418 protein-coding genes, 3 tRNA genes, 1 other RNA gene, 30 pseudogenes and 1 riboswitch (2 of these 453 only partly in view) are annotated in these 453,679 nt (G+C 64.2%); of the genes and pseudogenes, 220 read left to right on the top strand and 232 right to left on the bottom strand.

Features of this window, described 5'->3' with window-relative positions; translation table 11 throughout:
• Window positions 1-22, bottom strand: partial view of a DUF6446 family protein gene (locus KDD17_RS03910; RefSeq protein WP_212705373.1) — the 5' portion only. The gene continues 503 nt to the left of window position 1, outside the view; 22 of the gene's 525 nt are visible here — the first part of the coding sequence; its start codon is at window positions 20-22; the stop codon falls past the left edge of the window.
• Window positions 19-951, bottom strand: coding sequence for a glycine--tRNA ligase subunit alpha (locus KDD17_RS03905; protein WP_212705372.1), 933 nt, complete (start codon window positions 949-951; stop codon window positions 19-21). Before KDD17_RS03905 ends, KDD17_RS03910 begins: the two co-directional genes overlap by 4 nt.
• Window positions 952-1,149: 198 nt before the next feature.
• Between KDD17_RS03905 and KDD17_RS03900 the strand changes: the two genes are divergently transcribed.
• Window positions 1,150-2,949: a trypsin-like peptidase domain-containing protein gene (locus tag KDD17_RS03900; protein ID WP_212705371.1), complete on the top strand. Its 1,800-nt coding sequence runs from the start codon at window positions 1,150-1,152 to the stop codon at window positions 2,947-2,949.
• Between the two features lie 84 nt (window positions 2,950-3,033).
• On the opposite strand, the gene KDD17_RS03895 is transcribed toward KDD17_RS03900, so the two are convergent.
• The 5 genes from KDD17_RS03895 to metZ form a co-directional block, all read right to left on the bottom strand.
• Window positions 3,034-4,638 carry a 5-guanidino-2-oxopentanoate decarboxylase gene (locus tag KDD17_RS03895; RefSeq protein ID WP_212705370.1) on the bottom strand — a complete coding sequence of 535 codons (1,605 nt, stop codon included), beginning with the start codon at window positions 4,636-4,638 and terminating at the stop codon, window positions 3,034-3,036.
• The gene (locus tag KDD17_RS03890; protein WP_254796883.1) at window positions 4,638-6,122 is read right to left on the bottom strand and encodes a TrkH family potassium uptake protein; all 1,485 of its coding nucleotides are present in this window, start codon (window positions 6,120-6,122) and stop codon (window positions 4,638-4,640) included. Before KDD17_RS03890 ends, KDD17_RS03895 begins: the two co-directional genes overlap by 1 nt.
• A gap of 90 nt (window positions 6,123-6,212) precedes the next feature.
• Window positions 6,213-6,494 (bottom strand): hypothetical protein, encoded by a 282-nt coding sequence (locus KDD17_RS03885; RefSeq protein ID WP_212706292.1) that lies wholly within the window; start codon window positions 6,492-6,494, stop codon window positions 6,213-6,215.
• 158 nt (window positions 6,495-6,652) lie between these two features.
• Window positions 6,653-7,747, bottom strand: coding sequence for a GTP cyclohydrolase FolE2 (gene folE2 / locus KDD17_RS03880; RefSeq protein WP_212705369.1), 1,095 nt, complete (start codon window positions 7,745-7,747; stop codon window positions 6,653-6,655).
• A gap of 101 nt (window positions 7,748-7,848) precedes the next feature.
• Window positions 7,849-9,027: an O-succinylhomoserine sulfhydrylase gene (metZ, locus tag KDD17_RS03875; protein WP_212705368.1), complete on the bottom strand. Its 1,179-nt coding sequence runs from the start codon at window positions 9,025-9,027 to the stop codon at window positions 7,849-7,851.
• A gap of 69 nt (window positions 9,028-9,096) precedes the next feature.
• Window positions 9,097-9,173, bottom strand: a riboswitch (SAM riboswitch).
• Between the two features lie 118 nt (window positions 9,174-9,291).
• On the opposite strand from metZ, the gene KDD17_RS03870 reads away from it, so the two are divergent.
• Both KDD17_RS03870 and KDD17_RS03865 read left to right on the top strand, forming a co-directional pair.
• Complete coding sequence (locus KDD17_RS03870) at window positions 9,292-10,137, top strand: alpha/beta hydrolase (protein ID WP_212705367.1); 846 nt, start codon at window positions 9,292-9,294, stop codon at window positions 10,135-10,137.
• Window positions 10,121-10,816: a glutathione S-transferase N-terminal domain-containing protein gene (locus KDD17_RS03865; RefSeq protein ID WP_212705366.1), complete on the top strand. Its 696-nt coding sequence runs from the start codon at window positions 10,121-10,123 to the stop codon at window positions 10,814-10,816. The genes KDD17_RS03870 and KDD17_RS03865 overlap by 17 nt, the downstream gene beginning before the upstream one ends.
• A 44-nt stretch (window positions 10,817-10,860) precedes the next feature.
• Here KDD17_RS03865 and KDD17_RS03860 read toward each other — a convergent pair whose 3' ends face one another.
• From KDD17_RS03860 to ftsY, 3 genes are read right to left on the bottom strand one after another with little or no spacing between them, the layout of a single operon-like run.
• Window positions 10,861-11,475, bottom strand: a complete 615-nt coding sequence (locus KDD17_RS03860) for an inner membrane-spanning protein YciB (RefSeq protein ID WP_212705365.1) — start codon at window positions 11,473-11,475, stop codon at window positions 10,861-10,863.
• A gap of 2 nt (window positions 11,476-11,477) precedes the next feature.
• Entirely contained in the window at window positions 11,478-12,380 is a 903-nt protein-coding gene (locus KDD17_RS03855) for a DMT family transporter (RefSeq protein WP_212705364.1), read from the bottom strand.
• 13 nt (window positions 12,381-12,393) lie between these two features.
• Window positions 12,394-13,836: a signal recognition particle-docking protein FtsY gene (gene ftsY / locus KDD17_RS03850; protein WP_212705363.1), complete on the bottom strand. Its 1,443-nt coding sequence runs from the start codon at window positions 13,834-13,836 to the stop codon at window positions 12,394-12,396.
• Between the two features lie 105 nt (window positions 13,837-13,941).
• On the opposite strand from ftsY, the gene KDD17_RS03845 reads away from it, so the two are divergent.
• Complete coding sequence (locus KDD17_RS03845) at window positions 13,942-14,832, top strand: lytic transglycosylase domain-containing protein (RefSeq protein ID WP_212705362.1); 891 nt, start codon at window positions 13,942-13,944, stop codon at window positions 14,830-14,832.
• Window positions 14,833-14,834: 2 nt separating this feature from the next.
• Here KDD17_RS03845 and KDD17_RS03840 read toward each other — a convergent pair whose 3' ends face one another.
• Window positions 14,835-16,535, bottom strand: coding sequence for an NAD(P)H-dependent oxidoreductase subunit E (locus tag KDD17_RS03840; RefSeq protein ID WP_212705361.1), 1,701 nt, complete (start codon window positions 16,533-16,535; stop codon window positions 14,835-14,837).
• A 160-nt stretch (window positions 16,536-16,695) separates the two neighbouring features.
• Here KDD17_RS03840 and KDD17_RS03835 point away from each other — a divergent pair, with 160 nt between their 5' ends.
• Window positions 16,696-17,088, top strand: a complete 393-nt coding sequence (locus KDD17_RS03835) for a hypothetical protein (RefSeq protein ID WP_212705360.1) — start codon at window positions 16,696-16,698, stop codon at window positions 17,086-17,088.
• Between the two features lie 4 nt (window positions 17,089-17,092).
• On the opposite strand, the pseudogene xseA reads toward KDD17_RS03835, so the two are convergent.
• A pseudogene (xseA, locus tag KDD17_RS03830) lies at window positions 17,093-18,639 on the bottom strand (exodeoxyribonuclease VII large subunit).
• Window positions 18,640-18,709: 70 nt separating this feature from the next.
• Between xseA and purD the strand changes: the two are divergent.
• A complete protein-coding gene (purD, locus tag KDD17_RS03825; protein WP_212705359.1) occupies window positions 18,710-19,975 on the top strand; it encodes a phosphoribosylamine--glycine ligase in 1,266 nt (421 codons plus the stop codon).
• Here the strand turns inward: purD and KDD17_RS03820 are convergent.
• The 3 genes from KDD17_RS03820 to KDD17_RS03810 are packed head-to-tail and all read right to left on the bottom strand — an operon-like array spanning window position 19,972 to window position 21,460.
• A complete protein-coding gene (locus KDD17_RS03820) occupies window positions 19,972-20,364 on the bottom strand; it encodes a hypothetical protein (protein ID WP_212705358.1) in 393 nt (130 codons plus the stop codon). The genes purD and KDD17_RS03820 overlap by 4 nt on opposite strands.
• The gene (locus tag KDD17_RS03815) at window positions 20,361-21,137 is read right to left on the bottom strand and encodes an FG-GAP repeat domain-containing protein (protein ID WP_212705357.1); all 777 of its coding nucleotides are present in this window, start codon (window positions 21,135-21,137) and stop codon (window positions 20,361-20,363) included. Before KDD17_RS03815 ends, KDD17_RS03820 begins: the two co-directional genes overlap by 4 nt.
• Entirely contained in the window at window positions 21,137-21,460 is a 324-nt protein-coding gene (locus KDD17_RS03810) for a 2Fe-2S iron-sulfur cluster-binding protein (protein ID WP_212705356.1), read from the bottom strand. The genes KDD17_RS03815 and KDD17_RS03810 overlap by 1 nt, the downstream gene beginning before the upstream one ends.
• Before the next feature lie 167 nt (window positions 21,461-21,627).
• Here KDD17_RS03810 and KDD17_RS03805 point away from each other — a divergent pair, with 167 nt between their 5' ends.
• The gene (locus KDD17_RS03805) at window positions 21,628-22,161 is read left to right on the top strand and encodes a peptidoglycan-binding domain-containing protein (RefSeq protein WP_212705355.1); all 534 of its coding nucleotides are present in this window, start codon (window positions 21,628-21,630) and stop codon (window positions 22,159-22,161) included.
• A gap of 59 nt (window positions 22,162-22,220) precedes the next feature.
• Here the strand turns inward: KDD17_RS03805 and KDD17_RS03800 are convergent, their stop codons facing one another.
• Window positions 22,221-23,720 (bottom strand): DegQ family serine endoprotease, encoded by a 1,500-nt coding sequence (locus KDD17_RS03800; RefSeq protein ID WP_212705354.1) that lies wholly within the window; start codon window positions 23,718-23,720, stop codon window positions 22,221-22,223.
• 180 nt (window positions 23,721-23,900) lie between these two features.
• Here KDD17_RS03800 and KDD17_RS03795 point away from each other — a divergent pair.
• Window positions 23,901-25,258: pseudogene (locus KDD17_RS03795) on the top strand (aspartate aminotransferase family protein).
• A gap of 9 nt (window positions 25,259-25,267) precedes the next feature.
• Here the strand turns inward: KDD17_RS03795 and KDD17_RS03790 are convergent.
• Complete coding sequence (locus KDD17_RS03790) at window positions 25,268-25,663, bottom strand: RidA family protein (RefSeq protein ID WP_212705353.1); 396 nt, start codon at window positions 25,661-25,663, stop codon at window positions 25,268-25,270.
• A gap of 106 nt (window positions 25,664-25,769) precedes the next feature.
• Between KDD17_RS03790 and KDD17_RS03785 the strand changes: the two genes are divergently transcribed.
• On the top strand, window positions 25,770-26,456 hold the full coding sequence (locus KDD17_RS03785; protein ID WP_212705352.1) for a helix-turn-helix transcriptional regulator: 687 nt from the start codon (window positions 25,770-25,772) through the stop codon (window positions 26,454-26,456).
• Window positions 26,457-26,505: 49 nt separating this feature from the next.
• Here KDD17_RS03785 and hflC read toward each other — a convergent pair whose 3' ends face one another.
• The 5 genes from hflC to KDD17_RS03760 all read right to left on the bottom strand — a co-directional run bounded on the left by hflC (window position 26,506) and on the right by KDD17_RS03760 (window position 31,527).
• A complete protein-coding gene (gene hflC / locus KDD17_RS03780; protein WP_212705351.1) occupies window positions 26,506-27,402 on the bottom strand; it encodes a protease modulator HflC in 897 nt (298 codons plus the stop codon).
• Complete coding sequence (hflK, locus tag KDD17_RS03775; RefSeq protein WP_212705350.1) at window positions 27,402-28,607, bottom strand: FtsH protease activity modulator HflK; 1,206 nt, start codon at window positions 28,605-28,607, stop codon at window positions 27,402-27,404. Before hflK ends, hflC begins: the two co-directional genes overlap by 1 nt.
• 83 nt (window positions 28,608-28,690) lie before the next feature.
• Window positions 28,691-30,055 (bottom strand): glutathione-disulfide reductase, encoded by a 1,365-nt coding sequence (gene gorA, locus KDD17_RS03770; RefSeq protein ID WP_212705349.1) that lies wholly within the window; start codon window positions 30,053-30,055, stop codon window positions 28,691-28,693.
• A gap of 25 nt (window positions 30,056-30,080) precedes the next feature.
• A complete protein-coding gene (gene rpiA / locus KDD17_RS03765; RefSeq protein WP_212705348.1) occupies window positions 30,081-30,863 on the bottom strand; it encodes a ribose-5-phosphate isomerase RpiA in 783 nt (260 codons plus the stop codon).
• Between the two features lie 91 nt (window positions 30,864-30,954).
• The gene (locus KDD17_RS03760; RefSeq protein ID WP_212705347.1) at window positions 30,955-31,527 is read right to left on the bottom strand and encodes an EF-hand domain-containing protein; all 573 of its coding nucleotides are present in this window, start codon (window positions 31,525-31,527) and stop codon (window positions 30,955-30,957) included.
• Between the two features lie 105 nt (window positions 31,528-31,632).
• Here KDD17_RS03760 and KDD17_RS03755 point away from each other — a divergent pair, with 105 nt between their 5' ends.
• The 4 genes and pseudogenes from KDD17_RS03755 to KDD17_RS03740 all read left to right on the top strand — a co-directional run bounded on the left by KDD17_RS03755 (window position 31,633) and on the right by KDD17_RS03740 (window position 35,410).
• Window positions 31,633-32,328, top strand: a complete 696-nt coding sequence (locus KDD17_RS03755) for a glutathione S-transferase family protein (protein WP_212705346.1) — start codon at window positions 31,633-31,635, stop codon at window positions 32,326-32,328.
• Window positions 32,328-33,697 (top strand): annotated as a pseudogene (locus KDD17_RS03750) (L-serine ammonia-lyase). Before KDD17_RS03755 ends, KDD17_RS03750 begins: the two are co-directional and overlap by 1 nt.
• Before the next feature lie 74 nt (window positions 33,698-33,771).
• The gene (locus tag KDD17_RS03745; protein ID WP_212705345.1) at window positions 33,772-34,446 is read left to right on the top strand and encodes a type 1 glutamine amidotransferase domain-containing protein; all 675 of its coding nucleotides are present in this window, start codon (window positions 33,772-33,774) and stop codon (window positions 34,444-34,446) included.
• 41 nt (window positions 34,447-34,487) lie between these two features.
• Window positions 34,488-35,410, top strand: a pseudogene (locus tag KDD17_RS03740) (DMT family transporter).
• On the opposite strand, the gene KDD17_RS03735 reads toward KDD17_RS03740, so the two are convergent.
• Window positions 35,349-36,038, bottom strand: a complete 690-nt coding sequence (locus tag KDD17_RS03735; RefSeq protein ID WP_212705343.1) for a thiamine diphosphokinase — start codon at window positions 36,036-36,038, stop codon at window positions 35,349-35,351. The pseudogene KDD17_RS03740 and the gene KDD17_RS03735 sit on opposite strands and share 62 nt — an antisense overlap.
• A gap of 943 nt (window positions 36,039-36,981) precedes the next feature.
• On the opposite strand from KDD17_RS03735, the gene KDD17_RS03725 reads away from it, so the two are divergent.
• A complete protein-coding gene (locus tag KDD17_RS03725) occupies window positions 36,982-38,490 on the top strand; it encodes a hypothetical protein (RefSeq protein WP_212705342.1) in 1,509 nt (502 codons plus the stop codon).
• Window positions 38,491-38,564: 74 nt separating this feature from the next.
• On the opposite strand, the gene KDD17_RS03720 is transcribed toward KDD17_RS03725, so the two are convergent.
• From KDD17_RS03720 to KDD17_RS03710, 3 genes are all read right to left on the bottom strand, one after another.
• Window positions 38,565-38,930 (bottom strand): glyoxalase superfamily protein, encoded by a 366-nt coding sequence (locus KDD17_RS03720; protein ID WP_212705341.1) that lies wholly within the window; start codon window positions 38,928-38,930, stop codon window positions 38,565-38,567.
• Window positions 38,927-39,160 (bottom strand): DUF2842 domain-containing protein, encoded by a 234-nt coding sequence (locus KDD17_RS03715; protein WP_212705340.1) that lies wholly within the window; start codon window positions 39,158-39,160, stop codon window positions 38,927-38,929. Before KDD17_RS03715 ends, KDD17_RS03720 begins: the two co-directional genes overlap by 4 nt.
• 70 nt (window positions 39,161-39,230) lie before the next feature.
• Complete coding sequence (locus KDD17_RS03710) at window positions 39,231-40,523, bottom strand: adenylosuccinate synthase (RefSeq protein WP_212705339.1); 1,293 nt, start codon at window positions 40,521-40,523, stop codon at window positions 39,231-39,233.
• 164 nt (window positions 40,524-40,687) lie between these two features.
• On the opposite strand from KDD17_RS03710, the gene KDD17_RS03705 reads away from it, so the two are divergent.
• Window positions 40,688-41,083 (top strand): DUF6524 family protein, encoded by a 396-nt coding sequence (locus KDD17_RS03705; RefSeq protein ID WP_212705338.1) that lies wholly within the window; start codon window positions 40,688-40,690, stop codon window positions 41,081-41,083.
• Window positions 41,084-41,128: 45 nt separating this feature from the next.
• Here the strand turns inward: KDD17_RS03705 and KDD17_RS03700 are convergent, their stop codons facing one another.
• The 3 genes from KDD17_RS03700 to nthA all read right to left on the bottom strand — a co-directional run bounded on the left by KDD17_RS03700 (window position 41,129) and on the right by nthA (window position 42,817).
• A complete protein-coding gene (locus KDD17_RS03700) occupies window positions 41,129-41,446 on the bottom strand; it encodes a nitrile hydratase accessory protein (RefSeq protein WP_212705337.1) in 318 nt (105 codons plus the stop codon).
• Window positions 41,443-42,117: a nitrile hydratase subunit beta gene (gene nthB, locus KDD17_RS03695; protein ID WP_212705336.1), complete on the bottom strand. Its 675-nt coding sequence runs from the start codon at window positions 42,115-42,117 to the stop codon at window positions 41,443-41,445. The genes KDD17_RS03700 and nthB overlap by 4 nt, the downstream gene beginning before the upstream one ends.
• 85 nt (window positions 42,118-42,202) lie before the next feature.
• Window positions 42,203-42,817 carry a nitrile hydratase subunit alpha gene (gene nthA / locus KDD17_RS03690; RefSeq protein ID WP_212705335.1) on the bottom strand — a complete coding sequence of 205 codons (615 nt, stop codon included), beginning with the start codon at window positions 42,815-42,817 and terminating at the stop codon, window positions 42,203-42,205.
• Window positions 42,818-42,942: 125 nt separating this feature from the next.
• On the opposite strand from nthA, the gene secG reads away from it, so the two are divergent.
• The 16 genes and pseudogenes from secG (at window position 42,943) to KDD17_RS03610 (ending at window position 57,647) form a co-directional block, all read left to right on the top strand.
• Window positions 42,943-43,314, top strand: coding sequence for a preprotein translocase subunit SecG (secG, locus tag KDD17_RS03685; RefSeq protein WP_212705334.1), 372 nt, complete (start codon window positions 42,943-42,945; stop codon window positions 43,312-43,314).
• A 190-nt stretch (window positions 43,315-43,504) separates the two neighbouring features.
• Complete coding sequence (gene pyrG / locus KDD17_RS03680; protein ID WP_212705333.1) at window positions 43,505-45,151, top strand: CTP synthase; 1,647 nt, start codon at window positions 43,505-43,507, stop codon at window positions 45,149-45,151.
• Window positions 45,152-45,502: 351 nt separating this feature from the next.
• Window positions 45,503-46,282, top strand: coding sequence for a 23S rRNA (adenine(2030)-N(6))-methyltransferase RlmJ (gene rlmJ / locus KDD17_RS03675; RefSeq protein ID WP_212705332.1), 780 nt, complete (start codon window positions 45,503-45,505; stop codon window positions 46,280-46,282).
• Between the two features lie 28 nt (window positions 46,283-46,310).
• The gene (locus KDD17_RS03670) at window positions 46,311-46,607 is read left to right on the top strand and encodes a DUF1330 domain-containing protein (protein ID WP_212705331.1); all 297 of its coding nucleotides are present in this window, start codon (window positions 46,311-46,313) and stop codon (window positions 46,605-46,607) included.
• A gap of 21 nt (window positions 46,608-46,628) precedes the next feature.
• Window positions 46,629-47,276 carry a hypothetical protein gene (locus tag KDD17_RS03665; RefSeq protein WP_212705330.1) on the top strand — a complete coding sequence of 216 codons (648 nt, stop codon included), beginning with the start codon at window positions 46,629-46,631 and terminating at the stop codon, window positions 47,274-47,276.
• Between the two features lie 9 nt (window positions 47,277-47,285).
• Window positions 47,286-47,723 carry a tellurite resistance TerB family protein gene (locus KDD17_RS03660; RefSeq protein ID WP_212705329.1) on the top strand — a complete coding sequence of 146 codons (438 nt, stop codon included), beginning with the start codon at window positions 47,286-47,288 and terminating at the stop codon, window positions 47,721-47,723.
• Between the two features lie 29 nt (window positions 47,724-47,752).
• Window positions 47,753-48,190: a tellurite resistance TerB family protein gene (locus KDD17_RS03655; RefSeq protein ID WP_212705328.1), complete on the top strand. Its 438-nt coding sequence runs from the start codon at window positions 47,753-47,755 to the stop codon at window positions 48,188-48,190.
• Between the two features lie 95 nt (window positions 48,191-48,285).
• Window positions 48,286-49,062: an ABC transporter ATP-binding protein gene (locus tag KDD17_RS03650; RefSeq protein WP_254796882.1), complete on the top strand. Its 777-nt coding sequence runs from the start codon at window positions 48,286-48,288 to the stop codon at window positions 49,060-49,062.
• Between the two features lie 26 nt (window positions 49,063-49,088).
• Window positions 49,089-49,826, top strand: a complete 738-nt coding sequence (locus tag KDD17_RS03645) for a transporter substrate-binding domain-containing protein (RefSeq protein ID WP_212705326.1) — start codon at window positions 49,089-49,091, stop codon at window positions 49,824-49,826.
• A gap of 87 nt (window positions 49,827-49,913) precedes the next feature.
• The gene (locus KDD17_RS03640; RefSeq protein WP_212706140.1) at window positions 49,914-50,795 is read left to right on the top strand and encodes an ABC transporter permease; all 882 of its coding nucleotides are present in this window, start codon (window positions 49,914-49,916) and stop codon (window positions 50,793-50,795) included.
• Window positions 50,792-51,598 carry an ABC transporter permease gene (locus tag KDD17_RS03635; RefSeq protein ID WP_212705325.1) on the top strand — a complete coding sequence of 269 codons (807 nt, stop codon included), beginning with the start codon at window positions 50,792-50,794 and terminating at the stop codon, window positions 51,596-51,598. The genes KDD17_RS03640 and KDD17_RS03635 overlap by 4 nt, the downstream gene beginning before the upstream one ends.
• A 51-nt stretch (window positions 51,599-51,649) precedes the next feature.
• A complete protein-coding gene (locus KDD17_RS03630; protein ID WP_212705324.1) occupies window positions 51,650-52,984 on the top strand; it encodes a glutamine synthetase family protein in 1,335 nt (444 codons plus the stop codon).
• A 3-nt stretch (window positions 52,985-52,987) separates the two neighbouring features.
• Entirely contained in the window at window positions 52,988-53,671 is a 684-nt protein-coding gene (locus tag KDD17_RS03625; protein ID WP_212705323.1) for a type 1 glutamine amidotransferase, read from the top strand.
• Window positions 53,671-55,029 carry a glutamine synthetase family protein gene (locus KDD17_RS03620; protein ID WP_212705322.1) on the top strand — a complete coding sequence of 453 codons (1,359 nt, stop codon included), beginning with the start codon at window positions 53,671-53,673 and terminating at the stop codon, window positions 55,027-55,029. Before KDD17_RS03625 ends, KDD17_RS03620 begins: the two co-directional genes overlap by 1 nt.
• 46 nt (window positions 55,030-55,075) lie before the next feature.
• Window positions 55,076-56,379, top strand: a pseudogene (locus KDD17_RS03615) (NAD(P)/FAD-dependent oxidoreductase).
• A 92-nt stretch (window positions 56,380-56,471) separates the two neighbouring features.
• The gene (locus tag KDD17_RS03610; protein WP_212705321.1) at window positions 56,472-57,647 is read left to right on the top strand and encodes a DegT/DnrJ/EryC1/StrS family aminotransferase; all 1,176 of its coding nucleotides are present in this window, start codon (window positions 56,472-56,474) and stop codon (window positions 57,645-57,647) included.
• A gap of 66 nt (window positions 57,648-57,713) precedes the next feature.
• On the opposite strand, the gene phaR is transcribed toward KDD17_RS03610, so the two are convergent.
• From phaR to KDD17_RS03595, 3 genes are all read right to left on the bottom strand, one after another.
• Window positions 57,714-58,262, bottom strand: coding sequence for a polyhydroxyalkanoate synthesis repressor PhaR (gene phaR / locus KDD17_RS03605; RefSeq protein ID WP_212705320.1), 549 nt, complete (start codon window positions 58,260-58,262; stop codon window positions 57,714-57,716).
• Window positions 58,263-58,401: 139 nt separating this feature from the next.
• Window positions 58,402-58,848 carry a phasin family protein gene (locus KDD17_RS03600; RefSeq protein ID WP_212705319.1) on the bottom strand — a complete coding sequence of 149 codons (447 nt, stop codon included), beginning with the start codon at window positions 58,846-58,848 and terminating at the stop codon, window positions 58,402-58,404.
• Window positions 58,849-59,021: 173 nt separating this feature from the next.
• Window positions 59,022-60,827 carry a PHA/PHB synthase family protein gene (locus KDD17_RS03595; RefSeq protein ID WP_212705318.1) on the bottom strand — a complete coding sequence of 602 codons (1,806 nt, stop codon included), beginning with the start codon at window positions 60,825-60,827 and terminating at the stop codon, window positions 59,022-59,024.
• Between the two features lie 137 nt (window positions 60,828-60,964).
• Here KDD17_RS03595 and phaZ point away from each other — a divergent pair, with 137 nt between their 5' ends.
• Window positions 60,965-62,272, top strand: a complete 1,308-nt coding sequence (gene phaZ / locus KDD17_RS03590; RefSeq protein WP_212705317.1) for a polyhydroxyalkanoate depolymerase — start codon at window positions 60,965-60,967, stop codon at window positions 62,270-62,272.
• 3 nt (window positions 62,273-62,275) lie between these two features.
• On the top strand, window positions 62,276-62,845 hold the full coding sequence (locus KDD17_RS03585) for a DUF6151 family protein (protein ID WP_212705316.1): 570 nt from the start codon (window positions 62,276-62,278) through the stop codon (window positions 62,843-62,845).
• A 3-nt stretch (window positions 62,846-62,848) separates the two neighbouring features.
• Here KDD17_RS03585 and KDD17_RS03580 read toward each other — a convergent pair whose 3' ends face one another.
• The 5 genes from KDD17_RS03580 to KDD17_RS03565 form a co-directional block, all read right to left on the bottom strand.
• Window positions 62,849-63,559, bottom strand: coding sequence for an alpha/beta fold hydrolase (locus KDD17_RS03580; protein WP_212705315.1), 711 nt, complete (start codon window positions 63,557-63,559; stop codon window positions 62,849-62,851).
• A gap of 71 nt (window positions 63,560-63,630) precedes the next feature.
• Window positions 63,631-64,242, bottom strand: a complete 612-nt coding sequence (locus tag KDD17_RS03575; protein ID WP_212706139.1) for a hypothetical protein — start codon at window positions 64,240-64,242, stop codon at window positions 63,631-63,633.
• A 21-nt stretch (window positions 64,243-64,263) separates the two neighbouring features.
• Entirely contained in the window at window positions 64,264-64,407 is a 144-nt protein-coding gene (locus KDD17_RS18705; RefSeq protein ID WP_254796881.1) for a hypothetical protein, read from the bottom strand.
• Window positions 64,371-65,231, bottom strand: a complete 861-nt coding sequence (locus tag KDD17_RS03570) for an alpha/beta hydrolase (protein ID WP_254796880.1) — start codon at window positions 65,229-65,231, stop codon at window positions 64,371-64,373. The genes KDD17_RS18705 and KDD17_RS03570 overlap by 37 nt, the downstream gene beginning before the upstream one ends.
• Window positions 65,228-65,965, bottom strand: a complete 738-nt coding sequence (locus KDD17_RS03565; protein WP_212705314.1) for an alpha/beta hydrolase — start codon at window positions 65,963-65,965, stop codon at window positions 65,228-65,230. Before KDD17_RS03565 ends, KDD17_RS03570 begins: the two co-directional genes overlap by 4 nt.
• A gap of 118 nt (window positions 65,966-66,083) precedes the next feature.
• Between KDD17_RS03565 and KDD17_RS03560 the strand changes: the two genes are divergently transcribed.
• Together KDD17_RS03560 and KDD17_RS03555 are read left to right on the top strand one after the other, a co-directional pair.
• Window positions 66,084-66,854 carry an ArsR/SmtB family transcription factor gene (locus tag KDD17_RS03560; protein ID WP_212705313.1) on the top strand — a complete coding sequence of 257 codons (771 nt, stop codon included), beginning with the start codon at window positions 66,084-66,086 and terminating at the stop codon, window positions 66,852-66,854.
• 4 nt (window positions 66,855-66,858) lie between these two features.
• Window positions 66,859-67,281, top strand: coding sequence for an MAPEG family protein (locus KDD17_RS03555; RefSeq protein WP_212705312.1), 423 nt, complete (start codon window positions 66,859-66,861; stop codon window positions 67,279-67,281).
• 4 nt (window positions 67,282-67,285) lie between these two features.
• Here the strand turns inward: KDD17_RS03555 and KDD17_RS03550 are convergent, their stop codons facing one another.
• Both KDD17_RS03550 and KDD17_RS03545 read right to left on the bottom strand, forming a co-directional pair.
• Entirely contained in the window at window positions 67,286-67,507 is a 222-nt protein-coding gene (locus tag KDD17_RS03550) for a hypothetical protein (RefSeq protein ID WP_212705311.1), read from the bottom strand.
• 48 nt (window positions 67,508-67,555) lie between these two features.
• Window positions 67,556-68,839: an MFS transporter gene (locus KDD17_RS03545; protein WP_212705310.1), complete on the bottom strand. Its 1,284-nt coding sequence runs from the start codon at window positions 68,837-68,839 to the stop codon at window positions 67,556-67,558.
• Window positions 68,840-68,918: 79 nt separating this feature from the next.
• Here KDD17_RS03545 and KDD17_RS03540 point away from each other — a divergent pair, with 79 nt between their 5' ends.
• From KDD17_RS03540 to KDD17_RS03515, 6 genes are all read left to right on the top strand, one after another.
• A complete protein-coding gene (locus KDD17_RS03540; RefSeq protein ID WP_212705309.1) occupies window positions 68,919-70,085 on the top strand; it encodes an MFS transporter in 1,167 nt (388 codons plus the stop codon).
• An 84-nt stretch (window positions 70,086-70,169) separates the two neighbouring features.
• Window positions 70,170-72,116, top strand: coding sequence for a threonine--tRNA ligase (gene thrS / locus KDD17_RS03535; protein WP_212705308.1), 1,947 nt, complete (start codon window positions 70,170-70,172; stop codon window positions 72,114-72,116).
• 188 nt (window positions 72,117-72,304) lie between these two features.
• Window positions 72,305-72,607, top strand: a complete 303-nt coding sequence (locus KDD17_RS03530) for a BufA1 family periplasmic bufferin-type metallophore (protein WP_212705307.1) — start codon at window positions 72,305-72,307, stop codon at window positions 72,605-72,607.
• Window positions 72,608-72,689: 82 nt separating this feature from the next.
• Window positions 72,690-73,550, top strand: coding sequence for an MNIO family bufferin maturase (gene bufB / locus KDD17_RS03525; RefSeq protein WP_212705306.1), 861 nt, complete (start codon window positions 72,690-72,692; stop codon window positions 73,548-73,550).
• Window positions 73,550-74,299, top strand: coding sequence for an HvfC/BufC family peptide modification chaperone (locus KDD17_RS03520; protein ID WP_212705305.1), 750 nt, complete (start codon window positions 73,550-73,552; stop codon window positions 74,297-74,299). The genes bufB and KDD17_RS03520 overlap by 1 nt, the downstream gene beginning before the upstream one ends.
• Entirely contained in the window at window positions 74,296-74,850 is a 555-nt protein-coding gene (locus tag KDD17_RS03515) for a DoxX family protein (protein ID WP_212705304.1), read from the top strand. The genes KDD17_RS03520 and KDD17_RS03515 overlap by 4 nt, the downstream gene beginning before the upstream one ends.
• On the opposite strand, the gene KDD17_RS03510 is transcribed toward KDD17_RS03515, so the two are convergent.
• On the bottom strand, window positions 74,847-75,170 hold the full coding sequence (locus tag KDD17_RS03510) for an arsenate reductase family protein (protein WP_212705303.1): 324 nt from the start codon (window positions 75,168-75,170) through the stop codon (window positions 74,847-74,849). The two genes, KDD17_RS03515 and KDD17_RS03510, sit on opposite strands and share 4 nt — an antisense overlap.
• Window positions 75,171-75,346: 176 nt before the next feature.
• Here KDD17_RS03510 and KDD17_RS03505 point away from each other — a divergent pair, with 176 nt between their 5' ends.
• Window positions 75,347-75,553, top strand: coding sequence for a cold-shock protein (locus KDD17_RS03505; protein WP_212705302.1), 207 nt, complete (start codon window positions 75,347-75,349; stop codon window positions 75,551-75,553).
• Window positions 75,554-75,589: 36 nt separating this feature from the next.
• Here the strand turns inward: KDD17_RS03505 and KDD17_RS03500 are convergent, their stop codons facing one another.
• The 3 genes and pseudogenes from KDD17_RS03500 to thyX form a co-directional block, all read right to left on the bottom strand.
• Window positions 75,590-75,889 carry a hypothetical protein gene (locus tag KDD17_RS03500; protein WP_212705301.1) on the bottom strand — a complete coding sequence of 100 codons (300 nt, stop codon included), beginning with the start codon at window positions 75,887-75,889 and terminating at the stop codon, window positions 75,590-75,592.
• 65 nt (window positions 75,890-75,954) lie between these two features.
• Window positions 75,955-77,139 (bottom strand): cytochrome P450, encoded by a 1,185-nt coding sequence (locus KDD17_RS03495; RefSeq protein ID WP_212705300.1) that lies wholly within the window; start codon window positions 77,137-77,139, stop codon window positions 75,955-75,957.
• 493 nt (window positions 77,140-77,632) lie between these two features.
• Window positions 77,633-78,535: pseudogene (gene thyX, locus KDD17_RS03490) on the bottom strand (FAD-dependent thymidylate synthase); the annotation flags it as partial.
• A gap of 189 nt (window positions 78,536-78,724) precedes the next feature.
• On the opposite strand from thyX, the gene KDD17_RS03485 reads away from it, so the two are divergent.
• From KDD17_RS03485 to KDD17_RS03460, 6 genes are all read left to right on the top strand, one after another.
• Window positions 78,725-79,834, top strand: a complete 1,110-nt coding sequence (locus KDD17_RS03485) for a hypothetical protein (RefSeq protein WP_212705298.1) — start codon at window positions 78,725-78,727, stop codon at window positions 79,832-79,834.
• A complete protein-coding gene (locus tag KDD17_RS03480) occupies window positions 79,831-81,234 on the top strand; it encodes a surface lipoprotein assembly modifier (RefSeq protein ID WP_212705297.1) in 1,404 nt (467 codons plus the stop codon). The genes KDD17_RS03485 and KDD17_RS03480 overlap by 4 nt, the downstream gene beginning before the upstream one ends.
• A 77-nt stretch (window positions 81,235-81,311) precedes the next feature.
• Window positions 81,312-81,746: a VOC family protein gene (locus KDD17_RS03475; RefSeq protein ID WP_212705296.1), complete on the top strand. Its 435-nt coding sequence runs from the start codon at window positions 81,312-81,314 to the stop codon at window positions 81,744-81,746.
• Complete coding sequence (locus tag KDD17_RS03470) at window positions 81,743-82,453, top strand: DUF1194 domain-containing protein (RefSeq protein ID WP_431358137.1); 711 nt, start codon at window positions 81,743-81,745, stop codon at window positions 82,451-82,453. Before KDD17_RS03475 ends, KDD17_RS03470 begins: the two co-directional genes overlap by 4 nt.
• Window positions 82,450-83,157, top strand: coding sequence for a DUF1194 domain-containing protein (locus tag KDD17_RS03465; RefSeq protein ID WP_212705295.1), 708 nt, complete (start codon window positions 82,450-82,452; stop codon window positions 83,155-83,157). Before KDD17_RS03470 ends, KDD17_RS03465 begins: the two co-directional genes overlap by 4 nt.
• Window positions 83,158-83,229: 72 nt before the next feature.
• Window positions 83,230-83,673 (top strand): YHS domain-containing (seleno)protein, encoded by a 444-nt coding sequence (locus KDD17_RS03460; RefSeq protein ID WP_212705294.1) that lies wholly within the window; start codon window positions 83,230-83,232, stop codon window positions 83,671-83,673.
• 19 nt (window positions 83,674-83,692) lie between these two features.
• On the opposite strand, the gene KDD17_RS03455 is transcribed toward KDD17_RS03460, so the two are convergent.
• The 3 genes from KDD17_RS03455 to KDD17_RS03445 all read right to left on the bottom strand — a co-directional run bounded on the left by KDD17_RS03455 (window position 83,693) and on the right by KDD17_RS03445 (window position 85,042).
• Window positions 83,693-84,211, bottom strand: a complete 519-nt coding sequence (locus KDD17_RS03455) for a MarR family winged helix-turn-helix transcriptional regulator (RefSeq protein WP_212705293.1) — start codon at window positions 84,209-84,211, stop codon at window positions 83,693-83,695.
• A gap of 140 nt (window positions 84,212-84,351) precedes the next feature.
• On the bottom strand, window positions 84,352-84,642 hold the full coding sequence (locus KDD17_RS03450) for a succinate dehydrogenase assembly factor 2 (RefSeq protein ID WP_212705292.1): 291 nt from the start codon (window positions 84,640-84,642) through the stop codon (window positions 84,352-84,354).
• On the bottom strand, window positions 84,635-85,042 hold the full coding sequence (locus KDD17_RS03445) for a helix-turn-helix domain-containing protein (protein ID WP_212705291.1): 408 nt from the start codon (window positions 85,040-85,042) through the stop codon (window positions 84,635-84,637). The genes KDD17_RS03450 and KDD17_RS03445 overlap by 8 nt, the downstream gene beginning before the upstream one ends.
• A gap of 94 nt (window positions 85,043-85,136) precedes the next feature.
• Between KDD17_RS03445 and KDD17_RS03440 the strand changes: the two genes are divergently transcribed.
• Together KDD17_RS03440 and KDD17_RS03435 are read left to right on the top strand one after the other, a co-directional pair.
• Entirely contained in the window at window positions 85,137-86,339 is a 1,203-nt protein-coding gene (locus KDD17_RS03440; RefSeq protein WP_212705290.1) for a pyridoxal phosphate-dependent aminotransferase, read from the top strand.
• Window positions 86,339-86,740 (top strand): hypothetical protein, encoded by a 402-nt coding sequence (locus KDD17_RS03435; protein WP_212705289.1) that lies wholly within the window; start codon window positions 86,339-86,341, stop codon window positions 86,738-86,740. Before KDD17_RS03440 ends, KDD17_RS03435 begins: the two co-directional genes overlap by 1 nt.
• Window positions 86,741-87,415: 675 nt before the next feature.
• On the opposite strand, the pseudogene KDD17_RS03430 reads toward KDD17_RS03435, so the two are convergent.
• Both KDD17_RS03430 and KDD17_RS03425 read right to left on the bottom strand, forming a co-directional pair.
• A pseudogene (locus KDD17_RS03430) lies at window positions 87,416-87,610 on the bottom strand (hypothetical protein); the annotation flags it as partial.
• 544 nt (window positions 87,611-88,154) lie between these two features.
• Complete coding sequence (locus tag KDD17_RS03425; RefSeq protein WP_212705287.1) at window positions 88,155-89,540, bottom strand: MATE family efflux transporter; 1,386 nt, start codon at window positions 89,538-89,540, stop codon at window positions 88,155-88,157.
• A 117-nt stretch (window positions 89,541-89,657) separates the two neighbouring features.
• Between KDD17_RS03425 and KDD17_RS03420 the strand changes: the two genes are divergently transcribed.
• The gene (locus tag KDD17_RS03420) at window positions 89,658-90,767 is read left to right on the top strand and encodes an alpha/beta hydrolase family protein (RefSeq protein WP_212705286.1); all 1,110 of its coding nucleotides are present in this window, start codon (window positions 89,658-89,660) and stop codon (window positions 90,765-90,767) included.
• 75 nt (window positions 90,768-90,842) lie between these two features.
• Window positions 90,843-91,703 carry an alpha/beta fold hydrolase gene (locus tag KDD17_RS03415; protein ID WP_212705285.1) on the top strand — a complete coding sequence of 287 codons (861 nt, stop codon included), beginning with the start codon at window positions 90,843-90,845 and terminating at the stop codon, window positions 91,701-91,703.
• Between the two features lie 7 nt (window positions 91,704-91,710).
• Here KDD17_RS03415 and KDD17_RS03410 read toward each other — a convergent pair whose 3' ends face one another.
• Window positions 91,711-92,319, bottom strand: a complete 609-nt coding sequence (locus tag KDD17_RS03410; protein WP_212705284.1) for a carboxymuconolactone decarboxylase family protein — start codon at window positions 92,317-92,319, stop codon at window positions 91,711-91,713.
• Window positions 92,320-92,437: 118 nt separating this feature from the next.
• On the opposite strand from KDD17_RS03410, the gene KDD17_RS03405 reads away from it, so the two are divergent.
• Complete coding sequence (locus KDD17_RS03405) at window positions 92,438-93,325, top strand: DMT family transporter (RefSeq protein WP_212705283.1); 888 nt, start codon at window positions 92,438-92,440, stop codon at window positions 93,323-93,325.
• Window positions 93,326-93,390: 65 nt separating this feature from the next.
• Window positions 93,391-94,809 (top strand): glycosyltransferase, encoded by a 1,419-nt coding sequence (locus tag KDD17_RS03400; protein ID WP_212705282.1) that lies wholly within the window; start codon window positions 93,391-93,393, stop codon window positions 94,807-94,809.
• 3 nt (window positions 94,810-94,812) lie between these two features.
• Here KDD17_RS03400 and KDD17_RS03395 read toward each other — a convergent pair whose 3' ends face one another.
• On the bottom strand, window positions 94,813-95,493 hold the full coding sequence (locus KDD17_RS03395) for a dimethylsulfonioproprionate lyase family protein (protein WP_431358136.1): 681 nt from the start codon (window positions 95,491-95,493) through the stop codon (window positions 94,813-94,815).
• A 198-nt stretch (window positions 95,494-95,691) separates the two neighbouring features.
• On the opposite strand from KDD17_RS03395, the gene parE reads away from it, so the two are divergent.
• The 5 genes and pseudogenes from parE (at window position 95,692) to KDD17_RS03370 (ending at window position 100,141) form a co-directional block, all read left to right on the top strand.
• A complete protein-coding gene (gene parE / locus KDD17_RS03390) occupies window positions 95,692-97,656 on the top strand; it encodes a DNA topoisomerase IV subunit B (RefSeq protein ID WP_212705280.1) in 1,965 nt (654 codons plus the stop codon).
• Window positions 97,649-98,119, top strand: a complete 471-nt coding sequence (locus KDD17_RS03385) for a GIY-YIG nuclease family protein (protein WP_212705279.1) — start codon at window positions 97,649-97,651, stop codon at window positions 98,117-98,119. The genes parE and KDD17_RS03385 overlap by 8 nt, the downstream gene beginning before the upstream one ends.
• Before the next feature lie 456 nt (window positions 98,120-98,575).
• Window positions 98,576-98,977 (top strand): PaaI family thioesterase, encoded by a 402-nt coding sequence (locus KDD17_RS03380; protein ID WP_212705278.1) that lies wholly within the window; start codon window positions 98,576-98,578, stop codon window positions 98,975-98,977.
• Window positions 98,978-99,018: 41 nt separating this feature from the next.
• Window positions 99,019-99,698, top strand: a pseudogene (locus KDD17_RS03375) (hypothetical protein).
• Between the two features lie 29 nt (window positions 99,699-99,727).
• Entirely contained in the window at window positions 99,728-100,141 is a 414-nt protein-coding gene (locus KDD17_RS03370) for a DMT family transporter (protein WP_212706137.1), read from the top strand.
• Window positions 100,142-100,197: 56 nt separating this feature from the next.
• Here the strand turns inward: KDD17_RS03370 and KDD17_RS03365 are convergent, their stop codons facing one another.
• From KDD17_RS03365 to KDD17_RS03320, 10 genes and pseudogenes are all read right to left on the bottom strand, one after another.
• Window positions 100,198-101,178, bottom strand: coding sequence for an Ldh family oxidoreductase (locus tag KDD17_RS03365; RefSeq protein ID WP_212705277.1), 981 nt, complete (start codon window positions 101,176-101,178; stop codon window positions 100,198-100,200).
• A 26-nt stretch (window positions 101,179-101,204) separates the two neighbouring features.
• On the bottom strand, window positions 101,205-101,888 hold the full coding sequence (locus KDD17_RS03360) for an ABC transporter ATP-binding protein (RefSeq protein WP_212705276.1): 684 nt from the start codon (window positions 101,886-101,888) through the stop codon (window positions 101,205-101,207).
• A pseudogene (locus tag KDD17_RS03355) lies at window positions 101,881-103,166 on the bottom strand (lipoprotein-releasing ABC transporter permease subunit). Before KDD17_RS03355 ends, KDD17_RS03360 begins: the two are co-directional and overlap by 8 nt.
• A gap of 62 nt (window positions 103,167-103,228) precedes the next feature.
• Window positions 103,229-103,720, bottom strand: coding sequence for an NUDIX domain-containing protein (locus KDD17_RS03350; RefSeq protein WP_254796879.1), 492 nt, complete (start codon window positions 103,718-103,720; stop codon window positions 103,229-103,231).
• On the bottom strand, window positions 103,717-104,211 hold the full coding sequence (locus tag KDD17_RS03345) for a DUF2937 family protein (RefSeq protein WP_212705275.1): 495 nt from the start codon (window positions 104,209-104,211) through the stop codon (window positions 103,717-103,719). Before KDD17_RS03345 ends, KDD17_RS03350 begins: the two co-directional genes overlap by 4 nt.
• Window positions 104,208-105,146, bottom strand: a complete 939-nt coding sequence (locus KDD17_RS03340; protein ID WP_212705274.1) for a serine hydrolase domain-containing protein — start codon at window positions 105,144-105,146, stop codon at window positions 104,208-104,210. Before KDD17_RS03340 ends, KDD17_RS03345 begins: the two co-directional genes overlap by 4 nt.
• A gap of 32 nt (window positions 105,147-105,178) precedes the next feature.
• Window positions 105,179-106,345: a PQQ-dependent sugar dehydrogenase gene (locus KDD17_RS03335; protein ID WP_212705273.1), complete on the bottom strand. Its 1,167-nt coding sequence runs from the start codon at window positions 106,343-106,345 to the stop codon at window positions 105,179-105,181.
• A gap of 91 nt (window positions 106,346-106,436) precedes the next feature.
• Complete coding sequence (proS, locus tag KDD17_RS03330; RefSeq protein WP_212705272.1) at window positions 106,437-107,789, bottom strand: proline--tRNA ligase; 1,353 nt, start codon at window positions 107,787-107,789, stop codon at window positions 106,437-106,439.
• A gap of 72 nt (window positions 107,790-107,861) precedes the next feature.
• On the bottom strand, window positions 107,862-109,100 hold the full coding sequence (gene pepT, locus KDD17_RS03325) for a peptidase T (protein ID WP_212705271.1): 1,239 nt from the start codon (window positions 109,098-109,100) through the stop codon (window positions 107,862-107,864).
• 51 nt (window positions 109,101-109,151) lie between these two features.
• Window positions 109,152-109,943, bottom strand: coding sequence for a helix-turn-helix transcriptional regulator (locus tag KDD17_RS03320; RefSeq protein WP_212705270.1), 792 nt, complete (start codon window positions 109,941-109,943; stop codon window positions 109,152-109,154).
• A gap of 209 nt (window positions 109,944-110,152) precedes the next feature.
• Here KDD17_RS03320 and KDD17_RS03315 point away from each other — a divergent pair, with 209 nt between their 5' ends.
• The 5 genes from KDD17_RS03315 (at window position 110,153) to KDD17_RS03295 (ending at window position 116,466) form a co-directional block, all read left to right on the top strand.
• Window positions 110,153-110,665, top strand: a complete 513-nt coding sequence (locus tag KDD17_RS03315) for a fasciclin domain-containing protein (protein ID WP_212705269.1) — start codon at window positions 110,153-110,155, stop codon at window positions 110,663-110,665.
• 93 nt (window positions 110,666-110,758) lie between these two features.
• Complete coding sequence (locus KDD17_RS03310) at window positions 110,759-111,835, top strand: AI-2E family transporter (protein WP_212705268.1); 1,077 nt, start codon at window positions 110,759-110,761, stop codon at window positions 111,833-111,835.
• Between the two features lies 1 nt (window position 111,836).
• Window positions 111,837-112,520 carry a P-loop NTPase family protein gene (locus KDD17_RS03305; protein WP_212705267.1) on the top strand — a complete coding sequence of 228 codons (684 nt, stop codon included), beginning with the start codon at window positions 111,837-111,839 and terminating at the stop codon, window positions 112,518-112,520.
• Between the two features lie 48 nt (window positions 112,521-112,568).
• Window positions 112,569-114,743, top strand: coding sequence for an RNA degradosome polyphosphate kinase (locus tag KDD17_RS03300; protein ID WP_212705266.1), 2,175 nt, complete (start codon window positions 112,569-112,571; stop codon window positions 114,741-114,743).
• Window positions 114,744-114,903: 160 nt separating this feature from the next.
• Window positions 114,904-116,466, top strand: coding sequence for a Ppx/GppA family phosphatase (locus KDD17_RS03295; RefSeq protein WP_212705265.1), 1,563 nt, complete (start codon window positions 114,904-114,906; stop codon window positions 116,464-116,466).
• Here KDD17_RS03295 and KDD17_RS03290 read toward each other — a convergent pair whose 3' ends face one another.
• The 7 genes from KDD17_RS03290 to KDD17_RS03260 are packed head-to-tail and all read right to left on the bottom strand — an operon-like array spanning window position 116,467 to window position 122,706.
• A complete protein-coding gene (locus tag KDD17_RS03290; protein ID WP_212705264.1) occupies window positions 116,467-116,838 on the bottom strand; it encodes a hypothetical protein in 372 nt (123 codons plus the stop codon).
• 39 nt (window positions 116,839-116,877) lie between these two features.
• Window positions 116,878-117,882, bottom strand: coding sequence for an endonuclease/exonuclease/phosphatase family protein (locus KDD17_RS03285; protein WP_212706135.1), 1,005 nt, complete (start codon window positions 117,880-117,882; stop codon window positions 116,878-116,880).
• A 5-nt stretch (window positions 117,883-117,887) separates the two neighbouring features.
• Window positions 117,888-118,568: a molecular chaperone DjiA gene (locus KDD17_RS03280; RefSeq protein WP_212705263.1), complete on the bottom strand. Its 681-nt coding sequence runs from the start codon at window positions 118,566-118,568 to the stop codon at window positions 117,888-117,890.
• Window positions 118,569-118,599: 31 nt separating this feature from the next.
• Window positions 118,600-119,070 (bottom strand): GNAT family N-acetyltransferase, encoded by a 471-nt coding sequence (locus tag KDD17_RS03275; protein WP_212705262.1) that lies wholly within the window; start codon window positions 119,068-119,070, stop codon window positions 118,600-118,602.
• The gene (locus KDD17_RS03270) at window positions 119,070-119,666 is read right to left on the bottom strand and encodes a VOC family protein (protein ID WP_348541478.1); all 597 of its coding nucleotides are present in this window, start codon (window positions 119,664-119,666) and stop codon (window positions 119,070-119,072) included. Before KDD17_RS03270 ends, KDD17_RS03275 begins: the two co-directional genes overlap by 1 nt.
• Window positions 119,667-121,799: a methylmalonyl-CoA mutase gene (scpA, locus tag KDD17_RS03265; RefSeq protein WP_212705261.1), complete on the bottom strand. Its 2,133-nt coding sequence runs from the start codon at window positions 121,797-121,799 to the stop codon at window positions 119,667-119,669.
• Window positions 121,759-122,706, bottom strand: coding sequence for a hypothetical protein (locus tag KDD17_RS03260; RefSeq protein ID WP_212705260.1), 948 nt, complete (start codon window positions 122,704-122,706; stop codon window positions 121,759-121,761). Before KDD17_RS03260 ends, scpA begins: the two co-directional genes overlap by 41 nt.
• 168 nt (window positions 122,707-122,874) lie before the next feature.
• Between KDD17_RS03260 and KDD17_RS03255 the strand changes: the two genes are divergently transcribed.
• Entirely contained in the window at window positions 122,875-123,330 is a 456-nt protein-coding gene (locus KDD17_RS03255) for a DUF4174 domain-containing protein (protein WP_212705259.1), read from the top strand.
• Between the two features lie 42 nt (window positions 123,331-123,372).
• On the opposite strand, the gene KDD17_RS03250 is transcribed toward KDD17_RS03255, so the two are convergent.
• Entirely contained in the window at window positions 123,373-125,418 is a 2,046-nt protein-coding gene (locus KDD17_RS03250) for an acetyl-CoA carboxylase biotin carboxylase subunit (protein WP_212705258.1), read from the bottom strand.
• A 338-nt stretch (window positions 125,419-125,756) separates the two neighbouring features.
• On the opposite strand from KDD17_RS03250, the gene KDD17_RS03245 reads away from it, so the two are divergent.
• The gene (locus KDD17_RS03245; protein WP_212705257.1) at window positions 125,757-126,926 is read left to right on the top strand and encodes a DcaP family trimeric outer membrane transporter; all 1,170 of its coding nucleotides are present in this window, start codon (window positions 125,757-125,759) and stop codon (window positions 126,924-126,926) included.
• A 91-nt stretch (window positions 126,927-127,017) separates the two neighbouring features.
• Here KDD17_RS03245 and KDD17_RS03240 read toward each other — a convergent pair whose 3' ends face one another.
• The 6 genes from KDD17_RS03240 to KDD17_RS03215 all read right to left on the bottom strand — a co-directional run bounded on the left by KDD17_RS03240 (window position 127,018) and on the right by KDD17_RS03215 (window position 130,422).
• Window positions 127,018-127,224 (bottom strand): hypothetical protein, encoded by a 207-nt coding sequence (locus KDD17_RS03240; RefSeq protein ID WP_212705256.1) that lies wholly within the window; start codon window positions 127,222-127,224, stop codon window positions 127,018-127,020.
• A gap of 135 nt (window positions 127,225-127,359) precedes the next feature.
• Window positions 127,360-127,707, bottom strand: a complete 348-nt coding sequence (locus KDD17_RS03235; RefSeq protein ID WP_212706133.1) for a hypothetical protein — start codon at window positions 127,705-127,707, stop codon at window positions 127,360-127,362.
• Window positions 127,708-127,782: 75 nt separating this feature from the next.
• Window positions 127,783-127,929, bottom strand: coding sequence for a hypothetical protein (locus KDD17_RS03230; RefSeq protein WP_212705255.1), 147 nt, complete (start codon window positions 127,927-127,929; stop codon window positions 127,783-127,785).
• Window positions 127,930-128,143: 214 nt separating this feature from the next.
• A complete protein-coding gene (locus tag KDD17_RS03225) occupies window positions 128,144-128,497 on the bottom strand; it encodes a DUF6497 family protein (RefSeq protein ID WP_212705254.1) in 354 nt (117 codons plus the stop codon).
• 20 nt (window positions 128,498-128,517) lie between these two features.
• Complete coding sequence (locus KDD17_RS03220; RefSeq protein WP_212705253.1) at window positions 128,518-128,778, bottom strand: DUF7218 family protein; 261 nt, start codon at window positions 128,776-128,778, stop codon at window positions 128,518-128,520.
• Window positions 128,779-128,889: 111 nt separating this feature from the next.
• Window positions 128,890-130,422, bottom strand: coding sequence for an acyl-CoA carboxylase subunit beta (locus tag KDD17_RS03215; RefSeq protein ID WP_212705252.1), 1,533 nt, complete (start codon window positions 130,420-130,422; stop codon window positions 128,890-128,892).
• 198 nt (window positions 130,423-130,620) lie between these two features.
• Here KDD17_RS03215 and KDD17_RS03210 point away from each other — a divergent pair, with 198 nt between their 5' ends.
• Together KDD17_RS03210 and KDD17_RS03205 are read left to right on the top strand one after the other, a co-directional pair.
• Entirely contained in the window at window positions 130,621-131,865 is a 1,245-nt protein-coding gene (locus tag KDD17_RS03210; protein ID WP_212705251.1) for a multidrug effflux MFS transporter, read from the top strand.
• A gap of 64 nt (window positions 131,866-131,929) precedes the next feature.
• On the top strand, window positions 131,930-133,327 hold the full coding sequence (locus KDD17_RS03205; RefSeq protein WP_212705250.1) for a helix-turn-helix domain-containing protein: 1,398 nt from the start codon (window positions 131,930-131,932) through the stop codon (window positions 133,325-133,327).
• Here the strand turns inward: KDD17_RS03205 and KDD17_RS03200 are convergent.
• The 8 genes and pseudogenes from KDD17_RS03200 to KDD17_RS03165 form a co-directional block, all read right to left on the bottom strand.
• On the bottom strand, window positions 133,324-134,013 hold the full coding sequence (locus KDD17_RS03200) for a thermonuclease family protein (protein ID WP_254796878.1): 690 nt from the start codon (window positions 134,011-134,013) through the stop codon (window positions 133,324-133,326). The two genes, KDD17_RS03205 and KDD17_RS03200, sit on opposite strands and share 4 nt — an antisense overlap.
• Before the next feature lie 74 nt (window positions 134,014-134,087).
• Entirely contained in the window at window positions 134,088-135,746 is a 1,659-nt protein-coding gene (gene betA / locus KDD17_RS03195) for a choline dehydrogenase (RefSeq protein WP_212705248.1), read from the bottom strand.
• Between the two features lie 258 nt (window positions 135,747-136,004).
• Entirely contained in the window at window positions 136,005-137,459 is a 1,455-nt protein-coding gene (betB, locus tag KDD17_RS03190) for a betaine-aldehyde dehydrogenase (RefSeq protein ID WP_212705247.1), read from the bottom strand.
• A 70-nt stretch (window positions 137,460-137,529) separates the two neighbouring features.
• A complete protein-coding gene (locus KDD17_RS03185) occupies window positions 137,530-138,714 on the bottom strand; it encodes a BCCT family transporter (RefSeq protein ID WP_212705246.1) in 1,185 nt (394 codons plus the stop codon).
• A gap of 76 nt (window positions 138,715-138,790) precedes the next feature.
• Window positions 138,791-140,298 (bottom strand): annotated as a pseudogene (betC, locus tag KDD17_RS03180) (choline-sulfatase).
• A complete protein-coding gene (gene betI / locus KDD17_RS03175) occupies window positions 140,295-140,870 on the bottom strand; it encodes a choline-binding transcriptional repressor BetI (RefSeq protein WP_212705245.1) in 576 nt (191 codons plus the stop codon). Before betI ends, betC begins: the two are co-directional and overlap by 4 nt.
• 69 nt (window positions 140,871-140,939) lie before the next feature.
• The gene (locus tag KDD17_RS03170; RefSeq protein WP_254796877.1) at window positions 140,940-141,842 is read right to left on the bottom strand and encodes a DMT family transporter; all 903 of its coding nucleotides are present in this window, start codon (window positions 141,840-141,842) and stop codon (window positions 140,940-140,942) included.
• Window positions 141,843-141,881: 39 nt separating this feature from the next.
• The gene (locus KDD17_RS03165) at window positions 141,882-142,484 is read right to left on the bottom strand and encodes a LysE/ArgO family amino acid transporter (protein ID WP_212705244.1); all 603 of its coding nucleotides are present in this window, start codon (window positions 142,482-142,484) and stop codon (window positions 141,882-141,884) included.
• A gap of 316 nt (window positions 142,485-142,800) precedes the next feature.
• Between KDD17_RS03165 and KDD17_RS03160 the strand changes: the two genes are divergently transcribed.
• The gene (locus KDD17_RS03160) at window positions 142,801-143,043 is read left to right on the top strand and encodes a hypothetical protein (RefSeq protein ID WP_212706291.1); all 243 of its coding nucleotides are present in this window, start codon (window positions 142,801-142,803) and stop codon (window positions 143,041-143,043) included.
• A 104-nt stretch (window positions 143,044-143,147) separates the two neighbouring features.
• On the top strand, window positions 143,148-144,494 hold the full coding sequence (locus KDD17_RS03155; RefSeq protein ID WP_212705243.1) for a M20 family metallopeptidase: 1,347 nt from the start codon (window positions 143,148-143,150) through the stop codon (window positions 144,492-144,494).
• Here KDD17_RS03155 and KDD17_RS03150 read toward each other — a convergent pair.
• A complete protein-coding gene (locus tag KDD17_RS03150) occupies window positions 144,491-145,234 on the bottom strand; it encodes a YebC/PmpR family DNA-binding transcriptional regulator (protein WP_212705242.1) in 744 nt (247 codons plus the stop codon). The genes KDD17_RS03155 and KDD17_RS03150 overlap by 4 nt on opposite strands.
• Window positions 145,235-145,310: 76 nt before the next feature.
• On the bottom strand, window positions 145,311-145,688 hold the full coding sequence (locus KDD17_RS03145) for a hypothetical protein (RefSeq protein ID WP_212705241.1): 378 nt from the start codon (window positions 145,686-145,688) through the stop codon (window positions 145,311-145,313).
• A gap of 112 nt (window positions 145,689-145,800) precedes the next feature.
• Here KDD17_RS03145 and KDD17_RS03140 point away from each other — a divergent pair, with 112 nt between their 5' ends.
• The 3 genes from KDD17_RS03140 (at window position 145,801) to KDD17_RS03130 (ending at window position 149,739) form a co-directional block, all read left to right on the top strand.
• Window positions 145,801-147,573 carry an SLC13 family permease gene (locus KDD17_RS03140; RefSeq protein WP_212706131.1) on the top strand — a complete coding sequence of 591 codons (1,773 nt, stop codon included), beginning with the start codon at window positions 145,801-145,803 and terminating at the stop codon, window positions 147,571-147,573.
• 287 nt (window positions 147,574-147,860) lie between these two features.
• Window positions 147,861-148,715 carry a DUF481 domain-containing protein gene (locus KDD17_RS03135; RefSeq protein ID WP_212705240.1) on the top strand — a complete coding sequence of 285 codons (855 nt, stop codon included), beginning with the start codon at window positions 147,861-147,863 and terminating at the stop codon, window positions 148,713-148,715.
• A 166-nt stretch (window positions 148,716-148,881) separates the two neighbouring features.
• On the top strand, window positions 148,882-149,739 hold the full coding sequence (locus KDD17_RS03130) for a bile acid:sodium symporter family protein (RefSeq protein ID WP_254796876.1): 858 nt from the start codon (window positions 148,882-148,884) through the stop codon (window positions 149,737-149,739).
• A 2-nt stretch (window positions 149,740-149,741) separates the two neighbouring features.
• Here the strand turns inward: KDD17_RS03130 and KDD17_RS03125 are convergent.
• The 5 genes and pseudogenes from KDD17_RS03125 to mgtE all read right to left on the bottom strand — a co-directional run bounded on the left by KDD17_RS03125 (window position 149,742) and on the right by mgtE (window position 155,322).
• A pseudogene (locus KDD17_RS03125) lies at window positions 149,742-151,513 on the bottom strand (SLC13 family permease).
• Between the two features lie 25 nt (window positions 151,514-151,538).
• Entirely contained in the window at window positions 151,539-152,468 is a 930-nt protein-coding gene (locus KDD17_RS03120) for a DMT family transporter (protein WP_212705238.1), read from the bottom strand.
• A complete protein-coding gene (locus KDD17_RS03115; protein ID WP_212705237.1) occupies window positions 152,465-153,277 on the bottom strand; it encodes a TIGR00282 family metallophosphoesterase in 813 nt (270 codons plus the stop codon). The genes KDD17_RS03120 and KDD17_RS03115 overlap by 4 nt, the downstream gene beginning before the upstream one ends.
• Window positions 153,278-153,352: 75 nt before the next feature.
• The gene (locus tag KDD17_RS03110; RefSeq protein WP_212705236.1) at window positions 153,353-153,928 is read right to left on the bottom strand and encodes a 5-formyltetrahydrofolate cyclo-ligase; all 576 of its coding nucleotides are present in this window, start codon (window positions 153,926-153,928) and stop codon (window positions 153,353-153,355) included.
• The gene (mgtE, locus tag KDD17_RS03105; protein ID WP_212705235.1) at window positions 153,925-155,322 is read right to left on the bottom strand and encodes a magnesium transporter; all 1,398 of its coding nucleotides are present in this window, start codon (window positions 155,320-155,322) and stop codon (window positions 153,925-153,927) included. Before mgtE ends, KDD17_RS03110 begins: the two co-directional genes overlap by 4 nt.
• A gap of 120 nt (window positions 155,323-155,442) precedes the next feature.
• Between mgtE and guaD the strand changes: the two genes are divergently transcribed.
• Window positions 155,443-156,729, top strand: coding sequence for a guanine deaminase (gene guaD / locus KDD17_RS03100; protein WP_212705234.1), 1,287 nt, complete (start codon window positions 155,443-155,445; stop codon window positions 156,727-156,729).
• Between the two features lie 57 nt (window positions 156,730-156,786).
• Here guaD and KDD17_RS03095 read toward each other — a convergent pair whose 3' ends face one another.
• The 5 genes from KDD17_RS03095 to KDD17_RS03075 form a co-directional block, all read right to left on the bottom strand.
• Window positions 156,787-157,269, bottom strand: a complete 483-nt coding sequence (locus tag KDD17_RS03095) for a CAP domain-containing protein (RefSeq protein ID WP_212705233.1) — start codon at window positions 157,267-157,269, stop codon at window positions 156,787-156,789.
• Entirely contained in the window at window positions 157,266-158,615 is a 1,350-nt protein-coding gene (locus KDD17_RS03090; protein WP_212705232.1) for an 8-oxoguanine deaminase, read from the bottom strand. The genes KDD17_RS03095 and KDD17_RS03090 overlap by 4 nt, the downstream gene beginning before the upstream one ends.
• The gene (gene hisN, locus KDD17_RS03085; RefSeq protein ID WP_212705231.1) at window positions 158,612-159,433 is read right to left on the bottom strand and encodes a histidinol-phosphatase; all 822 of its coding nucleotides are present in this window, start codon (window positions 159,431-159,433) and stop codon (window positions 158,612-158,614) included. Before hisN ends, KDD17_RS03090 begins: the two co-directional genes overlap by 4 nt.
• A gap of 96 nt (window positions 159,434-159,529) precedes the next feature.
• Window positions 159,530-159,901 (bottom strand): helix-turn-helix domain-containing protein, encoded by a 372-nt coding sequence (locus tag KDD17_RS03080; RefSeq protein WP_212705230.1) that lies wholly within the window; start codon window positions 159,899-159,901, stop codon window positions 159,530-159,532.
• Window positions 159,902-160,297: 396 nt separating this feature from the next.
• Window positions 160,298-161,179 carry a LysR family transcriptional regulator gene (locus KDD17_RS03075; protein ID WP_212705229.1) on the bottom strand — a complete coding sequence of 294 codons (882 nt, stop codon included), beginning with the start codon at window positions 161,177-161,179 and terminating at the stop codon, window positions 160,298-160,300.
• Between the two features lie 122 nt (window positions 161,180-161,301).
• On the opposite strand from KDD17_RS03075, the gene KDD17_RS03070 reads away from it, so the two are divergent.
• The 3 genes from KDD17_RS03070 (at window position 161,302) to KDD17_RS03060 (ending at window position 162,777) form a co-directional block, all read left to right on the top strand.
• Entirely contained in the window at window positions 161,302-161,505 is a 204-nt protein-coding gene (locus KDD17_RS03070; RefSeq protein ID WP_254796875.1) for a YjiS-like domain-containing protein, read from the top strand.
• 96 nt (window positions 161,506-161,601) lie between these two features.
• Window positions 161,602-162,378: a Bax inhibitor-1/YccA family protein gene (locus KDD17_RS03065; protein WP_212705227.1), complete on the top strand. Its 777-nt coding sequence runs from the start codon at window positions 161,602-161,604 to the stop codon at window positions 162,376-162,378.
• Between the two features lie 72 nt (window positions 162,379-162,450).
• Window positions 162,451-162,777, top strand: coding sequence for a DUF1272 domain-containing protein (locus tag KDD17_RS03060; RefSeq protein ID WP_254796874.1), 327 nt, complete (start codon window positions 162,451-162,453; stop codon window positions 162,775-162,777).
• Here the strand turns inward: KDD17_RS03060 and KDD17_RS03055 are convergent.
• The 7 genes from KDD17_RS03055 to gatC all read right to left on the bottom strand — a co-directional run bounded on the left by KDD17_RS03055 (window position 162,774) and on the right by gatC (window position 167,331).
• Window positions 162,774-163,286 (bottom strand): P-loop NTPase family protein, encoded by a 513-nt coding sequence (locus tag KDD17_RS03055; protein ID WP_212705226.1) that lies wholly within the window; start codon window positions 163,284-163,286, stop codon window positions 162,774-162,776. The two genes, KDD17_RS03060 and KDD17_RS03055, sit on opposite strands and share 4 nt — an antisense overlap.
• Before the next feature lie 68 nt (window positions 163,287-163,354).
• Window positions 163,355-163,522 carry a 50S ribosomal protein L33 gene (gene rpmG / locus KDD17_RS03050; RefSeq protein ID WP_007119221.1) on the bottom strand — a complete coding sequence of 56 codons (168 nt, stop codon included), beginning with the start codon at window positions 163,520-163,522 and terminating at the stop codon, window positions 163,355-163,357.
• Between the two features lie 183 nt (window positions 163,523-163,705).
• An RNA gene (gene rnpB / locus KDD17_RS03045) (RNase P RNA component class A) lies at window positions 163,706-164,088 on the bottom strand.
• A gap of 28 nt (window positions 164,089-164,116) precedes the next feature.
• Window positions 164,117-164,785 carry an N-acetylmuramoyl-L-alanine amidase gene (locus KDD17_RS03040; protein WP_254796873.1) on the bottom strand — a complete coding sequence of 223 codons (669 nt, stop codon included), beginning with the start codon at window positions 164,783-164,785 and terminating at the stop codon, window positions 164,117-164,119.
• A complete protein-coding gene (locus KDD17_RS03035; protein ID WP_212705225.1) occupies window positions 164,782-165,513 on the bottom strand; it encodes an excalibur calcium-binding domain-containing protein in 732 nt (243 codons plus the stop codon). Before KDD17_RS03035 ends, KDD17_RS03040 begins: the two co-directional genes overlap by 4 nt.
• A 40-nt stretch (window positions 165,514-165,553) precedes the next feature.
• Window positions 165,554-167,044 carry an Asp-tRNA(Asn)/Glu-tRNA(Gln) amidotransferase subunit GatA gene (gatA, locus tag KDD17_RS03030; RefSeq protein WP_212705224.1) on the bottom strand — a complete coding sequence of 497 codons (1,491 nt, stop codon included), beginning with the start codon at window positions 167,042-167,044 and terminating at the stop codon, window positions 165,554-165,556.
• Entirely contained in the window at window positions 167,044-167,331 is a 288-nt protein-coding gene (gene gatC, locus KDD17_RS03025) for an Asp-tRNA(Asn)/Glu-tRNA(Gln) amidotransferase subunit GatC (RefSeq protein WP_212705223.1), read from the bottom strand. The genes gatA and gatC overlap by 1 nt, the downstream gene beginning before the upstream one ends.
• Before the next feature lie 219 nt (window positions 167,332-167,550).
• On the opposite strand from gatC, the gene KDD17_RS03020 reads away from it, so the two are divergent.
• Window positions 167,551-168,249 (top strand): metal-dependent hydrolase, encoded by a 699-nt coding sequence (locus tag KDD17_RS03020; protein ID WP_212705222.1) that lies wholly within the window; start codon window positions 167,551-167,553, stop codon window positions 168,247-168,249.
• 39 nt (window positions 168,250-168,288) lie between these two features.
• Complete coding sequence (locus KDD17_RS03015; RefSeq protein ID WP_212705221.1) at window positions 168,289-169,005, top strand: NAD(P)-dependent oxidoreductase; 717 nt, start codon at window positions 168,289-168,291, stop codon at window positions 169,003-169,005.
• On the opposite strand, the gene tadA is transcribed toward KDD17_RS03015, so the two are convergent.
• Window positions 169,002-169,460 (bottom strand): tRNA adenosine(34) deaminase TadA, encoded by a 459-nt coding sequence (tadA, locus tag KDD17_RS03010; RefSeq protein WP_212705220.1) that lies wholly within the window; start codon window positions 169,458-169,460, stop codon window positions 169,002-169,004. The genes KDD17_RS03015 and tadA overlap by 4 nt on opposite strands.
• A gap of 63 nt (window positions 169,461-169,523) precedes the next feature.
• On the opposite strand from tadA, the gene KDD17_RS03005 reads away from it, so the two are divergent.
• The 16 genes and pseudogenes from KDD17_RS03005 (at window position 169,524) to dtd (ending at window position 182,828) form a co-directional block, all read left to right on the top strand.
• The gene (locus KDD17_RS03005) at window positions 169,524-170,495 is read left to right on the top strand and encodes a pseudouridine synthase (RefSeq protein WP_212705219.1); all 972 of its coding nucleotides are present in this window, start codon (window positions 169,524-169,526) and stop codon (window positions 170,493-170,495) included.
• Between the two features lie 359 nt (window positions 170,496-170,854).
• Window positions 170,855-171,673 carry a TerC family protein gene (locus KDD17_RS03000; RefSeq protein ID WP_212705218.1) on the top strand — a complete coding sequence of 273 codons (819 nt, stop codon included), beginning with the start codon at window positions 170,855-170,857 and terminating at the stop codon, window positions 171,671-171,673.
• 153 nt (window positions 171,674-171,826) lie between these two features.
• Window positions 171,827-172,723, top strand: a complete 897-nt coding sequence (locus tag KDD17_RS02995) for a 5-bromo-4-chloroindolyl phosphate hydrolysis family protein (protein ID WP_212705217.1) — start codon at window positions 171,827-171,829, stop codon at window positions 172,721-172,723.
• A 15-nt stretch (window positions 172,724-172,738) separates the two neighbouring features.
• Entirely contained in the window at window positions 172,739-173,935 is a 1,197-nt protein-coding gene (locus tag KDD17_RS02990; protein WP_212705216.1) for a toxic anion resistance protein, read from the top strand.
• A 5-nt stretch (window positions 173,936-173,940) separates the two neighbouring features.
• Window positions 173,941-174,897, top strand: coding sequence for a DUF2927 domain-containing protein (locus KDD17_RS02985; protein WP_212705215.1), 957 nt, complete (start codon window positions 173,941-173,943; stop codon window positions 174,895-174,897).
• A 222-nt stretch (window positions 174,898-175,119) separates the two neighbouring features.
• Window positions 175,120-175,740: a glutathione S-transferase family protein gene (locus KDD17_RS02980; RefSeq protein WP_212705214.1), complete on the top strand. Its 621-nt coding sequence runs from the start codon at window positions 175,120-175,122 to the stop codon at window positions 175,738-175,740.
• 33 nt (window positions 175,741-175,773) lie between these two features.
• Window positions 175,774-176,442 carry a cupin domain-containing protein gene (locus tag KDD17_RS02975; RefSeq protein WP_212705213.1) on the top strand — a complete coding sequence of 223 codons (669 nt, stop codon included), beginning with the start codon at window positions 175,774-175,776 and terminating at the stop codon, window positions 176,440-176,442.
• 166 nt (window positions 176,443-176,608) lie between these two features.
• Window positions 176,609-176,947: an NAD(P)-binding protein gene (locus KDD17_RS19075; protein WP_348541477.1), complete on the top strand. Its 339-nt coding sequence runs from the start codon at window positions 176,609-176,611 to the stop codon at window positions 176,945-176,947.
• A gap of 44 nt (window positions 176,948-176,991) precedes the next feature.
• On the top strand, window positions 176,992-177,684 hold the full coding sequence (locus KDD17_RS19070) for a flavin monoamine oxidase family protein (protein WP_348541476.1): 693 nt from the start codon (window positions 176,992-176,994) through the stop codon (window positions 177,682-177,684).
• Window positions 177,677-178,240, top strand: coding sequence for a TetR/AcrR family transcriptional regulator (locus KDD17_RS02965; RefSeq protein WP_212705212.1), 564 nt, complete (start codon window positions 177,677-177,679; stop codon window positions 178,238-178,240). Before KDD17_RS19070 ends, KDD17_RS02965 begins: the two co-directional genes overlap by 8 nt.
• Before the next feature lie 89 nt (window positions 178,241-178,329).
• Window positions 178,330-179,421, top strand: a pseudogene (locus KDD17_RS02960) (SPFH domain-containing protein); the annotation flags it as partial.
• Window positions 179,422-179,988: 567 nt separating this feature from the next.
• Window positions 179,989-180,396: a hypothetical protein gene (locus KDD17_RS02955; protein ID WP_254796872.1), complete on the top strand. Its 408-nt coding sequence runs from the start codon at window positions 179,989-179,991 to the stop codon at window positions 180,394-180,396.
• The gene (locus KDD17_RS18700; protein WP_254796871.1) at window positions 180,369-180,539 is read left to right on the top strand and encodes a hypothetical protein; all 171 of its coding nucleotides are present in this window, start codon (window positions 180,369-180,371) and stop codon (window positions 180,537-180,539) included. The genes KDD17_RS02955 and KDD17_RS18700 overlap by 28 nt, the downstream gene beginning before the upstream one ends.
• Before the next feature lie 88 nt (window positions 180,540-180,627).
• Window positions 180,628-181,709: pseudogene (locus KDD17_RS02950) on the top strand (TFIIB-type zinc ribbon-containing protein).
• Window positions 181,710-181,713: 4 nt separating this feature from the next.
• Window positions 181,714-182,388: a nitroreductase gene (locus KDD17_RS02945; RefSeq protein WP_212705211.1), complete on the top strand. Its 675-nt coding sequence runs from the start codon at window positions 181,714-181,716 to the stop codon at window positions 182,386-182,388.
• Window positions 182,385-182,828: a D-aminoacyl-tRNA deacylase gene (gene dtd / locus KDD17_RS02940; protein WP_212705210.1), complete on the top strand. Its 444-nt coding sequence runs from the start codon at window positions 182,385-182,387 to the stop codon at window positions 182,826-182,828. Before KDD17_RS02945 ends, dtd begins: the two co-directional genes overlap by 4 nt.
• Window positions 182,829-183,078: 250 nt before the next feature.
• Here the strand turns inward: dtd and KDD17_RS02935 are convergent, their stop codons facing one another.
• From KDD17_RS02935 to KDD17_RS02920, 4 genes are all read right to left on the bottom strand, one after another.
• Window positions 183,079-184,257: an HlyD family type I secretion periplasmic adaptor subunit gene (locus tag KDD17_RS02935; protein ID WP_212705209.1), complete on the bottom strand. Its 1,179-nt coding sequence runs from the start codon at window positions 184,255-184,257 to the stop codon at window positions 183,079-183,081.
• Window positions 184,254-186,467: an ATP-binding cassette domain-containing protein gene (locus tag KDD17_RS02930; protein ID WP_212705208.1), complete on the bottom strand. Its 2,214-nt coding sequence runs from the start codon at window positions 186,465-186,467 to the stop codon at window positions 184,254-184,256. The genes KDD17_RS02935 and KDD17_RS02930 overlap by 4 nt, the downstream gene beginning before the upstream one ends.
• Entirely contained in the window at window positions 186,464-187,747 is a 1,284-nt protein-coding gene (locus KDD17_RS02925; protein ID WP_254796870.1) for a TolC family protein, read from the bottom strand. The genes KDD17_RS02930 and KDD17_RS02925 overlap by 4 nt, the downstream gene beginning before the upstream one ends.
• A 171-nt stretch (window positions 187,748-187,918) precedes the next feature.
• Window positions 187,919-191,110 (bottom strand): Ig-like domain-containing protein, encoded by a 3,192-nt coding sequence (locus KDD17_RS02920; RefSeq protein ID WP_212705206.1) that lies wholly within the window; start codon window positions 191,108-191,110, stop codon window positions 187,919-187,921.
• Window positions 191,111-191,441: 331 nt separating this feature from the next.
• Between KDD17_RS02920 and KDD17_RS02915 the strand changes: the two are divergent.
• From KDD17_RS02915 to KDD17_RS02885, 7 genes and pseudogenes are all read left to right on the top strand, one after another.
• Window positions 191,442-193,437: pseudogene (locus KDD17_RS02915) on the top strand (CocE/NonD family hydrolase).
• 123 nt (window positions 193,438-193,560) lie between these two features.
• The gene (locus KDD17_RS02910; RefSeq protein ID WP_212706128.1) at window positions 193,561-195,165 is read left to right on the top strand and encodes an ABC transporter substrate-binding protein; all 1,605 of its coding nucleotides are present in this window, start codon (window positions 193,561-193,563) and stop codon (window positions 195,163-195,165) included.
• 9 nt (window positions 195,166-195,174) lie between these two features.
• Window positions 195,175-196,131 carry an ABC transporter permease gene (locus KDD17_RS02905; protein ID WP_212705205.1) on the top strand — a complete coding sequence of 319 codons (957 nt, stop codon included), beginning with the start codon at window positions 195,175-195,177 and terminating at the stop codon, window positions 196,129-196,131.
• Window positions 196,132-196,243: 112 nt separating this feature from the next.
• A pseudogene (locus KDD17_RS02900) lies at window positions 196,244-197,058 on the top strand (ABC transporter permease).
• 151 nt (window positions 197,059-197,209) lie between these two features.
• Window positions 197,210-198,847, top strand: a pseudogene (locus KDD17_RS02895) (ABC transporter ATP-binding protein).
• Window positions 198,848-199,045: 198 nt separating this feature from the next.
• Window positions 199,046-199,726: a hypothetical protein gene (locus KDD17_RS02890; RefSeq protein ID WP_212705204.1), complete on the top strand. Its 681-nt coding sequence runs from the start codon at window positions 199,046-199,048 to the stop codon at window positions 199,724-199,726.
• A 43-nt stretch (window positions 199,727-199,769) separates the two neighbouring features.
• A complete protein-coding gene (locus KDD17_RS02885; protein WP_212706290.1) occupies window positions 199,770-200,156 on the top strand; it encodes a hypothetical protein in 387 nt (128 codons plus the stop codon).
• Window positions 200,157-200,367: 211 nt separating this feature from the next.
• Here the strand turns inward: KDD17_RS02885 and KDD17_RS02880 are convergent, their stop codons facing one another.
• A complete protein-coding gene (locus tag KDD17_RS02880) occupies window positions 200,368-200,847 on the bottom strand; it encodes a hypothetical protein (RefSeq protein WP_212705203.1) in 480 nt (159 codons plus the stop codon).
• Window positions 200,848-200,982: 135 nt separating this feature from the next.
• Between KDD17_RS02880 and KDD17_RS02875 the strand changes: the two genes are divergently transcribed.
• On the top strand, window positions 200,983-201,819 hold the full coding sequence (locus KDD17_RS02875; RefSeq protein ID WP_212705202.1) for an alkaline phosphatase family protein: 837 nt from the start codon (window positions 200,983-200,985) through the stop codon (window positions 201,817-201,819).
• On the opposite strand, the gene KDD17_RS02870 is transcribed toward KDD17_RS02875, so the two are convergent.
• From KDD17_RS02870 to KDD17_RS02840, 7 genes are all read right to left on the bottom strand, one after another.
• Window positions 201,816-202,751, bottom strand: coding sequence for an alpha/beta hydrolase (locus KDD17_RS02870; protein ID WP_254796869.1), 936 nt, complete (start codon window positions 202,749-202,751; stop codon window positions 201,816-201,818). The genes KDD17_RS02875 and KDD17_RS02870 overlap by 4 nt on opposite strands.
• Complete coding sequence (locus KDD17_RS02865) at window positions 202,736-204,613, bottom strand: acyl-CoA synthetase (protein ID WP_212705201.1); 1,878 nt, start codon at window positions 204,611-204,613, stop codon at window positions 202,736-202,738. The genes KDD17_RS02870 and KDD17_RS02865 overlap by 16 nt, the downstream gene beginning before the upstream one ends.
• 160 nt (window positions 204,614-204,773) lie before the next feature.
• Window positions 204,774-205,205, bottom strand: a complete 432-nt coding sequence (gene lysM / locus KDD17_RS02860) for a peptidoglycan-binding protein LysM (protein ID WP_212705200.1) — start codon at window positions 205,203-205,205, stop codon at window positions 204,774-204,776.
• Window positions 205,206-205,270: 65 nt separating this feature from the next.
• Window positions 205,271-207,079, bottom strand: coding sequence for an ABC transporter transmembrane domain-containing protein (locus KDD17_RS02855; protein ID WP_212705199.1), 1,809 nt, complete (start codon window positions 207,077-207,079; stop codon window positions 205,271-205,273).
• Between the two features lie 98 nt (window positions 207,080-207,177).
• Window positions 207,178-207,251 (bottom strand) — tRNA-Gly (locus KDD17_RS02850).
• A gap of 34 nt (window positions 207,252-207,285) precedes the next feature.
• Window positions 207,286-208,017, bottom strand: a complete 732-nt coding sequence (locus KDD17_RS02845) for a maleate cis-trans isomerase family protein (protein WP_254796868.1) — start codon at window positions 208,015-208,017, stop codon at window positions 207,286-207,288.
• Window positions 208,014-209,051 carry a pyridoxal-phosphate dependent enzyme gene (locus KDD17_RS02840; RefSeq protein WP_212705198.1) on the bottom strand — a complete coding sequence of 346 codons (1,038 nt, stop codon included), beginning with the start codon at window positions 209,049-209,051 and terminating at the stop codon, window positions 208,014-208,016. Before KDD17_RS02840 ends, KDD17_RS02845 begins: the two co-directional genes overlap by 4 nt.
• Between KDD17_RS02840 and KDD17_RS02835 the strand changes: the two are divergent.
• Window positions 208,999-210,636, top strand: a pseudogene (locus KDD17_RS02835) (trimethylamine methyltransferase family protein); the annotation flags it as partial. The gene KDD17_RS02840 and the pseudogene KDD17_RS02835 overlap by 53 nt on opposite strands.
• A gap of 85 nt (window positions 210,637-210,721) precedes the next feature.
• Here the strand turns inward: KDD17_RS02835 and KDD17_RS02830 are convergent.
• The 6 genes and pseudogenes from KDD17_RS02830 to KDD17_RS02805 all read right to left on the bottom strand — a co-directional run bounded on the left by KDD17_RS02830 (window position 210,722) and on the right by KDD17_RS02805 (window position 216,989).
• Window positions 210,722-211,291, bottom strand: a complete 570-nt coding sequence (locus tag KDD17_RS02830) for a hypothetical protein (protein ID WP_212705197.1) — start codon at window positions 211,289-211,291, stop codon at window positions 210,722-210,724.
• A complete protein-coding gene (locus KDD17_RS02825; RefSeq protein WP_212705196.1) occupies window positions 211,288-213,528 on the bottom strand; it encodes a xanthine dehydrogenase family protein molybdopterin-binding subunit in 2,241 nt (746 codons plus the stop codon). Before KDD17_RS02825 ends, KDD17_RS02830 begins: the two co-directional genes overlap by 4 nt.
• Before the next feature lie 3 nt (window positions 213,529-213,531).
• Window positions 213,532-213,990 (bottom strand): (2Fe-2S)-binding protein, encoded by a 459-nt coding sequence (locus KDD17_RS02820; RefSeq protein WP_212705195.1) that lies wholly within the window; start codon window positions 213,988-213,990, stop codon window positions 213,532-213,534.
• A 9-nt stretch (window positions 213,991-213,999) separates the two neighbouring features.
• A complete protein-coding gene (locus tag KDD17_RS02815) occupies window positions 214,000-214,776 on the bottom strand; it encodes an SDR family NAD(P)-dependent oxidoreductase (protein WP_212705194.1) in 777 nt (258 codons plus the stop codon).
• Window positions 214,777-214,900: 124 nt separating this feature from the next.
• A pseudogene (locus KDD17_RS02810) lies at window positions 214,901-216,009 on the bottom strand (S-(hydroxymethyl)glutathione dehydrogenase/class III alcohol dehydrogenase).
• 56 nt (window positions 216,010-216,065) lie between these two features.
• A complete protein-coding gene (locus tag KDD17_RS02805; protein WP_212705193.1) occupies window positions 216,066-216,989 on the bottom strand; it encodes an NAD-dependent epimerase/dehydratase family protein in 924 nt (307 codons plus the stop codon).
• 90 nt (window positions 216,990-217,079) lie between these two features.
• On the opposite strand from KDD17_RS02805, the gene KDD17_RS02800 reads away from it, so the two are divergent.
• Window positions 217,080-217,961 carry a LysR family transcriptional regulator gene (locus KDD17_RS02800; protein WP_212705192.1) on the top strand — a complete coding sequence of 294 codons (882 nt, stop codon included), beginning with the start codon at window positions 217,080-217,082 and terminating at the stop codon, window positions 217,959-217,961.
• Here KDD17_RS02800 and mnhG read toward each other — a convergent pair.
• The 28 genes and pseudogenes from mnhG to KDD17_RS02660 all read right to left on the bottom strand — a co-directional run bounded on the left by mnhG (window position 217,958) and on the right by KDD17_RS02660 (window position 244,688).
• Window positions 217,958-218,350 carry a monovalent cation/H(+) antiporter subunit G gene (gene mnhG, locus KDD17_RS02795; protein WP_212705191.1) on the bottom strand — a complete coding sequence of 131 codons (393 nt, stop codon included), beginning with the start codon at window positions 218,348-218,350 and terminating at the stop codon, window positions 217,958-217,960. The two genes, KDD17_RS02800 and mnhG, sit on opposite strands and share 4 nt — an antisense overlap.
• Window positions 218,347-218,613, bottom strand: coding sequence for a K+/H+ antiporter subunit F (locus tag KDD17_RS02790; RefSeq protein WP_254796936.1), 267 nt, complete (start codon window positions 218,611-218,613; stop codon window positions 218,347-218,349). Before KDD17_RS02790 ends, mnhG begins: the two co-directional genes overlap by 4 nt.
• 17 nt (window positions 218,614-218,630) lie before the next feature.
• On the bottom strand, window positions 218,631-219,131 hold the full coding sequence (locus tag KDD17_RS02785; RefSeq protein ID WP_212705189.1) for a Na+/H+ antiporter subunit E: 501 nt from the start codon (window positions 219,129-219,131) through the stop codon (window positions 218,631-218,633).
• Between the two features lies 1 nt (window position 219,132).
• A complete protein-coding gene (locus tag KDD17_RS02780) occupies window positions 219,133-220,707 on the bottom strand; it encodes a monovalent cation/H+ antiporter subunit D (protein ID WP_212705188.1) in 1,575 nt (524 codons plus the stop codon).
• On the bottom strand, window positions 220,704-221,057 hold the full coding sequence (locus KDD17_RS02775; RefSeq protein WP_212705187.1) for a Na+/H+ antiporter subunit C: 354 nt from the start codon (window positions 221,055-221,057) through the stop codon (window positions 220,704-220,706). The genes KDD17_RS02780 and KDD17_RS02775 overlap by 4 nt, the downstream gene beginning before the upstream one ends.
• 2 nt (window positions 221,058-221,059) lie before the next feature.
• Window positions 221,060-223,927 carry a monovalent cation/H+ antiporter subunit A gene (locus tag KDD17_RS02770; protein WP_212705186.1) on the bottom strand — a complete coding sequence of 956 codons (2,868 nt, stop codon included), beginning with the start codon at window positions 223,925-223,927 and terminating at the stop codon, window positions 221,060-221,062.
• A 198-nt stretch (window positions 223,928-224,125) separates the two neighbouring features.
• Window positions 224,126-224,863, bottom strand: coding sequence for an SDR family oxidoreductase (locus tag KDD17_RS02765; RefSeq protein ID WP_212705185.1), 738 nt, complete (start codon window positions 224,861-224,863; stop codon window positions 224,126-224,128).
• An 80-nt stretch (window positions 224,864-224,943) separates the two neighbouring features.
• Window positions 224,944-226,398, bottom strand: coding sequence for an aldehyde dehydrogenase family protein (locus KDD17_RS02760; protein WP_212705184.1), 1,455 nt, complete (start codon window positions 226,396-226,398; stop codon window positions 224,944-224,946).
• Between the two features lie 54 nt (window positions 226,399-226,452).
• Window positions 226,453-226,851, bottom strand: coding sequence for a RidA family protein (locus KDD17_RS02755; RefSeq protein WP_212705183.1), 399 nt, complete (start codon window positions 226,849-226,851; stop codon window positions 226,453-226,455).
• On the bottom strand, window positions 226,848-227,255 hold the full coding sequence (locus KDD17_RS02750) for an acyl-CoA thioesterase (protein ID WP_212705182.1): 408 nt from the start codon (window positions 227,253-227,255) through the stop codon (window positions 226,848-226,850). Before KDD17_RS02750 ends, KDD17_RS02755 begins: the two co-directional genes overlap by 4 nt.
• A 1-nt stretch (window position 227,256) precedes the next feature.
• Window positions 227,257-227,943 (bottom strand): ABC transporter ATP-binding protein, encoded by a 687-nt coding sequence (locus KDD17_RS02745; protein ID WP_212705181.1) that lies wholly within the window; start codon window positions 227,941-227,943, stop codon window positions 227,257-227,259.
• Window positions 227,940-228,689, bottom strand: coding sequence for an ABC transporter ATP-binding protein (locus KDD17_RS02740; protein WP_212705180.1), 750 nt, complete (start codon window positions 228,687-228,689; stop codon window positions 227,940-227,942). Before KDD17_RS02740 ends, KDD17_RS02745 begins: the two co-directional genes overlap by 4 nt.
• On the bottom strand, window positions 228,682-229,665 hold the full coding sequence (locus tag KDD17_RS02735) for a branched-chain amino acid ABC transporter permease (protein WP_212705179.1): 984 nt from the start codon (window positions 229,663-229,665) through the stop codon (window positions 228,682-228,684). Before KDD17_RS02735 ends, KDD17_RS02740 begins: the two co-directional genes overlap by 8 nt.
• Window positions 229,662-230,582: a branched-chain amino acid ABC transporter permease gene (locus KDD17_RS02730; RefSeq protein ID WP_212705178.1), complete on the bottom strand. Its 921-nt coding sequence runs from the start codon at window positions 230,580-230,582 to the stop codon at window positions 229,662-229,664. Before KDD17_RS02730 ends, KDD17_RS02735 begins: the two co-directional genes overlap by 4 nt.
• Window positions 230,583-230,668: 86 nt before the next feature.
• Complete coding sequence (locus KDD17_RS02725) at window positions 230,669-231,817, bottom strand: ABC transporter substrate-binding protein (protein ID WP_212705177.1); 1,149 nt, start codon at window positions 231,815-231,817, stop codon at window positions 230,669-230,671.
• Window positions 231,818-231,856: 39 nt separating this feature from the next.
• Entirely contained in the window at window positions 231,857-233,467 is a 1,611-nt protein-coding gene (locus KDD17_RS02720) for an AMP-binding protein (protein WP_212705176.1), read from the bottom strand.
• 3 nt (window positions 233,468-233,470) lie between these two features.
• A pseudogene (locus KDD17_RS02715) lies at window positions 233,471-234,618 on the bottom strand (acyl-CoA dehydrogenase family protein).
• A complete protein-coding gene (locus KDD17_RS02710) occupies window positions 234,618-235,418 on the bottom strand; it encodes an enoyl-CoA hydratase family protein (protein ID WP_212705175.1) in 801 nt (266 codons plus the stop codon). The pseudogene KDD17_RS02715 and the gene KDD17_RS02710 overlap by 1 nt, the downstream one beginning before the upstream one ends.
• Window positions 235,418-235,888 (bottom strand): MarR family winged helix-turn-helix transcriptional regulator, encoded by a 471-nt coding sequence (locus KDD17_RS02705; protein WP_212705174.1) that lies wholly within the window; start codon window positions 235,886-235,888, stop codon window positions 235,418-235,420. Before KDD17_RS02705 ends, KDD17_RS02710 begins: the two co-directional genes overlap by 1 nt.
• Window positions 235,885-236,613, bottom strand: coding sequence for an SDR family NAD(P)-dependent oxidoreductase (locus tag KDD17_RS02700; protein WP_212705173.1), 729 nt, complete (start codon window positions 236,611-236,613; stop codon window positions 235,885-235,887). Before KDD17_RS02700 ends, KDD17_RS02705 begins: the two co-directional genes overlap by 4 nt.
• A complete protein-coding gene (locus tag KDD17_RS02695) occupies window positions 236,610-238,904 on the bottom strand; it encodes a bifunctional salicylyl-CoA 5-hydroxylase/oxidoreductase (protein WP_212705172.1) in 2,295 nt (764 codons plus the stop codon). The genes KDD17_RS02700 and KDD17_RS02695 overlap by 4 nt, the downstream gene beginning before the upstream one ends.
• Window positions 238,905-239,110: 206 nt before the next feature.
• Window positions 239,111-240,208, bottom strand: coding sequence for an alpha-hydroxy acid oxidase (locus KDD17_RS02690; RefSeq protein ID WP_212705171.1), 1,098 nt, complete (start codon window positions 240,206-240,208; stop codon window positions 239,111-239,113).
• 1 nt (window position 240,209) lies between these two features.
• Window positions 240,210-240,764, bottom strand: a complete 555-nt coding sequence (gene comE, locus KDD17_RS02685; RefSeq protein WP_212705170.1) for a sulfopyruvate decarboxylase subunit beta — start codon at window positions 240,762-240,764, stop codon at window positions 240,210-240,212.
• Window positions 240,761-241,267: a sulfopyruvate decarboxylase subunit alpha gene (locus tag KDD17_RS02680; protein ID WP_212705169.1), complete on the bottom strand. Its 507-nt coding sequence runs from the start codon at window positions 241,265-241,267 to the stop codon at window positions 240,761-240,763. Before KDD17_RS02680 ends, comE begins: the two co-directional genes overlap by 4 nt.
• A gap of 178 nt (window positions 241,268-241,445) precedes the next feature.
• Window positions 241,446-242,424 (bottom strand): annotated as a pseudogene (locus KDD17_RS02675) (alcohol dehydrogenase catalytic domain-containing protein).
• Complete coding sequence (locus KDD17_RS02670) at window positions 242,421-243,182, bottom strand: SDR family NAD(P)-dependent oxidoreductase (RefSeq protein WP_212705168.1); 762 nt, start codon at window positions 243,180-243,182, stop codon at window positions 242,421-242,423. Before KDD17_RS02670 ends, KDD17_RS02675 begins: the two are co-directional and overlap by 4 nt.
• A pseudogene (gene hisD / locus KDD17_RS02665) lies at window positions 243,175-244,481 on the bottom strand (histidinol dehydrogenase). Before hisD ends, KDD17_RS02670 begins: the two are co-directional and overlap by 8 nt.
• Before the next feature lie 21 nt (window positions 244,482-244,502).
• On the bottom strand, window positions 244,503-244,688 hold the full coding sequence (locus KDD17_RS02660; protein ID WP_212705167.1) for a hypothetical protein: 186 nt from the start codon (window positions 244,686-244,688) through the stop codon (window positions 244,503-244,505).
• A gap of 136 nt (window positions 244,689-244,824) precedes the next feature.
• Between KDD17_RS02660 and KDD17_RS02655 the strand changes: the two genes are divergently transcribed.
• From KDD17_RS02655 to KDD17_RS02645, 3 genes are all read left to right on the top strand, one after another.
• A complete protein-coding gene (locus KDD17_RS02655) occupies window positions 244,825-245,844 on the top strand; it encodes a LacI family DNA-binding transcriptional regulator (protein ID WP_212705166.1) in 1,020 nt (339 codons plus the stop codon).
• Between the two features lie 418 nt (window positions 245,845-246,262).
• The gene (locus KDD17_RS02650) at window positions 246,263-247,627 is read left to right on the top strand and encodes a tyrosine-type recombinase/integrase (protein WP_212705165.1); all 1,365 of its coding nucleotides are present in this window, start codon (window positions 246,263-246,265) and stop codon (window positions 247,625-247,627) included.
• A gap of 112 nt (window positions 247,628-247,739) precedes the next feature.
• Window positions 247,740-248,375: a hypothetical protein gene (locus tag KDD17_RS02645; protein ID WP_212705164.1), complete on the top strand. Its 636-nt coding sequence runs from the start codon at window positions 247,740-247,742 to the stop codon at window positions 248,373-248,375.
• A 5-nt stretch (window positions 248,376-248,380) separates the two neighbouring features.
• Here KDD17_RS02645 and KDD17_RS02640 read toward each other — a convergent pair whose 3' ends face one another.
• On the bottom strand, window positions 248,381-249,508 hold the full coding sequence (locus tag KDD17_RS02640) for a hypothetical protein (RefSeq protein WP_212705163.1): 1,128 nt from the start codon (window positions 249,506-249,508) through the stop codon (window positions 248,381-248,383).
• On the opposite strand from KDD17_RS02640, the gene KDD17_RS02635 reads away from it, so the two are divergent.
• A complete protein-coding gene (locus KDD17_RS02635) occupies window positions 249,495-250,136 on the top strand; it encodes a hypothetical protein (RefSeq protein WP_212705162.1) in 642 nt (213 codons plus the stop codon). The two genes, KDD17_RS02640 and KDD17_RS02635, sit on opposite strands and share 14 nt — an antisense overlap.
• A gap of 8 nt (window positions 250,137-250,144) precedes the next feature.
• Window positions 250,145-251,062, top strand: coding sequence for a hypothetical protein (locus KDD17_RS02630; protein ID WP_212705161.1), 918 nt, complete (start codon window positions 250,145-250,147; stop codon window positions 251,060-251,062).
• Window positions 251,063-251,097: 35 nt separating this feature from the next.
• Here KDD17_RS02630 and KDD17_RS02625 read toward each other — a convergent pair whose 3' ends face one another.
• From KDD17_RS02625 to KDD17_RS02605, 5 genes are all read right to left on the bottom strand, one after another.
• The gene (locus tag KDD17_RS02625) at window positions 251,098-254,178 is read right to left on the bottom strand and encodes a type III restriction-modification system endonuclease (protein WP_212705160.1); all 3,081 of its coding nucleotides are present in this window, start codon (window positions 254,176-254,178) and stop codon (window positions 251,098-251,100) included.
• 61 nt (window positions 254,179-254,239) lie between these two features.
• A complete protein-coding gene (locus tag KDD17_RS02620; protein WP_212705159.1) occupies window positions 254,240-255,895 on the bottom strand; it encodes an RNA-binding domain-containing protein in 1,656 nt (551 codons plus the stop codon).
• Window positions 255,895-258,018 (bottom strand): site-specific DNA-methyltransferase, encoded by a 2,124-nt coding sequence (locus KDD17_RS02615; RefSeq protein ID WP_212705158.1) that lies wholly within the window; start codon window positions 258,016-258,018, stop codon window positions 255,895-255,897. The genes KDD17_RS02620 and KDD17_RS02615 overlap by 1 nt, the downstream gene beginning before the upstream one ends.
• The gene (locus KDD17_RS02610) at window positions 258,015-258,704 is read right to left on the bottom strand and encodes a DUF4391 domain-containing protein (RefSeq protein ID WP_212705157.1); all 690 of its coding nucleotides are present in this window, start codon (window positions 258,702-258,704) and stop codon (window positions 258,015-258,017) included. The genes KDD17_RS02615 and KDD17_RS02610 overlap by 4 nt, the downstream gene beginning before the upstream one ends.
• Complete coding sequence (locus KDD17_RS02605) at window positions 258,701-261,955, bottom strand: helicase-related protein (protein ID WP_212705156.1); 3,255 nt, start codon at window positions 261,953-261,955, stop codon at window positions 258,701-258,703. The genes KDD17_RS02610 and KDD17_RS02605 overlap by 4 nt, the downstream gene beginning before the upstream one ends.
• A gap of 712 nt (window positions 261,956-262,667) precedes the next feature.
• On the opposite strand from KDD17_RS02605, the gene KDD17_RS02600 reads away from it, so the two are divergent.
• A complete protein-coding gene (locus tag KDD17_RS02600) occupies window positions 262,668-263,003 on the top strand; it encodes a plasmid mobilization protein (protein ID WP_212705155.1) in 336 nt (111 codons plus the stop codon).
• On the top strand, window positions 262,988-264,427 hold the full coding sequence (locus KDD17_RS02595; RefSeq protein WP_212705154.1) for a relaxase/mobilization nuclease domain-containing protein: 1,440 nt from the start codon (window positions 262,988-262,990) through the stop codon (window positions 264,425-264,427). The genes KDD17_RS02600 and KDD17_RS02595 overlap by 16 nt, the downstream gene beginning before the upstream one ends.
• Window positions 264,428-264,433: 6 nt before the next feature.
• On the opposite strand, the gene KDD17_RS02590 is transcribed toward KDD17_RS02595, so the two are convergent.
• The gene (locus KDD17_RS02590; RefSeq protein ID WP_212705153.1) at window positions 264,434-265,012 is read right to left on the bottom strand and encodes a hypothetical protein; all 579 of its coding nucleotides are present in this window, start codon (window positions 265,010-265,012) and stop codon (window positions 264,434-264,436) included.
• A gap of 119 nt (window positions 265,013-265,131) precedes the next feature.
• Complete coding sequence (locus KDD17_RS02585) at window positions 265,132-265,725, bottom strand: hypothetical protein (protein ID WP_212705152.1); 594 nt, start codon at window positions 265,723-265,725, stop codon at window positions 265,132-265,134.
• Window positions 265,726-266,045: 320 nt separating this feature from the next.
• Between KDD17_RS02585 and KDD17_RS02580 the strand changes: the two genes are divergently transcribed.
• Entirely contained in the window at window positions 266,046-266,456 is a 411-nt protein-coding gene (locus tag KDD17_RS02580) for a response regulator transcription factor (protein ID WP_212705151.1), read from the top strand.
• A gap of 21 nt (window positions 266,457-266,477) precedes the next feature.
• On the opposite strand, the gene KDD17_RS02575 is transcribed toward KDD17_RS02580, so the two are convergent.
• Complete coding sequence (locus tag KDD17_RS02575) at window positions 266,478-266,669, bottom strand: hypothetical protein (RefSeq protein ID WP_212705150.1); 192 nt, start codon at window positions 266,667-266,669, stop codon at window positions 266,478-266,480.
• A 121-nt stretch (window positions 266,670-266,790) separates the two neighbouring features.
• Here KDD17_RS02575 and KDD17_RS02570 point away from each other — a divergent pair, with 121 nt between their 5' ends.
• From KDD17_RS02570 to KDD17_RS02555, 4 genes are all read left to right on the top strand, one after another.
• Window positions 266,791-267,318 carry a hypothetical protein gene (locus tag KDD17_RS02570; RefSeq protein WP_212705149.1) on the top strand — a complete coding sequence of 176 codons (528 nt, stop codon included), beginning with the start codon at window positions 266,791-266,793 and terminating at the stop codon, window positions 267,316-267,318.
• 142 nt (window positions 267,319-267,460) lie between these two features.
• Entirely contained in the window at window positions 267,461-268,393 is a 933-nt protein-coding gene (locus tag KDD17_RS02565; protein ID WP_254796867.1) for a GIY-YIG nuclease family protein, read from the top strand.
• 132 nt (window positions 268,394-268,525) lie between these two features.
• Window positions 268,526-270,538, top strand: coding sequence for an AAA family ATPase (locus KDD17_RS02560; RefSeq protein WP_212705148.1), 2,013 nt, complete (start codon window positions 268,526-268,528; stop codon window positions 270,536-270,538).
• A gap of 508 nt (window positions 270,539-271,046) precedes the next feature.
• The gene (locus KDD17_RS02555; protein WP_212705147.1) at window positions 271,047-271,373 is read left to right on the top strand and encodes a helix-turn-helix transcriptional regulator; all 327 of its coding nucleotides are present in this window, start codon (window positions 271,047-271,049) and stop codon (window positions 271,371-271,373) included.
• 108 nt (window positions 271,374-271,481) lie between these two features.
• Here the strand turns inward: KDD17_RS02555 and KDD17_RS02550 are convergent.
• The 6 genes from KDD17_RS02550 to KDD17_RS02525 all read right to left on the bottom strand — a co-directional run bounded on the left by KDD17_RS02550 (window position 271,482) and on the right by KDD17_RS02525 (window position 274,637).
• Window positions 271,482-271,556: transfer RNA gene (locus tag KDD17_RS02550), tRNA-Phe, on the bottom strand.
• A gap of 101 nt (window positions 271,557-271,657) precedes the next feature.
• Window positions 271,658-271,843, bottom strand: a complete 186-nt coding sequence (locus KDD17_RS02545; protein ID WP_212705146.1) for a DNA gyrase inhibitor YacG — start codon at window positions 271,841-271,843, stop codon at window positions 271,658-271,660.
• Complete coding sequence (locus tag KDD17_RS02540) at window positions 271,843-272,865, bottom strand: ribonuclease E/G (RefSeq protein ID WP_212705145.1); 1,023 nt, start codon at window positions 272,863-272,865, stop codon at window positions 271,843-271,845. The genes KDD17_RS02545 and KDD17_RS02540 overlap by 1 nt, the downstream gene beginning before the upstream one ends.
• A complete protein-coding gene (locus KDD17_RS02535) occupies window positions 272,862-273,440 on the bottom strand; it encodes a Maf family protein (protein WP_212705144.1) in 579 nt (192 codons plus the stop codon). Before KDD17_RS02535 ends, KDD17_RS02540 begins: the two co-directional genes overlap by 4 nt.
• 24 nt (window positions 273,441-273,464) lie before the next feature.
• The gene (gene infA, locus KDD17_RS02530) at window positions 273,465-273,683 is read right to left on the bottom strand and encodes a translation initiation factor IF-1 (RefSeq protein WP_005978431.1); all 219 of its coding nucleotides are present in this window, start codon (window positions 273,681-273,683) and stop codon (window positions 273,465-273,467) included.
• A gap of 78 nt (window positions 273,684-273,761) precedes the next feature.
• Window positions 273,762-274,637 carry a carbon-nitrogen hydrolase family protein gene (locus KDD17_RS02525; protein WP_212705143.1) on the bottom strand — a complete coding sequence of 292 codons (876 nt, stop codon included), beginning with the start codon at window positions 274,635-274,637 and terminating at the stop codon, window positions 273,762-273,764.
• Window positions 274,638-274,761: 124 nt separating this feature from the next.
• Between KDD17_RS02525 and KDD17_RS02520 the strand changes: the two genes are divergently transcribed.
• Together KDD17_RS02520 and KDD17_RS02515 are read left to right on the top strand one after the other, a co-directional pair.
• Entirely contained in the window at window positions 274,762-275,721 is a 960-nt protein-coding gene (locus tag KDD17_RS02520) for a LysR family transcriptional regulator (RefSeq protein WP_212705142.1), read from the top strand.
• Window positions 275,722-275,738: 17 nt separating this feature from the next.
• The gene (locus tag KDD17_RS02515) at window positions 275,739-276,428 is read left to right on the top strand and encodes an NAD-dependent deacylase (protein ID WP_212705141.1); all 690 of its coding nucleotides are present in this window, start codon (window positions 275,739-275,741) and stop codon (window positions 276,426-276,428) included.
• Here the strand turns inward: KDD17_RS02515 and KDD17_RS18695 are convergent.
• From KDD17_RS18695 to meaB, 3 genes and pseudogenes are all read right to left on the bottom strand, one after another.
• A pseudogene (locus tag KDD17_RS18695) lies at window positions 276,425-276,756 on the bottom strand (copper chaperone PCu(A)C). The gene KDD17_RS02515 and the pseudogene KDD17_RS18695 sit on opposite strands and share 4 nt — an antisense overlap.
• A gap of 216 nt (window positions 276,757-276,972) precedes the next feature.
• Window positions 276,973-277,272 (bottom strand): 50S ribosomal protein L28, encoded by a 300-nt coding sequence (rpmB, locus tag KDD17_RS02500; RefSeq protein WP_212706123.1) that lies wholly within the window; start codon window positions 277,270-277,272, stop codon window positions 276,973-276,975.
• A 116-nt stretch (window positions 277,273-277,388) separates the two neighbouring features.
• The gene (gene meaB, locus KDD17_RS02495) at window positions 277,389-278,378 is read right to left on the bottom strand and encodes a methylmalonyl Co-A mutase-associated GTPase MeaB (RefSeq protein WP_212705139.1); all 990 of its coding nucleotides are present in this window, start codon (window positions 278,376-278,378) and stop codon (window positions 277,389-277,391) included.
• 91 nt (window positions 278,379-278,469) lie between these two features.
• On the opposite strand from meaB, the gene hrpB reads away from it, so the two are divergent.
• From hrpB to KDD17_RS02470, 5 genes are all read left to right on the top strand, one after another.
• On the top strand, window positions 278,470-280,884 hold the full coding sequence (gene hrpB, locus KDD17_RS02490) for an ATP-dependent helicase HrpB (protein WP_212706122.1): 2,415 nt from the start codon (window positions 278,470-278,472) through the stop codon (window positions 280,882-280,884).
• 160 nt (window positions 280,885-281,044) lie between these two features.
• On the top strand, window positions 281,045-283,129 hold the full coding sequence (locus KDD17_RS02485; protein ID WP_212705138.1) for a sensor histidine kinase: 2,085 nt from the start codon (window positions 281,045-281,047) through the stop codon (window positions 283,127-283,129).
• A complete protein-coding gene (locus KDD17_RS02480) occupies window positions 283,126-283,770 on the top strand; it encodes a response regulator transcription factor (protein ID WP_254796866.1) in 645 nt (214 codons plus the stop codon). The genes KDD17_RS02485 and KDD17_RS02480 overlap by 4 nt, the downstream gene beginning before the upstream one ends.
• A 134-nt stretch (window positions 283,771-283,904) precedes the next feature.
• Window positions 283,905-284,588, top strand: a complete 684-nt coding sequence (locus KDD17_RS02475; protein ID WP_212705137.1) for a hypothetical protein — start codon at window positions 283,905-283,907, stop codon at window positions 284,586-284,588.
• Window positions 284,589-284,642: 54 nt separating this feature from the next.
• Entirely contained in the window at window positions 284,643-285,797 is a 1,155-nt protein-coding gene (locus KDD17_RS02470; RefSeq protein ID WP_212705136.1) for a surface lipoprotein assembly modifier, read from the top strand.
• Here KDD17_RS02470 and gndA read toward each other — a convergent pair.
• A pseudogene (gene gndA / locus KDD17_RS02465) lies at window positions 285,794-287,208 on the bottom strand (NADP-dependent phosphogluconate dehydrogenase). The gene KDD17_RS02470 and the pseudogene gndA sit on opposite strands and share 4 nt — an antisense overlap.
• Before the next feature lie 187 nt (window positions 287,209-287,395).
• On the opposite strand from gndA, the gene KDD17_RS02460 reads away from it, so the two are divergent.
• The gene (locus tag KDD17_RS02460) at window positions 287,396-287,842 is read left to right on the top strand and encodes an NUDIX hydrolase (RefSeq protein WP_254796865.1); all 447 of its coding nucleotides are present in this window, start codon (window positions 287,396-287,398) and stop codon (window positions 287,840-287,842) included.
• Here the strand turns inward: KDD17_RS02460 and KDD17_RS02455 are convergent.
• From KDD17_RS02455 to KDD17_RS02445, 3 genes are all read right to left on the bottom strand, one after another.
• Window positions 287,832-288,824 (bottom strand): 2-dehydropantoate 2-reductase, encoded by a 993-nt coding sequence (locus tag KDD17_RS02455; RefSeq protein WP_212705134.1) that lies wholly within the window; start codon window positions 288,822-288,824, stop codon window positions 287,832-287,834. The two genes, KDD17_RS02460 and KDD17_RS02455, sit on opposite strands and share 11 nt — an antisense overlap.
• Window positions 288,814-289,719: an ornithine carbamoyltransferase gene (argF, locus tag KDD17_RS02450; RefSeq protein WP_212705133.1), complete on the bottom strand. Its 906-nt coding sequence runs from the start codon at window positions 289,717-289,719 to the stop codon at window positions 288,814-288,816. Before argF ends, KDD17_RS02455 begins: the two co-directional genes overlap by 11 nt.
• An 82-nt stretch (window positions 289,720-289,801) precedes the next feature.
• Window positions 289,802-290,971, bottom strand: coding sequence for an aspartate aminotransferase family protein (locus KDD17_RS02445; protein ID WP_212706120.1), 1,170 nt, complete (start codon window positions 290,969-290,971; stop codon window positions 289,802-289,804).
• Between the two features lie 260 nt (window positions 290,972-291,231).
• Between KDD17_RS02445 and KDD17_RS02440 the strand changes: the two genes are divergently transcribed.
• From KDD17_RS02440 to mdoH, 8 genes and pseudogenes are all read left to right on the top strand, one after another.
• Entirely contained in the window at window positions 291,232-292,140 is a 909-nt protein-coding gene (locus tag KDD17_RS02440) for a DMT family transporter (RefSeq protein WP_212705132.1), read from the top strand.
• 94 nt (window positions 292,141-292,234) lie between these two features.
• Complete coding sequence (locus tag KDD17_RS02435; RefSeq protein ID WP_212705131.1) at window positions 292,235-292,828, top strand: GcrA family cell cycle regulator; 594 nt, start codon at window positions 292,235-292,237, stop codon at window positions 292,826-292,828.
• 174 nt (window positions 292,829-293,002) lie between these two features.
• A pseudogene (locus tag KDD17_RS02430) lies at window positions 293,003-294,624 on the top strand (thiamine pyrophosphate-binding protein).
• A complete protein-coding gene (locus tag KDD17_RS02425; RefSeq protein ID WP_254796864.1) occupies window positions 294,611-295,813 on the top strand; it encodes a CaiB/BaiF CoA transferase family protein in 1,203 nt (400 codons plus the stop codon). The pseudogene KDD17_RS02430 and the gene KDD17_RS02425 overlap by 14 nt, the downstream one beginning before the upstream one ends.
• A gap of 223 nt (window positions 295,814-296,036) precedes the next feature.
• Window positions 296,037-297,389: a tetratricopeptide repeat protein gene (locus tag KDD17_RS02420; RefSeq protein ID WP_254796863.1), complete on the top strand. Its 1,353-nt coding sequence runs from the start codon at window positions 296,037-296,039 to the stop codon at window positions 297,387-297,389.
• Between the two features lie 19 nt (window positions 297,390-297,408).
• Window positions 297,409-298,692 carry an OpgC family protein gene (locus KDD17_RS02415; protein ID WP_212705130.1) on the top strand — a complete coding sequence of 428 codons (1,284 nt, stop codon included), beginning with the start codon at window positions 297,409-297,411 and terminating at the stop codon, window positions 298,690-298,692.
• A complete protein-coding gene (locus KDD17_RS02410) occupies window positions 298,692-300,215 on the top strand; it encodes an OpgD/OpgG family glucan biosynthesis protein (protein ID WP_212705129.1) in 1,524 nt (507 codons plus the stop codon). The genes KDD17_RS02415 and KDD17_RS02410 overlap by 1 nt, the downstream gene beginning before the upstream one ends.
• Window positions 300,200-302,104, top strand: a complete 1,905-nt coding sequence (mdoH, locus tag KDD17_RS02405; RefSeq protein ID WP_254796862.1) for a glucans biosynthesis glucosyltransferase MdoH — start codon at window positions 300,200-300,202, stop codon at window positions 302,102-302,104. Before KDD17_RS02410 ends, mdoH begins: the two co-directional genes overlap by 16 nt.
• Before the next feature lie 73 nt (window positions 302,105-302,177).
• Here the strand turns inward: mdoH and KDD17_RS02400 are convergent, their stop codons facing one another.
• Window positions 302,178-303,881, bottom strand: a complete 1,704-nt coding sequence (locus KDD17_RS02400) for a capsule biosynthesis protein (RefSeq protein WP_212705128.1) — start codon at window positions 303,879-303,881, stop codon at window positions 302,178-302,180.
• Window positions 303,859-304,518, bottom strand: a complete 660-nt coding sequence (locus KDD17_RS02395) for an ABC transporter ATP-binding protein (RefSeq protein WP_212705127.1) — start codon at window positions 304,516-304,518, stop codon at window positions 303,859-303,861. The genes KDD17_RS02400 and KDD17_RS02395 overlap by 23 nt, the downstream gene beginning before the upstream one ends.
• A 196-nt stretch (window positions 304,519-304,714) precedes the next feature.
• On the opposite strand from KDD17_RS02395, the gene KDD17_RS02390 reads away from it, so the two are divergent.
• Together KDD17_RS02390 and KDD17_RS02385 are read left to right on the top strand one after the other, a co-directional pair.
• The gene (locus KDD17_RS02390; RefSeq protein ID WP_212706116.1) at window positions 304,715-305,296 is read left to right on the top strand and encodes a uracil-DNA glycosylase family protein; all 582 of its coding nucleotides are present in this window, start codon (window positions 304,715-304,717) and stop codon (window positions 305,294-305,296) included.
• Window positions 305,297-306,082 (top strand): SseB family protein, encoded by a 786-nt coding sequence (locus KDD17_RS02385; RefSeq protein WP_212705126.1) that lies wholly within the window; start codon window positions 305,297-305,299, stop codon window positions 306,080-306,082.
• Here KDD17_RS02385 and KDD17_RS02380 read toward each other — a convergent pair.
• Complete coding sequence (locus KDD17_RS02380; RefSeq protein ID WP_212705125.1) at window positions 306,079-306,825, bottom strand: hypothetical protein; 747 nt, start codon at window positions 306,823-306,825, stop codon at window positions 306,079-306,081. The two genes, KDD17_RS02385 and KDD17_RS02380, sit on opposite strands and share 4 nt — an antisense overlap.
• 236 nt (window positions 306,826-307,061) lie before the next feature.
• Here KDD17_RS02380 and KDD17_RS02375 point away from each other — a divergent pair, with 236 nt between their 5' ends.
• From KDD17_RS02375 to KDD17_RS02335, 9 genes are all read left to right on the top strand, one after another.
• Window positions 307,062-307,442 (top strand): hypothetical protein, encoded by a 381-nt coding sequence (locus KDD17_RS02375; RefSeq protein WP_212705124.1) that lies wholly within the window; start codon window positions 307,062-307,064, stop codon window positions 307,440-307,442.
• A gap of 147 nt (window positions 307,443-307,589) precedes the next feature.
• The gene (locus tag KDD17_RS02370; protein ID WP_212705123.1) at window positions 307,590-308,114 is read left to right on the top strand and encodes a YHS domain-containing (seleno)protein; all 525 of its coding nucleotides are present in this window, start codon (window positions 307,590-307,592) and stop codon (window positions 308,112-308,114) included.
• A gap of 3 nt (window positions 308,115-308,117) precedes the next feature.
• The gene (locus KDD17_RS02365) at window positions 308,118-308,591 is read left to right on the top strand and encodes a rhodanese-like domain-containing protein (protein WP_212705122.1); all 474 of its coding nucleotides are present in this window, start codon (window positions 308,118-308,120) and stop codon (window positions 308,589-308,591) included.
• A gap of 36 nt (window positions 308,592-308,627) precedes the next feature.
• Window positions 308,628-309,998: a 30S ribosomal protein S12 methylthiotransferase RimO gene (gene rimO, locus KDD17_RS02360; RefSeq protein WP_212705121.1), complete on the top strand. Its 1,371-nt coding sequence runs from the start codon at window positions 308,628-308,630 to the stop codon at window positions 309,996-309,998.
• Between the two features lie 102 nt (window positions 309,999-310,100).
• A complete protein-coding gene (locus KDD17_RS02355) occupies window positions 310,101-310,262 on the top strand; it encodes a hypothetical protein (RefSeq protein ID WP_212705120.1) in 162 nt (53 codons plus the stop codon).
• A gap of 93 nt (window positions 310,263-310,355) precedes the next feature.
• On the top strand, window positions 310,356-310,700 hold the full coding sequence (locus KDD17_RS02350; RefSeq protein WP_212705119.1) for a hypothetical protein: 345 nt from the start codon (window positions 310,356-310,358) through the stop codon (window positions 310,698-310,700).
• A gap of 38 nt (window positions 310,701-310,738) precedes the next feature.
• A complete protein-coding gene (locus KDD17_RS02345; protein WP_212705118.1) occupies window positions 310,739-311,113 on the top strand; it encodes a thiol-disulfide oxidoreductase DCC family protein in 375 nt (124 codons plus the stop codon).
• Between the two features lie 48 nt (window positions 311,114-311,161).
• Window positions 311,162-311,782 carry a PAQR family membrane homeostasis protein TrhA gene (gene trhA, locus KDD17_RS02340; RefSeq protein WP_212705117.1) on the top strand — a complete coding sequence of 207 codons (621 nt, stop codon included), beginning with the start codon at window positions 311,162-311,164 and terminating at the stop codon, window positions 311,780-311,782.
• A 150-nt stretch (window positions 311,783-311,932) separates the two neighbouring features.
• Window positions 311,933-312,214 (top strand): CBU_0592 family membrane protein, encoded by a 282-nt coding sequence (locus KDD17_RS02335; RefSeq protein WP_212705116.1) that lies wholly within the window; start codon window positions 311,933-311,935, stop codon window positions 312,212-312,214.
• On the opposite strand, the gene KDD17_RS02330 is transcribed toward KDD17_RS02335, so the two are convergent.
• Complete coding sequence (locus tag KDD17_RS02330; protein WP_212705115.1) at window positions 312,211-312,921, bottom strand: M48 family metallopeptidase; 711 nt, start codon at window positions 312,919-312,921, stop codon at window positions 312,211-312,213. The two genes, KDD17_RS02335 and KDD17_RS02330, sit on opposite strands and share 4 nt — an antisense overlap.
• A gap of 131 nt (window positions 312,922-313,052) precedes the next feature.
• On the opposite strand from KDD17_RS02330, the gene KDD17_RS02325 reads away from it, so the two are divergent.
• The 12 genes from KDD17_RS02325 (at window position 313,053) to KDD17_RS02270 (ending at window position 323,162) form a co-directional block, all read left to right on the top strand.
• Window positions 313,053-313,283, top strand: a complete 231-nt coding sequence (locus KDD17_RS02325) for a DUF8831 family protein (RefSeq protein WP_212705114.1) — start codon at window positions 313,053-313,055, stop codon at window positions 313,281-313,283.
• Between the two features lie 12 nt (window positions 313,284-313,295).
• Window positions 313,296-314,174: a branched-chain amino acid aminotransferase gene (locus KDD17_RS02320; protein ID WP_212705113.1), complete on the top strand. Its 879-nt coding sequence runs from the start codon at window positions 313,296-313,298 to the stop codon at window positions 314,172-314,174.
• 151 nt (window positions 314,175-314,325) lie between these two features.
• Window positions 314,326-314,781 carry a universal stress protein gene (locus KDD17_RS02315; RefSeq protein ID WP_212705112.1) on the top strand — a complete coding sequence of 152 codons (456 nt, stop codon included), beginning with the start codon at window positions 314,326-314,328 and terminating at the stop codon, window positions 314,779-314,781.
• A gap of 96 nt (window positions 314,782-314,877) precedes the next feature.
• Window positions 314,878-315,441: a NifU family protein gene (locus tag KDD17_RS02310; RefSeq protein ID WP_212705111.1), complete on the top strand. Its 564-nt coding sequence runs from the start codon at window positions 314,878-314,880 to the stop codon at window positions 315,439-315,441.
• Between the two features lie 15 nt (window positions 315,442-315,456).
• Window positions 315,457-316,095 (top strand): tRNA (adenosine(37)-N6)-threonylcarbamoyltransferase complex dimerization subunit type 1 TsaB, encoded by a 639-nt coding sequence (gene tsaB / locus KDD17_RS02305; RefSeq protein ID WP_212705110.1) that lies wholly within the window; start codon window positions 315,457-315,459, stop codon window positions 316,093-316,095.
• Window positions 316,092-316,505 carry a GNAT family N-acetyltransferase gene (locus tag KDD17_RS02300; protein ID WP_212705109.1) on the top strand — a complete coding sequence of 138 codons (414 nt, stop codon included), beginning with the start codon at window positions 316,092-316,094 and terminating at the stop codon, window positions 316,503-316,505. The genes tsaB and KDD17_RS02300 overlap by 4 nt, the downstream gene beginning before the upstream one ends.
• Window positions 316,506-316,656: 151 nt before the next feature.
• Window positions 316,657-317,655, top strand: coding sequence for a BMP family lipoprotein (locus KDD17_RS02295; protein WP_212705108.1), 999 nt, complete (start codon window positions 316,657-316,659; stop codon window positions 317,653-317,655).
• Between the two features lie 79 nt (window positions 317,656-317,734).
• Entirely contained in the window at window positions 317,735-319,330 is a 1,596-nt protein-coding gene (locus tag KDD17_RS02290; RefSeq protein ID WP_212705107.1) for an ABC transporter ATP-binding protein, read from the top strand.
• A gap of 4 nt (window positions 319,331-319,334) precedes the next feature.
• A complete protein-coding gene (locus KDD17_RS02285) occupies window positions 319,335-320,426 on the top strand; it encodes an ABC transporter permease (protein WP_212705106.1) in 1,092 nt (363 codons plus the stop codon).
• A 4-nt stretch (window positions 320,427-320,430) separates the two neighbouring features.
• Window positions 320,431-321,402, top strand: a complete 972-nt coding sequence (locus KDD17_RS02280; protein WP_212705105.1) for an ABC transporter permease — start codon at window positions 320,431-320,433, stop codon at window positions 321,400-321,402.
• An 87-nt stretch (window positions 321,403-321,489) separates the two neighbouring features.
• On the top strand, window positions 321,490-322,401 hold the full coding sequence (locus KDD17_RS02275; protein ID WP_212705104.1) for a sulfite exporter TauE/SafE family protein: 912 nt from the start codon (window positions 321,490-321,492) through the stop codon (window positions 322,399-322,401).
• Window positions 322,401-323,162: a TIGR02186 family protein gene (locus KDD17_RS02270; protein ID WP_212705103.1), complete on the top strand. Its 762-nt coding sequence runs from the start codon at window positions 322,401-322,403 to the stop codon at window positions 323,160-323,162. Before KDD17_RS02275 ends, KDD17_RS02270 begins: the two co-directional genes overlap by 1 nt.
• Here the strand turns inward: KDD17_RS02270 and KDD17_RS02265 are convergent.
• The 6 genes and pseudogenes from KDD17_RS02265 to KDD17_RS02240 form a co-directional block, all read right to left on the bottom strand.
• The gene (locus tag KDD17_RS02265; protein WP_212705102.1) at window positions 323,159-324,685 is read right to left on the bottom strand and encodes an ATP-dependent DNA helicase; all 1,527 of its coding nucleotides are present in this window, start codon (window positions 324,683-324,685) and stop codon (window positions 323,159-323,161) included. The two genes, KDD17_RS02270 and KDD17_RS02265, sit on opposite strands and share 4 nt — an antisense overlap.
• A 41-nt stretch (window positions 324,686-324,726) precedes the next feature.
• A complete protein-coding gene (locus tag KDD17_RS02260; protein ID WP_212705101.1) occupies window positions 324,727-325,362 on the bottom strand; it encodes an acyl-homoserine-lactone synthase in 636 nt (211 codons plus the stop codon).
• 114 nt (window positions 325,363-325,476) lie between these two features.
• On the bottom strand, window positions 325,477-326,196 hold the full coding sequence (locus tag KDD17_RS02255; protein ID WP_212705100.1) for a helix-turn-helix transcriptional regulator: 720 nt from the start codon (window positions 326,194-326,196) through the stop codon (window positions 325,477-325,479).
• A complete protein-coding gene (locus KDD17_RS02250) occupies window positions 326,144-326,347 on the bottom strand; it encodes a hypothetical protein (protein ID WP_212705099.1) in 204 nt (67 codons plus the stop codon). Before KDD17_RS02250 ends, KDD17_RS02255 begins: the two co-directional genes overlap by 53 nt.
• A gap of 210 nt (window positions 326,348-326,557) precedes the next feature.
• Window positions 326,558-327,839 (bottom strand): annotated as a pseudogene (gene ccrA / locus KDD17_RS02245) (crotonyl-CoA carboxylase/reductase).
• A 109-nt stretch (window positions 327,840-327,948) separates the two neighbouring features.
• On the bottom strand, window positions 327,949-329,355 hold the full coding sequence (locus KDD17_RS02240) for a 1-acyl-sn-glycerol-3-phosphate acyltransferase (RefSeq protein ID WP_212705098.1): 1,407 nt from the start codon (window positions 329,353-329,355) through the stop codon (window positions 327,949-327,951).
• A gap of 157 nt (window positions 329,356-329,512) precedes the next feature.
• On the opposite strand from KDD17_RS02240, the gene KDD17_RS02235 reads away from it, so the two are divergent.
• Entirely contained in the window at window positions 329,513-331,480 is a 1,968-nt protein-coding gene (locus KDD17_RS02235; RefSeq protein WP_212705097.1) for a protein meaA, read from the top strand.
• Between the two features lie 67 nt (window positions 331,481-331,547).
• The gene (locus KDD17_RS02230) at window positions 331,548-331,889 is read left to right on the top strand and encodes an H-NS histone family protein (protein ID WP_212705096.1); all 342 of its coding nucleotides are present in this window, start codon (window positions 331,548-331,550) and stop codon (window positions 331,887-331,889) included.
• Window positions 331,890-331,956: 67 nt separating this feature from the next.
• On the opposite strand, the gene KDD17_RS02225 is transcribed toward KDD17_RS02230, so the two are convergent.
• Window positions 331,957-332,310: a hypothetical protein gene (locus KDD17_RS02225; RefSeq protein WP_212705095.1), complete on the bottom strand. Its 354-nt coding sequence runs from the start codon at window positions 332,308-332,310 to the stop codon at window positions 331,957-331,959.
• A gap of 139 nt (window positions 332,311-332,449) precedes the next feature.
• Between KDD17_RS02225 and deoD the strand changes: the two genes are divergently transcribed.
• A complete protein-coding gene (gene deoD, locus KDD17_RS02220) occupies window positions 332,450-333,154 on the top strand; it encodes a purine-nucleoside phosphorylase (protein WP_212705094.1) in 705 nt (234 codons plus the stop codon).
• A 66-nt stretch (window positions 333,155-333,220) separates the two neighbouring features.
• Here the strand turns inward: deoD and KDD17_RS02215 are convergent, their stop codons facing one another.
• The 13 genes and pseudogenes from KDD17_RS02215 to KDD17_RS02155 all read right to left on the bottom strand — a co-directional run bounded on the left by KDD17_RS02215 (window position 333,221) and on the right by KDD17_RS02155 (window position 344,559).
• Window positions 333,221-334,066, bottom strand: coding sequence for an urea carboxylase-associated family protein (locus KDD17_RS02215; RefSeq protein ID WP_212705093.1), 846 nt, complete (start codon window positions 334,064-334,066; stop codon window positions 333,221-333,223).
• Window positions 334,063-335,709, bottom strand: a complete 1,647-nt coding sequence (locus KDD17_RS02210; RefSeq protein WP_212705092.1) for an FAD-binding dehydrogenase — start codon at window positions 335,707-335,709, stop codon at window positions 334,063-334,065. Before KDD17_RS02210 ends, KDD17_RS02215 begins: the two co-directional genes overlap by 4 nt.
• Before the next feature lie 69 nt (window positions 335,710-335,778).
• On the bottom strand, window positions 335,779-335,991 hold the full coding sequence (locus KDD17_RS02205; RefSeq protein WP_212705091.1) for a hypothetical protein: 213 nt from the start codon (window positions 335,989-335,991) through the stop codon (window positions 335,779-335,781).
• A gap of 58 nt (window positions 335,992-336,049) precedes the next feature.
• The gene (locus tag KDD17_RS02200; RefSeq protein WP_212705090.1) at window positions 336,050-336,829 is read right to left on the bottom strand and encodes a succinate dehydrogenase iron-sulfur subunit; all 780 of its coding nucleotides are present in this window, start codon (window positions 336,827-336,829) and stop codon (window positions 336,050-336,052) included.
• A gap of 33 nt (window positions 336,830-336,862) precedes the next feature.
• Window positions 336,863-337,186 (bottom strand): hypothetical protein, encoded by a 324-nt coding sequence (locus tag KDD17_RS02195; protein WP_212705089.1) that lies wholly within the window; start codon window positions 337,184-337,186, stop codon window positions 336,863-336,865.
• A complete protein-coding gene (locus KDD17_RS02190; RefSeq protein WP_212705088.1) occupies window positions 337,183-338,082 on the bottom strand; it encodes a hypothetical protein in 900 nt (299 codons plus the stop codon). The genes KDD17_RS02195 and KDD17_RS02190 overlap by 4 nt, the downstream gene beginning before the upstream one ends.
• A gap of 4 nt (window positions 338,083-338,086) precedes the next feature.
• Window positions 338,087-339,807 (bottom strand): annotated as a pseudogene (sdhA, locus tag KDD17_RS02185) (succinate dehydrogenase flavoprotein subunit).
• A gap of 238 nt (window positions 339,808-340,045) precedes the next feature.
• Entirely contained in the window at window positions 340,046-340,417 is a 372-nt protein-coding gene (gene sdhD / locus KDD17_RS02180; RefSeq protein WP_212705087.1) for a succinate dehydrogenase, hydrophobic membrane anchor protein, read from the bottom strand.
• Between the two features lie 10 nt (window positions 340,418-340,427).
• Window positions 340,428-340,811, bottom strand: a complete 384-nt coding sequence (sdhC, locus tag KDD17_RS02175; protein WP_212705086.1) for a succinate dehydrogenase, cytochrome b556 subunit — start codon at window positions 340,809-340,811, stop codon at window positions 340,428-340,430.
• A gap of 177 nt (window positions 340,812-340,988) precedes the next feature.
• Window positions 340,989-341,648 carry a DUF1194 domain-containing protein gene (locus KDD17_RS02170; protein ID WP_212705085.1) on the bottom strand — a complete coding sequence of 220 codons (660 nt, stop codon included), beginning with the start codon at window positions 341,646-341,648 and terminating at the stop codon, window positions 340,989-340,991.
• Between the two features lie 36 nt (window positions 341,649-341,684).
• Window positions 341,685-342,269, bottom strand: a complete 585-nt coding sequence (locus KDD17_RS02165) for an NAD(P)H-dependent oxidoreductase (protein ID WP_212705084.1) — start codon at window positions 342,267-342,269, stop codon at window positions 341,685-341,687.
• 64 nt (window positions 342,270-342,333) lie between these two features.
• Window positions 342,334-343,296 (bottom strand): malate dehydrogenase, encoded by a 963-nt coding sequence (gene mdh, locus KDD17_RS02160; protein WP_212705083.1) that lies wholly within the window; start codon window positions 343,294-343,296, stop codon window positions 342,334-342,336.
• Between the two features lie 108 nt (window positions 343,297-343,404).
• Complete coding sequence (locus tag KDD17_RS02155; protein ID WP_212705082.1) at window positions 343,405-344,559, bottom strand: PRC-barrel domain-containing protein; 1,155 nt, start codon at window positions 344,557-344,559, stop codon at window positions 343,405-343,407.
• A 127-nt stretch (window positions 344,560-344,686) separates the two neighbouring features.
• On the opposite strand from KDD17_RS02155, the gene KDD17_RS02150 reads away from it, so the two are divergent.
• Entirely contained in the window at window positions 344,687-345,442 is a 756-nt protein-coding gene (locus tag KDD17_RS02150) for a sulfite exporter TauE/SafE family protein (protein WP_212705081.1), read from the top strand.
• On the opposite strand, the gene KDD17_RS02145 is transcribed toward KDD17_RS02150, so the two are convergent.
• The gene (locus KDD17_RS02145; protein ID WP_212705080.1) at window positions 345,439-345,771 is read right to left on the bottom strand and encodes a hypothetical protein; all 333 of its coding nucleotides are present in this window, start codon (window positions 345,769-345,771) and stop codon (window positions 345,439-345,441) included. The two genes, KDD17_RS02150 and KDD17_RS02145, sit on opposite strands and share 4 nt — an antisense overlap.
• A 327-nt stretch (window positions 345,772-346,098) precedes the next feature.
• Here KDD17_RS02145 and KDD17_RS02140 point away from each other — a divergent pair, with 327 nt between their 5' ends.
• The 18 genes and pseudogenes from KDD17_RS02140 to lpdA all read left to right on the top strand — a co-directional run bounded on the left by KDD17_RS02140 (window position 346,099) and on the right by lpdA (window position 361,121).
• Window positions 346,099-346,953: an HpcH/HpaI aldolase/citrate lyase family protein gene (locus tag KDD17_RS02140; protein ID WP_212705079.1), complete on the top strand. Its 855-nt coding sequence runs from the start codon at window positions 346,099-346,101 to the stop codon at window positions 346,951-346,953.
• Window positions 346,950-347,447 carry an NnrU family protein gene (locus KDD17_RS02135; RefSeq protein ID WP_348541475.1) on the top strand — a complete coding sequence of 166 codons (498 nt, stop codon included), beginning with the start codon at window positions 346,950-346,952 and terminating at the stop codon, window positions 347,445-347,447. Before KDD17_RS02140 ends, KDD17_RS02135 begins: the two co-directional genes overlap by 4 nt.
• 59 nt (window positions 347,448-347,506) lie before the next feature.
• Complete coding sequence (locus KDD17_RS02130; protein ID WP_212705078.1) at window positions 347,507-347,710, top strand: DUF1737 domain-containing protein; 204 nt, start codon at window positions 347,507-347,509, stop codon at window positions 347,708-347,710.
• A gap of 3 nt (window positions 347,711-347,713) precedes the next feature.
• A complete protein-coding gene (locus KDD17_RS02125; RefSeq protein WP_212705077.1) occupies window positions 347,714-348,748 on the top strand; it encodes a MaoC family dehydratase in 1,035 nt (344 codons plus the stop codon).
• 303 nt (window positions 348,749-349,051) lie between these two features.
• Window positions 349,052-350,245 (top strand): ADP-forming succinate--CoA ligase subunit beta, encoded by a 1,194-nt coding sequence (gene sucC, locus KDD17_RS02120; RefSeq protein WP_212705076.1) that lies wholly within the window; start codon window positions 349,052-349,054, stop codon window positions 350,243-350,245.
• Between the two features lie 455 nt (window positions 350,246-350,700).
• Window positions 350,701-350,856, top strand: a complete 156-nt coding sequence (locus KDD17_RS18690; protein ID WP_254796861.1) for a hypothetical protein — start codon at window positions 350,701-350,703, stop codon at window positions 350,854-350,856.
• On the top strand, window positions 350,853-351,146 hold the full coding sequence (locus KDD17_RS02110) for a hypothetical protein (RefSeq protein ID WP_212705075.1): 294 nt from the start codon (window positions 350,853-350,855) through the stop codon (window positions 351,144-351,146). Before KDD17_RS18690 ends, KDD17_RS02110 begins: the two co-directional genes overlap by 4 nt.
• A gap of 26 nt (window positions 351,147-351,172) precedes the next feature.
• Window positions 351,173-351,514: a hypothetical protein gene (locus tag KDD17_RS02105; protein ID WP_212705074.1), complete on the top strand. Its 342-nt coding sequence runs from the start codon at window positions 351,173-351,175 to the stop codon at window positions 351,512-351,514.
• Window positions 351,511-351,672, top strand: coding sequence for a hypothetical protein (locus KDD17_RS02100; protein WP_212705073.1), 162 nt, complete (start codon window positions 351,511-351,513; stop codon window positions 351,670-351,672). Before KDD17_RS02105 ends, KDD17_RS02100 begins: the two co-directional genes overlap by 4 nt.
• Before the next feature lie 32 nt (window positions 351,673-351,704).
• Window positions 351,705-352,214, top strand: coding sequence for a hypothetical protein (locus KDD17_RS02095; protein ID WP_212705072.1), 510 nt, complete (start codon window positions 351,705-351,707; stop codon window positions 352,212-352,214).
• A 71-nt stretch (window positions 352,215-352,285) separates the two neighbouring features.
• Window positions 352,286-353,172, top strand: a pseudogene (gene sucD, locus KDD17_RS02090) (succinate--CoA ligase subunit alpha).
• A gap of 211 nt (window positions 353,173-353,383) precedes the next feature.
• Window positions 353,384-356,338 carry a 2-oxoglutarate dehydrogenase E1 component gene (locus tag KDD17_RS02085; RefSeq protein WP_212705071.1) on the top strand — a complete coding sequence of 985 codons (2,955 nt, stop codon included), beginning with the start codon at window positions 353,384-353,386 and terminating at the stop codon, window positions 356,336-356,338.
• A gap of 4 nt (window positions 356,339-356,342) precedes the next feature.
• The gene (odhB, locus tag KDD17_RS02080) at window positions 356,343-357,902 is read left to right on the top strand and encodes a 2-oxoglutarate dehydrogenase complex dihydrolipoyllysine-residue succinyltransferase (RefSeq protein ID WP_212705070.1); all 1,560 of its coding nucleotides are present in this window, start codon (window positions 356,343-356,345) and stop codon (window positions 357,900-357,902) included.
• Window positions 357,902-358,585, top strand: a complete 684-nt coding sequence (locus KDD17_RS02075) for a hypothetical protein (protein WP_212705069.1) — start codon at window positions 357,902-357,904, stop codon at window positions 358,583-358,585. Before odhB ends, KDD17_RS02075 begins: the two co-directional genes overlap by 1 nt.
• A gap of 18 nt (window positions 358,586-358,603) precedes the next feature.
• The gene (locus KDD17_RS02070; RefSeq protein ID WP_212705068.1) at window positions 358,604-358,987 is read left to right on the top strand and encodes an MAPEG family protein; all 384 of its coding nucleotides are present in this window, start codon (window positions 358,604-358,606) and stop codon (window positions 358,985-358,987) included.
• Between the two features lie 15 nt (window positions 358,988-359,002).
• A complete protein-coding gene (locus tag KDD17_RS02065; protein ID WP_212705067.1) occupies window positions 359,003-359,266 on the top strand; it encodes a hypothetical protein in 264 nt (87 codons plus the stop codon).
• Complete coding sequence (locus KDD17_RS02060; RefSeq protein ID WP_212705066.1) at window positions 359,266-359,661, top strand: MAPEG family protein; 396 nt, start codon at window positions 359,266-359,268, stop codon at window positions 359,659-359,661. The genes KDD17_RS02065 and KDD17_RS02060 overlap by 1 nt, the downstream gene beginning before the upstream one ends.
• 72 nt (window positions 359,662-359,733) lie before the next feature.
• Window positions 359,734-361,121, top strand: a pseudogene (gene lpdA, locus KDD17_RS02055) (dihydrolipoyl dehydrogenase).
• A gap of 83 nt (window positions 361,122-361,204) precedes the next feature.
• On the opposite strand, the gene KDD17_RS02050 reads toward lpdA, so the two are convergent.
• The 4 genes from KDD17_RS02050 to KDD17_RS02035 are packed head-to-tail and all read right to left on the bottom strand — an operon-like array spanning window position 361,205 to window position 364,116.
• On the bottom strand, window positions 361,205-361,810 hold the full coding sequence (locus tag KDD17_RS02050; RefSeq protein ID WP_212705065.1) for a pyridoxamine 5'-phosphate oxidase family protein: 606 nt from the start codon (window positions 361,808-361,810) through the stop codon (window positions 361,205-361,207).
• A complete protein-coding gene (locus KDD17_RS02045) occupies window positions 361,797-362,537 on the bottom strand; it encodes a lysophospholipid acyltransferase family protein (protein ID WP_212705064.1) in 741 nt (246 codons plus the stop codon). Before KDD17_RS02045 ends, KDD17_RS02050 begins: the two co-directional genes overlap by 14 nt.
• The gene (locus KDD17_RS02040) at window positions 362,534-363,442 is read right to left on the bottom strand and encodes a cell division protein FtsX (RefSeq protein WP_254796860.1); all 909 of its coding nucleotides are present in this window, start codon (window positions 363,440-363,442) and stop codon (window positions 362,534-362,536) included. The genes KDD17_RS02045 and KDD17_RS02040 overlap by 4 nt, the downstream gene beginning before the upstream one ends.
• Entirely contained in the window at window positions 363,439-364,116 is a 678-nt protein-coding gene (locus KDD17_RS02035; RefSeq protein WP_212705063.1) for a cell division ATP-binding protein FtsE, read from the bottom strand. Before KDD17_RS02035 ends, KDD17_RS02040 begins: the two co-directional genes overlap by 4 nt.
• A 174-nt stretch (window positions 364,117-364,290) precedes the next feature.
• Here KDD17_RS02035 and KDD17_RS02030 point away from each other — a divergent pair, with 174 nt between their 5' ends.
• Window positions 364,291-365,133, top strand: a complete 843-nt coding sequence (locus tag KDD17_RS02030) for a zinc-ribbon domain-containing protein (RefSeq protein ID WP_212705062.1) — start codon at window positions 364,291-364,293, stop codon at window positions 365,131-365,133.
• A gap of 31 nt (window positions 365,134-365,164) precedes the next feature.
• Here KDD17_RS02030 and KDD17_RS02025 read toward each other — a convergent pair whose 3' ends face one another.
• From KDD17_RS02025 to argH, 6 genes are read right to left on the bottom strand one after another with little or no spacing between them, the layout of a single operon-like run.
• A complete protein-coding gene (locus KDD17_RS02025; RefSeq protein WP_212705061.1) occupies window positions 365,165-367,789 on the bottom strand; it encodes a TIGR02302 family protein in 2,625 nt (874 codons plus the stop codon).
• Between the two features lie 39 nt (window positions 367,790-367,828).
• The gene (gene lysA / locus KDD17_RS02020) at window positions 367,829-369,094 is read right to left on the bottom strand and encodes a diaminopimelate decarboxylase (RefSeq protein ID WP_212705060.1); all 1,266 of its coding nucleotides are present in this window, start codon (window positions 369,092-369,094) and stop codon (window positions 367,829-367,831) included.
• A gap of 33 nt (window positions 369,095-369,127) precedes the next feature.
• Entirely contained in the window at window positions 369,128-369,445 is a 318-nt protein-coding gene (locus KDD17_RS02015; RefSeq protein ID WP_212705059.1) for a DUF2834 domain-containing protein, read from the bottom strand.
• The gene (locus KDD17_RS02010) at window positions 369,445-369,597 is read right to left on the bottom strand and encodes a hypothetical protein (RefSeq protein ID WP_212705058.1); all 153 of its coding nucleotides are present in this window, start codon (window positions 369,595-369,597) and stop codon (window positions 369,445-369,447) included. The genes KDD17_RS02015 and KDD17_RS02010 overlap by 1 nt, the downstream gene beginning before the upstream one ends.
• Window positions 369,594-369,767: a hypothetical protein gene (locus KDD17_RS02005; protein WP_212705057.1), complete on the bottom strand. Its 174-nt coding sequence runs from the start codon at window positions 369,765-369,767 to the stop codon at window positions 369,594-369,596. The genes KDD17_RS02010 and KDD17_RS02005 overlap by 4 nt, the downstream gene beginning before the upstream one ends.
• Window positions 369,764-371,155 carry an argininosuccinate lyase gene (argH, locus tag KDD17_RS02000; protein ID WP_212705056.1) on the bottom strand — a complete coding sequence of 464 codons (1,392 nt, stop codon included), beginning with the start codon at window positions 371,153-371,155 and terminating at the stop codon, window positions 369,764-369,766. Before argH ends, KDD17_RS02005 begins: the two co-directional genes overlap by 4 nt.
• A 23-nt stretch (window positions 371,156-371,178) precedes the next feature.
• On the opposite strand from argH, the gene KDD17_RS01995 reads away from it, so the two are divergent.
• On the top strand, window positions 371,179-371,751 hold the full coding sequence (locus tag KDD17_RS01995; RefSeq protein WP_212705055.1) for a TlpA disulfide reductase family protein: 573 nt from the start codon (window positions 371,179-371,181) through the stop codon (window positions 371,749-371,751).
• A gap of 71 nt (window positions 371,752-371,822) precedes the next feature.
• On the opposite strand, the gene KDD17_RS01990 is transcribed toward KDD17_RS01995, so the two are convergent.
• Window positions 371,823-372,890, bottom strand: coding sequence for a Hint domain-containing protein (locus KDD17_RS01990; RefSeq protein ID WP_212705054.1), 1,068 nt, complete (start codon window positions 372,888-372,890; stop codon window positions 371,823-371,825).
• 127 nt (window positions 372,891-373,017) lie between these two features.
• The gene (locus tag KDD17_RS01985) at window positions 373,018-373,941 is read right to left on the bottom strand and encodes a lipid A-modifier LpxR family protein (protein WP_212705053.1); all 924 of its coding nucleotides are present in this window, start codon (window positions 373,939-373,941) and stop codon (window positions 373,018-373,020) included.
• A 197-nt stretch (window positions 373,942-374,138) separates the two neighbouring features.
• Between KDD17_RS01985 and KDD17_RS01980 the strand changes: the two are divergent.
• A pseudogene (locus KDD17_RS01980) lies at window positions 374,139-375,781 on the top strand (sulfatase-like hydrolase/transferase).
• A 13-nt stretch (window positions 375,782-375,794) separates the two neighbouring features.
• On the opposite strand, the gene hpaR reads toward KDD17_RS01980, so the two are convergent.
• From hpaR to KDD17_RS01955, 5 genes are all read right to left on the bottom strand, one after another.
• Window positions 375,795-376,244: a homoprotocatechuate degradation operon regulator HpaR gene (gene hpaR, locus KDD17_RS01975; RefSeq protein ID WP_212705052.1), complete on the bottom strand. Its 450-nt coding sequence runs from the start codon at window positions 376,242-376,244 to the stop codon at window positions 375,795-375,797.
• A 38-nt stretch (window positions 376,245-376,282) separates the two neighbouring features.
• Window positions 376,283-376,921: a bifunctional 4-hydroxy-2-oxoglutarate aldolase/2-dehydro-3-deoxy-phosphogluconate aldolase gene (locus tag KDD17_RS01970; RefSeq protein ID WP_212705051.1), complete on the bottom strand. Its 639-nt coding sequence runs from the start codon at window positions 376,919-376,921 to the stop codon at window positions 376,283-376,285.
• Between the two features lie 5 nt (window positions 376,922-376,926).
• Window positions 376,927-378,735, bottom strand: coding sequence for a phosphogluconate dehydratase (gene edd, locus KDD17_RS01965; protein WP_212705050.1), 1,809 nt, complete (start codon window positions 378,733-378,735; stop codon window positions 376,927-376,929).
• 119 nt (window positions 378,736-378,854) lie between these two features.
• Window positions 378,855-380,291 (bottom strand): xylulokinase, encoded by a 1,437-nt coding sequence (gene xylB, locus KDD17_RS01960; protein ID WP_212705049.1) that lies wholly within the window; start codon window positions 380,289-380,291, stop codon window positions 378,855-378,857.
• 386 nt (window positions 380,292-380,677) lie between these two features.
• Window positions 380,678-382,966, bottom strand: a complete 2,289-nt coding sequence (locus tag KDD17_RS01955; RefSeq protein WP_212705048.1) for an adenosylcobalamin-dependent ribonucleoside-diphosphate reductase — start codon at window positions 382,964-382,966, stop codon at window positions 380,678-380,680.
• 179 nt (window positions 382,967-383,145) lie between these two features.
• Here KDD17_RS01955 and KDD17_RS01950 point away from each other — a divergent pair, with 179 nt between their 5' ends.
• The gene (locus KDD17_RS01950) at window positions 383,146-383,577 is read left to right on the top strand and encodes a DUF1489 family protein (RefSeq protein ID WP_212705047.1); all 432 of its coding nucleotides are present in this window, start codon (window positions 383,146-383,148) and stop codon (window positions 383,575-383,577) included.
• 62 nt (window positions 383,578-383,639) lie between these two features.
• Here the strand turns inward: KDD17_RS01950 and hisG are convergent, their stop codons facing one another.
• The 3 genes from hisG to hisS are packed head-to-tail and all read right to left on the bottom strand — an operon-like array spanning window position 383,640 to window position 386,901.
• Window positions 383,640-384,326: an ATP phosphoribosyltransferase gene (gene hisG, locus KDD17_RS01945; RefSeq protein ID WP_212705046.1), complete on the bottom strand. Its 687-nt coding sequence runs from the start codon at window positions 384,324-384,326 to the stop codon at window positions 383,640-383,642.
• Entirely contained in the window at window positions 384,320-385,405 is a 1,086-nt protein-coding gene (locus KDD17_RS01940) for an ATP phosphoribosyltransferase regulatory subunit (RefSeq protein WP_212705045.1), read from the bottom strand. The genes hisG and KDD17_RS01940 overlap by 7 nt, the downstream gene beginning before the upstream one ends.
• Window positions 385,405-386,901 (bottom strand): histidine--tRNA ligase, encoded by a 1,497-nt coding sequence (hisS, locus tag KDD17_RS01935; RefSeq protein WP_212705044.1) that lies wholly within the window; start codon window positions 386,899-386,901, stop codon window positions 385,405-385,407. Before hisS ends, KDD17_RS01940 begins: the two co-directional genes overlap by 1 nt.
• A 104-nt stretch (window positions 386,902-387,005) precedes the next feature.
• On the opposite strand from hisS, the gene KDD17_RS01930 reads away from it, so the two are divergent.
• Window positions 387,006-387,200, top strand: coding sequence for a SlyX family protein (locus tag KDD17_RS01930; protein WP_212705043.1), 195 nt, complete (start codon window positions 387,006-387,008; stop codon window positions 387,198-387,200).
• A 76-nt stretch (window positions 387,201-387,276) separates the two neighbouring features.
• Here KDD17_RS01930 and KDD17_RS01925 read toward each other — a convergent pair whose 3' ends face one another.
• Both KDD17_RS01925 and dnaE read right to left on the bottom strand, forming a co-directional pair.
• Complete coding sequence (locus KDD17_RS01925; RefSeq protein WP_212705042.1) at window positions 387,277-388,191, bottom strand: hypothetical protein; 915 nt, start codon at window positions 388,189-388,191, stop codon at window positions 387,277-387,279.
• A gap of 98 nt (window positions 388,192-388,289) precedes the next feature.
• On the bottom strand, window positions 388,290-391,814 hold the full coding sequence (gene dnaE / locus KDD17_RS01920) for a DNA polymerase III subunit alpha (protein ID WP_212705041.1): 3,525 nt from the start codon (window positions 391,812-391,814) through the stop codon (window positions 388,290-388,292).
• 135 nt (window positions 391,815-391,949) lie between these two features.
• Here dnaE and KDD17_RS01915 point away from each other — a divergent pair, with 135 nt between their 5' ends.
• A complete protein-coding gene (locus KDD17_RS01915; protein WP_212705040.1) occupies window positions 391,950-393,308 on the top strand; it encodes a DUF3179 domain-containing (seleno)protein in 1,359 nt (452 codons plus the stop codon).
• Here the strand turns inward: KDD17_RS01915 and KDD17_RS01910 are convergent.
• Window positions 393,305-393,958 carry an inner membrane-spanning protein YciB gene (locus KDD17_RS01910; RefSeq protein ID WP_212705039.1) on the bottom strand — a complete coding sequence of 218 codons (654 nt, stop codon included), beginning with the start codon at window positions 393,956-393,958 and terminating at the stop codon, window positions 393,305-393,307. The genes KDD17_RS01915 and KDD17_RS01910 overlap by 4 nt on opposite strands.
• Window positions 393,959-394,227: 269 nt before the next feature.
• Here KDD17_RS01910 and xdhA point away from each other — a divergent pair, with 269 nt between their 5' ends.
• The 9 genes from xdhA (at window position 394,228) to KDD17_RS01865 (ending at window position 405,461) form a co-directional block, all read left to right on the top strand.
• Window positions 394,228-395,604 (top strand): xanthine dehydrogenase small subunit, encoded by a 1,377-nt coding sequence (xdhA, locus tag KDD17_RS01905; protein WP_212705038.1) that lies wholly within the window; start codon window positions 394,228-394,230, stop codon window positions 395,602-395,604.
• The gene (xdhB, locus tag KDD17_RS01900; RefSeq protein ID WP_212705037.1) at window positions 395,601-397,982 is read left to right on the top strand and encodes a xanthine dehydrogenase molybdopterin binding subunit; all 2,382 of its coding nucleotides are present in this window, start codon (window positions 395,601-395,603) and stop codon (window positions 397,980-397,982) included. The genes xdhA and xdhB overlap by 4 nt, the downstream gene beginning before the upstream one ends.
• The gene (xdhC, locus tag KDD17_RS01895) at window positions 397,979-398,776 is read left to right on the top strand and encodes a xanthine dehydrogenase accessory protein XdhC (RefSeq protein WP_212705036.1); all 798 of its coding nucleotides are present in this window, start codon (window positions 397,979-397,981) and stop codon (window positions 398,774-398,776) included. Before xdhB ends, xdhC begins: the two co-directional genes overlap by 4 nt.
• Window positions 398,773-400,287, top strand: a complete 1,515-nt coding sequence (locus KDD17_RS01890; RefSeq protein ID WP_212705035.1) for an ABC transporter ATP-binding protein — start codon at window positions 398,773-398,775, stop codon at window positions 400,285-400,287. Before xdhC ends, KDD17_RS01890 begins: the two co-directional genes overlap by 4 nt.
• 9 nt (window positions 400,288-400,296) lie before the next feature.
• Window positions 400,297-401,379, top strand: coding sequence for an ABC transporter permease (locus tag KDD17_RS01885; protein WP_212705034.1), 1,083 nt, complete (start codon window positions 400,297-400,299; stop codon window positions 401,377-401,379).
• Complete coding sequence (locus tag KDD17_RS01880) at window positions 401,376-401,684, top strand: hypothetical protein (protein ID WP_212705033.1); 309 nt, start codon at window positions 401,376-401,378, stop codon at window positions 401,682-401,684. Before KDD17_RS01885 ends, KDD17_RS01880 begins: the two co-directional genes overlap by 4 nt.
• Entirely contained in the window at window positions 401,684-402,604 is a 921-nt protein-coding gene (locus KDD17_RS01875; protein WP_212705032.1) for an ABC transporter permease, read from the top strand. Before KDD17_RS01880 ends, KDD17_RS01875 begins: the two co-directional genes overlap by 1 nt.
• A gap of 48 nt (window positions 402,605-402,652) precedes the next feature.
• Entirely contained in the window at window positions 402,653-403,732 is a 1,080-nt protein-coding gene (locus KDD17_RS01870; RefSeq protein ID WP_212705031.1) for a BMP family ABC transporter substrate-binding protein, read from the top strand.
• 118 nt (window positions 403,733-403,850) lie between these two features.
• Window positions 403,851-405,461 carry an FAD-dependent oxidoreductase gene (locus KDD17_RS01865; protein ID WP_212705030.1) on the top strand — a complete coding sequence of 537 codons (1,611 nt, stop codon included), beginning with the start codon at window positions 403,851-403,853 and terminating at the stop codon, window positions 405,459-405,461.
• On the opposite strand, the gene KDD17_RS01860 is transcribed toward KDD17_RS01865, so the two are convergent.
• Window positions 405,458-406,237, bottom strand: coding sequence for a HalD/BesD family halogenase (locus tag KDD17_RS01860; RefSeq protein WP_212705029.1), 780 nt, complete (start codon window positions 406,235-406,237; stop codon window positions 405,458-405,460). The two genes, KDD17_RS01865 and KDD17_RS01860, sit on opposite strands and share 4 nt — an antisense overlap.
• Window positions 406,238-406,290: 53 nt before the next feature.
• A complete protein-coding gene (locus KDD17_RS01855) occupies window positions 406,291-406,686 on the bottom strand; it encodes an ectoine synthase (RefSeq protein WP_212705028.1) in 396 nt (131 codons plus the stop codon).
• 72 nt (window positions 406,687-406,758) lie between these two features.
• Between KDD17_RS01855 and KDD17_RS01850 the strand changes: the two genes are divergently transcribed.
• The 5 genes and pseudogenes from KDD17_RS01850 (at window position 406,759) to KDD17_RS19205 (ending at window position 410,876) form a co-directional block, all read left to right on the top strand.
• A complete protein-coding gene (locus KDD17_RS01850) occupies window positions 406,759-407,367 on the top strand; it encodes a glutathione S-transferase family protein (RefSeq protein WP_212705027.1) in 609 nt (202 codons plus the stop codon).
• A gap of 69 nt (window positions 407,368-407,436) precedes the next feature.
• Window positions 407,437-408,369, top strand: a complete 933-nt coding sequence (locus KDD17_RS01845; RefSeq protein ID WP_212705026.1) for an aldo/keto reductase — start codon at window positions 407,437-407,439, stop codon at window positions 408,367-408,369.
• The gene (locus tag KDD17_RS01840) at window positions 408,366-409,442 is read left to right on the top strand and encodes an NAD(P)/FAD-dependent oxidoreductase (RefSeq protein WP_212705025.1); all 1,077 of its coding nucleotides are present in this window, start codon (window positions 408,366-408,368) and stop codon (window positions 409,440-409,442) included. The genes KDD17_RS01845 and KDD17_RS01840 overlap by 4 nt, the downstream gene beginning before the upstream one ends.
• Window positions 409,439-410,089, top strand: a complete 651-nt coding sequence (locus KDD17_RS01835; protein WP_212705024.1) for a DUF938 domain-containing protein — start codon at window positions 409,439-409,441, stop codon at window positions 410,087-410,089. Before KDD17_RS01840 ends, KDD17_RS01835 begins: the two co-directional genes overlap by 4 nt.
• Window positions 410,086-410,876 (top strand): annotated as a pseudogene (locus KDD17_RS19205) (glycoside hydrolase family 25 protein). The gene KDD17_RS01835 and the pseudogene KDD17_RS19205 overlap by 4 nt, the downstream one beginning before the upstream one ends.
• On the opposite strand, the gene KDD17_RS01825 reads toward KDD17_RS19205, so the two are convergent.
• Together KDD17_RS01825 and KDD17_RS01820 are read right to left on the bottom strand one after the other, a co-directional pair.
• On the bottom strand, window positions 410,873-411,361 hold the full coding sequence (locus KDD17_RS01825) for a hypothetical protein (protein ID WP_212705023.1): 489 nt from the start codon (window positions 411,359-411,361) through the stop codon (window positions 410,873-410,875). The pseudogene KDD17_RS19205 and the gene KDD17_RS01825 sit on opposite strands and share 4 nt — an antisense overlap.
• Window positions 411,324-413,819: a GcvT family protein gene (locus KDD17_RS01820; RefSeq protein ID WP_212705022.1), complete on the bottom strand. Its 2,496-nt coding sequence runs from the start codon at window positions 413,817-413,819 to the stop codon at window positions 411,324-411,326. Before KDD17_RS01820 ends, KDD17_RS01825 begins: the two co-directional genes overlap by 38 nt.
• Window positions 413,820-414,027: 208 nt before the next feature.
• Between KDD17_RS01820 and KDD17_RS01815 the strand changes: the two genes are divergently transcribed.
• From KDD17_RS01815 to KDD17_RS01805, 3 genes are all read left to right on the top strand, one after another.
• Window positions 414,028-414,876, top strand: coding sequence for an STING domain-containing protein (locus KDD17_RS01815; RefSeq protein ID WP_212705021.1), 849 nt, complete (start codon window positions 414,028-414,030; stop codon window positions 414,874-414,876).
• Complete coding sequence (locus tag KDD17_RS01810) at window positions 414,857-415,216, top strand: hypothetical protein (RefSeq protein ID WP_212705020.1); 360 nt, start codon at window positions 414,857-414,859, stop codon at window positions 415,214-415,216. The genes KDD17_RS01815 and KDD17_RS01810 overlap by 20 nt, the downstream gene beginning before the upstream one ends.
• An 83-nt stretch (window positions 415,217-415,299) precedes the next feature.
• A complete protein-coding gene (locus KDD17_RS01805) occupies window positions 415,300-415,455 on the top strand; it encodes a hypothetical protein (protein WP_212705019.1) in 156 nt (51 codons plus the stop codon).
• A gap of 4 nt (window positions 415,456-415,459) precedes the next feature.
• Here the strand turns inward: KDD17_RS01805 and KDD17_RS01800 are convergent, their stop codons facing one another.
• The 3 genes from KDD17_RS01800 to KDD17_RS01790 all read right to left on the bottom strand — a co-directional run bounded on the left by KDD17_RS01800 (window position 415,460) and on the right by KDD17_RS01790 (window position 419,725).
• The gene (locus KDD17_RS01800) at window positions 415,460-416,863 is read right to left on the bottom strand and encodes an FAD-binding oxidoreductase (RefSeq protein ID WP_212705018.1); all 1,404 of its coding nucleotides are present in this window, start codon (window positions 416,861-416,863) and stop codon (window positions 415,460-415,462) included.
• Between the two features lie 2 nt (window positions 416,864-416,865).
• Window positions 416,866-418,647: a gamma-glutamyltransferase gene (gene ggt / locus KDD17_RS01795; RefSeq protein WP_212705017.1), complete on the bottom strand. Its 1,782-nt coding sequence runs from the start codon at window positions 418,645-418,647 to the stop codon at window positions 416,866-416,868.
• 91 nt (window positions 418,648-418,738) lie between these two features.
• Window positions 418,739-419,725 carry a 2-hydroxyacid dehydrogenase gene (locus tag KDD17_RS01790; RefSeq protein ID WP_212705016.1) on the bottom strand — a complete coding sequence of 329 codons (987 nt, stop codon included), beginning with the start codon at window positions 419,723-419,725 and terminating at the stop codon, window positions 418,739-418,741.
• A 180-nt stretch (window positions 419,726-419,905) separates the two neighbouring features.
• Here KDD17_RS01790 and KDD17_RS01785 point away from each other — a divergent pair, with 180 nt between their 5' ends.
• The 5 genes from KDD17_RS01785 (at window position 419,906) to KDD17_RS01765 (ending at window position 424,403) form a co-directional block, all read left to right on the top strand.
• Window positions 419,906-420,376 carry an SH3 domain-containing protein gene (locus KDD17_RS01785; protein ID WP_254796935.1) on the top strand — a complete coding sequence of 157 codons (471 nt, stop codon included), beginning with the start codon at window positions 419,906-419,908 and terminating at the stop codon, window positions 420,374-420,376.
• A gap of 59 nt (window positions 420,377-420,435) precedes the next feature.
• Complete coding sequence (locus KDD17_RS01780; RefSeq protein WP_212705014.1) at window positions 420,436-421,425, top strand: NADPH:quinone reductase; 990 nt, start codon at window positions 420,436-420,438, stop codon at window positions 421,423-421,425.
• Window positions 421,426-421,516: 91 nt separating this feature from the next.
• On the top strand, window positions 421,517-422,863 hold the full coding sequence (locus KDD17_RS01775) for a mechanosensitive ion channel family protein (RefSeq protein ID WP_212705013.1): 1,347 nt from the start codon (window positions 421,517-421,519) through the stop codon (window positions 422,861-422,863).
• A 72-nt stretch (window positions 422,864-422,935) separates the two neighbouring features.
• Window positions 422,936-423,010 (top strand) — tRNA-Gln (locus KDD17_RS01770).
• Window positions 423,011-423,305: 295 nt separating this feature from the next.
• The gene (locus tag KDD17_RS01765; RefSeq protein ID WP_212705012.1) at window positions 423,306-424,403 is read left to right on the top strand and encodes a hypothetical protein; all 1,098 of its coding nucleotides are present in this window, start codon (window positions 423,306-423,308) and stop codon (window positions 424,401-424,403) included.
• Between the two features lie 889 nt (window positions 424,404-425,292).
• Here the strand turns inward: KDD17_RS01765 and KDD17_RS01760 are convergent.
• The 4 genes from KDD17_RS01760 to KDD17_RS01745 are packed head-to-tail and all read right to left on the bottom strand — an operon-like array spanning window position 425,293 to window position 430,079.
• Window positions 425,293-425,961 (bottom strand): response regulator transcription factor, encoded by a 669-nt coding sequence (locus tag KDD17_RS01760; RefSeq protein WP_212705011.1) that lies wholly within the window; start codon window positions 425,959-425,961, stop codon window positions 425,293-425,295.
• Window positions 425,958-427,508, bottom strand: a complete 1,551-nt coding sequence (locus KDD17_RS01755) for a sensor histidine kinase (RefSeq protein ID WP_212705010.1) — start codon at window positions 427,506-427,508, stop codon at window positions 425,958-425,960. The genes KDD17_RS01760 and KDD17_RS01755 overlap by 4 nt, the downstream gene beginning before the upstream one ends.
• 10 nt (window positions 427,509-427,518) lie before the next feature.
• Window positions 427,519-429,015, bottom strand: coding sequence for an ABC transporter transmembrane domain-containing protein (locus tag KDD17_RS01750; protein ID WP_212705009.1), 1,497 nt, complete (start codon window positions 429,013-429,015; stop codon window positions 427,519-427,521).
• Complete coding sequence (locus tag KDD17_RS01745; RefSeq protein WP_212705008.1) at window positions 429,015-430,079, bottom strand: P-loop NTPase family protein; 1,065 nt, start codon at window positions 430,077-430,079, stop codon at window positions 429,015-429,017. Before KDD17_RS01745 ends, KDD17_RS01750 begins: the two co-directional genes overlap by 1 nt.
• 512 nt (window positions 430,080-430,591) lie before the next feature.
• Here KDD17_RS01745 and KDD17_RS01740 point away from each other — a divergent pair.
• From KDD17_RS01740 to KDD17_RS01695, 10 genes are all read left to right on the top strand, one after another.
• Window positions 430,592-432,172 (top strand): ABC transporter substrate-binding protein, encoded by a 1,581-nt coding sequence (locus KDD17_RS01740; RefSeq protein ID WP_212705007.1) that lies wholly within the window; start codon window positions 430,592-430,594, stop codon window positions 432,170-432,172.
• Window positions 432,173-432,313: 141 nt separating this feature from the next.
• Window positions 432,314-433,285: an ABC transporter permease gene (locus KDD17_RS01735; RefSeq protein ID WP_212705006.1), complete on the top strand. Its 972-nt coding sequence runs from the start codon at window positions 432,314-432,316 to the stop codon at window positions 433,283-433,285.
• 38 nt (window positions 433,286-433,323) lie between these two features.
• Window positions 433,324-434,244 (top strand): ABC transporter permease, encoded by a 921-nt coding sequence (locus KDD17_RS01730; protein ID WP_212705005.1) that lies wholly within the window; start codon window positions 433,324-433,326, stop codon window positions 434,242-434,244.
• Window positions 434,241-435,932 carry a dipeptide ABC transporter ATP-binding protein gene (locus KDD17_RS01725; RefSeq protein ID WP_212705004.1) on the top strand — a complete coding sequence of 564 codons (1,692 nt, stop codon included), beginning with the start codon at window positions 434,241-434,243 and terminating at the stop codon, window positions 435,930-435,932. Before KDD17_RS01730 ends, KDD17_RS01725 begins: the two co-directional genes overlap by 4 nt.
• Before the next feature lie 4 nt (window positions 435,933-435,936).
• Entirely contained in the window at window positions 435,937-436,539 is a 603-nt protein-coding gene (locus KDD17_RS01720; RefSeq protein ID WP_212705003.1) for a helix-turn-helix domain-containing protein, read from the top strand.
• A 33-nt stretch (window positions 436,540-436,572) separates the two neighbouring features.
• Window positions 436,573-437,691, top strand: coding sequence for a M24 family metallopeptidase (locus tag KDD17_RS01715; protein ID WP_212705002.1), 1,119 nt, complete (start codon window positions 436,573-436,575; stop codon window positions 437,689-437,691).
• Between the two features lie 11 nt (window positions 437,692-437,702).
• The gene (locus KDD17_RS01710) at window positions 437,703-438,422 is read left to right on the top strand and encodes a thioesterase II family protein (RefSeq protein ID WP_212705001.1); all 720 of its coding nucleotides are present in this window, start codon (window positions 437,703-437,705) and stop codon (window positions 438,420-438,422) included.
• Complete coding sequence (locus tag KDD17_RS01705) at window positions 438,415-439,158, top strand: 4'-phosphopantetheinyl transferase family protein (RefSeq protein ID WP_212705000.1); 744 nt, start codon at window positions 438,415-438,417, stop codon at window positions 439,156-439,158. The genes KDD17_RS01710 and KDD17_RS01705 overlap by 8 nt, the downstream gene beginning before the upstream one ends.
• Complete coding sequence (locus tag KDD17_RS01700) at window positions 439,142-439,834, top strand: hypothetical protein (protein ID WP_212704999.1); 693 nt, start codon at window positions 439,142-439,144, stop codon at window positions 439,832-439,834. The genes KDD17_RS01705 and KDD17_RS01700 overlap by 17 nt, the downstream gene beginning before the upstream one ends.
• The gene (locus KDD17_RS01695) at window positions 439,815-440,684 is read left to right on the top strand and encodes a TauD/TfdA dioxygenase family protein (protein WP_212704998.1); all 870 of its coding nucleotides are present in this window, start codon (window positions 439,815-439,817) and stop codon (window positions 440,682-440,684) included. The genes KDD17_RS01700 and KDD17_RS01695 overlap by 20 nt, the downstream gene beginning before the upstream one ends.
• On the opposite strand, the gene KDD17_RS01690 is transcribed toward KDD17_RS01695, so the two are convergent.
• From KDD17_RS01690 to KDD17_RS01680, 3 genes are read right to left on the bottom strand one after another with little or no spacing between them, the layout of a single operon-like run.
• Complete coding sequence (locus KDD17_RS01690; protein WP_212704997.1) at window positions 440,681-441,346, bottom strand: hypothetical protein; 666 nt, start codon at window positions 441,344-441,346, stop codon at window positions 440,681-440,683. The genes KDD17_RS01695 and KDD17_RS01690 overlap by 4 nt on opposite strands.
• Window positions 441,333-442,355, bottom strand: a complete 1,023-nt coding sequence (locus KDD17_RS01685; protein ID WP_212704996.1) for a GSCFA domain-containing protein — start codon at window positions 442,353-442,355, stop codon at window positions 441,333-441,335. The genes KDD17_RS01690 and KDD17_RS01685 overlap by 14 nt, the downstream gene beginning before the upstream one ends.
• Complete coding sequence (locus KDD17_RS01680; protein ID WP_212704995.1) at window positions 442,342-443,592, bottom strand: MFS transporter; 1,251 nt, start codon at window positions 443,590-443,592, stop codon at window positions 442,342-442,344. Before KDD17_RS01680 ends, KDD17_RS01685 begins: the two co-directional genes overlap by 14 nt.
• Window positions 443,593-443,818: 226 nt before the next feature.
• On the opposite strand from KDD17_RS01680, the gene KDD17_RS01675 reads away from it, so the two are divergent.
• The 4 genes in view from KDD17_RS01675 to KDD17_RS01655 are tightly spaced (at most 24 nt apart) and all read left to right on the top strand, a layout consistent with a single transcriptional unit that may run on beyond the window.
• The gene (locus KDD17_RS01675; protein ID WP_212704994.1) at window positions 443,819-445,117 is read left to right on the top strand and encodes a hypothetical protein; all 1,299 of its coding nucleotides are present in this window, start codon (window positions 443,819-443,821) and stop codon (window positions 445,115-445,117) included.
• A gap of 24 nt (window positions 445,118-445,141) precedes the next feature.
• Window positions 445,142-447,619 carry an AMP-binding protein gene (locus tag KDD17_RS18685; protein WP_254796859.1) on the top strand — a complete coding sequence of 826 codons (2,478 nt, stop codon included), beginning with the start codon at window positions 445,142-445,144 and terminating at the stop codon, window positions 447,617-447,619.
• Window positions 447,508-450,009 carry a non-ribosomal peptide synthetase gene (locus KDD17_RS01660; RefSeq protein ID WP_254796934.1) on the top strand — a complete coding sequence of 834 codons (2,502 nt, stop codon included), beginning with the start codon at window positions 447,508-447,510 and terminating at the stop codon, window positions 450,007-450,009. Before KDD17_RS18685 ends, KDD17_RS01660 begins: the two co-directional genes overlap by 112 nt.
• Window positions 450,009-453,679: the 5' portion of a non-ribosomal peptide synthetase gene (locus KDD17_RS01655; RefSeq protein ID WP_212704992.1), read on the top strand. 2,515 nt of this gene lie beyond the right edge of the window; the window shows 3,671 of its 6,186 coding nt (coding positions 1-3,671); the start codon lies at window positions 450,009-450,011; its stop codon lies off the right edge, out of view. Before KDD17_RS01660 ends, KDD17_RS01655 begins: the two co-directional genes overlap by 1 nt.

Here is a 453,679-nt window from a genome sequence, read left to right as displayed (position 1 = left end):
TTCCTATGATTTTACCGCTCATGCTGCGTCTTCGGCCTGCCAGCCGCCCGCGCGGGTCTGCACGAAGGCATCCGCGCAGCCCTTGGTCAGCGCGCGCACACGCCCGATATAGGCCTGGCGTTCGGTGACGGAGATCACGCCGCGCGCATCGAGCAGGTTGAAGATATGGCTCGCCTTGATCGCCTGATCGTAGGCGGGATGCGCCATCACGATGCGCTTGCCGGTCTTGGGGTCGTCATGTGCTTGATCGAGGATCGCGCGGCATTCTGCCTCCGCCTCCTCGAAATGGCGCAGCAGCACGTCCGTGTCGGCCACATCGAAATTCCAGCGCGCGTATTCTTCCTCGGTCTGTTTGAACACATCGCCGTAGCTCAGCGGGATCGGTGCGTCGGGATCGTTGAACGGCATCTCCATCACGTGATCCACGCCCAGCACATACATCGCAAGACGCTCCAGCCCGTAGGTCAGCTCACCGGAGACCGGGTGGCAGTCGTGCCCGCCGACCTGCTGGAAATAGGTGAACTGGCTGACTTCCATGCCGTCGCACCAGACCTCCCAGCCCAGCCCCCAGGCGCCCAGCGTCGGGCTTTCCCAATCGTCCTCGACAAAGCGGATATCGTGCAGATCCATGTCGATGCCAATGGCCTCAAGGCTGCCGAGGTAGAGATCCTGCAGGTTGGGCGGGCTGGGTTTGATGAGCACTTGATACTGGTAATAGTGTTGCAAGCGGTTGGGGTTCTCACCGTAGCGGCCATCGGTGGGGCGGCGCGAGGGCTGCACGTAGGCCGCGGCCCAGGGCTGCGTGCCGAGGCTGCGCAGGGTTGTGGCCGGATGGAAGGTGCCCGCGCCGACCTCCATATCGTAGGGTTGCAATATCGCGCAGCCGTGGCGCGCCCAGTAGCTCTGCAGGCGCAGAATGATCTCCTGAAAGGAGCGGGGCGTGTCGGCCATGGCGGTGTCCTCGGGGCATGTTGGGGCGTGCGGGTGTCCGCGCTCTACCTAGTCGGCGCATGGGGCGGGGTCAACGGGGCCGCGCGGCGGCGCGGACACGCATCCGAAATTGATTGTTTCGCGGGGTTTAGCGTATGGGAATCGGGGCAAAATCCTGCTTATGTACGCCAAATTTGCTTTTTCAGAGTTTCCTGACCCATGATCCGTATCCTTTTGTGCACCTGCCTTGCCCTGATTGTGGGCCTGATGTCCTCCGCCTCGCCCACGCGCGCGCAGTCGGGCAACCCGGATGATGTCGTCTGGGTGCAGGTCGAGGCGCAGCCATCGCTGAACCGCGCCACGGGACGCGCGCAGGATTTCGCGCGCACGATCGAAGATGTGAACGGGTTTGCCGTGGGCGGCGGCTGGTACGCGATCGTCGTCGGCCCCTACCGCCGCGCCGATGCCGAACTGGTCCTGCGCCAGTACCGCCGCGACGGGCTGATCCCGCGCGACAGCTTTATCCAGACGTCCAACCGCCTGCGCAGCCAATTCTGGCCCGTGGGGGCAAATGTTCTGGGCACCGGCGCCATCACGGCGCCCGGCGTGCCCGCCGCCCCTACCGAGACGACGCAGGCAGAGCCTGAAACCCCTCCGCAGGCCTCTACCCCGCAGCCCGATCCCGAACCCGCCGTGGTCGACGAAACCCCGGCAGAGGCGCGCCGCTCCGAACGTGCCCTCAGCGCCGCCGAACGGCGCGAGTTGCAGGTGATGCTGCAGTGGGCGGGCTATTACAATGCCGCCATCGATGGCGCCTTTGGACGCGGCACGCGCGGCTCGATGGCGCAGTGGCAGGCGGCGAACGGGTTCGAGACGACAGGCGTGCTGACCACACTGCAGCGCGCCACCCTCAAAGAACAATACAACGCCGTCCTGCGCGGCATGGATTTGCGCCGGGTGCGGGATGCGCAGGCAGGGATCGAAGTGCTGGTGCCCACGGGCGCCGTGGCCTTTGACCGCTACGAGCCGCCGTTCGCCCATTACGAGGCGACGGGCGATTTGGCCGCGCGCGTGCTGCTGATCAGCCAACCGGGCGATCAGAACACACTCTTTGGTCTTTACGAAATCATGCAGACTCTTGAGATCGTACCATTGCAGGGCGCGCGTGAACGGCGCGACCGTTCGTTCACCCTTGTGGGCGAGAACGCGCGCTTTATCAGCTATACCGAGGCCGCATTGCAGGACGGGGAGATCAAGGGCTTTACGCTGATCTGGCCCGCGGGCGACGAGGAAAGACGCCGCCGGATCCTGGGTGAGATGCGCCGCTCCTTCGCGCGGCTTCCGGGCGTTCTGTCGCCGGGCGCGGGCACGGCGGCCGAGCAATCCATCGACCTTGTTTCGGGTCTGCAGATCCGCAAGCCGATCCGCGCCCGCTCGGGCTTTTTCGTGACGGCGGATGGCGCGGTGGCGACCGTTTCCGAGGCAGTACAAAACTGTAGCCGCATCACCATCGACGGCGATACCGACGCTGCGCTGATCGCGGACGATCGCGCGCGCGGCGTGGCCTTGCTGCGCCCCGACGCAGCACTTGCCCCGCTTGCGGTGGCGGCCCTGTCGCCGCGTGAACCGCGCCTCAAGAGCGAGGTTGCCGTTGCGGGCTATTCCTTTGGTGGCGTGCTGAGCGCCCCGTCGAGCACCTTTGGCACGCTTGCCGACGTGCGTGGGCTGAATGGCGAGGACAGCGTCAACCGCCTTGCCCTCAAGACCCGCGCCGGCGACGCGGGCGGTCCTGTTCTGGGCGAGGACGGTGAGGTCATCGGTATGGTGGCGCCACGGATGCAGGACGGCACGCAACTGCCCGATGACGTGAGCTTTGCCCTTGATGCCGCGACTGTGGCGGCGGCGGGGGCCGAGGCCGGGCTGACGCTGGCGCCAAGTACCGGAAGCCGCGCACTGACCCCGTTTCAGATCACGGAGCGGGCCAGCGGGATGACCGTGCTGGTCAGCTGCTGGGAATGATCCACCGCTGATCTGAGCACTGACAGAATTTCTCACGAAATTCTGGACCCAAATTTTCCCCGAAAATTTGCGCGCGCGGCGGGCTCAGCGCAGGATCGCGGGCGTCAGATAGATCAGCGTCGGCCCCTGCGCCGCGAATGCCGCGCGCACCGCGTCACGCATCTCGTTTAGGCTCCCGGGCGCAACCGCGCGCGCACCAAACGCCCGCGCCAAAGCGCAGAAATCGGGGTTGCGGGCGACGACCGCATTGGGCGCGATCTGGGCGCGCACCATGCTGTCCTCGATCTCGCCCAGCTTGGCGTTGTCCCACACAACGATGGGCAGCGGCAGGCCGAGCTCAACCGCCACGCCGAGCTCTTGCAATGTGTAGTGGAACCCGTAATCGCCGATCAATGCCATCGTCGGCAGCCCCGGCCGCGCGATCGCCCCGCCAATGGCGGCCGGGGTGGCATAGCCGAGCGTACCAAAGCCGTAGGGGTGGTGCCAATGGCCAGGGCGCGCCATGTCCCAGACCTCCTTTGCGGCATAAGCGATCTGGGTCATGTCGGAATAGATCATCGCCTCCTCCGGCACAGCGGACTGCAATGCATCGATCACCGGCAGAAGGCCCGGCCGCTCCGCATCCAGCTCCGCCCGCCAGCCCGCGCGGATTTTTGCGATTTCCTCCTGCGTCCAGTCGCTCGTCGGCATATGCCCGTCAAGTGCGGCAGTGACCGCCTCGAACGTTGCCACCGCATCGCCGCGATGCTGATGGCTGTCGGGGTGCCCGTCCCCGCCCAGCTGCGCGGGATCAATGTCGACGCGGATCATCGCGCAGTCATGGCCCAGATGCGGCTTCCACAGATCGACCTCGGCCAATTCACTGCCGACCACCACCACCAGATCGGCAGCGGCAAAGACGCGTGTGCAATCGGGCCGCGCGAGCCATGAGCCAAAGTGAAGCGGTGTTCCCGGCGGCACGCACCCCCGCCCTGCGTAGGTGGTGAATGACGCAGCCCCCGTCGCCACCATCAATCGCGGCCACAGGCTGCCGCCCTCGACGGCCCCGCCCCCCAGAACGAACACGGGCCGCCGCGCGCGAGAGAGGGCTTCGGCAATCCGGCGCACCGCGGCCGGATCAGCCTCAGGCGGCCCCAACATATCGGTCTGGCTTGCCGTAGGCGGTGGGGGCGCCTGCGCCTCAAGCGCGGCGATGGGCACCTGGATATGCTTGGGGCGCGCGCGGGCGGTTTTGAACTCCGCAAAGGCGCGGTCGACCAGCGTATAGGCGGCCTCGGCCGTGCGGGCCTCTTCGGACCAGTCGCAGACCGTTTCGGCGGCGGCGCGCTGGTCTTTCATCTGGTGCAATTGCCCGCGCCGTGCCGCCGTCTCGTCAAGACAGCTTGAGATCACCAGCATCGGCACCGAATCCGAATAGGCCTGCCCCATCGGCGTCATGATGTTGCACAGCCCCGGGCCGGTAATCACATACGCCACGCCCGGCTTGCCGCTCGCCCGCGCGTAGCCGTCGGCCATGAAACCGGCCCCCTGCTCATGACGCGCCAGCACATGGGTGATCCCGGCCTCTTCGATGCCGCGGTACATCTCCTGATTATGCACACCGGGGATGCCAAAGATGGTATCGACGCCGCGGGCGCGGAGCATGTGGGAAATCTGTGCACCCAAGGGGCGTTCAGTCGGATCAGCCATCAGGCCCTCCAGAAATTCACTGTAAAGATGACGTAGACCACCATCAGCTCTAGCCGACCCAGCAGCATCGCCAGCGTCAGGATCCATTTGGCGGGGTCGTTGAGCGTGGCGAAGTTGCCCGCAGGCCCGATGATGTCGCCAAGCCCGGGCCCGATATTGGCCAGCGCCGCCGACGCCCCCGAGACCGAAGTCACAAAATCCAGACCCGTCATCGACAGCGCCACGGCGACCAGCCCCAGCGTCACCACGAAGAACATGAAGAACGACATGACCGACGCCAGCACATCCTCGCCCACGGGTCGCCCGTCGTAGCGCGGCGTAAAAATACCGCTTGGCGAGCGAATGCGCCGCAGCTGCGCGCGCACCGATGCGAACAGCAGCTGATAGCGGAAAACCTTGATCGAACAGGCCGTTGACCCGGCACAGCCCCCAATCAGTCCGATGAAAAAGAACAGCGCCACCGCAAAGCTGCCCCATTGCATGTAATCGACCGAGGCATAGCCGGTGCCGGAAATGATCGAGGTCACGTTGAACACCGCCTCGCGCAGCGATTCCTCGACGCCCAGATGCACGCCTTCTTCAAGCACGACGATCAGCACCAGCGTCAGCACCGCGATCACCGCCACGAAGGCGCGCACCTGCGGGTCACGGTGCAGCGCGGTCGGGTTGCCATTAATCAACTGCACATAGCGCACGAACGGCAGCGCCGCGAGCATCATGAAAAGCGCCGCGGCATATTCCAACGGTCCCTTGAACGCCCCGAAAGACGCGTCGTAATTGGCAAAGCCGCCCGTCGCGATGGTCGTCATCGCGTGGGATGTCGCGTCAAACAGGCTCATCCCGAAATACAGGTAGACCAGCGCGCAGATCAGCGTGAACGCCACGTAGAGCCCCGAGATCTGCGTTGCGATCTGCCCCGCCCGGGGCAGGATCTTTCCCAGCGTGTCGAAAGCTTCGGATTTGAAGATCTGCATGCCGCCGACGCGCAACTCGGGCAGGAACACCATCGCCACAACGATGATGCCGATGCCCCCCAGCCATTGCAGGATTGCGCGCCAGATCAACAATCCCTTGGGCAGCGTATCGAGACCGGTGAAAACGGTGGATCCGGTGGTGGTGAGCCCTGACATCGCTTCGAAAATCGCGTCGACCGTGCGCGCCTCGGTCGCGCCCAGTACGAAGGGGATCGCCCCAAAAAGGGGAAGCGCGAGCCAGACCGAAGACGTGAGCAGAAAGGTCTGCTGGATCGTCAGCCCCTCGCGGACGCCACTGGCACAGGCCAGCGCCATGGCCATGCCGCCGACCACCGTAATCACCATGGATTGAAAAAAAACTGGCCAATGGCCGCGCCCCTCGGCCAGATCGACCAGCAAAGGCACAATCATCGCCGCCCCCAGAAAGGCGACCAGCAGGCCGATCACATATCCAACGGGGCGCAGATCCATGGTGCAGCGTTGGCGCGCGACCGGCGCGGTGTCAAGCATCACACCCGATCCCGTCAAACGAAAAACCCGCCCGGGCCTGAATGGCCACGGGCGGGTTAACGTCGGTGGATCGGCGATAGCCGGAAAGCGTCAGAGGTACATCAGATCCTTGAAGACATAGTGCGCGATTTCATCGCGTTTGATGCCCATTTTCGCAAGCTCGGCGTCGGATTTCGCGCGCAGCGCTTCGCACTGATCGACGCGCGCGGCGGAGGTCGAGGCCCGCATAAGCGCGCCCATCAGGCTGGAAAAGAACGCGCCCGTGACACGCAATGCGCGGCCCGCGCTGAGGAAGGGCGCCGGTGCCGTCGACAGGCCCGCGCCGGGCATCTTGGCTGAGAAGTGATCGGTTGCGGTGTGTTGGTAGGTCATATCGGATGCCTTGGATTTATTGCGGGGATCAACTTTCCCCGTGACCAAGAGATAGGGCTTGCTGCACCGCAGCAGTACCGCCATTTGTGCATACCCGGTCTTCGGGCCTTGCAACCGATGGGCGATCGGGCCGCGCGACGCGCACGCGGCCCGATGCATCAACCGACGTGGAACAACGTGCTGAAGGTCCGCGGATCAAGGCTCGCTTGCGCGAATGTCGGCCCCTCGGTCAGGACGCTGACGGCATCGTGGCTGTGCAGGCTTTCCTGATGGCTGGCCATCACGCGGAAATCGCTGATCCGCGCATCGGCCAGCAATTGCTGACAGAACAGGCGCGCGGCATCCTCGACAAAGATCGGGTTGGCGGCGTTCAGCTCGGCGAAGGCCTGTTCGTCCTCGCGTTTGACCATCACCTGCGTCTCTGTCGGCACCGCGCGGCGGCAGGCGTCGATGAGATCCTCGAACCACAGGCAATCTGCCCCCTGCTCGATCAGCACCGAAATCCGCGCGACCGAGCGTTGCGAATGAGGTGTGGCCAGCTGGCCGCGCGCGGCACGGGCGTGCTCGCTGAGCTCCAGCGAACAGGGGCAGGTGCTGGAATAGACGTAATCAAGGTGAATGATGCGCTGGCGCACGCCCGCCGTTTCGACGACTTCAAGCGCGACATCATAATACTGGTATCCCTCAAGGCCAGAGCGCAGGCTGGGCACCTTCACCGGGAAGGAAAAGCGCATCTGCAACCTCGCATCAAAGCTTTCCAGATCGGTGATGTAGTCGTCCAGCGCCGCCTCGATCACCTCAAAGCTGAACCGCCGCTCCGCGTGCTTGTAAAAGCTGCGCATGATGCGGGACATGTTGATGCCCTTCTTGTCCGCCTCAAGGCTGACGGTGCCGGTCACGGACGTCTCAAGCGTCAGCGTCCCGTTGTCGCGGGTGGCAAATTGCACCGGCAGGCGGAAGTTCGAGATGCCGACGTGCTGGATTTGCTGGCGCGCGCCGCGGATCAGGCTCGACGGGCCGTTCTGCAGATCGGGCAGGCTTGCCTTGTATTCGGGGGTGACGGTGAAATCGGCGTCAAACTCACGCTCCATCAACGGATAGGCTTCGGCCCCTTCGAGTAGTTGCGCAAGCGCCGGCTCCAGGGTCGCCACGTCCTGCGCGCTGGCGTTCGCCGCCCAGGCGCGCAGCGTTTCAAGCGCGGCCTCGGCCGCCGGGCGATCCGGCGTTTCCTTGATCGGTGTTGCGATATTCATGGGTGAGCCCCCCTGTTTCCGTCACCGACCAGATGTAGGCGCGCGCCGCGATATTGCCAAAAATAATTCACCCAATGCGCGCCGTTAGCGCCACGCAGGGCCTAGTTTACGGCATCGAGCGCTGCGCGGAAATCCGCGATCAGATCGTCGGCATCCTCAAGCCCGACGCTCACACGCACCCATCCTGCCGAGATCCCCAGCGTCGCGCGCATCTCTTCGCTCAGCCGTTGGTGGGTTGTGGTCGCGGGATGCGTCACGATGGTCTTGGCATCGCCCAGATTGTTCGAAATCAGCGCGATTTCCAGCGCATTGAGGAAGGTGAACGCCTCCGCCTTGTCGCGCAGCTCAAGCGCCAGCATCGTGCCGCCCGCGCCCATCTGTCGCTGGCACAGCGCGTGCTGCGGGTGATCGGTTGCGCCGGGATACACCACCTCTTTCAACGCCGGGTGCCCGGCAAGCGCCGCCGCGATCTTGCCCGCGCTTTCGGTCTGGGCCGCGACCCGCAGGCGCATCGTCTCAAGCCCCTTGAGCATGATCCACGCGGTAAAAGGCGACATCGAGCCGCCGGTATGCTTCATGTAGGGCTCGACCGTGCCGCGAATGAACTCCCGGCTGCCCAGGATCACACCGCCCAGCGCCCGGCCCTGTCCGTCGATGTGCTTGGTCGCGGAATAGATAACAACATCAGCGCCTTGTGCGATGGCCTTAGAGTAAACCGGGGTGGAGAACACGTTATCCACAACAACGGTCGCGCCATGCCTGTGGGCAAGTGTACAAACCGCTTCGATATCAACGAGTTGCAGCGTGGGGTTCGACATCGACTCAAAGAAGACGGCGGTCGTGTCGGGGCGGATCGCGTCCTCCCATTCCGCAAGGTTCGCGCCGTCGACAAAGGTCACCTCGACCCCGAACCGCGTCAGGATCTCTTCGAGCACGTAGAGGCACGAGCCAAAGAGCGCGCGGGCGGAGACCACGTGATCGCCCGCCTTCAGCATCGAGGTCAGCGCACCCGACACGGCGGCCATGCCCGACGCGGTGGCAAAGGCATCCTCGGCCCCTTCGAGCGCGGCAATCCGATCCTCGAACATCGCCACGGTGGGGTTGCCATAGCGCGCATAGATGAATTCATCGTCGCCTGACGAAATGAACCGCGCCTCGGCGTGCTCGGCGCTTTCGTACACGAATCCCTGGGTGAGAAAAATCGCTTCGCTCACCTCGCCGTACTGGCTGCGGCGGGTGCCTGCATGCACGGCCTGCGTGCCCGGTTTCCATTTGGTCATGGTTGTCGTCCTCTCGCTGTGCCGGGGGCCGGTCGGCACAAAAAAACCCCACACGCGGTCAAGCGAAAGGGGCCTTTCATCCTGACCTTTTAGCAGCTTGTTTTACGTGGCCTGCAATCCGGTAACAAATCACCACGGCGCGAGGGTTACGTGAGCAAAAGCACCGCGTCAAGATCATCGAACGGGGGCGTAACGGGATTTTCACATCCCTGAAACATGCTTGTGCAACTCCAGCTTCAGCATCAGATGAGGAAGGGACCGGCCATGCCGCTCCTGCCGATCACCGCGCCGCGTGCGCCGCAGGCACCGCTGTGCCTGCCGACGGATCTGCCGCGCGGCACGCGACGGGTCGTGGTCATGGTGCACGGGTACAAATACACGCCACTGATGCCCGCCCACTGCCCCCACGCCAAGATTTTTGCGCCCGCCGCCTGGCCCGAAGGGCTGGGGCTTGGGGGGCCGGATGTGCTGGCCCTGGGCTTTGGCTGGCACGCAAGGGGGCGGTTGCGCGATGTGCATGGTCATGCGCTGGCGCGCGGGGGGCAGTTGGCCACCCTGATCGCCGGTCTGCGGCAGGCGGGGCGACCGGTGCAGCTGGTGGCCCATTCGCTGGGGGCGACGCTGGCGCTGGCGGCCCTGCCATATCTGCAAGCAGGCGATGTGGATCGGATATTGCTGTTGAGCGGTGCCGCGCACCGTGACATGGCGCAGCATGCCCTGCGCAGCCCGGCGGGATTGGCGGCACACTGCATCCAGATCACCAGCGCGCAGAACGCTATTTTTGAGCGGTTGTTTACGCTTGCCGTTCCCGGCGCGGGCGGGATCGGGGGCGGCATCGGCTGTGCCAATAGCACCCGCGTGATGATCGATTGCGCGCGTAGCCGCGCGCGGCTTGCGGCTCTTGGCTACCCCATCGCGGCGCCCGCGCGCACGGTCTGCCACTGGTCGAGCTACACGCGCGAGGGGGTGATGGCGCTGAACCGCGCGCTGTTGTCCGGCGCGCTCGATCCCGACAGCCTGCCGCGGGCGGCCCTTGCACCCCCGCGCCAAACCCGCAAGAGTTGGCCGAGCACTCTGCGAAAGGCCGCCTCTCATGAACCAGCCCATTGATCTCTATTACTGGCCCACGCCGAACGGCTGGAAGATCTCGATCTGCCTGGAGGAGATGGGGCTCCCCTACACCACCCATCTGATCAACATCGGGGCGGGCGATCAGTTTGATCCCGCCTTCCTTGCGATCTCACCCAACAACCGGATGCCCGCGATCACCGACCCCGACGGCCCCGATGGCGCGCCCGTGTCGATCTTTGAAAGCGGCGCGATCCTGCAATATCTCGCGCGCAAGACCGGAAAGTTCTGCGGCGCGACCGAACGAGAGCGGATAGCGGTCGATCAATGGCTGATGTGGCAGATGGGCGGGCTGGGGCCGATGGCGGGGCAAGCCCATCACTTCCTGAAATATGCGCCCGCGATGGATCCGCCCAACGATCTGCCCTACGCAAAGGACCGCTACCGCACGGAGACGGCGCGGCTCTACGGTGTGCTCGACCGGCAATTGGCGCAACATGAGTTTGTTGCGGGCGATACCGTCACGATTGCCGATTTTGCGATCTGGGGCTGGGCGTCGCTGTGGGAAGGTCAGCAGCAGACACTGGACGACAAACCACATATGGCCCGCTGGCTCGACACGATGGGCGCGCGCCCGGGCGTTCAGGCAGGCCGCGCGCTGCACGCGGACAAACGCGCCGGGTTCAAGAAAGACGCACAGGACAGGCTCTTCAAACGCTAGCCGCGCGGGGCAAAGTTTCATCCGAAACTTTGGGCCCAAATCTTCTACGAAGATTTGTCGCCGTCCTCCTCGATGAGGTGGCTTTGCAATTGCGAGAACTGCCAGAACAGGAAAACCATCATCGCGATGGGAAATCCGAATGTCTCGATCTTGACCCAGGTTTCCGTCGACATGGTGCGCCAGATGATCTCATTCGCCACGGCCAGCACCACGAACAGCGCCGTGAGCCTGCGCGTCAGGATCATCCAGCCCGCATGATCCATCGGCATCACCTCGGCCATGACGTATTCCAGCCAGGACCGCCCGCGCAAAAGCCCGACCCCGAGGATCGCGGCCAAGAGCCCGTAGACAATCGTCGTCTTCATCTTGAAGAACCGCTCATCGTTGAACCACGCCGTCAGCCCGCCGAAAAAGATCACCATGAAGGCGGTGAACACCTGCATCCGGCTCAGCTTTCCGGTCAGCGCCCAGAGGATCCCCATCGCCACCAGCAGGATCGGCACGAACACGACGGCGGCTACGATAAAGCCGGTGTAGTCGGTGCCGCCGATGGTGAACGTGTCATCCTTGATCCGCAGGTAGAGCACGAAAAAGGCGATCGTCGGCCCCAGCTCCAGCACCTGTTTGAGAACTCCGTTGATCTCGCGCGCTTGCGCCATGCTCAGCCTCCCATCTCGACGATAACGGCGCCAGCCGCGATCAGCGCCATCAGCGCGATGCGGCGGGGGCCGACGGTTTCCTTCAGCACCAGCCAGCCGATCAGCGCGGCAAACACGGTCGAAGTCTCCCTCAGTACCGCCGCTTCGCCCACCTTATCAAGCCGTGTCGCCAGCATGATCGCCCCAAAGCTGAAGAGTGCGACGATACCGCCCACCAGACCGCGCGCCATCAACGGCCCCACGGCGGGTGGATCGGCCATCGCGCGCCAGCGGTGCAGCGCCACAAACGGGAACACCAGCCCGTCGATCATGAAAAACCACGCCAGAAAGGTGAACGGATCGGGCGTGGCGCGGATGCCGTAGGCGTCGTAGGTGGTGTAGAGCGCGACAAACAGCCCGGTCAGCACCGCAAGGCCAAGTGCGGCGCGCAGGGTGTCGCGCTCCGTCTCCAGATAGGCGAGATTATAGAGCGCCAGACCAAAGATCCCGGCCATCAGGGTCGCCACGCCAAGCCACTGCACGGCGTTGAAGCTTTCGTTGAAGATCAAATAGGCACCGATCACGGTAAACAGCGGCCCCGTCCCGCGCACCACCGGGTAGACGACCGTATAGGCGCCACGGGTATAGGCCATGGCCTGCAACGTCTTGTAGGCCAGATGGATCACGAAAGCGCCGAAAAAGATGATCCACATGCCGTCCTCGGGCCAGGGTACGACAAACAGCGCAAAGGGTGCTGCGATCAGGCAATAGCAGGCATCAATCGCCCCGCGCGTGAGCCACGGATCGTGCCGCCCCTTTTGCAGCGCGCCAAAGACCGCGTGCAGAAACGCCGCCATCAACGCAAGGGCGAGCGCCGCGCGGTGGCCAGCCTCTGTCCCCTCGATACTGGTGATCCAGTCGGTCACCCGGCGCGCCGCATCACCGCGCAACCCCGGTCAGCGCGTCGGCGAACTCCTGCGGATCAAAGGGCTGCAGATCGTCGATCTGCTCTCCCACACCGATGGCGTGGATGGGCAGGCCGAACTGATCGGCGAGTGCGACCAGCACGCCGCCCTTGGCGGTGCCGTCAAGCTTGGTCATCACGAGGCCCGATACGTCCGAGATTTCCTGAAATACCTTCACCTGCGTGACCGCGTTTTGACCCGTCGTCGCATCCAGCACCAGCAACGTGTTGTGCGGCGCGTCGGGGTCTTTCTTGCGGATGACGCGCACGATCTTGGCCAGCTCTTCCATCAGATCCGCGCGGTTTTGCAGCCGTCCGGCCGTGTCGATCATCAAAAGGTCCGCGCCGTCCGCTTCGGCCTTGGTCATGGCGTCAAAGGCAAGGCTGGCGGGGTCGGATCCTTCGGGCGCGGTCAGCACCGGCACGCCCGCGCGCTCCCCCCAGACCTGCAATTGCTCGACCGCCGCCGCGCGAAAGGTGTCGCCGGCAGCGATCACCACATGCTTGCCCGCCGCGCGGAACTGGCTGGCAAGCTTGCCGATCGTCGTCGTCTTGCCCGAGCCGTTCACCCCCACGACCAACACCACCTGCGGCGTCTTTTTGTAAAGCGGCAGCGGCTTGGCCACCGGCTCCATGATCCGCGCGATTTCAGCGCTCATAAGCTCTTTGATCTCGGCCACGGACATTTTGCGGCCCATGCGGCCTTCGGCCATGTTGGCGGTGACGCGCAGGGCCGTGTCCACCCCCATATCAGCGGTGATCAGCAGCTCTTCGAGCTGCTCAAGCATCTCGTCGTCGAGGGTGCGGCGTACCACCGGCGCACCGCCACGCCCCATCAGACGGCCAAGGATGCCACGTTTGGGCGCGGGATCGTCGGACGGGACGTCAGCGAGATCAGGCGCCACAGGGGTCAGCGGGATCGGAGCGGGTTCGGGGGCGGCCTGGTCTGCCTCGCGTCTGGCTTCGGCGTCGCGTCGGGCTTGCGCTTCGGCCTCGCGGTGTCGTTGCGCTTCGGCCTCGCGTTGAGCCTGTGCCTCTGCATCGCGTCGCGTCTGTGCTTTCGCTTCGGCGTCCTGCTTTGCCTGTTCCTCTGCCTTGCGCTGCGCCTGTGCCTCCTCAGAAGCGCGCATTTCGGCGTCTCGCGCCCGCTGCGCCTGTGCCGCGCGCTCGGCCTGCGCGCGGGCCTCCGCCGCGATCTGCGCCGCATCCTCTGGCGCCTCCACCGGCGCGGGAGCCGAAGACACATCCGCAGGCGCGTCCTGAACCGGACCGTCGTCAAACGCCTCTGCAGGCGTTTCCATCACCTCATCAACGCGTTCTTCGGCCTCGCCGCCGTCGCTGACGATCGCCTCCAGCCCCTCGTCGATCTTGGACGAGGATTTGAACAACCGATCCTTGAGCTTTTTGAAGAATGCCACCGTGAAACGCCTTTGATCTGGAACTTCCCACCGATCTAACCCTTTGGCAGGGCGGAGGGAAGGGTGTGCGATTGACACGCGCAGGTGCGCAGGCCACCAAAGGCCATGCGCCTGATCCTTGCTCTTACCGCTGCCCTATGGGCCACGACCGCCGCCGCCGAGCCGCCGCAGCGCGCGTGCAGCACCGGCAAATGGGGGCACGCGCATTGCATCCGGCCCGCGCATTTTGTCTACGACACCTGCAACGCGATCAAGGTGTTCAGCGACCGCCACGGTCTGAACACCGATTTCTTCGCCCGCCTGATCTGGCAGGAAAGCCGCTTTGACCCCAACGCCTTGAGCCCCGCAAACGCGCGCGGGATCGCGCAATTCATCCCCTCCACCGCCCGGCTGCGGGGGCTGAAGGATCCCTATAACCCCGCCGACGCGCTGGAGCATTCCGCGCAATACCTCGCCGAGATGGTGCGCCGCTATGGCAACGAAGGCATGGCCGCGATCGGCTACAACGGCGGGGAGCGGCGGGCGGAGGGTTTTCTGGAAGGCAAGGGGCTGGCGCGGGAGACGGTCAACTACGTGCCCATCATCACCGGGCTGAGCGCCGAGCAATGGCGCGACGCGCCGCCCAAAGACCTCGACATGCGGCTCGACAAGACAAAGCCGTTTATCGAAGCCTGCCGCGAGATGGCCAAGAACCGCAGGCTGACGCCGGTCAAGCTTCCCAAACCGCCGCCGCCCGCGATCAAACCCTGGGGCGTGCAGCTGGGATTCGGCACCTCGAAGGACGCGGCCAAGGCCAAGATCGGGCGCGCCACGGGCGCCTGCCGCGCCCCGCTCAACCGCGAAAAGCTGGACCTGATTTTTGTGAAAAACCGGGTGTCGGGCAAGAACGGCTATTACTTTGGCCGTGTGGGCCGCGACACACGGCGCGGCGCCATGCGCCTGTGCGATGAGCTCAAGCGTCGTGGCTGCCGCTGCCTTGTAGTGCAGAACAAATAGCGTCAGATCTCGTCGGGAAAATGCTTCATCGTCAGGCGGATGGGGTTCGGCGCCGCCTGCCCCAGCCCGCAGATCGACGCATCGACCATCGCCTGCGACAGCTCTTCGAGCAGCGGCTGGTCCCAGCGGTCGGCCTGCATCAGCTTCACGGCCTTTTCACAGCCCACCCGGCAGGGCGTGCACTGACCACAGCTTTCGTCCTCGAAAAACCGCAGCATGTTGAGTGCTGCGGCGCGGGCGCTGTCGTGCTCTGACAGGACCACGACCGCCGCCGATCCGATAAAGCTGCCATGCGGCTGCAATGTGTCAAAATCCATCGGGATGTCGTGCATCGACGCGGGCAGCAGCCCCGAGGAGGGCCCGCCCGGCTGATAGGCCTTGAACACATGGCCCTCGGCCATGCCGCCCGCCGCCGCGATGATGTCGGTGATGGTCGATCCGGCGGGCAGTTGGTACATCCCCGGAGTGGCCACCCGGCCCGACACTGAATAGCTGCGCAGCCCGGTGCGGCCGTTTTTCTCGACCGACGACAGGATCTGCGGCCCCTCGCGGCAGACCCGCGCGACCCAATGCAGCGTCTCGACGTTATGCACCAGCGTGGGGCGGCCAAAGATGCCGACTTGTGCGACATAAGGAGGGCGGTGGCGCGGGATACCGCGCTTGCCCTCGATGCTTTCGATCATCGCGGATTCCTCACCGCAGATGTAGGCGCCCGCCCCCCGGCGCAGATCGATATAGCCGGGGGAGACGACGCCTGCATCCTCAAGTGCCGCAATCTCGCGCGCGAGGATTTCCAGCACCGCCGGATATTCGTCGCGCATGTAAAGATAGATGCGATCGGCCTCGACCGCCCAGGCGGCAATCAGCATCCCCTCAAGGAAAAGATGCGGCGTGCGTTCAAGATAGTAGCGATCCTTGAACGTGCCCGGCTCGCCCTCGTCGCCGTTCACGGCCAGATAGCGCGGGCCCGGATTGCCGCGCACGAAGCCCCATTTCTTGCCCGACGGGAAGCCCGCACCGCCCAGACCGCGCAGACCCGACGACAAAACGCGCTCCTGCACCTCTTCCCAATCGCCGCTCTCGCGTAGATCGGTGAGCGTGGCATAACCGCCCTGCGCCGCGTAGGCGTCATAGCCCTCATAGTCGGGGATCACCGCATGGGTGTCACCCGCCGCAATCGCCGCCTCGACCTTTTCGGGCGTGGCGTGGTCGATGTGTTTGTGGCCCAGCTCCAGCACCGGGGCGGTATCGCAGCGGCCCATGCAGGGCGCGCGCAGCACGCGGACTTTGCTGGCGTCCAGCCCGTCCTCTAGTGCGGATTTCAGCGCCTGCGCGCCCGCCAGCTCGCACGCGAGCGAATCGCAAACCCGGATGGTGAGCGCGGGCGGCGGCGTCTCGCCCTCTTTGACCACGTCGAAATGGGCGTAGAAGGTCGCGACCTCATAGACCTCGGCCATCGACAGGCGCATTTCCTCGGCCAGCGCGCGCAGGTGCGCGGCGGACAGGTGGCCAAAGCGGTCCTGAATGAGGTGCAGATGCTCGATCAGCAGGTCGCGGTCGCGCGGCTCCGCCCCCAGCAGGTCGCGCACCTCGGCCCAGGCTGTATCGTCCAGCTGGCGGCCCTTGGTATGGCGGCGCCCCCGGCCCTTGCCGGATTTCCACACGCCCTTGTCGGGGCAGTCGGTTTTTGCGTCCAGTGCCATGATGCGTCTCCCCTGCGGTCTTTGTGCGGTGTAGCAAAGCGCGCCGGTGTGATTGAGACGAAAAACGACACAAGAGGCCCGTTTTGCGCGCCGCGCGGGCGCCCGCTGACGCGCATCGGAAACGGTGGCGCTTGGCCCCGCGCTCTGGCAGGGTGGCGCCATGCGATATCTGATCTGCGCCCTTTGGCTGCTTACCGCCCTGCCCGCCGCCGCCCAGACCATGTCTGCGGCGGAATTCGACGCCTATACACAGGGCAAGACCCTGTATTACGGCAACAACGGCGAAGCCTACGGCGCGGAGATCTATCTGCCCAACCGCCGCGTGCGCTGGACGTTTCTGGACGGCGAATGCAAGGACGGCGAATGGTACGAGGACAGCGGGCTGATCTGTTTCGTCTACGAAGACCGCCCCGACCCGCAATGCTGGAGCTTTGAGCTGGGCACGCGCGGCCTGATCGCGCGGTTCGAGAATGATCCCGCACAGGTGCCGCTGTATGAGGCGAACGAAAGCACCGAGGAATTTCTGTGCCTCGGCCCCAAGATCGGGGTGTGACGCGTCAGAAGAGGCTGCCCTGTTCGGGCGGTTTGCCGGATTTCTTCTTGGGCGGTGCAGCACCACCGATGCTCAAGCGGCCGTCGGCGAATTGGATTTCCAGCGCGCCCGCCTCTTTGGCGGCTTTGGTGGTGGTGATGACGCTCTCGCCGCTGCGCACCACCGCAAATCCGCGCTCCAGCGTGGCCTCATAGCCCAGCGTGCGGCGCAAACGCTCCGCGTTTTCGATCTGGCGACGCCAGTGCTTGGTCTGACGGGTCGCCGCGTCTGACAACTGGCGCGTGATGCTCGACAGACGCTCCGCCTGACGCGCGGTCTCGCGGGTCAGCGCATCGGGGCGCAGACGCTGCGCGTCGCTCGCGCGCCGTTTGTTGGCGATCACACGGGTCACCGCAGGCGTCAGCCGGGCCGAGAGCTGGTCGAGCGTGCGGCGGTGGTTCGCGATCCGCTCGCGCAGCGCTTGCGGGCGCAGGCCCCCGGCCCGTTGCGCCAGATGCAGCGCACGTTTCTGCACGCCCGCGCGCAGCGCCGGATCGAGCCTGTCGCCCGCCCGGTCAAGCCGTTGCCGCGCGGTTTCGGTCAGCGTGTCTGGGCGCGGCAGCGCGCGCGCCAGATCGCGTAGGCGCTGGTCACGCCGCGCCAAACCGCCGCTCAGCGCCTGACCCATGCGCGCGTCAAGCTGGCGCAGCCAGGCCATCAGCTCGTGCCGCACGGGCACCGCCAGCTCTGCCGCCGCCGTGGGTGTCGGCGCGCGCTTGTCCGAGGCGTAGTCGATCAGCGTCGTGTCGGTCTCGTGCCCCACGGCGGAAATCAGCGGGATGTCGGAGGCCGCCGCTGCCCGCACGACCGCTTCCTCGTTAAAGCCCCACAGATCCTCGACCGAGCCGCCGCCGCGTGCCACGATGATGAGATCGGGCCGGGGCATCGCGCCGCCGGGGCTAAGCGCGTTGAACCCGGCAATCGCGCGCGCCACCTCGGGTGCGCATTTTGCGCCCTGCACCGCCACCGGCCAGATCAGCACCTTGCGCGGAAACCGGTCCCGCAGCCGGTGCAGGATATCGCGGATCACCGCCCCGTGGGCGAGGTCACGACGCCGATCACTTCCGGCAGATAGGGCAGCGGGCGTTTGCGCGACGCCTCGAACAGCCCTTCGGCCTGCAACGCCGCGCGGCGCTTTTCCAAGAGCGCCATCAGCGCGCCGGCGCCCGCGGGTTTCAGATCCTCGATGATGATCTGGTATTTCGATTGCCCCGGAAAGGTCGTCAGCCGCCCGGTGGCGATCACCTCCATCCCCTCTTCGGGCTGGGTCGCAAGCTTGGCCAACTGACCCTTCCAGATGATGCCCGCGATCACCGCGCGGTCGTCCTTAAGATCGAGGTAGAGATGCCCCGAGCGCGGGATCGTCACGCGCCCCACCTCGCCGCGCAGACGCACGTGGCCAAACTCCCCCTCGATGGCGCGTTTGATGGCCCCCGACAGCTCGCCCACGGTGTATTCGGGGCGGTTGCCGTCCTGCGGGCCGTCGTCCTCACCGTCGTCAAAAAGCTCCATGCCCGCGTCCTTGTGCTGCGCTCCGTGCCAGATTAGAACGCCCACCAACAAAGGCCAAGGGAGCGCGCCCATGAATATCCTCATCCTCGGCAGCGGTGGCCGTGAGCATTCGCTCGCCTGGGCGGTCAAGCAGAACCCCAAATGCGACAAGCTGATCGTGGCGCCGGGCAATGCGGGCATCGCGCAGATCGCGGAATGTGCCAGCATTGACATCAACGACGGCGGCACCGTGGTCGAGATGGTCGAGCGCAACAACGTCGATTTTGTGATCGTGGGGCCGGAGGCGCCGCTGGCCGCCGGCGTCGCGGACCGCCTGCGCGAGGCCGGTGTGCTGGTGTTCGGGCCCTCGCAGGCCGCTGCCGCCCTTGAGGCGTCCAAGGCGTTCACCAAGGAGATTTGCGATGCCTGCGGGGCGCCCACGGCGGCCTACGGGCATTTCACCGATGCGGAGGCCGCCAAGGCCTATGTGCAGGCGCAGGGCGCGCCGATTGTCGTCAAAGCTGACGGGCTGGCCGCCGGCAAGGGCGTGATCATCGCCGAAACACTGGCCGAGGCGGAGGCCGCCATCGACGACATGTTCGGCGGTGAATTCGGCGCGGCGGGCGCCGAGGTCGTGATCGAGGAATTCATGCGCGGCGAGGAAGCGTCATTCTTTGTGCTGTGCGACGGCACGGACGTGTTGCCCATCGGCACGGCGCAGGATCACAAGCGGGTGGGCGACGGCGATACCGGCCCCAACACCGGCGGCATGGGGGCCTATTCCCCTGCGCCGGTGCTGACGGACGCGGTTGCCCAGCGGGCGCTGGAGGAGATCGTGAAGCCTTGCATGGCCGAAATGGCTGCACGCGGCACGCCCTATCACGGCGTGCTTTACGCCGGGTTGATGATCGAGGACGGCGCGCCGCGGCTTGTGGAATACAACGTGCGCTTTGGCGATCCGGAATGTCAGGTGCTGATGATGCGGCTGGGCGCGCAGGCGTTCGATCTGATGCACGCAGCCGCCGAAGCGCGGCTGGGGGAAATGCGCGTGAACTGGGCCGAGGATCACGCGATCACGGTGGTGCTCGCCGCTGCGGGCTATCCCGGCGCCTATGAAAAAGGCTCGGTCATCAATGGGCTGGACGCGCTGCCCGCCGACAGCCGCAACATGGTGTTTCACGCAGGCACCGCCGCGCGGGATGGCGGGATTGTCGCGACCGGGGGTCGTGTGCTCAACGTCACGGCGCGCGGCGATACGCTGGCCGAGGCGCAGGCGCGCGCCTATGCGATGGTCGATGCGATTGACTGGCCCGAAGGGTTCTGCCGCCGCGACATCGGCTGGCGCGCGCTCGACTAGGAAACCGGCGCGCCCTCGCACAGCACGGGCTTTTCGCTCACGTCGCTGATGCGCTGGGTCTGGAACGACGTCTGCGAGACAACCAGCAGGGCACCGTCGTCGCTGTAGGTCGTCCAGCAATTGTCGGGGTTCGGGTAGTCCTCGTAGATGAAGCACAAAAACGGCCCGCGCACCTCGATCCGCCCGTAGGTGCAGCGCCCGTCCTGCCCGGCCCAGACCGACAGATCACGGCGCAGGAATTGCTCGATCCCGACCACTTCGCCCGAGATGACCCCGCGAAAGGTCAGCGTGCGCCCCACGGCGAGATCCAGAAAATCATCCGGGCTGATCTGCTCCTGCGCGGCCAGCGGCGTGGCGGTGAGCGCCGCAAATGCCAGTGCGCGGATCATTCGCAGGCGAGTGCGGCGGCAAAGCTCGCACGATCCCGGTGGCGGCCGATGTCGCGCGCTTGGGTCGTCGTACCGTCGAAGGTGACCGCGACTAGCCGCGCCCAATCGGCGGTGGCGAGGATCATCTCTGGTCCCTGCCCGCAATCGCGGATGCCACCCGCGATGTCGCGCTCCCCGATGCGGTGGTTGGTGAGGCCGGGGCGATTGGCCACCTCGCGCAGCACGTGGTTCACGCTGTCGATCCGCTCGACCCGCATCACACGCAGGGTCTTGGCCAGATGGGGGCGGTCGACATAGGCGATTTCTAGCCTGCCATCGCCGTTCAGATCCCCGGCGCCCACCACCGCGAGCCAGCGAAAGCGTTGCCCGATGAAGGGACCGGCGGCAAAGAGCGTGAGCGCACCGTCCCGCATCGTGTAGACGGCAAGCCGCGCGCCGAGGTTCTGATCGCTCTCGACCACGATCACTTCGGGCGCGCCATCGCCGCTCAGGTCCATTACGCGCGGTGCTGTATCCTCGAAGACGATCTCCTGTGGCCAGAGCAGCGTCCGCCTGCTGCCATCACCCAGCGTGACCTCAAGGCCCGCGTGCTCGACCGTGTCGCCCAGCACCCCGTGCGGATAGCGCGTCGTCGGATCGGTATAACGCGCCGAGACGATATCTTGCGCGCCCGCCGCCACCGGGACCAGCAGCGCCAGCCACACGCACAGCGCCAGCCACACGCGGCGCGCGGGGCCGTGCCACACGCGCGCGGGCAGACGCCGCGCTGCCATCAGATCTGCTTTTCTGGCATTTGAACGCGCAGACCGTCCAGCGCGTCGGTCACCTTCAACTGGCATGTCAGGCGCGACCGGGCGGGATCGGGCTCATACGCGAAATCGAGCATGTCCTCTTCCATGTCGTCCTTGGCGGGCAGCTTTTCCACCCAGGCCGGATCGACGTAGACGTGGCAGGTCGAGCACGCGCAGGCGCCGCCGCAATCGGCCTCGATGCCGGGAATGTTGTTGTCGCGCGCGCCTTCCATCACGGTCAGCCCGGTGGCGACATCCACCACATGCTCGGTTCCGTTGTGTTCGACGTAGGTGATTTTGGCCATCCGGGTGCCCCTTTTGATAATCAGTCGCGCCAAGTCTTAGCCAAGCGGGCCCGGCCCTGCCAGCCCGTTTTTGCCGCCCGCGCGCCCGCGCCGCACGCGGGTTCTAGGCAGCACCGCGCAAAGCGGCTAGTCTGCGCCGGAACCAAGAGCCTCGGAGACAGCGGGCCATGATACAGGACATTCTGACGCGCAGCATCTGTGCGGCCCTTCTTGCCACGCTGGCCGCCTGCACCACCGGTGGGGGGCAGACCGTCTCGGCAGAGGGGGTCGTGCAGGGCAACGGGCTAGCACCGCCCGGCGCGCCGCCCGGCACCTGCTGGGGCAAGATCCCCACGCCCGCCGTGATCGAGACGGTGACCGAGCGTGTGCTCGTCACACCGGCCAAGACCAACCCGGACGGCAGCATCGCCTCGCTGCCTGTCTACCGCGACGAAAGCCGCCGCCAGATCGTGACCCCGCGCACCGACCGCTGGTTTGAAACCCCCTGCCCGCCCGCCTTCACGGTCGAATTCGTCTCGACCCTGCAACGCGCGTTGCAGGCGCGCGGGCTTTATGCGGGGGCGGTGACGGGCAACATGGATGCGGCCACCCGCCGCGCGGTGCTTGCCGTTCAGACGGCCGACGGGCTGCCCGCCGACGTGCTGTCGATCAAGACGGCGCGCGCGTTGGGTATCGTCGCCGTGCCACGCGATCCGGCCTGACGGCACGAAAAAAGGCGCCCCGGTCTCCCGGCGCGCCCTTTCCCTGATCAGCGTTGATCCTAGTCCGCGTCGAGTGTCAGCGCGACAAAGCGCGGATCGCCCGCACGGCGCACCAGCAGCAGCAGCGATTTGCGCCCGGCCTCGCGCGCCGCGTCGATGCGGGCGTTCAGCTCTGCGATGCTGGTGATCTTCTGCTGGCCCGCTTCGGTGATGATGTCACCGGCGCGCAGGCCCTTTTCGAACGCTTCCGAACCTTCGGTCACCTCCGTCACGGCCAGACCGTCCATGCCGGGCTCGGCGCCCAGCTCTTCACGCATTTCGTCGGTCAGCGGTGTCACCGTCAGACCCAGCAGCGAGGAGACCTCGGGCTCGGCGGGAGTGTCTTCCTCGTCCTCGGAGGCGGTGCTTTCGCCGTTGGCGTCCTCACGGCGGCCCAGCGTGACGGGGATCGTCTGGCTGTTGCCCTCGCGCAAAACGGTCACGCGCACGGTGGCGCCCACGGGGCTGTTGCCGACCTGACGCACCAGACCGCGCGTGTCCTCGACCTCGACCCCGTCAAACGACAGGATCACATCGCCGGTCTCAAGGCCCGCGTCGCGCGCGGGGCCTTCGGGCACGTCGGTGATGAGCGCACCGGTCGCGGTATCCATGCCCATGGCATCGGCCACATCCTCAGTCACGTCCTGGATGCGCACGCCGAGCCAGCCGCGCCGCGTCTCACCGAACTCCTGCAACTGGTCCACCACGCGGGTCACCACATTGGCCGCCATGGAAAAGCCGATCCCGATGGAGCCGCCGTTGGGCGACAGGATCGCCGTGTTCACGCCGATCACCTCACCGTCCATGTTGAACAACGGCCCGCCCGAGTTGCCCCGGTTGATCGCCGCATCGGTCTGGATGTAGTCGTCGTAGGTGCCCGACAGCGCGCGGTTGCGCGCCGACACGATCCCTGCCGAGACAGAGAACCCCTGCCCCAGCGGGTTGCCCATGGCGATGACCCAATCGCCCACACGGGCGTTGTCGCTGTCACCGAAGCTGACGAAGGGCAGCGGCCCGTCGGCCTCGACCTTCAAGAGCGCGATGTCCGTGTTGGGATCGGTCCCGATCACCTCGGCGACCAGCTCTTCACCGGAGAAGAATTCGATGGTGATCTCGTCGGCACCCTCGATGACGTGGTTGTTGGTGACGACAAACCCATCCTCGGAAATCACGAAACCCGATCCAAGTGCGGAGGACCGGCGCGGCGCTGGCGCGTTCTCGCCGTTGCGGTTTCGGTTGCGGTCCTGAAACTCGCGAAAGAAATCCTCGAACGGGGAGCCTTCGGGCACGATGCCGCGCGGCCCGGTGCGTCCTTCGACCAGCGTCGAGGTCGTGATGTTTACGACCGAGGGGCTGATCTGCTCCGCCAATGGCGCGAGGCTTTCGGGGCGGGCCTGTGCCATCACCGTCTGAACGGCGATAAGGGCAAGGGCCAAAAGCCCCATCATGGCCCCGCGCAGGGCCAGCTTCTGCGCCGGGTTGGGCTGTGTTCGGGTTCGGGCGACCGCTTTGGGCTGCATAATACTCTCCTGATCGACTGCGCTCAGACTGCCTGTGGAGCAGCGTTGGCTCAAGCTCAAAGATGTGACACCGCCACGCTATTTCAACCACGGTGCACGGCGGCGTGAACCATTGTTCTGTTTATCGCGGCCAAAGCGGTTATGCTGACGCCATATCTGAGCCTCGATGCGGAGCCCTCCATGACCCTAGATACCGTGCCAAACAGCCCGCAAAGCCGCGTCCTGCGCCGCAGTCTGACGGCGCAGCAACCCTCGATCGTCGGCGGTGAAGGCGCGTGGCTGATCGACGGCGAGGGCAAACGCTACCTCGATGCTTGCGGGGGGCGGCGGTATCGTCGCTGGGCCATGACAACGCCGCCGTGCGCGCGGCGATCTGCGAACAGGTCAACACGCTGGCATACGCGCACACCGGGCTGTTCACGAACCCTCAGGCAGAGGCACTATCGGACTATCTGGTCGCGCGTGCGCCCGCTGGCACCGGTACCGGACGGGTGATGTATCTCGGCTCCGGCTCGGAGGCGATGGAGGCGGCGCTGAAGCTCGCGCGGCAATACCATGTGGAGCGGGGCGAGACGCAGCGCGCGCATGTGATCGCGCGCGCGCCGTCCTATCACGGCAACACGCTGGGCGCCCTGGCCGTGTCGGGCCACGCGGGCCGCCGGGCGCCCTTCGCCCCGCTGCTGATCGAGACGCAGCACATTGATGCGACCTACGGCTACCGTCTGCGCGGGGCGGATGAAACGGAGGCTGATTTCGGCGCCCGTATGGCGCAGCAGCTAGAGGACCGCGTTCAGGACCTGGGCCCCGAAACCGTTTGCGCCTTTGTGGCCGAGCCGGTCGTGGGCGCCTCGCTGGGCACGCAGCCCGCGCCGGAAGGATACTGGCGCCGCATCCGCGAGATCTGCGACCGTCACGGCATCGTGCTGATCGCGGATGAGGTCATGTGCGGCATGGGGCGCACCGGCAGCCTCTACGCGCTGGAGCAGGAAGGCGTCGCCGCCGATCTGACCACGATGGCCAAGGGGCTGGGCGCGGGATACCAGCCGATTGCGGCCGTGCTCGCGTCCGAGCGGATCTGCGACGCGATCCTCGCAGGCTCCGGCCGACTCTGGAACGGGCATACATACATGAGCCACGCGGTCGCCTGCGCCGGGGCGATGGCGGTGATGAAAGAAATCGACGACCGCGATCTGTTGAGCAACGTGCGCACGCGCGGCACACAGCTCGAAGCGGCCCTGCGCGCGCGGTTGGGCGATCATCCCCATGTGGGCGATATTCGCGGGCGCGGGTTGTTCTGGACCTGCGAATTCGTCGAGGACCGGACGAGCAAGGCGCCATTCGATCCCGCGCGCGGAATCGCGGGGCGGGTGCAGGTGGCAGCGATGCAGGCCGGCATGATCTGCTACCCCGCACAGGGCTGTGTGGACGGCACGCGCGGGGATCATGCGTTGCTTGCGCCGTGCTTCACCTCGACCGAGGCGGAGATCGCGCTGATCGTGGACCGGCTGGCAGAGGCGGTGGACAGCGCCACCGCCTGAGGCGCGCAGCTACTGCTGTGCGACCGCCTCGATCTCGAACATCAGACCGGGCAGTGCCAACCGGGTCACGCCCAACAGCGTCATCGGTGGCTTCACCCCATGCGGGCCAAAGCGCATCCCCATCAGATCAAAGTTCTGCAAGGCCGCGTCGACATCCGTGGCATAGACGCCCAGCCGGGTCACATCGGCAAGGGTCATCCCCGCCCCGGTCAGCACGGCCTCAAGATTGTCGAGCGCCAGCGTGATCTGCGCGCGCATGTCGTCCGCGTGCTGCGGTGCGCCAGTCGCATCGACCGACGTCTGGCCCGCCACGGTCAGCTGACGCTGCGCGCCGCTGACGATCTCTGCCTGATGATAGCCAAGGCTCTGGGACCAATCCCAAGGATTTACGGGCATACGTTGCATGATGATTCCTTCTCTCTTGCGTTGATGAAACCTTGCTACAGACACCCTGCTGACAGCATTGTGTCAGCAGAGATTTCCGGGGCACATTTTTTCAGGAGCAGCGGCCATGCGGCGGGCGGACAGGTTGATCGGGATCGCGCAATTCCTGCGCAGCAGGCGCCGCGCCGTCACCGCCGCGCAGATCGGGGCGGCGTTCGGCATCTGCACGCGCACCGTCTACCGCGACATCGACGCGCTGGTGGCCACGGGCGCGCCGATCACCGGGGAGGCGGGCGTCGGCTATGTCATCGACAAGGCGTACTACCTGCCGCCCGTCACCTTCGACAGCGAAGAGGCCGAGGCGCTGGCGCTGGGGATCAGCATCGTGCGGCAATGGACCGACGATGCCTTTGCCGCCAAGGCCGAAAGCGCGCTGCACAAGATCGAAGCCGCCCTACCCGCACGGATGCAGGGCGATCTGCAACAGCTCACGACCTACGCGGGGCCACGGCAGGCGCCGTTGCCGTGGGACGTGCCGTTTTCCGATCTGCGCGAAGCGATCCGCGCGCGGCGGTATCTGACGTTTGACTATCGCGACACCCAAGACCGCGCCAGCACGCGGCAGGTGCGCCCCTTGGCGCTGGTGTTCTTCAGCCCTGTCTGGCTGCTGGCGGGCTGGTGCGAGACGCGCGGCGCGTTTCGGCATTTTCGGCTGGACCGCATCACCGGGCTGGTCATCAGCGACGCGCGGTTTGCCGACGATCCCACCCGCGACCTTGTCGCCTATGAGGCGCAGCTGGGGGAGGGCACATGAAAAAGGCCGCTCCGGTCAGGAGCGGCCTTCTGCGTGGCTGAGGGTCAAATCAATTGCCGGCGGCGATTGAATCAGCCCCCTGATCGGAGCGCAGATAGTTGAAGAATTCACTATCCGGCGAGATCACCATCGTCGAATTGTTGCCGCGCAGCGATTCTTCATACGCGGCCAGCGAGCGGTAGAACTCAAAGAATTCCGGATCCTTGGAGTAGGCTTCCGCAAAGATGCGGTTGCGCTCCGCGTCGGCTTCACCCTCGATGATGCGCGCGTCGCGGCGCGCCTCCGAGATGATCTCTTCGTAGGTACGATCCGCAAGGGCGCGCACACGCGACGCGGCCTCACGACCACGGGCGCGTTCATCCGTCGCTTCACGGTCCCGTTCGGCGATCATCCGCTCCAGCGTGGCGTCAAAGTTCTGCTCGGGCAGGTTGGTCTGACGCAGGCGCACATCCACGACCGACAGGCCCAGTGCCTCGGCGCGGCTGTCGGATTGCTCGCGGATCTGGTCCATCAGTGCGGAACGCTCCGGCGACAGGATCGTGTTGGAGGTCACACCCTGCGAACCCAGCACGGCACGGATCTGTGCCTCAAGAATACCGCTCAGATCGTTCTGCGCGCGGGTCAAGCCACCGGCGCCGACCGCCTGACGGAACTGCACCACATCCGAAATGCGGTAGAGCACGAAGGCGTCGATTTCCAAGCGACGGTCGTCGGCGGGCGTAACCTCGATCAACTCCGTCTCAAGCGACAGGATCCGGTCTTCAAAGCGCACGACCTCATCGATCAATGGCACCTTGAAGCCCAGACCGGGCTCCTCGGCCACCTGTTTGATCTGGCCAAAGCGCAGCACCAGCGCCTTCTCACGTTCGTCCACGACAAAGATCGACGACAGCACGGCGGCAACGGCAATCACGATGATCGGGATCAGGAAACTCGTCTTTTTCATCAGTTGTTACCTCCGCTGCGACGCAGCTCGTTGAGGGGAAGATAGGGCACGACGCCCTGGCCACTGCCCTGCCCGCCGCTGTTCTCAAGAATGATCTTGTCGACGTCGCCAAAGACCTTTTCCATCGTCTCCAGGTACAGACGCTTGCGCGTGACCTCGGGGGCGGCGGCATATTCGGTCAGAACGGCCTCGAACCGGCTCGCTTCACCGATGGCGCCGTTGACCTCGCGGGCGCGGTAGCCCTCGGCGGCCTCAAGCAGCTGCGCGGATTCACCGCGCGCCTCGGCCGTGCGCTGGTTGGCGTAGGCGTCGGCCTGACGCTCAAGACGGTCACGCTCCTGCTCGGCGGCCTGAACATCGCGGAAGGCGTCGACAACCGATACCTGCTGCGTGTTGCCTTCCGCATCGGTGACGGAGACCGTCCGCTCCGGCGGGTCGACCTTGTTCACGTTTACACGCAGCACGTTGATGCCGGTTTCGCGGTTATCAAGCGTCGTCTGGATCAACTCTTCGACCTGCTGTTCCACCAGACCACGATCCCGGTTCAGGATCGGTGCAAGCTCGGACTGCGCGATGACTTCGCGCATCGCGGATTCGGAAATCGCACGCACCGAGCTGTCCGGATCGCGCAGCGAGAATTTGAACTGCTGCGCATCCTTGATGTTCCAGACGACCTGGAAATCGATGTCGACGATGTTTTCGTCCGTGGTCAGCATCAGACCATCGTTGCCCTGCCCGCCGCGGCTGACGCCCAGCGTTTCGGTGCGGTTGGTCGTGACGTCGAACACTTCGGCGGTGACCAGCGGCCAGGGGGCAAAGTTCAGACCCTCGGTGCCGATGCCGGAAAACTCACCCAAGAAAAGCTCGATCGATTGCTGTTCGGGACGCACCGTGTAGGTGGACGCAAAAAGCCACGCCGCCGCAGCGACCAGCACGCCAATCCCAACTGTGCCGCGGGTCAGCGCGGGGCCGCCGCCGCCACCACCGGCGCCGCCGGTCCCGTTTGAACGACCACCGCCGCCCATCAACACGCGCAGCTGCTCCTGACCCTTTTTCACCAGTTCGTCGATCTCGGGGATCGGGGGTTTGTCGCCGCCGCCATTCGGAGGCCGGTTGCCCCCGCCGCCGCCGTTGTTGCCGCCGCCGTTGTTCCCGCCGCCAGAATTGCCGCCGCCGCCCCAAGGACCGCCCGTATTGCCAGCCATAAATCTCTCTTCCCTTATTCAGTACCCGCCCCTGCGGGCGCCCGTCTGTCTGTGCTCTTAACCTGTGCGCTCACCGGGCGAAATCAAGATGTGCGCACCGGGGTGCGCATTGTCACCAATTCTTCCGACATGGTGGGGTGAACGGCGCAGGTTGCATCGAATTGCTCTTTGGTTGCGCCCATTTTCACAGCGATGCCCGCCAGCTGGATCATCTCGCCCGCCTGCGGTGCGACGATATGACAGCCAAGCACGCGCCGCGTCTCGACGCTCACGATCAGCTTCATCATCACCCGGTCGTCACGGCCCGCGAACGCGGTCTGCATCGGCTTGAACGATGTGGCGTAGACCTCGATGGGCTCTTGCGCCTCGGCCTCTTCCTCGGTCATCCCCACGGTCCCCATCTCGGGTTGGGTGAAAACGGCAGAGGCGACCAGATCGTGATCGACCGGCGTTTTCTCGTCACCGAACACGGTTTTCACAAACGCCATCCCCTCGCGGATTGCCACCGGCGTGAGGTTGAGCCGGTCCGTCGCGTCGCCGATCGCGTAGATCGAGGGCACGGCAGTCTGGCTGAATTCATCGACCTCGACCGCGCCATTGCGCGCGAGCTTCACGCCGACCTCTTCCAGCCCCATGTCGTCGGTATTCGGCCGGCGCCCGGTGGCAAAGAAGACCTTGTCGTAGATCCGCTCCTGCCCGAACGTCGATTTGGTCCAGATGCCGCCGTCGCGTTCTTCCATTTCCAGCACGCTGGCGCCGGAGTGCATGTCGATCCCGCGTGCGCGCATCTGCTCGGCCACAAGGCCGCGCGCCTCGTCGTCGAATCCGTTCAGGATTTGCCCGCCCCGGTAATACATCGACACATCCACCCCCAACCCGTGCAGGATGCAGGCGAATTCACACGCGATATAGCCACCGCCGACGATCAACATCGAGCGCGGCAGCGTGTCGAGGTGGAAAATATCGTCGGAAACAATCCCCAGATGGGCCGTTTCAAGGTTCTGCGGGCGGACGGGTCGCCCCCCCGTCGCAATCAGGATCGTCTTGGCCGTTTTCTCCTCACCGGTGGAGAGGGACACCGTGTGCGCATCCTTCACGCGCGCACGCGCGTCGAATTTGTCGACGCCCGAGCCGTCCAGCAGATTGCGGTAAATACCTTCGAGCCGGTCCAGCTCCCCGCGCATTTTCTCGGAAAAGCTATGCCAGTTGAACGGGCCGTCATTGACGTCCCAGCCGTAGTCACGGGCGTCCTGAAAGCTGTCGCGGTAGCTCGACGCAAAGACCATCAGCTTCTTGGGCACACAGCCACGGATGACGCAGGTGCCGCCATAGCGGTCCTCTTCGGCCAGGCCGACACGTGCGCCATACTCGCCCGCGGCCACACGTGCAGCGCGCACCCCACCGGATCCGCCCCCGATCACAAACAGGTCGTAGTCATAGTCGCTCATATTGGGGGAGTCCTTTGCAGTCGGGTCACAGGTCGGAAAACAGATTGTCGCTTTCGACAAAATCCACACGCTCGGTGGCGATGGTCCCCTCATTTATGTCGCGCAGCTCGACCTTTCCATCCCCAAAGCCGATCACAACCGTGTCACAGATGTCGATGAACAGGCCGTTTTCGACGCAGCCGGGCATCTGGTTGAGCACGAGCGCAAGCTGGCGCGCGTTGCCGATGCGGCCGAGATGCAGATCAAGGATGTGATTGCCCTCATCGGTGATGAAGGGCACGTCACCGTTCATGCGCAGCGTCGACGATCGGCCCAGCACATCCATCGAAATCAGCGTCTCCTCGACCAGCGCCTGCGTGGTTTGCCAGCCAAAGGGGATCACCTCGATCGGCAGGGGGAAGGCACCAAGGGTCTCGACCTCCTTGGCGGCATCGGCGATCACGATCATCCGGTCCGACGCGGTCGCCACGATCTTTTCCTGCAACAGCGCGCCGCCGCCGCCCTTGATGAGGTTGAGATCCCCGTCGAATTCATCGGCGCCGTCGATGGTCAGATCCAGCCATTTCGCCTCGTCAAGCGAGATCACCTGGATCCCGACTTCGCGCGCGAGCTGCGCGGTGCGGCTCGATGTGGGGACGCCGCGGATGCGCAGACCCTCCTCATGCACCCGCTCGCCCAGGCATTGCACAAGCCACGCGGCGGTTGATCCGGTGCCCAGCCCCACACGCATCCCATCCTCCACAAAGGCGGCGGCGCGTTTGGCGGCGACGAATTTGGCCTTGTCGATGGGTGAGAGTTCTCCGGCCATGGCGGCAGCTCCGTTTCGGTGGGTCTGCAAATTGGTATAGGGGCTTTGCCCGCGCGGGGCGAGAGGGGGCGCGCATTTTATCCCGGCCCGCTCAGCCCGGTGGGTTGAGCAGGGCGATGGCGCGGCGCAGCTCGGCCACGGTAACACGGCCATCGGCGTCGGTGTCAAAGATCATCAGGCGGCGCAGGGCCTGTGCATCCTCGGCCCCCAATGCGGCCCGCGCACGGGCCCGGCCGAAGGCGCGCAGCTCCGCCCAACTGGCGGTGCCGTCGCCGTCGCGGTCGGCGTCCAGATGCCAGCCCATCAGTCGCCCGCGCATCGTGGCACTTGCCGCGCCGATGACGACCGCCATCTCTGCCGTGCTGACTGCCAGATCGTCGTTCAGATCCGCCTCAAGCAGCCGGCGCAACTCGCGCGCACGGACGCGCGCGCGCTCGGCCGCGATGGCCGCCTCGATCCCGTCGGCGTCGATCCCCGCAGGCCCGCCAAATCCCAGCACAACGCCCGCCGCCTCCGTCAGGAAGCGGTCTGGATCGGCGCGCAGATCCTTCAGCGTGGCGCCCGGTATCCGCGTCTCCAGCACGGCGATCAGCGAATCGCGGTCCTGCGCGGCGACCGGCAGCGCGCACATCATCAGGGAGAACAGCACATATTTCATCGCCATCACCCTCTCACCGCATGGTTAATGAAACGCTAAGGTGCGCGATCCCGTAGAAAAGCGTCGGTTTTGCCGTGGCGGCCTGACCTTTCAGGCCCTATCAACGCCTCCATGTCCTACGTGCTGCACTACGCCCCCGACAATGCGTCGCTTATCGTGCGGCTTGCGCTGGAGCACGTGGGCGCATCCTATACCACGCAGTTGGTCGACCGTGCGCGGGGCGCCCAGCGCAGCGCGGCCTTCCGTGCGCTCAACCCGCACGGGCTGATCCCCGCGCTCGAGACGCCCGAGGGTGCGCTGTTTGAAACCGGGGCGATCCTTTTGTGGCTGTCAGAGCGGCATCCGGGGCTGGCGCCCGTGCCCGGCGATCCGCAGCGCGGCGCGTACCTCAAATGGCTGTTCTACGTGTCCAACACCCTGCACCCGGCGCTGCGCATGACATTTTATCCGGACAAATACATCGGTCCGGCCCCCGCCGATCAGGCGCGCCTGCGCGCAGGCCTGCGTGCGCCGATCCTGACGGCGTTCGCCGCCCTTGAGGATATCGCCGCAGACGCCGCATGGTTTGGGCACGGCACCGGCGCGCTGGATTTCTACGTGGCGGCGTGCCTGCGCTGGTGCGCGATCTATCCCGGCGATACCGATCGCAGCTGGTTTGATCTGCGCGCGTTCGCGCATCTCACCGCGATGTGCGCGCGGATCGAGGCCTTGCCTGCCTGCGCCGCGCTGATCCGTGCCGAAGGGATGAACGACACCCCTTTCACCGCACCCGACTACCCCAATCCACCCGAAGGGAGTGCGATCTGATGTTTTTGTCCGTTTTCGAGATGTTCAAGGTCGGAATCGGCCCCTCCTCCTCGCACACCATGGGGCCGATGGTGGCCGCCGCGCGGTTTCTTGATCTGATGCGCGCCTCGCCGTTCCAGTTTGCGGGGCTGCGCGCCTCGCTGCACGGCAGCCTTGCCTTTACCGGTGTGGGTCACGCCACCGACCGTGCCACGATCCTTGGCCTCGCGGGCTTCACCCGGAGGACTATGATGCCGACAAGGCCGAAGAGACCCTCGCGCAGATCGCGGCGACCCGTACGATCGCGCTCGACGGTGCTTCGCTCAGGTTCGACCCAAAGGCCGATCTGATCTTTGACTATGACACGCCCCTGCGCGGCCACGCCAACGGCATGATGCTGATGGCCACCGACGCGCAGGGCGACGTGACCCTGCGCGAGACCTATTACTCCATCGGCGGCGGTTTTGTGATGACCGAGGCCGAATTGGCCGCCGGCAAGGACACCGACGAGGGCGATCCGGTGCCCTACCCCTTCAAGACCGCCGCCGAGATGCTTGAGATGGCGCGCAGCTCGGGCAAGGATATCGCGGGCATGAAACGCGCCAACGAAGAGGCGCGCGGCGGGGCCGAGAACCTTGCCCGCGGCAGCAAACGCCTGTGGCAGGTGATGAACGACTGCATCCAGCGGGGCCTTGAGACCGACGGCATCCTGCCCGGCGGTCTGTCGGTCAAACGCCGCGCCAAGGGGATCCACGACGCGCTGATTGCCGAGCGTGGGCTGAACCAGCAGGCGCCGCACACGATCAACGACTGGATGAGCGTCTATGCCATGGCCGTCAACGAGGAAAATGCGGCGGGCGGCCAGGTGGTCACCGCGCCCACGAACGGCGCGGCCGGCGTGATGCCCGCCACACTCCGCTATTACCTCGATCACGTGCCCGGCGCGTCGGAAAGCCACGTCGAGGATTTCCTGCTGACCGCTGCCGCAATCGGTGGGCTGGTGAAGTTCAACGCCTCGATCTCGGGCGCCGAAGCGGGCTGCCAGGCGGAGGTTGGATCGGCTGCCGCCATGTCCGCCGCCGGGCTGTGCGCCGTTATGGGCGGCACGCCAGAGCAGGTCGAGAACGCCGCCGAGATCGCCCTTGAGCATCACCTCGGCATGACCTGCGATCCGGTCAAGGGGCTGGTGCAGGTGCCCTGCATCGAACGCAACGGGCTGGGCGCGATCAAGGCGGTATCGGCGGCGTCACTCGCGCTGCGCGGCGACGGCACCCATCTGGTACCGCTCGATGCCTGTATCGAGACGATGCGCCAGACCGGAGCGGATATGAGCGAAAAGTACAAGGAAACCTCGCTGGGCGGGCTGGCCGTGAACGTGCCCAACTGCTGACGCCCCGTCAGGCGGAACGAACGCCGCAGCCTCGCATTGAGTGATTGACACATTCAAACATCGCGAGGCACGACATGAACATTCTGATGGTACTCACCTCACACGAGGATCTGGGCGATACGGGCGAAAAGACGGGCTTCTGGCTCGAAGAATTCGCCGCCCCCTACTACACGCTCAAGGACGCGGGCGCGCAGATCACGCTGGCCTCTCCCAAGGGCGGCAAGCCGCCGCTTGACCCCAAAAGCGATAGCGACGACGCGCAGACAGACGCCACCCGCCGTTTCAAGGAAGACGCAAGCGCCCAAAGCGCATTGGCCACGACCCGCAAGCTGGCGGACATGGACGCAGGCGAGTTCGACGCCGTGTTCTACCCCGGCGGTCACGGACCGCTGTGGGATCTGGCCGAGGATGCCGACAGCATCAAGCTGATCGAGACCTTCGCGGCCCACGACAAACCCATCGGCGCAGTCTGCCACGCGCCCGCCGTGTTCAAGCACCCCAAAGGCCCCGACGGCGCGCCATTGGTCAAGGGCCGCCGCGTCACCGGCTTTACCAATGGTGAGGAAGAGGGCGTCGGCCTCACGGATGTGGTCCCGTTCCTTGTCGAGGACATGCTCAAGGAGAACGGCGGCACTTACGAGAAGGGCGATGACTGGGCCAGCTTTGCCGTCACCGATGGCAAGCTGGTGACGGGTCAGAACCCCGCGTCCTCCGAGGCGGCTGCTAAGGCACTGCTGAAACTGCTCTGACACCGATTGCCGTCACCCCGGCTCCGGCCTAGGGTGGCGGCATGACAAACGATCGCCCCCCGCTCGGCATCGCCCTGATGCTGGGCTTTTGTGTGCTCGCCCCTTGGGTGACGGCATGGCAAAGGTGTTGGGGGACACGGTCTCACTGGGGCAGCTGGTGCTCATCCGGTTCGTGGTGCAGGCGGGGATCTTGCTGCCGATCGTCTGGATCACCGGAAAACGTCTGTGGCTGTCTGGTCGCGTGCTGCGCCTCGCGTGGCGCCGCACGGTGCTGCATATCCTCGGGATCGGCGGCATGTTCACCTCGCTGCAATTCCTGCCGCTGGCGGACGCCATTGCCATCGCTTTTGTGATGCCCTTCATCATGCTGCTGCTCGGGCATCTGGTGCTGGGAGAGGAAGTTGGCGCGCGCCGGATGATCGCCTGCGCCGTCGGGTTCGGCGGCACCTTGCTCGTCGTGCAGCCCAATTTCGTAGATGTCGGCGCCATCGCGCTGCTGCCGATGGGCGTGGCGGTTGTCTTTGCGCTGTTCATGCTCACCACGCGCCAGATCGCCAAGGACGTGGACCCCATCGCACTGCAAGCGCTGTCGGGGGTGATGGCGACGGGTATTCTGCTGCCGCTGATCGTAATCGGCTCCTCGGCGGGTTTCACACCCTTGACGCTGTCGATGCCCTCAGACACGCAGACGTGGATGCTTTTTGCCGCGCTCGGCGCGCTCGGGACGCTGGCGCATCTGATGATGACATGGTCGCTGCGCTTTGCCCCCTCTGCCACGCTGGCGCCGATGCAATATCTTGAAATCCCTTTTGCCACGGTGATCGGCTACTTCATGTTTACGGAGTTTCCGAACGCGCTGGCCGCCCTTGGCATCGCCATCACCATGGGGGCCGGCGTTTACGTCATCCTGCGCGAGCAGGCCACCGCGCGCCGCCTTGCGAAAACTGTGCCACCAACGGCCTGAGATGGCGCCGTGCCACGATCAGCAACATTCCCGGCGCGTGCATTTCGATCTCGACCGGGCCGGTGGCGCGGTTTGACGTGCCGATGAACTGCGCGGGGTGGAAATCAAGCCCGTCGATCGGCCACTCCAGCCCCCGGCTGGTGCCGGTCACCGCAACCATGGGAAAGAGCGAGACTGTCTCCCCCGCCCGGCAGTCAAGTGTGACCCGTGGCGGGGCCAGCACGACGATCTCGTCTTCCGCCAGCAGGATCGTGGGGCGCTCCGCGTGCACCAGCAGCGTATGAAACGCGGCCAGTTGGTGATCGACCCGCCCGCCGCCAAAACCAACGCCGACGACCACGGGCGCGCGCACCGCGCGCAGGGCCTTGTCGAAATCGGTGGTTTGTTGTTCACTGACCCGGTGCTGCCGCTCCGGGGGGATGCGGGCCAGCGCGCCCGGCGCCACGCTGTCCATATCGCCGATCACCGCCAGCGGATCCGTCCCGACCTCAAGCGCGAGGGAAAGCCCGCCGTCGACCGCCACCAGATGCGGCGCCATGGTTAACGTCTCGGCAAGGTCTGCCGCGCTACCCTGTCCCCCACCGACGAGGGTTATTGGTTCTGGAACGTCAATGATGAGTTTCGACATGTCGCAGGTTTGCCGGTTTTGGCCGCAAGACACAATATGGACACAAAAAGACACCGCGCGTGGCATTGTTTCGAGCCGCTATGGTCTTGCCCATCGTGGTAAACATCTCGGCGACAGACGCAGAGGACGAGCATCCGATGATCAATAACAACAAAATTCTTACCGTTTCCTATGGCACATTTTCGTGCACGCTTGAGGGATTCGATGATTCCTTCGGCACGATGAAGGCGATTGCGGAGTATTTCCGCGATCTGGCCGCCGACGACCGCTATTTCGGGGCCGAACCGCCACAGCCCGACGCCCAGATGCTGGCACATATCGCCCAGCGCGAAACCGCGCGCCGGGTCGAGGCCCGCGAGGATGAGGGCCGTATCGTGCTCTCCGCCGCTGCCGCCGCACCGGTTGACGCCACGACAGAGCCGGATGTGCGTGCCGATGCGCCAACGCAGACGCCGCTGCCAGCGGCACCTGATACGGATGCCGCAAATGCAGTCGAGGATGCGGCGACCGAAACCACACCGGACGGTGGGACTGACGCGGCGCCCGTTCCTGTACCGCAGATTGCGCAGACCGCCGAGGTCCCCGCCGCGCCGCTCGAAGCCGACGCTCATGTGGGCGAGACCGATCTGGCCCAGCTCGACGATGCCGAAACCTCACCCGCGCAGGACGAAGCGGAGGTCGCACAAGACGCCCCCGCGGATGTTCCCGACATTGTGCCAAGCCTGCCCGACGCGCAGGTCGAGGCATTCTTTGCCGATGACACCTCCGACGCACCGCACAGCGGGTCGCGCGACATTCCCGAGTTCGAGGAGGAGGAAGCCGCCCCGGCCCCCGCCCCGACAGCATCGCCGAAAAACTCAAGCGCATCCGCGCCGTCGTCTCCCAGCAGCCGGAGGCAACGACCGATCATCTGGAGGACGAACACGCCGACGGCGCTGCCCTGTTGTCTCAACCCGATGATCCGGCTTTTGACGCCGACTTTGGCGAGGCGGACGCGGCACCAACCGACGTTGTCGCCGATACGCTGCGCGATATCGAGGACGCGCTGGACGAAGATGACGCCGCCGTGCCCGCCCATCTTGCGCAGGATGCCGAGGCCGACGCGCAGCAGGAGGAGGAGGCCGAAGAAGATATCGACGCCCTGCTCAGCCGTCTGTCCGATGAGGAAGACGACGAGGAAAACATCCTGATCGACGATGGCACCGACGATTCGGAGTTTTCAACCTTTGACGAGGATGAGGACGACGCGGAGGAGGAGGCCGAGGCCACACTGCACGCAGACGCCGCGGAAGACGCGCGGCAGGCAGATGAGGCCACCGATACCGACGACGCCGAGGACGGCAATCTCTTCGACCGAGAGGATACGCTCGCGGCCCTCCCGCCGGAGCCGGAGAAACCCGCCCGCCGTACCCGCGTTCTCAAGGTCAAGCGGGCCACCCTCGAAGCGGCCATCAGCGCGGGCCAGCTGGAGGAATACGAGGACGAAGACGACACTGCCGAGGTGGCCCCCGCGCGCCGCTCTTCGCTGAGCGATGACGAGGAGGCCGAGCTTGCGCGCGAACTGGCCGAGCTTGAGGCCGACATGCAGGGTCGATCGGCCCCGGTCGCAGACGATCAAGAGGCTACCGCGGACGACACGGAAGTGGACGAGGCGCCACGCGCGGACGCGGACACATCCGACGAAGGCGATACTTTCGACGCGGACGAGGATGAGGACGACACTGCCGAGCACGAAACCGTCGACGAGAACGACGCGGCTGCCGACATCGCCGCGCAGGACACGGACGGGGATGACGACGACATCGACCGTCTGATGGACGAAGCCGACAGCCAGATGCATGAGCCCGAAAGTGCTACGCGCCGCGATGCCTTTGCCCATCTGCGCGCTGCGGTCGCCGCGAAAAAGGCCGACGAGGCCGTCGGCGCCGGGGACAGCGACGAGACCAGGGATGACGCCTACCGCGACGATCTGGCGAGCGTTGTGCGCCCCCGTCGGCCCGTGGCGTCGGCCCAGCGCACCCAGCGTCCGCCAGAACAGCGCCCGGCCCCGCTCAAACTCGTGGCGGAGCAGCGCATCGATGTGGACAGGGCGACGCCGTCGGCGCCGGTACGCCCCCGCCGCGTGGCCGCAGTTGTGGACAACACCACAAGCGACGCGCCGCAGGCCGAGGGTTTTGTGAACTTTGCCCGTGATGCCGGTGCCGAAGCGCTGCCGGATCTGCTCGAAGCCGCCGCCGCATACATCGCCTACGTCGAGGGAAATGAGCAGTTCTCGCGTCCGCAGCTGATGACACTCGTGCGCCAGGCCGAAGCCGAAAGCTCGTCCCGCGAGGATCGCCTGCGCCACTTTGGCAAGCTGCTGCGCGACGGTAAGATCGAGAAGCTCTCGGGCGGTCGTTTCCACGCGACAGAGGCCATCGGTTTCAAACCGGACGCCCGCGCCGCAGGCTGAGCACCTCCCCAACGCGCGATAGAAGGCGGCTCCGGTGCGGGCCGCCTTTTGCGTATCTCAAGCAGGCTTTTGCTCTAGCCCCTGTCGTTGGGCGTGCAAAACACCAGACGGTTGCCGGATGGATCCTTGATCATCATCTCGTCCCAGCCCCACTCCTGAACCTGCACGCCCGGGCGCGCAAACGTATAGGACTTGGCATTCAATTCCGTGCAGTAGGCCGCCACGTCGGCGACTTCGATCCGCAGACCGGCACCGGGCACGGCATCGCCAAAATGCTCTGACAGGTGCAGCTCGCACGCCCCCTGGCGCAGCCCCAAGTACAGCGGTGCGTCGCCATCAAAACGATGCTCGAACAGGATCTCGAAACCCAGAAAATCGATGTAGAACGCCCGCGTCTGCGCCTCATCCAGACTGCGCAGGATGGGCACTGCCGCCTTCATTGCAGCGGGTCTTCGGGGCCGTCGGGATCGGCCTGCCCCACCCCTTTGAATACTGCCTTGAGGGGGAACGCCCAGATCACGCCCGATCCCACGTAAACCAGCAGCTCGATCCAGAACGGGGGCCGGTCGAACAGCGAGATCACGTAGATCATCAGCACGATATAGACCGGCAAGCCGATCAGCAGCACAAACAGGGACCAGCGGCGGCGCGCCTTATAGCTCATAGCCATGGGAGTTCTCCTTTGCCTGAGCCACAGATGACCCCGCGCATGCCGAATTCAACCGCGACACGCCGCCGCTTCAGTCGGCAAACGGATCGGTCACGAGGATCGTATCCTCACGCTCGGGCGAGGTGGACAACAGCGCCACGGGACATTCGATCAGCTCTTCGACCCGGCGCACGTATTTGATCGCCTCGGCGGGCAGATCGGCCCAGCTGCGCGCGCCTTCGGTCGATTGCGACCAGCCCGGCATTTCCTCGTAGATCGGGGTGCAGCGCGCCTGTTGATCGGCGGCGGTGGGCAGATAATCCAGCCGCTTGCCGTCCAGCTCATAGGCCACGCAAATCTTGAGCGTGTCGAACCCGTCGAGCACGTCAAGCTTGGTAAATGAAATTCCGTTCACGCCGGAGGTGGCACAGGTCTGGCGCACCAGCACCGCGTCGAACCAGCCACAGCGGCGCTTGCGCCCGGTGACCGTGCCGAATTCATGGCCCCGCTCGCCCAGACGCTGGCCATCCGCATCGTGCAGCTCCGCCGGGAACGGTCCCTCGCCCACACGGGTCGTGTAGGCCTTGACGATGCCCAGCACAAAATCGATCGAGCCGGGGCCGATCCCCGTGCCCGTCGCCGCCTGACCCGAGATCACGTTGGACGAAGTCACAAACGGATAGGTACCGAAATCGATATCCAGCAACGCCCCCTGCGCGCCCTCGAACAGGATCCGCTTGCCCGCGCGGCGCTTTTCGTTGAGCACTTTCCACACCGGGGCCGCGTATTCCAGCACGCTGGGCGCGATCGCGCGCAGATCGGCCAGCAGGCGGTCGCGGTCCACGGGATCAAGGCCCAGCCCGCGGCGCAGCGCGTCGTGATGCACCAGCGCGCGGTCCACCCGCAGCTCTAGCGTGGCGTCATCGGCCAGATCCGCCACCCGGACAGAGCGGCGCCCGACCTTGTCCTCATAGGCGGGGCCAATGCCGCGCCCGGTGGTGCCGATCTTGGCCACGCTGGTCTGTTCTTCTCGTGCGCGGTCCAGCTCCCCGTGGATCGGCAGGATCAACGGGGTGTTTTCCGCGATCATCAGCGTTTCGGGGGTGATGGTCACGCCCTGACCACGCAGCTGCGCGATTTCCTTTTCCAGATGCCAGGGGTCCAGCACCACGCCGTTGCCGATCACCGATAGCTTGCCGCCGCGAACGATGCCAGAGGGCAGCAGGCTCAGCTTGAACACCTCGCCGTCGATCACCAGCGTGTGGCCCGCGTTGTGCCCGCCCTGAAAGCGCGCGATCACGTCGGCCCGCTCGGAGAGCCAATCGACGATCTTGCCCTTCCCCTCGTCACCCCACTGGGCGCCTACGACGACAACATTTGCCATTGCTCTCTCCTTGATCCGGTTTGATCCGTTGCCGCCCTGCGTGCGCGGCCCGCGCCCGTATAGCCATCCCTGCGCCCACGCGAAACCGCAAACTGCGTATTCCCCGTGGACTTTTGCCGCCCGCGCCGGGATAGTCGCGCGCCAAACCAACCGGAGCTTTCACGATGGGATTTATCCTGCGCTGGGTCTGCGCCTTTTGCCTGCTGGCCGCGACCTTCAACCCGACCCAATATAACTACGTGCAGTGGGTGCGAGACTACGGCGCGATGAACGTGCCGATAGCCGTGCTCATCGGGCTGCTGCTGCTGATTGGCTACATCATCTACCTGCGCGCGACCCTGCGCAGTATCGGCGCGCTCGGCATGCTGCTTGTCGCGGCGGTCACCGGCGCCTGTATCTGGGTGGCGGCGGATTTCGGGCTGATCAACTTCGACAATCCAAGCTTCAATCTGTGGCTTGGGCTTGTCGTGCTCAGCTTTGTGCTGGCAATCGGGCTCAGCTGGTCAATCGTGCGGCGCGCGCTGTCGGGGCAAGCGGATGTGGACGACGTCGATATGTAGATGCGGGACGGCGGGCGGGGCGATGTGCCCACGGCACGAGCGGCGTCAGTCGTCCAGCACCACCGGTGCGCCATGCGGTGTCGCCAGATACGCGCGCTCCCACGCCGCGCGCATCTCGCCCAATGCGCCCGCCTCGGCCATGTCGCGCGCGATCAGGAACGTCTCAAGCGTCTCGAGCCAGGCATTGAAATAATCGTCACCCCCGTCAAGCTCCCGTGCGAGGCCGTGCCGCTTCAACGTCGCGCCAAAGGCCTCCGCCCAGTCGCCCCAGCCAAAATGCCCCGCCTCGTTCAGATGCACCGTCAGCGCAAACAGCTGCGCGTGCCACGGCGCCTCGAACGCAGGCTCCGGCGGCTGGCTCATGCCGGCGCCAGATAGCTTTGCCACAGATCCAGCACGACCTCGTCGTTCGGATGCTCCGGCTGCGCCCAAAGCTCGGACGCGGGGAAAACCACCGCGTAAAGCGGCTCCGGCGCCTCGCCCAGATCATGGGCATTGCTGTCTGGCAGCACATGCGTGCCGTGGTAGCGCAGGATCTCGCCCCGCGCCCCGGCAGCGTAGCGCGGCAGCCGCGTGTGCCCACCCGCCACCAGCGTGTTCTGCGCCAGGCGGCGCGTCACCACCCGGTCGCCCGGTTTGAACACGGGTGCTGTGTCGCTGTCGCGATCCGCAGGACCGCCGCGCGCCAAAACTTCCGGCACGGCCTCCGCCGTCAGCTTTCGGTCGGCCAGCGGATGCGGGTCTGCGTCGGTCCCGCCTGCCAGATCGGCTTCGGTCAGCACCCCGCGCGCCACCAGCAACTCCGCCAGCCCCGCCATCCATTTTTCGTAGTAGGTAAACGCAGTGTAATCCATCGGCGCAAGGCTCTCGCGCGCGTGGCGCGAGATATCGATGTTCCACTGGCCCAGCGATCCGCTCGCCAGTGTCACCGCCAGCGCGCGCTTGTGCCACTCGGCGTGAAAAACCTCACCCTCCGGCTCCGGCACCACCGGCCCGTCGCCAAAGCGGCCGCCCATGTCGTGCACCCGGCTCATCTCCGTCGCCCTCCTGAGGGCGACGCGGCCGAGGCAGCGGCTTTGCAAAAGCCGCGTTCGGCCTCCGTGAATTGAATGTACCGGCTCATCTCAACGCCTCCACCAGACCCGTGCCGATCATGCTGTCACGACTCACAAGCGCCGCCAGCGCCTCCGCATCCATGCCATCGGTCCCCTCGGGCCGCATCGGCAGCACGAGATAACGGACCTCCGCCGTCGAATCCCACACGCGCACCGCTGTCTGCTCAGGCAGCGTCACGCCAAAATCCGCCAGCACCGCACGCGGCTCGCGCACGGCGCGGGCGCGGTAGGCGTCGGATTTGTACCACCCCGGCGGAATGCCCAGCAGCGGCCACGGGTAGCAGCTGCACAGCGTGCACACGACCATGTTGTGCCGCTTGGGCGTGTTCTCAACCACCACCAGATGCTCTCCCTGACGGCCGTAGTATCCCAGATCGGCGACCGCCTGCGTGGCGTCGTCGCGCAGCGCCTGGAGGAACGCGGGATCCGTCCACGCCTTGGCCACGACATGCGCGCCGTTGCGCGGGCCGATTTTGGTCTCGTAGGTGTCGATGATCGCGTCGAGCGCGGCCGGATCGATGAGACCCTTGCGCGTCAGCACGGTTTCCAGCGCCTTGACCCGCAGCGCGGGGTCAGAGGGCAGCAGCGAATGCGGGTGGTGAGGATCATCATGGGGCATGCGGTGAAATCTGCACCCTGCGCAAGGTTCTGTCCAGCGTGATCCGTCCCTTGCCCCGCCGCGCAAACTTGCCTAGATACCCCCAATAGCCAGACACCAGCCCTAACCCACGAGCAGCGTACCCCATGGAAAATGTCGTCCTGATCATCCACCTCATCCTTGCGCTGGCCCTGATCGCCGTGGTGCTGCTGCAACGCTCCGAAGGGGGCGGTCTGGGCATCGGTGGCGGCGGTGGCGGGGCGACCTCCGGGCGCCCACCGGCCACTCCGATGAGCAAGGTCACATGGCTTTTGGGCATCGCTTTCGTCATCACCTCGATCACGCTGACGATCGTCTCGGCACGTTCGTCCGCAGGTGTGTCGGTGATCGACCGTCTGACGGCGGCGCCGCCCGCGCTGAACCAGCAAGACGACGATGCGGGCAGCCTGCCCGATGCCGACAGCCTGCTGCCACCCGCGCAGGGTGACAACGCGCCGCTGGTTCCGACGCTGGACTAACGAATAAACCCAAATTGTTGAGGCATTCGGGTCGCGCGCAACAGGATGTTGCGGTCCTCCGCTTGCCTTGGCGCTCCGAATCCTGTTAGGTTTAAGTCCCGTGAGGTTGCGTTTTTTCGCGCCGCTTTGGGCTGCCGCGCAGGCCCTGACACACCAGAGCAGACGCATAACGCGCACGGGGGACCGCTTCATGGCACGCTATATCTTCATTACCGGTGGGGTGGTTTCATCGCTGGGCAAGGGGCTTGCCTCTGCTGCCCTTGGCGCGCTGTTGCAGGCCCGCGGGTTCAGCGTGCGCCTGCGCAAGCTTGACCCCTATCTCAACGTCGACCCCGGCACGATGAGCCCGTTCGAGCACGGCGAGGTCTTCGTCACCGACGATGGCGCCGAGACCGATCTGGATCTGGGTCATTACGAGCGTTTCACCGGCGTGCCGGCCCGCAAGACCGATTCCGTCTCGTCGGGTCGGATTTATTCGACCGTTCTCGAAAAGGAGCGGCGCGGCGATTATCTGGGCAAGACCATTCAGGTCGTCCCCCACGTCACCAACGAGATCAAGGATTTCCTCGCCGTGGGCGACGACGAGGTCGATTTCATGCTCTGCGAGATCGGCGGCACCGTGGGCGATATCGAAGGGCTGCCGTTTTTCGAAGCCATCCGCCAGTTCTCCCACGACAAGCCACGCGGCCAGTGCATTTTCATGCACCTGACGCTGCTGCCCTATCTCGCCGCTTCCGGTGAGTTGAAGACCAAACCCACCCAGCACTCCGTCAAGGAATTGCAGAGCATCGGGATCGCGCCCGATATTCTTGTCTGCCGGTCCGAGCATCCTATTCCGGAAAAAGAGCGCGAGAAGATCGCGCTGTTCTGCAACGTGCGCAAGGAGGCGGTTGTCGCCGCCTACGATCTGCCCACGATCTACGATGCGCCGCTGGCCTACCACGAACAGGGGCTCGATCAGGCGGTGCTGGACGCGTTTCAGATCTCGCCCGCGCCCAAGCCCGATCTGGCCGTGTGGCGCGATGTGTCCGACCGGGTGAACAATCCCGAGGGCGAGGTTTCCGTCGCCATTGTCGGCAAATACACGCAGCTTGAGGACGCTTATAAATCCATCAAGGAGGCGCTGACCCACGGCGGCATGGCCAACCGCGTGAAGGTCAACGTCGAATGGGTGGACGCCGAAGTATTCGACAAATCCGACGATGTCGCTCCCTATCTGGAGGGCTATCACGCGATCCTCGTGCCCGGCGGCTTTGGCGAGCGCGGCACCGAAGGAAAGATCAAGGCCGCGCAATTCGCGCGCGAGCGGAAGGTGCCCTATCTGGGCATTTGTCTGGGCATGCAGATGGCCGTGATCGAGGCGGCGCGCAACGTGGCCGGCGTGACCGGTGCAGGGTCAGAGGAATTCGACCACGAGGCGGGCAAAAAGCGGTTCGAGCCGGTGGTCTACCACCTCAAGGAATGGATACAGGGCAACCACAAGGTCGAACGGTCCGCCACTGACGACAAGGGCGGCACCATGCGTCTGGGCGCCTATGACGCGACCCTTACCGAAGGCTCGAAAGTGGCCGAAGTCTATGGCGGCACGGCCATCGACGAACGTCACCGCCACCGCTACGAAGTCGATATCGCCTATCGCGACAAGCTGGAGGAAGCGGGCCTGTGCTTTTCGGGCATGTCGCCGGACGGCAAGCTGCCGGAGATCGTCGAATGGTCGGATCACCCGTGGTTTATCGGGGTGCAGTTCCACCCGGAGCTGAAATCCAAACCCTTCGACCCCCACCCGCTGTTCAAGGATTTCGTGCGCGCGGCCAAGGAAATGTCACGGCTGGTCTGACAAAAAAAGAGACGCCGTGGCGGCGTCTCTGAAAGTGTTGGAGCAATGCAGGCAAACAGGCTCCGGGGCAGATGAATGTAGGTTACGGGGTCGCCACCAGTCGGATGAGAACCGGTGATATCTACTTCGGTATGATAGTCACCAAGTAGATGGATACCCTTTTGGCGTGCACTCTACTGCAGATTATACTACTTTAAAGTGCATGATAGGTCAACATAAATTTGACATAAATTATTTGTTTAAATCGAGCAACTTGAGGCTTTTTGCCATAATTTATCCACAATTCGATCCACAGCACCTTCGCAAAATTGATATGTCGCCTGACACACACGCCCTGCAAGAGGTTTCCCAATGCTGAGTTACCAACATGTCTATCACGCGGGTAATCTGGCGGATGTGCATAAACACGCGCTGCTTGCGTGGATGCTGGATTACCTGATTAAGAAGCCCAAGCCGCTGAGTTATCTTGAGACCCACGGTGGCCGCGCGCTTTATGATCTGGAGGACGCCGCCGCGCTCAAGACGGGGGAGGCCGCCGCCGGGATCGCGCGGGTGGTCGATTGGTTCGATGCGGCGCATCCTTTCGCCCGCGCGCTCGCGGCTGTGCGATCCGCGCACGGGCAGACCGCCTACCCCGGCTCGCCGCTCATCGCGGCACATCTGCTGCGCGAGACCGACCAGATCCATGTCGCCGAATTGCACCCGGCCGAGCACGCCGCGCTTGATTTCGCCATGTCGCCGTACCCGGCAAGATGCCACCGCCAGGACGGGTTCGAGATGGCCTATGCGCAATGCCCTCCCACCCCGCGCCGGGGCGTGATGCTGATCGATCCCAGCTATGAGGTGAAATCCGACTACTCCGAGATCCCGCGCCATGTCGCCAAGCTGCACCGCGCGTGGAATGTCGGGGTGATCGCCCTTTGGTATCCGGTACTGACGAGCGGCGCGCAGGTGCCGATGGTGCGCGCCGTGACCGCTGCGCACCCGGAGGCACTGCACCACGAGGTCCGCTTTGCCCCGGCGCGTCCAGGGCATGGGATGGTCGGCTCCGGCATGATTGTGCTAAACCCGCCCTACGGTCTCGATCACGAGGCCCGCAGGCTGACGCAGCTGTTCACCCGGTTGCGTTAGGCCCACACCGCACCAACGGGAGGACGATATGGCACGCAAAGGATATTGGATCGGCAACATGGATGTGCGCGACGCGGAGGTTTACGACAAATACCGCGCCGCCAATGCCAAACCCTTTGCCGACTACGGTGCCCGGTTCCTGGTGCGTGGCGGCACACAGCAGGTGCGCGAGGGGCAGGCCAATCCGCGCACCGTCGTCATCGAGTTCCCCAGCTACGCCGAAGCTGTCGCCTGCTACGAAAGCCCGGCCTACCAGGCCGCCAAGGACATCCGCCTGACCGTGGCCGACGGATCGCTCATCATTATTGAGGGCTACGACAGCTGAAATTTGTGCTAGGCTGCGGTCATGCGCAGCTTGGCCCTCATCCTGTCACTCTGCCCGGCGCTTGCCTGGGCCTGCACCGATCCGGTCTGCGTTGTGGCGCCCGACACGCTGGATCTGCCGCGCGAGATCACCTTTGACGGCACGCCGGGCGGCTACGGCCCCGGCTTTCTGGTCAACGATGTGCTGCGGCTTGACGGGGCGCAGTTTGCCGAACGCTTCGTCGGCCAGCGGATCGAGCGGCGCGGCGATCACGATGCGGTCACCGGCGCCGCCTTTGGTCCGCTGACGCTGATCCCCGGCGCGGCGGGGCAGAACCTGTCGGTCGTGGCCTTTCGCGGCATCCGTGTGCTCAACGGCTACGGCGCCGAAGGCTACCCCAAGCGGCGCGCACAGGGCGAAGGGGCCATCGCCATCCTGTTCGACGACGATCAATACGCGCTCACCCTCGATATCCGCGGCGGTGAGGCCGGTGCAGCGCGAATTCTCTTTCTGGCGCGCAGCGGTGCCGTGATCGCGGATCTGTCCGTCGCCCCCGTGGGCGAGGAGGCGATCGGGTTTCTGCGCGCGGGTGGTGTCGACGACATCGCGGGAATCGTCCTCACAAATACCGATCCTCAGGGCATCGCGCTCGACACGATTACATTTGGCAAGCCGCTGGACCTGAGTTAATCCTACGCCATGCTTGAACGCCTTTTTCCGCGCCGCGCGCCCGATCCACGCCCCCTGCCCCAGCCCAATGCGCAGCTTGCCCTCGGGGCGTTGCTGGTGCGTGTGGCGCTGGCCAACCGTGAATACGTGGCTGCCGAGGTCGCGCAGATCGACCGCATCCTTGCCCGCACTTTTGATCTCAAACCGCTGGACGCAGCCAAGCTGCGCGCCGATTGCGAAGCGCTTGAACGCCACGCTCCCGGCACACCGGAATTCACCCAGATCCTGCGCGAAGAGATCGACTATGCCCACCGCAAGGCGCTGGGGGACGCGATGTGGGCCGTGGCTTTGGCCGACGGAAAGCGCGACGACCTGGAAGAAGCGCAGCTGATCGACATCGAAATCGCGCTGGGCCTGACCGGTGAGGACATCGCCGCCGCGCGGAAAAACGCGCTGACCTCTTTGTAATCGCGCGCCAAGCGCCTAGGTAGCTTTCCATGTTTGCAGATCTTATGAAACGGCTGACTGACCCGGCCCCCGCCCCGCTGCCCGACACCGACGCGCGTCTGGCACTCACCGCCCTTCTGGTGCGCGTCGCGCGCTCCGATAATGATTACAGCGCCGCGGAGCGTGACCGTATCCGCGAGATCATCGCGCTGCGCTACGCGCTTGACGATGGGGGCCGCGACGCCCTGCTCTCGGACGCCGAAACATTTGAGGCCGAGGCCCCCGATACCGTGCGCTTTACCCGCGCGATCAAGGACGCCGTGCCCTACGACGACCGCCGCGCGGTGGTCGAGGCGCTGTGGCACGTGGCCCTCGCCGACGGTCGCCGGGCGAAAGAGGAGGACGCGCTGTTGCGCCTTGTCGCCAATCTGCTGGGCGTCACCGATGTCGACAGCGCAACCGCCCGAAAACGCGCCGAAGGCGGCTGACGCAGGGTCATTCTCGCCCCGGGGTATCACGATCCGTTTGCATACGCGGTGATTCTGCCGTCATATACCGGCTGCAAGCGAAGATGGGCCCCCCTTTGAGTATCCAAGACCCGGTAATCGAAATCCGTGACCTGCACAAAGCCTACGGCGCGCTGGAGGTGCTCAAAGGCGTGTCCATCGCGGCGCCGAAGGGCCATGTCATCTCGCTCATCGGGTCGTCGGGCTCTGGCAAGTCCACGCTGCTGCGCTGCTGCAACCTTCTGGAGGACAGCCAGCAGGGCGCGGTTCATTTCAAGGGGGAGCCGGTCAGCTGGCGCGGTGAGGGCCACGCGCGCCGCCCGTCGGACGCGGGTCAGGTGCTGCGCATCCGCACGAACCTCAGCATGGTGTTCCAACAGTTCAATCTTTGGTCGCACATGACGATCCTGCAAAACGTGATGGAGGCGCCCGTGACCGTTCTGGGCCGCGACCGCGCAGAGGTCGAAGCCGCCGCGCGCGCCTATCTCGACAAGGTCGGCATCGGCGACAAATGCGATGTCTACCCCGCGCAGCTGTCGGGCGGCCAGCAACAGCGCGCCGCCATCGCGCGCGCGCTGTGCATGGAGCCCGAGGCGCTTCTGTTCGATGAGCCGACGTCGGCCCTCGATCCCGAGCTTGAGCAGGAAGTGATCCGCGTGATCAAGGATCTTGCCGCCGAGGGGCGCACCATGCTGATCGTCACCCACGATATGAAACTGGCCGCAGATGTATCGGACACGGTCGTGTTCCTGCATCAGGGCCTGATCGAAGAACAAGGGCCGCCCGACACGCTGTTCGGCGCGCCCAAATCAGAGCGACTGCGCGGGTTTCTCTCTGCAACCCACGCCGCATAACCAACCGAAAACGGGAGTTACCAATCATGAAATCCATCATTCTCGCCACCACGGCGCTGACACTGGTCGCGGGCGCGGCCCTCGCCGACGGCCACGCCAAGACCATCCGCATGGGCACCGAGGGCGCCTACCCCCCCTACAACTTCCTCAACGACGCCGGCGAAGTCGACGGGTTCGAGCGCGAAGTCGGCGACGAGCTGTGCGCGCGCGCCGAGCTGACCTGCGAATGGGTCACCAACGATTGGGACAGCATCATCCCCAACCTCACCTCGGGCAACTACGACACGATCATCGCGGGCATGAGCATCACCGATGAGCGCGACGAGGTCATCGACTTCACCCAGAACTACATCCCGCCGGCCGCTTCCGCCTACGTTGCGGCCTCGGCTGACGCGGATCTGACGGGTGGCGTGATCGCGGCGCAAACCAGCACGATCCAATCGGGCTACGTCGCCGAAAGCGGCGCCACCCTGCTTGAATTCGCCACCTACGACGAAACCGTGGCTGCCGTGCGCAACGGCGAGGCCGACGCGGTCTTCGCCGACAAGGACGCGCTGGCCCCCTCGGTCGAGGAATCCGGTGGGGAGCTGATGTTCGTGGGCGACGATGTGCCACTCGGCGGCGGCGTGGGCATGGGCCTGCGCGAATCCGACACCGAGCTGAAGGAGAAATTCGACGCCGCCATCACCTCCATGAAGGAAGACGGCACACTGAACGCCGCCATCATCAAATGGTTCGGCGAAGACGCCAAAACCTACGAATAAGGCACGCCGCAGGGGGGCTGGGCACGCCCGTCCCCCCTGCACCCTTTCAAAAATACCTATAGTCCCCCCATCGCGACGAGCGGCCCCATTTTTCAGTATTGCACCGATCCCGACACGCTTGAGGGCCTGACCTGGCTCAGCTGCTACCTGACGACGGGCAAGCATATGAACCTCTATTGGTCGGTGCTCACGGTGCTGTTGCTGCTCGCCATCACTGCGCCCACCGCGCTGGCTTTTGGCTTTGGCGGGGCGTCTGCCGCGCGCTCGCGGATTGCCCCGCTGCGCTGGATCGGCAAGACCTACATCGCCATCGTGCGCGGCGTGCCGGACATCGCGTTTTTCCTGTTTTTCGTGATCGCGCTGGATCAGGGCATCGAATACCTGCGCCACAAGGTGCTATGCCCCGATTGGGATCAGCCGATCCGTCAGGGCAATGATTTCCTCGTGTGTCAGGCCGCCAAGATGCCGCTGGGCACCTCCCCGCAATGGGTGCACGAAAGCTATGGCTTTGCCCTTGCCGTTCTGACCTTCGCCATCGTGTTCGGGGCGTTTGCGGCCAACGTGCTGTTTGGCGCCATGCGCGCCGTGCCCCGCGCGCAGATCGAAACGGCTCAGGCTTACGGCATGTCCACCCGCCAGACCTTCTGGCGCATTCTTGTCCCGCAGATGTGGGTCTATGCACTGCCGGGTCTGGGTAATCTGTGGATGGTCCTGATCAAGGCGACGCCGCTGTTATTCCTCCTGGGCGTCGAGGACATCGTCTATTGGGCGCGCGAGCTTGGCGGCTCCAAAACGCCGCGCTTCACCGAGTATCCGCACCCCGACTGGCGCATGTGGTACTTTCTGGCACTCCTGGTGTTCTATCTGTGCTTTACCCGTGTCTCGGAAATCGTGATCGACCGGCTGATGAAACGCCTGACGTTGGGCCAGGCAACCGCAGGCGGAGAAGCGCAAAGGAAGCTGGCGTGAGCTGTCTTGCCACCATTCAGGACTACGGCCTGCGCGCCATCGGCATCGGCGAGCGGTTGCTGCCGCGTGAGGATTTCACGCTGTGCCAGCAATTCACGCTGATCGGTTCCGGCATGATCTGGAACATCTATTTCGGCGTGGTCGCCCTCGCCTTCGGGTTCTGCTTTGCCACGCTCCTTGCGATGGGCAAGGCCAGCCCGCGCCGGCGCTTCCGCAAACCGGCGGAGTGGTTCATCTTTATCTTCCGGGGCTCGCCGCTGTTTATCCAGTTCTTCTTTGGCTATTTTGTTTTTCTCAGCCTCAAATCATATTTCCCGATCTTCGATGCCTTCACCGCCGCGTGGCTGGGCGCGCTGATCGTGCTGTTTTTCAACACCTCCGCCTATTCGGCCGAGATTTTCTATGGCGCGCTGCAATCCATCCCCAAGGGCGATACCGAGGCCGCCGATGCCTACGGCCTGTCGGGCTGGGCGCGCTTTCGGCGGATTGTCTGGCCCACGATGCTGCGTCTGGGCTGGCCCGCCTACACGAATGAGGCGATCTTTTTGTTCCACTCCACCACGCTTGTCTTTGTCTCCAGCTTTCCGGCGTGGCAGCAGCGCGGTGATGCGCTGTATTACGCCAGCTATTTTGCGGACAAGACGTTCAACCCCTTTGTGCCCTACCCGATTCTTGCGGGCTATTTCATCCTGCTGACGCTTGTGGTGATCGTGATCTTTGGCGCGGTCAATCGCCGCCTCAACCGGCATCTGCCGCAGGATGTGCGCCCAAAATTGCGCTTGCGCCCCCAACTCATCAGGTAGTAAATCGGAAGGGATCAAATTTGATCAAATATCGCGCTTCCGCAGGATCCCATGCATAACTGGCTTCGCAAAAACCCGTCCGTCCGCACCATCAGGGTCGCGGCGGCTGATCTGAACGGTGTGGCACGGGGCAAACGCATCCCCACCCGGTTCGCCGACAAGGTGGCGATCGAGGGCACCCGTTTCCCGTTCTCCGTTCTCAACCTCGACATCTGGGGGGAGGATATCGACGACAGCCCGCTGGTGTTCGAGCAGGGCGACCGCGACGGCGTGCTGCGCCCGACGGAACGTGGGTTCATGCCGATGCCCTGGCTCGACGCGCCTTCGGCGCTGTTGCCGATCTGGATGTTTCACGACGATGGCCGCCCCTATGCCGGTGATCCGCGCCACGCGCTCGATGCGGTGCTGCAACGGTTCCGGGCGCGCGGGCTCACGCCCGTCTGCGCGATGGAGCTTGAGTTCTTCCTGATCGACGACTCGGGCCGCAAATTGCAGGTGCCTCCCTCGCCGCGTTCGGGCAAACGGCGCAAGGGGGCCGATACGCTCAGCATCCGCGCGCTCGATCAGTTCGATCAGTTCTTTACCGATCTTTACGATGCCTGCGAAGAAATGGACATTCCCGCTGACACGGCCATTTCCGAAGCCGGGCTGGGCCAGTTCGAGATCAACATGATGCATTGCGACGACGCCCTGCGCGCCGCCGACGATGCGTGGCTGTTCAAGATGCTGGTGCGCGGCGTCGCGCGCAAGCACGGCTTTGCCGCCAGTTTCATGGCCAAACCCTATGCCGATTATCCCGGATCGGGGCTGCACACGCATTTCTCGGTGCTGGACGCAGAGGGACGCAACGTCTTTGACAACGGCGGGCCCGAGGGCACCGATACGCTGCGCCACGCCGTCGCCGGCTGCCTTGCGGCAATGCCGGGATCGGCGCTGGTGTTCGCGCCGCACGCCAACAGCTTTGACCGGATCGTGCCCGGCAGCCACGCGCCTACCGGCGTCAGCTGGGCCTACGAGAACCGCACGTCGGCGATCCGCATCCCCTCGGGCAGCCCGGTCGCGCGCCGGATCGAGCATCGCGTGTCGGGCGGCGACGTGAACCCCTATCTGATGCTCGCCGCCGTGCTGGGGGCCGCCATCGGCGGGATCGAGGACGGCGCAGAGCCACCCGCCCCCATCACCGGCAACGCCTATGACGCCGATCTGCCGCAGATGCCCACCGACTGGGCCAGCGCCATCGACGCGTTCGAGACCGACGCGCAGATCGCGCGCATCTTTGCGCCCGAGCTCATTCGCAACATGGTGATGACCAAACGCCAGGAGCTGCATTACATGGAAGACCTGGACACGGACGAGCGCGTCGAAATCTATCTGGACACGGTGTAGCGTATGAAAATCGGCATCCTTCAAACCGGCCACTCCCCCGAGGAAATGCTGGAAGCGCACGGCAATTATTCGGACCGTTTCACGGCACTGCTGGACGGGCACGGATTTGCGTTTCAGACGTTTTCGGTGGTGGACGGTGAGTTTCCCGCCGGGCCGCAGGACGCCGACGGCTGGCTCATCACCGGCTCGAAACACGGTGCCTACGAGGATCACGACTGGATCCCGCCGCTGGAGGATCTGATCCGCGACATCGCGGCGGCAGAGCAGCCCATGATCGGCGTCTGTTTCGGCCACCAGATCATCGCGCAGGCGATGGGCGGCAAGGTGGTGAAATTTCCCGGCGGCTGGTCCGTGGGGCGCACCGAATACACGCTGGATGGGGAGACCGTGGCGCTCAACGCCTGGCATCAGGATCAGGTGGTGGAGCGGCCCGACGGCGCCCGCGTTGTCGGATCATCGCAGTTTTGCGAAAACGCCATGCTTGCCTACGGCGATCACATCTGGACCGTGCAGCCGCACCCTGAATTCGGCGCCGATTTCATCGAAGGGCTGATCGCCCACCGGGGCAAAGGCGTCGTGCCCGACGAACAACTTGTCGCGGCACAGCGCGCCCTCCCCCTGCCCAACGATAACGGGCAGATGGCGCAGCACATGGCGGATTTCTTCAAGAACAAAGCGAGGGTCTGATGGCCGATTGGACAGATACCCTTCCCGACGCGGCGCGCGCCTACCTTGAGGGGCGCAGGCTGGACGAGGTCGAATGCGTCATCCCCGACCTGCCCGGCATTGCGCGGGGCAAGGCGGTGCCCGCCAGCAAATTCGCGCGGCAAGAGACGTTTCATCTACCCGACAGCATCTTTTATCAAACCATCACAGGCAATTGGGGGGAGGCCGCGGGCGACGAGGGCTTCATCGAAAAGGACATGATCCTGCGCCCGGACATGAGCACCGCGACGGCGGCGCCCTGGACCGGGGACTGGACGCTGCAGGTGATCCACGACGCCTATGATCGCGACGGCAAGGCGGTGGAGTTCAGCCCGCGCAATGTGCTCAAACGCGTCGTACAGCTCTACCGCGATGCGGGGTGGGAGCCGGTGGTCGCCCCCGAGATGGAGTTCTTCATCGTCGCGCGCAACCTCGATCCCGCGCATACGATCAAGCCGATGATGGGCCGCTCGGGCCGTCCGGCGGCGGCGCGGCAGGCCTATTCAATGACGGCGGTGGATGAATTCGGACCCGTCATCGACGACATCTACGATTTCGCCGAAGCGCAGGGCTTCGAGATCGACGGCATCACCCAGGAAGGCGGCGCGGGCCAGCTGGAAATCAACCTGCTGCATGGCGATCCGGTCAAGCTTGCCGATGAGGTATTCTATTTCAAACGTCTGATCCGCGAAGCCGCGTTGCGCCACGATTGCTACGCCACCTTCATGGCCAAACCGATCGCGGATGAGCCCGGATCGGCGATGCACATCCACCATTCGGTGCTGGATGCCAAGACCGGGCAGAACATCTTTGCTACCGCCGATGGCGCGGAAACGGATGCCTTCATGCATTTCATCGCCGGGTTGCAGACCCATATGCCCAGCGCGCTGGCGGTGATCGCGCCGTATGTGAACAGCTACCGCCGCTACGTGAAGGACCACGCGGCGCCGATCAACCTTGCCTGGGGGCGCGACAACCGCACGACGGGGATTCGCGTGCCGCTCAGCTCTCCCGCCGCGCGGCGGGTGGAGAACCGGCTGGCGGGCATGGATTGCAATCCCTATCTCGGCATCGCCGCCTCGCTCGCCTGTGGTTATCTGGGCCTGCAGGAGGCGCGCAAGCCGCAGCCGGAATTCAAAGGCGATGCCTATGACGGCGACGGGGATATCCCGCGCACCATGGGCGACGCGCTGCGCCTGTTTGACGAGGCGGACGCGCTGCACACGGTTCTGGGGGCGGATTTTGCACGGGTCTACAGCATTGTAAAAGCGGCCGAATACGACGAATTTCTGCAGGTGATCAGCCCGTGGGAGCGCGAGCATCTCCTGCTCAACGTCTGATCCGGCTGCGACTGTCGCGCAATAGGTATTTGGAAAAGGGTGCAGGATGAACCTGTTGTTCGCCAATGACAGACGGGGGCAGTACCCCGAAAGCTGGTATGCGGCGACGGCTGAAATGTTGGCGCCGTTCGAGCCGTTGCGCGGGGAGCAGCGGGCGGATGTCTGTATCGTGGGTGCGGGGTTTACCGGGCTGTCGGCGGCGCTGCATCTGGCGCGTGCCGGGCGCGATGTGGTGGTGCTGGACGCGCAGCGCGTGGGCTTTGGCGCCTCGGGGCGCAACGGCGGGCAGCTTGGATCCGGGCAGCGCATGGAGCAGGACGCGCTGGAGCGCTTGAGGGGCGCGCCGGAGGCGGCAAAGCTCTGGGCACTGGCGGAGGATGCGAAGGCCTTGGTCAAGGGTTTGATCGCGGAGCATGACATTGACTGTTTTCTGCGCCCCGGGATCGTGCACGCAGGCTCGCGCCCGTCGGAGGTGCGCGACCTGCATGCCTACGCCGAGCATTTGCACACCCGCTATGGCTATGATCAGGAGGAGATCCTCGACGCAGAGGCATTGCGCGCCATCTGCCCCTCCCCGGATTACTGTGGGGGGTGCTGGATCACGGGGCCGCGCATCTGCATCCGTTGCGCTTTGTGCTGGGGCTTGCCCGCGCTGCGGTTGGCGCTGGCGTGCGGATCCACGAGCGCAGCCTGGTGCATGAGGTCGTGAGGGGGACGCCGGGCGTTGTGCGGACGGACGCTGGTCGGGTGACGGCAGATCACGTGATCCTTGCCGGGAACGGCTATCTTGGCGGGTTGGATCGCCGGGTCGCGGGACGGGTGATGCCGATCAACAATTACGTCGCCGCAACGGAACCTTTGGGGGATCGTATGGCAGAGGTATTGCCGCGCGATGTGGCCGTGGCAGACAGCCGGTTTGTCGTGAACTACTTTCGTCGCAGCCACGACGGGCGGCTGCTGTTCGGGGGTGGCGAAAGCTATGGCTACCGGTTTCCACGCGATATTGCGGCGAAGGTACGTGGGCCGATGTCCGTTATCTTTCCGCAGTTGCGGGACGTGCGGATCGACTATGCCTGGGGCGGCACCCTGGGGATCACGATGAAACGGATGCCCTATTTGGTGCGACTGGCGCCGAACCTGCTGAGTGCGTCGGGCTATTCGGGGCACGGTGTCGGCACAGCCACCCACGCGGGGCTGTTGATGGCCCGCGCGATCGAAGGCGACGGCGACGGCTTTGACACGATGGCGGCCGTGCCCGCCACGCCCTTTCCAGGAGGCCCCGCCATGCGCAGCCCCCTGCTGGCCCTCGCGATGAGCTGGTACAGCCTGCGCGACCGTATCGGGCTGTAAGCCGCCTGTTACAATAGTTTCACGCAAGCGCTCTTGGCCCCGTCGCGCATTTGTTTTATGTTTCTGAAAACCTAATTTCAGGAAATTGAAATATGCCCCTGCCCGATATGCATACCGCCGAGGCCCTGCCCGACCGCGTGCGCGCCGAAGTCGACCGTCTGCTGGCGACGGGGGATCTGTTCCGCTACCACGCGGCGCAGGACGCGCCCGTCACGCTGTTGGAGGCGGAATTTGCTCAGATGCTTGGCAGCCGCTACGCGCTCGCCGTCTCGTCCTGCTCTGCCGCGCTGTTTCTTTCCCTCAAGGCGTTGGATCTGCCGCGCGACGCGCGCGTGATGATCCCCGGATTTACCTTTGCGGCCGTGCCGTCGGCCGTGCTGCACGCCGATTGCCTCCCGGTTCTGTGTGAAGTGGGCGCGGATTATCGCATCGATCTGGAAGATTTTGCCGCAAAGCTGCCGCCGGTCGCTGCGGTGATCATCAGCCACATGCGGGGCCATACCTCGGACATGGACGCGATCATGGCGCAGTGTGACGCGGCGGGCGTCCCCGTGATCGAGGACGCCGCCCACAGCCTTGGCACCACATGGCACGGGCGCAAAATCGGGACCATCGGGCGCCTGGGCTGTTTCTCGTTCCAAAGCTACAAGATGATCAACGCGGGCGAAGGGGGAATTCTGGTCACCGACGATGCCGATCTGGCCGCCCGCGCCGTCATCATGTCGGGCGCCTATGAGCACAACTGGCGCAAGCATCCGGTGCTTGCCGACGCCTTTGCCGCCCACCAAAATCAACTGCCTCTTTACAACCTGCGCCTGGGCAACCTGTCGGCAGCGCTGGTGCGCGCGCAATTGCCCGAGCTTGCACGCCGGGTGGCAGACGGGCGGCGCAATCACGATCTGGTGGCCGAGCGGTTGCAGCGCGCGCCGCAGGTCACTGTTCCCTCTCCCCTGCCCGGCGAAGTGCGCGCCCCCGATTCCATTCAGTTCAACCTTGGAGGGATGAGCGACGCACAGGTGCAGGATTTTGTCGATGCAGCTGGCGCCGAGGGATTGAAGGTGCAGGTCTTTGGCCAAAGCGCGGACAACGCGCGCGCCTTCTGGAATTGGCAGTTCATCCCGGATCTGCCGGAGTTGCCGCAGACCCGTGCGATGCTGATGCGCGCCTGCGATGTGCGCCTGCCGGTCCATCTGAGCGTGGCGGAATGTGAAACCGTCGCCGACACGCTTCTGCGCGCTCTCGATACGGCGATCCCGCAGGCCGCCTGAGCGGTCAGCCACGCTTGGGGCACCCCGAAAAGGTGTCGCCTGCCCACCGGGCAGGCGACATCCCGATCATTTCAGCTTGGAAAGTTTATCCTGAAGTTCGGCAAGCTGGCGTTTGATCGCATCCAGATCCTCGCCGCCCTCTTTTACCTTGGCCGCGTTTTCCGGCTTGTCGCCGCCCGACCAACCGCCGGTCATCGCGTCCATGAACGCCTTTTGCTGTGCCTGCATCGCGTCAAATCCGGGCATCTTCGCCAACGGATTCATCTGGCTCATGTTTTCGACCATCTTGGCCTGACCGTCGCGCAGCATGGCAAAGCTTTGCTGCAGGAACTCGGGCACCACGCTGGCGCCGCCGCCCATGTAGCTGCGCACCAGATCGTTGAGCACATCGACGGGCAAAACGCTTTCGCCCCGGCTCTCGTGTTCGGCAATGATTTGAAGGAGATACTGACGCGTCAGGTCGTCCCCGGATTTCAGATCAACAATCTGCACCTCACGACCGTCGCGGATAAAGCCCGCGATATCCTCAAGCGTGACATAGTCGCTGGTCTCGGTGTTATAGAGCCGCCGACTGGCGTATCGCTTGATCAGAAGGGGTTTCCCGGTTTCCGCCACGTGCATGTCCTCCCAGGAACGTTGTGCTGCAGCGCAGCCTAGACGCGGCTTTAGAAAAAAGAAAGGGCGAGCTGTCTCCAGCCCGCCCCATGGCGTCACAATTCAGGGAAGAGGACGTGACGCCCCTCCGTGAAGAGGTTTACTTCGCTGTGGCTTTTTTGGTCGCTGCTTTGACCTCATCGCCCGCTTTTGTCATCGCGGCGGTGGCTTCGTCGGACATGTCTTTGCCCGCGGCCATCATAAGCTCAACTGTATCCATCTGGACTTTTTTCGCCACTTCGGCAAAAGCCGCCATGTGCTCGGCTGCGCTTTCGCTGTAGGCGGTGGCGAAGTCGGTCATTGCTTTGGCGTAATCGGCTGGCTCGGATTTCGCTTTCGCCATGTCCGACAGCTTCGCAACGGTCTCTTTTGTCCAGGCCGAAGAAATCTCGGTGGATTTTTCAACGGCTGTCAGTGCCACGCCCGAGAGTTTCTCGTTCAGGGTCGCGGATGTTTTGAACTGTGTTTCCATCGCTGTTGTGTCGACGGGGAATGCGCCCATGATGTCTTTCATCATTGCGGTCATGTCTGGTGTCTTGGTCGCCATTGGAATAGCTCCTTAAAGGTTGCACCGGGCCTTGCCCGGCTGAATTTCGGCGCGTCCGGCTGGCTCATCCAGCTTTCTGCGTGTGCAACAAATATACGTGCTGCAGTGCAGCATTTCAAGCTTTTTCTGCACCGCAGCATAATCGATAATCAGCCCCAAATTATCGCTGAAATTCAGCCCCTTGCCTTTACGGCAACGTAGGTTCCCGGCGCATCGCCCAAAATTTTTCGGCCGTCATCCCCGGGATTTCGGGCCGGAATCATCTTGCCAGAGCGGCGTTTGAGCCATTTTTCCCAACGCGGCCACCAGGATCCTTCGGTGAATTTTGCGCCTTCAAGCCAATCCGCGTAGTCCAGCCCCAGATCGGTGTTGGTGTAGTGCCCGTATTTTCCCTTGCTCGGCGGGTTCACGATCCCGGCGATGTGGCCCGACTGGGTCATGATGAATGTCTTGTCATCGCTGCCCATGCGCTGGATGCCGCGATAGCTGTCCTTCCAGGGGGCGATATGATCGGTCTCGCAGGCAATGGCGCACAGCGGTACATCCACCTCGTCAAGCGTCAGATGATACCCCATCAGATCATACCCCGTCTCTGCCAGCTCGTTGCGCTGACACAATCCGCGCAGGTATTGCATCGCCATCTTCGCGGGCAGGTTCGCCCCGTCCCCGTTCCAATACAGCAGATCAAAGGCGGGCGGCGTCTCCCCCAACATGTAGGATTTGACGGCTGGCCCGTAGACCAGATCGTTCGAGCGCAGGAAGGAGAACGTGCGCGCCATGATGACAGAGGGCAGGATGCCCTTGTCCTCGGTCTCTGCCTCGATGCCGTCGATGAAATCATCGGTCAGGAAGGGCTGGAATTCACCCTGATCGCCAAAATCCGTCAGCGCGGTAAAGAAGGTCGCCGATTTGACCGACGTGTCGCCCTTCTGTTTCAGCAATGACAGCGTCAGCGCCAGCGTGGTGCCCGCGATGCAGTAGCCCACGGCGTTGATCCGCTTTTCGCCGGTGATCTCTTTCACCTCGCGGATCGCAGCAAGGTATCCGTCCTCGACGTAATCCTCCATCCCGACGTCGCGGTAGGTGCTGTCGGGATTGACCCAGGACACCATGAAAAGCGTGTAGCCCTGATCGGTCACCCATTTCACGAATGAGTTCTGCGCCTTGAGATCGAGAATGTAGAATTTGTTGATCCACGGCGGGAACACCAACAACGGCGTCGTATGCACCTGCTCGGTGGTGGGCGCGTATTGGATCAGCTCAAACATGCGGTTGCGGTAGACGACCTTGCCCGGCGAGGTGGCGATATTGCCACCCAGCTCGAACGCGTCTTCATCCGCCAAGCGCACGATCATTTCGCCGTCGTTGGCTTCCAGATCCTTGATCAGGTTTTCAAGGCCTTTGACAAGGCTCTCCCCGTCGGTATCGACCGCGCGTTGCAGCGCGTCGGGGTTGGTGGACAGGAAATTCGTCGGGCTCATCATGTCGATGATCTGGCGGCTGAAATACTGCAGGCGCTGTTTCTCGCGCGGCTCCATATCCTCGACATCCTCGACCGCCTGGCTCAGCGCTTCGGCGTTCATCAGATACTGCTGTTTGACGAAGTTGAAATAGGGGTGCGTCTCCCACAAGGGGTTGGCAAATCGACGATCGCGGCCGGTGCGGTCTTCCGGTGCCGACAGGGTGCCGGACGCGAGCGCCTGCTGGGCCTCGACAAAATGGGTAACGGATTTTGTCCAGTATTCCAGCTGATGCTCGATCAGCTTGGCGGGGTTTGAAACGGCCTCTTTCATGTAGGCCTGTGCCGCGCGGGCGAACAATTCCTGATTCGGACCGTCCAAAGCGGCCTGATGCGTGGTGCGGTGCACCATGATGTGCGCCAGACGCGCGCGCAGCTCTTCAACCTTTTGCAGATTCTGCGTCATACGCGCCATGGTCTGCGTGCTTGGTTCACCCTGATCGTCGGTTTTGGTTGTCATCTCAACACGTCCGTCCTATGTTTGCACTTGCAGCATTTTAACGATTGTCGCCCAAATTCGCGAGGGGATCGGCGACATACCCGGATATCCGGGCGTCAACAGTGCCCGGATATCCGGGCCGGAAAAGGAGCTCCCCAATGCGTTACATGGCATCCTACGACCTGATGGAAACGGTTCGGAATACCAACCAGTGGCTTGGCGCGTCAGCGCTCGCCATGGCATCCTACCCGGCTTTTGCCGCCATTCCAAACCCTGCCTTGCAATGGCTGGGCGCATGGGGCGAAGTGACGGAACGTACTTTCAGCCGGATGAACCTCAAACCCGACTGGAACATCCCCCCTTTTGTAGGCAGCGACGGCACCGACCGCCTCGTCGCCGAAGAGATCGAGCTGCCCGGTGCCTTTGGCGATCTGCTGCACTTCCGTGTGCAGGGTCGCAGCGAGCCCAAGCGCAAGGTGTTGCTCGTGGCCCCCATGTCGGGCCATTACGCGACGCTGTTGCGCTCAACCGTGATCAGCCTGCTGCCCGATTGTGACCTCTACATCACCGATTGGCACAACGCCCGCGACATCCCCGTAAGCGCGGGCAAGTTCGACGTCGAAGACTACACGATGCACCTCGTCGATTACATGCGCCACCTCGGCCCCGATACCCATGTGATCGCCGTGTGCCAGCCCGCCCCACTGGCGCTGGCCGCAACCGCCTACCTGGCCGAGGAAGACCCCAAGGCACAGCCCAGCACGCTGACCCTCATTGGCGGGCCGATTGATCCCGATGCCGCCCCCACCGAAGTCACCGATTTCGGCCACTCCGTCACCATGGGTCAGTTGCAGGAAATGATGATCCAGCGCGTCGGCTTCAAATACGCAGGCGTGGGGCGCAAGGTCTATCCGGGGCTGCTGCAGCTCTCTTCGTTCATCTCGATGAACATGGACACCCACCGCGATGCCTTCATGGGTCAGATCAGCCGGGTCGCCAGTGGCGAGGCGCATGAGCACGACAAACACAACAAGTTCTACGACGAATATCTCGCCGTGATGGACATGCCCGCCGAATTCTACCTCTCCACCGTCGAGCGGATCTTCAAAACCGGCGAAATCGCGAAAAACCAGTTCACGATCAAGGGGAAGCGCGTCGACATCGGCAAGATCACCGATGTCGCGGTGAAGACCGTCGAAGGCACGAAGGATGATATTTCGGCCCCCGGTCAGTGCATCGCGGCGCTGGATCTGTGTACCGGGCTGAAAGACAGCCAAAAGGCCAGCCACGTCGAGGAAGGTGCCGGCCACTACGGTATCTTCGCGGGCAAGAGCTGGCGCCAGAACATCCGCCCGCTGGTGCTGGATTTCATCGACGACAACGAACGTGCGACGCCTCCCGGCTTCCGCCAGAAGAAAAAGTCGGACGCGAACAAAACCGCCGCCAACAAGAACGCGGCGGCCTGATTGGTGGCGGATGTCCCTTTCTCCTGCGCATGCGGCGAGATTGCGGGCACGCTGCACGGCGCCTCCCCTCGGTCCGGCAATCACGTGCGCTGCTATTGCAGCGCGTGCCGGGCCGCGGTGCTCTACACCACCGGCGTTGATCCCGAAGATCGCGGCGTTGAGCTGTACCAGACCACCCCGGACAAGATCAGCTTTCAACGCGGGCGCGGCAACCTCGCGGTGTTTTCGTTTTCACCGAAAAAACTGCTGCGCTTTCGCGCCAGTTGCTGCGGTGTCCCGATGTTCACCATGCTGCCGACGCCCAAATTCGCGCTTGCCGGGATGATGACCAACCTGCTCGACAGCACCGAGGCCATCGGCCCCGTCGCGTCAGAGGCGTTCATCCCCCAGCCCGACGGCACGTCGAGGCACAGCTCAACGCTAAAGCTTTACGGCGGCACGATCTGGCGGGCGTTCGTGGCGCGTGTCACCGGCCGGTGGAAGCAAACCTCGTTCTTCGACATCAAGACAGGAAAGCCCGTCGCCCCCGTCTATGTCCCTACCCCGCAAGAGCGCGCCAAGCTGCCGCTGTAACGGCTATTGCAGCACGTAGGGTTGCGCCAGCCACTCGCGCAGCGCCGCCGTCGTCTCGTCCGGTTGTTCCAGCGTCGGCAGGTGGCCCGCGTGCTCCAGCACAACCAGTTTTGCGTAGGGAATGAGCTCCGCCATGAACTCATGCCGTTTGACCGGGCACAGGGCGTCATGCGCGCCGCACAGGACCAATGCCGGCACCTTGCATTTGCGCAGTGTCGCCTGCTGATCCTTGCGGCGTTGCAGCGCACGGGATTGGCGGATGAAAACCTCCGGGCCAAGCCGCTCCGCCATGTCCATCACCAACTCCAGCACCTCGCTGCGGTAGGGTCCGGGGGCGAGGTAGTTCGGCTTCATCTCGTCGCGCATCACCTCCAGCATCCGCCCCGACCGCGCCTTGACGATCTGCGGCTCGCGATTGGCGGCAACGACGGGTGTTTCCGCCAGCGGATTGGTGTCCATGAGCGCGATGCGGCTCACGCGGTCAGGCGCGCGGCGCAGGATCTCCATCGCGACGATCCCGCCCATCGACAGCCCCGCCAGCGCAAACCGCTTGGGCAACACGTCCAAAAGCGCCGAGGCGATTTCCTCTACCCGCTCGCCTTGGGTCACAGGGCAGACCATCACCGAGGTGTCGGCAGAGAGATCCGCGATCTGCGGCCCGAAAAGCCGCGCGTCGCACATCATACCGGGGAGCAAAACCAAAGCGTCTTTCATGGCGGGGCGCATCCTTGCTGGGTCGTGTCCGTGCAATGCCAAGCGGCGCGCGGCGGCGCAAGGGGGCGCGCCTATTCGGGGTAGCGAATGCCGCGAAACGGTGGAAAATCGCCGTAGCGGGCGCGCCGTTGCTCCGGCGTTTCTCCCGGCGCCTCGCCCGCACGCAGCAACATGCCGCGCGGCGCGATGTAGCTTGAGATCGTGCGCTGCGGTTCAGGCCGCCAGACCAGATTGAATGCCGCGAGTTTGGGGAAAAACCACATCTCTGAATAGGGCAGATGATCGTGCACCCACCACGCCAGATCGCGCCAGTCGCGCCCCTCGGCGTAGCGGTCGGCAAACCATGGGATGACCAGCGACGCGCCGGCCACCGGGGTCTGGGGGATGTCCCAGATATGGCATTCGATCGGGTTGTCGCTGCGCGCGCAGTTCAGCTTGTTCTCATTGCCATAGGTGTTGAGCGCGGCAGAGCGGTAGCCCGAGCGGACCGCGATCCGGCCAAAGGTTTCCTGCAACGGGTCCAGCAATTTCGTGCACAGCATCCGCCCGCGCGCAATCGCCAGATCAGGTTCATCCGGTACGTTAGGAATGCCGTGAAACCCACTGATTTCGCTAAACATAAAGTCACGCATGTAGAAGTGTGGCGACAGGCGCACCCGGCCAAACGTCTCAAGGCTCCACATGCTGCGCGGGCGGCGCACGGGCTAGAGCCCCGCCGCCCAGTCAAGGATCCGCGCCACCGTCGCCTGCGTCTGACCCGGTGAGACGATATCGCCCGCGATGACGTGGCGCGATGGATCGTCCGCCTCGGTCAGCTCCGGCGTCCACTGTGTTGTCGGCCCCCCCATTCGGCCAGGGCAGCACGGGTTGCCGTGGCATCAACCACCTGATCCTCATCGGAAAAGATGAAAAGCGCAGGCGTCTCGGTGTCGCTCAGATCAAGGCGGTCCACCGCTTTGACGAGGGCGGCCATGGGCATCACGGCGGTCGAAGGGTATTTGGTCGTCCAGTACCGCGCCTGATCGTCGTTGAGCGGCTCGAAACTGCGCCTGTCACCGGCAATCAGTGGCACCCAGTAGCGCGCGGCGGGCAGCGTCAGCAGGGGTGCTGCCGGGTTGTTGACGGCAAAGTTGGGCGAGATCATCACCGCACCAGCCACCTCTTGCATCAGCCCCGCATCCACCGCCGCCGCCGCCACCAGCGTCCCGCCGGTGGAGGTTGAAATTACCAGCGTGCGATCCGAGATTTTATTCGCAATCGCAAGCGCTTCGGCGGTGTCGTTCATCCAACCCGCGACGGTCCCTTCGGCCATCGCCTCCGCCCCGCGCCCGTGGCCCTGCAACCGCGTCAGCACCAGATTGGCGCCCAGCGCCTCGGCGACACGATCGGGCACCGGGCGGATCTCCTGCGCCGTTGCGGAAAAGCCGTGGATGTAGACGACGGCCCATTCCGTCGCCGTCTCCGGCGCGCCCGCCCAGATCACCTGTTTCTCGACGCCGGGCGTGATCCCGTCCACCTGCGCCTCGCGCCAGTTGAGATAGGCACTGACCCCGCGATCCAGCTCGCCCGCGTCAAAATCCGTCGCAAGATCCGCAGGCTCATAGGGGCCAAAGGCCCACAGCAGAAGGATCACCGCCGCAAACCCGCCCGCGATGCGCCCCACCCACTTCACGCCAGCACCTCCTCGACGGCGCGTTCAATCAGTGGCAGGCACGGCCCGTCCGAAAAACGGTGATCGGCGTCCTTGACCAGCAATAGCTGCATGTCGGGGCTGTTTGCGTGGGCGAGGAGGCGGTTCGCCGTCTCACCCGTGACGGCCGTGTCGGCGGTGCCTTGCAGCATCCGCACGGGAAACGGCAAATCAAGCGCGTCGCGCAGCACCAGATGATCGCGCCCGTCCTCGATCATGCGCTTGGTGACGACGTAGGGCTCCATATAGTCCGACGGCAGTTCAACCCGGCCCGTCGTCTCAATCTGCGCGCGCTGTTCGGCGTCAAAGCCAGCCCACCATCCGTCCTCGGTGAAATCGGGCGCGGCGGCGATGGTGACCAGCCCGGCCACCCGTTCGGGCAACGCGCGCGCCAGCAAAAGCGCCTGCCAGCCGCCCATGGACGAGCCCACGGGCACAATCGCCCCCTCCGTCAGGGCCTCGACGGCGGCGAGCGTGTCACGGTGCCAATCCCCGATGCACCCCTCCTCGAACGTGCCTGACGATGAGCCATGCCCGGAATAGTCGAATCGCAGGAACGCGCGGCCCGTCGCACGGGCCCAATCCTCCAGATGCACGGCCTTGGTGCCCATCATGTCGGACTTCAACCCGCCCAGAAAGACCACGCAGGGACCCGTCCCGTCAGTGCGGTGATAGGCCAGCCTGCGGCCCTGCGGTGTATCAAGAAAATCAGCCATTTGCGCGCTCCCGTTTGGCGCCGATCATGGGCGCCAGCGGCGGCTTGGGCAACAGGCTCCGCAAAATTTATACGTTACCATATTGTCACGTGACTATTGAGTAACCTATAAGGCTCCTATGGACACGATCTTCAAAGCCCTTGCCGATCCGGCCCGCCGCACCCTGCTCGACGCGCTGCGTCAGCGCGATGGACAGAGCCTCGCCGACCTGACGGAGCTGCTGGACATGTCCCGCTTTGGGGTGATGAAACATCTCGGCGTGCTTGAGGATGCCGGGCTGATCGTGAGCCGCAAACGGGGGCGCTTCAAATATCACTACCTCAATGCTCTGCCCCTGCAGGAAGCCATTGATCGCTGGATCGAGCCGCTGCTCGTGAAACCGGCGACCCGAGCAGCCCTTGACCTCAAAACCAGATTGGAAAGCGAGACGGCAATGACCGATACCGATACCGATACTCTAAAGAAACCCGATTTTGTCCTGCAAACCTTCATCCGCTGCACGCAGGATGCGCTTTGGGACGCGCTGAGCGATCCCGCGCAGATGGCCGCCTATCACTTCCTGTGCAATCGCGTCGACGGCGAGGCCGCCGTCGACACCGAAATGCGCTGGCTCCGGGATGACGGCAGCGTCATGTTTCGCCAGACAGCCCTGTCGATTACACCCAAAAGCCGGATCGAGGCGACCTTCGAGCCCGATTTCTTTGGCCCCGACGCCAAGGCGTCGCACATGGCGTTCCTGATCGAAGCCGAAGGGCCGCTGTGCAAACTGACGATCGAACATTTCGACATCCCCGCGGGTCAGGACGGTGTGCGCGAAGGCTGGGCGCGGTTTGCCGGCTCTCTCAAATCCTGGCTGGAAACCGGCCAACCCCTGAAGATGGAGATGTGAGCCGATGACCATGCCTGTCGAATTGACCGTTCTCGCCGTCATCGCCTTGATGGCCGCATCGCTCTGGATTCCGTACATCGTCGGGGTGAATACCGCCCCCAAAGGTTCATTGCCCGCAGACGCGCCTGACGGGTTCGTGCGCATCGCCAATCCGGCGTTGCAGCGCCCCTGGGTGCAGCGCGCCTACCGGGCGCATCTCAACCTGCTGGAACAGGGCATGCCCTTTGCCATTCTCGTTCTGCTGGCGGATCGCGCGGATGCCTTTGGCCCGCTGACCCTGTGGACCAGCGTCGCCTTTCTGGTCCTGCGCGTGGCCCATGCGGTTGGCTACATCACCGCGGGCGCGCGCCTGCCGCTGCGGCCGTTGATCTTTGTCGGCGGGTGGCTGTGCTGCCTTGCGATGGGATTTGCCGTGCTGGCCGCCTAGCCGCTTACGTAAGGCTCATCGCTGGGCGGTAAAAAATCTTTTGATTGTGCAGCCGCCCCAGCAAATCGTCGATGACGCGTACCGGATCGCCGCCCTCGACTTCCGGCAGCAGCGCGCGGGAGCCATCGCGCCCCAATGACAGATCGCGTTTGACGACCTGCAAGGCCGCCTCGATCATGTCGATGTCGTTGAGGGTCAGGTCGAAGTTACGGTTGTACTTGGGCATGTTGGTCCCCTTTGCGTTGGGCTTAGCGTAGTGGATCGCGCGCGCAGTTCAACCGTCCTCCGCCTCCGGCAGGCCATATGCTGCGACGGCGGCGGCAACGGCCATGAGCGCAAACAGCACCAGCACCGCTTGCGGGCCGAACAACGCCGCCCCACCACCTGCAAGCCCCGCCACCAGCAGCAGCGCACCGATCACCGTATTGCAAACGGCGGCGTAGGCCGCGCGCCGATCCGCGGGCGAGATATCCACCAGATAGGTCGACCGCCCCTGCCGCACGCCGTTATAGGCCACCATCAGCACAAAGAGCGCCCCCGGCATGGCCCAGACCGCCTGCGCCAGCCCCGCAAGCGCCAGCCCCACTGCCAGCAGCATCGCCAGCGCGCCGATCACCCCTGTCAGCATCAGCACCCGGCGGCTGGAGATATCCGCAAACCGCCCCCAGATGTAGGAGCTGACAAAGGAGGCCAGCGCCGAGGCCAGCACCAGCGCGCCAAGCTGCCCCAGCGCGGAGGCGTCCTCGCCCCCGCCGAGGATCACGAAATAAGGCGGTGCCAGCGCCGTCGAGACCAGCAGCCCGCGCACCACGATGAACCGCCACAGCACCGGATTGTCCCTGAGCACGTCGAAGGAAGCGGCAAGGCTGCCGTCCGGTTCGCTGTCCACCTCCGTGATCGTGCTGAACAGCACCGCCGCCAGCGCCCACAGCGCCGCGGCCAGCCCGATGGCGGCGATCACGGCGCCGCGACTTTCCAGCAAGCCGCTGATGAGCAACCCGGCAAAGATCAGCACCCCCACCGACGAGACCGACCCCGCCAGCCCCGTGATCGCCCCGCGACGGGACTGGCCCACCGTCTTGCCCAGAATATCCTTGTAGCTGACCGAACACATCGCCCGGCTCAGCGCCAGTACGGCCAGTGCCCCGCAAATCGCCAGCCCCGCCGCAGCGCCCTCAAGCGTGAGCGCGAAAAACACGATGGCCGCCGCCGCAGTCCCCTGCCCGGCCGATCCCAGAACCCATGCCCAGCGTCGCTGGCGCAAGGACGACACCCAACCGGCATACAGGATCTGCGGCAACAGCGCGCCCGCCTCGCGGATGGGCACCAACGCCCCCGCATAGACCGCCGGCGCGCCCAGCGACGTCAAAAGCCAGCTCAGCACCAGTTTGGGGTCGATCAGCCCATCGGCAACCTTGGTCATGCTCAGCGATGCGGCGTGGCGCAGCCCGTTGGCCGCCTCCGCCTCTTGCGCGGTGCCGTCGAGCCCCTCCGCCGCGCCGTCTGCACCGGTCAAGGTCTCGAACGCGTCGTCGGTCAGATCATGGGAGCTGGACATGGGAGGCCTTTCGTCATTTGCCGTAACGGCACATAGCGCCACTCTCTTGTGAGGCGAGTGCATCGTGGTATGCACATTTATGGACGCAACGCACCCCGACCGCTTTTTGATCCCGACTCTGTCGGCCTGCAACTTTGTCATTGGCATCGGGGCCTTTGTCATCATTGGCCTGTTGGAGCCCTTGGGCGCCGATCTCGACCGCTCCGCCGCGCAGGCCGGGCAGCTGATGACGGTCTACGCCGTGGCCTACGCGTTTCTGTCGCCCCTGCTCGTGGCAATGACGGGCAGCGTGGGGCGGCGCCGGGTGATGGCGGCGGGCTTTGCGCTGTTTGCGCTGGCGGCATTTGTCTCCGCGATCGCGCCCAATTTCACGGTGCTGAGCCTCGCGCGGATCATCGCCGCCGCCGGGGCGGGTATTTTCACCCCGCTGGCTGCCGCCGTTGCAGCGGCACTCTACCCAGAGGCGCAGCGCGCGCGGGTGCTGGCGGCGGTGTTCTTTGGCCTGACGCTCAGCCAGGTGGCGGGCGTGCCCGCAGGCAGCTGGATCGCCTATACCTTCGGCTGGCGCTGGGCGCTGGTTCTGGTCACCGCCCTCGCCCTGCCCTGCATCGCGCTGATCTGGACCCGCGTCCCCGCCGGGCTGAAATTCCAACCCGTCTCGCTGCGCGATCTGCGCGACGTTTTGGGAGAGGGACGGCTGATGCTCGCCATCGGCTTCACCGCCAGTTTTATCGGGGCGCAATACGTGCTCTTTACCTATATCGCGCCCCTGCTGAGCGAGACCATGGGCTTTGGCCGCAACGGTATTACGCTGGTCCTGGTCATTTCGGGCGTGGGCGCGGTATTCGGCAATATCATGGGCGGATTTCTCAGTGACCGGCTCGGCTGGCGCATCACGCTGTCGGCGCTGTGCGTGGCGCAGATACTCCTGATGCCGATGTTTTCGCTGCTGCCCGTCGCACCGCCGATGCTGTTCCTGCTGGCGTTTCTCTGGGCCTTGGGCAGCTGGTCTTTCATGGCCGCGCAGCAGACCCGCCTGATCGCGCTGGCGGGCCACCGCGCGCCGGTGGTGCTGGCGCTGAACGCCGCTGCAATCTACGTCGGCGCGGCGATTGGATCGGCGTTTGGCGGGGCGCTGATCGCTGGATTTGGGCTGCTGGCGCTGGGGATCGGCGCGGGCGTGGGCGCCGCGCTGGCGCTGGCGCATTTGACACTCTCGGCGCGGCTCGCCCCTGCCCCCTCTTGACGGCGCGCGCGGCGGGCGGCAAACGGGCACGACATAACCCGCAACCGGGCGTCTCGTAGGCGCCAAACCGACGAGGAGGCCCCAATGGCCCAGATCTCCCTCACCCTTCCCGATGGCAACGCCCGACAGTACGAGGCCGGTATCACCGCCGGTGAGGTCGCCGCCGACATCTCCAAATCGCTGGGCAAGAAAGCCATCAGCGCCACCGTGAACGGGGCGCATTACGATCTGGCCTGGCCCATCGAGGCGGACGCCGACATCGCCATTCACACCATGGCCGACGAGGATCAGGCCAACGAGCTGGTGCGCCACGACCTCGCGCACATCATGGCCCGCGCCGTGCAGGAAATCTGGCCCGACACCAAGGTCACCATCGGCCCCGTCATCAAGGACGGCTGGTACTATGATTTCGACCGCGCAGAGCCCTTCACCCCCGAAGACCTCGGCCTGATCGAAAAGCGGATGAAAGAGATCATCAACAAACGCGATCCCGTGCGTACCGAAGTCTGGGACCGCCCCCGCGCGATCAAGCACTACGAGGATCTGGGCGAGCCCTACAAGGTCGAGCTGATCGAAAGCATCCCCGGCGACGAGCCGCTGCGCATGTACTGGCACGGCGACTGGCAGGATCTGTGCCGCGGCCCGCATCTGCAACATACGGGACAGGTGCCCGGCGACGCGTTCAAGCTGATGAGCATCGCGGGCGCCTACTGGCGCGGCGACAGCTCTCGCGCGATGCTGCAACGGATCTACGGCGTCGCCTTCACCGGCAAGGAAAAGCTGCGCGCGCATCTCAACATGCTCGAAGAGGCCGCCAAGCGCGACCACCGCAAGCTGGGCCGCGAAATGGACCTCTTCCACATGCAGGAAGAGGCCCCCGGTCAGGTGTTCTGGCATCCCAATGGCTGGATGATCTACACCCAGCTTCAGGACTACATGCGCCGCGCCCAGCGCCGTGGCGGCTATGTCGAGGTGAACACTCCGCAGGTCGTCGACCGCAAGCTCTGGGAGAAATCCGGCCACTGGGAGAAATACCAGGACCACATGTTCATCGTCGAAGTGGACGAGGAGCACGCGCGCGAAAAGGCCGTGAACGCGCTCAAACCGATGAACTGCCCCTGCCACGTCGAGATTTTCAAACGGGGTCTCAAATCCTACCGGGACCTGCCGCTGCGCATGGCGGAGTTCGGCTCTTGCGCGCGGTATGAGCCATCGGGCGCGCTGCACGGCATCATGCGGGTGCGCGGTTTCACCCAAGACGACGCGCATATCTTCAGCGCCGAAGACCAAATCGAGGCCGAATGCGCGCGGTTCATCGACTTCCTGTCGAAGGTTTACAAGGATCTGGGGTTCGAGAAGTTCGATATCCTCTTCTCCGACCGCCCCGAACAGCGTGCGGGCAGCGACGAGACCTGGGACAAGGCCGAGAAGGCCCTCATGGAAGCGACCCGCGCCGCGGGTGTCGAGCCGCAGATGAACCCCGGCGAAGGCGCGTTCTATGGCCCGAAGCTTGAATTTTCGCTGACCGACGCGATCGGACGGGTCTGGCAGTGCGGCACGTTCCAGGTCGATTTCGTGCTGCCCGAACGGCTCGACGCGACTTACATCGGCGCGGACGGGGCCAAGCACCGTCCGGTCATGCTGCACCGCGCCTGCCTCGGCTCCTTCGAGCGGTTCATCGGCATCCTGATCGAGGAACACGCGGGCAAGCTGCCGTTCTGGCTGGCGCCGCGTCAGGTTGTCGTCGCCTCGATCACGTCGGACGCGGATGCCTATGTGGGCGAGGTCGTGGCGGATCTGCGCGCCAAGGGCGTGCGCGCCGAGGCCGACACCCGCAACGAAAAGATCAACTACAAGGTCCGCGAACACTCCGTCGGGAAGGTGCCCGTGATCCTCGCCGTCGGGAATCGCGAGGTCGAGGAGCGCACCGTTTCCGTGCGCCGTCTGGGCGAGAAACAAACCTCCGTTCAGGCGCTCGATGATGTCAGCGCCGCGCTCGCCGTCGATGCCACGCCGCCCGACCTTCTGTAACATTTCACGACAAAGGGGTCTTCGGACCCCTTTTTTGTTTCAGAATGGCCGTAAATCGCCGATTTCCGGGGGATCTGGCTGATTTTCTCTAACGGACGCGTGACACACGGGGCTGTGAATGGAAATCTGGCGGCGAGATTGCTCTATTGAGGGCACAGACAGCAACGATTCAAATCGGGAGAGACCCAATGTCCACAACCATGAAAACACTCGCCATCGCGGGCGCCGTCGCCACATCGCTGACAGGCATGACCACAACCGCCTCCGCCGCCGCCAAGGAAAAATGCTATGGCGTGTCGCTGGCAGGCGCGAACGATTGCGCGGCTGGCCCCGGCACCACTTGCGCCGGCACCTCCGTGACCGACTATCAGGGCAACGCCTGGACGCTGGTGGACGCCGGCACCTGCGAGAGCATCGAACTGCCCGCCATGGCCGACGGGACCGAGCGTACAGGCTCGCTCAAGGCGCTGGACCGCGACCTGCCGGCCTAAGCGCCACTGCGGGACCAATCTGGCGGGGCCCTGTGGATAACGGGGCCCCGCTTTTGTTAGGAACGGAAGGGAAAGTGTTGGTATGTTTGACCAAACCCAAGACGTTAACGCGCTCCCGCAGGCTGTGGGTATCGGCTATAAACCGCAGCATTTTACCGAGCTGATGCAGGCGCCCGGTCCTGTCGAATGGATCGAGGTACACGCCGAGAATTACATGGGCGACGGTGGCCGCCCGCACGCCCAGCTTGCCGCCCTGTCTGACCGGTTTGCCCTGTCGGTGCATGGGGTCGGATTGAGCATCGGCGGCGAAGGGCCGCTGAACCGCGATCATCTGAGCCGCCTGCGCAAACTGGTCGACCGCACCAACCCTGCCAGTTTTTCCGAGCATCTCGCCTGGTCGACCCACGGGGCGGATTTTCTCAATGATCTGCTGCCCCTGCCCTACACCGATGCGACCCTGACCCGCGTCGCAGACCATATCGCGCAGGTGCAGGACACGGTCGGTCGCCGGATGCTGCTGGAAAACCCCTCCAGCTACTTGGCGTTCGCCGAAAGCACGATGTCGGAAACTGATTTTCTGGCGGAACTTATCCACAGAACTAGCTGCGGTCTTTTGCTGGATGTGAACAATGTCTTTGTTTCCTCCACAAATCTGAACGTGAGCCCACAGGCCTATATCGATGCCTTTCCGCTCGATGCCGTCGGCGAGATCCACGTAGGCGGCCACGACGAGGATACCGACGATCACGGCGCACCGCTGCTGATCGACAGCCATGGCAAACCGGTGGTCGATCCCGTCTGGGCGCTGCTGGACTATACACTCGCGCGCAGTGGTCCCCGGCCTGTGCTGGTCGAGTGGGATACCGATGTGCCCGATTGGCCGACCCTGCGCGCCGAGGCTGAGCGCGCGGATGCCCTGCTCGCCCCGCTCAAGGTCGCCTGATGCCCGTCACCCAAGCGGAATTTCGCGCCGCCCTGCTCGACGCACAACACCCCGTCCCCGAGGGACTGGTGGATGCCAGTGGCGGGCCCGCCGGGCGCCGCTATGCCGTTTATCGCAACAATGTCACCGTCTCGCTGATCGAGGCGATGAAGCTGGCCTTTCCGACCGTGCGCGGCCTTCTCGGGCCGCAGAATTTTGACACGCTGGTGCCGATGTTTGTGCGCGCGCATCCGCCGCGTTCTCCGCTGATGATGCACTATGGCACTGATTTCCCGGACTTTCTGAGCGGGTTTGAGCCGCTCGCCCATCTTGGCTACCTCGCGGACGTGGCCCGGCTCGACCTCGCGATGCGCGCGTCCTACCACGCGGGCGACGCCGCTGCGTTCGACCCCGCCGCGCTTCAACAGCCGCCCGAAGATCTGGCACAGCTGCGCCTTCACCGTGCCCCTGCGACCCGGCTGCTGCGATCCCCTTGGCCGGTGTTTGATCTGTGGCGCCGCGCGCGCGATCCCAACGCCCCCAAGCCGCGCGCCGAGGCGCAAGCCGTGCTGATCACCCGGCCCGAGTTTGATCCCGCGCCGCATCTGCTGCCGCCCGGAGCCGCGACATGGCTCATCGCGCTTGAAACGACATCATTTGGCGCGGCACTTGAGACGACGCTTGCCGCCGTGCCCGATTTCAACTTCGAGGCAACGCTCACGCTGACCCTCTCCACCCACGCATTTGCATCACCGAAGGACATTGCATGACCGCGCTTTTCTCTCTCTACCGCTCCGCCGCCGATACACTTGAGCGCGCGGACTGGCTCTTGCCGACACTCGCGCGCTTTCTCTTTGCGGCGCTGCTGCTGATGTATTTCTGGGTGTCCGGCCTCACCAAGCTGGGCGAAGGGTTTCTTGGCCTTTTCAGCCCGTCTACCGGCGCCTATGTGCAGATCTTTCCAAAGGCGATGGAGGCGGTCAGCTATGACACCTCGCAATTCGCGCTGTGGCAAAAGGCGGTTGTGGTTGCAGGCACATGGGCCGAATTCATCCTGCCCGCTCTGATTGTCGTCGGCCTTCTGACGCGCCTCGCAGCGCTTGGGATGATCGGTTTTGTCGTGGTGCAATCGCTGACCGATCTCTACGGTCACGGCGGGTTTGACGACCCAACCGTTCTGGGTGCCTGGTTCGACCGTTTTCCGGATGCCGTCATTCTGGATCAGCGGGCGCTGTGGGTGTTCTTGCTGCTTGTGCTGGTCATAAAGGGCGCGGGGCCCCTGTCGTTCGACCGCGCCCTGCGACCCCGCGCGCAGGGCTAAAGCGCCGCGCGCACCTCGGCCTCGGTCGCCGGGGACCAGCCCAAAAACATCTGTGCGCCCGCGACAATCAGCGGGCGTTTCATCAGCGCCGGATGGCTTGCGATCAGATCAAGCGCGGGGGCGGCCCGCTCCGCCTCGCTCAGCCCGCGCCAAGTGGTCGAGCGGGTATTAAGCAATCGCGCGCCAAACGCCTCGAACGCCCGCGCGGCAAGGTCCGCTGGCATCCCGTCGGCACGTACATCCACCAAACGCGCCTCCGGCAACGCTTTCAGCGCCTTGCGGCATGTATCGCAATTTCTGAGACCGTAAATCTCAACCACACTGCACCCCCTGATTTATTCCTGTGACATTTTGTGCAGAGCCCCGGATTCTGCAACGAAGAACTTGATTTATTTGCCCTGCGGTCAATCCTTTAAGGCGTCGGTCCCCGGCTGTCACCGGAACCGGCCCCGCCGTCACCGGCGGGACAATGACTGAAAAAGGAGGCTCGGAAACGATGCCAACGGGAACCGTTAAGTGGTTTAACACGACAAAAGGATACGGATTCATCGCACCCGAAGGGGGTGGCAACGATGTGTTTGTTCACATTTCTGCGGTAGAGCGGTCTGGTCTCACCGGTTTGGCCGATGAGCAGAAAGTCAGTTATGAGCTGACCGAAGGACGCGACGGGCGCCAGATGGCGAGCGATCTGAGCCTTCTGTAACCAACGGGCGCCCCGGCGATGACCGGGGCATTCCCGCTAGTCGATGCTGCACCCTTTGGTGCCGATCGGGCAATGCGCTTTCGCCCGCTGTATGGGTTTGTGCCTGATTTTATGTCGCTTTTTCGCGACAGGGTGCGACATCGCTGATTGATAGCTGATGTGCTGGTTCGGGCTGCCACAGCAAATCACGCCATTGATGCTGACGGGTTGTAGCCCCGTCGGACAGTAATTCGCGTGTGTTTTATAGGGGTAAATCTTCACCTCCGCGCTGGCGAGCGTGGGGATGCCGATGGCGGCCAAAGCGGCGCCAGCGATAATTGTCTTTCGGGTGAACATGTTGGACCCTCCTCAAGCAAATCTGGTCCCAGTCTTGCCGACGCCTGCGCGTGTGTCCAGTTGTTTCAGTCCAGTTCAGCCGGCAGATGTGCGTAGCCGCGAAACCGGATGCGCCCGCCGTGCGTGCGGTCCGGCAAAAGGTGGTAGTCGGGAAAGCGGTTCAGCAACCGGGATATGGCGATCCGCCCCTCCATCCGCGCGAGTGTGAGGCCAACACAGACATGCGGGCCACCCGCGAAGGCGAGATGCCGGTTGGGGCGTCGCGCAATGTCAAAAACCTCCGCGTTTTCAAACACCTCCGGATCACGGTTGGCGGCACCGATGCACAGATGCAGATTGCACCCCGCCGCGATACGGTGCCCGCCGATCGTGACCTCGGCCGCGGTTTCGCGGTTGCCGAATTGGTTGGGAGAGGCCACGCGCAGGATCTCTTCGATGGCCGTATCGATATGGCGTGGCTCTTCGACAAGTCGTTGTTTTTGATCCGGATTATCGTGTAACAAGGCCAGACCGTTGCCGATGAGGTTGGTCGTTGTTTCGTGCCCGGCATTGAGGATGAAGATGCAATTCTGGATCAGCTCGACCTCGGTCAGCTGGCCCTCCTTGTCCCCGGCAATCAGACGGGTCAGAACATCGGTTTCGGGATCTCCGGGCACCTCCCTTCGTCGCGCGATAAGTCCCTGTAGATACGCGGAAAAATCTGAAACAGCTTCATTTCCCGCGCGCAGTTGCGCGTCGGTCAATGTGGGCTCCAGCACGCCGAGGATCGCGAGGGACCAATCGCGCAGAGGGCCGCGTTCGGACATCGGGATATCGAGCAGGTTTCCGATGATCTGCACGGGGATGGTAGAGGCGAAATCCTCAATCAGATCAGGGGTTTGCGGAAGATTTTCGAGCAGGTGATCGACGGTGTCGATCAGGCCCGGCTCCATCCGCGCGAGCGCCTTGGGGGTGAGCGCGCTTGTCATGATCCGCCGCACGCGGGTGTGCAGGGGCGGGTCGTTGAAAACGAGGCTGGTGGTGTGATGCACGTAGAGCGGGGAGCCGGGGCCGAATTTTGGCGCAAATGCCTGTTTTTTATCGGAAATATAGGTGGCCGTGTCGCGGTAGATGGCGTTCAGATCGGCGTGTCTGACGATCAGGTATGATCCATCGGGCTGGGGTGTGACGGGGCTGTTTTCCAGCAGGTCATCGTAGTGCGGAAAGGGGTTATCCGTGAACCGGTCGGGGGGATTTGCGAGGTTGAACATGCGCGAAGTGTGGGCGCTGCGCGGGGTATTTTCAACGGTTTTGCGCCGTGCACCGGGCGTACACAGGATGTGCACAGCCTGTGCATACGATTTGCGGAGGGGTGTTGAGGGGGCACCGCGCCCGAACCGAGGGGGCAGACGCCGGGCCGGGCATTGCCCGGCAAGGGATCCGGGGGATCCCTTGAGGTGGCTGCGGGCGGAGCCCCGGCGGCGGTGAATAATGCGGCTCGCTGTCTAATGAGCGCCGCGCCCGAACCGAGGGGTGGGCGTAAAGCGCCCGCCCCGTGGGGGCGGTTCGGGCGCTGCCCAATCCTTGATTGGGCATCTGGGAGGCGGGTTAGGCGGAGTCCCCGGGGCGGGGGATAATGCGGTTCGCTCTCTCAGGAGCGCCGCGCCCGAACCGAGGGGTGGGTGTGAAGCGCCCGCCCCGTGGGGGCGGTTCGGGCGCTGCCCAATCCTTGATTGGGCATTTGGGAGGCGGGTTAGGCGGAGTCCCCACTACCCCCATAAACTCCCGCCATTCGCCCTTGCTCATGCCGCTGGTCTCCTGCGTGACCTCTTCGCCCGCGAGCATTTTGCGCAGGCAGTCCAGCGCGCGGCCCGAGAGGGTGGCGCCGCCCAGGCGGTAATCCTCGAACGCGCCGTAGGCGGCGGGGACCCAGTCGGCGACGACCTTGCAGATGGCGTCGGCGTAGACGCGGATCTCGTATTGGGCGTGGCTGTCGGCACGCAGGCGCAGGAAGTGGAAGAGGTTGTGCAGATCCACCTTCCAGTACCATTGCGTGTAGATATTGGCGGGCAGGTTCATGCGGGCGAGTTCGCGCGCGAGGCCGTCCTGCCCTTCGTCGGAGATCATGGATTCGTAGTTGTCATAGGCGCGGGTGGAATCGGATTTGAGGATTTCGAGCACGCGCTCGGCCTCGGCCCCTTCCAACAGCGCGCCGCGGCCCTGATTGTTCACGGTGCTTTGCGCGTTCAGCTGGTCGGGCTGCGGGATGTAGAATTCGCGGTCGAGGATCGAATAGCGGGCGGAGTATTCGTTGACGTTGGCGGTGCGGTGCCGGATCCACTGGCGCGCGACAAAGACGGGCAGTTTGACGTGCAGCTTGATCTCGCACATCTCGAAGGGGGTGGAGTGCCAGTGGCGCATCAGGTAACGGATGAGCCCCTCGTCGTTTTGCACGGATTTGGTGCCACGCCCGTAGCTGACCCGCGCCGCCTGGCAGATCGCGGCGTCGTCGCCCATGTAGTCGATGACGCGGATGAACCCGTGGTCGAGCACCTCATGCGCGCGGTAGAGATGCGCCTCCATCCCCTCGCTCACGGCGCGCAGGGTCGGGCGGGTCTGGCTGCGCAGGGCGTCGATTTCGTCTTGTTGCTCGGGCGTCAGAGGCATGGGATCGGTCCTGTAGATGGGATTCGCCGCCTACTGTATCTTGCGGATGGCGGGCGGGGAACCGCGATGGATGGTATTGCTTTTTCGCCATGGTCGCGGGGATTCTGGGGGCGCGCGGGTGGCGCACGTTGACAATGGCGCGCGGGGCCAGCGATTGTTGCCGCAACGATATAAAAGTAGGGCAGAGCAATGAAACAGCATATCATCAGCCTCGCGCTGATCGCGAGCCTTGCGGCCTGCGGCAGCGGCGGCAACCCGTTCGATGATCCGGCCGAGGAAGAAACACCCGGCACGCCGACGGACGGCGAGGAAATGGGCGATGGCGAGGGCACGGGGATCAACCGCGATGGCATCCCGCCCGGCACTGTCGCGGCCTCGCCCGATGCGGCGCTGTTCCGGTCAGAGCCCGAAGGCCCCGATGAGGATTCGGGCGACGGCGCGGCCACCGGGATCAGCTATAACAGTGTCGACGACACATTCACGGTCGACAACCTCGCCTTTGACGGGGACCGCCCCTATGACCGCGGCACCGCGGTGAGCAGCATTGCGTCGAGCGCCAGCAACCCCAACGGCGAATTCGCCGTCTACGAAGGGCCGGCCACGGCCGTCGATCCGGTGTCGGGCGATGTGGTCAACCAATTTGTCTATCGCGCGGTCTACGGCGTCAGCCGCAATCGCGTGCGCGCCGCCGATGGCAGCGTGACGACCCAGCCGACGACGCAATTCGCGATCGTGCGCACGGGCAGCTACGTCGATTACGGCTTTGGCGGCTTTATCTACCAGCGCGACACCACGCTGACCCTGCCCAACAGCCTGCAGGCGACGTTCAGCGGGAAGTCGGGCGGTCTGCGCGATTTCAACGGCACGGGCGGGTTGCAGTACACGACTGCCGACGTGACGGTCGACATCGACTTTGAGGATTTCAACGACGGCGAAACCATTCGGGGCGACGGTGTGAAGGGGCGGATCTTCAACCGCCAGATCTTTGACCTCGACGGCAACGACATCACGGCCACCGTCGCGGCGTCGCTGGGTGAAAACGTCAACGAGATCCCGGACGCGGTGTTCGAAGTCGGGCCGGACGTGCTGGACGACAACGGCGATCTGATCACCGAGATACAGAGCCAACTGCCCGGCAGCACGGACACCTTCGAGGAAGGCACATTCTACGCAATCGTATCGGGCGAGAACCCCGACGAGATTGTCGGCGTCTTTGTGCTGGAGGCCGATATCGAGACCGGGACCGCGCGCGATACCGGCGGCTTCATCGTCTACCGGGATCCGACCGTACAGCCATGACACTGCGCGGTCTGCGACGGCTTGCCCTTTCGGTTGGCGCGGCGGTTTTCATCGCCGCGCCTGCCGCGTTGGCGCAGCAAAGCGCCCCGGTTCAATTGACGCCCGCGCAGATGTTCGAGGCGGCCAAGCTGTCGGTGCAGTCCGGCCAGCTCGACCGCGCGGTACGTTTTGCCGATGCGCTGATCGCGCGGGATCCGGGCGATGTGAACGCGCATCTGATCCGCAGCCACGCGTTGCGCGCGATGGGGCGCTATGGCCCCGCCCGCGACGCTGCGCGCGCGGGCTGGACCCATGCGCAAGGCGATCTGCAACACTACAACGCGGCCCTGCTGATGGCGCAGGCACTGTCGTCGGACGGAAAGCGCACGCGCGCGCAGCTGTGGTTGCGGCGCGCGGTGGAGCACGCCCCCTCCCCCGGGCACGCGCGCCGGGCCACGCGCGATTTCAAATACGTGCGCCAGCAGAATCCCTGGCAGACCTATCTGTCGTTCACGCTGGCGCCCAATTCCAACATCAACAACGGCTCGTCCCGCGACAGCTTTCTGAGCAATTCGGTGTTGAACGCGCTGATCGGCGGCGGCGAGGAGCGGGTTGAGATCAACCCCGAGGCGCAGGCGATTTCGGGGCTGGAGATCGGCGCGCGGGTGCAGACGCGCTACCGCTTTGCGCAGACCGAGCGGACGGCGCATGATCTGCGGCTGGGCCTGAGCTACCGAACGTTTATCCTGTCGCCGGGCAGCCGCGACGATGTGCCGGACGCCGAGGGCGGTGACTATGCCTTTGGCACGGCAAGCGTTGGCTATGGGTTCAAGCGGCTGCGCGCCGACCGGCGCGGGGAGCTGAGCCTGACGCTGGACGCGGGCCAGACATTCTATGCCGGATCGCGGTATGCCGCGTTCCTGCGCGGGCGGGCGCATCAGAGCTATTACCTTGACCGCCGCACCAAGCTCGGCTTTGGCCTGAGCGCGGAGCGGCAGAACGGGCAGCGCGTCTCGGACAGCGACAGCGTTGATCTGAGCCTGTCGGTGGACCGGGCGCTGGCCAATGGCGACGGGCTGCATCTGGGGGTGACGCTGACCGACCAGACATCGCCCAACAGCCTGCATGAATACAGCCAGATCCACCTGCGCGGCGGCTACGTGCTGGGCCGGGAGGTCATGGGGGCGCGGCTGCAATTCGGGCTGGGCGCGCGGCTGCGCGACTATGACGTGCATCTGCTGAGCATCGACGGTCGGCGCGATGTGGAGATCTCGGCGGATGTGACCGCGACCTTTACCGACATGGAGTATTACGGGTTCACCCCGCAGCTGGGTGTGACCGCGGCCAAGACCAATTCAAACATCGGCGTCTACGACAGCAACCGCTTCGGGATCAATTTCGGGATCGTCTCGGCGTTTTGATGCGCGCCCGCCTCGACAGGGCGGCGGCGGGTGCTACGGTACGGGCAAGTTGAAATTGCACGTGAAGGAGCCCACCCATGGGAGTTGAATATCTGCACACGATGGTCCGCGTCAAAGACCTCGATACATCCATCGAGTTCTACAAGATGCTGGGGCTGGAAGAGCGCCGCCGCACGGAGAACGAGGACGGGCGGTTCACGCTGGTGTTTCTGTGCCCGCCCGGTCAGGACGACGGGCGCGCGGATGTGGAGCTGACGTATAACTGGGACGGTGACGACGCGCTGCCCGACGACAGCCGCCATTTCGGCCACCTCGCCTACCGAGTCGATGACATCTACGAGATGTGCGCCAAGCTGCAGGCGGCCGGCGTGACGATCAACCGCCCGCCGCGCGACGGGCATATGGCGTTCGTGCGCTCACCCGACAATATCTCGATCGAGCTGCTGCAGCGCGGTGACGCGAAAGAGCCGCAGGAGCCCTGGGCCTCGATGGAGAATACGGGGCACTGGTGATCCGGGCCGCGATATATGCGGCGGGGCTGTCACTGATGGCCCTGCCCGCCGTTGCCGTCGAGTGCCGTCTGGCACTGGCGTTGGCAATTGATGTGTCGTCCTCCGTCGATGCGACAGAGGATGCGCTGCAACGCTCGGGCACGGTGGCCGCGTTGACCGCACCGGCGGTGCGGGAGGCGTTCTTTGCGGGCGATCTGCCGGTGGCGCTGGCCGTGTACGAATGGTCGGGGCGCTACAATCAGGAGATCATCCTCGACTGGACGATGATCGACAGTCCGGCGGCACTGGTCGCCGCCGCCGAGACGGTGGCGCGGTCGGAACGCAGCCACAACGATTTCCCAACCGCCATGGGCTATGCCCTGGGCTACGGCGCGGAGTTGCTGGCGCGCGGGCCGCGCTGTCTGCGCAAGACACTGGATATGGCCGGCGACGGGCAAAGCAACGAAGGCTTCCCCCCCGCCGCCGCTTACCGTGAATTTCCCTTTGCCGATGTGACCGTGAACGGGCTGGTGGTGAATGCTGCCGATTTCGAGGGCGAGGTCGGGCTGATTGCCTTCTACCGCAGTCAGGTGATCTATGGCCCCGGCGCGTTTCTTGTCGTGGCCGAAGGGTTTGAGGATTTTGAGCGCGCGATGACCCGCAAGCTGGAGCGCGAACTGGCACCGCCCGCTATCGGCGCGCTGACGGGTGCGGGGGACGCGGGATGAGGGCACTGGCGGCGCTGCTGGCCCTGCTGGCGGGACCGCTGGCCGCACAGGAGTGTCGGCAGGCGTTGGCGCTGGGGCTGGATGTCTCGGGATCGGTGGACGCGCGCGAATACCGCCTGCAACTGGACGGGCTGGCGGCCGCGTTGGGATCGGGGCGCGTGCGCGCGGCCCTGCTGGAGCGGCCCGAGCTGCCCGTGGAACTGCTGGTCTATGAATGGAGCGGGCCGGCGGATCAGGTCACGCTGGTGGAGTGGACGCGCGTGACCTCGGCGGCGGTGCTGGACGGGGTGATTGCGCGGCTTTTGGCGGTGGAGCGGCGCGCGGAGGCGACACCCGGCACGGCGCTGGGGGTGGCGATGGCGCTAGGCGCGCAGCATCTGGCGCAGCGCAGCGGCTGTTTGCGACGCACGCTGGACATCTCTGGCGACGGGAAAAGCAATCTCGGCCCCCGCCCGCGCACGCTCAAGGACCGGCTGGTGGCGCAGGGGATCACCGTGAATGCGCTGGTGATCGGGGCGGATGATCCGTCGTTCGGGGATGTGCGCCAGGCCGATATTGCGGAGCTGAGCGCCTATTTCAACGCGGATGTCATCCTGGGGCCCGGCGCCTTTGTCGAGGTGGCGCTGGGATTCGAGGGCTACGCGGAGGCGATGGAAGTAAAGCTTTTGCGCGAATTGGACGGGCTGGTGCTGTCACGGCGTTAGGATCACGCTTATGTGGTTGGCGCCGCGCGGCAAGCTCCGGTAAAGTCGCGCCAATTCCCGAGGAGAATTTCCATGAACCGTCGCGCATTTATCCTACTCACGGGGGCCGCAGGCGCCCTGCCCGCCACCGCGTTTGCGGGCGGAACCAAGCCCGTGGCGCTCAACGCGGATGGCGCGGCACTGGATGGGTATGACACGCGCGCATACTGGACCGTGGCGCAGGCAACGGACGGCACGGACGCGCATGTTGTGGACTGGAACGGGGCGGCGTGGCGTTTTGCCAGTGCCGCAGACGCGGAGGCCTTTGCCGCCGCGCCCGAGCGTTTCGCGCCGCAGTTCGGCGGCTTTTGCACCCGCGCGATGTCGTTTGGCAAAGAGGTCAACGGCGATCCGCAGGTCTGGCGGATCTTCGAGGACCGGCTGTATGTCTTTGCCAAACCCGTGGGTGGGCGCAAGTTCGACGGGGCCGAAGCCGCGATGATCGCCAAGGCGCAGGCCCATTGGGACACGCTCTGACGCGCCCCGGCCTGCCCGCCTAGTAGATATAGCGGATCTGATCGGTCCAGTAGCGCTCCACCCGCTTGAGCGAGGCGGTGATGTCGACGATGCCATCGGCGCCCAGCACACCGCGGTCCTGCAACCCTTCGGCGTGCCGTTCAAACAGTTTGGCCACGACCTCACGGATATAGCGGCCCTTTTCGGTGAGGCGCACGCGCACCGAACGGCGATCGATCTCGCAGCGCTGATGGTGCATATAGCCCATTTCGACCAGTTTCTTCAGGTTGTAGCTGACGTTGCTTCCCTGATAGTAGCCACGGCTTTTCAATTCGCCGGCGGTGACTTCATTGTCGCCGATGTTGAACAGCAACAGGGCCTGCACCGCGTTGATTTCCAGCACGCCGACGCGTTCGAATTCGTCCTTGATCACGTCCAGCAGCAGACGGTGCAACCGCTCAACGAGCGATAGCGCCTCGAGATAGGCAATCATGAACCCCTTGTCGGACAGGGTCTGCGGCGCGCCATCGGGCAGATCGATGGGGTCTTGTCGGGACATCACTACTCTCCACAATTATGTCTCGGGGACACTTTTGCGTCGCAAAGGATGATATTTCGTTAAAAGACGAGAGAGTGGATCACTACAGTGTTGCGGCCCCGTGACCGGGGCGCGCGCAGCGGTAGGAAGGGCGTGCCGCGTCAGCCGCGCGCGATATGCGTCTGGATCTCGGCGACTAGCTCCGCGTACTGCGGTTTCGGCGCCACCTGCCCGGTGACCCATTGGTAGAGGTCGTGATCGTTCTCTTCGAGCAGCGCGTCGTACAGATCGAGGCCCGCGTCATCCATCCGCGCCAGCCGGTCGGTGGCAAAGGCCTGCAGGATCAGGTCCATCTCCTTGATCCCCCGGCGCATGGAGCGCATGGCGAGGCGTTTGATGCGGGTTTCCCGTGGCTCGTCCGCGGGGGCCTTGGGTTGGGGCATCTCAATCATCGCTCGGCTCCCGCAGCAGCGCGCGCAGGCGCTTTTCCAGCACGCCAAGGCGTTTGGCGCCCTGTGACATTTCCTTGCGCACAAGCGCCATTTCAGGGAGCACATCGGCGGCACCGACGGGCAGTTCGGTGGCCGCGTCCGGCGCATCAAGCCCGTCGCCCTCACCGTTGATCAACCACATCATCGAGACGTTGAGCAGCCCCGCCAGCATCGACAGCCGGTTCGCGCGCGGCTCTGACACGTCGTTTTCCCAGTGCCGCAGGGTCGCCACGCGCACGCCGATCCGCCGTGCCAGCACGCTCTGGGTCATGCCGGCGGCCTCGCGCGCGGCGGCCACACGGTCGCCAAAGGTGGCAACGTCGGGGCCGTACCAGTTGGTGTCGGGGTCGGTGTCGGGCATCATCGGCTCCTCGGGGCTGTTTAAGGTGTTGATGCGGGGGGCGTGCATCCCGTATCACGGCGGTGAACCCGCAACATAGCCCATCGAGGTCAAAATGAAACTCCTGTCCGAGACGCTCGCCCGCGTGAAACCGTCGCCCACCATCGCGGTGACCACGAAGGCGCAGGAGCTGAAAGCCGCCGGGCGCGATGTGATCGGTCTGGGCGCGGGGGAGCCGGATTTCGACACGCCGCAAAACATCAAGGACGCCGCCGTGGCCGCGATTGCGGCGGGCAAGACGAAATATACCGCCGTCGACGGCATCCCCGAGCTCAAGCAGGCGATCTGCGCCAAATTCAAGCGCGACAACGGGCTGGACTACACCCCCGCGCAGGTCAGCGTCTCCTCGGGCGGCAAGCAGGTGCTCTACAACGCGCTGGTGGCCACGCTGAACCCCGGCGATGAGGTCATCATCCCGGCGCCCTATTGGGTCAGCTACCCCGACATGGTGCTTTTGGGCGGCGGCACGCCCGTGATCGTCGAATGTCAGATCGAACAGGCGTTCAAGATGACGCCCGAGCAGCTGGAGGCGGCGATCACGCCCCGCACGAAATGGCTGATCTTCAACTCACCGTCCAATCCCACGGGTGCGGGCTATTCGCGCGAGGAGCTGCGTGCCTTGACCGACGTGCTGATGCGTCACCCGCACGTCTGGGTGATGACGGACGACATGTACGAACACCTCGCCTACGATGATTTCGGGTTTTGCACGCCTGCCGAGGTGGAGCCGGGATTGTATGACCGCACATTGACCGTGAATGGGGTGTCGAAAGCCTACGCCATGACCGGCTGGCGCATCGGCTATGCGGCGGGACCCGAAGAGTTGATCCGCGCGATGCGCAAGGTGCAGTCGCAATCAACCTCGAACCCCTGTTCGATCAGCCAGTGGGCGGCGATCGAGGCGCTGAACGGTACGCAGGATTTCATCGCGCCCCACAACGAGATGTTCGTGCGGCGGCGCAATCTGGTGGTGGCGGCCTTGAACGCCATCGATGGGATCACCTGCCCGGTGCCCGAAGGCGCATTCTACGTCTACCCCTCCATCGCGGGTCTGATCGGGAAAACCACGCCCGGCGGCACGGTGATCGAGAACGACGAGGTCTTTGCCACGGTGCTTCTGGAGGATACAGGCGTGGCGGTGGTGTTCGGCGCGGCGTTTGGGCTGAGCCCGAATTTCCGGGTGAGCTACGCCACCTCCGATGAAGCACTGACCGAGGCCTGCAAGCGCATCACCGATTTCTGCGCGGGGCTGCGCTGATGGCCGGGGAGCTGCCGGACTACTACTTTCGCGTGCGCGAGAACGGGGCGTTCGTGTTCCGTATCGACACCGAAAACCGGCAGCGGCGCATCGAGATGGACCAGATCGCCGTCGTCAACATGCGCAACGGCGAGATCAAACCCCACGGCGACCGCACGCTGAGCCAAGAGGATGTGGACGAGATCACCCGCTGGATGGAGGACCGCGCCCGCACGCTTGCGATGCGCGACATCGACGACATCCACCGCGCCATCGACCACATGAACCTGACCGCTCAATGGGCGCAATCCCGCGCCACCGACGCCCAGCTTGAGGCGGTGACGGATGGTCTGCTGCTGGCGATGCACGACCTGCGCACGGTGCTGGTGCGCAAAAAGGCGGATCGGCTGACGAAAGGGTGAGCGGGCGCGGCGGTCTGTGGGACGGAGCAGGCTTTCGCTACGGCTGCGCCAATGACAGCTTTCGAGACCGTTCGGCAAACGGTCATTTTCGCCGTAGCCAAAAACCCAAGGCAAGATCTCCAAACGCTGTTTGAGAGCGAATCTGAATTACGTAAACTTCACTGAACCCCTTGAGCGGCAAGTGGGGTACAACGTATAGAATTGTATTTCCCTATCTTTCATGAGCTTAACTCTCGTCCTCAGACAGCTAGAGGTATTCGTTTTCACCAAAGGCCTAAGCTTAAAGAACTGGGCGCTGTCGTGCTGCTCGGCAACTTGCACTCCCTTTGATGCCGCCACTCCTTGAGCACAATGCTATTGTGACGCCTCCGTTTTCGGTCTTTGTGGCATTTGTCGTAGAGTGCCACCGCATCCTCCAGATTAAGGATAATCGCATCCACAGCATGCAGTAGTTCTCTTGCGTGCCGCCCATGCCCGTGGTCTGCATGCCCATCAACTTCTCGAAGTAGGGCTATCGATATCTCAAAATCTGGCTCACGTTGGGGCGGATGGCCCATTTGCCGACCATGCCTAGGGTGCCGGATAGCCGCGAGCTTAGGCTTTCACTATCAGAAGAAGCACCAACAGGACCGCCTACGAGCAACACGGTATGAGCCTGAATCGGGTGGGAACAAGCCGCACATTGCCGAACTCGTCGATCGTGATCGAGTGATTGATGACAAGATCCACTGGGTTGATCTTCTCTACGCCGCCTCCAAGCTCCTTGACGTCGTTATACCTGCTGACAAGGTCGACAACGGCGGGCACGCCCGTGAAATCTTGCATCAGAACGAGCGCCGGACGGTAGGTTATCTCTCGCAGGTTCTTGCCTGCCGTTGGCGCTTAATTTCGGCCCAGATCACGCCGCTATGCTGGGAATCGACGCCAAGTTTGAGACTTGTTATATTGAGGATATCGGTATGCGTGAGTACCCTTGCTCATCATGCAGAAAGGCCCCCACAGGCGTTGCAGCGTCTGTGGGGGCCAGCCTCTTAGAGGATAATGGCGATTACTGAGACCACCACTCCTGCTGCAGAGACGTAAAGAGTGTAAGTCATTAATTTGATCACGGTTGGCCGGTATGCGTGATCACCCTTCAACTCGTCTTCATTCATCAACACCTCCAATTTGTTTTGACGACACCAATATACTTGCTGGAAAAATCCGTACTAAGTCAAACCGAATAATGCTGCACTGCAGCAAGGAAGCTGGCGGGCAAAAACCGATGTCAAAATCGGTCATTTTTGGCACAGCCCCAAATCAACTTAATTTACGCTGCCAAAAACCCCGTCCAAAACCTTGATAGGTTTTGCATTTTTTTGCTGAGTGAGGATAGCAGACATTCGTGGCGTTGCAGAACATCGGTAGTCTGGGCTCAAACCAGCCCTTCGCCGCCCCTGCGACCATCTCCCTGCACCCTCGGCAGCACTGTGACCCAGAAACGCCAGTTCATCAGGATCGCGGCGACCCCAAGGCCGATGCCCAGACCACCCCAGACGCCGATCCCGCCGTAGCCCAGCGTGAAGCCCAGCAGATACGAGCATGGCACGCCGATGGCCCAGTAGCTGATCGCGGCGTAGATCATCGGCATGCGTGTATCCTGCACGCCGCGCAGCACGCCCAGGCCGATGGCCTGTGCGCCGTCGACCAGTTGGAACAGCCCTGCCATGAACAGGATACCGACGCCGATGCTCAGGATCTCGGCCCGGGCGGGATCGCCGTCGAGGATGAAGATACCGATGAAGAACGCCGGGTAGAAAAAGAAGGCCAGCACGGTCATTACCGAAAACACCAGTGACATGGCGGTCGCCACGGCGGCACCGCGTGCCAGATGGGTCGCGTCCCGGCGCCCGTGGGCGGTGCCCGCCCGCACCGTGGCGGCGTTGCTGAGGCCCAGATGCACCATGAAGGTGAGCGAGGCGAGCTGCACCGCGATGCCATGCGCTGCCAGCGGGATCGTCCCCAGCCAGCCCATCATCACGGCGGAGGCGGCAAAGAGGCCGACTTCGCTCAGCGAGGTGATCGAGATCGGCCAGCCGAGGGTGAACACCCGGCCAAACATCTCACCATCCGGTTTCCACAGGCGCACGAAGAGGTCGTGTTCGGGCAGCGCGCGCCGCACGTAGATCACCACCCCCACAAGGCTGATGATCTGCGTGCTGAGCGAGGCGATGGCGGCGCCGACCACGCCAAGCTCGGGCGCGCCCCAATTGCCGAAAATCAGCGCGTAATTCACCAGCGCATTGCAGATCGCCGCCAGCACCGTGACCCAGAGCACGACCTGCGTATGCTCGAGCGCGGCAAGATAGCTTTTGATAACCATAACAAAAAGCGCGGGCACGATCCCCCAGCCCGCGATGCGCAGGTAGGCACTGGCGAGGGTGACGACCTCGGGCTCCTGGCCCAGCAGGCGCAGGATCGGCGCGGCAAAGATCATCGCGGGCAGGGCAAGGGCGGCAAAGATCGCGGCAATCCAGAGCCCCATGCGCGTGGCACGGCGCACCGATACCTCATCCCCCTCGGCGTGAAAGGCCGCGACCATGGGCATCACCGCCCAGGCAAAACCCGAGCCGAAGATGAAGATCACGAAGAAATACGTGGATGCGAGGGTCACGGCGGCCAGCGCCTCCACCCCGTACCAGCCCAGCATGACGGTATCGGTGACACCGATGGCCATCTGCGCGAGATGCCCGCCGATCAGCGGCAGGCCCAGCGTGGCGATGGCGCGGATGTGGCCGGGGATGGAGACGGGGGCGGTCATGCGCCTCTCTCTAGGCCGAAAGGCGGGCCATCGCCAGACGCGAAATGGCCCCGTGCTCCGCAACGTCACAGGGCGCGTGCGTTGTGTGCAGGGGCGGCGCGCGGCTAGGCTGCGGGGATGAACAGGATTGATGCGCTCTCCCCCTATGCGCCGCCGCTGGCGGGTTACGGGCCGTTGCCCATAGGTGTCACAGCCGATGAGGTCGTGCTGGAGGACCAGCCGGATATCTTTGTGCCCTCGGAGGCGGGCGCGCGGCGCGTGCTGAGCTGCGAGCGGTGGTACCCGGCGCTGGCGGGCACGGTGCCGGGCGGCACATACGACACGCTGTTGCGATGCGGGACGCGGCGTGCGGTGCTGCACGGGCGGGCCGCGCGCGATGCGGCGGCGCAGGCGGGCGCGTGGCCGCTGGTGGTGATCAGCCACGGCTATCCCGGCAGCCGTCATCTGATGGTGCATCTGGCCGAAACGCTGGCGAGCCGGGGATTTGTCGTCATGGCCTGCGATCATCCCGGCAGCGTCTACGACGACCCGCGTGCCTTTGGCGAGACGCTGCTGCACCGGCCGCTGGATCAGGTGGGATTGATCGACGCGCTGGTTGCGCGGGCGGATGAGATCGGGATCGACGACACGCGCGTCGGGTTGATTGGCTATTCGATGGGGGGCTACGGCGCGCTGATTTCCGGTGGCGCGGGGCTGGCCCCCGGCGCGGTGGATTTTGAGCGCGCCCCACCCGCGCGGATGCTGGCGCGGCACGTGCGGGGCGGCGCGGCACATCGCGCACTGGCCCGAGATGCCCTGCGCGCGGTGGTAGCGATCGGCCCCTGGGGCGGACTTTATGGCATGTGGGATGCGCAAGGGCTTGCGGGAATGCGGGTGCCGGTGCTGACGCTGGCGGGCACGCGCGACGATGTGTCGGGCTACGCGGCCATGCGCGGGCTGCACGACGGCATGACCGGGGTCGCGCGCCGGCTGGTGCGTTTTGACGGCGCGGGGCACAACGCGGCGGCCCCACACCCCGCCCCCGCAGAGAGCCATGCCATGAGCGACGCTCTTGGATGGGCGCCCTTCGCCCATTACGCCGATCCGGTGTGGGATACGGTGCGGATGAACAATATCGCGCAGCATTTCGTCGCGGATTTCCTCGGGATGCATCTGGCGGGGTCTGCGCCGGCAGAGCTGCCGGTGATCGAGGGCGTGGCGGTGATGGACGCGGGCGGCGGTTTGTGAGGCCCGCGTTGGGATTTAGGTATTTTTGAAAGGGTGCAGGGGCGGTTCGCGCCCCGGTCCTGAGGGGGTTTTGCAATGTGGACGGAAACTGTCGAGCTGAACGGGGAGGCGTTTTTTCTGCGCCATTGGGGGGAGCGGGACGCGCCGCGCTTGCTGATGCTGCACGGGTTTCCGGAGTATTCGGGCGCCTGGGCGGATCTGGCGCCGCTGCTGGCGCAGCGGTTTCATTGCATCGCGCCCGACCAGCGCGGCTATGGCCGCAGTTGGCGGCCCACGGGGGTGCAGCACTATAAGACCGCGCATCTGGTCGCCGACATGGTGGCGCTGATCGGGGAGGAGCCGGTGACGTTGCTGGGCCATGACTGGGGCGCGTCGGTGGCCTATGCGCTGAGCATCGGGCGGCCCGATCTGGTGGACAAGCTGGTGATCCTGAACGGGGTGCACCCGGCGCCGTTTCAGCGTGAATTGGCGCGCGGCGGCGCGCAGACGGATGCCTCGCAGTACATTCATTTTTTGCGGCGCGAGGGGTCGGAGGATTTGCTGGCGGCGGATGATTTTGCGCGGCTGATGGGGCTGTTTTCAGCGCATATGGATGTGAGCTGGCTGCGGGGTGAAACGCTTGGCGGCTACAAGGCGGCGTGGCGGGATGCGGCGGGGCTGCGGGGGATGATGAACTGGTACCGTGCCTCGCCGCTCAAGCTCGGGGCGTCGGGGGAGGCCATCGAAGGTCTGCAATTTGATTCCGCCCGGTTGCAGGTGCGCTGCCCGCATCTGCTGGTCTGGGGGACCGGAGACACGGCGCTTTTGCCGGAGACCACGCAAGGGTTGGAGGAGTATGCGCCCGATCTGACGCGGGTAGAGATTGCCGGGGCCGATCACTGGTTGCACCACCAGCGCCCCGAAGCGGTGGCGCGCGCGATTCTCGACTGGCTGTGAACCGTGTTCAGCGGTGGTTCCAGTCGTCGGGGTCGGCGTTGTTGCCGGGGCTGAGGCCGATGTCGTCGCCTTCCGTCGAGCAGCCAAGCCCCAGAACGGTGCGGTTGGCGTAGCTGAAATAGGCGGTGACCTGGTTGATCTCGAGAATGCGGCCATCGTCCCAGCCGGCCATGCGCAGCGCCTCTACGTCGATCTGCGCCATATCGGCGGGCGCCTCCGTCAACCTTTGGGCGTAGCGCATCGCCGCCTGTTCGCCCGCCGTAAGCGGCATCGCGGCGATGTCGCGTGCGTCAATCGCCCTGCGCAGGGCGTCGGCGCGGGCATCGTCGTCCATCAGGCGTTTCATACCCGCAAAATGATGCTGCACACAGTAGTCACACCCGTTGAGCGCGGAGACCCAGACGCCCAGTGCTTCGAGAAACCATTTGGGGACTTCATTGGCCGAATGATGCAGCACGTATTTATAGACCGCCATATGCGCCTCCATCGTGTGGGGACGCAGGGAGTGCATCTGCATGATGTTGTCGACATTGTTGCCCGGGCCGGTCACGCGCTCGTAGAGTTGGCGCAGCTTGCCTGTTGCGGCGTCGAAGGGGATGGTTTTGATCCAGGCCATGGCGGGCTCCTGTTGGGGTGGGGGCAGAGTGGGGCAATCGGTGCGAGGCCGCAAGCGGGCGGTTGTGGCGGCCTTGGCCTGCGCCTAGGGTGCGGCAACGTCTTTGAGGATCACCGACATGCCGACCTCCCCCACCCTGACGGGATACCTTGCCGCCTGGGTGATCGTGTTTGTCTGGGCGTTCTGGCTGATCGTGAGCCGCGTGGCCGAAAGCTCGGGGCTGACGATCTATGATCTGGCCGCGCTGCGCTACGGGCTGGCGGCCTGTGTCGCCCTGCCGATCTGTCTGATCTGGAAGCCCTGGCGGGGGATGAGCCTGATCCGCACGGCGGTGATCGCGTTCATCCTGGGGCCGGTCTATATCCTGTGTGTCTTTGCGGGGTTTCTGTTTGCGCCCGCGTCCCACGGCGGGATTTTCATGAACGGGGTGTTGCCGCTGTTCAGCATCGGGTTTGGGCTGATCCTGTATGGCCTTGTGCCGGGGCGTCGACAGCTCATTGGTGCGGGCGTGATCGCCGTCTCGGCGGTCGTGCTGGTGTGGGAGGCCGGGCAGCTTGGGCTGGCCGATGCGTGGATCGGGGATCTGTTGTTCCTGATCGGGGCCGCGTTTTTCTCGGTCTATGTGGTGCTGTCGGAACGCTGGCAGATCGGACCGCTGCAGATCCTGTGGTGCGGGACCGTCATCAATGCCGCGATCTATCTGCCGATCTGGGCGCTGTGGCTGCCGTCGGGGCTGGCGGAGGCGCCGGTGGGGCCGCTGATGTTGCAGGCGGTCTATCAGGGGTTTGTGCCCAATCTGATGGGGCTGTTGCTGATCGCCCATGCCTCGCGCCGGATCGGGACGGGTAACACCGCCTCGATCCTGGCGGCGGTGCCGGGGATGGGCGCGGTGCTGGGCGCGCTGATCCTGGGCGAGCGGATTGGCGGGATCGGGATTGCCGCATTGGTGCTGCTGACGGTCGGTCTGCTGATCGCCGTGCGGCGCGTGCCGCCGCAGGCCGCCTGAGACTTTGCGGCGCGGGAGCGGGCGGGATATGCTTGCGGCACCTGGATACAGCCGAAAGAGCCACGATGATCCCCGTCTACAGCCTGTTTGAGCGGATCGGTCTGGGCGGCGGCGGGAAGGTGCGCGCGGTCATCGCGCGCATGAATGCGCTGGCGGAGGATCCGGCGTTTGACCCGGTGTTGCTGGCGCTGGAGCATGGCCCCCGGCAACGTCTGAACTTTGCCACCTTGCGCGCGCGGGGGGTGCTGCACCCACGGGTGCGGTTCGAGAGCCTGCCGGACGCCTGCCTGCCCGCCGCTCGTGCCGCGGGGGTCCGGGTGGAAGATACCGCCGTGCCCTTTGACGACAAGCGCATGCAGGGGCGCAAGATCACCTACACGCAGGCAGGCCAAACGGTGATGACCGACCGCATCCGCGACAGCCCCGTGGGCACGCTGACCCGGCGCAGCATCGCGTGCGACGACGGCACCCATCTGGTGCACCTGCGCGACGGTCTGGCGGAGCAGCGCCTGCGCCGATACGGCGACGGCACGGTCGAGGTGACGGATTACGCCGAAGGGCTGCCGATCCGATGGCTCAAGACGCATGAGGACAGGTTTGCCGTGGCCAGGAACCTTGTCACCGGGCAGATTTGCCGGATGCCGCGCATCTTCATGCGCAACGTCTTCAAGCTGGTGGATTGGACCGAGCGTGTGGTGTTTTTCGACGGCATCACCTCGGCTTATCTGGCGGACTCGGCCAAAAGGCGGGCGTTGTTTCTGCACGCCGATCATCGGGGGCCGGACGGGCGGATCGTGCCGCGTTCGCGGTTTTTGATAGAGAATTTTCAGGGCGAGATGATCCTGACCTCGACGCAGGTGCACAAGCGACGACTTGAGGCGGATCTGACCCCCGCCGCACCGCTGCGCGTGGTGCCCCATTTCTGCGAAGCCGCAGCCACCGCCCCCCTGCCCCGGCGTGATCTGGTCACCGTCTCGCGGCTCGATCTGGCGGGCAAGCCTATCGACGAAAGCATCGCCGCCTTTGCCGCGATCATGGAGGCGTTCCCGCAGGTCGATTACGTCATCTACGGCGAGGGCACGGGCCGCGCGGCGCTTGAGCGGCAGATTGCGGATCTGGGCTGTGGCAGCCGGATCCGGCTGGCGGGCTACACCGATACGCCCGAAGCGGTGTTTCGCGGCGCGCTTGCCGCCGTCTATCCCACGCTGACCGAGGGGTTTGGCCTCGCCATCCTCGAAGCGCTGGCGGCGGGTTGTCCGGTGATCAGCAACGATGTGGATTACGGCCCGCGCGAAATGATCGTGCCCGGCCACAACGGAGAGCTGGTGCCCCCCGGCGACATCCCCGCGCTGTCGGACGCGCTGGCCCGCGTGCTGCGCGCGCCTGAGCGCTACGGTGCGGCGACGCAGGACGGGCTGGAGCGCTACGGGCGCGCGGCCTATATCGCCAACTACGCCCAAGTGGTGCGCGATCTGGCGCGCTAGGCGCTATTTGCGCGTGCGGGTAAAGACCATCTTCTGGTCGCGCAGATCCTCGCGGCTGCCCATCCACGCATAGGCCAGCAACGCGGGCTCACGCTTGCCCACGGTGATGCGGTGCAGATGCTCGGGCGGGTTGTAGATCATCGAACCGGGCACATAGACGCCCTGATGGTTCTCTGACACAGCGCCCGACAGGCAGACATAGCTTTCGGTGATGCCGCTGTGCGCGTGCGCGGGATAGGTGCAGCCGGGCGCGAACAGGACGACGCCCAGAATGATCTCTTCGCTGACGATGGGGCCGTTGAAGCCCGCCAATTCCGCAAAGGCGTAGTTCTGTTGCAGCCCCTTGGGCACCTTTTCGTAGCCGTATTGCCAGCTGAGCAGCGGCGCGATGGCGTCAAGTGCGCGCACGGCCGGCGCCAGCGTGCCCTGCCGCCCCTCGCTGAGCGCGCGGCGCAGATGGGCGGTGACGGGTTTCGACGATTGCGGTTGCAGTGCCACGGTCGCGTTGCGTTTGAGCAGACGGCTGATCGCCTCGCGCACTTTGCGCTGGTGGCTCGCGATGCGGTCCGATCCGCCGGCGGGCAGGTAGCGATACAGCTCGTCGTATTCCTGAAGCATGTAGCGCCAATCGGGCACATCGCGCAGGGTTGGCAGGGCGGCGGGATCTTGGGAGATGTCGTTCACGGGAAGCGCTCCATGCGTGTCTGTGGCGGCACGTATCATGCGCGCGATGTTTGGCAAGCCCGTTGAGGCCCGCGCGGGCGCGCTGCGCAAAATTGAGGCACGCGCCCGGCGCATAAAGCTGTGGATGAATCGCGCGGCCACATTGCGCAGGGCGTCCCTGCCTGCCAGAATACGGCAACCATAAAAGTGAGCGGTGCAATGAACGATCTTCTGTCAGGCAATGAGCCGGATACGACCTATGACGCGTCCTCCATCGAGGTGCTGGAAGGGCTGGAGCCCGTGCGCAAGCGCCCCGGCATGTATATCGGCGGCACGGACGAACGCGCGCTGCATCACATGGTGGCCGAGGTTCTCGACAACTCGATGGACGAGGCCGTCGCGGGCCACGCCAACCGCATCGAGGTGGAGTTGCACGAGGATTACAGCCTCACGGTACGCGACAACGGGCGCGGCATCCCGATCGATCCGCACCCCAAGTTTCCGGATAAATCCGCGCTTGAGGTGATCCTGTGCACGCTGCACGCGGGCGGCAAATTCTCGGGCAAGGCCTATCAGACCTCGGGCGGTCTGCACGGGGTGGGCGCGTCGGTGGTCAATGCGCTCAGCGACAGCATGGTCGTGCAGGTGGCGCGCAACAAGGAGCTGTATGAGCAGCGGTTTTCGCGCGGCCTGCCCCTTGGCCCGGTGGAAAAGATCGGCGCGGCCCCGAACCGGCGCGGCACCACCGTCACCTTCCACGCGGATGAGCAGATTTTTGGCACGCACCGGTTCAAGCCCGCGCGGCTGTTCAACTCGATCCGCTCAAAGGCCTATCTGTTCTCGGGCGTGGAGATCCGTTGGAAATCGGCCATCACGGACGGGGAAACCCCCACGGAGGCCACGTTCCACTTCCCCGGCGGTCTGGCCGATTATCTGAGCGAGACGCTGGGCACCTCGACCACCTACGCCGATGCCGCCTTTGCCGGGACCGTGGATTTCAACGAGAAATTCGGCGAGGCGGGCAAGGTTGAATGGGCAATCAACTGGACGCCCGCGCGCGACGGCTTCATCCAGAGCTATTGCAACACCGTGCCCACGCCCGAGGGCGGCACCCATGTGGCGGGCTTTTGGGCCGCGATCCTCAAGGGGATCAAGGCCTACGGCGAGCTGTCCAACAACAAGAAGGCCGCGCAGATCACCCGCGAGGATCTGATGTCGGGGGGCTGTGCGCTGGTGTCGTGTTTCATCGCGGATCCGGCCTTTGTGGGTCAGACCAAGGACCGGCTGAGCACCGAAGCCGCGCAGAAGATGACCGAAGGCGCTGTGCGCGATCACTTCGACAACTGGCTGGCAGCGGATACGAAATCCGCCGGTGCGATCCTCGATTTCCTCGTCCTGCGCGCCGAGGAACGCCTGCGCCGGCGGCAGGAAAAGGAAACCGCGCGCAAATCGGCCACCAAGAAACTGCGCCTGCCCGGCAAGCTGACCGACTGCACGTCAAAGGACCGGGCGGGCACGGAATTGTTCATCGTCGAGGGGGATTCGGCCGGCGGCTCAGGCAAGGGCGCGCGCGACCGCAAGACGCAGGCGCTCTTGCCGCTCAAGGGCAAGATCCTGAACGTGCTGGGGGCGGCGTCGGGCAAGCTGAACACCAACGCCGAAATCTCGGACCTGTGCGAGGCGCTGGGCGTCGGCATGGGCACCAAATTCAACCTCGACGATCTGCGCTATGATAAGATCATCATCATGACCGACGCGGATGTGGACGGCGCGCATATCGCGGCGCTGCTGATGACGTTCTTCTACACCCAGATGCGCCCGATGATCGACGCAGGCCACCTGTACCTGGCCTGCCCGCCTTTGTATCGCCTGACGCAGGGCGCGCGGCGCGTCTATGTGGCCGATGACGCCGAGAAAAACGCGCTGCTGGAGAAGGGTTTGGGAGGCAAGGGCAAGATCGACGTGCAACGCTTCAAGGGTCTGGGCGAGATGGACGCGAAGGATCTCAAAGAGACCACGATGGACCCCGCCACCCGCAAGCTGATCCGCGTGACAGTGGACGAGGACATGCCCGGCCAGACCGGCGATCTGGTGGAGCGCCTGATGGGCAAGAAACCGGAGCTGCGTTTCCAGTATATTCAGGAGAACGCGCGGTTTGTGGATTTGGAGGAGATGGATGTTTGAGGGGCGGAGCTACGAAGACTACACCCGTGCTGCGCCGACACTATTCAAACAACTAGTTGAGAGCGATTTACGTCCTTTCAAAATCTCGACCTATGATCGAAAAATTCCCGGAATTTATATTCTCTACGAAAATGGTTCCCCTGTGTACGTCGGGCGAACGCGCAATCTTCAGGGAAGGCTAAGGGCTCACGTAACCAAGAGCCATAATTCAGCGTCGTTCGCACTGAAGCGGACCCGAAGCCTTCACCCAGAGATCAGAAATGCTTCTTACTCCGGTACTAATAGTCGGAAAGAGATAGTGAAGCACCCAGTATATGGGCGAACTTTTGAACTGCAAATTGCCGCGATTAAGGCAATGCAATTTCGCTTCATTGAAGTCGCCGACCCGATTGAGCAATATTTCTTGGAGCTTTTCGCGACGATGGAACTTCGGCTCGATATTTCTGGTTTTGATACTCACTGAGTTTTTCTGTCTTTAGACTAGTCCAAGGACCAGAAGGCACTATCCAACAAGAAGGGCAGCCCCCGACCGCGGGTGGGGGCCAAAGCCCCCGCCGTTTTGCCGGAGGCAAACCTGCGGTTTGACGGGGGCGGTCGGGGGCTGCCCGGCCTGCGTCCGGGCGGGCGTTGTCTTGAAGGTCGGTGGTAGGCGTCACACCATCCAAGTCGCTGCAGTGACACCCCAGACCATCATCAATCCGGCAAAGCCCACGAAGGTCGGTATGATTACTTTCAGCATTTCAAGTCTCCTTTCCGGCGGGCCTTTGGCCTCGCGGTGCGTGCCGCGCGGCCTCTTGCCGCTGCGATCCTCATAGACATGGCTGCGGCAGGGCGTCGCAGCTAGGGGCGCAGGCTTCACCTTTGATCGCCCCTGCGCGAGCGGCTTGTAACATCGCGCCTCAATGGGCAGTCTGGCGGGATGGATGTATCGACCGCGCAGGACTTTCTGGATCGCAACTTTGCCCCATGGGTGCTGGCGCTCTCGCCCACCGTCACGGAGATCGGGCCCGCGCGCACGGTGCTGCGCATCCCTGTCACGCCGGCGATCAACCGCACGGGCGGGATCGTGTCGGGGCAGGCGTTGGCCGCGCTGGCGGATACGGCCATGGTGATGGCCTGCGGCGGGCATTTCGGGGAGATGGTGCCCGTGGGGACCGTCACGCTCGACACGCAATTCCTGCGGCCCGGCAGTGGCGACGCGCTGCGCGCCGAGGCGGAGGTGACGCGCGCGGGGCGCAGCATGGTCTTTACCCGCTGCACCATCGTGGCAGAGCCGTCGGACAAGGCGGTCGCACTCGCCACGGCCACTTTCGCACGTTGATTTGACTTGCGCGGCCGCGCGCGCTGGCCCCTAATGCGGTCATGCGCTTTGCCCTCCTTCTCCTGCTTTTCCTCGCCTCTTGCGGGCGTCCGCTGACCGAGACCGAGCGGGCCTTTGCCCGGGGTATCCACGGGGAGACGCTGAATTACGACTCCGTGCGCCTGCACGACGGGGCGCCGGTGCGCGCGGTGACGTTCCAGCGCAAGCCGCGCCCGCGCACGACCTGCCGCGAGCAGATCTTTCCGCCCCATCCGCCCGAGACGGTGACGGTCACCACCAAACCGGCGGCGGTGGCGCTGTTCAACACGGTGCTGTTCGACAAGGATTGGTACCTCGACGACTATCTGCCGGATTTCCCGGACCGCGTGGGGCTGGTCGCGTCGATGCTCTTCGCACATGAGCTGACCCACGTATGGCAGTGGCAAAACCGCAAGCTGACGGGCTACACCCCCTGAAAGCCGCGACAGAGCATAGCCCCGGCGGCGATCCCTACCTGTTTGAGCTCACCGACCAGAAATTCCTCGATTTCGGATACGAGCAACAGGGCAGCATCGTCGAAGAGCTGGTATGCTGCCGCGCGCTCAATCCGCAGGCGGCACGTACCAAACGGCTGCATGCGCTGGTGAGCCAGGTGATGCCGGTCGCCCCCCTGCCGCAAAGCCCGGCCTATGACGTCGGCCTGCCGTGGGACGGGGTCGATCTGGACACTATCTGCACGTGAGGGAGCGCGCCGTGCACTACGCGATCATCATGACGCTGGCGGGGATCGGCATCCCGATCCTCGCCGCACTCAACGCCGCATTGGGCGCGCGCATCGGATCGCCCGCCGCGGCGGCGACGGTGCTGTTCGTGGTGGCCTTTGCCACATCACTGGCGGTGACGTTGGTGGTGGGCACCGGAGGGTTTGCGCGCATGGTGAGCGCGCCTGCGCATCTGTTTTTGGCGGGTGCGCTGATCGCGTTCTACGTGCTCAGCATCACCTATATCGCGCCGCATTTCGGGATCGGGAACGCGGTGTTCTTTGTGCTGCTGGGGCAGCTGATTTCGGCGGCACTGATCGATCAGTTCGGCCTGTTCGGCGCGCAGGCGTCACCGATCAGCGCCACCCGCGCGGGCGGCATCGCGGTGATGGCCGTGGGCGTCTGGCTGACACAGCTGCGGTAGGCGCCGAATTTTTCGAAAAATTCGGACCGGAATTTTCGAAAATTCCGGCTAGCGCCTCAGCCGTCCGCGAGAGAGGTGATGAGATCCCATGTCGCATCGCCCACCGCCACCGGATCGGCGGGTTTGCGTCCCTGCCCCGGCATGCGCGCGCCCTCGTCCTGTGCCACGCTGGCGGCCAGCGCCTGCACCTTGTCGCCAAAATCGCTGGCCGCCGTGGGGTCGATCAGCACGTAGTATTGGCCCAGATCATGCGGCGCGCCTTCGGGCGCTTTCAGGGGTTTGACGTCGCGCGACAGCACCGATCCGGTCATCGCCGCCGCCAGCACCTCTGCCATCAGCCCAAAGCCCCAGCCCTTGTAGCCGCCCATCGACACCAATGATCCCTTGATTGCGGCGTCGGGGTCGGTCGTGGGGTTGCCCTCGGCGTCGAGCGCCCAGCCCTCGGGGATGCGCTCTCCGGCGGCTTTGGCCATGGTGATCTTGCCCAGTGCCACGGTGGTGGTGGATTGGTCGAACATCATCGCGAGCCCGCCCTGCCCGTCCGGCACGGCAAAGGCGATGGGGTTGGTGCCGATTACGCGCGTCTTGCCGCCGGGGGCGGCCACGATGGGCGAGGCGTTGGTCAGCCCCAGCCCGATGAACCCCGCGCGCGCGATCTGTTCGGTGAAATAGCCCAGCGAGGTGCAGGTATGCGCGTGCGCCACGGCCAGCGTGGCCACACCACATTCGCGCGCGGCCTCAAGCGCCAGCGGCAGCGCGTGGGTGAACGCCGGCTGGGCAAAGCCAAAGCCTGCGTCGACGACAACCGTGCCGGCCCGCGGACGGGAGACCTCGGGCGTGACGGTGCCGTTCACCCGGCCCGTGCGCAGCTGCTGGCAGTAGCTTTCGACGTAGTAGAGCCCGCAAATCTTGTTGCCATAGCTTTCGGCCACCCGCACGGCGCGGGCGACTTCGGCGGCCTGAAAGGGGGCGGCGCCATGGGCTTCGAGCGCGCGTTGAACGGTGGTCTCAATCGTATCGAGGGAGAGATTGGGCATGGGGCGCTCCTTGGCATCAAAGGGGATCAGGGGCTGGTCAGATGCCCCTGATCGAGGCGGATCTGGCGATCCATCCGGGCGGCGAGGTCGAGGTTATGGGTGGCGATGACCGCCGACAGGCCGGTGCCGCGCACCAGCGCCATCAACGCATCAAATACGGTGTCAGACGTGGCGGGGTCGAGGTTGCCCGTCGGCTCATCCGCGAGCAGCAGGCGCGGCTGGTTGGCGAGCGCGCGGCAGAAGGCGACGCGCTGTTGCTCCCCGCCCGACAGGGCGGCGGGGCGGTGACCCGCGCGGGGGCCGACGCCCACGCTTTCCAGCAGGTCGCGCGCGCGGGTCTCGGCGGCGGCGCGCGGGGTGCCATTGGCCAGCTGCGGCAGCACGATGTTTTCAGTGGCGGTGAATTCGGGCAGCAGGTGGTGGAATTGGTAGATGAATCCCACATCCGCGCGGCGCACCTGCGTGCGCGTGCGGTCGCGTGCGCGCGACAGATCACGGCCCGCGATTTCGACCGTGCCCGCGTCCGGCGTATCGAGCAGACCCGCGATATGCAGCAGCGTGGATTTACCCGCCCCCGACGGCGCCACAAGCGCCACGACTTCGCCCGCAGCAACGCTCAGATCAATGCCGCGCAGTACAGTCACCTCATTGGGCAGCCCGTGGTTATAGCCCTTGGTAATGCCGGCAAGGCGCAGGATGGGATCACTCATAGCGCAGCGCCTCGACGGGGTTCATGCGCGCGGCCCGGCGCGCGGGAAAGATCGTGACGACAAACGACAGCCCCAGCGACAGCGCCACGGCTGACAGCACATCGCCCAGCTCAAGCTTGGCCGGCAGGAAATAGATCCCCCGGATCGAGGCATCCCAGGCGGTCCCCCCGACAGCCAGTTCACAAAGCCAAAGATCTGATCGACATAAAGCGCAAAGAGGCATCCCAGCACCACGCCCAGCGCCGTGCCGATGATGCCGGTGAAGGCCCCGCAGATGAAGAACACGCGCAGCACCGATACTTCCGACAGCCCCATCGTGCGCAGGATGCCGATGTCGCGGCCCTTGTTCTTGACCAGCATGATGAGGCCCGACACGATGTTCATCGCCGCGATCAGCACGAGGATAGACAGGATCACGAACATCACGTTGTCCTCGATATCGAGCGCATTGAGAAAGCCCGAGGACGCCTCGCGCCAGGTCCAGATCAGCCCGGTATCGCCCGCCGCCGCCAGGATCTGCGGGGCGAGCGCGTCGACGTTGTCGGGGTCTTCGACCATCACCTCGATCTCGGTCGCGGTACCTTCGGCGTTGAAATAGCTTTGCGCCTCGGCCAATGGCAGATAGGCGCGGGTGCGGTCGATGTCGTAGCGCCCGGCGGTGAAGATATAGACGACCTCGTAGCCATTGACGCGGGGCGAGGTGCCGAACGCCGTCTTGACCCCATCGGGGGAAATCACGCGGATGATGTCGCCCACCTGCGCGCCCAGCTCGCGTGCTACGCCCGAGCCGATGGCGATCCCTTCAGAGAAGCGCCCCAGATCGCCCTGCGCCGATTGCGGATCGGCGATGCGCGGGATGGTGGCGAGGTTTTCCGCCGTGATGCCGTAGATCTCGACGCCCGCGTTATTGCCCCCGCGCGTGGCCATGACCTGCCCGCGCACCAGCGGGGCGGCGCGGGTCACGCCGTCGATCGCGGCCAGATCGGCGGCCAGCGCGTCGTAGTCGCGGATCGCGCGGTCGACGCTGCCGTTGGGCTGCACGATCCCCATCTCGTAGACGGTGACATGGGCGTTGGCGCCGAGGATCGTATCGACGAACTCCGCCCGAAAGCCCGAGCGCACGGCGAGCGTCGCGATCAGCGCAAACACCGCCAGCGTGATGCCAATGAGGCTGATCCACGTCATCACACTCACGCCCCCTTCGGCGCGGCGCGCGCGCAGGTAGCGCCAGGCGATCATCCATTCAAACGGGGCAAAGGGGGCGGTGCGGCCTTGCATATGCGGTCCTTGGCTAAGCTGGGCGCAAACTGGCGCGCGGGGCGGTCGGGGTCAAGATGTGGCTAGCCCATCTGGAAGGTGCCGGTGACGCGGAACCGCTGCCAATGGTCGAACGTGGGCCGTTCGGGCGTCGCGAAATCAAGGCCGGGCACGGCGTCGGGGGTGATCCAGTCGAACGCCCGCGCCTCGCCGTCGCGGGCCACCGGCGTCTGGTCGCCCAGCGCGCTGTGCACCAGAAGGGTGATGTACTGCACGGTGTCGCCGTTGGGGTAGGTGTGCGTCTCGATCGTCGGGTCTGACGCAAGCCCGAAGGGCGTGGGCGCGATCAGGCGCAGCCCGGTCTCCTCGCGCAGCTCGCGGGCGGCGGCGTCGAGCAGGCTCTCGCCCAGCTCCATCCCGCCGGCAGGCAGGCCCCATTTGCCGTCATCCGCCCGGCGCAGGATCAGAAAACGGCCCTGCGCGTCCTCCACCAGCACGCGCACGCCGCCGCTCATCAGCGGAGCAGAACCCACGTGCGCACGCAGGCGGCCCAGGTAGCTGTCGGTAAAGCTCATGCCGACCGGCGGCGCCGGAAGGGCCAGCGCAGCAGGCTGAGCACAAATCCCAACACCAGCGTGCCCAGCACAAAGCCGACACCGGCAAAGCTGAGGCCCGCGAAATTGGCGGGCACCGCGGGTTGATAATCCGCCCACGCGGCGCGGGCGATGTCGCTGTCGGTCAAGCGCGCGGCGTGATAGGCGCGCATGAACGGCCCCTGTCCGCGCAAGGCCGCAAGATCGGCGCGCAAGGCCTCGTAGCGGGTGATCGTGCGGGTCATATCGGTGCGGCGACGTTCGAGAAATTCGGTGCCTTGCAGTTGGGCCAGCGCCTCTGCCCGGCTGAGCCCTGCGGCCTGCGCCGAGGCGTCAAAATCGGCGACCACGGTTTCGAGCGCGTCGACCGCCCCGCCCAGACGTTGCGTGTATTGCTGAGAAAACTCAGGGAATTGCGAGGTGGCGACCGCCCCGCTTACCCCTCCGGCCAGAACCAGCGCACGGGCGATCATTGCGGGTAGACCACGGCGACGAGTGCCGCGTCGAGCGCGCGCATGGCGTCCCACTCGACACAGGCATCATAGGTCACAACGGCGCCCCATCGGTTTTGCCACTGAACGGCATAGCTGCCCGCCTCGACCCGGCCGGGCAGGCACCAGGCGCCGAAATGCCAGTGGTTTACGTGATCCTGAACAGAGCGAAAGAACATGCCCATCCCGTAGCGCGCCCCGCCGCCTACGTCGATGGAAATCGCGCCGCCGCTCGCGTAGCGGCCCTTTGGCCCGAACCAATGGGCGTGAAACCGCGCGTAGTCGGCTGGCGACATGGCCCAGCCGCCCCAGGGAAGCATCCCGCCCATCACAGGCGCTGCGCGGGCGTCGCGCACCCCGGCGGGATCCAGCGCGCGGAGACGGCAGGCGTCCTCGTATGGGGTGGCCAGCGCGGTTTCGATCATCTCGCCGAGGATGGCGTAGTTTTCGTTGTTGTACTGGTAGCGCCCGGCGCCATCGCGGGCGCGGTTCAGCGCCACCTCCGTCACGATCCGCTTGCGCGGCGCGGCGGAGGTCATCCACAAAGGCGTCAGCCTCTGCGTGCTGTCGGGCATCAGCCCCGCACTATGGGTAATCAGATCGGCCACGGTAATCCCCTCGTGGCCAAATCCCAGAACCGCGGCCGAGGTGGTGCGCGCGCTCCACATCCCTTCGTCGATGAGCGTGCCTGCGCAAACGGCGGTGATCGCCTTGCTGAGGCTCGCCATGTCCACGCGCCGCGTGCTGTCTGCATCGGTGGGCTGCACCACGCCGCGCTCTGTCACAGCAATCGCAAGCCCCGGCACGTCATAGTCCTCGGCCCATGCGCGCGCCGCATCCGCCAACGCCTGCGGCGTGTCAGAGAGGGCGGCGCTGGCGGTCAGCGCCTGAAGGGCCGCGAGAAGGTATCGTATCATGCGCGCAGGGTAGCGCCCGCGCCCGCCCGCAATCAACCGCTGGTATCGGGGGTGAGTCGCAACAGCCGCCCGTTCGAGCTGTCGAGGATCAGGATCGCGCCGTCGAGGTCGACCTTTACGTCCCAGACGCGGAATTCGCCGTCAAAGAACCGCTCTTCCCCCACGACACGCTCACCGTCCATATCCAGCCGCACCAGACCGCCGGGGTTGAGCGACGCCGCCAGCACGTCGCCCTGCCAATCGGCAAACATCTCGCCGTCGTAGAAGGAGAAGCCCCCCGGCGCGATCACCGGATCCCAGTAGTATTGCGGCTCCTTGAAACCTTCGGCACGCGGCTCGCCCGATCCGATGGGCGATCCGCCGTAGTTGATCCCGTAGCTGACCACCGGCCAGCCGTAGTTTTCGCCCGCCACGATCACGTTGAGCTCATCCCCGCCGCGCGGCCCGTGCTCAAGCGTCCAGAGCGTGCCGTCGGGGGAGATGTCGATGCCTTGTGGATTGCGATGGCCCAGCGTCCAGACCGCATTGTCAAACGGGTTATCGTCCGGCACCGTGCCGTCGGGGCGGATGCGCACGACCTTGCCGTAGGTCTTGTCCACCTCCTGCGCCTTGCCCCGGTCGGCGCGGCTGGAATGCTCCCCCGTGGTCAGGAACAGAAAACCGTCCTGCAGCACCATGCGCCCGCCAAAGTGCATCGGCGTGGGCGACGGCGGATCCTGCACAAAGATGTCTGTCAGCCCCTCCAGCCGCGTGCCATCGGCGCTCAGCGTCGCGCGGGCGGCGGCGGTGGCGGATTTACCGCCGGACATCGGTTTGGAATAGCTCAGATAGATTTCCCGGTTTTGCGCAAAATCCGGCGAGAGCGCGACATCCAGCAACCCACCCTGCCGTTCGGTCACCAGATCGGGCAATCCGGCGATGGGATCGCCGAGCGCTCCGTCCTGCACCAGACGCAACGCGCCCGCGCGCTCGGTCAGGATGTAGCCGCCGCCGGGCAGCGGCTCGACCGCCCAAGGGGTATCGAGGCCCGTCGCCAGTTCCTGCACGGCAAAAGTCACGCCGCTTGATTGTGCGGGGGCGCGGGTCTGGGTGTCCCATGCGGGCGCGAAATCAGTGTTTTTCGGGCCTTGATCGACGCCTTGGGCGCAGGCGGCGCTGGCCAAAAGGACGGCGGCAAGGGTGATGGGTGTTTTCAGCATGGGGGCTCCCCTTCCTCGTGGGTTTCAATCGCTTGACCCTGAAGGATGGGGCGCGCGCGGGGCAATTCCAGCCCGCGCGCGTTCACAATGGCTAGATCCCGCGCACGTGCAGCCCGGCGTAGACCTGCGCCACCCGCGCGACGGCCTCTTCGGGCGGCAGCTCTTCGCTGATCCCGGTGCGGCGGGAGGTGAGCTCGACCACCCCGTTCTTGAGGCCGCGCGGCCCCACGGTGATGCGCCACGGCAGACCGATCAGATCCATCGTCGCGAATTTCCCGCCCGCCCGTTCGTTGCGGTCGTCGTAGAGCGGATCAAGGCCCAGCGCCGTCAGACTGTCGTAAAGCGCCTGACACGCGGCGTCCGCCTCGGCGTCGCCCTGTTTGAGGTTCACGATCCCGCAGTGGAAGGGCGTGACCCCCTCGGGCCAGATGATGCCCTTGTCGTCGTGGGACGCCTCGATGATCGCGCCCAGAAGGCGGCTGACGCCGATGCCGTGGCTGCCCATGTGCACCGGCACAACCTTGCCGTCCGGGCCCTGCACCGTGGCGCCCATCGCGTCGGAGTATTTGGTGCCGAAGTAGAAAATCTGCCCTACCTCGATGCCCCGCGCGGTGCGCTGCCGCTCGGCGGGCACCTTGGCGAAGAGATCCGCATCGTGGGTCTCGTCGGTGCGGGCGTAGAGATTGGTGAATTCCTCCATCACGCCCGCGCATTGGGCATGGTCGTCGTAGTCAATCTTGCGGTCGCCAAAGGTCAGATCGGTGACCGCGCTGTCGTAGAACACCTCGCTCTCGCCGGTGTCGGCCAACACGAGGAATTCGTGGGTATCGTCGCCGCCGATGGGGCCCGAATCCGCGCGCATGGGGATGGCTTGCAGGCCCATCCGCTCGTAGGTGCGCAGGTAGCTGACGAGGTGACGGTTGTAGGCGTGCAGCGCGTCTTCCTTGGTCAGATCAAAGTTGTAGCCATCCTTCATGTAGAATTCGCGGCCCCGCATCACGCCAAAGCGCGGGCGCATCTCGTCGCGGAACTTCCACTGGATGTGATAGAGCGTCATGGGCAGGTCTTTGTATGACCCGACGTGGCTGCGGAAGATGTCGGTGATCATTTCCTCGTTGGTGGGACCGTAGAGCATGTCACGGTCCTGCCGGTCGCGGATGCGCAGCATTTCGGGGCCGTAGGCGTCGTAACGCCCCGATTCGCGCCACAGATCGGCGGGTTGCAGCGTGGGCATCAGCATCGGGATATGGCCCGCACGCATCTGCTCTTCGTGCACGATGTTTTCCAGCTTGCGCAGCACGCGAAAGCCCAGCGGCAGCCACGAATAGATGCCGGCCGCGTTTTGTTTGATCATCCCGGCCCGCAGCATGTAGCGATGCGAGACGATCTGCGCCTCGGACGGCGTTTCCTTCAGGACAGGTAGAAAATACCGGCTCAACCGCATGACGGGCTCCTTTTCAGTGGTTGCGCGAGGCTTAGATTATCGTCCCGCCGGGGCAATGTTTGTTCGTGCCGGTCAGGACGTCACCGCCCGCTGCACCAGATGAAGGGCGACCTGCGTGGCCGCCCCCATGTCCTGCACCGACACCCACTCCAGCGGCCCGTGGATTTCCTGCATGCCGGTAAAGATATTGGGGCACGCCAGCCCCATCTCGGTCAGGCGCGAGCCGTCGGTGCCGCCCCGAATGGGGACCGATCGGACCTCGAGCCCGGCGTCGCGCACCGCCTCCTGCGCCAGATGCACGGGCGTCATGTCGTCTTCCAGCCAATAGCGCATGTTGCGGTATTGCGGGGTGATCTCGCAGGTGATCCGCGCGCGCGGCTCGGTCGCGGCGATGGCGGCGCAGACCTGTTGCAGGATCTCGCCCTTCTGCGCCAGCCCGTCACGCTCAAAATCGCGCAGGATGAAACCGATGCGCATTTGCGCCGCATCGCCGGACATATCCGTCGCGTGGATAAACCCCTCGTCGCCGCTCGTCGTCTCCGGCGTCATCGTGACCTGCGGCAAGGTCTCGATGATGCGTGAGGCGAGGTGGATGGCGTTGACCAGCTTGTCCTTGGCCCAGCCGGGGTGGATGGACACACCCGTGACCGTGACAATGGCGCGGTCGGCGCTAAACGTCTCGAATTCGACATCGCCGGGGGTGGCGCCGTCGAAAGTATAGGCAAAATCGCAGGCCATGTCGGCGGGCAGGCGCGCGTCGACGCCGCGCCCGATTTCCTCATCGGGGGTAAAGGCGATGCGGATCTCGCCGTGCGGAATGTCGGTGTCGTCGAGCAGGTGGCGCGCGGTCGCCATGATGATCGCCACGCCGGCCTTGTCGTCCGCCCCCAGCAGCGTGAGCCCCGAGGCGGTGATCAGATCATGCCCCACGCAGCTATCCAGATGCGGCGAGACGTCGGGGCCAAGCCGCAGATCGGGCGCGTCGGGATAGCTGATATCGCCGCCGTTGTAGCGCTCGATCAGCCGCGGCTTTACCCCGGTTGCGTTGAACTGCGGCGCAGTGTCCACATGGGCGCACAGACCGATCACCGGCCCCTTGGCCGTCGCGGGCACGGTGGCCAGGACGGCGCCGTACGCCGTCAGGCGCACATCCGTGGCGCCCATTTCTTCAAGCTCGGCCACCAGCATCCGGCTGAGATCAAGCTGGCAGTCGGTGCTGGGCTGGCTGGCACTGCTCTCGTCGCTTTGGGTGTCCACGGCGGCATAGCGCATCAGGCGCGCGGCCAACTCATCGTCAAAGGGGGTGCGCATGGCGGCTCTCCTGTCTGGCTTTGTGCCAGACTGCCCGGCGCGCCCGCGCTGTCAACTGCCCGTGGGCTCCGCCAGAAACAAATGGCCCAGCAGCGCCGCCTTGGAAACCGCCTGCGCCGTCGTCTCGACGCCCAGCCGGTCCCGCGCGCCGCGCAGGTGTTTTTCCACCGTCGCCACCGACAGCCCGGTCAGCACGGCCACGTCCTGCATGGATTTGCCGTCGGCGATCCATTCAAGCATTTCGCGCTGGCGCGGGCGCAGCAGGTCTTCCTTGCCCGGCAGCGGCATGCGGGTGATGTTGAGATGGGCTGCGGTGCACAGCGCCTCGATGCAGCGCCCGTGTTTGTCCCACATCGCATCAAGCCGCGCCTGATCCCACCCGCGCGGCCCCATGATCCCCAGCCCGCCTTTGAGCCGCGTCGTATCCGACCGGAAACTCAGCAGATAGCCTGCCGGCTGGCCCGCCTTTTCGAGAATTTCCATGTACTCAAGCTCTTGTGGCTCCAACCTGCCCGCGCGCCATTCGGTCACGAAATGCCCCCAGGACACCGCACCGTCGTTCTCGGCCATCCAGCGGAAATGCGGCGAGCGGCGGTAGGCGCCTGTCTCGATATAGTTCGAGAAATCACTGTCCCCCATCGACGACAGATAGAGAATATCCTGCAAATCGCCGAGGGAATAGCCATAGCGCGAGCGCGTCAGCCCGTAGCGCACGGCGGTGATGTCAAACAGCTTGAGCGTGCTCAAAAGCCGTGTCCAGACCTCGTCATAGCTGCGCGCGTGCAGGATCTCGGCCATCTCGGCCATGAGTGTCTCGGCGGTGGGGGCTGCGTTGACTGGCACGGGTGAGGTTCCTGCGGGGAGTGCGCGGACGCGGAAATCTGGCCAAACGGTACATTATGTCGCAGGTGCTGTCCACGGCCCTAGTCCACCGCAAAACTGCATCAAATTGCAAATTTGTAATGCGCACACGCTGATCTGGTCGCAACGTTCCCCCGTATCCCCTTCCAACATGCCGCTGAGCATGTGGTTTGACACAAAGGAGAGAACACATGAAATCCACATCCATCGCCGCCGCCTTTGCCGCGTTCCTGAGCCTTGGCACCGCCGCACAGGCCGCCAACATCGTCGAAATCGCCTCGGGGGACGAGCGGTTCTCGACCCTTGTTGCCGCCGTCTCCGCCGCCGGTCTGGCCGAGACGCTGCAGGGCCCCGGCCCCTTCACCGTGTTTGCGCCCGTCAACGATGCCTTTGCCGCGCTGCCTGCGGGCACCGTCGACACGCTGCTTCAGCCCGAGAACAAGGGTCAGCTGACCGACGTGCTCCTTTATCACGTGGATGACCGCAACCTGACCGCCGAACAGATCCCGGCGGGCTCAAACTACTTCAAGCCGATCAACACGGCCGAGCGTCTGTGCATCACCAAGGGCGCCAGCGGTGTGAGCATCGCCGACGGCACCGGTGAGACGGCCAATGTCGTGGTTGCCAACATTCAGGCCGACAACGGTGTGATCCACGTCATCGACAAGGTGCTGCTGCCCGGCACCCGCCCCGCTTGCCACTGAATGCCGGTGCCTGCCCCCGTCGCGGGGCAGGCTGCCCCTTGAAACGGGGGGCGCGATGGGCGATTTAGCGAGGATCCCTATTGGAGCACCGCCATGGCCCTGCCGATCAAAGATCAACTCAGATACTGGGGTGTCGCGGCGATTGTCATCGTCGTGGCGCTCTATTTCATGGGCGACGTGCTGCTGCCTTTTGTGCTGGGCGGGGCGATTGCCTATTTCCTCGATCCCGTGGCAGACCGGCTGGAAAGCATGGGCGCCAGCCGCGCGGTCGCCACGGCGCTGATTACCATCGTGGCGCTGCTGGTGTTCGTGATCATGGCCCTGCTGGTCATCCCGACGCTGGTGTCGCAATCGCTCAACCTGATCGAGATTGCGCCGGATCTTTTCCGTCGTCTTACGGCCTTTCTGACCGAACGCTTCCCCTCCCTGCTCGAAGAAGGCTCCACCCTGCAAAACTCCCTGCGCTCGCTGGGCACCGCCGTGCAGGAGCGCGGCGGTGAGCTGTTGGAGACGGCGCTGAGCTCAGCGCGCGGGATCATCAACGTCATCATGCTGTTCGTGATCGTGCCCGTGGTCGCCGTCTACATGCTGCTCGACTGGGACCGCATGGTGGCGCAGCTTGACGCGCTGCTGCCACGCGATCACGCCCCCACGATCCGCAAATTGGCCCGCGACATCGACAAGACGCTCGCGTCCTTCATCCGCGGCATGGGCACCGTCTGTCTGGTGCTGGGCACCTACTACGCCATTGCGCTGATGCTGGTGGGCCTGCAATTCGGGCTGGTCGTGGGCTTCATCGCCGGGCTGGTCACCTTCATCCCCTACCTCGGCGCGCTGATCGGTGGGGCGCTTGCGATCGGTCTGGCGCTGTTCCAGTTCTGGGGCGACTGGATTTCGATCGGGCTGGTCGGCGGGATCTTTGTGATCGGTCAGGTGATCGAGGGCAACGTGCTGACGCCCAAGCTGGTAGGCAATTCCGTCGGTCTGCATCCGGTGTGGCTCATCCTCGCGCTGTCGGTCTTTGGCACGCTCTTTGGCTTTGTCGGCATGCTGGTCGCCGTGCCGGTCGCCGCCTCGCTGGGCGTGGTGGCGCGCTTTGGGGTCGATCAATACCGCGACAGCCTGCTTTATCGCGGCACCGAAATAGTGCCGCAGGACGCAGAGGACTGAAATGGCGCAGCAGCTTGGCCTTGATCTTCCCGCCCGCACGGCGCGGGGGCGCGACGATTTTCTGGTCGCCCCCTGCAACGCGCTGGCCGTCTCGCTGATTGATGGCTGGGAGGGCTGGCACCCGCGCAAACTGGTGCTGAGCGGCCCGCCCGGCGCCGGAAAGACGCACCTTGCCCATGTCTGGGCGGAACGCGCCGGCGCGGTGATCCTCGATGCGGCGGATCTGGTCGACGCCGACATCCCCACGCTGGCACAGGGCGCCGTCGCGGTGGAGGACATCCCCCGCATCGCAACGCAGGCAGAGGCGCAGACCGCCCTGTTCCACCTGCACAACCTGACGCTTGCCAGCGGCGGCACCCTGCTGCTGACAGGCACCGGCCCCGCCGCCCATTGGGCGCTCCCCCTGCCCGATCTGCAAAGCCGCATCGCAGGCACGCTGGAGGCGCAGATCGACGCGCCGGATGACGCGCTGCTGGCAGCACTTCTGGTGAAACTCTTTGCCGACCGCCAGCTGTTCCCGCCCGCCGATGTGGTGCCCTTCCTGCTGCCCCGGATCGAGCGCTCCTTTGCCGCCGCGCGTGACACAGTCGCCGCCATCGACGCCTACGGGCTGGCGACGAAACGCCCGCTGACCCGCGCGCTGGCCTCTGCCGCGCTGGACAAGGGCACGGCCCCCGCGCGATAGTCAGCCCACCGTCACACGCCCGTCACACTCCCCTGCCAAGGCACACCCATGTCCGACGCCGATTTCCTGACCGCCCCCTTCGCCGATGCCCTGCCCCTGCCGGATCTTGATCTGACGGGTCCGGGCCGGTTCCAGAACCGTGAGCTGAGTTGGCTGGGCTTCAACTGGCGCGTCGTGGAGGAGGCCGAGAACCCGCGCGTGCCGCTGCTGGAACGCCTGCGCTTCCTGTCGATTTCTGCCGACAACCTCGATGAATTCTACACCGTGCGCGTCGCGGGCCTGCGTGAATTGGCGCGCGCGGGCAACACCACCCCCGCCGCCGACGGCCTTAGCCCCGCAGAGCAATTGGTGCTGATCAACGAAAACGCCCGCGCCCTGATGACCACGCAACAGCGCGTGCTGGCCGATCTGCTGCGCGAGATGGACGCGCAGAACATCATGCTCGAAGGGCCGAATGACCTCGACGCGGATGACCTCAAGGCGCTCGACACGACGTTTCTAGAGCGTGTCTTTGCGGTGCTCTCGCCGTTGGCGATCGACCCCGCGCACCCCTTCCCCTTCATCCCCAACACCGGTTTTGCGCTGGCCGTGCAGCTGGAGCGAACGCGCGACAAGCGCCCGCTGCAGGCGCTGCTGCCGATCCCCGCGCAGATCGACCGCTTTGTCGCACTGCCCGCGCCGGAGGGGTGCAAACGTTTCCTCCCGCTTGAGGATCTGCTGGCCCTGAAAATCCCCGACCTCTTTCCCGGCTACAAATTGAAAAACCATTTCGCCTTCCGCGTCCTGCGCGACAGCGATCTGGAGCTTGAGGACGAGGCGGAGGATCTGGTGCGCGAATTCGAGGTCGCGCTCAAACGCCGCCGCCGGGGCGAGGTGGTGCGCATGACCCATTCGGCCGGCGCGCCACCAAAGCTCATGGCGCTCATCATGCACGAACTGGGGGTCGAGCCGCAGGACGTGATCGAGATCGACGGCATGATCGGGATCGACGATCTGTCCGAACTGGTGACCGATGACCGCCCCGATCTGCTTTGGCCCGTCTTTTCTCCCCGCGTGCCCGAGCGGGTGATGGACCACGAAGGCGACATGTTCGCCGCCATCCGCCAAAAGGACATGCTGCTGCACCACCCGTATGAGACCTTCGACATGGTGGTGCGTTTCCTGCAACAGGCCGCGCGCGATCCCAATGTGGTGGCGATCAAACAGACCCTCTACCGCACGTCGCGCGACAGCCCCATCGTCGAGGCCCTGTGCGAGGCCGCCGAGGACGGCAAATCCGTCACCGCCCTGGTCGAGCTCAAGGCCCGCTTTGACGAGGCCGCCAACATCCGCCAGTCGCGCAGGCTGGAACGCGCGGGCGCGCATGTGGTCTACGGCTTTATCGATCTGAAAACCCACGCAAAAATCTCGACCGTGGTGCGCCGCGAGGGTGATGAGCTGGTGACCTACACCCACTACGGCACCGGAAATTATCACCCGATCACCGCGCGCATCTACACCGACCTGTCGCTCTTTACCTGCGACAAGGCGCTGGGGCGCGACGCGACCAAAGTGTTCAACTACCTGTCAGGCTACGCACCGCCCGACGGGCTCGACAATCTCGCGATCTCCCCCACGACGCTCAAACCGCGCCTGCTGGAGCTTATCGCCGCCGAAGCCGCCCATGCACAGAACGGCAAGCCCGCGATGATCTGGGCCAAGATGAACAGCCTCGTCGATGCCGAGGTGATCGACGCGCTCTACGCCGCAAGCCAGGCGGGCGTGCAGATCAGCCTCGTCATCCGCGGCATCTGCGGTCTGCGCCCGGGTGTGGCGGGGCTCAGCGAGAACATCCGCGTGAAATCCATCGTTGGCCGTTTTCTCGAACACTCCCGCATCGTGTGCTTTGGCAACGGCCACGGCCTGCCGCACAAAAAGGCGCGGGTGTTCATCTCCTCCGCCGACTGGATGGGCCGCAACCTCAACCGCCGGGTTGAAACACTGGTCGAGATCAACAACGCCACCGTGCAGGCGCAGATCGTCAGCCAGATCCTCGCCGCCAACCTCGCCGACATCGCGCAAAGCTGGGTCATGGCCCCCGACGGCAGCTTCACCCGCCCGGCTTTGCCCGAAGGGCAATTCGCCTTCAACTGCCACCGCTTCTTCATGGAAAACCCCTCGTTGTCGGGCCGCGGCAGCGCGGGTGCCGCCGACGTCCCCAAACTCACCCACACCGAAGACTAGGCGCCGCCCCCCCCCTGCACCCTTTTCCAAATACCTAAATCCCCCGCCCTTCCCACGCGCCGCCGTTGCGGATAATTCACCGGCCCCTGACGCCACTGCGCCATTGACCGCGCGGATCACATGCGCCAGTTTCCCGCCAGATCCCGGATCCGGAGCGTGCATGACCGACCCTGCCAAACCTGCCGTCCCCGAAACCGGCGTGGCCGATCTGGGCCTCTTTGGAAAACCCCTGTTCGAGGATCCGTCGGCCCGTGCCCTGCGCCGCGTGGGCGTGGTTGATGTGGGCTCGAACTCCGTGCGATTGGTGGTCTTTGACGGCGCCGCGCGGTCGCCCGCGTATTTCTACAACGAAAAAATCATGTGCGCGCTCGGCGCCGGCATGGCCGAGACGGGGCATCTGTCGCCCGAGGGGCGCGCGCGCGCGCTGTCGGCGATGCACCGGTTTTCGGCGCTGGCCGACGGTATGGGGCTGAGTGAGCTGACCGTCGTGGCCACGGCGGCCGTGCGCGACGCCAGTGACGGGCGCGCGTTCCGTGAGGACGTGCTGCGCGAAACCGGTCTGCGCATCTGGACCATCGACGGCGAGGAAGAGGCGCGGCTCTCGGCGCAGGGCGTGCTGCTGGGCTGGCCCGGCGCCTACGGGCTGGTCTGCGACATTGGCGGATCGTCGATGGAGCTGGCGGAGATCTCCGGCGGGCGCGTGGGGCGGCGCGTAACCTCCAACCTCGGCCCGCTGAAACTGCGCGACATCAAGGGCGGTGCCAAGGCGCGCGAGCCCTACATCAAGGAAACGATGGAGCAGCTGGCCGAAAAGATGGGCAAGCAGCGCGACCGCCTATTCCTCGTGGGCGGCTCGTGGCGCGCCATCGCACGCATCGACATGATCCGCCAGGGCTATCCGCTGATGGTGCTGCACGAATACCGCATGACCCGCGAAAGCGTGCGCGAAACGGTCAAATTCATCAAGAAATCCAACATGGAAGAGCTGCGGCTTGAGGCGGGCATTTCGTCGGGCCGCGCGTCGCTCGTCCCCTTTGCCGCCGAAGTGCTCAGCCGTCTGGTCAAGACGTTCAAGCCCAAGGACATCGCGATATCCAGCTATGGCATCCGCGAGGGGATGCTCTATGAGCAGATGCCCCAGCGCCTGCGCGACCGCGATCCGCTGATCGAGGCGTGCCGTTTTGCCGAAGCCAAGGACGCCCGCGTGCCGGGCTTTGGCCGCACGCTTTACAACTTCATCCTGCCGCTCTTTCGCAGCGCGTCGGCCCCGCGCAAACGGCTGATCAAGGCGGCCTGCCTGCTGCATGACGTCAGCTGGCGCGCGCATCCCGACTACCGCGCCGAGGTCTGTTTCGACAACGCCACCCGCGCCAATATGGGCGGCATCAAACACGCCGAGCGGATCTATCTGGGTCTGGCCCTTTTGCACCGCTACTCCAACAAGCGCGAGAATTCGCGCTTTGCCGATCTGTTCGAGATGGTCGATGAGGCTACGCGGCGCGACGCCGAAATTCTTGGCAAGGCGATGCGTTTTGGTGCGATGCTGTGGGCGGATAAGGACGGCGATCTGGGGGAGCTGCGCTGGCATCCCAAGAAGAAAGAGCTGTATCTGCGGCTTGCCCCCGACATGATGCCGCTCTTTGGCGAGGTGGCGGAGGCGCGCTTCAACTCGCTCGCCGCCAGCCTCGAGGCGACGGCCACGGTGAAAAAAGCGCGCCGCTGACTACAGCTCGATCTGCGGCATGTCCTGTTGTGGCGCGTCCCGCTCGGGCGCGTCGGGCAGGGGCGCGTCGGGCTTGCGACGGATGATGATATCGCCGTTGGGCAGCACCTCGGGCGCCTCATAGGCGGACCAATCCTCGACCTCCTCCAGCACCGCGCGCAGCTTTGGCCCCATCTCGGTGACAAAGCTTTCCAGCGCGGGCCCTGCCTCTTCCATCAGCTCGGCCATGCCGTCGATGGCGGGGGCCATCTCCTCCAGCAGCCCTTCGAAAAACAGCTGCGCCCCGCGTTCCATCAGCGAGGGGCCGTCGTCTTGCGCTGCGGCGGGGTTGGCGAGTGCCGTGACGGCGAGGAAGCAAAATATCTGTCTCATACCCCTGAATATAGGAGGTCGCAGACGGATTCCCAAACTCTAGATATCCAGCGTCAGTAAAACCGGAAAATGATCGGAGGCGGCAATCAGCGCGTCGCGCAACCCCGCATCGGCCCAGCAGGCGGGATCGTCCATCGGGTGCAGGATACGCCAGCGCGCGCCGCGCGCCCGCAGATCCGCGCTCACCATGATGTAGTCGAGCAGCGCCTGCAGATACCGCTCCTCGTGTTTGAGGTAAAAGCGCGCGGTCGTGGGGGCAGCGGCCAGCGGGTGGCCCAGCGCCATGGCGGCGTGCGGATCGTACAGCGGCGGCGCGCCCCCCTGCCCCAGCACGATCTCGACCGAGGAGCAGCCAAACAGATCCTCGAACGCATCGAGCCCCGGCCCATCGTTGAGATCGCCGATCACCATCAACGGCGTGCGGTCTGACAGATGCTGCGTTACCCGCGCGCGCAGCCAGATCGCCTGTGCCAGCTGTTTGCGCCGGTTGGCGATGGCGATCTGCATCGCGTGGGCCTCGTCGCGCGCGCCGTGAGGCGCCTTGGATTTCAGATGCGCGCCGATCATGCGAAAGGCAAAGCCCCCGCGCGTCTCGACCGCCAGTTCCAGCGGCGGTTTGGAAAAGATCACCGCACCGCGCTCAGCGTCGATGTCCAGATCAATATGAAGCGTCTTGTCAAAGCGCGGCGCGTCGGGGGCCTCTTGCGGATCGTGGCGCACGCTCAGCCGATCAGGATCGTACATCAACGCGATTTCCTGTTGCGTGTCGTTGACAAAGCCGATCACCGCCTCGCGCGCCCGGAGCCCAAAGCGTTCCGCAAAGCGGCGCAGCGCCAGTGCACCGTCGTGGTGTTTGCCCGCATCGGGCGCCTCGATCACCATGACCGCATCGGCATCCAGCGCCTGAAACACGCGCCCCAGCGCCGCCGTCTGCTGCGCGCGCGTCACGTCCCAGCGCGCAGACCAGGCCCCGTCGTCGAAAAGCCGGTCGTCCTCGTCAAACAGCGCCGCAAACCATTCGACATTGTAGGTCGCGATGCGCAGCGCGCTCACGTAGCTTTACCGGAAATCGTGGCCCAGGCGCGGTTGATGTCGATCATCCGCTTTTCGGCCAGCTTGATGGCTTCTTCCGGCAGACCGCGCGCGGTCAGCGCGTCAGGATGGTTGTCGCGCACAAGGCGGCGGTAGGCGGCGCGCGCCTCCTCGACGCTGGCCGTCGGCGCGATGCCCAGCACCGTGTGCGGCAGGGGCGAGCTATTGGGCACAAACCGCGCTCGCAGAGCTTCGAAATCCCCTTCGGGCAGGGCAAAAATCGCGGCCACCTCTTCGAGAAAGGCGTTTTCGTTGGGATGATACACACCGTCCGCCATGGCGATGTGGAAAAGCCCCTCCATCAGATCCGACAGGATCGCGGTATCCTCGCCAAACATCGCGCGGATGCGGCGGGCGTAATCGTCAAACCCGGTCACATCGGTGCGCGCGAGGTTGAACACCCGCGCGGCCCCCGCGGCGTCGGCGTCAGCGATCTGGAAAACCTCGCGAAAGGCCGTGACCTCATCACGGGTGACGGTGCCGTCGGCCTTGGCCATCTTTGCGCCCAGCGCGATCACCGCGATGGTGAAAGCGACCGAGCGTTCGGGCGGGGTGCGCAGACGGTCGAACACCTGCGCCAGCCCTTCGCCCGAGGTCAGCGCCGCCAGCGCGTCGGAGATGCGGGTCCAGATCGACATGGGGGCAGCCTAGCCTTTTGCGGTGCGGATGTCAGGGCGCTTTGCACGCGGCGGTCATCAGGATCAGGTCCAGCCAGCGCCCCTGTTTGCGCCCTACCTGCGGCAAATGCCCGGTCTTTGCAAATCCCATTCGGGTGTGAAACGCAATGGCGCGGGCATTTTCACCGCTGATCGCGGCCACCATGCGGTGCAGGCCCTGTTGGTGCGCCCGCGCGAGGGCAGCCCTCATCAGCGGGGCCGCGACACCGGGTCGCGCGGTGATGATCGTATGCTCGGCCGTATGGGCGTAGCCCGGCCCGCCCCGAAACGGCCCCCATGTGACAAAGCCCGCGATTCCGTCGGCTTCAGCCACCAGCATCGAACCGGGGCGCGCCGCCAGCAGGGCGGCAAGATCATCTGGCGTTTTCTCCTGCGTCGTGAAGGTCGCCGTGGTGTCACGGATCATCGCGTTCCAGAGCGCGCCGATGGCGGGCAGATCGCCGGGACCTGCGTCGCGGATCATCACAGGGTGACGAGGCCATTCGGGGTGGAGATCTGCGCCGTCAGCATCGCAGGCCCGGTAACAAAACCGATGCGCGGGTCGGTCAGCGCACCCGCAAGTTCTGCCGCGATGCCCTCCGCATCCGGGTGCTGGACCGTCAGCCGGCTCAGCGCGCAACCGGACGCAAGCAGCGCCTGTCCCGGCGGGCTGTCGCTATGCCAGTGCAGCACCGTGGGAAAGGCACCGCCCATCGGCAGGCGGCCATCCTCCGGCACGCCCATATCCCAGCGCAGATCGCCGCGCTGCATCGGCACGGCCCTCATCCCGTGGCGCAGCCACGGGGTAAAGGGATCCGCCGCACAAATCCAATTCGCCAACCGCGGTGGCCCGGTAAACTCATCCAGCCCGAACCAGCGCGGCCCGTCCGAGGGCGCCCCCGGCTCCGGCGCAATGACCTCAAGATAGAGGCCCTCCGCCAGACCCAGCAGCCGGTTGTGCGTGCCGTAGCGCGCGTGCCGCCCGCCCGGCCCCATCGCGACGCCCAGACGCGCTTCGGCCCAGGCGACGCCTTCCTCCAGCGTCTGTGCGGCAATCGCGATGTGGTCGAGCCGCAGCACCTAGCCGCGCGCCGCCGAGATCAGCTTGAGGATATCCTGCGCCGCCGTGGGGATGTTGGTGCCGGGGCCAAAGATCGCCTTGACCCCTGCGTCATAGAGGAATTGGTAATCCTGCTGCGGGATGACCCCGCCACAGATCACGATGATATCCTCCGCGCCTGCGTCCTTGAGGGCTTTGACAAGCTGTGGCGCGAGCGTCTTGTGTCCCGCCGCCTGAGAGCTGATGCCGATGACGTGTACATCGTTGTCGACGGCGTCCTGCGCGGCCTCGGCGGGCGTCTGGAACAGCGGGCCCACGTCCACGTCGAACCCGATATCGGCAAAGGCGGTCGCGATGACCTTGGCGCCCCGATCGTGGCCGTCCTGGCCCATCTTGACCACCAGCATACGCGGGCGGCGGCCCTCGGTCTCGGCAAAATCCTCGACCGATTTCTGGATCGCGGCAAAGCCTGCGTCGCCCTCGTAGGCGGCGCCGTAGACGCCGGCGAGGGTTTTGACCTCGGCGCGGTGGCGCCCGAATTCTTCTTCCATGGCCATGCTGATTTCTCCTACGGAAGCCCGTGCGCGGGCGGCTTCGACGGCGGCGGCAAGCAGGTTGCCGCCCTCGCGGGCGGTGCGGGTCACCTCGGCAAGGGCTGCCGTGCAGGCGTCGGCGTCCCGTGTCGCGCGGATGCTTTCCAACCGCTTGATCTGGCTGTCGCGCACGGCGACGTTATCGACGTCGAGAATGTCGATCTCGTCCTCCTTGTCGCGACGGTACTTGTTCACGCCGACGATCACCTCGGTGCCCCGGTCGATGCCCGCCTGACGCTCGGCGGCGGCCTCTTCGATCCGCAGCTTGGGCATGCCGGAGGCGACGGCCTTGGTCATGCCGCCCAGCTCTTCGACTTCCTCGATCAGCTTCCACGCCGCATCGGCCAGATCGGCGGTCAGTTTCTCGACGTAGTAGCTGCCCGCCAGCGGATCGACCACATTGGTCACGCCGGTTTCTTCCTGCAGGATCAGCTGCGTGTTGCGCGCAATGCGGGCCGAGTGATCCGTCGGCAGGCCGATCGCCTCATCGAGCGAGTTGGTATGCAGCGACTGCGTGCCGCCCAGCACCGCGCTCATCGCCTCATAGGCGGTGCGCACGACGTTGTTGTAGGGGTCCTGCTCTGCAAGGCTGACGCCCGAGGTCTGGCAATGGGTGCGCAGCATCGAGGACTTGGGGTTCTTCGGCTCGAATTCCGCCATGATGCGCGACCACAGCAGACGCGCGGCGCGCAGCTTTGCCGCCTCCATGAAAAAATTCATGCCGATGCAAAAGAAGAAGCTCAGGCGCGGGGCGAATTTATCCACGTCCATGCCCGCCGCGATGGCGGTGCGCACGTATTCACGTCCGTCAGCGAGGGTAAAGGCTAGCTCCTGCACGAGGTTCGCACCGGCCTCTTGCATGTGGTAGCCCGAGATCGAGATGGAGTTGAATTTCGGCATCTCGTTGGCGGTGTATTCGATGATGTCCGCGATGATCCGCATCGAGGGCTCGGGCGGATAGATGTAGGTGTTGCGCACCATGAACTCTTTGAGAATGTCGTTCTGGATGGTGCCCGAGAGCGCGGCCCGGTCGACGCCCTGCTCTTCACCCGCGACGATGAAATTGGCGAGGATCGGGATGACCGCACCGTTCATCGTCATGGAAACGCTGACTTTATCCAGCGGGATACCGTCAAAGAGGATTTTCATGTCCTCGACTGAATCGATGGCGACACCGGCCTTGCCCACATCCCCCTCGACGCGCGGATGATCGCTGTCGTAGCCGCGGTGCGTCGCCAGATCGAAGGCCACCGACACCCCCTGCTGCCCCGCCGCCAGCGCGCGGCGATAGAAGGCGTTGGATTCCTCGGCGGTGGAAAAGCCCGCGTATTGGCGGATCGTCCAGGGACGGCCCGCGTACATCGTGGCCTTCACCCCGCGCGTGAATGGCGCCTGACCAGGGATACCGCCCAGATGGTCCACCCCGTCGAGGTCATCCGCCGTATAGAGCGGCTGCACCGGGATGCCTTCCAGCGTGTGCCAGGTCAGATCATCCACCGCGCGACCGCGCAGTTCGCTTTCAGCCAGATCGCGCCATGTCTGCTTTGGGTCTTCGCTCATGCTCATGTCCTTTTGTCAGTACCTCGCCCGGCAGGCTTGGGCCTGCTCTGTCGCGGGTGGTTTCCTCTGTCAGTGTTGCCAGCCCGTCCGCCCCGGCGGTGAGCCACATCATATCGTCGGCGTAGGCCTCGCGCAGCATCGCGGCCTCTGCGGGCGTGAAGGGGGTCCACCGTCCGTCGTGGGTCGCCCCCAGCGCCTCGCGCGGCAGCCCCGCCTCGTCCATTTCGCGGTGCAGGCGCGCCAGATCCGGCGCGCGGTTCAGCCAGACACCCGCACCAATGCCCGGCGCCGCGCGATCGGTCAGCGCGGTGTAGAGCACATCGGCTTGCCCCGCGACCCGCTCAAACGGAACAACGATCAATTCTGCGCCCGGCAGCGCGCAGGCCATGTCGGTAATCACATCGCGCCAGGTGCGCGGATGCGCGGCGATCTGCGCGCGCCGCTCGGGCGGCGGCACCGGATGCCCGCGCCCGATGGCGTAGGACATCACCGACCCCCACCACAGCTCTTGCGAGCGGATCGTCAGCACGACGCGGGCGATGCGCCCCTCGAATGCGGTGCCAAGCCGGGCAAGCCGTTCGCCCACACCGGGATACATCACCCCAGCCCGCAGACACGCCCGCGGCGCGCCGATCATGTTTTCCTCGGAGATCACCAACCGCTCCGCCCCTGCCCTACGGGCCTGCGTCGCGTGCATCTTGACGCGCCCCATGGCGCGGCGTTGCAGGTTGCGCCCGTTCTGCATCCGCTCTTTCTGGAACAGGCCCGAAAACATGTTGGGGCGCAGCGTCTCAGGCTCCCACAGGGCGGTGCCATCGGCCAGCAGCGCATCGCGATTGGCGCGCAGATAGTGCTGAAAACTGGTCGTGCCGGTGCGGTGCGCCCCGGTGTGCAGAAGAATATCCATGATGCCGCGTAACCCCCCGTTACAAAGGACCGCAAAAAGCGGACCCAAAGACTGTGTCGCGACACTCATGCGACAAAATCCCTTGCAGCGGGCTTAATGGGGAAAAACGCGCCTGCGGCATTCGCAATCGACAAATGCGCGCTTATATTAATCGGCGAAGGAGAGCTTATGAAATCGATCTTATCGGCTGTTTTCATTGCCGCTTTTGCCGCATCGGCGCAGGCGCAGACCCCGCAGGAAAACCCGGCTGGCCTGCTGATCGTTGACGCAACGCAGACAGATTTAGCCGAATTCAAATGGAAAAACCGCCCCGTTGTCGTCTTTGCCGACAGCGCGAACGACCCGGCCTTCATCGAACAGATGGAGCTGATCGCCGTTGATGCCGCCCGTCTGGCGGAGCGTGACGTGGTCGTGATCACCGACACCGACCCCGACGCGCGCAGCGACATCCGGCTGCGCATGCGGCCGCGCGGCTTCATGCTGACGCTGGTGGGCAAGGACGGGCAGCTCAAGCTGCGCAAACCGTTTCCGTGGGACGTGCGCGAAATCACCGCCAGCATCGACAAGATGCCGATGCGCCAGCGCGAGATCCGCGAGCGCAAGGAGACCGCGCAAGGCAGCTGAGGCATCTGCCCCGGCGTGACTGTGCGCGGTCCGCAATCCACCCTATTCGAACTCCATGATGACGTCGTCGACGGCGAGGCTGTCACCGGCGGCGGCGTTGATCTTGGACACCACACCCTTGCGCTCGGCGCGCAGGATGTTTTCCATCTTCATCGCCTCGATGGTGCACAGCGCCTGACCCTCCTGCACCTCGTCGCCCTCGGCCACGTCGAGTTTCACCACCAGACCCGGCATCGGGCAGAGCAGCATTTTCGACGTGTCCGGCGGCACCTTTACCGGCATCTTGCGCGCCATTTCCGCCTGCAAAGGCGTGCGCACATGCACCTTGAGGTCCGCGCCGCGCGTGCGCACCCGGAACCCGCCCGAGATCTTGCCGACCTTCAGCACCAGCGGCGCATCCGCCACGGTCATCTCGGCCAATGACATGCCCGGCGTCCAATCGCCCGAGACGCGCAAAGTGCTGCCGTCGTCAAAGGCAACGCTCGCCCCCGCGGGGTCGGCGGAAATCACCACGTCGAACGAATGGCCTTGCACGGCCACGTTCCAATCGCTGCCGACCTTGCGCTCATGGTTGTCCATGCGGCCCGACACGCGCGCGCGGCGGATCTCGCCCACGCGGTGCATGGCGGCGGTCGCGGCGGCGATGCGCTTCAGTTCACTCTCCGCCAACTCGACCCCTTCGAACCCGTCGGGATACTGCTCCTCGATGAACGCCGTGGTCATGGTGCCGTCGATAAAGATCGGGTGATCCATCACGGCGCTCAGGAACGGCAGGTTATGCCCGATCCCTTCGACCTCAAAGCTGTCGAGCGCCACGCGCATCCGCTCGATCGCCTCGGCGCGGGTCGGCGCCCATGTGCACAGTTTGGCGATCATCGGGTCGTAGTACATGCTGATCTCGCCGCCCTCGTAGACGCCGGTATCGTTGCGCACGGCCATCTCGGCGCTTGGCGCCTCCCCCTGCCATTTGTCGTTGTCCAGCAGCGGGCCTGCGGCGACCTCCTGCGGCGGGCGGTAGCGGGTCAGACGCCCGATGGAGGGCAGGAACCCACGGTAGGGATCCTCGGCATAGAGCCGGTTCTCGATGGCCCAGCCCGTCAGCTTCACGTCGTCCTGCGTCATGGTAAGTGGCTCACCATTGGCGACGCGGATCATCTGTTCGACCAGATCGACACCGGTGATCAGCTCGGTCACCGGATGTTCCACCTGCAGACGGGTGTTCATCTCGAGGAAATAGAAATTCTTGTCCCCGTCGACGATGAATTCCACCGTGCCCGCCGAGGTGTAGCCTACGGCCTGCGCCAGTGCGACGGCCTGCTCGCCCATCGCCTTGCGGGTCGCTTCATCGAGGAAGGGCGACGGCGCCTCTTCGACGACCTTCTGGTTGCGGCGCTGGATCGAACACTCCCGCTCGCCCAGATAGATGCCGTTGCCATGCGCATCGCAGAGTACCTGGATTTCGATGTGGCGCGGTTGCGTCACGAATTTCTCGATAAAGATGCGGTCATCGCCAAAGCTGTTGGCGGCCTCGTTTTTGGACGACTGAAACCCCTCGCGCGCCTCATCGTCGTTCCACGCGATGCGCATGCCCTTGCCGCCGCCGCCCGCAGATGCCTTGAGCATTACCGGATAGCCGATCTCGTTGGAGATCTTCACCGCCTCATCGGCGTCGGCGATCAGGCCCATGTAGCCGGGCACGGTGCTGACGCCCGCGTCCTGGGCGATCTTTTTCGAGGTAATCTTGTCGCCCATCTTCTCGATCGCGCCCTTGGGTGGGCCGACAAAGGCAACGCCCGCGGCTTCGAGCGCGTCGGCGAAATTGGCGTTTTCAGACAGGAAGCCGTAGCCGGGGTGCACCGCCTGCGCGCCCGAGGATTTGATCGCCTCCATCACCTTGTCGATGACGATGTAGGATTGGTTGGCGGGCGGCGGGCCGATGTGCACGGCCTCGTCCGCCATCTGCACGTGCAGCGCCGAACGGTCGGCATCGGAATAGATCGCGACGGTCTGGATGCCCATCTTGCGCGCGGTTTTGATGACGCGGCAGGCAATTTCGCCGCGGTTGGCGATTAGTATCTTTTTGAACATGCGGTGGGCTCCTTGAAGGGGATGAGGGGGGCGCTGGCGGTTGTCACCGGGCACCAAAAGCAGCGGGCGCGGTCGGCGGCACGCACCTCGCCGCGTTGTGATGGGGGCGTGACCGAATAGGCCGCTCCCGGCGCACGGCACGGCGTTTGCGCCATGCGCAATTGAGCCGCGCGCCCACACGAAGCGTCACGGCCCTGCGAGCGGGCGGGCGCCGCGGCGGCAGTCTCACGCACGCTCCGCAACCTGTGATTTGTGGGTGAGCGCTCAAGTGCCGCAGCGTCAGGATCACACGCCCGGCCACGGTGGCCGCGATGTGCACAATCCCCGGGGAGATCCAGATGACAGACAAACCAAACAGAAAATGGGCCGTCGTGCCCTGCGCCCTGCTGACGGTCGGCATCGCGCTGACGGTCAGCGAGGCACAGGCCCAAAGCACCGAAATCGAAGAGCTGCGCACCCGCGTGGCCGCCCTTGAGGCCGATGACCGCAACCGCGCGACGACGTTCAACATCGGCGATGGCACCACCGTAGAGGTCTACGGCTTTGTCCGTTTCGAGACCTTCTATGATTTTGACTTTGCCCAGGGCGATCTGTCGCGCGCGGGCCGCGTGGGCGAGGACGCCTTTGCCACCGACGGCGAATTCGACACCAGCGTGCGGGTCTCGCGCTTCGGCATCCGTTCGGCCACCGAAACGGGCGTCGGCAAAGTCGAGACGCAGCTCGAATTCGACCTGTTCAGCGGCTCCGAAACCTCGACCTCGCCCACCCTGCGCCTGCGCCACGCGAACATCGAAATCGCCGACGCGCTGCTGTTCGGGCAGTTCTGGACGAACTTCATGCCGCTTGTGCATTACCCGACCACGGCTGATTTCAACGGGCCGGTCGGCGTGACCTTTGCCCGCGTGCCGCAGATCCGCTACACCTACAATGCGGGCAACGGCTTTACCTTTTCCGGCTCGATCGAGGAAGCAGCGGGCGAGAGCAGTGATCCGGTCGTCACCGCTGCAGCCCTCTACCGGGGTGAGAATTACTCCCTGCGTGCCGCAGCTCTCGCGGGCACCTTCAACGACGGCGGCACCGAATACGACACCAACGGCCTGACCCTGTCGGGCAGCGTAAGCCCATGGGAAGGTGGCACATTCTCGGCCACCTACGTCACCGGTGAGGCGCTCGGCAATCTGCTGATCGGCGGCGGGGATCGCGTTGTTGGCGGGGTGACAAACGACGCCGACGGCTTCACGCTCGAATTCCGGCAGGACATCGGGGAGAAATGGAACGTCGGGCTCGCGCTCGGCAACGAAAGCTATGATCTGGCCAGTGGCGGCACCGGCGTCGCGGGCGACCTCAATGATTTCACCGATCTGCGGTCGCTGCACCTCAACGCCTTCTACCAGCCGACCGACAGTCTGACCTACGGCATCGAATACATCTATCTGGAAAGCGAGACCTCGACCGGAGAGACTTTTGACGCCAATCGCATCGGCGCCTCGGTGACTTTCGCGTTCTAAGCAGAGCAGACCTGCGCGCGAGAGGCGGGCGGGCGTGGGACGGTCGGCATCCATGCGGGTGCCGACCGTTTGTTGTTTCGAACGTCGACGATCAGTCGCAGGCGACCACGTCTGTCTGGCAGGCCAGCACATTGGCGCCGGCACCGATGGCCGCGCCCTGCGCAAGGCTGCCGTTTGTGATGGCTGCGGCACCTGCGCCGATGGCTGCACCGCCCAGCGCCTGCTCCCCGATGGTGTCGCCGCAAGCCGCGAGGGCCGTGAGAGAGACAAGTGCCGTGATCTTTGCGAGATGTGCCATTTTGCGTATCCTTTATCTGTCAATATCCGACAGAAAACTCCGGACGCGGGCACATGTTCCACGCAGAATATATTTTTCAGAAACCTTGGCCGGTTCTGGCCGATCTGCGGGAAGGCGGTGCGCATCATTCCGCCCTCACCCGTCAATCACATCGGGAAAGGACGCGCGGATCGCCGCCGGATCCAGTACCAGCATCGCCTCGTAATCGGCGGGGTCAAACGGATCGGTGGCAGGCAGAACCTCGCGCCCGAAAAGCCACGACAGACGCCCCGCATCCAGATTGCCGCGCTCGAATGGCGCGTCGCCGAAATGCTCCCACAAGGCGCGCATGAATGCTTCGTCCGCGCGTCTGTCAGGCGCCCGCCGGTCAGACCGACGCTCGCGCCGGGTGATCGGCGTAGCGCCCTTGGGATTGGCGCGGCGCAGGGTGAACTGGAAATCGGTGCCGGGCAGACGACCCGGAAATCCGCGGTGTTTGAGCATGTAGTCTAGGGCCATGCCACGCCCCCCGCGATCGGGGCGGTCGGGGCGGACGCAAACGCCCGCCCCGTCTGTCGCTTACTTGTATTTACCTGTGAACACAGGCTCCTGGCTGATCGGCTCTGGATCAACCACGACAAATTCTTCGACCTGCTGCTCTTTTGCACAGGCGGCAACTGCGGCGATAAGGCCGAATGCTGCCAATAGTTTGATGCTCTTCGACATCTGTTTCTCCTGTCACTGTTTGTGCGGGACAGACGTTTGAAACCTGCCATTGTTCCCGCATGGATTGCGGACGACAAAGAAGTGTCACCCGCGCGCATCATACGCGAGTGGCGGGTTTGTGGATATGTGGATAGTTTCTGCGCGATGATCTGTGACGCCAAAGCCGCAAAACTTTGTCCACATGAACTGCCAGCCGCAAGATATTGTGCACCCATCAGAATTCATCCCACATGCAGGCACCGTCCACAGGGCGAAAAGCCTCGAAAAACTGCGTGGCGTCGGGGTCGGGCACGCTGAATTCCGTGATCCGGTCCATGAAGGAGATCACGATGCGGTCCCCCGTGAGGGTGTATTCATGCATGTATGGAAGAGCGAGCGTGTCGCACAGATGCAGCATGTCCTCGCCCGCCACATCGAAACCGACCTGTCCTTCTTCGCGGCCGATCTGCGGCGCAAGAAAGCGAAAGCGCAGCCATGTCGCCTCCCCCTGACGGTCAACAAGCACTTCATGCAGCGTGACGTCTTGGCCGGATGGCACATCCTCAGCCTGAGCAGCGGTGCTGAGCATGACAGCTGCCGCGATGCCGATCAGGTGCTGCGCAGCGCCTCTATCAATTCGGATTTGTCCATATCCGAGCGCCCGTCGATGTCCAGCTCCTGCGCCCGTTCGTACAGCGCGTCGCGTGTCCACTCCTCGTAGGGCGGCTGCTTGCCCCCCTTGCGCGACGGGTTCTGATCGTCGCTGGCTTTCGCATTGGCAATCGCCGCCGCCTTTTGCTTGGACGCCCCATCGGCGCGCAACGCCTCGTAGGTATCCTCGTCCTTGATGCTGGGTCTGTCCTTGGCCATCGCACACTCCTTTAGCGCCCAACGGCGAGGGCGGCGCGGAAGTTCCCGCGTCGCGCGCGCAGAGAAGGCCGCGCAAGGTATTTTTGAAAGGGTGCAGGGGCATGGGCGGTTCTACAACGGGATGTTGTCGTGCTTTTTCCACGGGCGCGTGGTTTTCTTGTTGCGCAGGCTGGCAAAAGCGCGCGCGATGCGTTTGCGGGTGGTGTGGGGCTGGATGACCTCATCGATGAACCCACGCTCCGCCGCGACGAAGGGATTGGCAAAGCGCTCTTCGTAATCCGCGGTATGCTGGGCAAGTTTTTCGGGGTCATTCAGATCGGCGCGGTGAATGATTTCGGTCGCGCCCTTCGCGCCCATCACCGCGATTTCAGAGGTGGGCCATGCGTAGTTGAAATCAGAGCGCAGGTGTTTGGACGCCATGACCACATAGGCGCCGCCGTAGGCCTTGCGGGTGATGACGGTGACCATGGGCACGGTCGCCTCGCCGTAGGCGAACAGTAGTTTCGCGCCGTGTTTGATGACGCCGCCGTATTCCTGAGAGGTACCCGGCAGGAAGCCGGGCACATCGATCAGCGTCAGGATCGGGATTTCGAACGCGTCGCAGAAACGCACGAAGCGTGCGGCCTTGCGCGCGCTGTCGATGTCGAGCACGCCCGCAAGCACCATCGGCTGATTGGCAACGACACCGACGGTGCGCCCTTCGATGCGGACGAAGCCGATCACGATGTTCTTGGCGAATTCCTCCTGGATCTCGTAGAAGTCCCCTTCGTCGGCGAGCTTGAGGATCAGCTCCTTCATGTCGTAGGGGGTATTGGCGTTCTCTGGCACCAGCGTGTCGAGCGAGGGCTCGATCCGGGCGGGATCGTCAAAGAACGGCCGCACGGGCGGTTTGGCCTGATTGTTGGCAGGCAGGAAATCGACGAGGCGGCGGACCTCGGCCAGCGCTTCGACGTCATTCTCGAAGGCCGCGTCGGCGACGGAGGATTTTCGGGTGTGCGTGCTGGCGCCGCCCAGTTCTTCGGCGGTGACCTGTTCGTTGGTGACGGTTTTCACCACATCGGGGCCGGTGACGAACATGTAAGAGCTGTCTTTGACCATAAAGATGAAGTCAGTCATCGCGGGCGAATAGACCGCCCCGCCCGCGCAGGGCCCCATGATAACGGAAATCTGCGGCACCACGCCGGAGGCTTCGATATTGCGCTGGAACACCTCGCCGTAACCTGCAAGGCTGTCGACGCCTTCCTGGATGCGCGCGCCACCGGAATCGTTGATGCCGATGATGGGCGCGCCGTTCTGCACGGCCATATCCATGATCTTGCAGATCTTTTTGGCGTGGGTTTCAGATACCGAGCCGCCAAGGACGGTGAAGTCCTGGCTGAACACATAGACGAGGCGCCCGTTGATCGTGCCCCAGCCGGTGACCACACCGTCGCCCGCGGGTTTTGCCTGCTCCATCCCGAAGTCGGTGCAGCGGTGGGTGACGAACATATCGAACTCTTCGAAAGATCCCTCGTCGAGCAGCAGGTGCACCCGCTCACGCGCCGTGAGCTTGCCGCGCCCGTGCTGGGCGTCGATCCGCTTCTGGCCGCCGCCCAGGCGGGCGGTTTCACGGCGGTCGTCAAGCTGTTGCAGGATATCTTTCATGGTCGCACTCCTCCCGAGAGACTGTTGGCGTGCTTGTACCGGAGCGCGCGGAGGAGACAAAGCGCCATTTGGCAAATTTGCAAACTATATTCACGTGCGGATCAGCTAACTGCAAATCTGCTTTAGTTCACAATTTAATTATCAATAATACAACCCGAAGAGTAGACAAGCATGGGGGACAGGTCTAATTCCGGTAGCATGGCTCCTTTACGCAATGATCTGGCGCCCGTTCGTTTCGGCAACCGCAGATCCCCGCCCCACATTCTGACGCTTATCCTGCTGGCCGGCATGTCCGCCTGCGTGATGAACATGTTTTTGCCCAGCCTGCCCAAGATGGCCACGCATTTTGGCACCGATTACGCCGTGATGCAGCTGTCGGTGGCGATCTATCTGGGGTTCTCGGGAGTGCTCCAGATCTTTGTCGGGCCGCTGTCGGACAAATTCGGGCGGCGGCCGGTGATCCTGTGGGGGCTGATGGTGTTTCTGGCGGCCACGCTCGGCTGCATCTACGCGCCGTCGATCGAAGTTTTCCTGTTCTTCCGCATGGTGCAGGCCGCCATCGCCACGGCCATGGTGCTGAGCCGCGCCGCGGTGCGCGATATGTACGATCAGGATCAGGCCGCGTCGATGATCGGCTATGTGACGATGGGGATGGCCGTGGTGCCGATGATCTCGCCCGCATTGGGCGGGGTGCTGGACGAATGGTTTGGCTGGCAGGCCGTTTTCTGGGCGCTGTTTGCGATGGGTCTGGGGACGGCCGTTCTGGCGTGGTTCGACATGGGCGAGACGGCGATCCCGTCCAGCAAATCCATCACCCAGCAATTCGCCGAATATCCGGAGCTGTTCCGCAGCCCGCGTTTCTGGGGCTATGCACTGGCGGCGGGTTTCTCGTCGGGCGCGTTCTTTGCCTATCTGGGCGGCGCCCCTTTCGTGGGCAAGGAAGTGTTCGGGATGTCGCCCTCGGTGCTTGGGTTCTTTTTCGGCGCGCCGGCGGTGGGGTATTTTGCGGGTAACTTCATCACCGGGCGCTACGCTGTGCGCTTTGGCGTGAACACGATGGTGATGTGGGGCTGCATTGCAAATTCCGTGGGCGGCGCGATCTCGTTGCTGATCTTCATGTCCGGCTACGGCAGCCCGGTGAGCTTTTTTGGGCTGATGACGCTGGTGGGGCTGGGCAATGGCCTTGCGATCCCGAACTCCACCGCCGGGATGCTGTCGGTGCGCCCGCATCTGGCGGGCACTGCTTCGGGGCTGGGCGGGGCGATCATGATTGGCGGGGGCGCGGGGCTGAGTGCGCTGGCCGGTGCCATGCTGACGGCCGAGACGGGTGCGTTCCCGCTGTTATGGATCATGTTCCTCACAGCGCTGCTGGGGCTGGTGTCCATCCTTGCGGTGATCCGCCGCGAACGCACCGTGCTGTTGCGCGGCGAGCCTGCGGAGTAGCCTTGCCGCCCGACCTTTGCAAAGCTAGTCTGACGCTGATGCAAAGTTGCAAAAGGCGCGCGCCATGGCCACGCAAAAACTCTACGCCGGATCCAAGCTGCGCGAACAGCGGCTGAAGCTGGGACAGACGCAAAAGGCCTTTGCCGCCCGGCTGGGGGTTTCGCTGCCCTATCTCAACCAGATGGAGAACAATAACCGCCCCGTGTCGACCACCGTTGTGGTGGCGCTGGCGCGGGAATTCGGGATGGACGTGACCGAGCTTTCGTCAGGCGATGGGGAGCGGCTGGCCTCTGACATCTCAGAGGCGCTGGCCGATCCGCTGTTCGAGGGGGACATGCCGCCGCTGGCGGACGTGCGGCTGGCGGCGTCCAACGCGCCGGGGCTCGCGCGTGCCTTCATCAAGCTGCACCAAAGCTACCGACAGGCGCACGAACGCCTTGCCTCGCTCGACGAAGCCTTGGGCCGTGAGGATGCCCGCGCCACGCCCTCCCCCTGGGAGGAGGTGCGCGATTTCTTTCACTATTGCGATAATTACATCGACGCCGTGGACCGCGCCGCCGAACACTTTGCCGGCCGCACCGACAGCGCCCCGATCCACGCCCGCGCCATTGACGCGCTGGGGCAAAGCGGGATCGGCGTCGCCTTCACCGACATGGAGGCGCTGCGGCTGTTTGATCCGGAAACCCGTACGCTGCATATCTCGGCCCGCGTGCCGCCGCAGACCCAGACCTTTCAGCTGCTGTTGCAGGTGGCCCTGCGCAGGCAGGAGCCGCTGCTGGACGCGACGCTGGATCTGGCCCGGTTCCATTCCGACGCGGCCCGCGAAATCGCCAAGATGGGGCTGGCCAACTACTTTGCCGGGGCGGCCCTGCTGCCATACGGCGCCTTTCTGGCGCAGGCGCAGGCCAGCCGTCACGATCTTGAAGCTTTGTCGCAGCATTTCGGCGCGAGCATCGAACAGGTCGCGCACCGGCTATCGACCCTGCAACGCCCCGGCGCAAAGGGGCTGCCGTTTTTCTTTGTGCGGGTGGATCAGGCCGGCACGATCACCAAGCGCCATTCGGCCACCCGGCTGCAATTCGCGCGCTTTGGCGGGGCCTGCCCCCTGTGGAACGTGCACCGCGCATTCGAGACGCCCGGGCGCTTCCTGCGGCAATTGGCCGAAACGCCCGACGGCGTGCGCTATCTTTCGGTCGCGCGCGATATCAGCAAATCGGCGGGGCGCTTCGGGGCGCCCACGCGCCGCTTCGCCATCGCGCTGGGGTGCGAGGTGCGCCACGCGTCGCAGGTCGTCTATGCCGACGGTCTGGATCTTAGCCGTGACACTGCGTTCGAACCCATCGGGATTTCCTGCCGGATCTGCACCCGGAAAACCTGCCACCAGCGCGCCGTACCCCCGCTGGAGCGTCATTTGGTCGTCGACCCCGACCGCCGCGATGTGCTGCCTTACCGCGTGGATTAACGCCGCGCGGCGCGCCAGCCCGCCGCGACCGCCGCCGCCTCGGAGCAGAACCACCGCTCGCCCCGTCGCGCGCTGATGCGGGTCCGGTCGTAGAACGCCTGCCCGGGCACGTGATAGATCCGCTCGCCCGACGCGCTGACGTTGCCCTTGACCGCGCAGCCCTCGGGGGCGATGCCACCCCTGCCCGCCCGGTGATCGGACGGGCGCGCGAGGCTCACCCGGTGCAGACCGCGCCGCGCGCGCATCGCCCGCTGCTCCAGCACCTCGTAGTCGCGACCGTATTTCACGTAGGCAAAGGCGAGCCCTTCGCCCACCAGCCAGCCCGCGATATCCTCACCGCGCACCGTGCAGCGCGCCACCGTGCGCCCGTAGCGATCGGTATCCACGCGCGTGCACTGCGCCTTGGCGCCGGCGTAGCGGTCCTGCACGACGCGCGTGACCCAAACGCCGCAGGCCCAATCCCTGCCCGCCTGCGTGACGCAGCTTTGATCCATCTCGGGCGCGTCGATCGCGTGCAGGCGCACCCGCGTGCCGCCCACGTCCAGCGTATCGCCATCCACGACCGCGACCGTCCCAGCAAACCGCTCCGGCGCCTCAACGGCCCAAAGGCTCAGGCTCGACACGGCCAAAAGGCCCAGCGCCAGAACAAGCGCCCCGCGCGCCCTCAGACGCGCCCAGAAATCCACAACCACCATGAGAGCGATGATACAACCCTCACAACCGAAGGGCGAGCGGAATACACCGGAGAGTTAATATTTCGTTAACGCTGTGCGGTTTCCCAATCGGGGTGCACCCAGGGTTGGTCGTTCGAGGGCGCAATCGGGTCGCGGCCCAACACGTGATCGGCCATCTTCTCGCCCACCATGATCGACGGCGCGTTGAGGTTGCCGTTGGTGATGCGCGGAAAGATCGAGCTGTCCGCAACCCGCAGGCCCCCGACCCCGATCACCCGGCCCTGTGGATCAACGACCGCGTCAGGATCATCCGCGCGGCCCATCTTGCAGGTGCCGCAAGGGTGATAGGCGCTCTCGGCGTGTTCGCGCACAAATCCGTCGATCTCATCGTCGCTCTGCACATCCGCGCCCGGCTGGATCTCGTGTTTGACAAAAGGCGCAAAAGCATCCTGCGCAAAGATCTCGCGCGTCAGGCGCACGCAGCGGCGCCACTCCTCCCAGTCCTCGGGGTGCGACATGTAGTTGAACACGATCTTCGGCGCCGCGTCGGGGTCGCTGGATTTCAACGAAACCCGTCCGCGCGATTTGCTGCGCATCGGCCCCACATGGGCCTGAAACCCGTGCCCCTCTGCGGCGACCTTGCCATCATAGCGCACGGCGATGGGCAGGAAATGGTACTGGATGTCCGGGTAGGCGATCCCGGCCTTCGACCGGATGAACGCCGCACTCTCAAACTGGTTGGACGCGCCCATGCCGCGCTTGAAAAACAGCCACTGCGCCCCGATCAGCGCCTTCGACACGAGGTTCCAATGCTTGTAGAGCGTGATCGGCTGTTTCGAGGCCATCTGCATGTAGACCTCCAGATGGTCCTGCAGATTGCCCCCGACACCGGGCCGGTCTGCCAGCACCTCGATCCCGTGCTCGGCCAGGTGGGCGGCGGGGCCGATGCCCGAATGCATCAGGATCTTGGGCGAGTTGATCGACGAGGCCGCCAGGATCACCTCGCGCCGCGCGCGGATCACCTCGATCCGGCCACCGCGCTTGACCTCGACGCCCACGGCGCGCCCCTCTTCGATCACCACCCGCCGCGCCAACGCGCGCGTGAGCCCGACATTCGCGCGTTTGAGCGCGGGACGCAGATACGCATTGGCCGCCGACCAGCGCCGCCCGTTCCAAACCGTCTGCTCCATCGGGCCAAAGCCTTCCTGCTTTTGACCGTTATAGTCGTCCGTGGCCTCATATCCCGCCTGCTTTCCCGCCGCGACAAAGGCCTCGAACAGCGGGTTCTCACGCGGCCCGCGGCTGACGTGCAGCGGCCCGTCGGTGCCGCGCCAGTAGCTGTCGCCACCGTGGCCGCCGTCGTGCCATGTCTCCATCCGGCGGTAGTAGGGTAACACATCGGCGTAGCCCCAACCGTCCGCGCCGCTGTCACGCCAATGATCGAAATCCATCGCGTGCCCGCGCACGTAGACCATCCCGTTGATCGACGACGATCCACCGATCACCTTGCCGCGCGGCACCACCAGACGCCGCCCGCCCAGATGCGGCTCGGGCTCGGATTCCAACCCCCAGTCGTAGCGCTTCATGTTCATCGGATAGCTCAGCGCGGCGGGCATCTGGATGAACGGGCCTGCGTCCGATCCCCCGTGCTCGATCACCAGCACGCTCTCGCCCGCCTCGCCCAGCCGGTAGGCCATCGCGCAGCCCGCGCTGCCCGCACCCACAATCACATAATCCGCTTCCATATCCGTCTTCCTTCTCTCGTGATTCTGCGGTGGGTCAAGGAGGCCGAAGGCCCCCGGCGCACGCCGGGCATGTCCTTGAGGCACCGCAGAATCGCATCCATCCTCGGTGAGGTGACTTGAGGCGCACAAAGCGCCCTCAAGCACCTCTCAGCAGACCGGAGCACCCTCGCAACCGCCCCGACCGCTAAAATACTGCGAGCACAGCCGCCCCACGCGCCAAATATCGCGTGCGGCGTCAGCCGCTCCGTCAGATCGCGGCTAGAACGGCGCCTCGACGTCGCCCATGCGCACGTAGACCGATTTCAGCTGGCTGTAGTGCTCGATCGCAGCCTTGGAGTTCTCGCGCCCCACACCGGAGGCCTTCACCCCGCCAAAGGGCGCCTCCACCGGCGCATCATTGTAGGTGTTGATATAGCAGGTGCCCGCCTCGAACCCGGCAGCGATGCGGTGCGCGCGGGTCAGATCGTTGGTGAAAACCCCCGCCGCCAGCCCGAATTCGGTGTCGTTGGCGCGTGCCATCACCTCGGCCTCGTCCTCGAAATCCAGCACCGCCATCACGGGGCCAAAGATTTCCTCGCGCGCGATGACCATGTCGTCGGTCACATCGGCAAAAACCGTCGGCTGCATGTAAAATCCGTCGCGCGCGATCCGCTTGCCACCGTAGACCAGCCGCGCGCCCTCGGCCTCACCCTTGGCGATGTAGTCCAGCGCGATATCCATCTGCTGCTGCGACACCATCGGGCCAAAACTCGTCTCCGGCTCCATCGGATCCCCGATCACCGCCGTCTCCAGCCGCTCGGCCAGACGGGTCAGAAACGCCTCCTTGATGCCTTTGTGCACAAACACCCGTGTCCCGTTGGAGCAGACCTGACCCGAACTGTAGAAATTCCCGTTGATCGCCCCCGATACGGCGTTTTCGATATGCGCGTCGTCAAACACGATCATCGGGGATTTGCCGCCCAGCTCCATCGTGACATGCTTCATGCCCTGCGCCGCGGCGGCGTAGACCTTGCGCCCCGTCGGCACCGACCCGGTGAGCGAGACCTTGTCGACGCGCGGATCGGTCACCAGCGATGCACCCACATCGCCCAGTCCCTGCACCACGTTGTAAAGCCCCGCGGGCAGGCCAGCTTCCACCAGGATCTCCGCCACCTTTAGCGCGCAGAGCGGTGTCGTCTCGGAGGGTTTGAAGATCACCGCATTGCCGCAGGCCAGCGCCGGTGCGCCCTTCCAGCAGGCGATCTGCGTGGGGTAGTTCCAGGCGCCGATCCCCACGCAGACGCCCAGCGCCTCGCGGCGGGTATAGACCCAATCGCCCCCGCCCAGCGGGATATGCTCGCCCGTGAGGGTCGCGGCCATGCCACCAAAATACTCCAGCGCATCCGCCCCGGAGGTAGCATCCGCGACGGAGGTCTCCTGATAGGGCTTGCCGGTGTCGTAGGTTTCCAGCACCGACAGATCGTGGTTGCGATCGCGCATGATGTCGGCGGCACGGCGCAAGATGCGCCCCCGCTCGGTCCCGCTCATCGCGGCCCATGCCGCCTGTGCGCCCCGCGCGGCGGTGATGGCCTGTTCGACGATTGCGGGCGTGGCCGCGTGCACGGTGGCGATCACCTCGCCCGTGGCGGGATAGATCACATCGATCTTTGTGCCTTCGGTGTCCTCGACGTATTGGCCGCCGATGAAATGGCTCGCGGTGGGTTGGGTCTGCATAAATCTCTCTCGTGCTCATGTGGGGGGCCGCGCCACACGCGCGACCCCGGTTGGTTTCAAAGGGCCACGCCTATTCGGCGGGCATGTTCGCATTGCCCGTCAGCCCCGACATGCGGTCGCGTTTGACAAAGAACAGGTAGGCCAGCGCAAGAAGGTAGATCCCGATGACCACCGTTCCAACCCACTGGATCTGCAACCACTGGCTTTGGAACAGCAGCGTCAGCGCAAACAGGCCCACGGCATTGGCCAGCACGTATTGCACCGTGCCGAACCGCTCGGTCGTCAGGTTGAGGTTGTCGGTGTAAAGCCGGATCAGGCTGTCGAAGCTGTTGATCACGAAAACGATGCCCACGATGGTCATCGCCCAGTTCGGGATGCCCGCGGTGCCGATATCGTTGAGGAAGTAGTAATACAGCACCGAGAACCACAGCGCGAGCGGGATCGACGGGAAGATCAGCAAGGCCGCCAGCAGCTGCCAGGTTTTCAGCCCACCCACAAAACGGCTCACGAACTGCCCGATCATGATCGACCACGCAAACCACCAGAACAGGTAGAATTCGTGGTAATCCGTCAGCGGGATGATGAACTTGTGGATATTGGCGAAATACCCGCCGATGTTGCTGGAGGTGGAGGCCAGATCGCCCACGCTCATGCCCGCGTTGAAGAACATGAACGCGATCAGCGCAAAGAACAGCACCGTGGAGCTGACCGACAGCACCCGCACGAATTTGATATCTGTGGAGCTGAACGCCGCGATCAGGATCACCAGGAAGCAGATCAGGTAGAAGATCGGCAGGATCGTCTCCCCGTCGCCCACTTCGGCGATGTAGTAGGGCATGTAGATCAGGAACAACGCGCCGGTGAAGGCGCAGGTGGTGATGATGACGATGTTGTTGAGCACGCGCACGGCGGGGATCTCAAAGAACTTCACCCGCGGCTCGATCGCGCAGAAATAGAACGTCGTCAGGAAATAGAACGCCCAGATCAGGAACCCCCAAAAGCCGAATTCCAGCGCCAGCGGGTTGGTAAAGGCGTAGGCAGGCTCCGCCGCGGTGTCGGCGTAAAGCGGATAGTCGAACGCCAGCGGAAACATGATCAGCCCCACATCGAGGCCCGAGGTGAACAGGATCGCGATGAAGGTGAACAGCGGCACCGGTGTGACGCCCGTCAGCTCAAGGTTCCACCATTTGATCACACAGAAGATCACCAGCACAAAGGCAAGGATCACTCCGAAGGAGATGATTGAGGTTAGCATTTTTGTCCCTATCGGTTGTTGCGGATGCTTTTTTTCAGCGCGCGGGCCCTGCATCCTCTGGGCGCGCGCGTAATCGCTATTCGCCGCGCGGAAAGCGTTTGTTTTCCTCCAGCACGTTCAGATCCATGTGGTTGCGCATATAGGCCTCCGACGCGTCTCGCAGCGGTTGATAGTCCCACGGATAATACCCCCCTCGCGCAGCGCCTCATAGACAATCCAGCGGCGTGCCTGGCTTTTGCGCACATCGGCGTCGAATGCATCAAGATCCCAGCGCGCGTCCGCCTTGGCGCGCAGCTGGTCCAGCGTGCCGCGATGGGCGGGAACATCCGCAAGGTTCGTCAGCTCATGCGGATCCGCCTCCAGATCAAACAGCTGATCGGGGTCAAGCGCGCAGCGGTTGTATTTCCACTTGCCATAGCGCAGCGAGACAAGCGGCGCATAGGAGGCCTCTGCCGCATATTCCATCGCGACGGGTTCGGTGCGCTCCACCCCCTGCCCCATGGGCACAAGGCTTTGCCCCGTGGTCCAGGGCATGATCTCGGACATATCAACGCCCGCCAGATCGCACAGCGTCGGGCAGACGTCGATATTGCTGACGGGCGTGGTGTGCAGGCCCGGTTCCATCTGGGGAGCGCTGATCATCATCGGCACGCGGGATGAACCCTCAAAGAAGCTCATCTTGAACCACAACCCGCGCTCGCCCAGCATATCACCGTGGTCCGAGACAAAGAGGATGATCGCCTCCTGCCGGGTGTCCTCAAGCGTTTGCAGGATCTCCCCGATCTTGTCGTCGAGATAGCTGATGTTGGCGAAATAGGCGCGGCGGGCGCGTTTGATGTGATCCTCGGTGATGTCGAATTCGCGCCAGTTGTTGGCGTCAAAAATGCGCTGGCTGTGCGGGTCGTGATCGGCGTAGTTCATCGCCGGAACCTCGGGCAGCAGGTGTTCGCAATCTGCGTAGAGATCCCAGTATTTCTTGCGCGCCACATACGGGTCGTGCGGATGGGTGAAGCTGGCGGTTAGGCACCACGGGCGCTTGTCCAGACCGCGGCTCAACTCATAGATCTTGCGCGTGGCCTCATAGGCGACGGCATCGTCGTATTCCATCTGATTGGAGATTTCGGCCACACCCGCGCCGGTGACGCTGCCCATGTTGTGATACCACCAGTCGATGCGCTCACCGGGTTTGCGGTAATCGGGGGTCCAGCCGAAATCGGCGGGATAGATGTCGGTCGTCAGCCGATCCTCGAACCCGTGCAACTGGTCGGGGCCCACAAAATGCATCTTGCCCGCGAGACAGGTGTAATAGCCCGCGCGCCGCAGGTGATGCGCGTAGGTCGGGATGCTCGACGCAAACTCCGCCGCGTTATCGTAGACGCCGGTCGCACTGGGCAATTGCCCCGACATGAACGCGCCCCGCCCCGGCGCGCAGAGCGGCGAGGCGGTATAGGCGTTGCGAAAACGGGTCGACCGCGCGGCGAGTTTCTTGAGGTTGGGCGCGTGCAGCCAATCGGCGGGGCCGTCGGGAAACAGCGTCCCGTTCAATTGGTCGACCATCAGGATAAGGATGTTGGGCTGTGTCATTGGCTGTCTTTCACTATGAGATCGAGCGTGCGCAGCGCGGTCTCGCGCGCGTCGGTGATGGTGCCTTCGGGGGCCAGCGCCGCCCGCAGATACAACCCGTCGATCAGCGCGGCGATGGCCTCCGCCTGCACCTGCGGTGCGGCGCAAATGGGACGCAGCGCGTGCGTCAGGTTCGAGCGCAGTCGCGACTGGTACAGCGTCAGCAGTCGTAAGGTCTGCGCGTTCGAGCGTGCGGCGGCATAGAGCGTCATCCACGCGCTGACAGTCGCGGGGGCAAAGCATGTCTCGGCAAAGCTGGCGGTGATGATCGCCTCGGCCCGCCCGCGCGGTGTATCAGCCCGTGCAAGCTCCGCGCGCACCTCGGCACCGTATTCGGTGAGGATGTGGCGCATCGCCGCGAGAAAGATCTGATCCTTGCCGCCGAAATAATGATGCGCCAGCGCCGTTGACATGCCCGCGGATTTGGCAATCTGGCCAACGGTGACGTCCAACGTCTGCGCACGCCCGATCTCGGCGATGGTTGCCTGCACCAGCGAGGCGCGGCGCAGCGGCTGCATTCCAAGCTTTGGCATATGCGATCTCCCCCAGGTTGCGACCCTAGGATGTGCACGGCTTAAACTGACTCGTCAATCAATAAAAAATCAGGTCTTGGGCGCGTGGGCCAGCGGCGTGACCGAGCGGTTCAGCATCGCCTCACGCCAGGTGATGAAGGTGACCGAGCCCAGAATCACCATACCGCCCAGAATGACCCAGATATCGATCGCCTCATCAAACCAGATCACCCCCAGCAGCGCCGCCCACAGGAGTTGCAGGAAGGTGACCGGCTGCGTCACCGTCACGGGTGCGGCGGCAAAGGCCAGCGTCATGGTGTAGTGGCCGGCGGTGGCAAAACAGGCGACACCGAACAGGAACGCCAACTCCCGGCCCGTGGGCGTCACCCAATCGGCGGCGGCAAAGGGCGCAAGACCGATGGTGACAAAGATCGACAGCATCGCGACAACCACACCGGGCTTGACCTCATCGGCCATGATCTTGGCCGTCAGGTAGCTGCCGGCAAAGACGATTGCCGCGAACAGCATCGCGATATGGCCCGCGCTGACCTCGCGAAAGCCGGGACGCAGGATGATCGCGGCTCCGGCCAGCCCCATCACGACGGCAATGATCCGCCGCGCTGCCAGACGCTCGCCCAGAAACAGGGCCGCGCCAATCGTGACGTAGATCGGCGCCAGGTAGTTCATCGCCGTGACCTCGGCAATCGGGATGCGCACCATGGCAAAGAACCACAGGATGACGCCGCCCGCATGACAAAATCCGCGCAGCGTGAACAGGCCCCATTGCCGCCGCGTCAGATGCGCCGCGCGCAGCGCGCCGATGGCCGGGATCAGAAAAATCAGCCCCATCGCGTAACGAATGAACGCCGCCTCACCGGGTGGCATGCGCGGACCCATCGTTTTGACAAGTGCGGTGACCATGATGAAACACACCCCGGTCACCAGCATCCAGAAAATCCCCACGAGGGGGCGCTGATCGGCCTGCGGTATCATGGTCTGACTTGACCGCAACCTTTGCGCCAGCGCAAGGGCTTAGTGCCCGCCCAGCAGCAGCGCCGCCGCAATCGCCCACATCGTCAGCGCCACGATCGCATCCAGAATGCGCCAGCTGACCGGCTTGCGAAACAGCGGCGCCAGCAGGCGCGCGCCATAGCCCAGCGTGAAGAAGAACACGAAACTGCCCGTCGCGGCGCCCGCCCCGAAAGTGAAGCGATCCGCATACTGCGCCGAAATCGACCCCAGCAGCACCACCGTATCAAGATAGACGTGCGGATTGAGAAACGTGAGTGCCAGCAAGGTGGCAATCGTTGGCCAGAGCGGCTGCACCGGACCGCCCTCCGCCTCCAGTGCCGCCCCACCGCGCCACGCGCTCAGCGCGTTCTGTGCACCGTAGACGATCAAGAACAGCGCCCCGCCGTAGCGCATGACCGTCTCGAACCACGGCACCGCCTGCGCCAGCGCACCGAACCCCGCCACGCCCGCAACGATCAGAATCGCATCACTGACCGCGCAGGTGAGGCAGACGGCAAACACATGGCTGCGCCGCAATCCCTGCCGCAAGACAAAGGCATTCTGCGCCCCGATCGCCAGGATCAGCGACAGGCTCAGCCCGAACCCTGCAAAGAATGTGGTCATCTTCCGCCCTCCGTCGCGCGTCCCAAGGGCGTGGTAGGTCAACGGCGCGCCCCTTCACAAGCGCCAAAATCCGCCCATTCGAGGCAGCGGGCGGTCACAAACCGCTCACGTCAATGCGTTTTGCACGTGTGCAGCCCGTTCGCTAAAGTTATCTCAAGAAAAGTGGATGGACGAAAAAGAAATGAAATCAGCCAGATAGGAGACGCTCATCTCTGGGTTGAGAATATTTCTTCCGATCACGTGAAACTGAACGCTTCGTACTGGCGTATCTATGATCAAGCACCTATCTGAAGCTCAGATAACAAGGATAAAGCAGATGTTCGATAACACACAGAAGCTGGAAATCAGCCCCCAGGAAATCGACCTGATCGAAAAAGCGCTCGAGACGCAGTCGAAGATCCTGCACATGCAGGCCAGCGCCGGCGGCTCCGGCGCGGTTGACCGTCTCAACGAGGTCAAGCGCGTGCTGGCAACAATCACCGCGCAGCGCCGCGCGGACGAGACGAACGAAGGCACGTCTTTTTCGGGCTTCATGCGGTTCATGGGTCAGACGACCTGAGGTTTCCGACAGGCTGACACGATCAAAACCGCCCTGAGGGGCGGTTTTTTGTTGCCTGCATGCCAGTGAGGGCACACCATCGGGCGCACTGCAGGGAGCCCGCGATGACCGATAGATTTACCGCCCGCGCCGCCATTGCGGCCTATGCCGCAGACGCGTTCGGGGCGGAGCTTGCCGCACTCGTCGCACACCCCACCGACAGCACCGGCACCGATCCCCGGGCGGATCCTGTGGGCTATCTCACCGATGGATTGCAGCCGCGGCTTGCGCGCATGGGCTGTGATGTGCGCGTGTATCCGGGCGCGGCCCCGGTGATGATTGCCGCGCGGATCGAGGACCCCAGCCGCCCTACCGTGCTGATCTACGGCCACGGCGATACTGTGCCCGCCATGCACGGTCGCTGGACGGACGGACGCGATCCATTGACGCTTACCGCCGAAGGGGATCGCCTTTACGGGCGGGGCACGGCGGACAACAAGGGCCAGCATCTGATCAATATCGCCGCCCTTGAGGCGGTGATCGCCACGCGCGGGCGGCTCGGGTTCAACGTCAAGCTGCTGATCGAGATGAACGAGGAGACCGGATCAACCGGGCTGGAGGCATTTGCCGACGCCCACCGCGACGCGCTCGCCGCAGATGTGCTGATTGCCTCGGATGGGCCCCGCGCCGCGCCGGACGTGCCTTGCGTGTTTCTGGGCGCCCGTGGCGCGCTCAATTTCGAGTTGCGCGTGGATCTGCGCACGGGCGCGCATCATTCGGGCAATTGGGGCGGGCTGCTGGCCGATCCGGCGATGATCCTCGCCCATGCGCTCGCCTGCATCACCGACGCGCGTGGCCAGATTGCAATCCCCGCCTGGCGCCCCAACAGCCTGACCGACGACGTGCGCGCGGCCCTCGCCGCCCTGCCCGACCCGGAGGCGGAGGATTGGGGCGAGGCGACGCTTACCCGGAACGAGCGCGTCTACGGCTGGAACAGCTTTGCCGTGCTGGCGATGAAGGCGGGCACGCCCGAGGCGCCGGTGAACGCCATCGCGGGGCATGCGCATGCGCAGTGCCAGTTGCGGTTCGTGGTGGGGACCGATGCGGATGCCATCCTGCCCGCCCTGCGCGCGCATCTCGACGCGCACGGATTTCAGGCGGTACAGATCACGCAGGCGGATGGGGTCAGCTTTCCTGCCACGCGCCAGCCGCTCGATCATCCGTGGGTCGCGCGGGTGTGCCGGTCGATCGAGGAGAGCACCGGGATGGCCCCCCACGTGCTGCCGAACCTCGCGGGCTCCCTGCCCAATCACGTCTTTACCGATACGCTGGGCCTGCCGACCGTCTGGATCCCGCATTCCTACAAAGGCTGCAACCAGCACGCGCCTGACGAGCACGCGCTGCGCAGCATCAGCCATCAGGCGCTGGATCTGATGACGGCCCTGTGGTGGGACATCGGCGCCGACGCCTAGTCGAGCTGTTCCATCACCTCGTCGGAGGCTTCGAAATTCGCGGTCACGCGCTGGATGTCGTCGTCATCCTCAAGCGCGTCGATCAGCTTCATCAGCTTTTGCATGCCCTCAAGGTCCATCTCGGTCGTGGTGGTGGGGCGCCAGACGAGCTTTGTGCTCTCGCTCTCGCCCAGCTCCGCCTCAAGCGCCGAGGACACCTCGTTCAGGTCCGTGTCCGCGCAGGTGATCACGTGCCCGTCGTCCGAGCTGTCGACATCCTCGGCGCCGGCTTCAATCGCGGCCATCATCACCGTGTCGGCGTCACCCGCCTCCGCCGGATAGACGACCTCGCCCTTGCGGTCGAACATGAAGCCGACGCTGCCCGTCTCGCCCAGGTTGCCGCCGTTCTTGGTGAAGGTCGAGCGCACGGTCGACGCGGTGCGATTGCGGTTGTCGGTCATCGCCTCGACGATCACCGCCACACCGTTGGGGCCATAGCCCTCATAGCGGATCTCTTCGTAATCCTCCGCATCGCCGCCTGTCGCCTTCTTGATCGCGCGGTCGATGTTGTCCTTGGGCATCGACACGCCCTTGGCTTCCTTGACGGCCAGACGCAGGCGCGGGTTCTTGTCGGGATCGGGATCGCCCATCTTGGCGGCGACGGTGATCTCCTTGCTGAGTTTCGAGAACAGCTTGGAGCGCAGTTTGTCCTGGCGCCCCTTGCGGTGCTGGATATTTGCCCATTTGGAGTGGCCGGCCATGTGATCCCTCTTGCGTTTGTTGCGCCACAGGATTTAGCGGCGCGCGCGCGCGCACTCAACCCCCATCGGCGCGGGATCAGATCGGGTCGGACGCCTGCGTCGGCAGGGTCTGAAGCAACGCATCACGCAGCATTGGCGTGTTGAAGGGCGGCTCCAGGAAAATCCAGTTCTGGGTATCGGTGTCGCGCACCGGCGCGCTCAGCACCACCGGCAGCGCGGCGCGGGCCTGCATGGCAAATCCCAACCCCTTGAGCGACGCGTCGATGGGCGCCCGATCAAGTTCAGGATTGATGATCGCCCAGGCCCATCCGTCGAGCGCATGCAAACGCTCGCAGGCCTGATCGTAATCCTCGGCAATTTCGATTTGCGCCTGCGGGTGCACCTCATTGACGGTCTCGATGACATCATCACGCAGGATCGGATCGGAAATGAAAACCAGAACATGTTTCTTCATGCGGGGCTCCCTGATACTCGGTAAGACCGGAGGGTAAAACTAGGATCCGGCGTAGCTGTATACACCGGTGCACAGTGTCTTGCCAATCCCCCTGTCCATGCAAGCTGACACGATGACACAGGACCAGATCATTCTCTTCGCCCTCTTCGGCGGCGTGTTCGCGCTGCTGCTCTGGGGGCGGTTCCGCTACGATATCGTGGCCTTTTCCGCGCTGATGCTGGGCGTGGTGCTGGGGGTGGTCGACAGCGGCGATGCGTTCAGCGGCTTTGGCCATCCCGCCACGCTGGTGGTGGCGCTGGTGCTGGTGGTCTCGGCCGGGCTCGTGCGGTCGGGCGCGGTACTGCTGATCACGCGCACGCTCGTGGATGCCTCGCGTTCGCTGGGCGCGCATATCACGCTGATGGGCGCCGTGGGCGGGATCCTGTCGGCGTTCATGAATAACGTTGCGGCGCTGGCGCTGCTGATGCCGGTAGACATCCAGACCGCGCGCAAGGCCGGGCGCAGCCCGGGCGTGTCGCTGATGCCGCTGAGCTTTGCCACGATCCTGGGCGGCATGGTCACGCTGATCGGCACGCCGCCCAACATCATCATCGCCTCGATCCGCGAGCAATCGCTGGGTGAGCCGTTTCGCATGTTTGATTTCGCCCCCGTGGGCGGCATCGCCGCGATTGCGGGGCTGGCGTTTGTAGCACTTGTCGGCTGGCGGCTGATCCCCACGCGCGAGGATGCGACGCTGCGCGCCGAAGACGTCTCGCAATACATTGCCGAATTGGTCGTGCCCGAGGGCAGCAAGCTGATCGGCACCCGCCTTTATGAGCATGAGGACGCGGCGGAGAAATCCGATGTGGCGATCCTGGGGTTGATGCGCGACGGCACGCGGCGCTACGGGCGCGCGCGCAACACCGCGCTGCGGGCGGGCGACGCGCTGGTGCTGGAAGCCGCGCCCGACGCGCTGGATGAATTCCGCACGACGCTTGATCTCGCCGTCGCCGATGCCACCCGTGAAGAGCGCCTGCGCGCCGACGGTGAAGGGGTCGAGGTGATCGAGGTGGTCGTCACCGCCGAAAGCCGCCTGCACGGGCGCAGCGCACAAAGCGTGGGTCTCGCCTGGCGCCAGCGCACCGTGCTGCTGGGCATCTCCCGCCGGGGCCGCCGCATCACCTCGCAGCTGCGCAAGACCGAGCTGCGCACAGGCGACATTCTGTTGTTGCTGGTGCCGCGCGACACCGCGCAGGACGTGACCGACTGGTTGGGCGTGCTGCCGCTGGCCGATCGGGGCCTCGCGGTGACCGAGAATTCCAAGATCTGGCTTGCAATTGGCCTGTTTGCGGGCGCCGTGACCGCCGCCTCGCTGGGCCTGATCTATCTGCCCATTGCCCTTGGCATCGTCGTGATCGCCTACGTGCTGGCCAAGATCGTGCCGCTGTCAGAGCTTTATACCCATATCGAATGGCCCGTCGTGGTGCTCCTTGGCTCGATGATTCCACTGGGGGCCGCGCTTGAGAAATCCGGTGGAACCGAGCTGATCGCGGGCGCATTGGTGGGGCTGACCGAAGGGATGCCCGCCTGGGCGGTGCTGACCGTGCTGATGGTGGTGACGATGACGCTGTCAGATGTGCTCAACAACACCGCGACGACGATTGTCGCGGCCCCGGTGGGTATCCAGATGGCCAACACGCTGGACGTGAACCCCGATCCGTTCCTGATGGCGGTGGCGATTGCCGCCTCCTCGGCGTTTTTGACGCCCATCGGACACAAGAACAACACGCTGATCCTCGGCCCCGGCGGCTATGGCTTTGGCGATTACTGGCGCATGGGACTGCCGCTTGAGATCATCGTGATCGCCGTTTCAATCCCATCGATTCTGGTCTTCTGGCCCCTCTGAGCGGCGCTGCGGGCGACTGTACCGCGCGTTGGGTTACAAGGGGTGCGCAAATATTTCCCGACACGTCAGGCGCGTTTTCGCCATCCGCACACAGCTTTGGCGTGTTTTGCGCACCCTGTCCGCCCACGCGCAAATCAAGAGAGATAAATTTGATGCGCGCACTTTCCCCTCGCGCGGCGCACGCGCGATTTACGTCGCGTGGGCAAGGGGTTGGGCGTAGATCCCGCAGCAGCAAAGATGCTCCTGCGGCGACACGCCCGGGCCCCTCCTGAACAGGAAACTTAACGATGAACACGCTTACCAAATTCGCCACCGTCTCTTTCATCGCGCTGATGGCTGCGGCCCCCGTTGCCGCCCAATCGAGCCTGACCGGTATCGAAACGCTGAACGACGACATCGACGACATCACCGACGACGTGAACGATGATCTGACCGTCGGCGAAGACGCGGACCGCTTTGGCCCCAACGGCGTCGCACAGGGCTTTCGCGGCTCGCTCGCCCTGTCCGCAGCCGGCACCAGCGGCAACACCGACACCGGATCCATCGTGGGCGCCGGCCGCGTGACCTACGGCGTGGGCGACTGGAACCACCTTGGCGGCTTTGCGCTGCGCTACGGTGAGGACAACGGCGACAAGAGCGAAGAGAAGGTCTTTGCCACCTACGAGGGCAGCCGCTATTTCACGCCGCAGGTCTATGCCTTTGGCCTGGCGCGCTACCAGTACGACGGTTTCCTCGAAGATGACGCGGGCAACGAAATCGACGGTGCCGAAACCGATGCTTTCCTCGGCTTTGGTGCGGGCTACCGTGTTCTGAACAAACCCGATCACACCTGGCGTGTGCAGGCCGGCCCCGGCGTGCGCTATTTCAAGGATGTGAACGACCAGTCCGATACCGAAGCGGCGGCGATCGTCTCCTCGCGCTACTACTATGCCTTCAGCGACACGGTGTCCTTCACCATGGATACCGAGATCCTCGGCTCTGACACCAACACCGTTCTGGTCAACGACGCCGGTGTGAATTTCAAGGTGACGAACAACCTGTCGACCCGGATCAACTACCGGACCGATTACAACACCGACCCGACACCGGGTCTGCGGTCAACCGACAACACGCTGGGCGTCTCGCTGGTGCTGGGCTTCTAAACCCACCGCGCACACGCCGCGCGGTCGCGATCCCTCGGGACCGCATGGCCGACAGGAAAGGAGGATGGGGAATTCCATCCTCCTTTTTTCGTGTGCGCGGGCAACGGCTCTTGGCGCCGCGGCGGCGGCGTGCAAACCTGCACCCAAACCGCAAGGAGCCGCCATCATGGACACCCTCATCAACGTCGTTTTGCCGATCTCGCTGGCGATCATCATGCTGTCGCTCGGCATCGGGCTGACCGTGGCGGATTTCCGGCGGGTTGCCACCCGCCCGCGCGGCTTTGCCGTGGGTGCCGCGTGCCAGCTGGTTCTGCTGCCTGTCGCGGCCTACGCCGTGGTGCGCGCCTTTGGGCTGGGGCCGGAACTGGCCGTGGGCGTGATGCTGATCGCGCTTTGCCCCGGTGGCGTGACGTCAAATATGCTGAGCCGCCTGGCGCGCGGCGACGTGGCGCTGTCGGTGTCGCTGACGGCGGTGATCTCGCTCGTCAGTGTGCTGACCGTGCCGATCCTCGCGGCCTGGGCCGTGGTGCATTTCATGGGTGATGCGGCGCCAGCGGTAAACGTGACCGCCCTGGGCATCGCGATGTTCGTCATCACGGCCCTGCCCGTGGCCCTCGGCGTGCTGATCCGCCATTTCGCGCCGGGTTTCGCCAACCGGGCGGAGCCGGTGCTGACCCGCGTGGCCACGGTACTGTTTGTCGTGATCGTGTTGGCCGCCCTTGCGGGGAACTGGTCGCTCTTTGTCGACAACCTTCCCCGGCTTGGGCCCGCGCTGATGACGCTCAACGTCGTGCTGATGCTGGCGGGTCTGGGGATCGCGGCCGCACTGGGGCTGGGCCGTCAGGCCGCGCGTACCGTGTCGATCGAGACGGGCGTGCAGAACGCCACGCTGGGCATCACGCTGGCCGCCCTGATTTCGGGGCAAAGCGAGGGGTTTTCGACCATGGCGCTGCCGGCGGCGGTCTACGGCATCACGATGTATCTGGTCGCCCTGCCCTTCGTCGCGTGGTTCCGGCGCGGCTGAGGCTACCAGATCAGCGGAATCACAAGGCTGGCGACCACCGACATCGACAGGTTAAGCGGGATGCCGACCTTCATGAAATCGGTGAAGGTGTAGCCCCCCGGCCCGTAGACCAGCGTGTTGGTCTGATAGCCGATGGGCGTGGCAAACGCGCAGGACGCCGCGATCATCACCGCCACCACCAGTGCACGTGGATCAAGGCCCAGGGCGGCGGCAAGCGAGATGGCAATCGGCGTCATGATGACGGCGACCGCGTTGTTGCTCACGATCTCGGTAAAGACGGTCGTCAGCAGGAACACACAGAATATCACGCCCCCCGGCGGCAGCCCCATCAACACGGGGGAAATCCCGTCAACGATCAGCTGGACCGCGCCCGTGTGCTGCAACGCGGCCCCCACCGCGAGCATGGAAAAGATCAGCGCAAGCAGGCGCCCGTCGACAAAGGAGAACGCCTCTTCGGCGTCGATGCAGCCGGTCAGCAGCACGATGGCCACGGCGATCACCGCCAGCATCAGAATGGGCGCCACGCCAAAGGCCGCCAGCGTGACGATGCCCAGAAGGGCGGCGATGGCGATGGGTGCGTGGCCGCGGCGATAGGCGCGCTGCGACGGGGTCGACACGTCGACCATGTCCATATCGGACGAGAGGCGCTGGATGTCCTCCGGCGCGCCCTCCAGCAGCAGCGTGTCGCCCACGCGCACGATCAGATCGTCCAGCTGCCGCCCGATGTTCTGGTTGCGCCGGTGCACGGCCAGCGGATAGACACCGTAGCGCCGCCGCAGGCGCAGCGACCCCAAACTGCGCCCGATCATCTTGCAGCCGGGCGTGATGAGCACCTCGACCGTCGTCGTCTCCACCGCCGAGACCTGATCCACGCGTTTCAGCTCCGGCGTGGCCTGAAGGCTCAGCAGTTCGGCCATCTGCGTGCGCAGCACCACCCGGTCCCCGGTCTGCAACGTCACCCCTTCAAGCGAGCGGCGCAGGGAGGCATCGCCGCGGATCACGTCGATCAGGCGCACGCCCTGGCGTTTGAACAGGTTCACGTCCAGCACCTCGCGCCCGATGAGGTTACTATCGGGGGGATCACCGCCTCGGAAAAGAATTTCATCTTGGACCGGTCGCCCAGCATGCCCGCCATGCTGTCGCGCTCGGGCAGCAGGCGGCGCCCGATGGTGGCCATATAGATCAACCCCCACGCGCAGACGACAAGGCCCACTGGCAGGATCTCGAAGATGCCGAAGGGCTCCATCCCCTGATTGCGCGCCACACCGTCCACAAGCAGGTTGGTCGAGGTGCCCAGCAGCGTCAGCGACCCGCCCATGATCGCGGCATAGCTCAGCGGGATCAGCAGCTTGGACGCTTTGGTGCCCAGCGTCTTGGCCAATTGCACGACGACGGGGATCATCACGACGACGACGGGCGTGTTGTTCATGATCGCACTCGCCCCCATGACGGAAACGATGACGCCGATCACCGCAAGGCGCGGATTGCTGCGGGCATAGCGTTCGGCAAGCCCCGTCAGCACTGCAAGCGCACCGGTGCGCACCAGGGCCCCCATCACGATGAACATCGCCGCAATCGTCCAGGGGGCCGCGTTCGACAGCACCCCTTGGGCCAGATCATAGGGCAGCAACCCCGTCGCCAGCAGCACCGCCGCACCGCCAAGTGCGACCACCTCGGTCGGCAGCGTCTCGCGCAGGAACAACACGAACATCGCGGCCACGACGGTCAGCGCAAGGATCGCCTGCGCAAATTGGCTCAGCTCGAATAGCGGCATGCGATGTCTCCTGCAGCGCGAGTATCTAGCTATCGCCTATCGCCGCGCGCGGGGCAAGCGCGCTGCGCGGGCGCAGCCGTGGCTGCACCAGATAGATGCCCGCAAACATCGCGCAAGCGGCAATCCACGCCCCCGGCCCCAAACGCTCATCAAGGATAAGCCAGGCCCAGAACAGCCCGAAGCCCGTCACCAAATAGCTGACCTGCACGGCAAAAACGGCCCCGGCCCGGCCCACAAGCCAGACGTAGGCGGCGTAGACCACCACATGCAGCACCGAACTGCCGATCAGCGCGGCCTGCGCCACCGGCAAGGGCCAGACCGGCGCGATGAATTGTCCGCGCAGTATCATCGGCGGCGCGATACACAATACCCCGACCACCGAGGCGCCGAGCATCAACTGAAAGGGATCAAGCCCCGCCACACCCCAGCGCGCGACGTAATTTCCCTCGAACGCGTAAAAAAGGGCGACAACCAGATAGACCGCCGCCCAGCCCAGCGGCACGGGCAGACCCAGATCCACCGTGGGCGAGATCAGGATCAGAACGCCGACCAGGCCGAACACCAGCCCGACGAACCGGCGCCGCGCGAAGGTGTCATTGCCCAGCGCCAGCGCGATGGCAAAGCCGAACATCGGGATGATGCTCAGCAACAGCGACATGATGCCCGAGGGCAGATGCACCGCCGCCGAATAGGACAGCGTATTGGGAAAGACGGTGCCGATCAGCGCAATCGCCACATAGGCCCGGATCGCCGCGCGCCCCAGCGGCAGGGGCGTGCCGCGCAGCACGCAGGCACCGCCCATCAGCACGATCCCCAGCATCAGCTGCCAAAAGATCAGGCCAAACGGCCCGTAGCCCGTACTGACCGCGATTTTCGACAGCGGCGTCGACAGGCCCCACCCCGCGCCCATCGCCAGCAGAACGGCGCTGAAGAACGCGATGTCCCGACGGCTCACGGCACGCTCGGCTGCAGTTTTCCCCCCACCCGGATCGGCTGGACGCGGGTGGCATGGCCCGTGCGGTCATCCGTTTCGATGTAGACACCGCTCAGCGAGGCCTCGTCGTTCGCGGGGGTAAAGCGATCCTTGGGCATGCCGGTGATGAAGCGGCGCATCGGTTCGGTCTTTTCCATGCCGATGACGGAGTGGTAATCGCCGCACATGCCCGCATCGCTCAGATAGGCCGTGCCGCCGGGCAGGATCATCGCATCGGCGGTCGGCACATGGGTATGCGTGCCCACAACAAGGCTCGCGCGCCCGTCGCACCAGTGGCCGGTGGCCATTTTCTCGGATGTCGCCTCGCAATGGATATCGACGATGATCGCCTGCACCATGCCGCCCAGCGGATGCGTCTTGAGCACCTGATCCAGCGCCGAGAACGGATCGTCGAAGGGCCGTTTCATGAACACCTGCCCCAGCGCCTGCGTGACCAGCACGCGCTTGCCAGTCTGCGTCTTGAAAACCCGGGCGCCCTTGCCCGGCGCGTTTTTCGAGAAATTGAGCGGGCGCACGATCCGCGCGTCCTGTTCGGCAAAGGCGAGCATGTCCTTTTGGTCAAACGCGTGATCGCCCAGCGTCAGGCAATCGGCCCCTGCGTCCAGCAGCGTCTTGGCGTGTGCTGCGGACAGGCCCATGCCCGACGTCGCGTTCTCGCCGTTGACGACCACAAAATCGAGCTTCCACTCCGCGCGCAACGCCGGCAGCCGCTCGGTTATGGCGCGCCGCCCCGCCCGGCCCATCACATCGCCCAGAAACAGTATCTTCATCGTCCGCCCTCGTTTACCGCACGCGCCCTTTGCGGCCGTCGCCGGATTTTTTCGAAAAATCCGAACCGGAATTTTTCAAAAATTCCGCGCCCCGTTGCCAATGTCGATCACGCCCGCTTCGGTCACTACCATATCAAGCGGCTGATCGGTCGGCTCCAGCGGCAGATCGTCGGTTTCCTGCCCCGCAAAGGCAAATCCAATCGCCAGCGTCGCGCGTCTGCTGCGCAGGACTTCCAGCGTGCGGTCGTAGAACCCGCCGCCATAGCCCAACCGTCCGCCCGCGCGCGAAAACGCCAGCAGCGGGACGATCAGGATCTCGGGGGTGAAGTACTGCGGATCGGCGGGAATACCCGCCCCGAACGCACCCGGCACCATCACCGTCTCGGGATCCCAGCGGGCAAAGCGCAGCGGCGCGCCCTCGGCCTCGATCACCGGCACACCGACGGGGCCATGCGCGCTCGCCTCCGTCATCGCCGGGCGCGGATCGATCTCGGTGCGGATCGGCATGTAGCCCGCCAGCGGCACGCCACGATAGCCGCCCAGGACCTCGCTGAGATAACCTGCCTGCGCGTCGCTCGCCCCCTCGAACAGTGGTTTGCGCGCGGCAAAGGCCGCCTTGCGTGCGGCGGCCTTGCGGTCGGCCACGCTCACAAAAGCACCAATGCGGCAAGGCCGAGGAAGGCAAAGAAGCCGACGATATCCGTCACGGTCGTCACGAATGCGCCCGAGGCAAGCGCGGGGTCGATCCCGATCCGCTCCAGCACGATGGGAATGCCCGTGCCGGCAAGCCCCGCCACCACCATATTCACCACCATCGCCGATGCGATCACATAGCCCAGCGCGGGCGAGCCGAACCACACCAGCCCAACGATCCCCATCACCACCGCAAAGATCACCCCGTTGATCAGCCCCACCAGCACCTCACGCCGGATCACCCGCCACACGTTCGATCCGGTCAGATCCTTTGTCGCAAGCGAGCGCACGGCAACCGTGAGGCTTTGCGTGCCCGCGTTGCCCCCCATCGAGGCGACGATGGGCATCAGCACCGCGAGGGCCACGATCTGCGACAGCGCCACCTCGAACTGCGCGATCACCAGTGAGGCCGCAATCGCCGTCACGAGATTGACCGCCAGCCACGGCAGACGCCGTCGCGTCGTCGCGCGGATCGAATCCGACAGGGCGGATTCACTGTCGACGCCGGCAAGGCGCAGGATATCCTCGTCGTGCTCTTCATCCAGCACGGCCATCGCGTCGTCGATGGTAATCACGCCGATCAGCCGCCCCTCCTCGTCGACAACGGGCGCCGAAATCAGGTGATACTGGTTGAACGCATAGGCGACGTCGCCTTCGTCGCGGGTCACGGGAAAGACCTCGAACGTGTCTTCGAGCAGCGCTTTCAGCGGCGTCTCGCGTTTTGAGCGCATGAGCTTGCCCAGCGTCACGTTGCCCACCGGATGCAGGCGCGGATCGACCATGATGATGTGATAGAACTGATCGGGCAGATCATTCTCGGGCGTGGCGCGCAGATGATCGATGGCCTCCCCCACCGTCCAATGCTCCGGCGCCATCACGACCTCGCGTTGCATCAGGCGGCCGGCGGAATACTCGGGATAGCTCAGCGCCTGCTCGACCGCGAGCCGGTCGGTGTCTTCCAGCGCGTCTAGGATCGTTTCCTGCTGGGCATCCTGAAGATCCTCGAGGATGTCGACCACATCGTCGCTGTCCAGCTCGCGCACGGCCTCCTGCAGCACGGCGGGCGAGAGTAGCGCGATCACCTCGTCGCGGATGCTTTCATCCAGTTCCGACAGGATGTCACCGTCGAATTCGCGGTCGTAAAGCCGGATCAGACGCGCGCGATCGAATGCGTTGATCTGCTCGAGAAGGTCGGCGATGTCGGCGGCGTGCAGCGGCTCCATCAGCTCGATCAGCTTGGCCCGATCATCGATTTCAACGGCATAGAGGATCGCGGACACGTCGCGCTGTGACAGCGTGTAATCCTCGCGCTCGGCCTCAGTCTCCGGCTGTGTCATCACGTCTTCGGCCATGCCCGTCCCTCACGTATTTTGCGCCACCTTATGTGCCCCCCAGAGGCGGGGCAATGGCGCGTGAAGCAAAGCTAGCGCGTTCCCATTGCGCCACCAGCCAATCGCGGACATAACCAGCACATGAATACAAAGACCTTGCTGACCGGGCAGACGCTCCTGTTCTCCGGCGATCCGCTTCAGACCCCCTGGCAGGACTGCGTGCGCATCGACAGCGCGGGCGGCGTGCTGATCGAGGGTGCGCGGATCACGGCCGTGGGCGGCGCGGCAGACTTGCGCGCGGCGCATCCGGATGCGGCGGAAATCCCCTACGGCGACGATCTGATCTGCCCCGGCTTTATCGACGCGCACAGCCATTATCCCCAGACGGCCATGATCGCCAGCTGGGGAAAGCGGCTGATTGACTGGCTCAACACCTATACTTTTCCCGAAGAGATCCGGCTGCAAGATCCCGCATGGGCCGCGACGCTTGCCGCGCGCACGCTGGATCTGACCCGCGCGGCGGGCACCACGACGCTGTGCTCTTTCGCGACGATCCATCCGCACAGCGCAAGCGCGCTCTTTGACGCGGGCGCCGCGCGCAGCCAATGCATTGTCACCGGCAAGACCTGCATGGACCGCAATGCCCCCGACGGCCTGCGCGACACCGCGCAAAGCGCCTATGACGACAGCAAGGCGCTGATCGCGCGCCACCACGGGCAGGGCCGCAACCGCTATGCGATCTCGCCGCGCTTTTCACCCACGTCTTCCGCCGAACAGCTGACCGCCCTTGGCGCGCTCTGGGCCGAGCATCCCGATTGCCTGATGCAAACCCACCTGTCAGAGCAACCCGATGAGGTGACATGGGTGCGCGCGCTCTTTCCGCAGGCGCGCGACTACCTCGACACCTACGAGACCCATGGCCTTCTGGGCGCGCGCGGGGTCTATGGCCACGCCATCCACCTCACCGACCGCGAAGTCGGGCGCCTGTCCGAGGTCGGCGCATCGGTGGTGCATTGCCCGACGTCAAACGCCTTTATCGGGTCCGGGGATTTTGATCTGGCGCGGATGGTGCGGCACCGGCTGCATACGGGGCTGGCCACGGATACCGGCGGCGGATCATCCTTTTCGATGCTGCGCACCATGGCCGCGGCCTATGAGGCGGGCCAAACACGCGGGGCGAGCTGGCACGCGTCGCAATTGCTGTGGCTTGCAACGGCTGGCAGCGCCCGCGCGCTTCACCTGCACGACGAGATCGGGACGCTTGCCGCCGGCCAGTACGCCGATATCACCGTGCTTGATCTGAAATCGACCGATGCCATCGCCCAGCGCGCGTCCCGCGCCGGCGAGATCTGGGACGATGTCTTTGCCACCGTGATGATGGGCGACGACCGCGCGGTCCGCGATACCTGGATCAGCGGCGCGCGCTAGGGAGCGACCCGCGGCGACCGCCTGCGGTCCCGCCGCGCGCAATCGACCCCGCGCGGATCAGCAGGAGCCTGCGCCCAGAACCATCACCTGATAGCCGCCCACCGCCGCTATTCCGAATTCCTCGGCCTTGGGGTTGACCATGTTGCGGTAGTGTCCGGGCGAGCCTTTCCACCCGGTGATGGCCGCCTGTCGGCTGGGATACCCTTCGGCAATGTTCTCGGCCAGAAAGCACCAGCCGTAGCCCGTGCGGTTCACACGGTCCTTCAGCTTTGATCCGTCGCTGCCGGTGTGGGCGAAAAAGCTGTTGCGCGCCATATCATTGGCATGGATCTGTGCGGCGCGGTCCAGCCGGGCGTTCCGACGGATCGGCGCGCGCCCGGCGGCACGGCGCACGGCGTTGACCAACGCAACCGGGCGGCGGTCAGACGTGCCTGCGGCCGGGGCCTGCGCAGCCGCTGAAGGGGATGCGGCCGTATCTGGACCGCCCTCGCCGCACGCCGCCAGACCCGCGACCATAATCGTCATATACAAAAACTTCATACCGTCTCCTTCAACGCGTTCACCATTGCATTCTGTCGTGCGCACAGCGCTTTCATGTCCACCGTCGTCAGCTGCCCGTCGCGCACGATCTCGCGGCCCTCGACGAACAATCCCTTCACCACACCCGGCCCGGCGAGCAGCATCGCACCGATGTCCCAGCTGCCCGCAGCTGCAATGCCGCGCATGTCCCACAGCGCAACATCGGCGCGCTTGCCGGGCGCCAACCGTCCACATTCGGGGCGCCCCAGAATGTCGGCACCGCCCCGCGTCGCAAGCTCCAGCGCCTCGCGCGCGCTCATTGCATCCGCGCCGCGCGCCACCCGTTGCAGCAGCATGGCCTGGCGCGCCTCCGCCACCAAGGATCCGGCGTCATTGCTCGCAGAGCCGTCCACGCCCAGCCCCACCGGCACGCCCGCATCGCGCATCGCGCGCACCGGGGCGATCCCGCTGCCCAGTCGGCAATTTGAGCACGGACAATGCGCCACGCCGGTGCCTGTCTGCGAAAATAGGGCGATTTCGCTTTCGTCCAGCTTAACGCAATGCGCGTGCCAGACATCCGGCCCAACCCAGCCCAGATCCTGCGCGTAGACGCCGGGACGACAGCCGAACTGTGCCAGCGAATAGGCGACATCCTCGTCGTTCTCGGCCAGATGGGTGTGCAGCATCACGCCCTTGTCGCGCGCCAGCACGGCCGCATCGCGCATCAGCTCGCGGCTCACCGAGAAGGGGGAGCATGGCGCGACCCCCACCCGGCACATCGACCCCTCGGAGGCGTCGTGGAACCCGTCGATGACGCGGATGCAATCGTCGAGGATATCCGCCTCACGCTCGACCAGCGCATCGGGGGGCAGACCGCCCGCACTTTGCCCGATGCTCATCGATCCCCGCGTGGGCTGGAACCGCAGGCCGATCTCGCGCGCGGCGTGGATGGTATCCTCCAGCCGCACGCCCCCGGGATAGAGGTAGAGGTGATCGGCGCAGAGCGTACAGCCCGACAGGGCCAATTCGGCCAGACCGACCTGTGCGGAGGTAAACACATGCTCGGGCGTCAGATGCGACCAGATCGGATAGAGCGTTTCCAGCCAGCCGAACAACAGCGCGTCCTGCCCGGCGGGCACGGCGCGGGTCAGCGTCTGGAACAGGTGATGATGGCAATTCACCAGTCCCGGCGTGACCAGACATCCCGCCGCCTCGACCACATCTGCGCCGTCGGGGCAGGCCACGCCCTGCCCGATCTCGGCGATGGTGCCGTCCCTCAGCAGGATATCGGCGTCCGTCAGCTCGCGCCGCGCGTCATCCATGGTGAGGATGCACGCGGCGTTGCGGATCAGCGTGACGCCGCTCATCCGCGCATCTCGCGGCGCAGGATCGCAAGCGCCTCGGCGTGGATCTGCGGATTGGCCGCTGCAATGGCCCGGCCACCGGCATGCGCGGGGCCCCCGTCCCAATCGGTCACAATCCCGCCCGCTGCCTGCACGAGAGCCAGCGGGCCTTGAATGTCGTAGGCGTTCAGCCCTGCCTCTATGACCAGATCCACCTGACCGCTCGCAACCAGCGCGTAGGCGTAACAATCCATACCGTAACGCGTGAGCATCGCCTGACGTGCGACGGCGGCGAATGCCGCGCCTTCCTGCGCCGTGCCCACCTCTGGAAAAGTGGTGAAAACCGTCGCCTGCGCCAAGGGGCGCGGTTCCCGTGTCCGCAGCGGTTGCACCTGTCCATTTCGGTGCAGCCAAACCCCATGCGGCGTACCGATGAAACGCTCGCCGATATAGGGCTGATCAATCACACCGATCTGCGGACCATCCGCGCCGCCGACGGCAATCAGCACCCCCCACGTGGGCGTGCCGGAAATGAAGCCCCGCGTGCCGTCGATCGGATCAAGCACCCAAGTCAGCCCGCTTGTGCCCGGGCTGTGGCCCTCCTCCTCGCCGAGGATGGCATCGCCGGGCCGCCTGTGCGCCAGAACCGCGCGCATCGCCCGCTCCGCCGCACGGTCGGCAATTGTGACGGGGTCAAACCCGCCTTCAAGCTTGTTTTCGGTTTGCATCTGCGCAGTGCGGAAATACGGAAGGATCGCCTCGCCAGCGGCGTCGGCAAGCGCGTGCGCCACCTCTGTCAAGTCGCCGATCAATGGCTCAGAAAGGGAAGGTGAAATACTCATGCCCTGTCCTGCCATCCCAGATCACCCGGAGCAAGTCGCCACAGCAAAAGGCCGCGCAGAAGCTGCGCGGCCTTTTAGCTTTCGTGTCGGTCGGAACTAAGCGACGTCGCTGAGGACCCGCGCCAGCTCGAACAGACGGCGGCGCTGGTTTTCCGGTATTGAGTAGTAGGAGCGCACGAGATCCAACGCCTCCTTATCGCCGAGCAGGTCGGCGGGGACGTTCTCTTTTTCAGCGGTTTCTTCGGAAACATTGCGTATGCCTTCGAAGAAGAAGGCGACTGGCACGCCGAGCGCCTCTGAAATATCCCAAAGCCGTGACGCGCTGACGCGGTTCGCGCCGGTCTCGTACTTTTGGATCTGTTGAAATTTGATGCCGACAAGCTCCGCAAGTTTCTGCTGCGTCATTCCGATAAGCCAACGGCGTTGGCGGATCTTCTTGCCGACATGCGTGTCTACGATATGAGCCATCTTAAGGTTTCACTTTCTTCATATGAGTGCAGCATCGCACTCAGGAAAAGAACGAATGACACAACCGAATAGTTGCAAACGTTCTTTACGTTTCGTCTATCAGTCTACACCATCCGTCGGCCCGACGAACTTAAATATTTGTCATGATGCAACGGTCGGGGCGGATGATTTTCCGCAACAAGGCAACATCTTACACCCTTAAGGCGACTACCGGCGCGCTGGACTCCGGGTTGAGTTGTGCGCTTCAGGAAAATATTGGAAATCTCTACGGTAATTAGCGGTTATAATCATCACATTGACGCTGTTTCGCGCCAATTCACTAAATATAGATCACTCAACGCAGGATAATGCAGCTTCTGCCACAGACCTCCGCGCGGCGAGTAAGCGGATTTCCGCCTAAGCGGTTTTTTCGCTTCTTCTGTTTTTGGGTGCGCCCGCGAAACTGCGGCGCAGAATCGCGCAGATATCTTCCAAAAAGGCCCTGTCGCTCCCGCTGCGGCAATAGAGATTGATTCGCTGCTCCGGCAGGTCGGGCAAGGCGCCACGGTGGTCGATGCGCGCAAGATGCGCAGGCTCGGTGCCCTCGATCATCGCATGTATTGCCAGATCGGCGCCGACGGTGGCGTAGATGGTGCTGTCATTGTCACTCTCGGCGAGCATCTGCCACGGGATGTCGGCGCCGTTGAGCGCGTCTATGACGAGGGGGCGAAAGATGCACAGCCGCCCAAAGGCGATCGGCACCGGGCGTTGCTGCCACGACACCGCACCGGGCGCGCCGATCCACCGCAGGGGCCGCTGCACGAGGGTTTCTCCCCCCGGCGCCACATCGGCCTCGGTTGTCAGGATGATATCGCAGTCGCCGCGGGCAAAGCTGTCCTTGAGCACGCGGGTATGGCTGGATTCCAGATGGATCTGCAAACCCGGATGCGCCGCTACCGCCTGTTTGAGCGCCTGGGGGATAGCCGGATTGACGATGTCATGCGGCACACCCAATCGCAGCACGCCGGCGGGCTGTACCTCCCCCAGCGCGCCGACGACCTCATCATTGAGCGCCACCATGCGGCGCGCGTAGCTGAGCAGTTGATCCCCCGCAGCCGTCATGATGACCCCCCGCCCGCTGCGGTCGAACAACGCCACGTCCAACAACCCCTCGAGCCGTTTGATCTGCATCGAGACCGCCGACTGCGTCAAATTCAAGAACCCTGCCGCCCGGGTCACGCCCCCCGCCTCGGCCACCGCGACAAACGAGCGCAGGGTCGCCACATCAAGATTTCTCATTCATCACCGATCTGCATGCGTTCCATAACAAACATTCGCTTTCCTTATGTCATGGAGTCACGCATATATCAACAACACGAATGAAAGAAACTCGACCCATCAACCACACAGGAGATCCCGCCGTGAAAACCCTCATTCAATCCCGCCGTTTCCACCTGTCGCTCCGGTTTCCGGGCCTTGCGGCTCTGATCCGGCTTCAGCGCAGCCGCGCGGCCCTCGCACGACTGGATGCCGCCGCCCTGCGCGATATCGGCATCACCCCCGATGAGGCCCGCGCCGAGGCACGACGCCCTATATGGGATGCACCCGCCCACTGGCGCGGCTAAGGGGCGCCGAAACCTCTTGAAATGCGGGAGGGCGCACCCGATATTGGCGAGGAAGCGCGGGGTTCCGCGCCCGTTTCGCACATTAGGGAGTTTTACATGGCAGACGTGAATACAATCCGGACAGGTGCCGGAAGCCGCACAGCCGCGATTGATGCGGGCCTGCGCGCACACATGAGCAAGGTCTACGGCACGATGTCCGTGGGCATGTTGATCACTTTCGCCGCCGCTTGGGCGATTTCCGGCCTCGCCGTGACATCCGATCCGGCTGCGGCATCGGCCCAGCTGCGCGAAGGTCAGTACCTGACATCGCTCGGCTACGCGATCTATGCCTCGCCGCTGAAATGGGTGATCATGTTCGCGCCCCTCGCGTTTGTCTTCGGCCTCAGCGCCGCGATCAACAAGATGTCGGCGGCCACGGCTCAGCTGGTCTTCTACGCATTCGCACTGGTAATGGGTCTGTCGATCAGTTCGATCTTCCTCGTGTACACCGGCTTCTCGATCATCCAGATCTTCCTGGTGACGTCGATTGCCTTCGCGGGCCTGTCCCTCTGGGGCTACACCACGAAAAAGGACATCTCCGCCTGGGGTAGCTTCCTGATCATGGGTGTGATCGGTCTGATCATCGCGTCGATCGTCAGCATCTTCTTCCCGAACCCCGCGCTGACCTTCGCGATCTCGGCCATCGGTGTTCTGATCTTTGCCGGTCTGACAGCCTATGACACCCAGCGGATCAAGACTGACTACATCGCGCACGCGCAGCACGGCGATACCGAATGGTTGGGCAAGGCGGCGATCATGGGCGCGCTGAGCCTCTACCTGAACTTCATCAACATGTTCATGTTCCTGCTGCAACTGCTCGGCAACCGCGAGTAACCGCAACACGATCTTAACGGCCCAAGCCCCGCCAGACCCCAGTGTCCGGCGGGGCTTTTTGTTTCGAGCCTCATGAAGGGTACGAAAGCCATGCTGGAAATCCGGCCCAACTGCGAGATGTGCGACCGCGACCTGCCGCCCGACAGCCCGCTTGCACGCATCTGCAGCTATGAGTGCACGTTCTGCGCCGACTGTGTCACGCAGGTGCTGCACGATGTGTGCCCGAATTGCGCGGGCGGCTTCGTGCCGCGCCCGATCCGGCCAGCCACGGCTCGACGCGCGGGCGTCAGCCGCCTGCACCAGATCTCCGGCACCGAACGGCGTGCCCTGAAATACGATCCAGCCGACATCGACGCGCTTGTTGCCGCCGCGCGCGATATCCCGCCCGCCGATCGCTAGATCTGCGCGAGCCACGCACGCACTTCGGCGGGGCTGCGCAGATGCACGCGGGTCAGATCCGGGCGCGCAGCATTGAACCGCTCCGCGATCTTTGCGCGCTGGACGTGCCGCATCCGCCAGATAAAGCGGTAGAACACCACCGTCTCGCGGTTGAGCCTTTCGCGGCACCCCTCCGGCAGATCCGGCCGCGTCCGCCCGACGTAGCGCAGCGTGCGCTTTGTCACCCGCCACAGACGCAGGCCCACCGGCAGATCGAGCCAGATCACCGTATCCGCCCGCGCCATGCGGTTGTCATAGGTCGCCGAATTGCCCCCCTCGAACACCCAGGCATCCTGCGCCTCGACGGCATGGGCCAGGCGGATCTTTTCCTCTTTAGGGCGTTCGTCCCAGACACCCTGCCAATGAATGTGGTCCATGTGATGCACGGGCAGGCCCAGACGCGCGCCCAGCGTGCGCGCAAGCGTCGACTTTCCCGATCCCGGCCCTCCAACGATCATGATGCGGCGCATGGCGTATCCTTGAACGCAAAAGACCGCACCCGGAGGTGCGGCCTTTCATCAGGTCATGGCGGCAGATCTTATTTGATCTTGCCTTCCTTGTACTCGACGTGCTTGCGCGCGACGGGGTCGTATTTCTTGATGACCATCTTCTCGGTCATCGTGCGCGCGTTCTTTTTGGTGACGTAGAAATGGCCTGTGCCCGCGGACGAGTTCAGACGGATCTTGATCGTGGTTGGCTTTGCCATCTTATCTTCTCCTGTGCGGCGGCGTCCTGCGTAGGGTCGCGCGCCCGAAATCCATATCGCTGCGTTCTACCGTGACAAGGGGGCGAGTCAACCCCCGTTGCGCGCAACGACCGCCGCGGGCGTCGGAAAATTCGAATTTTCCGGTCCGGAATTTTCGAAAAATTCCGATGCGCGGGGCCAAGGGTGTGCGGAAGGCCTGTAAGCCGGATTCTGTCCCAGGGGGCACGCCCCCCGTGGATGGTCATTCATCTTGGCCCGCCGTTGCCGACGCGCCTCTAGCTGCCAACCCGGACCTGCTGGGGTCAAAGCCTCCCCGCCGGTTTCCCGGCACGCGGTCCCTATTTGGCATTGCTCCCGGTGGGGCTTGCCCTGCCGGCGATGTTGCCACCGCCGCGGTGGGCTTTTACCCCACCGTTTCACCCGTTCCCCGCACGCGGGGTGGTTTCATTTCTGTGGCGCTTTCCGTCGGGTTGCCCCGCCCGGGCGTTACCCGGCACCGTCACTTTCTGGAGTCCGGACTTTCCTCCCCGCGGCTTGCACCGCGCAGCGACCATCCAGCCTTCCGCACAATGCCGCCCTACCCCGCGCCCCCGCTCAAGTCCAGAGAGCCGCGTGCCCCAGCGGCGTGAAATCCTGCGGGCAAAGCGGCCCCTCCGCGCCGGCCCGGTAGCGCAGCCGCACCGCCTGCAGAAGATCCGCGTCGCTGCACGGCGCGGTGTAGCCCGCAGCGACAGCGACCTGACGAAACATCTCAGGCGTCGCATCGCGTGGTCCCGGATCCACGCCCCGCGCGCGCGCCAGTCCCGCCGCCTCTAGCCAGGGCCAGTCGAACAGCGGGCCAGGGTCCACCTTGCGCCCCGGCGCCATGTCGGAGTGACCGATGACACCGAAGGCCGGGATGTCCCACCGCTGCATGATCCCGTGCATGAGCGGCTCAAGCGCCCGCATCTGCGCCTCGGCAAAAGGGGTCGCCCCATCGTTGTCCAGCTCAATCCCGATCGAGCGTGAATTGATGTCACCGCGCCCCGCCCATTCTCCCGCGCCTGCGTGCCAAGCGCGCTGCGCCTCATCCACGAGGTGCAGAACGGTGCCATCCGTATCAATCAGATAATGCGCGGAAACCTCCGCCGACGGATCACACAAACGATCCCGCGCCGCCCCACAACTCTGCATCGCGGTGTAGTGCAGGACGATCAGCTCGGGCCGTCCGCCATCGCGACGGGGGCCGAAGTTCGGGGAGGGATGCCAGACGGCCCCGTTCACCCCGAGACGTTGCGGTAGATGCTCGGATCCCAGGTGCAGGCATAGCCGTCACCGTCGGGGTCCATCCCCTTTGGATCCTTCTCGGGCCCGCCGCTTTCCAGAAACAGGATCTGCGCGCGGTCCTGGCTGCGGAACTGGCCGCAGTTGCGGTTATATTTGCCCGCCGCGTTGAAGCTGAAGCGCTTGTAGATCTGCGTGCCCACTGGATGGGAGGTTTGCAGGGCGTAGGCCACGATATTGGGGCCCGCGTCGGTGCGCTCCGGCAATGCCTGTGGCTGGATCACCTGATATTGCGCACGGGCGGCGGCGATCCGCGCCGCATCGCTTTCGATGCTGCGCTGGTTGGACACCGCGTCAAAATTGTTCTCGCGGCTGATCCCCGTGGCGCCATCCACAACGGCAGGGGCCGGGTTGCTCGGGCTCGCTTGCAAGGGCGGCACGCCTGAATTCGCCGCCGTCGCTGCCGCATTGGGCGATGTCTGCGCCAGAACGGCGGTTGTCTGTGCCGCCGTTGCCTCCGCCGACCCTGCGGGCGGCAGCGGTTGCGCACTCACACCCGGCGCCGCGGGGACGCGTGTCCCGTTTGTCAGGGCGGTCTCGCGGTTGACACGCTGCGCGTCGAACGTCTGATCGAATCCTACGCCAAAGCGGGTATCGTCCGGCTGCGAAGGCTGGCAGGCCGCAAGGGCCGCAACGGCACAAAGGCCTGTCAGAAAACGGAGTTTCATCGGATAGCACGTCCTGCGTTTGGAACCGGTTGCGCGCGGCTTACCACCATTTCTCCGGTTTGGCCACAAACCCCGCCGCCCGCTCCAGCGCATAGGCGGAAGACAGCAGATCCGCTTCCTCCCACGGACGCCCGATCAGTTGCAGACCCAGCGGCAGGCCGCGCGCGTCCTGCCCCGTCGGCACCGCAATCCCCGGCAGCCCGGCGAGGTTCACCGTAACCGTGAACACGTCGTTGAGGTACATCTGGATCGGGTCCGCATCGATCATCTCGCCCAGCCCAAAGGCGGCCGATGGCGTCGCGGGCGTCAGGATGCAATCGACGCCCGCCGCGAACACATCGTCAAAGTCTTTCTTGATCAATGCGCGCACCTTCCGCGCGCGGTTGTAATAGGCGTCGTAGAACCCGGCGGAGAGCACGTAGGTCCCCACCATCACCCGCCGCTGCACCTCGGCGCCAAAGCCTTCGGCGCGGGTCTTTTCATACATCTCGGTGATGCCATCACCGGGGGCCAGCTGTGCCCGGTGACCGTAGCGGACCCCATCGTAGCGCGCGAGGTTCGACGACGCCTCCGCCGGGGCGATCACGTAGTAGGCGGGCAGCGCGTATTTGGTGTGGGGCAACGAGATATCGACGATCTCCGCCCCCGCATCGCGCATCATCGCGATGCCGTCCTGCCAGAGCGTCTCGATCTCCTCGGGCATCCCGTCCATGCGGTATTCGCGGGGGATCCCGATTTTCTTGCCACGGATGTCGCCGGTCAGCGCCGCCTCGAAATTCGGCACCGCCAGATCGGCGGAGGTGCTGTCCTTTGGGTCATGGCCGCACATCGCCTCAAGCATGATCGCCGCGTCGCGCACGGATTTGGTCATCGGTCCCGCCTGATCGAGCGAGGAGGCAAAGGCCACGATGCCCCAGCGCGAGCAGCGCCCGTAGGTCGGCTTGATCCCCACCGTGCCGGTAAACGCCGCAGGCTGACGGATCGAGCCACCGGTATCCGTGCCGGTCGCTGCCAGACACAGATCCGCCGCCACCGCCGCGGCGGAGCCGCCCGACGAGCCGCCGGGCGTCAGCTGCGCATCGTCATTACCCCGCCGCCACGGGTTCACCGCATTGCCGTAAACGGAGGTCTCGTTGGACGAGCCCATGGCGAATTCATCCATGTTCAGCTTGCCCAGCATCACCGCACCCGCATCGGCAAGGTTCTGGCTTACGGTCGATTCGTACTCGGGGCGGAACCCTTCGAGGATCCGGCTCGCCGCCTGGCTCGGCACGCCCTTGGTGCAGAACAGATCCTTGATCCCGATCGGCAAGCCACACATCGCGGGCGCTTCGCTGTCGCCCTGCAGGCGGGCGTCGGCGGCGGCGGCACGCTCCATCGCAAGATCGGGCGTGTGGTGCACGAACGCGTTCAGCGCGCCCGCAGCGTCAATCGCCCCCAGACAGGCCTCCGTCAGCTCTTTCGACGTTGTCTCCCCCGCGCGCAACGCATCGCGCGCCTGTGCCAGACCCAGCTTGTTCAACTCACCCATTATTCCACCACCTTCGGCACGGCAAAGAACCCCTCGCGCGCGTCCGGCGCGTTCTTCAGGATCGCCGCCTGCTGATCCCCGTCCGTCACCTCATCAGCACGCCGCGTCAGCCGCTGCGGCGTCACCGATGTCATCGGCTCCACGCCCTCGACGTCGACCTCGCCCAACTGCTCGATAAATCCCAGGATCGTGTTGAATTCCTGCGCCAGACCCGGCAGCGCGTCGGGCTCTACCTTGATCCGCGCCAGTTTCGCCACCCGCGCGGCGGTGCTTTCGTCAATCGACATGGGTTCGATCCCTTCGTTTCGTATCGCCAGCGGTCTAGCGCGCCCACCGCCCCCCGCAAGCCGGCCCTGCACGACCGCCCGCCAATTGTGCACCCCACCTGCCCTGCACCCTTTCACAAATACCTATTGCACCGCGCCCGCCCCAGGGATCACGGCGCGCCATTTTGCATTGCCCGCGCAACACGCTACCCTTCGCCTGCACAGACGAAAGGACAACGCATGAACATCATCTGGCTCGGCCATGGCTCTTTCCGGATCGAGGTCGCCGACCAGATCCTGCTGATCGACCCCTGGCTCAACGGCAATCCCATGCTCAGCGAGGATCAGCACGCCGCCGCCATCGCGGGCGCCACCCATATCCTCGTCACCCACGGCCATTTCGACCACACCACCGATATCGTCGAGATTTCGAAACGCACCGGCGCGCCGGTGTCGGGTATGTACGAACTCGCCATGGCGCTCCACACGCAGGGCGCCGTCGAGGGCGCCGCGTTCAACATGGGCGGCACCATCGCGCTGGGAGAAGCCGTCTCCGCCAGCATGGTGCCCGCGTGCCATTCCTCATCGATGGAAATCGACGGTACCCGCCGCGCGATGGGGCGCGAATGCGGCTTCGTGCTGCGGGGGGATGATCACTGCGTGTACATCTCCGGCGATACCGGCCTGATGGCCGACATGGCGTGGATCGCAGAATACTACGCACCTGACATCGGGATCCTTTCCGCCGGGGGGCACTACACCATGGACATGGAGATGGCCGCCTTCGCCGCGCGCACGTATTTTGACTTCAAGACGGTGATCCCCTGCCACTACCGCACCTTTCCCGCCCTCGCCCAGGACGCATCGGCCCTCGCCGCCGGCGTGCCCGACGGGTGCCGGGTGATCGAGCCCGAGGTGATGCGACCGATTGCCCTTTGACCCCCCGGAACCGTGACGCGCGCAGGGGGTTGGGGCCGCATGACAGATAAAAACTCTCCCCCCGCCGAACCCCGCACCCTCGTTATCGTGGGCGGCGGCGGCGGCACCGGCGCGCTCGCCGTCGACGCGGCCCTCGCCCACGGCGCGGACGTGCGCGTCATCGACCATAGCTTGCCTGAGAATCGCATCGATGGCGTGCGCTATCATCAGGCCGATGTGCTGTCGGACGATCTGACACCGTTCATGGAAGGCGCCGATGCGGTCGTCTCCTGCCTCGGTGTCGGGAATGATCCGGCCACGCTGCTGTCGCCACCGCCGCTCTATACCGACGGGACGGCGGCAATCTGCGACGCCATGACCGCGGCAGGCGTCGCCCGGCTCATCGTCATCTCCGCCAGCTTTGTCGAGGCAAAGGATCGCGGCCCGGTCTACTTCATCCTGCCCGCCATGACCGCCCTCGCCCGCGTGTTCGAACAGATGGCGCGGATGGAGGAAAACCTTCAGGCCCGCTCCGACATAGACTGGACCGCCGTGCGGCCCGGCTGGCTGATGGCCGGCCCGGCGAGCGGGGATTACACGGTGACGCCAAACGTCATTCCCGACGATATGATCCGCACCCGCCGCGCGGATCTGGCAGAGTTCATGGTCGATCTTGCAATGAGCGGTGAGTGGTCGCGCCGTACCCCCGCCATCGCACGGCACGAAGATGCCAGCGCGTCCTCGCCCAAGGCCGTCCTCGACGAAATCACCGGCTAGGCCCGGTCCCGTCGGGCGGCGAAAAACGTGCTCAGCAGGGCGGCGCAGTCGCGCTCGCACAATCCGTCGTAGATCTCGGGCACGTGATGGGTCTGCGGATGCGCGAACACGCGGGCGCCCTGCGCCACCCCGCCCGATTTGGGATCGGACGCCCCGTAGTACAACCGCGCGATGCGTGCGGCGGCGATGGCGCCCGCACACATCGCACAAGGCTCCAGGGTGACATAGAGCGACGCCCCCGTCAGCCGCTCCTGCCCCAGCGCCGCAGCGGCTGCCCGCAGCGCGAGGATTTCGGCGTGCGCGGTCGGATCGTTGTCCATGCGTGTGCGATTGCCCGCCTCGGCCAAAACGGTCCCATCCGCTCCGACCACGACAGCGCCCACCGGCACCTCGCCCAGATCCGCCGCCGCGCGCGCCGCGCGCAACGCACGCTCCATGTAAGTGAGACCGACCATCCCGCTAGATGGCGGCAAAGGCGGACCTTTCGCAAGGGGCCGCGATGGTCTATGCGCTGATCCATGACCGATAGCCCGACATCCCCGCCCGCTGGTGACCGCATTGCCAAGGTGCTTGCCCGCGCGGGCATCGCCAGCCGCCGCGAGGCCGAGCGCATGATCGAGGCCGGCCGCGTGGCCGTTAATGGCCAGACGCTCACCTCCCCCGCGCTCAATGTCACCGATAGCGACCGCATCACCGTCGATGGCAAACCCGTCGGTCCGGCAGAGCCCGCGCGCCTGTGGCTTTTTCACAAGCCCACCGGGCTGGTGACCAGCGCGCGCGACGATCAGGGGCGCGAGACGGTGTTCGACGCCATGCCCGAGGATATGCCCCGCGTGATGAGCATCGGGCGGCTCGATCTCAACTCCGAAGGGCTGCTGCTGCTGACCAATGACGGCGCGCTCAAACGGCGGCTTGAGCTGCCGTCGACCGGCTGGCTGCGCCGCTACCGCGTGCGCGTGAACGGGCGGCCCACCGACGATGTGTTCGATCCGCTGCGCAAGGGGATCGTCGCCGATGGCGAGCCCTTCGCGCCGATGGAGGTGACGCTCGACCGGCAGCAGGGCGCGAATGCGTGGCTGACGGTCGGCCTGCGCGAGGGCCGCAACCGCGAGATCCGCCGCGCGATGGAAGTCGTCGGGATGCGCGTCAACCGCCTGATCCGCATCAGCTACGGCCCGTTTCAACTGGGTGAGCTGCCCTCTGGCGAGGTCGAGGAGGTCCGCCGCAAGGTGTTGCGCGACCAGCTTGGCCCCGTGGCCGATGAGCTGCTGGGCGCACCGGTAGAGACCAAACCGACAAAGGTCAGCTTTTCGGGCCGCAAACGCCCGGTACGGAAGGGGAAATTCGGCGGCCCCGGCCAGCCCGGACTGCCCCGCCCGCCCGAGGAAGCGCCCGCAAAACCGCCGCGACGCGCAAGCGCCCCAAAGGGACGCACGGCACCGCCAAAAGGGCGCACGGGCAAATCCGGCCCGCCCCCCCGCAAACGGTAGCGCGCCTCTCGATCCGCGCGCCGACAAGATTTCGAGGAAATCTTGGACCCAAAAATTCTGCGAATTTTTGCTGTCACCGCAGGGCGTAAACGGCGGCGCTCAGCATCAGCAGGGCCGACAGGCGCGGCGCGCGCGGGTCTTGCGGTTGGGAATGACACGCGGCGCCACAGGCGCATAAAGCTGGCGTCGTTGCATGATCGTCTCCCGGTCTGGCCCCCACGATACGCTTGCACGCCGTGCAGCCCGTTCGGCATGGCAAAAAAACCGCCCCTTTCCCCCTTTGGCCGAATTCACAACCTTCCCGCGCTGCGCTATGGCTGGTGCGACAAACTGACCGAGGCGCGAAAAGGGGCATGGCCGTGGCCGATCTGCTGACACTCGAAAATATGGGCAACCTGCTGATGCTGTGCTTTTTGCAGGCGGTTCTGGGCTTCGACAACCTGCTCTACATCTCGATCGAAAGCCAGCGCGCACCGGTGGCGCAGCAGGCAACCGTGCGCCGGTGGGGCATCATTCTGGCCGTGGTGCTGCGCATCGTGCTGCTGTTCGTGATGATCCGCCTGATCGACGCCCTGGCCGAGCCTTTCTTTGTGCTCGAATGGGAGGGTGTGCTGACCGGCGGCGTGAATTTTGCGACGCTTGTGTTCATCCTCGGCGGGATCTTTATCATCTACACGGCCGTCAAGGAAATCAGCCACATGCTCGCCATTCAGCACCTTGGCACCGATGTCGAGGGTAAATCCGGCAAATCGGCGGCCAAGGTGGTGGGCCTCATCGTACTGATGAACCTGATCTTCTCGTTTGATTCGGTCCTCTCGGCGCTGGCGATCACGGATGTCTTTGTGATCCTCGCCACCGCGATCATCCTGTCGGGCCTCGCCATGCTGGCGCTGGCCGACCGGGTGACCGAGTTCCTCGAGAAAAACCGCATGTACGAGGTGCTGGGCCTGTTCATCCTGCTGATCGTCGGCATCGTCCTTCTGGGCGAAAGCGGTCAGGCCGCCGCCCACGCCATGCACGACCCGGCCCTCGCGCTGCGCGTCTTTGGCTATGAGATCATCCCGATGTCGAAAACCACCTTCTACTTCAGCGTACTGGTGCTCGTCGCGGTCGAGGTCATTCAGTCAGGCTATACCCGCAAGCTCAACGCAGAGCGGCGCACGGGCCAGCGGCACTAGCAACGCGCGCGCGCAGCGCCTAAGTTAACGATGGGGCAACGCCGCCCCGCAAGAGGGATCATGGGACCACAACCGCTCCGCAAATTTGCCTACGTGGCGCTGATCGTCGTGCTTTTCGGGACCGCGTCCGGCTGGCTTGGAGGGCTCTGACCCATGGCGCGACGGTACGGCGGCAAATACAGCCCCGACGGGGCATCGCAGGACGCACCGCGCCGCACCCGGCGCATCGATGTGGATCCGGCGGGCGGACGTGCGAATGTGCTGTTCATTCCCGCGATCGTGCTGGTCGCGACCAGCTTTTCGGACGGCGCCATCGCCCTTGCCACCAGCCTGCTGGGCGCGGGCGCCTGGACGCTGTCGGCGTGGCTGCTGCGCATTGGCTTGCGCGCGCAGGCCGAATACAACGCGCGCAAGGTCGCCCGCCGTCCCGCCCTTCCGCGCAAGATCCTCGCCGCCGCGCTGACGGGCATCGGCACGGCGCTGGCGGTGGCTGCCCATCAGGACGGGCTCAACCCGCTGGGGCCGATCCTATTCGCGCTGATCGCGGGCGGGCTGCATCTGGCCGCTTTCGGCCTCGATCCGCTGCGCAGCAAGGGGATGGACGGCATCGACACCTTCCAGCAAGACCGCGTCGCGCGTGTTGTTGACGAAGCCGAAGCGCATCTGGTCACCATGGCCGAAACCATTCAGCGCGCGGGCGACCGCGAGGCGACCGCGCGGCTCGCGCAGTTCGCCGATACTGCCCGCGACCTGATCCGCACTGTCGAAGAAGACCCGCGCGATCTGACCGCCGCGCGCAAATACCTTGGCGTCTATCTACAGGGCGCCCGCGATGCGACCGCCAAATTCGCCGACATCTACGCGCGCACCCGCGACGCGCAGGCCAAGGCCGATTACCTCACCCTCCTCGATGACCTCGATCAGAACTTTGCCGCCCGTAACACCAAATCCCTGCTCGCAGACCGCAGCGACCTGACCGTCGAAATCGACGTGCTGCGCGACCGCCTCGCCCGCGAGGGCGTGCGGCTCGACCGCGACACGCAACTCTAGAACCAAGGAAACCCCATGTCCGAGAACGTCCGCCAGAAAGCCACCGAAACCCTCGCGATGGTCGAAGAGGTCAACGCCGTCGTCCTGCCAGAACCGCAAGAGGCCACCGCCGTCGTGCCCCTGTCCGAGGCGACCCCCGCCCAAAGCGCCGAGATCAAATCCCGCATGGGCGAGATCGACATGGACGACACCCAATCCATCATCGCCTTCGGCTCTGCCGCGCAGGCGGAATTGCAGGAAATCAGCCAATCCATGCTGGCCGATGTGCGCAACAAGGATGTCGGCCCCGCCGGTGATTCCCTGCGCGGGATCGTCAGCACCATCCGCGGGTTTTCCGTGTCCGAGCTGGACGTGCGCCGCGAACGCAGCTGGTGGGAGAAATTGCTGGGCCGCGCGGCACCTTTTGCCAAATTTACCGCCAAATTCGAAAAGGTGCAGGGCCAGATCGACCGCGTGACCGACGATCTGCTCAAGCACGAGCATACGCTTTTGAAAGACATCAAATCGCTCGACATGCTCTATGAGAAGACCCTGCAATTCTACGATGAGCTGGCGCTTTATATCGCCGCCGGGGAGGCCAAGCTGGCCGATCTCGACACCACCGACATCCCCGCCAAGGAGCGCGAGGTCGAGGCCGCCCCCGAAGAGCAGGCCGTGATGAAGGCGCAGGAGTTGCGCGATCTGCGCGCCGCGCGCGACGATCTGGAGCGCCGGGTGCACGATCTGAAACTGACGCGGCAAGTGACGATGCAGTCCCTGCCCTCGATCCGTCTGGTGCAGGAAAACGACAAGAGCCTTGTGACCAAGATCAACAGCACCCTCGTCAATACCGTCCCCCTGTGGGAAACGCAGCTGGCGCAGGCCGTCACCATCCAACGCTCCGCCGAAGCCGCCGCCGCCGTGCGCGACGCCAATGACCTGACCAACGAGTTGCTGACCTCGAATGCAAAGAACCTGCGCGAGAGCAACAAGATGATCCGCGAAGAGATGGAGCGCGGCGTGTTCGACATCGAGGCCGTCAAGCAGGCCAACGCCGATCTGATCGGCACTATCGAGGAAAGCCTCGCAATAGCCGACGCGGGCAAGGCCAAACGTGCCGCCGCCGAAAAAGAGCTGCAGGAAATGGAGGCCAAGCTGCGCGATACGCTGGCCTCTGCCAAGGCCAAAAAGACCGGGCTGGGCGACACCGCCGGCGGCGCGGTCCCCGGCTGATCGCGATGCGGGGCGCAAGACATATCGGGGCGGCGCTGTGTCTGGGCGTTTTGCTCGCGGGCTGCGCGGATGTCGCCCCCGTCGAGCCGACGCTCAAACCCGTCGAGCGGCCCGACCGCCCCGCCCCCGCGCCCGAGCCTCCGCAGGTCGCGCGCCCCACCTCGCAAGCCAGCGCAGAGCTGCGCAGCTATCTCAATTCCGTCCAGCGTGCGCAACTGGGCCAGGGATTGCTGCGCCGCGACGGGGGCGGTTCCGACACCCCCTTTACCGCGACCATGCTGGCGCGGAATTTCGAGCAGATCGCGTTTTTCAACGAGTACGACGGCAGCTTTTCGGGCCGGGGCGGGGCCAGCCCGCTGCGCCGCTGGGAGGGTCCCGTGCGGATGCAGGTGATCTTTGGCGATCAGATCCCGCCGTCCGAACGCAGCTCCGACACCGCCGCCGTACGCGGCTACGCGGCGCGACTGGCGCGCGTGACAGGCCATCCCGTCAGTCTTGGCGGTCGGCCCAATTTCATCGTCATCATCGCGGGTGAGGATGACCGCGCCGAGGCGCTGACACAGGCCGCCGCCCGCGTGCCGGGCATCACCGCCGCCAGCCTTGCCCCCTTTGTGACGCTGCGCCGCGACACCTATTGCGCCGTCGCCGCCTACGCGGCCGGCGCAGACGCCAACACCTATACCGCCGCCGTGGCCGTGATCCGCGCGGAAAATCCCGGCTTGCTGCGCCTGTCGTGCATCCACGAAGAACTGGCGCAGGGCATGGGCCTTGCCAACGACAGCCCCACCGCGCGGCCCTCGATCTTTAACGATGACGATGAATTCGCGTTGCTCACCCGCCACGATGAATTGCTGTTGAAAATGCTCTACGATCCGCGCCTGCGCCCGGGCATGACCGCCGATGAAGCACGCGCGACCGTGCAGGCAATCGCGGCAGAGCTTACCGGCGCAGGGCCCGTCTAGCGGATCGCCCCCGGCCAAAGGCCGCGCCGTCGCCGTCTGCGCACCCCGTCACTGCGCGGCGAGGATTCTCGCCGCGCGCGTCTCCCCCCTTTCCGAGCGTTTCAAAGCGACCGCTGTCACGACCACGTGAAGATGCGCGAAGATTCGAATATCTTCCTTGCGAAACGTACCTACCAAGTAGTAGATAGATTCACATTCACCCATACCGATGAAAGGTCCGCCATGAAAATCTACGATACCGAAGGTTTCCCCAACCCCGCCCGCGTCCGCATCGCGCTTGCCGAGAAAGGCGCGCTCGACAGGGTCGCGTTCATCCCGGTTGACGTGATGGGCGGCGAGCACCGCACAGAAGCGTTTCGCCAGAAAAACCCCGATGCAGTCGTGCCCTGTCTCGAACTCGACGACGGCAGCCATATCTCCCAGTGTACGGCCATCACCGAATATATCGACGGCACTTTTGACGGTCCCTCGCTCATGGGGTCGGGGCCGAAAGAACGTGCGCGGATCGCGATGATGAATCTGCGCGCCGAATCCGGGCTGCTGAATGCGGTCGGGGACTATTTCCACCACGCCACCCCCGGCCTTGGTCCCGACCTTGAAACCGATCAATGCCCGGAATGGGGCACCCGTCGCAAAGCGGTCGCCGCACAGACCATGAGCTATCTGGATGACGTGCTGGCCCAGAACGACTATCTTGCCGGAGATGCGTTTTCCGTCGCGGATATCACGGCCTTTGCAGGCCTCGCCTTTGCCGATTTCGCCAAGGTCGAAATTCCCGCCGGTCTCGAAAATCTGCAGGCGTGGCGGGCGAAAGTCGCCGCACGGCCAAGCGTCGCGGGTTAGGCGCCGCCCCGGCCTCAGGAAAGGATCCATACCATGGAACTGAATGCAGATTTCACCCGGCGCGTGCTCGTTCATTCGGACAGCGTCGACTGGCAAGCCTCGCCGATGCCCGGCGTCGATCGCCGGATGCTGGACCGGATCGGCGGCGAGGTGGCCCGCGCCACCACGATCGTGCGCTACGCGCCAGAAAGCAAATTCTCGGCGCACACCCATTCGGGCGGGGAAGAATTCATCGTGCTCGACGGTGTTTTTCAGGACGAGCACGGAGATTTCCCCGCCGGCACCTACGTGCGCAATCCGCCGACCAGCCGCCACACCCCCGGCTCCGCGCCGGGCTGCACGATCTTTGTAAAGCTCTGGCAATTCGACCCCGACGACCGCACCCAGTTCCGCAAGGATATGGCAGCAGAGTTGGGCGCCGCCACGGACGGCGTCGCCCAGACTGTGCTGCACCAGGACGCCCGCGAAACCGTGCGCTACGCGCATCTGGACGCGGGCGCCACACTGCAGGTGTCAGATCCGGGCGGGATCGAGCTGTTGATGATCGACGGATCCGCCCGCGAAGGTGACGCGGCGCTGCGCCGTGGATCATGGTTGCGCCTGCCAGAAGGCGCGCCGCTCGCCCTGACGGCCGGCCCCGACGGCGCGCGCGTCTGGATGAAAACCGGCCATCTGCCTTTCGCCAAGCCGCCGGCGGTCTGAGCGTGGTGCGCGCGCGCTTCTGTCCTCTGCGGGGGCTCGTCGTGGTCCGCTTTCCGGATCGCGCGGCAAAACCGCGTTCGCCACGGCGGTTGCGCACCCGGTACCTGTGCTCGGATCAGGCCGGGCGCTGCCACGCGGTCGGCACAGCCATCGGCGGGGGGGCGGGATGCACACCGACATACTGATCGTTGGCGCCGGGCTGTGCGGTCTGGCGCTAGCGCGCGCCCTGTCCGCACAGGCGCGGGACTTTCAGCTGGTCGAGGCGCGTGCGCGGGTCGGCGGGCGGATCGCCACGGCCAAGACCGCCGACGCGGGCTTTGATCTGGGGCCTGCGTGGTTCTGGTCCGGTCAGCCACGCATGGCCGCGATGATCGCTGAGTACGGGCTGGAGGCGTTCGATCAATACGCCCCGGGCGCGATGATGATCGAGGATGCGCGCGGTCAGGTGCATCGCGGCCATGGCCCCGCGGGTCTGCAGGGTGCCTTCAGGCTGGCGGGGGGCTGAGCCGCCTCACCGAGGCCATCGCGCAGGATTTACCTTCGGACAGGTTGCACCTGAACAGCCCCGTCCGACAGCTGGAGGCCTCAATCGACGCGATCACCGTCACACTTGCCTCGGGCCGCGTCATGACGGCACGGCAGCTCGTGTTGGCTCTGCCGCCGCGTCTCGCGGCCCAGCTTGAGTTTGCGCCTGCCTTGCCGGTCCCTACGATCACGGCGATGACCACTTGTGCCACGTGGATGGCCGGACAGGCCAAGGCTGTCGCGGTCTTTGATACCCCTTTCTGGCGGGACCAGGGCCTGTCCGGCGACGCGATGAGCAGACGTGGCCCGATGGTCGAGATCCACGATGCGTCCCCCGCGCGCGACGGACCCTGCGCGCTGTTTGGCTTTATCGGCGTCCCACCCGATCACAGACACGACCGCGCGGCACTGGAACAGGCCGTGACCGCGCAGCTTGTGCGCCTGTTTGGGCCGCAGGCCGCCGCGCCCCGCGCGCTGCATCTCAAGGACTGGGCCGCGGATCCCTACACCGCAACCGACGCCGATCGGGCGCCACTCACGTCCCATCCCCGCTACGGCCTGCCCGACGCGATGCGCGGCCTGTGGGGTGGCCGGTTGCTTTTTGGCGGTACGGAGACGGCGGCGCACTTCGGCGGATACCTCGAAGGCGCTTTGGAAGCCGCCGAAGATGTCCTATCAAGAGTGCACCATGTCGCGCAAAGCCCGAACCATGCCTGATCGCAAGACCGCCCTGCTCGATTCAGCCGAACGCGCGGCGCGCAGCCGTGGCTTTGACGGTTTCAGCTATGCCGATATGGCCAGGGACGTGGGCATCCGAACGGCAAGCATCCACTACCATTTCCCCAGCAAGGCCGACCTCTCGGCGGCGTTGATGAGCCGCTATCACGAAAGCTTTGCCGAGATCTGTGCGCAGATCGACGCGCGGCATGGCACGGCATCGGCCCGTCTGATCGCCCTGATCGATTGCTACCGGCTGGCGCACGGTGACGCGCAAAGGGTGTGCCTGTGCGTCGCGTTCTCGATCAGCCGCGAAAGCCTTTCCACGCAGGTCGCAGGCCAGCTGGGCGCGTTTCGCACGATGATGCGCGATTGGATCGAGGCGGTGTTTCGCCTTGCGCAAACGGACGGCACGATTGCCGACGTCGCAGATCCCGCAGCCGAGGCCGCCGCGACGCTTGCCCTTCTGGAGGGCGCGCAGCTGTCAGCGCGCGCCGAAAACGCCCCCGCGCGTTTTGACGATGCTCTGAGGTCGATGTTGAGCCGCGCGTCCTGAGCGTCCGCACGGCGCCGCCCCCTCAGCGCCACCTTGATAACCCACGTCCTGCCACATACTCTTGCGTCAACGCGCAAAAGGAACACGCCATGAGCATCTTCGACTTCCTCTCCGGTGAATTCATCGACGTCATCCACTGGACCGACGATACCCGCGACACCATCGTGTCGCGTTTCGAACGTCAGGGCCACGCCATCAAATACGGCGCCAAGCTGACCGTGCGCGAGGGTCAGGCAGCGGTATTCGTGCATGAGGGGCAGCTGGCGGACGTCTTCACCCCCGGGCTCTATATGCTCGAGACGAACAACATGCCGATCCTGACGACGTTGCAGCATTGGGATCACGGCTTCAAAAGCCCGTTCAAATCCGAGGTCTATTTCGTCAACACCACCAGGTTCAATGACCTCAAGTGGGGCACAAAGAACCCGGTGATCGTGCGCGACCCCGAATTCGGCCCCGTGCGCCTGCGCGCCTTTGGCACCTATGCGATCCGCGTGGCCGATCCGGCGGTCTTTCTGCGCGAGATCGTGGGTACCGACGGCGAATTCACCATGGACGAGATCAGCTACCAGATCCGCAACATCATCGTGCAGGAATTCTCGCGCACCATCGCGCGCGCGCAGATCCCCGTGCTCGACATGGCCGCCAACACGCGCGAGCTGGGCCAGCTGGTGGGCAAAGAGATCGCCGCGACGATCGCCGAATACGGGCTGGGGATGCCCGAGCTCTATATCGAAAACATCTCCCTGCCCCGGCGGTCGAAGAGGTCATGGACAAACGCTCCTCCATGGGGGTGATCGGCAATCTCAACGAATACACGCAGTTCCAGACCGCCGAAGCCCTTGGCCGCGACGGCGCCGCATCGGCGGCGATCCAGACCGGGCTTGGCGCCGGTCTGGGCATGCAGATGGGCGCGCAGGCGGCCGCCGCGCAAGGCCCGTGGGGCGCTGCCCCGCCGCGCGCAGCGCCGCCCCACCGCCCCGCCACCGGTCGAGCACGTCTGGCATATCGCCGAAGGCGGCGCGACCAAAGGCCCGTTCTCCAAGGCGCGTCTGGGCCGCATGGCCACCGAAGGCGGCCTGACCCGCGAAACCTATGTCTGGACACCGGGCCAGGACGGCTGGATGCGCGCCGAAGACGTGACCGAGCTTGCGCAACTCTTCACCGTGCTCCCCCCGCCCCGCCGGGGGTATGAGGCGGTGAGCGACTCGTCGGAGCCAGCGCTTACGCCAGACCATCCGAAACGCGATATGAGTAATATCGCCCTTGCGTCATTGATCGGTCTTGCAACTCTGCTCAGCGGCGTTGCGGCCCCCGTCATTCGCAGCTATCTGCCCGACATGGCGGCAGCGGAGCGTACCAACGTGCAACTGATCGGCATCGCAGTCGGAGTTCTCAACAATCAATCCGCCGCTGATCAGTTCTCCCCGGCAGAGCGCGCACTGCGAAGCTGGGCCGTTGATACAATTAACGACGCGGCGAAGGTAAAGATCATCGGTGAAGCGAGAGAGGCGCTGATAGCTGGTCAGACCGCACTCTGGACCACATCGTTCGAGATCGATCCCGCGAGCGTACCCGCAACGCCTCCGGGCGCAACATTCTCATTCGATCCTGCGCGCGTACCCGAAACACTTCCGGGGGCAATACTCTCAATCGATCCCGAACTTGTGCCCGTTAGTCCTTTTCCGGCTGAACCGTCCGACCAGTAAAACTTGAAACTCAGCCGCCGCGCTCTCCGTATCTATCCCATGCACCGCCTCGCCCGCCATCTTCCCTCCCGCCGCACCACGCTCAAGGTCGTGCACGCCGTGATGATCCCGCTGTTCATCTGGTTCGTGATCGTGACCCCTGACATGGTCGTGCCGATGGGGCGCGGCTGGTTTGCGCTGCATTCCAATCTGGCGCTGGTGTTTGTCTCGCTCTGCCTGTGGTGGACGGCCGAGACCATGCGCCGCGGCCTCGCCTCGCGCCCCGGCCCCAAGCTGCAAGGCTGGGCGCGCCGCATCCACCGCCCGCTGCATCTCACCATCGTGTGGGGGCTGTTTCTGGTGGCGCTTGGCGGCTTCCTGCTGGGGCTCACGTCGATGGTGCAGCTCAAGGCCGGGCTGTGGCTGCCCATCGCGCCCCCATGGGCTGGAAAGCCGCGAATGAGCTGATCGGTACGCTGCATATCTACCAATTCTACCTGCTGGGCGCGGTCATCGCCTTTCACGCGGGTTTTCATATCTGGCGCCACATCGCCCTGCGCGACAACGCGCTGCGGATCATGGCCCCACGCTTCCTGCACCGCTTCCTGTGACGCGGCCTTGACCCGGCCCGCGCAGACGCCATTGTAAGGGCGAGCTGACCCGCGAGGCCCCCCATTGCTGTCCGACACCCCCGCCCCCGTGCAAGAGCACCGCTTTCCCTGTGATACCTGCGGGTCTGACCTGCGCTACGATCCGGGGGCAGAGCGGCTCAAATGCGACCACTGCGGCAATGAAGAACCCATCGGCACCCCGTGGAGTGCCGCAGGCCAGATCGCCGAACAGGACCTGCGGCGCGGATTGGCGCAGGATCTCGACGCCGCCGAGATGGAGGAAACCCGCGTCACCACCTGCCCCAATTGCGCGGCACAGGTGGAATTCGACGCCTCCGCCCACGCCGCCGAATGCCCGTTCTGCGCCACGCCCGTGGTGGTCGACACCGGCACGCACCGCCACATCAAACCCCGCGCCGTGCTGCCCTTTGCCCTCACAGAAGAAGTCGCGCGCGACGCGATGTCGGACTGGCTCGGCAGCCTGTGGTTCGCGCCCTCGGGGTTGCAGGCCTACGCCCGCAAGGGCCGCGCGATGAGCGGGATCTACGTGCCCTACTGGACCTACGACGCGCAAAGCGACACCCGCTACAGCGGCGAACGAGGCACCGTCTACTATGAAACCCGCACCGTGGTGCGTGACGGCAAACGCCAGCAAGTCCGCGTGCCCAAGGTGCGTTGGCGCCCCGTATCGGGCCGCGTCATGCGGTTCTTCGACGATGTGCTGGTGCTGGGCTCACGCAGCTTGCCCAAACGCTTTACCGACGCGCTGGAGCCATGGGATCTGTCCGCGTTAGAACCCTATACCCCGAATACCTCGCCGGTTTCCGCGCCGAAGGCTACAGCGTCAGCCTCGACGACGGGTTTTCCGAGGCCAAGGAACGCATGGAGGCGATGATCGCCCGTGACGTACGCTTCGACATCGGCGGCGACCGCCAGCGCATCCACGCCATGGATGTGGACCTAAGTGCCATGACCTTCAAACACATCCTGCTGCCGGTCTGGCTCGCCGCCTACCGCTACAACGGCAAAAGCTACCGCTTTGTCGTGAACGGCCGCACGGGCCGCGTGCAGGGCGAACGCCCCTATTCCAGGATCAAGATCGCCGTGGCCGTGATCCTCGGCGCGCTGGTCGCGGGCGCCGTGGGTTTCGCCATCGCCGCCGGAGGCTGAGCCCATGTCCTACGATGCCCTGCTCGACACGCTGCAAAACCGCTACTCCTGCCGGGGCTTCCTGCCCGATCCCGTGCCCGAGGCCGATCTGCGCGCCATCGTCGAGGCCGCGCGCCACGTACCCTCGTGGTGCAACGCGCAGCCGTGGCAGGTCTCGCTCACCCGCGGTGACGGCACCGAACGCCTGCGCAGCCTGCTGACCGAGGCGGCCACCACCGGCACCCCGCCCCAACCCGACCTCGACTGGCCAAGCAAATACAGCGGCGCCTACGCGGAGCGCCGCCGCACCTGCGGCTTCCAGCTCTACGATGCCGTCGGTATCGAGAAATCCGACCGGGTCGGGCGGTTGAAACAGATGCTGCAAAACTACAGCTTCTTTGGCGCGCCACACGTCGCCATCATCCACTCCCCGGCAGAGCTTGGCGCTTACGGCGCGATGGACACCGGCGGCTTTGTCACCGCCTTTACGCTTGCCGCCACCGCGCGGGGCATTTCCACGATCCCGCAGGCCGCCATCGCCGCCTACGCGCCACTCCTGCGGGGCGCTCTGGACATCGCGGATGACCGCCTGATCCTCTGCGCGATCTCGCTGGGCTACGCCGATCCCGACCACCCTGCCAACGGCTTTCGCACCGACCGCGCCAGCACCGGCGACATCCTAGACTGGATCGACACATGAGAGCGCTCCTGCAACGCGTCACCCACGCCTCGGTAACCGTAGACGGCCAAACCATCGGCCAGATCGGCCCGGGCCTCCTGATCCTTGTCTGCGCCATGCCGGAAGACGACTTCGATACCGTCCGCGCCCTCGCGCTCAAGATCTCGAAACTGCGCCTCTTCAAGGACGACGCGGGCAAGATGAACCTCAGCCTGACCCAAACGGGTGGCAGCGCCCTCGTGGTCAGCCAATTCACCCTGGCCGCGGACACGTCGCGCGGCAACCGCCCCGGCTTTTCAGGCGCGGCCAAACCCGACGTGGCCGAAACGCTCTATCTCCAGTTCGCGCATGCCCTGCGCGATCTGAACATCCCCACCCAAACCGGCCAATTCGGCGCCGACATGGCCGTGACGCTCATCAACGACGGCCCCGTGACGCTCTGGCTCGATACTGCCGACTGATCTGCGATCCGGAGCCGCCCTTGCGTGGCCCCGAACGGGCAGAGCCGCAGAAGGCCGCTCAAGCCAAATCGCCGAGGGGCCCCGCCTTTGCGGGGAGACGGCTATTTTGCTTGAACGGACGCGCGGATCTGACAGGCAGGGCCCGCGCAACGGCGGCTGCGGATCTGCGATCGGGTGAGCCCCGCAGCGCCCCTGTCGGGTCGGCGGGCGGGCGTCGTTCGCCAAAGGCGGACCAGACCGCCGGGCGGCCCTAGGGCTCGCGGAACGCTTCCTTGGATTTATAGAGCGGCTTCAGCAGGTACTGCAAAATCGTCTTTGATCCGGTGTGCAGCTCCACGCTCGCCTGCATGCCGGGGCGCAGCTCCAGCGATTCCTGACGCGGTGTCAGAGCGGAGGTATCCACCGCCAGCGTCACCTTGTAATGCGGATCACCGTCGGGATCGCGCGCGCGCTCGTCCTTGAACGTATCGGCCGAGATCAATGTGACCTCGCCCTTGAGCGTGCCGTAGATCGTGTAGTCATAGGCCGACAGCTTCACCGTCGCCGCCTGCCCGCGCCGCACGCCCGCGATATCCTCGGGGCGCACCCGCGCTTCCACGAACAATTCCTCGTCCAACGGGATGATCTGCAAGATCTCCTCGCCCGGACGCACCACGCCGCCGATGGTCGTCACCGCAAGGTTATTCACGATCCCGCGCATCGGGCTTTTCAGCGTCGTACGCTCCAGCTGGTCGGTCGAGGCGCGCAGGTTCTGGCGCAGCGTGCTCAACTCCTTGAGAACATCCGAATACTCCTGCGCCCGCTCCAGCTCGGTCTTGGTCACCACCTCGTCATAGCGGATCTTGGCATCCGCATAGGCCTTGCGCGCCCGCGTGGCCTCGATCAGCGAGACGATCTTGTTCTCCAGCAGGTTGTCCATCAGATCACGCTCGCGCGTGGCCTGTACCAGCACCTGCTTGGCGCCGTCGACGGAGGCGCGGAAATCAGTCTGCCGCGCCGCCAGCAGCGCGGATTCCGAGGCGACGATATCCGGCGTGCGCCGCGCCCATTGATCCGGCACGTCAAAATCCGCGTCGCCCTCCATCTCCGCCTCCAGCCGCAGGCGGCGGATCTCGAACGCGCTGATCTGATCGCGCAAATCGTCCACCGCCGATTGAAACCCGGTGGAATGCAGCCGCGCCAGCGTGGCGCCCCGGCTCACGATATCGCCCTCGCCCACCGCAAGCTCGGCCAGGATACCGCCTTCGAGGTTCTGGATGATCTGCGGCCGCGAGCTTGAGATCATCGAGCCTTCGGCGCGCACGATCTCATCCACCCAAGCCACGGCGGCCCAAAGGACCGCGACCAGCACCGCCCCGGCGCTCAGCCACACCACATAGGACGGCCCGCGCATCTGGCGGCTCATCTGCGTGTCAAATCCGTCGGTCATGCGGCACCTTCCTTCACGGCGCTCAGATGCGCCAAGACTTCGTCGCGCGGCCCGTCAACGCGCAGGCGGCCATCGGCCAGCACCAGCGTCCGGGTCGTGAGCGCCAGAATGGGCGCGCGGTGCGTGGCGATCACCGCCGTGCGGCCCGCCATCCATGTCTCCAGCCGCGCCACCAGCGCGGTTTCCAGCTTTTGATCCAGCGCCGCCGTCGGCTCATCCAGCAGACACACCTTGGGGTCCTGCAACCACATCCGCGCCCAGCCGATCGACTGGCGCTGCCCGATCGACAGCCCGGCGCCCGCGTCGAGGATCTCGAGGTCCAGCCCCTTGGGGTGCCGACGCACAAAATCGCCCAGACCCGCAAAATCCAGCGCATCCATCAGCCGCGCGTCATCACGCTCCAGCAGCGTCAGGTTCAGGTTCTCGCGCAGGGTGCCGGTAAAAAGCCGCACGTCCTGCCCCAGATAGCCCACCAGCCGGCGCAGATCGCGCGGCGCAATCTGGCCCATCTCGGTCCCGTCAATCGCAATCCGCCCCGTTGTGGGCGCATAGAGGCCACTGAGGATTTTCAGCAGCGAGGATTTGCCCGAGCCATTGGCCCCCAGCACCGCCAGCCGCTGACCGGGCAGGATCTCCAGCCCCGACAGCTCCAGCACCGGCGCGCTCTCATCGTCGTAGCGGAACGTCACATCGCGCAGTTCAAACCGACCCTCCAGCGCGTCGCGGCGCAGATAGGTGCGGTCCTCTTCGGCGTCCTGCGCGGCCCCGGCCACATGCTCCAACCCGTCTAGCGCGGATTTCACATTGCCCCAGCGCGCCATGGTGCCCGCCAGCTGCGTCAGCGGCGCCAGCGTGCGCGAGGTCAGGATGCCCACGGCGATGATCGAGCCCACGGTGAACTGCCCCGCGAACACCAGATAGGTGCCCATGATGACCGCGCCTACATAGGTCGCCTGCTGGATGCCCTGGCTCCAGAAAGTGAGGATCGACGCGATCTTGCGCTGCTCGCTCGATTTCACAGCCGACAAGGTTGTCAGTTCGGACCACAGCCGCTGCACGCGCTCTTCGCCGCGCTGCGTCTTGACGGTATCCAGCTCGAAAATCGCCTCGTGCAGCAGGCGCGAGGATTTGGCGTTGGCGCCCTGCGTCTCCTGTGTCAGGCGGATCATGCGGCGTTGCAGGAAGAACCCCGGCACCACCATCAGGATCGCGCCCACAACCAGCACCCACACCACATTGCCCGCAATCGACGCAACGAGGGCAAGAAACACAAAGATGAACGGAATGTCGGCAATCGTGCCGATGGTCGAAGCGGTAAAGAACTCGCGCACCGACGAGAATTCGCGCATCGCCGAGAATTGATCCGACGGCGTTTGCGTGCGCGTGTCGCTGCGCATGCCCAGAACGCGCGCCATTAGCAGGCTCAGCACGCCCAGCTCGATCTGCCGGCCTGCCCCGTCCATCAGCTGCGCCCGCGCCACCTTGATGAAACCTTCCAGCAGCAGCGCAAGCCCCGCGCCCGCGGCCAGCACCCACAATGTCGCTTCCGACTGGTGCGGGATCACGCGGTCGTAGACCTGCAAGGAAAACAGCGCCACCGACACCGCCAGCAGGTTCGCCACGAACGATCCCAACGCGACTTCGCCCAGTTGCCGACGGAAACGGCCGAACTGGCCCCAGAACCAGTGTTTGGGCTTCTCGGCGGTCTTGTGCACCTCGGCCACGGTTTCGATGGGCATGGCCGCCGTCAGCACCAGCCCGGCGAAGAACGGCACAAAATCAGCCGCAGGCACGGTCGCGCGATTGTCTGGACACGTGCGGTCGTAGATCACCACATCCGCGCCATCGCGCCCCATTACCAGCAAAACCTGGCCCGACGTCATGAACGCCAGCGCCGGGAACGGCGCGTGCTCGACCCCGTCGACCTGGCTCATTTCCGCGTTCAGCCCCGCGCGTCGCAGCAGCGTGGCAAAGGCGCGCGCCTCGTCCTGTTGCGTGGCGTCGGGCGCCAGTCGGCGCGTCAGCGCCTCGGTCAGATCGGATTGCGAGACATCGCGCCCCAGCACATGCGCGTAGGTCGCCAGCAGCCCCGCACGACCGCGCAGGCGCTCTTCGTGAGAGGCGGGCTTTGGCGTCGCGGGCGCCGGGGTTGCGGCTTCCAGTCGGCCCTTGCCGCCGTTGACGATTGTGAGGGTGAAGGGCTTGCTCATATCTCGGATCCATTCGCCAGCACGCCAAGCAGTTCGGCCATCTCCACGCGCAGGCGCAGGGCGTCGTATTTGAGGGTAATCTGTGCTTCCTGCTGGCGGGCAAAGGTCTCGTAGACGCCGACCACGTCGATCACCTGACGCTGGCCCGCGTCGTATTGCGCCTGAAACAGATCGAGGTTGCGCTTGGCCTGCGCGCTCAGCACGGCGGCCTCGGCGGCCTGACGTTCCTTGGCAGCGATCTGCCCCTCAAGGCGGCGCAGCTCGCGGTTGGCGTCCTCGGTGGCCTGCGCCACGGCACGGCCCGCGGCCTGTTTGGTGGCCTCGATGGCCTTCAGCCGGTCCCCGGTGCCCAACCCCAGCAAGGTCTCTGACGCGAGTTTGAGCCCGAAGGTTGAATTCTCGCCCACGGTGCCGCCCGCCGTCAGGCCGGGCAGCTGGCTCGCGCGGTCCACCTCGGCGGCGGCGATGGCGCGAATCTTTTCGGCTTCCGACAGCGTCACGCTCAGCGGTCGCGCCGCCGTGGCGCTGACGGGCAATTGCGGCGCGCCGCGCAGGCCGCTCAGATCCTGGATCGACATGGCATTCAGCTCGGCAATCGCGGTGCTGGCCGCTTCGGCGGCGGCGGCACGGTCGGCGCCGATCTCACCCAGCTTCTGGCGCAAGACGTTCAGATCGGACGCGTCCGAGACACCGCCCTGCACGCGCTGCTGCATCACCCATTCGAAGTGTGAGATATCCTTGAAATTCAGCTGCTTGAGCGCTTGCGTCTCACGCGCCTGCGCGGCGGTGATATACAGATCGAGCGCCGTGGCGACCCTTTCGTTGGTATCGGCGGCCAGCGCCGTCGCGGCCACCTCGACGTCCGCCACGGCGAATTCGCGCTCGCCCTTCTTGCGGCCGTTGTCGTAAATCACCTGCTCGACCACCAGATTGGCCACCACTGAGCCGAGCGAGGTCAGGCTGATCTGCGGCCCGATGCTGGGCAGCCAGTTTTTCGATGCCGCGCGGGCGCGCAGCTGGGCCGCGCGCAGCTCACTTTCGGCGCTGCGCGAATTGGCGGCCAGAACGGATGTAGCGACAGACGCGTAGGGGCTGGACGCCGGCAGGACTGAGCGGCGCGCCAGAAGCCCCTGGATGATCGCGCTCTGCGCGTTGATCTTTTCGGAATGGGTTGGTTTTGCGGTCGACGTCGGATCCGGCGTGGCCAGCATGGCGACGCTTTCCTCGGGTCTGTCCTGTCCGCCGACATCCGACAAACATCCCGCCAGGGCCAGCGCCATCGCGCACACCCCTGCTGTCCTTGTACTACACTGCCCCATATCCCGCCCTTTTGTAGGTGCCTGCACTGATATGTTTTTATTATATTTTTTATTGTCTGGGCTGCGGCGATGATTTAGCCCCGCCGCATGCCCGAAAGTGATGCGGGCCGGGGATCACCCCGGCCCGACCCATCAGATGGTGACGGGAATTTCCGGATCGATGAGCAAGGTGCCTTCGCTGCCGACGCTGTAGACGTTGTAGCTTTGGCCATCGACGTCCTGCGTCCCGGTCAGCGCACCGCCCACGATCTGCACCTGGTCCTCGGCAGAGCCGTGGATGGTCAGCGTGTTGCTCTCGGTCGACAGGGCCAGCAGGCTCGCCTCGTCGATGACAACACTTGCGGCTTCGGCAAAGTCGAGATCGAGGTTCTCGATCTGGTATTCACCCAGCGCCAGATTGCTCAGGTCAACCGCGTTGGTGGCGGATTCGTCGTCCAGCACCAGATACGTGCCCGACGTGTTGCCCGCCGCATCCGTCGCATTCACGATCAGCTGCGCGCCGTTCGGCACGTTGTCGTTGAACGCGAACTCGGTCTCGCCGCGGAAGCTGTTGAAGCCCTGCTGACCCGCAACATCGGTGATCGTGCCGTCGGTGTTGACCTGCACAACGCTTTGCACATCCTCGGTCGGCGCACCGTTGACCATCTCCGTCTCGATCGAGATGCCGCGGATGCCGTCGCCCGCGCGGGTGAAGGACGCGATGACAGGGCCATCGGGCGCTTCGGTATCGATCGACAGCGTGTCCTCGATCACGGCGGTGTTGCCGACATGGTCGGTCGCCTCCACGGTGATGTTGGCCGCGTAAGAGCCGCTGCGCACATCTGCCGCCGGCACGGTCAGCGACCAGTTGCCCGCCGCATCCACGCTGGCGTCGTAGGCGGTGCCGTCAAACGTGACACGCACGCTCGATCCCGCCTCGACCACGCCACCCAGATCAATGCCCGCGCCCGCTTCGGCGGCGTTGACCACCTGATCGGCCCCGGCCGAGTTCGAGGTTAGGGCAAAGGGGACGACCTCGGTGTCGACGTCGATGCTGCCGGTCACGGTCTTGACGTTGCCCGCCCGGTCTGTCGCGGTGACGGTGATGCCGGTATTGTAGGTTCCCGCATCCACGGCGCCCGCACCAAAGTTCGCGGTCCAGTTGCCCTGTGCGTCCACGCTGGCGTTCACGGTCTGGTTGCCGACTGTCACCTCAAGAGCGGTCGTGCCCACTTCGGTCGTGCCCGTCACGGCAAAGCCCGCCGCCTGCTCCGCCCCGCTGACGATGTCATCGCCCGCGTTGTCGGTATCGAGGGCAAGGTTATCGACGCGCGTGTCGACCTCGACACTGTCGGTGGCCGAACGGCTGTTGCCAAAGGCGTCTGTCGTGGTGGCGGTGATATCGGCGGTATAAACCCCCGGTGCGACGTCCCCGGCGGCAAAGAACGCCTCCCAGGTGCCGGCATTTGTCGCCGTCACTGTGGTGCTGACGCCGTTCATGTTCACGACAACGCTAGCTCCGGCATCCGCGGTCCCGGTCAGGACCACACCGTCCGAGGCTTCGACCTCGTTGACGATATCGTCCGTCTCGACCGGATCGGCGTCGATCGTCAACACGCCGGCTTCGGTGTCGACGGTGACACTGGTGCTTGCCGTATCCACGTTGCCCGCCGCATCGGTGGCCGTTGCGGTCATGGTTGTGGTGTAGGTGCCGGATGTGATCGAGCCCGTGGCAAAGGTCGCCGTCCAGCTGCCGGTGGCAGAGACGGTTGCGTTCACGCTCGTCTCCCCCAGCTGCACCACGACGGTCGAGCCAGGTTCGGTCGTGCCGGTCACAACCAGCGGCTGGCCCGCTTCCTCGGCATTGATGACACCATCGTCGCCGCCGGTGGCGGAGGTGATGGCAAAATCACGCACGAAGGTGTCGACGTCAAAGGATCCCGACGCGGTCGCGGTGTTCTGGTGCACATCCGTGGCGAGCACCGACACCAGACCCTGATATTCACCGGTGGTGATCTCGGTGCTGGTAAAGGTTGCCGTCCAGGTGCCTTCGGTCGTTGCGGTCACCGTATGGGTTACGCTGCCCACGGTCACCTCGACCGACGATCCGGCCTGTGCCGTGCCGGTGAATGTGACCCCGGCGCCATGCTCGGCCCCGTTGATGACGCCGTCGCCGCCGACGGTCGCGGTATCGACCGTGACGGTTGTCACGGTGTCGACCACAACGGTCTCGGTGTATGAGCGGCTGTTGTTGAAGCTGTCGGTGGTCACGATCACGGCCGAAAGGGTGAACTCACCGCTCTCGAATGTGCCCGGCTCCCACGAGACCGTCCACGTGCCGGTTTCGGTCACGGTGGTGGTCTGCGTCACCTCGCCCAGCGTCACATCCACACGCGCGCCTGCCTCACCGGTCCCGGTCAGCGTGATGCCGTCGACATAGGTGACCGAGTTGAAGAAATCGCCCGTCGATTCCACGCCGGAGGTCACGACGATCTCGGGCGCGGTCGTGTCGATCACAAAATCCGGACCGTCGAGCGTTGTCTGCCCGCCGTCGGGGTCGGTAAACACGACCACCGCCTCATATTCGCCATCCTCGGGGAAGGTATCGCCCTCGAACACGACTTCGAATTCGCCCTCGTCATCGACAATCGTCTCGATCTGCTTGTCACCAACGGTCACGACAACTTCGTCGCCCGGCTCACCACCGCCAGAAACGGTCAGCTGCTCTTCGGCATCGTCGCCGCCGATCAGGCTTGAGCCGTCGGCGTCATTCACGAACGGCTCCGCAGGGCCATCGCTGCCCCCGCCCCCGCCGCCGCCAGCCGCACCGGCGATGACCGCCGCGCCGCCGACACCGGCCGCAACCGCGGCGCCAGAACTCAGCAAACCGGTGCCCCCCAGCAGGGCCGCCCCCAGCATCGACACTTCTTCGCCATCGCTGTTGAGCGGCACACCCGCAACCTGCGGATCACCGAGGAAAATCAGATCATCCGACGGGCTCCATTTGCCCCATTCGGACGTTGGCCCGTACTGGGCGTACAGGTTGCCCTGCCCATTATCGACAAAGCTGACCTCGTTGAGATAGCCCTCGGACGAAATGAACAGCCGGTTCGGCTCGCCGGTCTCGTTAAAGAAGTTGTCGATGGTGATGGTGCGCCCATCGCTCAACGTGATGACCAGCTGATCCCCTTCGCGGACCTGACTTTTGAAGTCGGTCTGCCGTGCGTTGATGGAGATTTCCTGACCGGCACCGGCCACAATTGTCTGGTTTTGTGCATCACCTGGCATCGTGCCACGCTGCAAACCGCCCGCATCAGCGCGGACGACGAAATCAATCGCCTTCATCGTTCTACCACTCTACCTCAAAACGCCCGTCTTGGTGCGGGTCGCTTGTTTCTGATTTTGTTGTTTTGCTGCTACCTGGCCCGTTTAATCGCGCCATGATTTCACCGTTATTGCGCCACAGTAGGCAGGAAACCGCCTCAGAATCCAGTGCTTTATTGGCAAAGTTTCCCCCTTCCCAAGGTCTGTGTGCGCCCAAAGACACAACTACAACCACAAAGGTTACAGCCTGTAGCCCTTCAACCCGCCCAAACTTTGCTGTCTTTCCAATCACTTGCTTGACAGATCAAGCTTTGCGATTGACTCCGCGCGCGCAAATTCGTGCCCTTGGGCCATGACATCCCTGCCAAATGACCTGCCGCCCGTGACCGAAACCCCCGATCTGGGCATTGTCCTGCGCGACGGCACGCGTCTTTCCGGGCGGCTTTGGTGTCCCGAAAAGGCAACAGATGCGCCGGTTCCGCTGATCCTCGAATTCCTGCCCTACCGCAAACGCGATGGCACCACCGCGCGCGATGCGCTCACGCATCCCTATTTTGCCGCCCACGGTTACGCCTGTCTGCGCGTGGACATGCGCGGCAACGGCGACAGCGAGGGGCTGATGGCGGATGAATACACCGCGCAGGAACTGTCGGACGCGGTCGAGGTGATCGAATGGGCCACCGCCCAAGGCTGGTGCAGCGGCACGGCGGGGATGATGGGGATCAGCTGGGGCGGCTTCAATTCGCTTCAGGTGGCCGCCCTCGCGCCGCCCGCGCTCAAGGCGATCATCACGCTGTGCTCGACCGTCGACCGCTTTGCCGACGACATCCATTACAAGGGCGGCTGCCTGCTGAACGAAAACCTCGGCTGGGGGGCGACGATGTGGAGCTATTCGTCCCGCGCGCCCGACCCCGCCCTGCGCGACAACTGGCGCGAGATGTGGCTGGAGCGGCTGGAGGCGGAGCCGTTCCTGCCCGAAGTCTGGCTGACCCACCAACGCCGCGACGCCTACTGGCAGCACGGATCGGTCTGCGAGGATTTCTCGGCGATCAAGGCCAAGGTGCTGGCCGTCGGCGGCTGGGGCGACGCCTACAAGAACGCCGTGCCGCAACTGGTCGAGGCGCTTCCGGGCGCCAAGGGTATCGTGGGCCATGGGTGCACAAATACCCTCATTTCGCCGTGCCAGAGCCGCGCATCGGCTTTCTGCAAGAGGCGCTGCGCTGGTGGGATCGCTGGCTCAAAGGTATCGACACCGGGGTCGAGGACGACCCCGACTACCGCGCCTATCTGATGGACGGTCTGCGCCCCGCCGCATGGTACGCGGAGCGCCCGGGCCGCTGGGTCGCCGAAGCCGAGGGCGCCACCGCGCATCTGCCCGCGCAAACGCTGCATCTGTCGCAAGAGGGCGCGCTCACGTCCTCTCCCGAGAACCTGAACCAAGCCGTGTCCTCCCCCGCGACCTGCGGCGCTGCGGCGGGGGAATACTGCGCGATCTGGCTTGGCCCCGAAATGCCCGGCGATCAGCGCGGCGATGATGCGCTGTCGGCCTGCTGGACATCGGCACCGCTGGACGCGCCCATGGATATCGTGGGTGCGCCGCGCGTCACGCTGACCCTCGCCAGCGACCGGCCACAGGCGCAGATCGCCGTGCGGCTCAATCATATCCACCCCGATGGCGCCAGCGCGCGCATCACCTATGGCGTGCTCAACCTCAGCCACCGTGACAGCGCCGCCGACCCCGCGCCGATGCCCGAAGGCACGCCCGTCACCGTGACGCTCGACCTCGATCACATCGCCTTTCGCGTGCCCGAAGGCCACCGCCTGCGCGTCGCCGTCTCGACAGCCTATTGGCCGCTGATCTGGCCCGCGCCGCAGGCCGCGACGCTGACCCTCACCCAAGGGCCATCGCCCTGCCCCAGCGCCCCACACCGGGCGGCGACGAGGTGACCTTCCCACCCCCTGCCGCGGCGCCTGCGCTCGAAACCGAGGAAATCCGCCCCGAAAACCACATCCGCCGCCAAGAGGTCGATATGGTCACCGGGGTTCACAGCCTTGTGATCGAGGATGACTTCGGCAAGTCCCGCAACCTTGACCACGGGCTCATCACCGGCTCCGTCGCGCGCGAGCGTTGGGAGATCCACCCCGATGACCCACTCAGCGCGCGCGGCAGCTGCCACTGGACCGACGAGCTGATCCGCGACGACATCCACCTGCGCACCGAGGCGCGCTGCGAGATGCACGCCGACGCCACCCACTTCACCCTTGCCGCCGAAATCGAGGCATGGGAGAACGAAACCCGCGTCTACCACCGCAAGCTGAGCAAGCGGATCGCCCGCGATCACCTTTGACCCTGCGGCAGCCGCCAAAGCGGCATTAAACCTTGCGACCCTGTCGCAAATGCGCAACCTTGACTGCATAATCAACAAACGGGCGCATCCATGACGTCCGATTCCACTGGGAGTACCGAAAACATGAACGATCAACTCAAACATATGAGCACCGAAGTCGCCAAAGGCCTGATGACCCGCCGCGAATTCGTTGGCCGCGCTGCCGCCCTTGGCGTGACAGCCGCTGCCGCCAATGCCATGCTGACAACCGGCGCGCGCGCCGACGGCCACGCCACCCCCGTGCGCGGCGGCATGCTGAAGATCGGCTCGGGCGGTGGCGAATCCACCAACACGCAAGACCCCGCGCTGACCGCGTCGTCCGTTCCGCTCAATAACCTGCGCGCCTGGGGTGAAACACTCGTCGAAGTCTCCCCCGAGGGTGAGATCGACTTCCGCATGGCCGAAAGCGTCGAAGCCTCCGCCGACGCGAAACAGTGGGTGTTCAAGATCCGCAAGGGCATCCCGTTTTCCAACGGCAAGGACATGACCCCCGACGACGTGCTGAAAACCATGCAGCGCCACTCCGACGAGAAAAGCCAATCCGGTGCCCTGGGCATCATGAAAGGCATCGCCGAGATGAAGGTCGACGGCGACAACTTTATCGTGGACCTGGAAACAGCCAACGCCGATCTGCCCTATCTGATGGCTGACTATCACCTGATGATCCAGCCCGGCGGCGGCATGGAAGACCCCGGTGCGGCCATCGGCACCGGCGCCTACACGCTTGAGATCGACGAGCCCGGCGTGCGCCACGCGTTCAAGCGTCGCGACGATTACTGGGACAGCGAAAACCGCGGCTACGCCGACGAGGTCGAGCAGCTTGTTCTCAACGATGCCACCGCCCGCACGGCAGCCCTGCAATCGGGTCAGGTGCACGCGATCAACCGCGTCGACCCCAAGGTTGCGGCCCTCTTGGACCGTGCGCCGAACCTGTCGGTCAAATCCGTCGCCGGTCGCGGCCACTATGTCTTTATCGCGCACAAGGACACCGCACCCTTCGACAACAACGACGTGATGCTGGCGCTGAAATATGCCATCAACCGCGAAGAGATGGTCGACAAGATCCTGCGCGGCTATGGCTCCATCGGCAACGATTTCCCGATCAACGCCTCCTACCCGCTGTTCGACGACAGCATCCCGCAGCGTGAGCACTCGATCGAGAAAGCCAAGGAGCATTACGCAAAATCCGGTCACGACGGCTCGCCCATCGTTTTGCGCGTCGCAGACGGTGCGTTCCCCGGTGCGGTCGATGCGGCGGCGCTGTTCCAGCAATCCGCCGAAGCGGCCGGCATCCCGCTGGAAATCAAGCGTGAGCCGAACGACGGCTACTGGTCCGAGGTCTGGAACGTACAGCCTTTCTGCGCGTCCTACTGGGGCGGTCGCCCCGTGCAGGATCAGATGTACGCCACGGCCTATCTGTCCTCCGCCGACTGGAACGACACCCGCTGGAAGCGTCCCGAATTCGACGCCATGCTCAACGAGGCCAAGGCCGAGCTCGACGACGCCAAGCGCAAGGAGCTGTATTCCCAGATGGGCCGCATGCTGCGCGAAGAGGGCGGCGTGATCCTGCCGATGTTCAACGATTTCGTCGACGGTGTTGCCGCCAACCTGGGTGGCTGGATCGAAGATCCCAACAGCGAGATGATGAACAACAAGGTCATGATCAAAGGCTGGGTGACGGACGCGTAAGGCGGATCGATGCACCCTGTTCTAAAACTCATTGCCCAGCGCGTCGCGCTGGGCATCCTTCTGCTTCTGGCGGTCTCGGTCCTGATCTTTGCGGGCACCATGATGCTGCCGGGCGATGTCGCCCAGCAGATCCTTGGCCAGTCGGCCACCCCGCAGGCGCTTGAAAACCTGCGCGCCGAACTGGGGCTGAACGAGCCACCGGTGACGCGCTATTTCAACTGGCTTGGCGGTATTCTGACCGGCGATCTGGGCACCGCGCTGACCAACGGGCGCGACATCGCCGAAAGCATCTCCTCGCGCCTCGGCAATACCCTGTTTCTGGCCTTCTGGGCCGCGCTGATTTCCGTACCGCTCGCGATCTTTCTGGGCCTGCTCGCCGTGCGCTACAAGGACCGCTGGCCGGACAAGCTGATCTCGGCCGTGACGCTGACGACGATTTCGATCCCCGAATTCATGATCGGCTACATCCTGATCTATTTCCTCGCGATCCAGCTGGGCTGGTTCCCGTCGGTCGCACTTTTCAACGAGTCGATGAACCTGTGGCAAAAGCTCAACGCCATCGCGATCCCGGTGATCGTGCTGACCTTTGTCGTGTTGGCGCATATGATGCGCATGACCCGCGCCGCGATCCTGAACGTCATGCAATCCGCCTACATCGAGACGGCAGAGCTCAAGGGGCTGCGCATGCTGACCGTGATCCGCAAGCACGCCTTTCCCAACGCCATCGCCCCCATCGTCAACGTGGTGATGATCAACCTCGCTTATCTGGTGGTGGGCGTCGTGGTGGTCGAGGTCGTCTTTGCCTATCCCGGCATGGGCCAATACCTCGTCGATCACGTGGCCAAGCGTGACGTGCCGGTGGTGCAGGCCTGCGGCCTGATCTTTGCCGCCGTCTACATCGGTCTGAACCTGATCGCCGACATCGTCTCCATCGTAAGCAACCCCCGCCTGAGGCATCCCAAATGAAAAATCCCCGAATTTTTCATTTCGTGCGACCAAGCGTCCTCGCTCCGCGAGGGCGCGGGGAGACACCCGGTAGCGTTTGCAACACTCACCCCACCATCGGGGACAACCTGACATGATCCGCATCCCCCCCGCCGCCCTCGTCGGCCTGTTCTTCACGACGCTGTTCTTCTTCTGCGCCATCTTCGCGCCCTTCGTCGCCCCCTACGGCATGGCCGAAGTCGTCGGCGACGTGTGGGAGCCCCATCGGACCGTTTCCTGCTGGGCACCGACAGCATCGGGCGCGACCTGCTCAGCCGGATGGTCTTCGGGGGGCAGACAACGATCTTTATCGCGACCGCCGCCACATTGCTCAGCTTTGTAACAGGCTCGGTCCTGGGCTTCTTTGCCGCCGTGTCGGGCGGCTGGGTCGATCAGCTGCTCAGCCGCTTTGTCGATCTCATCATGTCCATCCCCTCGCTCATCTTTGCGCTGGTGGTCCTGTCGGTGATGCCCACCACGATCACCGTGCTGATCGTGCTGATGGGCCTGCTGGACAGCACCCGCGTCTACCGTCTGGCGCGCGCCGTGGCCGTGGATATCACCGTGATGGACTACGTCGAGGCCGCGCGCCTGCGGGGCGAGAAAATCGGCTGGATCATCTTCCGCGAAACCCTGCCAAACGCGCTCAGCCCGCTGGTCGCCGAGATGGGGCTGCGCTTCATCTTCATGGTGCTGTTTGTCTCGACGCTGTCGTTCCTGGGCCTCGGCGTGCAACCGCCGCAGGCCGACTGGGGCGGCATCGTGAAAGAGAACAAGGAGGGCATCAACTACGGCATTGCCGCCGCGCTCTACCCGGCCTTCGCCATCGCGGCGCTGTGCATCTCGATCAACCTCGTGGCCGACTGGATCCTGTCGCGCACCACCTCGCTGAAAGGCGGGCGCGGGTGATGTGGGCGAGGATTGCACAGCGGCAAAGCGCGAACTTCTGCGGAACGGGCAGCCCCCGGCCGCGGGTGGGGGTGAAGCCCCCGCCCGTGGGAGCGGTCGGGGGCTGCCCGGCGTGCCGCCGGGCGGGGCCTGCAATAGACGGACGACTTACATGACTGACAAACCCCTCCTGCAAGTCCGCGGCCTGAAAATCGGCGCGACGATCTATCCCCCGGTGAGAAATCCCGCGACATCGAAATCGTGCACGGCGTCGATTTCGATCTGGAGGCCGGCAAGGTGCTGGGCCTGATCGGCGAATCCGGGGCCGGTAAATCCACCATCGGGCTGGCGACAATGGCCTACGGGCGCGGCGGGGTCGAGCTGACGGGTGGCACGGTCACCGTGAACGGGCGCGATATCCTGCAAACCGGCGTGGGCGACATCCGCCGTCTGCGCGGTGCCGAAGTCACTTACGTCAGCCAATCCGCCGCCGCCTCCTTCAACCCTGCCAAACGCATCATGGAACAGGTCACCGAAGCCGCCATCGGCCAGGGCAAGTTCAACCGCCGCGACGCCGAAGACCGCGCCCGCGCGCTTTTTGCCAAACTCGGCCTGCCCGATCCCGACACCATCGGCGAACGCTACCCGCATCAGGTCTCGGGTGGCCAGTTGCAACGGTGTATGACCGCGCTCGCGCTGTGCCCCGAACCCGATCTTGTGGTCTTTGACGAACCGACCACCGCGCTCGACGTCACCACGCAGATCGACGTGCTTGCCGCGATCAAGGAGGCGATTGCCGACACTGGCGTGGCCGCGCTTTATATCACGCACGATCTGGCCGTGGTCGCGCAGGTCAGCGATCACATCATGGTGCTGCAGCAGGGCGAGATGGTCGAATACGGCACAACCGACCAGATCATCAACGCCCCGCGCGAGGAATACACCAAGGCGCTCGTTTCCGTCCGCTCGATCGAGCATGAGGAGAAGACGCCGACCGATACCCCCATCCTCAAGGTCGAAGGCATCACCGCGCGCTACAAGGGCACCGATTTCGACGTGCTCAAAAATATCAACGTCGAAATGCACCCCGGCCAGACGCTCGCCGTGGTGGGCGAAAGCGGTTCCGGCAAATCGACGCTCGCGCGGGTGATTACCGGGCTTCTGCCGCCCTCGGCGGGGCAGATCACCTTTGACGGGCGCGCCCTGACGCCGGATCTGGCGACCCGGCCCCGCGACGATCTGCGCGAATTGCAGATGATCTACCAGATGGCCGACACCGCGATGAACCCGCGCCAGACCGTTGGCACCATCATCGGCCGCCCGCTGGAATTCTACTTCGGCCTCAAGGGGCGCGCCAAACAGGAGCGGATCCAGGAATTGCTCGACGAGATTGAGCTGGGCGAGGGTTTTCAGGACCGCTACCCGGCGGAGCTGTCGGGGGCCAGAAACAACGCGTCTGCATCGCCCGCGCGCTGGCCGCCAAGCCCAAGCTTATCATCTGCGATGAGGTCACCTCAGCCCTCGATCCGCTGGTGGCCGACGGGATCCTCAAGCTGTTGCTGAACCTGCAAAAGATCGAGGACGTCGCCTATCTCTTCATCACGCACGATCTGGCGACGGTCAAAGCCATCGCCGACAGTATCGCGGTGATGTACCAGGGTGAGGTCGTGCGCTACGGGCCGAAATCGCAAGTCCTGTCCCCCCCTTCGACGCCTACACCGATCTGCTGCTCAGCTCGGTCCCGAAGATGAAGATCGGCTGGCTCGAAGAAACGATCGAAAGCCGCCGCATGGAGAGTGCGGGAAACTAGACCCGACCGACGACCGCCCCAGGCTTGCGGCTCCTTATCAGATCGTCCCTAATCGAATACAGGCCATCGCGCCCCTCACGCACCTGGATGCGCTGGACTATTGCGGCCGATTTCGACAGTCTTTACCCGCCCACGGCTTGTAGCCGCATTCACAGCTGATATGATTTCTGAATATTCGAATAACCACCGAGAAACCTTATGAAAAAGATACTCCTGTCCGCAGCCCTCTGCCTCGCCGCAACGACGGCCGCTGCTACCGATTGGGACGTGCTTCAGGCCAAATCGCAGCTTATCAACCGCGAAGCCAATTTTCTGAAATCCAAGAACGCTTCCAGTGTCTACGCCTCCACAAAAGCCTACTGCCCCTCTACCTTCTGGTGGAGCGGTCGACCTTCCGCGAAAGACAACGCCAAACGCGGCTTCCGGCGCCAGATCTCGCGCGAGATGGAGAATGTGGGTTTCTCGCAGGCGGTCATTGATCACTGCGTCGATAACAGCGGCTTCCTTTTGGAAAACAGCACGCTCCGCCAGCATCCCAAGAACGACCGCTATACCGACTATGTCAAGCCCGGCATCATGATCGTGCGTGACAAATCCACCGGCACGAAAACCATCGCGCCCGTCCTGTTCGAGACCAACAGTTTTACCGACCGGGTCTGGCAGGTCTTCGGCGCCAATTTTGCCAAGATCTGCACCCTGCGCGGCCCGGCGGACGCGCTGAAACTCAATTGCAACGGCTACGGCGAACTGCGCGGCACGTTTTCAAATACGGCCAACGGTCGCTCCACCACCGTCATGCGCAATACCCGCTATGATCTGGCGATTTTCGTGCGCCGCAGCCGCAGCTACGCGACGCGGAATTTCGACGCGCTCTTCTAGAACGCGCACCGCTCAGCCGCGCTCATCTCGCCAAACGGAGCCGATGGTGACGGTCCGCTCATCACGGCACATCTGGGTGGGCGATACGCGCTCGATATTGGGGTTGCCCCCAAAGCCGGTCCCGCGCGCCCCGTCGCCCGATCTGCCGACCCCGCCCCGCGATGATCTGCGCGAATTGCAGATGATCTACCAGATGGCCGACACCGCGATGAACCCGCGCCAGACCGTCGGCACCATCATCGGCCGCCCGCCCGCTTCAATTGTTGCGCATCACGCATGTTTTTTTGACAAAAGCTGGGGGCAGCCAACATGCACACACGTATTGCGCACACCCGCCATGGTTGTTAATGGATTATTAACTAAACTATGGAGAGTGCGCCGTGCCTCAGATTCTATTGGTGTTCGCGCTGGTCGTCGGAACATCGCCTAACGTAGTTGCTGCGCAAATTGCCACGCAAACAGCTCCGTCCGAAATTGCGCACGGAGGCGGCTGCCGCAAAAGCTCACCTCCCGGACAGTGCTGCCACATGGAAACAAAGGTCGGCAGGGTGCACTGTCACTAATGTGTCCAGGGCCTGCTCTATTTGCGCCCTATCCCGGAATTTTCGAAAAATTCCGACCGTTTTCCGTGGCGGAAAACGCTACCGCGTCAGCCGCGCGAACATCGGCTGCAACTGCGTGCGCGTATGCGGCCCTTGGATCGTCTGCACCCGGCGACCGGCTGCGTCAAACAGCAAAAGCGTCACATGCGCGGCCGCGTGATCGCGCGCGAATGCCGCCCCCTCGGGCAGCGTGAGATCCGCCACCAGATAGACCGGTGGCTCCCCCTCGAGTCCCGCCAGCGCCTTGCGTGTCTCGCGTTGCAGATCGTTGCACAGGGGGCACTGCGGATCGTGGATCTGCACGATGGCGGGCGCGCCCTGCCCGATCCGGCTCAGATCCCGCTCCGCCTGGCTTGCGTTGAACGACGTCACCCCCCAGGCGCCCGCAGCCCCGGCCAGCGCGACGCCCGCGATGCTCCACCCCAGCAGCGCGCGGCGATTGACGGGCGCACGTGTCGCCTGAGGTGCCGCGCCACGCTTTTCCGCCTGCGCCCGCTTGCGTTTGTTCGTCTTTGCCATCGTGGTCTCCTATGCTGCCCCTCGCTATAGCCAATCGGGCACGCCATTTCCGCTCACAAACGCGTGACCCCAGATCATCCTTGCACCTGCCCGTGCCCGCGCGCACCCTGCCCAGAATAGCTCGGGGAGACCACCATGCAAAACAAGTTGCTTCTGATCATTCTGGACGGCGTGCCCTGGCGCAACTGGCGCCGCCTTTTCGGCAATCTCGAAGGGTGGGTCGACAGTGGCGAGGCGCGCGTGTGGAAGATCCGTTCGGTCCTGCCCTCGATCTCCGCCTCCTGCTACGCCTCGATCCATACGGGGATGCCGCCCGCCCGGCACGGCTGCACCGGCAACGGCAACGTCTTTCACTTGGGCCAGCCCGACGTCTTTGGTCAGGTCCGCGCGGCGGGCGGGATCACCGGCGCTGTCGCCCACAGCTTCTGGTCCGAATTCTTCAACCGCGCGCCTTTCGACTACGTGCGCGATATCGAATACGATGAGCCGGAAAGCACCAGCATCAACCACGGACGCTTTCATACCATGACGGGCTACGGCCGGGATAACCAGATGACGCCCTCCGACGTCGATCTGTTCGCCACGCTGAGCAACCTGTGCCAGCGCTTCTCGCTCGATTACGGGATGCTGCACACCTGCACGCTCGACAGCATGGGCCACCGCTATTTCCACGACTGTCAGGAAATGGATCACGCCTGTTTCGTGATGGACGAAATGCTCGCTCCGTTCATCCACAAATGGCGCGCGGCGGGGTACGAGATCATCGTCACCGCCGATCACGGGCAGGACGAACGCGGCCACCACGGAGGGCGTGGGGCGCTGCAACAAGAGGCGGCGCTCTATTACTTCGGGCCCGCCGAAGGCCCGCCCGACACCACCGTGATCGACCAGCTGCAACTGGCCCCCACGATCCTCAGCCGCCTTGGCGCCGACATCCCCGACACCATGCAAGCCAAACCGTTCCTGCGCTAGTAGGGCCAGCGCCCGGCGCCCAGCGCGGCCACCCCATCGACCACACGGTCGAACAGCCCCGCCGCCTTCGCGCTCATGTGCCGCGCGCGCAGACACCCGTGCACCAGACCAGCCTCGTCAAACCACACCGCCCGCCCTCCGGCGGCGCGGATCGCGTCGCGGTAGGCTTCCCCGTCGCTGGCCAGCGGGTCGCATTCCGCCGTCACGATGACCGACGGCGGCAGCCCGCCAAAATCACTGTCGTGCAGGGGCGCATAGCGCGGATCACCCACCGGCGGCACCGCCCCGCCCGTGCGCAGCGTCTCATAGGCCACCAGATCAGCGGTCGTCAGTTCGGGGGCCTGCGCGTGGGTGACGTAGCTGCCGCGCGTACGGTCCCCGCCAAGACCGGGATAGATCAGCACCTGCCCCGCCACCTCTGCCCGCGCCGCGTGGCTCACCGCTGCCGCGAGATTGCCGCCGGCACTGTCGCCCGCCAGCACGATCGGCCCCGCATGAGCCGTCCGGATCGCCCGGAACGCCGCAAAAGCATCGGTGTAGCAGGCGGGAAACACCGCCTCGGGCGCCAGCGCATAGTCCACCGAAATCACCCGAAAGCCCGTGCGCGCGCAGATCTCGGCGCAGACGTCGTCGTGGCTGTGCAGCCCGCCCACGACGAACCCGCCCCCGTGGTAGTAGATGACGGTGGTGTCAGTGGCGCCGACCTCGTAGCGGCGGCAGGGCACCCCGCCCCAGGCCTCGTCAACGGTGACGACCCCCGGCGGGGTGCCCGCATGAAACTCCGCGCACATGGCGTCATAGGTCGCGCGCTGCTCGGCTACAGTCAGCGCGGTCGCGCCGGGCGGATAGAACGCCGCCCCACGCGCGATATAGGCGCGTACCTCGGGGTCGAGATACGCGTCATAATCTACCGGGCTCAGATCGCGTCCCACTGGTTGGCAAAATTGCCCAGCACGTCCCCCACGGCGGCCTTGTCGGCCCCGTTCATCGCGACCTGTGCGACCAACCCACGCTTTTTGTCGTCGATCACGTGATCGACCCGCGCGGCCACGCCCGCCTTCTCCAGCTCCCCGTTGTAGACGCGGGTGATGGCATGGCGGCGCAGATCGGGTTTGAAGATCTTGCCGACGGCGGTCTTGGGCAGCTCGTCCATGATGGTCATATGCTTGGGCTGCGCCGCGCGCTCCTTGACGTGTTCCGTGCAGAACGCCAGCAATTCGTCCTCGGTCACGCGCGCACCCTCGACCAGCTCGACAAAGGCGCAAGGCACCTCGCCCGCGTGCGCGTCGGGCTGACCGATGGCGCCCGCAAAGGCGACGGCCTCGTGGCCCAGCAGCGCCTCCTCGATCTCGGCGGGGTCGATGTTGTGACCGCCGCGAATGATCAGATCCTTCGCCCGACCGGTAATCCAGATATAGCCATCCGCATCCTTGCGGCCCAGATCGCCCGTGCGCAGGAACTTCTCGTCGTAGTAGAGGTCTTTGTTCTTGTCGGCCTCGGTATAGGTGTTCCCGGCAAAGACGCCGGGGTTCGACACGCAGATCTCCCCGATCTCATCCACGCCCGCATGGACGGGGCCGTTTTCCGTGCCCTTGATGATGCGCACACGGGTGTAGGGGATCTCCACCCCGATGGAGCCGATACGCTTTTCGCCGTCAATCGGGTTGAACGACACCAGCACCGTCGCCTCGGTCAGGCCGTAGCCCTCGATGATGCCGATACCGGTGGATTTCTCGAACCGCTTGAACAATTCCTGCGGCAGCGGTGCGGAGCCCGAGAACGCCGTCTTGACCGTCGACAGATCCGCATTGATCGGACGCTGCATCATGGCGGAAATCGCAGTCGGCACGGTGATGATAAACGTCACGCCCCAGCGCTCGCACAGCTTCCAGAAGTTGTCGAACACCCCTTCGCCGCGATAGCCTTGCGGCGTGGGCAGCACGATATGCGCGCCCGAATGGATGACCCCCATCAGCACCGAATGTACCGCCATCACGTGGAACAGCGGCAGCGGACACATCGCAACCTCGTTCTCGTTATACAGCATCGTGTTGCCCAGCCAGGCGTTGTAGATCATGCCCGAATACTTGTGCTGCGCGACCTTGGGCATCCCCGTGGTGCCCCCGGTGTGGAAGTAGAACGCGACGCGGTCCTCCTGCACATCCTCGAATGTCAGCGTTTTGGGCTGCTTGGCCAGTTCCGCGTTGAAATCCTTGTATGTCGCCTGGTTCTGCGTTTTCCGCTTGGGGCGGATCAGCGGCACGATAAATTTCTTGAGGCCCGTGAGATAGCGCAGCAGATCGACCTCAAGCACGGTCTTGACGTTCGGCGCGAGCTTCACCGCCTCGGCGGTTTTCTCGGCCACATCCGTCTTGGGGAAGGGTTTGAGCGTGACGACCACGGTCGCCCCCGTCTCGCGCAGGATGGCGCCGATCTGGCTGGCGTCCAGCAGCGGGTTGATCGGGTTCACGATACCGGCGATGGCCCCGCCGATCAGGCTCAGCGCGGTTTCTGTCGCGTTAGGCAGCACATAGGCCACCACATCCGTAGGACCGACGCCAAGGCTGCGGAACAGGTTGGCCGCCTGCACGGATTTGTCGTGGAATTGCTGCCAGTTCAGCGTTTCGGCCGGGTCGGTCGGGCCGGACTGCAGCTGGTACGTCATCGCGTTGTGCTTGGGGAACTTGGCCGCCGTCGCCGACAGCATCCCGTAGAGCGTCTTGTGCAGATCGCGGTCTTCCCACGCGCTTTCGCCTTCGATGCGCGCGCGGTCTTGGTGTCCGTTGAAACCCATGGTGTCTCCTCCCGAGAGGCCGCTTTTGCGCGGCTTGTTGGCTATGCGGGCATACGATGCCGTGCGGACGCGCGAAATTCAAGCGCGCCCGCCGCGTGGACGCTACGTCAGGCAACCGCGTGCCGGAACGTCACGAACGGGCCCCAGGGCCCGCAAAGGCTCAGGCCGTGGGGATGCGCAGCACCTGACCGGGATAGATCTTGTCCGGGTGGCTCAGCATCGGCTTGTTCGCCTCAAAGATTTCCTCGTAGCGCGCGCCGTTGCCCAGCGCCTTTTCCGAGATCGCCCAAAGCGTGTCGCCCGCCTCGACCGTGTGGAACACAGGCTCGCCCGCGCCGCCCTCGATCTCGTCCTCAACCTCGGCCACGCCTTCGACGTTGCCCACGGCCAGAATGACCTTCTCACGCATTTCCTGGCTTGCGGCCTTGCCTTTGACCTTCACCTTGTCACCCTCGACCGTGATGTCGAGGCCTTCGGCGTCCAGCCCCAGATCCTTCAGCTCATCGTTGAGCGCGGCGCCGGAGACTTCGGCGTCGTCATCGCCGCCAAATACCTTCTTGCCCGCCCCTTTTACGAAACTCCACAAACCCATCTGACTACTCCTTCATGATTGGCTGGGAGGAGTGTGACGATGGCGCGCGCGGACGCAAGCACCTTCTACTCGGCGGCGAGCCCGTCGGTGAACTGCAACCGCGCCAGCCGCGCGTACAGCCCGCCCTTGGCCACCAGCGCGTCATGCGTGCCCTCATCCACGATGCGCCCGGCCTCCAGCACCACGATGCGGTCGGCCTTTTTCACCGTCGCCAGACGGTGCGCGACCACCAGTGTGGTGCGATCCGCGCTCAGCTCTTCGACGGCGGCCTGCACGGCGACCTCGCTTTCGGCGTCCAGCGCGCTCGTCGCCTCGTCCAGCAGCAACACCGGCGCGTCGCGCAGGATCGCACGCGCGATGGCGATGCGCTGCTTTTGCCCGCCCGACAGCATCACCCCACGCTCGCCCAGATAGCTGTCATAGCCGTCGGGCAGCGCCGCGATGAAATCATGCGCGGCGGCCGCACGGGCGGCGGCATCAATCTCGGCATCCGTGGCATCGGGGCGGCCAAACCGGATGTTGTCGCGGGCGCTCGCGGCAAAGATCACCGGATCCTGCGGCACCAGCGCGATATGGCGGCGCAGCTCGGGGCGCGCCAGCGCCTTCAGATCCACCCCGTCAAAGGTGATCCGCCCCGTCTGCGGATCGTAGAACCGCAGGATCATCTGGATCACGGTCGTCTTGCCCGCGCCCGACGGGCCGACAAAGGCGACCGTCTCACCGGGCTTGATATCCAGCGTCATGCCATCCAGCGCCGGAATATCGGGCCGCGCGGGGTAGTTGAAGCCGACGTTTTCAAAGCGGATATGCCCCTGAACGGGCGCGGGCAGCGGGGCGGCATTGGCCGGATCGACCACCGGATCGCGCGTCTCCAGCAGATCGACCAACCGCTCGGTCGCGCCCGCTGCGCGTTGCAGCTCTGACCAGATCTCGGACAAGGCGGCCACCGCGCCCGCCACAAGGATCGCGTAGATCAGGAATTGCACCAGCATGCCCGGCGACATATCGCCCGCGCGCACGTCCCGCGCACCGATCCACAAAACGCCCACCACACCCGAAAACACCAGAAAGATCACGATCGACGTCAGGAACGCCCGCGTGCGGATCCGCCTGCGCGCCGCATCGAACGAGCTTTCGGTCATGGCCGCGAACTGCCCCCGGCTCGCCGCCTCATGGGTAAAGGCCTGCACGGTCTGCACCGCGCCAAGGCTTTCGGAGGCATTGCCCGAACTCGCCGCGATCCAATCCTGATTCTCCCGGCTCAGTACCCGCAAACGACGCCCCAGCACGAGGATCGGCACCACCACCGCAGGCACGATCAGCAGCACCAGCCCCGTCAGCTTGGCCGAGGTCAGCAGCATCAGGGCCATGCCCCCGAAGAAAATCAACACGTTGCGCAGCGCCACCGATACGGAGGAGCCGATCACCGACAGGATCAGCGTCGTATCCGTGGTGATCCGGCTCAGCACCTCGCCGGTCATCACCCGCTCGTAGAATACCGGACTCATCCCGATCACCCGGTCGAATACCGCCTTTCGGATATCGGCCACCACCCGCTCGCCCAGCCGCGTCACCAGCGCGTAGCGCAGCGCGGTCCCGATGGCGAGCAACCCGGCAATGCCCAGCGCGCCGAGGAAGTACTGATCGAGCAGCGCCATCTCGGCGGTCTCGAAATTATCCACCACCCGGCGCACGGCCATCGGCAACAGCAACGAAATCACCGCCGTCAGCACCAGCGCCGTGATCGCCGCCACCATCAGCCCGGTGTAGGGCCGCAAAAACGGCGCCAGCGCGCGCAACGCCGAAATCTGGCGCGAGCTTTCGCGGTCGGCGTCCTGTGACGGGGCAGGCGCGGGGGCGGGAGAGCGGGCCATGACGGCTCCTTTCGGCAAAACGTGCCGTTACTTGGCCCAGTGACCGCACAGGGTCAAGCGGCCCTGCCCCGGCTTTTGGTCGCATCTGTCGGAGGGGATGGAGCGGGCGACGGGAATCGAACCCGTATCATCAGCTTGGAAGGCTGAGGTCTTACCATTACACAACGCCCGCGCTGGGATTGAGGTAGGCCAAAGCCGCGCAAGGGTCAAGCCTGCGAGCGCACCTGCGCCAGCCTGCCGGGGAGTTTTCCACGCGCCCCCATGTGCCAGGCCAAAACCTGATTGCTCGACAGGCAGGGCAATCCCGTCGCCGCCTCGATCTCCGGGATGGCCGCCAGCGTGCGCAGGTTGGTGCAGCTGAGGAAAATCGCCTCCACACCGCCCTGCCGCGCCAGCTCCGTCGCCGCCGCCACGGTCGAGGCGGGATCGATGCGCGCCACATTCGCCTCTACCGGCTCGTTGAAACTGCCAAAAACCGGCGTGGCGATCCCGCCCGCGCCCAGCGCCGCGCGCAGCCGCTCCGACACGGACGCGACATAGGGCGACAGCAGCGCCAGCCGCGTGATGCCCAGCGCCGCACAGGCCGCCCGACACGCGGTCAGCGGATCGCTCACCCGCGCCGTCGCCACCCCCGCCTGCACCAGATCCGCCACCGCCTCCGCGCCGATCTGCGCCGTGGCCGAGGTGCAGCCATAGCCCACACAGGCAAAACCGCGCGCCGAGGGCAGCAGCCCCGCCGCCGACGCGATCTGCCCCCGCATCGCGCGCAGGCTCTCGGGCGTCACCTCCGCGCCCGAGGGGATGCGCGTGACAAACAGCGGCTGACCCTCAGGCAGCAGCGCGCGCATATCCGCCTCGATCGTCTCGTCCACCTGCAACACGATCAGACCCAGCGGCGCGGGCCCCGGCTCTGAGCGGATGTAGTCAAACGCGCTCACGCGGGCCCTTCGCTGAGGATGCACAGCACGCGCGAGGCGGCATCGAGGCCCAGACCCTCGCGCTGCTCCTGCGACAGCGCCATCAGCGCCGCGATCCCCGCCGCCCCCGAAGGCGAGCTTTCCAGCCCCGCCACCATCGCCAGCCCCGCGCCGGCCTGCCCCTCGGCCTCGCTCAGCAGCGCGTAGGCGTCGGCATCCTGCGCCAACCCCTTGAGCGCGATGAGCGAGGGCATCTTGCAATCGAGCCGCCCCATGTCGGACACCGGCCCGGCGCTTTCCACCGCCGCACCCGCCTTGATCGATCCCTGCAGCGCCGCCGCCGCCTCCGGCTCAACCACCACGATGCGCGGCGCGTCGCCCCAGGCCTGCCGCGCCAGCCGCGCGCAGGCACAGGCCAGCCCGCCCACACCCGCCTGTAAAAAGATATGCGTCGGCACATCGGGCACCTGCGCAATCGCCTCGGCCATCAGCACGGTGTAACCCTCCATCAGGCGGTGCGGCCGCTCGGTATAGCCGTGCCAACTGCCGTCCGACAAAAGCGCCCAGCCGTTGGCCTGCGCCGCCTCTTCCGCCGCGCGTAGGCTGTCCTCATAGGTCGCGCCCTCGCGGCGCACCTCGGCACCCTCCGCCTCCAGCCGCGCGGCAAAGCCTTCGGGCACCGTCTGCGCGATGTATACGACCGACGCCGCCCCAAACACCCGCGCACCCGCCGCCACCGACAGCCCGTGATTGCCCGCACTCGCGGTCACATAGGTGCGCCCCGACGCCTCGCCGCGTTCTTTATCCACGGCGATCACATAGGCCGCGCCCAGCGCCTTGAAGCTGCCCAGCCCCATGCGCCCGCGCTCGTCCTTGATCCAGACGTCCTGCACGCCGGCCTCGGTGGCGATGGCCACCGACGTCTCCAGCGGCGTCTGCGCGTAGGACGGGCAACGCGCCACCAGCGCCTGCGCGCGCGGCGCATCGCCCGAGGGCAGCGGAATGTCGTGCAAACCGGTCAGCGGCGCGGGGCGGGGGGTGTGTAAGATGTCCATGCGCTCACAAGGGACCGCAACCGCGCGGCCCGTCAAGACCATTCGCGCCACCCCCGCGCCCGCACGCGGCGCAATCGGACAACACCCCCGGCACCGCCCCCTGCTAACCTGCCCCCAACCACAGGAGACGCCCATGACCCTTCGCACTCGCGCCGGGGGCCGCACCGCCCGCCGCGCCCTCCGCAGCATCCCCGATGTCACCATGCTGCCCGGCATCGACAACAAGATCCCTCCCTGCGAGATCCTCACCGGCAGCCAGATCGAACGCATCGACGCGGCCTCGATGGAGATCCTAGAGAATACCGGCGTCGTCTTCCGCGACCAGATCGCCCTCGCCGACTGGCGCAAGGCAGGCGCCAAGGTGGTGGGGGAGCGTGTGTATCTCGACCGTGGCCTTGTGCGCGACCTGATCGCAACGATCCCGGCGGGCTGGACCTATCACGCGCGCAATCCGGCGCATAACATCCCCTTTGGCGGCACCCGCGCCATGTTCGTGCCGATGACCGGCGCGCCCTACCTGCGCGATCTGGACGATGTGCGCCGCAATCCCACGCTCGACGATCTGGCGATGTTTCACAAACTCTCGCACATGATGCCCGCGCTGCATTCCTCGGCCCATCACATCGTCGAACCCTACGACCACCCGATCAGCCAGCGCCACTTGCGCATCACCTATTCCTCGATGAAATACTCCGACAAGACGTTCATGGGCATGACCACCTCGCCGCGCAACGCCGAGGACGTGATCGAGATGTGCCGCATCCTCTTCGGCGCCGACTTCATGGAGAGCCACGCCGTCGTCACCGGCAATTGCAACGGCAACTCCCCGCTGGTGTGGGACGAGACGATGCTGGGTGCCATGCGCGCGTTCAGCCGCGCCAACCAGCCGGTGCTGTGCTCCCCCTTCGTGCTGGGGGGTGCCAATACGCCCGCCTCCGTCGCGGCCTCCGTCGCCCAACTCAATGCCGAGGCGCTCTCGGCGCTGGCCTATACCCAGGTCATTCGCCCAGGCGCGCCCGCGATCTACGGGCATTACCTCAGCACCGTGTCGATGAAATCCGGCGCCCCCATGGCCGGCACGCCCGAAATCTCGCTGATGAACTTCATGATCGGCCAGATGGCGCGGCATTACAGCGTGCCATGGCGCACCTCGAACACGCTGGGCGGGGCCAAGACCTTCGATGCGCAGGCGGGCTATGAAAGTGCCACGACCCTCTCGGCGGTGATGCACGCGGGCGCCAATTACATCTGGCATTCGGCGGGCTGGAACGAGGCTGGGATGCACTGCTCTGTCGCGAAATTCATCGTCGATGCAGAGCAATGCGCGATGGCGCACCGGATGGCCTGCGGCGTGAATTTCGACGATTTCGATGCCGCCCTCGCGGCGGTGCCCGATGTCGGGCCGGGTGGCCACTACCTTGGCCACCCGCATACGCAGGAGAACTTTCAAACCGCGTTCTTCATGCCGCAGATGTTCGACAACAACGCGATCGAGCAATGGGTCGCCGAAGGCTCGGTCGAGATTACGGGCCGCGCGCTCGCCCACGCCCGCACGCTGCTGTCAGAGTATCAAGAACCCACGCTCGACCCCGCAACCGACGAGGCCCTGCGCGCCTATATCGACCGGCGCGAGCGGGAAATCCCCCCGCAGACGAACTTAATCAAAGCTTCTAGCCGTCCTCACAGGGCAGCCCCGCCGCGCCCCATGCCTCGATATCCGACGCGAGGGCGGCGGCACTGCCCGGTGCAGGCTCCCGCCCGCCGCCGGGCACGAACCCCCAGTTCACGAACGCGCTCTCGCGCACGTGCTCGACCAGACCGGCCACGTCAAACCCGTCGTTGCGCTCCGGGTCGCGCATCTGCTCGCAGACCTCGACGCTCGTCTTGCCGCGCCACGCCAGCTCCACCGGCGGCAGGCGCCACGCGTCATCCACCTGTGGCGCGGCGTGGGGCACGCTGTTGGGGCCGGACGCGCCGATGTGGCAGACGCGGCAGGGGATCGTCTCCGCCCCGATCCGGCTCTCGCCCGCCTGGATGTTCATCGCGTGCAGACGCTCCGCGCCGTATCCCAGACCGGCCCAGCCGGGCCGCCCGCTTTCGCCCACGTGGCAATTGGTGCAGCGCGGGTGCGAGGCCACGGCATAGATCCGTGTCCAGGCGTCCAGCCCGTCCTCCCGCGCGACCTCCTGCGCCGCCACGGGAGAGCCGACAAGGGCCAGCGCCACCATCACCGCCCTCATACGAAATCCACCTCGTGAAAGAACGGCATCTGTCGCAGCCGCTTGCCCGTCGCCGCATAGATCGCGTTGGCCAGCGCGGGGGCGGCGGGCGGCACCGGCGGCTCGCCCACGCCGCGAATGGCGTCGCCATTCTCCAGCCCGCGCACCTCGATCACCGGGCACTGGTGCAGGCGCATCCCCTCGGCCATGTGGTAATTGCCCTGCTCGGCCCGCCCGTCGCTATAGGTAATTTCCGAGTTCATCGCGTGGCCCAGACCCCAGATCACGCCGCCCGCGACAACATTCTCAAAAGTGATCGGATCAACGACCCGGCCCACTTCGGCGGCAACCCACGCACGGGTGACGCGCAGGCCCGCGTCGGTCTGCTGCACCTCGACGACCTCTGCCGTGGGCACACCGAATGACGTGACCAAGGCGACCCCGCGCCCGGTCCCCTCGGGCAGCGCCTCGCCCCAATTGCTCATCTCGGCCACGGCCTCCAGCACCGCGCGCGCGTCCGGGTCATTGACCAGCCGCAGCCGCTCTGCCATCGGATCGGCTCCCGCCGCGACGATCAACTCATCCAGGAACCCTTCGGCAAAGAACCCCGCCGTCGACGCGCCCACCGATCGCCAGGACGACGTCGGCGCCAGCTCCGGCACCGCATAGGCGCGCACCCGTGCATGCGGCAGCGCGTAGCGCATGTTCCACGCGCCCGCCGGGATCTGCGTATCCGGCCCCGGCACCGGCGCGCCCAGCCGTTTCGACTGCGACCGCGCCGCCGAGACCGTCGCGATGTCCAGATCCAGCGCCGTCACCTGCCCGTTCGCATGGGCCCCGCGCCCGCGCGCCATGCCGATCTGACGGCTGTAATCCTGCGCAAAATCCTCTTCGCGGCTAAACGTCAGCTTGATCGGCGTGCCGGGCAGCTTGGCCGCGATATCCACGGCCACGTCGATGTTGTCGAACTCCAGCCGGTGGCCAAAGCTGCCGCCGGCGTATTGGTTGTGCAGGTGGATCTGCTCTGGCTCCATCTCCAGCTTGCCCGCGATGCGCTGCTGCACGAAACGCGGCAGCTGATGCGCGGCCCAGATATCCACGCGGTCCTGACCGACGAGGGCAATCGCGCTCAGCGGCTCCAGCGGCTGGTGCGCCACGTAGGGCGCGCGGTACTCCGCCTCGACAACGTCACCGCCCGCCAGCGCGCCCTCGATGTCGCCATCGTTGCGCCATTCCTTGTCCAGCCGTTCGTCGGTGAACGATGCCGCCACCTCGGCCCAATGATCCGCCTGCTCCGCCGGGAAGGGCGCCGCGTCCCAATCGACCTCGATCTGATCGAGCGCCTGAAACGCCCGCCACGTGTTGTCCGCCACAACCGCCACGCCGTAAGGCAGCGCCACGATCTGATCGACGCCGCGCATCTTATCCGCGCCCGCCGCGTCAAAACCCAGCATCAACGCGCCCTTGCGCGGGTTCATCCGCACGGAGGCGTGTTTCATCCCCTCGACCTTCAGATCAATGCCGTAGGTCTGCGTGCCGGTGGATTTCGCCACGATGTCGAGCCGCTTTTGATCGGTGCCGATCAGCCGCCATTCCGACGGATCGCGCAGGGTAACATCCGTGACCGGATCGAGCGTCGCCGCCGTCGCCGCCAGATCGGTGTAGAGTATCTCGGTCCCGTCCGGCAGGATCACCGCGCCGCGTTCGGTGCGCAGATTGGCCACGGGCAGGCCCGTCTCCTCACTCGCCGCGCGCTTGAGCGTTTCGCGGGCCACTGCCCCCGCGCGCCGCAGCTTGTCAAAGCTGTCGGGCACCGAGGTCGACCCGCCGGTGACTTGCGCGCCCAGCACCTTCATCACTGCACCCATCGTGTCGCGCATCGCCTCCGCCGCAAATCCTGTGTCGTTGGAGCGGAACGGCACCGCCTCGGACGCCAGCGCCGTGTTGTAATAGGCCGCCGCCGGCACGCCCACCGTGGTCGTGACCTGATCGAGATCCACGTCCAGCTCCTCGGCGATCAGCATCGCCTGCATCGACGCGGCCCCCTGCCCCAGATCCGTATGCGGCGTGACCAGCGTGATCCCGTCGGCGTTGACCTTGACCCAGGGGTTGAACACGGCATCGCCCTGCCCGGCCTCGGCCGTCAGCGGATTGTCAGGATCGCGTGCCACCAAATAGGCGCCAAAGGCGACGCCCCCGGCAATCGCGGCAGAGCCGATCAGGAAGGTGCGGCGGGCAATTGTCTTGACACGACCCATGGCTCAGACCTCCTGAAGCTTGGTGGCGGCGGTTTTCACAGCGGCGCGGATCCGCGGATAGGTGCCGCAGCGGCACAGGTTCCCGCTCATCGCCGCGTCGATCTGGTCATCCGACGGTTCCGGATTGAGATCGAGGAACGAGGCCGCCTGCATCATCTGCCCCGACTGGCAATACCCGCATTGCGCCACCTGATGTTCGACCCACGCCTGCTGCACCGCGTGCAGCGTCTCGGGTGTGCCCAGCCCCTCGATGGTGGTCACCTCCCCGTCCAGATCGGCGGCGGCCAGCTGGCACGACCGCACCGCGACCCCGTCCACATGCACCGTGCAGGCCCCGCATTGCGCGATGCCGCAGCCGTATTTCACGCCGGTGATCCCCAGCTCGTCGCGCAACACCCACAAAAGGGGCATGTCCGGCTCGACGTCGACCTCATGCTCGGTTCCGTTGACCGTCAGTTTCATCGCCCGCTCCTATTTCTTTTGCATCCGTTCGACCATCTTCAGCACCGCGCGCCGGGGCAGAAGCGGAATGACCCAATCCACCATAAAGCCAAGCGGCCCCTCGTTCACCGTGACCAGCGCCCCCCGGCGCATCGCGTCATAGCCGTGTTTGGCCACCGATTTGGCCGATTTACCACCGCCCTTCACCAACCCGGTGCCGTGCAGATCGGCGCGATCGGCAAATCCCGTCTCGACATAGCCGGGCGCCAGCAGGGTCACGGTGACACCCTTGGGCCGCAGCTCCTGATCCAATGCTTCGGAAAAGCTTTTCACAAACGCCTTTGTCGCGAAATAAATCGCCTGCAACGGCCCCGGCATGAAGCCGGCGGTGGAGCTCACGTTCAGAATCCGCCCCTTGCCCCGCGCGGCCATGCGCCCGCCGAAATGGTGGCAAAGCGTCACCAGCGCCGTGACGTTCAGGTCGATCATCGCCCGCTCATCGTCCAGATCACGATCCACATGCGCGCCCTGCCCGCCAAAGCCCGCATTGTTGATCAGGATCTCGACCTCAAGCCCCGCCGCGTCCACTTTCGCGGCCAGATCATCGGCGCCACCGGGGGCGCCCAGATCGACGGCAAAGACATGCGCGGTGATGCCATGGGCCTCGCGCAGCTCTTCGGCCAGGGCGTCCAGCTTGTCCGCACTGCGCGCTGTCAGAATGACATCGCCGCCGCGCCGGGCGTGGTATCGGGCGAATTCCGCGCCGATGCCAGACGACGCGCCGGTGATGAGAGCGAGATTGGCCATGCGAAGCCTCCTGTTCGGGGTATCCCCTCAAGCTAAGCACAGCGCCCCACAAGTCAACGGCAAGAGCGGGCCGCTTCCGTCGGGGCAGCGGACCGCGCCATGCGCGACTTTGCCCGCCGGGCGCCTAGAACTCGACGACGGCGCGGATGGATTTGCCTTCGTGCATCAGGTCGAACCCGTGGTTGATCTCATCCAGCGTCAGCTTGTGCGTGATCATCGGGTCGATCTCGATCTTGCCACCCATGTACCAATCCACGATCTTGGGCACGTCCGTCCGCCCCTTGGCGCCGCCAAAGGCGGTGCCGCGCCAGACGCGCCCCGTCACCAACTGGAAGGGCCGCGTCGAAATCTCCGCCCCCGCGGGCGCCACACCGATGATGATGCTCTCCCCCCAGCCCTTGTGCGCACATTCCAGCGCGTCGCGCATGACCTTGGTGTTGCCGGTGGCGTCAAAGGAATAATCCGCCCCGCCGCCCGTCAGCTCCACCAGATGCGCCACGATGTCGTCGATCCCCTTGGGGTTCACAAAATCGGTCATGCCAAACCGGCGGCCCATCTCTTCCTTGTCGTCGTTCAGATCGACGCCCACGATCTGATCCGCCCCGCCATCTTGAGCCCCTGAATGACGTTCAACCCGATCCCGCCCAGGCCAAACACCACGCAGCGCGCGCCGATCTCGACCTTGGCAGTGTTGATGACTGCGCCGATGCCCGTGGTCACGCCGCAGCCGATATAGCAGATCTTGTCAAACGGCGCGTCCTTGCGGACTTTGGCCAGCGCGATTTCGGGCACGACGGTGTGGTTGGCGAAGGTCGAACAGCCCATGTAGTGATAGATCGGCGTGCCATCGAGCATCGAAAACCGCGTCGTGCCATCGGGCAGCAACCCCTGCCCCTGCGTGCCGCGGATCGCCTGGCACAGGTTGGTCTTGCCACTGAGGCAGTACTCACACTCCCGACACTCGGGCGTATAAAGCGGGATCACATGGTCGCCCACTTCCAGCGTGGTCACGCCCTCACCCACTTCCAGCACGACGCCCGCGCCCTCGTGGCCAAGGATCGCGGGAAAGATCCCCTCGGGATCGTCGCCCGACCGGGTGAACTCATCGGTGTGGCACAGACCGGTGGCCTTGATCTCGACCAGCACCTCCCCGGCCTTTGGCCCCTCAAGGTTCACCTCCATGATCTCAAGCGGTTTTCCGGCTTCAACGGCAACGGCGGCACGGGTTTTCATCATGGCAAGGGTCCTCCTGTGGTTTCCCGCAGGAGGATAGATTGCACGCCCCCTTGTCAAGCCGCCTGAGGCGCCGCATCGCCCGGCTGGGGCGCCGGCAGCACCTGCGCCATAACCTCCGCCAGGGGCGTGTCACGGTGATCGGGGATCAGCGCGCGCAGGCGGGTGCCGTCCAGCCGGTGCGGATGATCCCAAAGATACCGCATCTCGACCACCTCGCGCATCAGCGGGCTGAAGGGAGCTATCGCGCGGATCAACCACCACGGAAACCGCTTGACCCGCAGGGGCGCGCCGCACCGCGCCGCGATCGCGTCGATCAGCTGCGCGCCGGTCAGGCTCAGCCCTTCGTAGTGCAGCACTTCGAACGGTGACAGCGTCGTCTCGATCTCGGCCAGCGCGACCATCGCACGGGCCATATCCGGCAGGTAGGCCCAGGCATGGACTGCGTCCAGACGCCCGGGATAGGTGATCCGGCCCTTGTGCACATCCTTGGTGATATAGCTCTCGAACCAATTGCCGGTATCGACGCCCTCGATGAAATCCCCGCCCCGCAACACGATCGTCGGCACGCCGCTGGCGGCAAACCGCTGCTCCATCGTGACGCGCAGCGCGCCCTTGCGGCTTTGCGGGGTCTGAACGGTATCCTCGCACCACGGGCCGTCCTCGGTGCCAAAGGGATAGACATTGCCGGGGATCATCACCCGCGCCCCGCAGGCCCGCGCGGCGGCGATCACATTGGCCGTGTGCACCGGCAGCACCCGCACCCAATCGGTGTAGAGCGGGTTGAGCGCGTGCACGATCACATCCGCCCCGGCACAGGCGCGGATCACCGCCGCCCCATCCATCGCATCACAGGCAACGGCGCCATTCTCGCCCTTGCGGGTCACCCGGCGCACGTCCCAGCCCCGTGCCTTGAATGCTTCTACGGCGGCGCGGCCAAAGCGCCCGTTCGCGCCCAGAATTACAACTGTCTGTGTCATCGCAGTGTCCTTTCATCTGTTGACTAAAAAGACCCTAGCCGAGAAATTTTGCGTGCAAAATTGACTGGAATCCGATATCACCATTCAAATATGGATACCAAATCTCTTCCCTGGCACCTGCTCGAATCCTTCGCGGCGATCTGCGCGCACGGATCCTTGTCTGCCGCCGCCCGCGCCTCCGGCAGCAGCCAGCCCACGCTCAGCCGTCACCTGACGCAGCTCGAACAGCACCTTGGCACGCGCCTGTTCGAGCGGGCGCAAAACCGGCTTGAACTCACGCCCGAGGGCCACGCGATCCAGCGCCAGACCCGCCAGATGGCCGATGCCGCCGCGGCGCTGAGCCTCGCGCACGCCCACGACGACGCGCTGGCGGGCACCGTGCGGCTGACGGCAAGCCAGATCGCCGCGACCTACCTGCTGCCCCCGATGATCGCGTCGCTGCACGCCCGCGCCCCACAATTGCAGATCGACATCGTCGCCACGGACCACAGCAATAACCTGCTGCGCCGCGAGGCCGATCTGGCGCTGCGCATGTACCGGCCGACCCAAGGGGACCTGATCACCCGCAAGATCGCGGAGCTGCCGCTGGGCATCTTTGCCGCCAAATCCTACGTCGCCCGGCACGGCACGCCCAAGGGCCCGGAGGACATGCACCGCCACACGCTCATCGGCTACGACCGCGACACGCGGATCATCGACGGCATGCGGGCCTTCGGCATCGAAGCCGATCGCACCCTCTTCGCCATCCGCTCCGACGACCAGGTCGTCTGCTGGGAGATGCTGCGCGCAGGCGTCGGCATCGGATTTGCCCAGGCCAGGATGGGCGAGGATGACCCCACCCTCACGCGCGTCTGGCCGGACATCGATATCGGTACGCTGCCCGTCTGGCTTACCGCGCATCAGGAACTGCGCATGAGCCCGCGGGTGCGGATGGTTTTCGACCACCTCGCCGACTGTTTCGCCGCGCTTTAGCGGCCCGCCCGAATCTCGGGCTCGGGCGTATCCTCGGGCGGCACATCGTATGTCGCCCAGACCTCGCCCCCCTCCAGCGCCGGCGGCGTGTCACAGGCGCGTTTGTGCATGGTCACCTTGGCGATGAAATTGGCCGAAATTGGCGCCGTCACGAACAGGAATGCCATGATCAGCACCTCGTGCCAGGCCCCATCGCCGAAGGCAAAACCGTAGATGATCGACGCCAGCAACAACGAGCCGACACCGACCGTGCCCACCTTTGTGGGCGCGTGCAGACGCGTCATGCCATCGTTGAACTTCAAAAGGCCAATCGCGCCCACCAGCGTAAAGATCGACCCAACGACAAGGCACACGATCACGCCCCAGGTTGCCACCAGTTCCCAATTCATTCGATGATGTCCCCCCGCAGTACGAACCGCGCGTAGGCGACCGTCGACACGAAACCCAGCATCGCGATGATCAGCGAGGCTTCGAAATAGATCCGGCTGCCCTGGCTCAGCCCCATCAGCACGATGAGGCCAATGGCGTTGACCACCATTGTATCCAGCGCGAGAATGCGGTCGCCCGTCGAGGGGCCGATGACAACGCGGATCATCGCCATGATCTGGCACAGCCCCACCACGATAAAGGCACCGCGAATGGCGTAGGTCATCAGTTCGGTCGGATCCATCATGCGAATATCTCCTTCAGCGGCGCCTCATAGCGCGCCTTGATCGTGTCCCGCTCGGCTTCCGGGTCGTCGGTATGCAGCACATGCACCAACAGGTAATGCCCGCTGGTCGACAAATCCGCCGAGACGGTGCCGGGCGTCAGCGTGATCGTGCCCGCAAGGATCGTGATCGCCTCGGGCTTGCGCAGATCCAGCGGGATGGTGATCCACGCGGGCTTGAGCTTGTCATTCGAGACCGTCAGCACGATCCACGCCACCTGCACGTTTGCCACCATGATATCCCACAGCACCATCACCGCGTAGCGCAGGAATTTCACCGTGTGGATGCCCTTGGGGCGCTCGGGCCAGAACGGCTCTGTCAGGCGCGGGATGATCGTGCCGAGGATCAGGCCAAACACGACCATCCCCGCCGTGATCTGGTTTTGCAGCAGGGTCCAGACCACCGCCAGCAGGATAGTCAGCAGCGGATGCGGGAAGAGCCAGTTGAACAGACGTGTCATCTCAATTCTCCCCTTCCGCTTTGGCCGCGTCGCCGTAGGCATCCTTGCCGCCATCGCTCAGCTTGCCGGGCGTGCCCAGCACGGTTTCCAGGTAGGCGTCCGGCGCAAACAGCTGCTGCGCCGTGGCGGTCGTATAGGCATAGATGCGGCCGGCAAACACCGTATGCACCACAATCAGCGCCAGCAGCGCGCCCACGGCCACGAAGGCCAGCGGCGCGGGTGCGCTTTGTCCCGACGCGGCAACGGGGGCGGCATCCGCCTGCGCCTTCCAGAACACGACCGATCCCGCGCGCGCGAATCCCACCACCGTGATCAGACTGCCGATCAGCACCACGGCCCAGATCCACACGGCCAGGGGATGGGTGAACCCCGCCTGCAACACCATCAGCTTGCCCAGAAAGCCCGACACCGGCGGCAGGCCCGCCATGGCAATCCCCGCAAGCATGAACATCCCCGCAATCAATGCACCGCCCGCGACCGGCGCCTCAAGGCGCAGCTTCAGGCTGTCGCGGCTGTGGCGCACCAGATCCACGATCAGGAACAGCGCCGCCGCCGCCAGCGTCGAATGGATCATGTAGTAGAGCGCCGTGGCAATCGACACGGGCGTGAACAGTCCCACCGCCGTCATCACCGTGCCCATCGATCCGACAATCGCAAAGGCCACCAGACGGTCGAGCTTTTTCGCCGCCAGCACGCCCACCGCACCCACCGCCAGCCCCAAAAGCGCCACCGGCAACAGCCAATCGGTGTGCAGCCCCGCCGTCGCCTCCAGCTCGGGCGGAAAGACCATCGTATAGACGCGGATGATCGCGTAGGCGCCCACCTTGGTCATGATCGCAAACAGCGCGGCCACCGGGCCGGGCGCTTCGGCATAGCTTGAGATCAGCCAGAAATGCAGCGGCACCACCGCCGCCTTGATCGCGAACACGAGGATCAGCAACACGGCGGCCACGCGGATGCCCACCGTGCCGTCAGCCGGGATCAACTCGGCCCGCTGCGCCAGATCCGCCATATTCAGCGTGCCGGTCTCCGCATAGATCGCGCCCAGCGCGAACAGAAACAGCGTCGATCCCAGCAGGTTGAACAGCACATATTGCACGCCCGCCCGCATCCGCTTGTTCCCGCCGCCGTGGATCAGCAAACCGTAGCTCGCGATCAGCAGCACCTCGAAGAACACGAAGAGGTTGAACAAATCCCCCGTCAGGAACGCGCCCGCGATGCCCATCAGCTGGAACTGGAACAGCGCGTGGAAATGCCGCCCGCGTTCGTCCCATCCCGACCCGATGGCATAGAGCAGCACGCACAGCGCCAGCAGCGCCATCAGCACCACCATCATCGTCGACAACCGGTCGCCCACCAGCACGATGCCAAAGGGCGCGGCCCAGTCGCCCAGCTGGTACAGCAGCACGGTGCCATCGGCGGTCTGCACCATCAGCCCCAGCGCCACGGCCAGAATGCCCAGCACGCCCGCCACATTCACGACCCTCTGGATCCCGATGTGATAGCGCGCGGCAAGGATGATGAACGGCGCCAGCAGCGCCGGAATGACGACCGGAGCGATCAGCCAATGGGTCATGTCGCATCCTCCGCCCGCCGGGCCTCTTTGGCGGGGGCGTCGTCCACGTGGTCATCGTTCGTGCCCAGATAGGCGCCCAGCGCGATCATCACGATCACCGCCGTCATGCCAAAGCTGATGACGATCGCCGTCAGCACCAGCGCCTGCGGCAGCGGATCGGTATAAACGGTCGCATCCGTCAGGATCGGCGGCGCGCCGGTGACCAACCGCCCCGAGGCGAACAGGAACACGTTGACCGCATAGGTCAGCAACGACACGCCCAGGATCACCGGAAAGGTGCGCAGACGCATCACCAGATACAGCCCCCCCGCAGTGAGAATGCCGATGGCTGAGGCCACAAGAAATTCCATGCTCAGACCCCCTGCCCTTTGAGCGCGGCATTCTCGCTGCGGCTCGGATTGATATCCATCGCGTGTTCGCTTTCCTTGGTGTGGGCGCGCCGTGCGAGGCGCGAGAACCCGTCAAGCGACAGCATCACCGCGCCGACCACGGCGAGGAACACGCCCAGATCGAACAAGGCCGCCGTCGCCAGCTCAAACTCCTGAAACGGCGGGATGCGCACGTAGGTGAAATCGGAGGTCAGGAACGGCTTGCCCACAAACCAGCTGCCGATGCCCGTCAGACCGGCGATCAGCACGCCCGCCCCGATCACCCCGTGGTGCGGATAGCGTTGCCGCGCGGTCGTCCAGCTGTACCCGCTCGCCATATATTGCATCACCAGCCCGATCGAGGCGACCAGACCCGAGATGAACCCGCCGCCCGGCTCATTGTGGCCGCGCAGGAAGATGTAGAACGCCACCAGCATCACCACCGGGAACAACACCCGCGTCAGCACCACCATCATCATCGGATGCATGTCGCCCGCCAGCGGCTTGTCGGGCCGACGGTTCAGCAGACGCGCGCGCACGGGCCCGTTCAGCAGCGATTCCGTCAGCGCATAGATCAGCACCGCCGCGATCCCCAGCACGATGATCTCGCCAAAGGTGTCAAAGCCGCGGAAATCCACAAGGATCACGTTCACGACATTCGTGCCGCCTCCGCCCTTGTAGCTGTTGGCCAGATGGAATTCGGAAATCGGGCTGCTCACGGCGTCGCGCAGCAGGTAGTGCCAGCTCAGCGCAAGTGCGGCGAGCCCGCCCGCCACCGCTACGGTCACATCCCGCACCCGGCGCAGCACGCTCGATTCCACCGGCGTCTCGTTGGGCAGGAAATTCAGCGCCAGCAACAGCAGGATCGTCGTGACCACCTCGACCGTGATCTGCGTCATCGCCAGATCCGGCGCGGAGAAGAACACGAAGCCCACCGACACCATCAGCCCCACGATGCCGATCAGCACCAGTGAGAGCAGCCGGTTACGGTGCAGGAACACCATGCCCAGCACCGCCGCGACCAGCATGCACCAGCCCGCAACTTCAATCGCGCCCGCAGGCTGCATCTGCCGCGTGGGGGGCGCCACCGTGCCACTGACCCAGGCGTAATATCCCGCCACGATCACCGTCACCGCCATGATCGCCCCATAGCGCGAGAACGCGCCGTTGTGCAGCGCATAGGTCACGCGCTTGGCCAACGCCGCCACCGCCTCGACCAGCCCCTCAAAGATCGGCTTTGCCTCGGGGCGCGGGGTGGCGTCCCACATCCGCAACAGCGGGTTGAACAGCGCCAGCAGGATCAACCCGCCGACCACCGCCGCGATGGACATGTAGAGTGCCGGCACCAGCCCGTGCCAGATCTTGAAATACGCCTTGGGCACCTCTGCCGCCTCGCCCAGAACGGCGGCGACCACGCCCTTGACCGCAGGCTCCGCCAGAAATGGCGCCACCCCGATTGCCACGACCAGCACCACCAAAAGCGCGGGCGGCCCCCACATGCCGAACGGCGGATCATGCGGCTTCGCCGGGTAGTCGTCGCGCACCGGACCCATGAACGTGTGCCCGATCAGGCGGAAGCAATAGGCCGCCGAAAAGACCGAGCCAAGGGTCGCCAACGCCGGCACCAGCCACCACGTATCGAACAATACCGTGCGCGTCGCCTCTTCCAACATCTGCTCCTTGCTGAGAAAGCCGTTGAGCAGTGGAATCCCCGCCATCGACAGCGCCGCCAGCGTGGCAATCACAAAGGTGATCGGCATCAGCCGGCGCAACCCACCCAGACGGCGAATGTCGCGCGTATGCGCCTCGTGATCGACGATGCCCGCCGACATGAACAGCGCCGCCTTGAACGTCGCGTGGTTGAGGATGTGAAAGATCGCCGCCATCGCGCCAAACGCCGTGCCGGTGCCCAGCAACATCGTAATCAGCCCCAGATGCGACACCGTCGAGAACGCCAGCAACGCCTTCAGATCATGCTTGAACAGCGCGATCACCGCGCCCAGCACCATCGTGATCAGCCCGGCGGTAGTGACGATCACAAACCACTCAGGCGTGCCCGACAGCACCGGCCACAGCCGCGCCATCATGAAAATCCCCGCCTTCACCATCGTGGCCGAGTGCAGATAGGCCGACACCGGCGTGGGCGCCGCCATCGCGTGCGGCAACCAGAAATGGAACGGGAATTGCGCCGATTTGGTGAAACACCCCAGCAGGATCAGCAAGAGGGCGGGCAGATACAGCGGGCTTTCCTGAATGATCTCGCGGTTCTGCAGGATCACGCTCAGATCATAGCTGCCCGCGATCTGCCCCAGGATCAGCAGCCCCCCGATCAGCGCCAGCCCCCCCATGCCGGTCACGGTCAGCGCCATGCGCGCGCCTTGCCGGCCTTCGGGCAGATGCTTCCAATAGCCAATCAGCAGGAAGGACGACAGCGATGTCAGCTCCCAGAACACCAGCAAAAGCAGTATGTTATCGCTCAGAACGATCCCCACCATCGCGCCCTGGAACAGCAGCAGATAGGTGAAAAACTCACCCATGTTGTCCTTACGCGCGAGGTAGAACCGCCCGTAGATGATGATCAGCATCCCGATGCCGAGGATCAGCGTGGCAAAGAAGAACCCAAGCGCATCGAGCATCAGCGTAAAGTTGATCCCCAGCGACGGGATCCAGTCGGCGCGGAATGTCACCATCTCCCCCGCCATCACGGCGGGCAGGTTCGTCATCAATCCGACAAAGGCGGCCAGCGTGACGGTGAACGTGACCCCCGCACAGGCGGCGCGGCCCGCTTGGTTCATCAACCCGGGCAGCAGCGCCCCCAGAAACGGCAAAGCGACGATCAAAAGTAAGGACACGTGCACTCCATGTTGGTGGCCCTTCTTTTGCCGAAGGGTATTATTGTTCCGCTTTAGTCGAAAACTTTGGCGATGATGTCAAATCACTCACCCGCAATTTAGGGTTGTTTCGCCCCGAGGACCAGTGCTGCGGCGCAGGTTTCGGCCCATTTTCGACGGGTTTTGTCGGAAAACGGCACGATGGGCGCGCCCGCACCCTCAGATGCAGCGCCCGCCGTCGACTTCCATCAGCGTGCCGGTGATCATGCTCGCCTCGTCCGAGCACAGGAAACACGCGGCGTTGCCCATGTCCTGCGCCGTCGAAAACCGGCCCAGCGGGATGGTGGCGAGGAACTTGGCGCGCACCTCTGGCGTGTCCTCCCCCATAAAGGACTTCAACAGCGGCGTCTCCCCCGCCACGGGGTTGAGCGCGTTCACCCGGATACCCGAGGGCGCCAGTTCCACCGCCATCGTCTTGGTCGCCGTGTTCACCCAGCCCTTTGAGGCATTGTACCAGTTGAGGTTTGGACGCGGGCTGAGCCCCGCCGTTGACGACACGTTCAGGATCACGCCGCTGCCCGCCGCCTGCATCCCCGGCACCACCGCACGGGCGATCAGATAGATCGACTTGCAGTTCACCGCGAACACCCGGTCAAAATCCGCTTCGCTGACCTCGGCTAGGGGGGTCGGCAAATGGGTCGTGCCCGCGTTGTTGACGACAATGTCGATGCGCCCCCAGGCGTCCATCGCCGCGCCGACCATCGCGTCGACCGAGGCCGCGTCGGCCACATCCGTCCGCGTGGTGGTCGTGCCGGGCAGTTCGGCGGCCAGCGCGCCGGCGTCGTTCAGATCCGCGATCAGAACCCGCGCGCCCTCGGCCACGAATTTGCGCACGATCCCCTCTCCGAACCCCTGCGCACCGCCCGTGACGATCGCCGTTTTCCCTTCAAGCCGCATGTGATCCCTCCCTTTCACCGCTGCACCCGTCGGTGCACGCCCGGTGCACGGCGTGTGTACGCCCGGTGTACCCTGTTTTCCTAGCCATGATGCGCCGCCACGGTCTTGAGCGCGGTGAAGCCGTAGAGCGCCTCGAACCCCTTTTCGCGCCCGTGTCCCGACAGGCCCGCACCCCCAAACGGCAGCTCCACCCCGCCGCCGGCACCGTAGTTGTTCAGAAACACCTGACCCGCCCGCAGCGCCCGCGCCAGCCGCATCTGCCGCGCCCCGTCCCGCGTCCAGACCGAGGCGACCAGCCCGTACTCCGTGCCATTCGCAATCGCCACCGCCTCGGCCTCATCCTCGAAGGGGATCAGCACCTGCACGGGGCCAAATATCTCTTCCTGCGCCAGCGGATGATCCGGGGGCACCCCCTCATAGAGCCGGGGCGCCACATAGGCGCCGCCCGCGGGCGCTGCGTCGATCACCTGCCCCTCGGCCAGCAGGGTCAGATCGCCGGCTTTGGCGATATGGCCCTCGATGATCTCTTTTTGTCGTTTGGAAACAACGGGTCCAAGGTCCAGATCCTGCATCGCGGGGCCCGCGCGCAGGGCGGCGTAGCGTTCGGCCATACGCGCGCAAACCTCACCGTAGACGCCCCGCTGCACCAGAATGCGCGACGATGCCGAACACGTCTGCCCGGCGTTCTGAATCCCTGCGTTGACCAGAAACGGCAGCGCCGCGTCGATATCCGCATCGTCGAACACCAGCTGCGGGGATTTGCCTCCCAGCTCCAGCGTGACGGGCACCACATGCTGCGCCGCCGCCGTCTGCACCGCGCGCCCCGTAACCACCGATCCTGTAAAGGAAATATGATCGACGCCCGCATGCCCGCTCAGCGCGGCACCGGCCTCGTCCCCCCTGCCCGGCACGATATTGAGCGCCCCCGCAGGCAGCCCCGCGCGCTGCGCCAGCTCGCCAAAGGCGAGCGCGGTCAGGCAGGCCTCTTCGGCGGGTTTCAGCACGCAGGCATTGCCCGCCGCCAACGCCGCCCCGACCGAGCGCCCGATGATCTGCATCGGGTAATTCCACGGCACGATATGCCCGGTCACCCCGTGAGGCTCACGCAGGGTGTAGACGGTATAGCCTTGCAGATAAGGGATCGTGGTGCCGTGCAGCTTGTCCACCGCGCCTGCGTAGAACTCCATGTAGCGCGCCAGCGCGATCACATCCGCGCGCGCCTGCGACAGGGGCTTGCCCACGTCCTCGGCCTCAAGGGCGGCGAGCGTGTCCGTATGCTCCAGCACCAGCGCGCCCAGACGGTGCAGGATACGCCCCCGCTCCGGCGCGGTCATGCGGCCCCACGCCCCGTCGAACGCCGCCCGCGCGGCGGCCACGGCGCGGTCGATATCCTCCGCCCTGCCCGCCGCGATCCGGCACAGGGTCTGCCCGTCGGACGGATCAATCAACGGCAGCGTTCCGCCCGAGGCACAGGGGCCCCAGATACCGCCAATCAGGCAGTGGGAGGGATCAACGTCGAGGGGGCGAATGGTCATGGCGGCTCTCCTGTCAGGTAAAGTCTGACCGGCAAGCGCCCCGCGCGCAAGGGCTCAGCGCGCGATCTTTGCCGTCGCCTCGATCTCAAGCAATGCCTCATCCTCGACCAGCTCCGACACCACCAGCATCGACATCGCCGGAAAGCTGCGCCCGATCACGCGGCGGTAGACTTCGCCGATTTCGCGCTGGTGGGCGAGGTAGGTTTTCTTGGACGTCACGAACCACGTCAGCCGCACGATATCGGCGGGCACGCCACCCGCGGCCTCGACCACGGCGACGATATTCTTCAGCGCCTGCTCCATCTGGCCGATGAAATCATGCGCCTCAAACGTCTGCTGCGCGGTCCAGCCGATCTGGCCGCCGACATACAGCGTGCCGTCCTCGGTCAGCACGCCGTTGGCGTAGCCTTTGGCGGGCGCCCAGCCTTCGGGCTGGATGATCTGGTGGCTCATGGTGTGTCCTCGCTGAATTGAATGAGGGGGGTCAGAATGGCGTCGGGCCAGGGGGCGGCGCGCCCGTCGGAGCCGACGTAAACAAGGGTGGAGTCAGAGACAAAGCGGACCTCGCCCGCGCAGGTTGCGGTGATTTTCAGCGCAAAGCTTTTGGGCGTAAGTGTCACCGGCTCAAGGCTGAGGATCAGCCGGTCACCGTGGCGCGACGGCGCGCGGAATTTTACCGCGATCTCCGCCGTGGGCACGCCGCCGTCACGCAACAGCACCTCGAAGGGCACGCCGATCACATCGCTGAAAAACGCCTCGACGCAGTCGTTGATCATCTCGAAATAGCGGGGATAAAACACGATGCCGGCCGGATCGCAGTGCTTGAACAGCACCTTTTGGGGAAAGTCGAAGGCCATGTCAGACGCCCAGATATTGCGTTGTGGTGGCCTCATCCAGATCGGCCATCGCACCTTGCCAAACGTCGCGCCCGCGCTCGAGGATCACGGCGCGGTCGGCGATGCTGCCCAGTTCGCGCAGGGATTTGTCCACCACAAGGATCGCCATGCCCGTGTCCCGTTTCAGCAGGGCGATGGCGTCCCAGATCTCTTGGCGCACCAGCGGGGCGAGCCCTTCGGTCGCCTCATCGAGGATCAGCAGGCGCGGGTTCGTCATCAGCGCGCGGCCGATTGCGAGCATCTGCTGCTCGCCCCCCGACAGCGATCCGGCCACCTGATCGCGGCGCTCTGCCAGCCGGGGGAACAGCTGCGCCACCTTGGCCGCATCCCACGCCCCGGGGCGGGCGGCGGCGTGCAGGTTTTCCCACACCGTCAGCGGGGCAAAGCATCGGCGCCCCTCCGGCACCAGCCCCAGACCCAAACGGGCGGCGCGGTGCGCAGGCAGGCGGCTGAGGTTCTGGCCGTCGAATTCCAGCGTCCCAGCGGCGGGTAGCAGGCGGCAGATCGTCTTGATCGTTGTGGATTTGCCCATGCCATTGCGCCCCATCAGGGCCAGCACCTCGCCCTCGCCCACCTGCAGGGACACGCCAAACAGCGCCTGCGATGCGCCGTATGAGGCGGTAACAGTCTCCAGCGTCAGCAGGCTCATGCGTCATCCCCCAGATAGGCCGCGCGCACGTCCGCGTTGGCGCGGATCTCCTCCACGGTGCCGGTGGCGATGATTGCGCCGTAGACCAGCACGCTGATGCGGTCGGCCAGCGCGAACACCGCGTCCATGTCATGCTCGACCAGCAGAATGGGCGCTTCGGCGCGCAGGCTGTCGAGAAAACCGGTCATGGTTTTCGACCCTTCGGTGCCCAGCCCCGCCATCGGCTCGTCCATCACGAACGCCCGGGGTTTGAGCGTCAGCGCCACGGCGACCTCCAGCTGGCGCCGCTCCCCGTGCGACAGCTCTGACGTGCGGGTTTGCGCCTTCTCCGCCAGCCCCACACGGTCGAGGGCGGCGCGGGCCACCTCCGTCAGATCGCCGCGCCCCAGCGCGCGCTGCCAAAAGCTGTAGGGCGAGGCCCCTGCCCCCAGCGCGCCCAGCGTCGCGTTTTGCAGAACCGTATCTTCCATCGCCAGCTCAGAGATCTGGAAGGTGCGGCCCAGACCGCTGCGCGCCCGCTCGGGCGTGGTGAGCGCGGTCACATCCTCACCGCCCAGCCACACGCTGCCGCTGTCGGGCGCGAGGCCGCCCGCGATCTGTTTGATCAGCGTGGATTTGCCCGCGCCGTTGGGGCCGATCAGCGCGTGGATTTCGCCCGCGCGCAGATCGAGCGAGATGTCATTGCTGGCCTTCAGCGCGCCGAATGTCTTGCTGATGCCACGGGTTTGCAGGATCGGATCACTCATGCGCGGCCTCCCGTCCGGCGATACCGCCGATGATGCCGCCGCGCGCAAAGAGCACGATGAACAGCAGGAGAAGCCCCAGATAGATGTGCCAATAGTCCGACAGCCCGCCCAGCACCTGCTCAAGCCCCACAAACACCACGGCGCCGACCACCGGACCCAGCAGCCGCGCGGTGCCGCCGATAATGATGAACACGATCAGCTCGCCCGACAGATGCCAGCTGAACATCGACGGCGTGACAAAGCGGTTGAGATCGGCAAAAAGCGCGCCCGCAAGCCCGGTGATCATGCCCGAGATCACGAAGGCGACGAGCCGCAGGCGGTAGGGGTTCAGCCCCACCGTTTCGACCCGCATGGGCGATTGCCGCGCGGCGTTCAGCGCCAGCCCAAAGGCCGAGCGCGCGAGCCGCGCGTTGAACAGCAGCACCAGCGCGAGGATCGTGAAACAGATCGCGTAGAACTGGATCGGGTCTAGCGTGTTGAGCCCCGGAAACCCGTTGCGCACGTAGATCGACAGCCCGTCCTCGCCCCCGTAGGCGGGCCAGCTGATGGTGAAATAGTAAAACATCTGCCCAAAGGCGAGCGTGATCATGATGAAATACACGCCCGAGGTGCGCAGGCTGACCGCCCCAATCGCCAGCGCCGCGAGGCCCGAGAACACGATGGCGAACAGCCAGATCACCGGCATGGATTTGCTGCCCTCGAACACGAACGGCTGGGTGAAGATCGGATCGAACACCTGCGCGTGGCTGGCCAGCACCCCCATGGCGTAGCCGCCGATGCCAAAAAACGTGGCGTGGCCGAAACTTACCAGCCCGCCAAGACCCAGCGCAATGTTGAGGCCAACGCCCGCAAGCGCGAGGATCGCCGCCTTGGTCGCCAGCGTGATCATGAACGGCTCGTCCACGCTCCACGCCCAGAGCGGAAAGGCGATGAGGCCCAAAAGGACGGCGGCGTTGAAAAGGCTTTCCCGGCTCATGCGCGTGCTCCGAACAATCCGGTGGGTTTCCAGATGAGCACGGCGGCCATGAGGATATAGATCAGCATCGACGCCAGCGCCGAGCCGACGGAGCTGGCGGCGGAATTGTCGAGGAATAGCTTGAACAGCTCAGGCAGCAGCACACCGCCCAGCGTGTCGGTCAGCCCCACAAGGATCGCGCCCACCAGCGCCCCCTTGATCGAGCCGATGCCGCCGATCACGATCACCACGAAGGCCACGATCAACACGGGCTCGCCCATGCCGACCTGCACCGATTGGATCGCCCCCACCAGCGCACCGGCAAGCCCCGCCAGCGCCGCGCCCAGCGCAAACACGATTGTATAGAGCTTTGAGATATCGACCCCGAGGGCGGCGATCATCTCGCGGTCGGCCTCACCGGCCTGGATCTGGATGCCCAGCCGCGTCTTGGCGATCAGCGCCCAGAGGCCCACCGCCACCGCCAACCCGATACCGATCAACGTCAGCCGGTAAAGCGGATACTGGATGCCGCCGGGCAGCGCGATTGGCCCGGAAAGCGCCGACGGAATATTGAGGTACAAAGGAAAGGAGCCAAAGATCCAGCGCGTCCCTTCGGAAAAGATCAGGATCAGCGCAAAGGTTGCCAGCACCTGATCGAGGTGATCGCGGTCGTACAATCGCCGGATCACCAGCAGCTCCACCAGCGCACCCGCCGCCGCCGCCGCCGCAAGCGCCGCGATAAGCGCCAGCGCAAACGATCCAGTGGCCCCCGCCACCGCCGCCGCCGCAAAGGCGCCGACCATGAACAATGATCCATGCGCCAGATTGATCAGCCCCATCACGCCGAACACCAGCGTGAGGCCGGCGGCCATCAGGAACAGCATCACGCCGTACTGTAGCCCGTTCAGCACCTGTTCGGCGAATAGGATCAGGGACATGTCAGCCTCCGCATGGGGAATCCGGGCGCCCGTGGGGCGCGTCGGGCCGTGGAAAACCGGGGCGGCGCGGGGCCGCCCCGCCTAAATCACATCTTGCACTCGGACGCATAGGCGTCCTGATGGTCTTCAAGGGCCACGCCGATGATCTTGTTGGTGAATACGTCACCTTCCTGCACAACCTCGCGCACGTAGATGTCCTGAATCGGGTGATGGTTGTTGCCGAATTGAAAATCGCCACGTGTGCTGTCAAAATCCGCCTCCTTCAGCGCCGCGCGGAAGGCATCCGGATCGGTGACCGAGGCCTTGTCCATCGCGCTCAGCAGCAGGTTGGCGGTATCGAACCCCTGGCTGGCATAGAGCGAGGGCAGACGACCATATTCCGCCTGAAAGCTCTCGACAAAGGCGGCATTGGTCGGGTTGTCGATGTCCTTGTTCCACTGTGAGGTGTTCACCACGCCCAGCGCGGCCTCGCCCACGGCTTGCAGGATGCCCTGATCGAAGCTGAACGCAGGGCCCACAACGGGGATATCCAAACCGCTGTCGGCATATTGCTTGAGAAAGGAAATACCCATGCCGCCGGGCAGGAAGAAGAACACGCTGTCGGCACCCGACGCGCGGATCTGCGCGATCTCGGAGGCATAGTCGGTCTGGCCCAGCTGGGTGAAGAGCTCACCGGCCAGCGCGCCCTCGTACTGACGCTTGTAGCCCGTCAGCGCGTCCTGCCCGGCGGGATAGTTGGGCGCAAGGATGAACGAATTGCTGTAGCCTGCGGTGTTGGCATAGGCGCCCGCCGCCTCGTGCAGGTTATCGTTCTGCCACGCGACGTTGAAATAATTCGGGTTACAGCCCCGGCCCGCCAGCTGCGACGGCCCCGCGTTGGGCGAGAGGTAGAATTTGCCCTGCGCCAGTGCGGCGGGGATCACGGCCATCGCGAGGTTGGAAAAGATGATGCCGGTCATCACATCGACCTTTTCGGACTGGATGAACTTATCCGCCGTCTGCACGGCCACGGCCGGGTCGCGCTGGTCATCCTCGATCACGACTTCGAGGTTGTCGTTGCCGGCTTGTTTGACGGCCAGCAGGAACCCGTCGCGCACGTCGATGCCAAGGCCCGCACCGCCGCCCGAAAGCGTGGTGATCATGCCGACCTTGACCTTGTTTGCGTGCCCGTCGGCAAAGGCGCCGGTGGCAAGTGCGGCCACGGAAGCCGCAAGAGCGAGTGATTTCAGTGTCATGTGTTTCTCCTTGTTGATGGGGTGCCCTCTGACGGGGCGTTAGGTTTTGCGAAGGGCAAACCGCTGGATCTTTCCGGTCTGCGTCTTTGGCAGCGCGTCACAGAAAACAACGCGGCGCGGATATTTGTAAGGGGCGATCGTGTTTTTGACGTGCTCCTGAAGCGCTTTGACAAGCGCGTCGTCGCGGGGGTGGTCGGTGACGACATGGGCCTCGACGATCATGCCGCGCGCCTCGTCGGGCGCACCGATCACGGCACATTCCGTCACGGCCGGATGGCTCAGCAGCGCCGCCTCTACCTCGGGGCCCGCAATGTTGTAGCCGGCGCTGACGATCATATCGTCGTTGCGCGCGGCAAAATGCAGATAGCCGTCGTCGTCCATCCAGAAGGCATCGCCGGTGATGTTCCAGCCGCCCGCGACATAGGCCGCCTGACGGTCATCGGCGAGATAGCGACATCCTGTCGGCCCGCGCACGGCCAGCCGCCCGACCTCGCCGCGCGGCATCTCTGCACCATCCTCGCCCACGATGCGCGCCTCATAGCCTGTCACGGGCTTGCCGGTGCAGGCGGGTTTGTGATCGTCAAAGCGGTTGGAGATGAAGATATGCAGCATCTCGGTCGCACCGATCCCGTCGAGCATGGGCTTGCCGGTCTTGGCCTTCCACTCCTCGTAGACAGGGGCGGGCAGCGTTTCCCCGGCGCTGACGGCGGCGCGCAGAGAGGACAAATCGGCGCCCTCTTCCATCGCCTGCAACATCGCGCGGTAGGCGGTGGGCGCGGTAAAGCACACGGTCGCCTTGTACTTCTGGATGATCTCGATCATCTGCGGGGGCGCCGCGTTTTCCAAGAGCGTCGCGGCGGCGCCAAAGCGCAGCGGGAACACCGCCAGACCACCAAGTCCAAAGGTAAACGCCAAGGGCGGCGAGCCCACGAATACATCGTCCGGTGTCACGCCCAGCACCTCACGGGCGTAGCCGTCGGCGATGATCATCAGATCGCGGTGGAAATGCATCGTGGCCTTCGGACTGCCCGTGGTGCCGGAGGTGAAGCCCAGCAGCGCCACGTCATCGCGCCCGGTCTGCACCGCGTCGAATTGCACGGGTTTTTCAAGTGCCAGCCGGTCGAGTTCGGCGTCATGGTTAGAGGTGCCGTCAAAGCCGACAACCGAGGTAAGATAACGGGATGTCTTGGCGCAGGCGACCAGTTCGTCCATCAGGCGGGTGTCGCAAAGCGCATGGGTGATCTGGGCCTTGTCCACAATCGCGGCCAACTCGCCCGCGCGCAGCATCGGCATGGAGTTCACCACGACCGCACCCGCCTTGGTCGCCGCCAGCCAGCAGGCCACCATCGCCGGATTATTGGCAGAACGGATAAGCACGCGATTACCCGGCCTTACGCCCAGATCCTCAACCATCACGTGAGCGAGGCGATTGGTCCAATCCGCAAGTTCCTTGTAGGTGCGGCGGCGCCCGTTACCGATCAGCGCGGTGTTATCCCCAAACCCATTTTCCACCATCTTATCGGTGAGTTCCACGCCGATGTTGAGATGCTCTGGGTAGTCGAAAGCCTCCAGCCGGAATTCCGGCCACATATCCACAGGCGGCAGGTTATCGCGTGAGAAAGTGTCGCTATGTGCAGATGGTCCCAACATGAATTACCCTCCCAAGGCGCCCAGTGTCTGGCGCGCGATGACGACGCGTTGCACGTCCGACGCGCCCTCATAGATCCTCAGCGCGCGGATCTCGCGGTAGAGGCTTTCGACCGTCATGCCCACGCGCACCCCGTCGCCGCCGTGTAGCTGCACCGCGCGGTCGATGATCGCCTGCGCGCGGTCGGTGGCAAAGAGTTTCGCCATCGCCGCCTCACGGGTGACGCGCGGCGCGCCTGCGTCCTTGGTCCAGGCGGCGCGGTAGATCAGCAGGGCCGAGGCATCGACATCCACCGCCATATCCGCGATATGGCCCTGCACCATCTGCAAATCGGCCAGCGGTTTGCCCTGCACCGTCCGCTGCGACACCCGCGCGACAGCCTCGTCCAGCGCGCGGCGGCCAAAGCCGAGAGCGGCGGCAGCCACGGTTGAGCGGAATACATCCAGCACCGACATCGCGATGCGAAAGCCCGCGCCCGGCGCATCGATGAGCGCGCTTGCGGGCACGCGGCAGTCCTCGAAACTCAGCGTGGCGAGCGGGTGCGGCGCCATGACCTGCAAGCGTTCCTTCACGCGCAGGCCCGGCGTGTTGGCGGGCACCACAAAGGCCGACAGCCCCTTGGCGCCCGGCGCCTCGCCAGTGCGGGCGAAAACGGTGTAGACATCGGCAATCCCGCCGTTCGAAATCCACGTCTTTTCGCCGTTCAGAACGTAGTCCTCCCCGTCCCGCGTGGCGGTCATGGTGGAATTGGCGACATCCGACCCCGACTGCGGCTCGGTCAGGGCAAAGGCGGAAATCGCCTGCCCCGCGCGGGTCTTTTCGAGCCAGTCGCGCTGCGCGTCAGAGCCAAAGAGCGAGATCGCCCCGGTCCCCAACCCCTGCATTGCAAAGGCAAAATCAGCCAGACCGTCGTGCCGCGCAAGCGTCTCGCGGATCAGGCACAGGCTGCGCACGTCGAGCTGCCCATCGCGTGCGGCGGAATGGGCAAGCCAGCCCCCTCACCCAATGCGGCCACCAGATCGCGGCACGCCTGATCGACGTCCGCATGGTCGATCCCCGCGAGGTTGCGCGCGGCCCAGGCATCCAGCCCTTCGGCCAGCGCGCGGTGGCGATCCTCGAAAAACGGCCAGTCAAGAAAGCTGCGGTCTGGCATCAGTCCCCCTCGAACACGGGTTTTTCCTTCGCGACGAAGGCGTTGTAGGCGCGTTCAAAATCGCCCGTCTGCATGCAGATGGCCTGCGCCTGCGCCTCGGCCTCGATCGCCTGTTCGATCGACATCGACCATTCCTGCGCCAGCATCGTCTTTGTCATCATGTGACCAAAGTTCGGGCCTGCGGCGATGCGAGCGGCCATGTCGCTGGCCGCTTGCTCCAACCCGTCTGCGTCCACAAGGCTGTTGTGAAAGCCCCATGCATGGCCTTCCTCGGCGCTCATCGCGCGCCCTGTATAGAGCAGCTCCGCCGCGCGGCCCTGCCCGATGATGCGCGGCAGGATCGCGCAGGCGCCCATGTCACAGCCCGCCAACCCCACGCGGGTGAAGAGAAACGCCACCTTGGCCTCGGGCGTGGCGATGCGCAGATCAGAGGCCATGGCGATGATCGCGCCGGCGCCCACGCAGATGCCGTCGATGGCGGCGATGATCGGCTTGCCGCAGTTCACCATCGCCTTGACCAGATCGCCGGTCATCCGGGTGAAATTCAGTAATTCCTTCATGTTCATCTTGGTCAAAGGACCAATGATATCATGCACATCCCCGCCGGAGCTGAAGTTGCCCCCGTTGGAGTTGAACACCACCGCCTTGACCTCGTCATCGTAGACCAAATCGCGGAACCAGTCGCGCAATTCGGCGTAGCTATCAAAGGTCAGCGGGTTTTTCCGCTCCGGTCGGTCAAGCGCGACATGGGCGATGCCGTCTTTGATCTCCAGCTTGAAATGGGTCACATCGGTGCGCATCAGCGGTCCTCCGTCAGGGTTGTTTCGAGCGTATCGAGACGTTGCGCGAGCGCTGCCGCCTCATCCTGGGCAAAATCGCCGAGCATGGCATCCACCCACGCCTCATGCGCGGCGGCCTGACGGGCGAATTCGGCCTCGCCCTTGCGGGTCAGCCGCACAAGGCTTGCCCGGCGGTCGCCCGGCACGGCGACGCGCACCACATGGCCGTCGTCCACCAGCCGGTCGATGATACCGGTGACATTCCCGTTCGAGACCTTGAGCACGCCCGACAGCTTGCTCATCTTCATCCCCGAGGGGTGGCGCGACAGGGCCGACATCACGTCAAAGCGCGGGAGGGTCGTGGCGAATTCGGTACGCAGGTTCTCGCGCAGGCTCGCCTCGATATGGCGGGTGGTTTTCAGCAGGCGCAGCCAGAGGCGCAGCCGGTCTTTTGACACCGGTTCGCGCAGGGGGTTTTCGGCGCGGTTCATACCTCGCCCCCCGACAGGCTCAGCGCGTGCCCGTTGACCGAGCGCGCGGCGGGCGACGTCAGCCAAAGGGCGGTGCCCGCGACCTCATCCACCTCGACAAGGCGGCGCTGCGGGTTGCCCTTGGTCAGCTGTTTGAGCGCATCGTCGGGGGGCATGCCGGTTTTCTCGGTGATATTGGCGAGCGAGCGGTCGGTCATCGGCGTGTCCAGAAAGCCCGGGCAGATCGCGTTCACGGTGATGCCCTTGGGCGCCAGCTCAATCGCCAGCGCGCGGGTGAGCCCGAGGACCGCGTGTTTTGCGGCGACGTAGCCCGCCACATAGGCGTACCCCTTGAGGCTGGCGGTGGAGGCGATGGCGATCATCTGGCCACCGTGCTCGGTCATGTCGGGCAGCGCGGCCTGCCAGCAGTTGAACACCCCCGCCACATTTACGTCGAGCATGGCGTGCAGGCTGTCGGTGCTCATCTTGGCAAAGGGGACGCTATCGGCGGCGCCAGCGTTGGCGATGACGCAGGTGATCGGGCCACGGGCGGTGCGGGCGGTATCAAAGGCCGCGCGCACGGCCTCGGCATCGGTCACGTCGCATGTCGCATAGGGCAGCCCCTGCTCTTTCAGCGGCGCCTCCCGGCGGCCCAGAATGGTCACCTCCCATCCGGCCTCGGCAAAGGCGTGGGCCGTTGCGGCCCCCACACCGGAGCCGCCGCCGCTGACTATGACGTGGCTCATACGGCGCCCGCCATTTCGGCTTCCTTGTCTGCCAATCGCCATGCCTGATCGCGCCCGGCCTCGTAGGGCAGCGGCCATTTCTCCTGACGGTCGCCGATGGCGGCCCCGGCGCGCAAGGTCCAGTAGGGATCGCTGAGATGCGGGCGCGCAAGGCACACCAGATCGGCGCGCCCGGCCATCAGGATCGAATTGACGTGATCGGCCTCGTAGATGTTGCCCACGGCCATGGTCGCGATGCGCGCCTCGTTGCGGATGCGATCGGAAAACGGCGTCTGGAACATGCGCCCGTAGACCGGCTTGGCCTGGGTCGAGGTCTGCCCGGCGGAAACGTCGATGATGTCGGCACCAGCCGCCTCAAAGGCACGCGCGATCTCGACGGCCTCATCCGCTGTGACCCCATCGTCGCCCGCCCAGTCGGAGGCGGAGATGCGCACCGACATCGGCTTACCTTCGGGCCAGACGGCACGCATCGCCTTGAACACTTCAAGCGGATAGCGCAGGCGGTTTTCCAGGCTGCCACCGTAGTCGTCGCTGCGCTGGTTCGACAGCGGCGAGATGAAGGACGAGATCAGGTAGCCGTGGGCCGCGTGCAGCTCGATCATGTCGAAGCCCGCGCGGTCGGCCATTTCCGCCGCCGCGACGAATTCAGCCTTGACCGTATCCATCTGATCGCGCGTGATTTCCTGCGGCACGGCGTTCTCGTCCGACCACGGGATCGCGGAGGCCGAGAGCAGCGGCCAGTTGCCGTCGGGCAGCGGACGGTCCATGCCGTCCCAGCCCAGCCGGGTCGATCCCTTGCGCCCCGCGTGGCCGATCTGGCAGCAGATCATCGCTTCGGTCTCGGTATGCACAAAATCGGTGAGCCGCCGCCACGCGGCCTCATGCTCGGGCGCGTAGAGACCGGGGCAACCCGGCGTAATCCGCCCCTCGGGCGAGACACAGGTCATCTCGGTATAGACCAGCCCGGCGCCACCTTTGGCGCGCTCCCCGTAGTGGATCAGGTGCCAATCGGTCGGGCAGCCATCCTTGGCCTTGTATTGCGCCATAGGGGAGACAACGATGCGGTTTTTCAGATGCATATCGCGCAGTTTGAACGGCGCGAACATGGGCGCGCGGGGCGCCTCATTCGCGCCGACACCGGCCTGCTGCTGAAACCACGCCTCGGCCGATTGCAGCCATTTAGCGTCGCGCGCGCGCAGGTTTTCGTGGCTGATACGCTGGCTGCGGGTCAGCAGGGAATAGTTCAGCTGCACCGGATCGAGGTGCAGATAGCGCTCGACCTCTTCGAACCACTCGACCGAATTGCGCGCCGCCGATTGCAGCCGCAGCACTTCGATGCGGCGCTCGTTCTGGTATTTGTCGAATGCGGCTTCCAGTGTGTCCTCGGTCGCGATGTAGTCGGCCAGCGCGATGGCGCTTTCCAGCGCGAGCTTCGTCCCCGATCCGATCGAAAAATGCGCCGTTGCGGAGGCATCGCCCAAAAGCACGACATTCTCGTGGCTCCAATTTTCGCACAGCACGCGGGGGAAGCGGATCCAGGCGGAGCCGCGAATGTGGTTGGCGTTGGTCATCAGGGCGTGACCGCCCAGATGGTCCTTGAACACCTCTTCACAGATCGCGATGCTCTCATGCTGGTCCAGATCGCCAAAGCCGTAGGCGTCAAATGTCTCCTGGCTGCATTCGACAATGAAGGTCGCGGTGTCGTCGTCGAATTGATAGGCATGCGCCCAGAGCCAGCCCTTGTCTGTCTCTTCAAAGATAAAGGTAAAGGCGTCATCGAACTTCTGGTGTGTGCCGAGCCAGACAAAGGGGCATTTGCGCGTGTCGATATCGGGCTTGAACGTCTCGGCGAATTCCATGCGGGTTTTGGAATTCAACCCGTCGCAGGCCACGACCACGTCAAAATCCTTTTGGTACTGCGAGGCTGCCTCAACCTCAGTCTCGAACCGCAGATCGACGCCCAATTCCTTGGCCCGGTCGTGCAGGATCAGCAGCAGGCGCTTGCGCCCGATGCCGCAAAAGCCGTGGCCGCTGGACGTCGTCGTCTGCCCGCCCATGACCAGCGCCACATCGTCCCAATAGGCGAAGTGGTCGCGGATGGTGGCCGCGCTTTTTGTATCGTTCGCGGCCAGATTGCCCAGCGTTTCATCCGACAGCACCACGCCCCAGCCAAAGGTATCATCGGGGCGGTTCCGCTCGAACACGACAACCTCGGCGTCGGGCTGGCGCAGCTTGGTGGAAATGGCAAAGTAGAGACCGGCAGGACCGCCACCGAGGCAGGCAATACGCATGGGATGCTCCTTGCATGATCAACGCTAAGGAGAACCGTACCCGGCGGGAACGGGATTTCAAGATTAAATATTTTACATTTAAAATATTTGGAATTCATAAATTATCGCAATCACTTACCGCCTCAATGCTTCAGGCACTCGCAAGGCGCGCGCAATCAGAGGGCGAATCCGGTCAGTCTTCTGGGGGCGAATCCTTGGAAATCGGATTAGACCTGCGCGATGCTTGTGACGCCTGTTTGCGCCATGGCGCTCGACAGCTCCGCGCTGAACACATCCCACAGCTGGTGCAGCCCGGCCTCGCCTCCGGCGGCGATGGCGAATTGCAGACTGCGCCCAAAGAACGCAAAATCCGCACCCGCCGTCAGCACCTTGAGCACATCCTCGCCCGAGCGCAGACCGCTGTCGTAGAACAGCGGAAAGCCCGCGCCAACGGCGGCGCGGATCGTGGGCAACGCGTGGAAGGGGGACGGCGCGCTTTGCAGTTGCCGCGCGCCGTGGCTTGAGACCTGAATGCCGTCGACGCCCGCCGCTTTCAGTGCCACGGCATCGCGGGGATCAAGCACACCTTTGACGACCAGCGTGCCCGGCCACATCTCGCGCAGCCGCGCAAGCGTGTCCCACGTGGCGCGTGCGCGGCTTTCGGTACGGTCAAAATCAAAGCCCGGCATCGCGAAATTCGCCATCTGCGGCTTGCCCGCGGCGAGTTGTCCAAGCGACCAGCGCGGGTGCAGGGCAAAATCGACAAACTGCCGGGGACCGATGGAAAAGGGCATGGTGAACCCATGGCGCAACTCGCGCGGGCGACGCCCCACTTCGGGTACGTCCACGGTCATCACAAGGGTCTGGTAGCCCGCCGCGCGGGCGCGTTCGACCAGTTTGAACGTCCCCTGCCCGTCGCCGGAGAAATACAGTTGGAACCACGCGTGGCCCTCGGCCACCTCGATGATCCGCTCCATCGGGGTGGAGGCAACGGTCGAGACGCCATGCGGCACCCGGTAGCGCGCGGCAAGGCGCGCGAGCATCAGATCGGCGCCCGGCGCGCTGAGATTGCACATCCCCATGGGGGCGATGCCAAAGGGGCGCTCCGCCGTAGCGCCAAAAAGATCGACTGCCAGACTGCGGTCAGAGACATCGCGCAGGATGCGCGGCGCAAGTGTCGCCGCGTCGAGCGCTGCGGCATTGCGCGCGGCGCCGGTTTCATTGCCGGCCGCCCCATCGATGTAGTCGAACACCATCCAGGGCAGCCGCCGTTTTGCCAGCCGCCGCGCATCCTCGGCACTGTGGATATGCGCGGCGGCCCCCATCCTAGCCCGCGACCGCCTTCATGAAGCGATCCTTGATGATCACCGGATCCATCGTGATCACCGGCATCTTGGCATTGCCGCTGTCGCATTTCACGATCATCACGGTGCCGTGCCGCGCATCAATTGCCGCCTGCAGCGCCGGGCCTGTGTCGACGTCCTGCACCTCGACCACGTTGTCGCAGCCCGCCGCGCGCGCCATGCCCGCCAGATCGGTCTTGCGGCCCGTATAAGTCGGCTGATCCCCGGTAGAGCCGTACGAGCCATTGTCGATGATAATCAGGATGTAGTTGTCGGGGCAGTTGTTGCCGATGGTCGGCAGCGTGCCCAGGTTCGTGAGGACAGAGCCGTCGCCGTCGATGGAAATGACGGTCTTGTCCTGCGCCAGCGCCACGCCAAGGCCGATAGAGGACGACAGGCCCATGGTGCCCAGCATGTAAAAGTTGCTGGGCTGGTCCATGATGGCGTGCAGCTCCTGTGACGGGATGCCGATGTTACAGACGATCAGCTGATCCTTGAGGATCGGCGCGATTTCTTTCAAGATTTCTGAACGGATCATTGGTCGCCGTAGCCTCCCCAGAAGTTGGCGTCGGTCAGGATCGCCACGGGTTTGTTGCACATGAAGGTGTATTTCAGGATGTTGTCGAATTCCTCGACATCCTTTTGCCAGTGGAAGTGGTAGGTCGGGATGTGCATCTGCGCCAGAAGCGCCTTGGTGTGCACGGCCATCTCGACCTGACAGGCCACGGGCTCGCGCAGCTCGCCGCGGTAGGAAATGATCATCGGCAGCGGCATCCGGTAGAACTGTGTCAGGGTCGCCAGCGTGTTGATCGTCACGCCGATGGCGGTGTTCTGCATGATGATGGCGCTGCGTTTGCCGCCCATGAAGGCGCCGGCGCACAGGCCCATGCCTTCGTCCTCCTTGTTGGAGGGGATGTGGAAGATCTCTTTGCGCTGGTCGATCTCTTCGATGACACCGGCCAGCTGCTTGCAGGGGACGGTGGTCACGAAAGAGACGTCGTTGGCGACAAGATCATCTGTGATCTTCTTGTCGAGGTTCATGGAAATGTGCCTTTCGAGGGTGCGCTCATGCGCGTGGGTTAAAGGGGGGCGCTTTGGGCGGTATGCACCGCGCGGGGAACAGGGGGCGAGGGGTTTTTCGGGAGACCCGCAGGTTTCAGGCGACGCCATTAAAACGGTGGGATCGAATAAATCCGTCTCCTTTTCGCAGGTTGGGGCATCAGGCCCAGGGGTCCAGAATGATTTTCGGCGCGGCAACCGTGCCACCACGCAGATCGGCAAAGGCGGCGGCACCCTGCGACAGCGGCCGCGCCTCGGTCCAGTCAAGCGCGCCAAGACGCCCGTCAAAGATCGCCTGCGCGCAGTCGCGGAAATCCTGTGCGTTGTAGGTGTAGGTGCCGACAAAGGTCACCTCCTGAAGCGTGTAGCGGCGCACGTCGACGCCGCCTGCGTCCTCGCCCAGCCCCACATGCGCGATCACCCCGCCGGGGGTTACCAATTCAGAGGCGGTCGCGCGCGTGGCGGCATAGCCCACGGCATCCACGATCATCGGCGCGGGGTCGGTGGCGGCGGCGACCGCGCGCTGTCCGCAGCGCTCGATCAGGGTGGCGCGGCGGGCGTCGTTCGGCTCAACTATCGTCACATCCTCGACCCCATCGCGCGAAACGCGAGGGCTGCGGCCAGCCCGATGGCCCCGCCCCCAGCACCAGCGCGCGCCGCTCCATCGACGGGTGCAGCGCCTCGAGCGTGAGGCGTACGGTGTGCCAGCTGACTGCCAGCGGTTCTGCCAAGGACGCCTTTGACAAGGGCACCACGTCGGGCACGGTGACAAGATTGCTGCCCGGCATCGCGACAAATTGGGCAAAGGCCCCTTCGCGTGGCGGCATCGAGATGATCTGCCGGTCGGGGCAGATGTTTTCCCGCCCGGCGTGGCAGGCGGCACAGGTACCGCAATTGACCAACGGGTTGATCGTCACGCGTTCGCCGTCGCGTGCGCCGCCGACGATCGTGCCCGCCGCCTCATGCCCGAGGATCAGCGGCGCGGGGCGCCGCGCGTCGTGTCCCAGATAGGCGTGCATGTCGGAGCCGCAGATGCCCACGGCCTCCACCCGGATCAGATGCGCGCCGTCCTGCGCCACCGGATCGGGCATGTCGCGGTAATTCAGCGTCTCGACGCCGTCGTAGACCAACGCTTTCATTTTGCGGTAAATCCTCCGTCCACCATCAGCACCTGCCCGGTGACAAAAGCCGATGCCTCCGAGCACAGGAACAGCACCGGGCCGTCGATATCCTCGAGCCGTCCGTTGCGCCCCGCGCAGGTCTGTGCGGCATTGCGCGCGGCGCGGTCGCTGTCGTCGAACACCGCCGCCGTCAGTTCGGTCGGGAAAAAGCCCGGACCGATGGCGTTGGCGGTGATGCCGTGGGGGGACCATGCTTCGGCCATGGCGCGGGTCAGCTGACCGATACCGCCTTTGCTGGCGCCGTAGGCGATGCCGCCGGGAAAGGCGCGGGTCGTCTGGAGCGAGGCGAAATTCACGATCCGCCCCCAGCCGCGCTGCTTCATCGCGGGCACAAGCGCCTGGCTGAGAAAGAAAGGCGCGGAGAGGTTCAGCGCGAGCGTCTGATCCCACCCCTCGGCGGTGACGTCTTCGGCGGCCTCGCGGGTGTTGATCCCCGCCGCGTGGATCACGATGTCGGGCGCGCCAAAGGGGGCGGTTACCGCCTGCGCCAGATCACCTATGCCCGCACGGTCGGCCACATCGGCCACCACGGCGGCCGCGCCATTGCCGATCTCGTCGCACAGGCTGTCGAGGGCGCTGCGGCGCCGCGCCACGCCTACCACCCGCGCGCCCGCGCCCGCGAGCGCAAGGGCCGCTTGCCGACCGAGCCCCGAGCTTGCGCCCGTCACGCAGGCGACGCGACCGCTGAGGTCAAAGAGAGCGGGCAGATCAGCCATCGGCGGTCAGATCGAAATTCTCGCCGGGGAAGTATTTGGCCAGCCGCACGTCGGCGGCACGCGCGTGCCCCTCCATCCCTTCGAGCCGGGAGATGCGGGCGGTGGCAATCGCCACATCCTTGGACGCTTCCTGCGTGGCGCGCTGCCAGGTGACGATCTTCATGTATTTGTGCACAGACAGACCGCCGGTATAGCCCGCCGCCCCCGAGGTCGGCAGCACGTGGTTGGTGCCCGACGCCTTGTCCCCGTAGGAAACGGTCGTCTCTTCGCCCAGAAACAGCGAGCCGTAGCAGGTGAGGTTGTCGAGCCACCAATCGAGGTCTTGCGCCTGCACGGTCAGGTGTTCGGGGCATAGTCATCGCTGCATTTCGCCATCTCGACCCGGTCGGCGCAGACAATTACCTCGGCGTAGTCGCGCCAGGCGGCAAAGGCGTTGTCACGGTTCAGCTCGGGCAGATCGTCGATCAGAGCGGGGACGCGGGCCATGACATCCTCGGCCAGCGCGCGGTCGTCGGTCACCAGCCAGACGGGCGAGTTATAGCCATGCTCGGCCTGGCTCACCAGATCGGTGGCGACCACGTGTGGATCGGCGGTCTTGTCGGCCAGCACGAGGCTGTCGGTGGGGCCTGCGATCATGTCGATGCCGACGCTGCCAAAGAGGATCCGCTTTGCCTCGGCCACGAATTGGTTGCCGGGGCCTACGAGGATGTTCGCCTTTGGCAGCCCAAAAAGACCGTAGGTCATGGCTGCAACGCCCTGCACGCCGCCCATGGCAAGGATCTTGTCCGCGCCGCAGATATGCGCGGCGTAGATGATCGCGGGGGCCACCCCCACGCCGGGGCGCGGAGGGGAACAGGCCGTGATGTGCTTGCAGCCCGCGACCTTGGCCGTGGTCACGGTCATGATGGCGCTGGCGATGTGGCTGTAGCGCCCACCGGGCACGTAGCAGCCCGCCGCATCCACGGGGATCGCCTTTTGCCCGGCAATATAGCCCGGCTGAATCTCCATCTCCACATCCGCGACGGTACTCTTTTGCAGCTCGGCAAAGCGTTTGACGTTGTCATGGGCGAACCGGATATCGGCCTTGAGCTTTTCGGGCACCAGCGCGCAGGCGGCCTCGATCTCTTCGGCGCTGAGCAAAATGCTCCCCTCGTAGCGGTCGAATTTGGCGGCGTATTCCATCGCCTTCGCGTCGCCGCCGGCCTTGATGTCGTCAAGGATAGCCACAACCGTTTCGTGCACATCCGAGGCGCCGGAGGCCGCGGTAAGCGTTGCTTTCTTAAGGTAGTCGCGGGTCATCTGGGATCCTGTCTGTAGATATCACGAAGAAGAGGTGCGGTGACGGCGGCGCGCAGGGCCCGCCCCGATGCGCCGGGTGAAGGTCGGGCGTGCCTGCGGCGCAGCCCCGCCCGCCAAAACCGCCGCGCCAGACCCAACGGCGCTGACAACATAGGCGGGCAAAGCCACCGGCGGGACGGGCTCGGGAAAGGCGACGGTGCGGGCCACAAGAAGCCTCCTGGCGGTCAGATTTAGCGCTAGTGTAAGCGCTTACATCCGATTCTTGCAAGCGCTTACATTTTTCTCCCTGCCCCGCGTGTTTTTAGTCTATGTTGCAATGAGTTCCCAAGATGGACCAAGGCGCATGGCACCTGCACACCCCCCAATTCCAACGCTGGACGACGTCGCGCGCGCGGCAAATGTGTCGACTGCGACCGTGTCGCGCTGCCTCAATGACAAAAGCAAGGTGTCGCGAGAAACACGCGAGCGGGTGATGCGCGCCGTCGATGCGTTGGGGTATACGCCCAACTTCAATGCCCGCGCCATGGCTGCCAGACGCACCCACACCATCGGGGCGATCATCCCGACAATGGAAAACGCGATCTTTGCCCGCGGTCTGCAGGCCTTTCAGGAGACCCTGCACGCAGAGGGATACACCCTGCTCGTCTCCAGCAGCGCCTATCAGCCGGATCTGGAGGCTGAGCAGATCCGCACGCTGGTCGCCCGAGGCGCCGATGGCCTGTTGCTGATCGGGGCGGAGCGGGGGCAGCAGATCTACGACTACCTCACCCGCCGCGCGATCCCGACGGTACTGGCGTGGACCTCGTCTTTTGATCACGGCTTTGCCTCGGTGGGCTTTGACAATTGCGCCGCCATGCGCAGTCTCGCCGACCAGGTGCAGGCGATGGGTCACAGGCGCATCGCTGTGATCTCGGGCATTCTGGCGGGCAACGATCGGGCCGAAGGCCGCCTGCGCGGCATCCGCGAAAGCCTGCGCGCGCACGGGACTGATCCCGACAGCGTCCCGGTGATCGAGACCGGCTACGAGATTGAGAACGGCGCCGATGCCTTTGAAACCCACATGAAGCGCGCGCCCCGCCCCACGGTGGTGATGTGCGGAAACGACGTGCTGGCCGCGGGCGCCCTCAGCCGCGCCCGCGCCATGGGCCTGCGCGTGCCCGAAGATGTCTCGATCACCGGGTTCGACGACATCGAACTGGCTGGCCTGCTGTATCCGCGACTGACGACAGTGCACGTCCCGCACCGCCAGATGGGGCGCGTCGCGGCGCAAGAACTGCTTGAAACGATCGCGGGACGCAAACCGCGCGCGGCGCGCGAACTCGCAGTTTCCATCACCATGCGGGAGTCGCTGAAGGCGATCTGATCCGCGTGGCTGTACCCTGCCCCTCCGGCACGCTGGCGATACCCCGCGTGGTGTTTTGCGCTACGCCAGAAAACACCGGGCACAATCGGTCCACGGAACATCCGCAAGCATGAGCGAGAACTGCGAGCTATCGTCTCCCGTTTTTGCTTTATTTAAGTGGTGCCCGGGGGCGGAATCGAACCACCGACACGAGGATTTTCAAGGCGATAAAGCCTGATTTTCCGCGTATTCCGACGCACTGCGACACACATGTTTCGGATATAAATTTTCGATTATCCAACTGTTTTATATAGATAATCTATTTCCGTAACTTCCTCATCTCAAAACATCTCGCATCGCGGTAGCGCGGCCCTTCTGTGCCACCATTGTGCCACCAGAATGGCGTCCGCATATCATTCCCAGCACAGGAGAATTAAAAATGCCAAGAGTTGAACTCACAGACAAATTCATCAAGTCCAAAAACGTCACAAAGCGGACTGACATTACAGATACCAAAGAAACCGGCCTGCTGATACGGGTTTATCCGTCAGGGCTGAAGTCCTTCGCATTCCGGCTGAGGGATCCCAGCGGCAATATCCAAAGCACACCGATAGGGCACTACGGCGACATTGGTCTTGCCGATGCACGGCTGGCAGCTGCGGAATTGCGGCGACGGTTGAAGGCCGGTGAGAATATTACGAATGCCGCAAAAAAGGCAGCGGCCAGAAGCGCGGCTGCTCTGCACGCGGAGATACCGACGCTGCAGGAACTGATTATCGAATACGAAATCATCATGGCGCCCACGCGAAAGACGTGGCAGCGCACCGTAAACGACAATGGCAGTGAGGCCCGTCGCCGTATCGAGCGGGTCTTCCAACCCCATCTGTCAACACAGGTGACGGAAATCAGCCTCGAAGATCTCGCATATACAATGGGCTCATATGTGCCGCGTTCTGGCAAAGGCACGGCGAACGGGCAAGTGTCACGTGCGCGCGCTTACGTCATGACAATGTTCGATTGGGCCGCGCATCGCAATAAGTCGAACAAGATCGGTCGTGGGCGGCGTCAGAAACTTGACGTGGTGGATGTCCGGCAGACCTACGACCCCTCAATCGACGACCACACAATCAAAGGGTTTCGAGATCGTGCGCTGGATCATCTCGAACTTGCCAGAGTTCTTCCCTTATTGGTCTGGCCTGCCCCCAAATGCCTTGGATTGAAAACGAATCCCTACCTCGACCTGCGCGCTATATCGCTGAGATTTCTCTTGCTTACCGCGGCACGCCGGTCAGAGATGGTAAACATGCGGTGGGGTCACTATCGCGAGAAAGTCGGAATCTGGCACAAACCCTACGTAAAAACAATCTCCGGTGCACCCAAAAACCAGAGCCTGCCTCTGTCTGATGCAGCGATTGCGCTTTTGCACAGCCTGCCGAATTTCCAGGGCCGTAAACCGGACGAGCTCGTATTTCCAAATGCCGAGGGCGGTGGTCTGGATAATTGGCAGCGCATCACCGGTAAGGTTCACCAAGCAAGCAACACCAGCGATTGGCACAGACACGACCTGCGCCGCACCGCCGCAACGATTATGAAGCTTCTCGGTGTCTCACCGCGAGTAATTGACGAAATTCTGGCTCACAATGCATCAAGCCGGGACGACGGAAGCTCACACGCACTGGAAAACTATTTCGCATCGACGCACCTCTTAGAGCATGTTGCGGATCCCCAGAAGGTGGCTTTGGACAAGTTGGCAGAGGCGCTGGATCACATCGAACACGTCCAACAGGACATTGATAAGCGGTAAACGCCTCTTTTGCCGTCCGATCGGGCGCTTTTGCCGGCGCTGATTTAGCCACTTAAGGATTGTGCGGCCGACCATTAGTCGTGCAAGGTTCCCTTAAACAAAGGAGACCACAATGATTAGAAAACTGTTTCTCGCGGCGGCCATGCTTCAACTAACTATCAACCCCGTATCTGCTCAAACCCTTACGGTGGAAGAACTCCGCGCCCAGATTGATGCCCGTGTTGAACAGATGAATCCCTACGCCGAGCTGCTGAACGATCCTGATCCAGAGCGCAGTATGGCGGCTATGCAGATCATGTTGGAAAGCGGCGATGATGTTTTGAAGGATATGGCTTTGGAATTCGGCTTGCTGTCACCCAACCCATCTGTCCGCCGCACGGCATTCGAGGCTTATCTGGCGACGGGGCCAAATCTAACGGTTCAAGTAGACGGCTCGGCAATATCGAATGCAAGTTTGTATACTTCAAGAATCGAAGATCTTGGTGGAACGGTCGGAGCAGATAATGCTGGCTTCTTTCGGTTGCCTACTGGTGCTTTTGATGCCGAAAAGAGTTGCTACACGTCAAAATCAGAAGATAATTGTTTAATCGTCTCCAATGGTGACGGCGTTTTTCTTTCATATAGAATTGGGTGCTGTGCTTCCGGAAATGGTCGTGGTGTTTTGGTCGAAGACGGAACGATAAAGGGAACGTTGTCGCTTGAAGATATCGAAGCTGTGCTTCCTTTCGTGGTGCAGGTCATCCGCTGATCGACCTAAAATACTGAAATTCTTTCAATCGCAACAGGCCCCGCAGCTCGCGCGTTCAGTATTAGAATCTTGATCCAACGTGCGCTTCGGGGAGCGTTTGGGCCGCTGTCAAACGCTCCATCTGGCGCAACCTGACCGCGCACCCATGGGCGGAAACGCGTGCCCGCTGCACTTGCGTCGGTCAAGACCAATATATCCTTTGGCAAAGCGTATGTGCCGTTTATTGGTGCAATCATGATGAACTGGGATAGGGCCACCGGCGCATCCCCTTCTGCACGGAAGAGGATTTCCGTATTACGGATCGGGTCAAACACGTATGAACCCTCTGTAAGAAGGTTCTCCGCGGCATATTGAGGTTCTATCGGTGCGGCCGTCGCACTAACCAACTCGAGACGCTGCTCATTGGCCTCGACCTCGTGGACAGGTTCCGATTGTGCCGTAACCGCCCCGCTTTCCTCAGCCAGAAACCGTGCGACGTTCATGTATATCTCCGCTGACCGCATCAGCAAAATGCTGTTCACGTCTTCGGACTCGATCGCCATACCGATTGGCTCATCATTTGCAAATGCGAACGCGCCAGACGTGCCCTGATAGATGCTGCCGCCTGCGTCCGCCAGCGTTGCCTGCCACGTCAAATAATCGCGCCGGGCCAGGTTCAGTCGCTGTCGCTCCAATTCCCCTGACGGGCTCAGCCGCAATAGCTGCGCTGTTCCTGCATTGCGCGCTGCTCGGCTTACGTTCAGGCTATCTAGATTCTCGATACAGCGCTCCTCAATGCCGCCCCGCACCACCGCAATCGCAAGATCCATCTCGGGCCAGAATGGACGAAACACAGTCCCGGTGCCGTTCACTACAGGGGCCGCCGATGTCACACTTATACGTGGAAGCTCCCCGGCGACATGGCGCGGGGTAATGACATAGCAGATACCTTGGGAGCGAAACATCCAACCATGACCGTTTTCACCCATACTGCCTACGACAGTAACAGTTTGCGCATGTATTGCAGTGACTGACAGAAGCCAGAATGCTAGAATTCGGGGAAGCAATAGAAGGATGGACCCATTGCGTGTGCTAAGTGCTTTCATTTCCAGCGTCCTGATGTCTGCGCCAATGATGGCTTTGTCTGATGACATCGTGACGCTCCGCAGCAATCCTTTCAATGAGGTATTGCGTGATGCTGCGCAAATTTCGGGAGTCATCGTCGCAGGCGTGCTGCGGCATGGCACCGCCCCTGTTAACGGAGACACCGTCACACTCACCGCCAACCTCCCGCCGGAGTGGTCCGGCAGTCGGATCTGTGCCCGGGTGCTATCGGCCGACGGACGCTACGAAGCAACCAATGAATACGATCTGTCGCAGGAATGGTCAGGGGGCGTCACTGGCCTTCCCTTCCCTACAAGACACGGTGCAGCCCTTGCGGATTTGCCGCCACAAGGGTTGGCCATTCAGATATCTGCCGGCGATTGCATGTCACAACTCTCCGACACGACGGTCGCCCTCTGGAATCCCGATGGAGAAATCGGTGAGGCACAAATCCTTATTAATTCCTTTCGGGCCGACGAGGTCTTTATGTATCTCGACACGTATCCTGATGCGATACGATGCAACGCTTTGGAAGCTGGCGGTATGGCGGCTTTCGATCACGCCTGTATTCTTCCAGACGATGTGAGCGGTTCGGTGGAGGTCACACTTTATCGGGTTTCTGGCGGCAAACCCGCGACCCCGTCAGTGTTAAAGCTCTGGATTGGCTTAGATAGCTGATGACGCACTTGAGTGGCTTCCGCATTTTGACGGTCTTGCAAAACATGCGAAATGTTCAACGACTTCGTGTGATTTTGCTGGTGGCGGCTGTCGTCATAGTGTGCCTCTTTGTTGCGTTGGCAGTATTCAGCAAATCCCGAACCTTCGTGATTGAAGCGGAAACAACCGCCGCAGGTTTCACATTCCAAGGAGAAAGCAATGACTGGTATCTGGCAGGCGCCACAATTTGCCGTTTGCGCGATCAACCCGACTTCACGCGGGTAGCAGATACATCGGTTTGTGATCCAAGATTCTACGAAATTACGGATCAACGCGATCTAACCCTACAATGGCCAAACGGTGCAAAAGTGGATGTTGCGCTTACCAATCAGGGCGATCTGAGGCTCAGTTTGCAGTCTGCCGGACCGGACAATCTCGCAGAAGGCACCATATTGATAGTCACCGAAGCGGACTGGCGTGACACTGGGGCGCTCACATTCTCTGCTCATACGACAGTGGGCCGACCTATTTCCGCGGGGGAACAGTTTTATCTAACACGGGGAAACTGGGAAGCCCGTGAAAGCGGTCTGATCACATCGTTTCTCCGCGCGAACGTGACCGAGGTGATCAAAACAGGGGAATTGATGCGTGGCGCAACGGCGTCTGTTCGCTCCGCGAACCAACCTGTCCGGATGAACGGTCACGTTACACCTAAGGACTTCTCCGACACACCCAGTTTGGAAATTTTCGCACTCTCCCAGCCAGGTGATGTGGAGTTGCATGTCGGATATTCTGGGACAGACATTCCAACGATCATACGGCCCGATCTCGTCGATGTGGCGCTTTCAAGCCCCCTTCTATTAGCAATTGCTATCATCCTTTCGATGCTCGCTTCGTTGAGCCAAGTGTTTGCGGATTTTAACAACCGGCGCAAACAGGACGAATGACCAACAGAGCAGCACCCTTTATTCGGAACAGATCGTTACAGTGTCTTCACCAACGCCATCAGGTCCGAATAGTTGGTGACCACATCATATTTCACCTGATCTTCGTTGATCCGCCTTCCAATTTCGTCAAAGAATTTCCGCGCGCACTTGATCTTGGTTTGCTCAAGCTCCCGCATCTTCATCGACGGTTGATCCGATTTCGTTTCAGCCACGAAATAGAGGTGCTTGATACCGCCCTCTTTGAACGCGATGGCCCAGTCCGGGTTGTAGTCACCGACCGGGGTCGGGATCAAAAAGCCGCGCGGCAATTTCGAATACACGATTACCTCGCTGCTCGTATCCAGGTCTCTGACGAATTCACGCTCAACCTTGGAATCTACGATGGCATAATCGTAAACATGGTTTTTCAGCTTTTCGGTCGCCTTCTTGAAGTCGTTGCCGACCTCACCAGCCGTGAACAGCTCTGAATCGAACCGTTCTTCCAGCGCGTCATAGGTCAATTTCTCGATGATCGCCGTGGCCTTCTGCTCTTGGATCATATGCGAGGCATCTGCGATGAACTGTTCGGGGTTCTTCGCAAACTCACAAAATTTCGCCGCCTGTATTCCACCAAGAATTTCCCCTACCGTCTTTCGGGTCAGGTCAGTGTTCTCAGATATGGCGCCAATCAGGTCATAAGAAACCCGTGACCGTGCGCTGGTCCCGCTTTCCGTCCGCAACTTGCCTTGGACGAAGGCGTCGCTTGCCCGCAGGCTTTCGTCGGTCACCTCGTCCGCTAACGTGCCCTCTGTGACCAAATACTGAAGTGGCGCCACCTGCAGGTCCCGTTCGAGCCGATCAACACAGCTCTTGACCAACGCCGCGCTGTCGAATTCGACTTGATAGACCGCCTTGCGATTGATCCGACGCCACAGCTCCTGAAATTCCTTACGGTCAAAGTTGCTGTTCAGTTTGTTCTTCTTAGGCGTTCGACCATCGCTCAGCATGTCGTTGAGGGCGGCACTGTTGAACACCGCGTCAATCAACGCGAAAGCTGCGTCACGATGGGCTTCAAAACCCTCCGGCAGATCAACAAGCTCTCCTGACTTGCGAGCCTCATGATAACTTTCGGTAATATAGCCGTCGTCATCAACATAGTCGTTCTTGATCAGGAACCGTTCCAGCTTCCTGGCCAGCGGCTTGTCCAACATGAGCTCCAGATCACCGGTCTTAAGCGTCTTACCTTCAAAATAATCCGCATCCGCAAGCTGGGGTCGCGCGGAGAGATTTTCGGCAATTTCTTTTTGCAATCCTGTGACGAAGCCCTTGTAGCTCTCGGATGCCACCACTGTCAGCACGTTGATATCATGGACCGTAGCGGGGTGATCCATCCGCTCGCCGTTGCTGTTGACCGAAATTCGCAGGCCACGACCAACCTCTTGCCGGCGCGAAATTACATTCTGGCTCTCGTTGTGCTTGAGCATGCACATGACAAAGACGTTCGGATTGTCCCAGCCTTCACGCAGGGCCGAATGGGAAAAAATGAACCGTGTGGGTTCCGCAAAAGACAGCAGCCGCTCTTTGTCCTTAAGGATCAGGTCATAGTCACTGGGTTCGGTGGATTGACCAGCCAGCTCGCCACGTGCGGCGGCTTTCGGGTCGGTCATCCGGCCTTTCTTATCGACCGAGAAATATCCGCGGTGGGTCTTGGCAACATCGATACCTTCCAAATGGGTCCGATATTCGACATTTTCCAACGGCAACTCGCTGAGCAAATCCGCTACCGCCTGCACGTATTCCTCTTCGAACACACGGGCATATTCACCCTTTTCATCATCCTGAGTGTAATCGCGATACTTCACGACCTCATCGATAAAGAAGAGCGACAGGACCTTAACCCCGCGCGCAAACAGGATCTGTTCGCGCTCCAAATGTGCCGTGATCGTTTCGCGTATCTGGATCCGACGGATATCGCGTTCTGTAACGTCCCCAGAGGCCTCACCCGCCCGCAACACATCGCCATTGGTGAAATGAACCGTATCGTCCCGTGCGTCGATATTACTGACAACGAACCCGCGGTAAGCCTCAAGCCCTTTGGACAAGTCGAACAGGTTGCGGCCCTTTTCAAGCTTTCGTGCGACCCGTTTGATCCCTGTCTGGGTCTTGGTTTCCACATCGACAAACGCCACCGGATCGCTGCTGGTCGTCTCGACACGGTGCAGGAACAGGTAGGGGTTGGTCCCACTCAGGCCCTTGGTCTCTACCCCATGAACTTTGATCTTCTTGACCAGCTTTTGGTTGAACGCATCAACAGCGTCCAAACGATGCACTTTGTTGTGGACCGTGCGGTGGGTCGCAGAATAACGGAGAATGAACAGCGGGTTGAATTTCGGCAGTGCCTTCTGAGTAGCCGGGCCTTCCATCTTTTGTGGTTCATCCAAAATCAGAATTGGACGGTTCTTCGCAATCACATCGATGGGCTTGCGCGACTGAAAATCGTCCAGCTCGTCATAGATCCGCCTATTGTCGGCGCCAGAGGCGTTAAACGCCTGCACGTTAATCACCATCACGTTGATGCCGGAATCCGACGAAAAGCTCTCCAACTCGTGCAATCGCTTCGAGTTATAGACAAACGCCCGCACCTTCTTCCCGTATTCCTGCTGAAAGTGCTCGGCGGTCATGTCGATCGACTTTGCCACACCTTCACGGATAGCCACGCTGGGCACCATGATGATGAATTTCGTCCAGCCGTAACGCTTGTGCAACTCGAACATGGTCTTGATGTAGACATAAGTTTTACCCGTGCCGGTCTCCATCTCAACATCCAGATTGACCCTCGCACCGGGTTTGTAGCTGGCAGGTTTCTTTTTGCCTTTTTCATCGGCGAAATAAGTCAGGCTGTCCGATAGCGGCAGCATCGCAAGACGTTGAACCTTGGTGATGTTATCCAACAATCCGTCTTCAGTCAGCTTGATAGCCCCGTTCCCAAAGCCTTCGACCTCCATTTGGGATTGAACCGCAGCCCCCGGATCGACTGTGTATTTCAACGGATCCTGAAGAGGTTGGCCTGCAAAGCAGTCAACAACCGCATCCACGGCCTGCGTCTGATAGAGCTGCGACTTAAACTTGATCTTCATGGCAGTCTCTTTCGTAAATCTGGCGTTTCTTTCGTAACTTCTTTCGTAGAGCGTTCCCGTTTCATTCGCATAGCCTCCACGATGGCATGGCCTTGGAACCAGCGTTGAAAATCATACTCTTTCGACGTAAGCTACCGAGAATATTACCTATTTTGTTTTTCTTCTGCGTTTCATCCAACGCATCGCTGAGCTTATCCCAGAGCAGATCATCAACATCCTTTCGTGAGGCGGCGCCGAACTCTCGTAGATACTGCACGATCCGATCCGCATAGTGTTGCTCTTCGAACGCACGGTGCTTGATATAATCCACTTTCTTGGACGAAGCCGCCGCAACCGCCGCCGACACACGGAACCGTGGTTTGCGCCCTTCCACCAACCCCTTACGCTTCAGCGCCTGTATCGCGCCATCCGGCACCTCCAGCCCCTTTTGCACCCGGTCCAGCGCCAGCACATCAACCAGTTGCAAACCACCGTTCTCCATCAACACGCGGGTATAGGCGGGATCGACTACGCCGCCATAGAGCGTCATCTCGACCGCATCATCGGACACATCGTAATCAGGCATCGGCAGGTAGCGCCGGCGCTGCGTTTCATACATCTGCTGAATGCCGTATCCCATCTGGTCGATCATGTTCAGCTCGACCATCGCCTGCACCAGATAGGGGTTGCGATAGCCGCGGGGTGACTTGTCACCGCGCACATAATCCTCTGGGGAACCTTCAAAAAACCGGCCCGCGTTCTCGAACGCCAGCCGATCCGGCTTTTCGGTGACGATCACCCGTTGGTTCAGGCGATAATCCTGATGGGCAATGCAGTTATGCAGAGCTTCCAGCACGACCTTCTGGTCGTATTTCGATACCTCATGGGGCAACAGTTCATCATCCGGCAGCAGACGCAACTGGATGTTCCGGATGCGTTGATACAGCTGCGAGGTGGCCAGCAGGAACGGCGGGCCGAAATGCTCATAGGCATTTTCCTGACCGACCAGCTTCCATGTGATCTGGGCGGGGTTGGGCGTCAGCAGATGGGCGCTTTCCGCCCGTCCCAGCAACAGCAGTGCCGTGCGCGTGACCTGACCGCGCTGCGTGACCTTGGCGCGGTCCAGCAGGGTGGCGACGGACCAGTCGCGCACTTCGTCGGGGGAGATGCGGTTCTGGTGCTTCAGGGCAAAATCACTGCGCGCGCGCTCGATGGCGGCGGGGTCCAGATCGTCCAGCGTGGCCCCTTCAACCAGTTGCGCGCTCCAATCCGTTGTGATCGTCTGGGCGCGGATTTCGTCCTGCTTGGCAAGGCTGAGCGGGGCGAGGCTTTCGCCCGACCGCGCATAGTAATGTCCCTGCCATGCAATCGGGATACCGCGCGGGGCGGGCGGGATTTCCATCATCACCACGCGCTGGCCGTCTACATCCACCTCGTGAAGCTGCCGGAATGTTGTCGTGGGATCGGCGCCTTGGGCAATCTGGTGCTTGAGGCTGTGCAACCGCTCGCTGTCCTGCCGATAGGGCGTGCCGGTGACCTGACGGGTCTTGTTGCTGACGCCAAACACCAGCCACCCGGCCTCTGCATCGCGCAGGTTTGTCTCATTCGCCAGCGCCGAGAAGTAGCGGCCGATCTTGTCGGTATCAAAGTCGTTCGACACCTCCTTGAACTCGACCACCTCGTTTTCCCAGGTGGCGATCAGGTCGGTCAGTTTCTGGCGCAGCGCATCGGGCGTCATCAGATGGCTTTGACGTCTGTGTCGGGGGACAGGGATTTGAAAATCTGTTTCACGTTGATCTTGGTCGCGTCGTCCTTGAAGCCTGTATCCTTGAACACCACGCGCAGGGGCGCGCGGGTGGCGAGGTCTTTGACCAGCACCTCGTCCACGCCATCATCAAAGCAGGCGGCAAGGGCGGTGCCCGCGACAAAGAACACGGTTTTCCCGTGCAGCACCTCGCGGGTGATGGGCAGGGTCAGGTCCACGCCCCAGTCCAGCAAAACCTGAAACAGCAGATCTTCGGGGGAGCGGTCGGGCTTGATGTTGTCCACGCGGGTCAGCAGGTCGGCCTGCGTTGTGGCATCGGGGGTGTAATAGACGTCGGCAATGTTCGAGCTGTCGATTTTCAGCACGCGAAAGCCCACGTCCTTGTTCCAGTCTGGGTGGGTGTCCCCCTCGAGGATCTTTGCGCCTGCGCGGCGGATGCGTTCTTTGGACACCTCAGACAAAACTGGCGGGCGATTATTCTTCTTCATCAGCTTTATTGCAGCTTGGACTGTTTTCTTGGCTGTGCCGGTCGTGTTCTTTTCGGCATCCACAAGGCTTTCTGGAAGCTGGACCATAATAAACTGGTGATTGCTGCCATAGATGGCATTCGCCCGCATGGTCGCTTCTGCTGTGCTGGCGGAACCAGCAAAGAAGTCTATGATGATACCATCGCGATCTTTTGGCGAAACATATTCAATCAGCTTCGCCAACTCTTCATGATCCTTCGGATTGGTAAAGACTTTGCCTCCCATCAAGTTTCTCAAGTATTTTACAGAGACCTGCGATTGCTTGTAAAAATAGGACCCACGAACCTGTGTGGCGAACTCTGCGTCTGCGCCATCCTCTTCTGTATCGCCTCCCTCATCAGCAACCTGATCTGACTGCTCATCATCAGCCTCTCCCGGTGCTGGCCGGATGTGTGCTTTCCGAAATGGCGGTTCAGTATGATCATCACGAAACTCAACCAAACCAAGTTTGATTTGCCGTTGCATTTCATCTGGCGAAGCATAGCGCCAACCTGCCTCCGGGACAGCACATGGCTGTTTTGTGATGGGGTGTATGACATCATAAGTCGGGCCGTCACCGCCGGGCCACGAAATATCCCGATCCCTCCAAGGACCATTTTTATCCACCCGTTTATACCGCGCCCATTTCTTGGCGGGGTGACCTTTGGGCAAATCAGAATACCACTGAGACAATTCTCGCTCGATCTCTTTGAAGTCATCGCCGTGGATTTGTTTCAGCCTGATGAACTCATCCCATATTTCTCGCGCACCCGGTTTTTCCTCACGCCAAGACTCATGCCGCTCCCGCAGCTTCGATACGTTCTTTCCAAATACAAGCATGTATTCATGCCCAACCGAAAAGAACTTGGCGTCATTCTTCCTGCCTTTCTCCCATGTAAGCTGAGCAATGAAATTTCGTTCACCAAAGACCTCATCCATGAGCTTGCGCAAGGCAGATTGTTCATAATCGTCAATGCTGACGAGTATAATCCCCTCATCCATTAGCAGCCGTTTCGCAACGGTAAGACGAGAATACATCATCGACATCCAGTCGGAATGATAGCGGCCTCTGGATTCGGGATTTGAAACTAATTGGCCGCCATCTAAATCACGGACACCCGCTTCAATTTCATAGTCTTCTTTTGCTTTGGCAAAGTTATCTTTGTAGATGAAATCCTTCCCCGTATTATACGGCGGGTCGATGTAGATCATCTTTACCTTGCTCAGATAGGTCTCTTGCAGCAGCTTGAGCGCCTCAAGGTTGTCGCCCTCGATAAACAGGTTCTGCGTGGTGTCGAAATCCACGCTCTCCTCGCGAACGGGGCGCAAGGTTTTGGCAATCGGCGCATTAGCTGTGATCAGCGCCTGCCGCTTGCCCGGCCAGTCCAGATGATAGCGCTCCTGTGGCCCCTCCACGATTGCATCCGACAGTTCCTGCCGCAGCTGGTCAAAATCCACCTTGAGCGTCGGCGCGCCATCCTCCCCCGCCGCCTCGGTCACGCAACCGGGGAACAGCGCGCGGATCTTGGCGATGTTGTCTTGGGTCAGGTCGGGGCTGTGCATTTTCAGCTTGTCAATCTCGTCTGTCATGGTGTCCCCTTATCGCCCCTGTCCGGCGTCTTCATGTGCTCAAATTCCGCCTGCGCCTCGGCCAGTTGGCCATGCAGCGTCACTTTGATATTGAACTGGTTTTCGCGTTTCAGCTTGGATTGAAGCTGCGCTATCTCGCGCTCTTTTGCCTTGATTTGCGCCGCACGCGCAAGGCGGGTTTCCGTATCCTCGCCCGCGCGCGCCTCAACCGGACTGAGGGCGGCCAGCATCCGGTCATAAAGCACCCCCAGCGACACTGCCACGGGCAGCGCGCCGCGCGGTGCATCACGGTCCACCCACGCCCCGCGCAGATGGTCCGACACCACCCATTTACCGGATGCCGCGTCCGAGGGCCGCTTGAACGCCGCCGCCGCCTGTATCCGCGCGTCTGTGACCAACTCGAACAGCACAGGAAACGGAATGGCGCGGTCAATGGCGCGCAGGATGTCATCGTGCAGCGCGTCCCCCTTGAGCGTGAGACGGAACACCTGAATTTCCGGCACAGCGGCGGTAGCGGGCAGGTTCAGCGTCTCGGGTGCAAGCTTGTGCGCCCAGACGATCTGATCCACCTCGCGCACGAACCGCTCCCGCAGCGCGGTGCTGGCCTTGGCCCCGTCATAGATGCGCGTCTTTGGGATCACCCGTTTCAACGCGGTCTGGGGCGGATATTGATAGAGCGCCGTCATTCCGCACGGACCACGATAAAGGCAATCAGCTCAAAATCCTCAAGCCCCGCGATGGTCTGAGTCAGGGCAGTTGTGTGCCCGCCCGAGAACAGGCTGTCGATATCACGCTCCTCCTTCACCTCGATCATGGATTTGATCGCGCTGTTAAGCAGGTCTGAATAGGTCTCCATCTTGCGCCCGTCTTTCGTCTCGGCGTTGAAAGCGGTGCAAAGATCGCGAAATGGAATGGTGTGGCCCTTGCACCCCGTGCGGATCAGATCGAGCAGGCGTTTGACCTGCATCTGGTCGGCGACAATCTCGCCATCCTCCCCGATATAGATCAGGTAATAGGGGTGCAGACGGTTCTGCTGGTTGACGTTCACGCTATCGTGGATATTGCGCAGCGCAAAGATCACCCCGGGGACAAGCCCGCGCTCGGGGTCCGCCGGAACCACAGTGTGCAGGCCATTGGACATGCGCGGCAGGTCGTCATGCGTCTTGAGGTAGTTCAGCAGGTCCATGCGGAAGTCGTTGAGCCCCAGGTCGGTGATGGAAATGCCGGTCTTGACGTCCTCCAACTCGATCACCTCGTCCTGAAGGCGTTGAAGCTGGTCTTTGCGGTAGGCAACGTCCGAGCTTTTGGAGGTCAGAACGTTGTCCTCCCCCGTCCCGGCCATGTCGACGATGTGCATCCGGTTCTCAACCCGCTCCTTGAGGTTGATGTATTCGTCGAGGCTGATGTCTGGCCAATAGTTGGACAGCTGGATCTGGGTGTTGGGCGACCCGATCCTGTCAATCCGCCCGAAGCGCTGGACGATCCGCACCGGGTTCCAATGGATGTCATAGTTGATCAGGTAGTCGCAATCCTGAAGGTTCTGCCCTTCCGAAATGCAATCCGTGCCGATGAGGATGTCCAGCTCTGCCGGATCGTCCGGCATGATCTTGTCCTTCTCCTTGGCCCGAGGGGCAAAGAGCGTGAGGACGGACTGGAAGTCATATGTTTTCTTGAGGGTCGTCTTGGGGCCACCAGACCCGGTAACAATGCCGGTATGGATGTTCTGCGCCTTGGCAAAATGCGGGGCGAGCTGCGCGAAGAGGTAGTTGGCTGTATCAGCGTAAGCCGTGAAGACGACAACCTTGCGGTTCCCGTCGTTCAGGGGGTTGGCCATCTTGCCCTCAATCTCGGCGATCAGGTGCTGGAGCTTGGCGTCATCCGCGGGCTTCACCCGTTCCATTTCTGTGATCAAGCCGTCGATGATGACCTTGTCGGCCGCCAGTTCCTGCTTCCAAGCCTTGATGTCCATGTCAGCCAGATCAATCTTGATCTTCTTGCCGACAGAGAAATCGCCGAAATCATCGTCTTCATCGGTAACGGCCTCAAGATCGAGATCCTCGATCACGCCACCCCCACCATAGGCCTCAAAGCGGTCAATCGCCTCAAGCGTGCTGGCGATGTTGCCGGACAGGGCACCGAGCGTCTTGCGGAAGGCATGCACCGAGCTTTCAAGCCGCTTGAGCAGATTGGTGGTCATCAGGGCCTGAAGGCTCTTCTCACGGTCGGCCTGTTTCAGCGTGCCTTTGCCGCCCTCGGTCTTAGTATCGTAGAGGTCTTCGTATTTCTTCAATCTGCTGGGTTGAATATAATTGACCGGCGCATAGACCGCCAATTTGAGGATGCTCAGCTGGGCGAAAATATCATTGAACCCGATCACATCTGTCCGGTGCGTGATGGGCAAGTGATGCGACAAGGGCTTCAGCCGCGTCGGAAATGTTCCGATATCGGCGGTGTCGTAGAACGTCTCGATATGCTTGCGCGACCGCGCGATAGTCACGGCGTCCAGTAACTCGAAAAAGTCGAAATCCAGCGTGCGCAAAATGGAGGCCGGGGTCCGCTGATCCGACGGCAGATCCGACCAGACGTTGAAGGCTGCCTGAGCACGTCTGAAAATTTCCTCAACACTTGTCTTCGTCTTGAGGTTCTTACTCAAGGCATCCGATTGGCCTTCATAGGCAAGGGCGAGCTGGTTGCGCAGATCGGTGAACCGGTTGTTGACGGGTGTGGCCGACAGCATCAGAACCTTGGTTTTCACGCCGGCCTTGATGACCTTTTCCATGAGCCGCTGATATCGCGTCTCACGATCTTTAAAGACATCGTTGTTCCGGAAGTTGTGGGACTCGTCGATAACGACCAGATCATAGTTACCCCAGTTGATCCGGTCGAGCCGCATCCCAAAGGATTCACCCGATGTTCGGGACAGATCGGTGTGGCAGAGCACATCGTAACGGAAACGATCCTTTGCGAATATGTTGGTGGTCAGGTTCGCATTGTAGTTGCGCCAGTTGTCCGCCAACTTCTTCGGGCATAGGACCAGCACGTCCTTGTTGCGCAGCTCGTAGTATTTTACCACGGCGAGGGCTGTGAATGTTTTCCCGAGGCCCACACTGTCCGCCAGAATACAGCCGTTGTAGGTCTCGAGCTTGTTGATGATCCCAACGGCCGCGTCCCGCTGGTAATTGAAGAGCTTCTTCCAGACTAGGCTTTCAAGATATCCGGTCCGATCCTTCGGTAGGACGTCCTCGTCGATCTCGCTCAGGAAATCGCTGAACAGGTTGAAGAGGATCATGAAGTAGACCCGCTCTGCCGGATTTTCCTGGTAGACCGTTTCGATGTGTTCAAGCACTTCGGCGGTGACGTCTTTCAGCTTTTCGTCGTCATTCCAAATCTGGTCGAACAGTGTCAGATAGGTCTGGGCGAACTGCGGCTCGTCCATGACATGGGCATGGTTCGAGATGGCATCGCCTTGCTGATATCCGAGGTCCACAGCCGTGAAGCCCGACAGCGGCATGTAAGCCGTCCCTATCTCACGGCCCTCAACATGGGCGAACTGCTGCATCGTTGACGAGGTTGCATTTGACCGAAACCGCGCCTTCCGGCGGATCCAGTCTGCACAATCCCGAGCAACCGCCCGCTGGTTCATTTTGTTGCGAAGCTGGATTTCGAACTCGCTTCCCGACAGCGTTTCGACGGCCCCGCCCTTGGGGATGAAGAATTCACGCTTTTCCTTTTTGATCCGGTCGATGGCCTGACTGGGTAGGAATGTCGGGGACGTGAAGATGAACTCGAACTCGTCCAGCTTCTCAAGCTCGGACTTCAGCGCCTCAAAGGCGTAGATCGAGAAGCATCCTGCCGCCACGCGAAACTTCGCCGCGCCGCCAAGCTCTTGCTTGAGGTCATCACCCAGTAAGGATGTCGTATTGTCGATGATCCGCAAGGCCGAACTCCGCAAAAATTCCTGTCAGATCACACCCTACCGCCAACGTTGTAATCCGCAACGGCTACATGGAAATTTGATAAATTCGACAAAGACGGTTCTCGAGAAATCGCCAAAATCGAAGGTCTTCATGTCGGAAATTTTGGAAAACCCTGAAGTTGCCATGCAAGAGTTTCCGTCCGAGAATGGATTTCAATTCGCGTTCAATCTTCCAAAAATTTGGCGTTATTTCTAAATGAAGCGCGGTATCACTACTCTTCCAATAGTTCGTGAACCTCAGCTTTTCTCGGGCAAAGCTGGCCTCAGGCAATTTTATCACCCCCGCAAACGGTCACTCCGAATAACAGAGTAATGCGAAATCGGGGCCCCTCCTTAGGTGCTATGAATGAAAGGCATGTTTATTGAAATCGGCGAACGTTCACTGCTTATCCAGATGTCATCGGATTGTTTTGTTCATCTTCAAGCATTCAATGACCTTCACGCACCCAACCCGAGCCATAACGAACGTTATCCACATAAACGTGCGCCAAATCGCTATATTCAAGCGTTTAGGATGATGACAGGCTGCTCGTTCTACTTATCTCCAATCCATCGAAGCGAACTGGCGGTGCATAGAAGGACGGTATAACGACGGTTCAGGGGCAACAACTCTCGCCGTTCAGGACCATCCTAAGCGTCAAATGTTCATCAAAAAACCAGATGGAGAAGATACATGGAAAAGCGAACGGAAGACGTAAAATTCAAGGTGACGGCCTCTGAGAAAGAGATCATCGAACGTAAAGCTGAAAAAGCACGCTACAATACGCGCGCGGCGTATCTGCGCGACAGTGCCCTCCTCGGCGCACCCGTCCATCTGACGGACATCGCGCTTAGCATTGGCCAGCTCTCACTTCTTTGCAATGAGCTCCTGTGCGAGGCGGATGAAAGTGATCCCTGCAATCGGCCACTGTCGGGCTCCGAAGCCAAAAAGGCCGTCAAAAAGATCATGCTGACATGCGATGCGGTGCGCCATGAACTGCAGGAGATCACGTCATGCGCCCGCATCTGACCTGGCACGGCGATCCTGACAAGGTAAACCGTTACATCAACAAGCCCGACGCTGAGCCGATCGGTGGCACAATTCCAAATTTTGGAAATCGCGATCTGTTTCAGCGGTTCCGAGGAATGATCCTCGGTGATCCTCGTCCTGAACCTATCCTACATATGACCCTGTCTCTGCCGAAAGGCGCGAAAGCCACAAAGATGGTCTGGGTGAAACTCATCGCCGCCGCGTTAAAGGTCTTGGGCCTTGATCCGGAGATGACGCCCTGGTTCTCCAAGCGGCATCAGGACACCGATTGTGATCATGTTCATACGGCCATCACCTTACGGGATTTCGCCGGTCGCCCCTTGTCGGTGTCCGGATCGGCCGCCAAGGCTGAGAAAACTCATCGGCACCTTTGCGCAATGCTAGGTTTGCCGACCCCAGTTTACTTCGACCCGGAAGGAGCAGCTCGTCTTAATCCGGTGACGCCCAAGAGAAGACTTGCCGAGGCTCATCTCAAAGCGCTTCATACAGATCTGCGAGAAGTGTTCAGCAAACGGCAACCCGAGACATTGTCCGATTTGAATGCAGGTCTTTTCAAGTGCGCGGCCGGCTATCAGGTCAAAATGACGTCGAACGTTCATGGGGTCTCGGCCTTCCAATTTGACAATGGAGAAGCATCAGTTTTCGGCGGTGAACTCGGCAAAGCCTGGGAACCCCGTCATCTCAATAATCTTCTACGACTTACCGGAAAGCTCCGTCGCGTCCGCGACGCCCTCGATCTGAATCAGCTGGTCCAGATTTTCAATACGCCATACATGGAGACTATCGTTGCCAACATCATCAACAGACCAGAGCCTGATCGAACCACTGTCCGACTTGCAGATCATCCGCAACCAGATCGAAACGATGGACAGCCATGTCCTCGACCTGCACGCCCTGCTGGACTTACTGGATCGGCCGGACGATCAGAAAGAGTCCCTTGGCGAGATGCTTCGAAAGCTGTTGCAGAATCTGACCGATCGACAGGCCCAGTATCAAGTCGAACTCACACTCTTGGCGGAGCAGATGAACAGGGTGGACGAACAAAACAAGAGAGCTTTTCAAACCATTCAGGAAAGCCAACGGCAGCAGGCGTTCAAAATGGACCGGTTGCTGAAGACCTTGAAGATCCCTCTCGCATAACATTTGGATCCCTACTGGCCAAGGTCTGTGCCATCGCCGCGAAACGCCTGCCGGGTTGGAGATTGAGCCCGGTTAAGGGACACACACAAATCGCTGTCAAGTTCTCCGATCAAAGCGGAGTGGTCGTGTCGCCGCACAACGTGCAGATCGTGCGAGATGGTGCGGAAGCCTTCGCTTTTCGTGAAGACTTTGAACCAAGCATCAAACCTCACGAACTCGACGAAGCAAAGGTTGTGGATCGCGACAACGACTTTGATTTCTAGGGGGGCTCAGGTCTGCTCTCTGGTAAGCAGATCGAAGATCGCCAGTGCTTTCCCCTGCTTCAGGTTTCTCGCGATGGTGATGGACTTCGCGCCATACTTTATTCGCACTCGGTGTCTGCGCTTTGCCGCGGCGTTGCTGATTGCCTGGCTTGCGTGGACCATGCCGCTGGCCGCCAAGTTGGCACTTATCGACATCGCCGCGACGGATGCGCCGACCACGCCAGTGCCGCCAACAAATATCCCTGGTTGTTCGGTGTAGGACACACCATCGTCCATCGGGTTATCGATGGAGATTTCGGATATCCGTTCGGCCTCGTATTCGACGCCGTTTTTGACGAGGCCTTCTGCCGTCAAGGTGAATGCTTGAGGCTGATACATCGAGTAGATCAGCCAGCTCAGAGCAGCACCGACAACGAGAGCGACCATCCAGAACGCGGTCAGCAATGCTGCAAGCAGGCCAAGATATGCAAAAGGAAGAATGACAAACCCAATCCATGGCAATCCGTTACCAGTGAACGAAATGATCTTGTTTCCGCCCTCTTCAGTAACCGTAAATCCCTGATCGAATTTCGCTTTGACGGCCATGAAAACGCTCCTCTTTAAGATGTGGATTTTTATTTCGTATTTTTTGCTTCCGATCAATTTTGATCAGAACACTCGATCCGACTTGATGAACTCCAACAAAGCCCGTGGTTTTGGTTGACCTACTCCCGCTGACATTCAAAAGTGTCACCACTCTTGGGCGAGTGCCATGTCAGGCTTTCTGGTCGCACATCAAAAACTGCGAACCGGTAATCGTCGGCGAGTGTAATCCCGAACCCGTCTTCCGCGATTTGCTCGATATTGGCGACGGGGACCAGCTTCCCGGACACATTGTATTCCGTTGCGCTCAATGTGAACCGCATGATCTCACAGTCCCAGGCCCCCAAGGGAGACAAGGAGCTGCTTTCTTCGGAAGCCCGAGCGCAAATCCGTGCAGTATCATTGATCCAACACGCGCCTTCACGCCGAAGATTTCCAAGCGGTGTATGCGCATGACCCGCGCCAGCGATCTCATTCCAAAAAGCCTCGCCGATCCCCGCTCCGCGAACATAGAGATATGCGAAATACTTTTGATCCAGGCTGGTAATCTGAAAACTCCCCTCGCCGTCCGACAACGAACGAATATCGCAGGGGCCATTGATGTAAGTTTGCCCCACTACCGTCAATTCACATGTGGTGGACTGTGAGCTTGCGGTTGTGGCCCCGAAAACACCAAAGGTGATCGCCGCGCAAAAGAAACCGAAATATTTTTTCATGGCAAAGCCTCATATAGAAATTCGCAAAACAGTTCTGTTCGTTATTTCATGAGGTTGGCGAACAAAAAATACCACCAAACAGAGGTATCGTGTTTGCGTCAGCTCAAGCGCCGTGCGAAACTACAGCCAGAGCACGGCCAAATCCGTGCTTCGGGGCGTCGAAACTCCAACGAGCACAAGCCGGTCAGATCTTTCTGGCCGGGCGGCTGTCACGTATGTCCAAGGCTCTGCCCAAAGGTGGCAGCGCTTTGTGCGTGCGCAGAGTTTCGAACGCCCGGCTATTCTGCCGGGCCGCCTCTCAACTACTCGGAGGCGCAACTATGTTTTACAACTTCAAAATTGCTGGTGAAAAAGCGCCTATAGGCCTCGAACAAAGCCCGCAGTTTCCAGCCGACCCAACCATAAGTGGCAAGCCGTCATCCGGTGCTGCCGCATGCATCGTGGTTCACTCGTCGGGAACAGGAAATGGCAACGTATCTCGTCTGCAAAGCCGCCAGTCTGCAGAAGCTGACGATACAACAGACCCGTCCACGCTGTATCTCGCCCCGCGGGAACTTGACGTTCTCAGGTGGGCGGCTCGAGGCAAAACCACCTGGGAAACCGCACAACTTCTGAATTTATCTGAGGCGACAGTCGCTTTCTACGCGCGGCGGGCCTGTGCCCGTTTAAACGTGAAATCGAAAATTCACGCGGTTGCGGTCTGCATCAGTGCAGGGCTTTTCAGGATCTAACATCCTGTCAGCTCTCACGGATCAAGATTCGCCCTCTTTCCAGTCATCCAGAAAATCAGCGAGGATACGCCGCATCGCCTCCGGTCTTGTGGGGATGTCATTGAGCGTTCTGCGATACGCATCAATATCGTCGATCATCTCCGGTTCCATGCGGATCATGACAGGTTTCGTATCGGTTTTCGGGCGGCCGATTCTCTTTGTCTGCTCAGGCATGTCGAATCATCCTCAAATATGCTTGACTATATGATTACAACATTACATAATAAGCGGACCAAGGCAAGAGCGGTAACTCTCGCCAAGGTCCTGATCATCGTCATTCCGTAGGAGAAATCTGATGACTAAATATGTTCCTATCATGCCCGATCTGGGCCATGAACCCCCGAAAAATACCCGCATCTCTTTGGCATTTTGTGATGTTCTAAAAGCGCTCAAGGCTTTCACCATCGCAGAGCGTGATCTGGAAGATATCGCGCACAGTCAGGATCCAGCTTACTCCATGTGGGCAGCGGACACAGAGAGAGCATTTGAACATCTCGCCGACGCCCTCGGTAAGGTCCATTGCCTGCCACTTGAGATCTGTGAAGATATCCCCCTCAAACGGATGACTCTTCTCATCGACACGATGATCGGCCACGAAGAACCGGGCGGTGCGCGAGCGTTGCAATTTGAGATGCAGCTTATGTTCTTCACGAAGCTCCAAGCCGCTGGGCTGTCGCCCACAGCGATCCATCGGAACGGCCTGCTGATCCATGGCCGCCATCTCGTGAACGCAATGCTCTGTCTTCCGTTGTTCGACGGGGCGCCCGTTGATGATGCCTCGTCGGGTGATTGCGCGACAGACAAACTGACGTTCGACTTCTAACGCGACCGCCCAATCGGCTTTCCTTCCCCGATGCGTGGGAAGGAAAATCCACCCTAACACGTTCTCAAATCTACAGCCGTTTACTCACGCGCCGCGTCTTCTGGCGCTAGTGTCGAGTGGCGGCACCTCTGGAGGAATCTCAATGACAAATACAATTACAATTTCCGACACAGCTTTTCCGACATTTCCGGGAAAAATCCTGCCGCATTGGATCGAAGCGGCAACGGCCAAGGGCTTCGATATCATGGACCGGATCATTGATCGGCTCCACGTTGCCTTGCGCTGTCACCAGTGCGGCGCCTTGATCAAGGCGCGCCTTTACACTGTCATGTCGGCACAGCCTTTGTGCCCCTATTGTGTGCAGACCGGATGGCTCATCACCGCGCAGAATGCTGGGCTCACATACATCGACCGCTGTCCTGAAGATCGGCATTACGCGTTCTATGAAGCCCCTTGCGGACACAAGATCCGCCGTCAGCTCGAACTAGTCGAACGCGTTGCGGCAGGCCGGACCGGTATCCGCTGTAATATTTGCCATAAAGAAAGCGAGACAGACGAGGCTACTAAACAAGGCTGGACCTTGCTCGGCCCTGATCCGGAAGGTAATCCCAACTATCGTCACTACCAGCACACAGACTGTGGCCATTCCCAACGTATCGCTAGGGCCAATCTCCAGACTGGACGGCTATCGTGTGGTGGATGTGGCGAACAATGGTCAGCCGCACCGAGCCATCTCTATGCCATGCGATTCACGCTCCCAAATAGCCGGAACCTCGTGAAGCTGGGATATTCCAAGAATCCCGAAAGCCGCTTGCATCACCAACTCATCTCGGACCCCGCTATGCCTTGCGCGATCCTGAGAAAGGTTGCGGTGCCGTCCGGTCAAATCGCGATCCGGAAGGAAAAAGCGCTACACCGGAAATTCCGCCGCGACTACGCCGATGCAGTCGTCGATCCGGCGATTTACAAAGGTCATATCAAGGTAAAGTCGGAAATCTACGACGATCGTCTGACTGAAACGATCCTCGCCGAACTGGATGCGATCGCCACCGACTTCACGCCGCGCGTCTCATAACCCTGACCGCCAAATCACTTCACCCTCTGGCCGCGCCGGCCGGAGGCCAACGAATGCATAATTTATATGGAGGGCTTGTTTATGCCCAAAACTACAGCACAAAAACCCGCCTGGTCGGCTTACGCTGACACCTTGATTGACCGCCTGCGCAAACGCCATGGTGTTTTTCTTTCCGACGATAATGAAGAACCGTCCGAGTTGGATATCCTTTTTCAAAAATTTGAGGGCCCGGAACCCGCCGAGCGTTTTGCGGATACGGCACAGTTGCCATCTCGCTATGTCCCCGCCCGGAAGCTGCTGTCTGCCATTCGGATTGCAGCCACGGTTGGATCGTCAGAAGTTGAACGCGATGCCTTCAATTGCGGGGCCATCACCGTAGTCAGCGGGATACCGATTGCAGATCTGGAAACCATTACCGAAACCATCAACGATATCTTCCCATCACGTTGGACCATTGTTGGACCCGATCTCACGAACGGCGCACTTTCAACGACCGCGCAATCACGTTTCAACCGCCTCGTCACAGAAAGTATGGACAAGATCGAACCGATCCTCATCCTTCATACCGACGGTATAACGCTGCCAAAGGCTTTGCAGATTACGGTGCCGAACCCGCTCATCTTGGCCCCCGTTACCCATGATGTGGTCCTCGAATTTCTTGCGTCGGGGCATCTCGCTGACCAGACCGCCGGTAGCGGAAACTTGCGTGCTGCCCTGCCGTCCGAGCCAGAACTGCAAGGTCTGACCACGGTCGAGTTATGCGCCGCCCTGCGCGCACCGATCCTGCATGACGCAATCTCGCGTCTGGGACAAATTGCACATCGCGATGCCCAAGCCGAAGGCCCGCGGCTGGAGGACATGCATGGTGACGGCGTGGCCCTTACCGCCGCACGACGTATCGTTGCTGATCTTCTCGCTTGGAAAGCGGGAAAGGCACAATGGCACGAGATCAACCATACAATGCTGCTCTATGGGGCCCCCGGAACGGGCAAAACATGGCTCGCACGCGCGATGTCGCGCAGCGCTGGTATTGCAATGGTCACAGGCAGTTTTGGGCGATGGCAGGCCGCCGGCCATCTCGGCGATATGCTGCGTGAAATGACGGCGAGCTTTGCCGAGGCGCGGCGGAAAGCACCGTGCCTTCTGGTGATCGACGAGATTGACGCAGTCGGATCGCGTGTGGATCCAGACCGTCACGCCAGCAACTACCGCACGCAAGTGATCACGACTTTTTTGACCGAACTCGACCGGATCGGTCGCGAGGAAGGTGTCGTGGTCGTTGGAACGTGTAACTATCTCGACCGGATTGATCCCGCCGTGATCCGCTCTGGCAGGATGGATGTCAAAATCGAAGTCCCTCTACCCGATGCTGACGCCATTCTTGAAATCCTTCGGCACCACCTTTCTCAGGATATCGCTGATCACCACCTGCGCACTCTGTCGCACCGTGCCGTTGGTAAGACGGCCGCCGACCTCGACGCCGCGATCAGAGCTGCACGCTCAGACGCCCGGCACGCCCGCAAACCGCTGTCGGTCAAGATGCTCGAAGCCGAGTTGAATGTCGCGCCAGAGTGTGAAAACCGCGACCGCACGTGGAGGATCGCAGTCCATGAAGCCGGACATGCTGTCGTTGCGCAGGCCCTTGGGATCGGCCACCTCGAGAGCATCATGATCACCGATAACGGCGGCAATGTTGCGTGCCGGATCTATGACAATGAAAGCAAATTGTCCGATATTGAGACCCAGATCACATTTTCGATGGCGGGCCGCGCTGCGGAACGTCTGATCCTTGGAGATATCTCCGCGGGTGCCGGCGGACCCGCACATTCCGACCTCGCGCTCGCAACCGGTGCTGCGATCTCGATAGAGACGACCTATGGTCTCGGCCTCCAAGGGCCAGTCTGGCATCAGGACCCGCACGCCGCATATATCACGACACCGGCGATCAGGGACAAGGTATTGCAACGCATTACCCGTGCAGAAACCCGTGCAGGCAGAATTCTTGAACACAACCGGCACTACGTCGAAGCTCTTGCACGCCATCTCGTTACTTACCGCGCGATCAAAGCTCCGACGATCGCACGGCTTCTCGACGGAGTATCCCCCACCTCTTCCGAACCTAGCCCAGAAGCCACCCGCGCATAAAAACACCGGCAACTGCCTAACCGCTGCGCCGCTGCGAAAGGAGAACCACCCGCCCCACCTACCACTCCATAAATACTGTAGAAGAAACCGCGGGGACGAAGGTTCCCGCCACAATCCGGCGCGTCAGCGTCGCCAAACCCGAACCGACGGTGAGATACATCAGGCCGTTCACAGAGGGCGGCCTGCAAAACGAGCTTCATACCATTTGGATGGGATCAATCAATCTATGGAAGAGGATGGCGCAAAATCCGTATTTTTGCGCATGAACGGATACCAAGCAATCATCACGACGAGCGAATTGTTACCGTTTGAACAGCGGACAGAGGTGAGTGGGTCAACTCGAACCCGCTATCCACAGGATTCGCCCTAAGTGAGCAGGATTTCCGCCCTGACATGCGTGCTTGCGGAACGATGCCCCATTATTCTTAGACACCTGCCGCATCGTGAATGGCCAGCAACAAGCACGAGATCAGGCAGGTCAAAACAAAGAACACAAAGGAACATCATCATGTCAGATACGAACACCTCCCTCCCGAAATGGCTTGCACACCGCCGCTACTGCACAATCAAGGACCTCATGCGCCTTTTCGAGGTCTCGCGTGCCACCGTTGATCGGTGGCACCGAGAAAACCCGCAGTTTCCGCGCAAGCACAAGTTCGGTAATCCGTTCAACGAAAATTACAGCACCCGCTTTATCGTGAGCGAGGTGAACGCCTATGTAGCCTTGGTAGAGGGTGACAGAGCGGAGTGGACCAGACAGTTTGATCCCGTAGACCCAGACCCGAGCATTGGTTCGAACGACGACACAAACACAGCGCCGATACCCTCCATGTAGAATGCTCTGTGCCACCAGTGTGCCACTGAGCGATGAATACGCAAAACGAGGAGGCCGAACGCCTATGACAAAACTAATGCAAGCCACTGAACTTAAATAAAGTTTTAGTGGTGCCCGGGGGCGGAATCGAACCACCGACACGAGGATTTTCAATCCACTGCTCTACCCCTGAGCTACCCGGGCACGGGTGCCGACGCGTCGGCTGGGTGTCGGCGTTCTAGGGGCCAAATCGATGGGTGTCCAGCCTCTTTTTAGCGCAATCGCGGTACGGGTCGGATTAACTGTCAGTGCGGCTTGGCCTGCTGCGTCTCGTCAACCGCGTCCAGCGCTTTTTCAATGTCTTCGGGGTCTTGCGACGGGGTCGCATAGGCGCCGTTCAACCATTTTGCCAGATCGATGTCGGCGCAGCGGCGCGAGCAGAAGGGACGGTATTTGACCACCGTTTCTTCATCGCAGATCGGGCAGGCCATTAGAGCACCTCCGCCAGCGGTGCGCGCGCCCGCTTGCGCTGCAGCTCGTAGTGGCCCAGCGGGGTCCAGCCGACCAGCGTCGTATCCACGTCATCCGACCGAAACGCCGCGCGCAGGGCGGTCTCGAACGGGCGACGGTCCTTTTTTGGCATCGGCGCGAGGTCGAGTGTGATCTGGCCGCCGAGACCGCGCAAACGCAGGGCGCGGGGAAGCGCGCGGGCGCAGGCCATGTTCGCCTTGATCCCCGCCGCGAGCGAGGCGTCGCGCCCGGTATTCACGTCCACCGCCACGAGCGCGCGGGTGGGCTCCACATACATCGACGCGCCCGCGCCCAGGGGCACCGCAGCCCCGCGCAGGGCCTCAAGCGCATCCAGAACGCCGTGGGTCTCGAACCCGCCCGGCTCGGTCTCGATATCGGCGGGACCTGTCCAGTCGCGCCATGCGATCGTGTGCGGGCCGTCCCCTTCGGTCAGCGTCTCCGGGTCGGTACCTGCATCCTCCAGCACCGCATCGGCGAGTGACAGCATGGCGGTGATGTCCTCTGCAATCTCCTCCGCCCCGGCGCCTGCGCAGGACGAGCGCAGGATCAAGCCATGCGGCGCCTCTGCAGCCGCGTCATGCGCGATTTCGAGCAGTCGGTCCCGCTCGGCCTCGTCGCGGATACTGCGGGAGATGTTGAGCCCCGGCGCCTCGGGCGTGACGATGGCAAAGCGGCTTTTGAAAAGCAGCTTTTGCGTGACCGGCACAGCCTTGCCCGGCTCGGCAAATCCAGAGACCTGAACCAATATCGGCTGACCGGGTGCCAGCCCCTTGATCTGGCGCAGAAACGCGGATCCGTCGGGGGTTTTCAGGAACATGCCTCCCTGCCCCTTGACCGGGCGATCGGCGATGGCACGGTAGATCATGCCGACGCGCGGCGCATCGGGGGAGTCGATCAGCAGATCGTCGAGCTGGCCGTCGACCATGAGGGCCGCCGCCTCCACATCGCCGAGATGGTCGAGAATGATGGTACGGCCCTTCATGCGCGTTCTCCGTAGATGGGGATGCCTGCGGCCTGCAACAGGCCCGCCGTTTCGGCCAGGGGCAGCCCGACGATGCCGGTGAAACTGCCCGAAATCCAAGGGATCAGCGCGCCCGCAGGTCCTTGGATGGCGTAGCCGCCGGCCTTGCCCGGCCAGTCATCCGTATCGAGGTATCCGGTGATCTCGGCCTCGGACAGTACTTTCATGCGCACGGTGCTGACCACATCGCGCTGCCACAGCTGCGCATCCCGGCGTACTGCCACGGCGGTGATGACCCGGTGCCGCCGCCCCGACAGCAAGCGCAAAAACGCCTCTGCCTCGGCGCGGTCTGCGGGCTTTCCAAGGATCCGCCGCCCCAGCGCCACCGTCGTATCGGCGCACAGCACTACATCCCCCGGCGCCGCCTGAACGGCGGCGACCTTTTCGCGGGTGATGCGCTGGCAATAGGGGCGCGGCAGCTCGGCTGCGTGGGGATCCTCGTCGATATCGGGCGGGCGGATGTCATCGGGCACCACACCGATCTGCGCGAGCAATTCGCGCCTGCGCGGTGATCCCGATCCCAGAATGAATGCCATAGCGGCCCCCAAGGCCCGCAGGCGTTATTTAAAGCGGTAGTTGATGCGCCCTTTGGTCAGGTCGTAGGGGGTCATCTCGACCTGCACCTTGTCGCCTGCCAGAACGCGGATCCGGTTCTTGCGCATCTTTCCTGCCGTATGCGCGATGATCTCATGGCCGTTCTCAAGCTCGACCCGAAATGTCGCGTTAGGCAGGAGTTCCTTGACGACACCGGGAAATTCGAGCGTGTCTTCCTTGGCCATGGTCTCTCCTGTAACAACGCCCCATCAGCGGGGCACGCGCTTAAATGATCGCATTCTGCCAGATTTTCAAGGGGGAACTCAGCGCAGTACCACATTAGTGGCCGCAGCGTCGCGCCCGGTCTGCTCGACCCAATGCGCGCGGTTCAAGACGACGCCGTCCGCGCGCACCCGTGCAATCGCATCGAGGTCAATGTCCGCGTAGGTCCAGCCGGGGGCCCCGATCTCTCCGACGGCCAGAACGCCGGTGGGCGGAAATCCCGTATCGGGCGGGCCAAAAACGCCACCCGTACCCACACAGCTGCCCAGCGCCTCTGACCATTCGGCCTGCCCGACCACCGATGACATCACCGTCACGCATTGGTTTTCCAGCGCACGTGCCATCGCCCCCGTGCGCACACGCCAGTAGCCCGCAAGCGCTTCGGTCACGGACGGCACGCAGATGATGTCGCAGCTTTGCAAGGCGCGGCCCAGCAGCGGGAACTCGCTGTCGTAGCAGATGAGGATACCAATGCGCCCCAGCACAGTGTCGAAAACCTGAAGCGGACCGCCCCCGATCACCCCCCAGACTTCGCGTTCGAACCGGGTCATGATCTGTTTGTCCTGCACACCGACCGCGCCGCCCGGCGTGATCAGACGCGCGCGGTTCACAGGTCGTGTGTCCGTCGCCGCCGGACCCGAGGCCGCAACGATGTGCACACCGTACTGCGCTGCAAGCCGCGCGTGCAGCGCGTCCACCTCCGCCAGCTTTTCCGACACCGCGTAGAGCGATGCCTCAAGATCACCCGCAACCTGCGGCCCGTCCAGCGTTGCCAGCTCCATCGCGCCGTATTCGGGAAAGACCAACAGCTCCGCGCCCTGCCCGGCGGCTTGCGCGACCCATGTCGTCAGCTTTTCCTCAACCTGCGACCATGAGGTGAACTGATCCAGCGGATAGGCGGCGGTGGCGACTCTCATGGTGTTCCCTCGTGACTGCAGCGCAACTCTGTCAGCCGCGCGCGGCGCCCGCAAGTACAGGTTTGCCGTAGACGCCGCCGAAGATGAATGGCACAGTCAACGTATTCTGTTCAAAGGCGAATTTATGCAAATCAAAGGGATCAGTCTGCGCGGCCTCGAGGTTTTCGAGGCACTCGCCCGTTCGGGCTCTGTCGCGCAGGCGGCGCAGGAAACCGGCCTGAGCCAACCGGCGGTCAGCCAGCAGATGCGCAATCTCGAAAAGGCGCTGGCGGTCAAGCTGGTCGATCACGCACGCCGCCCCATGCGACTGACGCCCGCGGGCAAAAGCTTTCTGCGGCGCGCGACCGCTGCGCTGTCGGAATTGCGTCTGGCCACCGCCGAGGTCAGCGTGATGGATCTTGCCCATCTCAAGGATCTGAGCCTTGGGGTGATCGACGATTTTGACGATGACGTGACCCCGCGCCTGTCGCTGATCCTCGCCGAGAGCCTTCAGGGCTGCCGGTTCAAGATGCTCACTGACAGCAGCAGTGATTTGCTGGACATGGTGCGCGACGAGCAATTGCATATGGCGATCTGCGCCAGCGCCACCAATGACCGCGACACGCTGATGGAATACAAGATCGCGCGCGATCCGTTCATCGTGATTACCCCCAAGGGCGCGCAGTGCGACGCGCCAACCTTTCTGCGCGGCGGGGCTGCGCTGCCGTTCCTGCGGTACTCAAGCGAGCAATTGATCGCCCGACAGATTGAAAGCTATCTCAAGATGGAAACCGCGATCCTGCCCGCCCGTTTCGAGATCGGCAGCCATTTGGCCCTGATGGCCATGGTCGCTCAAGGCATCGGCTGGACCATCACGACGCCCGCGGGATTCATGCGCGCGTCGCGCTTCCACGAGAAGTTGACGGCACACCCCCTGCCCGGTGCCGGGGCCGCGCGCCAGATCTCGCTTTTTACGACGCGCGATTGGGCCGGTGACGTGCCCGCAGATATCGCCGCCGCCGTGCGCGGGCTGGTCGAACGCCGGATCGTCGCGCCCGCAATCGAACAGATGCCCTGGCTCGACGGCCAGTTCCACCTTTCCTAATCCAGACGGAGCCCGCCATGAGCACCATCGTCATTCTGACCGGAGCGGGTATCTCCGCCGAAAGCGGGATCGAGACATTCCGCGCCGAAACCGGCCTGTGGGCACAACACCGGGTCGAAGACGTCGCCACCCCCGAAGGCTTTGCCAAGGATCCCAAGCTGGTCGTCGATTTCTACAACGCCCGGCGCGCCACCGCCGCCGCCGCCCAGCCAAACGCCGCGCACCGCGCCCTCGCGCGGCTGGAGGCCGAGCACGATGGCGAGGTGCTGGTGGTCACGCAGAATGTCGACGATCTGCACGAGCGCGGCGGCTCGCAAAATCTGATCCACATGCACGGCGCGCTCAATTCGGCGTTGTGCGCGGCCTGCGATCACCGCTGGCCCGCACCGATGACCATGGCCGTGGGCGATGCCTGCCCGTCCTGCGGCGCGGCCGCCGCGCGGCCCGACATCGTCTGGTTCGGCGAGATGCCCTATCAGATGGACCGGATATTCGAGACATTAGGCCGCTGCGATGTCTTTGCGGCCATCGGCACCTCTGGCAATGTCTACCCGGCGGCGGGGTTCGTGGCCGAAGCGGCGCGGGCCGGCGCCGAAACGGTGGAGATCAATCTGGAACGCTCCGCCGTCGGCTCGCAGTTCGACAGCGCGCGCCTTGGCCCCGCGACCCAGACCGTGACCGCCTGGGTGGACGAAATCCTGTCCTAGCGCTCCTGATCCACGGGCACCTTGATCGTAATCTCGCCCGCCTCTTCAAAACTCAGCGTCACATCCACGATCTGCCCCTGCTCAAGGGGTGCGCTCAGCCCGGTGAACATCAAATGATCGCCCGCGCGGGCAAAGACGTGGCTCCCCCCGTCCGGCAGGTCGATCCCCCCGCAATCTGCGACATGCGCATCACGCCTGCGCCGTCCTCGCTATGGCGGTGCAGCGCCACGGCAGAGGCAATCGGGCTGGCTGCCCCGATCAGGCGGTCGTCGGTCCCGGTCTGGTTTGTCAGGGTCAAAAACGCCGCCGCCGTCTGCGCGCTTGGCATGCTGCTGCGCAGATACGGCGCCTCGACGATGAAGCCTGCGTCGGATTGATCGAGCGGCGACAGCTTCACCGAGACAACGGCCATGATAACCGCCAACAGACCGATCAGCGTCGTGGCGGCCACAATCACGTTCCGCGATGCCATCAAACCCTCCAAACGCAAACGACCCCGGGCTGAGCGTATCAGACCGGGGCCGCAAAAATCACGTCAACCGAATTAGGACAGAACGTCCGCTTCCGAGCCGGACTTCGCGATCGCTTTCTTGATCTTCAGCGCGTTGTCCGACAGATCGCTGTCTTTCGCTTTCGCCAGAAACTTGTCCAGACCGCCGCGGTGATCGACCGAGCGCAGCGCGTGCGCCGAGATCCGCAGTTTGAAGTTGCGGCCCAGCGCTTCGGACGCCAGCGTGGTGTCGTTCAGGTTGGGCAGGAACCGACGGCGTGTACGGTTCTTCGCGTGGGAGACGTTGTTGCCCGTCATCGGGCCTTTTCCGGTCAGTTCGCAGCGGCGCGACATGGGCGTTACCTCTTGTTTTTGGGCGGCGCGCGGGTGCGGCGCCACGACGTTGACAGGCCACGCCCCGCGCGACCCCGAATTTCGTTCGCTGGCTTTAGGGGGAATCGCGTGCCGGGTCAACCCGATTGCGCGGCGCTCTTGCCCAGAGCCTGCACAAAATCGCGCGCCGCCGAGGTAGGCTCCCGCGTGCCCTCGGCCACGGCCTGCGACAGCGCGGCCAGATCGGCCCGCGCCTGCGGCGTCTCAAGCTGCGCCAGCAGCGCCGCCTTGACTGTTTCCTCGAACCAATAGCGCGCCTGCCCGGCCCGCGTTGCCTCCCAAAACCCGTGCGCGCGGCGCCAGCCCGCCAGCTCTTGCAGCGCGTCCCACGCCTCCGGCAATCCGCGGTTTTCCAACGCCGAAACGGTCATCGCCCGGGGGTAGCCGTCGGGATCCTGCGCGCGTTTGCGCAGCAGCCGCAGCGCGCCTGCGTAATCGGCCTGCGTACGCACCGCCGTCGCCTTCAGATCGCCGTCCGCCTTGTTGATGACGATCAGGTCCGCCATCTCCATGATGCCGCGTTTGACGCCCTGCAATTCGTCGCCCCCCGCAGGCGCCAGCAGCAGCAAGAACAGATCCGACATCTGCGCCACGACTGTCTCTGACTGGCCCACACCCACGGTTTCGATCAGCACCACGTCAAACCCCGCCGCCTCGCACAGCGCCACCGCCTCGCGCGTGCGGCGCGCCACGCCGCCCAGATGGGTCTGGCTGGGCGACGGGCGGATAAAGGCATTGGGATCGCGCGCCAGCTCGTCCATACGCGTCTTGTCCCCCAGGATCGAGCCGCCCGAGCGCGCCGAGGACGGATCAACCGCCAGCACCGCCACCCGTTTGCCATCCGCCGTCAGCATCTTGCCAAAGCTTTCGATAAAGGTGGATTTACCCACCCCCGGCGTGCCCGAAAGACCGATGCGCAGCGCCTCGCGCCCGGTGCCAAGCGTGGCCAGCAATTCGGTCGCCTGCGCGCGGTGATCGGCGCGGCCGCTTTCCACCAGCGTGATCGCGCGGGCAAGGGCGCGGCGCTCGCCCGCGGCGATGCGTTTGGCCATATCGGCGATGTCCATCGCGGCTCTCCTTCGTCTGCCCCCTGTTTCGGACGCCGCATAGCGAATGTCCAGACTTGCGGCGCGCGGCACGCGGGCGGATAAAGCGCCCATGCGCCACGCCCTGCCCATCGACGACGCCCTGCCCGCCCTACTGGAGGCGGTGCGCAGCCACGGGCGCGCGGTGCTGCAGGCGCCGCCGGGCGCGGGCAAGACGACGCGCGTGCCGCTGTCCCTGCTCGACGCGGGGCTCATCAACGGCCGCATCCTGATGCTTGAGCCGCGCCGCCTTGCCGCGCGCGCCGCCGCCGAGCGCATGGCGCAGACGCTGGGCGAACGGGCGGGCGAAACCGTCGGCTACCGCGTGCGCGGCGAAAGCGTCGTGGGCAAGCAGACCCGCATCGAAGTCGTCACCGAAGGCATCCTGACCCGCATGATCCAATCCGACCCGGAGCTGTCGGGCATCGGCGCGGTGATCTTTGACGAATTCCACGAACGATCGCTCAACGCGGATCTGGGGCTGGCGCTGTGCCTTGAGATTACGGAGGCGCTGCGGGACGATCTGACGCTCATCGTGATGTCCGCCACGCTTGACGCGGCCCCGGTGGCGGAATTGATCGGCGCGCCGGTGGTGACTTCCGAAGGACGCGCGTTCCCGGTGACCGAGCATTGGCTCGACCGCCCCCTTGGCCCCAAGGTGCGGCTGGAAGGCGCCGTTGCCGATCTGATAGAGTACGCGCTGGCACAGGAAGAAGGCTCCGCACTGGTGTTCCTGCCCGGCGAGGGGGAGATCCGCCGCGTAGAGGGGCTGCTGAACTCCCGCCTGCCCGGCGACATCCGCATCGCACCCCTGTTCGGCGCCATGCCGTTCAAGGACCAGCGCGCCGCCATCGCCCCCAGCGCCGACCGCAAGGTCGTGCTGGCCACGGCCATCGCCGAGACGTCGCTCACCATCGAAGGCATCCGTATCGTGGTGGACGCGGGCCGCGCGCGGCGCGCGCTCTTTGACCCCGCCTCCGGCATGGCGCGGCTGGTGACCGAGCGTGTCACCCGCGCCGAGGCGACCCAACGCGCGGGCCGTGCGGGGCGCATGACACCGGGTGCCGCGTTCAAGCTGTGGACGCGCGGCGAAGACGGGGCACTGGCCGCCTACCCGCCCGCCGAGATCGAAAGCGGCGATCTGACCGGTTTCGCGCTGGAGCTTGCCCTGTGGGGAGCGGAGGCGGACGCGCTGGCCTTTGTCACCCCGCCGCATCCGGGGCGGCTGGCCGAGGCGCGCGGCGTGTTGCAGATGCTGGGCGCGCTCGATGCGCGCGGGCTTATCACCGACCACGGGCGCGCGTTGGCAAGATTACCGCTGCACCCGCGTCTGGCGCATATGGTCGCGCGCGGCGGCCCGCAAGCCGCGACCCTCGCCGCAATTCTGGCGGAGCGGGATCCCCTGCGCGGCGCGCCGCTGGACCTGATCCACCGCCTGCGCGCGGTCGCGGGGGAGCGGGTGCCCGGCGAGGTCAACCAAGGCGCGCTCGCCCGCATCCGGCAGGAGGCTAAACGCCTGCGCAAAAGCGCGTGGGGCCAAGGCCCCGATGATCCAGGCACGCTCGCCGCCCTTGCCTATCCCGACCGCGTCGGGCTGCGTCGCAAAGGTGACGCGCCCCGGTTCATCCTCTCGGGGGGCAAGGGGGCGATCGCGCCCGAAGGCGACCCGCTGGCCAGTGCCCGGCTGATCGTGGCCACGGACCTCGATGGCGATCCGCGCGAGGCGCGCATCCGTCAGGGCACGCCCCTGTCCGAGGCCGCCCTGCGCGCGGCTTTTGCCGATCAGATCGCCTGGCAGGACGTCTGCGCGTGGTCCAAACGTCTGGGCAAGGTCGAAGCGCGGCGGCAGGAGCGCTTTGGTGCACTCGTGCTCGACGACCGCCACTGGCCGGACGCGCCGGATGAGGCGGTCGCGCGCGCCATGCTCGACGGGGTGCGCCAGCTGGGCCTGCGCCCCGACAAGGGGGCCGCGCGCTTCCTGCGCCGGGCGCGGATGATGCAGGGGGATTTCCCCGACTTCACCGAGGACCATCTCCTGGACACGCTTGAAGACTGGCTGCTGCCGCACCTCACCGGTGTGCGCAGCACCGCCGACTGGAAAACCTTTGATCTGCTGCCCGCGCTGCGCGCCCGGCTCGACTGGGATCAGCAACAGCGGCTCGATCGCGGGGCGCCACCGCATTTCGAGACGCCACTGGGCCGCCGCATCGCGATCGACTACGACGGGAAGGTGCCGCAGATCGCCGTGCGCCTGCAAGAGATGTTCGGCGTCACGACCCACCCCACGGTGGCGGGCCAGCCCGTGCAGGTCACGCTGTTGTCGCCCGCCCAGCGCCCGGTACAGGTGACGATGGATCTGCCGGGATTTTGGGAAAGCTCTTACGCGGACGTGCGCCGTGACATGCGCGGGCGCTACCCGCGCCACCCCTGGCCCGAGGATCCGCGCGCCGCGGACCCCACGCTGCGCGCCAAACCCCGCGGCACCTAACCAAAACACTTGCCCCGCGCGTCATCGGCTGCAAACATCGTACCAGCGCACGGGCGGCGCCCTCATTTCACGGGATGCCGCGCCCCCGGCGCCTTGTGCCACTATTGGCATGGGACATTCTATTTTGATGGCACGATTTATGGCAAATTTATCCTACCGGATGACACCAGCCGCAACGCTGTTTTGTTTTGCGGCTCTTGGTGCCTTGCTCTCCGCGCTCTCTCTTGTGGTGGCCTTGCAGCAGCCTCAGCTGGACCTTCCGCGCGGCGCCATCCCCTTGCAGATCAATGATCTGTCCTACGAGGACAGTGACCGCTATGAAGAGCCCGACCAGCTCGGCAGCTATGCGGCGATCCAGCGGTTCAACGCCCGTCAGGGCGCCTTTCGCGCGCAGCTGGAGCAAGACGAGGTTACCCTGCGCTACGCCCTGCCCGACGGCACCGAGCGGACCGAAACCCTGACCCCGCGCCCGCGCACACTCGCGGATCTTCCGTTTCTGTTCTGGTTTCAGAATTGGGTGTCGATGTTTTCGATACTGATCGGCGGCTGGGTTCTGGGCCTGCGCCCGCAGGATTGGGGCGCGCGGTTTTTTGCAGGCACGACGCTGTTTCTGCCGTTGGCAGCGCTCTCGGCGGCGGTCTATTCGACCCGCCAGATCGGCCTGAATGAAACGCTTTTCTACACCCTTTCCAGCCTAAACGCCACGGGGTCCATCGGGTTCGGCATCTGCCTGGTGGCAATGTTCTCGCAATATCCGCGCAGCCTCTACCGCCCGATCTGGAATCTGATCCCGTTGGTCGTGTTCGGCACCGCGATCGCGCTGATCGTGGCGCAAACGGGCCCTGACAACCTGATCGGCTATGCGATCCTGACGGAACTGGCGATTTCTATGCTGCTGGGCGTCGTGCAGTGGGTCAAAACGCGCCGCGATCCGGTCAATCGCGCGGGGCTGCGCTGGTTCATTCTGGTCACGCTCACCGCCTGTTCGCTCTTCGTGATGATCTCATCCGCGCCGCTGACGCTGGGGTTCACCGACCGGGGACTAATCTCTCAGGGGCTGGCCTTTGGCTTTTTCAACATCATGCATGTCGGGCTGGCGCTGGGGGTGCTGCGATTCAAGGTCTTCAACCTCGACCGCTGGTCCTACTACATCTGGCTGTGGCTCAGCGGTATGGTGATGATCTTTGCGCTCGACGTGCTGCTGATCCGGTTCCTCCAGGACCAGCCGTGGGTCACCCTGTCGACCGCGCTGCTGATCGCGGGTTTCCTGTACTTCCCGCTGCGTCAGTTGCTGTTGAAACTGCTGCTGCAACGGCGCAGCGCGCGGGTCACTGGCCGCATGGGTGAGATCGTGTCAGTCGCGCTGTCGCCAACACAGGCGCTGCGCGCCCACCGGTGGGAGGCGCTGCTGACGGATGTGTTCAAACCGCTCGCCCCGCCCATGGCCCTGCTCGACGTGCCAGAGCATCCGCGCCTGCGCGAAAACGGGCTGAGCCTTGATATCCCCGGCGTGGACGATTTACGCCCGATGCGCCTGCGCTACGCCTTCAGCGGCAGGCGCCTCTTTACCCCCCAAGACCTTGAAATCGCGTCGACCCTGATCCAGACCTACCGGCTGGCCGCTGACGGGCGCACCGCCTATGAGCGCGGCACCGTGCTGGAGCGGGACCGGATCAGCCGCGACATCCACGACAACATCGGGGCGCAGCTGCTCAGTGCTCTGCATTCGCCCGATGCGGGACGCAAGGATGATCTGCTGCGCGACAGCCTCAATGATCTGCGCGCCATCATCAACGACGGCTTTCAGGAGGAATACCCTCTCGACAGTATCCTCGTTGATCTGCGGCTCGAAACGGTCGAGCGGGTGGAGGCGCAAGGACTTCACGTCACCTGGCAGGACCGGACTGCCGCCGCCGACACCCTCGTCTCTTTCGAGGTCGTCAACGGCGTCCGCTCGATCCTGCGGGAGGCCGTCTCGAACGTGCTGCGTCACGCACAGGCCTCACAGGTCACCGTTGCCCTGACGCAAAGCGACAGCGCGTTGCGTGTCGTCGTCGAGGATGACGGCATCGGTCCGCCCGCCGATGTCGCAGGCGGCCAAGGCAACGGTCTGCCCAATATCGTCGAGCGTGCGAGCCAGCTTGCCGGGCATGCCCGGATCGAGGCGCGCGCGCAGGGCGGCACACGGGTCAGCGTCACCCTGCCCCTTGTGCCCGCACAGCAACGTGAACGGGCGGCGCAATGATCAAACGTGTTCTGCTGCTCGAAGACGTGCGGCAGGCGCGTGATTGGCTTGGCGCTATCGTGGCGCGCGAATTTCCCGACGCGCAACTGACCGCCGTGGGCCTGCTGCGCGACGCGCTTGAGGCGACCGCACGCGAGACCTTTGATCTTGCCCTCGTCGATCTGAGCCTGCCGGATGGTGACGGCACCGAGCTGTTGCGCCACCTTGCGCAGGTGCAGCCCGAGTGCCACTGCGTCGTCACAACGGTGATGGCCGCCGACAGCGCCATCGTGTCAGCGCTTGCCGCAGGGGCCGAAGGCTATCTGCTCAAAAGCGATACCGATCAGGTGATTTCGCACCAGCTCCATCTGCTGATGTCTGGCATTCCCGCGCTAAGCCCGCAGATCGCGCGGCGCATCATGCATCATTTCAAACTCACCGGGCCGCATTTCGAACCCGAGGCCAAGCTGACCCCCCGCGAAACCGAAGTGCTGCGCCTGATCGCGCAGGGCTTTCGCGTGGGCGAAGCGGCGCCCGAACTGGGCATCGCCGAAAGCACGGTCATCACCCATATCAAATCCATCTACCGCAAGCTCGAAGTTTCCAATCGCGCCGAAGCGACATTGCAGGCGAGCCGTCTGGGGCTGCTGGGGGACGATTAACTCCCCCATTCGCGGTATTCGCAGATCGGCGGGATCTTGCCAATCTGCGGCCATGCCACGGTCCGGGGCATATTTTCACGGGCTTTTGCGGGGCGCTCATTTCAACACGCGCCCCGGTTTCATCGGAGGAAAAGATGACCAAATCCATATTCCTGCGCGGCAGCGCGACTGTTCTGCTGTGCGTGTCTCTTTCTGCCTGTCTGGGCAATGGCAACAACGGCACGGCTGGCGGCGGTACGGCTGGCGGCGGCACAGGTTCGGGCGGCAGCGGCGGCACGCCCTCGCAATCGGATTTCGACGCCAATATCGCGCGGGTGGAGGGCATTGCGCCTTCCTCGACCAAGCAAAGCGGCACTTTTGACTACGCAGGGCAGGTCCGCCTCAGTACCCGCGACGCCAACGCCAACGTAAACGGAGAGCTTTTGGGCGACGTCGCTGCGACCGTGAACTACGATGCCGAGACCGCCACCGGCAATGTCACAAACATCGCGGGCACGGTCGATGGGGCCGCAGTCGCCTTTGACGGCACACTCGATACCAGCACCGGGGCCGGCAGTGGCACCGTAGTCGCCGCCACGACCAATGCGCCGATTGTCGGCAGCGTGACATCAACGGTCGTTGGCCTCACCGTCGAAGGAACGCTCACCGAAAGTGGCGGCACTGATACAGCGCAGGTCGTTCTGGGGCTGAACGGGCCGACGCTGGGCACGAATGCCGAAGCGATCAGAGGGGGCGCGGTCGCAGCCTCGACGACTTTCAATGGCCAGCAAGGTATCAACGGAATCGGCGCTGGCGATTTCTACCTCGACAAACAATAGCCGGTGCGGCGGATACTTGTTCTCCTGCGGGCCGCGCTTTTGTGCGGCCCCTTGATGCTGGTGGGGGCAACCGCCAGCGCGCAGCAGGACGATCCCCGCTGGACCCGTGCCACGCAGCACATGCAACAGGGGGCGCCCGCCGCGGCCCTGCCCGATCTCGAAGCGCTGGTGCGCGCCTATCCGGCCGAGGTCACCTACCGGCTTGAGCTGGCGTTGGCGCTCTTCCGGCTCGAACGCGACCGGCGCGCGGCCTATCATTTCAAGCAGGCTCAGGGCGCGCGGCTGAGCGCACAGCGCGCCGCCGCCGTGCGCGACTATCTTGCGCGGATCGATGCGCGCAAACGGGTGCATCTGCGCTTTTCCATCGCCGCCGTACCCGCCTCCAACGCGGGCAAGCGCACCAGCGCCAACAGCGTCACCGCCGCGGGCCTGACGATCCCGCTTGAGGATGACCAGCGCGCGCAATCCGCAACCGGGCTGGAGATTGCCGGGGGCGTCACCTGGCTGCCGCGCCTGACGCCGCGTCTGCAGGCGAGCCTGTCGCTCGATACGCTGATCCGCCACTACGACGAAAAACCCCTGCGCGAGCTGCATCTGACCGGGCGCGCGGGCCTGCGCTTTGCCCTGCGCGACAGCACCTTTATCGAGGGCGGCGTGCTGGCCGGGCGTCAGTTTCTGGGCGAGGATGCCTATGCCGATCGGCGCGGCGTTTACGGCGCCTATCTGACGCCCCTGGGTGGGCGCGCCTACGGCCGTCTGGGGGTGCAGCATTACCGCGAGACCTACCTTGATTTCACCGGCGCGACGGGGGACCGCACACTGGTCGATGCAGCGGTAAATTACGCGCTGGGTCCGCGCACGCTGCTGCGGTTTTCCGGCTACGTGCAGCGCACCGACGCGCGATCCGATCTGCAATCGGGCTGGAAGCAGGGGGTCAGCGCGGGCATGACATATGCCTTCGACGGCGGGCTCGTAACCCTCGCCGATCTGAGCCTTGCGCGGGACAAGCGCGATGGCGTGGGCGCGATCACGGGGGTGGCGCGGCGCGACATCACACTGGGCGTCAGCGCGCAGGCCTATCATTCGACGATCCGTGTGGGGCCTTTCACACCGGTGCTGAAACTCGGCTGGGAGGACAATCGATCCAACCGCGAGATCAACAGTTATTCCAACACCTCGATCAGCATCGGGCTGCGCAGCGTTTTCTAGCGCGCAAGCGGTGGCCAGTCGAAATTGAACTCCCCCGCGCGGTCGGTGCGCGCAAAGCCATGCGCGCCAAAGAAATCGCGTTGCGCCTGAATGAGATTCGCCGTGCCGTGCGCGCTGCGCAAGCTGTCGTACCAGGCCAGCGCCGCCGACAGCGCGGGAAGGGCCACGCCCATCGCGACCCCGGCCCCCACCACCCGGCGCAGACCCGGAACCGTGAGCGCCAGCGAGCGCGCCAAAGCAGGGGCCAGCACCAGCGCGCCCTGCGGCGGCCCCGCGCGATACGCCTCTGAGATTTCGTCCAACAAGGCCGAGCGGATGATGCACCCCGCGCGCCAGATCTCGGCAATCCGCGCAAGATCGAGAGACCAGTCGAACTCTGCGCCGCCCGCGCGCAAAATCTCGAACCCCTGTGCGTGCGCGAGGATACGCCCGGCCAGCAGCGCGTCGGCCAGCGCGCCCTCGTCCGGCAAATCGGCAGACAGAGCGGCGGGGGCCAGAAGCGTTTCGGCCTCGGTGCGCAGATCCTTCATCGCCGACCAGCTGCGCGCGCCCACGGCCCCCTCGATGGCCGAGGCCGATTGCCCCATCTTGAGCGCCTCGATCACCGTCCAGCGTCCGGTGCCCTTCTGACCTGCCTCATCGCGGATCATCTCGACGATGGGGCGGCCGGTCTCGGGGTCGGTGGTCTGCAACGCCGCCGCGCTGACCTCGATCAGGAAGGACGCGAGCGGGCCGTCCTCCCATTCCTGAAACATCGCACCGATACGCGCCGCATCCCACCCGCCCGCGTCGCGCATCAGCCCGTAGATCTCGGCGATCATCTGCATGTCGGCGTATTCGATGCCGTTGTGCACCGTCTTGACGAAATGCCCCGCCCATCCGTACCGACGTGGGCCACGCAAGGAGCGTCCTCGAACCGCGCGGCGATGCCTTCGAGAATATCGCGCAGCTGTTCCCAGCTCTCGGCGGTGCCACCGACCATCATCGAGGGACCGTGCCGCGCCCCTTCGGCGCCGCCGGATACGCCCATCCCGACAAAATGCACGCCCCGTTTGGCCGTCAGCGCGGCCCGCGCGCGCGTATCGTTGAAATCGGCATTGCCGCCGTCGATGATCGTATCGCCCGCGTCCAGAAGCGGCAAAACCGCCTCGATCATCGCATCCATCGGCGCGCCCGACGGGATCATGAACAGGATCCTGCGCGGGCGTGGCAGGGTCGAAACCAGCGCCCCAAGGTCAGGCGCGGCGATCAGATTTGATGACAGATCGCCCGCCTCCCCGATGAACGCGTCGATCCAATCGACCTCCCGGTTGCTCACAGCGACGCAGAGCCCGCTTTCGGCAAGGTTCAGCGCCAACGCGCTCCCCATGGTGCCCAACCCGTATACCCCGATATCCGCGCGTTGCGTCATGGCTGACCATCCTTCCGCCGCAAGTCTCTGGCCGTGAAACTGCGCGGTTCGGGCGGCAGGCACAAGCATTGACGGGGCCGCAGTTGAAATATTCTGCAAAGCTGCGCATATTGGTCTTTAATAATAATGCAAAAAACCATTCAGGCGATGTTCTTTGAAGCATACGTTTCGATCCGCATGGTCCGGTTTGCTCCGGCCCTTCCAGCGCCCCGACCGCACCCCGCAAGTTGGTGCGCTCTGCCTGCGCGCGCGAAAGGGCGGCGCACAGGTTTTGCTGATCACCAGCCGCGACACCGGGCGCTGGATCATCCCCAAGGGATGGCCGATGGACGGGCTCAGCGATGCGCGCGCGGCCCAGCAAGAGGCGTGGGAAGAGGCCGGCGTGCGCGAGGGCCGTGTCTCCGCAGCCCCCGTGGGCAGCTTTCCCTACGACAAGCGCAAATCCGACAACCGCGTCATCCCGGTCGATGTCGCGGTTTACCGGATCGAGGTGGACGCGATGGCCGACGACTTCCCCGAAGCGAATGAGCGCACGCGGCGCTGGGTGTCGCCCACACAAGCCGCAGAGATGGTCGATGAACCGGAACTCGCCGCGCTCCTGCGCGGCCTTGAGGGTCAGGGCCCTAACGCCTGAGCTCTGCAGGCCCCTTCGGCAGCGCGCCCCCCTCCTCTACCCGCTTGATCGCCGCGCGCACGGCGCAATTGAGCGGCGTTGCGACGCCCGCGGCACGCCCGCGCGCGATGATCTCACCCTGCAGCGCGTCGATTTCGGTCGGACGGCCCGCCGCCACATCCTGCGCCATGGAACTGCGGGCATCCGGATCAATCGTCAGCATCTGCGCCGCGATCCGGCGAAACAAGGGCGTCGGCAAACGCAGCACATGCGGCACCAGCCCCGCGGGCAGCGGTGTCATCGAGGTGACGGGCAGGTCTTGCGCGCGCAGCACCGTCAGCGCCTCGGCCATCTGGTCGGCCATCAGGCGGCGCCAGTCGTGGTCCATCAGCTGCGCCAACAAGGGCATCCCGCTGAGCGCGTTGACCGCATTGCCGAGATTGATCAACAACTTGCCCCATTGGCGGGCTTCGATGCGCGCGTCGTTCCCAACGCTCAGACCGGGCACGCTCAGCAGCGCGGCAACATCCGCGCCATCGGGGCCGATCACACTATCGCCCGAGCTTGCGCGGTGCCATTGGCCCGCCCCTTTGGGCACCACATTGAACGGCACGATCCCCGCCAGAACCCGGTGACCGGGCAGCGCCGCGCGCAGCCGCTCGGCCCCCTGTACCCCGTTTTGCAGGCTCACCACCGTGGCCGTTGGCAGCGCGTGGGCCGCGATCTGCGCGGCAACGGGTGCGGTATCCGCCGTCTTGACGCAGACAAGGACAACGCCCGCACCGGCGAGCCCGCCCGCCATGTCCGTCACCCTTAATGCGTCCGACGAAACCGCGCGGTCGAGCCCGTCGTAGTCTGTCAACCGCAGCCCGTGGGCCGCCAGCTCCTGCGCGCGCATGCCCCGCGCTATCAGCACCACGTCGCGGCCCGCCGCGATCAGCTGCCCCGCGACAAAGCCGCCGATGGCCCCAACGCCGACAATCGCGATGCGTTTATTTTCCAAGGCAGTAGCGCATGATCGCCTTTTGCGCGTGCAGACGGTTTTCAGCCTCGTCAAAGATCACCGAATGGGGGCCGTCCATCACGGCACTTGTCGCCTCATCCTCGCGGTGCGCGGGCAGGCAGTGCATGAACAGGCTGTCCGGCTTGGCCTTCGCCATCAGCGCCTCGTTGACCTGATAGCCGCGCAGCTGGTTGTGGCGCCGCTCCCGTGCGGATTGCGGATCATGCATCGACACCCAGGTGTCCGTTACCACCAGATCCGCCCCCGCCACTGCCTCGTTGGGGTCGCGCACGGTTGTATAGAGCCCGTCGAGGGCGGGTTCGGGATCGAGCGGTTCCGGTCCGGTAAAGATCAGCTCGAAATCGAACTGCTTGGCCGCGTGGGCGAAGCTCGCAAAGACGTTGTTGCCATCGCCCGACCAGACGACACGCTTGCCTGCGATGGGGCCGTTGTTCTCCTCGAAGGTCAGGATATCGGCCATGATCTGGCAGGGATGCGAGCGGTTGGTCAGCCCGTTGATGACCGGCACGGAGGCGTATTCGGCCATGTCGAGCAACGTCTGTTCCTCGAACGTACGGATCATGATCAGATCGACGTAGCGGCTCAGCACCCGCGCGGTATCCGCAATGGTCTCCCCGTGGCCCAGCTGCATGTCGGCGCCCGACAGCACCATCGTCTGCCCGCCCATCTGCCGCACGCCCACATCGAAGGACACCCGCGTGCGGGTGGAAGGCTTTTCAAAGATCAACGCGACCATGTGATCTTTCAGCGGCTGGCTATCGTCCGGCGCCCCCTTCGGGCGGCCATTGCGCGCGGCCTTGACGGTGCGGGCATCGTCGATGATCGCGCGCAGGTCCTGGGGGGTGGTCTTGTGGATATCGAGGAAGTTGTTCATGGCAGACGTTCTTTTCTGAGCGGGAGCGCCGGGGGGCCAGCCCCCCGGACCCCCCGGCGTATTTTTGGCACAATGAAAGGTATCAGCTGAGCGATGCGGCCGCGCGGTCCAGGCGGTCGACGGCCTGCGCGATCTCATCGTCCGTGATCGTCAGGGGCGGCAGGAGGCGGACCACGTTGTCGGCGGCGGGCACGGTAATGAGCTCCTGCGCGTAGGCGGCGTTGACCAGATCAGCGGGAGCGATCTTGCATTTGAGCCCCAGCATCAGCCCGGATCCGCGCACGTGATCGAACACGTCCGGATGGGCGGCGACCAGCCCTTCGAGCCGCTGGCGCAAAAGGCCCGCCTTGCGGCTGACCTCATCGAGAAACCCCGGCTCGGCCACATGATCCAGTACTGCCAGCCCCACCGCGCAGCCCAGCGGGTTGCCGCCGTAGGTGGAGCCATGGGTGCCCGCGGTCATACCGCTGGCCGCCTCTTCGGTGGCCAGTACGGCGCCGAGCGGAAAGCCCCCGCCGATGCCCTTTGCCACCATCATGATATCGGGCGTGATCCCGGCCCATTCATGGGCAAAAAGCTTGCCCGTGCGCGCAACACCGCATTGCACCTCGTCGAGGATCATCAGCACGCCATGCGCGTCGCACAGATCGCGCAGCCCCTTCAGGCAAGCGTCGGGCAGCGGGCGGATGCCGCCTTCGCCCTGCACCGGCTCCACCATAACCGCGCAGGTCTTGTCGGTTAGGGCCGCGTTCAGCGCGTCGTGATCGCCGAATTCCAGGTGGGTAAAGCCCGGCAGCAGCGGGCCGAACCCGTGGGTCATCTTCTCCGACCCGGCCGCTGCGATCCCGGCGGAGGAGCGTCCGTGGAAGGACCCCAAAAAGGTGATGATCTCGACCCGCTCGGGCGCGCCGCGTTCAAAGTGATATTTGCGCGCCATTTTCACCGCCAACTCGCAGGCCTCTGTGCCCGAATTGGTGAAAAATACCGTGTCGGCGAAGGTCAGATCCACCAGCCGGTCGGCCAAGGCGCGCTGTTGCGGGATCTCGTAGAGGTTGGAGGTGTGCCAAAGCGCGCCCGCCTGGTCGCTCAGCGCCTTGGTCAGCGCCGGATGCGCGTGGCCCAGCGCGTTGACCGCTATCCCGGCACCGAGATCGAGAAAACGTCGCCCGTCCGCTTCCACCAGCCAGGAACCGCTGCCGGAGACAAAGCTCAGCGGAGCGCGGGAATACGTGGGCAGAACGGAAGAGATCATCTGGATCATCCTTGTCAAATCGCGGACGCGGGGAGGGCGCAGAAGGCCACGGGCGCGCGCTTGGGTCAAGTGGGGTTTGTGAAGGGGGATGCCGCAGGGCACGGGGTGATCGTCCCGCGGCGTGTGGGCCGGGAGTGACGCTTGGGTCAGCGTCGTCGGGATATCTGTGTCAGCCGCATTGTCATGTTTCTGGGATACACCGCCGCCCCACGCGGGTCAATCCGCTTGCACCCGCCCGTGCACGGGGTCATAGGCAGCGCATGTTCACCGCCCCTCCGCAAAACAATCTGCACGCCGCGTTTCTGATCACGCTTGCCACTGCCTTTATCGCCGCGACGACATTGATGGCAAAGGCGCTGGGGACAGACACCCTTGGCCCTGCCTTGCCCGCCCTGCAAATCAGCCACGGGCGGTTCCTGTTTGCTTTCCTCACGCTCGGTGCCGTGGCGGCGGTGTTGCGCCCATCGTTCGGGCCGGTGCATTGGCGCCTGCATCTGGGGCGCACGAGCCTGGGATGGGGCGGGGTCACGCTGATGTTCGCCTCGGTGGCGTTCATCCCGTTGTCGGATGCCACGGCGATTTCCTTCCTCAATCCGGTCTTTGCGATGATGCTCGCCATTCCGCTGCTCGGAGAGCGGGTGGGCGCGATCCGCTGGTCCGCTGCCGCCCTCGCGCTTCTGGGTGCGGTGATCCTGCTGCGCCCCACTGCGGCCAGTTTTCAGCCGGCAGCCCTTTTGGCGCTCGGCGCGGCGCTGCTGATGGGGCTTGAGCTGATCTTCATCAAAAAGCTCAGCGGGCGGGAGAAGCCGTTCCAGATTCTGCTGGTCAACAACATGATCGGGCTGACCATTGCGAGCGCCGCGGTGGTCCCGGTCTGGCAGGTGCCGACCGGGGGGCAATGGCTGTGTCTGGCGGCGCTTGGGGTGTGCATGGCGCTGGCGCAAACCTGTTTTGTCAATGCCATGGCGCGGGCGGATGCCAGTTTCGTGGCGCCCTTCAGCTACAGCACGCTGATCTTTGCCGCGATCCTCGACGCGCTGTTTTTCAACGTGCTGCCCGATGCGGTCAGCGTTGTGGGGGCGGCGACGATCCTTGCGGGGGCGCTGGCCCTCGCGCTGCGCGAGGCGCGGCTGCGAAAGCACCCCCGCCCGCCCGACGCACGGGCGTGATGCCTTGCACCTGCTCTGTGAACGTATAGATTAGGGTCAACAGTTTTGCCAAGGCGGTCCCCCGGGGGCCGCTTTTTAGCGTAGGGAACCCGTGATGTCCTGGACAGATGAACGTGTCGAAATTCTCAAGAAGATGTGGGGCGAAGGCCAGTCGGCCAGCCAGATCGCCAAGGAATTGGGCGGGGTCACGCGCAATGCGGTGATCGGCAAGGTGCACCGGCTGGGGCTCTCGAACCGCGCCACCACCGGTGCCGCCCCCAAGGCGGAGCCAAAGGCCAAGGCACCCAAAGCCGAAGCCAAAAGCAAAGCTGCAGCGTCGACCAAACCCGCCGAAGCGCCGGCGGCGCCCGAGAAGCCTGATCTCAAGACCGAGCCTGCCATTCCCGCGCAGCCGAACCTGCCCGCGCGCAAGCAGATCATCCCCGCAGGCCAACCCCTGCCGCCGCAGCCCTCGGCGAACGAGATCAGTCCCGAAGCGCTGGCCAAGGTCAACGAAATCGAGAAGAAGGCCAAGAAACTCAGCCTGATGGAGCTGACCGAACGGACCTGCAAATGGCCCGTCGGCGACCCCGCCACCGAAGATTTCTGGTTTTGCGGCCTGCCGGTGCAACAGGGCAAACCCTATTGCGAGGCGCATGTGGGCGTCGCGTTCCAACCCATGAGTGCGCGGCGCGACCGGCGGCGGTAACACGATGTCGGGGCTGAGGGGCGCAAAGTCTGGCACAGACTTTGACCCCAAAATTTCGCCGAAATTTTGCCCGCGTGGATCAAGCGCGGCTGAAATATTTTCCACACAATGGTGAGTTGCGAAGGCGGGCCTGCCGGGAGTAAACGGGCGTGACGTATTTCAAAGGTCCTTGCCATGCCCCACGCCGACCAGATCCGCGCCGCTGACGCGATTGCACGACGCCTCCATGCTGCCGGTTGCCGGCACGCTTTCGGAATGCCCGGCGGCGAGGTGCTGACCCTCGTAGACGCGCTTGAGGCGGCGGGCATCACCTTTGTCCTGTGCAAACATGAGAACGCGGCTGGCTTCATGGCCGAAGCCGCCTGGCATCAGACCGGCGCGCCCGGTATCCTGATTGCGACCATCGGGCCGGGCATACTCAACGGCATCAACGCCATCGCCAACGCCGAGCAGGACCGCGTGCCGCTCATCGTGCTGTCGGGCTGCGTGGACGCGGACGAGGCGCAGACCTACACCCATCAGGTGCTTGACCAGCAAGCCGTGCTGCGCCCGATCACCAAGGCCAGCTTTCGCCTCAGCGCGGGCGCCGCGCATATTATCGCCGATAAGGCCGTGGGCATCGCCATGGAGGGCCGACCCGGCCCTGTGCACATCGATGTGCCCATCGGCGTGGCCGATACCCGAATTGCCGCTACCGCCCCGGCGCCCCGCGCTGTCGCGGCGCCTACCGCGCCCGCGGGCGATGCGCTGACGCAGGCGCGCGACTGGCTGGCCCAGGCCCGTCGTCCTGTCATCATCGCGGGCGTCGACGCCATGAATGAGGGCGCGGCCAGCGCCCTGACCGAATTTGCCGAACGATTCAGCATCCCGGTCATCACCAGCTACAAGGCCAAGGGTCTGCTGGACGAGCGCCACCCGCTCGCGCTGGGGGGGCGGGTCTGTCGCCGCTGGCCGATCGTCATCTGCTGCCTCTGGTGCAGGCCGCCGATCTGATCCTCTGCGTCGGATACGACCCGATCGAGATGCGCCCAGGCTGGCGCGACGTCTGGGATCCGCGCGCCACCCGCGTGATCGACATCACCGCCGCGCCCAACCACCACTACATGCACCAGGCGAGCCTGTCGGTGATCGCCGAATGCGCCGCCTCGCTTGCCGCCATAGGCGAGGGTGTGACACCGCAAGGCACGTGGCCCGACGGCGCCCCCGCCGCCACGAAAGCCGCGCTCGCTGCCGCCTTCCCCACCGACGACGACTGGGGCCCCGGCGCCGTGATCGCCACCTGCCGCGATGTGCTGCCCGATGACACGATCGCCACCGCCGACAGCGGCGCGCACCGGATCCTGCTGAGCCAGATGTGGACCTGCCCGCAGCCGCGCGGCCTGCTGCAATCCTCGGCGCTTTGCACGATGGGCTGCGCGCTGCCGCTGGCCATGGGTACGGCCCTTTGCGCGCCCGGGCGCCCTGTCGTGTCGTTCTCGGGCGATGCGGGCTTCCTGATGATTGCGGGGGAGCTTTCGACCGCAAAAGAGCTTGGCATTACGCCAATCTTTGTGGTGTTCGTCGATGCCTCGCTCGCGCTGATCGAGCTGAAACAGCGCCAGCGCCAGCTGCGCAACGCCGGTGTGGATTTTCGCCATCACGATTTTGCCGCCATGGGCCGGGCGTTCGGTGGCAACGGCGTGACGGTCCGCGACCGCGCCACGCTGACCGAGGCGCTCACGGACGCGCTGGCCGCCGACACCTTCACCGTCATCGCCTGTGAAATCGACAAGGGAGCCTACGATGGCCGCATCTGATACGCCCATGCCCGGCGCGCTCGACGGGGTGATGGTGCTTGACCTCAGCCGCATCCTTGCCGGGCCCACGGCCACGCAGCTGCTGGGCGATCTGGGCGCCACGGTCATCAAGGTCGAAAACCCCAAGACGGGCGGCGACGACACGCGCGGATGGGGGCCCCATTACGCGCGCAATGCCGATGGCTCCAACTCCGATCTGTCGGCGTATTTCATGGCCGCCAACCGCAACAAGCAATCCATCGCCGTGGATCTGTCGACCCCCGAAGGCCAGCAAACCGTGCGCGCGCTGGCCGCCCGCGCCGATGTGGTGATCGAGAACTACAAACCCGACGGGTTGGTGAAATACGGCCTCGACCACGCAAGCCTGCGCGCGGCGCATCCCGGGCTCGTCTATTGCTCGATCTCGGGCTACGGGCAGACCGGGCCGAACCGCAGCCAGCCGGGGTACGATCTGATGGCGCAGGGATTTGGCGGGATCATGTCGATCACCGGCGATCCTGAGGGCGTGCCGACCAAGGTGGGCGTCGGCATCGCGGACGTGATGTGCGGAATGTATGCGACCATCGGCATCCTCGCCGCCCTGCGCCACCGCGATGCCACCGGCGAAGGCCAGCACATCGACCTGTCGCTGGTCGATGCCTCTATGGCCTGGCTCATCAACGAGGGGCTGAATTTCCTCACATCCGGCAAGGCGCCCGAGCGGCGCGGCAACGCGCATCCCAATATCGTGCCCTACGACGCCTTTGCCGTGGCCGACGGGCATTTCCTGCTCGCAGTGGGCAATGACGCGCAGTTCGCGCGGTTCTGCGACGTGATCGGCCAGCCCGAGACCGCCGCCGACCCGGCATTCGCCACCAATGTCGCGCGCATTGAAAACCGCGTGGCCCTGATGGCGCGCATCCGCCCCGTGCTCGCCACCTGGCGCAAGGACGAGATCCTTGCCGCCCTGCATGCGGTATCGGTGCCCGCAGGCCCAATCAATACGATCCCCGAAGCGCTGAGCAGCGATCAGGCGCAGGCGCGTGGCGCGGTGCAACAGATCGCGGGCGAAGGTTTCGCAGAGCCGAGCCTGTCCGTCCTTGGCAATCCGCTCAAGTTTTCGGCCACACCGGTGCGATACCGCTACCCGCCGCCGCGCTTTGGCGAGCACACACAGGACATCCTTGAAACATGGTTGCCTAAAAAATAGGCGGCGCCCTGAACTTACCCGCTCAAACCACGGAAATACGGCAATTGCCCGCCCATTTACCCCGCCTGATCGCAAGTTTTGGCTTGTCGGGTCACAAAGACGGCGCTCTGCTTCACGTTGACGTGTGGATACGTCCTACTACGTCACGCGTGTGGTATTTCTTGGTAAGAATGTGCTGCGGGGCTCCTCCCCCGCGACCCGCCCAACAAGAGAGATATGAGTTTTGACCCTGACCGATATTTGCGAGTGCCCCGTCACCCTTCCCGATGCTACGGCCGTGGCGCATTGGAACGGCGTAATCCACGGTCTGCTGTCTCACGGCACACAGACCCCCGTGCACCTTGGCCGCCTGATGGACGCGGTGCCCGAATTCGCCATGGGACACGCCGCGCGCGGATTGTTCTGCCTCATGACTGGCCGCGCCGAAGTGCTGCCCGCAGCGCACGACGCGCTGAAGGCTGCGCGCGCAGCACAGGCTGGTCAGGAGATCACCGCGCGTGAGGCGGGCTGGATCGACGCGCTTGCGCATTGGCTGGACGGCAGCCCCACCGCCGCCATCGCCGCCGCCGAAGCGGTGCTGCGCCGCTGGCCCAGCGATACCGTCACGGCAAAACTCAGCCACGGCGTCCGTTTCATGATCGGCGACAGCGCAGGCATGCGCCGCTCGGTCGAGCGGGTGATGGATGCGCACGGCCCCGACCACGCCTGCCGGGGCTATCTGATGGGCTGCCATGCCTTCACACTTGAGGAAACAGGCGACTACGCCCGCGCCGAGGCTGTGGGCCTTGAGGGTCTGACCCATGCGCACGACGACGCCTGGGGGCTGCACGCGGTCGCCCACGTGCACGACATGACGGCGCGCCCCGACGAGGGCATCGCGCTGATCGAGGGCAACGTCGATGCCTGGTCCGGATCGAACAACTTTCGCTATCACGTGTGGTGGCACAAGGCGCTCTTGCACATGGACCGGGGCGAGATCGACCTTGCGCTTGGCCTCTACGATGCGCAGATCCGCGCGGACAAGACCGACGACTACCGCGACATCTCGAACGCCACATCGCTGCTGATGCGGCTTGAGCTGGAGGGGATGGACGTGGGTAAACGCTGGGAAGAGCTGGCGGATTTCTCGGAAAACCGGGTCGAGGATGGCTGCCTTGTGTTTGCCGATCTGCACTACCTGCTGGCGCTCACCGGCGCGCAGCGCGGCGATGCGCAGGAAGCCATGGCCGCCCGTTTCGCCCGTGATGCCGCCAAATCGGGCGAGATGCCCGCCAAGGTCGAGGATCCCGGCCTTGCGGCGCTTGCGGGTCTCAACGCGTTTTCCGAAGGGCGCTATGACGCCGCCTTCAGCCAGTTGAAAGCCGCGCGCCCCGCAATGCCCACAATCGGCGGCAGCCATGCCCAGCGCGACGTTTTCGAGCGGATGACCATCGACGCGGGCTTGCGCGCCGGGCGCTATGACGCCACAGAGGCGATCCTGAAGGACCGGGTCGCACTGCGCGGCGGCACCTACGACCGTTTCGCGGCGACCCGTCTGGACAGGCTCAACCGCGCGCGGGCAATCCCCGCGCAGTAAGAACGGACATTCCGCCCACATGACGCTCGCTGCCACCGACCCGACACCGCTGACCGCCAAGGCCTCGGTCGCCGCCGCCGCCCATGGGGCAAAGCGCGTGCGCGATCTGCGGCTGGATTTCTTTCGCGGCATCGCGATGTTCATCATTCTGATCGCCCATACGCCGGGCAACTTCCTGACCTCGTGGATCCCCGCGCGCTGGGGATTTTCGGACGCGACCGAGATCTTTGTGTTCTGCTCTGGCATGGCGTCGGCCATCGCCTTTGGCGGCACGTTTGATCGCGCGGGCTGGCTGCTTGGCACGGCACGGGTGCTGTTCCGGGTCTGGCAGGTCTACTGGGCGCATGTGGGCCTGTTTTTCGCGACGCTGGCGGCGATGGTGTATCTGACCGATCTGCCCTTCACCGATCGCAACTACTGGGGCCAGTTGAACCTGTGGATGATCTTTGTCGAAAGCGACAAATGGGAGAACCCCAACATCCTGCTGAGCTTCATGACGTTGCGCTGGGTGCCCAATTATTTCGACATCCTGCCGATGTACATGATCGTGCTGCTGATGATGCCGGTCGTGATGGCGCTGGCGAAGGTGGATCTGCGCCTTGTCGCCGCCTTTGTGATCGGGGTCTGGGTCATGGGCCAGACGGCGCTGCTGGGTCAATTCGGGCTGGGCCATCTGCACCTTGAATTTCCCGCCGAGCCGTGGAGCGACCGCACCTGGTTCTTCAATCCGTTCGGCTGGCAGCTGATCTTCTTCACGGGCTTTGCCTTCATGCGCGGCTGGCTGCCCAAGCCGCCGGTCAGCGCCGTTCTGATCGCGCTCGCCGCGGTGATCGTCGTCGCCTGCGTCCCGCTCAGCAACGTGGGCGTGCGCGCCATCGCGCGGGATTGGTTTTTCGTCACGCCAAGCGGCAACCCCATCGTCGCCGCCCGCGAGGCCCTTGGCCCGCTGATCGACAAAAGCGATTTTGGCCTCCTGCGCTACGTGCATTTCCTGGCACTTGCCTACCTTGCGTGGGTGCTGGCAGGGGACAAGGGCAACAACCTGCTCGCCCGCGGCACCGGTGCAATCGCGCGCGGATGGGCGCAAACGCTCAAGATCATTCTCAAGGTCGGGCAGCAATCGCTGGCCGTCTTCATCACCTCGATGTTCGCCGCGCGGATCATGGGTTTTGCCATGGACATGCTGGGCCGCGACACGGTGACAACCTTGCTCGTCAATCTCGCCGGCGCCGCCGTGCTGGTCGCGGTGGCCTATGGCGCCGGCTGGTTCAAATCCACCCCCTGGAAAGGAAAGCCCGCCTGATGCTGCGCCGCGAAGCTCTCATGGCAATTGCCGCTCTCGCCGCCGCCCCTGCCGCTGCCCTTGCCGCAGACGCCCCCCTGCGCACCGGGCCGGGGCAACCGTTCAACGATCAGACCATCCGCGCGCGGGCCCGCGCACTTGCCGCACAGGACTACGCCCCGCGCCCCACGATCCCGCAGGAGTGGCTGGATCTAAGCTATGACGAGTATCGCAAGCTGTGGTTCGACACACGCAACGCGCTGTGGGCCGACACCGATCTGCCGGTGCACGTCGATGCGTTTCCGCCCGGCCTCTATTTCCCGCGCGGGGTCGAGATCAACGTGGTCTCGGACGGCCAGTCCCTGCCGCTGGTCTTCGACATGGACGCCTTTGACCGCGCACAGGATTTCCCCGATCTGCCGCTGAACGAGCACATGGGATATTCCGGCATCCGCCTGCGCGGCGATCTGACCGGCTCGGGCAACTTTTCGGAATACGCGGTGTTTCAGGGGGCAAGTTATTTTCGCGGCATCGGCACCGGGCAGACCTACGGGCTGTCGGCGCGCGGTCTGGCGCTGAAAACGGGCGATCCCATGGGTGAGGAGTTTCCGGATTTCACCGCGCTGTGGATCGAACGGCCCGGCCCGCAGGATCGCGCCGTGGTGGTGCATGCCCTGCTCGACAGCCCCAGCTGCACGGGCGTCTACCGTTTCGAGATCGCCCATGGCGATGTGCTGGATATGGAGGTCGAGGCCACGATCTTTGCCCGCACCGACCTGACCAACGTGGGCATCGCCCCGCTGACATCCATGTTCCTTTTCGATCAGACCATGCGGAACCGTTTCTCGGATTTTCGTCCCAATGTGCATGACAGCGACGGACTGCTCATCCACAACGGCGGCGGAGAGGTCATCTGGCGCCCGCTTGCCAATCCCACGACGCTGCAGATCAGCGCCTTCGGCGACAACAATCCAAAAGGCTTTGGCCTGATGCAGCGCAAGCGCGCGTTTGGCGATTACAACGATCTCGAAGCGCTCTACCACGATCGCCCCTCGGCCTGGATCACACCGCGCGGCGATTGGGGGCCGGGCAGCGTGACGCTGGTCGAAATCCCCGCCGATCTGGAGATCTACGACAATATCGTCGCCTACTGGCGCCCTTCGGCCCCGATTCCCGCAGGGGGTAGTCATGACATGCGTTACCGCTTGCAGTGGGGCGCTGATCCCTCGCCCCCTCCGATGGGCCTTGTGCCGGTGCGCCACACCGCGATGGGCGGGCGCATGGAAGGCGGGCTGGTCATGGCAATTGATTTCGACAATGGCGACGCGGTGCCGGAAGATCTGTCCGAGATTGACGTGATCCTGCGCTCCAGCCACGGGCGCGTCAGCCCCGGAATTCTTCAGCGCAACCCTGAAACCAATGGCCCCCGACTGGCGTTTACCTTTCACGCAGAGGGTGCCACCTATTCCGAGTTTCGCGTGCAGTTGCGCACGGCCGGCGCCCCGCTCAGCGAGGTGTGGCTTTACAGATGGACACAGAGTTGATGGGCGCAGCCCCCCTTTTGCCGATGGATATGCCGCCGCCTGCGCCGATTTCGGCGCCCGAACAGGCGTTGGACGCCGCACCCGCACCGCAGGCCGACACGTCCGCCCCCGCCCGCAGTCGCTTGTGGAGGCTCGCGACATTCGTGCCGGCGTTGATCGGCACCGCCCTGTTGATGAACGGCCTTTACGGCTGGTTCGCGCAGGACGGCATGACCGGGCTGGAATGGGCGCTGTTGAGCATGATTGCCGTCACCTTTGTCTGGGTCTGCCTGTCGGTAAGCACCGTCGGCGTGGCCATCGCGGGTCTGGCCGCCGCCGCCCGCGCTGAGGCACGCGCATCCCGCGATGCACCGGGCATAGATGTGGCGCTGCTGGTGCCGATCTACAACGAGGTGCCGCAGAACGTATTTGGGAACGCCCACGCGATGCTTGCCGATCTGGCCGCAAGGCGCGGACCCCATCGCTACACATTGTTCGTGCTTTCCGACACCCGCGACGAAGAGATTGCAGCGCTTGAATGGCGCGCCTACTGCGCGCTCAAGGCCGCAGCCCCCGACGGCTTTGCCGTGCACTATCGCCGCCGCGCGCAGAACACCGACAAAAAGGTCGGTAATCTTGCTGAATGGACACGCCGTTGGGGCGGCGGGTACGAGGGCATGGTCGTGCTCGACGCCGACAGCCTGATGACCGGACGCGCCATTGACCGGCTGGCGTCCGAGCTGTCGCTTGATCCCGGTGCCGGGCTGATCCAGAGCTTTCCCATGCTGATCGGGGCGCAGACGGTGTTTGCCCGGCTGCAACAATTCTCCAACATCGCATACGGCTGGCTGCTGGCCGAGGGACTGGCGACATGGGCGCAGACCGAGGGCAATTATTGGGGCCACAACGCGATCATCCGCACCCGCGCCTTTGCGGGCGCGGCGATGCTGCCGCATATGCGCGGACGCGGGGGCCGGTCAGAGTTGATCCTGTCGCATGATTTTGTCGAGGCGGGGCTTTTGCGCCGCGCGGGCTGGCGGGTACGGTTCCTACCCCGCGTCACCGGCAGTTTCGAGGAGACCCCCGCCACGCTGATCGACTACGTCATCCGCGACCGGCGTTGGTGCCGGGGAAACCTGCAACACCTGCGGCTGCTTGGCACCAAGGGGCTGCACCCGGTATCCCGCTTTCACCTGTTCCATGGCGCGATCAGCTATCTGCTGAGCCCGGCGTGGTTCATCCTGCTGGTGATCTGGGCGCTTCTGGGGGTGGATCAGGAAACAAACGTCATCCGCTATTTCAACGAGGCCAACCCGCTCTTCCCCGATTGGCCTCCGGCCATGAGCCATATCGACAGCGCGGTGTTCCTTGTCATCATGTACGCACTGCTGCTCACGCCCAAGATCGCGGGCGCGGGCATCATCGCCGCCACGCCTCGCGCGGCGCGGGTTTTCGGCGGGAAGGCCGCGTTTCTGGGCAGCTTTCTTGTCGAAGTAGCCCTGTCGGTCGCCTATGCGCCGATCATGATGATCCAGCAGACCAAAGCGGTCGTGAACGCCTATGTCACCCGCACCGAAGCCTGGGCGCCGCAGGCGCGTGACGCGCAGAACCATAGCTGGACAACGTTGCTGAAATTTCACTGGTTGGAGACGGTTCTGGGCCTTCTGCTGCTGAGCGGCCTGATCGCCGGGCTTGTGTCGCTCTGGCTGGCGCCCATTGTCGCGAGCCTTGTACTGGCTGTGCCGCTGTCGGCCCTGTCGGGCGTCAAGATCAGCAAAAATGCGCCCAGCACCCTGCGCATGGAAAGCCCCTACACCCTGCGCGAACCCGCCATCGTGAAACACGCCATGGCCGAACGCGCCCGCTTTGGCGCGCTGCTGGCCGACAAGACGCCGGTCGCGGCCGAATAACCCAAAGCTCCAAACGCACAAAGGGCCGCACGACATCTGCCGCGCGGCCCTTCTTCGGATGTATTGCTCACCGTTACGAGGTCACCTGCTCCCGCAGGATCGAGGCGGTCAGCGACAGCATCAGATAGATCCCGCCAAAGATCAGGAAGGCAAGGAGCGTGTTTTCAAAGCTGCGTGGATAGCTGGGCTCTTCGCTGGGTACCGGGCGCACCGCCACGGTGAGATAGCGTACCTGCCGGCTGGCCTCGGTGCGCGCGGCCTCCATCCCCGTGAGGGCAAGCTGCAAATTGGCATCCGCGCTGACCAGATCCGCCTGCGCCAGTTGCAGCGTGACCGCCTGGCGCGCGAGCGAGTTTTCGCCTTCAGTCGCATTGCTCAATCGGTCGTTGAGCTGATCCAGCTGCGCCTGAATGCGGCGCACGTCGCCTTGGGTGCCGTCTACCTTGGCGCGGTTGGGGCGCGCATTGTCCAATAGCGCGGCCAGTTCCAGCTGCTTTTCGATCAGCAGGGTTTCGTATTGCGTGATCTGCCCGCGGATGGCGCCGATGACAGCTTCGGGGTCGACACCATTGGCGACCTGAAGCTCGATCAGCCGTTGCTGGGCATCGCGCCGCTTCTGCTCGGCCGCTTCAAAGGCGCGCTGCGCGTCGCGCATCCCGTCCTCACGCTTGCCCTGGCTGAGTTCATTCACCCGCGATTCCGCGTAGCTCAGCAGCCGCTCCGAAAATTTGGTGGCTACCTGCGGATCCGCGGCGATCACCTCCATCCGGATCACGCCCTCGGTCGGGTCATAGCCGATCTTGATGTTCTTCTTGTAAAGCTTGTAGGCCTCTTCGTTGGTCGGATCCTCGGTCAACCGCTGGATCGGGTCGATGGCGGCGTCGGTAAAGTGATCCTTGAAGCCCGCGTCCTCATCAAGCCGCAACATCGCGTCCTTGGATTGAAGGAAACTCTGCACCGCGATGGCGTCCTGAGAGGTGGCGAATTGCGTGGGCAAGAGCCCACCAAGGCCACCGGCATTGCCACTGCCCTCGTTCTGGATGATCAGGAACTGGCTGTCGGTGGCATACATCGGGGTCGCCACCTTGTAGAAATAATATCCGGCAAAGAACGTCGGAATGAGCACGAAAAATGCCAGCCTGACCATGAGCAGGCCCATCTTCTTGCGCCGCCGCCGGGTGATGTCCTTCTGGATTTCCGAAATCTCGCGCATCCGCTGTTCCATCGGATTGGGTCGCGCCATCTCGGTCGAGGGCAGGCTATTGCGGCCCAGCGGCACGGTCTGGGGCAGTTGCACCCGCCCCGCTCCCGCGCCGCCTTCCTGTCCGGGCAGGGCCGCAAGCGCGTCACCGGGACCACCCTCGCGCGGCTCACCGCCCGCTTGCGGCACCACCAGTTCCAGCATGTTGGACCGCTGGAAGGGATCGATCCCCTTGGCGCGCAGCAGGCGCACCGCGTCGAAATCCGACGTCGCCGGCAGCCCGTGCTTTTGCGCCACGCGCCGCGCCATGCGCAGCTGCCGGCCTGTAAGGCCCTCGCGGCGGATCGCGTCGATATCCTGCTCCCCGCTAACCTGCGCGGCTGACGCGACCTCTCCGGCCTGGGCCTCGGGTTGCTCCGTGGGGGGCTCTGGGTGCTCTACCGGGGCGCGCCGCGGCGCCTCCTGCGGGCGCGCGGTCTGCGCCTGCGGGGCCTCTGCCGCCGGGGTTGCCCCTTCGGTCGTGGCAGATGGGCTGCGTTTGATGCGGAATTTTCTAGCTTTGGGTTTGGTAGTCATAGAGCCGTTTCGCTTCTTCCAAGCTGTCAAAAACGTTGAGCTGACCGTTCATGAGAACGCCGGCCGTACGCGCAAATTTTTCGAGCGTTTGGGGCTGGTGCGAGACGATGATGATCGTCGTCGTGCGCAGCCGTTCCTGCAGGATTTCGCCTGCCTTGCGGTTGAATTCCACATCCGTGGTCGAGGGCATCCCCTCGTCGATGAGATACATGTCGAAATCGAGCGCGAGCATCAGCGCGAATGAAAAGCGCGCCCGCATCCCCGATGAATAGGTGCCCAGCGGCTGATCGAAATACTCTCCCAGACCACAGAGCCAGCGGCAAAAGCTTTCCACATAGTCGGGATCGAGCCCGTAGAGCCGCGCGATGTAGCGTGCGTTTTCCATCGCCGAGACTTTTGAGACGACACCGCCCATGAACCCCAGCGGAAAGGAAATGTTGCAATCGCGCTGGATCTCACCCTCATCGGGCTTTTCCAGCCCTGCCATCATGTTGATGAGGGTCGTCTTGCCGGTGCCGTTGGGGGCGAGGATGCCCATGGATTTCCCCAACTCCACGCGAAACGACACCCGGTCAAGGATGACCTTGTGCTGCGTGCCAGTCCAGTAGGACTTGGATACGTTGCGGAATTCCAACATTGCGCGCCTGCTCCGGTTCGGCTTGTGGATTGATATAAGCCCTCTCTGGCGGAGGTTCACCGGGTGATTACCCCGATATCTTGACCACATTATGTCCGTTTGCGAAACAAATCCACAATGCTTCCCTGACGGGGAATTTTAGGGCGGCGATATGCCGTCCCTTGGAAAGCCGGATGCAGGCGTTATCTGGCCGGGGATGAAGGATATCCGTGACGATCTGCGTGCCTGCACGCTCTGCGCTGACCGCTTTGCGGCCACGGCCACGGCGCACCGGCCCAATCCGATCGTCTGGTTCGCGCCCGGCGCGCGCCTGCTGATCGCCAGTCAGGCACCGGGGATGCGGGTGCACAAGGCCAACACACCCTTCTGGGACCAATCCGGTGTGCGGTTGCGCAGCTGGCTGGGGCTGGACGAGGCGGCGTTCTATGACCGCAGCCGCGTCGCGATCGTGCCGATGGCGTTCTGCTTTCCGGGCTATGATGCCAAGGGATCCGATCTGCCGCCCCCGCCCGTCTGCTGGCGCACGTGGCGTGCGGATGCGCTGGCGATGCTGCCCGACATTCGGCTGACGGTGCTGATCGGGGGCCACGCGATGCGCTATCATCTGCCCGATTTCACCACCGTGACGCAGGCCGTGCGCAATTGGGAGGGCCATCCGCCGGGGGTCTTTGCCTTGCCGCATCCCTCGTGGCGCAATACAGGGTGGCTCAGGAAAAACCCGTGGTTCGAGGCTGAGGTCATCCCCCGCCTGCAGGCCGCCGTGATGCAGGTGATGTGAATGACCCAGACCCCGCTTGACCTTGCCCACGCCGCCATGATGGCGGACGAGGACGACGACACCGCCCGCCTGCGCTTTTACGAACGCATGGCGGACGTCGAGCTGTACCTTCTGCTGGAGCGGGAGCCCGACGGCGACCAGATCGAACCGCAGGTGCTGGAGCGCGACGGCGCGCAATATCTGCTGGTGTTCGACCGCGCGCAGCGGCTGGCGGAATACGCCGGGGACGCGGGCGCCTACGTGGCGCTGTCCGGCCGCAACGTGGCCGCGATGCTTGAGGGGCAGCCGTTCGGTCTGGCGCTCAACCTCGGCGTGGCGGCCTCGTCGATCCTGCTGCCCGACACCGCCGTCGCCTGGCTGCGCGAAACGCTGAGCCATCAGGCAGGCGAGGTCGAGGCCCGCATCGAAAGCCTGCACCCGCCCAAGGGCCTGCCCGAATCCCTGATCGAAGCGATCGACGCCAAGCTGGCCACCGCCACTGGCATGGCGGCGAACGCGTGGCTGGTCGGCGTGACCTACGAGGGCGGCGGGCGCGGGCATCTGCTGGCCTTCATCGACGCGATCCCGCGCGCGCAGGACGCGCTGGTGCGCGCCACGTCCGAGGCGCTGACCTTTTCCGGGATCGAGGCCGGTGCGCTGGACGTCGGTTTCTTCACCCACACCGATGCAACCGTCGAAAAGCTGACGCGCGTGGGCCTGCGATTCGATTTGCCGCAGATGGAGCAGCTGCAAAAGACCCCGCGCATGCCCGGCAGCGACCCCGACACTCCGCCCAATCTGCGCTAGCGCAGCTGCAGATGGATGTGGTCGTCGTGCCGCGCCGCACGGCACCCCTGAAACCGCACCTTGGGATGCGCCACGTCCAGCGACGCCGCCAGATGCGGCTCGACAAAGAGTTTGCCGATGCGCGGGTCGTCGGACAGGATCCGCAGCATCGCCGCCGTGCGTTCCGGCTCAAGATCCAGATCCCGCCACAGGCCCTGTACCGCGCCCATGTCCCAGCGCAGCGTGGGCCAGACCGGCGGGCAATCGCTTGGCCCCTGTTCAAAGGCGAAATACCCGATGGGCGAGCGGGTGGCGCCGGGCAGATAGCCGCCCGCGTCGCGGTAGTAGAATGCCAGATCCGCCTTTTCCCCGTCGTCGTGCGACAGATGTCGTAACAGGGCAAAGCCGTCGAAGAAGGGGAAATTCGCGTCCAGAACCTGCGTGCGCGTGCCGGGATAGGCGCGCGCCAGTTCCTCGGCCGCCTCGCGCAACGCATCCGCCAGCTCGGGCGCCACGTAAGTGCGGTTCAGCGCGCAATACATCCAGCTGTGTACTTCCAGCGGCCCCTCATCCAGACAGCTCAGCGCCACGCGCCCGAACAGGGGTGCGACAAACACCGCCGACACCGCCAGTGCTGCATACCCCAGCACAAACGCCAGCACCCTGCGCTGGAACAGTAGCGCAATCAGCCAGGCCACCCCGCCCAGCTGCGTCAGCACCGTCAGCGACGCAACAATCCCGATATGAAACAAAACGCGCAACATCGCCCCCACGATGCGCCGGTGGCGTCCGCCGTACAAGCGCGCGCCCGACAGTCCGCCGCCAAAGGTAAAAATAAACTACCGCCAAAAACCATACCGTTGGCCCCGATTGACCATCTTTCGGACAAACTGATCGGTTAACGTCGCTCTATGGCCCAGGATTCACAAATCACCCTCCCCCTGCCCCGCTCATCTCTACCTGGGGCTTTTGGGCGCTTCTTTCGGGCGCCGTGGCGTTGGTGCTTGTGCTTGTCCACATATCGGGTGTGCTGGCAGAGCCCGCCCCTTCCGCTGCCGTGCAAATCGGTGAGATTGCCGGGGAAATCAGGCGCAACGCCTGGCGGTCCCTGATCGGCCTGCCATCGCCACCGCCGCCGGTGACGGAAACCGCCACGTCCGGGGGGATGGCGCTTGTCGGTGCAATGATCGGCGTGATCGCCCTTGTTCTGGCCGCGATCTCCGGCGTGCGCCGCGAAGGATGGCGTCTGGCCACCTATGGCGCAAGCCTGGGCGTGGCCGCAATCCTGTGCCACATTCTGTGGTGGGTGGCCCTTCTGATTGTCGGTGCGATGTTGCTGACCGCCATCATCGAGAACATGGGCGAAATCTTTGGCCTATGACACGCGGCGCCTGATTTTCCTGGCGCCTTGTTACGGCCCGCTCACGCGGGCGAGAGGTAACGCCATTGCGAGATGCATTTGATCGCGGCGCCCCATAGGTTCTCATCAAGCGGGAACAGACCCGCCCCGCCAAGACCAGGAGAGACCATGAACCGCTTTACCCTCGCCATCGCGGCCACCGCGACCGCCATCAGCTTTGCCAGTGCCGCCTTTGCCGGCGATCAGTACGTCGATGACACGGGCTTTGCCGCATCGGGCTACGATGTCGTCGCCTATTTCTCGCTGCCCCAGAACCCCGTCGGCCAATCCCAGCCCGCCCCGGTTCCGGGCAACAAGGCGATCACGGCGGAGTATAATGGTGCTACATTCGCCTTCTCGTCCGAAGAGAACCGCGAGGCGTTCCTCGCCAATCCCGCCAAATATGCGCCCCAATACGATGGCCACTGCGCCTACGGCGTCGCCAAGGGTGGCAAGGTGCCGGGCAACCCGACGCTGTGGCGGATTGTGGACGACAAGCTTTATCTCAACATCACGAAAAACGTCGTCGGCTTCTGGGAAGAGGACATTCCCGGCAATCTGAACCTGTCGACATCCAATTGGCCCAGCCTTGACCCGCAACCTGCTTCCGATCGCGCCATTCCCCAGTGGTCCTCGGCGGCGCCCAAAGGCTGATCCATGACGTCGGGGTTCCCCTCCCCCGATGACCAGAGACCCCGTCGTGCCCTTGCACGGCGGGGTATTCTGGTTGGCGGCGCAGCACTGGCGCTGTTTGGGGGTGCGCGCTGGTTTAACGTGGGCGCCGAGGTATCAGATGATGCGCTGAGCGTTCAGGACGCCCACGCCGCCGCCACATCCGGCGCGATCACTCTGATCGACATCCGCCGCCCCGATGAATGGGCGCGTACGGGTGTCGGCGCGGGTGCCGTACCGCTCGACATGCGCCGCGAAGATTTCGTGGCCGCATTGCGAGAGGTTGCCGGCACCAGGCCCATCGCGCTGATCTGCGCGCGCGGCGTGCGCTCGCGTGGGCTCAGCAAACGCCTGACCGCCGCAGGATTTACCAACATCATCGACGTGCCCGAGGGGATGCTCGGCTCCGGCGCGGGGCCGGGATGGATCGCCGCCGGGTTACCCGTCGTGCGGCCCTGATTGCCCAAACCGCCGCACTGCCCTATAGCGCAGAGCATGAGCACAAATCCACCAGACCTGCGCCCCGATCTTGCACCCCGCGCGCGGATCACCGACGCGCCCCGCAACGGCCAACCCACCATCGGCATGGTCAGCCTTGGCTGTCCAAAGGCGCTGGTCGATTCCGAGCGTATCCTGACCCGCCTGCGCGCCGAAGGCTACGCCATCTCGCCCGATTATACGGGCGCGGATGCGGTGATCGTGAACACCTGCGGCTTTCTTGATTCGGCCAAGGCAGAGAGCCTTGACGCCATCGGTGAGGCGCTGACCGAGAACGGTCGTGTGATCGTCACCGGCTGCCTTGGTGCAGAGCCCGACTACATCACCGGTACGCATCCAAAGGTGCTCGCCGTCACGGGCCCGCATCAGTACGAGCGTGTGCTCGACGCGGTGCACGCCGCCGTGCCACCCGATCCCGATCCGTTCATTGATCTGCTGCCTGCGTCCGGTGTCTCGCTGACGCCCCGGCATTTCAGCTACCTGAAGATCTCGGAAGGCTGCAATCACAAGTGCAAGTTCTGCATCATCCCCGACATGCGCGGACGGCTGCAAAGCCGTCCCGCCCATGCGGTGCTGCGCGAGGCGGAAAAACTTGTCGAAAACGGTGTCAAAGAGCTGCTGGTCATCAGCCAGGATACTTCCGCCTATGGGGTCGACATCAAGCACGCCGAGGATCGCGGCCACCGCGCCCATATCACCGATCTGGCCCGCGATCTGGGCAGCCTCGGCGCCTGGGTGCGCCTGCACTACGTCTATCCTTACCCGCACGTGCGCCAGCTGATCCCGCTGATGGCCGAGGGGCTGGTGCTGCCCTATCTCGACATCCCGTTCCAGCACGCACACCCCGATACGCTCAAACGCATGGCACGGCCTGCCGCCGCCTCGCGCACCCTCGACGAAATCGCCGCGTGGCGCGCGGTCTGCCCCGATATCACCCTGCGATCGACATTCATCGTCGGCTACCCCGGCGAGACGGAAGCCGAATTCCAGACCCTGCTCGACTGGATGGACGAGGCGCAGCTGGACCGTGTCGGCTGCTTTCAGTACGAAAACGTGGAGGGCGCGCGGTCAAACGCGCTGCCCGATCACGTCCCCGAAGAGATCAAACAGGACCGCTGGGACCGCTTCATGGCCAAGGCACAGGCGATTTCCGAGGCCAAGCTGGCCGTCAAGGTGGGAAGCCGCATGCAGGTGCTGGTGGATGAAATCGACGCGGAGGCCGCCACCTGCCGCACCAAGGCAGACGCGCCCGAAATCGACGGCAACCTGTTCATCGACGAAGGGTTCGAGCGGCTTTCCGTCGGTGATCTGGTCGAAGTCGAGGTGGATGAGGCCGGTGAATACGATCTGTGGGGGCGGCTGGTGTAGGAAACGCGCGTTGCGCCACCCTTGAAATCGCCGCGCGGCGCCTGTTGCCGTTGTTAACCTTTCGCGCGCATGCCTCTTGCATCCCTCAGCAAGGAGCCCCCGATGCGACGCCCCCTCTCTGCCCTGCTCGACCGCGCACATATCCGCTATCGCAGCCTGACGGCCCGCGGCCTTGGCGCGCTCTATACCATAATGCTTATCGGCTTTTTGGCCTACCTCACCCAGCAGTCCGTCGCGCAACTCCTCGCGATCTGGACCGGATGATCGTGCCGTCCGCAAGCGTGACTATCGCTTGGCCCTTGCAAATGTTCCCTTAATGTTCTATATCTGTCCAACAAGGAACATCGGAGGGGCGTCATGTCCGTTCAATTCAGTTTTCCCGGCCTTCTAGAGCCACAAGCGCTTGAGCTACCGCTAAGCCATCCCCAACCGGCAAGCGAAAAGCAGATCGACTATGCCCGCGCGCTGGCGGCCAAAACCGGTAGCCCCCTGCCCAAGGGGATCGAGGCGGATCGCGCCCGCCTCTCGGCGTGGATCGACGCGCACAAGCCGCGCGAGAGTGCGTTCAACGCCTATCCATCTTCGAAACAGGTGGGCTTTGCCGAACGGATCGCAAAGCTCAAGCGCACGCAGGTCCCGCCGGAGTGTTTTCGCGACCGCGCGCTCATGTCGCGGTGGATTGACAGCAACAAACCCCGCTGAGGGGTTTTCATCGGCGCCGCACCGCATAGATCATCTGCATGAGCGATGAAACCGAAGTCCTGTACAACGCCAGCTGTCCGATTTGCAGCAGAGAGGTTGATCATTACGCCAAGCTGAGCGCGCGCGATGCGCTGCCGATCCGGTACGATGATCTGGGCAACCGGCAGATGCTGGACGCCTGGGGGGTCACGGCGGAGGCAGCTGCGAAACGATTGCACGTGCGCAAGAACGGTCAGATCTACGGCGGTGTGCCTGCTTTTGTGGTGCTGTGGCAGGAAATCCCGCGCTACCGTTGGCTCGCGCGGGTCGTGAACACGCCGGGCATCCATTGGATCGCGTGCCGGGTCTATGACCACATCCTCGCCCCGATCCTCTACCGGATGCACCTGCGCCGCGAAGCTGCCGGCGGGTGACGCGCCGTTAGCGCTTTGCTCCTTCCGCAGATTTGATAGGCTTCGCGCATGGCCTACCCACATTCCCGCCCCGAGACGATTGCCGACGGTGTCATTCATGCCGCAGGCCTTCTGTTTGCTCTGCCCGCAACGGGCGTGCTGATCTGGCAGGCTTCCGGCAGTGCGGCGGATGTGAGCGCGGTGCTGATCTACGGGATGTGCATGCTGGCCGCCTTCGGCGCCTCCGCGCTTTATCACATGTCGCCGGTTGACCGCACGCGCCCGCTGTTTCACCGGATCGACCACGCCACCATCTATTTCAAGATCGCGGGCACCTACACGCCGCTGGTTGCGGTGATCGGATCGGGCTTTGCCTACGGCATCCTTGGCGTCGTTTGGACGCTTGCGATCATCGGCGCGGTGGCAAAGCTGCGCGGCTGGGGCACCGACGCGCGCGGCTCGCTTGCCCTTTATCTCGCAATGGGGTGGCTGTCGGTGCTGCTGATCGGGCCGATGTGGCGCAACCTGCCAGGTGAGGCACTAGGTCTTGTCGTCATCGGCGGCCTGACCTATTCGGCGGGCACATTGATCTACAAACGCAAATCCATGCGGTTCCAGAATGCCATTTGGCACGGTTTTGTTCTGGTGGCTTCAATCTGCTTTTTCGCGGCAATCGCGCTGAGCCTCTAGGCCTCTCCCGCCCCCAAAGGTCCGGAAAACCCTACTTGGTGCGCAGGCTAGGGTGGGATAGGCAGATACCACGGCAGACAACGTGATTATCGGATGCCGTTCTGGCCAATTTTCGGCCGCGACCCAGACTATTTTCAAGTGGATACACAAATGACATTCGATTTTCTTTCCCCGGCCCTGGCCGACGCAATCGGTTTGCTCGGGTTCGCCCTTTACGTCGGCAATTACGCGCTGCTCACCCTGCACATCCTGTGTAGCCGCTCGACGGCGTATTTCACCATCAACCTCACGGCCGCAAGTGCAGTGCTGATCGGGCTGACGAGCAATTTCAACCTGCCCGCCGCGCTGATCCAGACTTTCTTTATCGTGATTTCATGCGTGGGGATCGTAATCCGCCTGCGCCGTCCTGCGTCCGGGCGGCTGCCGGTCTAAAGACCAGCAGCCGTGCGGCGCACGATGTCGATGCGGTCGCGGTTGGGCGGATGCGTGCCCAAAAACTTGTCGCCAGGATCAGGGATACGGGTAAAGAATTCAGCCCCTCGCAGCGGATTGTATCCCGCGCGTGACGTGATGATGGTGCCCAGCGCGTCGGCCTCAAGCTCGAACTCCTTGGAATAGCTGCGCGCGCCCACCTGCGCACCCAGCCGCTGCGCCGTGCGCACCGCAGAGGCATCGCCCCCGCTGAGCGTCGCCAGACCGGCGAAGATCACCGCCCCCGCAACCGCGTTCTGCTGCTGGCGCCCGATGTGGCCCGCGATGTGATGTGCCGCCTCGTGGCCCAGCACAAACGCCAACTCATCCGCGTTGCGCGCGTCATCGATCAGGCCAAGCGTGAAGGCGATGATCGGACGCCCCTGCCGGTCGAGTGTCTGGTAGGCATTGGCAGGCTGTCCGGGACGGTCATCAACGACGATGTTGAAATCGCAATTGACGTTTTGGGTGCGCGCACGGCACTCGCGTTCTGCCACAGGCTCAACCGTCTGCACGACCCGCGCAAAGCTGCGCGCAGCCCCGCGTGCGGTCTGCGGTGTCGCCGCCGGTGTTGCGGTCGGCGTCGACGCGGTGCCGCCCCCCGGCACGGGTTCACAAGCCGCCACAACAGCAACAAGACCCAAGGCACTCAGAACACGGGCAATCATCGATAGGTTTCCTTCCACTTCGGACACGGACAGAAGTCTAGCACGCCCGGCGACGCAGGAAAGCGGCTTTATGCTCACATCCGCGACAGAGGCGGTCTTGCGCCGCCGCAGGGTTCGGATACTCTTGCCGCATGTTTACAATCGAGCATGAATTTGACGCCACCGTGATCACCCTTGTCGATGAGGGCGAAAGCCCCTTGCGCGAGGACGTGACGCTCAACGCCTTTGACAGCGAGATCACGATCGAGCAGTGGGATCCCAAGACCGACCGCGTGTCCAAAATCACCCTGTCGCCGACGCAGCTGCGCGATCTGACCGCGGCACTGAACCTGCCCGAAGGCATCTACCACTCCGCCCCCTGAAAGGAGCCTGCCATGGCCACCGGCACCAATATCGCCACCTATTTCGAAGGGACCTGGCACAGTGGTGACATCAGCGTCATCAAGGCCGCCGATCACGGCGCGTGGCTGGGCACGACCGTGTTCGACGGCGCGCGGCTCTTTGGTGGGCTCGCCCCGGATCTGGAGGCGCATTGCGCGCGGATCAACCGCTCGGCAGAGGCGTTGATGATCACGCCCAGCGTCGAGACCGCGCAGATGGTTGCGATCATCCGCGAAGGGCTGGCGCGCTACGCCGATACGCAGGCGGTCTATATCCGCCCGATGTACTGGGCGCTGGAGGGCGACGAGTTGGGCATCGTGCCACGCGCCGGGGCGACAGGGTTCTGCGTCTCGCTCGAAGAGATCCCGATGGCCCCGCCCGAGGCGTCCAGCACCCTCACCCGCACGCGGTTCCGCCGACCGGTGCTGGAGGACAATGTGGTCAACGCCAAGGCGGGGTGCCTTTATCCCAACAATGCGCGGATGCTGGCGGAGGCGCGGCAAAAGGGGTTTGGCAACGCGCTGGTGGCCGATGCCATGGGCAATGTGGCGGAGACGGCGACGGCAAATGTGTTCATGGTACGCGACGGCGAGGTATTCACCCCCATCCCGAACGGAACGTTTCTTGCCGGGATCACCCGCGCGCGCCACATGTCCAACATGCGCGCCGACGGGATGAAGGTACACGAACGGGTGCTGAGTTTTGACGATTTTCATGCCGCCGACGAGGTTTTCCTGTCGGGCAACATGATGAAGGTCACCCCCATCCGCGCCTTTGATGACACGACCTATGAGGTTGGCGGCAACGGCAATCCGGTGACACAGCGCGTGCGCGAGATGTATTGGGACTGGGCCGCGTCGGACGGTGCGTGACCTCTCTGCCGGGGCCCGAATTTTTCCAAAAAATTCGGACCGGAATTTTTGAAAAATTCCGATACCCGCCGCTGCGAACTGGACCTATCAAAAGCCAATTGCATGCAGCCCGCCGCCGCGCCATGATCGGCGCACCAAGGGGGAAATCACAATGCGCAAGTTTCTTGTCGTGCTCGATGACAGCCGCGAATGTCTCAACGCCATGCGCTTTGCCGCCATGCGCGCGTCCAAGACCGGCGGCGGGGTCGAAGTGCTGTCGGTCATCCCGCCCGAAGAATTCAATCACTGGATCGGTGTCAGCGACATCATGCGCGCCGAGGCCCGCGAGCGGATCGAGGTCCATTTCGAGGTCTACGCCAAGTGGATGCGCGACCGGCAGGGCATCGACCCGGAGCTTGTCATCCGCGAGGGCCAGCCGGTCACCGAAATCATCGCCCAGATCGCCGAGGACGGCGAGATTGGCGTGCTGGTGTTGGGTGCGGGCACCGATGGCAAGGGCCCCGGCCCGCTTGTCACCCAGCTCACGCGCAGCTCCGGCACCCTGCCCGTGCCCATCACCATCGTGCCCGGCGACATGAGCAAGGAACGGCTCGAAGCGATCACCTGATCCGCCGCCCCGCAACTTAGAACCATTCCAGAAACCTTGACACCGGCGCGCCGGATCCGCATATCAGGATCACCCCGCATCGAAAGGCTCCGCCCCATGTTTATCCAGACCGAATCCACGCCGAACCCCGCCACGCTGAAATTCCTGCCGGGCCAGACCGTGCTCGACATGGGCACCGCGGATTTCCCGACCGCCGAGGCCGCGGGCAAATCACCGCTGGCACAACGGATCTTTGCGGTTGAGGGCGTCACGGGCGTCTTTTTCGGCACCGATTTTGTCACCGTGACCAAAGAGGATGCGACCGAGTGGGACCACCTCAAGCCCAGCCTTCTGGGGGCGATCATGGAGCATTTCCAGTCCGGCCAGCCCGTGATGGACGAAGGCCACACCGCCGCCTCCGGCCACGCCGAGCATAGCGGCGAGGATGCCGAGGTCGTGGGCCAAATCAAGGAATTGCTCGACAGCCGCGTGCGCCCCGCCGTGGCGCAGGACGGGGGCGACATCACGTTCCACGGATTCGACCGCGGCGTGGTCTATCTGCACATGCAGGGCGCCTGCGCGGGCTGCCCCTCGTCGACGCTGACGCTCAAGATGGGCATCGAGAACCTGCTGCGCCACTACATCCCCGAAGTGACCGAAGTCCGCCCCGTCGCACAGTAAGCACGCAAACGGGACATGATCCTCGGTCTCAGCACCTCGGGCCCATACTGCGGAGTCGCCCTATGGCATGAGGGCGATGTCATCGGCGCCGCGCACGAAGATCTCGCACGCGGTCAGGCAGAGCGTCTGATGCCCATGATCTCCGAGGTGCTGGCGGAGGCCGGTGTCCCGCCGGAGCAGCTTCAGGCCATCGGCGTCGGCACCGGGCCAGGAAATTTCACCGGCATCCGCATCTCCGTCGCGGCCGCGCGGGGGCTGGCCCTTGGCCTGGGTATTCCCGCCGTCGGTATTCCGCTGATGGACGCGCTTTCCCTCGACGCGCAGCGCCCGGCGCTTGTCAGCCTTTCGGCGGGGCGTGGCGCTGTCTATCTGCAACGCTTTGCCGCCGACGCCGGGCGCGGCCCCGCACGTGTGGCACTGGACGCGCTGGACGGCTGGGCGCACCCCGATCTGACCTGCATCGGCGATCAGGCAGTGGAAATTGCCGCAAAGCTGGGCGCGCGTGCGGCAACACCGGCAGTCAGCCCCGCCGTCGGTGTCGCTCGGCTGGCCGCCGCACGCTGGCAGGACGCGCCTGCGCCGCCCGCCCCCCTCTACCTGCGCGCAGCGGATGCTGCTCCGGCGCGCGACGCACCGCCCCGGATCATTCCGTGACCGCGGCAGAGCTGGCCCGGATTCACGCCGCGGCCTTCCCCCCTGCGGAGGCCTGGTCGGAGCGGGCCATTGCCGACACGCGCGCCCATCCGTTGACCCGGCTCTGGAGCGCGGCGGACGCTTTTGCGCTGACCCGCACGGTGGCCGGTGAATCCGAGCTTTTGACCCTCGCCACCGCTCCTGCCGCCCGCCGCCGGGGGCGCGCGTGCGGGCTGCTGACAGATTGGCTCGCCAGCCTCTCCCCCGGTGACCGCGCGTTTCTGGAGGTAGCCGCCGACAATATCCCGGCGCGCGCGCTCTATACCGCGCTGGGATTCGCGCAAACCGGCCTGCGGCGCGGCTATTACGCCCGGCGCGACGGGCCGGCGGTCGATGCGGTGCTCATGTCACGGGCAATGACCTTGGGTTAGCCCCCCTTCCCGCCCGGCCCGACACCAGAATCCGGTTGACCCCACCCCCTTACCCGCCGCAAATTTACGCCAAGCGTTGCGGACACCCGCGCGCCACGGGTGCGGCTGCCAAAAGGTCGGCACCCCAACACCAAACCCTGGGAGACCCTTGATGACCCTCATGACAAAATTCCTCGGCGCCGTTGCCGCCACCGCGCTCAGCGCCGGTGCCGCACTGGCCGAACCTGCCTTGATCTTTGACCTCGGCGGCAAATTCGACAAATCCTTCAACGAGGCGGCCCACAACGGCGCGCAGCGTTGGGCCGAAGAGACCGGCGGCGAATACCGCGAGATCGAGCTTCAGTCCGAAGCGCAGCGCGAACAGGCCCTGCGCCGCTTTGCCGAAGCGGGCGCCAACCCGATCATCACCATGGGTTTCGCCATGGCAGATCCGCTGTCGAGCGTGGCACCCGACTACCCGGACACGAAGTTCGTGGCCATCGACGTGACATGGCTCGACGCGCCGAACGTGCGCCAGATCGGCTTTGCCGAGCATGAGGGCTCGTACCTTGTGGGCATGCTGGCCGGCATGGCCTCCGAATCCGGCACCGTCGGCTTTATCGGCGGCATGGACATCCCGCTGATCCGCCACTTTGGCTGCGGCTACGCGCAGGGCGTCAAGGCGGCGAACCCCGACGCGGAAGTCATCGCCAACATGACAGGCACCACCCCCGCCGCGTGGAATGATCCGGTGAAAGGCTCCGAGCTGACAACAGCGCAGATCAGCCAGGGCGCCGACGTGGTCTATGCCGCGGCAGGCGGCACCGGTGTGGGCGTGCTGCAAACCGCCGCCGATCAGGACATCCTGTCGATCGGCGTGGACAGCAACCAGAACTACCTGCACCCCGGCAAGGTTCTGACGTCGATGCTGAAACGTGTGGACGTGGCCGTCTATGACGCACTTGTCGCGGGCACCGATGTCGAGACCGGCGTGTTCACGCTGGGACTGGCCGAGGAAGGCGTGGGCTATGCGCTGGATGATAACAACGCCTCGCTCATCACCGAAGAGATGAAAGCCAGCGTTGACGCCGCGCGTCAGCAGATCATCGATGGCGAAATCACCGTCGCCTCCTACTACGAAAACGAAAGCTGCCCCGCGCTGGACTTCTAAGCGCAGGCTTCGCACCAACGGGGGGTCGCGCCACACACGGCGCGGCCCTCTTTCTTCTTTCCCGACAGGATACCGCGCGATGAGCACCGCCCCCGCGATCGAACTCAAAGGCATTTCAAAGGCCTTCGGCCCCGTGCAGGCCAACAAGGATATCTCGATCCGCGTGATGCCCGGCACCATCCACGGCATCATCGGCGAAAACGGCGCGGGCAAATCCACGCTCATGAGCATCCTCTACGGCTTTTACAAAGCCGACCGGGGCGAGATTTTCATCAAGGGTCAAAAGACACAGATCCCCGACAGCCAGGCCGCCATCGCGGCGGGCATCGGCATGGTGTTCCAGCATTTCAAGCTGGTCGAGAATTTCACCGTGCTGGAAAACATCATTCTGGGCGCCGAGGACGGACGCCTGCTGACCCCTTCGATCACCAAGGCGCGGCGCGAGCTGGTGCAGCTGGCCGAGGATTACGGCCTCAACGTCGAGCCCGATGCGCTTATTCAGGATATCGGCGTGGGCATGCAGCAGCGGGTCGAAATCCTCAAGGCGCTGTACCGCCAGGCCGATATTCTGATCCTCGATGAGCCGACGGGCGTGTTGACCCCGGCAGAGGCCGACCAGCTTTTCCGCATTTTGGGCCGCCTGCGCGAAGAGGGTAAAACGATCATCCTCATCACCCACAAGCTGCGCGAGATCATGGACACGACCGACACCGTCAGCGTGATGCGCCGGGGCGAGATGACCGCGACGGTCAAGACCTCTGAGACTTCGCCCGCCGAGCTGGCAGAGCTCATGGTGGGCCGCAAGGTCTTGCTCCGTGTGGATAAAACGCCCGCCACCCCCGGCGACGTGATCCTTGACGTCAAGAACCTGCGCGTGCGCGACGACAAGGGGGTTGAGCGGCTCAAGGGCATCGACCTTCAGGTCCGCGCGGGCGAGGTGCTGGGCATCGCGGGCGTGGCCGGCAACGGGCAGTCCGAACTGCTTGAGGTACTGGGCGGCTACGCCGACGGCACCGGCACGATCACCGTGAACGGCCAACCGCTGGATTTGACGGGCAAGCTGTCGGACGGGCGCTCGCGCCGCGCGCGCGGCATCGCCCATGTGCCCGAAGACCGCCAGCGCGAGGGGCTGATCATGGATTTTGCCGCGTGGGAGAACGTGGCGTTTGGCTATCATCACGATGCCGCCTACCAATCTGGCGCGCTGATGAACAACGCCGCCATCCGCGAGGATACCGCCGCCAAGATGGAGCGTTTCGACGTCCGCCCGCCTGACCCCAAGCTTGCGGCAAAGAATTTCTCGGGCGGCAACCAGCAGAAAATCGTGCTCGCGCGGGAGATCGAGCGCGACCCCGAACTGCTGCTGATCGGCCAGCCCACCCGCGGCGTCGACATCGGCGCGATTGAATTCATCCACCAACAAGTGATCGCCCTGCGCGACAAGGGCAAGGCGGTGCTGCTGGTGTCGGTCGAGCTTGATGAGATCATGGCGCTGAGCGACCGCATCGCGGTGATGTTCGACGGGCACGTGATGGGCGAACGCCTGCCGTCCGAGACGGACGAGCGGGAACTGGGCCTCTTGATGGCCGGGATCACCGACACCGACCAGCCGCCCCCGGTCGAAGAGATCGAAGCCAACCTCGCCCACGCGGGCACAGCCGACAAAGGGGTCTAGCGCCATGGACGTGATGCCAAAATGGGCCGAAGTGGTCCTCGTGCCGCTGATCTCGCTGCTGCTGGCGGCCGTGCTGTCGGCGCTGGTGATCCTCGCCATTGGGGAGGACCCCATCGAGGCGGTGAACCTGATGATCACCGGCGCGCTCGGCTCCACCTATGGCTGGGGGTATACGCTGTACTACGCCACGAACTTCATGTTCACCGGGCTGGCCGTCGCCATCGCCTTTCAGGCGCGGCTGTTCAACATCGGCGGCGAGGGTCAGGCAGCACTTGGCGGTCTGGGCGTGGCGCTTGTGTGTCTCTATATCCCCTGGCCGCATTGGACGCTGGCGATCCTCGGCGCGGCGATTGGCGGGGCGGTGTTCGGCGCCGCCTGGGCCGCGATCCCCGCCTATCTTCAGGCCAAACGCGGCAGCCACATCGTCATCACCACGATCATGTTCAATTTCATCGCGGCGGCCTTGCTGAACTACGTGCTGGTCAGCGTGCTGCGCCCGGCGGGGCAGATGGATCCGGCCACCGCGCGCTTTCCCGAGGCCGTGCACCTGCCAACGCTGCACGACATGCTCGCCCCCTTCGGCATCGCATTTTCGAAGGCGGCACCGGCGAATATCTCGCTGCTGCTCGCCGTCGCCGCCTGTGTCTTTCTGTGGTTCCTGATCTGGCGCACCAAGCTGGGGTTTGAAATCCGCGCCTTTGGCCAGTCAGAGCCCGCCGCGCAATACGCAGGCATCGCGCCCACGCGCATCATCATGATTACGCTGCTCATCTCCGGGGCGCTGGCCGGTATGATGGCCACCAACAACGTCATGGGGGAGGCCGAACGGCTCGTCCTCAACTCGGTCGAGGGCGCGGGGTTCATCGGCATCGCCGTTGCGCTCATGGGCCGCTCGCACCCCTTCGGCGTGTTCATCGCCGCGATCCTCTTTGGCTTTCTCTACCAGGGCGGGGCCGAACTTGCGCTGTGGACGTCGATCCCGCGCGAGCTGATCGTCGTCATCCAGGCGCTGGTGATCCTGTTCACCGGCGCGCTCGACAATATGGTGCGCATGCCGCTGGAGCGGCTGTTCCTGATGATGCGCAAGGAGGGCTGAGCCGATGGACATGTATCTCACCCTGATCCAGCTGCTGGATTCCACCGTGCGCCTGGCCACGCCGCTGCTGCTGGCCTGCCTTGCGGGGCTCTATTCCGAACGCGCGGGCATTTTCGACATCGGGCTGGAGGGCAAGATGCTCGCCGCCGCGTTCTTCTCCGCCGCGATTGCCGCGATTACCGGGAACGTCTGGATCGGCCTGATGGCCGGCATCGGCGCCTCGCTTGTCCTGAGCGCGGTGCACGGCGTGGCCTCGATCACCTTTCGCGGCAATCAGCTGATCTCCGGCGTCGCGATCAATTTTCTGGCGGCGGGCATGACCGTGCTGATCGCGCAGGCGTGGTTCAAACAGGGCGGGCGCACGCCCTCGCTCATCGGCAATGGCCGGTTTGAACCCGTCACCCTGCCCTTTGCCGAAGCCATGCAGGACGTGCCGATCCTCGGTCCGCTCTACTATGAGCTGATTTCCGGGCACTCGATCCTTGTCTATCTTGCCTTTGCCGCCGTGCCGCTGACGTGGTGGCTGTTATTTCGCACCCGCTTTGGCCTGCGCCTGCGCGCGGTGGGCGAAAACCCCGCCGCCGTGGATACCGCCGGCGTCTCGGTCGTGGGGCTGCGCTTTGCCGCCGTGGCGATCTGCGGCGTTCTGTGTGGCATCGCGGGGGCGTATCTGTCGACCGCGCTGCAGGCGGGCTTTGTCAAGGATATGGCCGCCGGGCGCGGCTTCATCGCGCTGGCCGCGTTGATCTTTGCCAAATGGCGGCCGTGGCACGCGCTTTATGCGACCCTGCTGTTCGGCCTCTTCGGCGCGTTGGAAACCCGCCCCGACGTGATCCAGACCATCACCGGCATGCGCGTGCAGGGCCAGCTGCTGTCGGCCCTGCCCTACGTGATGACCGTCATCATCCTCGCCGGTTTCGTGGGCAAGGCGATCCCGCCCCGCGCGGGCGGTGAACCCTACGTCAAGGAACGATAAGTCCAGATTAGCGCGAGCGTTAAGTCCTCCCCCGCGACGCGCCGCAAGAAACATTGATTTTGCACCCACCCCAGCCTAGGAGGGATCATGCAAATCTACCTGCCCATCGCCGAAGTATCGGTCAACGCGTTCCTGCTGCTGGGGCTGGGCGGGATCGTGGGCATCCTGTCGGGCATGTTTGGCGTGGGCGGCGGGTTTCTGATGACGCCGCTTTTGTTCTTTATCGGCATCCCGCCCGCCGTGGCCGTCGCCACAGAGGCCAACCAGATCGTCGCCTCGTCCTTCTCCGGCGTGCTGGCCCACCTCAAACGCAAGACGGTGGATCTGAGGATGGGCACGGTGCTGCTGATCGGGGGGCTGATCGGCGCGGCGCTGGGTGTGATGGTGTTCAACTATCTCAAGGCGCAGGGCCAGGTCGATCTGCTGGTCAAACTTTGCTATGTCGTGTTTCTCGGCGTCATCGGCGGGCTGATGTTCTTTGAAAGCCTGCGCGCGATCCGCAACACCCGTTCCGGCAAGGCGCCAAAGCGCAAGAAACACAACTGGATCCACGGCCTGCCGTTCAAGATGCGTTTCCGGGTGTCCGGCCTCTATATCTCGGTCATTCCGCCGCTGATCGTGGGTGTCACCGTCGGCATCCTCGCGGCGATCATGGGCGTTGGCGGCGGCTTCATCATGGTGCCCGCCATGATCTATCTGCTGGGCATGCCGACCAAGGTCGTCGTGGGCACGTCGCTCTTCCAGATCATCTTTGTCACCGGCTTCACCACGCTGCTGCACGCCACGACAAACTACACCGTCGACATCGTTCTGGCCGTCCTGCTGTTGGTCGGCGGTGTGATCGGCGCGCAGATCGGCACCCGCATCGGTGTGAAGATGCAGGCCGAACAACTGCGCATCCTTCTGGCGATCATGGTGCTCGCGGTCTGTGGCAAGCTGGCGCTTGAGCTGTTGCTGCAACCGGCCGAGCTCTACTCCATCGGGGCGAGCGGGCACTGATGCGCGAGCTTGTTCTCCTTCTCTGGGCGCTGCTGGCGCTGCCCGCGCTCGCCTCCGAAGAGGTCGTTCTGGGCCTGAGCAAAAATCAGGTCTCGATCACGACGAATTTCGACGGCTCCGAAATCCTAGTCTTTGGCGCCGTGAAACGCGACGCCCCCATCCCCGAAGGTGACCCGCTGCAAGTGATTGTCGCCGTCTCGGGCCCCTCGATGCCCGTCACCGTGCGCCGCAAGGAAAAGCGGTTTGGCATCTGGGTGAACACCGACGCGGTAGAGGTCGACGCGGCCCCCAGTTTCTACGCCATCAATACCTCCGCCCCGCTCGACGATGTGTTGCGCGCGGTCGAGGACCAACGCCACAAAATCTCGATCCCGCAAGCGATCCGATCCGTCGGCGCCCCGCAGAATATCTCGGACGCGGGCGCGTTCACACAATCGCTGATCCGCATCCGCAAGAAATCAAATCTCTACCAGCTCAACGAGGATGCCGTCACCGTCGAGGAGCAGACCCTTTTCCGCACCTCGATTCGTCTGCCCGCCGCCCTCACCGAAGGTGGCTATGACACCCGTATCTTCCTCACGCGCGGCGGGTCGGTCGTCGCGCAGTACGAGACCGTGATCGACGTGCGCAAGGTCGGGTTGGAGCGGTGGCTATTCACCATGAGCCGCGAGCAGTCGCTGCTGTACGGGCTGATGTCGCTGGCCATCGCCATCGCGGCGGGCTGGGGTGCCTCGGCGATCTTTACCCTGCTGCGGCGCTAGATTTCTTCCGGCGCGTCAAGCGTCAGGGCAGCGGCGGGCACCTTTTTCAGATCATCCACCTGCAACCCGTGGCTCGGCTTTGACAGCCGGTTGCGCACCACCCAGATCAGCCGCTCCTGCGCGCGGGTAATCGCCACATAGGCAAGCCGTTTCCACAAGGGCTGCCCCGCCTCGGACCGCCCCATGCGCGCGGCGGCGTAGAGATCGGGCGCAAACACCTGCACCGTATCCCACTGGCTGCCTTGCGCCTTGTGGATCGTCACCGCCGCCCCGTGCAAAAACGTGGCCCCCATGCGCGCGGCGAAGGGGATGAACGGCTCTTCCTCGTCGGGTTTCTCGATCTTGACGATGCTTGCCGCACTCACCTGCGGATCCTCGGCCCCCATGACGTGCAGGCGCGAAAAGCCAGGCTTGCGCCCCGCGCCCAGATAGATGACCTGCGCCCCCTTGATGAGGCCGCGCGCCTCCAGATCCAGCCGTTTCTTGCGGTGTTTGAGCGGCAGTTCGATCCCGTCACAGATCAGCGGCTCCCCCTCCAGCAGCGCGTCCTCGGGCGCACCGTGCACGCGCCGGAACGCGTTGATCAGCCGGATCCGCGTGGCGTTGCGCCAAACCAGAACCGGCGAGCGCGCCATCAGATCGACCTCGACCCGCTGGCCCCAGACCACGCGGTCATCCCGTTTGCTGGCGTCTTCCACCATCCGCTCAAACGCCTCGAACGTCAGATCGGGATCGGCCAGCGCATGGGCAAGATCGAGGATCGGGTTATCTGCCTCCTGCCGGAAAATACGGTTGAGGTTGCACACCCGATTCTCGGGGAGCTTTTCGAACACCATCGTGCCCGATTGTCCCACCGGCGCCAGCTGCGCCGGATCGCCAAACAGCAGCAGCGTGGGAAAGATCTCCTTGAGATCCTCGAACTGCTTGTCATCCAGCATCGAGGATTCGTCGACAAACCCGATGTCGAGCGGCTCCTCCCGGCGCTTCCAGCCGGTGATGAAATCACTCCCGCGCAGCCCGGCGGCGGCCAGCGCGCCCGGGATGGATTTGTTGCCCGCGTAAAACGCCGCCGCCCGGTCCAGCGCGATGTCCGTGAGGCCCTCGATGTCGGGTCGCTCACCGTTGCCCGCAAGCCATTCGGCGATGCGCTCGTATTCGGGATCATAGACCGGCGTATAAAGGATCCGGTGGATCGTCGTCGCGGGCACCCCGCGCAGGCGCAGCACGCTCGCCGCCTTGTTCGTCGGCGCCAGGATCGCCAGCGTGCGCTTGTCCTTCTTTTTGCGGCTCTCGAAGTCGCCCGACACGATCTCCACGCCCGCCACTTCCAGCGCGCGGTAAAGCTCGGCCAGCAGCAGCGTCTTGCCCGATCCCGCCTTGCCGGTCACCGCCATCACCTGTTCGGTACTGGATTTCGGCGGCATCAGCAGCGCGTCGTCCAGGTTCACGCCCGCCTGCCGCAGCATCTGCGTCACGGCGTCATGGGCGCTCGCCTGGTCATCGGAATAGATCAGATCACTCATGGCGCGACCCTAGCCGGGCCGTGCCAGAGGGACCAGCGCGATCAGGCGCTCACGGCCAATTCGCCGCCGGTTTTGCGGCCGAAGGCGCGCGCGAACCACTCCGCCGACCGCGCCGGCGTGATGCCCGCACGCGCGGCCACTTTGGCCTGATCCTCGGGCGCAAAACTCCACAGCCCCACGCTGATCCGCTCGCGGCCCTCACCGACGCTGCCCAGAACCTCGGGCGACGATCCCACGCGGCTATAGATCCGCACCATGCGCGCGTCAAAGACGCCGACAAAATGCGTGATACCAAACCCCTGCATGATCTCCCCGCCGCCCAGCATCAGGGCGGCAGCCACATGCGCGCCCTGCCCCGGCGCCATGCAAAACCGCGTGCATTCCCAGATCAACGGGCTGCGGATCGGGCCGGTCGTCAGATGGCCGAAGTGTTCATTGACCATCGTGCGCCCGACGCTGGGCAGAAACCGCATCGAGCCGCCGTGGCCGCCTTCGGGCGTCTCCCAGATGACATAAAGCGGATTGAGATCGTCGTATTGATCCCGTTCATGCCCGTTGGCGTGCACGGTCACATCCCATCCAAGTCGGGTGGCGAATTGATCCGCGCGGTGGCGGAACATCTCGTCTGCAAGGCGCGGAAAACGGTCAAGGTCGTTTGCGTAGATATAGCGAAGCACTGGTAGGATCCCCTCAAATCAGACACGAGCTGCGAGGCGGATCATTTCGTCAAAGCGTTTCGAACGCCTGACAGCACCGTGCGGTGCGTTAACGATTCCCGTTATACGAGAAAATCAAACGACGATCAAACCCCGGCTCAGCGCACGCGCGACGGCGTGGGTCGTGTTGAGCGCGCCTAGCTTGAACCGCGCGCTTTCGATATAGACCCTTAGCGTATGCTCAGAGATCGACAGGGAATTGGCCACCTGCGCGCGGTTATAGCCGATGGCCAGCAACGTCATCGCATCCACTTCGCGCGGCGAGAGCTGCTGCGCGGGCTCCGGCGTGCGGTCCGGCTCCAGCTCCAGCGCCTTTTCGTTAAAGAAATGCGCGATCAAGATCAGCTCGCGGCGGTTTTCCTCGGTGAACTGCGCCCATGCGGCATCATCGCAGTTGTGGTTGACGGTAAAGATCGCGAATTGCCCGTTCGGGCCCCGGATCGGCACGGAAAACCCCTGATTGCCGATGCCATACGTCGCCGCCACCGCCTGAAAATCCCGCGCGGCCTTGCTCGACCAATCAAACGCTTTCCAGTCACAGGGGTGGAAACGTTGGTAACACCCGGCAATGACCGGATCGACCCTCAGATAATTCTCCGCGATGTATTTCTCTTGCCAGGCGATGGAATAGGTGCCGCAGCCGTATTGATCCCCCGCCGAGTCGACCCAATGATAGGCTATGTGGTCGATGCCATAATGATCGCGCACCGCCTCAGAGCAGCGCTGTATCCCGTCGAGCGAATTAGCCCGCTCGAGCTCCAGTAGTACCAATTCGATCGAAGCCGTCGTCCCCATGCGCGCGCGTGGACCTCCCCTGCTTGGAGGCGATCTCGGCCGTGGCTATCAGCGCGGTATCGTCCAGCTGCTCGGCAAGATGTGGCATATCATTGTCGGCGGCAAAGCGGCGCAGGTCGGCGAGAACGTCCAAAATCCAGTCGTTACGCATCGAGTGTCCTTCCGAAAAGGTTAACGAATAGTTAATAAACCATCCTACCACGCGCCCGGACCCCCGAGATATTCGCGAATTCTCCCTCCCCATAAATAGCGAGGGGGTAAAACGGCAACATCTTGATGCCACCGCACCCCTTTCCAAAACGTAAACGCCCCGCAAATCCATGTGATTCGCGGGGCGCTTGTGTGTTTTTCTTGTCTCGGATCAGCTTTTGCCAGCTTCCAGCGCGTCCTCAAGCGTGCGCAAACCCGTCACCGGCGACTGCACCAGCACGGCCATGTTGCCGGGCTTGTGCTCGTTGCGCTTCATCTTCATGTGCGCCTCCGGCAGGTCGTTCCAGGCAAATACCTCGGACATGCACGGATCCAGACGCCGTTCCAGCATCAGCTTGTTGGCGGCGGAGGCCTGCGCGAGGTGGGCAAAGTGGCTGCCTTGCAGGCGCTTCTGATGCATCCACATATAGCGCACGTCAAACGTCAGGTTGAACCCCGTGGTGCCCGCGCAGATCACGACCATTCCGCCCTTCTTGCACACGAAGGTCGAGACGGGGAATGTGCTTTCGCCGGGGTGTTCGAACACCATATCGACGTTATTGCCCTTGCCCGTGATCTCCCAAATGGCGGCACCGAATTTGCGCGCTTCCTTGAACCATGTGGCGTATTCGGGCGTGTTGACCGTGGGCAACTGGCCCCAGCAATTGAAATCCTTGCGGTTGATCGCGCCCTTGGCGCCCAGATCCATCACAAAATCGCGCTTGCTCTCGTCCGAGATCACCGCAATCGCGTTCGCCCCGGCCGTATTGATCAGCTGGATCGCGTAGGAGCCCAGCCCCCCCGAAGCCCCCACACCAGAACGTTCTGGCCGGGTTTCAGATCGTGCGGCTCATGCCCGAACAGCATCCGGTAGGCGGTCGCCAGCGTCAGCGTATAGCAGGCCGCCTCTTCCCATGTCAGGTGCTTGGGGCGCGGCATCAGCTGCTGGCTCTGCACCCGCGTGAACTGCGAGAACGAGCCGTCCGGCGTCTCATAGCCCCAGATCCGCTGGCTGGGCGAATACATCGGATCGCCGCCGTTGCAATGCTCATCGTCGCCATCGTCCTGATTACAGTGGATCACCACCTCGTCACCGACCTTCCAGCGGGTGACCTTGTCGCCCACGGCCCAGACGATGCCTGACGCATCGGAGCCCGCGATGTGATAGGGCTGCTTGTGACCGTCAAACGGCGAGATCGGCACGCCCATCGCGGCCCAGACGCCGTTGTAGTTGATGCCTGCGGCCATCACGAGCACCAGCACGTCCTGGCTGTCAAGCTCCGGCACATCCACGACTTCCTGCAGCATCGCGGTATCGGGATCGCCGTGACGCTCGCGGCGGATCGCCCAGGCGTACATTTGCTTTGGCACGTGGCCCATCGGGGCATTTCGCCCATGTCGTACAGATCTTTCTGGGGTGCGTCATACTGCGCGATTGTTGTGTCCAGTGCCATGGAAGCCTCCGTGAATGGGATGTGCCGCAATGCAGAATCGCGTGCTTATGGGAGGTGATTAAGGCCGCAACGGTAATAAAGCAACCTCTGACGCGCTGTTTTTGTAATTTTATGACCCAGCAGGTGCAGAAAGTTGCTTTGCAGGCGCAGCATTCGCAGGATCATTTCCGGCGTTCGTAAAATGCGCGATGGAGTTGGCATAGAACTGTGCCGCGCCTTCCTGCCCCGCTTCGATCCGCCATTTGCCGTCCCGTTCGGCGATGATGCCGTGCTGGCGCATGTGGCGGCACGCCCGTCGCACTTCGGTCGCGACATCTCCCTTAAGCGCGAAATTGCGCTCGGGCAGCCCCGCCATCAACGACGCAACCGCGCCCTCCAGAGCCATCACGCTTTGCGGTCCGCCCTTCAGCAGCACGGTCGCGACCAGCGGAACGCCGAGGATCGGCATCGCGTCCTCGATCCGCCCCATCAGCTCGACCGACAGATCCTGCACATCCTCGGGCTTGCCGTAGCTGCGCAGGCTCACCGGGGTGCCGAAACTCACGGCGGCAGAGCCGAACCGCGTGTCGTGCCCGCGCAGCCGCTCCCAGAATTTCTTGAGGATGAATGTCACCACCACGGAGACACGCGCGCCAAACCGCCGGTCACCGCGCGCGTGCGCGGCCATGAGCACACGATCCTCCAGCACCCGGTCGTAATTGATCGCCACGGGGATAAAGACGATATCGCGCTCGCCTTCCGGGTCGAACCCATCGACAAGATAGCTCAGCAGCCCGACCTTGGGCGGTTGCAGCTTACCCGTCAGGCTCAGCCCCCCTTCGGGGTAGAACGCCTGCACGTCGCCGCCCTGTGTCGCCATCTGCACGTAGCGCGACAACACTTTGCGGTAGAGCCCGCCGCGTGAGCGGCGGCGGATGAAATACGCCCCCCACAGACGGATCAGCGCCGACAGCGGCCAGACCCGCGCCCATTCGCCCACCGCGTAGCTCAGGATCGACGTGCGCGAGGCCATATAGGTGACCAGCACGTAATCCATGTTGCTGCGGTGGTTCATCACGAAGACCGGCGTCGCGTCCTCGGGGATCTCGGCAAAGATCGCGTCGTTCCGCTCCGCCCAGCGGATGCGGTAGACGGCCTCCGCCAGCACCTTGGCGACGCGCATCGCAAAACTGAAATAGGCGAATGCCGAAAACGAGGGCACGATTTCGCGCGCGTATTCCTGCGCCTTCTGGAACGCCACCGCTTCGGGCACTTTGTTCTCGCGGGCGTAGATCTGGATCTCCCGGCTGACTTCAGGGTCATAGATCAGCCGCTGGATCATGTCGTGGCGCCGCGCCAGCTTGAACGGCTGAATGGGGCGTTTGAGCCGCTTGTTCAGCCGCGTCACCGCCCGCTCAAACCTGCGCCTGAAGAACCAGCGCACCGACGGCAGCAGAAAATGGCTTAACGCCGTCACGGCCGCGAACAGCACGATCAGGATGAATAGCCAAAGCGGAAGCTGTACGGTCTGCGTCATGGCGTGCACCCTTGCAGCCGCGCGCGCACAGGACAACATAAATCAAACCACGCCCCCGCCGATGCCGCAACGCAGCGAATTGACACTTGCCAAAAGTTTCGTATATCTGACACTCAACGCAAGAATATTGCCAAACTGATTTAGCGAAAGGCCTGCCATGACCGCTCAGAAAAAAGACCGCCCCTGGCTTATCCGCACCTACGCGGGCCACTCGACCGCCAAGGCCTCCAACGCGCTCTATCGCGGCAATCTGGCAAAGGGGCAGACGGGGCTTTCGGTTGCCTTCGATCTGCCGACGCAGACGGGCTATGACAGCGATCACGTGCTCTCGCGCGGGGAGGTCGGCAAGGTCGGCGTGCCGGTCAGCCATCTGGGCGACATGCGCACGCTGTTCGACCAGATCCCGCTGGAGCAGATGAACACCTCGATGACGATCAACGCGACGGCGCCGTGGCTCTTGTCGCTCTATATCGCCGTGGCCGAGGAACAGGGCGCGGATGTCGCCGCGCTGCAAGGCACGGTGCAAAACGACCTGATCAAGGAATATCTTAGCCGCGGCACCTATATCTGCCCGCCCGCGCCCTCGCTCAAGATGATCGCGGACGTGGCCGAATACTGCTATACGAATGTGCCCAAATGGAACCCGATGAACGTGTGTTCCTACCACCTGCAAGAGGCCGGTGCGACGCCCGAACAAGAGCTTTCCTTTGCCCTCGCCACCGCCACTGCCGTGCTGGATCAGCTGCGCCCCCGCGTCGCGGAGGAGGATTTCCCCGCGCTCGTCGGCCGCATCTCGTTCTTCGTCAACGCGGGCATCCGTTTCGTGACCGAGATGTGCAAGATGCGCGCCTTTGTCGATCTGTGGGACGAAATCTGCGCCGAGCGGTATGGCGTGACCGATCCCAAATACCGCCGCTTCCGCTACGGGGTTCAGGTGAACTCGCTCGGGCTTACCGAACAGCAGCCCGAAAACAACGTCTACCGCATCCTCATTGAAATGCTGGCTGTGACCCTGTCGAAAAAGGCCCGCGCCCGCGCCGTGCAGCTGCCCGCCTGGAACGAGGCGCTGGGCCTGCCCCGCCCGTGGGATCAGCAATGGTCGATGCGCATGCAACAGATCATGGCCTATGAAACCGACCTTCTGGAATTCGACGATCTGTTTGACGGAAACCCCGCCGTCGACGCCAAGGTCGAAGAGCTAAAGGCAGGCGCGCGCGCCGAGCTTGCGCATCTCGACAGCATGGGCGGCGCAATCGACGCGATCGACTACATGAAATCACGACTGGTCGAAAGCAACGCCGACCGGCTGGGCCGGATCGAGGCGGGTGAAACCGTCGTTGTCGGCGTGAACAAATACCAGCAGGGCGAGCCCTCCCCTCTGATGACGGGCGACGGCGGCATCATGGTGGTCGATCCGGCGGTCGAGGCCGAACAGATCGGGCGGCTCAACGACTGGCGCGCCGAACGCGACACTGAGGCCGTGCGCAAGGCGCTCGCCGAGCTGCGCGCCGCCGCGACCGAGGGGCGCAACATCATGCCGGCCTCCATCGTCGCGGCCAAGGCGGGTGTGACCACCGGCGAATGGGCCGCAGAAATGCGCGCCGTACACGGCGAATACCGGGGCCCCACCGGCGTGGCGGCAGGCCGCAGCAACAAGACAGAAGGGCTCGACGATCTGCGCGACGCGGTCGATGCGGTCAGCGATCGTCTGGGCCGCCGTCTGAAGTTCCTTGTGGGCAAGCCCGGCCTCGACGGCCATTCCAACGGCGCCGAGCAGATCGCCGTGCGCGCGCGCGATTGCGGGATGGATATCTCCTACGAAGGGATCCGCCTGACCCCCGCCGAAATCGTCGCCGCCGCGCGTGCAGACGAGGCGCATGTGGTCGGCCTGTCGATCCTGTCGGGCTCGCACATTCCGCTGGTCGAGGATTTGATGGGCCAATTGCGCGAGGCAGGCCTTGGCCATATCCCCGTCATCGTCGGCGGCATCATTCCCGACGACGACGCCAAACGCCTGACGGCGATGGGCGTCGCACGGGTCTATACGCCGAAGGATTTCGAGCTGAATACGATCATGTCGGATATTGTAACGCTTGTGGATCCGGCAGCGGTCGCCGCTGAATAGAAATATAATGCATTCCTGAATATTTTGGGATAATGGGCTCCGTATCGAAATACGGAGCCCATTTGACATGGATAAAGACCTCAAATCCCTCTCCCGCAAAGAGCTGGAGAAACTGCTGGCTGATGTGAAAAAGGCGTTGGCCAATGCGACCGCGCGCGAGAAACGCCAGGCCCGCAAAGCCGCCGAAAAAGCAGCGGCAGAATTTGGCTATAGTCTCAATGAGTTGGACGACGAAAAGCCAAAGAAATCTCCATCTAAAAAGGCGGCGAAAAAGCCCAAATCAATCGCCAAGCCCAAATATGCAAACCCTGCGGATAAGTCCCAGACATGGACCGGCAAGGGCCGCAAACCGAATTGGTTTCTCGCCGAAGTGGAAAAAGGAACCGATCCCGCGGCCATGGCGATCTGATCGTATTTCCCGCGCAACGCGAATTGCGCGGGAATCCGCCGCTGGGGCCTCAAAGGTTAAGCATTGATTAAACCGCGAGGGCCGCGCGCCCGAAGATGAATTTCCAGCGGCTCCCGTCCTGCATGACGATCTCCCCGCCGCCCGCCCTTGGCGTTTCGTAGGTGGCGGTGCCGACACCGCTCAGACCGTTTGTGCACGATACCGGAAAGGTGACCTGACGGCTCTCGGAAGCAGGGGAATAGCGTCCCTGGCAACTGGTTTTGCCATTTGTGGCCTGAAACCATCCGCCTTCGAGAAAGCTCGCTGTTGCGGTTCCACGAAAGACCGTGTCTTTGGGCCCTACCACGGCGACCGGGTGGCTGACATCACAGGCAGCCATTCCCGCCAGCGCAGCAAAAAAAATCAGTGCCAGTCGTTTCATGTCAGTCTCCTTTTTCCAACACATGAAAAAGATGCGACAGGCGGCTACGCAGCAAAAGTACGGCTGACCGCCATTGAAACTTGTGGCCGTCGGGCAGGATTGGCATTCTTGTGGAAATTCAACGCGAAAGGAATTGCCCATGACCGTTCATATTGGCGCCGAAAAGGGTGAAATTGCCGAAACTGTTTTATTGCCCGGCGATCCCTACCGCGCAAAATGGGCGGCGGAGACATTCCTGAAGGACGTGCGATTGGTCAATGAGGTGCGCGGCATGCTGGGCTTTACCGGCACCTGGAACGGCCACAGCGTCACGATTCAAGGATCAGGCATGGGGATGCCGTCGCTGTCGATCTACGTGAATGAATTGATATCGACCTACGGGGCGCAGACCCTGATCCGGATTGGCTCCTGCGGGGGGATGCAGCCGCATGTCGACATCCGCGATGTGATCATCGCAATGACGGCAAGCACGATCACCTCCCCCTCGTCCGGCATCCTGCGCGAGATCAATTACGCACCCTGCGCGGATTGGAGCCTGCTGCGCGCCGCCGTCGCCGCCGCGGAGGCCAAGGGCACCACGACCCATGTCGGCGGGATCTATTCCTCGGATGTCTTTTACGCCGAACGCCCCGATCTTGATGAGCAGATGGTGCGCCACGGGATCCTCGGGGTCGAGATGGAGGCGGCCGAACTCTACACCCTCGCCGCGCGTCACAACCGCCGGGCGCTGGCCGTCCTGACCGTGTCGGATCACTTGCAGACCGGCGAAGCGCTGCCGTCGGACCAACGCGAACGGTCCTTCGGGGAGATGGTGGAGATCGCGCTTGAGGCGGCGTTTGCGTAAGACCCGCGCGCGATACGTTTGGGAAAAGCGTTGGATTCAGGTATTTGGAAAAGGGTGCAGGGGGCCTCAGCGCCCGTGTGAGCCATCGTAGGCGTTCGGGGCCGGCGACTGCCAGTCGATGAGCGTTTGCGGATCCGGCGCGAAGGTTTCGACCAGCAGCGGGTGGCAGGCGGCGGCATCCGAGGAATGCTCTGCGCTGCAATCACCGCCCGGGCAGGCGCTGAGCGCGCCGAGCAGGTCAATCTCGGCAAAAAATTCCAGCGTATCGCCGGGGCGCACGGGGCTTGCCTTCATGAAATACTGGCCGGTGTCGCGGGTGAAACCGGTGCACATGAAGACGTTGAGCACGTCGTGGATGTGCGGCTCTGCCTCGGCTGCGGAAACCCCCAGATGATCGGCCAGCGCGCGGGTGAGATTGGAGTGGCAGCAGTGGTGGTACTGGCCGCCGTCCGACAGGAGCGCGTGGGTGTAGGGATCGCAGCGGGTGCCGATGACATCGTGCACAGAGCCGCCGTAGGCGTCGATTCCGTACCAGCCAAGGCTGTCGTGGGTGAGCGTCGCCATGGGGCGCAGGTGGGGGAACCCGCTCCACATGCGCTGGCCCGTGGTGATGTGGGTTCCGTGCAGGGCGCGGGTCTTGCCGGAGTAGAAGCGCTCTGACAGGTCGCGCGCGTGCCACAGGTTCAGATCGCCGACCTGCGATCCCTCGACGCTTGTGATGCGGAAGAAATGGCCTGCGGGCACAGTGAAGCAGGCCGCGTCGCGCGGCGGCACGACTGTCTCGCCGGTTTTGGTGAGCGTGGCGCGGGCCGCGTCATACAGGGCCATATCGGGGGTGGGCAGCGTGTCGACGGGATAGCAGATCACCGGCGGGATCGCGCGGCGGGCGTCCGCATCGGCGGGCGCGCTCATGCCTCTTGTCCCGCCACGCGGCCCGAGAACAGGCAGCCACCGAGGAACGTGCCCTCCAGCGCGTTGTAGCCGTGATAGCCACCGCCGCCAAATCCGCAGACCTCTCCGGCCGCAAAAAGGCCGGGCATCACCGCGCCCTCGGGGGTCAACACACGGGCCTGCGTGTCGGTATGGATCCCGCCGAGGCTTTTGCGGGTGATGATATTGAGGCGCACCGCGATCAGCGGGCCATTCGCACGGTCAAGAATCGCGTGGGGTTTTGCGGTGCGGATCAGCTTGTCCCCTTTGTAGCTGCGCGCGCCGTTGATCGCGGTGATCTGCGCGTCCTTGCAGAAGGGATTGTTGATCTGCAGATCGCGGGCGCGGATCTGGCGGCGCAGGTGGTCGGCATCGAGCGGCGCATCTGGCGTGAGCGCGTTCATGCGCGCCACCAGCGTGTCGAAATCCCGCTCCACGATGAAATCGGCGCCCTTCTCCTTGAACGCTTCGACCGCGGGCGTCGCCCCCTTGCCCATCCGCGCCTTGAGCACATCCATCCAGCCGCCGTCGGTCAGATCGGCGTTCTGCTCGGACCCCGAGAGGGCGAATTCCTTTTCGATGATCTTTTGGGTGAGGATAAACCAGCTATGCTCGCCCGCGCTGAGGATGCGTTTGAGCGTGCCCAGCGTGTCGAACCCGGGCAGATAGGGTGCCTCCATCCGGTCGCCACGCGCGTCGAACCACATCGACGAGGGGCCAGGCAGCACGCGAATGCCGTGATTGGGCCAGATCGGATCCCAGTTTTGCAGACCCTCGCAATAGTGCCACATGCGGTCCTCGTTGATCAGCCCCGCCCCCGCCTTGGCCGCGATCCCGTGCATGCGCCCGTCGACATAATCGGGCACGCCCGCCACCATCGTCTTTGGCGGCTGGCCCAGACGGTCGATGGGCCAGTGTTTGCGCACGGTGGTGTGGTTGCCGCCGATGCCGCCGGTGGTCAGGATCACGCTTTCCGCGCGGTACTCAAAGCTGCCCGTCACGCTGCGCGAGGTGGACTGACCGCGCGCGGCCGTGCTCGCCTCAAGCACGTCACCGCTCACGCCCTTCACCGCGCCGCCCTCGACGATCAGCGCGTTCACGCGGTGGCGAAATCCCATCTTCAGCTTTCCGTCACGCGCGTGCTTCACCATCAGTTCGGCAAAGGGTTTGACCACCCCCGTGCCCGTGCCCCAGGTGATGTGAAAACGCGGCACGGAATTGCCGTGGCCGCCGGCCAGCTCTCCGCCCCGTTCGGCCCAGCCGACGACGGGGAACCAGCGCATGCCCAGACCGTGCAGCCAGCTGCGCATTCCGCCCGCGGAGAATTCCACGAACCGCTCGGCCCAGGCGCGGGGATTGGCATCCTCCGCCCGGTCGAATTGTGCAGAGCCCTGCCAATCGGACCACGCAAGCTCCGCACTGTCGCGAATGCCCAGACGGCGCTGTTCGGGCGTGTCGATCATGAACAGACCGCCCAGCGACCAGAACGCCTGCCCGCCCAACGATTGCTGGCCTTCCTGGTCCAGCATCAACACGCGGCGCCCGCGCAACACCGCCTCATGCGCGGCGGTCATGCCCGCAAGGCCCGCGCCGATCACGATCACATCCGGAGTGAAATCTGTCATGGTTTTATCCCTATCTGGCTGGCGGCAGATTAGGGGAGGATGCCACGAGCTGTCGAGAGGGACGCCGGGTCAAAGCCTGCGATCCAATCCGCGTTTGCAATCCTTCGGCGGGCCTTTGCTGGCGGTAAAGGCTTCAGCCCCGCAGTGCACGCAGGTGTATTTGCGCAAACTCCGCCGGTCGCCCGTGCGATCCGCCCGCCAGCGGCAGCGGCGCACGTCGCGGTGCGTCCAGGCGTACCACGCCACGACGATCACGGCGATGAGGGCAATGGGGATCAGCATGGGCGCTCCGGCAGACGCAAAACGGGCCCGCGCATCGGCGGGCCCGCAGGGATCGGCATTAAACGGTGCGTTCGACCATAAGCTTTTTGATCTGGCTGATCGCCAGCGCCGGGTTCAGCCCCTTGGGGCATGTCTTGGCGCAGTTCATGATCGTGTGGCAGCGATACAGCTTGAAGGGATCTTCCAGCTCGTCCAGACGCTCGCCCGTGGCCTCATCGCGGCTGTCGATGATCCAGCGGTAGGCGTGCAGCAACGCCGCGGGCCCGAGGTAGCGATCGCCGTTCCACCAGTAGCTTGGGCAAGAGGTGGAGCAGCAGGCGCACATGATGCACTCATACAGGCCGTCCAGCTTTTCGCGGTCGTCCACCGATTGCTTCCATTCCTTCGCGGGCTCCGGCGTCTCGGTCTCGAGCCATGGCTTGATCGAGGCGTGCTGCGCGTAGAAATGGGTGAGGTCGGGAATCAGATCCTTGACCACCGGCATGTGCGGCAGCGGATAGACCTTCACCACGCCGTTGACCTCGTCCATGCCGTAGGTGCAGGCCAGCGTGTTGATCCCGTCGATGTTCATCGCACAGGATCCGCAAATCCCCTCGCGGCACGAGCGGCGGAAGGTCAGCGTCGGGTCGATCTCGTTCTTGATCTTGATCAGACCGTCCAGCATCATCGGCCCACAGCTGTCGAGATCGACAAAATAGGTGTCCACGCGCGGGTTCTTCCCGTCGTCAGGATTCCAGCGGTAGATGTGGAATTCCTTGAGATTTGTGGCCCCTTCGGGCTTTGGCCATGTCTTCCCGGCAGTCATGCGGGAGTTTTTCGGCAGGGTCAGCTGTACCATGTGGCTCTTCCTTTTCTCGACATTCGGGGGCGCTTACAGCGTAAGCGGCGCATTAGCGCGCAGACATTGTTGGGTGGCGGGGCGCGCGAGCACCGCGCGCACGACTTCGACAGTGGTGGCGTCGACGCCGACGACCGACGCCTTGGCCAGTTCACGCACTTCCACGGCGGCGGCATTGTCGATCACGCAGCCGGTAAAGGTCTCGATCAGCGGCTTGGGCACCTGCGGAAAGTTGATCGCGATCACCTCCGTCACCGCTGATGTGGCAGCCTTGCGGCCCGTGCGGTCGGCGGCGGTCTGCACCTCGGCGCAGGCAGCGATGGTCAACAGACCGGCAATCAGGAGAAAACGGATCATGTGGGGCGAGCCTCTCTGGGCGGGAGATTAAGCGACAGCTGGGCCGTCTCAGCGAGCATAGCGAGCCGCTCGGCGTCGTCTTCGAAATGCGGCAGCATACGCGACATGAAGCGCACGTCATGCGCGGCGGTCCACAGGATCATCTGGTACTCGGCATTCTCGGCCATCTGCGCGTCGCGGTCGGTGGTAGCCAGCTCGCCCGCGTGCTTCACCTTGCTCTGAAACGACGATCCGCCGCCAAAGCGTTGCACTTTGCCCCGGCTCAGATCGCGCGCGGGCAGGCCCAGTTTCTCAAGGATCCCGGCGCGGTAGCCTTCCGACACCATCCAGTCATCGTAGCAGATCGCGACGACGCCTTCGGGGGAAGCCACCCGGTCCAGCCCCTGAATATAGGTGGCAAAGGCGAGCCCCATGATCCGCATCCGGTCGGTCGCGCCAAATCCCTCGTTCTTCTGGATTTTCGCCAGCAACGAGGCCGACCAATTCAGAAAACTGCGGTAGATGATGACCTGTGCCGCAAAATCCGCGTCGGCAAACCCGTTTGAGGCCTTCTGCCCCTGCCCCGCCGCCTGCGGCATCCGGTCCTCGTAGGACACCACCGCAAACGGCGCGGCGCCTGCCGAGGCGATGCGCGCCCGGTCGCCATCCTCGACATGCGGCTGCTTCACCCGATCCGCGTCATAGATATCGAGCGAGCCGTAGGCCCGCAGCGGATCGCGCCCGTGCTTGCAGTTGTTGAAGAACACACCGCCCGTCGCCTCCTCGGGCGCGTTGCGCATGATCCAATCAATGATCGCGTGATTGCCCGACCGCCGCATCCCGAATACCTGCAGCGCACGGACGGGGGCAAACCCCGCCCGGCCCCAGGTCGTATCGATCTGCGCGGCGGCGGTCATCGGATCAGTATACCCGCGCTTTCGGCGCGATTTTCTTCAGGTCAATCCCGCCCTCGTTGTGCGAAGTCAGCGGCTGCGTGTGCACCCCGCGGAAGCCCAGCGACGCCGCGTTGCCCTCGAACCAGATCAAGCTGTGCTTGCGCCAGTTCTCGTCGTCGCGGTCGGGATAATCCTCATGGGCATGCGCGCCCCGGCTTTCCTTGCGCGCCGCTGCGGCGGTGATGGTGGCAACCGCGTTGGGCATCAGGTTGGTCAGCTCCAGCGTCTCCATCAGGTCGGAGTTCCACACCAGCGAGGTATCGGTGACCTTGATATCGCTGAGCTTGCCCGCGACACCTTTCATCTTTTCCTCACCCTCGGCCAGCGTCTTGTCGGTGCGGAACACCGCCGCGTCGGCCTGCATGGTCTGCTGCATCTCCAGCCGCAGCTCGGCGGTGGGCACATGCCCCTTGGCATAGCGCAGCCCGTCAAACCGGCTGAACGCCGCCTCGATCGAGCGTTTGGACGGCGTCGGCACGGCGGCCTCGGCATCCACGACTTCCTTGGCCCGGATCGCCGCCGCGCGGCCAAACACCACCAGATCGATCAGCGAGTTCGAGCCCAGGCGGTTCGCCCCGTGCACGGAGGCACAGCCCGCCTCGCCCACGGCCATCAGGCCGGGCGACACGCGGTCGGGGTTGTCCTTTGTGGGCGCCAGCACTTCGCCCCAATAGTTCGTGGGGATGCCGCCCATGTTGTAGTGCACGGTCGGCAGCACCGGGATCGGCTCTTTGTTGACGTCCACGCCGGCAAAGATGCGCGCGCTTTCCGAAATACCGGGCAAGCGCAGCTCCAGCGTCTCCGGCGGCAGATGGTTGAGGTGCAGGTGGATGTGGTCGCTGTTCTCGCCCACACCGCGCCCCTCGCGGATTTCCATCGTCATGCAGCGGCTCACCACGTCGCGCGACGCCAGATCCTTGTAGGTCGGCGCATAGCGCTCCATGAACCGCTCGCCCTCGGAGTTGGTAAGGTATCCGCCCTCGCCCCGTGCCCCTTCGGTAATCAGACAGCCGGCACCGTAGATGCCCGTGGGGTGGAACTGTACGAATTCCATGTCCTGCAACGGCAGACCCGCCCGCGCCGTCATCCCGCCGCCGTCGCCGGTGCAGGTATGCGCGGAGGTGGCGCTGAAATACGCGCGGCCATAGCCGCCCGTCGCCAGCACGACCATCTTGGCCGAGAATACGTGCATCGTGCCATCGTCCAGCTTCCAGCACAGCACGCCCTGACACACGCCGTCCTCGCTCATCAGCAGATCAATGGCGAAATATTCGATAAAGAACTCGGCGTTCTGTTTCAGCGACTGCCCGTAGAGCGTGTGCAGGATCGCGTGGCCCGTGCGATCAGCGGCGGCACAGGTGCGCTGCACCGGGGGCCTTCGCCAAATTCGGTGGTGTGACCGCCGAACGGACGCTGATAGATCTTCCCCTCTTCGGTGCGCGAGAAGGGCACGCCGTAGTGCTCCAGCTCGTACACCGCCTTGGGCGCCTCGCGGGCGAGGTATTCCATCGCGTCCGTATCGCCCAGCCAATCCGACCCCTTCACGGTGTCATACATGTGCCACTGCCAATTGTCCGGGCCCATGTTGCTCAGCGAGGCGGCAATACCACCCTGCGCCGCCACCGTGTGCGAGCGTGTCGGGAAAACCTTGGAAATACAGGCCGTGCGGAACCCCTGCTCCGCCATGCCCAGGGTCGCGCGCAGACCGGCCCCGCCGGCCCCTACGACAACAACATCGTATTCGTGGGTCTCGTAATCATAAGCAGCCATCGTCAGCCCTTTCTGCGATAGGGGCACGTGGCCCCGTCATTCTGTGCACGCCCTCGCGCGCTTTCGGAATTCCCTATGGGCGGAGCGACCCGCCACTTGACCGTCTACATAGCATCGGGCGGCGCAATTGCCCGCCCTGCCATTTGTCGCAGCGCTACAGCGCCAGTTTCGCGATCGCAAAGATGCCCACCGCCGCCGCAGCGTAGCTGATGCAGGTCATCACGATGATCGCGATCTTGTTGGCCATGCCGTGCACGTAATCCTCGATCAGCGTCTGCACCCCGTCGTTGAAATGCTTGAACCCGATCGCCAGCGTCAGCGCCGCGACAATCGCGGGGAACGGACGGCTGTAGTAGGCCAGGATCTCTTCATACGTGCCGCCAAGGGCCGCGCCAAAGGTAAAGATGAACAGCGGAACCAGCACCAAAAGTGCTACCGAGCTGACCTTCATGGCCCAGAAATGCGCCGTGCCCGTCTTGGCCGAGCCAAGGCCTGCGGCCCGTTTGCGGTCTGTCATATATGCCATTGGATGCTCCTTAAACCACGACGACGGTGATCAGCGTCAGCACGACCGATCCGCCCAGACAGGCCCAGCCCAGCTTTTCCGCTGTGGGAATGTCCATCGCCACCGCGTTGTCCCAGATCAGGTGCCGCACGCCCGCAAGCGTGTGGTACCAGATACCAAGCACGCTGAGAAACATCACCAGATCCCCGAACCAGCTGGTCAGGATCCCGTTCACCGTATCGAAATACGCCGCATTGGTTGCAGCGGCCAGAAACCACCACACGATCAGCAACGACGTAATCAGCAGGGCATTGCCCGTGATCCGCGTCAGGATCGACGTCATCGAGGTCAGCTGCGGGCGGTAGATCGTCAGATGCGGCGACAGCGGGCGGTTGCCCCGGTTCACATCAGCCATGCGGTTGGCTCCTTTTTGGCTACGGCGGTTGGCTACTTGGGTTCCGTTCTAGCAAATTCTGCGCGGCTGTCACGCGGTCAGACCGGGAAATGCCCGGCTGTTACCGCTATTTTGAGGGTTTGGCCTGCCAAATTGTCGCAGCGCAGCATTTTTGTGATCACAAGGCGGCAGGTGTGATCACGGACCCCGACTCACCTGTCGCGTCACTTCCCGCTGCAATTTGCGCAGGATCTGGGCGGGATAGTCCTCAAACCCGTTCGCTGTGATCACAAATGCGCCGTCCCCGTGGATGAGGTTCTCGAAAAACCAGGCAGTCAGGTCATCGTCATCCGTCTCGATCGCCAGCGCGTTGAGCGTGACGCCCCGCGCCGACAGCGCGGGCCGGTGCACTTGCGGCAAAACCCCCTCGTTCGAGACCCCGTCACCGGAGACGTCAATCACCCGTCGGCGGCATCCCTCGACCTCGCGCAAGACCTCCAGCGCAAGGCCCACGGCCTCGCCCACGGCGGTCGAATAGTTTTTCCATTCCCGTGGGTTATTCGCCACCTCGTCGGCAAAGCGCGCCACATCGTCGGCATTCTCTACGGCCCGCCAGGGAATCGTCTGGCGCTGGCGCGAGGCCCCCGACCACTGGATCAGCGTGACCCGCGCCTGCGCCTCAATCAGCGCATCCACGACAGTGCCATCGCCCAGCGCGGCGGCCAGACCGTCCATCTGGATGCGGTATTCGCGCCGGTCGACCGACCCCGACACATCCACCGCCAGCACCAGCGCCAGATCACAGGGCAACACCGCCGTCGGAAGAAAGGAAAACACGAAAGGAAGGAGCGCACGCATGCCCCGACCCTAGCCCGCCCCATGCGCCTGCGCATCTCACTTTTGTGCGCGCAATTCCCGGCCGACCGCTTCGGCCCGGTCCAGCAGCCCCGCGCGCCGCGCGTCCGAGCCCCTGGCCCCGCAGAGCAGCTCCAACCGTCTGTCGGCCAATCCAAAATACCCGAAAGTGCCCTCGATCCACGCGGTCTCAAGCGCCCGGGTCTGGCCCAGCGCCGCCATCTCGTCCGAGCGTGCGCCCGCGGGCACCAGCAGCACCCCGCTGCGCGGGCGCTGCAACGATTGCTCTGGATCGTCCAGCTGATCATAGGCCCACCCCCACGACCAGACCCGATCCACCCAGCCCTTCGTCATGGCAGGCATGCCCCACCAGAACAACGGAAACACCAGACAGACCGCATCGGCCCGCGCAATCCGCGCCTGCTCCGCCGCGATATCGGCGGGCACGTCCGCGCCGTCCGCCTCGATGTCGGCAAGCGTCCAGCGCGGGTCGAACCCTTCGGCGTGCAGGTCCGCGACCTCGACCGTATGCCCCGCAGACCGCGCCCCGGCCCCAAACCGCGCGGCAACCGCGTGTGAGAACGACCCCGGATCGGGGTGATCGATCACCGTCAGAACGTGCATCCTGTCCCCTCAAACGAAAAACGCGCCCGAAGGCGCGCTCTCGATCTCACAAACATCCCAAGGCTTACGCCAGCGAGTCGTCGATCCCCTTGCAGGCGTCGACCAGACCTTTGACCGCATTGACGGAATTGTCGAACATCGCCTGTTCGTCCTTGTTCATCGCAATCTCCACGACGCGCTCGACACCGCCCGCCCCGATCACCGTCGGAACGCCCACGTAGAACCCGTTGAGCCCGTAGGCCCCATCCACGTAGGCCGCACAGGGCAGCACGCGCTTTTGGTCTTTCAGATAGGCTTCGGCCATCTCGATCGCCGATGTTGCCGGCGCGTAGAAGGCAGAGCCGGTTTTCAGCAGGCCCACGATCTCGGCGCCGCCATCGCGGGTGCGCTGCACGATCTCGTCGAGCTTTTCCTGGCTGGTCCAGCCCATTTTCACCATGTCGGGCAGCGGGATGCCCGCAACGGTGGAATAGCGCGTCAGCGGCACCATCGTGTCGCCATGCCCCCCCAGAACAAACGCCGTGACGTCGCGCATCGAGACGTTGAATTCCTCCGCGAGGAAGTGACGGAAACGCGCCGAATCGAGCACGCCCGCCATGCCGCAGACCTTCTCATGCGGCAGGCCCGAGAATTCGCGCAGCGCCCAGACCATCGCGTCCAGCGGGTTGGTGATGCAGATCACAAAGGCGTTGGGCGCGTGCTGGGCAATGCCCTCGCCCACGGATTTCATGACCTTGAGGTTGATGCCCAGCAGATCGTCGCGCGACATGCCCGGCTTGCGCGCCACACCGGCGGTGACGATGCAAACGTCGGCACCCGCGATGTCGGCATAGTCCTGTGTGCCCTTCATGTCGGCGTCGAACCCTTCCGACGGCCCGGATTCGGCGATATCCAGCGCCTTGCCCTGTGGCAGACCCTCGGCAATGTCGAACATCACCACGTCCCCAAGTTCCTTTACCGCGGCGAGATGGGCCAGCGTGCCCCCGATGTTACCGGCGCCGATCAGTGCAATTTTGGCTCGTGCCATGTGCAGGTCTCCAAATTGAGTGTGCGTTGGCGGCGGGCTTAAACGGTCGCGGGCGCGCTGGCAAGGATGTTGCCCGCGCGCCCGCTCACCTCACACAACTGTGCCGGATTATTCTTTGGCAGTGTCGTCTTCTTCATCGGTGTCCGCAGCATCGCCGTCGTCAGCCTCGGCACCGTCGCTTTCCGCCGCATCCGCATCCCCGTCGGCACCGGATTCGGCAGCCGCGTCCGCAGTCTCGGCCTCAGCAGCCGCGTCGCCAGTTTCGGCCTCAGAAGCCTCATCGCCAGCATCAGCCTCAGCAGCGTCCTCACCACCCTCGGCGTCGGCAGCTTCCTCACCGCCCTCAGCGTCAGCAGCTTGCTCACCACCCTCGGCCTCAGCAGCTTCCTCACCACCCTCGGCGTCGGCAGCTTCCTCACCACCCTCGGCGCCAGCGGCTTCCTCACCACCCTCGGCTTCAGCAGCTTCCTCACCACCCTCGGCTTCAGCAGCGTCCTCACCGCCCTCAGCCTCAGCAGCTTCCTCACCGCTCTCGGCGTCAGCAGCTTCCTCACCGCCCTCAGCGTCAGCGGCTTCCTCACCACCCTCGGCTTCAGCAGCGTCCTCACCGCCCTCAGCGTCAGCAGCTTCTTCACCGCCCTCGGCCTCAGCAGCTTCTTCACCGCCCTCGGCCTCAGCAGCGTCATCACCGCCCTCAGCGTCAGCGGCTTCCTCACCGCTCTCGGCGTCAGCGGCTTCGTCTTCGGCTGCCTCTGAATCCGCGCCTTCCTCCTCCTCGGCTTCGCCCATCTCTTCGTCGTCAGTCTCGGCGGCGTCGTCGCCACCCTCCGCACTCACCACGTCAAATTTGTCGAACCGTGGCGCGTCGTCGAGCGTTTCCTCATCCGTGAAAATCACCAGGTAGCGGTCGCCGCGTACGTCCGTGACGACCGTCAGCCCGTCCATCGCCGCCGTGACTTCGCGGTCGGCCAGCCCCCAGAAACCACCGACGCTCATCACAAGCGCCTCAACCTCACCGTCAGCGCTGATGATGACGTCCTTCACTGTCGCGATGCGCTCAAACCGGTTCGCCCCGTCGAGCGGCATTGGGTTATCCGTGTTGGGCACGCCGCGGAAGTTGTAGACCGGCTCGCCGATCAACTCGCCCACCAACAGGCTGTCGGGTTGCATCTTGGTCACGCCCACCTCGGTCTGGACCGACTGCGCCCATGCGGGCGAGCTGAGCGCGAGGGCAAGGGCGGTGGAAGTCAAAAGGCGTTTCATCGGTGCTCCTTCAAAAGACACAGGCGCTGTGTTGCGCAGCTTGGCGCGGTATGTGAGGCTTAATCCCTGACCCGCGCCTTGGTTCCCGATTAAACCTAGTCACCGCGACGGGGTTTCAAGGGGCGCCATGCTGACACTCGACACGACATTCTTTCTGGTGGCGGGCCCCGCCGTGATCTTTGCGGGAATATCCAAGGGGGGCTTTGGCTCTGGTGCCGCATTCGCCGCCGCGTCGATGCTGGCGCTGGTGGTCGATCCGGCGCTGGCGCTGGGGGTGATGCTGCCGATGCTGATGCTCGTCGATCTGGCCACTCTGCGCCCCTACTGGGGCCGCTGGCACCTGCGCGAGGCGGCGCTGCTGATCGCGGGTGGCATTCCGGGTGTGCTGCTGGGGCTGGCGCTGTTTCGCGTGGCCTCGCCGGATCTGCTGCGTCTGTTGATCGGCGCGATCTCGCTGGGGTTTGTCGCGTGGCAGATCGCGACGCGCTCGGGCGCGCTGGCCCTGGGGCAACGGCGCATGCCCGATTGGGGCGGCGCCGTGGCCGGGGTGGCGGCGGGATTCACCAGCTTCATCAGTCACGCGGGCGGGCCACCCGCCGCCGTATTCCTGCTAGCGCGCGGTCTGGGCAAGACGGGGTATCAGGCGACCTCTGTACTGGTCTTTTTCGCGATCAATATCGCCAAATTCGTCCCCTACGCCTTTCTCGGCATGTTCACCTGGGAGACGACGCAGGCCAATTTCGCCCTGGCCCCCTTTGCCCTGCTGGGCGCGTGGCTGGGCGTGCGCGCGCACCGGATCGTGCCGGAGCGGCTGTTTTTCGCGATCACCTACGTGGCGCTGACGCTCACGGGGGTGAAACTCATCTGGGACGGGCTGACCTAGGCGTCGGACCCTATGGCGGGCAGCGCCTCGGCCACTTCCTCGAACGACTGGCCCGACGCCACAAGGCAGCTGACCCCGGAGGGCGCCGTGATCAGGATCGTCCAGCTGCCCGTTTCCTCCGAGGCAAATACCTCGACCATCGCGTTGTTGGCCCCCAATCCAACCGATTGGCGCGTCTCGCCATAGCCGGTGGCCAGCCGTTCGACGACCACGTCGCGCGGCGCGCAGTTGCGCGCGGATTGCGCGGCGGCCTGACCGCCCAGCGCGATCACGATGGCGGCAGCAGCGGTCAGCGCCGCGAGATGCAGGAATTTTGCGGATTTGGTCATGTCAAAGTGCCTTTCCAATGGTCAGGCGGCAGGCCCCTGTCCCTGGCCCAGCTGGCGGTTCGCCAGTGAAACAAAGGGGTGCCCCCGTGGGGTGATGTGCCCGCCGCTGCATCGCATCTCCCGGCGGCCAAGCCGAGGCGACCCTCCCGGTGGCCGAACACCCCCTCATGCTGCCCCACAAGCCCTGAAAACCCGGTTAACGCCGCGTCCGCCCCACGTTGCGCGGCTTTTTCCGCTGCGCTGCGGCACGATTATCCTTGAAATCTTTGGCGCAAAGTGGCCCCTTGCGCGCAACATTCTTACGCTCTCGCTTCGAAAGGCTCCGCCATGCCCTCCCTCGCCCGTCCGCTGCGCTCCGTGCTCTATATCCCCGGCTCCAAACCCCGCGCCCTCGACAAGGCGCGCGGCTTGCCCGCCGACGCCATCATCTTTGACCTCGAAGACGCGGTCATCCCCGAAGAAAAGACCACCGCCCGCGACACCCTGCGCGAGGCACTGGCGCAGGGCGGCTACGGCGCGCGGATGCGCATCGTGCGCATCAACGGGCTCGACACCGAATGGGGCGCCGACGACGCAAAAGCCGCCGCCGCGATGGGCGCCGATGCGATCCTGCTGCCCAAGGTCAACGGCCCCCAGGATCTTGACGCGCTGGCGCAGATCACCGGCGATACGCCGCTCTGGGCGATGATGGAAACCCCGTTGGGGATGCTCAACGCCGCCGCCATCGCCGCCCACCCCAGGCTGCAAGGCATGGTCATGGGCACCAACGATCTCAACAAGGATCTGCAAACCCGCACCCGCCCCGACCGCCTGCCGCTGATGACGGGCCTTGGCCTGTGCGTGCTGGCGGGCAAGGCGCACGGCGTGGCGCTCATCGACGGTGTTTATAACGCGTTCAAGGATGACGAGGGCCTGCGCCTCGAGGCCGATCAGGGCCGCGACATGGGATTCGATGGCAAGACACTGATCCACCCCGCCCAACTTGAGGTCGCCAACGCCGCCTTTTCGCCCTCGGCGGAGGAGATCGACCTCGCCCAGCGCCAGATCGCGGCCTTCGAGGAATGCGAAGCCACCGGCCAGGGCGTTGCCGTCGTCGACGGCAAGATCGTCGAAAACCTGCACGTCGCCACCGCCCGCGAAATCCTCGCCAAAGCGACTGCCATCGCGGAGATGTCCGCATGACCCTGCTGATCCTCGGCCTGATCCTCTGGATCGCCGCGCATTATTTCAAACGTCTCGCCCCCGACGCCCGCGCGCGCCTCGGCGACCCCGGCAAGGGGATCATCGCGGTCCTGATCGTGGCCTCCGTCGTGCTGATGGTGCTGGGCTATCGCGCCGCCGATTTCATCCCCGTGTGGACCCCGCCCCCATGGTTCACAGGCCTCAACAACCTGTTGATGATCGCTGCCCTCTGGATCTACGGCTCAAGTGCCGCCAAGGGCGCCAAGGCATGGCCCGCCTACAAGACCCGCCATCCGCAGCTTCTGGGGTTCAAGCTTTGGGCCATCGCGCACCTGCTGGTGAACGGTGATCTGGCCGCGATCGTGCTGTTCGGCGGGCTGCTCGCCTGGGCGGTGGCGCAGGTCATCCTCATCAACCGGGCAGAGCCCGACTGGACGCCCCCCGCCCCGCAGGCCGCAAGACCTACATCCGTCTTGCGGTCATCACGCTGGTGATGCTCATCGTCATCACTTCCATCCACTACGCTCTCGGCGTCAATCCCTTTGGATAACCCATGAAACTCTACCGCTTCCTGTCCGAGCAGGACACCTCCGCCTTCTGTCACAAGGTCACCGATGCGCTCAACAAAGGGTGGGAACTGCACGGCTCCCCCACCCAGACGTGGGACCACGCCGCAGGCGTGATGCGCTGCGGTCAGGCCGTCGTCAAAGAGGCCCCCGGCACCTACACCCCAGACACAAAGCTCGGAGAGCACTAGGACATGACCACCAAAACCAACGCAGGCCGGTTTTTCGAGGATTATGCCGTCGGCGATACGCTGCACCACGCCGTACCGCGCACCGTGGGGGCGGGCGAACGCGCGCTCTACCACGCGCTCTACCCCGCGCGCCACGCGCTCTATTCTTCGGATCTGTTTGCACAATCCTGCGGCCTGCCGGCCAGCCCGCTCGACGATCTGGTGGCGTTCCACACCGTCTTTGGCAAATCCGTGCCGGACGTGTCGCTCAACGCCGTGGCCAATCTGGGCTACGCGCAGGGGCGCTGGCTGGCCCCCGTCTGGCCGGGTGACACCCTGCGCTCCGTGTCCGAGGTGATCGGGGTCAAGCAGAACTCCAACGGCAAGACCGGCGTGGTCTACGTGCGCACCCGTGGCATCAACCAGCACGGCGCGGATGTGCTCGACTACGTGCGCTGGGTCATGGTGCGCAAACGCAACGCCGACGCCCCCGCACCCGACCCCGTGGTCCCCGACCTGCCCAAGGCGCTCGCCGCGTCCGATCTGGTCATCCCCGACGGCCTCGATTTCACCCGCTACGACTTTGCGCTGGCGGGCGAGCCGCACCGCTGGGGCGACTACGCCGTGGGCGAGATCATCGACCACGTCGACGGCGTCACCGTGGAAGAGGCCGAGCACATGATGGCCACCCGCCTGTGGCAGAACACGGCCAAGGTGCATTTCGACACCTCCGCGCGGCCCGACGGCTCGCGCCTGATCTACGGCGGGCACGTGATCTCGATGGCGCGCGCGCTGTCGTTCAACGGGCTGGCGAATGCCCAGATGATCGTGGGACTCAACGGCGGTGCCCACGCCAACCCTTGCCTTGCGGGCGACACCATCCGCGCGTGGTCCGAAGTGCTGGACCGCGCCGAAACCGCCGCCCCCGGCGTCGGCGCCATCCGGCTGCGGCTCGTCGCGACCAAGGGCGGCGCGCCCTTTGCGCTGCGCGGTGAGGACGGCAAATACCTCCCCGAGGTGCTGCTGGATCTCGATTATTGGGCGCTGATGCCTCTCTGATCGCCGCCCGTCCCGCCTTGGCCCGCCCCGCGTCGGGCCAAGGCGCCGCGCGCCCGCGCCGCCAACTCTGCACAATTTACAGCGTATCCGCGCGTTTTGACCCCGCATGTCCGGGGTGAGTCGGCACAATCTTGGGGAGTCCCCACCGGAATCCCTCAATTTGTGATCACACATCAAAACGTGTGATCACAAATGTCGCTTTTCCCTAGAAATGACGCGGCAACTGCGAAACGGTGTTCACCAATACTTACCCAATGGGCGTATACCGCGCCCCATCCAAACAAACACGGGGACCGATCCGCGATGAACATCCACGAATACCAGGCCAAAGCCCTCCTGCGCAGCTACGGCGCGCCCGTCTCCGACGGTCGCGTCGTTCTCAAGGCCGAAGACGCCAAGAACGCCGCCGGTGAGATGGACGGCCCGCTGTGGGTGGTCAAGGCGCAGATCCACGCGGGCGGTCGCGGCAAGGGCAAGTTCAAGGAAGCCGACGCGGGCGAACAAGGCGGCGTGCGCCTGGCCAAATCCGTCGAGGAAGCCGCCGAGCACGCCAAGAAGATGCTCGGCCGCACGCTGGTCACGCATCAGACCGGCCCGGCGGGCAAACAGGTCAACCGCATCTATATCGAGGACGGCTCCGGCATCGAGACAGAGCTGTACCTCGCCCTGCTCGTCGACCGCGCCACCAGCCGCGTGGGTTTTGTCTGCTCGACCGAGGGCGGCATGGACATCGAAGAGGTCGCCGCCTCCACGCCTGAGAAAATCATCAGCTTCTCCGTCGATCCGGCCACCGGCTACCAGCCGTTCCACGGCCGCCGCATCGCCTTTGCGCTGGGTCTTGAGGGCAAGGCGGTCAAGCAGTGCGTCGGCCTGATGGGCACGCTCTACAAGGCGTTCCTGGAAAAAGACATGGAGATGCTCGAGATCAACCCGCTCATCGTCACCGACGGCGGAGATCTGAAGGTGCTCGACGCCAAGGTCTCCTTTGACGGCAACGCGATCTACCGCCACGGCGACATCGCCGAGCTGCGCGACACCACCGAAGAAGACCCCAAGGAGCTTGAGGCGTCGAAATACGATCTCAACTACATCGCGCTCGACGGGGAAATCGGCTGCATGGTGAACGGCGCGGGCCTTGCCATGGCGACGATGGACATCATCAAGCTCTACGGCGCCGAGCCCGCCAACTTCCTCGACGTGGGCGGCGGTGCGACCAAGGAAAAGGTCACCGAGGCCTTCAAGATCATCACCTCGGATGACAACGTCAAAGGCATCCTCGTCAACATCTTCGGCGGCATCATGCGCTGCGACGTCATCGCCGAAGGCGTTGTTGCCGCTGTCAAAGAGGTCGGGCTGAAGGTGCCGCTGGTCGTGCGCCTCGAAGGAACGAAGGTTGAGGAAGGCAAAGCGATCATCAACAACTCCGGTCTGGATGTCATCGCCGCGGACGATCTCAAGGACGGCGCCCAGAAAATCGTGAAGGCTGTTAAGGGGTGATTGGGCTTCTCGGAAAAGATCCGGGGGATCTTTTCGCCCAATCACGGGCGGAGCCCTGGGCAGCGCGGTCCTCGTCCCTCCCGCTCAGCCCCAACGCCCAACGCAACAGCCACCCATGATCCTCCGGCTTACATCCCTCCTCGCGGCCCTCGCCGCCCCCGCCTTCGCCGGTCCCCGGCGGTGGCGACGGAAGGGGCGCGCGCCTTTGGGGATCATTGCTTTAGCCCCTATCTCACCGCCGAGACCGCGCGCGAAAAAATCGTGCGCCCCGGTATCCGCGTGGATTTCTACGACACGCGACCCTTCTCCTCCGCCGCCCCCTCCGCCCCGAAGGGCAGCCAAACCCCGGCACCGACCGCCGCTGCGAGGTCGCCTTTGACGGCGCCCATGTCGAGACGGCCAAGAACGGCGCAATCACCGGTCTCAATGCCGAAAGCATCCGGCAGGAGGCCGCCGTGCCCGAAACCTTCCCCGCGCAGGACGGCACCACCTTCATCGCCGCGCGCCAGCTCAACCCCAAACGCATTGCCGTGGTGCAGGTTGGCACCCGCCCCGGCCCAAACGGGACCGAGACGTTTGTGAGCGTCGAACGGTTGGACCCGCTGCCATGACCGACGTGCGCACATACGGCGGGCTTTGGGTAGCACTCGGCACGCTGGCGACCTTTGCCACCATGGCCGTGGTCTCGCTCCTGCCGATGCCCACCCAGCTGAGCCTGCTCGCCGAAGGGGGCCTGTTCGAGACGCTCTCTGCCCTCGGCTACGGGGTCTGCATCGCGCTGATGTTCCTGCTCTGGCCCACCTCCGAGATCCGCCGCCGCTGGTATTTTCCGGTGGTCTTCGCGCTTTTCGCCGGGCGCGAGCTGGACCTCGACAAGATCCCTTTACCGAAGGGCTGCTGAAGGCGCGCCAGTATACCGGCGACACCGTGCCCACGGGCGAGCTGATCTGGTCGTCGGCCCTCCTGCTCGCCATCGTCGCGACCGTCACCACCCTACTGATCCGCGAAACACGCGGCTTTGTCGCGGGGCTCTTGCGCGCGCAGCCCGCGTGTTTCGCCGCGCTGATCGGCATCCTCTTCATCGGCGTCTACAAGGCCATCGACGGCCTTGCCCGCAAGCTTGAGCCGTTCGGCGTCACGCTCAGCGAGGCGTTCAACCACACCATCGCCGTCATCGAAGAAATCGGAGAGCTGGGCATCCCCGTGATGTTCGCCCTCGCCCTGTGGCTCGCCACATCCCCCCGCCCCAACCAAGGAGTGCCTGCATGACCCGTTTCCTGATCCTCTGCGCCGTTCTGACCCTCGCCGCCTGCGGTGGCGCGCAAAACGCCGACGGCGTGCGCAACGGCCCTCAGGCGGTGCACCCCGCCAGCCAGGCGCCCGGTGCGGCCCCCTGCGGCGCCGAAGGGCAGCCCGCCTGCACCTGACCGACAGCGACCCCGACCGGAGCCTTCACGACATGACACTCCCTTCAATCAAGATCGCCGCGACGCTCGGCACCCTGCTGCTCGCCACGCCCGCCGTGGCCGAGGATCCGACCGATGCTGCCCGCTACAGCCAGTTCCTCGGAACGGCCTGCATCCTCGACGATCTTGGGCCACAGGCGCTGAAACTCGCCGTCATCATGGCCAAGAGTGCGGGATTTGCCGAAACGATGCTCACCGATCAGGCGGCCATGCTGGCGACCGATGACGGGGTGATGCTGACGCTTGGCGTGGATACCGAGGGCGGGCTTGCCTGCAACAACCTCATCCCCGGCAGTGCCCTCGATGCTGCGGGCCACGACGCGCTGCTGGAGCGCACGCGCCAGACCTTCACCTCGCTCTACGGCGTGCCGGAGATCACCCCCGTCAGCGGCGGCGAGGTCTGGCGCATCGCGGGCACCAACGACAATACGCTGACCGTCCAGATGACCCGACAGGGCGACACGACGATCGTCGACGCCCGCTCGAACCCCGGCGCGCCCTAGGCCGCCGCACCGCTCACCGCGCCGCTTCCGGCGCCCCGAACACCACGATTGAACATCAGAAAGCACGCACAATGGCCGTACTCGTCAACGAAAACACCAAAGTCATCTGTCAGGGCCTTACCGGCTCCCAGGGGACGTTCCACACCGAACAGGCCATCGCCTACGGCACGAAAATGGTCGGCGGCGTGACGCCGGGCAAAGGCGGCCAGACGCATCTGGACCTGCCGGTGTTCAACTCCGTGCACGAGGCGAAACACGTCACCGAAGCCAACGCCTCCGTGATCTACGTGCCGCCCCCTTTGCCGCTGATTCGATCCTCGAGGCCATCGACGCCGAGATGGAGCTGATCGTCTGCATCACCGAAGGCATCCCCGTGCTCGACATGATGCGCGTGCAGCGCGCGCTCGAGGGCTCGAAATCGCGGCTCATCGGCCCCAACTGCCCCGGCGTCATCACCCCCGACGCCTGCAAGATCGGCATCATGCCCGGCCATATCCACAAACGCGGCTCCTGCGGTGTTGTCTCGCGCTCCGGCACGCTTACCTATGAGGCCGTGAAACAGACAACCGATCTGGGCCTTGGCCAATCCTCCGCCGTGGGTATCGGCGGCGACCCGATCAAGGGGACCGAGCATATCGACGTGCTCGAGATGTTCCTCGCCGATGACGAGACGACCTCGATCATCATGATCGGTGAAATCGGCGGCACCGCCGAAGAAGAGGCCGCACAGTTCCTCGCCGACGAGCGTAAAAAGGGCCGCTGGAAGCCCACCGCAGGCTTCATCGCCGGCCGCACCGCCCCTCCGGGCCGCCGCATGGGCCACGCGGGTGCGATTGTCGCGGGCGGCAAGGGCGACGCGGAAAGCAAGATCGAAGCGATGAAAGCCGCAGGCATCACCGTCGCCGAAAGCCCCGCCACTTTGGGCGAGGCTGTGAAAGAGGCGATTGATAAAGGCTGATGATCTCCCAAGGTTCGGATATCGCCGCAAAGGGCATTTCCCGACCGCGGGTGGGGAAGAATTTCCCGCCCGTCAAACCAACGGTTTGCCTTAGGCAAAACGGGGCGGTCGGGAAATGCCCGGCCTTCGTCCGGGCGCTTCATCCATCCGTTGCACACAAAGATCAGCACCTCCACTTCACCGCCACCCTCCCGTTCCGAGGACCAACGCCATGACTGACCATCCCGCCAACGACCAGTTCCACGCCTCTTCGTTCATGCAAGGCCACAACGCCGAGTACCTCGAACAGATGTACGCGCGCTATGCCAACGATCCAAACGCGGTCGACGAGTCGTGGCAGGAGTTCTTCCGCCAGCTGGGCGACGACGACAAGCAGGTTCAGGCCGAGGCCGCAGGCCCCTCATGGGCGCGCGCCGACTGGCCGCCCGTGCCCGGCGACGATCTGACGGCAGCGCTCACCGGCGAATGGCCGGTCGAGGCGAAGGCCGCGGGCCAGAAAATCACCGACAAGGCCGCCGAGAAAGGCGTGGAAGTCTCCGACGAGCAGATCAAACGCGCCGTGCTCGACAGTATCCGCGCGCTGATGCTGATCCGCGCCTACCGCTTCCGCGGCCACCTCGCCGCCGATCTCGACCCGCTCGGCATGCGCGAGATGAAAACCTACGACGAGCTTGATCCAAAAACCTACGGCTTTACCGAAGGCGACATGGATCGCCCGATCTTCATCGACAACGTGCTGGGGCTGCAAATCGCCTCCATGCGCCAGATCGTCGACATCCTGAAAAAGACCTACTGCGGCACCTTTGCGCTGCAATACATGCATATCTCCAACCCCGAAGAGGCCGGCTGGCTCAAGGAACGGATCGAAGGCTACGGCAAGGAAATCCAGTTCACCAAGAACGGGCGCAAGGCGATCCTGAACAAGCTGGTCGAGGCCGAGGGTTTCGAAAAATTCCTGCACGTCAAATACATGGGCACCAAGCGTTTCGGCCTCGACGGCGGTGAGTCCCTGATCCCCGCGATGGAGCAGATCATCAAGCGCGGCGGTCAGCTGGGCCTGCAGGACATCGTCGTGGGCATGCCCCACCGGGGCCGCCTGTCTGTGCTCGCCAACGTGATGCAGAAACCCTACAAGGCGATCTTCAACGAATTTCAGGGCGGCAGCTTCAAACCCGAAGACGTCGATGGCTCGGGCGATGTGAAGTACCACCTCGGCGCCTCGTCTGACCGTGATTTCGACGGCAACACCGTGCACCTGTCGCTCACCGCGAACCCCTCGCATCTTGAGGCCGTCAACCCGGTCGTTCTGGGCAAGGCCCGCGCCAAGCAGGACCAGTTGAACGACACCGACCGCACCAAGGTCATGCCGATCCTGCTGCACGGCGATGCGGCCTTTGCCGGGCAAGGCGTCGTAGCCGAATGTTTCGCGCTCTCGGGTCTGCGCGGCCACCGCACCGGCGGCACGATGCACATCGTCGTGAACAACCAGATCGGGTTCACCACGGCGCCTCATTTCTCGCGCTCCTCGCCCTACCCCACCGACAACGCGCTGGTGGTCGAGGCGCCGATCTTCCACGTCAACGGCGACGATCCGGAAGCTGTCGTGCACGCCGCCAAGGTCGCGACGGAGTTCCGCCAGAAGTTCCACAAGGACGTGGTAATCGACCTGATCTGCTACCGCCGGTTTGGCCATAACGAGGGCGACGAGCCCATGTTCACAAACCCGATCATGTATAAAAAGATCAAGAAGCAGAAGACCACGCTCACCCTCTACACCGACCGTCTGGTCAAGGATGGCCTGATCCCCGAGGGCGAGATCGAGGATATGAAGGCCGAATTCCAGGCCCGCATGAGCGAGGAATTCGAGGCCGGCAAGGACTACAAACCCAACAAGGCCGACTGGCTTGATGGGAAGTGGTCGCACCTTGACCGCGAGGGCGACAAATACGAACGCGGCGCCACCGCGATCAAACCCGAGACGATGGAAGAAGTCGGCCGCGCGCTGTCCACCGCGCCCGACGACTACCCGCTGCACAAGACCGTCGGTCGCCTGCTCGACGCCAAGGCTAAGATGTTCGAGACCGGTGAGGGCTTCGACTGGGCCACCGCCGAGGCACTCGCCTTTGGCTCCCTGCTGACCGAAGGCTACAAGGTCCGCCTTGCCGGTCAGGACAGCGCGCGCGGCACCTTCAGCCAGCGCCACTCCGCCCTGATCAATCAGGAAACCGAAGAGCGGTATTACCCGCTCAACAACATCCGCAAGGGTCAGGCCGAGTATGAGGTCATCGACTCGATGCTCTCTGAATACGCCGTCCTGGGGTTCGAATACGGCTACAGCCTCGCCGAGCCCAACGCGCTCACCCTGTGGGAGGCGCAGTTCGGCGATTTTGCCAACGGCGCGCAGATCATGTTTGACCAGTTCATCAGCTCGGGCGAGAGTAAATGGCTGCGCATGTCCGGCCTCGTCTGCCTCATGCCCCACGGCTATGAGGGCCAAGGCCCCGAACACTCCTCCGCCCGGCTTGAACGGTTCCTGACCATGTGCGGCGGTGACAACTGGATCGTGGCCAATTGCACCACGCCGGCCAACTATTTCCATATCCTGCGCCGCCAGCTGCACCGCGACTACCGCAAACCGCTGATGCTGATGACGCCGAAATCGCTCCTGCGCCACAAACTCGCCGTGTCCAAGGCCGAAGAGTTCCAGACCGGCAGCAGCTTCCACCGCGTGCTGTGGGACGACGCGCAGCAGGGCAACTCCGACACCACCCTTGCCGCCGACGACAAGATCAAGCGCGTCGTGATGTGCTCGGGCAAGGTCTATTACGACCTGCTGGAAGAACGCGACGCCCGCGGCATCGACGACATCTATCTGCTGCGGTTCGAACAATTCTACCCCTTCCCCGCGCAGGCCGCGGTAAAAGAGCTGGAGCGGTTCAAGAACGCCGAAATGGTCTGGTGTCAGGAAGAGCCCAAGAACCAGGGCGCCTGGACCTTCATCGAGCCAAACCTCGAATGGGTGCTGGGCCGTATCGGCGCCACGCACACCCGCCCCGCCTACGTCGGGCGCGCCACCGCGGCCTCCCCCGCGACCGGCCTCGCCTCCCAGCACAAAGCCCAACAAGAAGCGCTCGTGAACGATGCGCTGACCCTCAAAGGAAACTGATCAGATGAGTAGCGAAGTCCGCGTGCCCACCCTGGGCGAATCCGTCACCGAAGCCACCGTGGCCACATGGTTCAAGAAACCCGGCGATATCGTCGCCGTCGATGAGATGCTCTGCGAGCTGGAAACCGACAAGGTCACCGTCGAAGTACCCTCCCCCGTGGCGGGCACACTTGAGGATATCGTCGCCCCCGAGGGCGAGACCGTGGGCGTTGACGCCCTGCTGGCGACCGTCTCCGAAGGGGACGCAGGCTCCGACGCCGCGCCCAAGGGCAAGGAAGCCACCAAGGACGACGATGCCGAAAGCCAGGCACCGCGCGGCAAGGCCGATCAGGGCAAGGACGACGCGCCCAAGGGCGGCGACAACGTCGACGTCATGGTGCCGACCTTGGGCGAGTCCGTCACCGAAGCGACCGTCAGCACCTGGTTCAAGAAGGTCGGCGACACCGTCGCACAGGACGAAATGCTGTGTGAGCTGGAAACCGACAAGGTCTCGGTCGAGGTGCCCAGCCCCGCCGCAGGCACGCTGACCGAAATCCTCGCCGATGAGGGCAGCACCGTGGAAGCCTCCGCCAAACTCGCCGTGATCTCCGGCGGCGACGGCGCGAGCGCCTCCGCGCCCGCGAGCGAAGAGGCCCCGGCCCCCGCCGCCCAGAAATCCGACAGCACCGGCAAGGACGTCGAAGACGCCCCCTCGGCCAAGAAAGCCATGGCCGAAGCCGGGCTCAGCCGCGATCAGGTCACAGGGTCAGGCCGCGACGGCCGCGTGATGAAGGAAGACGTCGCCAAAGCGCTCGAGATGGGCAAATCCGCCCCCGCCAGCGCCCCGTCCGCCGCGCCGCGCGCGCCCGTCTCCGCCGATGACGCGTCCCGCGAGGAGCGGGTCAAGATGACCCGCCTGCGCCAGACCATCGCGCGCCGCCTCAAGGACAGCCAGAACACCGCCGCGATGCTTACGACCTACAACGAGGTCGACATGACCGAGGTCATGGAATTGCGCAACGAATACAAGGATCTCTTCCTCAAGAAGCACGGCGTGAAACTCGGCTTCATGTCGTTCTTTACCAAGGCGTGCTGCCACGCGCTCAAAGAAGTGCCCGAGGTCAACGCCGAAATCGACGGCACCGATGTGGTCTACAAGAATTTCGTGCACATGGGCATCGCCGCAGGCACGCCCACGGGCCTCGTGGTGCCGGTGATCCGCGACGCCGACGCGATGTCCTTCGCCGACATCGAAAAAGCCATCGCCGAAAAAGGCGCCCGCGCCCGCGACGGCAAGCTGTCGATGGCCGAAATGCAGGGCGGCACCTTCACCATCTCCAACGGTGGCGTCTACGGCTCGCTGATGTCCTCCCCGATCCTGAACCCACCGCAATCGGGCATCCTCGGCATGCACAAGATCCAGGACCGCCCCATGGCCATCGGCGGCGAAGTCGTTATCCGCCCGATGATGTACCTCGCGCTGAGCTACGACCACCGTATCGTGGACGGTAAAGGCGCGGTGACCTTCCTCGTACGCGTGAAGGAAGCGCTGGAGGATCCGCGGCGGCTGTTGATGGATTTGTGATGATTGAGTTAATTCGTGAGGACGACTTCTCAGAGTTGCCCGAGGAGGCGCACTACAAGTGGATACAACTTGAACGTATTGCTAGGGGAAGGCTGCAAGACTTACTTGATGAAGCCACGGGAATTCCCGATTCTGTCCTGAAGAATCAATACATGACTGTCGTCGACCAGCTCGCAAGAACTTACGAAGTGCCTGATGTGTCGATTTCTGGTGCACACAACATTGATGAAAGGCTTAACGCATTTCAACTTGATGTAAGTCGTGCACAGACACAGATCTGGTCTTCCGTAAAGCCAGACTATCCGTTTGGAAGAGTTGCTCTCAGCACCGATGCGAAGACCCAAATCTTGCAGTTATCGCACCAGATTGAGCTGGAGATTAATCGACTCGAAGAGTCGGACGCGCGCAAACGCGCGCTGTTTCGGCTGCTCGAAGACTTTCGAAGAGAAATTAACCAACCTAGGACAAGAATTGGCACAGCGCTGACATGGCTAGCCTCGCTATCCACAGTAGTGGCCATGACTACTACGAGCTTGGCGCAAGCCCCAGAAGCTTTCAGCACTATTCAAATGATCCTGGGGGCTGAGCAACAAAGCACTGCCGGTGAAGAATTACGATTGATTGAGGAAGAAAAGCGGCTTCTTTTGCCGTCTCCTCACAAACAAATAGCAGGACCTAGATAAGCTTATGCGGTATCAACAATGACTGAACTCCAAGCCCTCGTGGCCTACGGCCTTCTCACCGCCCTTACCGTCGTCTGGCAGGCGACGGGCTCGCTTGGCCAGCTGGGCCTTGCCTATCTCATGGGCGCGCGGGACGAACCGCGCGAGGTCACGGGCATGGCCGCGCGGCTCAACCGTGCGCTGACCAACGCGATCACCGCCATGGCGCTTTTTGCGCCCGCCGTGCTGCTGATCCTCGTGACCGATCAATCCACCCCGGCCTCCGTCCTTGCGGCCACGGTGTTCTTCATCGCGCGCGTCGTCTACCTGCCCGCCTATGCCTTCGGCATCACCGGCGTGCGCTCGCTGGCGTGGACGGTTGGATTCGTCGCGACCGTCTCGCTCTACCTGCTTGCCCTTTAATCTACAGGAGCCGCCATGCAACTGATCTGCGAATTCGAGGTGACCGGTTTCGACGACTGGAAACGTGCCTTTGACGCCGACGAAGAGGCGCGGCGCAACGCGGGCCTTGGCGTGCTGCAGGTCTGGCGCGCCGCCGACGACAGCGCCCGCGCCTTTGTGCTGCTGGCCGTGAACGACCGGGGCCGCGCGAATGACTGGATCGCGCGCTCCAACGCGCTCAGCCTCGATGACGGCGGCACCGTCAACTCCGCCAGCCACCACTTCATCGAGACCGCCTGATGACGCCCGAGCTTGCCGCCCTCACCCTCGCCGCCCTGTTGCAGATCGTGCAATTCGTGCTCTACGCCGTGCCCGCCAACCGCGAGCTGGGGCCGGGCTACACCATGTCCGCGCGCGACCGCGATCCCTCGCGCCCGCTTTCGGACCGCACCGCGCGGCTGGGGCGCGCGATGGACAATCATTTCGAGGGGCTGATCCTGTTTGGCATCGCCGTCGGCGTGGTGCAGATGTCGGGGCAGAACTCCGGCCACACCGCGATCCTCGCCTGGGTCTACCTCGCCGCGCGCGTGCTCTACGTGCCCGCCTACGCCTTTGGCCTGCGGCCCGGTCGCTCACTCATCTGGGCCGTCGGGTTCGCGGCCACCTTCCTCATGCTCATCGCAGCCCTTATCTGATACGCGTATGCACGCCCTGTGCACGCCTCGTGTACGCCCCGTGCACCGCCAAATATTCCAAGGAGACACGCCATGTCCGCCTACGACGTCATCATCATCGGTTCCGGCCCCGGCGGCTATGTCGCGGCCATTCGCTGCGCGCAACTGGGCCTGAAAACCGCCTGCGTCGAAGGGCGCGCCACCCTCGGCGGCACCTGCCTGAACGTGGGCTGTATCCCCTCCAAGGCGCTGCTGCACGCCAGCCATATGCTGCACGAGGCAGAGCATAACTTTGCCGAAATGGGCCTGAAGGGCAAAAGCCCTCGGTCGATTGGGACCAGATGCAGAAGTACAAGCAAGGCACCATCGACAGCAACACCAGCGGCATCGAATTCCTGTTCAAAAAGAACAAGGTAGACTGGATCAAGGGCTGGGCCACGATCCCGGAAGCGGGCAAGGTAAAGGTCGGCGACGACGTGCACGAGGCCAAGAATATCATCATCGCAACCGGCTCCGAGCCCGCCTCGCTGAAAGGCGTCGAGGTCGACGAGGAACGCGTGGTCAGCTCCACCGGTGCGCTGTCGCTGGGCAAGGTCCCAAAGAAGATGGTGGTGATCGGCGCGGGCGTCATCGGGCTTGAGTTGGGCTCGGTCTACGCGCGGCTCGGTGCGGAGGTGAAGGTCGTGGAATACCTCGATCACATCACCCCCGGCATGGATGCCGAAGTCAGCAAGCAGTTCCAGAAGCTGCTGACAAAACAGGGGCTTGAATTCATCCTCGGCGCCGCGGTGCAAAGCACCGAGACGACCAAGACAAAGGCGAAAGTGACCTACAGACTGCGCAAGGACGACAGTGAGCATACGCTGGATGCCGACGCCGTTCTGCTGGCAACGGGACGCAAACCGTTTACCGACGGGCTCGGCCTCGACGCGCTGGGAATCGCCATGACCGACCGTGGCCAGATCGCCGTGGACGACCAGTGGCGCACCTCCGTGAAAGGCATCTACGCTATCGGCGACGTGATCGAAGGCCCGATGCTGGCCCACAAGGCCGAGGACGAAGGCATGGCCGCCGCGGAGGCCATCGCGGGCCAGCACGGCCACGTGAACTATGGCGTCATCCCCGGCGTGATCTATACCCACCCAGAGGTCGCAAATGTGGGTGCTAGCGAAGAGACGCTCAAGGCCGAGGGCCGCGCCTATAAGGTCGGCAAGTTCAGCTTCATGGGCAACGGTCGGGCCAAGGCGAATTTTGCCGCCGATGGCTTTGTGAAGCTGCTGGCCGACAAGGAAACCGACCGTATTCTGGGCTGCCACATCATCGGCCCCGCGGCGGGCGATCTGATCCACGAGGTCTGCGTCGCCATGGAATTTGGCGCGTCAGCCCAGGACCTTGCCATGACCTGCCACGCCCACCCGACCTATTCCGAAGCGGTGCGCGAAGCAGCGCTGGCCTGCGGTGACGGTCCGATCCACATGTAACGGGCGCCCCAGACTTTGGGACAAAGTCTGGACCCAAATCCTCGAAGAGGATTTGCCCGCGCGCGCGTCTCCGTGGCGCGCGCCTACCACATGCTGCGCTTGGCGCGGTCGGGCCAGGCGCTGTCATAGGCCGCACCGCCCTCTGCCCCGGCGGTCATTTCGGCCAGGATTTCGCCAACGCTGGGCAACCCCTCGCTTGCGTCCCCCGCGGTCCAGAGCCCCGCGCGCATCAGCGCCCGGGCGCATTGCGTATATACCTGCGCAATCTCGATCACGATCACCGTCGCGGGCTGGCGCCCGGTCCGCTCGAACCGCGCACGCAGATCGGCATCATCCGTCAGCCACGCACGCCCGTTCACCCGCACAACAGTGTCGGATCCAGGCACCATGAACATCACCGATATCCGCCCGTCCTCCACGATATTGCGCAGGGAATCGAGCCGCTGGTTCCCCCGCCAATCCGGCAGCGCGAGCCTGCGCGGATCCAGCTCCAGCACCACCGGACCATCATCACCGCGCGGGCTGCCGTCGGTGCCCTCCGGCCCGACCGTGCTCAGCACACAAAAGCGCGCCGCCATGATCCACTTGCGATAGAGCGGCGTCAGATGATCCGCCACCTTGCGGGTCGCCGCTGCCCCCGGCGTGCCGTAGAGCGCTTCCAGCGACGCGATATCCTCAATCCGGCGCATAGAGCGCCCCATGCCCCGTCTCTTCGAGCAATCTGTCCGACGCCTGCTCAACCGTCTCCTCGAGCCGCGCCATGAACACATCGCGCGGCAGGCCGGGCGGGATCGGGTCGTGGAATTCGACCACGGCCACACCGGGTCGCCGGTAAAGCCCGCGGCGCGGCCAGAATACGCCCGCGTTCGTCGACACAGGATAGCAATCCTGCCCCAGCTGTTCATACAGCACCGCCGTGCCCACCTTGTAGGGCATGCGCGATCCGGGGCGCGAGCGGGTGCCTTGCGAATAGATCACCAGCTGACCGGGGTCGCGGCGCCCGGCCTCGACCTCCTTGACCATCTGCGCGATCGCCGCCCCGCGCTTGCCCCGATCGACAAAGATCATCTCCATCTTGCGCACGTATTGGCCCAGAAACGGCGCGTAGCGCAGCTGGCTCTTCATGATGAATTTCGACTGGGGAAGCGCGTTGAAAATCATCAGAATATCAAGAAATGACTGATGCTTGGCCGCCACCAGCGCCTCGCCCGTGGGCGGTGTGCCACGCACCTCGCAGCGCAGGCCGACCATCCAGCGCGCGCTCCAGATGGTGAACCGCGCGTAGGCACGGCACCCCGCGTACGCGCCCTGTTTCGACACCATCGCCCAGGGCGCATAGAGCAGCCCGATAATCGGCAGCGAAACCGTGGCGCTGAGCGAGAACAGCAACGAGCGGATCCATTGAACAGCGATCATGAAAGCCCCTCCAACGTGCGGCGCGCGGCGCGCCGCGTGGCCAAAAACGCGACCCCGGCCGCAAGCGGCGGGATCAGCAGCGGCAACAGCCAATGCCAGCCGCGCAACCCCAAACCGGTCAGAAAACTTGCCGTCTCATCGCCGCCCGACGGCATCAGAAGGACGGCCAGCATGCCAAGCACCATGCCACCGCCCGCACCCAACAACGTGCGCAGGGTAAACCGGCGGATAAAGGCATTGGCGATATAGGCATCCGTCGCGCCGACCAGCCGCAGCACGGCGATCACCTGCGCATTGGCCGCCAGCGCAGCGTTGGCCGCGAGCGTCACCATCGCCGCCGTCACCGCCGCGATCAGCAGGATCGACACCGCCCCCAGCGTGCGCAGCCGGTCCGCCGCCTGTACCAGCGGCGCGCGCCAGCGGCTGTGATCGTCCAGAACCGCGCCGGGCACCTCTGCCGCAAGGCGCAGGCGCAGGCCGGTGGCGTCCATCCCCTCTGCCGTCTCGATCACCTCGATCAGCTGCGGCACGGGCAGCGCGTCCAGCGCCAGCCCGTTGCCGAACCACGGCGCCAGCAGCGCTGCCTGCTCTTCGTCGCTCAGCGCGCGGGCCTGCGCCACGCCGCGCGTGGTCGCAAGGATTGCCAGCGCCGCCTCGGTCTGCGCGCCTTGCTGATCCTCGGTAGCGGTGATGCGAATGGTGGCCGACCGGCCCAGCTCGGCGCCCCAGCGTTCGGCCAGACGACCCGCAGCCAACGACAGCGCCAGCGCGAACACCACCAGAAACGCCATCGCGCCCGCGGCAAATACCGTCAGCTGCGCGGTGAACCCCGACGGCGGCACGACCCGGTCGGCCTGCGCATCCTTGGCCACAAACGCGCGCAGCGGATCCAGCACCCGGCTCACAGGTCCGCCCCCGCCAGCTGGATGCGCCGATTGGCGATGCGCAGCACGCGCGCCTGAACATGCGCCTTGGTCGCGCGGATGAGGCTCAGGTCATGGGTCGCGACAAGCACGGTCTTGCCCATGCGGTTCAGCTCGATCAGCAGGCGCAGCAGGCGCTGCGACATCTCCCAATCGACGTTGCCGGTGGGCTCATCGGCGAGGACCACGTCGGGCGACATGATGACCGCCCGCGCCAGCGCCGCGCGCTGCCGCTCGCCCCCCGACAGTTCGGGCGGGCGCGCGTGGGCCCGTTCTGTCAGGCCGACCCAATGCATCAGATCATCCAGATCCTGCCCGGCGGCCTCGGCACTGCGCCCCGAGACATGCAGCGGCAGGGCGATATTCTCTGCCACCGGCAGATGATCGAGGAATTGGCAATCCTGATGCACCACGCCCACCCGGCGGCGCACCATGGCCACGTCATCGCGGCTCAGCCCGCGCACATCGCCCTCGAACAGGCGCACCTGACCCGAAGTCGGCAGCAGCGCCCCGTAGCACAGCTTCATCAGGGTGGTCTTGCCCGACCCGGAGGGCCCGGTCAGGAAGTGAAACGACCCCGGCACCAGCTTCAGCGAGATTTCCGATAACAGCTCGCCACCGCCGTAGCTGTAGGCCACATTCTCAAGTTCGATCACCTGCACACCCCTCGATCGCGCCTGTTGTGCCAGCGCACCGCTCTGCGTTCAACACGCGCAACCGGGAAGTCTGGACGAAATTGCACTTTTCGCACGCAGGCATACACCTTATGCTGCGCGTTAACGAGTGGGTTAATAGGCAAACGGGGCAAAACCGATGCAGCAGGATCGAACATGAGGCTGGTCTGTCCGAATTGCGACGCCCAATACGAGGTGCCCGACGAGGTCATGCCAGTGACGGGCCGTGACGTGCAATGCTCCAACTGTGGTCAGACGTGGTTTCAACACCACCCTGATCACCCCTCTGAGGAGGAGGCGGAGGAGTCTCCGCAGGACGCCCCGGCGGATGAGGAAGTTGCCCCGCCCCCGCCACCGCCGCCCCCATCGCCGCGCGAGCCGGAACGCAAACAACTCGATCCCGCCGTCGCCGACATTCTGCGTCAGGAAGCCGAGGCCGAGCAGGCCGCGCGCCAGCGTGCCCAGCGCGGCGATCCGCTCGAAAGCCAGCCGGATCTGGGGCTGACCCCCGGCCCCGAGGACGAAGGCGAAAAACGCGCCCGCGAAGCGCGCGAGCGCATGGCGCGGATGCGCGGCACCGATCCCGAGGATACAGCACGCGCAACAGCCGCCACCGCCGCCTCTGGCGCGCGCCGCGATCTTTTGCCCGATATCGACGAGATCAATTCGAGCCTGCGTGCAGGCTCCGGCGGGGGCGACGCAGATGCACAACCGCAGATCGAGGCGCCGACCCACCAGCGCAAACGCCGCCGTGGTTTCCGCACGGGGTTTCTGACGGTCATGCTGATCTTTATCGTGCTGGCGACGATCTACATTCTCGCGCCACGCCTGTCTGCGGCCGTGCCCGCGCTGGCCGATCCGCTATCGCGCTACGTGCAGACAATCGACCGGGGGCGTCTGTGGCTCGATGGTCAGGTGCGCGGGCTGCTGCAATCGCTCGACAGCGTGGCCGAAGAAGCGCCCGCCGACGCGGCACAGCCCGCTCCTCCCACCGAGTAACCCCAACGCGCGGGGGTACTCCCCCGCTGCCCTAAAACCGATCCAGCAAGCGCTTGAGATAGTCGCGCTCCAGCTCGGGCCGTTCGGTCTCCCCCGATCGGCGGCGGATCTCGTCTAGCAATTCACGCGCCCGCTCTGACGGGTTCGCCCCCAGATCCGCCTGCTCATCCGTGCCGGTAGCGCCGTTCGTGCCCTGGCTGCGACCCAGCGGATCCTGCTGCTGCGCACGTCGGTCGCTTTCCTGCGTGCCCTGTCCCGGCTGCTGGTTTTGCTGCTGCTCGTTCATCGCCTCGCCCAGCGAGCGCATGCCGTCGCGCAGCGCTTCCATCGCCTGCGACTGGTTGTCGATGGCACCGGGCAGATCGCCCTCGCGCAGGCTCTGCTCGGCCTGATCCATTGCCTCGCCGGCGCGGTCAAGCGCGTCGCGCGCGGCCTCGCCCTCCGGCGTGCCGGAGCCGGGCAGGTTGCCTTGCTGGCGGCTCAGCTCATCGCGCAATTGCTGCTGACGCTCGGCCAATGATTGCTCCGTGCCGCCCTGACCCTCGCCGGGGCGCTGTTCACCGCCGCCGCCCTGTTCGCCCTGCTGCTGGCCGTCCTGCTCCCCCTGGCCCTGCTGGCCCTCGTGGCTCTGCCCGCGGCCCTGACCGCCGTTGCGTCCTTCGTTACCCTGGCTTTCACCGGCCTGCGCGCCGGGGTTGAACTGCTCCTGCAAATCCCGGAACGCCTGATCGCTCAGCCCCTGCTGTTCGCGCAGCGTCTCGGCAAGGCCCTCCATCGCCTGCTCGCCCGGAGACTGGCCCCCTTGCCCCTGCTGGCCCTCGGTGACCTGCATGTTCTCCATCATCTCCTGCAACTCGCGCAGGGCTTCCTCGGCCTCGGCCATGCGGCCTTCTTCCATCAACTCCTGAATGCGGTCCATCATGCGTTGCAGGTCGTCCTGCGTCATCTGCATGGTTTCGCCCTGCTGCTGTTGCTGGCCCTGCTGCTGTCCGTCCTGACGCTCCGCCTGTTCGCGTTGCAACTGCTGCATGTATTCCTCGGTCGCGCGGCGCAACTCCTGCATCAGCTCTGCGATTTCCTCGTCCGAAGCGCCGTTTTTCATCGCCTCGTTCAGCCGCTCCTGCGCGCGCTGCATCCGCTCGCGCGCGTCGTCCAGATCGCCGATCTCCAGCTCCAGCGCCAGATCCCACATGTCCTGCGCGATGTCGTCCTGAATCTCCGGGTCAAGGCCGTAGCGCGCGTGCGTCTCCAGCCGCGCGATCAGACGCCGCAGGCGCAGCGCGGTCGTGTCGGATCGAAAGATATCCTCTGGCAGATAGCCGACAGCCCGCATCACCTGCGCGGTCTGCGCAAGGTTCGTACGGCTCCACAGAATGTCGCGGCGCATCTCGATGATCGCCGCCGCGGTCGGATCGAAAAAGCGCCGCCCCGGCAGCACCATCTGCGTCGGCGCCGTCTGGCCCGCCTGCTCCGCCGCGTCCAGCGCCGTCATCGCCACGGTCACCGGCAGATTGGCCCAGGGGTGCTGGCTGAAATCGTCGATCAGGTTTTCCTCGAACGCCGCGCGGTCGCCAGCGATGGGCAACGGCAGCGGCACGGTGATCTCCGGGCGCGGTTCGGGATCCACAGTCAGGCCGTAGCGCCGATCGACCGACACCAGATCCAGCGTGATCACCGCCTCGCCGGCCTCCACACCATAGTCATCCTTGGCCGCGAACGGCAGCCGCATCTCCCCCATCGCGGACACTTCCGGCGCCCCGAGGATCGTGATTTCGGGCGCCTGATCCTCGATCACCGCGATATCCCACGCGCGCCCGCCCGGCCCGTCAACGGCGAGCGTGCCGCCCTGATTGACCCGGAAATCGAACGACATCTGCGGCGGCGCTTCGGGATCGGCCTCTGCCACCCGCCCCGACACGCTTTCGCTGACCTCCAGCGCGCCCACCTCACCGTAAAGCCGAAGCGTGATCAACGTGCCAACCGGCAGATCCAGCGCGCCAGCGTCCAGATCGGCCAGATACAGCGTCGGCTTGCCGGTATAGCGCGGCGGCTCCGCCCAGCCTTCCCACACGGGGCCATTGGCCAAGGCATCGCCGCCGCCGCGCGCCATGTCATCCACCGTGCCGATCCGCCAGACAGAGCCAAAAATCAGCGCCATCCCAAAGGCCAGCACCGCCACATAGCGCAGCGCATAAGGGTCGCGCGACGAGACCCGCAAATCGCCCGGCACCGCCTCGGCCGCCGCCGCCCGCTCGGCCATGCGCCGTTTGTGTGCCCGCCACACGGCCATCGACGCCGCATCGCCGTCGCCAATCGCCGCGTCATCCATCAGCGCCGTGATGGGCCGTCCCGGCAGGCTCTCATCGAGCCGCAGCATCGCATCGACGCGCGTGGGCCGCACCCAGGACCGTGCCGCATAGACCACCGCCCACAGGATGCCCGCCACCGTCAGCCCGACCGCAGCCCAAAGCCCCTCGATCGGCAAAACCTCATGCAGCCCCATCATCACCGCCGCCAGCGCCAGCAGCACCACCGCCATCAGCGGCCACAGCGCGCGAACGGCAACTTCGGCGCGCATCCCCCAAAGGGTGCGGCGCACGGGACCTTTCAAACGGTCAAGGCTGTGCTTGAGATCTTTGGGCGTGAAGGGATGCATCGCGGCGCCTCGTTGGTTTGGCAGAGGCGCGAACCGCCCCTAAAGCCATTCCGGTATGGTATCGCGATTTATCATTTCGTCAAAGGTCGGGCGTGCGCGGATAACCGCGAATTGATCACCGTGCACCAGCACCTCCGGGATCAGCGGACGGCTGTTATACTCGGACGACATGACCGCGCCGTAGGCGCCCGCACTGCGAAACGCCACCAGATCGCCCGCCGCCAGCGGCACCATGTCGCGCCCCTTGGCAAAGGTATCGCCCGATTCGCAGACAGGCCCGACAATGTCATAGGGCGTTTTTTCGGTGCCCGGTGCCGCCTCGATCACCGGAATGATATCGTGATGCGCCTCGTACATCGCCGGGCGGATCAGATCGTTCATCGCCCCGTCGAGGATCAGAAATTCGCGGTCCTCGCCCTCTTTCACATAGATGACCCGGCTCACCATCAGCCCCGCATTCCCCGCGATCAGCCGTCCGGGCTCGATCTCGATCTCACACCCCAGATGCCCCAGCGTGCGCGCGACCATCGCGCCATAGTCGCTCGGCAGCGGCGGCGCCGCGTTGCCGGTCTCATAAGGGATGCCAAGCCCGCCCCCCAGATCCAGCCGCGTGATGCTGTGTCCATCCGCGCGCAGCTGCTCTGTCAGCTCGGCCACCTTGCGATACGCCAACTCAAACGGCGCCAGATCCGTCAGCTGCGATCCGATGTGCACATCGATCCCGATCACCTCGACCCCCGGCAGGGCAGCGGCCATCGCGTAGACCTCGCGCGCGCGCGCGATCGGAATGCCAAATTTGTTCTCGGACTTGCCGGTGGCGATCTTGGCGTGGGTCTTGGCATCGACGTCCGGGTTCACCCGCACGGTGATCGGGGCCACCATCCCCATCTGCGCGGCCACATCGCTCAGCACCTGCATCTCCGGCTCACTCTCGACGTTGAACTGGCGGATCCCGCCCTCCAGCGCCACGCGGATCTCTCCCGCGGTCTTGCCCACGCCGGAAAACACGATGCGCTCACCGGGGACGCCCGCGGCCCGCGCCCGGCGGTATTCGCCCTCGCTCACCACATCCATGCCCGCCCCCGCCTGCGCCAATGTGCGCAGCACCGCCTGATTGGAATTGGCCTTCATCGCATAGCAGACCAGATGCTCCATCCCCTCCAACGCCTCGTCGAAGGCGCGAAAATGGCGCAGCAACGTCGCGGTGGAATAGACGTAGAACGGCGTGCCCACGGCCGCGGCAATCTCGGAAATTGCCACGTCCTCGGCAAAAAGCGCACCGTCACGATAGATGAAATGATCCATGCTTCATTGTGCCTCAAATACGCAAATCCCGCCCTAGCGAACGGGCGCGGACCTCAGGAACAGATAGAGCGGCAAGCCGCAGCTCACCCCAATACAGAAGGTCGCGGGAATTGCAATCAGCGCGCCCCAGTTGCGCCGCACCGCGACCTCGGCCACGATCCAGACCGTCAGCGTCACGGCGGCAATCGTCAGATCCCACACAAGGCCGGAGGCGGCGGCGTTGACGTGCCACGCATCCACCATCGCCATCAGATCCCAGCCGTTTTCCTGAAACCAGCTGACAAAATAATACATCGGATGGATCGCCCCCCAGATCGCAAGGGCGAGATAGATCAACCGCAGTCCAGACATCAAAACCTCCTGAGCACGCCCACGCTCACATCGCCCGACACCGTCACGCCGGGCGTGGTGACCGACGGCTGCTGGCGCGGAGAGACGTAGTCCGGATCGGGCTTCGGCCCAGTGCACGCGGCCAGCAAGAGAACGACCGCCAGCGCCCTCAAAATCCCAGACCCACGGTCAGCGGACCCTTGCGCACGCCCACGGTGCCACCGACGCCAAGGCCTGAAGGCGACAGCGTCACGTTCACGCCTCCCGCGGGCTGCACCGGCTCCCCATCCACGCCGCATGCGGCGAGCGTCACGAGGACCACGATCAAAAGAGGTGTCTTCATCCAAGGATCTCCTGCCACCGGGCAATCTGCGCGCGCACCTGCGCGGGCGCCGTACCACCGTAGGATATCCGCGAGTTTACCGAGTTTTCCACCCCAAGCACGGAGAATACATCCTGTGTGATCCCCGCGTGCGCCGATTGCATCTGCGCCAGCGTCAGATCCGGCAGATCACAGCCCTGCGCCTCGGCCATCGCCACAAGGCTGCCGGTGATGTGATGCGCCTCGCGAAACGGCAGGCCCAGCACGCGCACCAGCCAGTCGGCCAGATCCGTCGCGGTCGAAAACCCCGATCCGGCGGCGGCGGCAAGGCTGTCGCGGCTGGCGTTCATGTCGCGAACCATGCCCTCCATCGCGGCCAGCGCCAGCATCAGGTTGTCGGCAGCGTCGAAGACCTGTTCCTTGTCCTCCTGCATGTCCTTGGAATAGGCCAGCGGCAGCCCCTTCATCACCATCATCAACGCGACATTGGCGCCAAAGATGCGGCCCACCTTGGCGCGGATCAGCTCGGCCGCGTCGGGGTTTTTCTTTTGCGGCATGATGCTCGACCCGGTCGAAAACCGATCCGACAGCTGCACAAACCGGAACTGCGCCGAGGACCAGATCACCAGCTCTTCGGCAAAGCGGCTCAGGTGCATGGCGCAAATCGACGCCGCCCCGAGGAATTCCAGCGCAAAATCCCGGTCGCTCACCGCATCGAGGCTGTTGGCCGCCGGGCGGTCAAATCCCAGCGCCTGCGCGGTCGCGTCCCGGTCGATGGGAAAGGACGTGCCCGCCAGTGCCGCCGCCCCCAGCGGGCTTTCGTTCATCCGCGCGCGCGCGTCGCGCACCCGGCTCAGATCGCGGCCGAACATCTCGACATAGGCCATCATGTGGTGGCCCCAGGTGACGGGCTGCGCGGTTTGCAGATGGGTAAAGCCGGGCATGACCCAGTCGGCCCCACGCTCTGCCTGATCCAGCAGTGCCGCGATCAACGCCAGCAGCGCGCCCTCGGTCGCGTCCAATTGATCGCGCACCCAGAGTTTGAAATCCGTGGCGACCTGATCGTTGCGCGACCGGCCGGTGTGCAGACGGCCCGCAGGCTCCCCGATGACCTCCTTCAGACGCGCCTCCACATTCATGTGAATGTCCTCAAGGGCGGTAGAAAACGCAAACTCCCCCGCCTCGATTTCTGACAAGACCGTGAGCAGCCCTTCCCGGATCGCCTCCGCATCGCTATCCTCGATGATGCCCTGTGCGGCCAACATCGCCGCATGGGCACGAGAGCCTGCAATATCCTGGGCCGCCATCCGCTTGTCGAACCCGATCGAGGCATTAATTGCCTCCATGATCGCATCGGGCCCGTCGGCGAACCGGCCGCCCCACATCTTGTTGGAAGTCTTGTCTGTCATCGTCTTGTCCTGCGGAGGATTTCATGAAGAAAATCGGTTTAGGCGTTCTCTATACGGTGGCGGCCCTCGCCACCAGCCCCGCGCTGGCAAGCGACGCAGACCTCATCACGCCGCTGATCGCGGGTGACATGAAAAAACTCGCCGTGCATACCCCGCCCAAGGCCACCTCCGGCGCCCCGTTCGAGTTGGCCGATGGCGCAGGCAAGGCCACGCTGGAGGACTACCGCGGCAAATACGTGCTGGTGAACTTCTGGGCGACGTGGTGTGCACCGTGTCGCAAGGAAATGCCGCATCTGTCAGAGCTTCAGGCCGAACTCGGCGGCGAAAATTTTGAGGTGCTGACCATCGCCACCGGACGCAATTCGCCCCAGGGCATCCAGAAGTTCTTCAAGGAAACAGGCATCAGCAACCTGCCCCGCCATCAGGACCCCAGGCAGGCGCTGGCCAGCCAGATGGGGATCTTTGGCCTGCCAATCACGGTATTGATTGATCCAGAGGGGCGCGAAATCGCCCGTCTGCGCGGCGACGCCGATTGGGCCTCCGACAGCGCCAAGGCCATCATCAAGGCGCTGAGCACACAGGATACGAGCGGCTAGGCCACCCCATGCGCTGACAGAATTTCACAGAAATTCTGGTCCCAAAATTTCCCCGAAATTTTGCGCCCGCGTCAGGCGGCGTGGCTGAGGATCGCCGCCTCGGAGGCCGAAAGCGTGCGCCGGGCGTAGCTGCCGTAGGTGTGCGGATCGAACTCCAGGCCGGGGTAAGCCGCGACCAGACGCGCGCGGTCCTCGGCGTCCAGCGTCTCCAGCGCGGCGGACGCCGGGTGAAAGCTCTCGGTTTCGACGCCATTGGCCCAGACCACCTGATGCTGATCCAACAGCACGTGGATATAGGTGACCTCGCGCAGGCTTGTATCCACGGTGATCGTGCTGCCGTTGATCAGATCCTTCGCCGTCACCAGCACTTCGGGCGTGTTGAAAAGTGACAGCGCCTGCGGTCCCTTGATCAGAAGCCGGTGTTCCGGCGAAACGAGTAGATCCTGATCGGGCCGCGCCATTCCCAGCGCGTCCCCGGCAATGCGCACCGGGCGCAGGTAGGGCATCGCAAACAGCCGCGCCCCGCTCATGCGGCGCTGTCCGATCCAGTTGAGCGGTTGCAGGCCGTTGTCCTTGGTCTGCACCAGATCACCCTCGCGCAGGGTCTCGATCGGCTCGACCCCGTAGGCGGTGCGGATCATCGTGCCGGGGGTGAAACAGATCACGCCGCCTTGCTGCGGCGCCGCCGTGTCCGTCGCGCTGACACCCAGCGTATGGTGCACGATCCACAGATCACAATTGCGCGGCGGCAACTCGTTGAGAAACATCAGCAAGGGCTGCGCGCCCCCGCCCACCTCGATCAAGGTCACGCTGTAGCTTTTGCTGCCGTCGGTCACGACAAAACTGTTGTCCATCAGCGGCGCATCCGGCGCGCCCTTGGCCACCGCCTGCGCGGCACCCGGTTCGAGCGCCGCCCCAACCAACCGGTGCACCATGCGCGCCGCGCGCTTGCGCAGCTCTTCCGCCCCGTCCGCCTGATCCAGTCGCAACACATCCGACGGCCCGTCCACGCGCACGGCGTCCCCACGCCATGCCCATGCGGCACCCACGCTCAACGACTGCACGGGTGCGGCGTCGAGCCCATCGATTTCTGTTTGCGACCAGGAAATGACGAACGTGCCCTTAAAGCCCGTTCCCATACTGTCCGCCTGCCTCAGTTTTATTTTTTTATGAGGCCGACGCTAGCAAAGACGATTCCCTGTGGAAAGCGTGAAAATCAGGTTTCTGCGGTATGTTGCACGACGGCCCTAATGTGGATAACCGCGCTTAGAAGCTCAGGTTGATGCGAAACGATCCGATGACCTGCCCCTCGGTCTGCGCTTCGAACTCTTCGCCCAGATAGGTCAGCCCGTAGAACGCCGAGGCCGTGCGCCCCTGCCAATGAACGCCCGCGCGCAGGCGGTCCCGGCTGTCGGTCAGCTCGAACCCGTCGTCATCCGGCAGATACTGGCTGTCCGCGACATGGGCAAAATCCGCGCCAAGAAGAAAGGAAAACCCCGTCGGGTCTGCGTTCTGGATCACCCGGTAGCGGTGGCCCGAAACACTCTCGCGCACCAGCAATTCCCCCGCACCCACGCCGCCAAAGGTCAGATCGGCGCCGGCGCGCACCATGGTTTCCGCGCCCGCGCGCGCCTCGACAAAGGGCCGCAGCGTGAGGTCCGGTGACAAGGTCAGCGTGCGGCCCATTTCGGCCACGAGGGTCGGATGCACCCCGCTGATCTGATTGTCGAGCACCGCGCGCGAGGGCTCACGCACGCCAAGCGCCTTGTGCACCTGCCGTTGCAGGCTGCCCAGCCCGGTGCCGGAGCCGGTCAGGACCAGATCGGCGCCCAGCGCGGTCTCAAGCCCGTTCCACTCAAAATGCGTGTGCACCCCCGCCGACAGCGCGCCGACATAGCGCCGGTCACCGGCCTGCGGGCGCTCCAGATTATCCGGTGCAATGATCTCTGAGCTGAGCCGCAGCTCGATCAGATCGCCAAAGCCGGGTGTAAGCGCACCGTTCCAATCGCTGCCCCACACCCGCGAGGACGTCCACGATCCGGTGCGCCAACGGTCCTTGCCATCACCGAAATAATCATTGCTCATCAGCCGGCCGTAGCCGAGGCGGTCGCGCTGCTGCGCGTCGACGCTCGCGGGGGTGAGAAAGCTGACACTGGCCGCGACGGCGGCAGCTGCAATATGGCGAAACATCGTTTATTCCCGACTATGATCGCCCCCCAGCGGCCCTCCGTCTAGCGCGCGGGGCGCCGCGGGGACAAGGCGTTCGTGCCACCCGGGCGCAGATCCCCGCCGCCTGCGCCTTTGAGGTCACGGTCGCGGTGCAATCCCTGCTGACCCGTCCCGCGCGCCATGCTACGACCACCTGACACCACCGGGGAGAGCACCGCATGAATATCCTGTTCATCATGTATGACCAATTGCGTTTCGATTATCTTGGCTGTGCCGGGCATCCGCATCTCGACACCCCGAATTTCGATCGCGTCGCTGCAAAAGGCGTGCGGTTCACCAACGCCTACGTGCAATCCCCGATCTGCGGGGCGAGCCGAATGTGCACCTATACCGGACGCTATGCCTCAAGCCACGGCGCGCAGTGGAACGGATTTCCCCTGAGGGTGGGCGAGCAGACGCTGGGCGATCATCTGCGGCGCGCTGGCATGGGCTGCTGGCTGATCGGCAAGACGCACATGAAGGCAGACGCCGAAGGCATGGCGCGCCTTGGCCTTGCGCCCGACAGCGTGATCGGCGCACGGCAGGCGGAATGCGGATTTGACGTGTGGGAACGCGACGATGGCCTCTGGGGCGAAGGGCCGGACGGGTTCTACGACGAAAAACGCTCGCCCTATAACGAATACCTCAAGGCGCAGGGCTATGACAGCGACAACCCCTGGGCGGATTACGCCAACGCCGGCGTCAGCGATGACCAGATTGCTTCAGGCTGGATGTTCCGCAACGCCGATAAACCCGCCAACATCCGCGAAGAGCATAGCGAGACACCCTGGCTCACCTCGCGCACCATCGATTTCATCGATCAGGCCGAAGGGCCGTGGTGCGCGCATGTCAGCTATATCAAACCGCATTGGCCGTTTATCGTGCCCGCCCCTACCACGCGATGTACGGCCCCGAACACGTGCCGCCAGCGGTGCGCGCGCAGGCGGAGCGGGAGGATCCGCATCCCGTCTTTGGCGCCTACATGGGCAACAAGATCGCGCAGGCCTTCAGCCGCGAAGAGGTCCGCAACAAGGTGATCCCGGCCTATATGGGCCTGATCAAGCAATGCGATGACCAGCTAGGCCGCCTGCTCGACCATCTTGAAGCCACAGGCCGCGACCGCGACACGATGATCGTGCTGACCTCGGATCACGGGGATTATCTGGGCGATCACTGGCTTGGGGAAAAGGATCTCTTTCACGAACCCTCGGTCAAGGTGCCGATGATCGTCCTTGATCCGCGCACGCACGCAGACGCCACCCGCGGCACCACCTGCGACGCCCTGGTAGAAAGCATCGACCTCGCCGCCACCTTCATCGAGGCGGCGGGCGCCAAAGTGCCGGATCATATCGTCGAGGGGCGCTCCCTTTTGCCTTGGCTGCGCGGGGAGACGCCGGGATGGCGAGAATTTGCAATCTCGGAGTACGATTATTCATCCACGCCACAATGCGTGAAACTGGGGCTCAAGCCGCGCGATGCCCGGCTCTTCATGGTGTTCGACGGACGCTACAAGCTGATGCACGCCGAGGGCGGGTTCCGCCCGATGCTGTTCGATCTGCAGGCGGATCCGCAAGAACTCGTCGATCTGTGCAAGGGCGGCGCCGACCACCCGGAACTGCCCCGGCTCTACGACATGCTCGCACAATGGGGGCGGCGCATGTCACAGCGGGTCACACGGTCGGACGACGACATCGAGGCCGCGCGCGGCAAATCCATGCGCCGCGGGATCCTGCCCTTCCTGTGGGACGGATCGGAGGTCGACGCCGAGCTGACACAGAAATACCGGGGCGCCGCGCGGCAGAACCATCTGGACGACACCTGAGCCGCGCGCCTGACTACAGCCTGCCCTCAAGCGCCTGCAGATCCTCCAGAAGGTCCAGCAATCGTTCGAATTTTTCGTCGCCATAAGCCGCGCGCATGCGGGTCACCAGCGCTTGCGCCCGCGCGCTGTGGGTGTCCAGCACCGCCCGGCCCGGCGCCTCGATCCGCACGATGGAGCGGCGGCGGTCGTCCGGATCCTCCGCGCGCGAGATCAGGCGATCATCCTCCATCGCGCGCAGGATTCGCGTAAGGCTCGGCAGCAGCAGGCAGGCGGCGCGCGCGATCGAGTTCTGATCCTGTGCGCCGCCCTCGTCGAGCACGCGCAGCACGCGCCATTTCTGTTCGTTCACACCGCTGTCGGCGAGCATGTCGCGCACCGGTCCCATCACCGTCTCGCGGGCGCGCAGCAGGGCAATCGGCAGCGATCGGTCGGTGGGCCGCAAACGGGGGGATTTGTCGGTCATGCGCAACTATGGGCGGATCGACCCCGCCCGTGCAAGCACTAGCCGCGGCTGAGCGCACTGGCCGCGCGTGCGCGCGCCTCGATCGCGTCCCAATCCCCCGCGCGTACCAGATCGGCGGGCGCGATCCAGCTACCACCCGCCACGGCCACATTGGGCAGGCTCAGATAGCTCTCGGCGTTCTCAAGGCTCACACCGCCGGTGGGGCAGAACGAAATGTCGGGCAGCGGCCCCGCCAGCCCCTTGAGCACCTTGACGCCCCCCGCCCCCTCGGCCGGAAAGAATTTCAGCAGATCGTAGCCGCGCGCGAACAGCGTCATCGCCTCGGTCGCCGTCACGGCACCGGGCAGAAACGGCAGGCCGCGCGCCTCGCAGATGTCGACCAGCGCCGATGGCCCGCCGGGCGAGACGCCAAAGGTCGCCCCGGCCTTCATCGCCGCATCCACATCCGCCTCGCTCACCAGCGTGCCCGCACCCACGCGCGCGCCCTCGACCCCCGCCATGGCGGCAATCACGTCGAGCGCGGCATCGGTGCGCAGCGTCACCTCCAGCACCGGCAGCCCGCCGCGCACCAGCGCCTGCGCCAACGGCATGGCATCGGCCACATCGTCCACGACCAGCACGGGGATGATCGGGGCAAGCGCCGCCAGCTTGCGGGTCTCGATGGATTTGTCAGTCATGGCTCTCAGCTCCCAAAAATACTTGCGCCGGTCTCTGCGGCGCCCACGGCGGCCCGGAACGGCGCGAACAGCTCGCGCCCGGTGCCAAAGGCATTGCCGCTCATGTCGGCGGTCACGGGGGTGCGGTCCAGCACGCCCTCGGTCATGATTTCCAGCGTGCCCGCTCCGGCATCGAGGCGCAGGATATCGCCATCTTGCAGCTTGGCAATCGGGCCACCGTCCAGCGCTTCGGGGCAGACGTGGATCGCCGCGGGCACCTTGCCCGACGCGCCCGACATACGCCCGTCGGTGACCAGCGCCACCTTTTGCCCGCGCCCCTGACAGATGCCCAGCAGCGGCGTGAGGCTGTGCAGTTCCGGCATCCCGTTGGCCTTGGGCCCCTGAAAGCGCACCACGACAATCACGTCGCCGGTCAGCTCACCCGCCTTGAACGCCGCCTTCACCGCCTCTTGGGTGTGGAACACACGTACCGGCGCCTCGACCGTCTGATGCTCGGGCGCCACGGCGGAAATCTTGATCACGGAGGTGCCAAGCCCGCCCGCCAGACGCTTGAGCCCGCCCGAGGATTGGAACGGATCAGCGGCGGGGCGCAGGATCTTGTCGTTGAGGCTGACGGTGGTGCCCGGCTGCCATGTCAGCGTGCCGTCCTTGAGCACCGGCTCTTGGGTGTAGCGTTCCAGCCCGCCGCCCGCGACCGTCTTTGTGTCGGGGTGCAGCAAGCCCGCGCCCAACAGCTCCCCGATCATATAGCCCAGACCGCCCGCCGCGTGAAAATGGTTCACATCCGCCAGCCCGTTGGGATAAACGCGCGCCATCAGCGGCACCAGATCGGAAATCTCGGAAAAATCCTGCCAATCAAGGATGATACCGCCAGCCCGTGCCATCGCAATCAGGTGAATGAGCAGATTGGTCGATCCCCCCGTCGCCATCAGACCGACCATGCCGTTCACGAATGCCTTTTCGGTCAGAACCTCGCAGACGGGGGTATACTCCTCGCCCAGATCGCTCATCGACAGCGCGCGGCGCGCGGCCTCGACCGTCAGCGCATCGCGGATCTCGGCACCGGGGTTGATAAAGCTGGTGGCGGGCAGGTGCAGCCCCATGAATTCCATCAGCATCTGGTTGGTATTGGCGGTGCCGTAGAAGGTGCAGGTGCCCGCCCCATGATAGGCCGCCATTTCGGCCGCCATCAACTCCGCGCGCCCGCACTCGCCTGCGGCAAAGGCCTGGCGCACCTTGGCCTTATCCTCATTCGCCAGACCGCTGGTCATCGGCCCTGCGGGGATGAACACGGCGGGCAAATGGCCAAAGACCTGCGCCCCGATCACGAGGCCCGGCACGATCTTGTCGCACACCCCAAGGAACACGGCGGCATCGAATGTGTTGTGGCTCAGCGCCACGCCCGCCGCCAAGGCGATCACATCGCGCGAGAAGAGCGACAGCTCCATCCCCGCCTCGCCCTGCGTGACCCCGTCGCACATCGCGGGTACTCCGCCCGCCACCTGCGCGGTGCCGCCACCCGCGCGAATCGCGTCCCGGATCAGCGTGGGGTAGCGTTCGAACGGCTGATGCGCCGACAGCATGTCGTTATAGGCCGTCACGATCCCCAGATTACCCTGCGCCCCGGTCGCCAGCGCCTCTTGGTCCGGCCCGGCGGCGGCAAAGGCATGGGCCTGCCCGCTGCACGACAGATGCCCGCGCGACGGACCCTGCCGCCGCGCCGCCTGCATCCGGTCAAGATACGCGCGCCGAGGTCCTTCGCTGCGCGCGACGATACGGTCGGTGATACGGGAGATCTCTGGATGAAGAGCCATGGTCGATCCTTTTTGCCTCAATGCAGCGGTGCGGCGCAATGTTTGCGCTAACACGGCGCACAATAGGGGGTTTCACCCCGATTGCAACGCATCATTGACCCGCTGTCAAATCGTGGCGCTCAGGACAGGGCGGAAAGGGCGCTAAAGGCTTCGCGGTAGGTGTCGATCCGCGCGGCGTAGGCGTCTTGCAGACCCGGCTCCGGCGTGACCTCCCGCGCCAGCGTGGGCAGGGTAAACACATCGCGCTCCCCGCAGGCCGCCATAGCCAGCCGCGCGGCGCCCAAGGCCGCGCCCTGCGCGCCGCCGTCGGGCAGTTTCAGCGTCATGCCCGTGGCCGCCGCAATGATCTGCAACCACGCGTCCGACTGGCTGCCGCCGCCCGCGACCCACGCCGTATCGACCCGCGCCCCCGCCTCCTCGATCACCCGACGACAATCGGCAAAGGCAAAGGCAACCCCCTCGAACACCGCCTGCGTCATCTCGGGCAGGCCGTGATCGCGGCGCAGCCCGATGAAGCTTGCCGACGCCTCGGGCGCATTGTGCGGTGTGCGCTCGCCCGACAGATACGGCAGGAAGGTCACCGGCGACGGCGCGGTGGGCGGGGCGACCAAACCGGCCAGATCGGCCGCGCCCGTCCCCGTCACCTCGGACAGCCAATTCAGGCTATCCGTCGCCGACAGGATCACCCCCATCTGATGCCAGGTCTGCGGCACCGCGTGGCAAAAACTATGCACCGCCCCATCGGTATTGGCGGCAAACCGGTCGGTCGCGGTGAACAAGACACCCGACGTACCGAGCGAGACGAACGCCTCGCCGGGCTGCACGATGCCAAAGCCGCAGGCGGTTGCGGCATTGTCGCCCGCGCCCCCGGCCACGGTCACGGCGCCCACGCCCCACGTCTGCGCCAGCGCCGGGCGCAGCGATCCCGCCGCCGCCGACCCCTCGACCAACTCTGGCATCTGCGCGCGGCTCAGCCCCGTTGCCGCCAGCAGATCCTCCGACCAGTCGCGCCGCGCCACGTCCAGCCACAGCGTGCCCGCCGCATCCGACATCTCCGACATGTGCCGACCCGTCAGCCACAGGCCCACGTAATCCTTGGGCAGCAGCACCTTGGCGATCTTGGCGAATATCTCTGGCTCATGCGTGCGGACCCACTCCAGCTTGGGCGCGGTAAAGCCTGCCATGACGATATTGCCGCCGATCCCGCGAAAATCTGCCCGCGCCTCCAGCACCGCGCATTCCGCCGCCGACCGCCCGTCGTTCCACAGCATCGCGGGGCGCAGGGGGCGGTCGTTTGCATCCAGCAACGTCGCCCCGTGCATCTGGCCCGACACGCCGATCCCCTTAAGCGCGGCAAAACCTTCGGGAGCCCGCGCGCGCAGATCGGCGATTGCCGCCTCACAGGCGCGGATCCAGTCGTCGGGATCCTGCTCTGACCAGCCGGGATACGGGCGCTGCACGCCCAACGCCGCGTGCCCCTCGCCCACGCGCCGCTGCGCGTCGTCGACCAACAGCGCCTTTACCCCGGACGTGCCCAGATCCAATCCCAAATACATTGCCAACCCTCCAAAACCGCACAAACTGGCTCAGCATGATCTCCGAGGCCAGGGGAAGTCCACCGTATTCCAAATGCTGCCCCCCCTGCCTTTCCCGACGCCCCCGACGCAACGCCCCGCGCCGTTGAACGGAAAAACGGCTGAAGAAGAAACGGAACCGAACACCGGGATTTCCTCAAAACCCCTGAGCCACATAGCAAGGCCCCAGACTCCCTCCCCAAACAGCGGTCGGATCACACAGCCCCTGCAGGCGCAATCAACTCCCCGCAGCAAACAAACGAAAACCACCGAAAGCCGCGCTCTCGGTGGTCATTTCATCTGTGTCGAGAAGTAGGCAAACCTCCCGAAGTGTCACGCTCGTTTCAATGCGCAGGCCAATTGCCCGGTCAGCCGCATTTGCTGTGCCCGCAGCTGGCACATGTCATGCAGCCTTCGACCATGCGCAAATCGTACTGCCCGCAACTCGAACACGCCTTGCCCCGCGGCTTTTCCAGCCCCACGACCTTGGCCTGCGGATCACTTTTCAGGCCCAGCCCTTCGCCCGCGATAAAGCCCGTGGCGATCAGGTGCTGCTCGATCACCCCGCCGATGGCCGCGAGGATTGAGGGGATATATTTGCCCCCCATCCACGCGCCCCCGCGCGGATCGAATACCGCCTTCAGCTCTTCGACCACAAACGACACATCGCCACCGCGCCGGAACACCGCCGAGATCATGCGCGTCAGCGCCACGGTCCAGGCAAAGTTCTCCATGTTCTTGGAGTTGATGAACACCTCGAACGGACGCCGCTTCCCGCCCACGATCAGATCGTTCACGGTGATATAAAGCGCGTGCTCACTGTCGGGCCATTTGATCTTGTAGGTCGATCCTTCCAGCTCCTCGGGCCGGTCCAGCGGTTCGCTCATATAGATCACGTCGCCGTGCGGCGCCTGCGGCTCCTCCCCGTCGTGGGAGACGACCTCGGGCGCTTCCTTTTTGTCCTCGCTCACGCTCAGCACGCTGCCGGTCACATCGTTCGGACGGTAGGTGGTGCAGCCTTTGCAGCCCGTGTCCCACGCCTCCATATACACGTCCTTGAACGCCTCGAAGGAGATATCCTCGGGGCAGTTGATCGTTTTGGAGATCGACGAATCCACCCATTTCTGCGCCGCCGCCTGCATTTTGACGTGATCCAGCGGGGCCAGCGTCTGCGCGTTCACGAAATACTCGGGCAGTTCGCGGTCGCCGAATTTGTCGCGCCACATCTGCACCGCGTAATCGACGACCTCCTCCTCGGTGCGGGTGCCGTCCTTTTGCAAGACCTTGCGGGTGTAGGCATAGGCAAACACCGGCTCGATGCCAGAGCTGACGTTGCCCGCATAAAGGCTGATCGTGCCGGTGGGCGCGATCGAGGTCAGCAGCGCGTTGCGGATGCCGTGTGTGCGGATCGCGTCACGCACGTCCTCATCCATCATCTGCATCGTGCCCGACGCCAGATATTGATCCGCATCGAACAGCGGGAAGGCGCCTTTTTCCTTGGCCAATTCCACCGACGCCAGATATGCGGCGCGGGCGATCGCGTGCAGCCAGTCCTCGGTCTGACGCGCCGCCTCGTCCGAGCCATAGCGCAGGCCCAGCATTAGCAGCGCATCGGCCAGCCCGGTCACACCCAGCCCGATCCGCCGCTTAGCCTGCGCCTCGCGCGCCTGCGCCTCCAGCGGGAATTTCGACACGTCGACCACGTTGTCCATCATCCGCACCGCAGTAGCGACCAGCTCGTTGAGGCCATCCACATTCAGCTCGGCGACCTCCTCGAACGGGTCCGTCACCAGCTTGGCAAGGTTGATCGACCCCAACAGGCACGCACCGTAAGGCGGCAGCGGCTGCTCGCCGCAGGGGTTGGTGGCGGCGATGGTCTCGCAATAGCTCAGGTTGTTGGCCTGGTTGATCCGGTCGATGAAAATCACGCCGGGTTCGGCAAAATCATAGGTCGCCTTCATGATCTGGTTCCACAGATCGCGCGCCTTCACGGTCTTGTAGACCTGATCGTCAAAGACCAGGTCCCACGGGCCATCGGCCTTCACCGCCTCCATGAACGGATCGGTGACCAGAACGGACATGTTGAACATCCGCAGCCGGGCGGCGTCGGATTTGGCGGTGATGAAATCCTCCACATCCGGGTGGTCGCAGCGCATCGTCGCCATCATCGCACCACGACGCGAGCCTGCGGACATGATCGTGCGGCACATCGCGTCCCACACATCCATGAATGACAGGGGGCCGGAGGCATCGGCGCTCACGCCCTTCACGTCCGCGCCGCGCGGGCGGATGGTGCTGAAATCATAGCCGATCCCGCCGCCTTGCTGCATCGTCAGCGCGGCCTCCTTCAGCATGTCGAAAATACCGCCCATGCTGTCGGGCACCGTGCCCATCACGAAACAGTTGAACAACGTCACCCGCCGCGCGGTGCCTGCCCCCGCCGTGATCCGCCCGGCGGGCAGGTATTTGAAATCGCTCAGCGCGTCGTAAAACGTCTCTTCCCAGCCGTCCTTGTCTGTCTCCGCCTGCGCCAGATCGCGCGCAATGCGGCGCCAGGTATCCTCGACCGTGACATCATGGGGCGTGCCATCCGGCGCCTTGAAGCGGTACTTCATATCCCAGATCTGCTCGGCGATGGGGGCGGCAAAGGCGGTCATGGCGATTCCTCGAAGGTGCATTGGGGAGAGGCCAAGAATAGACTTATCGCGCCAAAAGGCCACCCGGAATTTCCCGCCTGCCCCCGCGACACCCTACCACACGTTGCAGTTTTGCGCCAATGGACTACTGTATGTCGTGGCTCAGGGGTGAGTCTGTGGATAACCGGGTGGACAGGTCTGTGAGTAAATTCGTCAATCTGCTGAAACTGTCGGTCGGCACCGAAAGCGTCGAGCAGCTGATCGACTGGCAGCGCCACCGGTCAAAGCAGATCCACCGCGGCCAATACTACCACCAGACCCGCATGTGGCCCAAACGCGAGGCGGAAATCCTCAACGGCGGCTCGATCTACTGGGTCATCAAGGGAGAGATTTCAGCCCGCCAGCGCATCCTGCGGCTGGACGAGAAAATCGGCGCCGACGGCATCCGCCGCTGCGGCATCGTGCTCGATCCCGAGGTCATTCCCACCGTCACCGCCCTGCGCCGCCCGTTTCAGGGCTGGCGCTACCTCGCCCCCGAAGACGCCCCCGCCGATCTGCCCAAGGGCCGCGCGGGCGAAACCGCTCTGCCCGCCGAATTGAACCGCGCGTTGGCGGACATTGGCGTGCTCTGACGCGCTGCCCGAATTTTTCAAAAAATTCGGACCGGAATTTTCGAAAATTCCGATCCCCCGCCTCAGCCGATGCGCGCCAGCAGCGTGTCGAGCGCCGACCGCGCCTCGCCCTCCAACGCCGCTGTGCGCGAGCGCCACAGCGTCGCCTGACTGCGCAGGATCATCCCGTCGCTCAAAATCTTGAGGTGGTTGGCGCGCAGCGTCTCACCGGTCGAGGTGATATCGGCAATCGCCTCCGCCGTCTCGTTGGCCACGGTGCCTTCCGTCGCGCCCTGACTGTCGACCAAGGCATAATCCGCCACGCCGGCGTGGCGCAGAAACTCGCGCACCAGCCGGTGGTATTTTGTGGCGATGCGCAGCCGGTGGCCGTGGGTGGCACGGAACGCCGCCGCAACCGCGTCCAGATCGTGCAGTGTTTCCACGTCCACCCACACCTGCGGCACCGCGATGATCAGATCCGCCTGACCAAAGCCCAGCGGCGCGACCTCTTCCACCACGCTGTCCCACAGCGGCAGTTTCTCGTGCACCAGGTCGGTGCCCGTCACCCCCAGATGGATGCGCCCGGCCTGCAACTCGCGCGGGATCTCCCCGGCCGACAACAGCACCAGCGCCACCCCGTCGATGCCGTGCACGGCGCCCGCGTATTCCCGCTCCGACCCGCTGCGCGTCAGCTCGATCCCACGCGCCGCAAACCACTGGAACGTCTTTTCCATCAGCCGCCCCTTGGACGGCACGCCAAGTTTCAGCATGTCGCGGCCTCCTCGACCTCGATCAGCGGACCGGGGCGCATCACGCCGCCCACCGCCGGGATCTCCGCGCCCGCGCCCAACCGCCGGGTCAGCGCGTCATAGCGCCCCCCGGTGGCCAGCGGCGGCAAATCCGGCCGCGCCTCGGCCCGCAACCCAAAGACAAACCCGTCGTAATATTCCATCGACGTGCGGCCATAGCTTGCCTCGAACGTCAATGCGCGCACGTCCACACCCCGCGTCTCCAGCGCCCCGCGCCGCGCGTCGAGCCCTTCGACCGCGCCGGAAATCGCGGGCATGTCGACGCACAGATCATGCAGACGGCTCAACGCATCGGGCAGCGGCATCGCGATATCCAGCAGCCCCTCGATCAGATCCACCTCGCGCGCGTCCAGCGCGGGCGCGCGGGCGTCGATCCGCAGCGCGTTGATACGCGCCTCGATCTCGGCACCCCGCCGCTTGCCCACGTGGGGCGCCTGCGTCTCGATCTCTCCGCGCAGCAGCGCCGCGCGCGTCGGCGGGGATGCGATGCGCCCGGCAAACATCTCCAGCAACTGGCGAAACCGCCGGGGGCGCCACAGATGCCGGCGCAGCGCGGCCTTGCGCGTCTCGGTCGTGCTCAACCCCTCGACCGCCGCCATCAACAGGCCCACATCGCCCACCACGGCACGGGTCGGCACATGCGCCAGCGCGCCCGCGATGCGCGCGAACACCTCGGCATCGGCGCCCGCAGGATCGGCGCGGTCAAACACCTCATAGCCGACCTGCACGTATTCATTGGCCCGCGCCGCGTCGTCCTCTTGGCGGCGAAACACCTCGCCTGCGTAGGTATAGCGCGCAGGCTCCGCACCCCCGGCCATATGCATCTGCACCACCGGCACGGTGAAATCGGGCCGCAGCATCTGCTCCCCCCGCAAAGGATCCGAGGTCACATAAGCCCGCGCGCGGATGTCCTCGCCGTAGAGGTCCAAAAGCGCGCCCGCCGGTTGCAGGATCGGTGGCTCCACCGCCACGGCGCCCGCCGCCTCGAAGCCCGCGCGTAAGGCCGAGGCGCGGGCGTTCGTCTCAGCCCGTGTCGGCATCAGCGATACAGCTCCAGGATCTCGCGCACCTTCGCCACCATATCGCCGCGCGCCACTTCGTACTGCGAGGGGCGATCCCGCCATTCCTCCAACGTCGCGTCCTGCGCGATCCTGGCGCCCAGCACCAGATCCTTGATCTGCACGACACCCTTCGCGTGCTCATCCCCGCCCTCGATAATGGCAACGGGGCTGTGACGTTTGTCGGCGTATTTCAACTGGTTGCCAAAGTTCTTGGGATTGCCCAGATAGACCTCCGCGCGGATGCCTTCCGCGCGCAGCTCCGCCACCATCGCCTGATAATCGGCCATGCGGTCACGGTCCATCACGGTGACAACGACCGGCCCCTCGGCCCGGTCGTCAAGCCGCCCCTTCGCCTCAAGCGCCGCGAGCAAGCGGTCGACCCCGATGGACACGCCGGTTGCAGGCACTTCCTGCCCGGTAAAGCGTTTCACCAGATCGTCATACCGCCCGCCCCCCGCGACCGAGCCGAAATTGCGTTTGCGCCCCTTGTCGTCGGTGATCTCGAACGTCAGTTCGGCCTCATAGACGGGGCCGGTGTAGTAGCCCAGCCCGCGCACGACCGACGGGTCAATCTCGATCCGGTCGGGGCCGTAGCCACCCGCGCCCAGCAACGCGCCGATCTGCTCCAGCTCGTCGACGCCGGCGCCGCCCACGGCGCTGTCGCCCACGAGTTCGCGCAGCCGCGCGCAGGTCTCCGCCGCACTATCACGCTTGGCCTGCATGAACCCCATCACAACCTCGGCCTGCGCATCGTCCAGCCCCGCACCATCGGTGAAATCCCCGCTCTCGTCCTTGCGCCCGGCGCCCAAAAGCGCGCGAACCCCCTCCGCGCCCAGCCGGTCGAGCTTGTCGATGGCGCGCAGCACGATGCCGCGCTCGGTTTCCTTGTCGTCGCCCGACAGCCCCGCAACCTCCAGCACCCCGTTGAGCACCTTGCGGTTGTTCACCCGCACCACGTAATCGCCCCGCGCGATCCCGACCTCTTCGAGGCAATCGGCCAGCATCGCGCAAATCTCCGCGTCCGCCGCGACGGAACCCGAGCCGACCGTATCCGCATCACATTGATAGAATTGGCGATAGCGCCCCGGCCCCGGCTTTTCGTTGCGCCAGACCGGGCCCATCGCGTAGCGGCGGTAGGGCGTGGGCAGATCATTGCGGTGCTGGGCGTAGACGCGCGCCAGCGGCGCCGTCAGATCGTAACGCAGGGCGAGCCAATCACCCGGCTTCTCGGCCTCCGCGTCCTCCTGCCAGGCAAAAACACCCTCGTTGGGGCGGTCCACGTCGGGCAGGAACTTGCCCAGCGCCTCGACCCGCTCAACGCCCGCGCTCTCCAGCGCGTCAAATCCGTAGCGATGGTAGACCGCCGCGATCCTGCCCAGCATTTCGCTGCGCCGGGTCACCTCGGCGCCGAAATAGTCACGGAATCCCCGGGGCGTTTCGGCCTTGGGGCGCGGGGTCTTCTTGGGCTTGGCCATGACGGTCCTCATTCGCGTGTCGCGCCCCGATTAGCGGATGGCGCGCGTGGGGGCAAGCGGCGCGCCCCCTTGCGCCACGGCGCGGCGCGGCCTAGATGCCGGGGATGGAAAAGCTCGAAGAACAGATCGCCCATCTTGACCGCACCGTCGATGATCTGTCGACCATCGTCGCGCGCCAGCAGGACGAGATCGACCGGCTGACCCGCCACGTCGCGATGCTCATGCGCCGCGAGGCGGAGCGGGATGCCGATGGCTCGGGCGGAGTGGTTGTGGGCGACGAACGGCCGCCCCATTACTGAGCGCGCGCCCGATGGCAGGGGCGGAATTTGCGTATTTTTGGCACAATGAAGCGGGGGCAGTGCGCCCTTTGCGGCCTTAGTTGGCGGATTTGACCGCCGTGGCCAGAACCGCGCCGTCGTGCATCAGGAATTCCTTCCAGCGCCCGTTGTGTTCGGTGAATTCATAGGCGCTCAGAAAGGCGGTATTTCGGTCGAGGCGCCCGATCTTGCTGCCGCAGGGTTTGGTCTTGCGCGCGCCGCAAACCGAGGATTTCACCCGGTCGTAGGCCTGATCGGTTGCCGCATAGGGCAGATGCTGGCCCGCCGGGCCAAAGCGCAGCTGCTCGTAGGTGGAGGGCGCGCCCAGAAGCGCGTTGGCCGCGGTGAACTGGCGCGGGCAGTTGTCGTCGAAGCCGGTGATGTAGAACGTGCGTTTGGAGAGCACCGCGGGATTGCTGTCGTAAAGGCTCAGGCCGCGCCGCTCGGTCTGGCCGACCTTGCTGCCCAGCGCCTTGCCGCGCGCGTCGCAGACCCGCGCGATTTCGCCAAAGGCAAGTGTGGTGCCGAAGGTGACGTCGCGCGCATCGGGCCCATCGCGCGGGGCGCTGCCGCCGGGGGCCAGCGCGCCGAACAGCCCGCCGCGACGCGCGGGCGCGGCGTCAGCGGCCAGTGCGGCGACCTCGGTCTGCGCGGCGGGCGTCTGTTGCGACTGGCTTTGCGCCACATCGGCGGCGACGGCCGCTGCGGGGTCGGCATTCTGTGCCCTGCGCAGCAATCCGCCCAACAGACCGCCGGGCGCCTGCGTCGTCTGCGCCTGTGCGGGCACATCAGCGCCCTCTGCCGCCGGGGTGCCGAGGAACCCTTCGCGCGCGATCTCTTCCGCGTCCGGAAGTGCTGCCGCCGCCGGGTCGGTCTGATCCACATCGACATCCGATAAACGATCCAGCCCCGCCAGCGGATCCCCGCAGGCGGCGAGGCCCAGAACCAAGGCAAAAGCAGATAGAGCGCGCACAGGAATCTCCCCCAGAGTTCGCACGACTTTTAGTCAAATCCCCAAGAGCCGTCCAGCGACGCGCGCGGCAAAGCGCCGATGCCGCCCGAAACACCGCGTCAGATCTCCTCGACCTCCAGCACCCCGCCGAGCGAGCGGATCGCGCCCTTGATCTGCGGGGTCACCGGGAAGTCGGCGCCCAGATCCACCTCGACTTCGCCGGGCAGCGCGGGATCCATCAGGCACAGCTGCACCGGCCCGCGCCCGGCATTGCGCGCCGCCTGCGCGGCCCCTGCCAACACCTGAGACACAGCGGCAATAGCGCCCGGGCTTTCGACATAGATCTTCAGCCCCATGCCCCCCGCATCCGCCACCGCCATCTCCACCGGCCCGACCGAGCGGCCAAGCAGTTTGAGCTGGTCACTCTCCATCGTGGCCTCGACGGTGACGACCACTTTCGATCCGGTCTCAAGATGGTCGCGCGCCAGCTCAAGCGTGTCGGAGAACAGCGTGACCTCATACGCGCCCGTCGGATCGCTCAGCTGCGCAAAGGCAAAGCGGTTGCCGCGCGCCGATTTACGCTCCTGCCGCCCGGCGACCACGCCCGCAAGCCGCGCGTTCATCGCGCCGCGTTCGGTCACCCGTTCGGTCAGATCGTCCAGCGTCATGAAGGGCACGCCGCGGTCGTTGCCGTGCTTGCGCTTGAGCGGCCCCATGTAGTCGTCCAGCGGATGGCCCGAGAGGTAGAAGCCCACGGCCTTGAATTCCTCGGTCAGCCGCTCGGCGCTCAGCCAGTCGTCGCAAGGCATGATGCGCGGCTCCGGCAGGTCGTCGCCCGCCTCCCCGAACAGCGACACCTGATTGGACGCCTTCTGCTCAAAGATCGCCGCCGAATAGGCCACCAGCGCATCCAGCGCGCCAAACACCCGGCGGCGGTTGCTGTCGAGCTGGTCGAAGGCGCCGGCGCGGGCCAGCATCTCAAGCGGGCGCTTGCCCACGCGTTTCAGATCCACGCGGCGGGCGAGATCGAACAGCGTGGCAAAGGGCTTCTCCCCCCTTCCCTGAACGATCAGCTGCATCGCCTCGACGCCCACGTTTTTCAACGCACCCAGCGCATAGACCAGCGCGCCGTCCACCACCTTGAACGTCGCGTCGGAGCGGTTCACGCAGGGCGGCACCCACGGCAATTCCAACCGCTTGCGCACTTCCTCGAAATACACCGCCAGCTTGTCGGTGAGGTGGATATCGCAGTTCATCACCCCGGCCATGAACTCGACCGGGTGGTTCGCCTTGAGCCACGCGGTCTGGTAGCTGACGACGGCATAGGCCGCCGCGTGGGATTTGTTGAACCCGTAGTTGGCGAATTTTTCCAGAAGGTCGAAAACCTCGGAGGCTTTCTTTTTCTCGACCCCATTCTCCATCGCGCCCTTTTCGAACTTCGGGCGTTCCTTGGCCATCTCTTCGGCGATCTTCTTACCCATCGCGCGGCGCAGCAGGTCGGCCCCGCCAAGGCTGTATCCCGCCATGACCTGCGCGATCTGCATCACCTGCTCCTGATAAACGATGATGCCTTGCGTTTCCTCAAGGATGTGGTCGATCGACGGGTGCACGCTTTCGCGTTCCTTCAGGCCGTTCTTCACCTCGCAATAGGTCGGGATGTTCTCCATCGGGCCGGGCCGGTAAAGCGCCACAAGCGCCACGATATCCTCGATACAGGTGGGCTTCATGCGTTTGAGGGCATCCATCATGCCCGAGCTTTCCACCTGGAATACCGCGACCGTCTTGGCCGCCGCATAGAGTTTGTAAGACGCCTCGTCATCCAGCGGGATGGTGGCGATATCATCCTCCAGCCCCTCGGGGGGCACGAACAATTCCGTGCCGTCGGCGGCGATGTGCAAATGCCGCCCCGACGCCTTGATCTGATCGACGGCGTTCTGGATCACGGTCAGGGTTTTCAGGCCGAGAAAGTCGAATTTGACCAGCCCCGCCTGCTCCACCCATTTCATGTTGAACTGCGTGGCGGGCATGTCGGAGCGCGGATCCTGGTAGAGCGGGACAAGCGCGTCGAGCCTGCGGTCGCCAATCACCACCCCCGCCGCGTGGGTGGACGCGTTGCGCAGCAATCCCTCCACCTGCTGGCCGTATTCCAACAGCCGCGCGACAACCTCTTCGCTGCGGGCCTCTTCACGCAGGCGCGGCTCATCGGCCAGCGCCTTTTCGATGCTGACGGGTTTGACGCCCTCCACCGGGATCATCTTGGACAGCCGGTCCACCTGCCCGTAGGGCATCTGCAACACGCGCCCGATGTCGCGTACCGCGGCCTTGGACAACAGCGCGCCAAAGGTGATGATCTGCCCCACCCGGTCGCGGCCGTATTTCTCCTGCACGTAGCGGATGACCTCCTCGCGCCGGTCCATGCAAAAATCGATGTCGAAATCGGGCATCGACACACGTTCGGGGTTCAGGAACCGCTCGAACAGCAGGGAATAGCGCAGCGGATCGAGGTCGGTGATCAGCAGCGCGTAGGCCACCAGCGATCCGGCGCCCGATCCCCGGCCCGGCCCCACGGGGATGCCCTGATCCTTGGCCCATTTGATGAAATCGGCCACGATCAGAAAATAGCCGGGGAACCCCATACCCTCGATGATCCCCAACTCGAATTCCAGCCGTTCCTCGTACACCGACACCTCCGCCGCGTGCGGGATGATGGCGAGGCGCGCGCGCAGGCCGTCCTGTGCCTGACGGCGCAGCTCCGCCACCTCGTCATCGGCGAATTTCGGCAGGATCGGATCGCGGCGATAGGCCTGAAAGGCGCAGCGCTGCGCGATCTCGACGGTGTTCTCGATGGCTTCCGGCAGATCGGCAAAAAGGGCGACCATCTCGGCCTGCGATTTGAACGAATGCTGCGGGGTGAGGCGGCGGCGGTCCTCCTGCTGATCCACATAGGCGCCCTCGGCGATGCAGATCAGCGCGTCATGCGCCTCGTACATATCGGACTTGGGGAAATAGACGTCATTGGTGGCGACCAGCGGGATCTCCATCGCATAGGCCATCTCGACAAATCCGCGCTCGCTCAGCCGCTCGGCCTCCGGCGCGCCGTCCTCACCGGGGTGGCGCTGCAATTCAACGTAAAGCCTGTCGCCAAAGATCGCGTGCAGCCGTTCCATCAGCGCCTGCGCCGCCGGGCGCTGCCCCCCGCGCAAAAGCCGCCCGACAGGCCCGTCCGGCCCGCCCGTAAGGCAAATCACGTCCGCCGCGTTCTGCGCCAACTCCTCCAGCGTCACCTGCGGCAGCGCGCCCCCCTTATCGACGTAGAGGCAGGTGTTGAGCCGCATCAGGTTCTCGTATCCCGCCTCCGTCTGCGCCAGAAGCACCACCGGTGCGGCAGGCTTTGGCCGCTCCCCCGGTGCGGCCTCCAGATAGGCCAGATCGACCTGACAGCCGATGATCGGCTGCACCCCCGCAGCCGACATCCCCACGGAAAATTCCAGCGCCGCGAACATGTTGTTCGTATCTGTCAGCGCCAGTGCGGGCATCCCCGCCGCCACACACAGGCCCGGCAGCTTTTTCAGCCGCATCGCCCCTTCCAGCAGGGAGTATTCGGAATGGGTGCGCAGGTGAATGAATCGGGGAGCATCTGTCATGCCGCAAACCTACCCCAGCCCCCGGCGCGCGACCATGCCGGATCGTCGCCGCCGCTCACGAAATCGCGTTCAGTCGTGACTGGCGGGCGCGCCCCCTTCCTGCGACGCTGCGCCAACTCACTCGAAAGGCCCGCCATGCTCCTGCCCCGCGCACCCGCCCTGCTGATCGCCCTGCTGTGCAGCTTCACCACCGCCGCCTGCGCGCAGCAAACCCCCACCGATTACGCGATCGAGGAATTCGGCCCCGCGCCGCACGTCCCCACCGGCCCGATCTCGCCCGAACTTGAGCGCGCCCTGCGCGTGGTCTTTGTCGACAGCCTCGAACAATCCGTCTGGGGGGAGGACCAGCAAACATCGCTGGCTGAGATCGCGGCTTCGGACGATCCGCGCCTTGCCTGGGTCATCACCGACATGATGCGCTTCACCTGGCGCCAATCGTTCGACGACGCGCTGGCGGATGCCGCCGCCAGCCTGATGGAAAAACCGCTCCAGACGCCAAACCGCTGGGGCGAGGTCACCGACCACCTCATCGCGTGGGACATCCCCGCCTATCCCGGATACCTCGATACCAAACGCGCGATCTTCACGCATTTTGTTCCGGGGTGGGAGCGTATCTTTGCCCCCGGTGAGATCGACTGGCGCCTCGTGTCCTGGGGCGGCGTGCCGCCCGACGCGCGCCCCTTCGGCACCACCGACGACACTTGCAACTGCATCCCCGCCGCCGACAACCCCGAGGTTCAACCCGCATCCGAGGCCACATGGCTCGACGACGACGACACCGTCTTCGGGATCGAGATCAACGGCGAAGCCCGCGCCTATCCGCGCCAGATCATGGAAGTGCGCGAGATGGTCAACGACACGCTGGGCGGGCGCGATCTGGGCATCCCCTATTGCACGCTCTGCGGGGCCGCGCAGGCCTATTTCACCGATGGCCTGCCCGCAGGCGTCAAACGCCCCACCCTGCGCACCTCGGGCCTGCTCATCCGCTCCAACAAGGTGATGTTCGATCTTGAGACCTATTCCGTGTTCGACACCTTCCTAGGCACCGCCGTCACCGGCCCGCTGGCCAAACGCGGCATCACGCTGGAACAGGCCACCGTCATCACCACTGAATGGGGGGAATGGAAAAAGGCGCATCCCGACACCACCGTTCTGGTCGAGCGGCTGGCGCTGGGGCGCGATTTCGATTTCCGCAACGGGCGCGACGCCAATGGCCCGATCTTTCCGGTGGGCGACGTCGATCCACGCCTGCCCGTGCAGGAGGACATCATCGGCGTGATCGCCCCCTCGGGCAAACCCACAGCCTTCCAACGCACCGCCGCGATGCTGGCGCTGAGCGCCGGCGAGTCCGTCAGCCAAAACGGCATCGTGCTGCAACTCGACGCGGGCGGCATCCGGGCCGAGGACACCGCTGGCAACCCGCTGCCCAGCCATCAGGCGTTCTGGTTCGCCTGGTCGCAGTTCCACGACGGCACCGGGGTCTGGCGCGGCTAGGCTTGCCCCCGCCCCGCGCCCTTGCGCCGCTTCTTGGCTTTGCCAAAGGTGGCGTATTCCACCACCAGCCCGATTTGGCAGAGGAAGAACACCAGCATCACCACCGGCATCGCCAGCGTCTCGAACACCAGCCAGAACTGCTCTGACTGCGTGCGCCAGACCAGCTCGTTTGCAGCCGCCGAGCACACGAACATCGCGGTCGTCCGCCTGCTCAGGATCAGCCATCCCTTGGGCTTGAGCGGGATCATATCCTCCATCAGATGTTTCACCCATCCCTCGCCGCGCCACAGGCCAACACCCAGCAGCAGCGCGAGGCTCAGGTAGATCGCCGTCGGCTTCATCTTGAACACGCGCGGATCGTCCAGCGCGACGGTCAGCGCGCCAAAAATCACCGCCAGAACCGCCACCGCGATCTGTATCCGCGCGATCCGCCCCGTCAGCGCCCACAACGTCAGCGTCGCCGCCAGCCCCAACACCACGAAGCCCGCGATCACCACAACAAAGCCATCCAGCGTCCGGCCTGCAATTTCGAACGTGCCGTCCCGAAAGATCAGATAGGCCACCACGAACAGGACGACCGGGCCGAACTCAAGCGCGGCGCGCAGGGCGGGGTGCACATGTCTGACGGGGTTGGCGTTTTTGCGGGCCATGGGGCGCGATCCTTCGGCAATCTCTGCGCCGATACCTAGCGCGGCACGCGGGACTTGTCGCCGGTTTCTGCGCGCGGAGGCTGTCGGGCCATGCTGCACTGCGGCGCATACAGAATGTGCACGCGCGGTGTACGCCCGGTGCACCGCGCGCATCGCCCCTTGCCAGCCCCGCGCCCCCGCCGTACGCTCCTGACATGCCGGGATGTTCTACGCCGCATCGAACGCCCGGGATCACGGACACATTCGGTACCGCGGCGGGGTCATCCCCCATGTCAATTTCCTTCCTCCTCAACGGGGAAGAGGTCCGCCTCAGCGACGCCTCTCCCATCACGACATTGCTCGATTGGCTGCGCGAAAACCGCCATCTGACCGGCACCAAAGAGGGCTGCAACGAAGGCGATTGCGGCGCCTGTACCGTGATGGTCACCGACGCCCGCGGCAGCCACCCGCTCAACGCCTGCATCCTGTTTCTGCCCCAGCTCGACGGCGCCCAAGTCACGACGGTAGAAGGGATTTCCGCGCCCGACGGCACGTTGCACCCGGTGCAGGAAACGATGATTTCGCATCACGGCAGCCAATGTGGTTTCTGCACGCCCGGCTTTGTGGTGAGCATGGCCGCCGCTCATCTCGCGGACGAGACCGACCACGACACAGCACTGGCCGGGAACCTGTGCCGCTGCACCGGCTACGCCCCGATCATCCGCGCCGCCCGCGCCGCCGAAGGCGCCCCCGTCCCCGCCCATCTGCGCGATCTGCGCGCCCATCTGCCGGGGCGCGGCCCGGCGCCCACCGCCTACGCCCAGCCCGAAAATTCCGGCGCTTTGGCAAAGGCTTACGCCGAGACGCCCGAGGCCACCCTGATCGCCGGCGCCACCGATGTCGGCCTCTGGGTAACCAAGCAATTCCGCGATCTGGGACCAGTAATTTTCCTCAACCAATGCGCCGATCTGCGCGGGATCGTTGAAGCCGATACCCACTGGCGCATCGGTGCCATGGCCACCGTGGCCGAGGTTGAACGCACCCTCGCCCCGCATTTCCCCAGCCTTGGCAAGATGTTGCGCCGCTACGGCTCCGCGCAGGTGCGCGCCGCCGCCACGCTCGGCGGCAATATCGCCAACGGCTCCCCCATCGGTGACGGCAGCCCCGCGATGATCGCGCTGGGCGCCACCCTGCACCTGCGCCACGGCGACACGCGGCGCACGATCCCGCTCGAAGAGTTCTTCATCACCTACGGTAAACAAGACCGCGCGCCGGGTGAATTTGTCGAGGCGATCGAGGTGCCCAAACAGCCCGACACGCTGCACTGCTACAAGCTCAGCAAACGCTTCGATCAGGATATTTCCGCCGTCTGCGGATGCCTGAATTTGCCCGTTGAGGCAGGGACTTACGGCGATGTACGCCTCGCCTTTGGCGGCATGGCGGGCACTCCTGCGCGCGCCACAAACGCCGAAACCGCCCTGCGCGGCCAGCCCGTGACAGAGGCCACCGTGCGCGCCGCCATGGCCGCATTGGCGCAGGATTTCACGCCGCTCAGCGACATGCGCGCCAGCGCCGCCTACCGCCTGCAAACCGCGCAAAACATGCTGCTGCGCGCCTTCCACGCGGGGCAAGGCACAGCTACCGACGTGACGGAGGTTGCCCCATGAGCGTCGCCAACCCCCTGCCCCACGACGCCGCCCACCTGCATGTCACGGGTGCTGCGCGCTACGTCGATGACATCCCCACGCCGCCCGGCACGCTGCATCTGGCCTTTGGCCTCAGCACGGTCGCGCGGGGCACGATCGCGTCGATGGATCTGGCGGCGGTGCGCGCCGCGCCGGGCGTGATCGACGTGCTCACCGCCGGGGATCTGCCGCACGCCAACGATGTCTCCCCATCGAACCATGATGAGCCGCTTTTGGCCGACGGATCAGTGCATTACGCAGGCCAACCGCTGTTTCTGGTGGTTGCGACCAGCCACCTCGCCGCGCGTCATGCCGCCCGTTTGGGCACGGTCGAGATCGTCCATCAGACCCCGATCCTCACCATCGACGAAGCGCTTGCCGCCGACAGCCGTTTCGAGGACGGGCCGCGCATCTACGCCAAGGGCTGCGCCGCCACCGCCCTGCCCCACGCCAAGAATCGCCTCTCCGGTAGCCTTGAGATTGGCGGTCAGGAGCATTTCTATCTGGAGGGGCAAGCCGCCATGGCGCTGCCGGGCGAGGACGGCGACGTGACCGTGCACAGCTCCACCCAACACCCGACCGAGATCCAGCACAAGGTGGCCGAGGCCATCGGCAAACCCATGCACGCCGTGCGGGTGGAAACCCGGCGCATGGGCGGTGGGTTTGGTGGCAAGGAGAGCCAGGGCAACGCGCTGGCCGTCGCCTGCGCCGTGGTTGCCACGCGCCACGGCAAACCGGTCAAGATGCGCTACGACCGCGACGACGATATGATCATTACCGGCAAGCGTCACGATTTCCGCATCACTTACGACGTCGGCTTTGACGACGCCGGGCGCATCACCGCGCTGGACGTGACCCATTACGCTCGCTGTGGCTGGGCCATGGATCTGAGCCTGCCTGTCGCCGACCGGGCCATGCTGCACGCCGATAACGCCTACCTCATTGAAAACATGACGATTACCTCGCACCGGCTCAAGACCAACACGCAAAGCGCCACGGCCTTTCGCGGTTTTGGCGGGCCGCAGGGGATCGTCGGGATGGAGCGGGTGATCGAGCACATCGCGCATCATCTGGGATGTGATCCGTGGGAGGTGCGGCGCGCGAATTTCTACGCCGATCTGATGGCGTCGGCCCCTGTGCCGGAGGGCACGACGCAGGTGGCGCCCGCGGATGCCGACGTCGCCTCCCGCGGGGCGCAGGGCGATGTGCCGACCGACAGCGCACAGGCGCCGGACGGGGTGCAGACCACCCCCTATCACCAGCCCGTCACCGATTGCATCATCAACGCGCTGACCCAGCGGCTGCGCGACAGCGCCGACTACGACGCGCGCCGCCGCGCGGTGGCCGATTGGAACGCGGCCAACCCGATCCTGAAACGCGGAATCGCGCTGACGCCGGTGAAATTCGGGATCTCCTTCACGCTGACGCATCTCAATCAGGCGGGCGCGTTGGTGCATGTCTATCAGGACGGCTCGATCCACCTGAACCACGGCGGGACCGAGATGGGCCAGGGGCTGTTTCAGAAGGTCGCGCAGGTCGCGGCGAGCCGCTTTGGCGTGCCCGTGAACGCGGTCAAGATCACCGCGACCGATACGGGCAAGGTGCCCAACACCTCGGCCACGGCGGCCAGTTCGGGCAGCGATCTCAACGGGATGGCCGTGCTGGATGCCTGTGACCGCATCCGCGCGCGCATCGCCGCCTGCCTGCTGCCCGACACGCCGGACGCGGTGCGGTTCGAGGGCGGGCGCGTGATCGCGGGCGATGCCGATCACAGCTTTGCCGAGGCCGCGCAGATCGCCTATCAGAACCGCGTCTCGCTCTCGGCTACGGGATTTTACAAGACGCCCGACATTCAGTGGGACCGGATCGCCGGGCGCGGGCGGCCGTTTTTCTACTTTGCCTACGGTGCTGCGGTCAGCGAGGTGGTGATCGACACGCTGACGGGCGAAAACCGTATCCTGCGCACCGATCTGTTGCACGACGCCGGCGCCTCGCTGAACCCCGCGCTGGACGTGGGGCAGGTCGAGGGCGGGTTCGTGCAGGGCGCGGGCTGGCTGACCACCGAAGAGCTGGTGTGGGACGACGCGGGCACGCTGAAAACCCACGCGCCCGCGACCTACAAGATCCCCGCTTGTTCGGACCGGCCCGATGTGTTCAACGTCGCCCTTTGGGACCAACCAAACCCTGCGCGCACGATCTACCGGTCCAAGGCGGTGGGCGAGCCGCCGTTCATGCTGGGGATTTCCGTCTGGGCGGCCCTCAATGACGCGGTGCGCGCCTGCGGGCCGGTATTTCCCGATTTGCAGGCACCCGCCACCGCCGAGGAGGTGTTGGCCGCCGTGGGACGCGCGCGCGGATGAGCGTGATCTACGTGGAAATCACTGCCACCCGCGGCTCCGCCCCGCGCGACGCGGGCACGGTCATGGCGGTAACGGCGGAGGGCACCCAAGGCACCATCGGCGGCGGCGCGCTGGAATACCGTGCAATCGCCATGGCGCGCGAAATGCTGGCCGATGGGGTGGCAGCACATGAGGAAACGGTCCCCCTTGGCCCCGCTCTGGGGCAATGCTGTGGCGGGTCGGTGTGGTTGCGGTTTGGCCGTGATCCGCGGTTTGTCGATCTGGATCAATTCCTGCCACCGCTGCCCCCAATGGCACCCGGCGCAGCGACCGCGCCGCTCTGGATCTGGGGGGCCGGGCACGTAGGCCGCGCTGTGGCGCGCCTCGCGGCGCCCCACGGGGCGTTTGATCTGACGTGGATCGACACGGGAGAGGCGCGATTCCCCGTCAGCCAACCCCAAAAAATCACCTGCTTGCCCTGCCCCGACATGCCGCGTCTGGCGCATCACGCCCCGCAAAACGCCCATCATTTGATCTTTACCTATAGTCACGAGATCGACTTTGCCCTCTGTGCCGCCCTGCTAGCGCGGCCCTTTGCAAGTTGTGGATTGATCGCCTCGGCCACCAAAAAGGCACGGTTTTACAAGCGCCTGCGCGCAATGGGGCTTGATCCCGCGCGCCTGACCTCGCCCATTGGCGACCCGGCGCGAGGCAAGCACCCCGATCTGATCGCGCATTCCACGCTCACCGCGCTCTTGAAAAATGGCGTGCCTGCGGATGATAGTGCGCGCGACCCAAGGACCGCCATCGCATGACCCCGCTTCTCGACCTTTCCGGGCTGACCAAAGCCTACCCCGGTGTCATCGCCAACGAGGACGTCTCGCTGAGCATTGCGCCCGGTGAGGTGCACGCGCTGCTGGGCGAGAATGGCGCGGGCAAATCCACGCTGGTCAAGATGATCTATGGCCTTGTGGCGCCCGACGCGGGCACGATGCAGATGCGGGGGCAGCCCTTCACCCCTTCAGAGCCGCGCGCGGCGCGGGCGGCAGGCGTGGGCATGGTGTTTCAACATTTCTCGCTCTTTGACGCGATGAGCGTGGCCGAAAACATCGCACTGGGGATGGAGGATGCGCCGAAGCTGAGCGCGCTTTCGGCCCGCATTCGCGAAGTGTCCGAAACCTACGGCCTGCCGCTGGCGCCCGACCGTCTGGTCGGCGATCTGAGCGCCGGGGAGCGGCAGCGGGTCGAGATCATTCGCTGTTTGTTGCAAGGCCCCAAACTGCTGATCATGGATGAGCCGACGAGCGTGCTGACCCCGCAGGAGGTCGAGATCCTGTTCAAGACCCTGCGCAAGCTGGCCGCCGAGGGCACCGCGATCCTCTATATCTCGCACAAGCTCGAAGAGATTCGCAGCCTGTGCGACGCCGCCACGATCCTGCGGCTGGGAAAGGTCGTGGGCCACTGCATCCCGCGCGAGACGACAGCGCGCGACATGGCTGAGATGATGGTGGGCAAGATCCTTGCCACGCCCTCGCGCCCCGGCCACACGCCCGGCGAGGTGGTGCTGACGCTCACCGGGCTGAGCGCGCCCGCGCCCAACGCCTTTGGCATGTCGCTCAAGGATGTCTCGCTGGAGCTGCGGCGCGGTGAGGTGTTCGGCATCGGTGGCGTGGCGGGGAACGGGCAGGATGAATTGCTGGCGGCGCTATCGGGCGAGCGGCCCGTTGCGCGCGGCATGCTGCGCCATGGCGGCGATGACATTGGCCCGCTTGGCCCCACGGCAAGACGCACGCGCGGCGTGCTGGCCGCGCCCGAGGAACGGCTGGGCCACGCCGCCGCCCCCGACATGACGCTGACGGAGAACGCGATGCTGACCGGTGCGGTGCGCGAGGGGCTGCAAAAGCGCGGATTCCTCGACTGGTCCGGCGCGCGCGGCTTTGCGCAAGCGGTGATCGACCGATTTGACGTGCGCACGCCCGGACCGGGGGTGGCTGCACGGTCGCTGTCCGGGGGCAACCTGCAGAAATTCGTGATCGGCCGCGAGGTCATGCAGCGCCCCGAGGTTCTGGTCGTCAACCAGCCGACATGGGGCGTCGATGCCTCCGCCGCCGCCGCGATCCGGCAGGCGCTGCTGGATCTGGCGCAGGCGGGCGCTGCGGTGATCGTGATCAGTCAGGATCTGGATGAGCTGATGGAAATCGCCGACCGCTTTGCCGCCCTTAACGAGGGCCGTCTGAGCGAGGCGCGCCCGGCCCAAGGGCTAACGGTGGACGAGATCGGCCTGATGATGGGCGGCGCCCACGGGATGGAGGTCGCCCATGTGTGAGGCCGCAACATGATCGCGCTGGTCAAGCGCCCCGAGCCAAGCCGCGCCTTTGCGCTGGCCACGCCCGTGCTGGCGGTGCTGCTGACGATGCTGTTCGGCGGCATCCTCTTTGCCTTTCTGGGCAAGGATCCCATCGCCGCGATCCGCACGATCTTTTTCGAGCCGCTGTTCGGTGAGTTCGCGTTCTTCTACCGCCCGCAATTGCTGATCAAAGGCGCACCGCTGGTGCTGATCGCCATCGGGTTGTCGCTGGGCTTCAAGGCCGGGATCTGGAACATCGGGGCCGAGGGGCAATACATCATGGGCGCGCTCTTCGGCGCGGGCGTGGGGCTGGCGTTCTATCCGGTGGAAAGCGCGGTGATCTTTCCGCTGATGGTCATCGCGGGCGCGTTCGGCGGCTGGATCTGGGCGATGATCCCCGCCGTGCTGAAGGTGAAATTCGGCACCAACGAAATCCTCGTCTCGTTGATGCTGGTCTATGTGGCCGAGCAATTTCTGGCCTCGATGGCGCTGGGCGCGATGCGCAATCCCGAAGGCATGGGATTTCCCGGATCGCGCAATCTGGCGCAATACCCCAGCGCCCACAACGCCGAGCTGATCGCGGGCACGGGCATGCACTGGGGCATCGTGACCGCCTTTATCGTGGTGATCTTTGCCTATGTCTTGCTGACCCGGCACCGTCTGGGATTTGCCATTCGCGTCACGGGGGACGCGCCGCGCGCGGCGGCGTTTTCGGGCGTGCGGCCCGCCCGGCTGATCCTCTTCTGCCTTGGCACCTCCGGCGCGCTGGCGGGGCTTGCGGGCCTGTTCGAAGTCTCTGGCCCCGCCGGCCAGGTGACGATCGATTTCAACGTAGGCTACGGTTTCACCGCGATCATCGTGGCGTTTCTGGGCCGGTTGCATCCGGTGGGCATCCTGCTGGCGGGGGGGCTGATGGCGCTGACCTATATCGGCGGCGACATCGCGCAAAGCCAGCTGGGCCTGCCCGCCGCCGCCATTCAGGTGTTTCAGGGGATGCTGCTGTTTTTCCTGCTGGCGCTGGATATTTTCACCAACTACCGGCTGCGCTTCGGCCGGGTGGAGGTCGTATGACACGCAGATATGCCCCGATGCTGATGGGCGTCGCCATGGCGCCGATGCTCCTGATGATGCTGCACAGCGCGCTCACGGGCGAGGACGGGCGCGCGGGCACGGCGCTGCTGGTTTTCGCGGGCGTTCATGTGCTCATTTTCCTCGTCTTGGTCGGCGCGGGCCTGTTGGCGGCGCGGATGAGCGGCCTGCGATCCAAAGCCTTGGCTCGTCTGCACCGCCCGTCACCGCGGCATCTGACCGGTATGCTTGCGAGTGCCACCGCGACTGCGGGACTCATTCACCTGATTCTGCACGGTGGCGTCTGATGGACCTGTCCGCAATCAACCCGATCCTGTTCATCGCGGGGTTCTTCGTGGCCGCGACGCCGCTTATCTTTGCCGCCATTGGCGAGCTGGTGGTGGAGCGGTCGGGCGTGCTGAATCTTGGTGTCGAGGGGATGATGATCATCGGGGCGATCTGCGGTTTTGCCACGGCGGTCGAGACCGGATCGCCCCTGCTGGGCTTTGCCGCCGCAGCGGTCGGCGGGGCGCTGCTGAGCCTGCTTTTTGCGTTCCTGACGCAGGTGATGCTGGCCAATCAGGTCGCCTCCGGCCTTGCGCTCACGCTGTTTGGCCTCGGGTTTTCGGCACTGCTGGGGCAAGGCTACATCGGGGTGAAACCGCCGCGTCTGGGCGATGTGGACTTCGGACCGCTCGCCGATATCCCCGTGATCGGGCCGATTTTTCTCAGCCATGACATCATCCTGTATCTCGGCCTCGCGCTGGTGGTCGCGGTTTGGGCCACGCTGAAATACACCCGCGCGGGGCTGGTGCTGCGCGCGGTGGGTGAAAATCACGACGCAGCCCACGCGCTGGGCTTCAAGGTCAAGCGCATCCGCACGCTGGCGATCATGTTCGGGGGTGCCTGTGCCGGGGTCGGCGGCGCCTACATCAGCCTGATCCGCGTGCCGCAATGGACCGAAGGGATGACCGCCGGCGTCGGCTGGATCGCTCTCGCGCTGGTGGTATTCGCAAGCTGGAAGCCGCTGCGCATCCTTGTGGGTGCCTATCTTTTTGGCGGGCTGGTTCAATTGCAGCTTAATCTACAGGGCGCGGGCGTTGCCATTCCTGTCGAATATCTGGCAATGTCGCCCTACCTGATCACGATTGTGGTGCTGGTCATCCTGTCACGGGATGCCAACCGCGCGCCCGGCTCTTTGGGCCGTGTATTCCACGCCTCGTCCTGAGGCATCCGCGCCCCGCAGAGGGCGCTTTGTAAACTGGGGAGATACCTGATGAACTTCACCAAACTGCTGGCAAGTGCTGCGCTTGTCGCCGGTATGGCCACGGCGGCCTTTGCCGATGGCCACGAGAAAACCAAGGTCGGTTTTGTCTACGTCGGCCCGATCGGCGACGGCGGCTGGACCTACGAGCACGACAAGGGCCGTCTGGCCGTCGAGGAAGAATTCGGCGACGCGGTCGAGACCGTCTATGTCGAAAGCGTGGCCGAAGGCCCCGACAGCGAGCGGGTGATGACGCAGATGGCGCTGGATGGGGCCGATCTGATCTTTACCACGTCGTTCGGCTACATGGATCCCACGATCAACGTGGCCGCCAAATTCCCCGATGTGAAATTCGAACACGCAACCGGCTACAAGCGCGCCGACAACGTGTCGACCTACTCCGCCCGCTTCTACGAAGGCCGTGCGATTCAGGGCCATATCGCGGGCAAGATGACGAAGTCGAACATCATCGGCTACATCGCCTCCTACCCGATCCCCGAAGTCATTCGCGGCATCAATTCCGCTTATATCCACGCGGCCAAGGTGAACCCCGATGTCGAGTTCAAGATCATCTGGGCCTACACCTGGTTCGACCCCGCCAAGGAAGCGGATGCGGCCAAGGCGCTGATCGAACAGGGCGCGGATGTGGTGCTGCAACACACCGATTCCACGGCCCCACAGGCGGCCGCGCAGGAAGCGGGCAATGTGGTGACCTTTGGTCAGGCCTCCGACATGGGGCAATACGCGCCCTTCCCGCGCGTCTCGTCAATCATTGACGACTGGGCGCCCTACTACATCGCGCGCACCAAGGCCGTGATGGACGGCACATGGGAATCGACCGACACATGGGACGGCATCGGCGCCGGCATGGTCGGCATCGGTGAAATCTCTGACGCCGTGCCTGCGGACGTGAAAGCCGAAGCGCTCGCGCTCAAGGAACAGCTGGCATCGGGCGAATACCACGCCTTTACCGGCCCGCTGAACAAGCAGGACGGCAGCGTCTTTCTTGCCGAGGGTGAGACGGCGGATGACGGCACGCTTGCGGGCATGAATTTCTACGTCGAAGGCATCGACGCCGAAATCCCGCAATAAGCCGATCCGCTAAGCACGAAACAGGGGCTCCGCCACGGCGGGGCCCTTTTTTGTTTCCGGTACTGGCGGCGCGGGGCAATCACGTTAAGGTTGTGACATCCACAACAGGAGCCGCCCCATGGACAGTCTCGCCCCCGATCTGCGTCAGATGATCCGCACCCCGCTGCACGACGCCCACGTCGAAGAGCTGCACCGCATCGGCGAAATCGTCAGCTACGCCAAGGGCGATATGATTGCCGAAGTGGGCGATCCGATGGACAGGTTCCTGTATCTGCTGGAGGGCGAGATCGAGCTGGTCGATCCCTACACCCGCAACGCCTATAGGCCCGACCGCCTCGGCCCCACGCAATTCGTGGGCGAGATCGCGTTTCTTGGCGGCGGCAGCTATACCCTGCCGATGCGCGCCTATGCCGATTGCCGGGTGATCGCCGTGCCGCGTCCCGCGATGCTGGCAGCGATGGCGCGCATCCCCGAGATGTCGGATATCGTCATCACCGTCTTTGCCGCGCGCAGGCGGCGGCAGATCGAGGATAACGATACCTCGCTCAAGCTCATCGGCGTCGACGTGGACCGCAACATCCGCCGCATTGCAGAGTTCGCCAGCCGCAACCGCATTCCGTTCCAGACGATGGAGGCAGGATCGCCCAATGCCAGCGCGGCGGGCGCGGCCTGCGATCTGTCGGGGCACGAACCGGCGGTGATCTTTGGCAAGGACACGGTGATCGAGGATCCGACGCCCGCGCGCGTCGCGGCCCTGCTGGGCCTCGCGCAGGAGGTCGAGGACGGTACGGTCGTCGATGTGGTGATCGTCGGCGGCGGGCCAGCGGGCGTGGCGGCGGGCGTCTATGCCGGCGCCGAGGGGCTGAGCGCCGTGCTGGTCGAGGATATCGCCGTGGGCGGACAGGCCGGCACGTCGAGCCGGATCGAGAATTACATGGGCTTTCCCACCGGGATCTCGGGCGCCGATCTGGTCTGGCGCGGCGAAGTGCAGGCGATGAAATTCGGCACGCGCTTCGTGCGCCCGCGCCGCGCCACGGCCTTGGAGCGGCGCGAGGACGGCATTTTTTGCGTCACGCTCGATACCGATCAGCAGCTGTGCGCGCGGGGCCTGGTGGTGGCCACGGGCGTGCAGTACCGGCGCCTGCCGCTAGACCGGCTGGAGGATTTCGAGGGGCAAGGCATCTACTATGCCGCGACCGAGATGGAGGCACGCTATTGCAAGAACGCGGAGGTGGTGATCGTGGGCGGTGGGAACTCTGCGGGACAAGCGGCGATGTATCTGTCGCGCACCGCCCGCCACGTGCATCTTCTGGTGCGCGGTGACAGCCTTGCCGCGTCGATGTCGGACTACCTGTCCTCGCGGCTGGAGGCGGATCCGCGCATCACCATCCACTACCGCACCCAGATCAGCGAACTCAAAGGCGACGAGGCGATGACGCAGGTGCGCATGGACCGCGACGGCGAGGATTGGCTGCTCGACTGCCCCGCCGCATTCATCATGGTGGGGGCGGCGCCAAATACCGGTTGGCTGTCGGAATTATGTGCGCTGGATGACAAGGGATTTGTCAAAACCGGTGCAGCGGCAGGCGGCGACAGCCAATTCGCCACCTCCTGCCCCGGTGTCTTTGCCGTGGGCGACGTGCGCGCGACTTCGGTCAAGCGCGTGGCCTCCGCCGTGGGCGAAGGGTCGGTTGTCATCTCACAGGTGTGGGAGCATGTGAACGCCTAGCCAAGCCGTCCGTAAAACGTCATGCGCGCGCTTTCAGACAGCGCAATGCCGGGCGCGTTGTTATACGCCAGCACGGCCAGCATCCGCGTCCGGTCGCTTTCATTCGGCGACACCCGGTGGATCGAGTTACGCCCGCGAAACAGCACCAGCGTGCCGGGATCCATCTCCAGCTGCTGCGGCGTGGTCCGCCCATCCAGCAGATCAGCCACACCGTCCGTATTCATATCCCCCGCATCCGCATCGCGCAGGTTTTTCACGTATTCAAACCGCGCGCCCGCGTCCGGCTTCTGAATGAGCAGCGTGATCGCGAAGGAGGAGTTGTCGAAATGCCAACCCAGCTCCTGCCCACGCTCGGCGTAGTGGATATTGATCGACGAGAGCGGATCGGCGTAGCTGTGCAGCTCGGCCTCGCCGGTCACGGCTTTGACAAAGCTTCGGAAGTCATCGCTCTCGTAGAGCGCGCGCAGCGGGCTGTCGGGTGCGACGTCATCGTCGCAGATGCAGCCCTTGGACGAGGTGACCTGCCGGTTGAACGGATGATCCTCGGGCAGCGCTTCGTCGCGCGGGGCAAGGTAGACGGAGTGTTGCTGAGCACAGAAATAGGCCCCCGCCCGTCCCGCCGCCGCCTCGGCTTGCATGGCGGCGAGGGCCGCATCGGTAATGAACCCTTCGAGCACCAGCGCGCCGTCAGCCTCAAGCGTGGCGGCCGCGCGAGCGGCGTAACCGGGATCGGTGATCGGGTGCTGTTCAAGGTTAACGATCTGATCGAGTGTCATGGCGGGCTCCTGTGTGAGGTCAGATTGCGCGTAATCGGGCCGCGATCAAGCCCTCAATCGCGCGGCGCGGGATAGCTGCCGTCGGGGCCGTGCACCTCGTCGCCCTCAAGCGCCGGTGAGAAGACGCAGATAAGGAGCAGCGGATCGCCGCCCTCGGGCACGCGTACCTCATGGGCGTCGTGCGCGTTGGGCGCATAGAGCACGCCCGCGCGGATTTCGTGCACGGCGCCTGTCGCGGTCTCGACCACCTGCCCCGCGCCCGCGATGCAATAGCACGCCTCGACGTGGTGCTTGTACTCAAGGCGAAGCGTCGCCCCCGGCAGCACGCGGGTTTCGGTCATCGAAAACCCCATGCCGTCGGAGCGCACGAGCAGGCGCAGGCTCTCCCATCCCGGGCCGTTTGCGTCCCGGGCAGTGCCCTGAAGGGCGGTCTTGTCAGCGATGATCATGCGGCTCTCCCCTTGCGTCACGCACAGCGTGCCCCGCTAGGCAGGCGGGTGCAATCGGCGTAGGCTTGTGCGATGATTACAGTGCATCACCTGAACCGGTCCCGCTCGCTCCGCATCCTGTGGCTTCTCGAAGAGATCGGGGAGCCTTACGATATCGTCCTGCACGAACGCGACGCGCAGACGAACCTTGCGCCCCCCGTGCTGAAGGCGCTGCATCCGCTGGGCAAATCCCCCGTCGTGGATCTGGACGGGCGCATCATCATGGAAAGTGCGGCAATTGCCGAGGTGCTATGCGCGCGCTACGCGCCCCATCTGGTGCCGCAGGCGGGCAGTGACGATCACATCGCCTATCTCGAATGGATGCATTTCGCCGAAGGCTCTGCCATGACACCAATCCTGCTGAACCTCTACGTCGGGCGTCTGGGCGAGGCCGGTGCGCCGCTGCATCCGCGCATCAACGACGAGCTCGACAATCATTTCGGCTATATGGAGGCGTGCCTGCGTCCGTCGGGCTATTTCGTAGGCGATGCGCTGACGGCGGCGGATATCCTGCTGAGCTTTCCTGCGCAGATAGCCATGCGCCTGCGCACGGCCGGAGACTATCCCAAGATTGCGGAATTCGTCTCCCGGATCGAGGGGCGCGCGGCGTTTCAGAGGGCGGTCCAAAAGGGAGGTATTTAGGAAAGGGTGCAGGGGCAAAGGGTGCGATCCGGCATTGCCAGTCGTGCCCGCATTTGGCAGCAATGCGGGATGAAACAGCTAACCAGCATTGACGGCACACCCGTCAGCCGCCTCACCTTTGGCACGATGCAATTCGGCGGCGCGGCGGATGCAAGCGCCTCAGCCGCGATGTTCGAGGCCTGCGTGGACGCAGGCATCACACATTTCGATACAGCCCACGTTTATACGGGCGGGGCATCGGAGAAAATTCTGGGGGCGTTGGTCGCGCCCCATCGCGACGGGCTCTTTGTCGCGACGAAGGCCGCGTATGAGGGAGGCGCCACACGGGCGAATATCCTCAGCTCGGTCGAGACATCGCGCACACGGCTGGGGATCGACACGATCGATGCGCTTTACATGCACCGCTTTGACGATGGGACGCCATTGGCGGAGACGTTCGAGACGCTGGCGCAACTGCGCGAACGGGGGGTGATCCGGCACGTCGGGATTTCGAACTACGCCGCCTGGCAGGCGGTGAAAGCCGCCGGGGTGGCGGCGCAGTTCGATCTGAGCATCGATCTGATCCAGCCGATGTACAACCTCGTCAAGCGGCAGGCGGAGGTGGAGATCTTGCCGATGGCGGCGGATATGGGGATGCTGTGTGCCCCCTATTCGCCGCTGGGCGGCGGGCTGCTGACAGGGAAATACGCCGCCGGGGAGACCGGGCGGCTGACCGACGACGACCGCTATGCCGCGCGGTATGATTTTGCCTTCATGCGCGAGGCGGCGGCGGGGCTGTCGCAGATCGCGCGCGAGATGGGCGTGCACCCGGCAACGCTCGCCGTGGCCTGGGCCGCGCGGCACCCGACGCGGCCCGTTCCGATCATCTCGGCACGCTCGGCCGCGCAGCTGGCGCCCTCGCTGGCCGCGTTGGATTTCGAGATGGCGGATGCGCTTTATGCGCGGCTGTCGGCGCTGTCACCGACACCGCCACCGGCTACCGACCGGGCGGAGGAAGCATGAGCGACATCATCGTCATAGGGGGCGGGATCGCGGGGATTTCCGCAGCGGCGCGGCTGTCGACAGATGCGCGGGTGACGCTGTTCGAGATGGAGGACGCGCTGGGCTATCATGCCTCGGGGCGCTCCGCCGCGCTGTTCGAGCAGAATTATGGACAGCCCAGCACCGTCGCGCTCAACCGCGCCTCTGCCGAGTATCACCGCACGGCCCAAGGCGGCTATCTGAGCGCGCGCGGGCTGATGATCGTGGCGACAGACGCGGAGCGTGACGCGTTCGCGCGCGATGTGGCAACGATGGGGCTGGAGGAGATTTCGATGACTGAGGCGCGCGGCCACGTTCCGATCCTCGCGCCCGAGGTTCGTCTGGCGGCCTATCACGAGGCCGCCTACGACATCGATACCGACCGGCTGATCCAGGATTTCTCCCGCACGCTGCGCGGCAACGGCGGGCAGGTCATCACCAAGGCCGCCGTCACGCAGATCCGGCAGGACGCGCAGGGCTGGACCGTGACCGCGAACGGTGAGGAGTACCGCGCGCAGGATATCGTCAACGCTTCGGGCGCCTGGGCGGATCTGGTTGCCGGCATTGCGGGAGTGACGCCGCTGGGGATCGTGCCACACCGACGCTCGATGGCGCGGCTGGCGGCTCCCGGTGGGCATGACGTGAGCGGCTGGCCGATGATCTTTGGCGTGGGCGAGGCGTGGTATGCCAAGCCCGACGCGGGCGCGCTGCTGGTCTCGCCCGCCGAAGAGGATGCGACGCACCCCCACGACGCCTACCCGGACGACATGACGCTGGCCGAGGGCCTCGCGCGCTATCAGGAGATGGTGAGCGAAGAGGTCACCCGCCCCATCGCCACATGGGCGGGCCTGCGCAGTTTTGCGCCAGATCGCAATCTGGTGCTGGGCCGCGATCCGGAGGTGCCGTCGTTCATCTGGTGCGCGGGTCAGGGTGGGTACGGGTTCCAGACAGCGCCCGCAGCCTCGCAACTGCTCGCTGATCTGGTGAACGGGCGGGACACGGGGTTTGACGCCACAACGCAGGCGGCCCTGACGCCCGACCGGCTGCGGCTGTGAGCCTGCCACCCAGTGCGAGCGTCGCCTTTGGCGCGCAGGGGGCAAAGCTGGTGGCGCCTGCGGCTACGCGCAACGTGCAAGTCATCGTAGATCTGATGCAGCAGATCACGCCCCCGCGCGGGGCCGCGCTGGAAATCGCGTCGGGCACCGGGCAGCATATCGTTGCCCTCGCGCAGGCACTGCCGGAGATCGATTGGCAGCCCAGCGAGGTGGACGCGGATCGGCTCGCCAGTATCGCCGCCTACGCAGACGAAGCCGGACTGCCCAATCTGCGCGCGCCCGTGAGGCTGGACGCGACCCGGCCCGGATGGGCGCGCGAACGGGAGCCGTTCGATATGATCCACCTCGTCAATTTGTTGCATCTGATCTCCGATGAGGCGGCAGGCGTGCTGATCAGCGAGGCGGCAGAGGCGCTGCGCCCCGGCGGCACGTTGATGCTCTACGGGCCTTTCAAACGTGACGGCGTTCTGACGTCGCAGGGGGATGCGCGGTTTGACGCGCAATTGCGCGGCGCGGACCCTTCCATTGGCTACAAGGACGATGCGTGGCTGAAAGAACGGCTGACAGCGGCCGACCTGTCGCTTACGCTTGTGCAGGATATGCCCGCAAACAACCTTGCCTTCGTCGCCCGGAAAGGATCCGAATGACCCTGCGCCACTCCCTCGCTGTAATCGCCCTCACGCTGCTGACCGCCTGTGGTGGTGGCGACAGCGGACCAGTGGCCCCCGTCGGCGCCCCCGTCGCGCCGAATTTCCGCGACGCCGATCCGGTGGATTTCGGGCGCCAGAACCCCGGACGCTATCCGGTGCACGGGATCGACGCCGCACGTTTCCAGACCAGCATCGACTGGCAACGCGCGCGCGCCAATGGTGTGAATTTCGCCTTTATCAAAGCGACCGAGGGCGGCGATCTGCTGGATCCCGCGTTCAAGGATCACTGGCGCGGGGCGGGCCGCGCGGGCGTGGCGCGCGGGCCTATCATTTCTACTATTTCTGCACGGCACCCGAAGTGCAGGCGCAGTGGTTCATCGAAAACGTGCCGCGCACCTCGGGCGCCCTGCCCCCGGTGCTTGACATGGAATGGAACCCGTTTTCGCCCACCTGCGCGCATCGCCGGCCCGAAGCCTCCGTTGTGCAGGACGAGATGCGGCGCTGGCTGCGGATCATCACAGCGCATTACGGGCAACGCCCGATCATCTACACCACGCCGCGCTTTTACCGCGAAAACAACCTCGACCGGTTCACGGGCTATGAGTTCTGGCTGCGTACGACCGCAAAATCCCCGCGCGAAGCCTATCCGGGGCAAAGCTGGCGGTTCTGGCAGTATTCCGCGACGGGGCTGATCGACGGGATCGCGGGCGAGGTCGACCTGAACGCCTTTTCCGGCAGCCGGGCGGAGTGGCAAAGCTGGCTCGCCTCCCGTCAGGCGAACTAGATCCGGCCCAGCCCCATCGGCAGGATCCAGACCGCCCGGCGGGCGACCTGCGGCGCACAGGGCGCATCGGCGCGCAGGCGGCTCAGCTCCTGCCGGGCGCGGGCGGCGATGCAGGCCATGTCGCCCCCAAAGCTGGGCAGATGAAACACGACGGTCTTTTGCGTGGCGCCGAAACGCATGCGGGTCAGTGTGATATGACCCGCGACGCGGTTGTGACAGGCATCCCAGCACGTCTCGGCGATGTCGGGCAGATGACGCAGGTTATCCCAGCGGGCGATGGTGACGATGGTTACGGTCGGATCCCCCTGCGGAAGATCGCCCAGCGCAGCGCGCAGGGCATCCGCGCGATCCCCGATCACCGCCACCCCCGGATCGCGCGGCGGTGACAGCGCGACACCCGCCGCGAATACCCCCACCAGCGCAAGCGCGGCGAGGGCCAACCGGCGCTTAGCCGTCCACCCGGATGCGGGCGTTTTTGGGGTCATACGGGCTGTCCTCGACAATCTGCGCGTCGTAGAGACGGTCGAACATCTTGACCTTCAGCATGGTCCCGACCTCCGCCACCTCGGGAGAGACATAGCCCATTCCGATGGATTTCCCGAATGCGACAGAATAGCCGCCCGAGGTCAGGCGCCCTACGCGGGTCTCCCCGTGATAGAGCACCTCGCGCCCCCAGGGATCCGCATCCTCGGGCCCATCGATCAGCACGGTGACGCATTTCGCGTTGATACCGTGATCGGCCATCGCCTGCTTGCCGTGAAACTCCTTGTTCAGATCGACAAAGCGCGGCAGATCGGCCTCCAGCGGGGTGGCATCGCGGCCCAGCTCATTGCCGAACGCGCGGTAGGATTTTTCCTGCCGCAGCCAGTTCTGCGCACGCGCACCCACCAGCTTCATGCCGTGCGGCTCGCCTGCCTTCTCCAGTTGGTCGAACAGATAGTTCTGCATCTCAATGGGGTGGTGCAGCTCCCATCCAAGCTCCCCAGTATAGGCGACGCGGATCGCGCGCACCGGGCACATGCCCAGCTCGATGTCGCGTTTTGTGAGCCACGGAAAGCGTTTGTTGCTCAACACAGTCTCGGGATCGGCGTCCTTGACCAGTGCCTTGAGCACATCGCGGGATTTGGGCCCGGCGATGGCAAAGACACCCCATTGGGTCGTGACATCGTGACACTCGATATAGCCAAGCTCGGGCATCTTGTCCTCGATGGCCTTGCGCAGGAAATCACTGTCGTAGGCCGTCCAGGCGCCCGCGCTCACCAGATAATACTCATGCTCGGCCAGTCGCACGATGGTGTATTCCGTGCGCGTGGTGCCCGCGCCGGTCAGCGCATAGGTCAGATTGATGCGGCCCACGCTGGGCAGCTTGTTGCAGGTGAACCAATCGAGGAAAGCCGTCGCCCCCGGCCCGCGCACCAGATGTTTGGTAAAGGCCGTCGCGTCGATCAGCCCCACGCCTTCGCGAATGGCCTTGGCCTCCTCGACGGCGTATTGCCACCAGCCGCCCCGGCGGAAAGAGCGTGCATCGTGGTCGCTGAACCCCTCGGGCGCAAAATAGTTGGGACGCTCCCACCCGTTCACCCAGCCGAACTGCGCGCCGCGCGCGGCCTGACGGTCGTAGGCGGGCGAGGTGCGCAGGGGCCGGCAGGCGGGGCGCTCCTCATCCGGGTGGTGCAGGATATAGACGTGCTCATACGCCTCTTCGTTCTTGCGGGCGGCAAATTCGGTCGTCATCCAGTCGCCGTAGCGTTTCGGATCAAGCGAGGCCATGTCGATCTCTGCCTCGCCGTTCACCATCATCTGCGCGAGGTAGTAGCCGGTGCCGCCGGCGGCTGTGATGCCGAAGGAGAACCCCTCGGCCAGCCACATGTTACGCAACCCCGGCGCGGGGCCGACGAGCGGATTGCCGTCGGGAGTGTAGCAGATGGGCCCGTTGAAATCATCCTTCAGGCCGCAATTCTCGGCCGAGGGGATGCGGTGGTTCATCGCCATGTATTGATCCTCTATCCGGTCGAGATCGAGCTGGAACAGATCCGCGCGGAAACTGTCGGGCACGCCGTATTCGAACCGGGCGGGCGCATTCGGCTCGTAGACGCCCAAGATCCAGCCGCCACGCTCCTCACGCACGTAAGATTGCGCGTCGGCGTCGCGGATCACGGGATGCTCGACGTTGCCTTCGCCCTTGCGGTAGGCGACCAGCTCGGGATCCTGATCCATCACGATGAACTGATGCTCCACGGGGATCGCGGGCATCTTGATCCCCAGCATCCTGGCCGTGCGCTGCGCGTGGTTGCCGGAGGCTGTCACGACATGCTCGGCGGTGATGACGATCTGCTCGTCGGACGGCACAAGGTTGCCGCCCCGCTCGATCATCTTGGTGCAGGTGACTTCCCACGCCTCGCCGGTCCAGTGGAACGCGTCCGCCTGCCACTTGCGCTCAATGGCGACACCGCGCTGGCGCGCGCCCTTGGCCATCGCCATCGTCACGTCCGCCGGATTAATGTAGCCGTCCGTCTGGTGATAGAGCGCGCCCTTGAGGTCTTCGGTCCGGATCAGCGGCCATTTCGCCTTGATCTCATCGGGGGTCATCCACTGGTAGGGCACGCCGCATGTCTCGGCGGTGGAGGCATAGAGCATGTATTCGTCCATGCGTTCGTCGGTCTGCGCCATGCGCAGGTTGCCCACCACGGCAAAGCCCGCGTTCAGCCCGGTTTCTTCCTCAAGCGTCTTATAGAATTTGATGGAATAGTCGTGGATGTGGGTCGTCGCATAGCTCATATTGAAATAGGGCAGCAGCCCCGCCGCGTGCCAGGTGGAGCCCGACGTCAACTCGTCCCGCTCCAGCAGCATCACGTCGTCCCAGCCGGCAGCCGCCAGATGATAGGCAATCGAGGTGCCCACGGCGCCCCCGCCAACAACCAATGCTTTGACTTGCGTTTTCATGCCCGCGACTCCCTCTCGTGTCAGGGGTGTTTTAGACGATCGTATCCGGCAGCGGCGCCAAACCGCGACTGTGCAGGGCGAAAAACGACCTCGCCGTGGCGCGAGCAACCGCTTGCACCTGTCCGGTTTTCGGGGGAGTGTCGGAAAAGATTAACAAATTGTTAACGCCTGGGCGCCAGCGTGCCCAAAGCCCGGACTGGAGCCAGCGGTGACAGAATTATTCAGCGCCCGCCGGTGGATGTGGAAAGCGCTCTGGCTTGCATCGATCCTTGCGATCCTGCTTGTGCTTGCGGGCAGTATTGCCATTGAGGGAGAGGACAATGCCGCCGCCGCCGCGCTGCGGCGCGCGACCGGAGAGGGCTGGTTCGGCACCGTTCTGCTGTCGATCGGACAGCTGGCACAGAATGACGGCATCTTTGGGATCGTCGTCGGCGGGTTGTTCTCGATCGCCTCGATTGCGGCGATCTATATCTTCAAGATTCCCAACATCCGAAACACCTCCGTTCAGGCGCTCGCCTGGGGGTATTACGAGAATTACCTCAGCGGGGTCGTGCAGAAAATAGCCGCCGACAACCCCAATTTCCGGATCGTGATCGTGCTGCCGAGCTATGAGCTCGTCGAACGCCCGACCATCTACTGGGCGCGGCTCAAGGTGGTCATCAACCGCATGGGATTTTCCCTTGAGAACGTGCGCACGGATGAGGTTTTTGGCAAGGATGTGTTCACCATCCAGAAAAAGGATGATCCCGCCTTGCCGCTTTACGTAGACCTGCCCAGCACGATGAAAGTGATCAGAAGGATCCTGGAGCTTGAGGCGCATATGCCCGCAGGGCGGGTGGCGCGACAAAAATGGTGGCGTGGGCGGTTCAAGGAGCTGCGCGGCGAGTTCAAAGCCTCGCTCGTGGATTTTTTCGGCGACGAAAAATGGGGGAACCTGGTCTTCATCGACGGGGACAATACCGAGCAGTTCGCCAAGGACCTGCAAGCGACCATCACCGCCCTCGAAGACGATATCGCCCGTACGCAAAGAGCCCTTGATGATACTCCAGACCGATGAATACGCCATCAAGGCGACGCTGCCGGGCGATCCGATCTTCTTTTTCCGGCGCCTGCGCGATCCGTCCTGCCGATTCACGGATCTGATGCCCGGAGCACTCAGCGATGCGCAAATGCCAAAGGCGATTCATCATTTCATGGTCTTGTCGGGGGGCTGGCCGCTCGACTATCTGGAATATCACAGTCTCGGCGACGCCACCGTGTCCGAGGCGCAGAAATCCGCTCGAGAGGCCCGCATCAGCGGCTGGATCGGCCGCGCGCTGCCTCTGGGATCGGTTACCCGGACCGAACGGGTTGCCCACCGTCACGTGACGCTTTTACGGATGCATTTCGGCCCTTGACCCTCACGCGGCGACCGAGCGCAAAGCCCGGGATTAACGGTTTGTTAACGAAAAGAAGGGACCTTGGGGAAAAGGAGGCCGCCGTGATCAAAGCCCTGTCAGACTATCTGTCCCGCATGTTTTCCGGATCAACCGACAGCTCCCTTGCGGAATGGGAAGCGACCTACGCCGAAGATCTTGCCTATCTGAACGCGCTCTCCCGGCGCGAGACCGACGCAGACAAACCAGACGCAGCCTGACCAATCAGCTCGGAAGGATCTTGCCCGGATTCATGATGTCGTCTGGATCAAGCGCGCGTTTGATCGCTCCCATGACGTCGACCGCACCGCCGAGTTCTTTGCGCAGATAAGGCCGTTTGCCTTGCCCTATCCCGTGCTCGCCCGTGCAGGTGCCGCCCAACTCGATCGCCATATCATTGAGCCAGCTGACGAATTCCGCCGCGCGCGCAACCTCTGCCGCGTCGCCCATGTCAATCAATAGCGACGCGTGGAAATTCCCATCGCCCGCGTGCCCGACAATGGGCGCAATCAGGTCCAGCTCGGTGGCCTTGTCGTTGGAGCGTGTCACCGCCTCCGCCAGGCGCGAGATCGGCACGCAAACATCCGTCGCCACCGCCTTGCAACCGGGGCGCAGCGCCAGCATCGCCCAATAGGCATCGTGGCGCGCCTGCCACAGCTTGCTGCGCTCCTCGGTCGAGGTCGTCGCGGCGTAGCCTGTTCCGTCAAACTCACCCGCAATTTCGCCAAAGGTTTCCGCCTGCTCGACCACCCCCGCCTCCGAGCCGTGGAATTCCAGCAGCAGCAGGGGCGTCTCGCTCAGCGTGAGCTTCGAGTAATTGTTGACCGCCTTCACGACCAGCGCATCCAGCAGCTCGATCCGCGCGACGGGAAGCCCGTATTGGATCACTGCCATGACCGTTTCGCAGGCTGCCTCCATCGTCGGGAACGAGCAACTTGCCGCAGAAATCGCTTCAGGAATGCCCTGCAGGCGCAGGGTGATTTCCGTAATCAGCCCCAGCGTCCCTTCGGAGCCGACCATCAGCCGTGTCAGATCATAGCCCGCCGATGTCTTGCGCGCCCGCGACGCGGTGCGGATAATCTCCCCATTGGCCATCACGGCCTCGACGCTCAGCACATTGTCCTTCATCGTGCCGTAGCGCACCGCGTTGGTGCCCGACGCCCGCGTGGCGGCCATGCCGCCGATGCTGGCATTTGCACCCGGATCAATGGGAAAGAACAGCCCCTGATCGCGCAGATGTTCGTTGAGCGCCATGCGCGTGACCCCCGGTTGCACCCGGCAATCCAGATCGCCCGCATTGACCTCCAGCACCTTGTCCATCTGGCTGACGTCCACACTGATGCCGCCTGCGGGCGCGTTGACATGCCCCTCCAGCGAAGTGCCGGTGCCAAAAGGGATGACCGGCACACGGTGCGCGGCGCAGACCTTGACGATGTCCGACACCTCCTGCGTGGAATGGGCAAACACGACCGCATCGGGCGGCTGATTGTCGATCCACGTGGTCGTGTGGCCGTGTTGCTCACGGATCGAGGCCCCGGTCTGAAACCGCTCCCCGAACTGCTGTTTGAGGATACCGAGGGCCGCGTTGATGCCCACCTCGTTGCGCGGAAGGGCCGATCCGTCTGCCATGCTCAGTCCCCCAATGCGATGCCTTCGCGGCGCGGATCTGCACCGCCCCGCAGACCGTCCCCGATGGCGATGATGTGCAGACCCGACGTCAGCGCACGGGCATTCACCTCGAACCCCGCCGCCGTCAGCCCTTCGGTCAGCGCCTCGGCATCGGTGCCCTCCTCGACATCATAGGTGCCGAAACGGTTGACCGCGTGCGGAATCGCCGCTGCTTCCTGCGGACTCATGCCCCAGTCGATCATGCCGATGATCGCCTGCGTGGTATAGCCGATGATGCGGCTGCCGCCGGGCGAGCCGACGGCGATCACGGGTTTGTCGTCCTTCATCACGATTGTCGGCGACATGGAGGATCGCGGACGTTTGCCCGGCTCCACACGATTGGCAATCGGCACGCCATCGCTGTGCGCGCGGAAGGAGAAGTCCGTCAGCTCGTTATTGAGCAAAAATCCCCCGACCATCAGACGGCTGCCAAATCCGTTTTCAATGGTCGTCGTCATTGAAGCGACATTGCCCGCCGCATCCACGATCGAGATATGCGATGTCGACGGCAGCTCGATCGCCTCATCGTCGGCCCAGTTGAGCGCATGGTCAAAAGCGGGGGTGCCCGGGGCAACCTCTTCCAACGCCGAATCGCCGTCCAGCAGCGCCCCCCGTTCGGCCAGATAGGCGGGCTCCAGCATCCCCTGCACCGGCACCGGCACGTAATCGCTGTCGGCGACGTAGCGGCCCCTGTCGGCAAAGGCGAGCCGCGAGGCATCGCCGATCAGTCGCCGCACGGTCACGTCCTGTGGCCCCGCACTCAGGTCGTACCCCTCCAGCATCCCCAATGTCTGGCCCACGGCCAGCGCCCCCGACGACGGCGGACCCATGCCGCAGACTTCATGTGCGCGGTAGCTGGCACAAACGGCGGGGCGCTCCTTCACCTGGTAGATCGCCATGTCAACTTCGGACAGAACGCCCGGATTGCCAGGCGCCGTCTGTACCGTGGCAACAATCGCGCGGGCCAGATCGCCCGCGTAGAATGCACCAACCCCCTCGGCGGCCAACGTCCCCAGCGTCTCTGCATAAGGCAGGTTGACCAACGTATCACCCGCCTGCACGGGCGTGCCACCGGGCATGAAGTATTCGGCCGTAATATCCGAACTTGCCAGCCGCTCCGCGTCACCCGCCACCAGCTGCGCCAGACGCGGGCTGACGGTGAAACCGGCCTCCGCCAGATCCATGGCGGGTTTCAGCAATGTCGGCCAATCCTTCGTGCCCCAGCGATTGTGCACCTCGGCCAGCAACGCAGGCGTGCCCGGCGTTCCAACCGAACGCCCGCCGACCACCGCATCGAAAAATCCCAACGGCTCCCCGGTCGCGTCCTGAAACAGCCGCGGCGTCGCGGCCAGCGGCGCGGTCTCGCGCCCGTCGATGGTGGTCAGCTGCCCTGTCGCCGCATCGTACCAGACCAAGAACGCCCCGCCGCCAAGGCCTGAGCTTTGCGGCTCCACCAGCCCCAACATGACCTGCACGGCGACCAGCGCGTCCGCCGCCGTACCGCCCGCAGCCAGCACATCGGCGCCGGCCTGCACAGCGTGGGGATTGGCAGCTGCAACCATCCATGTATCGGATACCACGGATGTCCCCGCCGCCTTGGCCTCCAGCGCCGCCGCGATCTCGGGCGAAAGCGCCTCGAACCCGCCGCTGCTCGCGGCCTCGGGATCCACCGCATCCGCAGCCTGCTGCGCGCCCGCGGTCCCCGCCAGCACCATCGCCACTACCGTCATCGTAAATCGTGTCATCTCGCTCTCCCTTTCGGTTCTCGCGGCGGCACCCGCTTCATTGTGCCAAAAATACGCAGATCCGCCCGTGCCAGAGGCGCCACTCCAGCGTCTACAGCATCGAGGGCACAACCTGATCCGGCGGCCGGTGCCCATCGTCGAAGGTCTTGATGTTGATGATCACCTTCTCGCCCATCTCGATCCGCCCCTCCAACGTGGCCGACCCCATATGAGGCAACAGCACCACGTTATCGAGCTCACGCAGGCGCGGATTGATTTCCACCCCGTGCTCGTAGACGTCGAGGCCCGCGCCCTTGATCTCGCCCGCGCGCAGCATGCGCGTCAGTGCATTTTCGTCGATCACCTCGCCGCGCGAAGTATTCACGATCACCGCCTCGGGCTTCATCAGCTTGAGCCTGCGCGCATTCATCAGATGAAACGTCGACGGCGTATGCGGACAATTGACCGAAATCACGTCCATGCGCGCCACCATCTGATCGAGGCTTTCCCAATAAGTCGCCTGCAGACGCTCTTCGATCTCGGGGCGCAGGCGACGGCGGTTGTGGTAATGGATCTGCATGCCAAAGGCCGCCGCACGTTCGGCCACGGCCTGCCCGATCCGGCCCATGCCCAGAATGCCCAGACGCCGCCCCGAAATCCGCCCGCCCAACAGCGCGTTGGGCGCCCAGCCGTCCCATTTGTCGTGCTGCATCTTGGCCATGCCCTCTGGCATGCGCCGGGTCACCGCAAGGATCAGACCCATCGTCATATCGGCGGTATCCTCGGTCAGCACACCGGGCGTGTTGGACACAAGGATGCCCTGTTGCCGCGCGGTGGCCACATCGATGTTGTCGACCCCCGCGCCGTAGTTGGCGATCAGCTTGAGCCGCGCGCCCGCGCGGCCCAGCAGCCCGTTGTCGATCTGGTCCGTGATCGTCGGCACCAAAACATCACAGGTCTGCACCGCTTCGCGCAACTCTTCGCGGGTCATGGGGTCGTCGGTTTCGCGCAGGCGCACGTCAAAGAGTTCCGCCAATCGGGTCTCGACGATTTCGGGCAACCGTCGCGTGACTACAACACTCAGGGGCTGTTTTGGCATTGGGGCGTTCTCCGGTCTTGTCGGCGGGCATGGGTTGCCCTCATGGTGGACGAAGTGGTGACGGGTCACAAGAACCCGCGACACACAAAGAAAAACAAAAGCAGTGCAGGCAGCACACCAATGACAGGTACAAACGCAAGCAAATGGCTTGTGAGCGTCGGACTGGCGCTTGCGATCCTCATGACATCGGGTCTCACGGCCCCCGTTGTCGCGTCCGAGACGAGCATCGGCAAGGTCACCAAACGCCCCATCCCCCGGTATGTCTCGATGAAGGCGTCCGAGGGCAACGTGCGCCGCGGCCCATCGCTGAGCCACCGCATCGACTGGGTCTTCAAGCGCCGCGACATGCCTCTGCGCATCACCGGAGAGCACGGCCACTGGCGCCGCGTCGAAGACCGCGACGGCATGGGCGGTTGGGTACACTATTCCCTTCTGTCCGGCACCCGCACCGTTCTGGTGGAAAAGGACATGTTGACCCTGCACGCCCGTCCCGACGCCCGCGCGCCGGTGAATGCAGCGCTTGAAATGGGCGTCGTCGCCCGCGTCAGTGCCTGCGAGGGCGAGTGGTGCATGCTCCGGTCAGGCGGATTCAAGGGCTGGGCGCCCAAGGCGCGGCTCTGGGGTGTAAAGCCCACGGAAGTCTTCGACTGATTGCGCCGCCCGGCCCGCTCGGCCATGGTGGGGCAAACCCCCGCCAAGGAGTGCGCGCCATGATAGCCATCACCTACGACCGTTTCGGCACCGCTGCCGATGTCCTGTCCGTGTCGGATCTCGATACCCCGGCGCCCGGCGCGGGCGAGGTCACCGTGCGCATGGCGGTCTCGGGCGTGAACCCGTCGGATATCAAATCGCGCGCGGGCACCCGGCCCGGCGTCACCAAACCCGCCTTTCCCCAGGTCATCCCGCACAGCGACGGTGCAGGCGTGATCGAGGCCGTCGGCGACGGGGTTGAGGCCTCCCGCGTGGGCGAGCGTGTCTGGATCTGGAACGGCCAGTGGCAGCGCGCCTTTGGCACCGCCGCCACGCATATCACCCTGCCGTCGGAACAGGCCGTGCTGCTCCCTGCCCATGTCTCATTCGAGACCGGTGCGGTGCTGGGCATTCCGGGCCTTACCGCGGCAGAAGCGGTGTTTGGCGCGGGCGACGTGAAGGGCCAGACGCTGCTCATCTCGGGTGGGGGTGGCACAGTCGGCTATCTTGCTGTTCAGCTGGCCAAATGGGGCGGCGCGCGGGTGATCGCGACGTCCAGCCCACGCGACGCCGAACGCGTCCGCGCGGCGGGCGCCGAGACGGTGCTGGACTACCGCAGCGATACGCTCGCCGCCGATGTGCTTGCTGCCAACGATGGCGCATTCATCGACCGGGTGATTGAGGTAGAGTTCGGCGCGAACGTGACGCTGTGTTCAGAAGTCATCAAACCCAACGGCGTGATCGCCGCCTACGGCTCGCAGATCGACATGACCCCGACCCTGCCCTTTGGTCCGCTGCTGTTCAAGGCCGCGACGATCGACATCATCCTGATCTATCTTCTGCCCCTGCCCGCCCGACAAGAACGTATCGGCCGCCTGCACCGCGCGTTTGCCGACGGCGCGCTGCACTGCCCCATCGCGCAGACCTACCCGCTGGCCGAATGCGCCGCCGCCCACGAGGCCGTTCTGGCGGGCGGTCGGGCGGGCGCCATTCTGGTCGATTGCAGCTGATCCGCTCCCGCGTTCGCGGGAATTGCCAGCAGGGGCCGCGGTGGCGTAAGCTGGGGACATTCCAAACGATGCCATTGATTGAGATGATTTGATGCGCGCCTTGCTTTTCACGCTGTGCCTGCTGGCGTTCGCGCCGCAGATGTCGCTTGCCCAGACCGCGGGCCAACCCACCGGCACCATCGCTGTCGAAGCCTCTGCCGATCAGGATGCCGCCATTGCCAACCGCATCCGCGCGATCCTGTCCGAGCTTGACGGCTACGACGATGTCACCGTGATGGTGAAGGCAGGGATCGTGACCCTGCGCGGCAGCACGCTCGACACCGCCACCGCCGCGCGCCTTGACGAGTTGGTCGGCCGGGTCGAGGGGGTCGTCGCGATCGAGAACAACGTGGCAGAAACCACCGATGTCGTGCGCCGCCTGAACCCCGCGGTCGAGCGGTTCCGCGCCCGGGCACTGCAATTGGCCAAGTTCCTGCCGCTGGCGGGCGTGGCGCTGTGCGTCTTTGTACTGGTGGTGCTCTTTGGATTCTTCATCGCCCGACGCAAACAGCCATGGGATCGCCTCGCGCCGAATGCTTTTATCGCCGACATCTACCGGCAGATCCTGCGGCTTTTGTTCATCATCGGCGGGCTTGTCGCCGCGCTCGATATCCTCAATGCCACGGCGCTTTTGTCGGGGATTCTCGGGGCAGCGGGTATCGTGGGCCTCGCCATCGGTTTTGCCGTGCGCGACACGGTCGAGAACTTCATCGCCTCGATCATGCTGTCGATCCGCCAGCCGTTTCGCCCCAACGACACGGTCGAGATCGAGGGCGACACCGGCAAGGTGATCCGCCTCACCTCCCGCGCGACGATTCTGATGAGCTTCGACGGCAATCAAATCCGCATCCCCAACGCAACGGTGTTCAAGAGCCGGATCGTAAATTTCTCGCGCAACGCCGAACGGCGGTTCTCGTTCGAGATCGGCGTGGATGCCAGCGAGGACGATCTGGCCAACGTGCGCGATCTGGCCGAGAATACGATCATCGCCCTGCCCTTCACCCTCGAAAAACCCGCGCCCGACGCCTGGATCGACCGGATCGGCGAAGGGTCGATGGTGATGCAGGTCACGGGCTGGATCGACCAGACCGAAACATCGCTGGTGCGCGCCAAGGGGGAGGCCATCCGTCAGGTCATAGCCGCTGTCGCCACGGCAGGCTATGACATGCCCAACACCACCTACCGGATCGAGGTACCTGATGGATTGAAAGGCGCTATCGCAAATTTCGACCTGACCACCGCCGAGCCAGAGCCTGCTACCGCAAAGAGCGCGCCGACACCCGATCCGCTGCCCGCGCAGGACGTGGAAACCCGCGAGGACGAGCTGACCGAAATCGTCGATCAGGAACGCACAACTGAGCGCACGGATCTGCTGCGCGAGAATGGTGCGCAGGAATAAGCGGGCAGCCACGATTTCTTCGCGAAAATCCCTTGCACCCCCGTCCAACCCGATTTAAGTACCGCCCCACGTTGGGATGTAGCCAAGTGGTAAGGCAACTGTTTTTGGTACAGTGTACCGTAGGTTCGAATCCTACCATCCCAGCCAACTTCCTCGACAATCCGATTTGCCTCCGAGGCGCGCCGCGTCTTTGGAAATCAGATCGTCGGCGTGTTGTAGCGCCTCAAAAATGTTGGTACCCAAATCTCCAATAACCTGGCAACATTTGTCCAAGCTGATCTGCGCGCCGTCAGCTTTGTTGCAACCAATAGCGCTGACGTCGGACGGTGCGCAAAGTGCTGACACTCTATCGAACCTACGATGCGCGCCAAGAACATGGTGAGATGATGCTCCTTCCGATTCTGTGGCCTCTCCGGAAAAAACATGCGGACTGTTCATTTCGATGAGCCGCATCATCCTACATGCCGGCCCGGAGAAGTGTGGTTCTTCTTCAATCCAGAGTGCAATGATGGGCGGCTCTGAAGAGCTGAAAAATCTGGCCTACGCAATGATGCTTGCGCCAAAAGACTTGCGGAAGCTTGACTGTCCGCAACCTGAGCCGGAAGTCATCGCGCACTTTCATTCACTCATAAAAAATGCAGCGGCAGCCCATCCTGAAAAGACCTTGATGTTGAGTCATGAAATGATGTTCAAGATGGTCAACGCCCTCGTCAATCTCTCTAAAATCGCCCGAGAGCACGCCGACGAAGTCATCGTAGTTGCATATATCCGGCGGCAGTCTGATTTTCTTGTCTCCTCTTTTGGGCAATGGTTATTCCGATCACCTGAACGAATAGTCGAAACCGCAGATGTATTGCGCAAACACAAGATTGATCCGACGCTTTTTTGGGGTGTTGAAAGGCATTTGATTGCCGCCGTTCTCGGGGGCTGGAACATAGGGCGCCAACTCAGCGGTCACCTGTATCTCGATTGGTCTGAGAGCATTCCTGAAAGGGTAGCCGCGCTAAAACCTACGGGCGTCCCAATCTCCATCGGGCTTTTGCCACGAACTGGTTTCGACATCCCGCTCATCTCTGATTTTCTGACCCGCGCCAACCTAGACCCAAAGGCGGGCACTTCCGTCGAGAGTGTCAGGAACCCGTCTTATCATCCCAGCATGATCGAGGCTGTCCTCAATGCGATCGAGGCGGGTCACTCAATGCCTGGGCCGCATGAGGCGAATGAGTTTTTTCTTCAAGCGAACACACAAATAATTCAAAAAGTTGAGTCGGAAACGCAGCTTACGTCTCAGCTCAAATGCACCATAGACACGATATTTGAACAGAAGAATGTAAGGATCGCGCGAGAGCTCAACCTTCCCCCCGAATATTTCATGCCGAAAGACCATATCGATCCTGACATCATGCGGGAGAAAATCTTTACCGAGGCGGCCAAACGTGCGGCAGTACCCGAGGAATTGCGCAATCGCGAACGTCAAAGTCGCGCAGCACTGGCGCAAATGGCGTGGTTGATTTTTCAACGTCAGAATCAGCATCAATAACCAGCTGACGCGACGCGCCAGGGATTCGTGCGCAGGCGGTTCCGCCGCTTGCCGACGCTGATCAGTCAGCGCAGCTGAACCCCGTAGCATTTGATGCCCCTTCTTTGATCGCCTTCACTACGGTGAAGGAGGATAATTGCGACCTGAAAGGGACGGAAAAGCTTTACCAGGATGCGTTTCGGATCGCACTGATTGTTGGGCTGACACGGAAGCCTTTGACTGACGATCCTGACTTCGGAATGGAGACGCTGAACAATTCAATCACCGCACGCCGGGCCATGCATGTGGTGTAAAAAAGGATGTGCAGTTGGGCAGTGAATGATCAGCCCCGACACGAAGGCTGCATTCTCAAGAAGAAGTGGGGCATTTCAAAGGTGGGCCGTAAAGCAGCCGAGCCATCCGGTAGATTGCTGGTGATGGCACAGCGCAGTTCTTCGCGAGGCAAAAGCCTTGAAGTTCAGGTTTGGCGAACAAGCGCAAAAGCGCATCACCGCCCAGAGCATCGACAAGGCGCGCTGCCGGGGCAGTCAGCTTTGCCGTTGTCGCCCACAGCAGATCACCTTTGCGCCCCCGTGAGACATATCCCTATCCCTCCCCGAGCCTTTCTTGCACAGTAGCCGACAGATCGGTGTCGTCCCAACCGTCAGGCAGGGGGCCTTTCGGGCAGCCGCCGACACGCCGGGCCCGCGTAGGATCGCGCGACAAACGACCAGCACCTTGGCCAATCCGGGTTTTCCCGAAAGGGTTAACGGAAGTCAGAAATAACCCTTCCAGTGCGAACACCTGCAACCGAAGGGCGATGGCGCCGCTATGCCAGCGACCGCAAAATCTCCGCAGTCGGATCAATGTGGCAGGAGCCCGATCGAAGGCCGATCCTCTCCCCCGCCTCTTACATATAGCGATATCCTATGCCGCGCACCGTTGCGATCCGAGCGCTGTGCGGACCAAGCTTTTCACGCAGGCGCCGGACGTAGACGTCCACTGTATTCGTCATCGGATCTTCATTCAGGCCCCAAACCGCGTTCAGGATGCGCTCGCGGCTCAGGACGCGGCCCGCATTCTTGACCAGCATCGCCATGAAGTCCCGTTCTTTTGAGGACAGTTCGATCTTCTCGCCGCTCACGACGAGACAGAGGGCCGTGGCGTCGAATATCACTTCGTCTTCGACGGGCTCTTCGCTCGTCGCGTGATACTCTGACTCGCGTCGGGCCAGCGCCGAGATCCGGGCGATCAATTCGTCAAAATCGAACGGTTTTGGCAAATAGTCATCGGCACCCTTGCGCAAACCCGCCACCTTGTCATCGGTTTCGTCCAGCGCTGTCAGCATCAAAACGGGCGTGTAATCCTTCTTCAGCCGCATCCGGGCGCAGACATCATGGCCCGACATTCCGGGCAACATGATATCCAGCAAAACGACGTCGAACACATTGTCGGCCAAAAGGCCCAAAGCCTGCTCACCGCTGGAGGCGCGCGTGGTCGTCCAGCCTTCGCCTTTCAACCCACGTGCAATAAAGTCCGCAATCTGGTCTTCATCTTCGACAATCAGAACATTGGTCATGAAACGTCTTTCAAAGCTTGTTCATAGGGCAGGACAATCGAAAAGATCGTCCCGCCGCCGGGCGCGTCGTCGACACTGACCGATCCATTATGGCCCTCTGCCACGGCCCGAACGACGGGGAGACCAAGGCCGGTCCCGTTGTCGTATTTTCCGGCCGCGTTGGACCCCCGGAAGAACCGATCAAAGACCTGGGCCTTTTCTATGTCTGACAACCCATCGCCGTTGTCGATAACGCTGATGCGCAGGCCGTTGTATTCATCAAGGCGCAGGGTAATGGCATCGCCCCCATGCTGTTTGGCGTTGTTCAACAAGGCCAGCAAGGATTGGCGGATGCGCAGCTTGTCGGCGGGCAGCGTGGTCTTGGCGGCGCTGAGATCAAGCGTGATTTTTCCGTGGAAAAGGTCGGCCACATCGCGCACCAGCTGGCCGATATCCGTCGATTCCATCCGGAATGACAGCTTCCCTTCCTCTTTGCGCGCGATCAGCAACAGGTCGTCGACGAGAGACGCCGTGTGCGTTGCAGCATTTCGGGCGCGGGTCAAAGCATCGCGATAGTCTTTGTCTGTGCTGGCCGATCGCAGCGCCACATCACTCTCTCCCTGAATGATGGTCAGCGGCGTGCGCAACTCGTGGCTTACGTCCGACAGCAGGCGGCGGCGATTGCGTTCGGCGGTCTTCGCGTCGTCAAGAAGACGTTGCAGCTCGCCCGTGCGGTCAGCGACGGCGGCTTCCAGATCGGTGTTTCGGGTGAGCAACTTCTGCCTTTGGTCAAGCAGGTTTGCAGCTGTCTTGCGCAAAAGCGATCCCAACTCTCCCAGCTCATCGCGGCCCTTGACCGTCGGGGGATGTTCCAGCTCACCCCGGCGCATACGCTCTACCCCGTCCATCAGGTTGATCGCGCGCTTGCGCACGAGAGTCCAATATCCCACGGCCAGCAGCGCAGAGACAAGCAATGCAAGGCCGAGAAAGGCAAAACTTACCGTCCGCATGGTCCACATGGTACGGGCCAGCTCTTCGCGCGTTTCCGCGACCTCCTCAAGTTCTTCCTCAAGCGCTTCGTCCATCAACTCGCGGAAGTTCCGGTCGATGCTTGTATCCAGAAAAACGGTGAGATCTGTCCAGGCTTCGCGTGGGTCACGTTCCGACAAGTCTCTGTCGAACTCTCCAATGATCTTGCGGATCTTGTCTTCCAGCCGGTCCAAAAGCTCCAGCTCTTCGAGCTCTTCCTCCCCGACCAGCGCGATTTCGGCGTTGATGATGCCACGAATGACATCGATATCTTCGTTGATCAACGTAACCAGCGCGCGCTCCCCCGCGCCTTCGTCTCGGTCGCCAATCAACAATGCATCACCGAACTGTTTGAACAGCTGGTAGGTATGGCTCGATAAAAGCAGATGTTGTTCGTAAGACCGATGGGCCAAATTCATCCGCTCGGTGTAGAATTGCGTGCGCGAGACGCTCCACTGAACAAGCAACGCGCCCGCGACAGCGAGTGTCAGAAACAGGATGGCGGCCGTCGTTGCGGCAGAAACAATTCGCACGTTCATGACCCTCTCGTTAGGCGGCATTGTCATAATTCAAAACCGTATCATGCCGTGGTGCGGCAATCACCGTGGATGTGCTGCGGGCACGCAGGATCTCCCATAGGGCGTCAGCCGCCGGATCCATCCAGAACGCCGCTTCAACAACGATGATGGACGGCGTGCGCGTGATCGCCTGTATCAGGGCGATGCGCAGCAGAGCAGTATCCGCCAATCCCTTGCCAGCTTCGGCAAGGCGCTGGTCAAGATCGGTCTGGATAAAGCCATCGAATGCAGGCCCGCGGATGAGGTCACGCAACGCGTCATCCGACGGGCGTTTGTCGGCCCCTATCGTCAAGGCACGGCGCAACGATCCTTTGAGGATAACGGGATCGGGAGAGATGACGGCAACCTCGGGATTTGCCCCGTCTTCAAAACCGGCGCGTACCTCGCTTGTCTTGCCGCAAAGCGCATCAAGGCATCCCCGCCAATCCACACGGGCAGGCAGCGTTTGCGCGCGCCCGGCCGCGATTTCAATCGGCGCCTCCCACTCGGGATGGGTGAGCTGCACGCCAAGCGGGATACGGGTGCGCGGCTGAATTTTTCGGTAATCCGCACGCGCAATCAGGATCTCCACCTTGCTCCGCGCGACCTTCCAAGCCGCGTGCTTATCCCAGACGCCAACCAGCTGGCGCAGCGGAATGGTCAAAATCGCCAGCACAGCAAGTGCTGCCGCCGTTTCCCCGGTCGGCAGGCCCAGGAAAAGCGCCGCCATCATGACCGCAGCGCTCCCGACGCCGAGCGACGCATTGGGGATCATACGGAGCATGGACGTTGTGCGAATGCGGGTCACAGCGTCCGCCGCCGCCCGCTGCCCGCGTTTGCGCAATTGGCCGGTTTCTCGATTGAGCCGACCCATGGCCGCCAATTCATGCGCTTTGTCGATCCGCTCCATCGCCCAGATCGCGACATGCGCGCGACGTCTGCGCAAGTTCTTGTGCACGCGATGAAGGCGCCGGCCGATCACAACAAACAGGACCATCGCCATCCCGATCGGAGCGATACCGGCCAAAGCGAGCGCCGGGTTGAGCAGCCAAAGCGTGAAAGCCGCAATCGGGAGAACGATCACACCCGATATCAACCGTGTCACGCCCAGCCCCGCCCATCCGCGCGCGGCCGCCATATCGCCCACGAACCGCAACGACAGACCACCGAGCGAGCGTTTCGACCGCTCCGCCTCCGGCAAGGCCGCAATGGCGCGAAAAACCGTATCGCGTAGATCAACCGCAAAGCTTTGGCCGATTGTCTCTGCAAGGACCCGGGCCATCGCCTGAACAAACGCAAGGCAGAGCGGCACCGCCACGAGGGCCGCGACCGCTGAAGCTGGAAACGGATCCCCCTGCGCCAGCGCGGAAAAGACCACCCGTGTGGCGAAAGCGGCGACCATCATCAGGGCCGCCTGGGCGACGCCGAGGGCCGCGACAAAAGCGATGTCGCGACCCCGTTTGCCGTCAAAGATGCGCGGGAGTCGCATCAGGCGGCCTTTTGTGTTTTTGTCCGCATCAGCGGTGCGATGAGGTCGGCTGCGGTGCGACCGTCGCACAGCGCGTCACGCGAGATGACAGGCAGGTTTGTTTCGGTTTCCGCTTCGATCGTACCAAGCGTAGACAGGCTCAGCATGCCGGACAGGGCAAAGGGACGATGGCCATAGCGCGCCAGCGTCGACACCCCCCCCACCGCACCAAGCGCATCGCTCGTCGCAAACAGGATCCCGTCCATTCGCTTGACGATCGCGCTGCCCTTGAGGATTGCGGCGGTCTCTCCCTGAAACACGCCGTCGGCGATTTCGACCACGACGATCTCGGCACCTTCCCTTGCAGCGGTGCCGACCAGGGCGTTGAAGCCACGCTCAATCCGCTCCATTGGCATGCGGAAGGTTGATGGCATCCCCGCATCGGTGAAATCAGTCACGGGGATCGAGGCATCGCGGAACGCGTTGAAATCGCCAAACGCCCCCGTGCCCGTCGCTTTGACACCGGCCACGCGGTAGCCCGCTCGTGCCAGGCCGTGGGCCAGGGAGACAGCGGCCGTGGTCTTGCCCGCGTTCATCGACGCACCGAACACGCCGATGACCGTTACATCGTCCGGAATGGCGGCATCATTGATTGCATATTTCGCGATGTTGATCGCGATCCCATTGCGGTCAACAAGCCGCCCCAGCGGACGCAGTTGCGTGGGTTTTGCCATTTTTGCGTGTTTTGCTTCCACAACGCCACAGATGCCGCCGCCCGCAAGAAGATCAAGTGCGTCTTCCCGCAACTCGGCGCGCCCCATGAACTGGTCCGGCGCATAGCGGTCACCGAGGCACAGAACGGCAAGATCGCCCGCGTAGGAGTCAGCATAGCGTCCGTTGGCAAGCTGGATTTTCTTATGCTGGTTCACTTCCGTGATCTCGACCAGTATCAGATCGCCAGCCTTGGCCGTTCCATCGATGGGCTTTAGCGCAGCGACATCAGCGGCGTCCACAAGGCGGGTGGTAAAGCTCCACTTTGCCTGAGCAGGGATTACGGTGTCGAAGGTGTCTTGAACGATTGTCATGGCTTTCTCTCAATCTTCTGTGTTTCGTTGACCAAGAGTTAAGCCCGAACAGATCGATAGTCCTGACCATCCGCTGAACGCGATATTAAACCTAGATGAATGGATTCTGACTTCGTCTGATCGCTTGCGACCTTTGGCGCTCTCGCCGTCAGACCGGTGAAACGCTCCTGCGCAGGTGTTCGGGAAGGCAAGGGCACCTCGGATAAGTTAAAATGACTGACCCGACCCGATGGACATGGGTTCAGTGGACGCACCGCTCGCTCCAAAAGTGTGCCACAAAAATTGTTATTGTGGATCGCAATAATTTTTCCTAACCTCGCCGCAAGTAGCGTTGGAATCTGACGTTGCTGCACCTGCAAGCGCTACGGCATGCGGCAAACGGCAGATGAGGAGCCTGAAGGATTTGGAATTTTGGCTCGGAAATGCACCGGACTGATGTTTGCCGAATTTGCGGCCGGTGCAAAGAACACAAAAGACTGCTTGCACAAACACTCACCAACAGAGAGGTCATAATGAAGAAAACTTCAACAATTCTCGCGGTTGCGGCGCTGATGTCGTCGGCGGCCGTGGTCAACGCCGAGACACTGCGCTGGGCGCGCGCGGGCGACGCCCTGACGCTGGATCCCCATTCGCAAAACGAAGGCCCCAGCCACACCATGCGTCACCAGATGTATGAGCCGCTGATCATCCGCGACACCGACGGCAATTTTGTCCCGACGCTGGCCACCGACTGGGCCCCGAGCGCTGACAACCCAAATGTCTGGGTGTTCAATCTGCGTCAGGGTGTGAAATTCCACGACGGTGCTGATTTCACCGCCGAGGACGTGGTATTCAGCTTTGAACGCGCAAAACAGCCTAATTCCGACATGAAAGAGCTGATTGGCTCGATCGTCGAAGTGCGCGCGGTCGACGATTTCACCGTCGAGATCGAAACATCCGGCCCCAACCCTATCCTGCCCTCGAACCTGACCAACCTTTTCATGATGGATAAGGATTGGACCGAGGCGAACAACACCGTAAACGTTCAAGATTTTGAAGGCGGCGAAATCACGTTCGCGACCACAAACGTCAACGGCACCGGCGCCTACACGCTCGTCAGCCGCGAGCCCGACGTGAAAACCGTGATGGCGCGCAACGAGAACTACTGGGGCATCGACGAATTCCCCATGGAAGTCAGCGAAATCGTCTATACGCCTATTCAGAACGCAGCCACGCGGGTTGCGGCACTACTGTCGGGTGAGGTGAACTTCCTTCAGGACATGCCGGTTCAGGATCTGGCGCGCGTTGATGGCTCAGACGGGCTGATGGTCAAACAGGCCCCGCAGAACCGCGTGATCTTTTTCGGGATGAACCTGGGCGCCGACGATATCGAAGCCGATAACATCGACGGCAAGAACCCCCTCGCCGATGTGCGTGTGCGCAAGGCGATGTCCATGGCGATCAACCGCGATGCGATCCGTCAGGTCGTGATGCGCGGCCAGTCAGAGCCCGCGGGCATGATCGCGCCGCCCTTCGTGAACGGCTGGACGGCTGAGATGGACGCCGAAAGCTCCACCGACGTGGAAGGCGCCAAGGCGCTGCTGGCCGAAGCAGGCTACGGCGACGGTTTCTCGATCCGTCTGGATTGCCCCAACGACCGCTACATCAACGATGAAGCGATCTGTCAGGCGGCCGTGGGCATGCTGGGTCAGATCGGCGTCACGGTGAACCTAGACGCCAAGCCAAAGGCGCAGCACTTCCCGTTGATCACCGACGGCAAGACGGACTTCTACATGCTGGGCTGGGGCGTTCCGACCTACGATTCGGAGTATGTGTTCAACTTCCTCGTGCACGGCCGCGAAAGCGACATCGGCACGTGGAACGGCACCGGCTATGACAACGACGAGCTGGATGCAAAGATCAAATCGCTGGCCTCGAACACCGATCTGGACGCCCGCAACGCGGACATCGCCGACATCTGGCGCGTGGTTCAGGACGAGCAGCTGTATATCCCGATCCACCACCAGGTGCTGAACTGGGGCATGAGCGAGAACGTCGGCATCGAAGTCGATCCCGAGGATCAGCCACGGGTCAAATACTTCACCATGAAGTAAGCCCAACCGGGCCGCCCGCATACGCGCGGGCGGCCTACTCCCACGGCAGGGAGCCCACGCGCCGCGCCCTGCCCGCTTTCCATGATCCGGTGAAATCGCCAAGAAGCTTATGGCTTTACTGGCACAAGAAAGCCCCTCGTGATGTTGCCATTCATCTTCAAACGCGTTCTGCAATCCGTGCTGGTCCTGCTGATCACCGGTGCGATCGCGTTTTCCATGTTCACCTTCGTGGGCGATCCGATCGACAACATGTTGGGTCAGGAACGCACCATGGAGGACGTCGAGCGCCTGCGCGCGCAGCTTGGCCTCGATCAGCCGGTGCCGGTGCAGTATTTCAAATTCCTCAACGAGGCCGCCCAGGGCAATTTCGGCGTCAGCTACCGCCAGGGCCGCGAAGTATCCGAAATCATCATGGAGCGCGCACCCGCCACACTGGAGTTGGCTGCGCTGTCCGCGATTTTTGCCGTGCTGATGGGCATCGCCCTTGGTGTGTTCACCGCAATCCGCCGGGATGGTTTTGCGGCGAATGTCATCATGTCGGCCTCGCTGATCGGGGTGTCCCTGCCAACCTTCCTCATCGGTATCCTGCTGATTTATCTCTTCTCGGTCGAATTGGGCTGGCTGCCGAGCTTTGGCCGCGGCGAAACGGTAAAGATCGGCGGCTGGACCACCGGGTTCCTGACCGAATCCGGACTGAAGGCGCTGATCCTGCCGTCGATCACGCTGGGTCTGTACCAGATGACGTTGATCATGCGACTGGTGCGCTCCGAAATGCTGGAGGTGCTGCGGCAGGATTACATCCGCTTTGCCCGTGCGCGTGGCCTCAGCGACCGGGTGATCAATTTTCGCCACGCGCTGAAAAATACAATGGTTCCGGTCATCACGATCATCGGCCTGCAACTGGGCGCGATCATCGCCTTTGCCATTATCACCGAGACCGTTTTCCAATGGCCCGGTCTGGGGCTGCTGTTCATCAACGCGATCCAATTCGTCGATATCCCGGTGATGGCCGCGTATCTGATGATGATTTCGGTGATGTTCGTCGTCATCAACCTGCTGGTTGATATTCTCTACGCCTTCATCGATCCTCGCCTAAGGGTATCTGCCAAGTGACTGATCAACCGCTTCCCGTACGCACTGAAACACAGGTCGTGGTCCCCTCGCGGTACCGCCGGGCAGTGGACAGTGATCTGTTCTACGCCTTCCGGCGCTCTCCCGTGGCGATTGTCTCGGCGTTTGTGGCGCTGCTGCTGGTCCTGTCGGCGGTGTTCGCGCCGCTGATCGCCTTCACCGATCCATTCAACCCTGCCTCGCTCAATCTGATGAACGGATTCACGCCGCCGCTGGCGCCCAACGCCTTCACCGGTGAGACCTTCGTGATGGGCACCGACGATCAGGGGCGCGACGTGTTCTCCACCATTCTCTACGGGATGCGGATCTCGCTTTTTGTGGGCTTTGCCGCGGTGCTGTTCGCGGTCGTGCTGGGGATCATCCTTGGCCTGCTCGCGGGGTATTTCGGCGGGTGGACCGAAACGATCATCATGCGCGCGGCGGATGTGCAGCTGACATTCCCGTCAATCCTTGTGGCCATGTTGATCTTTGGCATCGCCAAGGGGATCACCCCGGTCGAGCATCGCGATCAGATGGCGATCTGGGTGCTGATCCTCGCCATCGGGCTGAGCGACTGGGTGCAGTTCGCGCGCGTCGTGCGCGGCGCAACGCTTGTCGAGAAAAGCAAGGATTATGTGTCGGCGGCGCGGCTGATCGGGCGGCGCCCGGCGGCCATCATGCTGCGCCACATCCTGCCCAACATCCTGTCGCCGGTACTGGTGATCGCGACGATCTCGCTGGCGCTGGCGATTATCGCCGAGGCCACACTCAGCTTTCTGGGTGTCGGCGCGCCACCGACGCAGCCATCGCTGGGCACCCTGATCCGCATCGGCCAAGGCTATCTGTTCTCAGGGGAATGGTGGATCCTGTTCTTTCCCGCCTGCACCCTTCTCGCACTGGCGCTGAGTGTGAACATGCTGGGCGACTGGCTGCGCGACGCATTGAACCCGAGGCTGAAATGACCGAACCTGTATTGTCCATCCGCGACCTGACGGTCGAAATCCCCACCCGCCACGGGCTGTTCAAACCGGTGCAGAACGTCACCTATGACATCCGCCCCGGTGAAATCCGCGGCGTCGTGGGCGAAAGCGGTGCGGGTAAATCCATGACCGGCAACGCGGTCATCGGCCTGCTGGACGATCCCGCCCGTGTGGCTTCGGGCGAAATCTGGTTGAACGGGCGGCGCATCGACAATCTGGGCCCCGAACAACAGCGCGCGATCCGCGGCAGCGAGATCGGGATGATCTTTCAGGATCCGCTGACCTCGCTCAATCCGCTGTTCACCATCGGGGAGCAATTGGTCGAAACGATCCAGCTGCACCTGAAGGTATCAGCTGCCGAGGCGCGCGAACGCGCGCTGGCGCTGCTGGACCGGGTGTCGATCCCCAACCCAACGGCGCGATTTGACCAATACCCGCACCAGTTCTCTGGCGGGATGCGCCAGCGGGTGGTGATCGCACTCGCACTCTGTTCAGAGCCGTCGGTGATCGTGGCAGACGAGCCCACGACCGCGCTGGATGTGTCGATCCAGGCGCAGGTGCTCGATCTGATCAAGGAGCTGGCATCGGAAACGCAGGTCGGCGTGATCCTCGTGACCCACGATATGGGCGTCATCGCCGATACCACCGAACAGGTCACGGTGATGTACGCGGGCAAGGTCGTCGAGAACGGATCGACCGATCAGGTGCTCAGCGCGCCCAAACATGAATACACCAAATCGCTCATCTCTGCCGTGCCGCGCCCACAGGTGAAACTGCACCGTTTTCCGCAGGTCAGCTACGGCGGGCGCGAGACCACATTCAAGATCGAGGATCTGGCGCGCAACTGGCCCAAGACGGAGCTGTCAAAATCCGGCAAGCTGCTGGAGGTCAAAGGCGTCACCAAGAAATTCCTCGAGAAATCCGCGATCCTGCCCTCGCGCCGCACCTATTTCACCGCCGTGGATGACGTGTCGTTCGACATCAAGGATGGCGAGGTATTCGGCCTCGTCGGGGAAAGCGGCTCGGGCAAATCCACCGTTGCGCGCATGATCGGCACGCTGCTGCCCGTCGACGGGGGGGAGATCCATTTCGACGGATCAGAGACCACCACCATGACCGGGGCCGATCTGGCGGCCTACCGCAGGCAGATCCAGATGATCTTTCAGGATCCGTTCTCGAGCCTCAATCCGCGCATGAAGGTTGAACGCATCGTCGCGGAGCCGTTGTTGCATCACAAGCTGCTGCCGCCCGATCAGATCAGCACCCGTGTGCAGGAATTGCTGGACCGCGTGGGGCTGACCCGCGCCGCCGCCGCGAAATATCCGCATGAATTCTCCGGCGGGCAGCGACAGCGGATCTCGATCGCGCGGGCCTTGGCCACGCAACCGCGCTTTTTGATCTGTGATGAGCCGACCAGCGCGCTCGACGTGTCGATCCAGGCCCAGATTCTGAACATCCTCAAGGATCTTCAGGAGCATCTGGGTCTGACGATGCTATTTATCAGCCATGACCTTCCCGTCGTGCGCCAGATGTGCGACCGCGTCGGCGTGATGAAACAGGGCCAGTTGATCGAGGTGCAGGAAACCGAAGAGCTCTTTGCCAATCCCAAACAGGATTACACGGCAAAACTGCTCGAATTGATGCCGCGTCTGGCGCAGCTTTCGGGATGACACAATGACCGGCCCGGACAAGATTGAACCGGCCAAGCTTGGCCAATTGATCCGCAAATGTCGCCAGCAACGCAAGCTGACGCTCAAGGAGCTGTGCGACAAGGCGGGCATGTCCGTCGGCTATCTTTCGCAGGTCGAGCGTGGCAATGCGACCCCGTCGCTGGGCACGCTGGCACAGATTTCACATGCGCTGGATCTGGGGCTCGATTACTTTGTCGCGCGCCCAAAGCCGGGGGATGCGGTCTCCTACGCAGAGCGGCGCCCGAAGTTCTCTATCTCGGACACAAGCGTGACCTATGAGACGCTCAGCTCGGAATTTCCCGGCCACGAGCTGTCCGCCTTCATCATGCATTGCCCGCCCGGGTTCAAATCCGAGACCTTTCAACACGAGGGCGAGGAGTTCATCTATATCCTCAGCGGTTCGATCGAGAAAACGCTCGACGGTGAGGCGTTCACCCTGCGCGAAGGGGATAGCCTGCACTACAACGGTTTAACGCCCCATTCATGGAAAACCCTCGGCGACGCCCCTGCCCGGATGCTGTGGACCGGCACGCTGGTCGTGCTGCAAGGCGCACCGAATAACAGATTGCCGGGGCAAAGCGGCTGAGCACACCCAAAACGGCCAAAGGGGAGGTTTTATATGAGTGATATCGCGGGAAACAGGCTGTCGCGGCTGCGCGCGCGCATGGCGGAGACCGATACCGATCTGGTCGCAGTCGGACCGGGAAGCCATATGCAATGGCTGCTGGGCCTGAACCCGCACGGCGATGAGCGCCCCGTCATGGCACTGGTGACCGCCGATCATGCGGGGGTCTTGATGCCGCTGTTGAACGCCGATGCCGCCCGCGCCCAATGCGCCGACGTGCCGTTCTTTACGTGGAGCGATGCGGACGGGCCACAGGCCGCGCTCAAAGAGCTGTTGACTGCGGTCAATGCCACAGGCGCGGGCCTGCGCGTGGTGCTGGACGAGATGATGCGGACGGATTTTTCGTTTCTGCTGCTCGATCATCTCACCCAACCGGTGCACCACCGATTTACCGACGACACCGTCGGCGCCCTGCGCGCTGAAAAGGACGCCGAGGAGCACAGGCTCCTGCGCGAGAGCGCGCGGTTGAATGACACCGCGTTCGACATGGCATTCGGCGCCCTGCGCACAGGCATGTCCGAGATCGCGCTGCGCGATCTCATCGTCGCCCACTACAAGGCGAACGGAGCCGAACCTGCCTTCTGTATCGTAGCGTTTGGCGCCAACAGCGCCTTTCCGCACCACCATCCCGGCAACGACACCCTCGTCCCAGAGATGGCGGTGTTGATCGACACGGGCTGTCGTCTGAATGGCTACCCCTCGGACATGACCCGTTGTGCGTGGTACGGGGAGACGCCCGCGCCAGAATTTACCCAAGTTGCGGAAGTGGTCGAACGCGCCGTGCAGGCGGCGCAGGCCGCCGCGCGACCCGATACCCTGTGCAGCGCCGTCGATCATGCCGCCCGGCAGGTCATCACCGACGCGGGCTATGGCGCGGCGTTTTCGCATCGTACTGGCCACGGATTAGGCGTCGATGTGCACGAGCCGCCCTATATCGCCGCCAATTCCACGACTCCGCTGGCGCAGGGCAATGTTTTTTCCATTGAGCCGGGGATCTACCTCAAGGATGCATTCGGCATCCGGCTTGAGGATGTCGTCTACCTGCACGCCGACCGGGCCGAACCCCTGTCAGGCATGGCGCGCACCGTGCCGCAGTTGCCCGTCCGGGGCTGAGCGGCGGCGGGGTGCGCAATCCGCAGATATTCTGCTTTCCGCAGGCGGGCGCGGATGCCGCCTGTTTCATGGCATGGCAGCCGCTGATCGGTGCCGGTGGCCGGATCCACCCGGTAAGCCTGCCGGGAAGGGGTAATCGCCTCGACGAGGTGCCCGCCACGGATTTTGCGACGCTCTGCGACCGGACATTCGCGGAAATCGCCCCTCTTGTGGACGGGCCTTTCTATTGCATGGGGTCCAGCATGGGAGGCTGGATGGCCCATGAGATCGCTCGCCGCTTTGAAAGGCAGGGGACCGGCCCGGACGGCATCGTCGTGTTGAGCACGCCAATGCCCGCGCGCCTGCGAAAGCTGCCCGAATTGAACGACCCCGACACGCTGGTCGACGATATCGTCGGCGTGAATCCGGTCTTTGCGGAAGTGGCGCAATATCCAGAGCTTCTGGAGATGATCCTGCCCACGTTGCGCGCCGATTTTCGCATGTGCAACGCCTACCGCCCCGATACGCAGGCCACCGTGGCCGCGCCGATCCTCGCTTTTGCCGGTGCGCAGGATCCGCTTGTTCCGCCCGATACGATGCACGGATGGCGGTCCATCACGACCGCCGGATTTGATCTGAATGTCGTGCCCGGCACGCATGATCTGCACGAACGGCCCACGCTGCAAATGGCGGGGCAACTGGCGGCGTTCCTGTCTGCGCCACACCTGCTCAAGGCTGCCTGCGATGTCTGAGCTGGGCCGCACAAAAGAGCGGCTGCACGCAGAGATGACACGCGGCCATGCCATCGTTTTCAGCGCTACCCTCGCGCAGCTGCACGGGTTCGAGCCAATGCTCACAAACGCCGAGCGCGCCCGCTTTGACAGGGTTCGCGTGCCGCAGCAGCGGCGTCTGCATGCACTCGGGCGCGGGCTGGTCCGCTATTTCCTGGATCTGCCCTGTACCGAGTTCACGACCGCTCCGGCGGGCAAGATCAGGGTTCCGGGGGCTACGCATTTCAACATCTCCCACACCGCCGACACGATCGCCGTGGCGGTGCATCCAAGCCGCGCTGTCGGTGTCGACATAGAGGACCGCGCGCGGGCAGTGCAGGACGCGGCCCTCATCGCGCGTGTCTGTCATCCCAACGAGATACGGTGGATCGCCCGCCATGCGCCTGAGCAGAGAACGCTTGCGTTCCTGCGCTGCTGGGTCCGCAAGGAGGCGCTATTGAAGGCGCGTGGCACGGGGCTTGTCGATGATTTGCACACCATCGACACCCGTGCCGATACGCACGACGCGGATGCTCACGCGACCGGCGTGCCGCAGCTGCGGCTGTGGGATTTCCCGCAGTCGGATGGCGCGCTCCCCGGCGCGCTGGCGACCGCGTCGGATGTGGCACATGTGCATTTTCTGTCGCCAGACACTCCGCCATCGCGTTCCGCTACACGGTCCTTAGCAGACGAGCCCTGTGATGCCCCCTGCGTCTGATCCCCACGCCGAATGGACCGCGCAGGTTCTCCGCATCCTTGAGGATGAATTTCAGGCCGATCCGGCGCTGCCCGCCCCTGCCGGAGGCACCCTGAAACAAGGGTTCGCTCCGGTCGCGCATTGGGTCGCGCGGGCGTTGGTGCCGCTTATCCGCGCCAATGCGCGTCTGCGGGGCGAGAGGGTTCCGGCACCCGTAACCGCCGAGGCAATCACCGGACCCGACGCCGACCCGACCGCCCTGCAACAGCTGATCGACACGCAGCTGCGCATGAGCTTTCCCTTTGACGCCTATTTTGACGCCATGCACCAAAGCGCGCTCGATTTCGCCGCCGAAAACGCCATGATGATCACCGAACACTTCGATAACGCCGAAAACTATGCGGAAATCTATGCGCAGAGCAGTTGCGAAATGATGCAGCGGATTGCGGCACGGGGCACGGACCGCCCGCGCGCCGCGCGCATGCTCGCGGCGTTTCAACGGGCAGATGTGGCCGCGTGGGCCGCGTGCTATCCGGGCAGTTTCATGCGCGGCATTCTGACCGCAAACGCCCTGGCACAGGGACCCACGGACCAGGCGACCCTCGCCAGCGACCTCAAGCGAGAACTTTTTGCGGCATTTGCCGCCCATGACAATGACGCGCCATCAGGAGAAGACAGTGGACCAAAGCAGCCTTGAAGCCATCCGTAAATTCGCCACCGACAAGAAATCCGAGTATAGCACCATCGGGGTGAAACGCTTTAACCCGATCACGGGATGCGAGGTCTCCGGCGTGGATATGTCCCAACCCGTGCCGCCCGAACAGGTCGCCGAAATTCGCAAGGCCCTGACGGAGTTTCACGTGCTCGTGTTTCGCGACCAGCGGATCGATCCCGAAAGCCAGAAAGCCTTTGCGCGCAATTTCGGCACGCTGCGCAAAATGGCCGTCGAGGATATCGACGGCGACGACCCGGAAATCGTGCTGATCCAGGCCTCCGAGGCGTCGCAATTCGTGGCCGGTGAGGTCTGGCACACGGACGGGACCGCCTCGGAGGAGCCTGCCTGGGCGCAAATGCTGCACATTCACAAAACGCCCGAGATCGGCTGCGGCGGCGATACCGTGTTTGCCAACATGCACCTCGCCTACGAAATGCTGTCACCGGGGATGAAAGAGCTGCTGGATGGGATGACGGCCGTGCACGACGCATCCGTACCCTGGGCGGGGTTCGAGGCCCCGCCGAACCTGCCGCGTATCGTGCACCCCGTCGTTGCAAAACACCCTGATACGGGGCGCAAGATGCTTTACGTCAATCCCGGCTTTACCACGCGGATCCTGCAACTGTCGGATTTCGAGAGCCGGGCGATCCTCGACATGCTGTTCCGCTTTGTCGAATTCGAAGTCGCGCTTAGCTGCCGCGTGCAGTGGAAGCCCGGTACGGTCGTGTTTTGGGACAACCGTTGCACCCAGCACCGCGCCATCTGGGACTACTACCCGCACGCGCGCGCGGGGGAGCGGGTCACGCTTGTCGGCGAACGCCCCTATCTCTAGGCCAGATACCCAGCCGCCCGGAGAATTTCGGCACCAAAAGCCACGTTGCCATGCACCGGATCAGCCGCTTTGCAAAAGGCCGGATCCTGCGTGCCGTCGGGGGCGGTGGTCGCGCGCGTGTCGATGATGCCGCATCCAAGCTCGTGTAGACGGGCCTGCGCGCGCGCCTGAAAGGCGATCATGATCGGCGCATCCGATGTCTCTGGGCAGCGTTGGGGCGGCAGTGCTACCTGCACGGCGCACCCAGCCTCGCGCAGCATCCGGTAGAACTGCATCGCCGGGTCGAACATCTCGTCACAAATTTCGGCAAAAAGTGCGCTCTCGATGAACCCTGCATCAAGCTGGCCATCAGGGGAGATAAAGTCGCTCCAAAGCGCGGTCGTTGCAGCGACGTGAAAGCCGGAGCCGACCGTGCACAGGATCGGCAGATTACTGTGCAGCAGGGTCTGCGCCGCCACCTCGGCACAAAGCTCCGCGTGCAGCGCCTCCATCTCACCGTCGAGAAACCGGAGCTTTCCCCCCGCATCCTCGCAAAAAGGCACGTAGAAATCCCGCCCCGACGCCAGCGGCCCGCCGGCAAAGGCAAGCCCGGCCTCACGCGCGGCCAGACCGATGGCTGTCGCGTGGGAATCGCCCAGCAGGATAAACTCAGGATTTGCCATAAAAGCTCAGGATCTCGTCCTCGCAGACGATCTCCCCCTGCCCCGTGGGTACGATCCGGCCCGCGTGCCCCAGACCCTCAAAGAACTTTTGCATGACTTTTTCGACCCCCTGCGGTGTGATTGTGCGCCGGTTCTCGTCGAAATAGCTCTCGGGCAGCATGGCGGCAGAGACCAGATCGTAGGACGGAAAATAATCCGTGTCCGGGGTGGCGGCGACGAACTCCCCCACCAAGGCGCGCAGAACCGATTTTGTGTAGGTGCTGGCTTGCAGGACATGCGATCCCGTCACCGTGGCGGTGATCGGCACCGGGGAGACCGTCAGCAGCAATTTGATTTCGGGATTGTGGGTTTTCATGATCTCGAAGGCTTTGACAAGCGCGTCCTTGCCCGCCTGAAAACCGACGTTCACGCAGCGGTGCATCGCCGGATCGAAGAGCCCGCAGACCGTCCCCGGACAGGCGGGATAGATCTCGCGGCTTTGGGTATTCACCCAGGTTTCGGTCAGACCGGGGGTGTAGATGAACACCTTGGCCTGTAGCACGGCCTCGCGCACCGCGCGGGCGGTGGCCGCGCGCGAGGCGATGACCTCCTCGGCGCTGTCGAACCCGGTACTGCGGACCGAGGGGCGGAAGGGATCGAAAAACCGCCCCCCATCCTGCCAGACCTCGTCGCTGATGCGCGCCGGATCGAACGCCCAGACCAGCCACTGGTGCAACAGCACCGGCGAATAGATGTTGCCGGTACGAAAACTGAACAGCCCGTAGCCATTCGCCGCATGCAAAGAGCGTGGCAAGCCTTTTGGCGGTGTCTCTGTCACCAGCCAATTCATGTTGTTATTGCGCAGCGCACGGCCGAGGTTCTGGGCGAAACACGATCCCGCCGTCACGATGGCGTCACCGCGGTGAATCTCGAAACGCGGGATCCACAGATCCGCAATCTCGCCGCCCTCTGGTTCGGCAACGCCGGGTTTCCAGAATGCGGTTGCGCGAAGATCCTCATAGGGGTGCATCTGTGCTCTCCGTCTCGGGGGTTTGGGTCGTGTGCCGCAGCGCGATGGCGCCTACCACGGCCAATGGTATGCAACACAGCGCCGCGCCGATAAACAGGGTCGTCCCGCCAAAGCCGGTAATCAGGCTGGCCGCCAGAAACGGGGCCAGCGCGCCGCCCGTGTTGGACAGCATGTAGATCCCGAAATACGCGTTGCGGTTCTCTGCCGGGGCGATCCGGTCAACGATGGTCAGGAACATCGGCATCGCGATGATCTCTCCCAGCGTCGAGATGGCGATCGCCGCAATCCAGATCCAAAGCAGATGCGCCCCATTTGCCGCGATCAGGACCAGCGAAAGGCACAGGCAGCCAATCGCCACCCGAAACGCAAGCCCCTCACCCATCGCCATGATCCTGTTCATGAAGAGGCCATGCAGCACCAGAACCACCACCGTATTGGTCACGGTGAGCACCGTCACGATCCCGGCGATGTCCGGCACGCCTCGGTCGATCATATGGAACGTCAGCGGCTCATCGGTCTGCGCGTAGATGAACACCAGCAGAAAATTCGCCACAAACAGCGCCACGAACATCCGGTGACCCAGCACACTGACCCAGATGTTGCGCCGCACCGGCGCGTTCAAGGGGTCTGCAGGCGTCGGCAGTTTCGGTTGTTTGAAGTGGATCACGCCCGCCAGAAAGACAAAACTTGCCGCAGCGATAAAAAAGACCGCCGGGCTTTGCGTCTGGATAAACCACAGGCCCAGGACCGGGCCGATCGCGCCCGCGATATTGACCATGTAATAGCGCAGATGAAACAACGCTGGACGCTGCGCATCGGTCTCGGCCAACTCGCCCAAGGTCGAGCGCAACAAGGGCTCCAGCATGCCGCCCGCGACCGACATTAGAATGATTGCGCCGTAGTAGACGGAAATCTCCCGGATCAGGCCCATTGCAAGAAGGCTCGCGATGGTAAGCCCCACACCAAGCTGCATCAGAAACTTCTTGGAGATGCGATCCGCGATAAACCCCGCAACCGGCGAGGTGCCCAGCCCAACAAATGCGGCCACCGTGAACAGCGATCCGATCTCGACGATACTGGCGCCCAACTGCTGCGACAGAATGACGGTCAGAAAGGGAAAGACCATGAAACCGGTCAGCCGTGTCAGCGCCATCGCCCAGAGGAAAAGCCGGGCGCGCGGGCTGAGCGACCGCAGAACCGACAGCACATTCCCTTGCGACGTCGCCCCTGTCTGCACGCTGCCCCCTTCGCGTCTTGCGGCATTCGCAGCGCGGCGTTGATCCAATTTTCGCAGAGCCCGTCACGATGCGCCACGCTGTGGCGGCGCAAGACGAGACGCCAGACAATTGTTGCCGAACTTAGTATAATTTTTTAGAAAACAGTACAAATATTATTTCGCCCTGCTAAAACGTGTACAAAACCGGGCGGACTTTCAACCGCAGCGTTAATAAGGATAGGGAATCGTGGATCTCGAAAGCTGGTTCGACTTCTTCGAGCTATCCGACGACGCCGAACGACATGCCGCCGACCTGCGCAACGCCGGGCTTGGTGCGCGGCTTTTGCGGACAGATTACCCGCTTCAGGTCACCCCATGCATGGTCTCCCGCCAAACAATCGCACGGCAAGCGGAGATTTATGCAACCCTGCTCAATGCGCTGCTGCGCCTGCCCGAGACGATGTTCGACGGCGACATCGCGGCCTTTGCCAAAGCCGTCGGTTTCGAGGGCGCGGCAATCACCGATTTGCTTGCCGCCCCCGACGACGCGCTTTTGCCCTGCCGGTGGGATCTTTGCCAGAAAAACGGACAGTGGTTCGCGTTCGAGGCGAACTTCGGTGGCGCGCTTGGCGGACTTCCCAGCGAGGACATGCATGCGGTCTACGACGCGCTTCCGCTGCCCGGCGGGCCGGTCTGTGATCGCTGGAAATCGGCGGGCGAGGCCATCGCCGAAAGCTTCATTCGCCGTTTTGGCCCCCCCGACACCTGGCAGATGGTGGTGCTCGACGATGCCGATCATTTTGCGCAAAGCCCGCTGACCGCCAATGCCGCCGCCGCGATGATGGCGCGGCATCTGGGCCAAGAGGTCAGCGCCATCGCCCATACCGATCTGGATCACGTCCTCGACGGCGCCGACAAACCCCACGTGGCGTTTGAGCTTTTCACCCTGCGCGACATCGCGGCGCGCAGCGATCACAGCTATGACGCCTATCTGTCGCACTGCGCGCGCGGGACGCTGCATCGTGGCATCAGCCTTCTGTGCGATCTGTACATGAGCAAAGCCTGCCTGGCGCTTCTGCACGAGGCAGCGGACGGCCGCATGATCGGCCCAGCGATTTGCGAGGTGGTCCGCGCGGCGATCCCGAAAACGCAGATCGTGCGGACAGGCACGGTGGCGGCGCTGTCCCGCCTGCCCAAAGATCAGCACGTGCTGAAATCCGCCCTCGGCTACGGAGGCACCGCTGTGTTCTGCGGCTGGGAAATCGCGCAGGATACTTGGGACGATCTGCTTGTGCAGGCAGCGGACCCCGCGGGGCTTTTCGGTATGTGCGTGCTGCAGCGGCGCGTTGACGGCGACCGCGCACCGTCGCTGTCGATGATGCCGGACGGGACGTGGATCGAAAGCGATGCGCCGCAAGTCCTGGGCGTTTTTCAAATTGAGGGTCAGCTGTGCGGCGGCGTGGTGCGGCAGGCTGTCATCGGCGGCGGTGTCGCCAATGCCGCACGACAGGCCAGCGTCGGGTTGATCAGGCGCATCGCAAGCTGACGGCAAGCGCAGAACGGGGGAATGATGGGAACGACACAGGACACACTGCCGGACAGCGCCGAAGTTGCACAGCTGCTGCGCGCGTCGGATGCGCCCGCCGACCGCATCGCCCTTCAATGCGCGCAAGGGGCGCTGACATACGACGCGCTTCTTACGCAGGCGCGCACGCTTGCCGCCGCGCTCCACACGCGCTGCGGGGAGGCGCCGCATATCGGGGTCGCGATGACGCGCGGGCCGGATGCCTTTGTCGCGATGCTGGCTATCCTGCTGGCGGGCGGCAAATGCGTACCCATCGACACGTCCTATCCGCTGGCCTACCAACGCCGCGCATTTGCAACGGCCGGTTGCACACTTGTGCTCACCGATGCGCCGACGGATGCGTTTGAGTGTCCTGCCCATGCCTTTGACACGCTTGCCGAAGCGCGTGCGGCGCGACCGCTTGACCAGCCACGCGCGGGCGCGCCGGGGTTTGTCCTGTTCACCTCCGGCACCACCGGCACCCCCAAGGGGGTCGTGCTTGAGCTTGCGGCCCTGATCGCGGCGACACGCAGCTTTGGCGCGCGCACGCAGGTCGGCGCGGGTTCGGTTGTCGCGCAATACGCCGGGCTGTCATTCGATGCCAGCGTTCTGGAATTCCTGCTCGCCTTCGTGCACCGGGCGACCCTGAACATCGTTTCCGCCGCCGCGCGGGTCGAGCCGGAAACGCTCGCGCAGGAACTTGAGACCGCCGCCGTCACGCATCTTATCCTGCCCGCCGCCGTTGCCCCCTATCTGCCGCTGCGCAAAAGCTACGCGCTGCAAGCGATCATATTCGTGGGAGATACACTTGAGGAGCGGGTGTTCCACGACTGGGCTGCGATCTATCCCACCTTCAACGGCTACGGGCCGACAGAGGGCGCGATCTGTACCAGCCTGCACCGCGTCACACCGGGCGCGCCCGTCGATCTGGGCACCCCGCTGGATCATGTGCGGGTCCGTATCGGCGGCAAGGAGGATCGTGAACTGTTGATCGGCGGGCCCGGGATCGCCACCGGCTATATCCAGAACGCAGCGCAGACCAGCGCGCGGTTTCGGCCCGATGCAGAAGGGTCTGTCTGGTATCATTCGGGCGACCGCGTTCGGCAGGACCCGCAAACAGGGGCGCTGCGCTTTGCCGGACGTTTCGATTTTCAGGCCAAGGTGAACGGCACCCGGATCGAGACACTGGCACTGGAAAGCACCCTCGTGGCTGTCGCAGGTATTGAGGCCGCCGCCGTTCTTGCCTGTCCGGGGCCGGACGGTCAGAAATTTCTGGCCGCCTTCGTGGCGTCACAAGGCGCGCCCAAGACGGTCGAGGCTGCCGCCCGCACGGCGATCTCAGATACGTTTCCGGCGGGGCATATGCCCTCCGTTTTCACCGTGCTGCCGCGCCTGCCGCTGACCCGCAATCAAAAAATCGACCGCAACGCGCTGCTGGAGGCACTCGGGCAGCCGAACGCGCACCTCGGCGACGATCCGGCCCGCGCGGCCTTTCTGGCCGAATTGCGCAGGCCCGACTGTGACGAGACGGCAAATTTCTTTCACGAAGGCGGCAATTCGATCGGCGCAATGCGGCTTTTGTCGGCGCTTGAGGCGCAAACCGGACGGCACGTTGCGGTCAAGGATTTCCGCGCCGCCCCCACAATTGCGGGGCTGCGCGCGCTGCTGGACGAGGGCCGCGACGCCCCGATCGAGATCATGCGCCATCAGCGCAGCGGTGACGAACTGCCCCTGTCGGTCCAGCAAAACACCGCGTGGTATCTGCACCGGCAAGACCCGCAAAGCAAAGCGTATCTTGCCGAGGCGGTCCATCATTTCAGCGGCCCTCTCGACATAGACGCGCTGCACGATGCCTTGCAGGATCTGTTCGATGCCCACGAAATCTACCGCACCACATTCCACGATCGCGCGGGCGTACCGGTGCAGCGCATCCACCCGGCGCATGCGGTCTCGTTTCCCCGCATCGATGCAGCCGGGACCGCCCCCGAAGACCGCGAGACGGTTCTGCAGGATATCATCGACAAACACCTTCCTGGCATCCCGGACCTCGGAAAGCTGCCGCTTGCCAATTTTGCGCTGGTCAGTTTTGGCGAGACGGAGCACGCCTTCATTCACCAGGAACACCACATCGTACACGACGGCTGGGGCGGCTCGGCGTTCACCGCAGAACTGCTGAACCGGTATCATAAACGCGTCGACCCCGCCTTTGACTACACACTGCCGCAGCCCGCGCAATATTCCGACTTTCTGCTCACGCAGCAGGCGTGGCTGACCTCCCCCGCAGCACAGGCGCAGATTGACTATTGGCGCGACCAACTGGACGGCGCCCCGCAATCCGTCGCGATCTTTGGCAAGGCGTCCACGGCGCCGGGATTTGCCGGGGGCACGTACGGCTCGATTTTTCGCGTGCGGAGTGGAGCGCGTGCGAGGCCGCCTGCGCGCGCCTGGGGATCACGCCCTTTGCCTTTACCACCGCCGTGCTGAACGTGGTCTTGTGGCAGTATTCCGGGCAGACCGATGTGGTTATCGGCGCGCCCTTTGCCAACCGCGACTGGCGTGGCGCGCCCGATATTCTGGGCATGCTGGTCAACACCATCGTCTTGCGCCAGCACATCGACGGGGCGCAAACGCTCGACGCGCACGCAAAGGCGACGCAGGCCGTGGTTGACGGTGCCTATGCCCATCAGGAACTGCCCTTTGGCACCCTTGTCGAGGCGCTCAATCCCGAGCGGATGAACGGCCAAAACCCCTTGTTCAACGTCTTGCTGGGCTTTCATGACGCACCCATCCCGGTGGCCGATGTGGACGGTTTCAGCTGGCGCAAGGACGAAACTGTGATCTCGAACACGTCAAAATTTGATCTTGATTGCCTTGTGGTGAACCGCGACAGCCACTTTACCCACGACGACCGGGTCTCGTTTCTTTGGGAATACCGCAGCGACATTTACGAGCGCCGAGAGATCGAGGATTTTGTTGCCAGTTTCCGCAAGCTTTTTGTGGCGTTCTGCGCGGACGGCTCGGCGCCGCTTGGGTCGGTGTCGGTGCTAACCCCAGCGCAGAACGCGCGAATGGCGCAGTGGGAAACCGGGCCCACGCCCGCCGCCGGGCACCCGTTCGAGCAGGTCGATTTCGCGACAGCGCTTGCCCAACGTCTGGCGGGGTTTGGCGAGCGTATTGCGCTGAAATCGGGCGGCGACAGTCTGAGCTACCGCGACCTCGACGTGCAAACCTCCGCACTGGCGGCGCATTTGGCCGACCGGATCGCACCAAACGCAAAAATCGCCGTACTTGCGCCGCGCAGCGTGGCGCAGATCACCGCCATGGTGGCGGTCATGAAACTCAGGGCGACGATCATCTGCCTCGACCCGGATCTGCCCGACGCGCGGCTGGCGGAAATCCTGCGCGACTGCGCGCCCGCACTCCTGATCACAAGCGGCACGGACAGGCGCGTTGATACCCGGTGTGAGACAGTGTCCCTCGATGGTCTGGCTCTTTCGGATGCCGCCCTGCCGGACAGGCCCGCATCGCGCGACCACCTTGCCTATGTCACCTACACTTCCGGCTCCACCGGGCGGCCCAAGGGGGTGATGGTCGATGCAAAAGGGCTCGCGGATGAATGTCTGCACCTGATGGATCTGCTGGCGCTGGACGAGACCGCAACCACGCTGTCGCTGTCCTACGTCGGGTTTGACGCCTACCACGGAGAGATCTGGCCAAGCCTGTTGGCGGGCGCGACCATTGTCCTTGTCAGCGATGCGGAGCGGGACACTCTGCCGACCCTCGCGCAGATCATGACGCATCATGGCGTCACCGCAGCCGTCTTTCCTACCGGCCTGTTCGAGCAGGCCTTTGCCGCCGGTCTCGCCTGGCCCCCCTCGCTCAGGGTCCTTGCCGTCGGCGGTGACCGTCTGGGGCCCATCGAGGTGCCCGCGGGATTTCCGGCCCGATTTTTCAACCTCTATGGCCCGACGGAGACCACCATCGACGCAACGTCCTTTGAGATCCCCGCCGATCTGCGCAGCCCGCCGCCCATCGGCCGCCCGAAGCTTGCCGCGACAGCGCGCGTGATGGACGGTGACCGGCCCTGCCCGCCGGGCGGGCCGGGCGAGCTGCTGATCGGTGGCACGGGCGTCGCGCGGGGATACCTCAACCTGCCTGAGGAAACCGAACGCGCCTTTGTAACCCTGGCGGATGGCAACCGATACTACCGCACCGGCGATCTGGTCCGCTGGCAGGCCGATGGGCAGCTGAGCTTTCTAGGGCGCATCGACGATGAGATCAGCCTGAGGGGCTATCGCATCGCCCCGGCCGAAATCACCACCGCGCTGCAAAGCAATGCGCAGGTGGCGCAGGCAGCGGTGGCCGTACACGCGGGCGCGCTGTTCGCCTATGTCACCCGCGCGGCCCCCACCACGGCGGACAGCCCGTCGGATGCCAAACTGTCGCGGCTTCTGAAAAATGGTCTCAAACGCAGCCTCCCTGCGTATATGCGGCCCAACGCGGTCATCATCCTCGCGCGCATGCCGCTGACCGATCAGGGCAAGGTCGATACCCGTGCCTTGCCGTCACCCGTGGCCGCGCCCGCCGAACGTGTCGCTCCGCGCACCGAAACAGAAACGCGCCTGCTGGGGATGTGGCGCGATCTGCTGCCGGTCAGTGATATCGGCGTGACGCAGGATTTCTTTTCCGTCGGTGGTCATTCGCTGCTGGCGATGCGGTTGATCGCGGAGATTCAGACAGCGTTCGGGATCGTCCTTCAGATCACCGATTTCTTTGAGGCGGGCACCGTCGAAGGGCTGGCCGACAGGATTGACCTGATCGCGTCGGCAACGTCGGGGCCGACGGATGGCTTTGCCGCCGAAGGTGAATTCTGATGGTGCATGACATCCTCAGAGAGGCGCAGGCCGAAGGCGTGCAGCTTTACGTCGAGGACGACAGGCTGAAATTCCGCGCGCGTGACGCCCCGCCCTCCGCGGCGTTAAGCGCGCAGATCAAGCGCAACAAGGAAGCGCTGATCGCACTCCTGACGGCCCAGCGCGTGCCCACCCTGACGCCGTCGGGGCGTGACCGTGCTCCGCTGACGCCCAATCAGGCACGGGTGTTTTATCAGGGGGCCGCCTTCGACACCGGCGAGACCTATGTGATGCAGGTCGCCTATCGCTTTGACGCGCTGCTCGATCCCGCGCGCCTGCGGGCGGCGTTTGAACGGATCGTCGCGCGCCATTCCGTCCTGCGCAGCCGGTTCTTTGTCGATGAAACCGGCGTACCGACGCAGCAGATCTGCGAGGAGGCGGCACGCTGCCTGATCTGGTCGGTTGAGGCGGACGTAGAGCCCGCGAAATGGCTGCACGCGCGGGCACAGGCGCGCTGCGATCTGTCGAGCGGGCAGGTTATGAACGTCGCCCTGCTGCAGGGTGCGGACGAAAGCCATCTGCATATCGCCTGCCACCACATCGCCTTTGACGGCGCGTCCTACGGGGCGCTTTTTGCCGAGCTGGTGCAGCTGTACGAAGAACCGGAAGCGGACCTCGCGCCGCTGCCGCTCCATTACGTCGATTTTGCGCTGTCGGAGGTCGGACAAGGGTGGTCACCGGCCAGTCGCGACTACTGGCGCGCGCAGCTCGACGGTGTGGCCTCTTTCAACGGGTTGCCGCCCGACAGGCCCCGCCCCCCCGTCGCCGACTTTGGCGGCACCGCGCTGCACCAGACCCTGCCCGCCGATCTGGAGGACGGGCTGTCGGCGCTCGCCGCCCGGGTTGGGGTCAGCCGGTTTACCGCCTATCTTGCCGCCTTCAATGTTCAGTTGTCGCGTTATCTGCGGACCGAGGATTGCGTTGTCGGAACACCTCTGTCAGGCCGCAGCCTGCCGCAGCTGGACGGTATGATCGGTTTTTTTGCCAATTTCCTCCCACTGCGCAACCGGATTGATCCGGCACTGAGCTTTCGCCAGCTTCTCGCGCAGGTTCACCGCACGAACCTGATGGCGCAGCAGCATCAGGATCTGGACGTCCAGGAGATGATCCGCGATCTGGGCTATGCAGGCGAGACCGCCTTTACCCCCCTCAACCAGATCGTCTTTTCGTTCGAGGAGTCGCGGGACGAGCATTTGATCCTCGGCGGACACAGGGGACAAAAACTGCCCCTGCCGCGACAGCGCGCGGCGTTCGACATCGAATGCAGCCTTGTCAAACACGCGGATGGCCCGCTGGAGGCGTATTGGGTTTATTCCGATGCCCTTTTTGACGCAGACACGATGTCCGGTTTCGCCGAGGCGTTCGAAACGACCCTGCGGCGGCTGATTGCGGCGCCGGAGACCGCGCTTGGAAAGATCTCCCTTGGCCCGACGGCCACACCTGCGCAGGCGCTCCACGCGGAGACACCGCCACCGTGTTTCATCGAGATGTTCGAGGCGCAGGTCGCCCGGTCTCCGCAGGCCGACGCCTGTAGATGGGTCGAACCGGACGGCACCGTCGTTACGCAAAGCTACGCCGCGCTCGATGCGCGGGCCACCGCGATGGCCGCCGCCCTGTTGCGCCACGGCGTTACAGCCGGGGATTGCATTGCGGTCTGCGTCGGCCCGCTCGCGCAGACGATTGCCCATCTCATTGCCGTACAGAAAACCGGCGCCGCCTACATGATCCTCGATCCCGCGATCCCGTCGGACCGCAGCCGAATGATGTACGCGCGCGCCGGATGCCACTGCGCCATCGGCACGGTGGTCGCGGGGCAGCTTCCGCCGGATGCGACGGTGATCGAAGCAGCGCCCGACGACGCCCCCTTCGTAACCGTGGAAGGGCCGCGCGAGGGTGCTGCGGTCGTGCTCTTCACCTCCGGGTCGACGGGCACCCCAAAGGGGGTATCGTTGCCGCATGGGGCGCTCGCCCACTTTCTGAGCGTGGCGCAGGGGCGCCTTGGCATCGGGCCGCGCGACTGCGCTGCCGTAGCCTCGACGCTGACCTTCGACGCGCATATTCTGGAAATCTACCTTGCCCTGTCGCAGGGCGGGTCGCTGGCGCTTCTGGATCCGGCACGGGCGCGCGATGCGGCCTTTTTACAGCGCGATCAGGACGCGCTCGGTATCTCCACATTATTTGCCACGCCGACAACCTGGCAGATCCTGCGGGACGCGGGCTGGCGACCACGCGACGGCATGACCCTGATCACCGGCGGTGAGACCCTGCCGCAGCACCTGTCGGACGATCTGCTGACCTGCGCGCACGATCTGCGTCTATTGAACGTCTACGGCCCGACTGAAGCGACGGTGTTCAACCTGTGCGCCTTTATGCAGCCGGATGTGCCGGTCAGTCTGGGTGTTGCGCTGCCCGGCAACCGGGTGCGGCTGGTCGATCCCTACGGCCATCCTGTACCGCCCGCGTGCCGGGGCGAGATCACGATCGCGGGGCCGCAGGTCGGGCTGGGCTATCTGGGGCCAGAGCCGGGATTTTCGGACGGGCCCGCCGGGCGCTGCTACGCGACGGGTGACATTGCCCGGCAGGCCCCCGATGGGCAGTTCAGCATGATCGGCCGCGAGGACTTCCAGGTCAAGATCCACGGTGTGCGGCTTGAACTCGATGAGATCGCCACCGCGCTTGAGCAGCACCCCTGCGTCATCCGCGCCACGGTTGTCCTGAGCGGGGCTGACGGGACGTTGGCCCGTCTGGCAGCCTACGTGGAAACCATCCTCGACCGCAAAGAGGCTGGTGCACAGCTCGCCCGGTTTCTGGCCGCACGGGTGCCGCGCAGCCACCTGCCCGGCAGCTATACCGTGCTGGACCGGATGCCCCTGACCCCCAGCGGCAAGATTGATCGCAACGCGCTCCCCGCGCCCACGGCGCAGACGGTGCTGTCGCAGGGCCGGGCGCCTGAAACCGCGCTTGAGCGCACAATCTGCGCGATCTGGTCCACCCTTTTGGAGCGGCCCGTGACCGACACCGACACGGGCTTTTTTGAACTGGGCGGGCATTCGCTTTTGGCGATCCGGATGATCAACCAGATCAACCGTAGCTGCGGCACTGACCTGAACATGCGCGATGTCGTGGGCGCGCTCACAGTGGGCGATCTGGCGCAGCGTATCGGGGCCGCCAAACGCGCCCGGGTGATGGACCTGCCGGTGATCGCGCAGGAGCCTTCCCTGCCCGCACCCTTGTCCTTCGCGCAGGAGCGGATCTGGACGATTGACCGGATCGGCAACGCTGGCACCTCCTATACCGTGCCGCTGATTTTCGAGGTCACCGGCGCGGGATTTGACCGCGCCACGGCAGAGGCTTTTCTGGTCGCGCTGGTCGCAAAGCACCGCGTTCTCGCATGCGTCTACGACGCGGGGGACGGCACGCCCGTTCAGGATCTCGGGCAACAGGCGCCGCAGCTTGCCTATACCGACGCCAGCACATTGGCGGAGGCGGCGGCGGACGCGGCGCGCGCGCAAGCGGAACGCAGCTGTCTTGACGCGCCATTCGATCTGCGTCGCGGCCCGGTGATGCGCGGGCATCTGGTCAAGCTGGGCGCGGACCGGCATCTATGGTTCCTCGCCTTCCATCACATCGC

Source organism: Sulfitobacter albidus (assembly GCF_018200035.1).
GTDB lineage: Bacteria > Pseudomonadota > Alphaproteobacteria > Rhodobacterales > Rhodobacteraceae > Sulfitobacter > Sulfitobacter albidus.
The sequence above is the reverse complement of the archived record's forward strand: the minus strand, read 5'-3'. Positions and strand labels throughout refer to the sequence as shown.

What these genes read in the sequence shown, in the direction of transcription:
- KDD17_RS03905 (WP_212705372.1), bottom strand. Translation starts at nt 951, where the DNA reads ATGGCCGACACGCCCCGCTCCTTTCAGGAGATCATTCTGCGCCTGCAG.
- KDD17_RS03900 (WP_212705371.1), top strand. Translation starts at nt 1,150, where the DNA reads ATGATCCGTATCCTTTTGTGCACCTGCCTTGCCCTGATTGTGGGCCTG.
- KDD17_RS03895 (WP_212705370.1), bottom strand. Translation starts at nt 4,638, where the DNA reads ATGGCTGATCCGACTGAACGCCCCTTGGGTGCACAGATTTCCCACATG.
- KDD17_RS03890 (WP_254796883.1), bottom strand. Translation starts at nt 6,122, where the DNA reads ATGCTTGACACCGCGCCGGTCGCGCGCCAACGCTGCACCATGGATCTG.
- KDD17_RS03885 (WP_212706292.1), bottom strand. Translation starts at nt 6,494, where the DNA reads ATGACCTACCAACACACCGCAACCGATCACTTCTCAGCCAAGATGCCC.
- folE2 (WP_212705369.1), bottom strand. Translation starts at nt 7,747, where the DNA reads ATGAATATCGCAACACCGATCAAGGAAACGCCGGATCGCCCGGCGGCC.
- metZ (WP_212705368.1), bottom strand. Translation starts at nt 9,027, where the DNA reads ATGACCAAATGGAAACCGGGCACGCAGGCCGTGCATGCAGGCACCCGC.
- KDD17_RS03870 (WP_212705367.1), top strand. Translation starts at nt 9,292, where the DNA reads ATGCCGCTCCTGCCGATCACCGCGCCGCGTGCGCCGCAGGCACCGCTG.
- KDD17_RS03865 (WP_212705366.1), top strand. Translation starts at nt 10,121, where the DNA reads ATGAACCAGCCCATTGATCTCTATTACTGGCCCACGCCGAACGGCTGG.
- KDD17_RS03860 (WP_212705365.1), bottom strand. Translation starts at nt 11,475, where the DNA reads ATGGCGCAAGCGCGCGAGATCAACGGAGTTCTCAAACAGGTGCTGGAG.
- KDD17_RS03845 (WP_212705362.1), top strand. Translation starts at nt 13,942, where the DNA reads ATGCGCCTGATCCTTGCTCTTACCGCTGCCCTATGGGCCACGACCGCC.
- KDD17_RS03840 (WP_212705361.1), bottom strand. Translation starts at nt 16,535, where the DNA reads ATGGCACTGGACGCAAAAACCGACTGCCCCGACAAGGGCGTGTGGAAA.
- KDD17_RS03835 (WP_212705360.1), top strand. Translation starts at nt 16,696, where the DNA reads ATGCGATATCTGATCTGCGCCCTTTGGCTGCTTACCGCCCTGCCCGCC.
- purD (WP_212705359.1), top strand. Translation starts at nt 18,710, where the DNA reads ATGAATATCCTCATCCTCGGCAGCGGTGGCCGTGAGCATTCGCTCGCC.
- KDD17_RS03820 (WP_212705358.1), bottom strand. Translation starts at nt 20,364, where the DNA reads ATGATCCGCGCACTGGCATTTGCGGCGCTCACCGCCACGCCGCTGGCC.
- KDD17_RS03815 (WP_212705357.1), bottom strand. Translation starts at nt 21,137, where the DNA reads ATGGCAGCGCGGCGTCTGCCCGCGCGCGTGTGGCACGGCCCCGCGCGC.
- KDD17_RS03810 (WP_212705356.1), bottom strand. Translation starts at nt 21,460, where the DNA reads ATGGCCAAAATCACCTACGTCGAACACAACGGAACCGAGCATGTGGTG.
- KDD17_RS03805 (WP_212705355.1), top strand. Translation starts at nt 21,628, where the DNA reads ATGATACAGGACATTCTGACGCGCAGCATCTGTGCGGCCCTTCTTGCC.
- KDD17_RS03800 (WP_212705354.1), bottom strand. Translation starts at nt 23,720, where the DNA reads ATGCAGCCCAAAGCGGTCGCCCGAACCCGAACACAGCCCAACCCGGCG.
- KDD17_RS03790 (WP_212705353.1), bottom strand. Translation starts at nt 25,663, where the DNA reads ATGCAACGTATGCCCGTAAATCCTTGGGATTGGTCCCAGAGCCTTGGC.
- KDD17_RS03785 (WP_212705352.1), top strand. Translation starts at nt 25,770, where the DNA reads ATGCGGCGGGCGGACAGGTTGATCGGGATCGCGCAATTCCTGCGCAGC.
- hflC (WP_212705351.1), bottom strand. Translation starts at nt 27,402, where the DNA reads ATGAAAAAGACGAGTTTCCTGATCCCGATCATCGTGATTGCCGTTGCC.
- hflK (WP_212705350.1), bottom strand. Translation starts at nt 28,607, where the DNA reads ATGGCTGGCAATACGGGCGGTCCTTGGGGCGGCGGCGGCAATTCTGGC.
- gorA (WP_212705349.1), bottom strand. Translation starts at nt 30,055, where the DNA reads ATGAGCGACTATGACTACGACCTGTTTGTGATCGGGGGCGGATCCGGT.
- rpiA (WP_212705348.1), bottom strand. Translation starts at nt 30,863, where the DNA reads ATGGCCGGAGAACTCTCACCCATCGACAAGGCCAAATTCGTCGCCGCC.
- KDD17_RS03760 (WP_212705347.1), bottom strand. Translation starts at nt 31,527, where the DNA reads ATGGCGATGAAATATGTGCTGTTCTCCCTGATGATGTGCGCGCTGCCG.
- KDD17_RS03755 (WP_212705346.1), top strand. Translation starts at nt 31,633, where the DNA reads ATGTCCTACGTGCTGCACTACGCCCCCGACAATGCGTCGCTTATCGTG.
- KDD17_RS03745 (WP_212705345.1), top strand. Translation starts at nt 33,772, where the DNA reads ATGAACATTCTGATGGTACTCACCTCACACGAGGATCTGGGCGATACG.
- KDD17_RS03735 (WP_212705343.1), bottom strand. Translation starts at nt 36,038, where the DNA reads ATGTCGAAACTCATCATTGACGTTCCAGAACCAATAACCCTCGTCGGT.
- KDD17_RS03720 (WP_212705341.1), bottom strand. Translation starts at nt 38,930, where the DNA reads ATGAAGGCGGCAGTGCCCATCCTGCGCAGTCTGGATGAGGCGCAGACG.
- KDD17_RS03715 (WP_212705340.1), bottom strand. Translation starts at nt 39,160, where the DNA reads ATGGCTATGAGCTATAAGGCGCGCCGCCGCTGGTCCCTGTTTGTGCTG.
- KDD17_RS03710 (WP_212705339.1), bottom strand. Translation starts at nt 40,523, where the DNA reads ATGGCAAATGTTGTCGTCGTAGGCGCCCAGTGGGGTGACGAGGGGAAG.
- KDD17_RS03705 (WP_212705338.1), top strand. Translation starts at nt 40,688, where the DNA reads ATGGGATTTATCCTGCGCTGGGTCTGCGCCTTTTGCCTGCTGGCCGCG.
- KDD17_RS03700 (WP_212705337.1), bottom strand. Translation starts at nt 41,446, where the DNA reads ATGAGCCAGCCGCCGGAGCCTGCGTTCGAGGCGCCGTGGCACGCGCAG.
- nthB (WP_212705336.1), bottom strand. Translation starts at nt 42,117, where the DNA reads ATGAGCCGGGTGCACGACATGGGCGGCCGCTTTGGCGACGGGCCGGTG.
- nthA (WP_212705335.1), bottom strand. Translation starts at nt 42,817, where the DNA reads ATGCCCCATGATGATCCTCACCACCCGCATTCGCTGCTGCCCTCTGAC.
- secG (WP_212705334.1), top strand. Translation starts at nt 42,943, where the DNA reads ATGGAAAATGTCGTCCTGATCATCCACCTCATCCTTGCGCTGGCCCTG.
- pyrG (WP_212705333.1), top strand. Translation starts at nt 43,505, where the DNA reads ATGGCACGCTATATCTTCATTACCGGTGGGGTGGTTTCATCGCTGGGC.
- rlmJ (WP_212705332.1), top strand. Translation starts at nt 45,503, where the DNA reads ATGCTGAGTTACCAACATGTCTATCACGCGGGTAATCTGGCGGATGTG.
- KDD17_RS03670 (WP_212705331.1), top strand. Translation starts at nt 46,311, where the DNA reads ATGGCACGCAAAGGATATTGGATCGGCAACATGGATGTGCGCGACGCG.
- KDD17_RS03665 (WP_212705330.1), top strand. Translation starts at nt 46,629, where the DNA reads ATGCGCAGCTTGGCCCTCATCCTGTCACTCTGCCCGGCGCTTGCCTGG.
- KDD17_RS03660 (WP_212705329.1), top strand. Translation starts at nt 47,286, where the DNA reads ATGCTTGAACGCCTTTTTCCGCGCCGCGCGCCCGATCCACGCCCCCTG.
- KDD17_RS03655 (WP_212705328.1), top strand. Translation starts at nt 47,753, where the DNA reads ATGTTTGCAGATCTTATGAAACGGCTGACTGACCCGGCCCCCGCCCCG.
- KDD17_RS03645 (WP_212705326.1), top strand. Translation starts at nt 49,089, where the DNA reads ATGAAATCCATCATTCTCGCCACCACGGCGCTGACACTGGTCGCGGGC.
- KDD17_RS03630 (WP_212705324.1), top strand. Translation starts at nt 51,650, where the DNA reads ATGCATAACTGGCTTCGCAAAAACCCGTCCGTCCGCACCATCAGGGTC.
- KDD17_RS03625 (WP_212705323.1), top strand. Translation starts at nt 52,988, where the DNA reads ATGAAAATCGGCATCCTTCAAACCGGCCACTCCCCCGAGGAAATGCTG.
- KDD17_RS03620 (WP_212705322.1), top strand. Translation starts at nt 53,671, where the DNA reads ATGGCCGATTGGACAGATACCCTTCCCGACGCGGCGCGCGCCTACCTT.
- KDD17_RS03610 (WP_212705321.1), top strand. Translation starts at nt 56,472, where the DNA reads ATGCCCCTGCCCGATATGCATACCGCCGAGGCCCTGCCCGACCGCGTG.
- KDD17_RS03600 (WP_212705319.1), bottom strand. Translation starts at nt 58,848, where the DNA reads ATGGCGACCAAGACACCAGACATGACCGCAATGATGAAAGACATCATG.
- KDD17_RS03595 (WP_212705318.1), bottom strand. Translation starts at nt 60,827, where the DNA reads ATGACAACCAAAACCGACGATCAGGGTGAACCAAGCACGCAGACCATG.
- phaZ (WP_212705317.1), top strand. Translation starts at nt 60,965, where the DNA reads ATGCGTTACATGGCATCCTACGACCTGATGGAAACGGTTCGGAATACC.
- KDD17_RS03580 (WP_212705315.1), bottom strand. Translation starts at nt 63,559, where the DNA reads ATGAAAGACGCTTTGGTTTTGCTCCCCGGTATGATGTGCGACGCGCGG.
- KDD17_RS03575 (WP_212706139.1), bottom strand. Translation starts at nt 64,242, where the DNA reads ATGTGGAGCCTTGAGACGTTTGGCCGGGTGCGCCTGTCGCCACACTTC.
- KDD17_RS18705 (WP_254796881.1), bottom strand. Translation starts at nt 64,407, where the DNA reads ATGGGGGGGCCGACAACACAGTGGACGCCGGAGCTGACCGAGGCGGAC.
- KDD17_RS03565 (WP_212705314.1), bottom strand. Translation starts at nt 65,965, where the DNA reads ATGGCTGATTTTCTTGATACACCGCAGGGCCGCAGGCTGGCCTATCAC.
- KDD17_RS03560 (WP_212705313.1), top strand. Translation starts at nt 66,084, where the DNA reads ATGGACACGATCTTCAAAGCCCTTGCCGATCCGGCCCGCCGCACCCTG.
- KDD17_RS03555 (WP_212705312.1), top strand. Translation starts at nt 66,859, where the DNA reads ATGACCATGCCTGTCGAATTGACCGTTCTCGCCGTCATCGCCTTGATG.
- KDD17_RS03550 (WP_212705311.1), bottom strand. Translation starts at nt 67,507, where the DNA reads ATGCCCAAGTACAACCGTAACTTCGACCTGACCCTCAACGACATCGAC.
- KDD17_RS03545 (WP_212705310.1), bottom strand. Translation starts at nt 68,839, where the DNA reads ATGTCCAGCTCCCATGATCTGACCGACGACGCGTTCGAGACCTTGACC.
- KDD17_RS03540 (WP_212705309.1), top strand. Translation starts at nt 68,919, where the DNA reads ATGGACGCAACGCACCCCGACCGCTTTTTGATCCCGACTCTGTCGGCC.
- thrS (WP_212705308.1), top strand. Translation starts at nt 70,170, where the DNA reads ATGGCCCAGATCTCCCTCACCCTTCCCGATGGCAACGCCCGACAGTAC.
- KDD17_RS03530 (WP_212705307.1), top strand. Translation starts at nt 72,305, where the DNA reads ATGTCCACAACCATGAAAACACTCGCCATCGCGGGCGCCGTCGCCACA.
- bufB (WP_212705306.1), top strand. Translation starts at nt 72,690, where the DNA reads ATGTTTGACCAAACCCAAGACGTTAACGCGCTCCCGCAGGCTGTGGGT.
- KDD17_RS03520 (WP_212705305.1), top strand. Translation starts at nt 73,550, where the DNA reads ATGCCCGTCACCCAAGCGGAATTTCGCGCCGCCCTGCTCGACGCACAA.
- KDD17_RS03515 (WP_212705304.1), top strand. Translation starts at nt 74,296, where the DNA reads ATGACCGCGCTTTTCTCTCTCTACCGCTCCGCCGCCGATACACTTGAG.
- KDD17_RS03505 (WP_212705302.1), top strand. Translation starts at nt 75,347, where the DNA reads ATGCCAACGGGAACCGTTAAGTGGTTTAACACGACAAAAGGATACGGA.
- KDD17_RS03500 (WP_212705301.1), bottom strand. Translation starts at nt 75,889, where the DNA reads ATGTTCACCCGAAAGACAATTATCGCTGGCGCCGCTTTGGCCGCCATC.
- KDD17_RS03495 (WP_212705300.1), bottom strand. Translation starts at nt 77,139, where the DNA reads ATGTTCAACCTCGCAAATCCCCCCGACCGGTTCACGGATAACCCCTTT.
- KDD17_RS03485 (WP_212705298.1), top strand. Translation starts at nt 78,725, where the DNA reads ATGAAACAGCATATCATCAGCCTCGCGCTGATCGCGAGCCTTGCGGCC.
- KDD17_RS03480 (WP_212705297.1), top strand. Translation starts at nt 79,831, where the DNA reads ATGACACTGCGCGGTCTGCGACGGCTTGCCCTTTCGGTTGGCGCGGCG.
- KDD17_RS03475 (WP_212705296.1), top strand. Translation starts at nt 81,312, where the DNA reads ATGGGAGTTGAATATCTGCACACGATGGTCCGCGTCAAAGACCTCGAT.
- KDD17_RS03465 (WP_212705295.1), top strand. Translation starts at nt 82,450, where the DNA reads ATGAGGGCACTGGCGGCGCTGCTGGCCCTGCTGGCGGGACCGCTGGCC.
- KDD17_RS03460 (WP_212705294.1), top strand. Translation starts at nt 83,230, where the DNA reads ATGAACCGTCGCGCATTTATCCTACTCACGGGGGCCGCAGGCGCCCTG.
- KDD17_RS03455 (WP_212705293.1), bottom strand. Translation starts at nt 84,211, where the DNA reads ATGTCCCGACAAGACCCCATCGATCTGCCCGATGGCGCGCCGCAGACC.
- KDD17_RS03450 (WP_212705292.1), bottom strand. Translation starts at nt 84,642, where the DNA reads ATGATTGAGATGCCCCAACCCAAGGCCCCCGCGGACGAGCCACGGGAA.
- KDD17_RS03445 (WP_212705291.1), bottom strand. Translation starts at nt 85,042, where the DNA reads ATGCCCGACACCGACCCCGACACCAACTGGTACGGCCCCGACGTTGCC.
- KDD17_RS03440 (WP_212705290.1), top strand. Translation starts at nt 85,137, where the DNA reads ATGAAACTCCTGTCCGAGACGCTCGCCCGCGTGAAACCGTCGCCCACC.
- KDD17_RS03435 (WP_212705289.1), top strand. Translation starts at nt 86,339, where the DNA reads ATGGCCGGGGAGCTGCCGGACTACTACTTTCGCGTGCGCGAGAACGGG.
- KDD17_RS03425 (WP_212705287.1), bottom strand. Translation starts at nt 89,540, where the DNA reads ATGACCGCCCCCGTCTCCATCCCCGGCCACATCCGCGCCATCGCCACG.
- KDD17_RS03420 (WP_212705286.1), top strand. Translation starts at nt 89,658, where the DNA reads ATGAACAGGATTGATGCGCTCTCCCCCTATGCGCCGCCGCTGGCGGGT.
- KDD17_RS03415 (WP_212705285.1), top strand. Translation starts at nt 90,843, where the DNA reads ATGTGGACGGAAACTGTCGAGCTGAACGGGGAGGCGTTTTTTCTGCGC.
- KDD17_RS03410 (WP_212705284.1), bottom strand. Translation starts at nt 92,319, where the DNA reads ATGGCCTGGATCAAAACCATCCCCTTCGACGCCGCAACAGGCAAGCTG.
- KDD17_RS03405 (WP_212705283.1), top strand. Translation starts at nt 92,438, where the DNA reads ATGCCGACCTCCCCCACCCTGACGGGATACCTTGCCGCCTGGGTGATC.
- KDD17_RS03400 (WP_212705282.1), top strand. Translation starts at nt 93,391, where the DNA reads ATGATCCCCGTCTACAGCCTGTTTGAGCGGATCGGTCTGGGCGGCGGC.
- parE (WP_212705280.1), top strand. Translation starts at nt 95,692, where the DNA reads ATGAACGATCTTCTGTCAGGCAATGAGCCGGATACGACCTATGACGCG.
- KDD17_RS03385 (WP_212705279.1), top strand. Translation starts at nt 97,649, where the DNA reads ATGTTTGAGGGGCGGAGCTACGAAGACTACACCCGTGCTGCGCCGACA.
- KDD17_RS03380 (WP_212705278.1), top strand. Translation starts at nt 98,576, where the DNA reads ATGGATGTATCGACCGCGCAGGACTTTCTGGATCGCAACTTTGCCCCA.
- KDD17_RS03370 (WP_212706137.1), top strand. Translation starts at nt 99,728, where the DNA reads ATGACGCTGGCGGGGATCGGCATCCCGATCCTCGCCGCACTCAACGCC.
- KDD17_RS03365 (WP_212705277.1), bottom strand. Translation starts at nt 101,178, where the DNA reads ATGCCCAATCTCTCCCTCGATACGATTGAGACCACCGTTCAACGCGCG.
- KDD17_RS03360 (WP_212705276.1), bottom strand. Translation starts at nt 101,888, where the DNA reads ATGAGTGATCCCATCCTGCGCCTTGCCGGCATTACCAAGGGCTATAAC.
- KDD17_RS03350 (WP_254796879.1), bottom strand. Translation starts at nt 103,720, where the DNA reads ATGAGCTTTACCGACAGCTACCTGGGCCGCCTGCGTGCGCACGTGGGT.
- KDD17_RS03345 (WP_212705275.1), bottom strand. Translation starts at nt 104,211, where the DNA reads ATGATCGCCCGTGCGCTGGTTCTGGCCGGAGGGGTAAGCGGGGCGGTC.
- KDD17_RS03340 (WP_212705274.1), bottom strand. Translation starts at nt 105,146, where the DNA reads ATGATACGATACCTTCTCGCGGCCCTTCAGGCGCTGACCGCCAGCGCC.
- KDD17_RS03335 (WP_212705273.1), bottom strand. Translation starts at nt 106,345, where the DNA reads ATGCTGAAAACACCCATCACCCTTGCCGCCGTCCTTTTGGCCAGCGCC.
- proS (WP_212705272.1), bottom strand. Translation starts at nt 107,789, where the DNA reads ATGCGGTTGAGCCGGTATTTTCTACCTGTCCTGAAGGAAACGCCGTCC.
- pepT (WP_212705271.1), bottom strand. Translation starts at nt 109,100, where the DNA reads ATGCGCACCCCCTTTGACGATGAGTTGGCCGCGCGCCTGATGCGCTAT.
- KDD17_RS03315 (WP_212705269.1), top strand. Translation starts at nt 110,153, where the DNA reads ATGAAATCCACATCCATCGCCGCCGCCTTTGCCGCGTTCCTGAGCCTT.
- KDD17_RS03310 (WP_212705268.1), top strand. Translation starts at nt 110,759, where the DNA reads ATGGCCCTGCCGATCAAAGATCAACTCAGATACTGGGGTGTCGCGGCG.
- KDD17_RS03305 (WP_212705267.1), top strand. Translation starts at nt 111,837, where the DNA reads ATGGCGCAGCAGCTTGGCCTTGATCTTCCCGCCCGCACGGCGCGGGGG.
- KDD17_RS03300 (WP_212705266.1), top strand. Translation starts at nt 112,569, where the DNA reads ATGTCCGACGCCGATTTCCTGACCGCCCCCTTCGCCGATGCCCTGCCC.
- KDD17_RS03295 (WP_212705265.1), top strand. Translation starts at nt 114,904, where the DNA reads ATGACCGACCCTGCCAAACCTGCCGTCCCCGAAACCGGCGTGGCCGAT.
- KDD17_RS03290 (WP_212705264.1), bottom strand. Translation starts at nt 116,838, where the DNA reads ATGAGACAGATATTTTGCTTCCTCGCCGTCACGGCACTCGCCAACCCC.
- KDD17_RS03280 (WP_212705263.1), bottom strand. Translation starts at nt 118,568, where the DNA reads ATGTCGATCTGGACCCGCATCTCCGACGCGCTGGCGGCGCTGACCTCG.
- KDD17_RS03275 (WP_212705262.1), bottom strand. Translation starts at nt 119,070, where the DNA reads ATGATCCGCGACGCAGGTCCCGGCGATCTGCCCGCCATCGGCGCGCTC.
- scpA (WP_212705261.1), bottom strand. Translation starts at nt 121,799, where the DNA reads ATGAGCGAAGACCCAAAGCAGACATGGCGCGATCTGGCTGAAAGCGAA.
- KDD17_RS03260 (WP_212705260.1), bottom strand. Translation starts at nt 122,706, where the DNA reads ATGGATATTCTTCTGCACACCGGGGCGCACCGCACCGGCACGACCAGT.
- KDD17_RS03255 (WP_212705259.1), top strand. Translation starts at nt 122,875, where the DNA reads ATGAAATCGATCTTATCGGCTGTTTTCATTGCCGCTTTTGCCGCATCG.
- KDD17_RS03250 (WP_212705258.1), bottom strand. Translation starts at nt 125,418, where the DNA reads ATGTTCAAAAAGATACTAATCGCCAACCGCGGCGAAATTGCCTGCCGC.
- KDD17_RS03245 (WP_212705257.1), top strand. Translation starts at nt 125,757, where the DNA reads ATGACAGACAAACCAAACAGAAAATGGGCCGTCGTGCCCTGCGCCCTG.
- KDD17_RS03240 (WP_212705256.1), bottom strand. Translation starts at nt 127,224, where the DNA reads ATGGCACATCTCGCAAAGATCACGGCACTTGTCTCTCTCACGGCCCTC.
- KDD17_RS03235 (WP_212706133.1), bottom strand. Translation starts at nt 127,707, where the DNA reads ATGCTCAAACACCGCGGATTTCCGGGTCGTCTGCCCGGCACCGATTTC.
- KDD17_RS03230 (WP_212705255.1), bottom strand. Translation starts at nt 127,929, where the DNA reads ATGTCGAAGAGCATCAAACTATTGGCAGCATTCGGCCTTATCGCCGCA.
- KDD17_RS03225 (WP_212705254.1), bottom strand. Translation starts at nt 128,497, where the DNA reads ATGCTCAGCACCGCTGCTCAGGCTGAGGATGTGCCATCCGGCCAAGAC.
- KDD17_RS03220 (WP_212705253.1), bottom strand. Translation starts at nt 128,778, where the DNA reads ATGGCCAAGGACAGACCCAGCATCAAGGACGAGGATACCTACGAGGCG.
- KDD17_RS03215 (WP_212705252.1), bottom strand. Translation starts at nt 130,422, where the DNA reads ATGAAAGATATCCTGCAACAGCTTGACGACCGCCGTGAAACCGCCCGC.
- KDD17_RS03210 (WP_212705251.1), top strand. Translation starts at nt 130,621, where the DNA reads ATGGCTCCTTTACGCAATGATCTGGCGCCCGTTCGTTTCGGCAACCGC.
- KDD17_RS03205 (WP_212705250.1), top strand. Translation starts at nt 131,930, where the DNA reads ATGGCCACGCAAAAACTCTACGCCGGATCCAAGCTGCGCGAACAGCGG.
- betA (WP_212705248.1), bottom strand. Translation starts at nt 135,746, where the DNA reads ATGGAAGCGGATTATGTGATTGTGGGTGCGGGCAGCGCGGGCTGCGCG.
- betB (WP_212705247.1), bottom strand. Translation starts at nt 137,459, where the DNA reads ATGCAGACCCAACCCACCGCGAGCCATTTCATCGGCGGCCAATACGTC.
- KDD17_RS03185 (WP_212705246.1), bottom strand. Translation starts at nt 138,714, where the DNA reads ATGCTAACCTCAATCATCTCCTTCGGAGTGATCCTTGCCTTTGTGCTG.
- betI (WP_212705245.1), bottom strand. Translation starts at nt 140,870, where the DNA reads ATGCCAAAGCTTGGAATGCAGCCGCTGCGCCGCGCCTCGCTGGTGCAG.
- KDD17_RS03170 (WP_254796877.1), bottom strand. Translation starts at nt 141,842, where the DNA reads ATGATACCGCAGGCCGATCAGCGCCCCCTCGTGGGGATTTTCTGGATG.
- KDD17_RS03165 (WP_212705244.1), bottom strand. Translation starts at nt 142,484, where the DNA reads ATGACCACATTCTTTGCAGGGTTCGGGCTGAGCCTGTCGCTGATCCTG.
- KDD17_RS03160 (WP_212706291.1), top strand. Translation starts at nt 142,801, where the DNA reads ATGTTCGATAACACACAGAAGCTGGAAATCAGCCCCCAGGAAATCGAC.
- KDD17_RS03155 (WP_212705243.1), top strand. Translation starts at nt 143,148, where the DNA reads ATGACCGATAGATTTACCGCCCGCGCCGCCATTGCGGCCTATGCCGCA.
- KDD17_RS03150 (WP_212705242.1), bottom strand. Translation starts at nt 145,234, where the DNA reads ATGGCCGGCCACTCCAAATGGGCAAATATCCAGCACCGCAAGGGGCGC.
- KDD17_RS03145 (WP_212705241.1), bottom strand. Translation starts at nt 145,688, where the DNA reads ATGAAGAAACATGTTCTGGTTTTCATTTCCGATCCGATCCTGCGTGAT.
- KDD17_RS03140 (WP_212706131.1), top strand. Translation starts at nt 145,801, where the DNA reads ATGACACAGGACCAGATCATTCTCTTCGCCCTCTTCGGCGGCGTGTTC.
- KDD17_RS03135 (WP_212705240.1), top strand. Translation starts at nt 147,861, where the DNA reads ATGAACACGCTTACCAAATTCGCCACCGTCTCTTTCATCGCGCTGATG.
- KDD17_RS03130 (WP_254796876.1), top strand. Translation starts at nt 148,882, where the DNA reads ATGGACACCCTCATCAACGTCGTTTTGCCGATCTCGCTGGCGATCATC.
- KDD17_RS03115 (WP_212705237.1), bottom strand. Translation starts at nt 153,277, where the DNA reads ATGAAGATACTGTTTCTGGGCGATGTGATGGGCCGGGCGGGGCGGCGC.
- mgtE (WP_212705235.1), bottom strand. Translation starts at nt 155,322, where the DNA reads ATGGCCGAAGACGTGATGACACAGCCGGAGACTGAGGCCGAGCGCGAG.
- guaD (WP_212705234.1), top strand. Translation starts at nt 155,443, where the DNA reads ATGAATACAAAGACCTTGCTGACCGGGCAGACGCTCCTGTTCTCCGGC.
- KDD17_RS03095 (WP_212705233.1), bottom strand. Translation starts at nt 157,269, where the DNA reads ATGAAGTTTTTGTATATGACGATTATGGTCGCGGGTCTGGCGGCGTGC.
- KDD17_RS03090 (WP_212705232.1), bottom strand. Translation starts at nt 158,615, where the DNA reads ATGAGCGGCGTCACGCTGATCCGCAACGCCGCGTGCATCCTCACCATG.
- hisN (WP_212705231.1), bottom strand. Translation starts at nt 159,433, where the DNA reads ATGAGTATTTCACCTTCCCTTTCTGAGCCATTGATCGGCGACTTGACA.
- KDD17_RS03080 (WP_212705230.1), bottom strand. Translation starts at nt 159,901, where the DNA reads ATGGCTCATATCGTAGACACGCATGTCGGCAAGAAGATCCGCCAACGC.
- KDD17_RS03075 (WP_212705229.1), bottom strand. Translation starts at nt 161,179, where the DNA reads ATGAGAAATCTTGATGTGGCGACCCTGCGCTCGTTTGTCGCGGTGGCC.
- KDD17_RS03065 (WP_212705227.1), top strand. Translation starts at nt 161,602, where the DNA reads ATGGCAGACGTGAATACAATCCGGACAGGTGCCGGAAGCCGCACAGCC.
- KDD17_RS03060 (WP_254796874.1), top strand. Translation starts at nt 162,451, where the DNA reads ATGAAGGGTACGAAAGCCATGCTGGAAATCCGGCCCAACTGCGAGATG.
- KDD17_RS03055 (WP_212705226.1), bottom strand. Translation starts at nt 163,286, where the DNA reads ATGCGCCGCATCATGATCGTTGGAGGGCCGGGATCGGGAAAGTCGACG.
- rpmG (WP_007119221.1), bottom strand. Translation starts at nt 163,522, where the DNA reads ATGGCAAAGCCAACCACGATCAAGATCCGTCTGAACTCGTCCGCGGGC.
- KDD17_RS03035 (WP_212705225.1), bottom strand. Translation starts at nt 165,513, where the DNA reads ATGAAACTCCGTTTTCTGACAGGCCTTTGTGCCGTTGCGGCCCTTGCG.
- gatA (WP_212705224.1), bottom strand. Translation starts at nt 167,044, where the DNA reads ATGGGTGAGTTGAACAAGCTGGGTCTGGCACAGGCGCGCGATGCGTTG.
- gatC (WP_212705223.1), bottom strand. Translation starts at nt 167,331, where the DNA reads ATGTCGATTGACGAAAGCACCGCCGCGCGGGTGGCGAAACTGGCGCGG.
- KDD17_RS03020 (WP_212705222.1), top strand. Translation starts at nt 167,551, where the DNA reads ATGAACATCATCTGGCTCGGCCATGGCTCTTTCCGGATCGAGGTCGCC.
- KDD17_RS03015 (WP_212705221.1), top strand. Translation starts at nt 168,289, where the DNA reads ATGACAGATAAAAACTCTCCCCCCGCCGAACCCCGCACCCTCGTTATC.
- tadA (WP_212705220.1), bottom strand. Translation starts at nt 169,460, where the DNA reads ATGGTCGGTCTCACTTACATGGAGCGTGCGTTGCGCGCGGCGCGCGCG.
- KDD17_RS03005 (WP_212705219.1), top strand. Translation starts at nt 169,524, where the DNA reads ATGACCGATAGCCCGACATCCCCGCCCGCTGGTGACCGCATTGCCAAG.
- KDD17_RS02995 (WP_212705217.1), top strand. Translation starts at nt 171,827, where the DNA reads ATGGCGCGACGGTACGGCGGCAAATACAGCCCCGACGGGGCATCGCAG.
- KDD17_RS02990 (WP_212705216.1), top strand. Translation starts at nt 172,739, where the DNA reads ATGTCCGAGAACGTCCGCCAGAAAGCCACCGAAACCCTCGCGATGGTC.
- KDD17_RS02985 (WP_212705215.1), top strand. Translation starts at nt 173,941, where the DNA reads ATGCGGGGCGCAAGACATATCGGGGCGGCGCTGTGTCTGGGCGTTTTG.
- KDD17_RS02980 (WP_212705214.1), top strand. Translation starts at nt 175,120, where the DNA reads ATGAAAATCTACGATACCGAAGGTTTCCCCAACCCCGCCCGCGTCCGC.
- KDD17_RS02975 (WP_212705213.1), top strand. Translation starts at nt 175,774, where the DNA reads ATGGAACTGAATGCAGATTTCACCCGGCGCGTGCTCGTTCATTCGGAC.
- KDD17_RS19075 (WP_348541477.1), top strand. Translation starts at nt 176,609, where the DNA reads ATGCACACCGACATACTGATCGTTGGCGCCGGGCTGTGCGGTCTGGCG.
- KDD17_RS02965 (WP_212705212.1), top strand. Translation starts at nt 177,677, where the DNA reads ATGCCTGATCGCAAGACCGCCCTGCTCGATTCAGCCGAACGCGCGGCG.
- KDD17_RS02955 (WP_254796872.1), top strand. Translation starts at nt 179,989, where the DNA reads ATGCACCGCCTCGCCCGCCATCTTCCCTCCCGCCGCACCACGCTCAAG.
- KDD17_RS18700 (WP_254796871.1), top strand. Translation starts at nt 180,369, where the DNA reads ATGGGCTGGAAAGCCGCGAATGAGCTGATCGGTACGCTGCATATCTAC.
- KDD17_RS02945 (WP_212705211.1), top strand. Translation starts at nt 181,714, where the DNA reads ATGTCCTACGATGCCCTGCTCGACACGCTGCAAAACCGCTACTCCTGC.
- dtd (WP_212705210.1), top strand. Translation starts at nt 182,385, where the DNA reads ATGAGAGCGCTCCTGCAACGCGTCACCCACGCCTCGGTAACCGTAGAC.
- KDD17_RS02935 (WP_212705209.1), bottom strand. Translation starts at nt 184,257, where the DNA reads ATGACCGACGGATTTGACACGCAGATGAGCCGCCAGATGCGCGGGCCG.
- KDD17_RS02930 (WP_212705208.1), bottom strand. Translation starts at nt 186,467, where the DNA reads ATGAGCAAGCCCTTCACCCTCACAATCGTCAACGGCGGCAAGGGCCGA.
- KDD17_RS02925 (WP_254796870.1), bottom strand. Translation starts at nt 187,747, where the DNA reads ATGGCGCTGGCCCTGGCGGGATGTTTGTCGGATGTCGGCGGACAGGAC.
- KDD17_RS02920 (WP_212705206.1), bottom strand. Translation starts at nt 191,110, where the DNA reads ATGAAGGCGATTGATTTCGTCGTCCGCGCTGATGCGGGCGGTTTGCAG.
- KDD17_RS02910 (WP_212706128.1), top strand. Translation starts at nt 193,561, where the DNA reads ATGAACGATCAACTCAAACATATGAGCACCGAAGTCGCCAAAGGCCTG.
- KDD17_RS02905 (WP_212705205.1), top strand. Translation starts at nt 195,175, where the DNA reads ATGCACCCTGTTCTAAAACTCATTGCCCAGCGCGTCGCGCTGGGCATC.
- KDD17_RS02890 (WP_212705204.1), top strand. Translation starts at nt 199,046, where the DNA reads ATGAAAAAGATACTCCTGTCCGCAGCCCTCTGCCTCGCCGCAACGACG.
- KDD17_RS02885 (WP_212706290.1), top strand. Translation starts at nt 199,770, where the DNA reads ATGGTGACGGTCCGCTCATCACGGCACATCTGGGTGGGCGATACGCGC.
- KDD17_RS02880 (WP_212705203.1), bottom strand. Translation starts at nt 200,847, where the DNA reads ATGGCAAAGACGAACAAACGCAAGCGGGCGCAGGCGGAAAAGCGTGGC.
- KDD17_RS02875 (WP_212705202.1), top strand. Translation starts at nt 200,983, where the DNA reads ATGCAAAACAAGTTGCTTCTGATCATTCTGGACGGCGTGCCCTGGCGC.
- KDD17_RS02865 (WP_212705201.1), bottom strand. Translation starts at nt 204,613, where the DNA reads ATGGGTTTCAACGGACACCAAGACCGCGCGCGCATCGAAGGCGAAAGC.
- lysM (WP_212705200.1), bottom strand. Translation starts at nt 205,205, where the DNA reads ATGGGTTTGTGGAGTTTCGTAAAAGGGGCGGGCAAGAAGGTATTTGGC.
- KDD17_RS02855 (WP_212705199.1), bottom strand. Translation starts at nt 207,079, where the DNA reads ATGGCCCGCTCTCCCGCCCCCGCGCCTGCCCCGTCACAGGACGCCGAC.
- KDD17_RS02840 (WP_212705198.1), bottom strand. Translation starts at nt 209,051, where the DNA reads ATGGACATCTTACACACCCCCCGCCCCGCGCCGCTGACCGGTTTGCAC.
- KDD17_RS02830 (WP_212705197.1), bottom strand. Translation starts at nt 211,291, where the DNA reads ATGAGGGCGGTGATGGTGGCGCTGGCCCTTGTCGGCTCTCCCGTGGCG.
- KDD17_RS02825 (WP_212705196.1), bottom strand. Translation starts at nt 213,528, where the DNA reads ATGGGTCGTGTCAAGACAATTGCCCGCCGCACCTTCCTGATCGGCTCT.
- KDD17_RS02820 (WP_212705195.1), bottom strand. Translation starts at nt 213,990, where the DNA reads ATGAAACTGACGGTCAACGGAACCGAGCATGAGGTCGACGTCGAGCCG.
- KDD17_RS02815 (WP_212705194.1), bottom strand. Translation starts at nt 214,776, where the DNA reads ATGGCCAATCTCGCTCTCATCACCGGCGCGTCGTCTGGCATCGGCGCG.
- KDD17_RS02805 (WP_212705193.1), bottom strand. Translation starts at nt 216,989, where the DNA reads ATGACACAGACAGTTGTAATTCTGGGCGCGAACGGGCGCTTTGGCCGC.
- KDD17_RS02800 (WP_212705192.1), top strand. Translation starts at nt 217,080, where the DNA reads ATGGATACCAAATCTCTTCCCTGGCACCTGCTCGAATCCTTCGCGGCG.
- mnhG (WP_212705191.1), bottom strand. Translation starts at nt 218,350, where the DNA reads ATGAATTGGGAACTGGTGGCAACCTGGGGCGTGATCGTGTGCCTTGTC.
- KDD17_RS02790 (WP_254796936.1), bottom strand. Translation starts at nt 218,613, where the DNA reads ATGACCTACGCCATTCGCGGTGCCTTTATCGTGGTGGGGCTGTGCCAG.
- KDD17_RS02785 (WP_212705189.1), bottom strand. Translation starts at nt 219,131, where the DNA reads ATGACACGTCTGTTCAACTGGCTCTTCCCGCATCCGCTGCTGACTATC.
- KDD17_RS02780 (WP_212705188.1), bottom strand. Translation starts at nt 220,707, where the DNA reads ATGACCCATTGGCTGATCGCTCCGGTCGTCATTCCGGCGCTGCTGGCG.
- KDD17_RS02775 (WP_212705187.1), bottom strand. Translation starts at nt 221,057, where the DNA reads ATGGAATTTCTTGTGGCCTCAGCCATCGGCATTCTCACTGCGGGGGGG.
- KDD17_RS02765 (WP_212705185.1), bottom strand. Translation starts at nt 224,863, where the DNA reads ATGCGGCTTGAAGGGAAAACGGCGATCGTCACGGGCGGTGCGCAGGGG.
- KDD17_RS02760 (WP_212705184.1), bottom strand. Translation starts at nt 226,398, where the DNA reads ATGACCATTCGCCCCCTCGACGTTGATCCCTCCCACTGCCTGATTGGC.
- KDD17_RS02755 (WP_212705183.1), bottom strand. Translation starts at nt 226,851, where the DNA reads ATGAGCCACCAGATCATCCAGCCCGAAGGCTGGGCGCCCGCCAAAGGC.
- KDD17_RS02750 (WP_212705182.1), bottom strand. Translation starts at nt 227,255, where the DNA reads ATGGCCTTCGACTTTCCCCAAAAGGTGCTGTTCAAGCACTGCGATCCG.
- KDD17_RS02745 (WP_212705181.1), bottom strand. Translation starts at nt 227,943, where the DNA reads ATGAGCCTGCTGACGCTGGAGACTGTTACCGCCTCATACGGCGCATCG.
- KDD17_RS02740 (WP_212705180.1), bottom strand. Translation starts at nt 228,689, where the DNA reads ATGAGTGATCCGATCCTGCAAACCCGTGGCATCAGCAAGACATTCGGC.
- KDD17_RS02735 (WP_212705179.1), bottom strand. Translation starts at nt 229,665, where the DNA reads ATGAGCCGGGAAAGCCTTTTCAACGCCGCCGTCCTTTTGGGCCTCATC.
- KDD17_RS02730 (WP_212705178.1), bottom strand. Translation starts at nt 230,582, where the DNA reads ATGTCCCTGATCCTATTCGCCGAACAGGTGCTGAACGGGCTACAGTAC.
- KDD17_RS02725 (WP_212705177.1), bottom strand. Translation starts at nt 231,817, where the DNA reads ATGACACTGAAATCACTCGCTCTTGCGGCTTCCGTGGCCGCACTTGCC.
- KDD17_RS02720 (WP_212705176.1), bottom strand. Translation starts at nt 233,467, where the DNA reads ATGTTGGGACCATCTGCACATAGCGACACTTTCTCACGCGATAACCTG.
- KDD17_RS02710 (WP_212705175.1), bottom strand. Translation starts at nt 235,418, where the DNA reads ATGCGCACCGATGTGACCCATTTCAAGCTGGAGATCAAAGACGGCATC.
- KDD17_RS02705 (WP_212705174.1), bottom strand. Translation starts at nt 235,888, where the DNA reads ATGAACCGCGCCGAAAACCCCCTGCGCGAACCGGTGTCAAAAGACCGG.
- KDD17_RS02700 (WP_212705173.1), bottom strand. Translation starts at nt 236,613, where the DNA reads ATGAGCCACGTCATAGTCAGCGGCGGCGGCTCCGGTGTGGGGGCCGCA.
- KDD17_RS02695 (WP_212705172.1), bottom strand. Translation starts at nt 238,904, where the DNA reads ATGCGTATTGCCTGCCTCGGTGGCGGTCCTGCCGGTCTCTACTTTGCC.
- KDD17_RS02690 (WP_212705171.1), bottom strand. Translation starts at nt 240,208, where the DNA reads ATGGGGGCCGCCGCGCATATCCACAGTGCCGAGGATGCGCGGCGGCTG.
- comE (WP_212705170.1), bottom strand. Translation starts at nt 240,764, where the DNA reads ATGATCCGTTCAGAAATCTTGAAAGAAATCGCGCCGATCCTCAAGGAT.
- KDD17_RS02680 (WP_212705169.1), bottom strand. Translation starts at nt 241,267, where the DNA reads ATGAACCTCGACAAGAAGATCACAGATGATCTTGTCGCCAACGACGTC.
- KDD17_RS02670 (WP_212705168.1), bottom strand. Translation starts at nt 243,182, where the DNA reads ATGGCTGATCTGCCCGCTCTCTTTGACCTCAGCGGTCGCGTCGCCTGC.
- KDD17_RS02655 (WP_212705166.1), top strand. Translation starts at nt 244,825, where the DNA reads ATGGCACCTGCACACCCCCCAATTCCAACGCTGGACGACGTCGCGCGC.
- KDD17_RS02650 (WP_212705165.1), top strand. Translation starts at nt 246,263, where the DNA reads ATGCCAAGAGTTGAACTCACAGACAAATTCATCAAGTCCAAAAACGTC.
- KDD17_RS02645 (WP_212705164.1), top strand. Translation starts at nt 247,740, where the DNA reads ATGATTAGAAAACTGTTTCTCGCGGCGGCCATGCTTCAACTAACTATC.
- KDD17_RS02640 (WP_212705163.1), bottom strand. Translation starts at nt 249,508, where the DNA reads ATGTCATCAGACAAAGCCATCATTGGCGCAGACATCAGGACGCTGGAA.
- KDD17_RS02625 (WP_212705160.1), bottom strand. Translation starts at nt 254,178, where the DNA reads ATGAAGATCAAGTTTAAGTCGCAGCTCTATCAGACGCAGGCCGTGGAT.
- KDD17_RS02620 (WP_212705159.1), bottom strand. Translation starts at nt 255,895, where the DNA reads ATGACGCCCGATGCGCTGCGCCAGAAACTGACCGACCTGATCGCCACC.
- KDD17_RS02615 (WP_212705158.1), bottom strand. Translation starts at nt 258,018, where the DNA reads ATGACAGACGAGATTGACAAGCTGAAAATGCACAGCCCCGACCTGACC.
- KDD17_RS02610 (WP_212705157.1), bottom strand. Translation starts at nt 258,704, where the DNA reads ATGACGGCGCTCTATCAATATCCGCCCCAGACCGCGTTGAAACGGGTG.
- KDD17_RS02600 (WP_212705155.1), top strand. Translation starts at nt 262,668, where the DNA reads ATGGAAAAGCGAACGGAAGACGTAAAATTCAAGGTGACGGCCTCTGAG.
- KDD17_RS02595 (WP_212705154.1), top strand. Translation starts at nt 262,988, where the DNA reads ATGCGCCCGCATCTGACCTGGCACGGCGATCCTGACAAGGTAAACCGT.
- KDD17_RS02590 (WP_212705153.1), bottom strand. Translation starts at nt 265,012, where the DNA reads ATGGCCGTCAAAGCGAAATTCGATCAGGGATTTACGGTTACTGAAGAG.
- KDD17_RS02585 (WP_212705152.1), bottom strand. Translation starts at nt 265,725, where the DNA reads ATGAAAAAATATTTCGGTTTCTTTTGCGCGGCGATCACCTTTGGTGTT.
- KDD17_RS02580 (WP_212705151.1), top strand. Translation starts at nt 266,046, where the DNA reads ATGTTTTACAACTTCAAAATTGCTGGTGAAAAAGCGCCTATAGGCCTC.
- KDD17_RS02575 (WP_212705150.1), bottom strand. Translation starts at nt 266,669, where the DNA reads ATGCCTGAGCAGACAAAGAGAATCGGCCGCCCGAAAACCGATACGAAA.
- KDD17_RS02570 (WP_212705149.1), top strand. Translation starts at nt 266,791, where the DNA reads ATGACTAAATATGTTCCTATCATGCCCGATCTGGGCCATGAACCCCCG.
- KDD17_RS02565 (WP_254796867.1), top strand. Translation starts at nt 267,461, where the DNA reads ATGACAAATACAATTACAATTTCCGACACAGCTTTTCCGACATTTCCG.
- KDD17_RS02555 (WP_212705147.1), top strand. Translation starts at nt 271,047, where the DNA reads ATGTCAGATACGAACACCTCCCTCCCGAAATGGCTTGCACACCGCCGC.
- KDD17_RS02545 (WP_212705146.1), bottom strand. Translation starts at nt 271,843, where the DNA reads ATGGCCTGCCCGATCTGCGATGAAGAAACGGTGGTCAAATACCGTCCC.
- KDD17_RS02540 (WP_212705145.1), bottom strand. Translation starts at nt 272,865, where the DNA reads ATGAAGGGCCGTACCATCATTCTCGACCATCTCGGCGATGTGGAGGCG.
- KDD17_RS02535 (WP_212705144.1), bottom strand. Translation starts at nt 273,440, where the DNA reads ATGGCATTCATTCTGGGATCGGGATCACCGCGCAGGCGCGAATTGCTC.
- infA (WP_005978431.1), bottom strand. Translation starts at nt 273,683, where the DNA reads ATGGCCAAGGAAGACACGCTCGAATTTCCCGGTGTCGTCAAGGAACTC.
- KDD17_RS02525 (WP_212705143.1), bottom strand. Translation starts at nt 274,637, where the DNA reads ATGAGAGTCGCCACCGCCGCCTATCCGCTGGATCAGTTCACCTCATGG.
- KDD17_RS02520 (WP_212705142.1), top strand. Translation starts at nt 274,762, where the DNA reads ATGCAAATCAAAGGGATCAGTCTGCGCGGCCTCGAGGTTTTCGAGGCA.
- KDD17_RS02515 (WP_212705141.1), top strand. Translation starts at nt 275,739, where the DNA reads ATGAGCACCATCGTCATTCTGACCGGAGCGGGTATCTCCGCCGAAAGC.
- rpmB (WP_212706123.1), bottom strand. Translation starts at nt 277,272, where the DNA reads ATGTCGCGCCGCTGCGAACTGACCGGAAAAGGCCCGATGACGGGCAAC.
- meaB (WP_212705139.1), bottom strand. Translation starts at nt 278,378, where the DNA reads ATGGACATCGCCGATATGGCCAAACGCATCGCCGCGGGCGAGCGCCGC.
- hrpB (WP_212706122.1), top strand. Translation starts at nt 278,470, where the DNA reads ATGCGCCACGCCCTGCCCATCGACGACGCCCTGCCCGCCCTACTGGAG.
- KDD17_RS02485 (WP_212705138.1), top strand. Translation starts at nt 281,045, where the DNA reads ATGACACCAGCCGCAACGCTGTTTTGTTTTGCGGCTCTTGGTGCCTTG.
- KDD17_RS02480 (WP_254796866.1), top strand. Translation starts at nt 283,126, where the DNA reads ATGATCAAACGTGTTCTGCTGCTCGAAGACGTGCGGCAGGCGCGTGAT.
- KDD17_RS02475 (WP_212705137.1), top strand. Translation starts at nt 283,905, where the DNA reads ATGACCAAATCCATATTCCTGCGCGGCAGCGCGACTGTTCTGCTGTGC.
- KDD17_RS02470 (WP_212705136.1), top strand. Translation starts at nt 284,643, where the DNA reads ATGCTGGTGGGGGCAACCGCCAGCGCGCAGCAGGACGATCCCCGCTGG.
- argF (WP_212705133.1), bottom strand. Translation starts at nt 289,719, where the DNA reads ATGAACAACTTCCTCGATATCCACAAGACCACCCCCCAGGACCTGCGC.
- KDD17_RS02445 (WP_212706120.1), bottom strand. Translation starts at nt 290,971, where the DNA reads ATGATCTCTTCCGTTCTGCCCACGTATTCCCGCGCTCCGCTGAGCTTT.
- KDD17_RS02440 (WP_212705132.1), top strand. Translation starts at nt 291,232, where the DNA reads ATGTTCACCGCCCCTCCGCAAAACAATCTGCACGCCGCGTTTCTGATC.
- KDD17_RS02435 (WP_212705131.1), top strand. Translation starts at nt 292,235, where the DNA reads ATGTCCTGGACAGATGAACGTGTCGAAATTCTCAAGAAGATGTGGGGC.
- KDD17_RS02425 (WP_254796864.1), top strand. Translation starts at nt 294,611, where the DNA reads ATGGCCGCATCTGATACGCCCATGCCCGGCGCGCTCGACGGGGTGATG.
- KDD17_RS02415 (WP_212705130.1), top strand. Translation starts at nt 297,409, where the DNA reads ATGACGCTCGCTGCCACCGACCCGACACCGCTGACCGCCAAGGCCTCG.
- KDD17_RS02410 (WP_212705129.1), top strand. Translation starts at nt 298,692, where the DNA reads ATGCTGCGCCGCGAAGCTCTCATGGCAATTGCCGCTCTCGCCGCCGCC.
- mdoH (WP_254796862.1), top strand. Translation starts at nt 300,200, where the DNA reads ATGGACACAGAGTTGATGGGCGCAGCCCCCCTTTTGCCGATGGATATG.
- KDD17_RS02400 (WP_212705128.1), bottom strand. Translation starts at nt 303,881, where the DNA reads ATGACTACCAAACCCAAAGCTAGAAAATTCCGCATCAAACGCAGCCCA.
- KDD17_RS02395 (WP_212705127.1), bottom strand. Translation starts at nt 304,518, where the DNA reads ATGTTGGAATTCCGCAACGTATCCAAGTCCTACTGGACTGGCACGCAG.
- KDD17_RS02390 (WP_212706116.1), top strand. Translation starts at nt 304,715, where the DNA reads ATGAAGGATATCCGTGACGATCTGCGTGCCTGCACGCTCTGCGCTGAC.
- KDD17_RS02385 (WP_212705126.1), top strand. Translation starts at nt 305,297, where the DNA reads ATGACCCAGACCCCGCTTGACCTTGCCCACGCCGCCATGATGGCGGAC.
- KDD17_RS02380 (WP_212705125.1), bottom strand. Translation starts at nt 306,825, where the DNA reads ATGTTGCGCGTTTTGTTTCATATCGGGATTGTTGCGTCGCTGACGGTG.
- KDD17_RS02370 (WP_212705123.1), top strand. Translation starts at nt 307,590, where the DNA reads ATGAACCGCTTTACCCTCGCCATCGCGGCCACCGCGACCGCCATCAGC.
- KDD17_RS02365 (WP_212705122.1), top strand. Translation starts at nt 308,118, where the DNA reads ATGACGTCGGGGTTCCCCTCCCCCGATGACCAGAGACCCCGTCGTGCC.
- rimO (WP_212705121.1), top strand. Translation starts at nt 308,628, where the DNA reads ATGAGCACAAATCCACCAGACCTGCGCCCCGATCTTGCACCCCGCGCG.
- KDD17_RS02355 (WP_212705120.1), top strand. Translation starts at nt 310,101, where the DNA reads ATGCGACGCCCCCTCTCTGCCCTGCTCGACCGCGCACATATCCGCTAT.
- KDD17_RS02350 (WP_212705119.1), top strand. Translation starts at nt 310,356, where the DNA reads ATGTCCGTTCAATTCAGTTTTCCCGGCCTTCTAGAGCCACAAGCGCTT.
- KDD17_RS02345 (WP_212705118.1), top strand. Translation starts at nt 310,739, where the DNA reads ATGAGCGATGAAACCGAAGTCCTGTACAACGCCAGCTGTCCGATTTGC.
- trhA (WP_212705117.1), top strand. Translation starts at nt 311,162, where the DNA reads ATGGCCTACCCACATTCCCGCCCCGAGACGATTGCCGACGGTGTCATT.
- KDD17_RS02335 (WP_212705116.1), top strand. Translation starts at nt 311,933, where the DNA reads ATGACATTCGATTTTCTTTCCCCGGCCCTGGCCGACGCAATCGGTTTG.
- KDD17_RS02330 (WP_212705115.1), bottom strand. Translation starts at nt 312,921, where the DNA reads ATGATTGCCCGTGTTCTGAGTGCCTTGGGTCTTGTTGCTGTTGTGGCG.
- KDD17_RS02325 (WP_212705114.1), top strand. Translation starts at nt 313,053, where the DNA reads ATGTTTACAATCGAGCATGAATTTGACGCCACCGTGATCACCCTTGTC.
- KDD17_RS02320 (WP_212705113.1), top strand. Translation starts at nt 313,296, where the DNA reads ATGGCCACCGGCACCAATATCGCCACCTATTTCGAAGGGACCTGGCAC.
- KDD17_RS02315 (WP_212705112.1), top strand. Translation starts at nt 314,326, where the DNA reads ATGCGCAAGTTTCTTGTCGTGCTCGATGACAGCCGCGAATGTCTCAAC.
- KDD17_RS02310 (WP_212705111.1), top strand. Translation starts at nt 314,878, where the DNA reads ATGTTTATCCAGACCGAATCCACGCCGAACCCCGCCACGCTGAAATTC.
- tsaB (WP_212705110.1), top strand. Translation starts at nt 315,457, where the DNA reads ATGATCCTCGGTCTCAGCACCTCGGGCCCATACTGCGGAGTCGCCCTA.
- KDD17_RS02295 (WP_212705108.1), top strand. Translation starts at nt 316,657, where the DNA reads ATGACCCTCATGACAAAATTCCTCGGCGCCGTTGCCGCCACCGCGCTC.
- KDD17_RS02290 (WP_212705107.1), top strand. Translation starts at nt 317,735, where the DNA reads ATGAGCACCGCCCCCGCGATCGAACTCAAAGGCATTTCAAAGGCCTTC.
- KDD17_RS02285 (WP_212705106.1), top strand. Translation starts at nt 319,335, where the DNA reads ATGGACGTGATGCCAAAATGGGCCGAAGTGGTCCTCGTGCCGCTGATC.
- KDD17_RS02280 (WP_212705105.1), top strand. Translation starts at nt 320,431, where the DNA reads ATGGACATGTATCTCACCCTGATCCAGCTGCTGGATTCCACCGTGCGC.
- KDD17_RS02275 (WP_212705104.1), top strand. Translation starts at nt 321,490, where the DNA reads ATGCAAATCTACCTGCCCATCGCCGAAGTATCGGTCAACGCGTTCCTG.
- KDD17_RS02270 (WP_212705103.1), top strand. Translation starts at nt 322,401, where the DNA reads ATGCGCGAGCTTGTTCTCCTTCTCTGGGCGCTGCTGGCGCTGCCCGCG.
- KDD17_RS02265 (WP_212705102.1), bottom strand. Translation starts at nt 324,685, where the DNA reads ATGAGTGATCTGATCTATTCCGATGACCAGGCGAGCGCCCATGACGCC.
- KDD17_RS02255 (WP_212705100.1), bottom strand. Translation starts at nt 326,196, where the DNA reads ATGGGGACGACGGCTTCGATCGAATTGGTACTACTGGAGCTCGAGCGG.
- KDD17_RS02250 (WP_212705099.1), bottom strand. Translation starts at nt 326,347, where the DNA reads ATGCGTAACGACTGGATTTTGGACGTTCTCGCCGACCTGCGCCGCTTT.
- KDD17_RS02240 (WP_212705098.1), bottom strand. Translation starts at nt 329,355, where the DNA reads ATGACGCAGACCGTACAGCTTCCGCTTTGGCTATTCATCCTGATCGTG.
- KDD17_RS02235 (WP_212705097.1), top strand. Translation starts at nt 329,513, where the DNA reads ATGACCGCTCAGAAAAAAGACCGCCCCTGGCTTATCCGCACCTACGCG.
- KDD17_RS02230 (WP_212705096.1), top strand. Translation starts at nt 331,548, where the DNA reads ATGGATAAAGACCTCAAATCCCTCTCCCGCAAAGAGCTGGAGAAACTG.
- KDD17_RS02225 (WP_212705095.1), bottom strand. Translation starts at nt 332,310, where the DNA reads ATGAAACGACTGGCACTGATTTTTTTTGCTGCGCTGGCGGGAATGGCT.
- deoD (WP_212705094.1), top strand. Translation starts at nt 332,450, where the DNA reads ATGACCGTTCATATTGGCGCCGAAAAGGGTGAAATTGCCGAAACTGTT.
- KDD17_RS02215 (WP_212705093.1), bottom strand. Translation starts at nt 334,066, where the DNA reads ATGAGCGCGCCCGCCGATGCGGACGCCCGCCGCGCGATCCCGCCGGTG.
- KDD17_RS02210 (WP_212705092.1), bottom strand. Translation starts at nt 335,709, where the DNA reads ATGACAGATTTCACTCCGGATGTGATCGTGATCGGCGCGGGCCTTGCG.
- KDD17_RS02205 (WP_212705091.1), bottom strand. Translation starts at nt 335,991, where the DNA reads ATGCTGATCCCCATTGCCCTCATCGCCGTGATCGTCGTGGCGTGGTAC.
- KDD17_RS02200 (WP_212705090.1), bottom strand. Translation starts at nt 336,829, where the DNA reads ATGGTACAGCTGACCCTGCCGAAAAACTCCCGCATGACTGCCGGGAAG.
- KDD17_RS02195 (WP_212705089.1), bottom strand. Translation starts at nt 337,186, where the DNA reads ATGATCCGTTTTCTCCTGATTGCCGGTCTGTTGACCATCGCTGCCTGC.
- KDD17_RS02190 (WP_212705088.1), bottom strand. Translation starts at nt 338,082, where the DNA reads ATGACCGCCGCCGCGCAGATCGATACGACCTGGGGCCGGGCGGGGTTT.
- sdhD (WP_212705087.1), bottom strand. Translation starts at nt 340,417, where the DNA reads ATGGCATATATGACAGACCGCAAACGGGCCGCAGGCCTTGGCTCGGCC.
- sdhC (WP_212705086.1), bottom strand. Translation starts at nt 340,811, where the DNA reads ATGGCTGATGTGAACCGGGGCAACCGCCCGCTGTCGCCGCATCTGACG.
- KDD17_RS02170 (WP_212705085.1), bottom strand. Translation starts at nt 341,648, where the DNA reads ATGCGTGCGCTCCTTCCTTTCGTGTTTTCCTTTCTTCCGACGGCGGTG.
- KDD17_RS02165 (WP_212705084.1), bottom strand. Translation starts at nt 342,269, where the DNA reads ATGCACGTTCTGACGGTGATCGATCACCCCGATCCGGGGTCGTTCTCA.
- mdh (WP_212705083.1), bottom strand. Translation starts at nt 343,296, where the DNA reads ATGGCACGAGCCAAAATTGCACTGATCGGCGCCGGTAACATCGGGGGC.
- KDD17_RS02155 (WP_212705082.1), bottom strand. Translation starts at nt 344,559, where the DNA reads ATGAAACGCCTTTTGACTTCCACCGCCCTTGCCCTCGCGCTCAGCTCG.
- KDD17_RS02150 (WP_212705081.1), top strand. Translation starts at nt 344,687, where the DNA reads ATGCTGACACTCGACACGACATTCTTTCTGGTGGCGGGCCCCGCCGTG.
- KDD17_RS02145 (WP_212705080.1), bottom strand. Translation starts at nt 345,771, where the DNA reads ATGACCAAATCCGCAAAATTCCTGCATCTCGCGGCGCTGACCGCTGCT.
- KDD17_RS02140 (WP_212705079.1), top strand. Translation starts at nt 346,099, where the DNA reads ATGCCCTCCCTCGCCCGTCCGCTGCGCTCCGTGCTCTATATCCCCGGC.
- KDD17_RS02135 (WP_348541475.1), top strand. Translation starts at nt 346,950, where the DNA reads ATGACCCTGCTGATCCTCGGCCTGATCCTCTGGATCGCCGCGCATTAT.
- KDD17_RS02130 (WP_212705078.1), top strand. Translation starts at nt 347,507, where the DNA reads ATGAAACTCTACCGCTTCCTGTCCGAGCAGGACACCTCCGCCTTCTGT.
- KDD17_RS02125 (WP_212705077.1), top strand. Translation starts at nt 347,714, where the DNA reads ATGACCACCAAAACCAACGCAGGCCGGTTTTTCGAGGATTATGCCGTC.
- sucC (WP_212705076.1), top strand. Translation starts at nt 349,052, where the DNA reads ATGAACATCCACGAATACCAGGCCAAAGCCCTCCTGCGCAGCTACGGC.
- KDD17_RS02110 (WP_212705075.1), top strand. Translation starts at nt 350,853, where the DNA reads ATGACCGACGTGCGCACATACGGCGGGCTTTGGGTAGCACTCGGCACG.
- KDD17_RS02100 (WP_212705073.1), top strand. Translation starts at nt 351,511, where the DNA reads ATGACCCGTTTCCTGATCCTCTGCGCCGTTCTGACCCTCGCCGCCTGC.
- KDD17_RS02095 (WP_212705072.1), top strand. Translation starts at nt 351,705, where the DNA reads ATGACACTCCCTTCAATCAAGATCGCCGCGACGCTCGGCACCCTGCTG.
- KDD17_RS02085 (WP_212705071.1), top strand. Translation starts at nt 353,384, where the DNA reads ATGACTGACCATCCCGCCAACGACCAGTTCCACGCCTCTTCGTTCATG.
- odhB (WP_212705070.1), top strand. Translation starts at nt 356,343, where the DNA reads ATGAGTAGCGAAGTCCGCGTGCCCACCCTGGGCGAATCCGTCACCGAA.
- KDD17_RS02075 (WP_212705069.1), top strand. Translation starts at nt 357,902, where the DNA reads ATGATTGAGTTAATTCGTGAGGACGACTTCTCAGAGTTGCCCGAGGAG.
- KDD17_RS02070 (WP_212705068.1), top strand. Translation starts at nt 358,604, where the DNA reads ATGACTGAACTCCAAGCCCTCGTGGCCTACGGCCTTCTCACCGCCCTT.
- KDD17_RS02065 (WP_212705067.1), top strand. Translation starts at nt 359,003, where the DNA reads ATGCAACTGATCTGCGAATTCGAGGTGACCGGTTTCGACGACTGGAAA.
- KDD17_RS02060 (WP_212705066.1), top strand. Translation starts at nt 359,266, where the DNA reads ATGACGCCCGAGCTTGCCGCCCTCACCCTCGCCGCCCTGTTGCAGATC.
- KDD17_RS02050 (WP_212705065.1), bottom strand. Translation starts at nt 361,810, where the DNA reads ATGCGCCGGATTGAGGATATCGCGTCGCTGGAAGCGCTCTACGGCACG.
- KDD17_RS02045 (WP_212705064.1), bottom strand. Translation starts at nt 362,537, where the DNA reads ATGATCGCTGTTCAATGGATCCGCTCGTTGCTGTTCTCGCTCAGCGCC.
- KDD17_RS02030 (WP_212705062.1), top strand. Translation starts at nt 364,291, where the DNA reads ATGAGGCTGGTCTGTCCGAATTGCGACGCCCAATACGAGGTGCCCGAC.
- KDD17_RS02025 (WP_212705061.1), bottom strand. Translation starts at nt 367,789, where the DNA reads ATGCATCCCTTCACGCCCAAAGATCTCAAGCACAGCCTTGACCGTTTG.
- lysA (WP_212705060.1), bottom strand. Translation starts at nt 369,094, where the DNA reads ATGGATCATTTCATCTATCGTGACGGTGCGCTTTTTGCCGAGGACGTG.
- KDD17_RS02015 (WP_212705059.1), bottom strand. Translation starts at nt 369,445, where the DNA reads ATGTCTGGACTGCGGTTGATCTATCTCGCCCTTGCGATCTGGGGGGCG.
- KDD17_RS02005 (WP_212705057.1), bottom strand. Translation starts at nt 369,767, where the DNA reads ATGAAGACACCTCTTTTGATCGTGGTCCTCGTGACGCTCGCCGCATGC.
- argH (WP_212705056.1), bottom strand. Translation starts at nt 371,155, where the DNA reads ATGACAGACAAGACTTCCAACAAGATGTGGGGCGGCCGGTTCGCCGAC.
- KDD17_RS01995 (WP_212705055.1), top strand. Translation starts at nt 371,179, where the DNA reads ATGAAGAAAATCGGTTTAGGCGTTCTCTATACGGTGGCGGCCCTCGCC.
- KDD17_RS01990 (WP_212705054.1), bottom strand. Translation starts at nt 372,890, where the DNA reads ATGGGAACGGGCTTTAAGGGCACGTTCGTCATTTCCTGGTCGCAAACA.
- KDD17_RS01985 (WP_212705053.1), bottom strand. Translation starts at nt 373,941, where the DNA reads ATGTTTCGCCATATTGCAGCTGCCGCCGTCGCGGCCAGTGTCAGCTTT.
- hpaR (WP_212705052.1), bottom strand. Translation starts at nt 376,244, where the DNA reads ATGACCGACAAATCCCCCCGTTTGCGGCCCACCGACCGATCGCTGCCG.
- KDD17_RS01970 (WP_212705051.1), bottom strand. Translation starts at nt 376,921, where the DNA reads ATGACTGACAAATCCATCGAGACCCGCAAGCTGGCGGCGCTTGCCCCG.
- edd (WP_212705050.1), bottom strand. Translation starts at nt 378,735, where the DNA reads ATGGCTCTTCATCCAGAGATCTCCCGTATCACCGACCGTATCGTCGCG.
- xylB (WP_212705049.1), bottom strand. Translation starts at nt 380,291, where the DNA reads ATGTATTTGGGATTGGATCTGGGCACGTCCGGGGTAAAGGCGCTGTTG.
- KDD17_RS01955 (WP_212705048.1), bottom strand. Translation starts at nt 382,966, where the DNA reads ATGACCGCCTTTGCCGCCCCCATCGCCGAGCAGATCTGGGATATGAAG.
- hisG (WP_212705046.1), bottom strand. Translation starts at nt 384,326, where the DNA reads ATGCTGAAACTTGGCGTGCCGTCCAAGGGGCGGCTGATGGAAAAGACG.
- KDD17_RS01940 (WP_212705045.1), bottom strand. Translation starts at nt 385,405, where the DNA reads ATGCCGACACGGGCTGAGACGAACGCCCGCGCCTCGGCCTTACGCGCG.
- hisS (WP_212705044.1), bottom strand. Translation starts at nt 386,901, where the DNA reads ATGGCCAAGCCCAAGAAGACCCCGCGCCCCAAGGCCGAAACGCCCCGG.
- KDD17_RS01930 (WP_212705043.1), top strand. Translation starts at nt 387,006, where the DNA reads ATGGAAAAGCTCGAAGAACAGATCGCCCATCTTGACCGCACCGTCGAT.
- dnaE (WP_212705041.1), bottom strand. Translation starts at nt 391,814, where the DNA reads ATGACAGATGCTCCCCGATTCATTCACCTGCGCACCCATTCCGAATAC.
- KDD17_RS01915 (WP_212705040.1), top strand. Translation starts at nt 391,950, where the DNA reads ATGCTCCTGCCCCGCGCACCCGCCCTGCTGATCGCCCTGCTGTGCAGC.
- KDD17_RS01910 (WP_212705039.1), bottom strand. Translation starts at nt 393,958, where the DNA reads ATGGCCCGCAAAAACGCCAACCCCGTCAGACATGTGCACCCCGCCCTG.
- xdhA (WP_212705038.1), top strand. Translation starts at nt 394,228, where the DNA reads ATGTCAATTTCCTTCCTCCTCAACGGGGAAGAGGTCCGCCTCAGCGAC.
- xdhB (WP_212705037.1), top strand. Translation starts at nt 395,601, where the DNA reads ATGAGCGTCGCCAACCCCCTGCCCCACGACGCCGCCCACCTGCATGTC.
- xdhC (WP_212705036.1), top strand. Translation starts at nt 397,979, where the DNA reads ATGAGCGTGATCTACGTGGAAATCACTGCCACCCGCGGCTCCGCCCCG.
- KDD17_RS01890 (WP_212705035.1), top strand. Translation starts at nt 398,773, where the DNA reads ATGACCCCGCTTCTCGACCTTTCCGGGCTGACCAAAGCCTACCCCGGT.
- KDD17_RS01885 (WP_212705034.1), top strand. Translation starts at nt 400,297, where the DNA reads ATGATCGCGCTGGTCAAGCGCCCCGAGCCAAGCCGCGCCTTTGCGCTG.
- KDD17_RS01880 (WP_212705033.1), top strand. Translation starts at nt 401,376, where the DNA reads ATGACACGCAGATATGCCCCGATGCTGATGGGCGTCGCCATGGCGCCG.
- KDD17_RS01875 (WP_212705032.1), top strand. Translation starts at nt 401,684, where the DNA reads ATGGACCTGTCCGCAATCAACCCGATCCTGTTCATCGCGGGGTTCTTC.
- KDD17_RS01870 (WP_212705031.1), top strand. Translation starts at nt 402,653, where the DNA reads ATGAACTTCACCAAACTGCTGGCAAGTGCTGCGCTTGTCGCCGGTATG.
- KDD17_RS01865 (WP_212705030.1), top strand. Translation starts at nt 403,851, where the DNA reads ATGGACAGTCTCGCCCCCGATCTGCGTCAGATGATCCGCACCCCGCTG.
- KDD17_RS01860 (WP_212705029.1), bottom strand. Translation starts at nt 406,237, where the DNA reads ATGACACTCGATCAGATCGTTAACCTTGAACAGCACCCGATCACCGAT.
- KDD17_RS01855 (WP_212705028.1), bottom strand. Translation starts at nt 406,686, where the DNA reads ATGATCATCGCTGACAAGACCGCCCTTCAGGGCACTGCCCGGGACGCA.
- KDD17_RS01850 (WP_212705027.1), top strand. Translation starts at nt 406,759, where the DNA reads ATGATTACAGTGCATCACCTGAACCGGTCCCGCTCGCTCCGCATCCTG.
- KDD17_RS01845 (WP_212705026.1), top strand. Translation starts at nt 407,437, where the DNA reads ATGAAACAGCTAACCAGCATTGACGGCACACCCGTCAGCCGCCTCACC.
- KDD17_RS01840 (WP_212705025.1), top strand. Translation starts at nt 408,366, where the DNA reads ATGAGCGACATCATCGTCATAGGGGGCGGGATCGCGGGGATTTCCGCA.
- KDD17_RS01825 (WP_212705023.1), bottom strand. Translation starts at nt 411,361, where the DNA reads ATGACCCCAAAAACGCCCGCATCCGGGTGGACGGCTAAGCGCCGGTTG.
- KDD17_RS01820 (WP_212705022.1), bottom strand. Translation starts at nt 413,819, where the DNA reads ATGAAAACGCAAGTCAAAGCATTGGTTGTTGGCGGGGGCGCCGTGGGC.
- KDD17_RS01810 (WP_212705020.1), top strand. Translation starts at nt 414,857, where the DNA reads ATGATACTCCAGACCGATGAATACGCCATCAAGGCGACGCTGCCGGGC.
- KDD17_RS01800 (WP_212705018.1), bottom strand. Translation starts at nt 416,863, where the DNA reads ATGGCAGACGGATCGGCCCTTCCGCGCAACGAGGTGGGCATCAACGCG.
- ggt (WP_212705017.1), bottom strand. Translation starts at nt 418,647, where the DNA reads ATGACACGATTTACGATGACGGTAGTGGCGATGGTGCTGGCGGGGACC.
- KDD17_RS01790 (WP_212705016.1), bottom strand. Translation starts at nt 419,725, where the DNA reads ATGCCAAAACAGCCCCTGAGTGTTGTAGTCACGCGACGGTTGCCCGAA.
- KDD17_RS01785 (WP_254796935.1), top strand. Translation starts at nt 419,906, where the DNA reads ATGACATCGGGTCTCACGGCCCCCGTTGTCGCGTCCGAGACGAGCATC.
- KDD17_RS01780 (WP_212705014.1), top strand. Translation starts at nt 420,436, where the DNA reads ATGATAGCCATCACCTACGACCGTTTCGGCACCGCTGCCGATGTCCTG.
- KDD17_RS01775 (WP_212705013.1), top strand. Translation starts at nt 421,517, where the DNA reads ATGCGCGCCTTGCTTTTCACGCTGTGCCTGCTGGCGTTCGCGCCGCAG.
- KDD17_RS01765 (WP_212705012.1), top strand. Translation starts at nt 423,306, where the DNA reads ATGAGCCGCATCATCCTACATGCCGGCCCGGAGAAGTGTGGTTCTTCT.
- KDD17_RS01760 (WP_212705011.1), bottom strand. Translation starts at nt 425,961, where the DNA reads ATGACCAATGTTCTGATTGTCGAAGATGAAGACCAGATTGCGGACTTT.
- KDD17_RS01755 (WP_212705010.1), bottom strand. Translation starts at nt 427,508, where the DNA reads ATGAACGTGCGAATTGTTTCTGCCGCAACGACGGCCGCCATCCTGTTT.
- KDD17_RS01750 (WP_212705009.1), bottom strand. Translation starts at nt 429,015, where the DNA reads ATGCGACTCCCGCGCATCTTTGACGGCAAACGGGGTCGCGACATCGCT.
- KDD17_RS01745 (WP_212705008.1), bottom strand. Translation starts at nt 430,079, where the DNA reads ATGACAATCGTTCAAGACACCTTCGACACCGTAATCCCTGCTCAGGCA.
- KDD17_RS01740 (WP_212705007.1), top strand. Translation starts at nt 430,592, where the DNA reads ATGAAGAAAACTTCAACAATTCTCGCGGTTGCGGCGCTGATGTCGTCG.
- KDD17_RS01735 (WP_212705006.1), top strand. Translation starts at nt 432,314, where the DNA reads ATGTTGCCATTCATCTTCAAACGCGTTCTGCAATCCGTGCTGGTCCTG.
- KDD17_RS01725 (WP_212705004.1), top strand. Translation starts at nt 434,241, where the DNA reads ATGACCGAACCTGTATTGTCCATCCGCGACCTGACGGTCGAAATCCCC.
- KDD17_RS01720 (WP_212705003.1), top strand. Translation starts at nt 435,937, where the DNA reads ATGACCGGCCCGGACAAGATTGAACCGGCCAAGCTTGGCCAATTGATC.
- KDD17_RS01715 (WP_212705002.1), top strand. Translation starts at nt 436,573, where the DNA reads ATGAGTGATATCGCGGGAAACAGGCTGTCGCGGCTGCGCGCGCGCATG.
- KDD17_RS01705 (WP_212705000.1), top strand. Translation starts at nt 438,415, where the DNA reads ATGTCTGAGCTGGGCCGCACAAAAGAGCGGCTGCACGCAGAGATGACA.
- KDD17_RS01700 (WP_212704999.1), top strand. Translation starts at nt 439,142, where the DNA reads ATGCCCCCTGCGTCTGATCCCCACGCCGAATGGACCGCGCAGGTTCTC.
- KDD17_RS01690 (WP_212704997.1), bottom strand. Translation starts at nt 441,346, where the DNA reads ATGGCAAATCCTGAGTTTATCCTGCTGGGCGATTCCCACGCGACAGCC.
- KDD17_RS01685 (WP_212704996.1), bottom strand. Translation starts at nt 442,355, where the DNA reads ATGCACCCCTATGAGGATCTTCGCGCAACCGCATTCTGGAAACCCGGC.
- KDD17_RS18685 (WP_254796859.1), top strand. Translation starts at nt 445,142, where the DNA reads ATGGGAACGACACAGGACACACTGCCGGACAGCGCCGAAGTTGCACAG.